Origin of the sequence: Pseudomonas putida, from assembly GCA_029953615.1 — a bacterium.
In the GTDB taxonomy this organism is placed as follows: domain Bacteria; phylum Pseudomonadota; class Gammaproteobacteria; order Pseudomonadales; family Pseudomonadaceae; genus Aquipseudomonas.
The window spans coordinates 4,405,180-4,866,552 of record CP124529.1 but is presented as its reverse complement, the minus strand read 5'-3'; the positions used below and the strand labels follow the sequence as shown (position 1 = coordinate 4,866,552).

At 63.9% G+C, this 461,373-nt stretch carries 372 protein-coding genes, 1 tRNA gene, 40 pseudogenes and 2 riboswitches (2 of these 415 cut by a window edge); of the genes and pseudogenes, 210 read left to right on the top strand and 203 right to left on the bottom strand.

The features are described from left to right. From QIY50_22270 to QIY50_22250, 5 genes are all read left to right on the top strand, one after another. Positions 1–587, top strand: the 3' portion of a protein-coding gene (locus QIY50_22270; GenBank protein ID WGV19999.1) for an ABC transporter permease subunit. The gene continues 262 nt to the left of window position 1, outside the view; the window shows 587 of its 849 coding nt (coding positions 263–849); the start codon falls outside the window, past its left edge; its stop codon occupies positions 585–587. A gap of 159 nt (positions 588–746) precedes the next feature. Then, positions 747–1,610, top strand: coding sequence for a LysR family transcriptional regulator (locus tag QIY50_22265; protein WGV19998.1), 864 nt, complete (start codon positions 747–749; stop codon positions 1,608–1,610). A gap of 132 nt (positions 1,611–1,742) precedes the next feature. Continuing rightward, a complete protein-coding gene (locus QIY50_22260; GenBank protein ID WGV19997.1) occupies positions 1,743–2,660 on the top strand; it encodes an AEC family transporter in 918 nt (305 codons plus the stop codon). 35 nt (positions 2,661–2,695) lie between these two features. Then, complete coding sequence (locus QIY50_22255; GenBank protein WGV19996.1) at positions 2,696–3,307, top strand: cell wall hydrolase; 612 nt, start codon at positions 2,696–2,698, stop codon at positions 3,305–3,307. 220 nt (positions 3,308–3,527) lie between these two features. Beyond that, a complete protein-coding gene (locus tag QIY50_22250) occupies positions 3,528–4,379 on the top strand; it encodes a CAP domain-containing protein (GenBank protein ID WGV19995.1) in 852 nt (283 codons plus the stop codon). 156 nt (positions 4,380–4,535) lie between these two features. Here the strand turns inward: QIY50_22250 and QIY50_22245 are convergent, their stop codons facing one another. After that, the gene (locus tag QIY50_22245) at positions 4,536–5,507 is read right to left on the bottom strand and encodes a helix-turn-helix domain-containing protein (protein ID WGV19994.1); all 972 of its coding nucleotides are present in this window, start codon (positions 5,505–5,507) and stop codon (positions 4,536–4,538) included. Positions 5,508–5,612: 105 nt separating this feature from the next. Here QIY50_22245 and QIY50_22240 point away from each other — a divergent pair, with 105 nt between their 5' ends. Further along, positions 5,613–6,224, top strand: a complete 612-nt coding sequence (locus QIY50_22240; protein ID WGV19993.1) for a LysE family transporter — start codon at positions 5,613–5,615, stop codon at positions 6,222–6,224. A 170-nt stretch (positions 6,225–6,394) separates the two neighbouring features. Here QIY50_22240 and QIY50_22235 read toward each other — a convergent pair whose 3' ends face one another. Beyond that, positions 6,395–7,594, bottom strand: coding sequence for an MFS transporter (locus QIY50_22235; protein WGV19992.1), 1,200 nt, complete (start codon positions 7,592–7,594; stop codon positions 6,395–6,397). Positions 7,595–7,699: 105 nt separating this feature from the next. Next, positions 7,700–8,605, bottom strand: coding sequence for a LysR family transcriptional regulator (locus QIY50_22230; GenBank protein ID WGV19991.1), 906 nt, complete (start codon positions 8,603–8,605; stop codon positions 7,700–7,702). Positions 8,606–8,722: 117 nt separating this feature from the next. On the opposite strand from QIY50_22230, the gene QIY50_22225 reads away from it, so the two are divergent. The 3 genes and pseudogenes from QIY50_22225 to QIY50_22215 all read left to right on the top strand — a co-directional run bounded on the left by QIY50_22225 (position 8,723) and on the right by QIY50_22215 (position 13,094). Next, the gene (locus QIY50_22225; protein ID WGV19990.1) at positions 8,723–9,073 is read left to right on the top strand and encodes a cupin; all 351 of its coding nucleotides are present in this window, start codon (positions 8,723–8,725) and stop codon (positions 9,071–9,073) included. A 206-nt stretch (positions 9,074–9,279) separates the two neighbouring features. Further along, a pseudogene (locus tag QIY50_22220) lies at positions 9,280–11,698 on the top strand (glucose/quinate/shikimate family membrane-bound PQQ-dependent dehydrogenase). A gap of 127 nt (positions 11,699–11,825) precedes the next feature. Further along, positions 11,826–13,094: a carbohydrate porin gene (locus QIY50_22215; protein WGV19989.1), complete on the top strand. Its 1,269-nt coding sequence runs from the start codon at positions 11,826–11,828 to the stop codon at positions 13,092–13,094. A 105-nt stretch (positions 13,095–13,199) separates the two neighbouring features. Here the strand turns inward: QIY50_22215 and argE are convergent, their stop codons facing one another. Both argE and QIY50_22205 read right to left on the bottom strand, forming a co-directional pair. Then, positions 13,200–14,360: an acetylornithine deacetylase gene (gene argE, locus QIY50_22210; protein WGV19988.1), complete on the bottom strand. Its 1,161-nt coding sequence runs from the start codon at positions 14,358–14,360 to the stop codon at positions 13,200–13,202. Next, the gene (locus tag QIY50_22205; protein ID WGV19987.1) at positions 14,353–15,030 is read right to left on the bottom strand and encodes a DUF1028 domain-containing protein; all 678 of its coding nucleotides are present in this window, start codon (positions 15,028–15,030) and stop codon (positions 14,353–14,355) included. The genes argE and QIY50_22205 overlap by 8 nt, the downstream gene beginning before the upstream one ends. A gap of 304 nt (positions 15,031–15,334) precedes the next feature. Between QIY50_22205 and QIY50_22200 the strand changes: the two genes are divergently transcribed. After that, entirely contained in the window at positions 15,335–16,654 is a 1,320-nt protein-coding gene (locus tag QIY50_22200) for an NAD(P)/FAD-dependent oxidoreductase (GenBank protein ID WGV19986.1), read from the top strand. Further along, complete coding sequence (locus tag QIY50_22195; protein ID WGV19985.1) at positions 16,654–17,070, top strand: RidA family protein; 417 nt, start codon at positions 16,654–16,656, stop codon at positions 17,068–17,070. The genes QIY50_22200 and QIY50_22195 overlap by 1 nt, the downstream gene beginning before the upstream one ends. 180 nt (positions 17,071–17,250) lie before the next feature. Here the strand turns inward: QIY50_22195 and QIY50_22190 are convergent. From QIY50_22190 to pgm, 4 genes and pseudogenes are all read right to left on the bottom strand, one after another. After that, positions 17,251–19,657, bottom strand: a pseudogene (locus QIY50_22190) (TonB-dependent receptor). A gap of 66 nt (positions 19,658–19,723) precedes the next feature. Beyond that, entirely contained in the window at positions 19,724–20,668 is a 945-nt protein-coding gene (locus tag QIY50_22185; GenBank protein WGV19984.1) for a FecR domain-containing protein, read from the bottom strand. Next, complete coding sequence (locus QIY50_22180) at positions 20,665–21,177, bottom strand: sigma-70 family RNA polymerase sigma factor (protein WGV19983.1); 513 nt, start codon at positions 21,175–21,177, stop codon at positions 20,665–20,667. Before QIY50_22180 ends, QIY50_22185 begins: the two co-directional genes overlap by 4 nt. A gap of 78 nt (positions 21,178–21,255) precedes the next feature. Then, on the bottom strand, positions 21,256–22,893 hold the full coding sequence (pgm, locus tag QIY50_22175) for a phosphoglucomutase (alpha-D-glucose-1,6-bisphosphate-dependent) (protein WGV19982.1): 1,638 nt from the start codon (positions 22,891–22,893) through the stop codon (positions 21,256–21,258). A 339-nt stretch (positions 22,894–23,232) separates the two neighbouring features. On the opposite strand from pgm, the gene QIY50_22170 reads away from it, so the two are divergent. The 3 genes from QIY50_22170 to QIY50_22160 all read left to right on the top strand — a co-directional run bounded on the left by QIY50_22170 (position 23,233) and on the right by QIY50_22160 (position 25,283). Then, the gene (locus tag QIY50_22170) at positions 23,233–23,880 is read left to right on the top strand and encodes a DUF1345 domain-containing protein (GenBank protein WGV19981.1); all 648 of its coding nucleotides are present in this window, start codon (positions 23,233–23,235) and stop codon (positions 23,878–23,880) included. 218 nt (positions 23,881–24,098) lie between these two features. Further along, a complete protein-coding gene (locus tag QIY50_22165; protein ID WGV19980.1) occupies positions 24,099–24,737 on the top strand; it encodes an RHS repeat-associated core domain-containing protein in 639 nt (212 codons plus the stop codon). 285 nt (positions 24,738–25,022) lie between these two features. Next, the gene (locus QIY50_22160) at positions 25,023–25,283 is read left to right on the top strand and encodes a DUF1652 domain-containing protein (protein WGV19979.1); all 261 of its coding nucleotides are present in this window, start codon (positions 25,023–25,025) and stop codon (positions 25,281–25,283) included. On the opposite strand, the pseudogene QIY50_22155 reads toward QIY50_22160, so the two are convergent. The 10 genes and pseudogenes from QIY50_22155 to QIY50_22110 all read right to left on the bottom strand — a co-directional run bounded on the left by QIY50_22155 (position 25,280) and on the right by QIY50_22110 (position 43,138). Beyond that, positions 25,280–27,372, bottom strand: a pseudogene (locus QIY50_22155) (EAL domain-containing protein). The gene QIY50_22160 and the pseudogene QIY50_22155 sit on opposite strands and share 4 nt — an antisense overlap. Positions 27,373–27,644: 272 nt before the next feature. Then, entirely contained in the window at positions 27,645–29,132 is a 1,488-nt protein-coding gene (locus QIY50_22150; protein WGV19978.1) for an efflux transporter outer membrane subunit, read from the bottom strand. Beyond that, the gene (locus QIY50_22145) at positions 29,129–32,236 is read right to left on the bottom strand and encodes an efflux RND transporter permease subunit (protein WGV19977.1); all 3,108 of its coding nucleotides are present in this window, start codon (positions 32,234–32,236) and stop codon (positions 29,129–29,131) included. The genes QIY50_22150 and QIY50_22145 overlap by 4 nt, the downstream gene beginning before the upstream one ends. Beyond that, a pseudogene (locus tag QIY50_22140) lies at positions 32,233–35,332 on the bottom strand (MdtB/MuxB family multidrug efflux RND transporter permease subunit). The gene QIY50_22145 and the pseudogene QIY50_22140 overlap by 4 nt, the downstream one beginning before the upstream one ends. After that, positions 35,329–36,651: an MdtA/MuxA family multidrug efflux RND transporter periplasmic adaptor subunit gene (locus QIY50_22135; protein ID WGV19976.1), complete on the bottom strand. Its 1,323-nt coding sequence runs from the start codon at positions 36,649–36,651 to the stop codon at positions 35,329–35,331. Before QIY50_22135 ends, QIY50_22140 begins: the two are co-directional and overlap by 4 nt. A gap of 296 nt (positions 36,652–36,947) precedes the next feature. Further along, positions 36,948–37,448: a thiol peroxidase gene (tpx, locus tag QIY50_22130; protein ID WGV19975.1), complete on the bottom strand. Its 501-nt coding sequence runs from the start codon at positions 37,446–37,448 to the stop codon at positions 36,948–36,950. Between the two features lie 167 nt (positions 37,449–37,615). Next, entirely contained in the window at positions 37,616–38,896 is a 1,281-nt protein-coding gene (locus QIY50_22125) for a serine/threonine transporter (protein ID WGV19974.1), read from the bottom strand. 404 nt (positions 38,897–39,300) lie between these two features. Beyond that, the gene (locus QIY50_22120; protein ID WGV19973.1) at positions 39,301–40,332 is read right to left on the bottom strand and encodes an RHS repeat-associated core domain-containing protein; all 1,032 of its coding nucleotides are present in this window, start codon (positions 40,330–40,332) and stop codon (positions 39,301–39,303) included. Positions 40,333–40,688: 356 nt separating this feature from the next. After that, positions 40,689–41,885, bottom strand: coding sequence for an amino acid aminotransferase (locus QIY50_22115; GenBank protein WGV19972.1), 1,197 nt, complete (start codon positions 41,883–41,885; stop codon positions 40,689–40,691). Between the two features lie 226 nt (positions 41,886–42,111). Further along, positions 42,112–43,138 (bottom strand): annotated as a pseudogene (locus tag QIY50_22110) (Ldh family oxidoreductase). Between the two features lie 143 nt (positions 43,139–43,281). On the opposite strand from QIY50_22110, the gene QIY50_22105 reads away from it, so the two are divergent. From QIY50_22105 to QIY50_22055, 11 genes and pseudogenes are all read left to right on the top strand, one after another. Then, a complete protein-coding gene (locus tag QIY50_22105) occupies positions 43,282–44,154 on the top strand; it encodes a MurR/RpiR family transcriptional regulator (protein WGV19971.1) in 873 nt (290 codons plus the stop codon). A gap of 22 nt (positions 44,155–44,176) precedes the next feature. Beyond that, positions 44,177–44,929 (top strand): transporter substrate-binding domain-containing protein, encoded by a 753-nt coding sequence (locus QIY50_22100; GenBank protein ID WGV19970.1) that lies wholly within the window; start codon positions 44,177–44,179, stop codon positions 44,927–44,929. A gap of 145 nt (positions 44,930–45,074) precedes the next feature. After that, a complete protein-coding gene (locus QIY50_22095; GenBank protein ID WGV19969.1) occupies positions 45,075–45,794 on the top strand; it encodes an ABC transporter permease subunit in 720 nt (239 codons plus the stop codon). Then, the gene (locus tag QIY50_22090; GenBank protein ID WGV19968.1) at positions 45,791–46,501 is read left to right on the top strand and encodes an ABC transporter permease subunit; all 711 of its coding nucleotides are present in this window, start codon (positions 45,791–45,793) and stop codon (positions 46,499–46,501) included. Before QIY50_22095 ends, QIY50_22090 begins: the two co-directional genes overlap by 4 nt. Positions 46,502–46,517: 16 nt before the next feature. Further along, positions 46,518–47,762, top strand: coding sequence for an FAD-binding oxidoreductase (locus QIY50_22085; protein WGV19967.1), 1,245 nt, complete (start codon positions 46,518–46,520; stop codon positions 47,760–47,762). Between the two features lie 22 nt (positions 47,763–47,784). Then, positions 47,785–48,567, top strand: coding sequence for an amino acid ABC transporter ATP-binding protein (locus tag QIY50_22080; protein WGV19966.1), 783 nt, complete (start codon positions 47,785–47,787; stop codon positions 48,565–48,567). A gap of 420 nt (positions 48,568–48,987) precedes the next feature. Further along, entirely contained in the window at positions 48,988–49,797 is an 810-nt protein-coding gene (locus QIY50_22075) for a type 1 glutamine amidotransferase (GenBank protein ID WGV19965.1), read from the top strand. Between the two features lie 451 nt (positions 49,798–50,248). Next, positions 50,249–51,160 (top strand): 5-dehydro-4-deoxyglucarate dehydratase, encoded by a 912-nt coding sequence (gene kdgD / locus QIY50_22070; protein ID WGV19964.1) that lies wholly within the window; start codon positions 50,249–50,251, stop codon positions 51,158–51,160. Positions 51,161–51,264: 104 nt separating this feature from the next. Then, positions 51,265–52,626 (top strand): MFS transporter, encoded by a 1,362-nt coding sequence (locus tag QIY50_22065; GenBank protein ID WGV19963.1) that lies wholly within the window; start codon positions 51,265–51,267, stop codon positions 52,624–52,626. A 75-nt stretch (positions 52,627–52,701) separates the two neighbouring features. Beyond that, positions 52,702–54,255, top strand: coding sequence for a galactarate dehydratase (garD, locus tag QIY50_22060; protein WGV19962.1), 1,554 nt, complete (start codon positions 52,702–52,704; stop codon positions 54,253–54,255). 180 nt (positions 54,256–54,435) lie between these two features. After that, positions 54,436–56,017, top strand: a pseudogene (locus QIY50_22055) (aldehyde dehydrogenase (NADP(+))). Positions 56,018–56,187: 170 nt separating this feature from the next. On the opposite strand, the gene QIY50_22050 reads toward QIY50_22055, so the two are convergent. Further along, a complete protein-coding gene (locus tag QIY50_22050) occupies positions 56,188–56,937 on the bottom strand; it encodes a FadR/GntR family transcriptional regulator (protein ID WGV19961.1) in 750 nt (249 codons plus the stop codon). A gap of 183 nt (positions 56,938–57,120) precedes the next feature. Here QIY50_22050 and QIY50_22045 point away from each other — a divergent pair, with 183 nt between their 5' ends. Further along, on the top strand, positions 57,121–57,771 hold the full coding sequence (locus QIY50_22045) for a DUF998 domain-containing protein (GenBank protein WGV19960.1): 651 nt from the start codon (positions 57,121–57,123) through the stop codon (positions 57,769–57,771). A 74-nt stretch (positions 57,772–57,845) separates the two neighbouring features. Beyond that, positions 57,846–58,175, top strand: a complete 330-nt coding sequence (locus QIY50_22040; GenBank protein ID WGV19959.1) for a hypothetical protein — start codon at positions 57,846–57,848, stop codon at positions 58,173–58,175. A 58-nt stretch (positions 58,176–58,233) separates the two neighbouring features. Here QIY50_22040 and QIY50_22035 read toward each other — a convergent pair. Beyond that, positions 58,234–59,104, bottom strand: a pseudogene (locus QIY50_22035) (LysR family transcriptional regulator). 250 nt (positions 59,105–59,354) lie between these two features. Between QIY50_22035 and QIY50_22030 the strand changes: the two are divergent. Next, positions 59,355–60,264, top strand: a pseudogene (locus QIY50_22030) (LysR family transcriptional regulator). Here QIY50_22030 and QIY50_22025 read toward each other — a convergent pair. Beyond that, positions 60,265–60,783, bottom strand: coding sequence for a DMT family transporter (locus QIY50_22025; protein WGV19958.1), 519 nt, complete (start codon positions 60,781–60,783; stop codon positions 60,265–60,267). Between the two features lie 191 nt (positions 60,784–60,974). Between QIY50_22025 and QIY50_22020 the strand changes: the two genes are divergently transcribed. From QIY50_22020 to QIY50_21980, 9 genes are all read left to right on the top strand, one after another. Then, positions 60,975–61,484, top strand: a complete 510-nt coding sequence (locus tag QIY50_22020; protein WGV19957.1) for a MarR family transcriptional regulator — start codon at positions 60,975–60,977, stop codon at positions 61,482–61,484. 37 nt (positions 61,485–61,521) lie between these two features. Continuing rightward, positions 61,522–62,451: a GNAT family N-acetyltransferase gene (locus tag QIY50_22015; protein ID WGV19956.1), complete on the top strand. Its 930-nt coding sequence runs from the start codon at positions 61,522–61,524 to the stop codon at positions 62,449–62,451. Positions 62,452–62,501: 50 nt separating this feature from the next. After that, positions 62,502–63,248: a class I SAM-dependent methyltransferase gene (locus QIY50_22010; protein WGV19955.1), complete on the top strand. Its 747-nt coding sequence runs from the start codon at positions 62,502–62,504 to the stop codon at positions 63,246–63,248. 110 nt (positions 63,249–63,358) lie between these two features. Beyond that, positions 63,359–64,996 (top strand): FAD-binding oxidoreductase, encoded by a 1,638-nt coding sequence (locus tag QIY50_22005; protein WGV19954.1) that lies wholly within the window; start codon positions 63,359–63,361, stop codon positions 64,994–64,996. Further along, the gene (locus tag QIY50_22000; protein WGV19953.1) at positions 64,993–65,757 is read left to right on the top strand and encodes a hypothetical protein; all 765 of its coding nucleotides are present in this window, start codon (positions 64,993–64,995) and stop codon (positions 65,755–65,757) included. Before QIY50_22005 ends, QIY50_22000 begins: the two co-directional genes overlap by 4 nt. 20 nt (positions 65,758–65,777) lie before the next feature. After that, positions 65,778–66,416 (top strand): peroxiredoxin-like family protein, encoded by a 639-nt coding sequence (locus QIY50_21995; GenBank protein WGV19952.1) that lies wholly within the window; start codon positions 65,778–65,780, stop codon positions 66,414–66,416. A gap of 56 nt (positions 66,417–66,472) precedes the next feature. After that, a complete protein-coding gene (locus QIY50_21990) occupies positions 66,473–68,137 on the top strand; it encodes a tryptophan 7-halogenase (GenBank protein ID WGV19951.1) in 1,665 nt (554 codons plus the stop codon). After that, positions 68,137–69,624 (top strand): amidase, encoded by a 1,488-nt coding sequence (locus tag QIY50_21985; protein WGV19950.1) that lies wholly within the window; start codon positions 68,137–68,139, stop codon positions 69,622–69,624. Before QIY50_21990 ends, QIY50_21985 begins: the two co-directional genes overlap by 1 nt. A gap of 23 nt (positions 69,625–69,647) precedes the next feature. Beyond that, positions 69,648–71,036: a cation:proton antiporter gene (locus QIY50_21980; GenBank protein WGV19949.1), complete on the top strand. Its 1,389-nt coding sequence runs from the start codon at positions 69,648–69,650 to the stop codon at positions 71,034–71,036. Here QIY50_21980 and QIY50_21975 read toward each other — a convergent pair. Then, positions 71,000–71,581 (bottom strand): hypothetical protein, encoded by a 582-nt coding sequence (locus tag QIY50_21975; protein ID WGV19948.1) that lies wholly within the window; start codon positions 71,579–71,581, stop codon positions 71,000–71,002. The genes QIY50_21980 and QIY50_21975 overlap by 37 nt on opposite strands. 228 nt (positions 71,582–71,809) lie before the next feature. On the opposite strand from QIY50_21975, the gene QIY50_21970 reads away from it, so the two are divergent. The 7 genes and pseudogenes from QIY50_21970 (at position 71,810) to QIY50_21940 (ending at position 81,270) form a co-directional block, all read left to right on the top strand. Continuing rightward, a complete protein-coding gene (locus QIY50_21970) occupies positions 71,810–73,942 on the top strand; it encodes a TonB-dependent siderophore receptor (protein WGV19947.1) in 2,133 nt (710 codons plus the stop codon). A gap of 200 nt (positions 73,943–74,142) precedes the next feature. Next, positions 74,143–74,442, top strand: coding sequence for a hypothetical protein (locus QIY50_21965; GenBank protein ID WGV19946.1), 300 nt, complete (start codon positions 74,143–74,145; stop codon positions 74,440–74,442). Between the two features lie 376 nt (positions 74,443–74,818). Further along, positions 74,819–77,809 (top strand): T6SS effector BTH_I2691 family protein, encoded by a 2,991-nt coding sequence (locus QIY50_21960; GenBank protein ID WGV19945.1) that lies wholly within the window; start codon positions 74,819–74,821, stop codon positions 77,807–77,809. A 4-nt stretch (positions 77,810–77,813) separates the two neighbouring features. After that, a pseudogene (locus tag QIY50_21955) lies at positions 77,814–78,708 on the top strand (hypothetical protein). Then, positions 78,705–78,962, top strand: coding sequence for a PAAR domain-containing protein (locus tag QIY50_21950; protein ID WGV19944.1), 258 nt, complete (start codon positions 78,705–78,707; stop codon positions 78,960–78,962). The pseudogene QIY50_21955 and the gene QIY50_21950 overlap by 4 nt, the downstream one beginning before the upstream one ends. A 328-nt stretch (positions 78,963–79,290) precedes the next feature. Beyond that, a complete protein-coding gene (locus tag QIY50_21945; GenBank protein WGV19943.1) occupies positions 79,291–79,668 on the top strand; it encodes a DNA binding protein in 378 nt (125 codons plus the stop codon). A 276-nt stretch (positions 79,669–79,944) separates the two neighbouring features. Next, on the top strand, positions 79,945–81,270 hold the full coding sequence (locus QIY50_21940) for an MFS transporter (protein ID WGV19942.1): 1,326 nt from the start codon (positions 79,945–79,947) through the stop codon (positions 81,268–81,270). A gap of 334 nt (positions 81,271–81,604) precedes the next feature. On the opposite strand, the gene QIY50_21935 is transcribed toward QIY50_21940, so the two are convergent. From QIY50_21935 to QIY50_21925, 3 genes are all read right to left on the bottom strand, one after another. Continuing rightward, positions 81,605–82,420 carry a sugar phosphate isomerase/epimerase gene (locus QIY50_21935; protein ID WGV19941.1) on the bottom strand — a complete coding sequence of 272 codons (816 nt, stop codon included), beginning with the start codon at positions 82,418–82,420 and terminating at the stop codon, positions 81,605–81,607. 17 nt (positions 82,421–82,437) lie between these two features. Continuing rightward, positions 82,438–83,490, bottom strand: coding sequence for a Gfo/Idh/MocA family oxidoreductase (locus QIY50_21930; protein WGV19940.1), 1,053 nt, complete (start codon positions 83,488–83,490; stop codon positions 82,438–82,440). A gap of 140 nt (positions 83,491–83,630) precedes the next feature. Next, positions 83,631–84,407, bottom strand: a complete 777-nt coding sequence (locus tag QIY50_21925) for an IclR family transcriptional regulator (protein ID WGV19939.1) — start codon at positions 84,405–84,407, stop codon at positions 83,631–83,633. Positions 84,408–84,602: 195 nt separating this feature from the next. On the opposite strand from QIY50_21925, the gene QIY50_21920 reads away from it, so the two are divergent. After that, on the top strand, positions 84,603–86,315 hold the full coding sequence (locus QIY50_21920; protein WGV19938.1) for an FAD-dependent oxidoreductase: 1,713 nt from the start codon (positions 84,603–84,605) through the stop codon (positions 86,313–86,315). A 231-nt stretch (positions 86,316–86,546) separates the two neighbouring features. Here QIY50_21920 and QIY50_21915 read toward each other — a convergent pair whose 3' ends face one another. The 4 genes and pseudogenes from QIY50_21915 to QIY50_21900 all read right to left on the bottom strand — a co-directional run bounded on the left by QIY50_21915 (position 86,547) and on the right by QIY50_21900 (position 93,659). Next, positions 86,547–89,432 (bottom strand): HD domain-containing phosphohydrolase, encoded by a 2,886-nt coding sequence (locus tag QIY50_21915; GenBank protein ID WGV19937.1) that lies wholly within the window; start codon positions 89,430–89,432, stop codon positions 86,547–86,549. Positions 89,433–89,748: 316 nt separating this feature from the next. Further along, positions 89,749–91,244: pseudogene (locus tag QIY50_21910) on the bottom strand (aldehyde dehydrogenase). A gap of 148 nt (positions 91,245–91,392) precedes the next feature. Continuing rightward, positions 91,393–92,775, bottom strand: a complete 1,383-nt coding sequence (locus QIY50_21905; protein ID WGV19936.1) for an aspartate aminotransferase family protein — start codon at positions 92,773–92,775, stop codon at positions 91,393–91,395. A 41-nt stretch (positions 92,776–92,816) separates the two neighbouring features. Then, positions 92,817–93,659: a helix-turn-helix transcriptional regulator gene (locus tag QIY50_21900; protein WGV19935.1), complete on the bottom strand. Its 843-nt coding sequence runs from the start codon at positions 93,657–93,659 to the stop codon at positions 92,817–92,819. A 281-nt stretch (positions 93,660–93,940) separates the two neighbouring features. Here QIY50_21900 and QIY50_21895 point away from each other — a divergent pair, with 281 nt between their 5' ends. From QIY50_21895 to QIY50_21885, 3 genes are all read left to right on the top strand, one after another. After that, a complete protein-coding gene (locus tag QIY50_21895) occupies positions 93,941–95,320 on the top strand; it encodes an APC family permease (GenBank protein WGV19934.1) in 1,380 nt (459 codons plus the stop codon). Positions 95,321–95,607: 287 nt separating this feature from the next. Next, positions 95,608–97,188, top strand: a complete 1,581-nt coding sequence (locus QIY50_21890) for an aldehyde dehydrogenase (NADP(+)) (GenBank protein ID WGV19933.1) — start codon at positions 95,608–95,610, stop codon at positions 97,186–97,188. Positions 97,189–97,412: 224 nt separating this feature from the next. Then, the gene (locus QIY50_21885) at positions 97,413–98,786 is read left to right on the top strand and encodes an 8-oxoguanine deaminase (GenBank protein ID WGV19932.1); all 1,374 of its coding nucleotides are present in this window, start codon (positions 97,413–97,415) and stop codon (positions 98,784–98,786) included. Between the two features lie 4 nt (positions 98,787–98,790). Here the strand turns inward: QIY50_21885 and QIY50_21880 are convergent, their stop codons facing one another. Both QIY50_21880 and QIY50_21875 read right to left on the bottom strand, forming a co-directional pair. Next, positions 98,791–99,897, bottom strand: a complete 1,107-nt coding sequence (locus QIY50_21880; protein ID WGV19931.1) for an alkene reductase — start codon at positions 99,895–99,897, stop codon at positions 98,791–98,793. 31 nt (positions 99,898–99,928) lie between these two features. Further along, positions 99,929–101,122 (bottom strand): MFS transporter, encoded by a 1,194-nt coding sequence (locus tag QIY50_21875; GenBank protein WGV19930.1) that lies wholly within the window; start codon positions 101,120–101,122, stop codon positions 99,929–99,931. 354 nt (positions 101,123–101,476) lie between these two features. Between QIY50_21875 and QIY50_21870 the strand changes: the two genes are divergently transcribed. The 4 genes from QIY50_21870 to QIY50_21855 all read left to right on the top strand — a co-directional run bounded on the left by QIY50_21870 (position 101,477) and on the right by QIY50_21855 (position 105,137). Continuing rightward, entirely contained in the window at positions 101,477–102,400 is a 924-nt protein-coding gene (locus tag QIY50_21870; protein ID WGV19929.1) for a LysR substrate-binding domain-containing protein, read from the top strand. 86 nt (positions 102,401–102,486) lie between these two features. After that, positions 102,487–103,284 carry an SDR family oxidoreductase gene (locus tag QIY50_21865; protein ID WGV19928.1) on the top strand — a complete coding sequence of 266 codons (798 nt, stop codon included), beginning with the start codon at positions 102,487–102,489 and terminating at the stop codon, positions 103,282–103,284. 216 nt (positions 103,285–103,500) lie between these two features. Then, positions 103,501–104,487 carry a zinc-binding dehydrogenase gene (locus tag QIY50_21860; protein WGV19927.1) on the top strand — a complete coding sequence of 329 codons (987 nt, stop codon included), beginning with the start codon at positions 103,501–103,503 and terminating at the stop codon, positions 104,485–104,487. A 107-nt stretch (positions 104,488–104,594) separates the two neighbouring features. Then, on the top strand, positions 104,595–105,137 hold the full coding sequence (locus QIY50_21855; protein ID WGV19926.1) for a WYL domain-containing protein: 543 nt from the start codon (positions 104,595–104,597) through the stop codon (positions 105,135–105,137). A gap of 323 nt (positions 105,138–105,460) precedes the next feature. Here QIY50_21855 and QIY50_21850 read toward each other — a convergent pair whose 3' ends face one another. The 3 genes from QIY50_21850 to QIY50_21840 are packed head-to-tail and all read right to left on the bottom strand — an operon-like array spanning position 105,461 to position 107,769. Next, the gene (locus tag QIY50_21850) at positions 105,461–106,237 is read right to left on the bottom strand and encodes an SDR family oxidoreductase (GenBank protein ID WGV19925.1); all 777 of its coding nucleotides are present in this window, start codon (positions 106,235–106,237) and stop codon (positions 105,461–105,463) included. 33 nt (positions 106,238–106,270) lie between these two features. Beyond that, complete coding sequence (locus tag QIY50_21845) at positions 106,271–106,585, bottom strand: NIPSNAP family protein (GenBank protein ID WGV19924.1); 315 nt, start codon at positions 106,583–106,585, stop codon at positions 106,271–106,273. Between the two features lie 20 nt (positions 106,586–106,605). Then, entirely contained in the window at positions 106,606–107,769 is a 1,164-nt protein-coding gene (locus QIY50_21840; protein WGV19923.1) for an iron-containing alcohol dehydrogenase, read from the bottom strand. Positions 107,770–108,035: 266 nt separating this feature from the next. Here QIY50_21840 and QIY50_21835 point away from each other — a divergent pair, with 266 nt between their 5' ends. Then, complete coding sequence (locus tag QIY50_21835; protein ID WGV19922.1) at positions 108,036–109,340, top strand: MFS transporter; 1,305 nt, start codon at positions 108,036–108,038, stop codon at positions 109,338–109,340. 112 nt (positions 109,341–109,452) lie between these two features. Here QIY50_21835 and QIY50_21830 read toward each other — a convergent pair whose 3' ends face one another. The 3 genes from QIY50_21830 to QIY50_21820 all read right to left on the bottom strand — a co-directional run bounded on the left by QIY50_21830 (position 109,453) and on the right by QIY50_21820 (position 111,650). Next, entirely contained in the window at positions 109,453–110,382 is a 930-nt protein-coding gene (locus QIY50_21830) for a LysR family transcriptional regulator (GenBank protein WGV19921.1), read from the bottom strand. A 163-nt stretch (positions 110,383–110,545) separates the two neighbouring features. Further along, positions 110,546–111,268: a hypothetical protein gene (locus QIY50_21825; protein ID WGV19920.1), complete on the bottom strand. Its 723-nt coding sequence runs from the start codon at positions 111,266–111,268 to the stop codon at positions 110,546–110,548. Between the two features lie 79 nt (positions 111,269–111,347). After that, on the bottom strand, positions 111,348–111,650 hold the full coding sequence (locus QIY50_21820; GenBank protein ID WGV19919.1) for a DUF3077 domain-containing protein: 303 nt from the start codon (positions 111,648–111,650) through the stop codon (positions 111,348–111,350). 197 nt (positions 111,651–111,847) lie between these two features. Between QIY50_21820 and QIY50_21815 the strand changes: the two genes are divergently transcribed. After that, positions 111,848–112,471 (top strand): glutathione S-transferase, encoded by a 624-nt coding sequence (locus tag QIY50_21815; protein WGV19918.1) that lies wholly within the window; start codon positions 111,848–111,850, stop codon positions 112,469–112,471. 47 nt (positions 112,472–112,518) lie between these two features. Here the strand turns inward: QIY50_21815 and QIY50_21810 are convergent, their stop codons facing one another. After that, entirely contained in the window at positions 112,519–113,694 is a 1,176-nt protein-coding gene (locus tag QIY50_21810) for an MFS transporter (GenBank protein WGV19917.1), read from the bottom strand. Positions 113,695–113,788: 94 nt separating this feature from the next. Between QIY50_21810 and QIY50_21805 the strand changes: the two are divergent. The 3 genes and pseudogenes from QIY50_21805 to QIY50_21795 all read left to right on the top strand — a co-directional run bounded on the left by QIY50_21805 (position 113,789) and on the right by QIY50_21795 (position 116,459). Next, positions 113,789–114,704 (top strand): annotated as a pseudogene (locus QIY50_21805) (LysR family transcriptional regulator). Positions 114,705–114,918: 214 nt separating this feature from the next. After that, positions 114,919–115,410 carry a DUF1543 domain-containing protein gene (locus QIY50_21800; GenBank protein WGV19916.1) on the top strand — a complete coding sequence of 164 codons (492 nt, stop codon included), beginning with the start codon at positions 114,919–114,921 and terminating at the stop codon, positions 115,408–115,410. A gap of 62 nt (positions 115,411–115,472) precedes the next feature. Continuing rightward, on the top strand, positions 115,473–116,459 hold the full coding sequence (locus tag QIY50_21795; GenBank protein ID WGV19915.1) for a 5'-nucleotidase: 987 nt from the start codon (positions 115,473–115,475) through the stop codon (positions 116,457–116,459). Between the two features lie 119 nt (positions 116,460–116,578). Here the strand turns inward: QIY50_21795 and QIY50_21790 are convergent, their stop codons facing one another. The 4 genes from QIY50_21790 to QIY50_21775 are packed head-to-tail and all read right to left on the bottom strand — an operon-like array spanning position 116,579 to position 119,713. After that, entirely contained in the window at positions 116,579–117,016 is a 438-nt protein-coding gene (locus tag QIY50_21790) for a hypothetical protein (protein ID WGV19914.1), read from the bottom strand. Positions 117,017–117,044: 28 nt separating this feature from the next. Beyond that, positions 117,045–117,524 carry a hypothetical protein gene (locus QIY50_21785; GenBank protein WGV19913.1) on the bottom strand — a complete coding sequence of 160 codons (480 nt, stop codon included), beginning with the start codon at positions 117,522–117,524 and terminating at the stop codon, positions 117,045–117,047. 4 nt (positions 117,525–117,528) lie between these two features. Then, the gene (locus QIY50_21780) at positions 117,529–119,196 is read right to left on the bottom strand and encodes a hypothetical protein (GenBank protein ID WGV19912.1); all 1,668 of its coding nucleotides are present in this window, start codon (positions 119,194–119,196) and stop codon (positions 117,529–117,531) included. A 7-nt stretch (positions 119,197–119,203) separates the two neighbouring features. Then, positions 119,204–119,713 (bottom strand): SMI1/KNR4 family protein, encoded by a 510-nt coding sequence (locus tag QIY50_21775; protein ID WGV19911.1) that lies wholly within the window; start codon positions 119,711–119,713, stop codon positions 119,204–119,206. A 351-nt stretch (positions 119,714–120,064) separates the two neighbouring features. Here QIY50_21775 and QIY50_21770 point away from each other — a divergent pair, with 351 nt between their 5' ends. The 5 genes and pseudogenes from QIY50_21770 to QIY50_21750 all read left to right on the top strand — a co-directional run bounded on the left by QIY50_21770 (position 120,065) and on the right by QIY50_21750 (position 126,877). Then, positions 120,065–121,342, top strand: a complete 1,278-nt coding sequence (locus QIY50_21770) for a bifunctional O-acetylhomoserine aminocarboxypropyltransferase/cysteine synthase (GenBank protein WGV19910.1) — start codon at positions 120,065–120,067, stop codon at positions 121,340–121,342. A gap of 329 nt (positions 121,343–121,671) precedes the next feature. Then, entirely contained in the window at positions 121,672–122,127 is a 456-nt protein-coding gene (locus QIY50_21765; GenBank protein WGV19909.1) for a (2Fe-2S)-binding protein, read from the top strand. After that, entirely contained in the window at positions 122,127–124,373 is a 2,247-nt protein-coding gene (locus tag QIY50_21760; protein ID WGV19908.1) for a molybdopterin-dependent oxidoreductase, read from the top strand. The genes QIY50_21765 and QIY50_21760 overlap by 1 nt, the downstream gene beginning before the upstream one ends. A gap of 17 nt (positions 124,374–124,390) precedes the next feature. Continuing rightward, positions 124,391–125,735: pseudogene (locus tag QIY50_21755) on the top strand (cytochrome c). 146 nt (positions 125,736–125,881) lie between these two features. Next, entirely contained in the window at positions 125,882–126,877 is a 996-nt protein-coding gene (locus QIY50_21750) for an XdhC family protein (GenBank protein ID WGV19907.1), read from the top strand. 17 nt (positions 126,878–126,894) lie between these two features. Here the strand turns inward: QIY50_21750 and QIY50_21745 are convergent, their stop codons facing one another. The 4 genes from QIY50_21745 to QIY50_21730 form a co-directional block, all read right to left on the bottom strand. Then, positions 126,895–127,686, bottom strand: a complete 792-nt coding sequence (locus QIY50_21745; protein WGV19906.1) for a transporter substrate-binding domain-containing protein — start codon at positions 127,684–127,686, stop codon at positions 126,895–126,897. A gap of 158 nt (positions 127,687–127,844) precedes the next feature. Next, entirely contained in the window at positions 127,845–128,486 is a 642-nt protein-coding gene (locus QIY50_21740; GenBank protein WGV19905.1) for a LysE family translocator, read from the bottom strand. A 49-nt stretch (positions 128,487–128,535) separates the two neighbouring features. Then, positions 128,536–128,736, bottom strand: a complete 201-nt coding sequence (locus QIY50_21735; GenBank protein WGV19904.1) for a DUF1289 domain-containing protein — start codon at positions 128,734–128,736, stop codon at positions 128,536–128,538. 8 nt (positions 128,737–128,744) lie between these two features. Continuing rightward, positions 128,745–129,062 (bottom strand): hypothetical protein, encoded by a 318-nt coding sequence (locus tag QIY50_21730; GenBank protein ID WGV19903.1) that lies wholly within the window; start codon positions 129,060–129,062, stop codon positions 128,745–128,747. Positions 129,063–129,379: 317 nt separating this feature from the next. Here QIY50_21730 and QIY50_21725 point away from each other — a divergent pair, with 317 nt between their 5' ends. Further along, positions 129,380–131,128 carry a BCCT family transporter gene (locus QIY50_21725; protein WGV19902.1) on the top strand — a complete coding sequence of 583 codons (1,749 nt, stop codon included), beginning with the start codon at positions 129,380–129,382 and terminating at the stop codon, positions 131,126–131,128. A gap of 134 nt (positions 131,129–131,262) precedes the next feature. Here the strand turns inward: QIY50_21725 and QIY50_21720 are convergent, their stop codons facing one another. Further along, entirely contained in the window at positions 131,263–131,742 is a 480-nt protein-coding gene (locus QIY50_21720; GenBank protein WGV19901.1) for a VOC family protein, read from the bottom strand. 204 nt (positions 131,743–131,946) lie between these two features. Between QIY50_21720 and QIY50_21715 the strand changes: the two genes are divergently transcribed. Then, complete coding sequence (locus tag QIY50_21715; protein WGV19900.1) at positions 131,947–132,597, top strand: TIGR04211 family SH3 domain-containing protein; 651 nt, start codon at positions 131,947–131,949, stop codon at positions 132,595–132,597. 120 nt (positions 132,598–132,717) lie between these two features. On the opposite strand, the gene QIY50_21710 is transcribed toward QIY50_21715, so the two are convergent. After that, a complete protein-coding gene (locus tag QIY50_21710) occupies positions 132,718–132,990 on the bottom strand; it encodes a hypothetical protein (protein WGV23105.1) in 273 nt (90 codons plus the stop codon). A gap of 375 nt (positions 132,991–133,365) precedes the next feature. Continuing rightward, the gene (locus QIY50_21705; GenBank protein ID WGV19899.1) at positions 133,366–134,247 is read right to left on the bottom strand and encodes a LysR family transcriptional regulator; all 882 of its coding nucleotides are present in this window, start codon (positions 134,245–134,247) and stop codon (positions 133,366–133,368) included. A gap of 108 nt (positions 134,248–134,355) precedes the next feature. On the opposite strand from QIY50_21705, the gene argC reads away from it, so the two are divergent. Together argC and QIY50_21695 are read left to right on the top strand one after the other, a co-directional pair. Then, the gene (gene argC, locus QIY50_21700; GenBank protein WGV19898.1) at positions 134,356–135,297 is read left to right on the top strand and encodes an N-acetyl-gamma-glutamyl-phosphate reductase; all 942 of its coding nucleotides are present in this window, start codon (positions 134,356–134,358) and stop codon (positions 135,295–135,297) included. 79 nt (positions 135,298–135,376) lie between these two features. Beyond that, complete coding sequence (locus QIY50_21695; GenBank protein WGV19897.1) at positions 135,377–136,063, top strand: GNAT family N-acetyltransferase; 687 nt, start codon at positions 135,377–135,379, stop codon at positions 136,061–136,063. Positions 136,064–136,159: 96 nt separating this feature from the next. On the opposite strand, the gene QIY50_21690 is transcribed toward QIY50_21695, so the two are convergent. From QIY50_21690 to QIY50_21670, 5 genes and pseudogenes are all read right to left on the bottom strand, one after another. Beyond that, complete coding sequence (locus tag QIY50_21690) at positions 136,160–136,915, bottom strand: ABC transporter permease (GenBank protein ID WGV19896.1); 756 nt, start codon at positions 136,913–136,915, stop codon at positions 136,160–136,162. Continuing rightward, a pseudogene (locus tag QIY50_21685) lies at positions 136,915–138,118 on the bottom strand (ABC transporter substrate-binding protein). Before QIY50_21685 ends, QIY50_21690 begins: the two are co-directional and overlap by 1 nt. Continuing rightward, entirely contained in the window at positions 138,105–138,926 is an 822-nt protein-coding gene (locus QIY50_21680; GenBank protein WGV19895.1) for an ABC transporter ATP-binding protein, read from the bottom strand. The pseudogene QIY50_21685 and the gene QIY50_21680 overlap by 14 nt, the downstream one beginning before the upstream one ends. Beyond that, entirely contained in the window at positions 138,923–139,987 is a 1,065-nt protein-coding gene (locus QIY50_21675; protein WGV19894.1) for an acyl-CoA dehydrogenase family protein, read from the bottom strand. The genes QIY50_21680 and QIY50_21675 overlap by 4 nt, the downstream gene beginning before the upstream one ends. A 99-nt stretch (positions 139,988–140,086) precedes the next feature. Continuing rightward, complete coding sequence (locus QIY50_21670; GenBank protein ID WGV19893.1) at positions 140,087–140,647, bottom strand: carboxymuconolactone decarboxylase family protein; 561 nt, start codon at positions 140,645–140,647, stop codon at positions 140,087–140,089. Positions 140,648–140,749: 102 nt separating this feature from the next. Here QIY50_21670 and QIY50_21665 point away from each other — a divergent pair, with 102 nt between their 5' ends. Next, the gene (locus QIY50_21665; GenBank protein WGV19892.1) at positions 140,750–141,661 is read left to right on the top strand and encodes an AraC family transcriptional regulator; all 912 of its coding nucleotides are present in this window, start codon (positions 140,750–140,752) and stop codon (positions 141,659–141,661) included. Between the two features lie 128 nt (positions 141,662–141,789). On the opposite strand, the gene QIY50_21660 is transcribed toward QIY50_21665, so the two are convergent. Beyond that, positions 141,790–142,329: an Rrf2 family transcriptional regulator gene (locus tag QIY50_21660; GenBank protein ID WGV19891.1), complete on the bottom strand. Its 540-nt coding sequence runs from the start codon at positions 142,327–142,329 to the stop codon at positions 141,790–141,792. A gap of 258 nt (positions 142,330–142,587) precedes the next feature. On the opposite strand from QIY50_21660, the gene QIY50_21655 reads away from it, so the two are divergent. Further along, complete coding sequence (locus QIY50_21655; protein WGV19890.1) at positions 142,588–143,790, top strand: NAD(P)/FAD-dependent oxidoreductase; 1,203 nt, start codon at positions 142,588–142,590, stop codon at positions 143,788–143,790. 160 nt (positions 143,791–143,950) lie between these two features. On the opposite strand, the gene QIY50_21650 is transcribed toward QIY50_21655, so the two are convergent. Continuing rightward, entirely contained in the window at positions 143,951–145,357 is a 1,407-nt protein-coding gene (locus tag QIY50_21650; GenBank protein WGV19889.1) for a cytosine permease, read from the bottom strand. A gap of 316 nt (positions 145,358–145,673) precedes the next feature. Between QIY50_21650 and QIY50_21645 the strand changes: the two genes are divergently transcribed. The 10 genes from QIY50_21645 (at position 145,674) to QIY50_21600 (ending at position 154,963) form a co-directional block, all read left to right on the top strand. Next, positions 145,674–146,159 carry a flavin reductase family protein gene (locus QIY50_21645; protein WGV19888.1) on the top strand — a complete coding sequence of 162 codons (486 nt, stop codon included), beginning with the start codon at positions 145,674–145,676 and terminating at the stop codon, positions 146,157–146,159. Between the two features lie 75 nt (positions 146,160–146,234). Continuing rightward, positions 146,235–147,275 (top strand): LLM class flavin-dependent oxidoreductase, encoded by a 1,041-nt coding sequence (locus QIY50_21640; protein ID WGV19887.1) that lies wholly within the window; start codon positions 146,235–146,237, stop codon positions 147,273–147,275. Positions 147,276–147,598: 323 nt separating this feature from the next. Next, positions 147,599–148,195: an amino acid synthesis family protein gene (locus QIY50_21635; GenBank protein WGV19886.1), complete on the top strand. Its 597-nt coding sequence runs from the start codon at positions 147,599–147,601 to the stop codon at positions 148,193–148,195. 68 nt (positions 148,196–148,263) lie between these two features. Continuing rightward, a complete protein-coding gene (locus QIY50_21630) occupies positions 148,264–149,097 on the top strand; it encodes an alpha/beta fold hydrolase (GenBank protein ID WGV19885.1) in 834 nt (277 codons plus the stop codon). Next, positions 149,094–150,575 carry an aldehyde dehydrogenase gene (locus QIY50_21625; protein WGV19884.1) on the top strand — a complete coding sequence of 494 codons (1,482 nt, stop codon included), beginning with the start codon at positions 149,094–149,096 and terminating at the stop codon, positions 150,573–150,575. The genes QIY50_21630 and QIY50_21625 overlap by 4 nt, the downstream gene beginning before the upstream one ends. A 13-nt stretch (positions 150,576–150,588) precedes the next feature. Beyond that, complete coding sequence (locus QIY50_21620; protein WGV19883.1) at positions 150,589–151,074, top strand: flavin reductase family protein; 486 nt, start codon at positions 150,589–150,591, stop codon at positions 151,072–151,074. 125 nt (positions 151,075–151,199) lie between these two features. Further along, on the top strand, positions 151,200–151,589 hold the full coding sequence (locus tag QIY50_21615) for a carboxymuconolactone decarboxylase family protein (protein ID WGV19882.1): 390 nt from the start codon (positions 151,200–151,202) through the stop codon (positions 151,587–151,589). Positions 151,590–151,678: 89 nt separating this feature from the next. After that, positions 151,679–152,431: a GntR family transcriptional regulator gene (locus tag QIY50_21610; protein ID WGV19881.1), complete on the top strand. Its 753-nt coding sequence runs from the start codon at positions 151,679–151,681 to the stop codon at positions 152,429–152,431. Between the two features lie 2 nt (positions 152,432–152,433). Next, positions 152,434–152,997, top strand: a complete 564-nt coding sequence (locus QIY50_21605) for an NUDIX hydrolase (protein ID WGV19880.1) — start codon at positions 152,434–152,436, stop codon at positions 152,995–152,997. A 184-nt stretch (positions 152,998–153,181) separates the two neighbouring features. After that, the gene (locus tag QIY50_21600; GenBank protein WGV19879.1) at positions 153,182–154,963 is read left to right on the top strand and encodes an ATP-binding protein; all 1,782 of its coding nucleotides are present in this window, start codon (positions 153,182–153,184) and stop codon (positions 154,961–154,963) included. 3 nt (positions 154,964–154,966) lie between these two features. Here QIY50_21600 and QIY50_21595 read toward each other — a convergent pair whose 3' ends face one another. Next, positions 154,967–155,599 (bottom strand): LysE family translocator, encoded by a 633-nt coding sequence (locus QIY50_21595; protein WGV19878.1) that lies wholly within the window; start codon positions 155,597–155,599, stop codon positions 154,967–154,969. Positions 155,600–155,839: 240 nt separating this feature from the next. Beyond that, positions 155,840–156,457, bottom strand: coding sequence for a LysE family transporter (locus tag QIY50_21590; protein WGV19877.1), 618 nt, complete (start codon positions 156,455–156,457; stop codon positions 155,840–155,842). A gap of 111 nt (positions 156,458–156,568) precedes the next feature. Here QIY50_21590 and QIY50_21585 point away from each other — a divergent pair, with 111 nt between their 5' ends. Both QIY50_21585 and QIY50_21580 read left to right on the top strand, forming a co-directional pair. Further along, a complete protein-coding gene (locus QIY50_21585; protein ID WGV19876.1) occupies positions 156,569–157,021 on the top strand; it encodes an Lrp/AsnC family transcriptional regulator in 453 nt (150 codons plus the stop codon). A 414-nt stretch (positions 157,022–157,435) separates the two neighbouring features. Next, entirely contained in the window at positions 157,436–158,848 is a 1,413-nt protein-coding gene (locus QIY50_21580) for a cytosine permease (protein ID WGV19875.1), read from the top strand. Positions 158,849–158,889: 41 nt separating this feature from the next. On the opposite strand, the gene QIY50_21575 is transcribed toward QIY50_21580, so the two are convergent. Then, positions 158,890–159,594 carry an NUDIX hydrolase gene (locus tag QIY50_21575; GenBank protein ID WGV19874.1) on the bottom strand — a complete coding sequence of 235 codons (705 nt, stop codon included), beginning with the start codon at positions 159,592–159,594 and terminating at the stop codon, positions 158,890–158,892. 139 nt (positions 159,595–159,733) lie between these two features. On the opposite strand from QIY50_21575, the gene QIY50_21570 reads away from it, so the two are divergent. Both QIY50_21570 and pncB read left to right on the top strand, forming a co-directional pair. Continuing rightward, positions 159,734–160,384, top strand: a complete 651-nt coding sequence (locus QIY50_21570) for an isochorismatase family protein (protein WGV19873.1) — start codon at positions 159,734–159,736, stop codon at positions 160,382–160,384. Beyond that, the gene (gene pncB, locus QIY50_21565) at positions 160,381–161,580 is read left to right on the top strand and encodes a nicotinate phosphoribosyltransferase (protein WGV19872.1); all 1,200 of its coding nucleotides are present in this window, start codon (positions 160,381–160,383) and stop codon (positions 161,578–161,580) included. Before QIY50_21570 ends, pncB begins: the two co-directional genes overlap by 4 nt. Positions 161,581–161,636: 56 nt before the next feature. On the opposite strand, the gene QIY50_21560 is transcribed toward pncB, so the two are convergent. Then, the gene (locus QIY50_21560) at positions 161,637–162,524 is read right to left on the bottom strand and encodes a LysR family transcriptional regulator (GenBank protein WGV19871.1); all 888 of its coding nucleotides are present in this window, start codon (positions 162,522–162,524) and stop codon (positions 161,637–161,639) included. A gap of 111 nt (positions 162,525–162,635) precedes the next feature. Here QIY50_21560 and QIY50_21555 point away from each other — a divergent pair, with 111 nt between their 5' ends. Both QIY50_21555 and ppnN read left to right on the top strand, forming a co-directional pair. Beyond that, positions 162,636–163,697: a YeiH family protein gene (locus QIY50_21555; GenBank protein WGV19870.1), complete on the top strand. Its 1,062-nt coding sequence runs from the start codon at positions 162,636–162,638 to the stop codon at positions 163,695–163,697. Positions 163,698–163,907: 210 nt separating this feature from the next. Continuing rightward, a complete protein-coding gene (gene ppnN, locus QIY50_21550; protein ID WGV19869.1) occupies positions 163,908–165,281 on the top strand; it encodes a nucleotide 5'-monophosphate nucleosidase PpnN in 1,374 nt (457 codons plus the stop codon). Positions 165,282–165,639: 358 nt separating this feature from the next. Here the strand turns inward: ppnN and QIY50_21545 are convergent, their stop codons facing one another. The 4 genes and pseudogenes from QIY50_21545 to pssA form a co-directional block, all read right to left on the bottom strand. Next, a complete protein-coding gene (locus tag QIY50_21545) occupies positions 165,640–166,815 on the bottom strand; it encodes an IS481 family transposase (GenBank protein ID WGV19868.1) in 1,176 nt (391 codons plus the stop codon). A gap of 655 nt (positions 166,816–167,470) precedes the next feature. After that, positions 167,471–168,638 (bottom strand): annotated as a pseudogene (locus QIY50_21540) (GGDEF domain-containing protein). 97 nt (positions 168,639–168,735) lie between these two features. After that, positions 168,736–171,287: pseudogene (locus tag QIY50_21535) on the bottom strand (EAL domain-containing protein). A 141-nt stretch (positions 171,288–171,428) separates the two neighbouring features. Further along, the gene (gene pssA / locus QIY50_21530) at positions 171,429–172,757 is read right to left on the bottom strand and encodes a CDP-diacylglycerol--serine O-phosphatidyltransferase (GenBank protein ID WGV19867.1); all 1,329 of its coding nucleotides are present in this window, start codon (positions 172,755–172,757) and stop codon (positions 171,429–171,431) included. 270 nt (positions 172,758–173,027) lie between these two features. On the opposite strand from pssA, the gene QIY50_21525 reads away from it, so the two are divergent. Further along, on the top strand, positions 173,028–173,378 hold the full coding sequence (locus tag QIY50_21525; protein ID WGV23104.1) for a hypothetical protein: 351 nt from the start codon (positions 173,028–173,030) through the stop codon (positions 173,376–173,378). 156 nt (positions 173,379–173,534) lie between these two features. Here QIY50_21525 and QIY50_21520 read toward each other — a convergent pair whose 3' ends face one another. Then, a complete protein-coding gene (locus QIY50_21520; protein ID WGV19866.1) occupies positions 173,535–173,681 on the bottom strand; it encodes a DUF2986 domain-containing protein in 147 nt (48 codons plus the stop codon). A 154-nt stretch (positions 173,682–173,835) separates the two neighbouring features. On the opposite strand from QIY50_21520, the gene QIY50_21515 reads away from it, so the two are divergent. After that, positions 173,836–175,581 (top strand): phosphoethanolamine transferase CptA, encoded by a 1,746-nt coding sequence (locus QIY50_21515; protein ID WGV19865.1) that lies wholly within the window; start codon positions 173,836–173,838, stop codon positions 175,579–175,581. Between the two features lie 107 nt (positions 175,582–175,688). Here the strand turns inward: QIY50_21515 and QIY50_21510 are convergent, their stop codons facing one another. From QIY50_21510 to QIY50_21495, 4 genes are read right to left on the bottom strand one after another with little or no spacing between them, the layout of a single operon-like run. Then, on the bottom strand, positions 175,689–176,225 hold the full coding sequence (locus QIY50_21510; protein ID WGV19864.1) for a PqiC family protein: 537 nt from the start codon (positions 176,223–176,225) through the stop codon (positions 175,689–175,691). Between the two features lie 11 nt (positions 176,226–176,236). Beyond that, positions 176,237–177,877: an MlaD family protein gene (locus tag QIY50_21505; GenBank protein ID WGV19863.1), complete on the bottom strand. Its 1,641-nt coding sequence runs from the start codon at positions 177,875–177,877 to the stop codon at positions 176,237–176,239. Then, the gene (locus QIY50_21500; GenBank protein ID WGV19862.1) at positions 177,861–178,505 is read right to left on the bottom strand and encodes a paraquat-inducible protein A; all 645 of its coding nucleotides are present in this window, start codon (positions 178,503–178,505) and stop codon (positions 177,861–177,863) included. Before QIY50_21500 ends, QIY50_21505 begins: the two co-directional genes overlap by 17 nt. After that, positions 178,502–179,098, bottom strand: a complete 597-nt coding sequence (locus tag QIY50_21495) for a paraquat-inducible protein A (protein WGV19861.1) — start codon at positions 179,096–179,098, stop codon at positions 178,502–178,504. Before QIY50_21495 ends, QIY50_21500 begins: the two co-directional genes overlap by 4 nt. Positions 179,099–179,248: 150 nt before the next feature. On the opposite strand from QIY50_21495, the gene QIY50_21490 reads away from it, so the two are divergent. Beyond that, positions 179,249–179,722: a YMGG-like glycine zipper-containing protein gene (locus tag QIY50_21490; protein ID WGV19860.1), complete on the top strand. Its 474-nt coding sequence runs from the start codon at positions 179,249–179,251 to the stop codon at positions 179,720–179,722. A gap of 47 nt (positions 179,723–179,769) precedes the next feature. Here the strand turns inward: QIY50_21490 and QIY50_21485 are convergent, their stop codons facing one another. Both QIY50_21485 and QIY50_21480 read right to left on the bottom strand, forming a co-directional pair. Next, positions 179,770–180,675, bottom strand: coding sequence for a LysR family transcriptional regulator (locus QIY50_21485; protein ID WGV19859.1), 906 nt, complete (start codon positions 180,673–180,675; stop codon positions 179,770–179,772). Between the two features lie 151 nt (positions 180,676–180,826). Then, the gene (locus tag QIY50_21480; protein WGV19858.1) at positions 180,827–181,012 is read right to left on the bottom strand and encodes a hypothetical protein; all 186 of its coding nucleotides are present in this window, start codon (positions 181,010–181,012) and stop codon (positions 180,827–180,829) included. 200 nt (positions 181,013–181,212) lie between these two features. On the opposite strand from QIY50_21480, the gene QIY50_21475 reads away from it, so the two are divergent. Further along, a complete protein-coding gene (locus QIY50_21475) occupies positions 181,213–181,599 on the top strand; it encodes a VOC family protein (GenBank protein WGV19857.1) in 387 nt (128 codons plus the stop codon). A gap of 6 nt (positions 181,600–181,605) precedes the next feature. Here the strand turns inward: QIY50_21475 and QIY50_21470 are convergent, their stop codons facing one another. The 7 genes and pseudogenes from QIY50_21470 to QIY50_21440 form a co-directional block, all read right to left on the bottom strand. Beyond that, positions 181,606–182,973, bottom strand: a complete 1,368-nt coding sequence (locus tag QIY50_21470; protein ID WGV19856.1) for an ATP-binding protein — start codon at positions 182,971–182,973, stop codon at positions 181,606–181,608. Then, complete coding sequence (locus QIY50_21465) at positions 182,970–183,632, bottom strand: response regulator (GenBank protein ID WGV19855.1); 663 nt, start codon at positions 183,630–183,632, stop codon at positions 182,970–182,972. The genes QIY50_21470 and QIY50_21465 overlap by 4 nt, the downstream gene beginning before the upstream one ends. A gap of 2 nt (positions 183,633–183,634) precedes the next feature. After that, the gene (locus tag QIY50_21460) at positions 183,635–184,276 is read right to left on the bottom strand and encodes a tetratricopeptide repeat protein (GenBank protein WGV19854.1); all 642 of its coding nucleotides are present in this window, start codon (positions 184,274–184,276) and stop codon (positions 183,635–183,637) included. Beyond that, positions 184,273–185,079, bottom strand: coding sequence for an SDR family oxidoreductase (locus tag QIY50_21455; protein ID WGV19853.1), 807 nt, complete (start codon positions 185,077–185,079; stop codon positions 184,273–184,275). Before QIY50_21455 ends, QIY50_21460 begins: the two co-directional genes overlap by 4 nt. Continuing rightward, entirely contained in the window at positions 185,066–185,746 is a 681-nt protein-coding gene (locus tag QIY50_21450; GenBank protein ID WGV19852.1) for an iron-containing redox enzyme family protein, read from the bottom strand. The genes QIY50_21455 and QIY50_21450 overlap by 14 nt, the downstream gene beginning before the upstream one ends. 15 nt (positions 185,747–185,761) lie before the next feature. Next, a complete protein-coding gene (locus tag QIY50_21445; GenBank protein ID WGV19851.1) occupies positions 185,762–187,222 on the bottom strand; it encodes an AMP-binding protein in 1,461 nt (486 codons plus the stop codon). Further along, positions 187,212–187,891: pseudogene (locus tag QIY50_21440) on the bottom strand (thermostable hemolysin). Before QIY50_21440 ends, QIY50_21445 begins: the two are co-directional and overlap by 11 nt. Before the next feature lie 112 nt (positions 187,892–188,003). Between QIY50_21440 and QIY50_21435 the strand changes: the two are divergent. Continuing rightward, entirely contained in the window at positions 188,004–188,573 is a 570-nt protein-coding gene (locus QIY50_21435) for a hypothetical protein (GenBank protein WGV19850.1), read from the top strand. A 129-nt stretch (positions 188,574–188,702) separates the two neighbouring features. On the opposite strand, the gene QIY50_21430 is transcribed toward QIY50_21435, so the two are convergent. The 3 genes from QIY50_21430 to QIY50_21420 all read right to left on the bottom strand — a co-directional run bounded on the left by QIY50_21430 (position 188,703) and on the right by QIY50_21420 (position 191,983). Then, positions 188,703–190,382, bottom strand: coding sequence for an MFS transporter (locus QIY50_21430; protein ID WGV19849.1), 1,680 nt, complete (start codon positions 190,380–190,382; stop codon positions 188,703–188,705). Between the two features lie 181 nt (positions 190,383–190,563). After that, positions 190,564–190,974 (bottom strand): VOC family protein, encoded by a 411-nt coding sequence (locus tag QIY50_21425; GenBank protein WGV19848.1) that lies wholly within the window; start codon positions 190,972–190,974, stop codon positions 190,564–190,566. 82 nt (positions 190,975–191,056) lie between these two features. Then, the gene (locus QIY50_21420; protein ID WGV19847.1) at positions 191,057–191,983 is read right to left on the bottom strand and encodes an alpha/beta fold hydrolase; all 927 of its coding nucleotides are present in this window, start codon (positions 191,981–191,983) and stop codon (positions 191,057–191,059) included. Here QIY50_21420 and QIY50_21415 point away from each other — a divergent pair. Beyond that, positions 191,982–192,155 carry a hypothetical protein gene (locus QIY50_21415; GenBank protein ID WGV19846.1) on the top strand — a complete coding sequence of 58 codons (174 nt, stop codon included), beginning with the start codon at positions 191,982–191,984 and terminating at the stop codon, positions 192,153–192,155. The genes QIY50_21420 and QIY50_21415 overlap by 2 nt on opposite strands. A 13-nt stretch (positions 192,156–192,168) precedes the next feature. Here the strand turns inward: QIY50_21415 and QIY50_21410 are convergent, their stop codons facing one another. Continuing rightward, positions 192,169–194,685: a UvrD-helicase domain-containing protein gene (locus tag QIY50_21410; GenBank protein ID WGV19845.1), complete on the bottom strand. Its 2,517-nt coding sequence runs from the start codon at positions 194,683–194,685 to the stop codon at positions 192,169–192,171. A 175-nt stretch (positions 194,686–194,860) separates the two neighbouring features. On the opposite strand from QIY50_21410, the gene QIY50_21405 reads away from it, so the two are divergent. After that, positions 194,861–195,559 carry a pirin family protein gene (locus QIY50_21405; GenBank protein WGV19844.1) on the top strand — a complete coding sequence of 233 codons (699 nt, stop codon included), beginning with the start codon at positions 194,861–194,863 and terminating at the stop codon, positions 195,557–195,559. Between the two features lie 130 nt (positions 195,560–195,689). On the opposite strand, the gene QIY50_21400 is transcribed toward QIY50_21405, so the two are convergent. The 7 genes from QIY50_21400 to QIY50_21370 all read right to left on the bottom strand — a co-directional run bounded on the left by QIY50_21400 (position 195,690) and on the right by QIY50_21370 (position 201,282). Further along, entirely contained in the window at positions 195,690–196,589 is a 900-nt protein-coding gene (locus QIY50_21400; protein WGV19843.1) for a transporter, read from the bottom strand. Between the two features lie 77 nt (positions 196,590–196,666). Continuing rightward, the gene (locus QIY50_21395) at positions 196,667–197,728 is read right to left on the bottom strand and encodes a phenol 2-monooxygenase domain-containing protein (protein ID WGV19842.1); all 1,062 of its coding nucleotides are present in this window, start codon (positions 197,726–197,728) and stop codon (positions 196,667–196,669) included. Between the two features lie 11 nt (positions 197,729–197,739). Then, positions 197,740–198,099, bottom strand: a complete 360-nt coding sequence (locus tag QIY50_21390; protein WGV19841.1) for a phenol hydroxylase subunit P4 — start codon at positions 198,097–198,099, stop codon at positions 197,740–197,742. Positions 198,100–198,164: 65 nt separating this feature from the next. Next, positions 198,165–199,679: an aromatic/alkene/methane monooxygenase hydroxylase/oxygenase subunit alpha gene (locus QIY50_21385; protein WGV19840.1), complete on the bottom strand. Its 1,515-nt coding sequence runs from the start codon at positions 199,677–199,679 to the stop codon at positions 198,165–198,167. A 31-nt stretch (positions 199,680–199,710) separates the two neighbouring features. Continuing rightward, positions 199,711–199,980, bottom strand: a complete 270-nt coding sequence (locus tag QIY50_21380; GenBank protein ID WGV19839.1) for an MmoB/DmpM family protein — start codon at positions 199,978–199,980, stop codon at positions 199,711–199,713. Beyond that, positions 199,977–200,972, bottom strand: coding sequence for an aromatic/alkene monooxygenase hydroxylase subunit beta (locus QIY50_21375; GenBank protein ID WGV19838.1), 996 nt, complete (start codon positions 200,970–200,972; stop codon positions 199,977–199,979). The genes QIY50_21380 and QIY50_21375 overlap by 4 nt, the downstream gene beginning before the upstream one ends. A 52-nt stretch (positions 200,973–201,024) precedes the next feature. Continuing rightward, positions 201,025–201,282, bottom strand: a complete 258-nt coding sequence (locus tag QIY50_21370; GenBank protein WGV19837.1) for a phenol hydroxylase subunit — start codon at positions 201,280–201,282, stop codon at positions 201,025–201,027. 373 nt (positions 201,283–201,655) lie between these two features. Between QIY50_21370 and QIY50_21365 the strand changes: the two are divergent. Both QIY50_21365 and catA (QIY50_21360) read left to right on the top strand, forming a co-directional pair. Beyond that, a pseudogene (locus QIY50_21365) lies at positions 201,656–203,360 on the top strand (sigma-54-dependent Fis family transcriptional regulator). 168 nt (positions 203,361–203,528) lie between these two features. Further along, positions 203,529–204,428, top strand: a complete 900-nt coding sequence (catA, locus tag QIY50_21360) for a catechol 1,2-dioxygenase (protein ID WGV19836.1) — start codon at positions 203,529–203,531, stop codon at positions 204,426–204,428. 61 nt (positions 204,429–204,489) lie between these two features. Here the strand turns inward: catA (QIY50_21360) and QIY50_21355 are convergent. Together QIY50_21355 and QIY50_21350 are read right to left on the bottom strand one after the other, a co-directional pair. Beyond that, positions 204,490–204,976, bottom strand: a pseudogene (locus QIY50_21355) (isochorismatase family protein). A gap of 302 nt (positions 204,977–205,278) precedes the next feature. Next, positions 205,279–216,969, bottom strand: a pseudogene (locus QIY50_21350) (peroxidase family protein). 494 nt (positions 216,970–217,463) lie between these two features. Here QIY50_21350 and QIY50_21345 point away from each other — a divergent pair. The 5 genes from QIY50_21345 to QIY50_21325 all read left to right on the top strand — a co-directional run bounded on the left by QIY50_21345 (position 217,464) and on the right by QIY50_21325 (position 223,620). Beyond that, on the top strand, positions 217,464–219,200 hold the full coding sequence (locus QIY50_21345; GenBank protein ID WGV19835.1) for a type I secretion system permease/ATPase: 1,737 nt from the start codon (positions 217,464–217,466) through the stop codon (positions 219,198–219,200). A gap of 6 nt (positions 219,201–219,206) precedes the next feature. Then, a complete protein-coding gene (locus QIY50_21340) occupies positions 219,207–220,547 on the top strand; it encodes an HlyD family type I secretion periplasmic adaptor subunit (protein ID WGV19834.1) in 1,341 nt (446 codons plus the stop codon). Between the two features lies 1 nt (position 220,548). Beyond that, the gene (locus QIY50_21335; protein WGV19833.1) at positions 220,549–221,877 is read left to right on the top strand and encodes a TolC family outer membrane protein; all 1,329 of its coding nucleotides are present in this window, start codon (positions 220,549–220,551) and stop codon (positions 221,875–221,877) included. Between the two features lie 165 nt (positions 221,878–222,042). After that, positions 222,043–222,906 (top strand): sensor domain-containing diguanylate cyclase, encoded by an 864-nt coding sequence (locus tag QIY50_21330; GenBank protein ID WGV19832.1) that lies wholly within the window; start codon positions 222,043–222,045, stop codon positions 222,904–222,906. A gap of 45 nt (positions 222,907–222,951) precedes the next feature. Further along, positions 222,952–223,620 carry a methyltransferase domain-containing protein gene (locus tag QIY50_21325; protein WGV19831.1) on the top strand — a complete coding sequence of 223 codons (669 nt, stop codon included), beginning with the start codon at positions 222,952–222,954 and terminating at the stop codon, positions 223,618–223,620. Positions 223,621–223,746: 126 nt separating this feature from the next. Here the strand turns inward: QIY50_21325 and QIY50_21320 are convergent, their stop codons facing one another. Beyond that, positions 223,747–225,654, bottom strand: a complete 1,908-nt coding sequence (locus QIY50_21320; GenBank protein ID WGV19830.1) for a bifunctional sugar phosphate isomerase/epimerase/4-hydroxyphenylpyruvate dioxygenase family protein — start codon at positions 225,652–225,654, stop codon at positions 223,747–223,749. 287 nt (positions 225,655–225,941) lie between these two features. On the opposite strand from QIY50_21320, the pseudogene QIY50_21315 reads away from it, so the two are divergent. Beyond that, positions 225,942–227,316: pseudogene (locus QIY50_21315) on the top strand (MFS transporter). A 105-nt stretch (positions 227,317–227,421) separates the two neighbouring features. On the opposite strand, the gene QIY50_21310 reads toward QIY50_21315, so the two are convergent. The 5 genes from QIY50_21310 to QIY50_21290 all read right to left on the bottom strand — a co-directional run bounded on the left by QIY50_21310 (position 227,422) and on the right by QIY50_21290 (position 233,656). Beyond that, positions 227,422–228,834 (bottom strand): DOPA decarboxylase, encoded by a 1,413-nt coding sequence (locus QIY50_21310; protein WGV19829.1) that lies wholly within the window; start codon positions 228,832–228,834, stop codon positions 227,422–227,424. A 201-nt stretch (positions 228,835–229,035) separates the two neighbouring features. Next, complete coding sequence (locus QIY50_21305; protein WGV19828.1) at positions 229,036–229,980, bottom strand: LysR family transcriptional regulator; 945 nt, start codon at positions 229,978–229,980, stop codon at positions 229,036–229,038. Positions 229,981–230,124: 144 nt separating this feature from the next. Further along, complete coding sequence (locus QIY50_21300) at positions 230,125–230,835, bottom strand: YebC/PmpR family DNA-binding transcriptional regulator (protein WGV19827.1); 711 nt, start codon at positions 230,833–230,835, stop codon at positions 230,125–230,127. A gap of 97 nt (positions 230,836–230,932) precedes the next feature. Beyond that, on the bottom strand, positions 230,933–232,324 hold the full coding sequence (locus tag QIY50_21295) for an FAD-dependent oxidoreductase (GenBank protein WGV19826.1): 1,392 nt from the start codon (positions 232,322–232,324) through the stop codon (positions 230,933–230,935). Positions 232,325–232,339: 15 nt separating this feature from the next. Continuing rightward, complete coding sequence (locus QIY50_21290) at positions 232,340–233,656, bottom strand: MFS transporter (protein ID WGV19825.1); 1,317 nt, start codon at positions 233,654–233,656, stop codon at positions 232,340–232,342. A 243-nt stretch (positions 233,657–233,899) separates the two neighbouring features. Here QIY50_21290 and QIY50_21285 point away from each other — a divergent pair, with 243 nt between their 5' ends. Next, positions 233,900–234,769 carry a LysR substrate-binding domain-containing protein gene (locus QIY50_21285; protein ID WGV19824.1) on the top strand — a complete coding sequence of 290 codons (870 nt, stop codon included), beginning with the start codon at positions 233,900–233,902 and terminating at the stop codon, positions 234,767–234,769. Between the two features lie 93 nt (positions 234,770–234,862). Next, on the top strand, positions 234,863–235,234 hold the full coding sequence (locus QIY50_21280) for a DUF2784 domain-containing protein (GenBank protein WGV19823.1): 372 nt from the start codon (positions 234,863–234,865) through the stop codon (positions 235,232–235,234). Here the strand turns inward: QIY50_21280 and tam are convergent. Further along, entirely contained in the window at positions 235,224–236,000 is a 777-nt protein-coding gene (tam, locus tag QIY50_21275) for a trans-aconitate 2-methyltransferase (GenBank protein WGV19822.1), read from the bottom strand. The two genes, QIY50_21280 and tam, sit on opposite strands and share 11 nt — an antisense overlap. Before the next feature lie 185 nt (positions 236,001–236,185). Between tam and QIY50_21270 the strand changes: the two genes are divergently transcribed. Beyond that, on the top strand, positions 236,186–236,365 hold the full coding sequence (locus QIY50_21270) for a hypothetical protein (protein ID WGV23103.1): 180 nt from the start codon (positions 236,186–236,188) through the stop codon (positions 236,363–236,365). Positions 236,366–236,368: 3 nt separating this feature from the next. On the opposite strand, the gene QIY50_21265 is transcribed toward QIY50_21270, so the two are convergent. Together QIY50_21265 and QIY50_21260 are read right to left on the bottom strand one after the other, a co-directional pair. Then, on the bottom strand, positions 236,369–237,778 hold the full coding sequence (locus tag QIY50_21265; protein ID WGV19821.1) for an amino acid permease: 1,410 nt from the start codon (positions 237,776–237,778) through the stop codon (positions 236,369–236,371). Next, the gene (locus tag QIY50_21260) at positions 237,778–237,903 is read right to left on the bottom strand and encodes a hypothetical protein (GenBank protein WGV19820.1); all 126 of its coding nucleotides are present in this window, start codon (positions 237,901–237,903) and stop codon (positions 237,778–237,780) included. The genes QIY50_21265 and QIY50_21260 overlap by 1 nt, the downstream gene beginning before the upstream one ends. Positions 237,904–238,100: 197 nt before the next feature. On the opposite strand from QIY50_21260, the gene QIY50_21255 reads away from it, so the two are divergent. Next, on the top strand, positions 238,101–239,525 hold the full coding sequence (locus QIY50_21255) for a PLP-dependent aminotransferase family protein (protein WGV19819.1): 1,425 nt from the start codon (positions 238,101–238,103) through the stop codon (positions 239,523–239,525). Between the two features lie 121 nt (positions 239,526–239,646). Here QIY50_21255 and QIY50_21250 read toward each other — a convergent pair whose 3' ends face one another. The 3 genes and pseudogenes from QIY50_21250 to QIY50_21240 form a co-directional block, all read right to left on the bottom strand. Next, positions 239,647–240,669 (bottom strand): histone deacetylase family protein, encoded by a 1,023-nt coding sequence (locus QIY50_21250; protein WGV19818.1) that lies wholly within the window; start codon positions 240,667–240,669, stop codon positions 239,647–239,649. Further along, positions 240,669–241,911, bottom strand: a pseudogene (locus QIY50_21245) (Zn-dependent hydrolase). Before QIY50_21245 ends, QIY50_21250 begins: the two are co-directional and overlap by 1 nt. A 30-nt stretch (positions 241,912–241,941) precedes the next feature. Continuing rightward, positions 241,942–243,246 (bottom strand): MFS transporter, encoded by a 1,305-nt coding sequence (locus QIY50_21240; protein ID WGV19817.1) that lies wholly within the window; start codon positions 243,244–243,246, stop codon positions 241,942–241,944. A 290-nt stretch (positions 243,247–243,536) separates the two neighbouring features. Between QIY50_21240 and QIY50_21235 the strand changes: the two genes are divergently transcribed. Both QIY50_21235 and QIY50_21230 read left to right on the top strand, forming a co-directional pair. Next, positions 243,537–244,445 (top strand): LysR family transcriptional regulator, encoded by a 909-nt coding sequence (locus tag QIY50_21235; GenBank protein ID WGV19816.1) that lies wholly within the window; start codon positions 243,537–243,539, stop codon positions 244,443–244,445. Positions 244,446–244,533: 88 nt separating this feature from the next. Next, on the top strand, positions 244,534–244,929 hold the full coding sequence (locus QIY50_21230; GenBank protein WGV19815.1) for a hypothetical protein: 396 nt from the start codon (positions 244,534–244,536) through the stop codon (positions 244,927–244,929). A gap of 116 nt (positions 244,930–245,045) precedes the next feature. Here the strand turns inward: QIY50_21230 and QIY50_21225 are convergent, their stop codons facing one another. Then, complete coding sequence (locus QIY50_21225) at positions 245,046–245,240, bottom strand: hypothetical protein (protein WGV23150.1); 195 nt, start codon at positions 245,238–245,240, stop codon at positions 245,046–245,048. A gap of 56 nt (positions 245,241–245,296) precedes the next feature. On the opposite strand from QIY50_21225, the gene QIY50_21220 reads away from it, so the two are divergent. The 3 genes and pseudogenes from QIY50_21220 to QIY50_21210 all read left to right on the top strand — a co-directional run bounded on the left by QIY50_21220 (position 245,297) and on the right by QIY50_21210 (position 247,050). Next, entirely contained in the window at positions 245,297–245,743 is a 447-nt protein-coding gene (locus QIY50_21220) for a hypothetical protein (protein WGV19814.1), read from the top strand. Between the two features lie 495 nt (positions 245,744–246,238). After that, positions 246,239–246,715: a fimbrial protein gene (locus QIY50_21215; protein ID WGV19813.1), complete on the top strand. Its 477-nt coding sequence runs from the start codon at positions 246,239–246,241 to the stop codon at positions 246,713–246,715. Between the two features lie 77 nt (positions 246,716–246,792). Then, a pseudogene (locus QIY50_21210) lies at positions 246,793–247,050 on the top strand (site-specific integrase). Positions 247,051–247,061: 11 nt separating this feature from the next. Here QIY50_21210 and katG read toward each other — a convergent pair. Next, positions 247,062–249,311: a catalase/peroxidase HPI gene (gene katG, locus QIY50_21205; GenBank protein WGV19812.1), complete on the bottom strand. Its 2,250-nt coding sequence runs from the start codon at positions 249,309–249,311 to the stop codon at positions 247,062–247,064. Positions 249,312–249,759: 448 nt separating this feature from the next. Between katG and QIY50_21200 the strand changes: the two genes are divergently transcribed. Continuing rightward, complete coding sequence (locus QIY50_21200) at positions 249,760–250,665, top strand: LysR substrate-binding domain-containing protein (GenBank protein ID WGV19811.1); 906 nt, start codon at positions 249,760–249,762, stop codon at positions 250,663–250,665. 99 nt (positions 250,666–250,764) lie between these two features. Then, positions 250,765–251,361 carry a hypothetical protein gene (locus QIY50_21195; protein WGV19810.1) on the top strand — a complete coding sequence of 199 codons (597 nt, stop codon included), beginning with the start codon at positions 250,765–250,767 and terminating at the stop codon, positions 251,359–251,361. A gap of 44 nt (positions 251,362–251,405) precedes the next feature. Here the strand turns inward: QIY50_21195 and QIY50_21190 are convergent. The 5 genes and pseudogenes from QIY50_21190 to QIY50_21170 form a co-directional block, all read right to left on the bottom strand. Then, positions 251,406–252,285: pseudogene (locus tag QIY50_21190) on the bottom strand (DMT family transporter). A 240-nt stretch (positions 252,286–252,525) separates the two neighbouring features. Further along, complete coding sequence (locus QIY50_21185) at positions 252,526–253,041, bottom strand: GNAT family N-acetyltransferase (protein ID WGV19809.1); 516 nt, start codon at positions 253,039–253,041, stop codon at positions 252,526–252,528. Between the two features lie 223 nt (positions 253,042–253,264). Continuing rightward, complete coding sequence (gene catA, locus QIY50_21180) at positions 253,265–254,200, bottom strand: catechol 1,2-dioxygenase (GenBank protein WGV19808.1); 936 nt, start codon at positions 254,198–254,200, stop codon at positions 253,265–253,267. Between the two features lie 43 nt (positions 254,201–254,243). Then, positions 254,244–254,534, bottom strand: coding sequence for a muconolactone Delta-isomerase (gene catC / locus QIY50_21175; protein ID WGV19807.1), 291 nt, complete (start codon positions 254,532–254,534; stop codon positions 254,244–254,246). A 135-nt stretch (positions 254,535–254,669) separates the two neighbouring features. Next, a pseudogene (locus QIY50_21170) lies at positions 254,670–255,792 on the bottom strand (muconate cycloisomerase family protein). 135 nt (positions 255,793–255,927) lie between these two features. Here QIY50_21170 and catR point away from each other — a divergent pair. Next, positions 255,928–256,807, top strand: a pseudogene (catR, locus tag QIY50_21165) (HTH-type transcriptional regulator CatR). Then, a complete protein-coding gene (locus QIY50_21160; protein WGV19806.1) occupies positions 256,804–258,138 on the top strand; it encodes a D-serine ammonia-lyase in 1,335 nt (444 codons plus the stop codon). The pseudogene catR and the gene QIY50_21160 overlap by 4 nt, the downstream one beginning before the upstream one ends. A gap of 142 nt (positions 258,139–258,280) precedes the next feature. On the opposite strand, the gene QIY50_21155 is transcribed toward QIY50_21160, so the two are convergent. The 16 genes from QIY50_21155 to QIY50_21080 form a co-directional block, all read right to left on the bottom strand. Then, positions 258,281–259,111, bottom strand: a complete 831-nt coding sequence (locus QIY50_21155) for a LuxR C-terminal-related transcriptional regulator (GenBank protein WGV19805.1) — start codon at positions 259,109–259,111, stop codon at positions 258,281–258,283. Between the two features lie 53 nt (positions 259,112–259,164). Further along, entirely contained in the window at positions 259,165–260,577 is a 1,413-nt protein-coding gene (locus tag QIY50_21150) for an aminotransferase (GenBank protein WGV19804.1), read from the bottom strand. Between the two features lie 35 nt (positions 260,578–260,612). After that, entirely contained in the window at positions 260,613–261,716 is a 1,104-nt protein-coding gene (locus QIY50_21145; GenBank protein ID WGV19803.1) for a polyamine ABC transporter substrate-binding protein, read from the bottom strand. Between the two features lie 236 nt (positions 261,717–261,952). Then, positions 261,953–262,654: an NAD(P)H-dependent oxidoreductase gene (locus tag QIY50_21140; GenBank protein ID WGV19802.1), complete on the bottom strand. Its 702-nt coding sequence runs from the start codon at positions 262,652–262,654 to the stop codon at positions 261,953–261,955. Positions 262,655–262,697: 43 nt separating this feature from the next. Further along, positions 262,698–264,110, bottom strand: a complete 1,413-nt coding sequence (locus QIY50_21135) for an aldehyde dehydrogenase family protein (GenBank protein WGV19801.1) — start codon at positions 264,108–264,110, stop codon at positions 262,698–262,700. After that, positions 264,103–265,293: a pyridoxal phosphate-dependent aminotransferase gene (locus QIY50_21130; GenBank protein ID WGV19800.1), complete on the bottom strand. Its 1,191-nt coding sequence runs from the start codon at positions 265,291–265,293 to the stop codon at positions 264,103–264,105. The genes QIY50_21135 and QIY50_21130 overlap by 8 nt, the downstream gene beginning before the upstream one ends. Before the next feature lie 23 nt (positions 265,294–265,316). After that, complete coding sequence (gene alr, locus QIY50_21125) at positions 265,317–266,546, bottom strand: alanine racemase (protein ID WGV19799.1); 1,230 nt, start codon at positions 266,544–266,546, stop codon at positions 265,317–265,319. 37 nt (positions 266,547–266,583) lie between these two features. Beyond that, entirely contained in the window at positions 266,584–268,191 is a 1,608-nt protein-coding gene (locus QIY50_21120) for a 5-guanidino-2-oxopentanoate decarboxylase (protein WGV19798.1), read from the bottom strand. Next, a complete protein-coding gene (locus QIY50_21115; protein WGV19797.1) occupies positions 268,184–270,301 on the bottom strand; it encodes an acetate--CoA ligase family protein in 2,118 nt (705 codons plus the stop codon). Before QIY50_21115 ends, QIY50_21120 begins: the two co-directional genes overlap by 8 nt. Before the next feature lie 17 nt (positions 270,302–270,318). Continuing rightward, positions 270,319–271,479, bottom strand: coding sequence for an acyl-CoA dehydrogenase family protein (locus QIY50_21110; protein ID WGV19796.1), 1,161 nt, complete (start codon positions 271,477–271,479; stop codon positions 270,319–270,321). Between the two features lie 33 nt (positions 271,480–271,512). Beyond that, complete coding sequence (locus QIY50_21105) at positions 271,513–272,307, bottom strand: enoyl-CoA hydratase-related protein (protein WGV19795.1); 795 nt, start codon at positions 272,305–272,307, stop codon at positions 271,513–271,515. A 235-nt stretch (positions 272,308–272,542) separates the two neighbouring features. Further along, complete coding sequence (locus tag QIY50_21100; protein ID WGV19794.1) at positions 272,543–273,949, bottom strand: amino acid permease; 1,407 nt, start codon at positions 273,947–273,949, stop codon at positions 272,543–272,545. Positions 273,950–274,166: 217 nt separating this feature from the next. After that, positions 274,167–276,422 (bottom strand): ATP-binding protein, encoded by a 2,256-nt coding sequence (locus QIY50_21095; protein WGV19793.1) that lies wholly within the window; start codon positions 276,420–276,422, stop codon positions 274,167–274,169. Then, positions 276,419–277,195 carry a transporter substrate-binding domain-containing protein gene (locus QIY50_21090; GenBank protein WGV19792.1) on the bottom strand — a complete coding sequence of 259 codons (777 nt, stop codon included), beginning with the start codon at positions 277,193–277,195 and terminating at the stop codon, positions 276,419–276,421. The genes QIY50_21095 and QIY50_21090 overlap by 4 nt, the downstream gene beginning before the upstream one ends. Further along, complete coding sequence (locus tag QIY50_21085; protein WGV19791.1) at positions 277,192–277,908, bottom strand: response regulator; 717 nt, start codon at positions 277,906–277,908, stop codon at positions 277,192–277,194. The genes QIY50_21090 and QIY50_21085 overlap by 4 nt, the downstream gene beginning before the upstream one ends. Before the next feature lie 74 nt (positions 277,909–277,982). Next, on the bottom strand, positions 277,983–278,627 hold the full coding sequence (locus QIY50_21080; protein WGV19790.1) for a TetR family transcriptional regulator C-terminal domain-containing protein: 645 nt from the start codon (positions 278,625–278,627) through the stop codon (positions 277,983–277,985). 102 nt (positions 278,628–278,729) lie between these two features. Between QIY50_21080 and QIY50_21075 the strand changes: the two genes are divergently transcribed. Beyond that, entirely contained in the window at positions 278,730–279,476 is a 747-nt protein-coding gene (locus QIY50_21075; protein ID WGV19789.1) for an enoyl-CoA hydratase, read from the top strand. A gap of 39 nt (positions 279,477–279,515) precedes the next feature. On the opposite strand, the gene QIY50_21070 is transcribed toward QIY50_21075, so the two are convergent. The 4 genes and pseudogenes from QIY50_21070 to QIY50_21055 form a co-directional block, all read right to left on the bottom strand. Then, on the bottom strand, positions 279,516–280,511 hold the full coding sequence (locus QIY50_21070) for an IS110 family transposase (GenBank protein WGV19788.1): 996 nt from the start codon (positions 280,509–280,511) through the stop codon (positions 279,516–279,518). 402 nt (positions 280,512–280,913) lie between these two features. Then, on the bottom strand, positions 280,914–281,969 hold the full coding sequence (locus QIY50_21065) for a lipocalin-like domain-containing protein (GenBank protein WGV19787.1): 1,056 nt from the start codon (positions 281,967–281,969) through the stop codon (positions 280,914–280,916). Then, entirely contained in the window at positions 281,959–284,421 is a 2,463-nt protein-coding gene (locus QIY50_21060; GenBank protein WGV19786.1) for an FtsX-like permease family protein, read from the bottom strand. The genes QIY50_21065 and QIY50_21060 overlap by 11 nt, the downstream gene beginning before the upstream one ends. Beyond that, positions 284,421–285,087 (bottom strand): annotated as a pseudogene (locus tag QIY50_21055) (ABC transporter ATP-binding protein). The gene QIY50_21060 and the pseudogene QIY50_21055 overlap by 1 nt, the downstream one beginning before the upstream one ends. Before the next feature lie 207 nt (positions 285,088–285,294). Between QIY50_21055 and QIY50_21050 the strand changes: the two are divergent. Together QIY50_21050 and QIY50_21045 are read left to right on the top strand one after the other, a co-directional pair. Further along, positions 285,295–286,362 (top strand): aromatic ring-hydroxylating dioxygenase subunit alpha, encoded by a 1,068-nt coding sequence (locus tag QIY50_21050; GenBank protein ID WGV19785.1) that lies wholly within the window; start codon positions 285,295–285,297, stop codon positions 286,360–286,362. Positions 286,363–286,374: 12 nt separating this feature from the next. Beyond that, positions 286,375–287,326, top strand: a pseudogene (locus tag QIY50_21045) (PDR/VanB family oxidoreductase). Positions 287,327–287,332: 6 nt separating this feature from the next. Here QIY50_21045 and QIY50_21040 read toward each other — a convergent pair. From QIY50_21040 to QIY50_21030, 3 genes are all read right to left on the bottom strand, one after another. Beyond that, the gene (locus QIY50_21040) at positions 287,333–288,046 is read right to left on the bottom strand and encodes a GntR family transcriptional regulator (protein WGV19784.1); all 714 of its coding nucleotides are present in this window, start codon (positions 288,044–288,046) and stop codon (positions 287,333–287,335) included. 224 nt (positions 288,047–288,270) lie between these two features. Continuing rightward, the gene (locus QIY50_21035) at positions 288,271–289,524 is read right to left on the bottom strand and encodes an OprD family porin (GenBank protein ID WGV19783.1); all 1,254 of its coding nucleotides are present in this window, start codon (positions 289,522–289,524) and stop codon (positions 288,271–288,273) included. Positions 289,525–289,627: 103 nt separating this feature from the next. Continuing rightward, entirely contained in the window at positions 289,628–290,968 is a 1,341-nt protein-coding gene (locus QIY50_21030; GenBank protein WGV19782.1) for an MFS transporter, read from the bottom strand. Positions 290,969–291,527: 559 nt separating this feature from the next. Here QIY50_21030 and mrdA point away from each other — a divergent pair. The 4 genes and pseudogenes from mrdA to sfnR all read left to right on the top strand — a co-directional run bounded on the left by mrdA (position 291,528) and on the right by sfnR (position 296,672). Beyond that, positions 291,528–293,423, top strand: a complete 1,896-nt coding sequence (gene mrdA / locus QIY50_21025) for a penicillin-binding protein 2 (protein ID WGV19781.1) — start codon at positions 291,528–291,530, stop codon at positions 293,421–293,423. A gap of 380 nt (positions 293,424–293,803) precedes the next feature. Continuing rightward, entirely contained in the window at positions 293,804–294,364 is a 561-nt protein-coding gene (gene msuE, locus QIY50_21020) for an FMN reductase (GenBank protein ID WGV19780.1), read from the top strand. A 9-nt stretch (positions 294,365–294,373) separates the two neighbouring features. Continuing rightward, positions 294,374–295,562, top strand: a pseudogene (locus QIY50_21015) (acyl-CoA dehydrogenase family protein). Between the two features lie 9 nt (positions 295,563–295,571). Beyond that, positions 295,572–296,672: a sigma54-dependent transcriptional activator SfnR gene (sfnR, locus tag QIY50_21010; GenBank protein ID WGV19779.1), complete on the top strand. Its 1,101-nt coding sequence runs from the start codon at positions 295,572–295,574 to the stop codon at positions 296,670–296,672. Positions 296,673–296,814: 142 nt separating this feature from the next. Here sfnR and QIY50_21005 read toward each other — a convergent pair whose 3' ends face one another. Beyond that, positions 296,815–297,441 (bottom strand): glutathione S-transferase, encoded by a 627-nt coding sequence (locus QIY50_21005; GenBank protein WGV19778.1) that lies wholly within the window; start codon positions 297,439–297,441, stop codon positions 296,815–296,817. Between the two features lie 178 nt (positions 297,442–297,619). Here QIY50_21005 and QIY50_21000 point away from each other — a divergent pair, with 178 nt between their 5' ends. Continuing rightward, complete coding sequence (locus tag QIY50_21000) at positions 297,620–297,937, top strand: DUF2388 domain-containing protein (protein ID WGV19777.1); 318 nt, start codon at positions 297,620–297,622, stop codon at positions 297,935–297,937. Between the two features lie 127 nt (positions 297,938–298,064). Here QIY50_21000 and glcC read toward each other — a convergent pair whose 3' ends face one another. Further along, the gene (gene glcC, locus QIY50_20995) at positions 298,065–298,829 is read right to left on the bottom strand and encodes a transcriptional regulator GlcC (GenBank protein WGV19776.1); all 765 of its coding nucleotides are present in this window, start codon (positions 298,827–298,829) and stop codon (positions 298,065–298,067) included. Positions 298,830–299,024: 195 nt separating this feature from the next. On the opposite strand from glcC, the gene glcD reads away from it, so the two are divergent. The 7 genes from glcD (at position 299,025) to QIY50_20960 (ending at position 307,570) form a co-directional block, all read left to right on the top strand. After that, positions 299,025–300,524 carry a glycolate oxidase subunit GlcD gene (gene glcD, locus QIY50_20990; protein ID WGV19775.1) on the top strand — a complete coding sequence of 500 codons (1,500 nt, stop codon included), beginning with the start codon at positions 299,025–299,027 and terminating at the stop codon, positions 300,522–300,524. Further along, positions 300,524–301,576, top strand: a complete 1,053-nt coding sequence (gene glcE, locus QIY50_20985) for a glycolate oxidase subunit GlcE (GenBank protein ID WGV19774.1) — start codon at positions 300,524–300,526, stop codon at positions 301,574–301,576. Before glcD ends, glcE begins: the two co-directional genes overlap by 1 nt. A 9-nt stretch (positions 301,577–301,585) precedes the next feature. Then, complete coding sequence (glcF, locus tag QIY50_20980; protein WGV19773.1) at positions 301,586–302,821, top strand: glycolate oxidase subunit GlcF; 1,236 nt, start codon at positions 301,586–301,588, stop codon at positions 302,819–302,821. Next, a complete protein-coding gene (locus QIY50_20975) occupies positions 302,814–303,212 on the top strand; it encodes a heme-binding protein (protein WGV19772.1) in 399 nt (132 codons plus the stop codon). Before glcF ends, QIY50_20975 begins: the two co-directional genes overlap by 8 nt. Positions 303,213–303,364: 152 nt before the next feature. Next, positions 303,365–305,536 carry a malate synthase G gene (locus QIY50_20970; GenBank protein WGV19771.1) on the top strand — a complete coding sequence of 724 codons (2,172 nt, stop codon included), beginning with the start codon at positions 303,365–303,367 and terminating at the stop codon, positions 305,534–305,536. Between the two features lie 168 nt (positions 305,537–305,704). Next, positions 305,705–306,043, top strand: a complete 339-nt coding sequence (locus QIY50_20965) for a hypothetical protein (protein ID WGV19770.1) — start codon at positions 305,705–305,707, stop codon at positions 306,041–306,043. Positions 306,044–306,136: 93 nt separating this feature from the next. Beyond that, the gene (locus tag QIY50_20960; protein WGV19769.1) at positions 306,137–307,570 is read left to right on the top strand and encodes a PLP-dependent aminotransferase family protein; all 1,434 of its coding nucleotides are present in this window, start codon (positions 306,137–306,139) and stop codon (positions 307,568–307,570) included. Here the strand turns inward: QIY50_20960 and QIY50_20955 are convergent. Both QIY50_20955 and QIY50_20950 read right to left on the bottom strand, forming a co-directional pair. Beyond that, positions 307,563–308,759 carry a cyanate transporter gene (locus QIY50_20955; protein WGV19768.1) on the bottom strand — a complete coding sequence of 399 codons (1,197 nt, stop codon included), beginning with the start codon at positions 308,757–308,759 and terminating at the stop codon, positions 307,563–307,565. The two genes, QIY50_20960 and QIY50_20955, sit on opposite strands and share 8 nt — an antisense overlap. Further along, entirely contained in the window at positions 308,756–309,154 is a 399-nt protein-coding gene (locus QIY50_20950; protein ID WGV19767.1) for a deaminase, read from the bottom strand. Before QIY50_20950 ends, QIY50_20955 begins: the two co-directional genes overlap by 4 nt. Between QIY50_20950 and QIY50_20945 the strand changes: the two genes are divergently transcribed. Continuing rightward, positions 309,042–309,278 carry a hypothetical protein gene (locus tag QIY50_20945; protein ID WGV23149.1) on the top strand — a complete coding sequence of 79 codons (237 nt, stop codon included), beginning with the start codon at positions 309,042–309,044 and terminating at the stop codon, positions 309,276–309,278. The genes QIY50_20950 and QIY50_20945 overlap by 113 nt on opposite strands. A 135-nt stretch (positions 309,279–309,413) precedes the next feature. Then, positions 309,414–309,851 (top strand): carboxymuconolactone decarboxylase family protein, encoded by a 438-nt coding sequence (locus tag QIY50_20940; protein ID WGV19766.1) that lies wholly within the window; start codon positions 309,414–309,416, stop codon positions 309,849–309,851. A gap of 130 nt (positions 309,852–309,981) precedes the next feature. Here QIY50_20940 and QIY50_20935 read toward each other — a convergent pair whose 3' ends face one another. Then, complete coding sequence (locus QIY50_20935; protein WGV19765.1) at positions 309,982–310,992, bottom strand: AraC family transcriptional regulator ligand-binding domain-containing protein; 1,011 nt, start codon at positions 310,990–310,992, stop codon at positions 309,982–309,984. A 168-nt stretch (positions 310,993–311,160) separates the two neighbouring features. Here QIY50_20935 and QIY50_20930 point away from each other — a divergent pair, with 168 nt between their 5' ends. The 3 genes from QIY50_20930 to QIY50_20920 are packed head-to-tail and all read left to right on the top strand — an operon-like array spanning position 311,161 to position 313,801. After that, on the top strand, positions 311,161–312,345 hold the full coding sequence (locus tag QIY50_20930; protein ID WGV19764.1) for an acetyl-CoA C-acyltransferase family protein: 1,185 nt from the start codon (positions 311,161–311,163) through the stop codon (positions 312,343–312,345). 13 nt (positions 312,346–312,358) lie between these two features. Beyond that, positions 312,359–313,207 (top strand): 3-hydroxybutyryl-CoA dehydrogenase, encoded by an 849-nt coding sequence (locus tag QIY50_20925; protein WGV19763.1) that lies wholly within the window; start codon positions 312,359–312,361, stop codon positions 313,205–313,207. Between the two features lie 12 nt (positions 313,208–313,219). Then, positions 313,220–313,801: a TetR/AcrR family transcriptional regulator gene (locus QIY50_20920; GenBank protein WGV19762.1), complete on the top strand. Its 582-nt coding sequence runs from the start codon at positions 313,220–313,222 to the stop codon at positions 313,799–313,801. Between the two features lie 109 nt (positions 313,802–313,910). Here QIY50_20920 and QIY50_20915 read toward each other — a convergent pair whose 3' ends face one another. Genes QIY50_20915 through QIY50_20895 form a run of 5 tightly spaced genes read right to left on the bottom strand, consistent with a single transcriptional unit; the run spans position 313,911 to position 320,410 of the window. Beyond that, positions 313,911–314,288 carry a response regulator gene (locus QIY50_20915; GenBank protein ID WGV19761.1) on the bottom strand — a complete coding sequence of 126 codons (378 nt, stop codon included), beginning with the start codon at positions 314,286–314,288 and terminating at the stop codon, positions 313,911–313,913. 44 nt (positions 314,289–314,332) lie between these two features. Next, positions 314,333–315,559, bottom strand: coding sequence for a hybrid sensor histidine kinase/response regulator (locus QIY50_20910; GenBank protein WGV19760.1), 1,227 nt, complete (start codon positions 315,557–315,559; stop codon positions 314,333–314,335). Further along, entirely contained in the window at positions 315,553–316,128 is a 576-nt protein-coding gene (locus tag QIY50_20905; protein ID WGV19759.1) for a chemotaxis protein CheB, read from the bottom strand. Before QIY50_20905 ends, QIY50_20910 begins: the two co-directional genes overlap by 7 nt. Beyond that, positions 316,125–316,946 carry a protein-glutamate O-methyltransferase CheR gene (locus tag QIY50_20900; GenBank protein ID WGV19758.1) on the bottom strand — a complete coding sequence of 274 codons (822 nt, stop codon included), beginning with the start codon at positions 316,944–316,946 and terminating at the stop codon, positions 316,125–316,127. The genes QIY50_20905 and QIY50_20900 overlap by 4 nt, the downstream gene beginning before the upstream one ends. Beyond that, positions 316,943–320,410 (bottom strand): response regulator, encoded by a 3,468-nt coding sequence (locus tag QIY50_20895; protein WGV19757.1) that lies wholly within the window; start codon positions 320,408–320,410, stop codon positions 316,943–316,945. Before QIY50_20895 ends, QIY50_20900 begins: the two co-directional genes overlap by 4 nt. A 248-nt stretch (positions 320,411–320,658) precedes the next feature. On the opposite strand from QIY50_20895, the gene QIY50_20890 reads away from it, so the two are divergent. Continuing rightward, positions 320,659–321,009, top strand: a complete 351-nt coding sequence (locus QIY50_20890; protein WGV19756.1) for a response regulator — start codon at positions 320,659–320,661, stop codon at positions 321,007–321,009. 123 nt (positions 321,010–321,132) lie between these two features. Here the strand turns inward: QIY50_20890 and cobF are convergent, their stop codons facing one another. Both cobF and QIY50_20880 read right to left on the bottom strand, forming a co-directional pair. Beyond that, positions 321,133–321,882: a precorrin-6A synthase (deacetylating) gene (gene cobF, locus QIY50_20885; GenBank protein WGV19755.1), complete on the bottom strand. Its 750-nt coding sequence runs from the start codon at positions 321,880–321,882 to the stop codon at positions 321,133–321,135. A gap of 67 nt (positions 321,883–321,949) precedes the next feature. Then, positions 321,950–323,239 (bottom strand): OprD family porin, encoded by a 1,290-nt coding sequence (locus QIY50_20880; protein ID WGV19754.1) that lies wholly within the window; start codon positions 323,237–323,239, stop codon positions 321,950–321,952. A 361-nt stretch (positions 323,240–323,600) separates the two neighbouring features. On the opposite strand from QIY50_20880, the gene QIY50_20875 reads away from it, so the two are divergent. The 3 genes from QIY50_20875 to QIY50_20865 all read left to right on the top strand — a co-directional run bounded on the left by QIY50_20875 (position 323,601) and on the right by QIY50_20865 (position 325,053). Continuing rightward, entirely contained in the window at positions 323,601–323,960 is a 360-nt protein-coding gene (locus QIY50_20875) for a DNA binding protein (GenBank protein WGV19753.1), read from the top strand. 225 nt (positions 323,961–324,185) lie between these two features. Beyond that, positions 324,186–324,713, top strand: coding sequence for a lactoylglutathione lyase (gene gloA, locus QIY50_20870; protein WGV19752.1), 528 nt, complete (start codon positions 324,186–324,188; stop codon positions 324,711–324,713). Positions 324,714–324,810: 97 nt separating this feature from the next. Then, positions 324,811–325,053, top strand: a complete 243-nt coding sequence (locus QIY50_20865; GenBank protein ID WGV19751.1) for a hypothetical protein — start codon at positions 324,811–324,813, stop codon at positions 325,051–325,053. Positions 325,054–325,169: 116 nt separating this feature from the next. On the opposite strand, the gene QIY50_20860 is transcribed toward QIY50_20865, so the two are convergent. Then, entirely contained in the window at positions 325,170–325,994 is an 825-nt protein-coding gene (locus QIY50_20860; GenBank protein WGV19750.1) for a shikimate 5-dehydrogenase, read from the bottom strand. Between the two features lie 290 nt (positions 325,995–326,284). On the opposite strand from QIY50_20860, the gene QIY50_20855 reads away from it, so the two are divergent. Next, positions 326,285–326,467, top strand: coding sequence for a hypothetical protein (locus tag QIY50_20855; protein ID WGV19749.1), 183 nt, complete (start codon positions 326,285–326,287; stop codon positions 326,465–326,467). 75 nt (positions 326,468–326,542) lie between these two features. On the opposite strand, the gene QIY50_20850 is transcribed toward QIY50_20855, so the two are convergent. Both QIY50_20850 and QIY50_20845 read right to left on the bottom strand, forming a co-directional pair. Further along, on the bottom strand, positions 326,543–327,028 hold the full coding sequence (locus QIY50_20850; protein ID WGV19748.1) for a glycoside hydrolase family 104 protein: 486 nt from the start codon (positions 327,026–327,028) through the stop codon (positions 326,543–326,545). A 62-nt stretch (positions 327,029–327,090) separates the two neighbouring features. After that, positions 327,091–327,456, bottom strand: coding sequence for a chemotaxis protein (locus tag QIY50_20845; protein ID WGV19747.1), 366 nt, complete (start codon positions 327,454–327,456; stop codon positions 327,091–327,093). A gap of 162 nt (positions 327,457–327,618) precedes the next feature. Between QIY50_20845 and QIY50_20840 the strand changes: the two genes are divergently transcribed. Continuing rightward, positions 327,619–328,443 (top strand): S24 family peptidase, encoded by an 825-nt coding sequence (locus QIY50_20840; protein WGV23102.1) that lies wholly within the window; start codon positions 327,619–327,621, stop codon positions 328,441–328,443. Between the two features lie 37 nt (positions 328,444–328,480). Here QIY50_20840 and QIY50_20835 read toward each other — a convergent pair. Continuing rightward, positions 328,481–328,805: pseudogene (locus QIY50_20835) on the bottom strand (DUF1654 domain-containing protein). 231 nt (positions 328,806–329,036) lie between these two features. Here QIY50_20835 and QIY50_20830 point away from each other — a divergent pair. The 3 genes from QIY50_20830 to pbpG all read left to right on the top strand — a co-directional run bounded on the left by QIY50_20830 (position 329,037) and on the right by pbpG (position 332,084). Next, complete coding sequence (locus QIY50_20830) at positions 329,037–329,711, top strand: polysaccharide lyase family 7 protein (GenBank protein WGV19746.1); 675 nt, start codon at positions 329,037–329,039, stop codon at positions 329,709–329,711. Positions 329,712–329,867: 156 nt separating this feature from the next. Beyond that, entirely contained in the window at positions 329,868–330,998 is a 1,131-nt protein-coding gene (locus tag QIY50_20825; protein WGV19745.1) for a HAMP domain-containing sensor histidine kinase, read from the top strand. 159 nt (positions 330,999–331,157) lie between these two features. Then, entirely contained in the window at positions 331,158–332,084 is a 927-nt protein-coding gene (pbpG, locus tag QIY50_20820; GenBank protein WGV19744.1) for a D-alanyl-D-alanine endopeptidase, read from the top strand. Between the two features lie 144 nt (positions 332,085–332,228). Here the strand turns inward: pbpG and QIY50_20815 are convergent, their stop codons facing one another. Further along, positions 332,229–332,675, bottom strand: coding sequence for a hypothetical protein (locus QIY50_20815; protein WGV19743.1), 447 nt, complete (start codon positions 332,673–332,675; stop codon positions 332,229–332,231). A 174-nt stretch (positions 332,676–332,849) separates the two neighbouring features. Between QIY50_20815 and QIY50_20810 the strand changes: the two genes are divergently transcribed. The 9 genes from QIY50_20810 (at position 332,850) to QIY50_20770 (ending at position 340,538) form a co-directional block, all read left to right on the top strand. Then, positions 332,850–334,184, top strand: a complete 1,335-nt coding sequence (locus QIY50_20810; protein ID WGV19742.1) for a SidA/IucD/PvdA family monooxygenase — start codon at positions 332,850–332,852, stop codon at positions 334,182–334,184. 320 nt (positions 334,185–334,504) lie between these two features. Beyond that, on the top strand, positions 334,505–335,698 hold the full coding sequence (locus QIY50_20805) for a PepSY domain-containing protein (protein WGV19741.1): 1,194 nt from the start codon (positions 334,505–334,507) through the stop codon (positions 335,696–335,698). Further along, positions 335,695–336,234 carry a thiamine pyrophosphate-binding protein gene (locus tag QIY50_20800; protein WGV19740.1) on the top strand — a complete coding sequence of 180 codons (540 nt, stop codon included), beginning with the start codon at positions 335,695–335,697 and terminating at the stop codon, positions 336,232–336,234. Before QIY50_20805 ends, QIY50_20800 begins: the two co-directional genes overlap by 4 nt. After that, complete coding sequence (locus QIY50_20795; GenBank protein WGV19739.1) at positions 336,231–336,551, top strand: hypothetical protein; 321 nt, start codon at positions 336,231–336,233, stop codon at positions 336,549–336,551. Before QIY50_20800 ends, QIY50_20795 begins: the two co-directional genes overlap by 4 nt. Then, entirely contained in the window at positions 336,548–337,117 is a 570-nt protein-coding gene (locus QIY50_20790) for a DUF6162 family protein (GenBank protein WGV19738.1), read from the top strand. Before QIY50_20795 ends, QIY50_20790 begins: the two co-directional genes overlap by 4 nt. Before the next feature lie 16 nt (positions 337,118–337,133). Continuing rightward, positions 337,134–338,036 carry a metal ABC transporter substrate-binding protein gene (locus tag QIY50_20785; protein WGV19737.1) on the top strand — a complete coding sequence of 301 codons (903 nt, stop codon included), beginning with the start codon at positions 337,134–337,136 and terminating at the stop codon, positions 338,034–338,036. After that, a complete protein-coding gene (locus QIY50_20780; protein ID WGV19736.1) occupies positions 338,033–338,779 on the top strand; it encodes a metal ABC transporter ATP-binding protein in 747 nt (248 codons plus the stop codon). The genes QIY50_20785 and QIY50_20780 overlap by 4 nt, the downstream gene beginning before the upstream one ends. Then, a complete protein-coding gene (locus QIY50_20775; GenBank protein WGV19735.1) occupies positions 338,779–339,678 on the top strand; it encodes a metal ABC transporter permease in 900 nt (299 codons plus the stop codon). Before QIY50_20780 ends, QIY50_20775 begins: the two co-directional genes overlap by 1 nt. After that, positions 339,675–340,538, top strand: coding sequence for a zinc ABC transporter substrate-binding protein (locus QIY50_20770; protein WGV19734.1), 864 nt, complete (start codon positions 339,675–339,677; stop codon positions 340,536–340,538). Before QIY50_20775 ends, QIY50_20770 begins: the two co-directional genes overlap by 4 nt. Before the next feature lie 167 nt (positions 340,539–340,705). Here QIY50_20770 and QIY50_20765 read toward each other — a convergent pair whose 3' ends face one another. From QIY50_20765 to QIY50_20740, 6 genes and pseudogenes are all read right to left on the bottom strand, one after another. After that, a complete protein-coding gene (locus tag QIY50_20765) occupies positions 340,706–341,758 on the bottom strand; it encodes a DUF1615 domain-containing protein (protein ID WGV19733.1) in 1,053 nt (350 codons plus the stop codon). 26 nt (positions 341,759–341,784) lie between these two features. Beyond that, positions 341,785–342,336 (bottom strand): hydrolase, encoded by a 552-nt coding sequence (locus QIY50_20760; GenBank protein ID WGV19732.1) that lies wholly within the window; start codon positions 342,334–342,336, stop codon positions 341,785–341,787. Positions 342,337–342,393: 57 nt separating this feature from the next. Continuing rightward, on the bottom strand, positions 342,394–343,113 hold the full coding sequence (locus QIY50_20755; protein ID WGV19731.1) for an alpha/beta fold hydrolase: 720 nt from the start codon (positions 343,111–343,113) through the stop codon (positions 342,394–342,396). Next, positions 343,110–343,331, bottom strand: coding sequence for an MbtH family protein (locus QIY50_20750; protein ID WGV19730.1), 222 nt, complete (start codon positions 343,329–343,331; stop codon positions 343,110–343,112). The genes QIY50_20755 and QIY50_20750 overlap by 4 nt, the downstream gene beginning before the upstream one ends. A gap of 100 nt (positions 343,332–343,431) precedes the next feature. Then, positions 343,432–343,833, bottom strand: coding sequence for a hypothetical protein (locus tag QIY50_20745; GenBank protein WGV19729.1), 402 nt, complete (start codon positions 343,831–343,833; stop codon positions 343,432–343,434). 26 nt (positions 343,834–343,859) lie between these two features. Then, a pseudogene (locus QIY50_20740) lies at positions 343,860–344,745 on the bottom strand (LysR family transcriptional regulator). A 146-nt stretch (positions 344,746–344,891) separates the two neighbouring features. Here QIY50_20740 and QIY50_20735 point away from each other — a divergent pair. Continuing rightward, a complete protein-coding gene (locus QIY50_20735; GenBank protein ID WGV19728.1) occupies positions 344,892–345,911 on the top strand; it encodes an alpha/beta hydrolase in 1,020 nt (339 codons plus the stop codon). A gap of 40 nt (positions 345,912–345,951) precedes the next feature. Here QIY50_20735 and QIY50_20730 read toward each other — a convergent pair whose 3' ends face one another. Both QIY50_20730 and QIY50_20725 read right to left on the bottom strand, forming a co-directional pair. Continuing rightward, positions 345,952–346,344 (bottom strand): hypothetical protein, encoded by a 393-nt coding sequence (locus QIY50_20730; GenBank protein WGV19727.1) that lies wholly within the window; start codon positions 346,342–346,344, stop codon positions 345,952–345,954. Beyond that, complete coding sequence (locus tag QIY50_20725) at positions 346,328–347,389, bottom strand: polymorphic toxin type 44 domain-containing protein (protein ID WGV19726.1); 1,062 nt, start codon at positions 347,387–347,389, stop codon at positions 346,328–346,330. The genes QIY50_20730 and QIY50_20725 overlap by 17 nt, the downstream gene beginning before the upstream one ends. 224 nt (positions 347,390–347,613) lie before the next feature. On the opposite strand from QIY50_20725, the gene QIY50_20720 reads away from it, so the two are divergent. Next, the gene (locus tag QIY50_20720) at positions 347,614–348,336 is read left to right on the top strand and encodes a pirin family protein (GenBank protein WGV19725.1); all 723 of its coding nucleotides are present in this window, start codon (positions 347,614–347,616) and stop codon (positions 348,334–348,336) included. 126 nt (positions 348,337–348,462) lie between these two features. Here the strand turns inward: QIY50_20720 and QIY50_20715 are convergent, their stop codons facing one another. Beyond that, on the bottom strand, positions 348,463–348,756 hold the full coding sequence (locus QIY50_20715; protein WGV19724.1) for a DUF1330 domain-containing protein: 294 nt from the start codon (positions 348,754–348,756) through the stop codon (positions 348,463–348,465). A gap of 78 nt (positions 348,757–348,834) precedes the next feature. Here QIY50_20715 and ribBA point away from each other — a divergent pair, with 78 nt between their 5' ends. The 7 genes and pseudogenes from ribBA (at position 348,835) to QIY50_20680 (ending at position 357,127) form a co-directional block, all read left to right on the top strand. Next, on the top strand, positions 348,835–349,956 hold the full coding sequence (ribBA, locus tag QIY50_20710; protein ID WGV19723.1) for a bifunctional 3,4-dihydroxy-2-butanone-4-phosphate synthase/GTP cyclohydrolase II: 1,122 nt from the start codon (positions 348,835–348,837) through the stop codon (positions 349,954–349,956). Positions 349,957–350,304: 348 nt separating this feature from the next. Beyond that, complete coding sequence (locus tag QIY50_20705) at positions 350,305–351,330, top strand: polyamine ABC transporter substrate-binding protein (GenBank protein WGV19722.1); 1,026 nt, start codon at positions 350,305–350,307, stop codon at positions 351,328–351,330. Then, positions 351,327–352,244, top strand: coding sequence for an ABC transporter permease (locus QIY50_20700; protein ID WGV19721.1), 918 nt, complete (start codon positions 351,327–351,329; stop codon positions 352,242–352,244). Before QIY50_20705 ends, QIY50_20700 begins: the two co-directional genes overlap by 4 nt. Before the next feature lie 6 nt (positions 352,245–352,250). Next, positions 352,251–353,057: an ABC transporter permease gene (locus QIY50_20695; GenBank protein ID WGV19720.1), complete on the top strand. Its 807-nt coding sequence runs from the start codon at positions 352,251–352,253 to the stop codon at positions 353,055–353,057. A gap of 17 nt (positions 353,058–353,074) precedes the next feature. After that, the gene (locus QIY50_20690) at positions 353,075–354,223 is read left to right on the top strand and encodes an ABC transporter ATP-binding protein (protein ID WGV19719.1); all 1,149 of its coding nucleotides are present in this window, start codon (positions 353,075–353,077) and stop codon (positions 354,221–354,223) included. Between the two features lie 237 nt (positions 354,224–354,460). Then, a pseudogene (locus QIY50_20685) lies at positions 354,461–355,769 on the top strand (substrate-binding domain-containing protein). A gap of 293 nt (positions 355,770–356,062) precedes the next feature. After that, complete coding sequence (locus tag QIY50_20680; protein ID WGV19718.1) at positions 356,063–357,127, top strand: TerC family protein; 1,065 nt, start codon at positions 356,063–356,065, stop codon at positions 357,125–357,127. A 7-nt stretch (positions 357,128–357,134) separates the two neighbouring features. Here QIY50_20680 and QIY50_20675 read toward each other — a convergent pair whose 3' ends face one another. The 3 genes and pseudogenes from QIY50_20675 to QIY50_20665 form a co-directional block, all read right to left on the bottom strand. After that, complete coding sequence (locus QIY50_20675) at positions 357,135–357,524, bottom strand: hypothetical protein (GenBank protein WGV19717.1); 390 nt, start codon at positions 357,522–357,524, stop codon at positions 357,135–357,137. Continuing rightward, positions 357,517–358,918: pseudogene (locus QIY50_20670) on the bottom strand (PAAR domain-containing protein). Before QIY50_20670 ends, QIY50_20675 begins: the two are co-directional and overlap by 8 nt. Before the next feature lie 358 nt (positions 358,919–359,276). After that, positions 359,277–360,506 (bottom strand): acyl-CoA dehydrogenase, encoded by a 1,230-nt coding sequence (locus QIY50_20665; GenBank protein ID WGV19716.1) that lies wholly within the window; start codon positions 360,504–360,506, stop codon positions 359,277–359,279. A gap of 140 nt (positions 360,507–360,646) precedes the next feature. On the opposite strand from QIY50_20665, the gene QIY50_20660 reads away from it, so the two are divergent. Both QIY50_20660 and QIY50_20655 read left to right on the top strand, forming a co-directional pair. Continuing rightward, entirely contained in the window at positions 360,647–361,573 is a 927-nt protein-coding gene (locus QIY50_20660) for a LysR family transcriptional regulator (GenBank protein WGV19715.1), read from the top strand. Positions 361,574–361,766: 193 nt separating this feature from the next. Continuing rightward, the gene (locus QIY50_20655; GenBank protein ID WGV19714.1) at positions 361,767–362,921 is read left to right on the top strand and encodes an aminotransferase class V-fold PLP-dependent enzyme; all 1,155 of its coding nucleotides are present in this window, start codon (positions 361,767–361,769) and stop codon (positions 362,919–362,921) included. Between the two features lie 7 nt (positions 362,922–362,928). Here QIY50_20655 and QIY50_20650 read toward each other — a convergent pair whose 3' ends face one another. The 3 genes from QIY50_20650 to nfsB all read right to left on the bottom strand — a co-directional run bounded on the left by QIY50_20650 (position 362,929) and on the right by nfsB (position 364,588). Continuing rightward, positions 362,929–363,315, bottom strand: a complete 387-nt coding sequence (locus QIY50_20650; protein ID WGV19713.1) for an RES family NAD+ phosphorylase — start codon at positions 363,313–363,315, stop codon at positions 362,929–362,931. Positions 363,316–363,362: 47 nt separating this feature from the next. Continuing rightward, positions 363,363–363,812, bottom strand: coding sequence for a DUF2384 domain-containing protein (locus QIY50_20645; protein WGV19712.1), 450 nt, complete (start codon positions 363,810–363,812; stop codon positions 363,363–363,365). A 122-nt stretch (positions 363,813–363,934) separates the two neighbouring features. After that, entirely contained in the window at positions 363,935–364,588 is a 654-nt protein-coding gene (gene nfsB / locus QIY50_20640) for an oxygen-insensitive NAD(P)H nitroreductase (protein ID WGV19711.1), read from the bottom strand. A 104-nt stretch (positions 364,589–364,692) separates the two neighbouring features. Between nfsB and QIY50_20635 the strand changes: the two are divergent. Then, a pseudogene (locus QIY50_20635) lies at positions 364,693–365,617 on the top strand (LysR family transcriptional regulator). A gap of 129 nt (positions 365,618–365,746) precedes the next feature. Here QIY50_20635 and QIY50_20630 read toward each other — a convergent pair. Continuing rightward, entirely contained in the window at positions 365,747–366,961 is a 1,215-nt protein-coding gene (locus tag QIY50_20630) for a sugar transporter (GenBank protein ID WGV19710.1), read from the bottom strand. 207 nt (positions 366,962–367,168) lie between these two features. Here QIY50_20630 and QIY50_20625 point away from each other — a divergent pair, with 207 nt between their 5' ends. Further along, positions 367,169–368,485 (top strand): hypothetical protein, encoded by a 1,317-nt coding sequence (locus tag QIY50_20625; GenBank protein ID WGV19709.1) that lies wholly within the window; start codon positions 367,169–367,171, stop codon positions 368,483–368,485. Positions 368,486–368,622: 137 nt separating this feature from the next. On the opposite strand, the gene calA is transcribed toward QIY50_20625, so the two are convergent. Beyond that, entirely contained in the window at positions 368,623–369,675 is a 1,053-nt protein-coding gene (gene calA / locus QIY50_20620) for a vanillin reductase (protein ID WGV19708.1), read from the bottom strand. 180 nt (positions 369,676–369,855) lie between these two features. On the opposite strand from calA, the gene QIY50_20615 reads away from it, so the two are divergent. After that, complete coding sequence (locus tag QIY50_20615) at positions 369,856–370,761, top strand: AraC family transcriptional regulator (protein WGV19707.1); 906 nt, start codon at positions 369,856–369,858, stop codon at positions 370,759–370,761. A gap of 118 nt (positions 370,762–370,879) precedes the next feature. Here QIY50_20615 and thpR read toward each other — a convergent pair whose 3' ends face one another. Next, complete coding sequence (gene thpR / locus QIY50_20610) at positions 370,880–371,425, bottom strand: RNA 2',3'-cyclic phosphodiesterase (protein WGV19706.1); 546 nt, start codon at positions 371,423–371,425, stop codon at positions 370,880–370,882. Positions 371,426–371,585: 160 nt separating this feature from the next. Here thpR and lpxO point away from each other — a divergent pair, with 160 nt between their 5' ends. The 9 genes and pseudogenes from lpxO to QIY50_20565 all read left to right on the top strand — a co-directional run bounded on the left by lpxO (position 371,586) and on the right by QIY50_20565 (position 382,079). Next, positions 371,586–372,485, top strand: coding sequence for a lipid A hydroxylase LpxO (lpxO, locus tag QIY50_20605; protein ID WGV19705.1), 900 nt, complete (start codon positions 371,586–371,588; stop codon positions 372,483–372,485). 119 nt (positions 372,486–372,604) lie between these two features. Next, the gene (locus QIY50_20600; GenBank protein ID WGV19704.1) at positions 372,605–372,949 is read left to right on the top strand and encodes a carboxymuconolactone decarboxylase family protein; all 345 of its coding nucleotides are present in this window, start codon (positions 372,605–372,607) and stop codon (positions 372,947–372,949) included. Positions 372,950–373,027: 78 nt separating this feature from the next. Continuing rightward, positions 373,028–373,599, top strand: a pseudogene (locus QIY50_20595) (GNAT family N-acetyltransferase). Between the two features lie 162 nt (positions 373,600–373,761). Further along, positions 373,762–373,970, top strand: a riboswitch (cobalamin riboswitch). Positions 373,971–374,077: 107 nt separating this feature from the next. Then, on the top strand, positions 374,078–376,204 hold the full coding sequence (locus QIY50_20590; protein WGV19703.1) for a TonB-dependent receptor: 2,127 nt from the start codon (positions 374,078–374,080) through the stop codon (positions 376,202–376,204). Between the two features lie 203 nt (positions 376,205–376,407). Then, a complete protein-coding gene (locus tag QIY50_20585) occupies positions 376,408–377,574 on the top strand; it encodes a DUF1624 domain-containing protein (protein ID WGV19702.1) in 1,167 nt (388 codons plus the stop codon). A gap of 28 nt (positions 377,575–377,602) precedes the next feature. After that, a riboswitch (cobalamin riboswitch) is annotated at positions 377,603–377,801 on the top strand. A 109-nt stretch (positions 377,802–377,910) separates the two neighbouring features. Then, positions 377,911–378,921, top strand: a complete 1,011-nt coding sequence (locus tag QIY50_20580; protein WGV19701.1) for an ABC transporter substrate-binding protein — start codon at positions 377,911–377,913, stop codon at positions 378,919–378,921. After that, positions 378,921–379,937 carry an iron ABC transporter permease gene (locus tag QIY50_20575; protein WGV19700.1) on the top strand — a complete coding sequence of 339 codons (1,017 nt, stop codon included), beginning with the start codon at positions 378,921–378,923 and terminating at the stop codon, positions 379,935–379,937. Before QIY50_20580 ends, QIY50_20575 begins: the two co-directional genes overlap by 1 nt. Next, positions 379,934–380,722 carry an ABC transporter ATP-binding protein gene (locus QIY50_20570; protein WGV19699.1) on the top strand — a complete coding sequence of 263 codons (789 nt, stop codon included), beginning with the start codon at positions 379,934–379,936 and terminating at the stop codon, positions 380,720–380,722. Before QIY50_20575 ends, QIY50_20570 begins: the two co-directional genes overlap by 4 nt. Before the next feature lie 16 nt (positions 380,723–380,738). Beyond that, positions 380,739–382,079, top strand: coding sequence for an OprD family porin (locus tag QIY50_20565; GenBank protein WGV19698.1), 1,341 nt, complete (start codon positions 380,739–380,741; stop codon positions 382,077–382,079). A 52-nt stretch (positions 382,080–382,131) separates the two neighbouring features. Here QIY50_20565 and QIY50_20560 read toward each other — a convergent pair whose 3' ends face one another. Continuing rightward, a complete protein-coding gene (locus QIY50_20560; protein ID WGV19697.1) occupies positions 382,132–382,455 on the bottom strand; it encodes a hypothetical protein in 324 nt (107 codons plus the stop codon). Positions 382,456–382,643: 188 nt separating this feature from the next. Between QIY50_20560 and QIY50_20555 the strand changes: the two genes are divergently transcribed. The 6 genes from QIY50_20555 (at position 382,644) to QIY50_20530 (ending at position 390,197) form a co-directional block, all read left to right on the top strand. Then, positions 382,644–383,123, top strand: a complete 480-nt coding sequence (locus QIY50_20555) for a hypothetical protein (GenBank protein ID WGV19696.1) — start codon at positions 382,644–382,646, stop codon at positions 383,121–383,123. 78 nt (positions 383,124–383,201) lie between these two features. Then, entirely contained in the window at positions 383,202–384,773 is a 1,572-nt protein-coding gene (locus tag QIY50_20550) for a sensor domain-containing diguanylate cyclase (protein WGV19695.1), read from the top strand. A gap of 228 nt (positions 384,774–385,001) precedes the next feature. After that, entirely contained in the window at positions 385,002–385,778 is a 777-nt protein-coding gene (locus QIY50_20545) for a ParA family protein (GenBank protein WGV19694.1), read from the top strand. A gap of 188 nt (positions 385,779–385,966) precedes the next feature. Continuing rightward, a complete protein-coding gene (locus QIY50_20540; protein ID WGV19693.1) occupies positions 385,967–386,377 on the top strand; it encodes a DUF2946 family protein in 411 nt (136 codons plus the stop codon). 68 nt (positions 386,378–386,445) lie between these two features. Further along, positions 386,446–388,596 carry a TonB-dependent receptor gene (locus QIY50_20535; protein WGV19692.1) on the top strand — a complete coding sequence of 717 codons (2,151 nt, stop codon included), beginning with the start codon at positions 386,446–386,448 and terminating at the stop codon, positions 388,594–388,596. Between the two features lie 263 nt (positions 388,597–388,859). Continuing rightward, positions 388,860–390,197: an MFS transporter gene (locus QIY50_20530; protein WGV19691.1), complete on the top strand. Its 1,338-nt coding sequence runs from the start codon at positions 388,860–388,862 to the stop codon at positions 390,195–390,197. A 131-nt stretch (positions 390,198–390,328) separates the two neighbouring features. Here the strand turns inward: QIY50_20530 and QIY50_20525 are convergent. From QIY50_20525 to QIY50_20515, 3 genes and pseudogenes are all read right to left on the bottom strand, one after another. After that, positions 390,329–393,476, bottom strand: a pseudogene (locus QIY50_20525) (CusA/CzcA family heavy metal efflux RND transporter). A 16-nt stretch (positions 393,477–393,492) separates the two neighbouring features. Continuing rightward, positions 393,493–394,689 carry an efflux RND transporter periplasmic adaptor subunit gene (locus tag QIY50_20520; GenBank protein WGV19690.1) on the bottom strand — a complete coding sequence of 399 codons (1,197 nt, stop codon included), beginning with the start codon at positions 394,687–394,689 and terminating at the stop codon, positions 393,493–393,495. Continuing rightward, complete coding sequence (locus tag QIY50_20515; protein ID WGV19689.1) at positions 394,682–395,935, bottom strand: TolC family protein; 1,254 nt, start codon at positions 395,933–395,935, stop codon at positions 394,682–394,684. The genes QIY50_20520 and QIY50_20515 overlap by 8 nt, the downstream gene beginning before the upstream one ends. 268 nt (positions 395,936–396,203) lie before the next feature. On the opposite strand from QIY50_20515, the pseudogene QIY50_20510 reads away from it, so the two are divergent. Continuing rightward, a pseudogene (locus tag QIY50_20510) lies at positions 396,204–396,521 on the top strand (type II 3-dehydroquinate dehydratase). Positions 396,522–396,608: 87 nt separating this feature from the next. Next, the gene (locus QIY50_20505) at positions 396,609–397,457 is read left to right on the top strand and encodes a shikimate dehydrogenase (protein ID WGV23101.1); all 849 of its coding nucleotides are present in this window, start codon (positions 396,609–396,611) and stop codon (positions 397,455–397,457) included. Positions 397,458–397,564: 107 nt separating this feature from the next. On the opposite strand, the gene QIY50_20500 is transcribed toward QIY50_20505, so the two are convergent. From QIY50_20500 to QIY50_20485, 4 genes are all read right to left on the bottom strand, one after another. Continuing rightward, a complete protein-coding gene (locus tag QIY50_20500; protein WGV19688.1) occupies positions 397,565–398,101 on the bottom strand; it encodes a thioredoxin family protein in 537 nt (178 codons plus the stop codon). Beyond that, positions 398,091–398,366, bottom strand: coding sequence for a DUF2790 domain-containing protein (locus tag QIY50_20495; protein WGV19687.1), 276 nt, complete (start codon positions 398,364–398,366; stop codon positions 398,091–398,093). The genes QIY50_20500 and QIY50_20495 overlap by 11 nt, the downstream gene beginning before the upstream one ends. A 349-nt stretch (positions 398,367–398,715) precedes the next feature. After that, complete coding sequence (locus QIY50_20490) at positions 398,716–398,997, bottom strand: hypothetical protein (GenBank protein ID WGV19686.1); 282 nt, start codon at positions 398,995–398,997, stop codon at positions 398,716–398,718. A gap of 51 nt (positions 398,998–399,048) precedes the next feature. Then, complete coding sequence (locus QIY50_20485) at positions 399,049–399,306, bottom strand: hypothetical protein (protein ID WGV19685.1); 258 nt, start codon at positions 399,304–399,306, stop codon at positions 399,049–399,051. 481 nt (positions 399,307–399,787) lie between these two features. On the opposite strand from QIY50_20485, the gene QIY50_20480 reads away from it, so the two are divergent. From QIY50_20480 to QIY50_20465, 4 genes are all read left to right on the top strand, one after another. Further along, positions 399,788–400,528: a response regulator gene (locus QIY50_20480; GenBank protein ID WGV19684.1), complete on the top strand. Its 741-nt coding sequence runs from the start codon at positions 399,788–399,790 to the stop codon at positions 400,526–400,528. After that, a complete protein-coding gene (locus tag QIY50_20475) occupies positions 400,525–401,811 on the top strand; it encodes a HAMP domain-containing sensor histidine kinase (GenBank protein WGV19683.1) in 1,287 nt (428 codons plus the stop codon). Before QIY50_20480 ends, QIY50_20475 begins: the two co-directional genes overlap by 4 nt. 257 nt (positions 401,812–402,068) lie before the next feature. Then, positions 402,069–402,704, top strand: coding sequence for a ferric reductase-like transmembrane domain-containing protein (locus QIY50_20470; protein WGV19682.1), 636 nt, complete (start codon positions 402,069–402,071; stop codon positions 402,702–402,704). Next, complete coding sequence (locus QIY50_20465) at positions 402,701–403,189, top strand: DoxX family protein (GenBank protein WGV19681.1); 489 nt, start codon at positions 402,701–402,703, stop codon at positions 403,187–403,189. The genes QIY50_20470 and QIY50_20465 overlap by 4 nt, the downstream gene beginning before the upstream one ends. A 121-nt stretch (positions 403,190–403,310) precedes the next feature. Here QIY50_20465 and QIY50_20460 read toward each other — a convergent pair whose 3' ends face one another. From QIY50_20460 to QIY50_20430, 7 genes are all read right to left on the bottom strand, one after another. Next, positions 403,311–404,009, bottom strand: coding sequence for a putative DNA-binding domain-containing protein (locus QIY50_20460; GenBank protein ID WGV19680.1), 699 nt, complete (start codon positions 404,007–404,009; stop codon positions 403,311–403,313). Further along, positions 404,002–404,850 carry a DUF692 domain-containing protein gene (locus tag QIY50_20455; GenBank protein WGV19679.1) on the bottom strand — a complete coding sequence of 283 codons (849 nt, stop codon included), beginning with the start codon at positions 404,848–404,850 and terminating at the stop codon, positions 404,002–404,004. Before QIY50_20455 ends, QIY50_20460 begins: the two co-directional genes overlap by 8 nt. Positions 404,851–404,926: 76 nt before the next feature. Continuing rightward, positions 404,927–405,418 (bottom strand): EF-hand domain-containing protein, encoded by a 492-nt coding sequence (locus tag QIY50_20450; protein ID WGV19678.1) that lies wholly within the window; start codon positions 405,416–405,418, stop codon positions 404,927–404,929. Between the two features lie 163 nt (positions 405,419–405,581). After that, positions 405,582–406,136, bottom strand: coding sequence for a DUF4174 domain-containing protein (locus QIY50_20445; protein WGV19677.1), 555 nt, complete (start codon positions 406,134–406,136; stop codon positions 405,582–405,584). Positions 406,137–406,331: 195 nt separating this feature from the next. Further along, complete coding sequence (locus QIY50_20440; protein WGV19676.1) at positions 406,332–410,819, bottom strand: NEL-type E3 ubiquitin ligase domain-containing protein; 4,488 nt, start codon at positions 410,817–410,819, stop codon at positions 406,332–406,334. Positions 410,820–410,900: 81 nt separating this feature from the next. Continuing rightward, on the bottom strand, positions 410,901–413,261 hold the full coding sequence (locus QIY50_20435) for a DNA polymerase II (GenBank protein WGV19675.1): 2,361 nt from the start codon (positions 413,259–413,261) through the stop codon (positions 410,901–410,903). Positions 413,262–413,415: 154 nt separating this feature from the next. Next, positions 413,416–414,336, bottom strand: coding sequence for a LysR substrate-binding domain-containing protein (locus QIY50_20430; protein ID WGV19674.1), 921 nt, complete (start codon positions 414,334–414,336; stop codon positions 413,416–413,418). A 159-nt stretch (positions 414,337–414,495) separates the two neighbouring features. Here QIY50_20430 and QIY50_20425 point away from each other — a divergent pair, with 159 nt between their 5' ends. The 8 genes and pseudogenes from QIY50_20425 (at position 414,496) to QIY50_20390 (ending at position 420,236) form a co-directional block, all read left to right on the top strand. Continuing rightward, complete coding sequence (locus tag QIY50_20425; GenBank protein WGV19673.1) at positions 414,496–415,284, top strand: YqcI/YcgG family protein; 789 nt, start codon at positions 414,496–414,498, stop codon at positions 415,282–415,284. Between the two features lie 2 nt (positions 415,285–415,286). Then, positions 415,287–415,913, top strand: coding sequence for a LysE family translocator (locus QIY50_20420; GenBank protein WGV19672.1), 627 nt, complete (start codon positions 415,287–415,289; stop codon positions 415,911–415,913). Positions 415,914–415,953: 40 nt separating this feature from the next. Beyond that, complete coding sequence (locus QIY50_20415; GenBank protein ID WGV19671.1) at positions 415,954–417,036, top strand: hypothetical protein; 1,083 nt, start codon at positions 415,954–415,956, stop codon at positions 417,034–417,036. 137 nt (positions 417,037–417,173) lie between these two features. Beyond that, positions 417,174–417,869 (top strand): sel1 repeat family protein, encoded by a 696-nt coding sequence (locus QIY50_20410; GenBank protein ID WGV19670.1) that lies wholly within the window; start codon positions 417,174–417,176, stop codon positions 417,867–417,869. A 232-nt stretch (positions 417,870–418,101) separates the two neighbouring features. After that, positions 418,102–418,794 (top strand): AzlC family ABC transporter permease, encoded by a 693-nt coding sequence (locus QIY50_20405; GenBank protein ID WGV19669.1) that lies wholly within the window; start codon positions 418,102–418,104, stop codon positions 418,792–418,794. Then, on the top strand, positions 418,791–419,105 hold the full coding sequence (locus QIY50_20400) for an AzlD domain-containing protein (GenBank protein WGV19668.1): 315 nt from the start codon (positions 418,791–418,793) through the stop codon (positions 419,103–419,105). The genes QIY50_20405 and QIY50_20400 overlap by 4 nt, the downstream gene beginning before the upstream one ends. After that, a pseudogene (locus QIY50_20395) lies at positions 419,102–419,936 on the top strand (AraC family transcriptional regulator). The gene QIY50_20400 and the pseudogene QIY50_20395 overlap by 4 nt, the downstream one beginning before the upstream one ends. A gap of 72 nt (positions 419,937–420,008) precedes the next feature. After that, positions 420,009–420,236 (top strand): hypothetical protein, encoded by a 228-nt coding sequence (locus QIY50_20390; protein WGV19667.1) that lies wholly within the window; start codon positions 420,009–420,011, stop codon positions 420,234–420,236. A 127-nt stretch (positions 420,237–420,363) separates the two neighbouring features. Here QIY50_20390 and QIY50_20385 read toward each other — a convergent pair whose 3' ends face one another. The 5 genes from QIY50_20385 to QIY50_20365 all read right to left on the bottom strand — a co-directional run bounded on the left by QIY50_20385 (position 420,364) and on the right by QIY50_20365 (position 425,985). Beyond that, positions 420,364–420,846 (bottom strand): copper chaperone PCu(A)C, encoded by a 483-nt coding sequence (locus tag QIY50_20385; protein WGV19666.1) that lies wholly within the window; start codon positions 420,844–420,846, stop codon positions 420,364–420,366. Continuing rightward, complete coding sequence (locus tag QIY50_20380; GenBank protein WGV19665.1) at positions 420,847–421,455, bottom strand: SCO family protein; 609 nt, start codon at positions 421,453–421,455, stop codon at positions 420,847–420,849. Between the two features lie 340 nt (positions 421,456–421,795). Beyond that, positions 421,796–422,380 (bottom strand): Fe-S biogenesis protein NfuA, encoded by a 585-nt coding sequence (gene nfuA, locus QIY50_20375; protein WGV19664.1) that lies wholly within the window; start codon positions 422,378–422,380, stop codon positions 421,796–421,798. Positions 422,381–422,438: 58 nt separating this feature from the next. Further along, positions 422,439–423,473 carry an acyltransferase gene (locus tag QIY50_20370; protein WGV19663.1) on the bottom strand — a complete coding sequence of 345 codons (1,035 nt, stop codon included), beginning with the start codon at positions 423,471–423,473 and terminating at the stop codon, positions 422,439–422,441. Positions 423,474–423,684: 211 nt separating this feature from the next. Next, a complete protein-coding gene (locus tag QIY50_20365; GenBank protein WGV23100.1) occupies positions 423,685–425,985 on the bottom strand; it encodes a fatty acid cis/trans isomerase in 2,301 nt (766 codons plus the stop codon). Positions 425,986–426,164: 179 nt separating this feature from the next. Between QIY50_20365 and metH the strand changes: the two are divergent. Further along, positions 426,165–429,873, top strand: a pseudogene (gene metH, locus QIY50_20360) (methionine synthase). A gap of 167 nt (positions 429,874–430,040) precedes the next feature. Continuing rightward, on the top strand, positions 430,041–430,256 hold the full coding sequence (locus QIY50_20355) for a DUF2970 domain-containing protein (protein ID WGV19662.1): 216 nt from the start codon (positions 430,041–430,043) through the stop codon (positions 430,254–430,256). A gap of 277 nt (positions 430,257–430,533) precedes the next feature. Here QIY50_20355 and QIY50_20350 read toward each other — a convergent pair whose 3' ends face one another. Then, positions 430,534–431,610, bottom strand: coding sequence for an ABC transporter substrate-binding protein (locus QIY50_20350; protein ID WGV19661.1), 1,077 nt, complete (start codon positions 431,608–431,610; stop codon positions 430,534–430,536). Positions 431,611–431,823: 213 nt separating this feature from the next. On the opposite strand from QIY50_20350, the gene QIY50_20345 reads away from it, so the two are divergent. The 9 genes and pseudogenes from QIY50_20345 (at position 431,824) to QIY50_20305 (ending at position 441,131) form a co-directional block, all read left to right on the top strand. Then, positions 431,824–433,476, top strand: a complete 1,653-nt coding sequence (locus QIY50_20345) for a nitrite/sulfite reductase (GenBank protein WGV19660.1) — start codon at positions 431,824–431,826, stop codon at positions 433,474–433,476. Continuing rightward, positions 433,460–433,906 (top strand): annotated as a pseudogene (locus tag QIY50_20340) (DUF934 domain-containing protein). Before QIY50_20345 ends, QIY50_20340 begins: the two are co-directional and overlap by 17 nt. 209 nt (positions 433,907–434,115) lie before the next feature. Continuing rightward, positions 434,116–434,187 (top strand): annotated as a pseudogene (locus tag QIY50_20335) (oxidoreductase). A gap of 353 nt (positions 434,188–434,540) precedes the next feature. Next, the gene (gene dkgB / locus QIY50_20330; protein ID WGV19659.1) at positions 434,541–435,344 is read left to right on the top strand and encodes a 2,5-didehydrogluconate reductase DkgB; all 804 of its coding nucleotides are present in this window, start codon (positions 434,541–434,543) and stop codon (positions 435,342–435,344) included. A gap of 4 nt (positions 435,345–435,348) precedes the next feature. Beyond that, the gene (locus QIY50_20325) at positions 435,349–436,302 is read left to right on the top strand and encodes a TIGR03571 family LLM class oxidoreductase (protein ID WGV19658.1); all 954 of its coding nucleotides are present in this window, start codon (positions 435,349–435,351) and stop codon (positions 436,300–436,302) included. Beyond that, positions 436,299–437,489 (top strand): MFS transporter, encoded by a 1,191-nt coding sequence (locus QIY50_20320; protein WGV19657.1) that lies wholly within the window; start codon positions 436,299–436,301, stop codon positions 437,487–437,489. The genes QIY50_20325 and QIY50_20320 overlap by 4 nt, the downstream gene beginning before the upstream one ends. Positions 437,490–437,828: 339 nt before the next feature. Next, the gene (locus tag QIY50_20315) at positions 437,829–439,061 is read left to right on the top strand and encodes an MFS transporter (protein ID WGV19656.1); all 1,233 of its coding nucleotides are present in this window, start codon (positions 437,829–437,831) and stop codon (positions 439,059–439,061) included. Positions 439,062–439,099: 38 nt separating this feature from the next. Continuing rightward, the gene (locus tag QIY50_20310) at positions 439,100–439,873 is read left to right on the top strand and encodes a helix-turn-helix transcriptional regulator (GenBank protein ID WGV19655.1); all 774 of its coding nucleotides are present in this window, start codon (positions 439,100–439,102) and stop codon (positions 439,871–439,873) included. Between the two features lie 109 nt (positions 439,874–439,982). Next, a complete protein-coding gene (locus tag QIY50_20305) occupies positions 439,983–441,131 on the top strand; it encodes a M14-type cytosolic carboxypeptidase (GenBank protein ID WGV19654.1) in 1,149 nt (382 codons plus the stop codon). Positions 441,132–441,264: 133 nt separating this feature from the next. Here QIY50_20305 and QIY50_20300 read toward each other — a convergent pair whose 3' ends face one another. From QIY50_20300 to QIY50_20270, 7 genes are read right to left on the bottom strand one after another with little or no spacing between them, the layout of a single operon-like run. Then, positions 441,265–442,236 carry a spore coat U domain-containing protein gene (locus QIY50_20300; protein ID WGV19653.1) on the bottom strand — a complete coding sequence of 324 codons (972 nt, stop codon included), beginning with the start codon at positions 442,234–442,236 and terminating at the stop codon, positions 441,265–441,267. Further along, complete coding sequence (locus tag QIY50_20295; protein ID WGV19652.1) at positions 442,233–444,626, bottom strand: fimbria/pilus outer membrane usher protein; 2,394 nt, start codon at positions 444,624–444,626, stop codon at positions 442,233–442,235. The genes QIY50_20300 and QIY50_20295 overlap by 4 nt, the downstream gene beginning before the upstream one ends. A 12-nt stretch (positions 444,627–444,638) precedes the next feature. Further along, positions 444,639–445,415, bottom strand: coding sequence for a molecular chaperone (locus QIY50_20290; protein ID WGV19651.1), 777 nt, complete (start codon positions 445,413–445,415; stop codon positions 444,639–444,641). Between the two features lie 39 nt (positions 445,416–445,454). Further along, positions 445,455–445,958 (bottom strand): spore coat U domain-containing protein, encoded by a 504-nt coding sequence (locus QIY50_20285; GenBank protein ID WGV19650.1) that lies wholly within the window; start codon positions 445,956–445,958, stop codon positions 445,455–445,457. A gap of 3 nt (positions 445,959–445,961) precedes the next feature. Continuing rightward, on the bottom strand, positions 445,962–446,492 hold the full coding sequence (locus tag QIY50_20280) for a spore coat U domain-containing protein (GenBank protein ID WGV19649.1): 531 nt from the start codon (positions 446,490–446,492) through the stop codon (positions 445,962–445,964). 18 nt (positions 446,493–446,510) lie between these two features. Beyond that, complete coding sequence (locus tag QIY50_20275) at positions 446,511–447,047, bottom strand: spore coat U domain-containing protein (GenBank protein ID WGV19648.1); 537 nt, start codon at positions 447,045–447,047, stop codon at positions 446,511–446,513. A gap of 30 nt (positions 447,048–447,077) precedes the next feature. Continuing rightward, positions 447,078–447,605, bottom strand: coding sequence for a spore coat U domain-containing protein (locus QIY50_20270; GenBank protein WGV19647.1), 528 nt, complete (start codon positions 447,603–447,605; stop codon positions 447,078–447,080). A 262-nt stretch (positions 447,606–447,867) separates the two neighbouring features. Between QIY50_20270 and QIY50_20265 the strand changes: the two genes are divergently transcribed. Genes QIY50_20265 through QIY50_20255 form a run of 3 tightly spaced genes read left to right on the top strand, consistent with a single transcriptional unit; the run spans position 447,868 to position 452,994 of the window. Next, entirely contained in the window at positions 447,868–450,117 is a 2,250-nt protein-coding gene (locus QIY50_20265) for a GAF domain-containing protein (GenBank protein ID WGV19646.1), read from the top strand. A 14-nt stretch (positions 450,118–450,131) separates the two neighbouring features. Continuing rightward, positions 450,132–450,593 (top strand): response regulator, encoded by a 462-nt coding sequence (locus tag QIY50_20260; protein ID WGV19645.1) that lies wholly within the window; start codon positions 450,132–450,134, stop codon positions 450,591–450,593. A gap of 13 nt (positions 450,594–450,606) precedes the next feature. Then, positions 450,607–452,994, top strand: a complete 2,388-nt coding sequence (locus QIY50_20255; protein ID WGV19644.1) for a response regulator — start codon at positions 450,607–450,609, stop codon at positions 452,992–452,994. 92 nt (positions 452,995–453,086) lie between these two features. Here the strand turns inward: QIY50_20255 and QIY50_20250 are convergent. Further along, positions 453,087–453,161 (bottom strand) — tRNA-Gln (locus QIY50_20250). A gap of 260 nt (positions 453,162–453,421) precedes the next feature. Here QIY50_20250 and QIY50_20245 point away from each other — a divergent pair. Then, entirely contained in the window at positions 453,422–453,664 is a 243-nt protein-coding gene (locus QIY50_20245; GenBank protein WGV19643.1) for a hypothetical protein, read from the top strand. A gap of 1 nt (position 453,665) precedes the next feature. On the opposite strand, the gene QIY50_20240 is transcribed toward QIY50_20245, so the two are convergent. Further along, positions 453,666–454,091 carry a DUF1810 domain-containing protein gene (locus QIY50_20240; protein WGV19642.1) on the bottom strand — a complete coding sequence of 142 codons (426 nt, stop codon included), beginning with the start codon at positions 454,089–454,091 and terminating at the stop codon, positions 453,666–453,668. Between the two features lie 158 nt (positions 454,092–454,249). Between QIY50_20240 and zapE the strand changes: the two genes are divergently transcribed. Then, positions 454,250–455,320: a cell division protein ZapE gene (gene zapE, locus QIY50_20235; protein WGV19641.1), complete on the top strand. Its 1,071-nt coding sequence runs from the start codon at positions 454,250–454,252 to the stop codon at positions 455,318–455,320. Between the two features lie 127 nt (positions 455,321–455,447). Here the strand turns inward: zapE and QIY50_20230 are convergent, their stop codons facing one another. Then, positions 455,448–457,337, bottom strand: coding sequence for a propionyl-CoA synthetase (locus QIY50_20230; GenBank protein ID WGV19640.1), 1,890 nt, complete (start codon positions 457,335–457,337; stop codon positions 455,448–455,450). Positions 457,338–457,516: 179 nt separating this feature from the next. On the opposite strand from QIY50_20230, the gene QIY50_20225 reads away from it, so the two are divergent. Further along, on the top strand, positions 457,517–458,383 hold the full coding sequence (locus tag QIY50_20225; protein WGV19639.1) for a LysR family transcriptional regulator: 867 nt from the start codon (positions 457,517–457,519) through the stop codon (positions 458,381–458,383). On the opposite strand, the gene QIY50_20220 is transcribed toward QIY50_20225, so the two are convergent. From QIY50_20220 to QIY50_20210, 3 genes are all read right to left on the bottom strand, one after another. Further along, positions 458,357–459,511, bottom strand: coding sequence for an HPP family protein (locus QIY50_20220; GenBank protein ID WGV19638.1), 1,155 nt, complete (start codon positions 459,509–459,511; stop codon positions 458,357–458,359). The two genes, QIY50_20225 and QIY50_20220, sit on opposite strands and share 27 nt — an antisense overlap. 236 nt (positions 459,512–459,747) lie before the next feature. Continuing rightward, a complete protein-coding gene (locus tag QIY50_20215) occupies positions 459,748–461,067 on the bottom strand; it encodes a sensor histidine kinase (protein ID WGV19637.1) in 1,320 nt (439 codons plus the stop codon). After that, positions 461,064–461,373 carry the final stretch of a response regulator transcription factor gene (locus QIY50_20210; protein WGV19636.1) on the bottom strand. Its footprint extends 359 nt past the window's final position, so 310 of the gene's 669 nt are visible here — the last part of the coding sequence; the start codon falls outside the window, past its right edge; its stop codon occupies positions 461,064–461,066. The genes QIY50_20215 and QIY50_20210 overlap by 4 nt, the downstream gene beginning before the upstream one ends.

Genomic DNA, 461,373 nt, shown 5'->3' with positions numbered 1-461,373 from the left:
TGCTCGGGCTATGGGACAAACTGCTGCAGACCACGGCTTTGGTGCTGGTCAGTACTGGCCTCTGCGTGCTGGTGGGCGTGCCGCTGGGCATCCTGCTGGCTGCCCGGCCATTGGCGAAGCGGTTGCTGTTGCCGGTACTGGATGTGATGCAGACACTGCCGGCCTTCGTTTACCTGATCCCGGTGCTGATGCTGTTCGGTCTGGGCAAGGTGCCCGCCGTGTTCGCCACGCTGATCTATGCCCTGCCACCACTGGTGCGGCTGACCGAACTGGGGTTGAGCCAGATCGACCCTTCGCTGCTGCAAGCCGCGCATGGTCTGGGGGCGAGCCGCTGGCAGCGGTTGCGGCGTATCGCGCTGCCGCTGGCGCTGCCGAGCATCATGGCCGGGCTCAACCAGTCGGTGATGATGGCCCTGTCGATGGTGGTGGTGGCTTCGATGATCGGCGCGCGCGGGCTGGGCGAAGATGTGCTGTCGGGGATCCAGACCCTGAATGTCGGCCAAGGCGTCGAGGCCGGGCTGGCGATTGTCGCCCTTGCGATGGTGATCGACCGGATCAGCCAGGCCTACGGGCGTAACCAGCGCTGAGGAGTGTTGTCTGTACCGACCCTTTCCCAGCACAAGGCTGCTCCGACAGGGATAGCGCCATGGTTCGGCCATGCGCAATACCTGTAGGGGCAGCCTTGTGCTGCGAAAGGGCCGGGCCTGACAATGCAGCCCTGTCAGCCTGAAACCGGACCCACCCGCATGTCCCTCAAAGCCCTGCGCACCTTGGTGACCATTGCCCGGCACGGCACCTTCGCCCGGGCCGCCGACCTGCTCAGCCTCACCCCTTCGGCGGTGAGCCTGCACATCAAGACCCTCGAAGACGAGCTGCAGGTCACCCTGTTCGACCGCAGCCGCCGGCAGGTGACGCTGACCGAAGCCGGCCAGCTGGCGATGGCCCGCGCAGAGAGCATTCTGGCGGCCTATGACGAATTGGCCGATGCCCTGGCCAGCGGGCCGAGCCTGCGCGGCCGCCTGCGCCTGGGGGCCATCCACACAGTGCTGGCGCGGCGCCTGCCCAAGGCGCTGGTGTGGATCAAGGCACACCACCCACAGTTGCACATCAGCGTGGCCTCCGGCATGTCGGCAGAGCTGGCACGGCGCGTGGAAGACGGCGAGCTCGATGCGGCGATCACCACCGAGCCGGTCAGCCCCTATCCGCAGAGCCTGGACTTCACGCCATTGTTTGAAGACCGCTTCTGGGCCATCGCCAGCCATGACCTCGCCGGACAAAGCGTGCCACAGCTGCTGGCCAGCCAGCCGTTCCTGCGCTTCGACAAGCGTGCCTGGGCCGGGCGACAGATCGAGCAGGAACTGCGCCGGCAGCATTTGCAGGTGAGCGAGCAGATGGAGCTGGACAGCCAGGAAGCGCTGGCGCGCATGGCGGTGATGGGCCTGGGTGTGGCGATCATCCCCATGGCCGATGACGACCTGCAACGCTTGCCACCAGCCACCTGCCTGCCATTTGGCGAACCGCAGCTGACTCGGCGGGTGGTGTTGCTGGAGCACGAGAAGAGCCAGCGGCGGCATTTGAGTGCGGTTTTGAAGACTGCGCTGGAGGCGTGAAACTGCCGGGGCCGCTGCGCGGCCCTGAGCAATCATGCATTTTTTCTCAACAGTCAGTAAAGAAAACAACGTTTTTACAAATTGGTCCGCACCCGTAGTCTGTGCCCCGTACCCGCCCACGGAACGTCGACCATGCTCCACTTGTTGCTGACTACCCTGCTGCCGATCATCCTGCTGATTGCCCTGGGCACTTTCCTGCGCCTGCGCGGCTTGCTCGCCGACAACTTTTGGCCCGGCGCCGAGCGCCTGAGCTATTACGTACTGCTGCCGTCGCTATTCCTCCATGGTCTGGCCACCGCCAATCTCGATGGCGTGCCGGTGCTGGGCATGGTCGGGGTGCTGATGCTCTCGACCTTGGCCGGGGCCGTGCTGCTGGTGCTGTACCAGGGCGCAATGAACCACGACGGTGCCGACTTCACTTCGGTATTCCAGGGCGGCATCCGCTTCAACAACTATATCGGCGCTACCCTTGCAGCAGGCATCTACGGCAGCGCCGGCATCGCCCTGGCGGCGGTGGCCAACGCCGCCATCGTGCCACTGGTCAACCTGCTTTGCGTGCTGGTATTTGCCCGCTTCAGCGCCCGCCATAGCTCACCAGCCACGGTGCTGCGGGCCATCTTCGCCAACCCCTTGATCGTCGGTTGCGCCAGCGGGTTGCTGCTGCGCGCCAGCGGGCTGGGTTTGCCAGCAGGTATCGAGCCTACGGTCAAGGCCTTGGGCCAGGCCGCCCTGCCGCTCGGCCTGCTGTGCGTCGGCGCAGCCCTGGGCAGCGCCCGCCTGGGCCAACAGGTGCGCCCGCTGGTGGCGGCTTCGGTCTTCAAGTTTCTGGTCATGCCGCTGACCACATGGGGGCTATGCCGCCTGCTTGGCCTGGGTGGCCAGGCCGCGGTAGTGGCGGTGCTTTTCCAGGCGCTGCCGACTGCGTCGTCTTCCTATGTGATGGCCCGGCAAATGGGCGGTAACGCACCGCTGATGGCCACCATCATTGCCCTGCAGACCGTGATGGCCGCCGCCACCCTGCCTTTGGTGCTAATACTTGCGCTTGGCTAGACTGTGAACCAGACCACAGTTCTGGAGCCTGCCTCATGCGCTTTTCGTGGATGGTGATCGGCCTGGCGTCGGCTTTGCTCGCAGGCCATTTGCACGCGGCCGACCCGGCCAAGGCTGTCGTCGCCGAGGACAAGGCCGAGGTGCTCGAGGAAAAGGTGGTGCATGACACACCGCCCCCGAAAAAGGCCGAGACGCTCACACCGGGCGAAGCACAGGCAGTAGACCCGGCCGGTCAGGCCCCCCTGGATGACAGCATTACCTGCCTGGCCCGCACCCTCTACTGGGAGGCCAAGGGTGCCGACGCTGAAGACATGGCCGCCGTGGCCAGCGTTGTGCTCAACCGCCTGGGCCATGATGGCTTCCCGGATACAATCTGCGGCGTGGTCAAGCAGGGTGTGGAAAGCAAGGCCTGCCAGTTCTCCTGGTGGTGCGACGGGCGCCCGGACCAGGTCGAAGAAGCGCAACGCTACGCCATCGCCAAGGAGATCGCGCGCAAGGCACTCAACCAGCAGTTGAAAGACCGCACCGGGGGTGCCTTGTACTTCCATGACCGCAATGTGCGCCCGGCCTGGGTCAACGCCTACCGCCGGACAGCGCAGACCAGGCATTTTCTGTTCTACAAACCGAACCAGGCGCTAGCACGCTGATACCCGCCGTGCATCGACGAGCAGGCTGACTGCGGGGGTTCGATAGAAATGCCTGGCACCTGTCCGCACTTTTGCGCTGGCCAGTGGTCTACTCCCTCTTTTGTCGCCAGTAACGATTGTTGGCGTTTTCATTGCTTTGCACGATCCCGGGCCAAAAGCCCCGGGCTTGTGTAGGATGAGCAGCGCAAACCAAGACGCTGCCAGTCATAGGGAGATCCACATGCGCGTCCTGTCATCTGTTGCCGCCTTGTCGCTGGGCCTGGTCGTCTCGACCGGGGCATTGGCTGCCACCGGCGAAGAGGCGCAACTGATCGATTCGATCAATGTCTACCGCAGCAAGGCCCAGCCCTGCGGTGGCGAAGCGTCGCTGGAGCTGCCGCCGCTCAACAGTGATACCCGCCTGGCGCTGTCGCCGGAAGGTACCCGCGACCTGCAGCAGGCCATGACTCGCGCCGCCTACCCGATGGTCAACGTGCAGGCCATCAGCCTGTCGGGGCCGCGTGATGCGCGTGCCGCCATGCATGCCATCGAAGAGAGCTTTTGCCAGGTGGTGCTTGACCCACAGTTCGTCGATATCGGCGTGAGCCAGGAAGGCCGCGACTGGCGCATCGTGCTGGCCCGGCCGCTGCTCAGTGGCCGCCTGGGCGACTGGCAGGCCGAGGGGCAGAAGGTGCTGCAGGAGATCAATGCCGCGCGCAAGGTGCCGCGCCAATGCGGTGGCCAGCCCTTCGCCGCCGCCCCCGCGCTGAGCTGGAGCACGGTGCTGGCCGGGGTTGCCGCCAACCACACCCGGGCCATGGCCAACCAGAACTTCTTCGACCATATCGACAAGGATGGCCGCACCCCCGGTGACCGGGCAGAACTGGCCGGTTACCTGTATCAGCAAATTGGCGAAAACATCGCCGCCGGGCGTGACACCGCGCGCAAGGTGGTCGATGGCTGGCTGGATAGCCCGGGGCATTGCGCGACGCTGATGAACCCGGACTTTCGTGAGCTGGGCGCTGCGTATGCAGTGGACCCGAAGAGTGACGCGGGGATTTACTGGACGGGGTTGTTCGGGACGCCGCAGTAAGCCCGCTCTCATAGGGCTTCACATGACTCATTGAATTAGCAGGGGCCCTGTGGGAGCGGCTTTAGCCGCGAACACCGGCGCAGCCGGTGCCATGCACCGCGGTGGCTTCTTCGCGGGTAAACCCGCTCCCACAGGGTACGTGAACCGCTGGTGAATTCAGTTCTCTACGTGACAGCGCAGTTCCAGGGCCGTACAACCAAACCGCCGCCGCACGCACTTGCCCAGGTAACTGGCATCGCCCAGGCCCACTTCATCGGCAATCTGCGCCAGGCTGTGGCTGGAGTTGAGCAAACGCCAGCGCGCCTGTTGCAAGCGCAGCTCCAGCCACCAGGCCTTGGTGCTCATGCCATGGCTGGCGTGAAACTGCCGGTCCAGCTGGCGCCGGCTGATGCCCAGCTCTGCCGCCAACTGCTCTGCGGTCAACCGCGTACCCAGGTGATGACGCATCAACGCCTGCGCGCGCTGCACCTGCCTGCCCTGCCCGGCCCCCAGCTCCAGCGAGCGCAAGGCATGGCGGCTATCGCGGGTTTCATCCACCAGCATGTCGGCCAGGCCCTTGAGCGCACGGGCTCGCCCGCAGGCACGTGACAACAGCGCGACGGCCAGGTCAATGGCGGCGGTGCCGCCGGCGCAAGTTATGCGGCTTCCGTCGATGCAATACAGTTGCTCGGTCAGCACCTGCAGATGCGGGAAGGCCGCACGAAATTCGGCTTCGTGGCGCCAGTGCACCACTACCTTGTGCCCCTGTAACAATCCGCACGCGGCCAACAGGAACGCGCCGTTGTCGACCCCCACCAGCTTGACGCCCGCCTTGCCGGCCTGCCTGAGCAAGGCCCGGTAGCGAGGCGCCAGGGCGGCAGTGGCCATGGCGTTGCGCCCGCCGAACACCACCAGGTAATCGAAACCGGCCAGCTCGAGCTGGCCCGCGACAGCCTCGACCTGCACCACTGCGCCACTGCTCGACGGTACAGGGTCGAGGGTCAGCCCTGCCACGGTCCAACTGCAGTAGCGCTGCTGGCTGTAATCCTCGTCGTCAGCGCTGAAACGCAACTTGTCGAGAAAGGCACCGAACGGCAGCAGGGCGAAATCCGGTAACGGCAAGATCAGCAAGCGTATATCGGGCAGCATTAACTAGCGTCCAGAAATGACCATTCAATGTCTGAATCATACCCTTGCAGGCCAATGCCGACGCCATAGACTGGCGCCCTCCACATCAACAAGGCATTTACCCCCATGGCACTCGACACCTGGCTCATTTACCTGCTGGCGAGCATCGGCCTGTCGCTGACCCCGGGCCCCAACAGCCTGCTGGCCCTGACCCACGGGGCCCTGTATGGCGCACGCCGGGCGTTGTTCACTATCGTCGGCGGCGTGTTTGGTTTCAGCGCCCTGATCGCCCTGGCCATGTTCGGCCTCAGTGCATTGCTGCAGGCCTCGGCCTCGGTGCTGAGCGTGCTCAAGTGGGTGGGCGGCGCCTATCTGATCTGGCTGGGCATCCAGCTGTGGCGCAGCCCGGGCCTGCACCTGGAACTGACCGCGCAAAGCGCGCGACTGGGCAATGCCGGCTTGTTCCGCCAAGGCCTGCTGTCGGCAATGGCCAACCCCAAGGTGCTGCTGTTCTATGGCGCTTTCCTGCCGCAGTTCATCGATCCACAGCGTGGGTTGCTGCTGCAGTTCGTAGTGATGGCGGCAACCTTTGCCAGCGTCGAGTTCCTGGTGGAATACCTGCTGGCGCGCCTGGCGTTTCGCATCCGGCCATGGCTGGCGAAGGGCGGCAAAGGCTTCAACCGCTGCTGCGGCAGCCTGTTTGCCTTGATTGGTGTGGCGTTGCCGCTTGGGCGGTAGCACTACGTAAAGACTGTCGCGATGCCTGCAGGAGCGGCCTTGTGTCGCGATGGGGAGCGCAGCGGCCCCGGGATATCGGCTTCGCTGCGGATATCGCCGGGGCTGCTTTGCAGCCCTTTCGCGACACAAGGCCGCTCTTACAAGGATCGCGACAACCCGTGGGCTCGCATTCAACCCCGGCGCGCTTTGGCAACGAAGATGAGCAAGGCCACCCCCGGCAACCCCGCACCAACCAGTGCCACACCGTGCCAGCCGAACTGGCTGAACACCGCACTGGCCACCGCCGAACCCAGCGCCCCACCCAGGAAGATGCTGGTCATGTACACCGCATTCAGCCGCCCGCGGCTGGCCGGGTCCAGCGCGTACACCTCACGCTGGCCGATGACCATGTTCATCTGCACTGCAAAATCCAGCAGCACACCGGTCAGGCCCAGGCCGATCACGCTGTAGCCCGGTACCGTCAGCCCGAGCAACAGTGCCGCCGGTGCCAGCAGCAACGCCAGCAGCGACCCGGCGCGGGCATGCCCGGCATCGGCCAGGCGGCCGGCCAGCGGTGCGGCAACGGCGCCCACCGCGCCCACCAGGGCGAACACCGCAATCTGGCTCTGCGACAAGCCATGCTGGGTGGCCAGGGCCATCGGCACCGCCGTCCAGTAGAGGCTGAACGCCGCGAACATCAACGCCTGGTACAGCGCACGCTGGCGCAGCAAGGGATACCGGCGCAGCAGCGTGAGCAGCGACAGCATCAGCCCGGCATAGCTGGCCTTGTGCTCGGGCACCCGCCGCGGCAAGGTCAGGGCCAGCAACAGGATGATCGCCAGCATCACCCCGGCAGCGCCAATGAACACCGCACGCCAGCCGAAGTAGTCGGCCACCAGGCTGGACAACGGCCGCGCCAGCAGGATACCCAGCAGCAGGCCGCCCATGATATTGCCGACCACCCGCCCACGCTGCTGCTCCGGCGCCAGGTGTGCCGCCAGCGGGATGAGCATCTGCACCGCCACGGAACTGAACCCGATCAACAGCGCATAGCCAAGGAACAACTGGCCCTGGCCAGTGCTGCTGGTGCCAGCCAGCAGCAGGCTGATGCAAGCGAGCACGGCGGTGGCCACCATCAAGCGGCGGTTTTCCAGCAGATCGGCCAGCGGTACCAGCAACAGCAGGCCCAGGGCATAGCCCAGCTGCGTGAGCGAAACGATCAGGCTGGCATGCTCGGTGGAGAGCCCCAGGTCCGGGGCGATCAGCCCGACGATGGGCTGGGCATAGTAGATATTGGCGACGATCGCGCCGCAACAGAACGCCAGCAAGGCGACCAGGGCCCGGCTGAGGCCGGTGGCTGCAGGCTGCGCGGCGGCAAGGGAGGGATTCATGCGAGTGTCCTCGGCAATGGTTGGAATATGCCGGCCACCTTACCCAGACGCGCTCCAGGCGAGAATCCAGCGCAGGCGCAACAGGGCTTTGCGCACTGCGCAACACTAAGTGCCGCGCTGCAACAGGTTTTCGCAAAAGTCGATGAATGCGTTCACCCGCCGCGAACCACGATGGTTGGGCAGGTACAGGGCGTTGATGCTGTCATTGGCCGCGCCGGGGCTGGCCTGCCAATCGGGGAACAGCCGCTGCAGCCGCCCGGCCGCGACATCCTCGTGCACCAGCCAGTCGGCCAGCAGCGCGATGCCGCTCCCGGCCAGCGCGGTTTCACGCAACATGTCGGCATTGGCGCTGCGCAACGGTCCGCTCACATCCAGCTCCAGGCTCTCCTGCCCACGTACCAGTCGCCAGGGGCGCCCTTTCTGCCCGTAACGAAAGCGCAGGCAGGCGTGCTCCAGCAGCTGCCGCGGGTGCTCCAGCGCGTCACGCCCGGCCAGGTAGGCCGGGCTGGCCACCAGCCAACGCTGGAAGCGGCCGAGCGGGCGGCATACCAGCTCGTCATTGGGCGAGGGGTCGCCCAGGCGTATCGACAGGTCATAGCGGCCGTCGAGCAGGTCATCCACGCGGTCACTGAGGTCGATGTCCAGTTCCAGTGCCGGGTGCTGCGCCAACAACCGCCCAAGGTGCGGGGCAATGACGCGTCTGCCGAACTCCACCGGCAAGCACAGACGCAGTACGCCGACAGGCGCTTCGCCCCGGTCGGCGACACTGGCATCAGCCTCGTCCAGCGCCTCGAAAATACCCCGCGCGCGCTCGTAATAGCGGGCGCCGGCCTCGGTCAGGCTGACCTGACGGGTGGAGCGGTTGAGCAAAGTGGCGCCCAACGCAGTTTCCAGGGCATCGACCAGGCGCGTTACCGACGATGTCGCCAGCCCAAGCCGGCGTGCAGCGGCAGAAAAGCCTTGGGCGTCGACGGTAGCCACGAACATCTTCATCGCCAGGAGTTTGTCCATTTGCTGCCCGTCTTCCAAATCCCGGAAAGTTCTTACAAACAGCCGGGCGGGTCAAGAAGCGCGGTGCACGGCAATTGCGTCCATAGTGGAACCACTCCCTTGTAAACGAGGCTTTCCATGACACCGACCAACCTGCTGACCGCCCTGCCCCCTTGCGACCCCACCAGCGCCGAACGGGTCGACCAATTGCTCAGCCGCCCGGGCGTACGCGTGGAACGTATCGTATCCAGTGGCCAGGCCAGCCCGCCCGGCTTCTGGTACGACCAGGCCGAAGGCGAATGGATCGTGCTGCTCAGTGGTGCCGCCGGCCTGCGCTTCGAGCACGAGAGCCACACCCGGCTGTTGGCGCCGGGCGATTGCCTGGACATCCCGCCGCATTACCGCCACCGCGTGGAATGGACCGCCCCCGGCACCGCTACCGTCTGGCTCGCGGTGTTCTACAGCAGCGGCACTCCGTGGCCGGTTTGAATCCGGTCATTCAAGATCCGCCGTAGTCTATTCAACCAACATTAACCTCCTCATTACTGCAATTTTAAACGCATGATCTAGAATTTTAGCCACACCTTGCAGCGTTCAACCCTGCGACAATCCGCCCCACAAAATTATGTACCAACTTGTTAATTAGCAAGCTAAGAGATTACACTGCGCGCATTCCACCTGCTGAGATCCCTGGCATGAAAGAAACACCGCGCGCCTCTGGCGCCTCAAACATCATCCTGGTCGGCCTGGGCGTGATCATCGCCCTGCTCGGCCTCCTCCTGGCTGCGGGCGGCGTCAAGCTGGCCGGCCTGGGCGGTTCCTGGTACTTCCTGATCGGCGGCCTGGCCATGGCCATCGCCGGCGCCCTTATCGCTCGCCGCAAACCGGCCGGCGCCTGGCTGTACGCGGCGTTCCTGGTCGGCACTGGCATCTGGGCGCTAGCCGACGCAGGCCTGGTGTTCTGGCCGCTGTTCTCGCGCCTGTTCATGTTCGGCGCAATCGGTATGGTGGTCGCACTGGTCTACCCGCTGCTGGCCCGTGCCAATGGTGCCAGTGCCGGCCGCGGCGCCTATGGCGTTGCCGGGGTGATGGCCGTGCTGCTGGTGATCGCCGCCGGCAACATGTTCGTCGCCCACCCCAGCGTCGCCCCTACCGGCAAAGGCCCGGGCATGACCCCGGTCGAGGCCGACAAGGCGCAGAAGGACTGGGCCCACTACGGCAACACCGAAGGTGGCAGCCGCTTCGCTGCGCTGGACCAGATCAACCGCGACAACGTCAGCAAGCTGAAAGTGGCCTGGACCTACCGCACCGGTGACGTGGCACTCAGCGACGGCAACGGTGCCGAAGACCAGCTGACCCCGCTGCAAGTCGGCAACAAGGTGTTCATCTGCACCCCGCACAACAACCTGATCGCCCTCGATGCGGACACCGGCAAGGAACTGTGGAAGAACGCGATCAACGCTCAGTCCAAGGTCTGGCAGCGTTGCCGTGGCATGGCCTACTTCGACGCCACTGCCGCCATCGCCCAGCCAACCCAGCCGAACAGCTCGCCGATCACCGCCGCCAGCGTACCGGCCGGTGCCAACTGCCAGCGTCGCCTGCTGACCAACACTATCGATGGCCGCCTGATTGCCGTCGACGCCGACACCGGCGAGTTCTGCCAGGGCTTCGGCAACAACGGCCAGGTCGACCTCAAGGCCGGCCTGGGCGATGTGCCGGACTCCTACTACCAGCTGTCATCGGCCCCCTTGATGGCCGGTACCACCGTGGTGGTCGGCGGCCGCGTCGCCGACAACGTCCAGACCGACATGCCAGGCGGCGTGATCCGTGGTTTCGACGTGATCACGGGTGAAATGCGCTGGGCCTTCGACCCCGGCAACCCGGAAGATCGCCAGGCGCCGCAGGGTGACCGCACCTATGTACGCAGCACCCCCAACAGCTGGGCCCCGATGTCCTACGACCCGGCAATGAACACCGTGTTCCTGCCGATGGGCTCGTCGTCCACCGACATCTACGGTGTCGAACGCAGCAAGCTGGACCATACCTACGGCGCTTCGGTGCTGGCCCTGGACGCCACCACCGGCAACCAGAAGTGGGTGTTCCAGACCGTGCACAACGACCTGTGGGACTTCGACCTGCCGATGCAGCCGAGCCTGATCGATTTCACCAAGGACGACGGCCAGTCGGTACCTGCAGTGGTAATCGGAACCAAGGCCGGGCAGATCTACGTGCTCGACCGCGCCACCGGCAAGCCGCTGACCCAGGTCGACGAAGTACCGGTCAAGCCAAGCAACATCCCTAACGAGCCGTACTCGCCAACCCAGCCGAAGTCAGTGGGCATGCCGCAGATCGGCGCGCAGACCCTGACAGAATCGGACATGTGGGGCGCAACCCCTTACGACCAGCTGCTGTGCCGCATCGACTTCAAGAAAATGCGCTACGACGGCCTGTACACCGCGCCGGGCACCGACCTGTCGCTGAGCTTCCCGGGTGTCGCTGGGTGGCATGAACTGGGGCAGCATTTCCACCGACCCGGTACATGGTTTCATCTTCGTCAACGACATGCGCCTGGGCCTTTGGATCCAGATGATCCCGTCGCAGAACAAGGGTAATGCCGCTTCCGGTGGCGAAGCGCTGAACACCGGCATGGGCGCAGTACCGCTCAAGGGTACCCCTTATGCGGTGAACAAGAACCGCTTCCTGTCGGTAGCCGGCATTCCGTGCCAGGCACCGCCATTCGGCACCCTGACCGCCATCGACATGAAGACCCGCCAGGTGGCATGGCAGGTACCGGTGGGTACCGTAGAAGACACAGGCCCGCTCGGCATCCGCATGCACCTGCCGATCAAGATCGGCCTGCCGACCCTCGGCGGCACCCTGTCGACCCAGGGTGGCCTGGTGTTCATCGCCGGCACCCAGGACTTCTACCTGCGCGCCTACGACAGCAGCAACGGCAGCGAAATCTGGAAGGCTCGCCTGCCAGTGGGCAGCCAGGGTGGCCCGATGACCTACGTCTCGCCGAAGACCGGCAAGCAATACGTGGTAATCACGGCTGGCGGCGCGCGCCAGTCGACTGACCGTGGCGACTACGTGATTTCTTACGCTCTGCCGTAATACCGCGTCGCCTGCTTCGCGGGCACGCCCGCTCCCACATGGATCGCACCCTTCTCAAGGGCAGTGACAATCCTGTGGGAGCGGGCGTGCCCGCGAACAGGCCCCGAAAAGAATACGAGATACAGCAATGCCATCCGCAATTCGCATCACCCCCACCCTGCTGCTGGCCCTTGCCAGCAGCACCGCCCTGGCCGACGGCGACCTGATGACCCGCAGCACCCTGACCGGTGACTGGGGCGGCCTGCGTCACCAACTGGAAGAAGACGGCGTCAGGTTCACCGGCGACTACAGCGGCGAAACCGCCTACAACGCCCACGGTGGCCTGCACCGCTCGGCGCGCTACTCGCAAAACCTGAAACTGGGCGTGCAGTTCGACCTGTCGAAACTGTATGGCCTGGACAATGGTGGCAAGGTCCAGCTGACCATCAACGACCGCCGCGGCAACAGCGCCTCGGAAGACCTGGTGGGCAACCGCCTGCCGATCCAGGAAAACTTCGGCGGCCTGTACACCCGCCTGACCGAGCTGAGCTACGAGCGTACCCTGTTCACCCCGGCACTCAACGTCAAGCTCGGCTACATGGCCATGGGCAACGACCTCGGCGGCCTGGACAGTGGCATCCTGTGCAACTTCATGAACGCCGGCTTCTGCGGTCACCCGCTGAACATGTCTGGCGGCAGTGGCTGGACCAATTACCCCAATGCCCACCTTGGCGTGCGGGTGAAATACGACCTGTCTCCGTCCTGGCAACTACGAGTGGCGGCGTTCAACGTCGACCCGCAGAGCAATGGCAACTCCAGCCGCGCCTGGCACCTGGGCCCCAAGCACACCACCGGCACCGTGGTACCCGTGGAGCTGGTGTACAAGCTGCAGGGCGAGCTGCCGGGCGAGTACAAACTGGGTTACTACTACGACAGCTCCGACGTGAAACGCATCGGCAGCGACGAGGAAGTTTCCGGCCGTGGCGGCCACTACCTGCTGGTCGACCAGGCGGTGTGGAACGACCAGGGTTCGCCGGGCCGCAGCCTGCATGCCTTCGGCCAGTATTCGGCGTCGAGCAAGGCCGCTTCGCCGTTCACCAGGTGGTATGGCGCGGGCGTGGTGCTGTACAAGCCGTTCGCAAACCGCCCGAAGGATACCGTGGCGCTGGGCTATGGCCGTGCCGTGCCCAACCCACGCAGCCGCGACGTGCAGGAAGATGCCGCGCTCAACGCCGGGCAGCCGTTCCCCGACATCGACAGCGCCGAGCAGTTGATCGAGCTGAGCTATGGCTACCAGGCCACGCCGTGGCTGAACCTGCGCCCGGATGTGCAATACATCATCGAGCCGGGGGCATTCTCCGGGAAAGACATCGATAACGCGTTGGTGGTGGGCCTGCAGGTCAAGGCTACCTTCTGAAACCTTGATTGGGGCTGCCTTGCAGCCCTTCGCGGGCATGCCCGCTCCCACAAAGCCGGTGATATAAGTGTGGGAGCGGGCGAGCCCGCGAAGAAGCCAGCGCAATCAATCCTGCCTGAGGTAATCCACCAGCCTCAGCAACATGGCATCACACCCCCGCAATTGCTCGACACTGACAAACTCATCCGGCTTGTGCCCCTGGTCCATGCTCCCTGGCCCACACACCACAGTCGGGATCCCCGCCTGGTCGAATAGCCCACCTTCGGTACCAAACGCCACCGTACCGAACTGATCCGAGCCACTGAGCAACGCCACCAGGCGAGCCGCCTCGCTATCCGCTGGCGTGGCTAGCCCCGGGTAAGCGCTCAACGGCTGCAGGCGAATGGCGCTGGCCGCATTGACCTTACGCATCCGCGGCAGCAATTCGGCCTCGGCGTAGGTCTGCAACTGATCGGCCACTGCCTGCGCCTCGACCCCCGGCAAGGCCCGTACTTCGAAATCGAATTCGCACTCCGCCGGCACGATGTTCAGCGCCCTGCCCCCTTTGATCAGACCGGTCTGCACAGTGGAGAACGGCGGGTCGAAGCGCTCGTCGTGATGCGCCGGCAATGCCAGGGCATCACCGATATCACCCAGCTTGCCGATCAGCTTCGCCGCATATTCGATGGCATTCACCCCGTACGGCGCATACGCCGAGTGGCAGGCCGCGCCTTGCACCTGGCAACGCATCGCCAGCTTGCCCTTGTGCCCCAACACCGGTTTGAGTTCGGTGGGTTCGCCAATCAGGCACAGCCGTGGCTTGTGCGCACGCTGCTCCAGTGCGGCCAGCATCGAGCGCACCCCCAGGCAGCCGACTTCCTCGTCATAGGAGAACGCCAGGTGCACCGGCAGGCGCAACGGCTGGGCAAGAAACGCGGGCACAGCCGCCAGTACCGAAGCGATGAAGCCCTTCATGTCGGCCGTGCCACGGCCATACAGGCGCCCGTCGTGTTCACTCAGGGCAAACGGCTCGACTGTCCAGGCCTGGCCGTCCACCGGCACCACATCGGTATGCCCGGACAGCACCACGCCGCCAACGTCCCGAGAGCCGATGGTGGCGAACAGATTAGCCTTGGTGCCTTCCGGGTTATGGAACAGTTCGCTTTGCACCCCCAGCTCGGCCAGGTAGTCGCGGATGAACCCGATCAATTCAAGGTTGGAATCGCGGCTGACCGTGGCAAAGCCGACCAGCCGGGCCAGTAGCGCGCGACTGGCGTATTCACTCATCACCCGGCACCCCGTAGCTTGGCGCGGCAGTCGGGTTGAGGGCGCGGGTAACGTAATCCTGCATCTGCGGCCGATACGCCTGCCACAGGCCATCGAGTACCGCGATCGGGTCCGCCTCGGCCCAGTCCACGCGCAGGTCCACCAGCGGCCAGGTCAGCTCGCCGGCGATCTTCAAGGCCGCCGAGTGCACCGGCCCGGCCTCGCCGCCTGCGGCCATCGCCGCGTGCATGGCGGCCAACAGGCGCTCGGCAAGATGCCCGCCGGCTTGTTCAAAGGCCTGCACCATCGCTTCGATCACCTGGGTCGAGGCCAGCAGGTTACCTGCCGCCGCGCATTGCTCACCGGCGAGGGCACAGTGCGTGCCCAGGGCTTCCTTGCCGGTGAACAGTGCCACCTGGCCATGGCTGTCGATCACCGTGACCTGGCGGTACTCGCTCCAGCCATTGGCGCTCAGCACCCGGTCCAGCGCAGCGGCAGGCGGCAACTGGCCCTGTTCCAGGGCATCGAGAATCTGCGGGCCCAGCGCCGGCAAGGTGATGTTCTGGGTAGCAACAGCACCCACACCGGCTCGTACCCACGGACAGCGGGCGCCCACGGCGATGCTCGAAGAGCTGATGGCGATACCGACCTGGCCGGTTTCCTGGCAACGACCGATGATGGAAAAAGTCATGTCATGGTTCCTGTTGTGCTGTGCGATACACAGCATTCTGGGTTGAACCTTTCGGCCAGCGAAACGACCTTTTTCCGAGGGTTTGCAGAGGAAAAAACTATGACCACGAAACGTTTGAACAAAACCCCGAAACAGCTGCTGCTGGGCCCGCTACAGGCGGCAAGAATCAAGGCCTTCGCCGTTTTATCGGCAAGCCCCAGCTAAATACTATTTTCGCCATTTCCACGGCATCCCTAGTCTGGCCCCAGGCAACGGCGGTCCTCCAAACCGACCTGACAAAAACCGCCTGAACAAGGGCCCGGACATGACACTGAACAACCTCGAAATCGACACCCTCGTCGTCGGCGCCGGCCAGGCCGGCGTGGCCATGAGCGAACACCTGAGCAAACTTGGCGTACCGCACCTGGTGCTCGAGCGCAAGCGTATCGCCGAGGCCTGGCGCAGCGGCCGCTGGGACTCTCTGGTGGCCAACGGCCCGGTCTGGCACGACCGCTTCCCGGGGCTGGAATTCAACCTCGACGCCGATGCCTTCGCCGGCAAGGACCAGGTGGCCGACTACTTCGAGCAGTACGTACGCAAGTACAACCTGCCCGTACGCACCGGCATCGAAGTGAAGAAAGTGCTGCGCAACAGCGACCGCCCCGGTTTTACCATCGAAACCAATGAAGGCGTGATTCGCGCCAACCGCGTGGTCGCCGCCACCGGCCCGTTCCAGAAACCGGTGATCCCGGCCATCGCGCCGAAAGACAGCAACCTGCACCAGATCCACTCCGCCGCCTATTACAACCCCGGGCAGCTGCCCGACGGCGCGGTGCTGGTGGTCGGCGCCGGTTCCTCCGGCGTGCAGATCGCCGAAGAACTGATGCGTGCCGGGCGCAAGGTGTATCTCTCGGTCGGTGCCCACGATCGCCCGCCACGCGCTTACCGCAACCGCGACTTCTGCTGGTGGCTGGGCGTGCTGGGTGAGTGGGACGCGGAAATCGCCAAGCCTGGCCGCGAGCACGTGACCATTGCCGTCAGTGGCGCCCGTGGCGGCCACACCGTGGACTTCCGCGCCCTTGCCCACCAGGGCATGACCCTGGTCGGCCTGACCCAGTCGTTCGATAACGGCGTGGCGCGCTTCCAGGACAACCTGGTCGAGAACATCAACCGCGGCGACGAAAACTACCTGGCCCTGCTGGATGCCGCCGATGCCTACATCGAACGCAACGGCCTGGACCTGCCGGAAGAGCCCGAAGCCCGCAAACGCCTGGCCGACCCGGAGTGCATGCGCAACCCGCTGCAGCAGCTGGACCTGGCCAAGGCCGGCGTCACCAGCATCATCTGGGCTACCGGTTACGGTGTCGACTTCAGCTGGCTGCAGGTAGACACCTTCGACGCCAACGGCAAGCCCCAGCACCAACGCGGCGTGGCCCGCGAGCCAGGCTTGTACTTCCTTGGCCTGCCGTGGCTGTCGCGCCGTGGCTCGTCGTTCATCTGGGGCGTGTGGCACGACGCCAAGCACGTCGCCGGGCACATCGCCACGCAACGCACCTATACCGCCTACCGCGACCGCGAACAACGCGCAGCGGATGAGCAGCAGCAACCCAAGACCCGCAACGTCAGCACCCTCGGAGCCCACTGATGCCTACCCATACCCGCATCCGCATGTTCAACACCAAGGCCACCTACCCCAACCAGACCCTGGACAACGACCTGTGCCAGGCGGTGCGCGCCGGCAACACCATCTACGTACGCGGCCAGGTCGGCACCGACTTCGAAGGCAACCTGGTGGGCCTGGGCGACCCACGGGCGCAGGCCGAGCAGGCGATGAAGAACGTCAAGCAACTGCTCGAAGAGGCCGGCTCGGACCTGTCACACATCGTCAAGACCACTACCTACATCACCGACCCGCGCTTCCGCGAGCCGGTGTACAAGGAAGTGGGCAAGTGGCTCAAAGGCGTGTTCCCGATCTCCACCGGCCTGGTGGTGGCCGGGCTGGCCCAGGCCGAGTGGCTGATGGAAATCGACGTGATCGCAGTGGTGCCTGACCAAGCCTAGCGGGCTTGCCCTGATAGTTGTCAGTCAGTGCTCCTGGGGCTGCTGCGCAGCCCATCGCCGGCAAGCCGGGCTCCCACAGGGATTTCGCAAACCTTGAGGTCTGCGCCGTACCTGTGGGAGCCCGGCTTGCCGGCGATGGGCCGCAAGGCGGCCCCAGATTGCCTGAATCTACCTGGCCTGCTAGAAACCCATTGTCGCCGACAGCAGGTAGGTACGCGGCGTGGACAGCGTCAGCCCCGGTTCGCTGTCATCCGAGGCCCCGGCCGAACTCCAGTAGCGGTCGTCCAGCACGTTCTCGACACTGGCGCGCAAGGTCACCTGGGTGGCATCTACCTTGAACGCATAACGCGCACCCACGTCGTAGCGCTCCCAACCGTCAATCTGCTTGCTGTTGTTCTGGTCCAGGTACTGCGAGCTCGAATGGATGCCCCGCGCCGTCAGGGTCAGGCCGTTCACCCCAGGCACATCCCATTCGGCACCGAGGTTGACGTTGTACTCGGGCGTGGCCGGCGCGCGGTTGCCATCGTAGGCGCCGCCAACGGTATCGGTCAGTTCGCTGTCGATGTACATCACCCCGCCCAGCACCCGCACGCCTTGCACGGGCTCGCCGAACACGCTCAGTTCGATACCGCGGTTGTCGCGCTTGCCATTGGGGCCGAACACCCGCGATGCGGGGTTGGTTTCGTAGGCGGGCTGGCGGATGCGGAAGGCACTGGCAGTGAAGGCAACCTGACCCAGGTCGTACTTGGCCCCCACCTCGACCTGGCGGCTGGTGAACGGCGGGAAGATCTGGTCTTCGTTGACCGATGTCGACGGCGCGATCTTGCCCTGGCTCAGGCCTTCCATGTAGTTGGCATACAACGACAGCTGCTCGGTAACCTTGAGCAGCACGCCGCCCGAGGGTGACACCTTCTCTTCATCGTAGGCGGTCTCCCCCTTGATACCGTCGCTCCAATCATCCACCTGCACCCGCTGCCAGCGCGCACCCAGGGTCAGCAGCAGACGGCTCGTCGAAGAAACCCACGGTGTCGGCCAGGGCCACGCCGGAAAAGCGGTTTTCCGTGTACACCTCGGGGTCGATGCGGGTTGGCGTGCCCGGTGTAGGCGTGGCTACCGGGTGGTAGAGATTGCTGGGCGCCGAGGCATAGCGGGCGCCGCCGTTGGTGAAGTCCATGTAGAAGTAGGTGGCGGCCAGGTTCAGCTCGTGGCTGACCGGCCCGGTATGGAACCAGTTGCGCACGCCGGCCATGGCAGTGCGCACGGTTTCATCGCGGGTGAAGTCGCGCGGCTGCACGGTAAAGTCGCCGGCATCGTTGGTGACCGACACGTTGTGGCGCAGGAAGTCATGGTTGCTCTTGCGCGCACCGACCGCGCCATAGGCCAGCAGCGATTCGCTGATATCGTACTCGGCGTGCAGTGCACCAAAGGTGTCGTTGGTGCGCGCCTTGCTCCAGGCCTGGGCGTAGTTGTGGCGTACGTCGTTGGCATCCGGCACCTTGGCATTGGCGCCGACCAGCACCCGCTCCTGTGGTGCATCGGTGTCGCGCTCGGTATGGCCCAGGTCTGCCGAAAGCCGCAGGCGCTCGCCACGAAAATCCAGGCCCAACACCGCCATTTCGCGCTCGACACGCTGGTGGTTCCACTCGGTGTCGCCGGCCTGTTTCACGCCGTTGAAGCGCACGCCGAACTGCTGCCCTTCGCCAAAGCGCCGGCCAACGTCCACCGCACCGCCTGCCTGGCTGGCCGAGGCATAGCTGCCGGTAAACTCGGTGAGCGGCTGGTCGCCGGCCCGCTTGGGCTGCACATTGATACCGCCGCCGACACTGCCTCGCGGCGAAATGCCATTGATCAACTGGCTCGGGCCTTTGATGATGTCAACCCGGTCGGCCATTTCCATGTCGATCGAGTAGGTCGGCAGGATGCCGTACAGGCCGTTATAGGCCACATCGCTGTTGAACAGGCTGAAGCCGCGAATGGTGAACTGTTCGAAGCGCCCACCCGCCGGGTTGGTGGCGCGCACCGATGGGTCGCTGGCGATCAGCTCGCCCAAGGTCCGCGCCTGCTGGTTCTTGACCAGTTCGCTGGTGTAGCTGGTAATACTGAACGGGGTTTCCATGAAGTCGCGCGAGCCGAGCAGGCCTTGCGCGCCCTGTCGTGACACCTGGCCGCCGGCGTAAGGTTGCGATTCGCCGCTGGCGGCCAAGCCGCCGACAATGCTGGTTGGGGCGATTTCCAGCGCCCCGCCCGCCTGGGGCGCCGGGCCCAATGTGAAGGCGCCCTCACCTACCGGCAGCAACTGTAGGCCGCTGCCGCGCAGCAGCTGCATGAAGCCTTCGTCGACGCTGTAATTACCGGACAGCCCACTACTGTGCAGACCTTTGACCAGCGCCGGGTCCAGCGAAATGCTGACACCGGCCTGGTCGGCGAACTGGGCCAGTGCAGCGCCCAGGCTGGCAGCCGGTACCTGATAGGCGCGCCGAGCCGGTTCATCGGCCCAGGCGGGTGCGCACAACAATAGGCTCATGGCGAACAACGGGCGCACTGCGCACACCAACGGGCGCAGGCTGTTAGACATTACTGCAGGCATTGAACAAGGCTCCCCTTTATTTGCTCCTACCGGTAATGACCGGCGAAGGAAAAAAAGGGGACAGCCTCACGCACGATTTTTTCGCGCGGCCAGGCTGACCCAGTAACGCGTACGCGACTGCACCTGCAGTGGCAGGCTGGCAGCAAGCAAGGCCAGCACCCGGTCGGTGTCGTCGAGGCGGAAGGTGCCGGTTACGCGCAGGCGCTCCAGCTCCGGTGCCCAGCGCAACAGCCCGGGGCGGTACCTGCGCAGTTCGTGCAGCAGCTCGCCCAGTGGACGGTCGTCCAGGCGCAGCACGCCTTCGCGCCAGCCTAGCGGCCAGGCATCAAACGCTCTCGCCGGGCCAACGCCAGCCGCCTGCAAACGGGCCTGCTGCCCGGCCCGTAACAGCATCGCAGGGCCGCGTAACGGCTGCAGGCGGGCCACCCCATTGACCACCGACACCCGGCAGGCGTTATCAATCAGACGCAGACAGACCTCACCGTCATTGAGCGCCACTTGGCCGTGAGGCACTTGCAAGGTCAGGCTCAAGTCAGCAGGCACCTTGACCGCTACTTCACCGCGCAGCAGTGTCAGGCGGCGAGCACCAAGGTCGATATCCACCGCACTGTCGGTGTTCAACTGCACGAAGGTGCCATCGCTCAGCAGCACCTGCCGGCGCTCGCCTACCGAGGTGTGCAGGTCGGCTGTCCAGGCCTCCAGCGGCAGCTCGCGACTGACCAGCCAGGCCGCCGGTAGCAGCGCTGCAACCCCCAGGGCCTGCTTGAGCAGCGCCCGTCGGCCGGTATCCGGGCGGTCGAGGGTGGCCATCGCCAACGCCCCGGGCAACCCGGAAAAACGCGCGCGCAGCAATGCGGCCTTTTGCCAGGCGTCTTCGTTCAAGCTGTTGCTGGCGCGCCATTGCGCCAGGCGTTGCAAGTCCGTTTCGTTGGCGTCACCAGAATCCAGCAGTGCCAGCCAACGCGCCGCAGCACGTACAGCTTCGCGGGTATCGGGGGAATGGCTGGTCATTGCAATTCGGCCAGCAGGCAGTGTTCGTAAGCCTGTGCCATGTAGCGCTTCACCGAGCGCTGGCATACGCCCAGGCGCTCGCCGATTTCGGCATAGCCCAGGCCTTCCAGCTGGCTCCAGAGAAAAGCCCTGCGCACCGGCGCCTTGAGGCCGTCGAGCAGTTCATCCAGCGCTTGCAGGGTTTCCAGCACTATCCAGCGCTGCTCTGGCGAAGGCACATGCTGCTCGGGCAAATGCGCCAAGGCGTCCAGGTAGGCCTGTTCCAGGCTGCGCCGTTGGTGGAAATTGCTGAGCAGGCGCTTGCCCACGGTCAGCAGGTAAGCGCGTGGTTCACGAATATCTGCCAGCGGCTGAGCACTGGCCAGGACGCGCAGGAAAGTATCCTGACTGAGGTCGGCGGCATCCCAGGCATTGCCCATGCGCCGGCGCAGCCAGTTTTCCAGCCAGCTGCGATGCTCCCGGTACAGGGCAGGCAGGCTAGGCTTCGGTGGCGGCGCGGCGTCGATCATGGGGAAGGCCCTGCGGCGGCGTAAATAAGATTAATTCTAATTTACAGCGCACCACAGAACCAAGCGGTTTGTTACCGATCAGGCAATCGCCGCATCCACCAGCACCTGCGCTTCCTGTACCAGGCGCTGCAGGTGCGCCTCGTCGATGAAGCTTTCGGCGTAGATCTTGTAGATGTCCTCGGTGCCCGACGGACGCGCGGCGAACCAGCCATTGGCGGTGATCACCTTCAGCCCGCCGATCGCCTGGCCGTTGCCGGGTGCATGGCTGAGGATCTGCACGATCGGCTCACCCGCCAGCTCGGTCGACTTCACCTGCTCCGGCGCCAGCTTGCTGAGCAAAGCCTTCTGCCGCGCATCGGCCTTGGCTTCGACACGGGTGGCGAACGGCTTGCCCAGCGCCTCGGTCAGGTCGGCGTAGGCCTGGCTCGGGTTGCGCCCGGTGCGGGCGGTCATCTCGGCAGCCAGCAAGGCCGGGATCAGACCGTCCTTGTCGGTGGCCCATACCGAGCCATCGCGGCGCAGGAACGAAGCCCCGGCACTTTCTTCGCCACCAAAGCCCAGCGAGCCGTCGAACAGGCCTTGAGCGAAGAACTTGAAGCCCACCGGCACTTCGTACAGCTCACGGCCAAGGCGCCGGGTGACGCGGTCGATCAGGCCGCTGGAAACCACGGTCTTGCCAACGGCAGCATCGCTGCGCCATTGCGGGCGGTGGCGATACAGGTAGTCGATAGCCACGGCTAGGTAGTTGTTCGGCTGCAGCAGGCCGTCCGGGGTGACGATGCCGTGGCGGTCGTGGTCCGGATCGCAGGCGAAGGCCACGTCGAAGCGTTCGCGCAGGCCGATCAGGCCCTGCATGGCATATGGCGAGGACGGGTCCATGCGGATCTGGCCGTCCCAGTCGACGGTCATGAAGCGGAAGGTCGGGTCGACCTCGGTGTTCACCACTTCCAGGTCCAGTTTGTAATGCTCGGCGATCGCCGCCCAGTAGCGCACCCCTGCCCCGCCCAGCGGGTCGACGCCAAGGCGCAGCTTGGCGCTGCGGATGACGTCGAAGTCGATGACGTTTTCCAGGTCGGCCACGTAGTTGGTCACGTAGTCGTGGCGCTGGGTGGTGGATGCCTGCAACGCCTGGGCATGGTCCATGCGCTTGACGCCCGCCAGTTCAGCGGCCAGCAGTTCGTTGGCCTTGGCCTCGATCCACTTGGTCACGTCGCTGTCGGCCGGGCCGCCATTGGGCGGGTTGTACTTGAAGCCACCACTCTGCGGCGGGTTGTGCGACGGCGTGATGACGATGCCGTCGGCCAGGCCCTGGGTGCGGCCACGGTTATGGCAGAGGATGGCGTGGGACACGGCCGGCGTCGGCGTGTATTCGTCATTCTTGGACAGCATCACCTGCACGCCATTGGCCGCCAGCACCTCCAGGGCGCTGGCGGTGGCCGGTGCCGACAGCGCGTGGGTATCGGCGCCGATGAACAGCGGGCCATCGATGCCCTTCTCCTGGCGATACAGACAGATGGCCTGAGTGATGGCCAGGACGTGGTACTCGTTGAAACTCAATTCAAGCGAAGTGCCCCGGTGCCCTGAGGTGCCGAAGGCCACCCGCTGAGCCGCCACGGCAGCGTCGGGGCGGCCGGTGTAGTAGGCGGTGAGCAGTCGGGGAATATCGACCAGCACGCTGGCCGGAGCCGGCTTGCCTGCCAAAGGACTGAGCGTCATGCAGAAACCTCGAGTTCAACGGATGTTGGTGTTGGAGCGTGCAGTGTACTGAGAGTTGCAATGGCGTGCGATGGGTGACAGCAACGAAAAGGACAGGCCACATAGCTAATGCCTGTGAGTTAGCGTTAACAGGGCTGCTACGCAGCCCATCGCCGGCAAGCCAGCTCCCACAGAGATCGCACAATTCCTGAGTTCTGCGCGGTACCTGTGGGAGGCCGGCGATGGGCCGCAAAGCGGCCCCAAATTGCTTAAGTGACAGGTACCAGGCCACATCGCATGCCGCTCCTCTCTCTGATAGCCGTCTAGAGTGGTACCCATACCCACGGTAAACGAGACCCCATGGCTTTCCACCGCCTGACCCACACCCACCCGCGCCTGAGCATCGCCACCGTGGTCGGCCTGCTCGGCGCCTGGCTGATCCCCGCTGGCGACATCGTGCAGCACATCCTCGTCGGCTGGAACCTGGGCGTGTGGCTATACCTGCTGCTGGTGCTCTACCTGAGCTGGAGCGCCAGCCCGGAAAAGGTCCGCAAGGTGGCCCGCGTCGAAGACGAAAACGCCGGCCTGGTCCTGCTCACCGTGTGCATCGCCGCCATCGCCAGCCTTGCCGCCGTCACCCTGCAACTGGTGTCCAGCCGTGGCCTGCAAGGCACCGACCTGGCCCTGCACTACCTCTACCCCGGCCTGACCGTGGCCGGTTCCTGGCTGCTGATCGGCTGCATCTTCAGCCTGCACTACGCCCGGCTGTTCTACACCGGGCAAACCCACGAACCGCCGCTGCGCTTCGCCGACGGCGAGCGCAACCCGGATTACTGGGACTTCCACTACTTCTCGTTCACCATCAGCGTGGCCGTGCAAACCTCCGATGTCGGCGTCGCTGGGCGGGGCCTGCGGCGGGTGGTGCTGGCGCATTCGCTGGTGGGGTTCGTGTTCAATACGGCGATATTAGGATTCACTATCAATATTGCGGCAGGACTGCTGGGTTAGCGCCCTGACACTTCTGCCAGTAGACGTGCGATCAGACGTTGGAAATAATCAAGCCCCCGATAACCACAGCAGGTTACAAGCATGACTGCTCCTGCGAAGCAAGCCACAATCACTCGACTTTACTATCAATCAGACCGTTTATGTAGTTGCTCAGGTTCTTTGACTGATCGCCTCGTAATGGCTCAGGGAATTGCAACATAGGCCAAAAATCCAACAGCATGAGCGCCAAGCTTTACCAATTGGACTGCGCACAATCGGTTATCGGGACATCTCCCTCAAGTTCTGCATATCACTACACACCTTATGGCGACGGTACTGCAGGCATAGCCCTGCTGATGTCAGCTTTTGCAGGTGAACGCTTCGACCCTATCTCGCACGGTTATCCGCTGGGCAATGGCCTACGGGTTTATCAACCCCGCGTTTTTCGGTTTACAACGCCTGATGAGCTATCTCCTTTCGGCAAAGGAGGGGTCAACCCGTATAGTTATTGCCAAGGAGATCCCGTCAACAAGTACGATCCAAGTGGCCAGTTTGCCATTTTCCGTTATCTGCTTCGTATCTTCGCGCGGACTACAGTTGCGGCCCAGCGCCATCTCGGTCGCGCGACTCGGTCGATAGTCCTGGCGGCTGATGAGGCTTTAGCGGAAACGATACGTCATGCAGGCAGGCAGCTAACCCCCGCTTTCAACATAGGTCGCGATGTAATAACGGCGGCAACCGCAGTTCCCACCGAACTTTCTATGCGGGCTAACACCATGATTCTGCAAGCTCAGGTACCTGCCTCAGCACACCCGTCAGGACCTACTCCTCGTACGCCAGGATCACCGGCAGAACAGGTTGTTGATATTCGCAGGTAGTGCTTCAGCGCTGCACCGTTCGTCTGAATCTATGGGCTCACCCCTCTACCTGAAAAGTTGCAGATTTACCCCATGCCTCACCGACAAGGTGCGAGGAAAACGTTTGCCGTGCGGCCCCTCGAAAAGCGCTAGCCATGACCAGGATGTGACCTTTGTCATGCATTAGTACATTTGTCGTATTTGCAGACAAGAATCGCGCGTGACAGGTGCTATGGTTACTTTCCCGGCGGCCGCATCGATGTGGCCACCCGCACACCATGTCCAGGTACGGACAAGGAGGCTGGCATGAACAAGATGACGTTCCCCAACGCCTGCCAGGTGATGCGCTGGCATTTCCACCCACTGGGCTTCGAAGCCAGCATGGATGCACCGCGCAGCATGGTCGCGCGGCTATTCGATCGCGCCACCGGCGAAACCTTCCTGGCGATTGCCGGCATTCCTTGCTCGGCGATCATGGCCGCCGCCGATGTAGAGCGCATCATCGAGGCCGTCGAGGCGGAGATGGATACCTTCATGCCCGCCGCCACCTTGCGCGACGCTGTTTAGCCCGCTGCCATACTTTCCGGGCGCATGGCCTGCAACTTGCCCATGAACTGCTCGGCCGGCACCGGCTGGCCGAGCAGGTAGCCTTGCAACGAATCACAGCCCAGGCGGGTCAGGAAGTCCTGCTGCTTGTCGGTCTCCACCCCTTCGGCAACGATGCGCAGGCCCAGCGCCTGGCCTAGCGCGACAATGGCTGAAACGATCGCCGCATCGTCACTGTCCTGCTCCAGCTCACGCACAAAGCCGCGGTCGATCTTCAGCTCGTTGGCCGGCAGGCGCTTGAGGTACATCAGGCTGGAATAGCCGGTGCCAAAGTCATCGATGGACAGGTCAACGCCCATGTCGGCCAACCGTTGCAGTACCGCCAGGCTGGCATCGGCGTCATGCATGGCTGTGGTTTCGGTGATTTCCAGGGTCAGGCAGTTGGCCGGCAGGTTGTTTTGCTGCAGGGCTCGGGCGACGCTCTCGACCAGCCCGGCATGGCAGAACTGGATGGCCGACAGGTTCACCGCCATGCGCCAGCCGTGGTGCCCTTGGTCCAGCCACTGGCGCATCTGCCGGCAGGCCTCGATGAGCACCCATTCGCCAATGGGGATGATCAGGCCGGTCTTTTCCGCCAGGCCGATGAAGCGGTCGGGCAGCAACAGGCCCTGCTGCGGGTGCTCCCAGCGCAGCAGGGCCTCGGCACCGATCGGCTGGCAGTTCTGGGCGTCGAACTTGGGCTGGTAGTGCAGGCGGAACTGACGCTGCTCCAGGGCCTGGCGCAGGTCCTGCAGCAACTGCAGTTGCTGGCGGGCGCGTTGCTGTTCATCGACACGTCGAAGAAGCTGTAGCCGTTCTTGCCGGCGCTCTTGGCGTGGTACATGGCGGCGTCGGCGTTGCGCAGCAGCTCGTGCTGGTCCTGGCCATTGCCCGGGTACAGGACGATGCCCAGGCTCGCCGTCAGTTGCAGGTCATGCTCGGCCACGCGGAACGGCCGTGACACCAGGTTGACCTGCTTTACCGCCACATCCATGGCATCGTTCGGCTCGCGCAACTGCACCAGCAGCACGAATTCGTCGCCGCCGATGCGCGCCAGGGTGTCCTGGCTGTGCAGGTGCCCGCGCAGGCGCGCCGCCACGGCCTTGAGCAGCAGGTCGCCGATGTGGTGGCCAAAGGCATCGTTGACAGGTTTGAAGCCGTCCAGGTCGATGAACATCAGGGCGAAACAGCCACCCTGCTCCGCTACCTTGGCGATGGCCTGCTCGATACGGTCGGCCAGCAGGGTACGGTTGGGCAGGTCGGTAAGGGTGTCGTGCAGGGCCAGTTGGGTCAGCTCCTGGTTGGCCAGGGTCAGCGAGCGGGCCAGCTCGGCGGTGCGCGCCTCCAGGCGGGCGTCCAGCACCGAAGTGAGCAAGGCCACCGCAAGTACCGCCAGGGTGGTGATCAGTACCAGGTAGACCAGGCCATCGCCTTGCAAACCGCCCCCCGCCAGCGCACCGCAGAAGCTGCCTTCGGGGAAGTTCGCCGCAGACATGCCTGTGTAGTGCATGCCGACGATGGCAAAGCCCATCACCACCGCCGCCAGGCCGCGAATCTGCCGCACATAGGGGGTATGCGCGCGCAGACGGAAGGCGATCCACAAGGCCGCTGCCGAGGCGCCCACGGCGATCAGCAGCGAGGCCCCGAACAGCGTCGGATCATAGTCGATGCCCGGCAGCATGCGCAGCGCGGCCATGCCGGTGTAGTGCATGCAGGCGATACCGGCGCCCATGATCAGCGCGCCAAACGCCAACTGCTGCCAAGGCAGGCTCGGCTGACTGACCAACCACAAGGCAAAGCCCGAAGACAACACGGCGATCAGCAGCGAGAACGCGGTCAGGGCAAGGTCGTACCCCAGGTCGATGGGCAAGCTGAAGGCAAGCATGCCGATGAAGTGCATCGACCACACGCCGATGCCCATGGCCAATGCGCCTCCCCCCATCCATAGCCAGGCAGCCCGGCCTTTGGCCGTGGCGATGCGGCCGGTCAGGTCAAGGGCGGTATAGGACGCCAGGATCGCCACGCACAGCGAAATCAACACCAGCGAAGAGGAGTAGCTACCGGTCAGCATTGGAAGTTCCAGCGGCGGGACGGGGGGCCCGGAAAAAGCTGACGATTGTACTCAAGCTTAAGCGAAACGCACGGGGTTTTTGCGAATGGGAATGGATCCAAAGACTACAAGGGCCTGGACGGATGCGCGGTAGCTGCAGGAGCGGCCTTGTGTTGCGATCGGGGCGCGAAGCGCCCCCAGTGATTTGTGCTTGTACCCATTTCTGGGGGCTGCTTCGCAGCCCGATCGCGACACAAGGCCGCTCCTACAGGGAGCCGCGTCCAAAGGTCGATTCAATCCTGCTCCGCAAGAGCCTGGTCGGCATCCCAGCCACCGCCCAGCGCGGCAACCAGCTGCACGCTGGCCACCAGGCGCCCCTGCAGCAGGTTCAACACACTGCGCTCGTTGCTCAGTGCCGTGGTCTGCACGTTGACCACATCCAGGTAGCCGATCAGCCCGGCGCGGTACTGGTTCTCGGTCAGGCGCAGCGACTCGCGGGCAGCATCCAGTGCCTCCTGGCGTACCACCGCTTCATCGCCATACACCTTCAATTGCACCAGCAGGTTTTCCACTTCCTTGAAGCCGTCGAGCACGGTCTGGCGGTACTGCGCCACGGTCTGGTCATACACCGCCACCGTGCGGTCCACCTCGGCACTGCGCTTGCCGGCGTCGAACAAGGTCAGTGCCAGCTGCGGGCCCACCGACCAGTAGCGGTTGGGCAGTTCGATCCAGTTGCTGAAGCTGCTGCTGGAGTACCCTCCACTCATGCTCAGGCTCAGGTCCGGGAAGTACGCCGCCCGCGACACGCCGATGTTGGCGTTGGCAGCCATCACGTTGCGTTCGGCCGCAGCGATGTCCGGGCGCCGCTCCAGCAACTGCGAGGGCAAGGCCAGCGGAATTTGCGGCAGCGCCGGAATGGCCTTGCTGTCGGCCAGGGCGAAATCGGCCGGGGCCTTGCCCAGCAACACGGCAATGGCGTTCTCGAACTGTGCGCGCTGCCAGACCAGGTCGATCAGGTCGGCCTGGGTGCTCTTGAGCTGGGTACGCGCCTGGGCCACCGCGTCCGGGCCGGCGACGCCGGCGCGGTACTGGTTTTCGTTCATCCGCAGGGAGCGTTCATAAGCTGCCACAGTGGCTTCCAACAGGCGCTTCTGCTCGTCGATCACCCTTAACTGCAGGTAGTTCTGCACCAGTTCCGACTGCTGGCTGAGGCGGATCGAGGCCAGGTCAGCCAGGCTGGCTTCGGCACTGGCCTGGTTGGCGTTGAGGGTTTCGCGCAGCTTGCCCCACAGGTCGATTTCCCAACTGACGCCGAGCTGGGCGTTGTAGGTGTTGCGAATGCCGCTGCTGTTGTTGGACAGGCTCGAACTGGAGCTGCCGGTGCCCTGGGCCGAGCGGTTCTTGCTGACGCTCAGGTCCAGGCTGGGGAACAGCGCCGCCCGGCTGCTGCGCACCAGCGCCTGGGCCTGGCGGTACTGGGCCTCCGACTGTGCCACAGTCTGGTTGCTGCGGTTGAGCTCTTCTACCAGCGCATTGAGCCCGGCATCGCCGTAGATTTCCCACCAGGCGCCGCGGGCAATGGCATCGGACGGCGTGGCCTGGGTCCAGCCTTCGGCATGCTTGAACTGGGCCGTGCTGCTCAGCTCCGGGCGGTGGTAGTCCGGGCTCAGGGTGCAGGCGCTGAGCATGGCGACGCACAACCCGGCGCCGAGCAGGCGCGAGCCACGCCCGCGGGTCAGCGTCTGCAGAGCGCGGTGAAGTGGGGTCTGGGCAAAAGTCATAGCGGGGTTTCCAGGGCGGCGTCGGTGCGCACGCCACGCCAACGGTTGAAACGGTGACGCAGGCGGTCCAGGTACAGGTAGACCACCGGTGTCGTGTAAAGGGTGAGGATCTGGCTGAACACCAGGCCGCCAATGATGGTCAGGCCCAGTGGCTGGCGCATTTCCGCGCCTTCGGCATGGCTAAGCAGCAGCGGCAAGGCACCCAGGATCGCCGCCAGGGTAGTCATCAGGATCGGCCGCAGGCGCAGCAGGCAGGCCCGGCGGATCGACTCTTCCGGTGTCAGGCCCTGATGGCGCTCCAGCTGCAGGGCCAGGTCGATCATCAGGATGGCGTTCTTCTTCACCACCCCGATCAGCAGGAACAGCCCAAGCAGCGAGATCAGGCTGAATTCGCCGCCGGTGACGTACAGCGCCAGCAAGGCACCGACGCCGGCCGAGGGCAGTGTCGAGAGGATGGTCAGCGGGTGAATGTAGCTTTCGTAGAGGATACCCAGCACCAGGTAGACCAGCACCAGCGCACCCAGGATCATCAGCGGCTGGCCCTCCTGGGTCTTGGCGAAGGCATCGGCGCTACCGCCGAGCCTGGCGATCACTTCCTCAGGCAAGCCCAGCTTGGCCACCGCGCGCTCCAGTGCCGCCATGGCCTGGTCGGGGCTGTAGCCTTCGGCGACGTCGAAGGCGATGCTTTCGGCGGCGAACTGGCCTTCGTGGCTGACCCGGTCATTGGCCAGGCTGTTCTCGTAATGGGCGATGGTCGACAGCGGTACGCGGGCACCGTCAGCGGTAATCACCTGCACCTGCTCGAGGGTGCTCGGGTCCCAGGCGTACTTCGGGTTGATCTCCAGCACCACCTGGTACTGGTTGAGGCTGTCGTAGATGGTGGAAATCTGCCGCTGGCTGTAGGCGTTGTTCAGTACCGTGGTGACCATGTCCATGTCGATTCCCAGGCGCTTGGCCTGGTCGCGGTCGACCACCAAGGTCACCTGCTGGGTGCCGGCACCGTCGCGGGCGTCGATGGCAGTCAGCTGCGGCAGTGTACGCAGCGCCGCCACAACTTTCGGGAACCATTCGCGCAGCGCCGCCAGGTCGCCGCTTTGCAGGGTATAAAGGTACTGCGACGACGTCTGGTCGCGGCCGCCGCCGCCCAGTTGCAGGTCCTGGTCGGCCATCAGGAACAGGCGCCCGCCTGGCACCTTGGGCATTTCCTTGCGCAGGCGCTCGATCACCTTCTGCGCATCGATCTTGCGCTCGCTGATCGGCTTCAGGCGCACCAGCACGAAGGCGTTGTTGGTGCCGCTGTTGCCGCCGATGAATCCGGCAACGCTCTGCACCGCCGGGTCGGCCAGCAAGGCCCGGCGATACACTTCCATTTTCGGCTGCATCACGCTGAATGACAGGCCGTCGTCGCCGCGGATGAAGCCCATCAGCTGGCCGGTGTCCTGCTGTGGCATCAGTGTCTTTGGCACCACCACGTACAGGGCGATGTTGAGGCCGATGGTGGCCAGCAGGCTGAACAGAGTCAGGCGTTTGTGGCGCAAGGCCCAGCCCAGGCTGTGGTCATAGGCACCGACCATGCGCTGGTGCAACTGATCGCTCCAGCGCTGCAGGCGGGTCTGCCCGGCCTGCTGCGGCTTGAGCCAGCGGGCACACAACATCGGCGTGAGGGACAGCGATACCACCAGCGACACGATGATCGCCGCCGCCAGGGTGATGGAAAACTCCTGGAACAGGTTGCGCACGATGCCGCCCATGAACAGGATGGAGACGAACACGGCCACCAGCGACACGTTCATCGACAGCAAGGTGAAACCCACTTCCCTGGCACCAAGGAAGGCCGCTTTCATCGGCGGTTGGCCGTCCTCGATGTGCCGGGAGATGTTCTCCAGCACCACGATGGCATCGTCCACCACCAGGCCGGTGGCGAGGATCAGCGCCATCAGCGACAGGTTGTTGAGCGAGAAACCGCACAGGTACATGACCGCGAAGGTGCCCACCAGTGACACCGGCACCGCCAGGCTGGGGATCAGCGAGGCACGCAAGCTGCCGAGGAACAGGTAGACCACCAGAATCACCAGCACCACGGCAATCAGCAGGGTGTGCTCGGCTTCCTTGAGGGTTGCCTTGATCACTGGCGAACGGTCCATGGCCACGTTCAGTTGCACGCTGGCCGGCAGCAGCGACTGCAGCGCCGGCAGCTGCGCCTTGATCTGCTCGACCGTTTCGATGATGTTGGCCCCGGTCTGGCGGTTGACCACCAGCAGTACCGCGCTCTGGTCATTGAAGAAGCCGCTGTTGTAGCGGTTCTCGACGCCGTCGGTGATGGTTGCCACGTCGGACAGGCGCAGGATGGTGCCGTTCTGCTGGCGGATCACCACCGGCTCGTAGTCCTTGGCGCTTTCCAGCTGGTCGTTGGCACGCACCTGCCAACTGCGCTCGGCGTCCTCGACAAAGCCCATCGGCCGGCGCTGGTTGGCGTTGGATACCGCCGTGCGTACTTCATCCAGCGACAGGCCGTACTGATTGAGCAATTGCGGCTCCACGGCAATGCGCACCGCCGGCAGCGAGCTGCCGCCAATCTGCACCTCCCCTACCCCCGGCACCTGGGCCAGGCTCTGCGACAGAATGGTGTCGGCCAGGTCGTACAGCTGGCCTTTCTGCAGCACGTCCGAGGTCAGCGACAGCACCATGATCGGTGCCTGCGACGGGTTGATCTTCTTGTAGGTGGGCATGCTGCGCATACCGCTGGGTAGCAGATTGCGGGTGGCGTTGATCGCCGCCTGTACCTCGCGCGCCGCACCGTCGATGTCGCGGCCCATCTCGAAACCGATGATCACCCGCGTGGAGCCCTGGTTGGAGCTGCTGGTCAGGGTGGTCACGCCGGCAATGCTGCCCAGTTTGCGCTCCAGCGGCGTGGCAACGGTGGACGCCATTACTTCCGGGCTGGCGCCGGACAGGTTGGCCGACACCACGATCACCGGGAAGTCCATTTGAGGTAGCGGTGCCACCGGCAGCAGGCCGAAGCTGACCCCGCCCAGCAGCATGATCGCCAGGCTCAACAGCATGGTAGCCACCGGGCGACGGATGAAAGGACCGGACAGGTTCATGCCTCGGCCTGCTTCACGTCATTGGCCGGGCGCCAGCGGCGGGCCAGGCGGTCGAAGTACAGGTAGATGACCGGGGTGGTGAACAACGTCAACACCTGGCTGACCAGCAACCCGCCGACCATCACCAGGCCCAGCGGCTGGCGCAACTCGGCGCCGGAGCCGGTGGCGAGCATCAGCGGCACGGCGCCGAACAGCGCGGCCAGGGTGGTCATCAGGATCGGCCGGAAGCGCAGCAACGCGGCCTGGTAGATGGCATCGCGCGGGCTCATGCCCTGCTGGCGCTCGGCTTCGAGGGCAAAGTCGATCATCATGATCGCGTTCTTCTTGACGATACCGATCAGCAGGATGATGCCGATGATGGCGATCATGCCCAGGTCGTTGCCGCTGATGAGCAAGGCCAGCAAGGCGCCGACCGCCGCCGACGGCAGGGTCGAAAGAATGGTCACCGGGTGGATGTAGCTCTCGTACAGCACGCCCAGCACGATGTACATGGTCACCACCGCCGCCAGGATCAGCAGCAAGGTGCTCGACAGCGATGCCTGGAACGCCTGCGCCGCGCCCTGGAAGCGGGTTTGCACGCCCAGCGGCATGCCGATGTCCTTTTGCACCTGCTCGATCACCTGCACCGCCTTGCCCAGCGAAGCGCCATGGGCCAGGTTGAACGACAGGGTCACCGCCGGGAACTGGCCGATGTGGGAAATGGCCAGCTGGGCCTGGCGCTGCTCGATGCGCGCCAGCGCCGACAGGCGCACCTGGCCGCCATCAGTGGCCTTGACATGGATCGACTCCAGCGCCTGCGGGCCGATCACCGCCGCATCCTGTGACTGCAGCACCACGCGGTACTGGCTGGCCTGGGTGTAGATGGTCGAGATCTGGCGCTGGCCGAAGGCGTCGTAGAGGGCGTTGGTGATCTGCGACACGCTTATCCCCAGGCGGCTGGCCATGTCGCGGTCGATTACCAGGTACACCTGCAGCCCCTTGTCCTGCAGGTCGCTGGCCACGTCGGCCAGTTCCGCGCGCTGCTGCAGCGCCTGCACCAGCTTGCCGCTCCACTGCGCCAGCAACTCGGCGTCCGGTGACGACAGGCTGAACTGGTACTGGGTACGGCTGACCCGGTCTTCGATACTCAGGTCCTGCACCGGCTGCATGAACAGGCGGATGCCCACCAGCCGGTCGACTTGCGGCTGCAGGCGGTCGATCACCTCGCTGGCAGTCACATCGCGCTCGCCATGAGGCTTGAGGTTGATCAGCAGGCGGCCGCTGTTGAGTGTGGCATTGTCGCCATCGACGCCGATGTAGGACGACAGGCTCTGCACCGCCGGGTCCTGCAGGATCACCTTGCTCAGGGCCTGCTGACGTTCACTCATGGCGGCGAACGAGGTGGACTGCGGCGCTTCGGAAATGCCCTGGATCACCCCGGTGTCCTGCACCGGGAAGAAGCCCTTGGGCACCACCATGTACAGGAACACGGTGAGCGCCAGGCTGGCCACGGCCACCAGCAGCGTCAGCGGCTGGCGCTTGAGTACCCACTGCAGGGCGCTGCCGTAGTGCCTGATCAGCCAGTCTATCCAGGCGCCACTGGCGCGGTAGAAGCGGCCCTGTTCTTCTTCCTTGGGCTCGCGCTTGAGCAGGCGCGCGCACATCATCGGCGTCAGGGTCAGCGATACTATTAGGGAAATCAGGATGGCCACCGCCAGGGTAATGGCGAACTCGCGGAACAGGCGGCCGACCACATCGGCCATGAACAGCAGCGGGATCAGTACCGCAATCAGCGAGAAGGTCAGCGAGATCAAGGTGAAGCCGATTTGCCGGGCGCCCTTGAGCGCCGCCTGCATGGGCGTCTCGCCCTCCTCGATGTGCCGGGAGATGTTCTCCAGCATGACGATCGCATCGTCGACCACGAAGCCGGTGGCGATGGTCAGGGCCATCAGCGTCAGGTTGTTGACCGAGAAACCGGCCAGGTACATCACGCCAAAGGTGCCGATCAGCGACAACGGCACGGCGATCGACGGAATGAGGGTGGCACTGAAACGGCGCAGGAAGACGAACGTGACCATCACCACCAGGGCGATGGCGATCAGCAGTTCGTGCTGTACGTCCTTGACCGCGGCGCGGATGGTCTGGGTGCGATCGGTGAGCACCGAAACATCGAGGCCGGCCGGCAGATTGTCGGTGATCGACGGCAGCAGGGCCTTGATACGGTCGACCACTTCGATGACGTTGGCGCCCGGCTGGCGCTGGATGTTCAGCAGCACCGCGTGGTTTTCATTGGCCCAGGCGGCCAGGCGCTCGTTTTCGGCGCCGTCGACGATTTCGGCCACGTCCTTGAGGCGCAGTGGTGCGCCGTTGTTGTAGGCCAGGATCAGGTTGGCGTACTCCTCAGGGGAGCGCAGCTGATCGTTGGCGTCGAGCATCGAGACCCGGGTCGGGCCGTCGAAGTTGCCCTTGGGCTGGTTGACGTTGGAGGCGCCGATCAGGGTGCGTACGTCCTCCAGGTTCAGGCCGTTGGCGGCCAGGGCATCGACGTTGACCTTGATCCGCACCGCCTGGCGCTGGCCGCCGGCGATACTGACCATGCCAACCCCGCTGATCTGCGCGAGCTTCTGCGCCACCCGGGTATCGACCAGGTCGTTGAGCTTGGGCAGCGGCATGGTCTTGCTGGAGATGGCCAGGGTCAGCACCGGGGTGTCGGCCGGGTTGACCTTGTTGTACACCGGCGGCGCCGGCAGGTCGCTGGGCAGCAGGTTGCTGGCGGCGTTGATCGCGGCCTGCACCTGTTGCTCGGCAACGTCCATGTTCATGTCGAGGTTAAAGCGCAAGGTCAGCACCGAGGCGCCGCCGGGAGCTGGTCGAGGCCATCTGTTCCAGGCCTGGCATCTGGCCGAACTGGCGCTCCAGCGGTGCGGTAACGGCGCTGGTCATGACCTGCGGGCTGGCGCCGGGGTACAGGGTCATGACCCGGATGGTCGGGTAATCCACCTGCGGCAGGGCGGAAACCGGCAGCAGCTTGTAGGCGATCAGGCCGGCCAGAACGATGGCCAGCATGCTCAGCGTGGTGGCAACCGGCCGCAGGATGAACAGGCGCGAGAGGTTCATGCGCCCGCCTTGCCTGCTGCGCTACCTGGCTGTGCTTGACCAGGCTGCACATCGCCAGCGCGTGCCGCCCCCTTGGCTTCCTGCCCTTGCAGGTGCTGGCCCGGGGTGGTCGGCACCTGCGAGCTGTCCTCCACCACTTCCACCTGGGTGCCTTCGCGCAGGCGGTCGGTGCCTTCCAGCACCAGGCGGTCGCCTGCCTTGAGGCCTTCGAGGATGACGGTGTTTTCGCCGTCGCTGGCGCCCACCTTGAGCTTGCGCACATTCACCTTGCTTTCGGCGTTGACCACATAGGCGAAAGTGCCGTCGTTGCCGAACTGGATCGCCGCCGCCGGGGCCAGGGTCACCTGCTTGAGGGTATCGGCCAGCAGGCGCACGTTGACAAACTGGTTGGGGAACAGGGCCAGGTCCTTGTTCTCGAAGCGGCCCTTGAACTTGAGGGTGCCGGTGGTGGTGTCGATCTGGTTGTCGATGCTGCCCAGCACGCCGGTAGACTGCAGCTTGCTGTCACTGCGGTCCCAGGCCTCGACCGGCAGGGTGGCACCGCTGCGGTAGCGCTCCAGCACGGTGCTCAGCTCGGTTTCCGGCAGGGTGAAGGCGACGCTGATCGGCTCGGTCTGGGTAATCACCACCAGCGCGGTGGTGTCGTTGGCCGCCACCAGGTTGCCCAGGTCGAGCTGGCGCAGGCCCACGCGGCCGTTGATTGGCGCGCGAATCTGGGTGAAATCGAGGTTCAGGCGGGCATCGTTGACCTGCGCCTGGTTGGTCTTCACCAGCCCCTGGAACTGCGCTACCTGCGCTTCGGCGGTGTCGAGGGTTTGCTTGGCGATGCTGTCTTCGGCGTACAGGCCTTTATAGCGGGCCAGGTCGACCTGGGCGTTCTTCAGCTGCGCCTGGTTCTGCGCCAGGGTGCCTTCGGCCTGTTGCAGGGCGATGCGGTACGGGCGCGGATCAATCTCGGCGAGCAAGTCGCCGGCCTTGACTTGCTGGCCTTCCTTGAAGTGGATCTTCACCAGCTCGCCAGCCACGCGGCTGCGCACGTTGACGGTGTTGGTCGCGGTGACTGTGCCCAGGGCCTTGTAGTACAGGGGGAAGTCGCCCACCCGCACCGGCTCGACGCGCACCGGCACCGGGTCGCTGGAACCGCCAAAGCCCGGGCGGCCGCCCATCATGCCCATGCCCTTGCCACCGCGCCCGGCACTGCCTTCTTTATGCGCAGGTGTCGCTGCAGGCCATAGCCACCAGGCCAGTGCAGCCACCAGCAGCAGGATCAGCAGGCCAACGAGCCAGCGACGAGGGGAACGGGAATTGGACGCTTGCATGGGTTGAACGAACCTTGTTCGGAATGACGGCCTGGGGAGGATGAACGATAAGCACTGGCATTGTTTTAGCAAAGCGCCTTTACCAGAGGTTTACCTTTGCCTGACGTTGCCAAGGGGTTGAACTTTAAATGAAAACGGCCCGGAAATGGTTCCGGGCCGTTTACAGGGTATTGCCTGGGGTGGCCTCTTCGCGGGCTTGCCCGCTCCCACAGGTACTGCACTGCACCTGTGGGAGCGGGTTTACCCGCGAAGAGGCCGGTACAGGCTAAAGATGCCCGCCCTGCCCCACACAACTCTTACTTCAGTACAGCCAGCGCCGCATCGTAGTTCGGCTCATCAGCGATTTCGCCAACCAGCTCGCTGTGCAGCACCTTGTCGTTTTCGTCCAGCACCACCACGGCACGGGCGGCCAGGCCGGCCAGCGGGCCATCGGCGATGGCCACGCCGTAGTTTTCGAGGAACTCGCGGCCACGCAGGGTCGACAGGTTCTTCACGTTGTCCAGGCCTTCGGCGCCGCAGAAGCGCGCCTGGGCGAACGGCAGGTCGGCAGAGATGCACAGCACCACGGTGTTGGCCACATCGTTGGCCTGGGCGTTGAACTTGCGCACGGAGGTAGCGCAGGTCGGGGTGTCGACGCTCGGGAAGATGTTCAGCACCTTGCGCTTGCCGGCGTAGTCTTTCAGCGACTTGTCAGCCAGGCCTTCACCGACCAGGGAGAAAGCCGGCGCCTGGGCGCCGGTTTTCGGCAGCTCGCCTTTGACCTGAACCGGGTTGCCTTTGAGAGTCACTTGAGCCATGACGAAATCCTTATGCGGGGTTTGAAAAGGACAATGAGTTAAGCACGAAGGCGCCCGGGTGCCTATGGGGGCTGGTGAAATTGTTCTATTGCCGGACAATTCCTGTGGACAAAAAAATGCCCGGGTGGCGACAAGCGCCCCGGGCATTTGTCACAGCAGGCGGCGTATCAGCCCAGCAGGCCGTATACCACCGAGGTCAGCGCAACCAGGCCAACCACCACTACGAACACGTTGGAGGCAGCACCGCTGTATTTGCGCATCGACGGCACGCGGCGAATGGCGTACATCGGCATCAGGAACAGCAGCACCGCGAGGATCGGGCCGCCGAGCGACTCGATCATGCCGAGGATGCTCGGGTTGAGGGTGGCGACGATCCAGCACACCACCAGCATCAGCGCGGCAACCACCCGGTCCAGGGTCTTGGCCGCAGGGCGTGCACCGGCCTTGGCGAGGATGCCCTTCAGGCCTTCGCTGGCGCCGATATAGTGGCCGAGGAACGACTTGGCGATGGCCACGAAGGCAATCAGCGGCGCAGCGAACGCGATGGTCGGGTTGCTGAAGTGGTTGGCCAGGTACGACAGGATCGACAGGTTCTGCGCCTTGGCCTCGGCCAGTTGGGCGCTGCTCAGGGTGAGCACGCAGCTGAACACGAAGAACAGCACCATCACCACCATCAGCAGGTGGGCACGGCGCAGGATCTGGCCGCTGCGCTCATCGGCATGCTCGCCGTAGCGGCGCTTCTGGTCGACGGCAAAGGCGGAGATGATCGGTGAGTGGTTGAACGAGAACACCATCACCGGAATCGCCAGCCACAGGGTGTGCAGGAACGCCGAGGTCGGCGGCACCTGGGCGGCGCTGTCGAGAATGCCACCGGTCCAGTGCGGCACCAGGTACAGGCCCAGCAACGCCAGGGCAACGATGAACGGGTACACCAGCAGGCTCATGACCTTGACCGTGGCCTGCTCCCCGCAGCGCACGATGGCCAGCAGGCCGAGGATCAGCACGAACGACAGGATCACGCGCGGCGGCGGTTGCATGTGCAACTGGTGCTCGATGAAGCTGGACACGGTGTTGGTCAGCGCCACGCTGTAGATCAGCAGGATCGGGAAGATCGCGAAGAAGTACAGCACGGTGATCGAGGCACCGGCGGTGCTGCCGAAATGCTCCTTGACCACTTCGGTGATATCGCCGCCATTGCGCCCGGAAAGGACAAAACGGGTCAGCCCGCGGTGAGCGAAATAGGTCATCGGGAAGGCCAGCAAGGCCAGGATCAGTAACGGCCAGAAGCCGCCAAGGCCGGCGTTGATCGGCAGGAACAAGGTTCCGGCGCCGATCGCTGTGCCGAACAGGCCCAGCATCCAGGTGGTGTCGTGACGCGACCAACTGCCGAGGGTGGCGGGGGTCGATTCTGCAAAGCGTTGTTCAACGCTTGGGGCCTGCTCATTCATTCCGGGTGAAGCTCCACTCGCAAGACTGCAACAGGCTGAGAATGGCGAAATAGACGTTTCGCCATTCTCAACCGAAAAAGGGAGCGCGATTGTGCACGGAAAGGTTGCACTTGCGAAGCCCTTTTCCGAGGACCGGTTGCACTTGTCATGACAAGCGGAAGAGTCTGCTGAAGCTGCGCGCTAAATGTGAGCGGCCTTGCGTCGCGAAAGGGGGCGCAGCCGCACAGGGCCCCTGAAAGGTTATTTCTGGACGGCAGAGAGGGCTTCGGCAACCCGTCGAGGGTTTCTCGGGTGCAAACCGGGCAGGCGAGCACCTTCGGACAGATACAGAGCCTCAAGATGGGGGGCATTCATATACTCTACAGTCGACAACCCGTCTGTGGTGAGGCTAAGTTAAAGATGCGTCAGTATGCATCGCGAGGCCTATCGACAATCCCTTGCCTGCTCCACTCGGAAAGTTGGTTGGCGTTCTTCTTTAACTTGTGTGGATTCCGGATGGCACCTACACGTGTTTTTGTCGATGTTCCACCCAAAAGGCCATGTACCTTCGCAAACGTGTACCCTTCGCTTGTTGTACCCTCCCAAGCTCCAACCGTGGAGGTATACCCTGAAGACTGGGCATTTGTTAGCGCCGCCATTTCAGATGCCACAGATTTTCCCGTTGTTGGAGATTTCATCGCGGAATAGCAAACAAGAAAGTGCGTTTGCCTTCCTTGCATCTCTACGCCCCCTTGGACAAGCATATCGTGAAGACTCCGAACAGACAGCGGAACATGCACATTAATATCTGGATCAACACTAATGGCCCCAGGCACTCCATGCGCACTAATATAAAGTTTCGGTAGATTTCGCCCCGACCGTTTATTGGATTCGAACGCTGTGAGACCGCCCAAGCGAAATACAATTTTTCCTTCATATTTTTTTGCAGTTACAATTGGTACCAGCGAAGATCCAGTCACTCGACTAAAAGCGCTATTTAGTCTACTGAAAACGCTCAAGAGCGTGACTGGAGCGTGCCCATCCGGATCAATATTATTTACCGGATCCCCTGCGCAATAGCCGTAAGCATTTAGACCGCCTCGACCAAAGGGACAAAAGCGATCAGGAGATAAAAATCGCATCAAGCCAGGACTGTAACTACGGCAACCATTGCCAAGTGTATAGTGACCAAAAAGTGCGTCCCAGTAGTATCCGGCATAACCGATCAGGCCTGGCAAGTTGGCAGCGGACCCACTCCCTCCGTAGGCACTGTAGTGAATACTGCGAGCACCTTTTAACCCCACACTCCCCAAGACCGAGGCTTGTTTGTCTCCCCACACAACTCGGGCAGCCGTATCGTACTCTGCTAGCACCTCTCGACCATGGCGAATGATTTGTTGAACATCCTCTTTCGACTTGAAGGTGTGAGCTTGCCCTGCACAATAAAACAGCCTCATTACTCCCTCTCGCACTTGGAGTCTTTACGGACGAGCAAGTATTGGCGGCTGGGCCTTATGACACAACTGGCAAAAGTGACAGGTGGTTTGGACCTTGCGAGAGCTGTTCAAGTCTAGCTGCACATGCCTTGAAACCAATGTGCCAGCGATGGGCTGCGAAGCAGGCCCGATGCAGGCGGCACCCTTCTGACGAATTGTTATTGACTTGGGACTTTGGGGCCGCTGCGCAGCCCATCGCCGGCAAGCGCGGCTCCCACACCGAATGCGGTGGGTTTGCGGGCAGAGTTCCCTGCGCGACAGCGCAGCCCGGAAGGGCTGCGGTCCCACAGGAGGGGCCGCGCAGGGCCCCTGGAGGGTTACTTCTGAACGGCAGCGAACGCTTCAGCAACCCGTTGCAGGTTGGCCGGGCGCAGGCCGGACATGCATACGCGGCCGCTGTCGATCAGGTACACGCCGAACTCGTCACGCAGGCGGCGCACCTGCTCGACGCTGAAGCCGGTGTAGCTGAACATGCCGCGCTGGCGCAGGAAGAACTGGAAGTCCTGGCCTGGCAGCAGCACGGCCAGGGCATCGACCAGCGCCTGGCGCATGTCGAGGATCCGTTTGCGCATCACTTCGACTTCCTCGGCCCACTGGGCATTGAGGGCGGCATCGCCGAGCACGCCAGCGACCAGCTGGGCGCCGAAGTTGGGCGGGCTGGAGTAGTTGCGGCGCACGGTTGCCTTGAGCTGGCCGAGCACGCTCTGGGCAGTGGCGTCATCGTCACAGACCACCGACAGGCCGCCGACCCGCTCGCCGTACAGCGAGAAGATCTTCGAGAACGAGTTGCTGACCAGGCACGGCACGCCGGCGCGGGCCATTTCGCGGATGGCGTAGGCGTCTTCCACCAGGCCTTCGGCGAAGCCCTGGTACGCGATGTCGAGGAACGGGATAAGTTGACGTGCCTTGACCACTTCAACCACTTGTTGCCACTGGTGCTGTTCCAGGTCGGCACCGGTGGGGTTGTGGCAGCACGGGTGCAGCAGCACCACGCTGTTGGCCGGCAGGGTCTGCAGGGTGGCCAGCATCCCGTCGAAGTCCACGCCACGGGTGGTCTGGTCGAAGTACGGGTAGGTGTGCACCTTGAAGCCGGCGCCTTCGAAGATGGCGCGATGGTTGTCCCAGGTCGGGTTGCTGACCCAGACTTCGGACTGCGGGAAATAGCGCTTGAGGAAGTCGGCACCGACTTTCAGTGCGCCGGAACCGCCCACGGTCTGCACGGTAGCCACGCGCCCGCCGGTCACGGCCGGGTGGTCGGCGCCGAACAGTAGCGCCTGGATCGCCTGGCGGTAGCTGGCCAGGCCTTCCATCGGCAGGTACAGCGAGGCTTCGTGGTCCTGGCCGGCGATGCGTTTTTCCACCGCATCCACAGCCGCCAGTTGCGGCACCACGCCGGCCTCATCGTAGTACAGGCCGATACTCAGGTTGACCTTGTCGGCGCGCGGGTCGGCCTTGAAGGTTTCCATCAACGAGAGGATCGGGTCGCCGGCATAGGCATCGACATGTTTGAACACAGCGTGCAGCTCCTTGGATCAGGACAGTTCGAAAAGGCAGCCCTGAGCATAACCGGAGTGCGGGCTCAGGAACATCAACTATTGTGCAAGGTTGTCTATGCAACATTGCATGGCTCAAGATCTGTGCTGGATTCTTCGCGGGCATGCCCGCTCCCACAGGTCATGCACAATATCCGGAACCTGTGATGCCCCCTGTGGGAGCGGGCGTGCCCGCGAAGAGCCCGGGTCAGCCAAGCAGCTCCTTCAGGCCTTGCAACTCCTGCTCGGTCACCGCCACCCCCTCCTCCTCGGCCACCTCGCGCTCGCGGTAACGCCGCTCGCCCGGCATGCGCGTCAGCCCCACCGCCTGCATTTGCTCGACCAGCTCGCGGCTGCGCTGGGCAAACCGCTCGCCCTCGGCCTTGCTCGGGTCGATGACGATGATCAGTTGCCCGGTCCATGGCGTCTTCGCCCCCGGGTGCCCCGACCAGTCGAACTCCCAGGAGAAATGCCCGCCGGTCAGCGCCGCCGCCAGCAACTCCACCATCATCGACAGGGCCGAGCCCTTGTGCCCGCCAAATGGCAGCAAAGCACCGCCCTCCAGAATCGCCTTGGGGTCGGTGGTCGGCTCGCCATTGGCATCCACCCCCATGCCCTCCGGCAACTGCTGGCCAGCGCGGGCGGCAATCTGCACATCGCCATGGGCCATGGCGCATGGTGGCCATGTCGAAAACGATCGGGTCATGTTCGGCGCAAGGTGCGGCAAAGGCGATCGGGTTGGTGCCGAACAGCGGCTTGCGGGCGCCGTGCGGCACCACGCAGGTCATGCTGTTGACCACGCTCAGGGCCACCAGGCCTTCGTCTGCAAATGGCTCAACATCCGGCCACAGCGCGGCAAAGTGGTGCGAGTTGTGGATCGCCAGTACGGCGATACCGGCGCTGCGCGCCTTGGCTACCAACAATTCACGGGCCGCCGCCAGCGCAGGCTGGGCAAAGCCGCCCGCGGCATCGACACGAACATAACCGGGCGCCACGTCGCTGACCTTCGGCGTGGCCTGGCCATCGACCCAGCCGCTGGCCAGGGTCGAGACATAACCGGGCATGCGGAATACCCCATGGCTATGCGCACCATCGCGCTGGGCGCTGGCGCAGTTGTAGGCCAGCACCCGGGCCACGCTGTCGCTGCAGCCATGGCGCTGGAAGATGCTCTGCAACAGGCCCTGCAGCTCGATAAAAGGCACACGCACGACGGTGCTGGTGGAAGGTGCGGACATCTGAAGCTCCTTGTTGGAATTGGAATGGCTACAGCGTTGCAACGACAAAAACTTTCCTGCATGTGACAGCTATCTGTCAAATGTTGACTTGATGACAGAAAACAGCCATTTTCTTTCACAAGCCTTACCCCTGGAGCCGCAGCATGAGCCAACCGATCAAGCAACGCCTGGAAAACAGCCTTGAAGGGGCCGCTGCTTCGGGCCGCAAGATCGCCAGCTACATGCTCGCCAACCTGCACGAACTGCCGTTCCAGACCTCGGCCAGCATCGCCGTCAAGCTGGGTGTCAGCGAATCCAGTGTCGGCCGCTTCTGCCGTTCATTGGGTTATGCCCACCTCAAGGCGTTGAAGCAAGACCTGCAAAACGACCTGGGCGATGGCCCATGGCTGGTAGGTGACCGCCTGCAAGATTACCGCCAGAACCAGGACGGCAGTGACAACGCCGGCAGCCTGGAGCAGGAAATCGCCGCCCTGGTGCGCGTGCACGAGTATCGCCAGAGCAGCGCTTGGCACTGCGTCGCGCAGCGCCTGGCGAGCAAGCAGCGGGTGTTCATCGCCGGTTTCCAGACCGAGCGCGGCATCGCCATGTGCATGAGCCACCTGCTGCAGTACCTGCGCGATGGCGTGCAACTGGTCGATATCGGTGCCGGGCACTTTGGCGAAGTATTGCTGGGACGCGCCGAAGATAGCGCCCTGGTGGTGTTCGAAGCCCGCCGTTATTCCCGCCATGCCCTGCTGTTGTGCCAGAAGGCGCGCGAGGCTGGCATAGCGGTCACCCTGGTGACCGACCCCTTCTGTGATTGGGCGGATGCCAACGCCGACGAGGTGTTCCGCATCCCCACCGAGTTCAACCTGTTCTGGGAGTCCACCTCGACCATGCTGTCGTGGGTGCACCTGATGGTCAACGAGGTCTGCAAGAAGCTCGGACCGGATGTTGAAAAACGCTTGGAAGCAACTGCCGCTCTACATAACGAATTCGTCGGCTACACCTCGTGGTCGACGGGAAAACAACAATAGCAAGAGTGCAATGAGGTGCGATATGAACAAGACCATGGCCTTGGTGGGTGCGTGCGCCCTGCTGCTGTCGGGTGCCGCCAGTGCCGAAACCCTGCGCTTCGCCACCGAGGGTGCCTACCCGCCCTTCAATTATGTCGACGCCAATAACCAGTTGCACGGCTTCGACATCGACATCACCCATGCCCTGTGCGAGCAGATGAAGGTCGAGTGCACGCTGGTGGCCCAGGACTGGGAAGGCATCATCCCGGCACTGATGGCACGCAAGTACGACGCAGTGGTCGCGTCGATGATCAACACCGAAGAACGGCGCAAGAAGATCGCCTTCACCGACCACTACTACCGCACCCCGCTGACCGTCGCCGTGGCCAAGGACAGCAAGATCAGCGACGCCCAGACCAACTTCGACGGCTACACCGTTGGCGCCCAGTCGTCCTCCACCCAGGCCATCTACGCCGAAGACGTCTACGCCAAGGCCGGTGCCGACGTGAAGCTTTACCCGACCATGGACGAAGCCAATGCCGACCTGGCCGCGGGCCGCCTGGACGGCGTGATTGCCGACAAATTCCCGCTGCACGAGTGGATGACCAAGAACGGCGGGGATTGCTGCAAGATCCTCGGCGATGTCGCCGACACCAAGGCCGATGCCGCGATTGCCGTGCGCAAGGACGATGAAGCCCTGCGCCAGCGCCTGAACGTTGCACTGCAACAGATCGTGGCCAACGGTACCTACCAGAAGATCGCCAGCAAGTACTTCGCTTTCGATATCTACAACTGATCTTCAAGCCCTCATTGCCTGGCCGGGCCCTATCGCCGGCAAGCCAGCTCCCACAGGTTGCTCACTGACCTGAAGAACAGAGATGTACCTGTGGGAGCTGGCTTGCCGGCGATGGGGCCGGTGAGGTCAACACAAGGTGTTCGTCATGCTCGATCAATTGTCCTTGCTGTCCTTCGCCAGCGGAGGCTGGGGCCAGGCGCTGCTGGCCGGCGCGCTGGTCACCGTGTCCCTGGCCCTGGCCTGCCTGCCCATCGGCCTGCCGCTGGGCCTGGTTGTCGCCCTCGCCGCACGCTCGCGCAAGCGCTTGCCGCGGGCCTGGGCCACCACCTTCTCCACTGTGTTCCGGGGCCTGCCCGAACTGCTGACACTGCTGATCATCTATTACGGCTGCCAGATCGCGGCGCAGAAGATCCTCGCGGCCATGGGCTACCAGGGTGAGTTCCTGATCAATACCTTTCTCGCCGCGATGATCGCTTTCAGCCTGGTGTTCGCCGCGTTTTCCAGCGAGATCTGGCTGGCCGCCTTCAAGACCCTGCCCAAGGGCCAGCTCGAAGCCTGCTCGGCGCTGGGCCTGAGCAAGCGCACCGGCTTCTTCAAGGTGCTGCTGCCGCAACTGACCCGCATCGCCCTGCCCGGCCTGTCCAACAACTGGCTGTCGCTGCTCAAGGACACCTCGCTGGTATCCACCATCTCGCTGGTCGACCTGATGCGCCAGACCAACCTGGCGGTCAGCGTGACCAAGGAGCCGATGTTCTTCTATGGCGTCGCCTGCCTGGGCTACTTGCTGTTCGCCGCACTTTCCGGGCAGGTGTTCGCCTTCATCGAACGGCGCAGCAACCGCCACCTGCAAGGAGCACGCGCATGAGCTTCGAACAACTGCTGGCGCTGGTCCTCGACCCCGAGCTACTCGACCGCTACGGGCCGCGCTTTCTCGATGGCCTGCTGGTAACCGCCAAACTGGTGGCGATTTCCTTCAGCCTGGGTGCCGTGCTCGGCCTGTTGCTGGCCCTGGCGCGCATGTCACGCAGCCTGCTGCTGCAGCGCATGGCCGCTGGCTACGTGTATTTCTTCCGCGGCTCGCCGCTGCTGGCCCAGCTGTTCCTGCTGTATTACGGCCTGGGCTCGCTCAAGGGCTTCTGGCAGGACGTCGGCCTGTGGTGGTTCTTCCGCGAGGCGTGGTTCTGCACCCTGCTGGCGTTCACCCTGAATACCGCCGCCTACCAGGCCGAGATCTTCCGCGGCAGCCTGATGGCCGTCGCCCCCGGGCAACATGAGGCGGCACGGGCGCTGAACCTGAAGCGCTCGACCACTTTCTTCAAGGTGATCCTGCCGCAGTCGCTGCTGGTGGCCATCGGCCCGCTGGGCAACGAACTGATCCTGATGATCAAGGCCAGCGCGATCGCTTCGCTGGTGACCATCTACGACCTTATGGGCGTGACCAAACTGGCTTTCTCGCGCAGTTTCGACTTCCAGATCTACCTGTGGGCCGCCGTGCTCTATCTGCTGATCGTCGAACTGGTGCGGCGCCTGCTGAAGCACCTGGAAGCCCGCCTGGGCCGCCACCTGAACTGACCGAAGGATACGCTCCATGCATTGCCAGACCCTTGTCCTCGGCGCCGGCATCGTCGGCGTCAGCACCGCGCTGCACCTGCAGGCCCGCGGGCGCCAGGTGACCCTGATCGACCGCGACGAACCGGGCAGCGGCACCAGCCACGGCAACGCCGGGCTGATCGAGCGCTCCAGCGTGATCCCTTATGCCTTCCCCCGGCAACTGGGCGCGCTGCTACGCTACGGCCTGAACCGCCAGCCCGATGTGCGCTACAGCCTGCTGCACCTGCCCAAGGCCGCCCCGTGGCTGTGGCGCTACTGGCGCCAGTCGGCCCCCGGGCGCCTGGCCGGGGCCGCTGCCGACATGCTGCCGCTGGTGCAGCGCTGCGTCGAAGAGCACGACGCTTTCATTACTGCTGCCGGCCTGGAAGGGCTGGTACAGGCCAAAGGCTGGATCGAAGTGTTCCGTGAGCCGGCACTGTTCGAGCAGGCCAAGGCCGACGCCAAGGGCCTCGCCCGTTATGGCCTGCAGTTCGAAATCCTCGAATGCGGGCAGTTGCAGGCCCGCGAGCACCAGCTGGACGCCAGCGTGGTCGGTGGCATTCACTGGCTCGACCCCAAGACCGTGAACAACCCCGGTGCCCTCACCCGCGGCTACGCCACCCTGTTCATGCAACGCGGCGGGCAGTTCCTGCATGGCGATGCACGCAGCCTGCGCCAGGTCGACGGCCAGTGGCGGGTAGACAGCCGCCGCGGCCCGATTACCGCCAATGAGGTGGTGGCGTGCCTCGGCCCGCAGTCGGCCGACCTGTTCAACGGCCTGGGCTACCAGATCCCGCTGGCGATCAAACGTGGCTACCACATGCACTACAGCACCCGTGACGGTGCGCAACTGGAGCACTCTATCTGTGATACCCAGGGCGGCTACGTGCTGGCGCCAATGGCCCGCGGCGTGCGCCTGACCACCGGCATCGAGTTCGACGCCAGCAGCGCGCCGGGCAACCAGATCCAGTTGGGCCGCTGCGAAGCCCTGGCGCGCAAGCTGTTCCCTGCCCTGGGCGAGCGCCTGGACGACACCCCTTGGCTGGGTCGTCGCCCATGCCTGCCCGACATGCGCCCGGTGATCGGCCCGGCGCCGCGCCACCCGGGGTTGTGGTTCAACTTCGGCCACGCCCACCACGGCCTCACCCTGGGCCCGGTCAGCGGCCGGCTGGTGGCCGAACTGGTCACCGGCGAACGCCCCTTCACCGACCCCGCGCCCTACAGCGCGACCCGTTTCGACTGAACCCCTGCGGGAGAACAACAAGATGACCGCACCACTGAGCCTTGCCACCCTTGCCCCCGAACCCGACCCGCGCCCGGTGCTGATCCGCATCGAAGGCCTGAACAAGCACTACGGCGCATTCCACGTGCTACGCGACATCGACCTGCAGGTGCGCGAAGGCGAACGCATCGTGCTCTGCGGGCCGTCCGGCTCGGGCAAGTCGACCCTGATCCGCTGCATCAACCGCCTGGAAGTGGCCCAGCAGGGCAGCATCAAGGTAGATGGCATCGACCTGGCGGCCACCAGCCGCGAAGCGGCGCAGGTGCGCAGCGATATCGGCATGGTGTTCCAGCACTTCAACCTGTTTCCGCACATGAGCGTGCTGGACAACTGCCTGCTGGCCCCCACAAGCGTGCGCGGCTTGTCGCGCAAGGATGCCGAAGAGCGGGCGCGCATGTACCTGAAGAAGGTTGGTATCGAAAGCCAGGCGCACAAATACCCCAGTCAGTTGTCTGGCGGGCAGCAGCAGCGCGTGGCTATTGCCCGGGCACTGTGCATGAAGCCGCGGATAATGCTGTTCGACGAGCCCACCTCGGCGCTGGACCCGGAAATGGTCGCCGAGGTGCTGGATGTGCTGGTGCAGCTGGCCGGCACCGGCATGACCATGCTCTGCGTCACCCATGAAATGGGCTTTGCCCGCCAGGTGGCCGAGCGGGTGCTGTTCCTCGAGGGCGGGCAGATCATCGAAGACAGCCCGCCGCAGGTATTCTTCAACCAGCCGCGTACCGAGCGGGCCAAGGGGTTCCTGGCGCAAATACTGCACTGACACCTGTTCCGGCCTCTTCGCGGGCTCGCCCGCTCCCACAGGATCCCCTCGGCCTTCGAGACCGGTGATCAACCTGTGGGAGCGGGCATGCCCGCGAAGAGGCCGGAACAGGCGACACCTTCATTGCACCGCTGCAAAGACCCAACTGCATCGTTAAATATTATTGACCTTAACCCCCGCCAAACCCTCGCCACCACGGGCCTGCACCGGTTTCAGCCCTTGAAAACCGGCGTATTCCCGGCCACAAAGCCCTGTTCCGTCGTTTGACATATCGAACGGCTCTGGCAAGCTATCTACAAGCCCCGACCGGAATCGTCGCCTCCGACGAGCCGGCAGTGCTCGGGGCTACAGGCTGCACCCAAGGCCCCGCGCCGTGCACCTGCACAACAACGACAGGCCGAACCTGTCCCAAGGTGACATATGTCCAACAGCAACATTGGCAACAAGCAACCTTCCCTGCGCAAACCCGTCGTCCTGATGACCATGGGCAGCCAAGAGCGCAAAGGCCATGACTACCAGGTCATGACCCACAAATACATCACCCCGCTGGTCGAGTTTTCCGATTGCGTCCCGGTACTGGTGCCCACCTGCTGCGGCATCGAGGACCTCGAGACCTATCTGGACATGGCCGACGGTGTGTACCTGACGGGCGCCGGCAGCAACATCGACCCGGCCTTGTACGGCCAGGAGAACCAGACCCCCGGCAAAGGCCAGGACCAGAACCGCGACCTGTTCGACATCCCGCTGGTCAAGGCAGCAATCAAGCGTGGTCTGCCGATCTTCGGCATCTGCCGTGGCATGCAGGAAATCAACGTTGCCCTGGGTGGCGACATCTACCAGAAGGTGTACGCCGAGCCAGGCTTCAACGACCACCGGGAAAACCCGGAAGACCCGGTCGAGGTGCAATACGCCCAGGTGCATGGCGTGAAGATCAAGCCGGACAGCTGGCTGCGTGAAACCCTGGGTACCGACGAGATTCGCGTCAACTCGCTGCATGGCCAAGGGCTGCACAAGCTCGGTGCCGGCATCGAGGCCATCGCCCACGCCGAAGACGGCCTGGTCGAGGCAATTCATGCTCCGAGCATTTCGCCGTTCCTGTTCGCCGTGCAGTGGCACCCGGAGTGGCAAGCGGCGAAGAACCCGGACTCGATCAAGATCTTCCAGGCTTTCGGTGATGCTTGCCGAGCCCAGGTACGCAAAGCGCAGATCAAGCGCCAGCACGCGGCCTGACCCTAGCTTTCCTCTGCTTTGATCGCGGGGCGGCGCAAGGCCGCCCCCGTTTTCCCCGGTCACCCTCTGCTGGTCCCAGAACACTTCCCGTGGAAACGGGCGGCGGGCTTGTGCCTGTCTCCGCGATCGTTTTTTCCTTCCCTGCATAGAGATACGATGACTGATCGCGAGTAGTCTGCGATCTGTGTCTCCTGCTTCCGTTTTTTCGCCTGTACCGGCCTCTTCGCGGGCACGCCCGCTCCCACACGAATCTCTCAACTGTCTCAAGCGCAGCGCAGTCTCTGTGGGAGCGGGCAAGCCCGCGAGGAGGCCAGTGCAGGCAATAGCACCTCCTCCCAACCGCGCCATAAAAAATCTCATGGAGGGACTAGTCATCATGCATGTTGTACGATAACTTACCTCCAGTGCAAAACAACCCCCTTCACCCAAGCGCCACAGGATGCCAACAACAATGACGCCACAAGAACTCAAATCCATCCTCTCCCACGGCCTACTGTCTTTCCCGGTCACCGACTTCAACGCCCAGGGCGACTTCAACCCCGCTGGCTATGCCAAGCGCCTGGAGTGGCTGGCCCCGTACGGTGCCAGCGCCCTGTTCGCCGCCGGCGGCACCGGTGAGTTCTTCTCCCTGGCCGCCAGTGAGTACAGCCAGGTGATCAAGACCGCCGTCGACACCTGCGCCAAGTCGGTCCCCATCCTCGCCGGCGTCGGCGGCTCCACTCGCCAGGCCATCGAATACGCGCAAGAAGCCGAGCGCCTGGGTGCCAAGGGCCTGCTGCTGCTGCCGCACTACCTGACCGAAGCCAGCCAGGAAGGCGTCGCCGCCCATGTCGAAGCGGTGTGCAAATCGGTAACCATCGGCGTCGTCGTCTACAACCGCAACGTCTGCCGCCTGAACGCCGACCTGCTGGAAAAACTGGCCGAGCGCTGCCCGAACCTGATCGGCTACAAGGACGGCCTGGGTGACATCGAGTTGATGGTGTCGATCCGTCGCCGCCTGGGCGACCGCTTCAGCTACCTGGGTGGCCTGCCTACGGCCGAGGTGTATGCTGCTGCCTACAAGGCGCTGGGCGTGCCGGTGTACTCCTCCGCCGTGTTCAACTTCGTGCCGAAGACCGCCATGGACTTCTACAACGCGATCGCCCGCGACGACCACGCCACCGTGGCCAGGCTGATCGACGATTTCTTCCTGCCTTACCTGGATATCCGCAACCGCAAGGCCGGCTACGCCGTGAGCATCGTCAAGGCCGGCGCCAGAATCGCCGGTTACGACGCCGGCCCGGTGCGTACTCCGCTTACCGACCTCAGCGCCGACGAGTACGACAAACTCGCCGCACTGATGGACAAGATGGGGCCGCAGTAAGCGCTGCCCGCGGCCTGCCATATGCCGCACCCGGAGTGGGTCAGCCCCGCTCCGGTTACAATTCGTGAGCCCGCACAAAAATAACTAGTGGGAGTACTACCAGCATGCAAGCGACGAAGAAGACGCATGTGCGCTACCTGATCCTGTTCATGCTGTTCCTGGTGACCACGATCAACTACGCCGACCGCGCCACCATTGCTATCGCGGGCTCCAGCCTGCAGAAAGACCTCGGCATCGACGCCGTGACCCTCGGCTACATCTTCTCCGCCTTCGGCTGGGCATACGTGGCTGGCCAGATTCCTGGCGGCTGGCTGCTTGACCGCTTCGGCTCCAAGAACGTCTACGCCTTCAGCATTTTCACCTGGTCGCTGTTCACCCTGCTGCAGGGCTTTGTCGGCGGCCTGCCGGTAGCCTGGGCGGTGGTGACGCTGTTCACCCTGCGCTTTTTGGTCGGTTTTGCCGAAGCCCCGTCGTTCCCGGGCAATGCGCGCATCGTCGCGGCCTGGTTCCCGACCCAGGAACGCGGTACCGCCTCGGCCATCTTCAACTCGGCGCAGTACTTCGCCACGGCACTGTTCGCACCGATCATGGGCTGGATCGTGTTCAGCTTCGGCTGGGAGCACGTGTTCGTGGTCATGGGCGCGCTGGGCATCGTGTTCTCCATGATATGGCTGAAGACCATCTACAACCCTCGCCAACACCCACGCATCAGCCCTGGCGAACTCGAGCACATCGAGCAGAACGGCGGCCTGGTGGACATGGACCAGAAGCGCGGCAACGACGGCCCGAAATGGGGCTACATCAAGCAACTGCTGACCAGCCGCATGCTGCTGGGCGTGTATCTGGGCCAGTACTGCATCAACGCCATCACCTACTTCTTCCTCACCTGGTTTCCGGTGTACCTGGTGCAAGAGCGCGGCATGACCATCCTCAAGGCAGGCTTCATTGCCTCGCTGCCGGCGGTCTGCGGCTTCATCGGTGGTGTGCTGGGCGGGGTGATCTCCGACTGGCTGTTGCGCCGCGGCAATTCGCTGACCTTCTCGCGCAAGCTGCCGATCGTCTGCGGCCTGCTGCTGTCGACCACCATGGTGTTCTGCAACTACGTCGACGCCGAGTGGATGGTGGTCGGCTTCATGACCCTGGCGTTCTTCGGCAAAGGCATCGGTGCGCTGGGCTGGGCGGTGGTCGCAGACACCTCGCCGAAGCAGATCGCCGGGCTGTCGGGCGGGCTGTTCAACACCTTCGGCAACATCGCCTCGATCACCACGCCGATCGTCATCGGCTACATCATCAGCGCCACGGGTTCGTTCAAGTGGGCCCTGGTGTATGTCGGCGCCAACGCCCTGGTGGCGGTGTTCAGCTACCTGGTGATCGTCGGCCCGATCAAGCGCATCGAGCTGCGTGAAAGCCCAAAGCCTGACGCCGAGCCAGTGGCCGGCAGCGAACTGGCCGGCTCGCGCCATTGAGAGAACACGCCCGCGTCGGCCACCGCCGCGGGCGGATGTACAAAAGCCTGAGAACCTGACAAGTAGGGCCCGAACATGCAGTTGATCGAACATTCCGACTCGCCCCGCTACGTCCGCCTGCACGACGACGACAATGTCGTGGTGGTGGTCAACGATGGCGGCCTGGGCGAAGGCGCCCGCTTCGCCGACGGCCTGACCTTGGTCGAGGGCGTGCCACAGAGCCACAAGGTGGCCACCGTGGCCATCGCCAAGGGTGAACCGGTGCGCCGCTACGGGCAGGTCATCGGTTACGCGCTGGAAGACCTGCGCCAGGGCAGTTGGGTGCAGGAGAGCCAGCTGGCCATGCCCGCCGCCCCGGCGCTGGACAGCCTGCCACGCTGCAACGCCGTCCCGCAGCCGCTGCCGCCGCTCGAAGGCTTCACCTTCGACGGCTACCGCAACGCTGACGGCACCGTTGGCACTCGCAACATCCTCGGCATCACCACCACCGTGCAGTGCGTGGCCGGCGTGCTGGAGCATGCGGTCAAGCGCATTCGCAGCGAGTTGCTGCCCAGGTACCCCAACGTCGATGACGTGGTGGCGATAACCCACAGCTATGGCTGTGGCGTGGCGATTAACGCGCGCGATGCCTATATCCCGATCCGTACGGTGCGCAACCTGGCGCGCAACCCCAACCTGGGCGGCGAAGCCCTGGTCATCAGCCTGGGCTGCGAAAAGCTGCAGGCCGACCAGGTGATGCACGACAACGACCCGTCGGTGGACCTCAGCGACCCGTGGCTGTACCGCCTGCAAGACGCCAGCCTGGGCTTTGTGGAAATGATCGAACAGATCATGGACCTGGCCGAAACCCGCCTTAAGAAACTCGACCAGCGCCGCCGCGAAACCGTGCCGGCCAGCGAACTGATCCTGGGTATGCAGTGCGGCGGCAGCGATGCCTTCTCGGGCATAACCGCCAACCCGGCGCTGGGCTATGCCGCCGACCTGCTGGTACGCGCAGGCGCCACTGTGCTGTTCTCGGAAGTGACCGAAGTGCGCGATGCCATCTACATGCTCACCTCGCGCGCAGAAAACCAGCAGGTCGCAGACGCCCTGGTACGCGAAATGGACTGGTACGACCGCTACCTGCAGCAAGGCGCCGCCGACCGCAGCGCCAACACCACACCGGGCAACAAGAAAGGCGGCCTGTCGAATATCGTAGAGAAGTCGCTGGGGTCGATCGTCAAGTCCGGTAGCGGCGCCATCCAGGGCGTGCTCGGCCCGGGCGAGCGGGTCAAGCGCAAAGGCCTGATCTTCTGCGCCACCCCGGCCAGCGACTTTGTCTGCGGCACCCTGCAACTGGCTGCCGGCATGAACCTGCATGTGTTCACCACCGGCCGCGGCACCCCGTACGGCCTGGCCATGGCGCCAGTGGTCAAGGTATGCACCCGCAGCGAGCTGGCCCAGCGCTGGCCCGACCTGATCGACATCGACGCCGGGCGCATCGCCAGCGGCCGCTCGACCATCGAGGAGCTGGGCTGGGAACTGTTCCACTACTACCTGGACGTGGCCAGCGGCCGCAAGCAGACCTGGGCCGAACAGCACCGCTTGCACAACGACATCACCCTGTTCAACCCGGCACCGATTACCTGATGCCCAGGGCTTGTCCAGTTCAGCACTGCAACGCGGCCCCTGTGGGAGCGGGCATGCCCGCGAAGCAGGCAACCCGGTGTATGGCACCGGCTTTGCCGGTGTTCGCGGCGGTTCGACGCGCCCGCTCCCACAGGTCATGCGACAACCCGCCAGATTCTCTCTCAACCTACAGGAGCACCCATGCCTGAAATCCTCGGCCACAACTTCATCGCCGGCCAGCGCAGCGCAGCTGGCCCGCAGCGCCTGCAGAGCCTGGACGCCAGCACCGGCGAGGCCCTGCCCTACAGCTTCGCCCAAGCCACCGAAAGCGAAGTGGACCAGGGCCGCCAAGGCCGCGGCCGCCGCCTTCGCCGAATTCCGCCAGCTGGCCCCGGCGCGGCGCGCCGAATTCCTCGACGCCATCGCCGCCGAGCTGGACGAACTGGACGACGCTTTCGTCGCCATCGTCTGCCGTGAAACCGCCCTGCCCCCTGCCCGTATTCAGGGCGAACGCGGCCGCACCAGCGGCCAGATGCGCCTGTTCGCCCAGGTGTTGCGGCGTGGTGACTTCCTCGGTGCACGCATCGACCTGGCCCTGCCCGAGCGCCAGCCCCTGCCACGCGTGGACCTGCGCCAGATGCGCATCGGCGTAGGCCCGGTAGCCGTATTTGGAGCCAGTAACTTCCCCCTGGCCTTCTCCACCGCCGGTGGCGATACCGCCGCGGCCCTGGCTGCCGGTTGCCCGGTGGTGTTCAAGGCCCACAGCGGCCACATGGCCACCGCCGACCTGGTGGGCTGTGCCATCCAGCGCGCCGCCGAGCGCACCGGCATGCCCAAGGGCGTGTTCAACATGGTGTTCGGTGGCGGCGTCGGCGAGTGGCTGGTCAAGCACCCCGCCATCCAGGCTGTCGGCTTCACCGGTTCGCTGAAAGGCGGTGACGCCCTGTGCCGTATGGCCGCCGAGCGCCCGCAGCCGATCCCGGTGTTCGCCGAGATGTCCAGCATCAACCCGGTCATCATCCTGCCGGGCGCCCTGGTCAGGCGTGGCGAAGCTATCGCCCGAGAGCTGGCCGGTTCGGTGTGCCTGGGTGCTGGCCAGTTCTGCACCAACCCGGGCCTGGTGATCGGCCTGCAGTCGCCGCAGTACAGCCAACTGCTGGTCGAGCTTGGCCAGCACCTGGGCCAGCAGGCCGGCCAGACCATGCTCAACGCCGGCGGCCTGCGCAGCTATATTGGCGGCCTGGAGCACCTGCATTCGCATGCCGGTATCGAGCATCTGGCCGGCCAGGCGCAGGCAGGCAGCCAGGCGCGCGCCCAGCTGTTCAAGGCCGATGCCCGCTTGTTGATGGAGTCTGACCCGCTGCTGCAGGAAGAAGTGTTCGGCCCCACCACTGTTGCCGTGGAAGTGCAGGACAACGACCAATTACGCGCCGCCCTGCTTGGCCTGCGCGGTCAGCTGACCGCGACCCTGATCGGCGAGCCGGAAGACCTGCAGGCCTTCGCCTGGCTGGTACCGTTGCTGGAAGAGAAAGTCGGGCGAATCCTGGTCAATGGTTACCCGACCGGTGTCGAGGTGTGTGATGCGATGGTGCACGGTGGGCCATACCCGGCCACGTCGGATGCGCGCGGTACGTCGGTCGGCACCTTGGCCATCGACCGCTTCCTGCGCCCGGTGTGCTACCAGAACTACCCGCAGGCGCTGTTGCCCGAGGCACTGCGCGACGGCAACCCGCTGGGGCTGCGCCGGCTGGTGAATGGCCAGTGGCGTGATGGCGCGATCTGATTGCCCGTTGAAACCAGAAAGCCCCGCGCATGGCGGGGCTTCTCTTTTGACTGTACCGGCCTCTACGCGGGCACGCCCGCTCCCACCGGGTTCACCTCGTCCTCAAGGGCACGGTGATACTTGTGGGAGCGGGCGCGCCCGCGAAGAGGCCGGTACAGACGACAACAGCCTCAGGCCCCCTGCGCCTCAGCCTCTTCATGCGCCTGACGCAAGCGTTCGCGGCTATTGCTCAGGTGCATGCGCATGGCCATTTTCGCCCCTTCGCTATCACGCCGGGCGATGGCTTCGTAGATTGCCTCGTGCTCATGCATCAGCCGGCTCATGTAGTGCGCCTGGTCATCATGGGCCAGCCGAGCCGAATTCAGCCGGGTACGCGGGATGATGCTGGTGCCCAGGTGGTTGAGGATGTCGGCGAAGTAGTGGTTGCCGCTGGCCTGGGCAATGCGCAGGTGGAACTGGAAGTCCGCCGACACCGCATCCGTGGCATGCGCCGCCCCTTCGTTGAGTTCGTCCAGCGCCGCACGCATGCCGGCCAGCGCTTCATCGCTGCGCCGCTGCGCCGCCAGGCCCGCCGATTCAGTCTCCAGGGCAATGCGCAATTCCAGCACCGCCAATACTTCGCGCAGGGTAACCACGGTCGCCGGGTCGATACGGAAACCACCCGCGGCCGGCGCATCCAGCACGAAGGTGCCAATGCCGTGGCGGGTCTCCACCTGCCCGGCTGCCTGCAGCCGCGAGATCGCTTCACGCACCACCGTGCGGCTTACGCCTTCTTCGGCCATGATCTGCGATTCGGTCGGCAACTTGTCGCCGCGCTTGAGCTGACCGCTACGAATGCGCTCGGTCAGCACCGTGACCAGTTCCTGGGCCAGACTGCGCGGCTTGCGCCGGGTCTTTGCCTGTACCTGCTGCTCTGTCATTGCCCTGAAGTTCACCTTGAAAGACAGTGCTCATGATAGCGCAAGCAGTTGTACGATCACATACACGCCATACTGTATTTGTCGGCGTCCGCAACCGCCACCCGACCCTGGAAAGGCTGGCTCCATGCAGGCGAAAGCCTGTACTGTACGGTTTCACGCTCGTCCAGGGAAGGAACCCACCGCATGAAACCCCTCGAACGCCTGCTGCTCGCCAGCGGCCTGCTGATTCCCGTCTGGCTGCTGGTTGGCGTATGGTTCACCGCCCAAGCCTATCCCGGCTACAACCATGTTCAACAGGCCATGAGCCAGCTCGGCGCCACCGGTTCACCGACCCAGAGCTGGTCGCCGCTGGTCAACAACTTCCCCCTCGCCATACTGTTTGCGCTGTTTGCCTGGGGCCTGGCACGACGCTGGCACGGCTCGAAGCTGGCGTTGCTGAGTGCCGCGCTGGTGCTGCTGCACGGCCTGGGTAGCCTGGGCACCGGCTGGTTTCCCTGCGACCAGGGTTGCGCGCCGGCACAGCCTTCCTTGTCACAACAACTGCATAACCTGTGCGGCCTGCTGATGTTCTTATCGCTTACCCTGGCCAGTGCTCTATGGGCCTGGCTGGGCAACCGCATTGCCGGTTCCAGGGCGCTGGCGCTGTTCTCCCTGGCCTGCGTTGTACTGGCGATCATCACCGTCGCGCTCATGGCTCAGGCGGCACAAAGCGGCCAGTTGTTCGGCCTGTACCAGCGCCTGAACTACGGCGTATCGGTGATCTGGGTCGCCAGCCTGGCCTGGGCCAGCCTGCGCACCTCCGTCGGCAAGCCGTTGCTCATGGCCACAACCTGACGGCAAATTGCTGGCCCCCAGCGTCCTCAAGCGAAGGCAAACTTCGTTTTCCTTCAGATGCTTAGGACAGCAACATGCGAGTACTTCTAGCAACGATGGCCGGCTGCCTGCTGGCCACGCTCGCTTTCGGCGTGCAGGCACGGGCGCTGAGCCAGAACGATCGCCACACTTGCGGCTGGGGCGCGCAGATAGCCGCCGAGGCCCAGCAGGCCAAGCTTTCCGGGGTAACCCTTTATGCCACGCGCAAGAAGTTGCAGGTGCGCAAATTTCCCAAGCCGTGGATGCGCATGACCGCCTTCGGCATTACCGAACAGACGTACAACAGCCGCTCGCGGCTCAAGCCTGCAGCAATCAAGCAGACCTATTACGAGCAGTGCGTGCAGCATGCGGTAGCAAGGCGATAAAGCCCTGCGGGAGAAAGCGGTCCGCTCCCACAGGGCCTGCCAACTCAACGAGAGCAAGTCAAAGTCGCCAGGGTGCACCGGCCTCGAAGCGTGCCTCCAGCCACGCCTTGAAAGCCACCAGGGCAGCACTGTTGAGGCGCGCGGTCGGCCGTACCAGGTAAATGCCTGCAGCCACATCCAGCTGCCAATGCGGCAGCACCCGCACCAGGCGACCGTTGGCCAGGTCCTCGTCCATCAGCCAGTCCCCTCCGGCCAGAATACCCACGCCGCGCCGCGCCGCTTCCAGCAGGGCTTCGTTGTCATTACTGCGCAGGCTGCCGGCAACCTTGACGCTTATCTGTCGCCCGTCACTCATAAGTCGCCATTCAGGAAAGCTTCGCAAGCCGCTGAAACACAAGCAATTATGCCCAGAGAGGTCCTCCGGCTGCACAGGTGCGCCATGCCGAGCCAGGTACTCGGGTGACGCACACAGGATGCGCAGGTGATCGCACAGTTTCCTGGCCACCAGGCGGTTGTCGGCCAGCTCGCCAATACGGATGGCGGCATCGAAACCCTCGCCCATCAGGTCGACGAAGCGATCGGCATACTCGGCCTCCACCATCACCTGTGGGTGGGCCAGCACGAAATCGGCCAACATCCCGCTCAACCAGCGCCGCCCCTTCGGCCGCTTCCTGTTCGGCCTCGGCGATCAGCCGGTTGGCCTCGCAAACCTTGGTAACCAGTCGCTCGCCTTCATCGGTAAAGCGCAACTGCCGTGTACTGCGCCCCACCAGGCGAATGCCCAGGCGCGCCTCCAGTGCACTCAGGCGCTTGGACAACACCGTAGGGTGACGCTGCAGTTGCCGCCCGGCAGCGGCGAACTACCCCTGCTCGTGCAGCGCCAGCAAAGTGGCAAGGTCATCGGCGCGGCGGCTGTCGAAGGCATCCATGGCAAGGCTCGGCACAAGGCATCGGGATCGGTGATCAGGTGGTCAGGACCAGCGCACCTTCCGACAGCCCTTGCTCCAGGTCCCCATGGGCCCTGTCCGCCTCGGCCAGCGGGTAGCGACGGCGTCGGATGACAGCGAAACGGGTGGAAAGTACCCGCCACAGCCGACACGGTCCCTGTGGGGCCACGCAAGGCAAACGTATTTGTTAAGCTGATCAACAACAGCAACAGTGGCCAAGGCCATTCACCCCATGGATGAACTGCGCAAGATCGACCTCAACCTGCTGCTCGCTCTGCATGCCCTGCTCAGCGAAAAGCACGTGACCCGCGCCGCCCTGCGCCTGCACCGCAGCCAACCCGCGGTCAGCCACGCCTTGGCACAACTGCGTAAACACTTCGACGACCCCTTGCTGGTACGCCAAGGTAGCAGCATGGCCCTCACCACCCGCGCCCAGGCGCTGGCCCAACCGCTGCAGGATGCCCTCGGCAACCTCAACAACCTGCTGACGGCCCCGCAATTCGAGCCAGCCATGGCCCAACGCCGGTTCCGGCTGTCGCTGTCCGATTACTCCTCGCGCATCATCCTGCCACCCCTGCTGCGCCACTTGCGCCAGGTTGCGCCCGGAATCGATCTGGCCGTCAGCCAGGCCAGCCGCGAAACCATGCTGGCGCAGTTGCTAGACGGAGAACTGGACCTGGCTATGGGGCTGTTCCCCGATCTACCGCAGGACATTACTGCCCAGCCGCTGTTCGCCGACAGTTTCATCAGCGTGGCCGACCGCCAAGTGCTGCCTACCAGCGGCGGGCTAGCCCTGGATGACTGGCTGGCACGCCCGCACGTATTGATGGCCATGCGCCCGGACGCTTTCGATGAAATCGAGCGGGTGCTGGCCGCCCAAGGCTTACGGCGCCGTATTGCCCTGGCCTTGCCACACTGGAGTGCAGCCGTCGAGGTGCTAGCCGGTACCGATCTGGGTCCTGACAGTCGCCAGTCGCGCGGTGGGATCGTTGCGCCAGCACCCGACCCTGCGCCAGTTTACCCCACCACTGGCCATTCCCTCGTTTGATTACCAGCAGGCCTGGCACAGCCGCAAGGACAGCGACCCTGGGCACCGCTGGCTACGCGAAACCCTGTGGGCCTGTAGCCAGCCGGGGCACTGATCAGCTTTCAGGCTGTTTCGCGGCCGCAGCATTACTGGCCAATGGACCTGCCGCCCAGTTGCCCTGCACCAGCAGTACACCGCACAGAATGAGCACTACACCCGCCAACCTGGCCAAACTGAGCGGTTTGCCCCCCAGCCCCATCACGCCGAAGTGGTCGGCGAGCACTGCCGAGATGATCTGCCCCGCAACGACCAGTACCAAAAACCCCGCAGCACCCAGTTTATGGGTAAGGGCTGCCGCCCCGGCCACATACATCGCCCCCAGGACCCCGCCGATCCAAAGCCACCAAGGCCCCTGCAGGGCTTTGCCCATGTCTGGCGCCGGCACCCGGAAAACCAGTAACGCGGCAATCACCACCAGCGAACTGACGGACAGTGAAGTGAACGCCCCCCACAACCAGTGCCCCAGCGCACGCCCTACGGCAGCGTTGCCTGCCGCCTGGAATGGCAGGACTGCACCAGCAAGCAGCGCCATGGCCACCGGCAATACCAGTACAAGCATTGTTTTACTGAACATGGCCACACACTCTCTACGGATCGATGCCGCCATGATCACCAATCAGCGTTTCTGATGGAAATCAAAACCATGCACCCTGAACATTCGTAACATGCATGACAGCCACCCCGGAAGGTAGCCGCCTGCTGCTGACTTTGGCTTGTCATTTAAAGCCTGTTGACTTACTAAGGCACCAAGATACACTGCGCCTTATGAATACTCTTGAGAACAAGCATCACATCATGCTCAATGCCTTGGCCGATGCCCCCGCCGAGGCCAGGCAAAGCGTTCGATTGTGTTTCGAGCTGCTGTCCGCAGCGGCGGCAATCAACCGTGTGTGCGCCGTGCGGCTGGCACGCCATAACCTTTCGGAGGGGCGTTTTGCCATCTTGCTGACGCTGCAGGCCGCAGGTGGCCGGCTGGCACCGCTGGAACTGGCAACACGTCTGGCAATCACTTCCGGCACCGTGACCGGCCTGCTGGACGGCCTGGAAGGCGATGGTTTCCTCAAACGTCGCAAAGATGCCCATGACCGCCGCAAGCTGAGCATCGGCCTGACTCAGGCTGGCATAGCGGTACTGGACGCGGTATTTGCCGAACATACCGACTGGATCGGCACGATCATGCAAGCGCTGGACAACACGCAGCGGGACGCCCTGTCCGCCACGCTGCAGGCACTCTCGGCAAGCCCTGCCCTGTCGCTGCCGCCAGACAAAGGCTGAAGTCGCAGCACTGGGCAATTCCACAAGGAGGTGGACGATGTTGCACAACCACAGCGTATTGGCCCGTATCGGCAGAAAGCCCCGGGTGCACAGCGAGCGTGACCGGGTAAGCCGTGGCCAGCCCTGGCTGGAAGCCTGCCTGCCGGCAGCGCTGTACCGGCGTCTGTTCATACGGCGCCTGGCCCGCAAGCCGCTGGCCATCGAAGGTTTCAGTTTCCGCCCGGTGCAGAATCTTCACGAACTTGAACAGGCGCTGCGCCTGGTCAATGACAGCTATGCGCGCCGCGGTATTGCCACCGTCTGTCGCGCAGGCATGCGCTTTTCACCGTTTCACCTCCTGCCAGGCACCACCACCTTCGTGGCCCTGAAGGACGACCAGGTGGTGGGCACCGTGTCATTGATCGAAGATTCGGCACTGGGCCTGCCGCTGGAAGAAGTGCACGTCAACGAGGCCGTGCTGCAGCGCCTGGGCGGCCTGCACCTGGCCGAAGTCGGCACCTTGGCGGTCAGCAACCAGTACAAAGGCAAGGGTGTACCGCTGATGCTGTACAACGCCATGTTTCGCTGGGCCATGGACCATCGCCGGGTCGATGCCTTGCTGATCGCCGTACACCCACGCGCGGCAGGTTTCTACCGCAATGTGCTGTTCTTTTCGCCAATTGGCCCGGTGCAAACCTACACCAGGTTCAATAATGCCCTGTCGCAGCCGCTAGCCCTGAACCTGCGCCAGGCGCGCCAGGTGTTTGCCAGGGTCTACCGCAGCCCCGGCTTGGGCTTTACCGTCGAGCAACAGCGCACGGACCTGTTCGACTTCTTCTGCGCACAGCCTTATCCGCACATTCAACTCCCTTCTGGTCAAGACCAGACAACTTGGGCCGCGGACGACGTGCTTATGCACATGGCCCGTTGCGGCAGCTCGCCGCATCATCTTTCGCCGCGAGTACGACGGGTACTGCAACTGGACTGAGCAGGCCGCCTCGCGTTCCACACCACACGGCTTTCATGGAGGAGAAGTTCATGGATACGGGATTGCTGCGCGCGATCTACAGGGAAATCACCCTCAAGCAACCTTTGGTACGGACGCCCGAGCCCGACCTGGTGATGGCCGACGACACTTGCGTGACGGCCTATGCCGACAGTGCCCGCCAGGGCCAGGCATTGTCCGGCACCTACCTCTACCACTGCGCGCAGATGTGCGCCCTGATAAAGCCAGGCGATGTCGTGCTGGATATCGGCTGCGGCCCGGCCAGCCTGCTGTTGCAACTGGCCCGCCTGAACCCGAGGGCCGAGTTCATTGGCGCCGACCTGTCGGCCAGCATGCTCGAAGTGGGTCGTGCCTCGATTGACCAGCAGGGCATCGACAATGTCGAACTGCGCGAGGAAGACATGACCCGCCTGGCCGGCATCGCCGACCGCAGCGTTGACGTGGTGATTTCCTCGATGGCCTTGCACCACTTGGCCGACCTTGCACAGCTGGAAGCAACGTTCCGCAACATCGCACGGGTACTGCGCAACGATCGGGCCATCTATCTGAACGACTTCGGCCGGCTCAAGTCGGTGGAGACGGTGGACTACTTCGTCAGCCGCGCCAGCGAACGGTGCCGACCAGGCGACCTTGCTCGACTACCGCAACTCGTTGCTGGCAGCGTTCTCGCTGGAAGAGTTCCAGACCCTTGCTGCCAGCTACCTTGGGCCCTGCGCCAAAGTCTACAGCACAGTCGTCAGCCCCCTGATGATCGTAATCCGCACGCCGAAACGGCGTAGCGTGGCGGCGATGAGGGGCGAGTTCCGCCGCCGCTACCACGAATTGCCAAGCAGCCGTCGGGCCGATGTCGACCAGCTCCGCCTGTTTCTCGGCATGGGAGGCCTGGCGAGTGCGTTCTGACCCGAAACACCTGCAAGCAGCCCTGACGGCCTGGCGCAGGTTGCTGGGCGAGGCCAACGTGCAGTGCGATGCGGCCACCCTCGGCCAACTGAGCCAGGACACCATGGGTTCACCCGCACATGCCTGCGCCAGGCTCAGACCGGCAAGCAGTGAGGAAGTGGTAGCCTGCCTGGCCATTGCACGCCAGTACGCAGTTGCCTTGCAACCCGCCAGTACCGGCCACAACTGGGGCTACGGCAGCGTCGCGACCGCGCATGATCAGTGCGTGCAGCTGGATCTGTCGCGCATGGACAAGATCCTCGACTTCGACGAAGCGCTGGCCGTGGTCACCCTGGAGCCCGGCGTGACCCAGGCTGCACTGGCCGATTACCTGGCGAGCCGTGGCCTGCCGTTCCTCACCCCGGTCACCGGTGCAGGGCCAACCTGCAGCGTGCTGGCCAACGCGCTGGAACGGGGCTTTGGCATTACCCCGGTCACCGACCACTGGCAAGCCGTGATGGGCCTGGAAGCCATCCTGCCCGACGGCCAGCGCTATCGGTCGCCGATGTGGGCCGCTGGCACTACCCCCTGCTACAAGTGGGGCGTCGGCCCTTACCTCGATGGCCTGTTTGGCCAGAGCGGGCTGGGTGTGGTTACGCAGATGTCGATCGCCCTGGTCCGGCGCCCGCAGGTGGTGCAGCCGTTCTATTTCTGGGTGGATTCGGGCGCACAGCTGCCTGCCGCCCTGGACGGTGTGAAGCGCATCCTCGACCGTTGCGGCGGCCAGGTGGGCGGCATCAACCTGATGAACAGCACGCGCCTGCTGAGCATGGCGTACAGCGAACAACCCCTTACTCGCCTGAGCCCGGGCGAGCGTGACGCCGCAGCGCGGTCACTGGCCCTGCCCGCCTGGATGGGCGTGGGCTCGATCTATTGCGAGCAGGCACAGCTGGCATCCGTCAAAGGCATCATCCGCAGCGAACTGCGCCGTTTCAGCAGCCGCTACCAGTTCCGCAGCCAGCGGCAGCTGGTTTTGGCCGAGCGTGCCCTGCGCCTGGTGCCAGGTGCCTGGTCCAGACGCTGGCAGCTGACCCTGGGCAAACTGCGCATGGGCGTCGAGCTGATGCATGGCCAGCCAAACCAGGTGGCGCTGCCGCTGGCCTACGCTGGCGGTGCGCGGCCACGGCCAGACGCCTTGCTCGACCCGGCCCGGGACAATTGCGGCCTGATCTGGTACGCACCGATCCTGCCACTGCGCAGCCAGCAGGTGGCCACTTTCGTCAGCCAGATGGAGCAACTGTGCCTGGGCCAGCAACTGCCCTGTCCGGTAACCCTCACTACCTTGTCCGGCCGCGCCATCGACTGCACCGTGCCACTACTGTTCAATCGTGATGACAGCCAGGCCAGCCGCCGCGCCGAAGACTGCTACAGGCAGTTGTTCGCCAGTGGCAGGCAACAGGGCGTATTGCCCTATCGCGTGCCGCTGGCCTTCATGGACCTGTTGGCCGAGATCCAGGGCAGTGCCTGGCAGCTAGGGCAACGCCTGAAAGCTGCCCTGGACCCTCAGCACCTGCTGGCACCTGGGCGTTATTGCTCGCGGCCAGCCCTCAGCGAATGCCCACCCGCCGCCATGGAACTCCAGCAATGAGTGACCAACGCAAGCACCTGATCGATCTTGGCCAACTGCCAACCCGCAACCTGGCCGAATGCCTGACAGTAGACCAACTGATCCTGGCCAATGCCCTGGGCAGCCAACTGCCGGTTGAACTGGTTGGGCAATTGGCAGGCTGTGCCGAGCAGGCCCAGGCGTTGGGCCTGTCGAAAAAGGTCGCGGCCATCGGCTTGGCGCTGGGCCAGTGGCTGGAGCAAACCCCAATGCCCTTGCGTCAGCAGGTGCTTGAGCAATGCTGCACACATCCGTCCGACACGGTGCGCAGCTGGGCGGCGTTCGCTCAGGCACACCTGTCACGCGCCCAGTCCCCGGAAGAGGCCTTGCTAGCACAGCTGCGCTTCGCGCGCGACGAGCACTTTGGCGTGCGCGAATGGGCCTGGATTGCCCTGCGTCCGCGCCTGGCCCAGGACCTTGAGGCCAACCTGGCCCTGCTCAGCCGCCACGCCTCTGACAAAGACCCGCTGGTGCGGCGCTTCTGCATCGAGATCCTGCGCCCGCGCGGGGTCTGGTGCGAGCACATTGCCACGCTCAAACAACAGCCGGAAATCGCTGAGCCCTTGCTGGTACCGCATCTGGCCGAAGCCGAGAAATACGCCCAGGACTCGGTGGCCAACTGGCTCAACGATGCCAGCAAGACCCGGCCCGACTGGGTGCTCCAGCTGTTTCAACGCCATCCCCCCGCGTGCAAGGCCTCGCGGCGGATCCAGACCCGGGCAACACGTAGCCTGCCCCAGTGAATCACCTCAAGGAGAAAAGCATGTCACTCAAGGAAAAACTCGACAGCGTCAAACTGCAGATGGCCCAGCTGCCCGCCGAAGTGCTGGAGAAGTTCGCGACCTCGCTGCAGGCCCTGATTGCCCGACACCCCGAAACCCATGCACTCCAGGCCGGCGACAACGCACCACTGACGGTACTGGAAGATGCCGATGGCAAAGCGGTGGACCTGCGCGCCCTGCTGGCGCGCGGCCCCCTGGTACTGGTGTTCTACCGTGGCCTGTGGTGCCCCTTCTGCAATGTCACGCTGAGCGAATACCAGCAGGTGGTGGCCGACCTGGCCAACAGTGGTGCAACCTTGGTGGCTGTTTCCGCCCAGAGCACCGCCGCTACGCTGAAAACCCGCGAGGCCCTGGGTGTGCGCTATCAGTTGCTCAGCGACCCAGGCAACCAGCTGGCGCGCCAGTACGGCATCGTCTTCGAACTGGAGCCCGAACTGGAAGCGGTCTACCGCGCCCTCGGTGCCGATCTCAAGGCACTCAATGACAGTGACGATCTCAGCCTGCCGATGGCCAGTGCCTTCGTCATCGGCCAGGACGGGCGCATCCGCCAGGCCTTTATCAACGTCGACTATTCCGAGCGCGCCGAACCCCAGGCACTGATCGAAGCTGCCAGCCACTGAGTTGTCCTCCCGGCACCGGGCTGGCCCGGTGCCCCACCTCATCACGGAATGATGACATGAAACGTATCGCTATCATGGGTGCCGGCGTGGCCGGCCACCTTGCCGCCCTGTACCTGCGCAAACGCCTGCCAGGCGTAGAAGTGACGCTGATCGGCCGCCCGGACCGCAAGCGGCCGATCGTCGGTGAATCGACCGTCGAACTGACCACGCATTTCTTCAAGGGTATCGGCCTGGGCAGCCTGCTCGAGGAAAAGCACTACCACAAGTACGGCCTGACCTATTACCTGAAGCTGCGCAATAACCCCGAATGCCGCAACTACGTGGTCCATGAAGCGCCCGGCGTGATTCGCATGCCGGCATACAACCTCAACCGCTTCAGCTTCGACAAAGACCTGCGCGCGATTGTCGCCGACCAGCAAGTGCAACTGATCGAGGCCGACGTGGCCGCCGTTGATTTGCACGAGGGCGAGCACACCCGCCACCGCCTGACCTTGCGCAGCGAAGCGCAGACCAAGCAGCTGGATGCCGACTGGGTGGTAGACACTACCGGCCGTAACCGCTTCATGGCCAAGAAGCTCAAGCTGCACAAGGAGCCCACCTACCAGCGCAGCACCTTCTGGTTCCGCCTTCGCCAGTTCGACCGCGGCATCCTGCACAGCATCAACTCTCACAAGGACAAGCACCACTGCTACGACCCTTACTACGTCACCCATCATTTCTACGGCAAGGGTTACTGGGTCTGGCTGATACCCATGCGCAGTGACGACGGCGCCGACATGATCAGCATCGGCATCACCTACCGCCCGGACATGATCAGCGAGCGCATCGGAACGCTGGAGGCCTTCAAGGAACGGGTCATGGCCGATCACCCAGTGATCACCGAGCTGATGGAGTCGGGTGAAGTCGTCGACCAGCATGCCATGTACAACTATATGTACGAGGCCAGCCAGTACTACTCCACTGATGGCTGGTTCCTGATCGGTGATGCAGCGTTCACCTTCGACCCGGCCAACAGCGCCGGGCTGGCCTACGTCGCTCAGCAGATCCCGCAGGTGGCGGCAATGATCGAGAAAGACATCCAGGGCACCCTGACGCCGGCCTATGTCAATTGCATGGAATCGCACATTCAGGCACAGCTGGCACTGCAGGACACCTGGAGCAAGTGGTACGAAGTGATGGACGACCCGTTCCTGATGGGCTGGACACTGCTGTTCGCGAACATGGCGTACTTCCACGTGGTGTTGCCGATGTACGTCAGTGGCGATTTCCTTGATGGCCACCAAGCTCAGCAGTTCGCTGACCTGCTGCCGCGCTATACGCGTGACCTGCAGCCATCGCCGCTGCCCTTCGCCTGCCTGCTGCGTGAGGTGCGCCGTTCCAACCCGGGCATCAGCCCGCAGATGATCCCCAACCTGTATTCGCGCACCATCAACTTTGCCCTGTACAAAGCCGACAACCAGGCACGCCCGCGCTACGCCGCCAGTTACTTCCTGCGCTCGGCACTGCTGCGCCTGCGCTTGATGCGCATGGTGCGCTGGAGCCTTGCACCGCGCCACCTGAAACTGCTGGCCCGGCACAGCCTGGGCACCCTGCAGGACCTGGCGCGCGCCGCCAGCCTTCGGCTGATGCCATCACTGTTCTACAAGTATGGCGAGGCGCCAGAATTGCTTAAATCGCCGTTCGCCGGCGATGGCGGCTTCCTCGACCTGGCGCGGCACTGATGGCCTTGTCCATGACCACGGCCGGCAGCAGCGAGCTGCTGGCCCAGAGTGGCGTGCGCATGGCCGCGCAGATCCGCGAAGGCACGCTGTCACCGGTGGCCCTGGTGGAACAGTGCATCGCCCGTTGCCAGGCCGTGCAGCGCCGCTGCAACGCGGTAGCGGTGACACTGTTCGACCAGGCACGGCGGGCCGCTGAGCAGGCCGAGCGGCAACGTGACCAGGGTGCTGCACTGGGTCGCCTGCACGGCGTGCCCTTCAGCTTCAAGGAGGGCCTGGGCTTGCTTGGCGCACCCAAGACCTGTGGTTCGACACTGCGCAGGCAACAGGTTGCGCAGTTCACGGCCACCGCCGCGCAGCGCCTTATCGATGCAGGCGCCATCCCCGTCGCACTGGGCAACCAGGCCGAGATGGCACTCTGGCCGGAAACCGAAAACCCGGTCTACGGCCGCACCTGCAGCCCTTACCGGCCCGAGCGCAGTGCCGGTGGCAGCAGTGGTGGTGATGCCGTCCTGGTGGCCAGCGCCTGTGTGCCGTTCGCGCTGGGCACTGACGGCGGCGGTTCGGTGCGAATCCCCGCCGCCTGCAACGGCATCTTCGGCCTCAAGCCATCGCGTGGGCTGGTGCCGTTGACAGGCCATCTGCCCCTGGATGAGCGTGGTCTGGGGCAAACGCACACCCTGGCCATAGCCCGGCATTTCGCCGCCGGCCCGATGTGCCGGTACGCCGAAGACCTACCTGTGCTACTGGAGATCATTGCCGGGCCCGACCAGCGAGACAGCAACATCACCTGCCGCTACACCCACCGGCAGGCTCCCTCCCCCCTGCGCAAGCTGCACCTGTACCAACCCCAACGCCTGAACCAGGGCAGCCGGGTATCACCGGCCGTGGCCAAGGCACTGGACGACCTGGCCCACTACTACCAGAACCAAGGCACCCTGGTTGAACGCTGGCCTGACCGTGCAATGGACGACGGGTTCGGCATCTGGCTGGCCGTGCTCAAGAAAGAGGCCGGCGTGCGCCTGGCCGACATCCTGGGCGACGGGCTGCCGGTGGCGCACTTCACCCACGTCTGGCAAGCCCTCGCCGGCAAACCGCGCCATGCCACCGGGCCCTGGCTGGCCACCTTGCTCGACAGCCTCGGCGAATGCCTGGGCAACCCTGGCCTGACACATCGGCTGCCCAAGCGTGACGTCCTGCAGCAGGCCCTTGGCAAATGCCTGGATGGGCACAGCCTGCTGGCGCTGCCAACCCTGCCCGTCGCATCCCCCGGGCACGGCCATGCCCTGCGCTACCCGGGCGACATTGGTTACACCGCACTGTTCAACGTATTGGGCCTACCGGCGCTCAGCGTGCCGATGGGCCGCCTCGACGGAGGTTGCCCGGTTGGGCTGCAACTGGTCGCCGGCCATGGCCAGGAGCACCTGCTGCTGGGCGCCGCACAGGCTTTAGAACACACATTTGGTGGCTGGCTCGCACCGCCTTTCTGACTCACCACGATCAGGACCTCGTCATGACCAACACCCTTCACGCCAGTACCGTGCAGCTCGCGCCTGCGCCCCAGGCGCAATCCGCCGTCGGCTCGCAGGCCGAGCACCTGACCTTGATGTTCCTGCTGCAACTCATCGTGATCTTCAGCGTATCGCGGCTGATCGCCTGGTTCAGCACCCGCCACCTCGGCCAAACCCCGGTCGCCGGCGAAATTCTCGCCGGGCTGGTGCTGGGTCCGAGCCTGCTGGGCTACTTCTTCCCCGAGCAACTGGCCGCGCTGTTTGTGCCACAGACAGCCACCGCGTTTGTGGTCACTGCGCAGATCGGCCTGATTCTGCTGATGTTCCAGGTCGGCCTGGAGTTCGAGTTCGGCACGCACCTCAAGGGCCGCAAGCGCTCGGTCATACTCGTCAGCATGGGCGGGCTACTGGTGCCATTCGCCAGCGGCATGCTAACGGCCGAGTATTTCTGGCAACAGATCGGCGGTGACAAGCCGGCCCTGCTGGCGTTCCAGCTGTTCTTCGCCACCGCGTTGTCGATTACCGCCCTGCCCATCCTCGGGCGAATCTTCATGGAGCTGGGCCTGTCGCGCTCACGCGTGGCCACACTCACCATTGGCGCGGCGGCCATTGACGATGTCTGCGGCTGGCTGATTCTCGGGGGCGTCACCTCTTTGATCGCCTCGCAATTCAACCCATGGGCGTCGCTGGCGCGGATGCTGGCGCTGGGCCTGTTCATTGTGCTGGTGGTCGGCCTGGTGCGGCCGCTGGTCATGCGCTGGGTCCTGGGCGACCTTGAGCGGCGGCCGCTATCGTCACACGGCATATCGCTAATGTTGATCATCCTGCTGGCCAGCGCAACGGTGACCAACCTGATCGGGGTATTCTCGATCATCGGCGGTTTCATTCTCGGCGTAGCACTGCACAGCCAGCGCACTTTCGTACAGCAGTGGAATGCCAAGGTCAGTGGGGTGGTCAACGCGTTTTTCCTGCCGATCTTCTTTGCCTATACCGGGCTGCGGACCGACATCGGTGCCCTGCAGGGCATGAGCGCGTTGTGGAACTGCCTGCTGATCTGTATGGTTGCCTTCGCCAGCAAGTTCTTCGGTGCCTACGGAGCCAGCCGCCTGCTCGGCGAGAACCGCCGGGATGCCGCGCTGATCGGCGTGTGCATGAATACCCGGGCACTGATGGAACTGGTAGTGCTCAATGTAGGCTACGACCTGGGCGTGCTGCCCAAGGAGTACTTCACCCTGCTGGTGATCATGGCCATTATCAGTACCTTCATCGCCTCGCCACTTATTCGTCTGCTGACAGCCCATGCAAGGCCGCCGCATGAGGCCCCGGAGGTAACCGAGGCCGGTAGCGGTCGAGGTCAGCGCGAGGTTTCGACGCGCAGCACTTCGGTGTAGATCGCGTCGACCGTCTGGCCGACCTTGAGGTTCTTCATGCGTGCCTGCAGGTCAGGGTTCTCGACTTTGACCACCTGCAGCTTGCCCTCCGGCGGCAGCAGGCTCACCTCATGCGCCTTGAGGTCGATCTTCTTGATCTGCGACGTGACCTTGACCTGGCGGAATGCCTCGCCGCCCGGGTTGGGGTTGTCTGCCGTGGCGCGGATGGTACCGGACTCTTCAGTCGCTTTCGGCGCCCCGCCTACTTCGGGATTCAGCACATAGGCCACTGCACGGGTCACGTAGATATCGACCCGGTCACCCACCTTGAGGTTAGGCAGCGCCTTGGCCTTTTCCGTGAGCTGGAAGGTCACGTCCTTCTTGCCATCCGGGCCTTTCACCGTGACTTGGCGGTTGGCCAGGTCGATAGCCGTGACCTGTGTGGTGACGTGGCTTTCCAGCGCTTCGCTGCCAATGGGAATACCGGCAGCCTGCACCGTGAAGCTGGCGGTGGACGCCAGGGTGACCAAGGCAACAGCACGAACGAGGGAGCGAATTGGATTCATAGGCCTGCTTCCATGTAATCAAGACCGGATAAGTGCGTGAAATGCTCACGCGCCAACAAGCATAGCCCTTGCCTGCCACCTTGCAGTCGCCTTCCTGCTGCGACGCATTTCGTCGCTTTCTCATCATCGGCGCCCTTGCGAAAGCAAATGCGAATTCTTTACACTTGCTTTACATTTACAAATCATTACTATTCGTGACTTCCAAAATACAACAAAGAGTCACCTGTAATGGCAAAAAAGTCTGTTGCCCCGGCATCCATTTCCGTGCTGGGCTTGCTGGTAGTACCTGCTGTTCACGCAGCCGTTCAACCTGACTCACAGGGTTCCCTGGCCCTGCCCGCCACTGCCGTCACCAGCGCCTACGAGCAGCAAAGCTACAAGGCCAGCGAAAGTCGCAGCGCCATGAAGATCGACGCCCCACTGCGCGACATCCCGCAGACCGTCAATGTCGTGCCGGAAAGCGTGATCAAGGACCAGGGTGCGCAGTCGATGGAAGACGTGTTGAAGAACGTGCCAGGCGTTGGCTTGTCCAACGGTGACGGCCAGCGCGACCAGGTGACCATCCGCGGCTTCAGTGCCATTGGCGACATGTACATCGACGGCGTGCGCGACGACGCCCTGTACTTCCGTGACCTGTCCAACATCGAGCGGGTCGAGGTGATCAAGGGCCCTGCCGCCGTGCTGTATGGCCGTGGCTCTTCGGGCGGCCTGATCAATAGCATCAGCAAGAAACCAAGCTTCACGCCCAAGCGCGAAATCGGCATGAACTTCGACAGCGAAGGCAAGCGCCGCACCCAGTTCGACACCGGATGGGCCGACCCGCAAAGCAACCAGGCCTACCGCGTGACCGGTGCCTTCGAAGACAGCGACACCTTCCGCGACGATGGCTACATCGACCGCAAGGCCATCGCGCCATCGGCCTACTTCCGCCTCTCCGACGACCTGGAACTGAACCTGGGCGCCACCTACCTGTACGACAAGCGCCTGATCGACTTCGGCATCCCGGCGCTGGGCAACCGCCCGGTGGATGTGGACCGCGACAAGCGCTTCGGCTCCGGCGATGCCGACCAGGACTACGCCCGCAGCGAAGTGTTCTCGCTGACTGCCAGCCTGGACTACCGCATCAACGACGACTTCACTCTGACCAACACCAGCCGTTACTACCGTTACGACCTGGACCGCAACAACACCTTGGCCGACAGCAGCCCGACGCGCTTCATCACCGCGCCCGACGGCGAATTGCTGGTCAAGCTCAACCGCGGCAACGTCGCCCGCGACGAGTACGGCATGTTCAACCAGACCGAACTCAAGCAACAGGCGCAACTGGCCGGTATGCAGCACAACCTGCTGTATGGCTTGGAAGTAGGCTTCCAGGACAAGCACCAGCGGGTGCTGAGCCAGAACAACGTGGCCCAGGTGCCGGTGTACCGCGACGCACTGGTGCCGGTGCCGGAGCACGCCGCCAATCTGTCGTCCAAGGGCACCAACTTCCAGCAGACTACCGGCCTGTATGTGCAGGACATGATCGAACTGAACGAGCACTGGAAGGCCCTTGTCGGTGTACGTTATGACATCTTTGGCCAGGAGTACGACGACGACCGCGCGCAGAACGTCGACCTCGACCGTACCGACAAGACCTGGAGCCCACGTGCCGGCCTGGTCTACCAACCGGATAACATCCAGTCGTACTACGTGTCGGTCAGCCGCAGCTACCAGCCTTCGGGCGAAGTGTTCGCGGTCAGCCCGACCAACCAGCACCTGGAGCCGGAAGAAACCACCAACTACGAAATCGGCGCCAAGTGGGACCTGCTCGACAGCCGCCTGTCGGTGACCGCAGCAGTATTCCGCCTCGAACGCACCAACATGAAAACCGCCGACCCGGCCAACCCCAACCTGACCGTGCTGGCCGGCGAGCAGCGCACCGACGGCTTCGAAGCCACCGTCAGCGGGCAGCTCACGGACAAGTGGCAGATCTACGCCGGCTACGCCTACCTGGATGCCGAGATCACCAAGTCCAACAGCAAGACCAACGGCGTGGCCAACGAAGGCCAGACCCCTACCCTGACGCCGCGAAACAGTGCCAACGTCTGGCTGGTGCGTACCCTGACCCCGGAATGGCGCGTGGCTGCCGGCGCCAACTACGTCGACGAGCGCTACACCGCACTCGACAACGTGGTAGTGATGCCGGGCTACACCACCTTCGACGCCGCACTGCTGTACAGCGTGCCGCAGTGGGATGCTGCGTTGCGCCTGAAGAACGTATTCGATCGTGACTATTATGCGTCCGCGCACGGTTCGGTAGACCTGATCACCCCGGGAGCACCACGTACCCTGGAAGCCAGCTTCAACTACCGCTTCTGATCGCTACGCCCGCGGGGGCTCTGCCTTGGTGCAAGCCCCCGCTGTATCTGATACAACACAAGCGTTCACCGCTTCGCTTGAATGCAATATCCTGCTCAGTTCATGGCACCGGCTTTGCCGCTGTTCGCCGGTAAAACCGCCCAACAGGGACAGCACCTTGCTGACGATTGCAAAGTCCTGCCCATCAATGTGGAGAACCTATGAGCAGTAAACCGAATCGCCCATATACGCCCTGGGCGCTGGCTACCCTCCTCGCCTTCAGCCTGGTGCTAACCGCCGGCTGTTCCAGCAAGGCGAGCAAGGCCCGGTATGCGACGCCCGCAACAGGCTCCAACTGCTTCGCCAAAGCCGTCCCCACCACCGGCGAAGGCGGCCTGGCGTGGGGCAATACCCTGAGCATTGCCCGGCAGAAATCGCTGAACAACTGCGTGCGCTATGCAAGCCGGTCAGGGGGCACACCCAAGACTTGCCAGGTGGTAATGGCCAAGTGCAAGAACTAAATATATATAGACGAAACATAAAATAAGATATTTCCTACAAACTTGTCCGCATTATTTATCCCTCCTGAAGGCTGTTCGAGCAGCCATCGACTCACTCAAATATATCCTTACACTTTCGACCTCGACTCAAAAGCGTTAGTCGAGGCATTGTCTTACGATTGTCACTCGGCAACCACGCCTAACCTTGGCAATTAGAGGCAAGCACTTTCCTCCAACACACAGTCCGTCAAAAAATAAGAGCGCGGTCACCCACAGGATATCCGCCAATAACGCATGACTTTATGTCCATGAAGATAGCAACTGGTTTAGAGCGATTAGGCTGACTAGTTCTTTTATTTCATGAGCAAGGAAGTTTAATGCCAAGCAAGGAGCTTCCATGACAGACGCCTCCGTCAGCAGCGCCACCTCCGGCCCTGCCTGTAGCGCACGCATCCCCATCCTGCCGGTGCGCTATGCCATCGTGCCACGCACCGGCGATATGCCCGCCTGCCGCTATGCCGATGCAGGCTTCAACCTCGAACAAGGCTTCGGGCCGCTGCAACACTCTGCCTACACCCTGCGCGCGCTGCGCCCGGGCTATGTCTACGTGTTCATGCGAGGCGCTCTGGGCCAGAAGCTGGTCATTCACGAGTACGTCGGCGCGGGCCTTTACAAGGAACTGCGCTACCGCGGGCTGGACGACTACCACCGGCGTGACCGCTACCTGTCCAGCCGCAGCATGGGCTGGGTGTGGGCCGATACCTGCCCCGATACCGCCGAGGAAGTGTGGATCGGCTACAGCCCGCACCTGTGGAGCAACGCCATGACCGCCCGAATCACCAGTTCAGCAGCCTTGCGCCAACGGCACATGCGCCAGCTGGACATGGCCGAACTGATAGCCGGCAACCAGGCTCCCTCAACCCAGCCCCATGTCTTGCCGGTCAGCGCCCTGCAAACCTGGGTCGAAGACTTCAAGCCGACCGAGCGGCGCATGCCCCTGACCTGGAGCAGCGACCCGATCAACGAAACCTTGCCCATCGGCAACCTCGTTGCCATCGGCCGACACTACCCCTACACCCAGCCGAAGGTACCGGTAGTGGTGGCGCTCACCGATGCCGAAGGCATGGCCCTGGACCTGAGCCTGACGGTGTCGGCCTACCAGCATCAACTGCGCGACCTGATGCCCGCCGAACAGCTGCAGCACATGAAGCCGGCACAAGGGCCCGAACAGGAACGCGTGCCTGCGTGCTACAAACTGGATGCCGAGCAACTGAGCGTGCAAAGCCGCGATTTCCATCACCGCAACCTGGTGGCTCTGCTGCTGAACAAGACGCTGGAAAGCCTGTACCCGGCGGATGCCCCTTCACTGGAACTGGCCGAGTTCCGGCTTGGCACCGAGCGTCGCGGCCCCGCCCTGTCGCCATCCGAGTCACGTTTTCAGGCCCTCACCCACAAAGACTATTCCCCCAACGGCGCCCGCCTGGCACAGCGCCTCGACCTCGCCAAGTACCGGCACTTCCTCACCGAGCGGGATGAACTGGAACGCCGGATCATTGCGTTGCGCAACCAGGCCCTGCAAGCCAGCCACGACCATGACGCCTGGCTCGGGACCGCCGAACCTCAACACGTCGATAACCCCTACAGCCTGGCCGCGGCCCTGGCCTGCTACGACCGCGACGAAATCACGTCCGCGCGCGGGCTGGAAATATCTTTGGCGTTACTGATTCAGTCGATGGGCCAACCGGCGCCCGGTACCGAAGAACAGGACCCGCGGCTCGAACGCCTTGAGCAGTGGCTGGACCAGCACGGCAGCCCGCTGTACACCGCCCTGGCGCCGTTCAACCCGTTCAAGGACAAGGCGGATGCGGTTGGCAGCTTGCTCGGCGCCAGCGATAACGTGATCCAAGGGCTGGCGGGTCGCTTTCCGGCCATGGCTGACATCACCGACCTCACCGCCCAGTCGGTCACCACCGTGGTGCTCAAGCGCCTGCGTGGGCAGACCAGGTGGGATTCCAGTCATGGCCTGCGTCAGCAAGTGTTGTTGGCGGCGCGTGAGGCTAACGCCGAGAAAGCGCTGGGGTTGCTGGCAGCGCGCTACCAGATCACCGGGCAGGCCATTCGGGATAATCCGTTCAGTCAGGAGGTGGAGAAGTACCTGAAGAGCGGCATGGCGCAGGTTGAAGAGATGAAACAACTGCGCATCTCGGGAAGCCGAACGGTATCAATCGAAATGACCACTACCGTGCGCGTCAAACCCAACTTTCTCGGGTTACTGACAGCAGGCGTTGGCGGTGGATTGAACGCGGGGATGCTGTGGTTCAACGTGATTTCGCTCAAGACTGCCTACAACAGCCTGCAGCAGAGCGATGCACCGGAATACACCATGGGGTTCGCTTCATCGATTTTCGGGGTGATCGGTGCTGCATCGGCGACATTGGTCAGCGTACGGGCAGCACAGAAAGCCGTGATGTTGAGATTAAGTGCTACGGCACCGGGCATGGGCTTTAGTAACGGAATTGTAAACCTATTAGGCAGTCATTTGTTTACAAGAGCATCAGGCTATCCGGCGATTTTTTTTGGTCTTCTATCTGACTTCACCAAGGGATGGCGTCAATTACAAAACGGCGACTCCATTTCCGGCTTATATAGCATAACTAGTGGCGCAACAACCTCCATAGGTTCCGCCCTTATGTTAGAAGGAAGCTTAGCCATCGCCGGCCCGACATTCCTTATACCTTTTGCAGGTTGGGCTGCAGCGGGAATCGTGTTGACGGGGGCCACACTAATAGTCGCCGGACTATATCTCTTTTCTAAAGCGCATGGACGCTTACACACCCCGATAGAGCTATGGGCAAGCAGGTGCATTTTTGGAACTAGAGAAAACGATGGAGAAATCCGACCTAATTTAACTCTAGACTTTCAAAAGAAGCTTCCTCGCTTCACCAGTATTATTGAAGAAATGGAGTCATGGTATGCTGAAACGTATGCTCCAGTAGCACTTTCACTAGAACAGTCAACGCGACTTAACCTGGGAGCGCTCAAAACAAGTCTTGGCAGCAACAGCCAATGGCCAACGCCGGACTGGGCGACAATTATACACAGCCAAGTATCTCAAGACGTGCCCACGATAGAGTTCACCATACTACTACCCAATTTTGCAATCGGACAAAGCGAGTGGTCTGGCACACTAAGTGTCAACGACTCCGACGGAAACTCAACAACACTTACGACCGCGCCAAAGTGTTACTTCACCCCTACAGGCCTCGTACTACATTATAAGACTCACAGAGAAAAATCCAGAAACGCAAACTTATCAATCAGCTACCGCCTAAATCCCTGCCTGGCTACCTCTATCAGCTCCAGCACCGTCTTCTTTATCGAGAGATAATCCTATGGCAACCACATGGCTATTCAACCCACAAACAAAAACCAACATAGATCCGAAGATTTCAGGACAATTGGTTGGCACAACCAGCTTCCTTCTGCGCTTGCGAAACCCATGGGTTACTGACTCTGTATTCATGGGCAAGATGTATACCGCAATGTGTATCGGCACAGCCTTTTTTTCTTATTCACACCTTCTAGATGCCTCGATAAACTATGAGCTTGATGGCGCCTACGCATTCCTTGCCATGCAGATTATTTTACCGTTCATTCTTTACACCCTTTTTAGCCTACAGAATATTTTTCATAAGAAACCTCTCCGATATCTACCTGAACAGGCTAACGAAGAAAGTCTACTACAAACGAGTGGGAAAGGTGTTTACCTTTGACTGGTACAACATCAGAGGCGGCTTGTTCAAACGCAGAGAATTCGGTGGTTCATCCTTCAGCACGAGCTACGCCCTCGCCTTCGCCCCTCGCCGAGAAGACGGCAGTCTCCACCAGAAAGATTGCCTCTGGGTTGACAGCAACGAACCCACCGAACCCGGCGTCAAGCACGTTGCCGAAGTCTGGGAATACCTCCGCCACTTCATGGATCACGGCCCGGACAAGCTCCCCCCGCCCGGCGAACCCAACTGGTGGCACAAGCCGCTGCATGCCATCTGCCTGACCCCGGCAGAAGCCTGGCGCCACTACGCCCCTTGGCGAACCGGCGAACCCGGTGAAATGCAAGGCAAGAAGAACTGGCAACTGCCGTTCTGGGCCGTGCTGTTCCCTTACAACCTCTCCGTCGCCATCTGCTGGTACGGCGTCTGTCGGCTGTTCAACGTCCGGGCGGCCCCACCACCAGCAGAAGCCTTCGAAGAGACCACTGTCCAACCAAGCAAAAGGAAGCGCAAATGAAACCCATCGTACTCGTAGGTCACCGTCATAGCTGCCCGCTCCATGGCGAAGGCACCGTGGAAACAGGCGCAAGCGCAACATTCGTCGATGGCAGGGCCGTCGCACGTGTGGGCGACCGCATCAGTTGCGGTGCCGTCATCGAAACAGGCGCTGCCTGCACGATCATCGAGGGACAACCCGCGGCCAGGGAAGGAGACACAACCAGCCACGGAGGAACTCTGGTTGAGGGAGATCCAGGCTGGCTCATTGATTAACAGCATAAGCCAGCCACCTGGAAGATAGTGGTTACAGCTGACATCAAATCCCGGACATAAACAGGCCATAGGCTGAAGCCTGTCAGTCGAGCATTCTGGGCCGCCCTGCGGCCCATCACCGGCGAGTCGATTTCCACAGGTATGCCCCTACCAGCTCACAAAATATTGCCAGGTAGGAATAAACTTACATAAACAACTAAAAACCAAACAAACCCAATAACGGCAGCACCACCCCAGGCACCGAAAAACATTTCACAAATTATTTCTTTACTTGCATTCCCCCTTAACACCAACTAACACTACATCCATCAACCGTTGGAGAAACGACATGTCCAGACTTGCTGAATTTCGTGCACTCGAGCGCCTTCTCGCTGCCAAAAAAAACGAACTCTCCTTCATAAAAATCAACCCCGACCTAAAGCGCGAATTTGAATTCGAAAGCAAGCTCCACGCGCTGCTCGATGAATACCAATTCGACTTGTCTCATGTCCTGGCCATCAGTGAATGTGACAGCTATAAGACTCAAAACCCGTGGTTACCACCTCCACCACTCCCACGCTTCAGGTCGCGGCAAAGCAAATACTACGTAAACCCGTATACCGGTGAGGTGGTAGAAGCAAAAAGCACCTCACACAAAACCCTTCAAATGTGGATTCAGCAATACGGCCGCCTGGAGGTCGAACGCTGGGCAACGGTATGGTTCTGATTGCTCTGGCGACAATTTATGCCCCACCCCGAACACGACCAGCCTGCGGTAGTGAGCAACAAGCGGCCACGCCATCTCCCCCCTATATACGTTGACCCGTTGCGTCACCCGCAGGCCAACGCAACCGTTCGATAACCGAACACTAGCCCTTCCCTTGAATTGACGCTGCCGTCCCCACTGCTCACCATGCACCGGCCTTGCGTGCTCCCCTGCCTGGGACCCGGCCACGTATCCGTAGCACCGCAGCTGAATACAATTTCAAGAAAAGAGCAGTTTATGAACAACTCCAGGATCACCCCCGCCGCCCCCCGAATGCCCCAGGGTTCGATCGGCGACAAGCTTCGCGGCGCCTTCGGCGTCGGCAAAACCCGTTGGGGCATGCTTGCCCTGGTGTTCTTCGCCACCACCCTGAACTACATCGACCGTGCCGCGCTCGGCATCATGCAGCCCGTCCTGGCCAAGGAAATGAGCTGGACGGCGATGGACTACGCCAACATCAACTTCTGGTTCCAGGTCGGCTACGCGGTCGGCTTCCTGCTGCAGGGCCGGCTGATCGACAAGGTCGGGGTAAAACGCGCGTTCTTTTTCGCCGTGCTGCTGTGGAGCCTGGCCACCGGCGCCCATGGTCTGGCCACTTCGGCCGCCGGCTTCATGGTCTGCCGCTTCATCCTCGGCCTGACCGAGGCCGCCAACTATCCGGCTTGCGTGAAGACCGTGCGCCTGTGGTTCCCGGCGGGCGAGCGGGCCATCGCCACCGGCCTGTTCAATGCCGGCACCAACGTCGGCGCCATGGTCACGCCGGCCCTGCTGCCGCTGATTCTGGCAGTGTGGGGCTGGCAGGCCGCGTTCATCGCCATGGGCAGCCTTGGCCTGGTGTGGGTGGTGCTGTGGCTGCTTAAGTACTACAACCCTGAGGATCACCCACACGTGCGCCAGAGCGAGGTGGAATACATCCAGCAGGACGACGAGCCCGAGCCGACCCGCGTACCGTTCCGCCGCATCCTGCGCCTGCGGGGCACCTGGGCGTTCGCGGTGGCTTACGCGATAACCGCGCCGGTGTTCTGGTTCTACCTGTACTGGCTGCCACCGTTCCTCAACCAGCAGTACAACCTGGGCATCAATGTGACCCAGATGGGCATCCCGCTGATCATCATCTGGCTGACGGCGGACTTCGGCAGCATCGGCGGTGGCGTCCTGTCTTCCTGGCTGATCGGCCGCGGCGTGCGCGCCACCACGGCGCGGCTGGTGTCGATGCTGATCTTCGCCTGCACCATGGTCAGCGTCACGCTTGCCGCCAACGCCAGTGGCCTGTGGGTCGCGGTGGCGGCCATCTCGCTGGCGGTGGGCGCACACCAGGCATGGACGGCGAATATCTGGAGCCTGGTGATGGACTACACGCCCAAGCACCTGGTGAGTACGGTGTTCGGTTTCGGCAGCATGTGCGCTGCGATTGGCGGAATGTTCATGACGCAGATCGTCGGTAGCGTACTGACCGCTACCCACAACAACTATGCCGTGTTGTTCACCATGATCCCGGCGATGTACTTCCTGGCGCTGGTGTGGATGTACTTCATGGCGCCGCGCAAGGTCGAGAGCGTCTGAACGCGCTGGCCACTTACCTCTACGGGGCCCTCGCGGGCCCTTTTTTTTTGATCAATCTGATACACCCACTGTGTGAGGTCGCGCCTGAGTCAAGATATGCGCCGTACCTGTGGGAGCGGGCATGCCCGCGAAACAGGCGGCGCGGTGGATGGCACGGGCTTCGCCCGTGTTCGCGGGCACGCCCGCTCCCACAGGGATCGCGCCACCTTTTAGAAATTGAGCAAGACAGTTGCTCCCAAGGCCCCTGCCAGGTCAGTGAATCAGGTGCAGCTTGTGGGAGCGGGCGTGCCCGCGAACACGGGCGAAGCCCGTGCCATGCGCCGCGTTCTCTCAATCAGACTCTGGCCAACACTGCCATGGCCTTCTCCAGCGCCATGCGCGCACGTTGCTCGCCACTGATGCCCTGCTGAAGCAACTGCCGTGTGGGGATTTCCAGGCTCAACGGCACATTTGGCGGCAAGCCACGCAGCAAGCCGACCAGGTCGGCATCGCCCTCCCCCGGGAAGCGCCGTTCATTGCGTGCCTGGCGCAGGATCTCGTCCATGTCGGCCGGCACCGGGCCGGCAACGTCGCACAGCTGGGCATAGCGCATGCGCTGCGGCGCCAGCTGCGCCAGGTCGCCAAATGAAGACCCGGAGCGGTTGAAGTGGAAGGCATCCACCAGCACGCAGCCATTGGCGCGGCCGGCGTTGGCCACCACCCGCATGGCCTGGCGCAGGTCACGCACATCGGTCCAGGGCATGAACTCCAGATGCGGGTGAATACCATAAGCCAGCGCCAGGTCGCACAACGCGGCAAAGCGCTCGCTCAAACGCGCCTCATCCGGGTCGTTGCCAGCCACCAGTAGCTCCGTGCCACCCAGCTCGGCACCCACCGCCAGAATCGGTTCGAAATCGGCCACGCAGGTTTCCGGCTTCAGCCGCAGTATTTCCAGGTCGAGCACCTGGATGCCGGTGTCGCGCAGGCGCGCCCGGGTTTGCCGACGCAGGCCGGCATCGGCCACCAGCGGGAAATGCTGCTCCTGATCGGTGGCGGGCACCAGGCGCAGGCCTACATGGCTATAGCCGGCGCGGGCCGCTGCCTCGACCATGTCCGGCGGGGACAGTTCGAGCACCGTCAGCGCCGCCAGGGAAAAAATTCGCTCAGTCATTATCGTCACCAGACACCTCAGGCAATGTGCTCGGGCGCACAGGCCCGGCCAGTTTCCGCTGCCTGGCGGATCGCCTGGATCAGCGCCAGGGTGCGGCCACCGTCGGCGGCATCGATCAGCGGCGCCTGCTCACCCCGGGCAACCCGCACGAAGTGCTGCAGTTGCAGGGTCAATGCCTCGCCGGCGGGGATGCGTTCCTCGCTCTGCAACAACGGCGTATGCCAGCCCGAGCCCACCTCGGCGTAGTGCCAGCGCTTGAGTTGCGGAATGCTCAGCGCCCCTTGGGTGCCGGCCAGCAGGTAGCATGGCTGGCCATCCTGACGTGGGTACACCGGGCTTTCGCCGGAATCCAGCTCCCAGCTCCACGGTGCGGCCACCGCGTCGGAGCCGGTCAGGCTGCCCAATGCTCCATTGGCAAACTGCAGTAGCACCGCGGCGCTGTCTTCGTTGGCAAAACCGCGCACATCGTTGCGGGTGAACGCCTGCACCTGCACCACCTCACCGCACAGGTGGCGCAGCAGGTCGAGGTCATGGATCAGGTTGGTCAGCAGGAAGCCAGCACCCGGCTCGCGGCGCCAAGGAGTTTCAAAGTAACTGTCGGGCTTTTGCAGTTGCCAAAGCGCGGTGACGTTGATCAGCCGGCCCAGCTTGCCGTCGCTGATTACCTGGTGGGCCTTGGCGATCAGCGGGTTGTGCCGGCGGTGATGGCCGACCAGCACCGGCACATTTTGGCGGCGCGAGGCTTCCACCAATGCGCGGACTTCATCCAGATGCACACCCACCGGCTTCTCGACCAGCACCGGTACGCCAGCCTCGACGCAATCCAGGGCGGTGGCGACATGCAGGTTGTTCGGGTTGGCGACAATCACTGCCTCGGGGCGCACGCGCTCCAGCATCTGGCGGTGGTCGGCAAAACAGGGCACGCCGCATTCGGCCGCGAAGGCCTCAGCCTGCGGACCCGGGTCGGCCACAGCGCACAGCTGGGCCTGCGGAACATTGAGCAGATGCTGGTAATGCTGGCGACCCATGATGCCGGCGCCGATCAGGGCAATACGAAGGGGTGAGTTCAACAGCCTGTCCTCTTGTCATTGTTGTCATATGGATTCTGAAACTTCGTTCCATAATCCATATTCGACAATTTAGAACCATGTTCAGCTTTTCAGAAGAACCGGCAGAACAGACTGTGCGGTAATCGACCGGAAATGCACCGTCAGGCGAACAACTCGCTGGCCCGGCTGGCCGCCGACAGTTCCTCCGCCGCCGCCAGCAACAGCGGCGCCAGCTCTGCCAGGCGGGTTTGCGCCAGGCGCGCACTGGGCCCGGCGATGCTCAGTACTCCGATCACCTCATCACTTTGCGGGCGGCGCACCACCGCAGCCAAGGCCGAGGTGCCAATCGCCGAGGTTTCCTCGACCCAGGCATAGCCACGCTCGCGGGCGCGGTGCAAGTAGGTAAGCAGCTCATCGGTGGAGCGTGGCGCATTCGGGCCGAACTGCGCCGGGTCGGCAATGCCCTGGCGCAACACCATCTGCAGCGCTTGGTCATCGTCCAGGCTGGCCAGCCAGGCATGCCCGGAGGCGGTATAGAACAGCGGCGCGTCGCGGCCCATGTCCGGGTCGTAGCGCAGCCCGGAGCGGGCGCCCTGGGACTTGGCGATCCAGGTCTGGCGGGCACCGTCGATCACGCCAAGGCGCACCAGTTCGCCGCTGTCCTGGGCCAGGCGGTCGAGTATGGGCTGGATAATGTCGGCACCGCTGCTGGCCAGGTAACGAAAGCCCAGCGCCACCAGCTTGGCCGACAGCTGGTAGCGGCTGTTGTCACGGTTCTGCCGCACGTAGCCCAGCCGCACCAGCTCGGTGAGCATGCGATGGGCGGCGCTTTTGGGGATGTCCAGGCGCTCGGCCAGGGTTTGCAGCGGCAGCCCCTGCGGCTCACCGGTAAGGCTTTCTACAAGACTGAAGGCGCGTTCGATCTGACTACCAGCCATGACACAGGTCCCTGAAATTTTTTGCGAATTCTAGAAGATGATTCCACACCGCCGGTAGCTGTCGCCGCTGGCACGGCAGGAACTGTCCGGTTATCGCCCGCTAGTTGCTCGCCAGGGCCGTCACACCCTTGCGACACGATTGCCTGCCAATAAGAATGTGGAACCTTGTTCCAATAACAATACAGGAAACCCGCAATGCCTTGCGCTCCCTACGAAACCGAATGCGATGTACTGGTCATAGGCTCTGGTGCCGCCGGGCTGGCTGCGGCGGTGACGGCTGCCTGGCATGGGCAGAAGGTGATCGTGGTGGAAAAGGAACCCGTGTTCGGCGGCGCCACCGCCTGGTCCGGCGGCTGGGCCTGGGTGCCGCGTAACCCGCTGGCACGCCGGGCCGGCATCGAGGAAGACATCGAGCAGCCGCGTACCTACTTGCGCAATGAGCTAGGGGCGTACTACAACGCCGAGCGTGTCGACGCCTTTCTCGAGGCGTGCCCGCACATGGTGGCGTTTTTTGAAAAGCACACGGCGCTGCAGTTTGCCGACGGCAACGGTATCCCCGACATGCATGGCGACACACCAGGCGCTGCCGAGGGCGGGCATCAGGTGATCGCCGCCCCCTATGATGCCCGCGAGGTTGGCGCGCTGCTGCCACGCCTGCGCAAGACCCTGCGCGAGACTTCGTTCATGGGCATGCCGATCATGGCCGGTGCCGACCTTGCCGCGTTCCTCAACATGACCCGCTCGCCCAAAGCCTTGCTGCACGTGTGCAAACGCTTTGGCCGCCACCTGTACCATCTGGCGCGGTATGGCCGGGCGATGCACCTGGTCAACGGCGTGGCGCTGGTGGCCCGCCTGGCCAGGTCGGCACAGGACCTGGGCGTGCGCCTGCAGGAATCGGCGCCGGCCAAAAGCCTGCTGGTCGAGGATGGCCAGGTACGCGGGGCGCTGGTGGCTACCCCACAGGGCGAGCAACTGATCCGTGCCAAGGCTGTGGTGCTCGCAGCGGGTGGTTTCCCCAACGACAACGCCCGGCGCCGGCAACTGTTCCCGCGCGATGCCAGCGGCCATGACAACCTGGCCCTGCCCCCCAAGGGTTGTTCGGGTGACGGCCTGCGCCTGGGCGAGTCGGTCGGCGGCGTGGTCGCCATCGACCTGAAGTCGCCGGTGGCCTGGGCGCCGGTTTCGCAAGTACCGCACCGCGACGGCAGTGTTGGCCACTTCCCGCACATCATCGAGCGCGGCAAACCGGGCATCATCGGCGTGCTGGCCAACGGCAAGCGTTTCGTCAACGAAGCGCATGGCTACTACGACTATGTGTCAGCGATGATCGCGGCGGTGCCACAGGGCGAAGAGGTGTGCTCGTGGCTGGTCTGCGACCACCGTTTCCTGCGTCGTTATGGCCTGGGGCATGCCCGCCCGGCGCCGCTGCCGGTGTGGCCGCACCTTCGCAGCGGCTACCTCAGGGAAGGTGCAACCCTTGAGGATTTGGCCCAGGCCTGCGGCATCGACCCGGCAGGGTTGCGCGCCACGGTCAGTGACTTCAACCACCATGCGCGCAATGGCCAGGACCCGGAGTTCGGCCGTGGTTCCACACCGTTCAACCGCAAGCAGGGGGACCCGCAGCACAAGGGGCCCAACCCTTGCGTGGCGCCTATCGAGCATGGGCCGTTCTATGCGGTGAAGGTACAGCCCGGCTGCTTTGGCACCTTTGCCGGGCTGCGTACCGACGGCAGTGCCCGGGTGCTGGATGAGGCCGGGCAACCGATCGCAGGCCTGTATGCGGCGGGTACCGACATGGCCAGCGTGTTTGGCGGCTGGTATCCGTCGGGTGGCATTAACCTCGGCCCGGCGCTGACCTTTGGCTATGTGGCCGGTCGACATATTGCCGGGGCGCAGGAGTATGAATGAGGTGAGCGATCACTGATGGCCGTGCCCTGTGGGAGCGGGCTTGTCGAGGCGTCGAACCGCCGCAAACACGGGCGAAGCCCGTGCCATCCACCGCGGTGTCTTCTTCGCGGGCTTGCCCGCTCCCACAGGTACGGTGCAAGGGCCTGTGGGAGCGGGCGTGCCCGCGAAGAGGCCAGAGCATGCATCACATGACTGCTGCTCCAGACCAAAGTGCTGCGCCAATTGGGCAATTCAGGCCGGGCAACGCATCTGCCCCAACCAGTACGCCACATCCACCTCGTCGATCTGCTCGGCACGCAGGAAGCGCTCGGCATACTGGCGGTACACCCCACTGCTGAGAAACAGCTCCAACAACTGCCCGTCAATGTGCCCGTCGCGAGCCATGCCCACCAGGATCTTCACCGACTCGGACAAAGTCTTCGGCGCCTTGTAAGGCCGATCGGCCGCGGTCAGCGCCTCGAAGATATCGGCAATCGCCATCACCCGCTCGGCAATGCCCAGGTCCTGTTCGCCCAACCGGCGCGGGTAACCGCTGCCGTCCATTTTCTCGTGGTGGTTGCCAGCGATGTCCGGAACACGCTTGAGGTGGCGCGGGAACGGCAAGGCGCTGAGCATGATGATGGTCTGCACGATATGTTCGTTGATCTTGAAGCGCTCCTCATCATTCAGCGTGCCGCGACGGATCGCCAGGTTGTACAGCTCGCCATAGTTACTGGCGCAGGCTGGCAGGCGCATGTCGAAGCCCCAGCGGTTGCGCGGGTCGCCCTTGGTCACCGGCGGCTTGCGGGGGCCCCAGGGCACGCAATGCTCAGGCCGGTCCGCGAGGAGTGGTTCGTCAACCGGCAGCGCAGGCGCTGGTTGGTCGGCAAAGCGCTCCGCCTCATCACGGGAAATGCCCAGGCGGTTGTTGAAGTGGCGCTGCCAGCGTTGCTGGCCAATCTGCTGCAGGCGCTCGATGTCGGCGTCGTGCATGAACTCGCCGCCGATGTTTGCCTGAGCGACGAAGGCGAAGTCATCCTGCAGCTGCGCCTGGCTGCGCGCCAGGGTGGCTTGCAGCGCCTGTGGGTCGCCCCCGCTGGCCAGGCCTTGCCAATAGGCCAGCCCGGCATCCCGCCAGAGCACCTCGAAACGCATGCGTACCTCGTGGATACGGTTGTACAAGGTTTCCAGCTTGGTCGCCTTGTCCACGACATATTCGGGGCTGGTGACCTTGCCACAATCGTGCAGCCAGGCCGCCACGCGGAATTCGTAGCGTTCGGCAGCAGTCATGCTGAAGCTGGCGTACGGCCCACTGTCGGCCGCCACCGCCTGGTCCAAAAGCATCTGCGCCAGTTGCGGCACCCGCTCGCAGTGGCCGCCGGTGTAAGGGCTCTTGGCATCGATGGCGTCGGCCAGCAGTTTGATCATGGCATCCAGCAGGCGTTGCTGGGCTTCGGCCAGTTGACGCGTCTCGATGGCCACCGCCGCCGCCCCGGACAGCTCCTCGACAAAGCGCCGGAACGGTTCGCCTAACTGCTCGCGCGCCTGTTCATCGTCCAGTTGCAGCACCAGGATGCCCAGCAACGCCTGGCTGCGGTCATTCAACACCACGGCCAGGCTGCGTTCGTGCAGGCCAAGGGTCTGGATCACCGCCGCGGCCAACTGCTGCCGGGCCGTTTCATCCACGGCCAGCTCGCCCGGGTACTGCTCGCCGCGGCACGCGGCGGCCAGGCGCAGCAATGCGTGTTCGGCATCGAACAGGTACACCACGCCGGCATTGACCCCTGCGGCTTCCACCAGATGGCTCAACACACCGTCGAGCATGCGCTCCAGGTCGCGCTCGCGGCTGAGCGTGAGGGTAATCGCCTGGAAGCTGCGGATGGTGCCGGACATGCGGCTCAACACGCGGCTCAGTTCGCGCACCTCGGACACCCGCGAGCGCACCCCAACGTCGCGGCTGAAATCAAAACCGGCCAGGCCGTGCACCTGTTCGGCCAGCCGCCGCAGCGGGCGACCGATACACCGACCGAGCACACCACCGAGCACCAGCAGCACGGTAATCAGCACTGCGGTCCAGAGCAGCTGCTCGAACAGCACCGTGCGCGCGCCGCTCAGCAACTCCTTGCCTGGCACGGCAATCAGCACCTGCAGGTCCTGCCCGGCCAGGTTGGTCAGTTGCACACGCATGCCATACCAGGTCTGGCCGTCGACCTCATAAGCCTGCGGCCGGGTGCCTTGCGGCAGGTCGGCGTAAAGGTGCTGCAGGCTGGGGATGCCCAGTTCACCGATGCGCGATAAGCGCACGGCCTGCCCTTCGTGCACGATCACCCGTTGCAGGTCCGGGTAGGCCACCACGCTGCCCTGATCGTCGACCACGACGATCTCGGTACCGGGAGTCATGCGCAGGCCCTGGGTCTCGCTGGCCAGGTCGTCGACCGAAACGTCCATACCGATCACCGCCCCGCCGTCGACGCTGCGCTGGGCCATGGTCAGGCCGATCTCGCGGGTGGTGAAGAATACATAGGGGTGGGTCAGCACCGTGGTGGGTTGGGCGCTGGCTTCGACAAACCACGGGCGCGGGCGCGGGTCGTAGCGGTATTCGGGCCTGGCCTGGGCCTGCAGCAGGTTCAGTGCGCGGTCGTAGAAACGCCATTCACCCTGCACCGCCCCACCCTCGCGGCTGACGCTCTGCACCAGGAATGCAGTGCCCGGCGGCGCAGCAAAACGCTGCAGCAGCTGCGGGTCGCGCAGGCGGCGCACCAGCAGGAAATCACCACTGGGGTAACCCGTGTAGGCAGCACTGAGCATGCGGTTGGCTTCCAGCGTCTCGACCAGTTGCGGCAAGCTTTGCAGGCGCTCTGCCGCGTTTTGCGCAGCCGGGTTGTGGGCGAGCAGGCGGATACTGCTGTGCACCGGGTCGATCAGGCGCCGGGCGCGCTCATCGATGGTCTTGCCAATTTGCTGGGCAGCATCACCCGCTGCGGCCACCAAGGTCTGGCGAATGCTGCGATAACCCTGCCAGGCCAGGGCAGCGCCGAGTAACAGCATGCCTAGTACGATGGCAAGCGCCACCAGCCACTGCAGCGAAATGCCACGTTCGGCGTTGCCAGTAGCACGACCATTCGACACGCAGCCCATCTCAGGTACTCCATGTATGGCGGTTTGACGGGGCAGCCAGGACGATCATGCAGGCCGAAGCCATTCGCAGGCAGTAAGACGAGGGTGTAGTGGCACATAGCCCTACCCCACCATGGCAGCAGTGTAGAGCGGACCCGAGCTTTCTGCCGGGTTGGCAACGAAAATTAACGCAACGCCATGAATGATCCGGGCACCGCGTCGCCTGCTTCGCGGGCTTGCCCGCTCCCACAGCGACCGTGCAGCACCTGAGCCTGTGCAGTACCTGTGGGAGCGGCTTTAGCCGCGAAGAATCCAACGCGGTGCAAGACCGGATGTATCAGGCGCGCAACTGGTACCAGGTGGTCTTGAGCTGCGAATACTTGTCGAACGAATGCAGCGACAGGTCGCGGCCAAACCCGGACTGCCTGCCGCCGCCGAACGGCACTGTCACATCCAGCGCATCGACCGTGTTCACCGACACGGTGCCGGCCTTCAGCGCCCGCGCTACCCGGTGCGCCTGGTTGAAGTCATCGCTCCACACCGACGCCGCCAGGCCGTAGATGCTGTCGTTGGCCAGGCGCACCGCCTGCTCTTCACTGTCGAAGGTACTGACCGCCAGCACCGGCCCGAACACCTCCTCCCGCGCCAGGCTCATATGGCCATCGACCCCGGCAAAAATGGTCGGCTCGATGTAATTGTCCGAACCGTCGATTGTCAGGCGCCGACCGCCGCACAGCAACCGCGCCCCCTCCTGCCCGGCGCGGGCAATGGCAGCTTCGATCCGGCCCGTCTGCCCGGCATCGACAATCGCACCGGCACGGCTCGCCGGGTCCAGCGGGTTGCCTGGCAGCCATTGGCGGGCCTTGGCCTGCAGGCGCTCGATGAACTCGTCATGGATGGAGCGCTGCACGTAAAGCCGCGAGTTGGCCGAGCACACCTCGCCCTGGTTGAAGAAGATGCCGAATGCCGCCTTTTCCGCAGCCAGGTCCAGGTCCTGGCAGTTTTCGAACACCAGATTGGGGCTCTTGCCGCCGCACTCCAGCCACACCTGCTTGAGGTTGGACTGTGCCGAGTACTGCATGAAGTACTTGCCCACCTGAGTGGAGCCAGTGAACACCAGGCAATCCACGTCCGGGTGCAGGCCCAACGCCTGCCCGGCCTGCTCGCGCCCAGGCCCGGCACCACGTTCAGCACACCTTCGGGCACACCGGCCTGCAGCGCCAGCTGGGCCAGGCGCAGGGCCGAGAACGGTGATTGCTCGGCAGGCTTGAGCACCACGCTGTTGCCGGCAGCCAGTGCCGGGGCAAGCTTCCAGGCGGCCATGTCGAGGGGGAAGTTCCATGGCACCACGGCGGCTACCACGCCCAGGGCTTCGCGGGTGATGGTTGCCAGCGCGTTGGGCGCGGTGGGTGCCACCTGGTCGTACAGCTTGTCCAGCGCCTCGCCGTACCAGGCGAACACCTGCGCCGAGCCCGGCACGTCGATGTTGTAGGCGTCCATGACCGGCTTGCCCATGTTCAGCGAATCCAGCAGGGCCAGTTCTTCGCGATGGGCCAGGATCAGCTCGGCCAGGCGTAGCAGCACTTTCTTGCGCTCGCCCGGGGCCATGCGCGGCCACGGGCCTTGCTCGAACGCCCGGCGGGCGCTGGCGACGGCCAGGTCTACCTCGGCCTGGCCGCAGGCGGTGACCTGCGCCAGTACCTTGTTGGTGGCGGGGTTGATGGCGGCGAAGGTGGCGCCGTCCTGTGCGTTGACGGCTTTGCCGTCGATCAGTGCAGTGGCCGGGAAGTAAAGGTCCGAGGCGCGATGTTGCCAGAATTCGAGGGTGTACATTTGTACTCCTGGTACTGTTGGAGCAGTGTTGACAGGGGGCTACGCGGTTCCTGTGGGAGCGGGTGTGCCCGCGAATCAGGCGCTGCGGTGGATGGCACCGGCTTCGCCGGTGTCCGCGGGCTTGCCCGCTCCCACAGGGGTCAGCGGTTCAGAGCTTGCCGACCAGGCGCGCCGTGCGGTCCACGGCTACCCGGGTCTTCTCCACCAGCTCGTCCAGTTCGCTGTGGTTGGCGACCAGTGCCGGCGCCATGATCATCCGGCCCAGGGTCGAACGAATGATCACCCCTTCCTCGAAACCGAAGGTGCGGCACTGCCAGGCCAGGTCATTCTCGTTGGCGAAGCGCTTGCGCGTCGGCTTGTGCTCGGCAAACTGCAGCGCCGCCACCAACCCGGCGCCCTGCACCTGGCCGATCAACGGGTGATCGGCAAACACCTCGCGCAGGATGCGCTGCAAGTACGGCCCGGTATCGTCCTTCACCTGGCGCACGATGCCTTCGTCCCGCAACGCCTTCAGGTTGGCAATGGCCACCGCCGCTGCCACCGGGTGGCCGGAATAGGTCAGGCCGTGGGCGAACACCCCGCCCCGCTCCACCAGTGCCTCGGCAATGCGCTTGCTCAGCACCAGCCCGCCCATGGGCACATAACCGCTGGTCAGGCCCTTGGCGATCGACAGGGTGTCGGGCTCGAAGCCGAAGTATTCGTGGGCGAACCATTCGCCGGTGCGGCCAAAGCCGCCGATCACTTCATCGGCGCACAGCAGCACGTCGTACTGGCGGCAGATGCGCTGGATCTCGGGCCAGTAGCTTTCTGGCGGGAAGATCATGCCGCCCGCCCCCTGGAACGGCTCGGCGATAAAGCCGGCGACGTTCTCGGCGCCCAGTTCGAGGATTTTTTCCTCCAGCTGCAGGGCGCAGCGGCGGCCGAATTCGACCGGGGTCAGGTCGCCGCCCTCGGCGTACCAGTATGGCTCGTCGATATGCGCCACATCCGGGATCAGCCCGCCCATTTCGTGCATGAACTTCATGCCACCCAGCGCCGTGGCGGCCAGGGTCGAGCCGTGGTAACCGTTCCAGCGGCCGATCATGATCTTCTTGTTCGGCTGGCCGACCACCTGCCAGTAACGGCGCACGGTACGGATCAGCACCTCGTTGGCCTCGGAGCCGGAGTTGGTGTAGATCGCGTGGCTGTAGTGCCCCGGCAGCAGGCTGAACAGCAACTCGGACAGTTCGATCACCGCCGGGTGGGTGGTGTGGAAGAACATGTTGTAGTAGGCCAGCTGATCCATCTGCGCGGCGGCGGCGACGGTCAGGTCGCGGCGGCCGTAGCCGAGCTGGGTGCACCACAGGCCGGACATGCCGTCCAGGTAGCGCTTGCCCTCGCTGTCCCACAGGTGCAGGCGTTCGCCACCGACGATCACCCGCGGCCCTTCGGCATTCAGCGCCTTCTGGTCGAGGAAGGCATGGATGTGGTGCGCGGCATCGGCTGCCTGGTAGTCGCGGGTCTGGCGTTGCGGGGCGAAAGGCGCATTCATTGTTGGTTTTCCTTTGCGGTGGGTTGCAGGGTGGCTTGCGCTCAGCGCAGCTTGCCCATGTAGCTTTCCAGCGGGTCCTTGCCCAGCACGCCCTGGGCATTGGCCAGCGCGTCGATGAACAGGGAGAACAGCTCGGACTGGGTACCGATGTCGAGCTTGGCGTAGACGTTCTTGCGGTGTGACTTGATGGTGTCCTCCGACACCCCCAGGCGCTCGGCCAGCGACTTGGTCGAATGGCCACGCAGGATCAGCTGGGCGATACGGCATTCACGCTCGGTCAGCAGCGAGCTGCCGAAGTTGTTCAGGGCCGCGTGGATGCGCTGCTCGAGGATGTTCTCGAAGCGCCCGGCGCGGCTGTCCAGCCCGGCGAAGTGCTTGCCGAGCAGCGCCAGCACCCAGGGCGTGATACGCCCGAACAGCGCACGGGTTTGCCCATCGAGCTTGTCGGTGAACGCCAGCGATACCGCCAGGCTCTGCCCGGGTGCGACCTGCAGGATGTAGTTGAGCTCATCCTCCAGGTGCGAGTGCCGGTAGAACGACTGGTAGTACTCGCTGACCTCGAACTGGTCGGGCGCCACTTCGAACAGGCCGTAGCAACCGGACTCGACCTGCTCCACACAAGCCCCGTAGAACGGGTCGAGCAGATAGAAGCCGGACAGGTAGCGGCTGACATTGCCCTCGGGCTGCCAGGGCGCCTTGTCATCCTGCTCGAACAGTGCGCAGGGCATGCCGTGGTGCGGGTACAGGTACACCGTGGTCGCCTGGATCGGCCGGATCACCCCAAGCGCAGCAAACAGGGTGGCGGCAAAGCCCGGCTGGCCGATCGCCTCGGTGACCTTGGCCTGGTGCTCGAACCACTGTTGCGAAAGCAATTGATCAGTCACTGTGGGCCTGCCGTCTCAAGTGAAGGCACCGCTGCCAGTGCGGTGCGTTGATGGCCAGATACTCCCATGGCACTGCAAACACCGAAATCACCCTTTGGGGTGAGCAGGTACAACCGCCTGCCGGCTCACCCCAAAGGGTGATTCCGGGTACCGGCGGGGTGTGGGAGCATCAACCCGCCCCAGCGCTGCGAGCCACCCGCTCGACCTCCTTGCACAACACCCACCGGTATCGAGCCCGCTCGCATACCGCGGCGTGCTGCATCCCTTTTCAGGAGTTAGCAATGCATACAACAACAAGTACAGCCCATAGCCCTGCACATAGCCCGTCGCAACCCACCGCCAGCAACGGCCGTTTCCGCAAATCCATGGGGCTGCCCGCCCTGGTGCTCTTCGGCCTGGCCTACATGGTCCCGCTTGCAGTATTCACCACCTACGGGCTGGTCACCCAGATGACCAAGGGGCACCTGCCCACCGCCTACCTGCTGACCCTCGCCGCCATGCTGCTGACCGCCTACAGTTACGGCCGCATGGTCCAGGCCCACCCTTACTCCGGCTCGGTCTACACCTACACCCGCAAGGCCTTCGGCAGCCACATCGGCTTCATCGCCGGCTGGACCTTGCTGCTCGACTACATCTTCCTGCCGCTGCTCAGCTACCTGCTGATAGGCATCTACATGTCCGAATACTTCCCGGCCATCCACGCCTGGGTGTGGGTGGTGGGCTCCATTGCCCTGGTCACCTTCCTCAACCTGATCGGCATCGAGTCGATCACCCGGGTCAACTGGGTCCTGGTGGTGATGCAACTGGTGTTCATCATCGTGTTCGTCGCCCTGTCCATCCACAACCTCAGCGGGCAGGCGCAGCCGGTGTCGCTGCTGGCGCCCTTCCACCACGAAGGCTTCAGCGTGCCGTTGATCATGACCGGCGCCGCCGTGCTGTGCCTGTCGTTCCTGGGCTTCGATGCGGTCTCGACCATGGCCGAGGAAACCAGCAACCCCACCTACCGCATTCCCGTGGCGATTCTCGCCGTATCGCTGATTGGCGGCCTGTTGTTCCTGGTAGTGTCGTATTGCGCGCAGATGGTGTTCCCTGACTGGGGCAGCTTCGCCGACCCGGACTCGGCGTCGGTGGACGTGATGCGCCGGGTCGGCGGCGAGCTGCTGGTCACCGCCTTCACCGCCACCTACGTGGCCGGCTGCTTCGCCTCGGCGATGGTGTCCCAGGCCAGCGTGTCGCGGGTGCTGTTCGCCATGGGCCGCGACGGTGCATTGCCCCGTGCGTTCGGCCAGCTGGTGACGAAAAAGCGCGTACCGGCCACGGCCATCCTGCTGGTCAGCCTGCTATCGCTGATTGCCTTGGTGATTACGCTCGACACGGTGGCCAACATGATCAGCTTTGGCGCACTGTTCGCCTTCTCGGCGGTGAACCTGGCCGTGGTCAAGCACTACCTTGTCGACCACAAGCTGCGAGGTGGTCGTAACTACCTGCTGTATGGTGCCATTCCCGGCCTTGGCTTCCTCAGCACGCTGTGGCTGTGGAGCAGCCTGACCAGCCTGTCGTTCACCATCGGTCTGTGCTGGATGGGCATGGGCCTTGTGGTGCTGCTGGGGCTTACCCGGGCGTTCCGGGTAAAGCTGCCGGAGTTGCAGATGGCCGAGTGACACAAACAGCGCCCCCACAACCGCCTTACTCAGACTGGAAGCCTGCGCGGTCGTTGTGGGAGCGGGCGTGCCCGCGAACACCGGCAAAGCCGGTGCCATACACCGTGTCGGGCGCTTCGCGGGCGCGCCCGCTCCCACGGGCATGGCATACGCTCGAACATCGTTCCTCAATAGCAGGCCATGCGATAACAGAACGTTATCACCTGATCCGCATTAATCATTATTCAGCACCCATTTCGCCCCCTACAGTCCCAGCACAACGACTGTCATTGCCAACGGGAAACGAAATGTCCATCGAACATCGCCTGAACCACATCGCCGGCCAGCTCAGCGGCAACGGTGACGTGCTGCTGAACAGCGTCGACGCCCACACCGGCGAGCCACTGCCCTACGCCTTCCACCAGGCGACCGGCGACGAAGTCGATGCCGCCGTACTGGCCGCCGAGGCCGCCTACCCGGCCTACCGCAGCACCCGCCCGGCCCAGCGCGCCGCCTTCCTCGACGCCATCGCCAGCGAACTCGACGCCCTGGGCGATGACTTCGTCCAGCAGGTGATGCGCGAAACCGCGCTGCCCGAGGCACGCATCCGCGGTGAGCGCGCCCGCACCAGCAACCAGCTACGCCTGTTCGCCGAGGTGGTGCGCCGTGGCGACTTCCTCGGTGCGCGCATCGACCGTGCCCTGCCCGAGCGCACCCCGCTGCCACGCCCGGACCTGCGCCAATACCGCATCGGCGTCGGCCCGGTGGCCGTATTCGGTGCCAGCAACTTCCCGCTGGCCTTCTCCACCGCCGGCGGTGACACCGCCTCGGCGCTGGCCGCCGGCTGCCCGGTGGTGTTCAAGGCCCACAGCGGGCACATGCTGACCGCCGCCCACGTGGCCGCGGCGATTGACCGCGCGGTGGCCGCCAGCGACATGCCGGCAGGCGTGTTCAACATGATCTACGGCGCCGGCGTGGGCGAGGCTCTGGTCAAGCACCCGGCGATCCAGGCGGTCGGCTTCACCGGTTCGCTGCGTGGTGGCCGCGCCCTGTGCGACATGGCGGCTGCGCGCCCGCAGCCGATTCCGGTGTTCGCCGAAATGAGCAGCATCAACCCGGTCATCGTCCTGCCCCTGGCCCTGCAGGCCCGTGGTGAGCAGGTAGCCGGCGAACTGGCTGCATCGGTAGTGCTGGGTTGCGGGCAGTTCTGCACCAACCCGGGCCTGGTGGTGGGCATCAAGTCGCCGCAGTTCGAACGCTTTGTGCACACGCTGGTGGCGCGCATGGCCGACCAGGCGCCGCAGACCATGCTCAACGCAGGTACCCTGCGCAGCTATCAGAACGGTGTACAGCACCTGCTGGCGCACCCGGGCATCAAGCACCTGGCCGGCCAGCCACAAACCGGCAAGCAGGCCCAGCCGCAGCTGTTCAAGGCAGACGTGAGCCTGCTGCTGAACAGCGACCCGCTGCTGCAGGAAGAAGTGTTCGGCCCAACCACCGTGGTGGTGGAAGTGGCCGATGCCCGGCAACTGGCCGAAGCGCTGCGCCACCTGCAAGGCCAGCTGACCGCCACCCTGATTGCCGAGCCGGACGACCTGCGTGCCTTTGCCACCCTGGTGCCGCTGCTGGAGCACAAGGCCGGGCGCCTGCTGCTGAACGGCTACCCGACCGGCGTCGAGGTAGCCGACGCGATGGTGCATGGCGGGCCATACCCGGCCACCTCCGATGCCCGTGGCACTTCGGTCGGGACCTTGGCCATCGACCGCTTCCTGCGCCCGGTGTGCTTCCAGAACTACCCGGATGCGCTGCTGCCGGAAGCACTGCAAAGTGCCAACCCGCTGGGGATTGCGCGGTTGGTGGATGGGGTTGCCAGCCGTGGGGCGGTTTGATCTGACATTGAGGTAGCCTGAACTGGCCTCTTCGCGGGCACGCCCGCTCCCACAGGTATTGCACAGGGTTCGAGAACTGTGCAGTACCTGTGGGAGCGGGCGTGCCCGCGAAGAGGCCGGTACAGGACAACCAACCCTGTATACAATTTGCAAATACCTTGCTTACAATGCCCTGCGCCTATGACATCGGTAATCGCCGATGCATATTGCGACAGGCTCAAGCCATGTCATCTACAAATGCTCCAAAAACGCTACTGGTCAAAAACGCCGAACTGCTGGTTACCATGGACGGCGAACGCCGCGAGATCAAGCACGGCGGAATGTTCATCGAAGGCAACCTGATCCGCCAGGTCGGCCCCAGCGATACCCTGCCGCAGCACGCCGACGTAGTGCTGGACATGGCCGGCAAGGTGGTCATCCCAGGCCTGGTCAACACCCACCACCATATGTACCAGAGCCTCACCCGCGTGGTGCCGGCGGCCCAGGACGGCGAGCTGTTCAACTGGTTGACCAACCTGTACCCGATCTGGGCGCGCCTGACCCCCGAGATGATCGCGGTGTCGACCCAGACCGCCATGGCCGAACTGATCCTGTCCGGCTGCACTACCTCCAGCGACCACTTGTACATCTACCCCAACGGCTGCAAGCTCGACGACAGCATCCATGCCGCCGACGAGATCGGCATGCGCTTCCATGCCGCACGCGGCAGCATGAGCGTGGGCCGCAGCCAGGGCGGCCTGCCGCCTGATTCGGTGGTGGAAAAGGAAGCCGACATCCTCAAGGAATCGCAGCGCCTGATCGAGGACTACCACGACGCCAGCCACGGCTCGATGCGCCGCATCGTGGTAGCGCCCTGCTCGCCGTTCTCGGTCAGCCGCGACCTGATGCGCGAAGCCGCCGTGCTGGCGCGCCAGTACGGGGTGTCGCTGCATACCCACCTGGCCGAGAACGTCAACGACATCGCCTACAGCCGCGAGAAGTTCGGCATGACCCCCGCCGAATATGCCGAGGACCTCGGCTGGGTTGGCCACGACGTGTGGCACGCCCACTGCGTGCAGCTCGACCAGCACGGTATCGAACTGTTCGCCCGCACCGGCACCGGTGTCGCCCACTGCCCCTGCTCGAACATGCGCCTGGCCTCGGGCATCGCCCCGGTGCGCAAGATGCGCGACCACGGGGTCCCGGTGGGCCTGGGGGTCGACGGTTCGGCATCCAACGATGGCGCCAGCATGATCGGTGAGGTGCGCCAGGCCCTGTTGCTGCAACGGGTAGGCTTCGGCCCCGACGCGATGACCGCACGCGAAGCGCTGGAAATTGCCACACTCGGCGGCGCCAAGGTGCTCAACCGCACTGACATCGGCGCCCTGGCCCCAGGCATGGTGGCCGACTTCGTGGCCTTCGACCTCGGCCACGTCGCCTATGCCGGTGGTCACCACGACCCGCTGGCAGCGCTGGTGTTCTGCACCCCGACCCAGGTGCACACCAGCGTCATCAATGGCCGTTTGGTGGTGAAGGACGGCCAGTTGGCCACGGTCGACCTGCCACGGGTACTGGAGCGCCACAACCAGTTGGCGCGTCAGTTGGTCAGCGGCGAATAAGCGGTCAGGCTGTTGCCAACGCCGGGTAGTCGGTCAGGCCACGGGCATCACCGCCAAACAGCGTGGCCCGTTCATGCTCGGCCAGTGGTGCATTCAGCTGCAGCCGTGCCGGCAGATCCGGGTTGGCCACGAATGGCCGGCCAAAGCCGATCAGGTCAGCCCAGCCCTCCTCCAGCGCACGTCGTGCACGTTCGCCGGTGTATTTGCCGGCATACACCATCACCCCGGGGAACACCGTCCGCAGTTGTTGCTTGAAGTCCACCGGCATGTCCGGCGCGTCATCCCAGTCGGCTTCGGCAATGTGCAGGTAGCCGATGCCGATTTCGCCCAGGTGCCGGGCCGCTGTGGTATAGGTAGTGACCGGGTCGGCATCGACACAGCCATTGAGCGTGGTCAGCGGCGCCAGGCGTACACCTACGCGCTGGGCGTCGCCGGTGCCATCGACCAGCGCACGGGTGACCTGGTCGAGAAAGCGCAGGCGGTTCTCCAGCGAACCGCCGTAGCGGTCGGTGCGGTCGTTGGCGCCGGAGTCGAGGAACTGGTTGACCAGGTAACCGTTGGCCGCGTGCAACTCGACACCGTCAAAACCGGCAGCCATGGCATTGCGCGCAGCCTGGCGGTACTGCTCGATGATCTCGGCAATTTCCGCTTCGCTCAATGCGCGCGGTGTGGAGGCCTGGACAAAGCCAGGCGTGCCATCGGCATTGTCGATGAACACATTCACGCCTTCGGCCTGCATCGCCGAGGACGACACCGGTGCCTGGCCACCGAGCAGGCTGCTGTGGCTGAGGCGGCCGACGTGCCAGAGCTGGGCAAAGATGCGCCCGCCCGCGGCATGCACAGCCTCGGTGACCAGGCGCCAGCCGTCGACCTGCGCCTGGGTGTGGATGCCCGGGGTGCGGGCGTAACCCTTGCCCAGTGGCGAGATCCAGGTGCCTTCACTGACGATCAGCCCGGCACTGGCGCGTTGTGCGTAGTACTCGGCCATCAGCGCAGTCGGTACATCGCCAGGCTGGGCAGCGCGGGAGCGGGTCATCGGCGGCATCAGCACGCGGTTGGGCAGGTTCAGGGCGCCGAGTTGCAAGGGTTGGAACAGCGGATCTTGAGTCATTGCGAGCATCTCCGTAAGTCGAATCAGGGGGTCAGGCGCGGCTGACGACAGGTTGTGGCTGGGCAGGTACGCGGCGATCGAGGCGGCCGCTGTACAGGGTCAGGGCCAAGGCAGCAAGGGTGACCAGCGCGGCGATCCACGGGGTATGGCCGAGGCCCAGCTGCTGCACCACCTGGGCACCGCCCCAGGAGCCACCGGCCACACCCAGGTTGAAGGCGGCGATGTTGAAACCGGCGGCCACGTCGACTGCATCGGGGGCGACCTTTTCAGCCTGCTGTACCACGTACACCTGCAGGCCCGGCACATTGCCGAAGGCTACTGCCCCCCAGGCCAGTACAGTGACGACCACCAGCACCGGATGCGGCGCGGTGAAGGTCAGCGCCAGCAGGACAACGGCCAGCAGCAGGAAGATGATCGACAGGGCCTTGACCGGGCCTTTGCGGTCGGCAAGGCGGCCGCCCCAGATGTTGCCCAGGGCAACCGAAACACCGTAGGCGAGCAGCACCAGGGCGACGCTGTTGGCGCCGAAGCCGGCGATGTCCTGCAGGATCGGGGCAAGGAAGGTGAAGGCGATCAGCGAGCCGCCGTAACCCACGGCAGTCATGGCATACACCAGCAGCAGGCGCGGTTGCAGCATCACCCGCAGTTGGCGCAGCAGCGGTGCCGGCTGGCTGTGCTGGATGCGCCTTGGCACGAACACCAGTGCGCCAAGCAGCGCCACCAGGCCGAAGGCGGCCACCACCAGGAAGGTCACGCGCCAGCCGAAGTGCTGGCCGATGAAGGTGCCCAGCGGGATACCGGTGACAAAGGCCACGGTCATGCCACTGAACATGGTGGCGATGGCGCTGGCGGCTTTTTCTTTCGGCACCAGGCTGGTGGCGATGATCGAGCCGACCGAGAAGAACACCCCGTGGGCCAGGCCGGTGAGGATACGCGCCATGATCAGCGATTCGTAGCTGGGCGCCTGCCAGGCCACCAGGTTACCGGCGGTGAACAGCGCCATCAGGCCGACCAGCAACAGCTTGCGCGGTACGCGGCCGGTCATGGCAGTGAGCAGGGGGGCGCCGATGGCGACGCTGAGGGCGTAAAGGCTGACCAGCAGGCCGGCCGAAGGCAGGGTCACGGCCAGGTCATTGGCGATGGTTGGAATGAGACCGACGATCACGAACTCCGTGGTGCCGATGGCGAAGGCCGCCAGGGTCAGGGCTAACAAGGCGAGAGGCATTTGAGAATCACCTGTGGAAGGTTGGAATGGGTGAATTCTCAGGGGACGCAGGGATGGGAAAAAGATGGGTGCGGGACAATGAGTTTTGATCTGGAAGCAAAGGTTGCGACCGGGCTGTTGCGAAAGGGTCAATCTGTTGTGTTGCCTGGACAGACGCATTCGCGGGCACGCCCGCTCCCACAGGTACTGCGCTGCACTTGAAAACAGCGCTGTGCCTGTGGGAGCGGGCGTGCCCGCGAATGGAGCCACCAGGTCGCTGTCGCCACGCTCAACCGACGAAGTGGCCGCCCTCAGGCTGGCAAGATCAAGACCGTCCAAGTCATAATTGTTAATAGTTAAGTCCCTGGAGGTCTCATGCAAGATCTACGTCAGTTGCGCTACTTCGTGGCCGTCGCCGAATGCGAGAACGTCGGCCGTGCCGCCGAGCAGCTGCACATTTCCCAATCGCCCCTCAGCCGGCAGATCGCCCAGCTGGAGGACAACCTTGGCCTGGCGCTGTTCGAACGGCGTAACCAGCGCCTGTACCTGACCAGGGACGGGCGCACCTTCCTGGCCGAAGCGCGTGGCCTGCTCAAGCATGCCGAGCGCCTGGAATCGCTGGGCAAGCGCCTGGGCCGTGGCGAAGAAGGCGGGCTTTGCATCGGTTATGTCAACCACGCCATCCATGCCGGCGTGCTGCCGGGCGCGGTGCGGGCCATTCGAGGCGAGCGCCCGAACATTCACATTGCGCTGTACAACATGACCCCCAACGAACAGTTCGAAGGCCTGCGTCAGCGCAGCCTGGACATTGCCCTGGTGTGCGAGCGGCCGCCAAAGGACGACCCCGACCTGCGTGGCCAGCCGGTGCTGGACGACCCATTGCTGCTCGCCATCCCGGCCGCGCACCCGCTGGCCGGCAAGGCCGGACTGACCCCCGCCGACCTGCACGAGCAGGACTGGATCATCACCGGGGGCCAGCCCGACCAGGTTCACAAGCGCGACAATTTCATCGCCCGCTGTGGCGATGCCGGCTTCACCCCGCGCCTGTCGCTGGAGGCTAACGACCCGCTGAGCGTGCTCGGCCTGGTGTCCGCCGGCCTGGGCCTGGCCATGGTGCAAAGCAGCCTGTCGGCCAGCGCCGGGCCGACCGTGGTGCTGCGCCAACTGGACTGGTTCCAGCCCAGCGAGCAGTTGTGGGCGGTATGGCACCAGGTCGACTTGCGACCGATCGTGGGCATTTTCCGCGAGCAAGTGCTGGCACTGGCCGAGCAGGAAGCGGATAAGTCCAGGAAGGTCTGAACTCAGTCGAATTGAGTCTTTTACAGTCTGAAAGCGGTTCTCTAGGATGGCTCCCATCGATGCAACTCACCCACAGGAGCCATTCCATGAACATCGACCTCGGCGGACGCACCGCCATCATCAGCGGCTCGACCGGCGGTATTGGTCTGGCTATCGCCCGCGGCCTGGCCCGCGCCAACGCCGACGTCGTCATTGCCGGGCGCAGCCAGCATTCGCTGGATGCCGCCCTGGCCGAACTGCGCGAGCAAGGTGGCCGTGGGCAGATCCACGGCGTGGTCGCCGACCTGGGCACCGCCGCCGGTGCCGCAACCCTGTTCGCCGCCCACCCACGGGCCGACATCCTGGTCAACAATCTGGGTATCTACGACGACGTCGACTTCTTCGAGGTGGCCGACAGCGAGTGGACGCGCTTCTACGATACCAACGTACTGAGCGGCGTGCGCCTGGCCCGTCACTATGCCCCGGGGATGGTCGAAAAAGGTTGGGGGCGGATCCTGTTCATCTCCTCGGAATCGGGCATTGCCATCCCTGCCGACATGATCAACTACGGCGTCACCAAGGCCGCCAACCTGGCGGTATCGCATGGCCTGGCCAAGCGCCTGGCCGGTACCGGGGTAACCGTGAACGCCGTGCTGCCCGGCCCGACCCTGACCGACGGCGTGGCCGCGCTGGTGGCTGATGCAGCCCAGGCGTCCGGGCGCAGCATTCGTGAAGAAGCCGACAATTTCGTGCGTACTGCACGGCCGAGCTCGATCATCCAGCGCGCCGCGGATGTCGACGAAGTCGCCCACCTGGCGGTGTACCTGGCCTCCCCTTACTCCTCCGCCACCACCGGCGCGGCCCTGCGGGTCGACGGCGGCGTGGTCGACAGCCTGGCTATCTGAGTTCAACCCCGGCTACCAGGCAAGCCAGCTCCCACCGGAATTGCAAAAGCTCCAGGCTGGTGCTGTACCTGTGGGAGCTGGCTTGCCGGCGATGGGCCGCACAGCGGCCCCGCTTTTTTGTCTTCCAGTCAAAACACCTTGCCCTCACCGCAGCTGTTTCCCCCGCCCCATCTCCGCTAGCCTGCCGCCCACACCCGTCTCGAAAGGACCCGCACCATGCCAACCGATCATCAAGCCTGGGCCTGGACCCCGAACGCCGGCCTCGACGGCCTGCAACTGCTGCGTAAACACCTGCCACAACCCGGCCCCGGTGAGGTGCTGGTGGCCAACCGCGCCATTGCCCTCAACCCGGTGGACTGGAAGATCTGCGAATGGGGCCACCCGGCTTGGCAGCAGGGCACGGTCCCGGGCGTGGATGGCGCCGGTGTGGTAGTCGCCGTTGGCGCAGGCGTCGACATGCCCTTGGGCAGCCGTGTTGCCTACCACCAATCGTTGGCGCGTGACGGCAGTTTTGCCGAGCACTGCCTGCTCGATGCAAGCCTGGTGATGCATATCCCCAGTGCGCTCGGCGACACCACCGCGGCCGCCGTGCCTTGCCCCGCTCTGACCGCCTGGCAGGCCCTGGCCAAAGTACCCGAGGGTGCCAGCCGCGACGTGCTGGTGATCGGCGCCGGTGGCGCGGTGGGCTTCTACCTCGCGCAACTGGCCGCGCAACGTGGCCTGCGCGTATGGGCCAGTGCCGGCCAACGCCACCACGCCACGCTCAAGGCCCTCGGTGTGAGCGGGGTGTTCGACTACCACGACGCCGACTGGCAGACCCAACTGCAGGGCGCCTTGGGCGAGCGCCCGCTGCATGCCCTGTTCGACACGGTCAGCGGCGCCCATGCAGGCAGCCTTGCCCACCTGCTCGGCTACAACGGCCACCTGGTGTGCATTCAGGACCGCCAGGAAACCGCGCCAACGCCTGCCTTCAGCACGGCGATCTCGCTGCATGAGGTGGCGCTCAACAGCATTCACGCCCACGGCCGATTGGCAGACCGCCAAGCCCTGCGCGTGGCCGGTGAACGACTGCTGCAGGCTGTCGCCGATGGCAGCCTGATCACGCCACAGCGCCGCGAGTTCGCCTTCTCGGCATTGCCACAGGCGCTGCGGCAGTTGAAAGAAGGCCAAGGCCCAGGCAAATGGGTGACACGCCTCGAATAACGGCTGTGCAGGAGAACTTGGATCCCATTCTGCGACACGGTATGCTGGGCAATAGCTAAACGCCACTATCCAGGCAGGCTTCGTACCTGCCTTCAAGGACGAGCCCTTTGCCCAGCCACCCTACCCGTCACACCATCGCCCGCCAGTGGCAGTTGCTCAGGCTGCTGCCGGGCCGTCATCCGGGGATGAGTTCCACCCAGTTGCAGGCTGCCCTGGCAACCACGGGCCATACCACCAGCAAACGCACCGTCGAACGCGACCTGGTCGAACTCGCGGCGCTGTTCCCGCTGCAGTGCAACAGCAAAGGCATGCCCTACGGCTGGTACTGGCAACCAGGCCTGAGCCTGGGCGAGGCGCAACAGCTGCAGCCCGATGCGCTCACACCTGCGCCACAGGTCGAGTTGCACGCCTGGGTCGACGATGCGCTGGCCCGGCGCCTGGAAGCGTCGCCACTGTCGGCAGACATGCAACTGACGCCGCAAGCGAACGGCGGCGCCAGGCTGCTGGCCACCGTCAACGACAACCGTGCGCTGATGGGCTGGCTGTTATCCCAGGCCGGTTCGATCCGTGTGCAGGCACCGCAGGCACTGCGCCAGGCCATGCTCGAACAGTTGCGCCAGAGCCTGGCGCTGCACGAGGAGGGTTGTTGAGTGACAAGCAAAAGTCATTGCCCCCCGGGGTAATGCCAGTCAGTTAAGGTTTCTAAAGGCTTCACTGGGGCTGCTTTGCAGCCCATCGCCGGCAAGCCAGCTCCCACAGGTACAGCGCAGGGCTCAAGAGTTGCACTATACCTGTGGGAGCTGGCTTGCCGGCGATGGGCCGCAAGGCGGCCCCAAATATCTTAACTGACAGGCATTTCCCCCCGGGGCTGCTTGTTCCCATAGAGGGGCCGGTATGACTGACAGATTTCTGTAAGTCATACCGGCCCCTTCGCAGCACAAGGCTGCTCTTACAAGGGGGAACGGTCGGGCCGTTAGAACGTACCGGGGAACGCGCCACCATCGATCAACAGGTTCTGCCCGGTGATGTACCCGGTATGCGCACTGCACAGGAACGCGCAGTAAGCACCGAATTCATCGGCACTGCCAAAGCGCGCCGCCGGGATGGCCTTGCGCCGCGCCTGGGCGGTGGCTTGCACATCGCCACCTGCCGCCTTCAGGGTTTTCTGCAGGCGCGCTGTGTCGAACGCCCCAGGCAGCAGGTTGTTCAGCGTCACGTTGCTGCCCGCCAGGCGCTGCTGACGGGCCAGGCCGGCAATGAAGCCGGTCAGGCCACTGCGTGCACCATTGGACAAGCCCAGAATGTCGATCGGCGCCTTCACCGCACCGGAGGTGATGTTCACCACCCGGCCGAACCCGCGTTCGGCCATGCCATCGACCACCGCCTTGATCAGCTCGATAGGGGTAAGCATGTTGGCGTCCAGCGCCTTCAGCCAGTCCTCACGCCCCCAGTCACGGAAATCACCCGGCGGCGGGCCACCGGCGTTGTTGACCAGGATATCCACCTGCGGGCAGGCTGCCAGCAGTGCCAGGCGCACCTCGGCGTCAGCGACATCACCGGCCACGCTGCGCACCTCGATACCCGGGCAGGCCGCACGCAACTCGGCGGCGGTTTGCTCCAGGGTGGCCTGGGTGCGGGCATTGATGACCAGGTTGACGCCTTCTCTGCCCAGGGCCTCGGCGCAGCCTTTGCCCAGGCCCTGGCTGGCCGCGCAGACGATGGCCCAGCGGCCGGTAATGCCTAGATCCATTGGGTTGCTCCTTGATGCAATGCAGTTACAGGGTCACTGGATTGGCGAAAACGCGGCCGGCATCAACAGCTTCGACTCCATCCGCACCAGCATCGGAAAGGCTACCGGGATGAAGCGCTCCAGCCAGTCCGCATCGCGGTAAAGGGCGGCACGGCGCTCGATGCGCTCGTCAAGGCTCTCGTAGGCCCAGATGTGCACCACCTGGTTCAGTTCGCCGATCTCGGTGTACCACCAGCCCACCAGCTTGGCGTAGCGTGAGATCACCGGCAAGCCTTCCTTTTCGAAGTGCTCCAGGTATTGCTTCATCTTGCCAATGTGCAGGGTATAGGTACGCATTTCATAGAACATGGTCGTGGTTCCGTTAAGGTTCAGAGGTTGCCGTGGTAGGCGTCGGTGATCAGGCGCTCGACATCACGCGCGGTGGTCAGGCGTGGGTTGACCAGCACGTTGCCGCTGCGCATCGAGTCGCTGACCATCTGCGGCAGAAACTCCAGGTCAACGCCCAGCTCACGGATGGTCGCGGGGATGCCGATGGCCTGGTTCAGGGCCACCACCGCCTCTACCGTGCACGCCGCAGCCTGCTCCACGCTGAGCCCGGTCACTTCGGCGCCCAAGGCAATGGCGATGTCGCGGAAGCGCTCCGGGCAGGCCGGCAGGTTGAACTTGATCACGTAAGGCAGCAGGGCGGCGTTGGCGATGCCATGGGGGATGTTGAACACCCCGCCGAACGTGTGGGAAATGGCATGCACGTTGCCCAGTCTGGATTGCGAGAACGCCACCCCGGCCAGGAACGAGCCCAGCAGCATCTGCTCGCGGGCGGCCATGTCGGTGCCGACGAAGTAGGTTTTTTTCAGGCTGCCGGCAATCATGCGAATGGCTTGCAGGGCCATGGCCTGGCTGATGGGGTTGGCCTGGCGCGACACATACGACTCGATGGCGTGGGTCAGCGCATCCATGCCAGTGGCAGCGGTGATGGCCGCAGGCAGTTTCAGGGTCAGTGCCGGGTCAAGGATTGCCAGCTGCGGGAACAGCCGCGGGCTGACGATCACCGTCTTGAACAGCGTGCGCTTGTTGGTGAACACGGTCGACGCCGTGCATTCGCTGCCGGTACCTGAGGTGGTCGGGATGGCGAAGATCGGCAGCGGCGGCTGGGTCAGTTTGTCGTAGCCCTCATAGTCGAGGATGTTGCCAGGGTTGGTGGCCATCGCCGCCACGCCCTTGGCGGTGTCGATGCTGCTGCCGCCACCCACGCCGATCACGGCGGTGCAGTTGCGCTGTTTCAGCAGCGCCACGGCAGCATCGAGCACGTCGGTGCCGGGGTTGGCTTCAACGGCGCAGAACAGCTGGTAGTCGATGCCCGCCTGCTCCAGCGAGGCAAAAAAGCCGGCCAGGATGCCAGCGTCGATCAGGCCTTGGTCTGTGACCACCAGCAGGGGGCCGTCCAGGTACGGTTTTAGCAGCGCACCGGCCTGGTCGGCCAGGCCCGCGCCGCATTTGGCAATGGTAGGAAAATGGAACTGGAACTGGTTCATGAGGGGTCCTCAGGCAACTGCGTTGTTCTTGTTGTGCCCGCCGTGACGCTGGCGGGCCGTGCCGGGGCAATCTAGAGCGCAGGCCGGGGCCGCCGATAATGAAAAGAGCTGATCCGCCAATAACCACTGCTTATCCCCTGACCGGGTAATAAGCAGCCGTTATTGGCGGATCAGCTCTTTTCATTACCCGCCCCGCCGGCTGCGCTCCAACAATCGGCCTGCGTAATTGCTACGCCTCCCGATAATCACAACAACGAGCTCCTGCGATGAAGACCTTCCCCTCCCAGGCCGACCTGGCGCTGCCCGCTGCGGCCCCGATGACCACGGTGCGCTGGCGCATCTTCCTGATCCTGTTGCTGCTGACCGCAATCAACTACATCGACCGCGCCTCGCTGTCGGTGGCGCTGCCGCTGATCGCCCCCGAATTCAACCTGACCCCGGCCATGGAAGGGCTGATGCTCAGTGCGTTCTTCTGGTCCTATGCCTTGATGCAGATTCCTGGCGGCCTGCTGCTGGACCGCTTCCACACCCGCGGCATCATTGGCGCGGCGACCGTGGCCTGGGGCCTGTTCCAGGCGCTGGGCGCGGCCTCGCACAACTGGCTGGTACTGCTGCTGACGCGAATCGGCCTGGGGGTGGCCGAGTCGCCGATCATGCCCGCCGGGGCCAAGCTCAATGGCGCCTGGCTGACGCCCAACGAGCGCGGCCGTGGCGCCGTGCTGGTAGATGGCGGCGCACCTCTGGGCAGCGCCCTGGGGGCGATCCTGATTTCCGGGTTGATCGCCTGGCTGGGCTCGTGGCGCCTGGCCTTCGTGGTGGCCGGGGTCGGCACCGTGCTGGCCGGCATTCTGGCGTGGAAGTACATCCGCAACCACCCCAGCGAACACCCGGGGGTGAACGAGGCCGAGCTGCGCCACATCACCGCAGGCAATGCCAGTGCCCATGCCGCGGCGGCCAAGGCCAACCTGCCGCTGCGCGAGCTGCTCAAGGACCGTTCGATCTTTGCCATGTTCGCCGGCTACAGCTGCATCCTGGCGGTGTTCTACGGCCTGCTGACCTGGATGCCGAGCTACCTGCACAAGGCCCATGGCCTGAACATCTCGGCCATGGGCGGAGCAACCTTCCTGATCTTCATGTGCGGGTTTGTCGGCGAGCTGATCGGCGGCTGGATCGGTGACCGCTGGCGGGCCAGCGGTGCCTCGCCGAACCTGGTGATGCGCACCCTGTTCAGCGGTTCGGCGCTGGTGGCGGCGCTGTGCATCCTGGCAGCAGCCTATGTGGGCGAAACCATCGCGGTGGTCAGCCTGCTGTGCGTGGCGATGTTCTTCATCCGTTGGTGCGGGATGTACTGGTGCCTGCCGGCGATCATTGGTGGGCCGTCGCGCACCGGCGTACTGGGTGGCACCATGAACTTCTGCGGCAACATGGCCGGGGTACTGGTGCCGATCGTGATCGGGCTGATCGTACAGTTCACCGGGGATTACTTCTTTGCGCTGATCTTCTTTGTGGTGGCGGCGGTGTTGATTGCGGTGTTCTCGAGCCTTATCGATTACCGCGAGCGGCAGTTCTGAGGTTTGGGATTGCAAGCCCCTGTGGGAGCGGGCGTGCCCGCGAAGCAGGCAACGCGGTGGATGGCACCGGCTGCGCCGGTGTTCGCGGGCACGCCCGCTCCCACAGGGGCCGCTACAGGTTTCGACCAGCCGTCAACTCCTCCACCAGCAAGCGCGCCGCCGGTGATAGCGGCGCGGCCACCCGGTGTACGATGCCGAACGGTTCGCTCAGCGCCCGCAGCTGCACGGCCAGCGACACCAGCAACCCGCGCTCCTCGGCAAAGGCCGCCACCGCGCTGGGGATCACCGCCACCAGCGTCGGGTCATCCTCCAGCAGCATGAAGGTGGCAAAGGTGGAGAAGGTTTCCAGCGGATAGCGTGGCACCTCCACCCCCGCCTCGCTCAACTCACGCTCCAGCGCCTGGCGCATGGGCATGTTGGCCGGGTACACAACCCAGCGGTACTGGCTCAGGTCGCCCACTGCCAGCGCCGTCGCCCCAGCCAGCGGGTGCTGCGGGTGCGCGACCACCGCCAGCGGCTCCTGGGCCAACTCGACAAAAGCGTAGTCCGCCGCATTACGGCCCAACCCCGGCCGGCAGATCGCCAGGTCCAGGCGCCCTTCATCGAGCTGGGCCAGCAGGTTGGCACTGGTGTTCTCGGCGATCTCCACCGCCAGTTGCGGCTGCTTGCTGCGCAGCCGCCCGAGGGCGCCGACCAAGGTCGGCATGGCACCCATGATGCTGCCCACCGCCAGCCGTCCACCCTGCCCCTGGACGATGCCCAGCACTTCTTCGCGCAAATGCCCAAGGTCGCTGTGGATCAAGCGCGCATAACGCACCACGCAACGCCCCACGTCATTGGCCACCAGGCCGCTGGGCAGGCGCTGGAATAACGGCACGCCCAGCACCTCCTCCACCTCACGCAAGGCCTTGGTGGCTCCGGGCTGGGAGATCGCCATGGCCTCCGCCGCCTTGTGCAAGGAGCCGCAGCGGTCCAGTTCGATCAGCAGGCGCAACTGACGCAGGCGCAGGCGGGAAAAAATCGAATCCAGGGTGGGAATCATCGGGCAGGCTCGGCATGGGTCTTGGAATGCCGAGCACTATAGAGGGTCGCAAACTCACGATTGTTGACTTGGGGGCAAATGACCTTTGCCTCAGAAACACCCATTTTGCATTTTCTGTAGGAGCAGCCTTGTGCTGCGAAGAGGCTCCCAAAAGTTGAAGCGTTCAGTGCGGCTTACGGCGCGACAGGCAGGCATACCCAAGGCCCAGCACGCTGGCCACCAACAAACCCAGCAGTACCATCAGCTCGCGGCTGTAGCGGGCCACCCAGGCCGGGAAACCGATGACCTCGCGGTACACCTGTATGTCGGCCTTACCGTCCGCGTGACTGATGCTGACCCCGCCCTGGCGGATCTGCGAATAGTCCGCATCGAAATACACCCATACCTTGCATGCGCCACCCGGCTCGATGGCGGCGATATCCGCTTGCATGGTTGCGGTTTCCAGGATGGTGTCATTGCCCGCGGCATCGCGCACCTGCACCAGGCCCTTGGCCGGCAGGCGGATTTTCACCTGACGCACTTGCGTATCACCGCTGTTGCGCAACTCGATGAGCAAACCCGTGCGGTGGTCGACCAGCCCGGCCTCGAAGGGCTTGGCGAACAGTTGGGCATAGGGTGCCTGGGCCATTTCGATCAGGCGCTCGACCTGATCGTGGCTCAGCGTGCCCTGACTGATGGTGTTGATATGCCCCTGCAACTGCTCGTACTTGAGCTGTTCGCTGGCCTTGCTGATGCGTTCGCTGAACTGGCTGGGATAGGTGAGGTAGGCATAGGTCAGCGATGCCTCCAGGCGCGGGTTGCTTCTGAACACCCCATAGACGACCAGCAGGACCATCAGGCCAAGCAGCACGGCTACCAGAAGCTTCCCCACCTTGTCCCAGCTCAATGCGACCTTCCTTCTGTGATGATACAGACGATTCAAACTGACCAAGGGTGCCAAGTTCGCGCCCCCCAGGCAAGCCTGACTAGGGCTGCTCCTCGCCTTCCCGCGCCTGGCGCAACTGCTGCAACTGGCCATCGATCAGCGCCTTGGCCATGCCTGCCAGGTAGCACGTGGCCTGCATCATCACCTTGCGGTCGCCAGGCCGGTCGATGGCCTTGCGGGTGAGCTCGGTAATGCAGCCCATGATATTCGATGCTTCCATCAGCGCCGTGCGCATGGGCAACTGCGCTTTCATCTGCACCAGTTCGGCACCGCCGTGACCAAAGCGGCCCGCTGCGCGCACGACATTGAGATTGCTGTTTTCTTTCGGAGTGTCTTTGTCCATGTCCATTCCTCGGGGTTACGAGCGTGCCGAGACTAGGGTGCTGCCTGCCCCACTACAATCACCTTGGGGTGGAAAGGCTAACTTTCGGAAATGGACTACAAAATCCCCACGAAAGGGACGCTCTGCCACTGACCAGGCGCTTGACCGGCAACCGCCAGTGGCGGACGATCAACCTCCCCCACACAAGGATGAACACCATGCTACGGATACTGGGCAGAGCCTCTTCCATCAACGTACGAAAAGTCCTGTGGGCGTGCGCCGAGTTCGAGGTCCCGTTCGAGCGCGAAGACTGGGGGTCGGGCTTCAGGCCCACGGACAGCGCCGAATTCCTTGCGTTGAACCCCAACGCCATGATCCCGGTGATTCAGGATGGCGATTTCACCCTGTGGGAATCCAACAGCATCATCCGCTACCTGGCCACGCGCTACGGCGCCACCGCGTTCTACCCGGGCGAGGCACAGGCACGGGCGAGGATCGACCAGTGGATCGACTGGCAGGCGTCGGACCTCAACCGCTCGTGGAGCTACCCGTTCATGTCGCTGGTCAGGCACTCGCCCGCCCACCAGGACGCACAAGCCCTGGCAGCCGGCTGCGCGGAGTGGTCGCGCTACATGCACATTCTTGACCGCCAGCTGGCAAACACCGGTGCCTACGTGGCCGGCGGCCAGTTCACCCTGGCCGACATCCCAATTGGCCTGTCGGTCAACCGCTGGTTCGAAACGCCGTTCGAGCACCCGCACCTGCCGGCCGTTCGCGATTATTACGAGCGGCTGAGCGAACGCCCGGCCTATCACCTGCATGGCCGTAACGGTACGCCGTGATGGGCAAAAGTGTGGGGCTGCCTTGCAGCCCCTGAAGTCTCCACCTGTTAAACAGCAACCTGACTCGCCGCAGCCCCCGACCGCCCCCGCCAGGCGAACAGCAGCACCATCACCAAGCCCAAAGCCGCCATCGCCGCCCCCGCCAGGGAAACCGCCGGATACCCCAACCCCGCATTGATCACCGCCCCACCCAGCGCCGCGCCAATCGCGTTACCCAGGTTGAACGCCCCAATATTTACCGCCGACGCCAGGTTAGGCGCATCCTTGGCCGCTTCCATCACCCGCATCTGCAGCGGCGGCACCAGGGCAAAGCTGGCAGCGCCCCACACCAGTACCGCCAGCGCGGTCGGCAGCGGCCAGTCCATCACCAGCGGGAACACCAGCAGCACCGCAATCAACGTGGCCAGTGACAGCATCAGGGTGCGGTCGATCGAGCGGTCCGCGGCCTTGCCACCCCAGACGTTGCCCAAGGTCAGGCCGACACCGAACAACACCAGCATGGCCGTGACGAAGGTGGTGGAAGCCGCCGCCTCGCTTTGCAGGATCGGCGCGATATAGGTGAATACCGTGAACATCGCACTGGAGCCCACCACGGTCAGCAGCAATGCCGCCAGCACCGGCCCGCGGCCCAGCACGCGGATTTCGGCCATGGCCCCGTCACCCTTGGGCAGCGGTACATTGGGCAGCGCATGCCAGAGGGTGGTCATTGCCACCAGGCCGAGCCCGGCGATGCCCCAGAATGCCGTACGCCAGCCCAGCATTTCACCGAACCAGGTCGCCAGTGGCACCCCGCCGATGGTGGCCAGGGTCAAGCCCATGAACATCGCGGCCACGGCCCCGGCGCGCTTCTCGGGCGGCACCACGCTGGCCGCGACGATCGAGCCGATGCCGAAGAACGCACCGTGGTTCAGCGAGGTGACCACGCGGGCGACCAGCAGGCTGGCGTAGTCGCTGGCCAGGGCCGACATCAGGTTGCCCAAAGTGAAGATGGCCATCAGGCCGATCAACAGGTAACGCCGCGGGACCTTCACCGTGGCCAGGGTCATCAGTGGTGCGCCGATCAGCACACCGATCGCATAGGCACTGACCAACAGCCCCGCAGCCGGGATTGAGACGCCAAGGTCGGTGGCGATGCTGGGCAGCATGCCCATGGGGGCGAACTCGGTGACACCGATGCCAAAGGCTCCGATGGCGAGTGCGACAAGCGGTGGATTGATACGCATGGCAAACTCCTTATCTGTGCTGCAAATGCTACGATCAGAAGCTGAGCGGCACTAGACTGCGTTTTTGCGAACCACCTTTGCTGAAGAGGCACAAATGGACTTCAGTGGAAGATCCGGAGAGATGGAAATATTCGCCAAGGTGGCCCAGGAGGGCAGCCTGTCCGCCGCCGCCCGGGCGCTGGGCCTGACGCCTTCGGCGGTCAGCCGCATCCTCGCGCGGACCGAACAGCGCCTGGGCACCCGCCTGATGCTGCGTACTACCCGGGCGATCACCCTCACGCCCGAGGGTGAAGCGTACCTGCGCGGTGCACGGCGGGTGCTGGCCGACATGCTCGAAGTGGAAGAGGCCATCACCGACCAGGGCGTGCCACGCGGGCGCTTGCGGGTGAGCGCTGCGCTGGGCCATGGCCGGCTGACCGTGGTGCCGTTGCTGGCCGCGTTCAGCGCACGCTACCCGCAGGTGCTGGTCGACCTTACCCTCAGTGACGAAGTGGCCGACATACTCGGCGGCCAGGCCGACGTGGCGCTGCGCTTCGGCCACCTGCCGGACAGCTCGTTGAGCGCCCGCGCCATTGGCGAAACCGGCCAGGTGATCGTCGCCTCGCCCGAGTACCTGGCGCGCTGCGGCACGCCGCTTGTGCCGGAGGACCTGGCCGAGCACAACTGCCTGCGCTTCAACTTCCGCCGCGCCGCGCCCGACTGGCCGTTCCGCCGCGACGGGCAGGTATTTTCATTGAAGGTGACGGGCAATATCGAATGCAGCAGCGGCGAAGCCCTGGCGCAGTTGGCCAGGCTCGGCGCCGGCGTGGCGCGCATCGGAACCTTTACCGTGGCCGATGACCTGGCCAGCGGACAGCTGGTGCCGTTGCTGGATGGTGTACAACCCCGGTGATCGCGAACCGATCCATGCGGTGTTCGTCGGCGGCCCGGCGATGCCGGCACGGGTGCGGGTGTTCGTGGATTTTCTGGTGGAGCAACTGTCAGGCCTGCGCTGTCGCGCAGAGAACTGAGTCCACAAGCCCATTCGCGCACCTGTGGGAGCGGGCGTGCCCGCGAAGAATCCAACACAGTGCCTGGCACCGGCTACGCCGGTGTTCGCGGGCATGCCCGCTCCCACGGGGCCCCTGCCAATTCAATGAGTCATGTGCGGTTCCATGAAAGCGGCATCCACCGATCAGGCAGTACAATGCCGCACTCTTACGTTAGCCACGCAAAGGACCGCCCATGCTTTACGTTGTCATGCTCGGAGGCCGCCACCCCGGCGCCAAGATCGAAGTCCACGATGTGGTGTTCGCCCAGGCCGACACCTTCGAACAGGCCTACCCGCAATTGCGCCAGGCCTGGTTCGGCAGCCCGCGAGGTTTGCATATCGATTCGTGGCTGGAAGTGCACGGTATCGACGGTCAACGCATCGAACTGCGCCCTGATGCCCCGGCCCCTGGCGCCCTGCGCCTGTACTTCATCAACCTCGGCGGCTACGAGCGCGAGGTATTCGGCGAGGCCCACCGCTACCTGCTGGTTACTGCCCACAACAAGGCCGAGGCCAAGGCCCTGGGCAAACAACGCATGCAGGCGGACTGGCTGAAGCCGCATACCGATGCCTTGCTGGATGTGGACGATTGCCTGGCGATCGATCGGGTGGCAGGCCAGTTCGTGCACCTGGTCGAAGGCGCACATGAGCCGGTGGTGGTGCGTAACGACTACATCCTGATCTGACGCCGACAGCGCCGCGAAGCGCGCGGTACACTTGCCTTCAGCTCAGGCTCAGGAGTTTTTTCATGCCCTACCCCATCGAACAGAAACTGGTCATCGGCGTTGCTTCGAGTGCGCTGTTCGACCTCACCGTCTCGGATGACATCTACCAGACCCAGGGCGTCGAGGCTTACCGTCAGCACCAGCAGCAGAACCTGGACGAACCTTTCCCCAAGGGCGTGGCGTTCCCGTTCATTCGCCGCTTCCTGAGCATCAACCAGGCTTTTCCCGAGCAGTTGCCGGTGGAGGTGGTGCTGCTGTCGCGCAACTCGCCGGAAACCGGCCTGCGGGTGTTTCGCTCGATCAGCCACTACCAGCTGGACATCACCCGTGCGGCGTTCATGTCGGGCCGATCGCCCTACGAGTACATCCCGGCGTTCAATGCCTCGCTGTTCCTCAGCGCCAACGAGGAAGATGTGCAGAAAGCCATCGACGCCGACTACCCGGCCGGGCGGGTGCTGCCGACACGCATCTACGATGACGAGATCGACACCGAACTGCGGGTGGCCTTCGACTTTGACGGGGTGATCGCCGATGACGAGGCGGAGCGCGTGTACAAGCGCGACGACAACCTGGACGAGTTTCAGGAGCATGAGCGGGCGCGCAAGGGCATCCCGCACTCGCCGGGGCCGTTGGCGGACCTGTACCGCAAGCTTTCGCTGATTCGCATGCTCGAGGACCGCAAGTTGGCCGAGGACCCGGCGTACAAACGGATTCTGCGGATTGCGATAGTGACGGCGCGCAATGCACCTTCGCATGAGCGGGTGGTGACGACGCTGAAGGACTGGGGCGTATCGCCGGACGAGTGCTTCTTTCTGGGTGGGATGGAGAAGCCCAGGGTGTTGTCGATATTGAAGCCGCATGTGTTCTTTGATGACCAGCGCAGCCACTTACAGTCGCCCGCGGGGGATTTGCCGATGGTGCATGTGCCGTTCGGGGTGGCGAATCGCGAGCGTTCGGCAGCGGACTCTGTGCTCAATGTGCCAGCTCACACTTCGATCGCACCGATTTGATGTGATGTGCAGTACCTGTGTGGGAGCGGGCAAGCCCGCGAAGTGGCCTCAACTTGTTTAGCTGATGGGCAGTAGGGTTCACCCGCGAACACTGGCGACTCCCTACTGTGCGACTTTCTTCAAAGCAATACCGCTGCCACGCCGACTGCAAGGAGTGCAGCACCGAGAACAGTTGAGCTGATCAGCAGGCGTTTGGCCAAGCGAGCCTGCTCGACCGTCTGTTGCTCCAGACGCAATTCCAGCGCCTGGTTTTTTTCAATGCTGGGCTCCAAGTGTTGTTTGATCGCATGCTCAAGTCGAGCAGGCAAGGCCTGATCGAAGGCATCAAGCTTACCGTCAATCGCTTCGCTATGGCTGGCAAGTTTCTGCTTTTGGTCATGGGCGATGCGCAGTAGCTGCTTGTCCCTTGCTTCCAGATTGCTGACTGCGGCTGCAAGAGAATCTGCAACATCCTTGCGTGCAACTTCGAGTTGCCGACCAATTTCAGTCAGTAATTCCTGGCTGACCTGGCCAATGCGCTTCTCGGCCGCCTCGACCCGCTGTACGCAACCGATCAAGTCACGCGCTTGGGCCGCGGTGAGGCCTTTAGCCTCGAGTAGCCCTTGGTATGGCCGTGCGAATGTCCTGCTGTTGGGACGCCAGTTGCTCCTGCTGCTCAAGGATTTGAACATTCTGTGCCCGCAACTGGGCCGCTTGAGCCTCAAGACGCTGCTGCTGACTTAGTAAAATATCTTGCTGATCGCACAGCACTTTCGACACCGCGGTGTTGAAAATGAGCAACTGCGATGAGTGCCGGTTGAGGTTGGCAATCTCGGTACTCAGGGTGAGTTGAGCATCCTTGATCTTGTCCTCGGTGTTGTTCCACCAATTGCTCAGAATATTCTGAGAGCTCTTTTCACTGCGCGCCCTTTGCAACGCATCGTTGGCGCTCTTGGCTTGGTTCTGCGCATCAACGACTGCAGTAATCAGTTGTTTTACACAGCTGCCACCAATTACCGATTCTGACAAATCCGCTTGAGACAACGCGGTGACGATCTGGATTTCCTTGCCTTTCAAACTACTCATTGCGTTACCTTGTCCTGAAAAAGTCTTCCAGCAGCACCTGGGTTTCGTCCAGATAGGCCACCATCTGGCGCGTTTCGCTGACCTGCGCCTTGGCCGTCTCGATGCTCGCTGCAAGGCTGAACAATGTACTTTGGGCAGCCTGTGCAGCGTTAACAAATGAATGCTCGGTGGACTCGTAGCTTTTGATTGACTCAGCATATTTACCGATGGACTGCAGCGAGACCTCAGCCTGCGCCAGCAGATCACCCGCCAGCCGTTCACTCAAGCGCCCATCAAGGATGATGGCGTCCAGAAGTTTTTCGTCGTAGGCATAACGGTAGCGCGCGAACAGGTTATCCAGTTGGTAAGCCAGAAAGGCACTGAGCAAACCGGTGAGCATGCCAACCAGCACACCGGCGACAATGTCGGCAATCGGAAGCAGGAACGGCAGCGTCTTCAGAAACGTCGCCACACTTTCTTGCAACAGGAAGCCGACGCTTGTCACTACGACGGTGGTGAGAATCTTCAGTCCTTCCTGAAGAGCCTGGTCAGACGTCATGCCCTTGGGCGGAAACATGATCATCTTGATGGCCTTTACCAAACTCAGCAAACCGTCGCGGATGACAGTAACGAAGCGCTTGGCGGTGGACAGGAAGTTGTTGATCAAGAACGTGATCAAATTGCTCATGAATCCACTGGCCCCCCCTTGAAGGGCCTGGGATGCAGCGTCCGGAATCTTCTTGATGACCGAGGCGATTACCCGTTGCAAACGCACCTTGATTTCTTCGAAGAGGGTCTTGCCCGCACTTGCCCCCGCTTTGATCAGCACCTTGAACTCGATGAACAGGCCATTGACCAACTCCGTCAGAAGAACTCCCAGCGCCTGCTTAAGGCCCATGGTCGCCGCTTGTTTGCCACCGGTGCTGAGCAACTCGCCAGCCTGCTTCTTGAACAGAGCACTGTTGGCAGTCTTGTCGACATGTGCCCGGGCTTTTTGGTAAGCCTCCTCGACCATGTTCTGGTTGAGCCCAAACTCCTCCGCATTGGTCGTTCCGTCATTTCGTTCACGGTTTGACCATTCGTCAAGATCATGACCTTTCTTCGACCCGTTTGCGGGTTTGTTGGTCAAGGCAAGGTTATTATCATCATTGACCATCTTGCGCATACGCCCAGCGTCGACTTGCTTCTTGCCCGTTGTGGGGTCGACCACTACATCGCCTAGAGCAAGATGATTCTTGGGGGTACGGTGGACTTCACTGATGGACACCACATGATCCAGCTCTACAGTAACCGTCTCGCCTGTATGCATGACCGTGGTCCCATCAGCCGCAACCTTGGCACCGGTATAGTCGTCCCGCCCCTTCGCAATCCGCTCGTCACGCTTCTTATCCCAAGTCTTGCCGCCAGTCGCCTCAGCTTGTTTTTGAGTCTTGATCTCGTACTGGGATCGAACTTCTTCGCTGTACTCTGTTTTCGAATGCGCATGCAGCGCCTTGTCGGAGTCAGTGGCGATGTAATCGTCATCGCCACGAGAGAAGTTGTGCAGCGTAGTGACATTTCCGCCGTTCTTGTCCTCAAACATCGCCGTAGAAAGACCAAAAGGCCCGATGATTTGCCCAATGACCTGTTGCTGGCAATCATCGAACAGTTTTTGCAGGCGCTGCTCGCGCATTTCGGTAAGGGTCATTTCCATGGGGGGCTCAAGCACACATGCGATTGACTAAATTCTCGAACCAAACAGTGAAATTGGGTGCCTTCACCGATCGACGAGGGAATTCATGGGAATAGCTGATAATTTGACCGTGGGCGCCTGCGGCGGCTGGAGCAAGGTCAAGACAGAGGTTGTCACCGGCACCGTTGGCAGCAAAAGGAATCCAGCACGGGTGCCACCATGTATGAAGTACAGCGGGATCGGGATGATCAAGTGGCTCGTCTAGGTCGCCGTGGTCGAGTAGACGGCGTAGCGCGCACCATTCCAGGAGAATCTTGCGGGACGAAAGAAATTCGTAGCCCTCGAACAGCCCTTCTGCTTTGCCCTGTTGGCCGTCATGTCGCAGCAGGCACTGTACGAAGTCAGCGGGTAACGCCACGCCCAATTGGTCTTGCAGTGCTGATATCTGTACAACCGACGCGCAAGCATTGAGGTCAGCGAATTGCCGCGGACTGTGCTTTTGCAGGAAGGCTTCCAAGTCATGCCAGAGTTGTTGCACCCCACCCTCCATATGTGGATTCCAATGCAGGCTTGTGTTTATCCATACATTAGAGGCAATTAGCCATCACCCATATCCTGCCCTAACAGATACCGCTTGTCACCTGTCAGCAACCCAGGCCAACACCTGCCCGCCTTTTCATGGTGATACGTCACCTTTTGTAGTCTGCAGTTGCGCTCATTCTTTCCGTAAGTCGCCTCTGTTGGGTCGCAGATGACGGCACCTTACCGCTCCCTTCGATTTGCACATTAAGTGTGCGGCACCGCTCAAGTGGGCTCCACAACGTTCGTGACCCACACCCTTCCCCCGCCACATGCTCGGTCGCTCCACCCACGCTCAAGGAACGATTGCATGAAGCTGGAAACACTCGCCATCCACGCTGGCTTCAGCCACGACCCGGCCACCCGGGCAGTGGCCGTACCGATCTACCAGACCACCTCCTTCGCCTTCGACGACACCCAGCACGGCGCCGACTTGTTCGACCTGAAGGTGGCCGGCAACATCTACTCGCGCATCATGAACCCCACCAACGACGTGCTCGAGCAGCGCATGGCCGCCCTGGAGGGCGGGGTCGGCGCGCTGGCGGTGGCCTCGGGCATGGCGGCCATAACCTACGCCATCCAGACCGTCGCCGAGGCTGGCGACAACATTGTCTCGGTGGCCAAGCTGTACGGCGGCACCTACAACCTGCTGGCCCACACCCTGCCGCGCATGGGCATCCACACCCGCTTTGCCGCCCACGACGACATCGCCGCCCTCGAAGCGCTGATCGATTCGCGCACCAAAGCGGTGTTCTGCGAGTCCATCGGCAACCCGGCCGGCAATATCGTGGACATCGCCGCGCTGGCCGAGGCTGCCCACCGCCACGGTGTACCGCTGATTGTCGACAACACCGTAGCCACCCCGGTGCTGTGCCGGCCGTTCGAGCATGGCGCCGATATCGTCGTGCATTCGCTGACCAAGTACATCGGCGGTCATGGCACCAGCATCGGCGGCATCGTCATCGACTCCGGCACATTCCCCTGGGCCGACAACAAGGAACGCTTCGCCCTGCTCAACACCCCCGACCCGTCCTACCACGGCGTTACCTACACCGAAGCCTTCGGCCCCGCCGCCTTCATCGGCCGCTGCCGCGTGGTGCCATTGCGCAACACCGGTGCCGCGCTGTCGCCGTTCAACGCTTTCCTGATCCTGCAAGGCCTGGAAACGTTGGCCCTGCGCATGGAGCGTCACACCGAGAACGCGCTGAAAGTCGCCCGTTACCTGCAAGCCCACGAGCAGGTGGCCTGGGTGAAATACGCCGGGTTGCCCGACCACCCCGAGCATGAACTGGCCCGGCGCTACACCGGCGGCAAGCCGGCGTCGATCCTGTCATTCGGCATCAAGGGCGGGCAGGCGGCCGGTGCGCGCTTCATCGATGCGCTGCAACTGGTGGTGCGCCTGGTGAACATCGGCGATGCCAAGTCGCTGGCCTGCCACCCCGCCTCCACCACCCACCGCCAGCTCAACGACGAGGAACTGGAAAAGGCCGGCGTGCCACGGGACATGGTGCGCCTGTCGATCGGCATCGAGCACAGCGACGACATCATCGCCGACCTGGCCCAGGCACTGGAGGCCAGCCGGGGCTGATTTATCTGCGCCCTACCCAATGCCGACGGCGGGCGAACCTTCATCAAGCCTTGATACACCCGCATGGCCTGCTGATCGCAGACAAGCCAGTTGTCATGGCACTGCAGATGACCCATTGGATTGGCCGGGACACTGTGGGAGCCGGCTTGCCGGCGATAGGGCCAGTACAGGCTTGCGCATTTCAACGAATTGCTTGCCTGATCCTCTGAACCTGCGCCGCCAGCAGACCGGCGGTCACCCCGCTGTGCTAGCGTTTCTGCACTGGGGAGCACCGTACTCCCCAATCAGAAGAAACCAGGCGACAGCAACCGTTGACGGGCAGGTGAACCATGGAACTACGCATCAACCAGAAGACCTACCAGGTCGAGGCAGACGCCGACACGCCCCTGCTGTGGGTAATCCGCGACGACCTGGGGCTGACCGGCACCAAATATGGCTGCGGCCTGGCCCAGTGCGGCGCCTGTTCGGTGCTGGTGGATGGCAACGTGGTGCGCGCCTGTGTTACCCCGGTGGCCGGCGTGGTCGGGCGCGAGGTGACCACCATCGAAGCGATCGAGGCAGATGCCGTCGGCAAGCGCGTGGTCGCGGCCTGGGTCGAGCACCAGGTGGCCCAGTGCGGCTACTGCCAGTCCGGCCAGGTCATGGCGGCCACGGCGCTGCTCAAGCACACGCCCAAGCCCAGTGACGCCCAGATCGAGGCGGCCATGGTCAACCTGTGCCGCTGCGGCACCTACAACGCCATCCATGCCGCCGTGCATGAACTGGCCCAAGGGGAGAAGGCCTGATGAACACACCAGTCGATACCCCCGCCGAATTGCTCAGGCTGCAGCAGGGCGAAACGGTCAACCTGTCGCGTCGGCGCTTTCTTGCCGGTACGGCTGTCGGTGCGCTGGTGCTTGGCTTCGGCCTGCCCATGGGCTCGGGCCGCGTGCAGGCAGCCGCCGCAAGCCCGGAGCGCGGCACCCAGGTGCCGGCGTTTCTGGAGATCCGCCCGGACGGCAAAGTGCGCCTGCTCAGCCCGTTCATGGAGGGTGGTCAAGGCCCCTTCACCGCCATGGCGCAGATCGTTGGTGAAGAGCTGGACGTCGACCCGGCCAACTTCGTGGTCGACAGCGCACCGCCCGGGGAAGCCTATGTGGTGATGGAAAACGGTATGCGCATCACCGGTGGCAGCATGTCGGTACGCATGAGCTACCCGACCATGCGCCGCCTGGGCGCCCTGGCCCGGGCCATGCTGCTGCAGGCGGGCGCCGAACAGCTGGGCGTGCCGGTCGAAGATCTCTCCACCACACCGGGTTACGTGGTACATACCACGACTGGCCGTTCCATCCCTTACGGTGAACTGGCCGGGCGTGCCATGGACCTGCCGGTGCCGGACCCGGCCAGCGTCAAGCTGCGCGACCCCAGCCAGTTTCGCTGGATCGGCAAGCCGGTACGTCGCCTGGATGCCTACGACAAGTCCACCGGCAAGGCGGTGTACAGCATCGATATCAAGGTCGACGGCATGCTCCACGCTGCCGTGCAGCACGCGCCACGCCTGGGCATGACCGTCGGCAGCCTGCGCAACGAAGACCAGGTCAAGGCCATGAAGGGCGTGCATTCGGTGCATCAGTTGCCGGGCGCAGTGGCGGTGGTTGCCGAACGCTGGTGGCACGCCAAGCGCGCAGTCGAAGCCATCCAGGTGGACTGGAAGGAGCCCGCGGCCGACAGCCCGGTAAGGCCGATGCCGGCCGATTTTTCCAGCGATGGCTGGCGCGAGCACCTGGCCATGGTCACGGGCCCGGCGCGCGACGACGAAAACCAGGGTGATGTAGCCGGCATGCTGGCCAGTGCCAAGACCCGGGTCGAGGCGACCTACCACAACCAGTACCTCAACCACGCCCAGCTGGAACCGCCGTCGGCACTGGCGCGCTTCAACCCGGACGGCACCCTGGAAGTGTGGCTGCCCAACCAGGCGCCGGACATGTTCCGTGACGACATCGCCAAACGCACCGGCCTGGCCCCGGCGCAGATCACCCTGCATTCGCCGCTACTGGGTGGTTTCTTTGGCCGCCACTTCCTGTACGACTCGGCCAACCCCTACCCGCAGGCCATTGCCTTGGCCAAGGCGGTCGGCAGGCCGGTGAAACTCATCTGGAGCCGCGAGGAAGAATTCCTCCGCGATGTGCTGCGCCCGGTCGCCGTGGTGAAGTTCCGCGCCGGGCTGGATGCCGACGGCCTGCCGGTGGCCCTCGAAGCAGTCAGCGCCACCGAAGGCCCGACCGAAGCCATCGCCGGCAAGCAGGGCGAAAAGCTCGACCCGACCGCGCTCGAAGGCTTGTCGGGCAAGGCCTACGCCATCGCCAACAAGCGCATCGCGCAAATCTACGTCAAAGGCCCGGCCATGCTCGGCTACTGGCGTTCGGTGGGCAACTCGCTGAACGATTTCTTCTATGAGTCGTTCCTCGACGAACTGGCCGACAAAGGCGGCAAGGATCCGTTCGACCTGCGCCTGCACCTGCTGCGCGACAACCCGCGCCTGACCAACCTGTTGCAGGCCGTCGCCGAGCTTTCCGGCGGCTGGAAGCGTGGGCCGTTCACCGCCGAAGACGGCAGCAAGCGTGCACGTGGCGTGGCCATGGCCTCGCCGTTCGGCTCGGAGGCAGCGGTCATTGCCGAGGTGTCGATCGAGAACGGCCAGGTCAAGGTCCACGACATCTGGCAGGCCATCGACCCAGGCAGCATCGTCAACCCGGCGATCATCGAGCATCAGGTAAACGGCGCGGTCGCCCTGGGCCTGTCGCAGACGCTGCTGGAAGAAGCGGTGTACGTGGATGGCAAGCCGCGCGCGCGCAACTACGACCTGTACCCGATCCTGCCGCCATCGCGCATGGCCAGGGTGCATGTGCGCATTGTCGAGAGCGGGGCGAAGATGGGCGGCATAGGCGAGCCACCGTTGCCCGCCGTGGCACCGGCGGTGGCCAACGCAGTCGCGCAGCTTACCGGCCAGCGCGTGCGCAGCCTGCCATTGAGCCGCCATACCTTCAGCTGAGCAGACAAGGACGCCCCATGAACCATCGTTTCGCAAGAACCGCTGGCTGGCTGGCGCTGCCGTGCCTGGTCGCGGCAGGCCTGCTGGCCTGGTACGTCACCCGCGAGCCCGCCTCGCCATTTGCCGATGTACAGGCCGCCGCTGCCGACCCGGCGCTGGTCAGCCGTGGCGAGTACGTGGCCCGCCTCAGCGACTGCGTGGCCTGCCACAGCCTGCCGGAGGGCAAACCGTTCGCCGGCGGGCTGGAAATGGCCACCCCGCTGGGGGCGATCCACGCCACCAACATCACCCCCGAGCGCAACACCGGCATCGGTGACTACAGCCTGGCCGACTTCGACCGTGCCGTGCGCCAGGGCGTCGCACCCGGGGGCCGGCGGTTGTACCCGGCCATGCCCTACCCGTCCTACGCCAAGCTCAGCGATGACGATGTAAAGGCACTGTATGCGTTCTTCATGCACGGCGTGCAACCGGTGCAACAGGCCAACCGGGCCAGCGACATTCCCTGGCCGCTGAACATGCGCTGGCCCATAGCCTTGTGGAACGGCCTGTTCGCCGCCACCACCCCGTACACCGACCAGGCCGGGCAGGATGCGCAGTGGAACCGCGGCGCCTACATCGTCCAGGGCCCCGGCCACTGTGGCAGCTGCCATACGCCGCGCGGCCTGGCCTTCAACGAAAAGGCCCTGGATGACATGCGGCAAGCCGTTCCTCGCCGGTGCCCTGCTCGACGGCTGGTATGCACCGAGCCTGCGTGCCGACCCTAACACCGGGCTGGGACGCTGGAGCGAGGCCGAGATTGCGCAGTTCCTGAAGACCGGGCGCAACCGGCACGCGGTGGTATTCGGCTCGATGACCGAGGCATTCAACAACTCCACGCAGTTCATGAGCGACGACGACTTGGCCGCCATCGCCCACTACCTGAAATCGCTGCCCGGCGACCCGCAACGCGATGGCGCGCCGTGGCAATATCAGGCCGAAGCGACGGCGGCGCGGCTCGATAGCCCCGGGGCACATACCTATGTAACCCGCTGTGCGTCGTGCCACGGCCTGGACGGCAAGGGCCAGGCCGAATGGATGCCGCCCTTGGCCGGCGCTACCTCGGCACTGGCCAAGGAAGACGCCTCGGCGATCAATATCACCCTCAATGGTTCCCAGCGGGTGGTGACGGCCGGGCTGCCCGATGCCTATCGTATGCCGGCCTTCCGTGAGCAATTGAGCGACCAGGAAATTGCTGATGTGCTGGGCTTCGTGCGCAGTGCCTGGGGGAACAATGGCGGTGCGGTGAACGCGCAGGCGGTGGGCAAGTTGCGCGGGCATACCGACCCGGCCAGCAGTAGCCCGATCATTTTGCATATGCGCTGAAATGGGTAATGCCTGTACCTGCCTCTTCGCGGGCACGCCCGCTCCCACAGCTATGGCGCCGCCCTTCAGGACTGTGTGGGCCCTGTGGGAGCGGGCAAGCCCGCGAAGAGGCCGGCACAGCCAACATCAGGTTCAATGGAGTCCCCATGGAAAGCATCGACCTGCTGGTCCTGCGCACCACCCGCGACTGGCTCGCCGCCGGCCACCGCGCCCTGCTCGCCACCGTCGCCCGCACCTGGGGTTCCTCCCCCCGCCCGGTGGGCTCGATGATGGCCCTGCGCAGCGACGGCCGCGTGGTCGGCAGTGTTTCTGGCGGCTGCATCGAAGACGACCTCATCCACCGCTACACCAGCGCCTATGGCGGCCCCGGCATGTCCGGCGGCCTGCCCCAGGTGGTGCGCTATGGCGTGAGTGCCGACGAGGCCCACCGCTTCGGCCTGCCCTGTGGCGGCACCCTCGAACTGGTGCTGGAATTCTCCCCGTCGCTGACACACCTCGAGCAACTGCTTGCCGGCCTCGACGACGGCAACCTGGTACGCCGCGGGCTCGACCTGGGCAGCGGCAAAGCCAGCCTCACCGCCACCACCACGCCCGAACTGTTCAGCTTCGATGGCCGGCAGATGCTCAGTACCTTGGGCCCCGGCTACCGCCTGCTGCTGATCGGTGCCGGCGCGCTCGCCGAATACCTGGCGACCATGGCACTGTTCAATGGCTTCAGCGTTTCACTGTGCGACCCACGCCCCGAGTACACGGCAGGCTGGAACGTTGCCGGCGTCACCCGCCTGGCCGGCATGCCGGACGACGTGGTCCGCGCCTTCGCCCCGGACCTGCGCAGCGCCATCGTCGCCGTCAGCCACGACCCCAAGCTGGACGATCTGGCCCTGCTCGAAGCCCTGCACAGCCCGGCGTTCTACATCGGCGCGATCGGCTCACGGCGCAACAGCCAGCTGCGCCGCGAGCGGCTGATCGAACACTTCGGCGAAAGCGAAGCGTCGTTGCAGCGCCTGCACGGCCCTATCGGCATTTATATCGGGAGCAAGACACCGGCCGAGATCGCCGTCAGCGTCATGGCCGAGATCCTCGCGACGAAGAACGCGGTCAGCGTGACCCGGGCCAAGGAAGCCGAGCAACTGACCCTGTAGGAGCGCATCCCTGGTTGCTATTGCCAACGCTCCAGGTTTTGCTGCAACAGTTGCTCCGGCAACGCCCCGGCAACGATCTTTTCCATCTCCCTAGCCAGCGCCTCACGCAGCTTCGGCTGGTTGCAAGGCGATTCATGCGACAGCGCCAGGTACAGCCCGTCGCTGGATATCGGTGGTTCCAGTACCTGCAAAGTGTCGGCAATTCCCAAGGTGCGCGCCAGCGCCAAGCCGGGATACTGCTCGTACACCACGTAGTCGCTGCGCTTGAGCATCAACTTCTCGAACGCCTGCCTGGCACCGGGTACTGCTTCGAGGAGGAGGTTGGCCCTGGCGTAGTCGTCGAACTGCTGGCCGTGGCTGTTGTTCACCAGCGTGCCGCCTTTGCGGCCCTTCAGATCGGCCCATTCCCGGTAGGCAAAGGTATTGTCCTGGCGCACCCAGACAACACTTGGGGTATGCAGGAATGCCGGTGCAATGAAGTCCATCTGCTGCTGACGGGCCTTGGTCAGGAAATACCCGGCCATCAGGTCGATCCGGCCCGTGCGTACTTCTTCCTGGGCGCGCGACCATGGCCCGCCGTAGACCACCTCGATTTCCAGCCCCAGTTGGCTGCCCAGGTACTTGAGCAGGTCGGCATTGGCACCGATCAGCTGCCCGGGGTTTTGCGGGTCGCGCCACAGGTAGGGGGGATATTCCGAGTTGCCGGTAGCAGTCAGCCGCCGGCAGTCCTCGTGCGCTACCGCCGCCAGCGGAAGCAGCAACAGGCACGGCAACAGCAGCAAGGCGTGGCGAAAGCAGCGCTCGATCATCGTCAACCCTCGGCCCAGATAACATCCGCAGACCCGGCGGTGGCCGAAGGCTGCCACATCCTGTGGTCGACTGCAGCATCCAACTGTGCGTGCTGTAGACAGTCTGGACCATGTGGGGGCATCAGGTTGGCCTTTCATCGGCCAGATGCCCTGGTTTTTCAGGCCCCCTGCCGGCGCATCGCCAGGATCGCCGCGCCAAAACCGATAAAGGTCGTACCCACCACCCGGCTCACCCAGCGCGACAGCGACGGCCGGGTCAGCACACCCTTGGCCCGCGCAGCCAGCGCGGCATACAGGCTCAGCGAAACCAGCGACAACGCGACGAAAATTCCGGTCAGGATCAGGAATTGCGGCAGCAACGCCGCCCCCTGGTCAATGAACTGCGGGAACAGCGCAGTAAAGAACATGGTCGCCTTGGGGTTGGTCACCGCCGTGAGGAAGGCCGACTTGTACAGCTTCAACGGCGAGGGCCGGACCTTGGCCATACCCTCTGCAGCGCCTTGTGCCAGCATCGGGCTCTTTTTCAGCAGTTGCCGCGCCCCCAGGTAGAACAGGTAGCCCGCCCCCAGGATCTTCACGGCATTGAACAGGACTTCGGAACTGGCCAGCAGCGCACCCAGCCCCAGCATGGCGGCAGCCGACAGGCAGAACAGCCCGGAGCCATTGCCAAGCGATGACCAGATCGCGCTGCGCTGGCCATGGGCAAGGCTGTTGTTGATAGCCATCAGCGTGGCAGGGCCAGGGCTGGCGATCGCGATGGCGGCGACCAGGGTAAACGCAAACAGCGAGTGAGAATCCATTTCAAACTCTTCAGGCAATCAGAAAGGGCCGCGCGCGAGGCACGCAGGTTCAGCCCGCATTCTGCCGCTTGGCCGCCTTCTTGGCGATAGCCTTCATTCGCGTTGCCGCCCGCTGCACGGTGGCCATCCTCTCGGGGCGCTTCATGCCCCGCCATTTGCGGATTTCGTCACGGGTGCGGCCGCAGCTCAGGCACAACTCGCCATTGAGTTGGCACAGCGAGACGCACGGGCTGTCGATGTCTTTGGCCATGCCGCCAATCAGCCGGGCAATTCTGCCCGCGCACGCTCGGCGGCGGTGTGGAATACCTGGCGTACTTCCTCGGCCTTGACCTTGCTGACCGACCTGGCAGCCAGCAGTTCTTCGACCACACGCAGGCCCTGCTCCAGGGCGGTAGCCAGTTGCTCGCGGTCGGAGGCGTCAGCGACATCACCCAGATAAGGAGCGATGAGATACACGTAACGGTCCTGCAGCTTGAGCGCTTCCAGCGCGTCGAGGGCTTTCTGGAACCGATCGGCAGCGGCAGGGCTCATGCTCAATTTATCGAAATGGATCAGGCTCACACGGTCAGTGGCCATTTTCACGAATCTCCGTTTCCTGATACGGCCAGGCCCACAAGCAGCAGCGCTTCTACGGTGCTCGGATGTGCAGGCCCGGGTAATGCCCATCAGGGTACCAGAACGCGAGGCAGAAAGGGCCATCGCCCCCAGAACTAAAAGTATTTGCCAGGTCGCGTAATGGACGCCCCGGGGCGCTATCGGGACAGGAGCGGTCGTTTGCTGCGCAGGATAATCGCGCCGGCAATACTTCCGCCGAGGCAGTCACCGAACTCGGTAGCCCACACAAAACTACAAGCCTGCACCTGCGGGTAAGCCAGAAAGGGGCCTCATCATTCATGGCAAAGGAACACATCACCGAAACGCTTGACCTTGGCGTGACGGACCCCTCGAAAACCGCAGAAGCACGCCAGGATCGGCATTTCGAGGGCAAGCTGGACTGGATCGTCTTTGGTTTCACCAGCCTTCTGGCAATCGCTTTCGTCCTCTGGGGCTTCCTCAACCAGGCAAGCCTCGCCAGCAGCGCCTCCAGCGCGCAATCCTGGGTCATTCTCAACTTCGGCTGGTTCTTCGTGCTCACCTCCACGCTGTTCGTGGTGTTCGTGCTATGGCTGGCCGCCAGCCGTTACGGCCGGGTCCCGCTGGGCCGTGATGGCGAACAGCCAGAATTTCGCACGGTGTCCTGGGTGGCGATGATGTTCAGTGCCGGCATGGGCATTGGCCTGATGTTCTTCGGTGTTGCCGAACCGCTGTCGCACTATGTGTCGCCACCGCCAGGGACGGCCACCGGGCAGTCCAGTGAAGCGATGCAGGTGGCCATGGCCACCACGCTGTTCCACTGGACCCTGCACCCTTGGGCCATGTACGCCATCGTCGGCCTGGTGATTGCCTATGGCACCTTCCGCCGCGGCCGCTCGCAGCTGATTTCCGCCGCCTTCCGGCCGTTGATCGGCAAGCATGCCAACGGCCCGCTCGGCCGCCTGATCGACATGATGGCAATCTTCGCCACGCTGTTCGGCTCGGCGGCCTCGCTGGGCCTGGGCGCGCTGCAGATCGCCGGTGGCCTGGAATACAACGGCTGGATCGAGAGCCCCGGCAAGCTGTTCTACATCTCGATCATTACCCTGCTGACCATTGCCTTCGTCACCTCGGCGGTGTCCGGCGTCGGCAAGGGTATCCAGTGGCTGTCCAACACCAACATGGTGCTGGCACTGGTGCTGGCGGTGTTCGTGTTCATGGTCGGCCCGACACTGCTGATGCTCAACCTGCTGCCCACCTCGATCGGCATCTACGTCAAGATGCTGCCGGAAATGATGGCACGCACCAACGCCAGCGGCGGTGAGCAGATGAACAGCTGGCTGGCCGGCTGGACCGTATTCTACTGGGCCTGGTGGATTTCCTGGACGCCGTTCGTGGGCATGTTCATCGCCCGCATCAGCCGCGGCCGCACCATCCGCCAGTTCGTTACCGGAGTGCTGCTGGTACCGAGCCTGGTCAGCCTGGTGTGGTTCACCATCTTTGGCGGCGCGAGTATCGACGCCCTGCGCGATGGCGCCCTCCAGCTGGCCAACGGTGCGGTCAACAGCAACCACGCGCTGTACCAGTTGCTGGACAGCTACCCGCTGGCCTCGGCGACATCAGTGCTGGTGATGGTTCTGGTGGGTATATTCTTCGTCTCCGGTGCCGATGCGGCCTCGCTGGTGATGGGCACGTTGTCGGAACATGGCACCACCACGCCATCACGGCGCACGGTGATCTTCTGGGGCGCGCTGACCGGTACGGTGGCGGCGATCATGCTGGCAATCGGCGACCCGCGCGACCCTGGCAAGGCGCTTACCGGCCTGCAGAACCTGACCATCGTCGTGGCCCTGCCGTTCGTGGTGGTGATGGTGCTGCTGTGCCTGGCGTTGTATCGCGACCTGCGCAAGGACCCGATGATGCTGCGCCACCTGCGCGGCAACGAACTGATCGAGAAGGCCGTGCTGTATGGTGCGGTGAAGCATGGCGAAGAGTTCTACATCGTGGTGCAGGAGAAGAAAACTTCGGTCAAGGCGACGTCGGCAGGGACCGAAGTGACCGGCAACTGATCGGGCACGCCAGGGGAGCCGGGGGCTGCTGCGCAGCCCATCGCCGGCAAGCCAGCTCCCACCCCGACCGCATTGCCCCCAAGCCAGGCGCAGTACCTGTGGGAATGGGTTCACCCGCGAAACAGGCGGCGCGGTCAGCCCTTCAATGCCGCTTCGATCTGCGCCACATCGATCTTGCCCATCTGCATCATGGCCTCGAACGCCCGCTTGGCCGCCGCCCGGTCGGGGTTGCCAATGGCTTCGATGAGAATGCGCGGTGTGATCTGCCACGAAATCCCCCACTTATCTTTGCACCACCCGCAGACGCTGGCCTCGCCACCATTGCCGACAATGGCATCCCACAGCCGGTCGGTCTCGGCCTGGTCCTCGGTACTGACCTGGAACGAAAAAGCCTCGCAGTGTGTGAAGGCCTTGCCGCCATTGAGCCCCACGCAGGGAATCCCCATCACGCTGAACTCCACGGTAATCACGTCCCCCTGCTTGCCGGAAGGGTAGTCGGCAGGCGCCAGGTGCACGGCAATCACTCTGCTGTCAGGGAAAACCCTGGCATAGAAATTCGCGGCTTCCTCGGCATCGTTGTCGTACCAGAGGCAAATGGTGTTCTTGGCAGTCATGGTCTTGCTCCATGAAAGTGTGTGAGCCTTTGAGTCTAGCCCGGCGTTGCCGTTTGCTGCCGTGCAACATCCTGCAGACATTTCCGATATCAGGTAGTGAACCTGCTGACAAAAAAAGGGTCTTTCGCTGACGGTCAACTCACCGACCGGTTCATCGGCCCAGTCACCGGGCCTACTTTTGTCCTGTTTCAGCGAAGACCCAACATGCCCGATTCCCGCCCAACTGTTTCCGCCCTCACTGTCCTGCGCGGCGGCCTGATCGCCGCCCTGGTAGCCCTTGCCGCACCGGTGCACGCCGAAGAGCCTGCCAGCGATGCACGCTGGGTCAGCGACAGCCTGAGCACTTATGTGCGCAGCGGCCCGACCGATGGCCACCGCATCGTCGGTACGCTCAAGTCCGGGCAGAAACTGACGCTGATCGGCAGCCAGGGCAACTACAGCCAGGTGCGTGGGCAGAACGGCGATGTGGTGTGGATTCTGAGCAGCGACCTGCAGTCGGTGCCAGGCCAGAACGAGCGCCTGCCGCAGCTTGATGCCCAGGTCGCGGAGCTGACCGGGCAGTTGAAGAATATCGACGAAAGCTGGAAGAACCGTGTGCAGGGCATGCAGGAAACCCTCGATTCACGCAAGAAACTGATCGACGAACTGGAAGCGCGCAACAAGGCGCTGAATGAACAGCTCGACCAGAGCCAGTCGCAGCTGCGCGATACCCAGGCACGCCTGGGGGATGAGAACAAGCAGGTGATGATGCGCTATATGGTGTATGGCGGCAGCATTGCCGGCGCGGGCTTGCTGGCGGGGCTGATCCTGCCGGCACTGACCCGTGGGCGCAGGAAGAACGATCGCTGGTTCTGACTGGGCTTTCCTGCACCGGCCTCTTCGCGGGCTTGCCCGCTCCCACAGGGTTTCCAACAGGCTCAAGGCCTGCGCAGTACCTGTGGGAGCGGGCGAGCCCGCGAAGAGGCCCGGAAGGGCTTACCTGCTACGTGCCTTGTTGTAGATGGTCTTGGCCAGGTCTGCCGAGGCCTGGCACTGAGTCATATCGCCCTTGCTCTGAGCATCCTTGGCATTTTGCAGGTGGACTTTGAAGTCATGGGCCATGCCGCCATGCATTGCCTGGCCACTGGCCTTGTCGAAATCCTCAAGTTCCTTGATCTTCGCCGCACAGTTGCTCGCCGGGTCTGCGTGTGCGGCAAAACTGAGGACCGAGGCAATCACCAGCAACGGTATGCATTTCGTGGATTTCATGGAACGTTCTCCTGGAAAACCTGAAGGGTCATCGAGATGACATTGGCTCGACGCAGCAAACAGCATAGTCGGCCATACCTTCCGGCGCCTCGGCTCAGCCCGGGGACCATGCCCCCTCGGCCAACAGGAAATCCGCCGCGCGGTGCCGCCAAACTCGGCGAGCACTTCTACCAGTTCGCCACTGGCCAGTGCGTCCTGCACAGTAAAGCGGTAGGCCTGCATCAGCCCGCCGCCATGGCGCACCAGCGTGGCGGTGGCGACATGCCCTATGTCCATCTTCGCGTGACCGATGAAGATGTGGGCGCTGAACACAAGCGCCAGCTGATCGAACAGACAACCCGCGGAGGTAACCCCATGGGGGCTGCTGTGCAGCCCCTACTGCCGCAACCGCCCCAATGCCTGCAACACATACCCCGTGGCCCGCTCAACCTGCCCTTCCCGGCAAGCGATGCCCAATTGCCGCCACAACCCCGGCCGCAGCGGCCGACGGGCAATGCGCCGGTCCAGCTCGGCCGACTCCCCCTCCTGCGGTAGCAACGTCGCCCCATACCCGGCCCCGACCAGGCTCTTGATCGCATCGTTGTAGTTCAACTCGATTCGCGGCTCGGGGTACAAGCCCGCCGCCGCGAACCACTCACCGGTCACCCGCGAAAGCTGGGTGCTGCTGTCGTTGAGGATCAACGCCCGCTGCGCCAGCCACGCCGGCGTGACCCTGGCCGGCGGCTGCCAGTCGGCCGGCACGTAGGCCAGTATCGGGTCGCGCCGCCAAGGGGTAACCGCAAGCCCTTTGCCGGCCACTTGCGGCAAGGCCACCAGGCCGATATCCAGCGTGCCCTCGCGCAAGCGCGTCAACGAGGCCTGGGAGGTCAGCACCTGTACCTGCACATCGATCCCCGGGTGCACCGTACGCAGGTGCTCCAGCGCTTGCGGCAGCAGGTGGGCAATGGCACCGGTGGAGGCGCCCAGGCGCACCCGCCCGGTCAGGCCTTCAACCTGCCGGCGCACTTCGTCCAGCGCCAGATCGGCGTCGGCCAGCAGGCGGCGGGCTCGAGCCAGCAGGGTTTCGCCGATGACCGTGGGCCGCACCTGGCCACGGGTACGGGTGAGCAACGGGGCGCCGATGCGCGCTTCCAGCTCGGCCACGTGCAGGCTGATGGTGGGCGGTGCCAGGTTGAGCTGGCGAGCGGCTTCGGCAAAGGAGCCCAGGTCGCAGATGACTACCAGGGTGCGGAGGCGATCGAGGCTGATTTCGCGCATGGGCCCGACTCATTCAGAAAAGATGAACATATCGGTCATCATATTCAAATTTTCTTTACTACAACTACCGGCGAGCATAGGCCATCCCTCCCCGACCGGACTTTGACCATGCACACCCCTGTTGTCTTCATCGACGGTGACCAAGGCACCACCGGCCTGCAGATCCACGCCCGCCTGCAAGGCCGCAGCGACCTGCGTCTGCTGACCCTGCCCGAAGCCGAGCGCAAAGACCCGCAACGCCGCCGCGAGGCGATCAACAGCGCCGACATCGCCCTGCTGTGCCTGCCCGACGATGCCGCCCGCGAGGCCGTGGCGGCGATCCACAACCCGCAGGTGCGGGTGATCGACGCAAGCTCCGCGCACCGCACCAGCCCAGGCTGGGTCTATGGCCTGCCGGAGCTCGACGAACAGCAAGCCGAACGCATCGCGCACAGCAAGCGCGTCAGCAACCCCGGCTGCTATCCTACCGGCGCCATCGCCCTGTTGCGCCCACTGGTCAAGGCCGGCCTGCTGCCAGCGGATTACCCGCTGAACATCCACGCCATCTCAGGCTACTCCGGCGGTGGCCGCGCCGCAGTCGAACGGCATGAACAGCCCGCCGCTGGCAAAGCCCCCGCCCTGCAACTGTACGGCCTGGAACTGGCGCACAAGCACGTGCCGGAAATCCAGCAACACGCCGGGCTGTCGGCGCGCCCGATGTTCATGCCCGGCTACGGCGCCTACCGCCAGGGCATCGTGCTGAGCATCCCGCTGCAGTTACGCCTGCTGCCCGGCCAGGTCAGTGCCGAACAGCTGCAGGCCTGCCTGCAGCAGCACTACCAAGGTGCACGCCATGTCCAGCTGATGCCCCTGCACCAGCACGGCGCAGCGCCGAACCTCGACCCCGAGGCGTTGAACGACAGCAACGACCTGCGCCTGGCGCTTTACGCCAACCCGGAGCATGGCCAGGTACTGCTGACCGCAGTGTTCGACAACCTCGGCAAAGGTGCCTCCGGTGCGGCAGTGCAAAACCTCGACCTGATGCTCGGTGCATTGCAGGTACAAGGCTGATCGGCAAAAACGGTTAGACTGTACAGCCCGCGCCCGCATGGCGCGGGCCGTCCTTCTACCCGCCGGAGCCCGCCCCCCGATGTTCATCCTGAGCCGCCTCGACAGCGTGCCGCCTGAATCTTTCCAGAACCAGATCCGCGAACTGGTGATCCACCACGTCGGCGAACTGAGCAGTGTCGCCATCAGCGCCGACAACCGGCTGTACCCGCTGTACCAGTACGGCGTCGGCATGGAGGTGCACCAGTACCTGCAAGCGCTGGACGGCACCCGCGGCCTGGCCGTGACGCTGACCCTTGCGCTGGATGCCGAGGCGCCGGACCAGTTGCTGGGTTTTGCCCTGTCACTGCCCGCCGAGGACGATGAACAAGCGTGCGCCCTGGCGTTCCTGGCCGTGCGCGCCAGCCATCGTCGCCAAGGCATCGCCCGCGCACTGCTGGGCGACCTGCAGGCACGCCATGCCTGCGTCGAACTGAATGCCTTTGCCAGCCAGGTACCGTGGTTCGAGGCGATGGGCATGCAGGTGGTGGCCGCCAATGGGCCGCAAGTATTGATGAGCAGTACCGGGCAGGCTAGCGGCGCGCTGATCGGGCGGCTGGACATTGCGCCGATCTACCAGACGGCGGAAGTGATGCAGATCCATACCTACCTGCTCAACCAGCAGGGTGAGGATGCGATGATCGAAGCAGAACAGATGCGGGATGAGCGGCTGGACGAACTGACCGCTCAGGCGCAGGAATGTGTACGGCAGCGCAAGCTCGTGCATTGATCCAAGGGCCTGTTCGCGGGCTCGCCCGCTCCCACAGGGGTATCGCCAGGATACCTGTGGGAGCGGGCAAGCCCGCGAACAAGCCCCACTGGCCCTTCAGCCATGCACCCAGCGCCGATGCAGCCCACGCGCCAGGGCATCGAGCACAAACCCCAGTACCCCGATCAGCAGCACCATTGCCATCAGCTCGGAATACGCCAGCCGGTCGCGGGTGTCGAGAATGAAGTACCCCAGCCCCGCGCTAACCCCCAGCATTTCGCACGGCACCAGCACGATCCACAGAATACCGATGGCCAGGCGCACGCCGGTCAGCACATGGCCGATCACCCCGGGCACGATCACCTTGCACAAGGTTTCCCAACGCGTGGCACTCAAACTGCGGCTCAACTGCAACCAGCGCGGGTCCAGCTGCCTTACCCCGGCCGCCGTGTTCAGCAAGATCGGCCACAATGCGGCGAATGCCAACAGGAAGTAGATTGGCTGGTCACCCACGCCCATCAGCATCACCACCACCGGCATCCACGACAGCGGCGAGATCATGCGCAGAAACTGGAACGCCGGCGTGGTAGCCGCCTCCAGGTGCCGGTAGCTGCCCACCAGCAAGCCCAGCGGCACGCCGACCAGCAGCGCCAGCAGCAGCCCGATCAGGATACGCTTGAGGCTGACCCAGATATGCCCGTACACCTCGCCCTGCCCCAGCAACTCGACCAGGCTGGCCAGGGTCGCTGCCGGGGAAAAGCGCGCAGACAGGCCATCGGCCTGGCCAAACAGCGCGACACCGGCCCACCACAACAGCAACAAACCCAGCAAACCGGCCAGCCCCAGGCCGGCATGAACGACATGCTTGCGCATCAGACCGCGAACTCCTCGCTACGCTCGAAGTTATCGGCGATGCCGAACACCGACGGCCCGCCAACGCTGGCGATGGCATTGCGCACGAAGCGGTCGTCGACCAGGTCGCGAGCGGTCTGTGCCGGGTCCAGGCCGGCCAGGAAAGCGTGGTCGCCCTCGATCAGGGTGGTTTTCAGGCGCTTGACCAGTTCTTCGGTGTAGCTGGGGAACGGGTAAGGCTGGAAATCGATGCGCTTTTCGTCCCACTGCTGGTGGCGAATGGCACCACTGGCAATGTAACCGGCACGGTCCTCGGCGGCCGGGGCCAGCACTTTGCCGAGAACCGCTGGCTCGTGCGGTGTGTACTTGTTGGGGCCGGCCTTGGACAACAACGCGGCGGCCTCGGCGCGGTGGTCACGGGTCCAGTGCTGGGCCTTGACGATGGCGTTGACTACCTTCTGCGACCACTCCGGGCGGTTGTTCAGGTCGTGCTCGTGCATGAACACCACGCAGCAGGCGTGGTTGCGCCAAACATCGCCGGTAAAGCGCTGCACGCGGCCGACCTTGAGGTTCTCGGCCAGGGCGTTGAATGGCTCGGCGACGATATAGCCTGCGATGCGCTTGCTGGCCAGCGCTGGCGGCATGTCGGATGGCGGCAACACCAGCAGCGTTGACTTCGTTGCTGGCCAGTGGCGCATTGGCCGGCTTCGACACCGGGGTCAGGCCGTTGTCGTTGAGCATCTGTTGCAGCACCACGTTATGGATGGAGTACCAGAACGGGATGGCCACGGTCTTGCCACCGAGCTGTTTCATGTCGCTGATGTCCGGGGCCACGGTCAGGCCGGAACCACCCACGTGGTTCCACGCCACCACCTTGGCCGGCACCTTGCTGCCGTAGCGGGCCCATACGGTCATCGGCGACAGCAGGTGAATGACGTTGACCTGGCCGGAGATGAACGCCTCGATCACCTGGGCCCAGCTGCGCAGCAGCACCGGGCGCTCGGCCTTGATGCCCTCGGCCTCGAACAGGCCATTGTTGTGCGCCACCAGCAGCGGCGTGGCATCGGTGATAGGCAGATAGCCGATACGCACCGGCGCGTCCGGCTCGGCGGCGGCACGGGCCTGCAGGCTCGACAGCAACGGCAGCGCACCGGCGGCCGTGAGCATGGCGCCAAGCTTGAGGAAATCGCGACGCGAAGAAGAACAGCAGTCATCCATGCACATGGACAGCCTCCGAGGGCAACGGGGTTAGGGTAGGTTCGACTGTGCGGCTTGCCCGCCGAAGGGTTTTGAGGATTTCGATGCGCAAGACGCCCAGCTCCTCGACCCGCTGCGTCCGTGGTTGCGGCAGGTCGATGTGCCACTGGCCGAGGGTGTGCGCTGGGTGGTTGCCCAGTAGCAGTACCCGGTCGGACAGCAGCAGGGCTTCGTCGATATCGTGGGTGATCAATACCGCCGCCGTGTTGTGGGTGGCGATCAGTTGCAGCAGCAGTTGCTGCATGTCGGCCCGGGTCACTTCATCCAGCGCGCCGAACGGCTCGTCGAGCAACAGCACTTCGGGCTGGCGGGCCAGGCAGCGCGCCAGCGCGGTGCGCTGGGCCATGCCACCGGACAACTGCGCCGGGTACTGGCCGCGGGCATGGGCCAGGCCCACGGCGGCAATCGCATGGTCGATGCGCGCGCGCCGTTCGGCAGCGGCAAGTTTTGGCTGGCGGGCGAAGTCCAGGCCGAAGGCGACGTTCTTCTCCAGGTTCAACCAGGGCAACAGGCTCGGGTCCTGGAAGGCCACCGCCAGGCGTGGGTGCGGCCCTTGCAACGGCTGGCCGTGCAGGGTCACGCTGCCACCACGGGGCTGCTGCAGGCCGGCCAGTACCCGCAGCAGGCTGGACTTGCCGACCCCGCTGGGGCCGAGGATGGTCACCACTTCGCCGGGGGCCAGCTGCAGGTCGAACTGCGCCAGCACCGCCTGCCAGCCACCCTCGCGCGGGTAGCCCAGGCTGATGTCGCGGGCTTCGAGCAACACTGAGCTCATGCCGCGCCCGCCTGGCGTTGCAGTTCGGCGCGCAGTTGCACCAGGCTGGGCGTGACGATCGGGACAAAGGCCGACTCGCGCCAGCGGCGGGCAAAGCCTTCACCGTACTCGCTGAGGTAGGCCTTGCCACCACTGGCCTGCAACTCCAGCTGTACGGCGTCGGCAGCGCTTTCGGCCAGGGTGATGCGCAGCTTGAACAAGGCTGCCGGTTGCTGCTGGAAGCGGCCATCGAGCAGGCCCTGCTTGAGCTCGCTCACGGTGTTTTCAAGGCGCTCGCTGAGCACCTGGCAGGCTTCGTCGAGGAACGAGGCACGGCCATGCAGGTGTGCCTGCACTTCCGCCAGTGCCCGCCGCGCCAGGCCAATGGCCATGCCGCACTGCAGCGCCAGAAAAGCCGGGCGTACCCGGGGAAGGAACTCGCGGGCATTTTCATGCAGCAACCAGCCACGCTGCAATTGCACCTGGTGGAAGGCCAGTGCCGCAGTGTTGCTCGATTGCAGCCCCATCAGTTGCAGGTCGTCGGAGCGCTCCAGGCCCTGTGCGTCGGACGGAATGGCCAGCACGAACGGGGCGCCACCGCCTTCGTCTTCGATGGCCGCAGCCACCACGAAACCGCTTTTGCGCAGGTTGGTCACCCAGTGCAGGCGCCCTTCCAGCTGCCAGCCATCGGCTGCCGGGCGGCCGCGCACCTGCAGGGCCTCGATGCCGGAGAGGAACTTCATGGCGTTGGAAAGCCCGGTGGCACCGGCCAGTTCGCCAGTCAGCAGGCGCGGCAGCAGGCGCTCGCGCAGGGGCTGGTTGGGGCTGTGCAACAGGTATTCGATGAAGGCGCGCTGGCCCCAGCAGACAAACGCCGCTGCCAGCGAGCGGCTGGCGATTGCGGCAATAGCCTCGACCGCGTCGGTCACTTGCCCGCCCGTGCCGCCCTGGGCCGGGTCGACACCGACGCGCAACAGCTGCGATTCGGCGATTTGCGACAGTACCAGCTGCGGCTCGCAATGGCCGCGGTCAATGGCCTCGGCATTGGCATCCAGCCAGTGTCGAAATGCACAATCTTGCATGGTCTTGCTCCTTTTGGGACGCCGGGGCCGCTGTGCGGCCCGTTCGCGGCACAAGGCCGCTCCTACAACGACCGCATCATGGCCGCTGTCATACACGCGCTAGGCAGAAGGCTGCCAGCGGTACTTGCCAAGCTCGTCATTGAGCGGCGTCTGGGCGAACACATTAGCAAAGTTGCACAGGGTTGCGAGGCTCACGCCCAGAATCACCTCCAGAGCGTTACCTTCAGTGAAGCCGGCCGCGCGGAAGGCCTGGTAATTGGCATCGCTGACATTGCCACGGGTGGCGATGACTTCGCGGGCGAACGCGGCCAGGGTTTCGTATCGGGCGTCGGGCAGCTCGCCACGGGCACGCAAGGCATCGACCACCTCCTGCGGCAGCTTGGCCTTGTTCAGGGCCACGGCCGTGTGGCCGGCCACGCAGAAGTCGCAGCCATGCTGGGTGGCGGCAATCAACTGCACCACTTCACGTTCGGCCAGGCTCAGTTCGGATTTGCCGTTGAGTGCCGAAACGGTCACGTAGGTTTCCAGTGCCGCCGGGGCATTGGCCAGCACGCCCAGCAGGTTGGGGATGAAGCCGGAATTCTTCTGGGCGTTCTCGAGGAACGGGCGGGCCGCTTCCGGGGCACTCTGCAGCGTGTGTAAAGTAATACGCGAGGACATGTAGTGGTCTCCTTTGATGGGTATCACTACAGTCTGTTGGTTATAAGAATTACCCTCCATATTCATCAGTCGCCTTTCCTTGCTCTTGAGTCTTTGCATTAGATGATTTCGTCCAGCCATCTTGTCGATTGGTTATTAGAAGGCCTGGAGCTCGATGCCAGTCTGTTCCATGTGGGCCGCTACTGTGGTGGCTGGCACGCCAGCACACAAGGCATGGGCCGGGCCAGCTTCCACCTGGTGGTACAGGGGCATTGCTGGCTACACATCGATGGCCAGCCCAAGGCAGTGCGCCTGAAGGCCGGCGATGCGGTGTTCCTGTTGCGCGACCTCGGCTATCGCCTGGCCAGCGACCAGGACCCGGCCAGCGCCTGCACCCAGCCGCGCCAGCACATGCAGGCCCTGGACGCCGACGCGATCGATGGCGTGGGGCTGGTATGTGGTTTCTTCCACTTCAGGCCGGGCTTGTCGGCGCTGATCGTTGACGGCCTGGCCGACTGGATTCTGTTGCGCGCCGATGAACCGGCCGGCCATGCAGCGCGGGCGTTGTTCGAGCTGATCCTGGAGGAATGCCGGCGCGCCGCCGGGCCGTCACAGACGTTGCTGGAGCGGCTGACGCACTTGTTGTTCCTGTATGTGCTCCGCCAGCAGGTGCATGCCGGGCAGTCATTGGGCGGGCTGGTCGCCCTCGCCCGGCAACCGGCGTTTGCCGGGCTGCTGGAACGGTTGATCGAGCAACCGGGGCACGCGTGGACGCTGGAAAGCATGGCCGCCTGCACCGGGTTGTCGCGCTCGGCGTTTTTCAAGCGGTTCAATGAACTGGCCGGACAGTCGCCTGGGCAAGTACTGCTGGCGTTGCGCATGCGCCATGCCAGCCAGTTGCTGCAGGCGGGGCATACCGTGGAGCAGGTGGGGGCGCAGGTGGGGTATCAATCAGTAGCGGCGTTTACCCGGGCGTTTGCCAAAGCGGTGGGGGTGCAGCCGGGGGCATATCGGCGGCAGCATGAAGGGCGCTGAACGCGTTATCTCTGTATCGGCTTTTTCGCGGGCTCGCCCGCTCCCACAGGTACCCCACAGATTTCAGCAATTGCGCGATTCCTGTGGGAGCGGGCAAGCCCGCGAAAAGGCCGGCACAGACAACGGATTCATTCCTGAATGACCGGAATATCCCCGGCCCCTTTACCCTCCCGCCGCTCACCCATCCAGGCATTGACCTTCTCCCCGAATTCGGCCGGCGCCTTGCGCCCGAACCGCCGCACCAGGTCAAGGATGGTCTGCTGCGCCAGGGCCTCTTCCATGCGCTTCTGCGCACCCAGCATCACTGCATGGATCGCGCAGGTGCCCTCGGTCGCCCAACCCGGCGGTGAACCCTCGAACAGGCTGCAGCGCTCGCGAACTTCGCGGCAATCGAAGATCTTCTTCGGGCCGTCGATGGCATTGACGATATCCAGCACTGTGATTTCATCCGAAGGCCGCGCCAGCCGGAAGCCACCGCGCACGCCCTCGGTGGCAGCCACCAGCCCGGCACGGGCCAGCTTGGTGAAGACCTTGGCCAGGTACTCCTGGGGCACTCCTTGCAACTCCGCCAGGTCGCGCACGCTGGACTCGCGCGATTCGCCGCGCTCGTCCACCAGAAACAGCAGGCAATGGATACCGTATTCGACGCCAGCACTGTAGAGCGACATATCTATCTCCGACCAATCTTGTCGCAAATGATACGCCCCTGGTACCTGCACCGCAAAGCGCATTGCCGCCGCCGGTCGATCTGTTTTGTCCATTTATCCCAACAAATACGGCTACTCCGGCCAGAAAGCGGCGGTGCCGAGAGTCGCCCTGCTTGAAAAAAGACTTGCGCACACAAACTACGATCAATACAGTCGTAGTTATTCGAGAGGCACACAACCCGCCCTCGAAGCCCCTTTCGAACCATGCGGAGCACCTTCATGAAAACGAACATCCTCATCATCGGTGCCGGCTTTGCCGGTGTATGGAGCGCCCTGAGCGCTGCGCGCCTGCTCGATCAGGCCCAGCGCGCCGACATCAGCATCAGCGTCCTCGCTCCGCAGCCTGAACTGCGCATTCGCCCGCGCTTCTACGAGCCCGACGTGCACGGCATGAAGGCCCCGGTGGGGGAGCTGTTCGAAGCCGTGGGCATTCATTTCATCCCGGGTAACGCCGACAATATCGATACCGAAGGGCGCAGCGTCAGTTACACCGACGCCCAGGGGCACCGGCAACAGATCGCCTACGACCGCCTGATCCTCGCCGCGGGCAGCCAGGTCGCACGCCCACCGGTGCCTGGCCTTGCCGAACATGCATTCGATGTCGACCAGATGGAATCGGCCATGCGCCTGGAGCAGCACCTGGTCGGTCTGGCCGCCCTGCCCGCTTCGCCTGCACGCAACACCGTGGTGGTCTGCGGCGGTGGCTTCACGGGCATTGAAACCGCTACGGAAATGCCCGCCCGTCTGCGGGCCATCCTAGGTGCCAGCGCGGGGCTGCGGGTAGTGGTGGTCGACCGCGGTGCGCAAATAGGCGCGGCGCTGGGCGCGGGTATCACGCCGTCGATCATTGCCGCCTGCGAACAGGCCGGGGTCGAGTGGAAGATCGGGGCTTCGGTGGTGGCTGTCGATGCCGGTGGCGTTACCCTGGACAATGGTGAGCATATCGCCAGCAACACCGTGATCTGGACCGTTGGCGTCAAGGCCAGCCCGTTGACAGCACAGGTTGCCGGCGAGCGCGACAACTTCGGCCGGCTGAAAGTGGACAACCACCTGAAGGTGCTGGGCCAGCACCATGTGTACGCCACGGGCGATACCGCCTGGGCCGCTGTGGACGAGCTGGGCAACCACGCCCTGATGACCTGCCAGCACGCTATCCCCATGGGCCGTCACTCCGGCAACAACGCCGCGGCCGACCTGCTCGGCCTGCAGCCGCTGGTGTACCGCCAGCCAAAGTACGTCACTTGCCTGGACCTGGGCGAATGGGGCGCGGCGTACAGTGAGGGTTGGGAGCGCGAACTGAAACTGCATGGCCAGGAAGGCAAAGACCTCAAGCGCCAGATCAACTCGGTATGGATCTACCCGCCAGCGGCCGATCGCGCTCTGGCACTGGCCGCTGCCGACCCGTCGATCGCCATCGCTTGACGCAATGGTCTCTGAACTGCCGGGGCCACTTTGTGGCCCTTCGCGGGCATGCCCGCTCCCACAGGATAAGTGACGCCTGCAAGGGCAAAGCGATACCTGTGGGAGCGGGCGCGCCCGCGAAGGGCCGCAGAGCGGCCCCGATTACTGCAGCAGTTTTCTGTCAGTCACTGACACTCACAACCCGCCCCGCCTTCCCGGCAGCCGTGCCCCGGGTCGCCAGGCAGTAATACAGCGGCACCGTCACCAGCAAGCCGAACAGCCAGGAAAGGTCAGCCCCTTCGACGATATTGGCATACGGCCCCACATACAGCGACGTATTGGCAAACGGCAACTGCACCAGGATGCCGCAGGCATAGGCAATGATTGCGTGGTGGTTGAAGCGGCCATAGATGCCGCCATCGGCACTGAAGATCGAGGCGATGTCGTACTGGCCCTTCTTGATCAGGTAGAAGTCGATCAGGTTGATCGACGCCCACGGCACCAGCACCAGCAGCAGCGCCAGGATCAGCCCGATGAACTGGCCAATGAAGTCCGCCGAGGCATTCAGCGCCACCAGGCCGCAACCCACCAGAATCACCGTAGCCAGCGCCACCCGCACCTTGATGCTCGGCGTCCACTCGGCGATGAAGGTCTGGATCGCAGTCACGATCGACAGCACCGCGCCATACAGGTTGAGGGCGTTGTGGCTGATGATGTTGAGCAGGAACAGCACCATCAGGATCGGGCCGAGCCAGCCGGTGGCCTGCTTGACCGCGTCCATCGCATCGGTACCTTCCGGCACGCACAGCACCGCCACCGCACCAAAGCTGAAGCACAGGATGGTGCCCAGGGTAGCGCCGAAGTAGGTGGCCCAAAACGGTTTGGCAATGCCCACTTCACGCGGCAGGTAGCGCGAGTAGTCGGAGGTATACGGCGAGAAGCTGATCTGCCAGATGGTGCCCAGCGACACGGTGGCGATGAAGCCCGACAGGTTGAACGCGCCACGGCTGAAGAAGTCGGCCGGCAGTTCCTGGGCGAACATCATGATGAAGCCGGCCAGCAGCGCCGACCCCATCACCCAGGTACCGATGCGGTTGAGAATGTGAATGAAACGGTAGCCGATCACGCCGATGGCGGTGGCACTCAGCGCACCGATCACGATCGCGCCCGGCATAGGCACGCTCGGGGTGATGCCGTGGATGGTCTTGCCCGCCAGGACGATGTTGGAAATGAAGAAGCCGACATAGATCAGCGCGGTGAAGAACACGATCAGCAAGGCACCGTAGCGGCCGAACTGGCCACGGCTCTGCACCATTTGCGGAATGCCCAGCTGCGGTCCCTGCGCAGAAGCAAGGGCAATAACCACGCCCCCGAACAGATGGCCCAGCACGATGGCGACCAGGCCCCACAACAGGTTCAGGTGGAACACCTGGACCACCATGGCACCCGTGACGATGGGCAGCGGCGCGATGTTGGTACTGAACCAAAGGGTGAACAGGTCGCGCGCCTTTCCGTGGCGCTCGGCAGGGGGAACGTAATCGACCGTGTGGTTCTCGACAAACTGGTGTTGCGACGACGGTTGGGACATAGGATTCAGCTCGAAAGGTCGTTTTTATCGTTGTAAGGAAACCGCATCTAGGCGGCCTCTAAGCTGCGGACCATATTATGGTATTCCAAACTTTTGACAACACTGATCCGCAGTAAAAAACGCCCGCTGATCCGCTTGCGAAAGCCCTGCGACAAACCGCCTCAGTGCTCAAGGCCACGGTTCACAAGGCCTTGAGCCGTTCATCGTGAAAAACCCGGGTTGAAAATTCCGCTTGCAAAATAGGTATTACGGTATACCATCAGACACATCAACGATAAAAACCGCGGACCACCGCAGCCCCATAGAGGTACACCAGATGATCGACGCAACCGTCTACAAGCACGTCCTGGGCTCCTTCCCGTCCGGCGTTACCGTCATCACTACCCTGGACGACGACGGCTCGGTCGTCGGCCTGACCGCCAGCGCCTTCTCCTCCCTGTCGATGGACCCGCCGCTGGTGCTGTTCTGCCCCAACTACACCTCCGATTCCTACCCCGTGCTGATCAGGCAGAAGCGCTTCGCCATTCATTTGTTGTCCGGTGAACAGCAGGCCGAAGCCTATGCGTTCGCCAGGAAGGGCAAGGACAAGGCCAGCGGCATCGAGTGGTCCCTGAGTGAACTGGGCAACCCGATCCTGGCCGGTGCCACCGCGGTCATAGAATGCGAACTGTGGCGCGAATATGAGGGTGGCGACCACGCCATCATGGTCGGCAAGGTGCACAACCTGATCGTCCCTGCAGAGGCGCCACGGCCGATGGTGTATTGCCGCGGCAAGATGGCCAGCCTGCCGGCCTTTGCCTGAAACCTGTTCTGAATCGAGACCGCTGGCGCCACCCCTGCCAGGCGCCAGCCCCTTTCAAGCGTTGAGGAAAGCCCCATGAAATTTTCGTTGTTCGTGCACATGGAACGTTGGGATGAACAGGTCAGCCACCGCCAGCTGTTCGAAGACCTGACCGAACTGACCCTGATGGCCGAGAACGGCGGTTTCAGCACCGTGTGGATCGGCGAACACCACGCCATGGAGTACACCATTTCGCCAAGCCCGATGCCGCTGCTGGCCTACCTGGCTGCGCGCACCGAGAAGATTCGCCTGGGCGCCGGTACCATCATCGCGCCGTTCTGGAACCCGATCCGCGTGGCGGGCGAATGCGCCCTGCTCGACGTGATCAGCAACGGCCGCATGGAAGTGGGCCTGGCCCGTGGCGCCTACCAGTTCGAATTCGACCGCATGGCAGGTGGCATGCCGGCCACCGACGGCGGCAAGGCCCTGCGCGAAATGGTACCGGTGGTGCGCAAGCTGTGGGAAGGTGATTACGCCCACGATGGCGAAGTGTACAAGTTCCCCACTTCCACCAGCGTGCCGAAGCCGTTCAACGCCACACCGCCGATGTGGATCGCTGCCCGCGACCCGGACTCGCACAACTTCGCCGTGGCCAACGGCTGCAACGTCATGGTCACCCCGTTGATGAAGGGTGACGAGGAAGTGCTGGACCTGAAGAACAAGTTCCAGGCCGCCCTGGACAACAACCCGGGCGTGCCACGCCCGCAGCTGATGGTGCTGCGCCATACCCACGTGCACAGCCCGGCCGAACCGGAAGGCTGGAAAGTCGGCGCCCAGGCCATCTCGCGCTTCTACCGTACGTTCGATGCCTGGTTCGGCAACAAGACCACCCCGGTCAACGGTTTCCTCGAGCCCAGCCCGGAATCGAAGTTCGCCGAAGTGCCGGCGTTCGAGCTGGAAAACATCCGCAAGAACACCATGATCGGCACGCCGGAAGAAATCATCGCGCGTATCAAGTACTACCAGGAGCTCGGCGTCGACGAGTTCAGCTTCTGGTGCGACAACAGCCTGCCCCACGCCGAGAAGAAAAAATCGCTGGAGCTGTTCATCAAGGAAGTGGTGCCGGCGTTCGCCTGATTTCCCATTGCCTGAACCATTGCGGGACGCAGCCCGCTCACGTGGGCCCCTGTGGCCCGCGCGAGCGGGTTTTTTTTGAAGCCTGTACTGGCCTTTTCGCGGGCTTGCCCGCTCCCACAAGGACCGCACAGCTTGCACGGCCTGCGCTGTACCTGTGGGAGCGGGCAAGCCCGCGAAAAGGCCAGTGCAGACAATAGAGAAATCAAGGCATCAGGCCACCTTTCGTCCCCCCGCAAGAGAAATTTCCAGCCACCTCTTGCACTACAAATATTATGGTATACCATCAGACAACAAGAGCTGATAACCCTCACCAGGAGCCACCCATGAGTTTCGAAATCCGCAAGATCGTCACCTACTCCGAAGAGACCCGCATCGAAGGCGGCAAGGCCACCGACAAGCCGGTGACCATGGTCGGCCTGGCCGTCGTGATCAAGAACCCATGGGCCGGTCGCGGTTTCGTTGAAGATCTGAAGCCGGAAATCCGTGCCAACTGCTCGGACCTGGGGGCCCTGATGGTCGAGCGCCTGACTGCCGCCATCGGCGGCGCCGACAAGATCGAAGCCTACGGCAAGGCCGCAGTCGTCGGCGCCGACGGCGAAATCGAACACGCCTCGGCAGTAATTCACACCCTGCGCTTCGGCAACCACTACCGCGAAGCGGTACAGGCCAAGAGCTACCTGAGCTTCACCAACAAGCGCGGCGGCCCGGGCACTTCGATCCAGATCCCGATGATGCAGAAGGACGACGAAGGCCTGCGTTCGCACTACATCACCCTGGAAATGCAGATCGAAGATGCCCCGCGCGCCGATGAAATCGTCGTGGTCCTTGGCGCCTCCGACGGCGGCCGCCTGCACCCGCGCATCGGCAACCGCTACATCGACCTGGAAGAACTGGCTGCCGAAAAAGCCAACGCTCAATAACAACAACCAAGACGGGCCGGGGCGTGGCGTGCTTACCCGCCGCGCCCGACCTTCAAGGAGCGCCCTCCATGATTCAGCCTGTCGCTGAACGCACACCCGCTGGCACCAGCTACCTGTCCGTCGGTCAGGGCCAACCCGTGGTACTGATCCACGGCGTGGGCCTGAACAAGGAAATGTGGGGCGGTCAGTTCGTTGGCCTGGCCAACGACTACCGCGTCATCGCCTACGACATGCTCGGCCACGGCCAGAGCGCGCTGCCAGCCGCCGACATCGGCCTGGAAGGCTATGCCGCCCAGCTTGCCGAACTGCTCGACCACCTGCAGATCGCGCAAGCCACCGTGATCGGCTTCTCCATGGGCGGCCTGGTCGCCCGGGCGTTCGCCCTCGGCTACCCGCAGCGCCTGGCGGCACTGGTAGTGCTCAACAGCGTATTCAACCGCACCCCCGAGCAGAGTGCCGGCGTTATCGCCCGCGCCGCCCAGGCTGCGCAGTTGGGCCCCGACGCCAACGTCGACGCCGCGCTCGACCGCTGGTTCAGCCGTGAATACAAGGCTGCCAACCCGGCGCAGGTCGCCGCCATTCGCCAGGTGCTGGCGAGCAACGACCCGCAGGGCTACCACACCACCTATGCGCTGTTCGCTACCCAGGACATGTACCGCGCCGCCGACCTGGCCAGTATCCAGGTGCCGACGCTGATCGCCACCGGCGAACTCGACTCGGGCTCCACCCCGGCCATGACCCGCCAGCTCGCCGCCTGCATTCCTGGTGCGCGCAGCGTGGTCCTCGCCGAGCAACGACATATGATGCCAGTGGAGGCACCGCGTGAAGTCAACAAGATGCTGCTGGACTTCCTCGCGCAAGCCCGCACCCTCACCGAATCCGCCAAGGGGATTGTTGCATGACCCTCGTTCGTTTCCAGATGTGCATCGACGGCCAATGGCGCGATGCCCAGAGCGGCAAGACCTTCGATAGCCTCAACCCGGCCACCGCCCAGGCCTGGGCACAACTGCCCGACGCCGACGAGGCCGATGTGGAGCTGGCCGTACAGGCCGCCCAGCGCGCCTTCGACAGCAAGGCATGGCGCAGCATCACCGCCACCGCGCGCGGCAAACTGCTGCGTCGCCTGGGTGACCTGATTGCCGAAAACAAGGAACACCTGGCCCAGCTGGAAAGCCGTGACAACGGCAAGCTGATCCGCGAAACCCGCGGCCAGGTCGGCTACCTGCCAGAGTTCTTCCACTACACCGCAGGCCTTGCCGACAAGCTCGAAGGCGGCACCTTGCCGCTGGACAAGCCCGACCTGTTCGCCTACACCGTGCACGAGCCGATCGGTGTGGTGGCCGGGATCATCCCGTGGAACAGCCCGCTGTACCTCACCGCAATCAAGCTGGCCCCGGCCCTCGCCGCCGGCAACACCATCGTGCTCAAGCCGTCCGAACACGCCTCGGCGACCATCCTCGAACTGGCCCGCCTGGCGCTCGAAGCCGGCTTCCCGGCCGGTGTGGTCAACGTGGTCACCGGGTACGGCCCCAGCACCGGCGCTGCGCTGACCCGCCACCCGCTGGTGCGCAAGATCGCCTTCACCGGCGGCGCGGCCACTGCCCGCCACGTGGTACGAAGCAGCGCCGAAAACTTCGCCAAGCTGTCGCTGGAATTGGGCGGCAAGTCGCCGAATATCATCTTCGCCGATGCCGACCTGGACAGCGCCATCAACGGCGCCGTGGCCGGCATCTATGCCGCCTCCGGGCAAAGCTGCGTGGCCGGCTCGCGCCTGCTGGTGCAGGACGAAATCTTCGATGAGTTCGTCGAACGCCTGATCGCCCGTGCCAAGCGCATCCGCATCGGCAACCCGCAAGACGACGCCAGCGAGATGGGCCCCATGGCCACCGCGCAGCAGCTGGCAGTTGTCGAAGGCCTGGTGGCCGCGGCCAAGGCCGAAGGCGCCAAGCTGCACATGGGCGGCAAGCGCGCCGAGGTCGAGGGTGACGGCTGGTTCTACGAGCCGACCCTGTTCGAGTGCGACAGCAACTCGATGACCATCATGCAGGAAGAGGTGTTCGGCCCGGTTGCCGCAGTAATTCGCTTCAAGACCGAGGAAGAGGCCCTGGCCATTGCCAACGACTCGCAGTTCGGCCTGGCCGCCGGCATCTGGACCCGCGACCTGGGCCGTGCCCACCGCCTGGCCCGCGATGTGCGTTCGGGGATCATCTGGGTCAACACCTACCGTGCCGTGTCGGCCATGGCACCGATCGGCGGGTTCAAGAACAGCGGCTACGGCCGCGAGAGCGGCATCGATTCGGTGCTGGCCTATACCGAGCTGAAGACCGTGTGGATCAACCTGTCCACCGCGCCGATGCCCGACCCGTTTGTGATGCGCTAAGAGGTAGCAAGAGATGATCGAACCCGGCATCTACAAAGACGTGATGGGCTCTTTCCCGTCGGGCGTCACGGTGGTCACCACCCTCGACGCCGACGGTGGCATCGTCGGCATCACCGCCAGCGCGTTCAGCGCGCTGTCGATCGACCCGGCACTGGTGCTGTTCTGCCCCAACTACGCCTCCGACACCTATCCGATCCTGCGTGACAGCAAGCAGTTCGCGATTCACCTGTTGTCCGCCGACCAGACTGCCGAGGCCTATGCCTTCGCCGGCAAGGGCAAGGACAAGGCCCGCGGCATCGACTGGCACCTGAGCGAACTGGGCAACCCGTTGCTGGCCAAGGCCACGGCGATCATCGAGTGCGAGCTGTGGCGCGAATATGACGGCGGTGACCATGCGATCATCGTCGGCGCGGTGAAGAACCTGGTGCTGCCGGCCGAGCCGGTGACCCCGATGGTCTATCACAAGGGCAAGCTGGGTGCCCTGCCGCCCCTGGGCTGATAAACCGCGTTGGCTTCTTCGCGGGCTTGCCCGCGAAGAAGCCAACGCCGATGACCCTGTTTTTAGGGGCCGCGCTATCGTCTCACCCTCGGTTGCGTCCCCTGTTTTATTCCGGAGTACTGCCCATGAGCAATGAAAAGTACGAAAAAGGCCTGCAGATCCGCACACAGGTACTGGGCGAGGACTACGTCAACCGCTCGATCCAGAACGCCGACGACTTCACCCGGCCGCTGCAGGAGCTGGTCACCGAATACTGCTGGGGCCACGTCTGGGGCCGCGAAGGCTTGTCGCTCAAAGAGCGCAGCATGATAAACTTGGCCATGATTTCCGCGCTCAACCGGCCCCACGAGCTCAAGCTGCACATTCGCGGCGCCTTGCGTAATGGCCTGAGCCGTGAACAGATTCGCGAGATCCTGCTCCAGGTCGGCATTTACTGCGGCGTGCCCGCGGCGGTGGACAGCTTCCGCCTGGCCCGCGAAGCGTTCGCTGAAGCCGATGCGGAGTCAACCCGTTAACACCGGGCTGTTCGAACCCACGCAAGGAGCACCCAGGTTCGTGGTGCTGTTGCGGTTGCGGCCGGGCAGCCTCTTTAAGAGCGCACTTGATGAAACGCCAGCCACTCGACGACAGCTTCAAGGTCAACCGCAACCCCGTTACCCTGCGCGAAATCGTGCTCGACAAGCTGCGCGCCGCGATCATGAACTTCCATCTGCTGCCGGGCGACCGCCTGGTCGAACGCGACCTTTGCGACCGCCTCGGGGTCAGCCGTACCTCGGTGCGTGAAGCCCTGCGCCACCTGGAATCCGAAGGCCTGGTGGAATTCGCCGATGCCAAGGGCCCGCGCGTGGCCATCATCACCCTGGAAGACGCCCGCGACATCTACGAGCTGCGCTGCGTGCTCGAAGGCCTGATCGTGCAGCTGTTCACCCTCAACGCCAAGGCCAAGGACATTCGTGCCCTGGAACGCGCGCTGGAGGTCAACCGCGAAGCCCTCGAGGAAGGCGAGCTGCAACAGGTGCTGGATTCGGTACAAGGTTTCTACGATGTGCTGCTGGAAGGCTCCGGCAACCAGGTGGCGGCCCAGCAGCTGCGCCAGTTGCAGGCGCGCATCAGCTACCTGCGCGCCACCTCGGTGTCGCAGGAGAACCGCCGCGGCGCCAGCAATCGCGAAATGGAAAAGATCGTCGAGGCGATCAAGAGCGGCGATCCGCTGGTTGCCCACCAGGCCTCGGTCGACCACGTCCGCGCCGCCGCCAAGGTGGCCCTGGACTACCTGCGCCAGAAGCAGGATGACAATACCAAGGTGCGCGACATCGTCGAGCCCCTGGCCCTGAAGGAACCACGTATAGGTCGCTGACCATGCCCAACGCCCCGCGCTACTGCCCGCACTGCACCACGGAACTGGCCCGGGGCGTTCCCACAGGCGACACCCACGAACGCCTGCACTGCACCGGTTGCGGCTATATCCATTACATCAACCCGAAGATCATCGCCGGCTGCATCATCGAACGTGATGGCAAGTACCTGCTGTGCCAGCGCGCCATCCCGCCGCGCCCCGGTACCTGGACCTTGCCGGCCGGGTTCATGGAGGCCGGCGAGACCACCGAGCAGGCGGCCTTGCGCGAAGTCTGGGAAGAAAGCGGCGTACGCGCCGAAATCGTCTCGCCGTACTCGATCTTCAGCGTCCCCAGGATCAGCGAGGTGTACATCATCTTCCGCGCCATCGCCACCGAGGAAACCGGGCAATACGGGGCGGAAACGCTGACATACAGGTTCTTCGAGCCGGACGAGATCCCGTGGGGGGACATCTACTACCCGGCAATCCGGCAGATTCTGGAGCGCTATATCCTCGAGCGGCAGGCCGGGGTTTATGGCATCTACATGGGCAATGACGACACTGGCAAGGTGCACTTCATTCGCTAGCCTGTACCGGCCTCTTCGCGGGCCCGCCCGCTCCCACCTGTACGGCGCAAAGCTTGGCAATGTGGCCATCTGTGTGGGAGCGGGCAAGCCCGCGAAGAGGCCGGTACACGTAACACAAAACCCTCGCCAAGGGTCTATTCTCGGTGCACCCTAATGGCCTTAAGCAAAAGGACCGGCAGAGCACATGGCAAAATGGCTAGACGGCGGCGGGCTGATGGCCGAGCGCATCCGCAACCACGATTGGGCCGCCACCCCGCTGGGCCCGCTACAGCACTGGCCCGACCCACTGAAAACCAGCCTGGCCCTGTGCCTGGCCTCGCGCTTCCCGCAAGCCGTGCTTTGGGGCCCTGACCTGCTCACCCTGCACAACGACGCTTTCTCGCAAATTCTCGGGCAAAAGCCCTCAGCATTGGGCATCCCCTTCCGCGCCGTATGGCAGGAGGCCTGGGCCGACATCGGCCATTTGGCCAACCGCGCCCTGGCTGGCGAGGCGGTGTACATCGAAGACTTCCCGCTGGTAATCGACCGCAACGGCGACCCCGAACGGGCCTGGTTCACCTTCTGCTACAGTCCCATCCGCGATCATGATGGCAAGGTGCTAGGCATGCTGGATACCGTCACCGAAACCACCGCCAGCGTGCTCGCCAACCAGCGCCTGAAATTCCTCGACGACCTGGGCCGTGCCGTGGCCGATGCTACCGACCCGGACCAGATCCTTGCCATCACCACGCGCATGCTGGTCGAGCACCTGCAACTGTCAAGTTGCGCCTACGCGGTGATGGAGCCAGACGAAGACGGTTTTACCATCTGCGGTGACGCCGTGGCGCCCGGCTCGCCGCATCTTCTGGGGCGTTACCAGTTGCAGGACTTCGGCAAGCTGGCGCTCGGCCGCTTGCGCAGTGGCCTGCCGCTGGTCATCCGGGACAACCTGAGCGAGCTGTCCGCAGAGGAAGCTGCCACCTTCCAGGCCATCGGCATTACCGCGACGATTTGCATGCCCCTGATCAAAGGGGGCCGGCTGACCGCGCTGATGGCCATCCACGACAAGGCGCCACGTCAGTGGACCCACTACGAACAAGCGTTGATCAGCGAAGTCACCGAGCGCTCCTGGGCGCATGTCCAGCGGGTACAGGCCCACGCCGAAGTACGCGAGGCCGTGGCCGCACTAGAGGCGCTGAACGCCACCCTCGAACAGCGCGTCGACGAACGCACCAGCCAGTTGCTGCACACCGAAGCCGTGCTGCGCCAGACCCAGAAGCTCGAAGCCATCGGCCAGCTGACCGGTGGCGTGGCCCATGACTTCAACAACCTGCTGACCATCATTCGCTCGTCGCTGCATTTTCTGCAGCGCCCCAACCTCGACGCACAGCGCCGCGAGCGCTACCTCAAGACCATGTCCGACACCGTCGACCGAGGTAGCAAGCTGACCGGCCAGTTGCTGGCTTTCGCCCGCCGCCAGGCCCTGAGCCCTCAAGTGTTCGAGGCAGGGCCACGGCTGGAGGCCATGGCCGACATGCTCGACACTGCCACCGGTGCGCGGATCCAGGTCGAGCTGCAGTTGCCGCAGGCGCCTTGCCATATCCGCGCCGATCTCAATCAGCTGGAAACCGCAGTCATCAACCTGATGCTCAACGGCCGCGATGCCATGGCCGGTGAAGGCACCTTGCAATTGCGCCTGCAGGCCGACCAGTGCCTGCCCGCCCTGCGCGGCCAGCCGCCACAGCCGGGCCCGTTCGCGGCGATTTCGGTGAGCGACAGCGGTGTAGGCATTGCCGCCGAACTGCTGGAGCGCATCTTCGACCCGTTCTTCACCACGAAGGCGCCGGGTGAAGGCACCGGGCTCGGGCTGTCGCAGGTGTTCGGTTTTGCCAGGCAGTCCGGGGGCGATGTTCAGGTGAACAGCGTCCCGGGCCAGGGCACAACCTTTACCTTGTACCTGCCCCAGGAGCAACCGCCTGAAGCCTAGCGATCAACGCCGCCCTTCGGCCAGCATGCGCACGGCCAGGCCCGCCAGCACCGTGCCCATCAGCCAGCGCTGAACCTGCTGCCACAGCGGGCGACCGGCGAGGCACACGGCGATCGACCCGGCCATGACCGCGATCAGTGCATTGACCGAGACACTGATGGCGATCTGTGTCGACCCCAGCACCAGCGACTGCAGCAGCACGCTGCCATGCCCCGGCTCGATGAACTGAGGCATCAACGACAGGTACATGACGGCGATCTTGGGATTGAGCAGGCTGGTGGCAAAGCCCATGGTGAACAGCCGCCGCGGGCTGTCGGCAGGCAGGTCACGAACCTGGAACGGCGAACGGCCACCAGGGCGCAGCGCCTGCCAGGCCAGGTACAACAGGTACAACGCACCACCGATGCGCAGCGCATCGTAGGCAAAGGGCACAGCCATCACCAGAGCGGTGATGCCCAGCGCGGCGCAGAACATGTAAATGACGAAGCCCAGGGCCACGCCCCCCAGCGAAATCAACCCGGCCTTGCGGCCCTGGCAGATCGATCGGGAGATCAGGTAGATCATGTTCGGCCCCGGGGTCAGGACCATGCCGAGGCAGATCAGGGCGAAAGTGAGCAGTTGCGTGGTTTCGGGCATGGAGCACATCCTGGTTGTGCGTTGAAGTGCTGCGAGTTTATCCGAGGCCATGCATGTCGTCTTTACCCTTGGCTCTCGCCTGCCAGGTTAACGCGGCAACCTGTAGGAGCGGCCTTGCGTCGCGATAGGGCTGCAAAGCAGCCCCAGGATTTCAGCGCATGTGCACAAATCGCCGGGGCTGCTTTGCAGCCCTATCGCGACACAAGGCCGCTCCTACAAGGGCCAGCGCAGGCCAGTGAGTCAGCTGATCTGCCCAGCTATCAAACCCAGGGCCACCGTGATCATCGCTACCCCCGACACCCGTCCGACCAGTTTTGCCGCCCCCGGCCGGGTGCTCAGCACGGCTTTGGCGCCATAGCCGACCAGCGAGTAGATCACCAGCGAGCTGCACAGGTGCACCAGGCCCAGCAGCAAGATCTGCAATGGCACCGGCCAGCTAGACTGCGGGTCGGTGAACTGCGGCGGCAACAGGGCCAGGAACAGCAGGAACACCTTCGGGTTCAGGCCGCTGACACAAAACCCCTTCAATGCCCAGCGTGAACCCGACTCCCCCGCCCCGTCCTGCCCGGCCGCCGGCAATGCCGGGCTCAGCAGCAGGTTGCCACCCAGCCACAGCAGGTAGCTGCACCCCGCCAGGGTCAGCAGGGTCAGCGCCAGCGGGTGGCCGGCCAGCAGGCTGCCGACCCCGGCCGCCACCACCAGGGTCGCGAGGAAATGCCCCGACAGCATGCCCGCCACCGCAGGCATCACCCAGCGCCCGCGCATGCCGGCCGAAATGGCATAGGCCCAGTCCGCACCCGGGGTAATCACGAACAGCATCGACACGGCCCAGAACGCCGTCAGAACACTGAGAGCCACTTGAATCTTCCTTTTCCACTGCTTTGCGATGGCCAAAGATTACGGATTCCGCCGAGGGATTTTCTTTCGTATATTCCCCAACAACCCTCAATGACTGGAAGATCCTTCTCAATGGACAGGACTGATCGAAAAATCCTTGCCGAACTGCAAAAAGACGGTCGGTTATCGGTGACCGAGCTGGCCGACCGTGTGGGGCTCAGCCTCTCGCCCTGCCATCGGCGCCTGAAGGCGTTGGAGGAATCAGGGGCGATTCTTGGCTATCACGCCCGCTTGGCGCCGAGCGCCCTGGGGCTGAACTTTGCCGCGCTGGTGTTCGTGACCCTGCGCGAAGTGACCCGCCAGCCGGTTGCGGACTTTGAAGCGGCGCTGGCCGAAATCCCGCAGATCGTCGAGGCGCAGCGGCTGTTTGGCGACCCGGATTACCTGCTGCATGTGGTGGCCAAGGATCTGCCGGCGTTCCAGAAGCTGTATGACGAGCAGCTGACCAGCATTCCCAATGTGAAGCGGTTGAGCTCGACGCTGGTGATGAAAGAGGTGATTCAGGATCGGTTGTTGCCAATGTAGCGTTGCGGCCTGTGCCGGCCCTTTCGCGGGTGAACCCGCTACCCACCTCGACCGCATCGGTTTCAAGTCATGCGCAGTACCTGTGGGAGCGGGTTCACCCGCGAAAGGGCCCTCACAGGCAGCTTTCTATCTGCCCTGAAAATGCGCACACCGCACCACCACCGCCCACCGCAGTCTACCTGCCACCCCGCCAACCCCCTCTAGCCCAAGCGCTTCCGCCCGCTGGCACTCTCTTTGCTACCGTCCCCCGCTTAACCTTTTGTCAGCCTTAGGTTTTTTAAGGTTTATGGGCACATATTTACTAATTTCTCGTTATCCCCGCGCCCCGCATCATCGCTCCAACAAGAACGCGTCGCCCTTCGCCGGCACGCCCCCGGGCAGCTCCCGATGCCCTACCTTGCCTTGGAGTCAGTCATGACCAGTGCAGCCAATTCGGCACCCCTCATAGAAAAACACACGATCGGCTACGTGCCCCCGCAAGACCGCCATGGAAAGGTAAGGGATCTGTTCACACTGTGGTTCGGCGGCAACATCGCGCCGCTACCCATCGTCACCGGTGCACTGGGCGTGCAGCTGTTCCACCTGAACCTGGTATGGGGCATCGTCGCCATCCTGGTCGGCCACCTGGTCGGTGGCGTGCTGATGGCGCTGCACTCGGCCCAGGGCCCGCAGATGGGCATCCCGCAGATGATCCAGAGCCGCGCCCAGTTCGGCTCGCTCGGTGCGCTGCTGGTGGTGGTGATAGCCGGGGTCATGTACATCGGCTTCTTCGCCTCCAACATCGTGCTCGCCGGCAAGTCGCTGCACGGTGTGGTCGACGCCGTGCCGGTACCGGTGGGCATCGTCATCGGTGCACTGGGCTCAGGCATCATCGGCATCATCGGCTACCGCTTCATCCACGTGCTCAACCGCATCGGCACCTGGGTGCTGGGTATCGGCATCGTGGTCGGCTTCGGCTACATCTTCAGCCACGTGCAAAGCGACGACTTCCTCACCCGCGGCGGCTTCAACCTGGCCGGCTGGCTAGCCACCGTGTCGCTGGCAGCGCTGTGGCAGATCGCCTTTGCACCCTATGTGTCGGACTACTCGCGCTACCTGCCAGCGGACGTGAAGGTCAGCTCGACATTCTGGACCACCTACCTGGGCTCGGCCCTGGGTTCGAGCCTGTCGTTCATCTTCGGCGCCGTGGCGGTACTGGCGATCCCGGCCGGCATGGACACCATGGACGCGGTCAAGCTGGCCACCGGTACCCTCGGCCCGATCATGCTGGTGCTGTTCCTGCTCAGCGTGATCAGCCACAACGCCCTCAACCTGTATGGCGCGGTGCTGTCGATCATCACCCTGGTGCAAACCTTCGCCCACCGCTGGATCCCTACCGCCAAGAGCCGCGCCGTGCTGTCGCTGGTGGTACTGACGGCCTGCTGCGTGGTGGCAGTGTTCGCTTCGGCGGACTTCATCGGCCACTTCGTCGACATGGTGCTGGTGCTGCTGGTGGTGCTGGTGCCGTGGACAGCGATCAACCTGATCGACTTCTATGCCATCCACAAGGGTGACTACGACATCCAGTCGATCTTCCAGGTCGATGGCGGCATCTACGGGCGTTACAACCCGCAGGCGCTGATCGCCTATGCCGTGGGTATCGTGGTGCAGATCCCGTTCATGAACACGCCACTGTACGTCGGGCCGATTTCCGAGCATATCAACGGAGCTGACCTGTCGTGGCTGGTGGGGCTGGCGGTTACCTCGCCGCTGTACTGGTGGCTGGCCAGCCGCGACAGCGCCTACCGTCGCCGGCAGATGAGCGCCAAGGTGGCCATGGGGCACTGATTCAGCCTGTGCCAGCCGCGTTGCTTCAACGTGTGAAGGCGCTAAGCGCCTTCGGGCAGCAGGCTGCGATCAAACATGAACGCCCGCTCCCCCTGCGGGGTGTACTGATACAACTGCTGCGGCCTGCCCAGCTTCGGCTGGTTCTTCTCCCCGGTATCCCTCACCCACCCCAGCTCGCGCAAACGCTCCAGGCGTTTGCGCAGCGAGGTGTTGTTCACCGCCTGCCCCAGGCAAGCCTGCACTGCACCTGACGCATCCAGCACAGTGAACTTCTCTGCCAGCAGATACAACGGCAGGCTGCTGTACACCGTCTTCGCCGCCAGCCGCTCGCGGGCGCGCTCCACCAACAGGTTGTGATCAAAGGGCAACAGCACCTTGCGCGCCAATACGCTGTCCAAGTCGAAAAACGCCAGTTGCTCGCCCTGGACGACCTGCCCCGGTTCGAGCAATGCCAGGTAATAGGTGCTGAGTGACCATCCACGCGGGTCGCGGAAAGCATTGCCCTCGGTACCCACCTGTTCCATGTAGCACGGTACGACCTGGGCTTTCTCGCGCAGCGCGCGTTCGGCGGCAGCTTCCAGGCTGGTATCGGGGGTGCGGCCATTGACGATCACCCCGGGCAGGGCCCACTGGCCAGCATGGGGTTCGCGCTCACGACGGTGCAACAGCACTTGCAGATGCTGAGCTTCGGGGGCCATGCGCAGGGCGACGATATCGACGCTGGCCAGGACTTCGACTGCATTCACCGGGCGACTCCTTGTTTCAACGCCATCATAATCCACCAGGGCGTTTAAGTAAGGCAAGCATTAATCCCAAATTAGATGCCACTTGACACACTTAATCCACCAGGTGAATTATATAGGCATTCCAGCAAGGAGAACCGCCATGAAGATCGCCAGTTTCGATGTCGACGCCCAGAACGGCTTCACCAGCAACGTGCCGCAAGAACTACCCGTCCCCGAAGGTGACGAAATCGCGGCAGATCTGAATACCATGGCCTTGCGCGCCGACCTGCGCCTCGGCAGCAAGGACGCCCACCCGGCCAACGCCGCCTGGGTGGTCGCCGACCCCGCGCACATGTTGCAACCCCTGCCACTGGCCAACGCCGACCTGACCTGGGTCAGCCACTGTGTTCCGGGCACTCGCGGCTTCGAGTTGCTGCCCGGCCTGCCTGCCCCCATCGACTACGACTATTTCGTGTGGAAAGGAGTCGAGCCCGACCTGCACCCCTACGGCGCCTGTTACCACGACCTGGCCGAGCGTCGCTCCACCGGGGTGATCGAGTACCTGAAGGTAGAGCAGGTGGGGGCAGTGATCGTCGGTGGCCTGGCCCTGGACTATTGCGTCAGGACCACCGCCCGCCAATTGCGCCAGGCCGGCTTTCAGGTGCTTTTGTACCTGCCGGCTTGCCGCGCACTCACCCAGGCTGGCGCCATCGAGGCCTGTGGCGCTCTGGCTGCGGAGGGCGTGATCCTCTGCGGCGACGAAGCGGCGCTCGACTACCAGCTCTCTCTGATCAAGGAAGACCGCCCATGAGCGACAGCGTTTTCGGCCCGCGCATCATCCAGAACCTGCTGGACACCGACTTCTACAAGATCACCATGATGCAGGCAGTGCTGCACAACTACCCCAACGCCGAGGTGGAATGGGAATTCCGCTGCCGTAACGAGGAAAACCTCGCACCCTATCTGGCAGAAATCCGTTACCAGGTCGAGCAGCTGGCCGATGTCAGCGTCACCCATGACCAGCTCGCCTACCTGGAAAAGATCCCGTTCATCAAACCGGACTTCATCCGTTTTCTCAGCCTGTTCCGCTTCAACCTGCGCTATGTGCAGGTAGGCCTGGATGATTCCGGGCAACTGGCGATTCGCGTGCGCGGGCCGTGGTTGCATGTGATTCTGTACGAGATCCCGCTGCTGGCGATCATCAGCGAGGTGCGCAACCGCTACCGGTATCGCGAGGTGGTGATAGAGCAAGTCCGCGAGCGCCTGTATCAGAACCTCGACTGGCTCAAGGCCGAGGCCACCGCCGATGAACTGGCCGCTTTCCAACTGGCCGACTTCGGTACCCGGCGGCGCTTCTCCTACCGGGTGCAGGAAGAGGTGGTACACATTCTCAAGCGTGACTTTCCGGGCCGCTTTGTCGGAACCAGCAACGTGCACCTGGCCCGTGAATACCAGCTCAAGCCGATCGGCACCATGGCCCACGAGTGGTTCATGGCCCACCAGCAACTCGGCCCGCGGCTGGTCGACAGCCAGGCTGCCGCGCTGGAATGCTGGGTGCGGGAATACCGGGGGCTGCTGGGCATTGCCCTGACCGACTGCATCACCATGGACGCGTTCCTGAGCGATTTCGACCTGTACTTCGCCAAGCTGTTCGATGGCCTGCGACATGATTCGGGCGACCCGTTGGCCTGGGCGGAAAAGGCCATCGCCCACTATGAACGACTGGGCATCGACCCGAAGAGCAAGACCCTGATCTTTTCCGACGGGCTGGACTTTGCCAAGGCGCTGCGGCTGTACCGGGCGCTGCATGAGCGGATCAATGTGAGCTTTGGTATCGGTACCCGGCTGACCTGCGATATCCCGGGGGTTGAACCGATGAACATCGTGATCAAGATGACGGCGTGCAATGGGGCACCGGTGGCAAAGATTTCAGACAGCCCGGGCAAGACACAGTGCCGGGACGAGAATTTCGTTGCCTATCTGAAACATGTCTTCAAGGTGGATTGAGGGCGCCTGTGCTGGCCCCTTCGCGGGCTCGCCCGCTCCCACAGAGGCCAGCACAGTCAGCCCACCTCTTGCAGGCCGACACACAACTCAAGGAACCGCGCCGCTGCCCGCGACGGTGTCGCTGCATGTGGCATCAGTATGGAGAACCGCCTGACCAAGGGCTCTGGCAAAACCTGCAACCGCTGCAACGCCCCATCCTCATGCCGGATCGACATCGCCGACACAAAACCGATGCCCATCCCGGCCCGCACCGCCTCCTTCACCCCTTCCACCCCGGCAATCTCCAGCGCCACGCGCATTGCCACACCACTGCGGGCAAATGCCCGCTCGACGATCTGCCGCACACCCGAACCGCTCTCGCGCAGCACCAACGGGTAGGCCCCCAGCGACATCAAGGTCTGCTGGTCACTGCCAGCCAGCGGATGCTCACGCGGCACGATGGCCACGATCTCGTCTTCCCGCCACGGTGTCACCGCCGTGCCCAATGGCAATTCCTGCCCAGGCGGCCCTTCGATCAGGGCGATATCGACGCTGTCCAGCGCAGCGACGATTTCCGCCGTATTGCCGTTGGAGGTGCTCACCAGCACCTCCGGGTAGCGGGCATGGAAATCGGCAATCAGGTAGGGCAGCAGGTAGCTGGCTGGCGTGGTACTGGCGCCGATGCGCAAGGTACCGCGCTCCAGCCCGTGCATGGCCTCGCGCAATGCCTGGGCCTGACGGAAGGTTTCGCGCAGGCGCTCGGCATAGGCCAACAATTGCTCGCCGGCTGTTGTCAGCCGCACACCACGGCCGGCGCGCTGATAGAGGGGCTCGCCAAAAGCTTCCTGCAGCAGCTTGAGCTGGCCAGACACCGCCGGCTGCGACAGATGCAGGGCCTGGGCTGCATGGCTGATGTTACCGTGCTCGGCGACGGTGGCGAACGTTATCAGTTGTTCTGGGGTCATGTGTAAAAAATATCAGCTAAACGGATATTTGCCATCCTGAATTACGATTTTTTATAAGCTTATAACCAGATTAACGTAGGCAATGTCGAATTACCTTTCCGGAGGACTCACATGGCCACGGTTCCGTCCAACCCTGCCTTCGCGCCTACCCTCTCTACCCGAGGGCGGCTCAATGGCATCCTGTTCGTCGCGCTGTTCGCGCTTGCGGTCACCCAGCTGGCCGCCCTGCCCGCCATCGCCAACCTGGGCATCAGCCCGCTGATCGTCGGTATCGTCGCCGGTGCGCTGTATGGCAATGCGCTGCGTGACGGCGTGCCGGCGAGCTGGGCGGCGGGTATCAACTTTTCCGCCCGCGGCCTGCTGCGCATTGCCGTGGCCTTCTTCGGCCTGCGGGTAAGCCTGCAGGAAATTGCCGAAGTCGGCTGGTCCGGGCTGATCGTGTCGCTACTGGTGGTGTCCAGCACCCTGCTGATCGGCCTGTGGTGCGGCATGAAGCTGTTCAAGCTGGACCGCGATACCGCCTTGCTGACCGCAGCCGGCAGCGCCATCTGCGGCGCCGCCGCGGTACTGGCCTTCGAATCGGCCCTGCGCAGTGCCCCGCACAAAAGTGCCATGGCGGTCGGCAGCGTGGTGCTGTTCGGCACCCTGTCGATGTTGCTTTACCCATTGGCGATCAATGCCGGCTGGCTGCAACTGGACAGCATGAGCGCCGGACTGTTCCTGGGTGGCACCCTTCACGAAGTGGCCCAGGTGGTCGGTGCGGCCAGCAACGTCAGCCCAGAGGCCACGCATATTGCCACCATCGTCAAGATGACCCGGGTGATGCTGCTGGTACCGGTGCTGCTGGTGGTCGGGCTTTGGATCAGCCGCGCGCGCCATCCGGGCCAGGCACAGGGCAACGGGCGCATCGCCATGCCCTGGTTCGCCTTCGGCTTCCTCGCGCTGGTGCTGGTGAATTCGCTGCAGGTGCTGCCGGGCAGCGTGACGCAGGCGGTCAACAGCCTGGATACCTTTGCCCTGACCATGGCGATGACGGCGCTGGGCATGGAGACGCGCTTCAGCCAGATTCGTCAGGCCGGGCCACGGGCATTGGCCACCGGGGCGATTCTCAACCTTTGGCTGGTGGGGGGTGGGCTGGCTATTACCCTGGGTGTGCAGAAGCTGTTGGGCTGACTTGAGAGCAGGTTGGCTTCTTCGCGGGCTTGCCCGCTCCCACAGGGACCGCGCAGCTCTCGAGGTTTGCGCCGTACCTGTGGGAGCGGGCAAGCCCGCGAAGAAGCCATTCTGGACTCAAGCTTTTTCCACGCCCCCCTCGTTGCCGCCCGCATTTCTCGGTATGGTGTTGTCAAAGAAGGATGTTTTACCCGCACAGGAAAGACTTAGATGCCTCAACGCAATGTCATCAATGCATCCGTCAGCCCCAAAGGCAGCCTGGAGACGCTGTCACAACGTGAAGTGCAGCAACTGAGTGAAGTCGGTACCGGCAGCCTTTACACCCTGTTCCGCCAGTGCGCCCTGGCCATCCTCAACACTGGCGCCCATGTCGACAATGCCAAGACCATCCTCGAGGCCTATCAGGACTTCGAGGTGCGTATTCATCAACAGGACCGCGGCGTGCGCCTGGAGCTGCTGAATGCCCCGGCCGACGCCTTCGTCGATGGCGAAATGATCGCCAGTACCCGTGAAATGCTGTTCAGCGCCCTGCGCGACATCGTCTACACCGAAAGCGAGCTGGCCAGCCAGCGCATCGACCTGGAAAGCTCCCAGGGCATCACCGACTATGTTTTCCACCTGTTGCGCAACGCCCGCACCCTGCGCCCGGGCGTGGAGCCGAAGATGGTGGTGTGCTGGGGTGGCCACTCGATCAGCAGCGAGGAATATCAGTACACCAAGAAGGTCGGCCACGAGCTGGGCCTGCGCAAGCTGGATGTGTGCACCGGCTGCGGCCCGGGGGTGATGAAGGGCCCGATGAAGGGTGCCACCATTGCCCACGCCAAGCAGCGCATGCACGGCAGCCGCTACCTGGGCCTGACCGAGCCGGGCATCATCGCCGCCGAAGCGCCCAACCCGATCGTCAACGAACTGGTGATCCTGCCGGACATCGAGAAGCGCCTGGAAGCCTTCGTCCGTGTCGGCCATGGCATCATCATCTTCCCGGGCGGTGCCGGCACGGCCGAGGAGTTCCTCTACCTGCTGGGTATCCTCATGCACCCGGAAAACCAGGAACTGCCGTTCCCGGTGGTACTCACCGGCCCGCGCAGCGCCGAGCCGTACCTGCAACAACTGCATGCCTTCGTCGGCGCCACCCTGGGTGAGGCGGCGCATCGCTTGTACGAGATCATCATTGATGACCCGGCAGAAGTTGCCCGGCACATGGTCGAAGGGCTCAAGGCAGTGAAGCAGTTCCGCCGCGAGCGCAACGATGCCTTCCACTTCAACTGGCTGCTGAAGATCGAGGAGAGCTTCCAGCGCCCGTTCGACCCGACCCACCAGGCCATGGCTGACCTCGACCTGCGCCGCGAGTTGCCGGCCCATGAACTGGCCGCGAACCTGCGCCGGGCGTTTTCCGGCATTGTCGCCGGCAACGTGAAGGACAAGGGCATCCGCCTGATCGAGGAACACGGGCCGTATCAGATCCGTGGCGACAGCGCCGTACTGGACCCACTGGGCCGGCTGTTGCAGGCGTTCGTCGACCAGCACCGGATGAAGCTGCCTGGCGGCGCGGCGTATGTACCGTGCTACCAGGTGGTGACCTGATTCGCCCTGTCTGAACTGTAAGTTTGCCGTCATGCCCCTGTGGGTTGCTCATCGATAGCCTGAGTGCCGAGATGACTTGCTGTTGCTGTTGCTGTTGCTGTGCTGTTGCTTCGCTTTTGCTTCTAAGCGCGCGGTAGTTCAGGCGCCGCAGATTGCGACTTCAGGAGGCCGAGCGAAGGGCTTGCGGAGGGAGGTGACGGGCATGGATGCCCGTCAAGCGCTGAGGCCCCATGGATGGGGCCTGCAGCGCGTACTCCCGGGAGCAAGACCGTAGCGAGGGGACCCCGGAGCGCAGCGCAGGGGCCGGATGATAGGAGCCAGTGTACGGGTCACCCACATGGGTTACATAAAAGTTCACTCACATAGGTGACACCTTGAGCGTCACACAGCCATCAATGGCATCACGCATATCGATCCTACCGAGGACGATTGGACCGAAAATAACATCCCAGAGTCCGTCTCCAACTTGCTCCAGCCCGATGGTCTGGTGCTTCAGTACGTAACCTACGTAGATCCTCAAACCTCGGCGGCTGACGATGCCGCAACCGTCAATTGGCAAGCTCTCGATATGGCTGGGATAAATCATCTCAGGCAGCTTTTCAGGGAATGGGCGCGGCGAAGGTTGGTAACAGGATGCCGGCGTTCTTTGTTCCAAGGCTTCGTGCAACCGTTCGTGATTGTAATGCTGCCGAAACCGATCAAAGTGCCGTTGTTGAGCCTCCCATGCCATTGCCGGTGGCGATGGGAGCGTGCTCTTGAGTGTCCGATGCATGCGTTCATGCCGGCCATTCTGCTCAGGTCTGCCAGGTGCGATGCGCTCGGGAATGATGCCCAGACGCAGCCACCAGATCGACAGTTGGGAAAGACCTGCGCGTCCTTTGCTGGCGAACGGTACGCCGTTGTCGGTTCGGATACGCTCAGGCAGCCCATTTTCACGGAATACATCGGTAAATACCGCCTGCGTTTCCAGGAAGTTCGTGTTTGCCATGCTGTGGCAGGCAAGCAAGAAGCGACTGGCGTGATCCATGATCGTCAACGGATAACACCAGACGCCTGCCCCTGTGAGGAACTGGCCCTTGTAGTCCGCACTGAACAGCTGATTGGGCGACTCCGCTTTTTCCAGTGGCTTGGGATAAATGGCCACACGCTGACGTAGACGCCGCGGCTTGATCAGTTCGGCTTTCTTGAGGATGTTGTAGATCGCGGTCTTTGAGGGTGGCGCCTGATCAGGAAAGCGCTCCTGCAACGCTGCCTGGATTTTTTTGGGCCCTGGCACCGTCTCCCCCTGAGCGCGCAGTTCCACAATGGCCTCGCGGACCGCGACGGGTACAACCCAGTCCTGGGTCAACCGGCGTCGGCTGCGCTCCTCCAAGCCTGCCGGGCCCTCTTTCTCGTATCGCTCGACCCATTTGTAGCCGGTCTTTCGACTGATCTCGTAGGCCTCACACAGGGCGCTGAAGCTAGGCGGCCCCTGCAGGTAGTCCGCGATGAAAAGCATTTTCAGGTCCATAGGTGTTAGCTCTCGCCACGGCATGGTCAGATCCTCGAAAACCGACCTTGCCAGTTAAAGACTGTTACCTATGTGCGTGAACTGATTTGTAACCCATCTGGGTGAGTCATACCGCCAGCGTTTTTTGGTTACTTTTTGTCGCGTTTGACAAAAAGTGACTCGCCGTAAGGGCGAAAAGGTGAGTATGCGTCGCCATCGTAAATGGACTATGCGCGATATCAAGACCAGTACTTTTCCGCTTTTCGCTTTTCGCTTTTCGCTTTTCGCTTTTCCGCTTTTCGCTTTTCGCTCTCAAGCGTGGGCATCAACAACAAGGTCAACATTCATTTTCAAAGGTGGCGCTTAATCACCTTTCCGCCCTTACGGCGGGTCCCTTTTTGTCGTGGCAAAAAGGAACCAAAAACCGTCGGCTCCCATCATCCGGCCCCTACGCTGCGCTCCGGGGTCCCCTCGCTACGGGCCTGCTCCCGGGAGTACGCGCTGCAGGCCCCATCCATGGGGCCTCAGCGCTTGACGGGCATCCATGCCCGTCACCTCCCTCCGCAGTCCCTTCGCTCGGCCTCCTGAAGTCGCAATCTGCGGCGCCTGAACTACCGCGCGCTTAGAAGCAAAAGCAAAGCAAAAGCAAAAGCAAAAGCAAAAGCAAAAGCAAAAGCAAAAGCAAAAGCAAAAGTGCAGGCTACTGGCTCAAGCCGGCCATCGGCCGTTCGACGAAGCGGATACTGTCCCGCCCTCCGCGCTTGGACTGGTACAACGCCACATCCCCCTGCTCGATCAACGCCGCCAGGCTCGCCGGCGGCTGGTCGAACAGGTTGGCGCCGATGCTCAAGGTGACCGGCTGCGGCGTAGGCACCGTCTTGCCGGCAAACTGCTGGAACTGTTCGCGCAACAACTCACCCAGCTCCATCACCCGCTCGCTGCTCGCAGCACTCAGCAGAATGACGAACTCATCACCGCCCAGCCGCGCCGCCAGCGAGCGCTCGGGCAGCACCGCGCGGATCATCTCGCTCAGGGCAATCAGCAAGCGGTCCCCGGCAACATGCCCGTGCAGATCGTTGACCAGCTTGAAGTTGTCGATGTCGATCAGCAGCAAAGCCCCGGGCTGTGCCGAACTCACCTCACTGAAGAACGGCCCCGCCCGCCCCTCCAGCGCGCGCCGGTTGTACAACGCAGTCAACGGATCACGGGCTGCCAACCGGGCAATTCGCGCTTCGCGCCGGTAGCGCACGGTGCCGGTCATCGACAAGGCAATCAGCATGATCGCCATCGCACCTTCGACCAGGGACACCTGAATGATCAGCCCGCCGAAAGTGGCCAGGTCAATCAGCGTACCCGGCATGACCGCAATGACCGCCTTGGCCATATAGAACAGTCCATGTACCAGCAACACATAGCGCAACTGCACCGCACCAACACTCAACGACTTGCCATGCGGCCGCAACAGCCAGCTGGCCTTCAGCGTCAACAGCGCCACCAGCAACGAGTTGACCATCAGCATCACCTTCGACCACTGTGGTCCCACAGGCAACAGCAGCAAGGCGAACCACACCAGCACGACCGATAACCAGATACGCGACAGCCGCACCTGGGTGAAGCGCAATACCCCCATCAGAAAGAACCCGTGCGCCACCACCAGTAAACCGTTGGCCAACCAGATACCAGCCAGCAACAAGCCAATGCCACGCAGCAATGCCAGGGTAGAACCAAGCGTGATGGTGGCAAAGCCTGCGCTCCAGAACAGCAGCGACGGCTCGCGGACGCTGCGCCATTCCGATCGCCAGGTACAACGCAGCCGCGGCCGCCAGGGCGATCGATATAATCAGCATCGTGGGTGGATCAAGCGCCATAAACGGATTGGCCTGTATGGTTAACGAGGAAAAGGCCCGATTGTACGCGCTTGCGATGACTTTCAAGAGGGCGTGGCACCCGTCTGAAATCACCCGCTTAGGGGGACGTACCCCGATCTTCAGCCTCAACCGTGGCCATCAAACGCATCAAGACCTGGTTTTCTACCGGCCTGCTCAGCAGGTAGCCCTGCACCTCATGGCACTGGTCGTCGCTGAGCAAGGCCAACTGCTCCGAGGTCTCTCTACCCCTTCAGCGGTGACCGTCATGCCCATCGCATTGCCCAGGTTGATGATAGCCTGTACCACGCTGCGATCACTGCTGCTCGTGCCCAGCGACTGGACGAAACGCTTGTCGATCTTGATGCTGTCGAACGGGTAAGTGCGCAAGTAGCCCAGCGAAGAATAGCCGGTACCGAAGTCATCCATGTTAAGCCGCACCCCCAGTTCCTTGAGCGCATTCATGGTCTGCAAGGCGCCTTCGACGTCGTTGAGCATGACGTTCTCGGTGATTTCCAGCTCCAGGCGATGGGCAGGCAGGCCGGTTTGTCGAAGTGCTTCGGCCACATCACGGACTACATCGCTGCGGCTGAACTGCGCCGGAGACATGTTGACCGAGACCATGATATCGAGCGGCCAGCCACGGGCCAGTTGGCAGGCCTCATGAAGCACCCAGTTGCCCAGCAGCACTATCAGGTCGGACTCCTCGGCCAGCGCGATGAAGCGGTCTGGCCGTAGCAGGCCGAGCCGTGGATGCTGCCAGCGCACGAGTGCCTCGGCGGAGGCCACCGTCACCCCATCGACCTTGTAGCGCGGCTGGAAGTGCAAGCGCAATTCGCCGCGCGCGATGCCTTCGCGCAGCTCACGCTCGAGTTCGCGCTTTTCCAGCAATGCCGAGTTCAGCTGTGCCGAGAAGTAGCGCCAGGTATGCTTGCCGGCCTGCTTTGCACTGTACAAGGCGACATCGGCATAACGGATCAGGTCACCGGGTAGCCCGGCATACTCGGCGGACAATACCACCCCGAGGCTGACCCCGACCTGGACCTTGTGTTGCTCGAAGGTGATCGGGCGCTTCAGGGCTTCGATGACCCGCGCGCAAAAGCGGTCCACCTCGTCATGCTTGCCTGGCCGCGCCAGCACGATGACGAACTCGTCTCCGCCCAGCCTCGCCACCAGGTCGGTGTCCCGCGTCACTTGCCCGAGCCGGTGGGCGACTTCGATCAGTACGGCGTCCCCGGCCGGGTGGCCGAGGCTGTCATTGATAGGCTTGAAATTGTCCAGGTCAAGCATCAACAACGCCAGCTCCCCTTGCCTGGCCTCTTCAAGGAAGCGGAACAGCTTGTTGCGGTTGGGCAGGCCGGTGAGCGCATCGTGCAGCGATAGATGCTGGATCTGCGCGTGGGCGGCCACTTCGTCGGTGATATCGGTGCAGGTACCCCGAAACCCCTGGCAGGTCTTGTGTTCGATGATGGCCTTGGCGGCGACCCGGCATTCTCGCCGTTGCTCATGTCGATCATGGTATTGGCAGCGCAAGGTGCCGGTCGCCTCGCTGCTGGCAAGGCCCTGCAGCCAGGTATCGACCTGACTGGTATCACAGGCAAACAGCTCGCTGACAGGTCGTTGCAACCAGCGCTCCGGGGCATGCCCGGTAAGCTCGGCAAAACGCGGTGACAGGTAGGTCAGGTGCTGCTGCGCGTCGGTTTCCCAGATCCAGTCAGACGACGCCTCGGCCACGGCCTTGAAGCGCGCTTCACTGGCCTCGAGCGCCAGCTTGGAAACGGCGAGCTCGCGGTGGCTGCGGTCGATACCGGAACTGGCACGCATCGCATAGCGGGCGAACAGGGCCATGATCAAAGCGATGATCAGCAACGCCAGGGCCAGGGGAAACAAGACGGTGTGAAGCAGTTCGGTTCCTGGCTGCTCGATATGCCAGGTCAGCGCGTAGCCACTCTCCTCCAGCGGCAGACGCCCGTGGTCTGCAGGCACCCGGGACGCCGCCGCTACAGTAAAGCCCGACAGCCCGGCAGTGCGTTGCAACTGCCCGAGCACCGCAGGGCTGAGTACCCGCACGAACACCAGCACCGCACCGGATGCCGGCACCGGCTGCCCGGTCGATGGCGGGCGAATGACGGCCGAGGTGTAAAGCGCCGGCTGGCCGTCGAACAGCAGGTAACCGGACGCAGCCTGTTCCTGCTGCACCGCCCGCCGCGCCCGCTGCAGTACCTGGGCGCTGCTGGTGCTGTGACGGTCAAAGCCTTGTTCGCTGAGGCGGCCCTGGAGCATGGCGTAGTGGGTGCCGTTATCGTCAAGTACGAAAACCCCTTCATAGCCATCGGCGCTATACAGGGTAGCGCCGAGGTTATCCTCGTCATAGGCCCACTGCCGGTCCACTGTCCCTGCCAAGTGGTCATACGCAGCTTGCCAGACGGCATAGGCCACCAGGTAGTTGCGGTCGGTCTTCTGCAACTGGCTCAGCGCCGACTCGGCGTGAAAGCGACTCTGTGCCCGCTCACGCTCGTCCAGCGCCCCGGCAATGCGGTACAAGGAAACCAGGCCCAGTAGCAATATCACCAACAGCAGGCTGGAAAACACCAGCGTCAACTGCCGAACCACCTGACTGCGCGACGAATTACTGCCGAAGCTTGCATCCATTCAATGGGCGCCTTTTGCCATGTCTACAGGATTGACTGGTGGTGGTTGGGGTTGATCGGCCCAACCGACGACTGGCTGTGGTGAGCCGGGGCTTCAGCTTCACGACTACCAGCCCCATCAAGGTTGTGCGTGCCCGCCCGTTCAGAGCACCCGCTTGATCAGCGGCTCCAACCGGCTGTAGCGCAGCCGCCGAAGGAACTTGCGCACTTCCTTGGGGTGCTCGGCCTTGACCCCCAGCGCCTCTGCCGAGCCGATCTTCGGCGCATGTCGGCGCAGCTCGGCCAACTCTGCCTCCCTTGGCGCCAGCCATTGCCCTTGCGGGTCATCGATCAGCAGGCCGTTCTCCAGGTCCAGGTTGAAGCCGCGCGGGTTCAGGTTGTTACCGGTCAGCAACGAATAGCGCTGGTCGATCCACACGCCCTTGGCATGAAAGGTGTGCCCGGGGTCGTTCCAGATTCGCACCTCCAGCTGGCCAGTGGCAATCGCGGCGTGGCGACGTCTGGCGAAGGCGCGCAGGTTGTCTTCGTACAGGTAGGGCAGCGCGCCGCTGGCACTGAACGGCTCGCCAGGGGCGATATAGAAGTCGTTGGCCGTGCGGTCACCAACGATCAGTTCCACCCGCACACCACGCGCCAGGGCATGATCGAGCTCGCGCATCAGCACCCGTGGCGGGTTGAAATACGGCGTGCTGATGATGACCTGCGTGCGTGCCGCCGCGAGCAAGGTGCACAACGCCCGGTTCAGCGGGTTGCCCCGGCCCACACCCAACAGCGGAATCACCCGCAGGCCATGCGCCGCCGCGCTGACCGGAGCCTCATAGGCCATGCGCCGCAGCCGCGCGCGCAAGCGCCGTATGTCGCCGCGCAGGCTGCGGGTTGAGGGTGGCGCCGGCAGGTCAAGGCGCGGGGTGGCGGTGTGGTGCAGCAGGCGGCGCACCAGCTCGACCATGGCGTCGGCCAGCGCCGGCGACTGGAACAGGTGGTAGCGGTCCAGCCGGTAGCGGTCGAAACGGTGCAGGTACACGTTGTTCAGGCTGGCACCGGTGTAGATCACGCAGTCGTCGATGATACTGCCCTTCAGGTGCAGCACGCCGAACAGCTCGCGGGTCTGCACCGGTACGCCATGGATGACGATGTCCAGCCCATGGTGCTGGCGCTGGGCCTGGTACCAGGCGGCATTACCCGGCTGGCGCCCTGCGCCCAGCAGACCGCGCCGGGCACGGAACCAGTCGACCACGATGGTGATTTCCAGCCCCGGCCGCGCGGCCTTGGCCTGGTACAAGGCATCCAGCACTTCCTGGCCGGCCTCGTCTTCCTGCAAGTACAACGCGACGATGACGATGCGCCGGGTGGCGGCGCGAATGCGCTCGAGCAGGCAGGCGCGATAGGCCCTGGCATCGGGCAGCACCTGGATCGCCTCGGCCGGCATGGCGAAGCCTGGCAATGCCGCCAGCATGGATTCGGGGTTCACAAACGATCACCTTCTGTGTGCAATCACTGTCGTGCATCAGCTTGCACAGGAAGATCGAAATGGTCCAGTCCCGATGCGCCTGGGGCCGGTCTCCCCGCAGAAGTTGTACAACTTGTTGCTGCTGCGAACTTTTTCCCGTTTACCGGTCTATGTGGGAGGCCCAGAAAGGTAGCGGTACGCGAGACAAGGCTCGCCGACCACCTGCTGGCCAGATGGCTCAATTGTTATCAGAGGTTGGCTTCGCTCATGAAAATACATGTCGCAAGGTTGATGCTGCTCGGCCTGTTCTCGTTCGCGGCGATGGGCACGGCGTCGGCAACACAAACGAAGGCGCCCGTGCTGGCACCCCCGGCGGTTCAAGCACCGTTGCAGCCTGCCGGCAACCCCTGGTCCAGAGTGGCCAGCGTGGCCAATGCACAGCCGGCCACGCTGCTGGCCCACGATGACGACCGCTGGCATGACCACCGCCGCGACTGGCGCCGCGAACAGTGGCGCCGTGAGCAAGCCCGCCGTGACTGGGAACGCCGGCGAGACTGGGAACGCCGCCGCGACTGGGAGCGCCGCCATGATCGGGCCATGCACGACCGCTACTATCACGACTATCGTTACTACCGCCGTTGATCGTAAGCAGCTGACGCATCCCCTGTAGGAGCGGCCTGTGTCGCGATCGGGCCGCAAGGCGGCCCCGGCGAAATCTGCTTCAACGCTGAAATCGTGTGGCCGCTCTGCGGCCCGATCGCGACACAAGGCCGCTACTACAATGTCCGCGCCAGTCAGTCAGGTTGGGGTATCCCCCGCCGCCTCGGCCTCCATCTTCAACCGGTCGGCCTTGCAAATGTACTTGGGCTTGCGCGGTGCCAGTTTGGCGCTGGCCTTCTTGGCATGCGCCTGCAATAGCTGCTTGATCTTCTTGCGACGGTTCATTCTCACTCGGCCTGTCAGTCTGGTTTGGCTGAACCCATCATACCTTGCCTGGGCCAACGTCTCGTTGACGTTATTTTCACACCCGGCAGATTAGCGTCACGCCCTTTCCGGTCACGGGCACATCCGCTGGCCGCCGAGCGACTACGAGGCAAACGTGTCACACACTCCATCCCCCTCTTCGCCCAAGCGCGTGGACTGGGCCGGCCTGGGCTGGCTTTTGCTGTTTTTCTGGTACTTCTCAGGCGTGACCCAGGCGTTGCTGCTGTTCAGCGGCACCACCGGGTTCGCCGGTTTCCGCGATGCTTTGTTCCTCAGCAGCCTGTGGCTGGCCCCGGTACTGCTGCTGCCACGCTTCACCCGCGCCACGGCCGCGATCATTGGCCTGGTGCTGTGGGCTGCTTCACTGGTGGGCCTGAGCTACTTCGGCATCTATCGCCAGGAGTTCTCGCAAAGCGTCATCTTCGTCATGTTCGAGTCCAACACCGCCGAGGCCGGCGAGTACTTCAGCCAGTACTTCAGCGTCTGGCTGGGCCTGGCGTTGCTGCTGTACTCCCTGGTGGCAGTACTGCTGTGGAGGCGCGTACGCCCGGTCAGCCTGCCGCTGCGCAGCCGCCTGCCGGTGGTATTGCTGTTGCTGCTGGCCAACCTGGTGTACCCGTTCTACAAGCAGATGGTCACCCAGCAGCGCAGCTTCGCCGACGCAGCGGAAAAGGTGCAGCAGCGCATGGAACCCGCCGTGCCCTGGCAACTGCTGGTCGGCTACCGCCAGTACCGCCAGCAACTGGACAACATGCAAGAGCTGCTGGCCCAGAACGCCGCGCTGCCGCCCCTGCAAAACCTGCATGACAGCAGTGGCGCAGCGCCACGCACGCTGGTGCTGGTGCTGGGCGAATCCACCACCCGCGAGCACATGCACCTGTACGGCTACAACCGCGACACCACGCCCAACCTCGACGCACTGGCCGCCAGCGACAAGCGCCTGACCGTGTTCCGCAACGTGGTGTCGCCACGCCCGTACACCATCGAAGTGATGCAGCAGATCCTCACCTTCGGCGACGAACAGAACCCGGACCGCTTCCTGACCGACCCGTCGCTGATCAACCTGATGAAACAGGCTGGCTATAAAACCTTCTGGATCACCAACCAGCAGACCATGACCAAACGCAACACCATGCTGACCACCTTCTCGCAGCAGACGGACGCGCCGGTGTACCTCAACAACCAGCGCAACCAGAATGCCAGCCAGTACGACGACGTGGTGCTGGCGCCGTTCGAGAAGGCCCTGCAGGACCCGGCGCCGAACAAATTCATCATCGTGCACCTGCTGGGTACGCACATGGATTATCGCTACCGCTACCCGAACGACTACGCGCACTTCGACGACCGCCAGGGGGTGCCCGGCAAGCTGACAGACGACCAGGTACAAACCTACAACTTCTACGACAACGCGGTGCGCTACAACGACTACGTGGTGTCGAGCCTGATCAAGCGTTATTCGGCCAGTACTGCCAATGGTTTCCTGCTGTACCTGTCCGACCATGGTGAAGATGTGTACAGCTCAGGCAACCACGACCGCCTGGGGCGTAACGAAGGCGCGCCGACCCGGCCGATGTACACCATTCCGTTCCTGCTGTGGACCTCGCCCAGCTGGCAGGCCGAACACCCACGAGACTTGCAGGCAATGACCGAGCGCCCCTACAGCAGCTCGCACCTGATCCATACCTTGTCCGACCTGGCCGGGCTGAGCTATGACCGTTACGAGCCGGCCAAGAGCCTGGTGAGCCCGCAATTCGTGGTGGCTCCGCGCTGGATTGGCGACCCGTACCGCAAGGATGGCTTGCGCGAGTTCGACCACCTGCCGCTGGACAAGGCCGAGCGGGTTGCGGGAGACGGTCAGTAGCGGGAAGAACCTGAACTGAGTGTTGTGCGATCGGGATTGCCGGGGGCGCTTTGCGCCCCTTTCGCGACACAAGGCCGCTCCCACAAGTACCATGCATCGATCAGCCATCAGGCAGGTTGGGCACAGCTGCCCTGCCGGGCACTCTCCCGCACTGCCTCGGCCAGTTTGCGCAGGTTGGCCTGGTGGGCATTGACCAGGCTGGCGATGCTGTTGTCCGCCGCCGTCTGCAACGAGGTTCGGCAGGTCAGCCCGGCCTCCCCCGAGCGTGTCAGGCGCCATAGCGCCTCCAGCGAAGCGTAGCGCCCCGGCACCGTATCGAAGCGCTGCACGTCCACCCGCAGCACCGCGTTGCCGCCACCTACCGGCCCACCCAGTTGGTCCTGCAAGGCGCTGCGGAACTCATCCTCCAGGTTGGCCCCCCACCACTCCGTCTCGAGGATCGCCAGGCCGCTCTGGCCTTGCCGCACCACCAACTGCGGGCGATCCACCTGTGGCGGCACGGCCACCCTCGCCACCTGAATACGCTGGCCACCGTCGCGCACCGGTTCGCTCGGCACCAGCGTGTGATAGTTGTTCGGGGTACTGCTGCAGCCCCACAGCACTGCCAGCAGGCCGGCACCACACATATTGCGCAGTCGATGCATCGGGCGTCTCCTCAGGGTTCAAGGTCTGCGGCGCTGGCCGCTTTCGGCCGGCCACGTATCAGCGATTCGGGGTGCCGGCCCAGGTAATCGGCCAGGTCCCGCAGCGATCGCGACATGCGCTCCAGCTCATCCAGGGTTTCACCCATGCGCTCGCGCTGCGGCGAGTCCTCGGAAATGGCCGAATTGGCCGTGCGCAAGGTCTTGTGAACTTCGTCCAGCGCCACCTTCACGTCCGGCAGCGTCTGGCCATTGAACTGTTTGAGGCTGGCGCGCAGCTCACGCAGGCTGCCGTCCAGGTTGTTGGCGATGCTTTCCAGCGGCAATTTGCTGATGCGCTCCACCACCCGCTGCAGCTGTTCCTGCAACTGCTCCAGGCTGCCCGGCAATGTGGGGATGGTGATGGGGTCGGCGGTCTTGTCGAAAGCCACCTTGGGGGCATCCGGGTAGAAGTCCAGGGAAATGAACATCTGCCCGGTGATCAGGTTGCCGCTTCGCGCCTGGGCCCGCAGCCCGTGCTCGACGAAGGTGCCGATCAGCCGCCGCGCGCCGTCCATGTCGCCTTCGACATGCTTGAACACATTCAGCATCTTGCGGTGCACCGGCCCCAGCCGTTGCGGGTAGATCACCGCATCGACCACCACCGGGAAGGTTTGCCGGGTGGCATCGTAGTCGAGCTTGACCGAGGTGACCCGGCCAAACTCTACACCCTTGAACTCCACCGGGGCCCCCACCGACAGGCCACGCATGGCCTGGTCGAAACGCAACTGCAGGTACTGCGCCTGACCAGTAGGCGGGGCCAGGGCGGTGTCGCGGTCGGCAAACAGCTGGAAGTGCGCCTGGTCGGCAGCCGGCTCGGCTTGCGGGGCGAAGTCGGGCGAGCCAAAGGCCAGCCCGCCCACCAGGATGGACGACAGTGACTCGGTATCGATCTTCAGGCCGTTGGCACCGATCTGCATGTCGACGCCACTGGCGTTCCAGAAGCGGGTATCGGCGGTGACGAAACTGTCGTAGGGGGCCTGCACGAATATGCCAATTTCCACGCCCTTGCCATCGTTCTGCAGGGCAAACGACACCACCTCACCCACCGGGATCTTGCGGTAATAGATCGATGAGCCAATATCCAGCGACCCCAGGTCGCTGGCAGTCAGGACAAAGCGCTTGCCCTTTTCGTCGTAGGTGATCGGCGGTGGCAACTCCAGGCCGACGAAGGACTTCTCGGGCACTTTCGATTCGCCGGAATCTGCCCCGATGAAACTGCCCGACAGCAGCGTGTCCACGCCGGACACGCCGCCCACCCCAATGCGTGGCCGCACTACCCAGAAGCGTGCGCCCTGGGTAGCGAACGCACGGGCGTCGTTGGACAGCTGGACCTTGGCGACCACGCTCTTCTTGTCGTCGGCCAGGTCCACCGTAGTGACTTCGCCAATCACCACGCTGCGGTATTTGACCTGGGTCTTGTGCGCCACCAGCCCTTCCCCGGTGTGAAAGGAAATCGCGATGACCGGGCCTTGCTGCATCCAGTTGCGCACTACCAGCGAAGCGCCGATCAGAATTGCCAGTATCGGCACGATCCACACCAGCGACACACTCCAGCGCCGGGTGCGCACTTCAACCTGCCCCGCGCGCTCGCGCTTGTCAGTCTCTTGCACCATCAATACGGCCTCCCTCGTTCGCTCGGCTATCCCAGATCAGGCGTGGATCGAAGCTCATCGCAGAAAACATGGTCAGAACCACCACCATGCCGAAAAACAGAATGCCCACCCGTGGCTCGATGGTGCCCAGCTCGCGCAGTTGCACCAGCGCCGCCACCAGCGCCACCACCATCACATCGAGCATCGACCAGTAACCGATCAACTCGACGAACCGGTACAGTTGCGAACGCTGCCGGCAGGCCCAGGTGGAACCACGCCCGGCGGTAAACAGCAACAGGCCGAGCGAGAAGAACTTGATGGCCGGCACGCCCACGCTGGCAATGAAGATGATCAGCGCGATATCCCAGGCACCTGCCTCCCAGAACTCCAGCACGCCACCGCCAATGGTGCTTTCGCTGCCGCTGCCAAGCATTTCGGTGTGCATGACCGGTAGCAGGTTGGCGGGGATGTAGAAAATCAGCGCCGCCAGCAGAAACGCCCAGCCGCGGCTGATGGCATTGGCCTTGCGCCGGTGAATGGCAGCACCACAGCGTTCGCAGGTGTGCTTGTCGCTACCCAGTTCGCAGGCCTGACCGCAGCCATGGCACAGGCACAGGCCCAGCTCGTCGGCGCTGGCCGGGGTATTCATACCTGCTCCCAAAGGTCGCGGATGTCTTTGCCGGCGATATGGATGATCAGCATGCTCAGCGCAGCTAGCGCCAGCAGGCCGATGCCAGGTATCACATCGAGAAACCCCGCCAGCTTGATCACCGCCACCATCGCCCCTAGCAGGCACACTTCCAGCATGCTCCAAGGCCGCAGGCCCTCCAGGCTGCGCATGCACAGGGCAAAACCGGGTGCGCGCTGGCCAGCCAGGGCGAAACCCAACACCCAGCACAAGAGGGTAATCTGCAGCACCGGCGCAAAGATGATCGACAGGGCCATGACCAGGGCGATGAAGGTGATGCTGCCGTGGCTGAGGATCTGCACCGAGTCCCATAAGGTCGCGGAATGGGTGAGCCCCTGCATGCCAATGGTCATCACCGGGTAGAAGTTGGCGAACACCAGCAGGATGCCACCTGTCACACTCAGGGCCAGCCGCTGCTGCACGGTCAGCGAGGTGTGCCGGTACAGCACGCCGCCACAGCGCTGGCAAACGGCGCGCTGGTGCTTGAGCAACGGCGCACGGTGGTAAACCGTGTCACAGTACTCACAGATGATCAGCTGCTGGGTCTGGCTCATGGGGTTTCCACAGGTAGCCCGGATTCACGCCGTGATACGCAGGCGAACCACGTTTGATATCCGGTTTAGACCATCCCGGCAAAACTGCCATCATCGACAGCAAAGAGAACTATCCTGTGAAACGGGATCCCCACCCGCTGGAGGTTTGCCATGCGTACGTTCACGTGGAGTTACCTGCTGGTGCTGCTGTGCGCGGCATCGGCAGCCCAGGCGCAGTCGGTGGTGCCGCTCAAGGGCCAGAGCAGCCAGCAGATGCAACTGGATATCAATGATTGCAATACCGTCGCGACCAATGCCGCGAACAGTGCCGCCACATCCAGCGACCCCCATGTCGGTGGCCGGGTACGTGGTGCCGCCGCCGGCGCGGTTGCCGGTGCGGCCGGCGCGCAGGTGCGCGGCAACCAGCACGACGAGCTGTATGACCGGGTTGGTGATGACGCCAAGCAGGAATACCGGCAGAACCGCGCCGGCGAAGTGGCCGCCGCTGGTGCTGCAGTCGGTGGCATGCGTCAGCGCCAGGACCGCCGTCAGGACCGGCGCGGCCAGGACGAAGCGAAAGCCCAGGCTCATGCCAGTGCCTATGCCGGGTGCCTGCAAGGGCGCGGCTATCAGGTCAACCCCTGATCAGCAGGCGCGCCATGCCTCGGCCGGAGGATGCATGGCGTGCCCGTTCAGAACTTGGCCAATTCTTCCCGGCAAAACTCGACGAACAGCTGCGCCGGTTTGGTCAGTTGCACACGTTTCAACCATGCTGCCGCCAGCCCTGACAGCGCCACTGGCTCGGCAATGTCCAGCATGGCCAGGCGTTGCCCGTCGTAGGTGTACTCCGAATGCGGCCGCGTCACCAGCAGCGAAAAGCCGAACCCCTGCCCGACCATGCCACGCACCATCTCGATCGACGGCGAGCTGAAGACGATATTGGGCGTCAGGCCCATTTCGTTGAACAGGCTGACGAAGTAGGTACGGCTGGGGGCAACGTCCAGCAGAATCATCGGTTCCGGGCACAGGTCACGCAGCGACACCTGGGCCTGACCGGCGAAGCGGTGGCTCTCGGGCAGCAGCACATAGGGTTTCTGCGGCGGCATCAGCGGCTCGGCCTCGATGGTGCCGTCCAGGTCATGGTCGTAGAGGAACGCCAGGTCGAAGGTACCTGCGGTCAGGCCCTGGATCAGCTCCTGCTGCTCGCCGTCGCGCAGTCGGATATCCACCCCCGGGTAACGCTGGCGAAAGCCGGCGATCAGGCGTGGCAGGTACAGCGGTGCCACGGTTTCGAAGCAGCCGATGTCGATCTGCCCGGCCACGGTATCGTTGTCGGCCAGGGCGTTCTGCTCGAACTCGTGGGCCATCTGCAGCAGCGACCTGGTCTTGGCATAGAAGCGCTTGCCGCTGGGCGTGAGAGACACACCCTGGGCGTGATGGCGGATGAACAGCTGCACGCCGAAGCTTTCTTCCAGGCTCTTGATGGCCGTGGAGATGGACGGCTGGGCGATGTACAGCTGGCGTGAAGCCTCGGCCACGCTGCCGGCCTCGACGGTGGTGACGAAGTACTTGAGTTGTCGCAATGTGTAGGCCGCCACGGGCACCTCTCTGACGCCGGTCTGGGCGCGCTGGGATCATGCCTGTCACTTTACCCTCGGCAGCGGCTGGGTGGGGGCCGGGTGATGAAGGATTTACCTATGGCTTGAGCAGGTTTTTACGAGGGGACGCCGTGCGCCCCCCCCCTTTGCTTCACTCGAAATCGATATTGGCGATTACACAGTCATCACCAATCAGTTTGTACCCTGGCGTGCAGGGCATGCCGACTACTGGCTGTACACTGCGCTTGCGCCGGGACAACGTTACCTGCGGTTCTGCATTTGCCAGCTGTTCGTGGTCGAGAGTGTCGTCTGGCTCGTTAACGGGTTTTTCTTGCATGGGGTTCACTCCTTGGATTGGGTGGTATTGCCCGATCAACGCTACAGCCCCCATTGCCACCAACCCATCTGGAACTTTGACCGTGAAAAGAAATGCTGTCGGATCGCGCTGCAGGGCTCTCAGTGAACCCGGTGCCCTGGCCAAATGCCGCTGATTGTCTTTACTGGTACTCAACGACTCCAGGCATACGGTGTGCGTTCATGAAGATCATAGTCACCAGCATCCTCGTCGACGACCAGGCCAAAGCCCTGGCTTTCTACCACTACGTACTCGGTTTCGAGCCCAAGCACGACATCCCCATGGGCCGACACCGCTGGCTCACCCTCACCTCCCCCAACGACCCCAACGGCGTCGAGCTGCTGCTCGAGCCCGACGCGCACCCGGCCGCCAAGGTCTACAAAGCCGCGCTCAAGCAGGACGGCATCCCCGCCACCTCGTTCGGTGTGCGGGACATCCAGGCAGAATATACCCGGCTGTGCGCGGCGGGTGTGCAGTTCACCCAACCGCCTACTGCCATGGGGCCAGTCACCGTAGCGGTGTTCGATGACACTTGCGGCAACCTGATCCAGATCGCCCAGAAACACTAGCAACGTTCAGGGCTCCACGGGCAGGCGCAAGGTCGCGCGCAGTCCGTGTGGCGTCTGGTTGCGCAACTGCACGCTGCCACCCAGGCGGGTCATGATGGTGCTGACGATCGACAACCCCAGCCCGGCGCCATTGGTCGAGCCCTTGCTGTAGAAGCGCTCGAACACCCGCTGCTGGTCGACCTCGGCGATACCCGGCCCCTCGTCGTCGACGCTGATCAGCAGGGCTTGCCCTTCACGCTGCAGTGTCACGGCAACCCTCCCCCCCGCTGGCGAATGATCCACGGCATTGGCCACCAGATTCTGCAAGGCAATTCCCAGCGCGCCAGCGTCGGTATGCAAATGGTAGTCGCCCGCGGCGATGTCCAGCGAAGGCTCCAGCCCGCGCTCCAGTATCCAGGGGGTCAGCTCGGCCAGGGTCTCGGCCACCACGCCCTCCAGGTCCACCCGCGGCCAGTCACGCCGGCCTGGTCGCGGCTCCAGGCGGGCCAGGGTCAACAGCTGGTTGACCACCCGGGCAAGGCGGTCGACGCCGCCCATCAGGAACTGCAGGGCCTTGTCCCGCTCGGCAGCGCTGTCCGCATTCAGGGCGTTTTGCGCATGCAGACGCAGGATGGCCAAGGGCGTGCGCATCTCGTGGGCAGCGTCGGCGATGAAACGGTGTTCGCGGCGCAGAAGGTCGTCGATCTGCCCGAGCAAGCGGTTGATCGCCGCCTGCATCGGTTCCAGCTCCTTGGGCAACGGCACCAGCTGCAAAGGCTCGAGCGACTCGGCGTGGCGGGCGCGGATCACCCTGGCCATGTTCTGCAGCGGCCGCAGCCCCCAGCCAATGGCCGCCCACACCAGCAAGGCCAGGGCCAGGCTGCCGAACAGGAATGGCAACAGCGTGTGCTGCACGATGCGTTCGATCAGGTCATCACGCACGTCGTTGCGCTCGCCCACCCAGATCACCCAGTGTTTTTCCGGCACCGGCAAGACAAAACTGCGCCAACGGCGCCCTTCCACCACCACGTCGGCAAAACCCGGCACCCGCGGCGCCTGCCCCAGCTGCGGGGCGCTGGGCGTGTGTACCAGCAGCCCGCCGTCGTCGGCCCATACCTGGAAGGCCAGCTTGCTTTCGTAGCGGTGCCCCACCTTGTGGTGCCCGGCCTTGCTCAAGGCCTCGTCGAAGGCGCGGTACAACTCGTCACGGCTCTGCTCCTGCACCGGCAGGCTCATTATGCCCTGCAGCAGCCGGGCGTTCTGTGCCAGGTGGGCGTCGTACACTTCGTTAATTTCATGACGGCTGTCGTGGTAGTTGTACAGCGCCAGCAACCCGCTGCCGACCAGCAACAGCAGCATCACCCGCCACAAGGTGCGTTGGCGCAACGAACTCATGCCTTGCCTTCCACCAGGTAGCCGATCCCGCGCACGGTGCGGATCAGGCCGTTGAACAGCTTCTTGCGCAGCTGGTAGATGTTCACTTCCAGGGTATTGCTCTCCGGCTCTTCATCCCAGCCATACAGCAACTGGGTCAAGCGTTCGCGCGTGAACACCTTGCCCGGCTGGGCCAGCAATTCGTGCAGCAACAGGTATTCCTTGGGCGTGAGCACCACCGGCTGGCCCCGGTAGTGCACCTGCTGGCTGACCGGGTCCAGGCATACCCCGGCATGCTCTATCAGCACCCGGGCGCGGCCGCTACTGCGTCGCAGCAAGGCCCGCAGGCGGGCCTTGAGTTCGTTGAGGTCGAAGGGTTTTACCAGGTAGTCGTCGGCGCCGGCATCCAGCCCGACGATACGGTCCTCTGTCGCATCGCGGGCGGTCAGCACCAGCACCGGCAGGCTCTTCCCGGCTGCACGCAGGCGCCGCAACAGCTCGATGCCATCCAGGCGCGGCAAGCCCAGGTCGAGGATGGCCAGGTCGAATTCCTCGTGACACAGGGCATGCAAGGCGCTGGCGCCATCCTGCAACCAGTCGAGGGTATAGCCCTCGCGGCGCAGGCCGTCACAGATCCCCTCCCCCAACGCGGCGTCGTCTTCTACCAGCAGCAGGCGCATGCTTAATCCTGTTTTTCCTTGATCGCTTTGAGTAAAGCATCGATTTCACCACGCCGGCCCTGGTCGGCCAGCTCTCTCCCGGGCCGGGGCGGTGCCTGCAACGCCTTTTGCAGGGCCGCGCGGGCTTCGTCGTAGCGGTTTTGCCGGTACAGGTGGTCAGCCCAGAAGTAGTTGCTGTCGATACCGTCGGGGTTGATCGCCAGCGCCTGGCGCAGCATGGCCTCGGCCTTGGCCTGGTCGCCGAAGCTCAACGGCCAGCCGGGGACCTGGTCGTACAGCGCGCCCAGGCTGGTGTAGGCCGAGCCCTGCAGGGCCTTGGGGTCCATGGCCAGGGCCTTTTCCAGGCTGGCGCGAGCGGCCTTCACCTTGCCCAGCGCGCCCAACCCGCCGGTGGCACCGGCCCAGCTGCTGTTGACGATGCCGTCCCAGATCAACAGCTCTGCCGAACCCGGTTGCTGGTGCACCAGCGCCGCCGACTGTACCGCCAAGGCCTCGAACGCCCCGGCACGCTGCGCCTCGGGCAGGTTGTAGCGAATCACTGCCCAGCGCTGCTGGATTGCGTTGAGTTGCTGGGTACCGTTCTGGTCGAGGGCCCAGCTGAACGGGGCGATGGCCAGCAGGCTGGCCAGTATCAGACGTTTCATTTGCTCGACTCCTTGCTGTGCCAGGTGCTGTAGCGACGGATCAGCGGCAGTTGCTTGCGCAGGGCGCGATCGACCACGCCCGGCAGCATGCCGTTAAGGCGCACGAAGAGTTTTTCCGGCCAGCCCAGGTACAGTTCGCTACGCTCGGCCTGTACTGCATCGAGCACTGCCCGCGCAACATCCCGCGGGTCATCGACGCCTACCTTCAACGCCTGGTTCAGGGCCTGCGCGGCGCTACTGTTCATCGTCGTGCGGGTGGTGCGCGGTGCGGCATACAGCACGTTCACCGAGGTATCGGCAAGCTCGCGGCGCAATGCCTCGGAGAACCCGCGCAAGGCAAACTTGCTGGCGCAGTAGGTGGCATAGCCCGGGTAACCGATCGAGCCATAGATCGACCCCACGTTCACCACCAGTGCATTGGGCTGCGCGCGCAGCAGCGGCAGGCACAGGCGGGTGAGCTGCACGGCGGCCTTGATGTTGAGGTCGAACAACTCGTCCAGGGCGGCCTCGTCCAGCTGTTCGAGTAACGCGAAGCGGTTGACCCCGGCGGCGTTGATCAACAGGTTAAAACTGCCCATCGCCCGCGCCGCTTCCAGCACTTCACGGCGCCCTTCGGCGCAGCGCAGGTCGGCCTGCTGCCAGCGCAGTTGCCCGGGGTAGCGCGCCATCAGTTCGGTCAGCCCGCCCTGCTGCCGGCTGACCGCCAGTACGCGGGCACCGGCGCTGCACAACTGGGCCGCCAGCTCCAGGCCGATGCCGCCGCTGGCGCCGGTGAGCAACGCCACGCAATCAGGCAAGCGCATGCTGTACCTCCTGCTGTGCGGAACGCGGCAGGCCTTCGAACATGGCGGTATACAGGCGATACACCACTTTGGCAGCGTGGATTACCGCCTGCTGGTCCTCGGGCTGTTCCAGGCGATTCATCAGCCCACGGTAGGTGGCCATGTGGTCCTGGTCCAGGGCGCCATGGGAACTCAGGTAGCTGAACGCCTGGTCCGGCAGGCCGAGGCTGCTCTGCAGGGTACCGGCGGCCTGGGTGGCCAAGGCAATGCTGGTGCCTTCGAGCACGTTGACCATGCCGAACAGCCCGACCGGGTTGCCACGGGCAATCTGGTCGTAGAGAAATGCCACCATCAGCTCGATGGGCAATGCCGGCCGGCCGGCCGCAACCTGATGCGGGTCGCCACCGCAGGTGGCGATGTCATCGAGAATCCAGCGCTCATGGCCGTATTCCTCCTCGATGTATTCGCACACTGCGCCGCGCAGCCACTCGAGCCGCGCCGGCAAACGGGCCCCGCAGGCCATCATCAATGGTACGGTGTGCCGCACGTGGTGATAGGCCTGGGTGAGAAAGGCCACATAGGCCTCGAGGCTGGCTTTGCCGGCCAGCGCGTCGCGGATGACCGGGACACTGAACAATGCCGTACGCTCGTCGGCGGTTTCCTGCTGCAGCATGTCGAAGAAAAGCATGGCAAACCTCGTAGATCATTGAAGGTCGGATAACAGGGAGTGGTAACACCGCAGGATCTGTTCGCGGCGTGGCCGGCCGTTGGCGGTCAGGGTTTGCCCGGCGGCACTCAAAGGCTCGGGCAGGCGCCGCCAGGCATGCACCCGGGCATAGTCCGGCAGGCCGGCATTGGCCTGGCGGATGGCCCGTTCGAGGGTATGGTCGTCAGCCTGGGGGTCCAGCGGCCAGATCAGCGCCAGGTTGTGTGCCAGACCTTCGCCGTGGACGAACGCCTGGGCGATCACCCCGCCCTGGGTCAGTTCGGCCTCGACCCATTCAGGGTTGACGTTGCGCCCGAAGCTGGTGCTGTACTGGTGCTTCTTGCGCCCGGCCAGGTACAGGAAGCCATCGCTGTCGAAATGGCCCAGGTCACCGGTCGACAGCCACAGTTCGCTGAACGGTGGTTCGCCCAGGTAGCCGAGCAACGCCGAGCCGGCCACCTGCACTTCGCCATCTTCGGCAATGCGCACCTGCACATGCGGCAGCGGCCGCCCGACACTGCCCGGGCGCCGGCCCCCGGGGCGGTTGAGGCACACCACCGAGGCACATTCGGACAAGCCGTAACCTTCGAACACGGGTAGCCCGACTGCCTCGGCGCGGGCCAGCAGGCTAGGCGCCACGCGTGCCCCGCCTACCGCCACGAAGCGCAACGGGCCTACCCGCATCAGGCCACGCTCGATGGCCGTGACCAGGCCGAGCAGCAGCTGTGGCACCAGGATCAGGCTCTCGGCACCACTCAAGGCGATGGCGCCCAGCAGTTGCCTGAAGTCGACCTGGCTGGCACCGCGAAAACCCAGCTGTGCCTGCGGGTAAAGGGCGATGCTTGCCCCGGCCAGCAGGGCCGCGTACAGGCCCAGGTTTTCCAGCAGCACCGCCAGAGGCAATACCGCCAGGTATTTGCCCGGCGCCGTAGGCCGGCTGGCGGCCTCCAGCTCACGCGCTACCCGCAGCATGGCTTCGGCGCTCAGGCACACGCCCTTGGGTGCTCCGGTGCTGCCGGAGGTGTAGGTAATTTTCGCGGTCCCCGCTGGCAAGGGCGCGCCCGCTGGCGGCTGGCGGCTCCAGAAACGCTCGCCGGCACTGAAGCCGCAGGCATGCAAGTCGTCAGCGAAGGCTTCATCGGCCAGCGCCAGCATTGCCCCGCTCTGTGCCAGGCAGTGGCGGCGCTGGGCGCTGCTGAAGAATGCCGGCAGTATGACGATGGGGCGCGCCGCGAACAGCGCCGCCAGGTCCCAGAACAGCGCCTCGGGGCCGTTCTCCAGGGCCAGGGCGAAGGTGCCCGGTGGCTGCGCGCTCAACCAGGCCCGACGTTGCTCGACCTCGTCCAGCAACTGTTGATAGGTGAATGGCCCGCCAAGGCCCAGCAACGCCGGTTGCGCCCCCCGGTGGCGCGCATGCAGTTGCAGCACCTCCCTGAACAGCTGGCATTCATGCGGCATGGCCAGCCTCCTGCACGCTCGCGGGCAATCCCAGTCGGTCGAATACTCCGCCGCGGGCCAGGGCCTCATGGCCATAGCCGATGTTGCCGACGAACACTTGCGGGTGCTGCGCGTAGTAACTGCCCCAACTGTCGGCGTCGCCGTTCAGCCGACCAGGGTCGGCCACAGCCAGCGCCGTGGGCACCAGGCCCAGGCGATGAAAGCTGTTAACCAGGGTCGCGGCCCCGGTGAACGCCACCCACTGCAAGCCGCGGGCGGCCAGCAACCAGGTCACGGCAATGATCATGATCCGCGCGCTGCCGGCGCTGAGCGCGGCCAGATTGCCCACTTCGACCAACTGCGCGCACGGCTTGCCGGGCTGCCCGCCAGCCGGGTCACGGCCACTTCCAGCGGCTCATCCAGGTAACGCTCGATGAAGGTCGGGCCACTGCTGGCCAGGCGTACGCCAACGGCGGCCATCAGGCGCCCGTGGCTGTCATGCAGGCCGAGCAGTTCGGGCAGGTAGTGCTGCACGTCGGCGTGGTGCGCGCAGGCAAAACGGGCGTGAATGAACTGCTCCAGCTCGTCGCGCCCCGGCTCCCCGGGGTGTTTCAGCGTCATGTGGGCAAGGCGATCGCCGTGGTTGCCGATAGCCAGTGGAAACAGGCTGGAGCTGTCTGCCTGAGTCATGACTGTCCCCCTCTCAAGTAAGGTGTCGGGGCCAGTATCAGGGGGCAATCTGAAGCCAATCTGAAGTGCTACATTTGCCCTTGCCCTCATTGCGCACCAACAAGGAAAACAGATGCGCCACGAATTCAGCGAAGTGCTCAACGACCTGGTCGACTACTTTCTGCTCGGCGATATCCAGCTGCTCGAACGCTTCAAGCAACAACATGAACTGCCCGACGACCTGGCCCATGCGTTCACCCACGGCGACAGCGGCGACCAGGCCGTGCGCGAAGGTATCGTGCTGCCGCTGGCCGGGGTCGACAACCTGCCCTACCGCATCCTGTTCACCCTGGACAGCCACACTCCGGCCCTGTGCGAACCCGGCAGCCGCCTCAAGCACCGCCGCAATGGCTATGTGCTGCAGGTCGAGCACGGCGCGCTGATGCTGTACACCTGGCGCATCCTGCAGCACTTCACGCCCAAGACATTGGGTGACCTGATGGCGCGCTACCAGGTGCCGGGGCGGCCGATCATCGAGCTGGACAATGGTTGGTATGACGTCGAGGTGCTGGCGGGTGCGCTGGTGCGGGACGGGCTGTACGAGCCGGCATTCGAGTTCGTGTTGAAGAAGCGCTGGAGCCGGGGCGAGGCTGCCGGGGTGGATACCGGGTATGCCTTTGGGTTGCGTGGCTACTTTGACTGATTGGGTGCCTGTGCCGGCCTCTTCGCGGGCTTGCCCGCTCCCACAGGTAACTCACTGCCCTCAGGCACAGTGGTATCCCTGTGGGAGCGGGCAAGCCCGCGAAGAGGCCGGTACTGGCAGCCTAAACCTTCAGGTGTGGTTGATATCCCGGTCCTTGGTCTCCGGCAGGAAGAATATCCCCAGCACCGCCGTCATCAGCGCAATCACGATCGGGTACCACAAGCCGTAATAGATATCGCCGGTCGCCGCCACCATGGCAAACGCCACCGTCGGCAGGAAGCCGCCGAACCAACCGTTGCCGATGTGGTAAGGCAGCGACATCGAGGTATAGCGGATACGCGCCGGGAACAGCTCGACCAGCCAGGCGGCGATCGGCCCGTAGACCATGGTCACGTAAATCACCAGAATGGTCAGCAGCAACAGCACCATCGGGTAGTGGATCTTCGCCGGGTCGGCCTTTTCCGGGTAGCCGGCTTCCTTCAACGCCCCGGTCAAGGTCGCGGTAAAGGCGTCGCTCTGGGCCTTGAAGTCCGCTGCCGCCAGGCTACTGCCATCGAAGCTCGGCAGCACCCGTTCACCAATGCGGATCTGCGCCACGCTGCCAGGTTCGGCCGCTTCGTTGGTATAGGGGATGGCCCGCTTGGCCAGCAGGCTCTTGGCGATATCGCAAGAACTGGTGAATTTGGCCTTGCCCACCGGGTCGAACTGGAACGCGCACTGGCCAGGGTCGGCTACCACCACCACCGGGTTCTGCTCCTGGGCGACGAACACGTCCGGGTTGCCGTACTGGGTCAGGGCCTTGAAGATCGGGAAGTAGGTCAGCGCCGCGATGATGCAACCGGCCATGATGATTTTCTTGCGGCCGATGCGGTCGGACAGGCTGCCGAAGAGGATGAAGAACGGCGTGCCGATCAACAGCGAACCGGCAATCAGCAGGTTGGCGGTCTGCGGCTCGATCTTGAGCATCTGCAACAGGAAGAACAGTGCATAGAACTGCCCGGTGTACCACACCACGGCCTGACCGGCGGTACCACCGAGCAGCGACATGATCACCACCTTGAGGTTGTCCCAGCGGGCGAACGATTCGGTCAGCGGCGCCTTGGACGCCTTGCCCTCGGCCTTCATCTTCATGAACACCGGCGACTCGTTGAGTTGCATGCGGATGTACACCGAAATCGCCAGCAGCAGGATCGACAGCAGGAACGGCACCCGCCAGCCCCAGGCCTCGAACACCTCGTTCCCCATGGCCGTGCGGCAGGCCATGATCACCAGCAGCGAGAGGAACAGCCCCAGGGTGGCCGTGGTCTGGATCCAGGCGGTGAAAAAGCCGCGCCGGCCCTTGGGGGCATGTTCGGCCACGTAGGTGGCCGCGCCGCCGTATTCGCCGCCCAATGCCAGGCCCTGCAGCAGGCGCAGGGTAACCAGGATGATCGGCGCGGCCACACCAATGGTGGTGTAGCTGGGCAGCAGGCCCACCACAGCGGTGGACAGGCCCATGATGACGATGGTGATGAGGAAGGTGTACTTGCGCCCGATCATGTCGCCCAGGCGACCGAACACGATGGCGCCGAATGGCCGCACGGCAAAGCCGGCGGCAAAGGCCAGCAAGGCGAAGATGAACGATGTGGTTTCATTGACCCCGGCAAAGAAGTGCTTGGCGATGATCGCCGCCAGGGAGCCGTACAGGTAGAAGTCGTACCATTCGAATACCGTGCCCAGGGACGAAGCGAAGATGACCTTGCGCTCCTCCCGGGTGATACCGCGTTGGGGCGCACTACTGCCCGTGGATGTGCTGTCGAGAACCGCCATGGGGTGCCTCCGTCTTGTCGTCATGCAGGCCGGGAGCACCTCATCCGCTGTTGCACCGTCGCACCCAGGCCCTGGGGGCTTGCTTTGGTTATGCGAAGCACGACGAGGCAGGCCGCCTCGGATCGCAGCAAGGTTACTGAAGCATAATAGGCTTTGACGGGATATCCACTGCGGGCCGCTGCTACAGCACTGGCCCTTTCAGCTCCACCTGGTTGCCATCCGGGTCGTAGCAGTACAGCGACAGCCCTTCACCTTCGGCGCCGTAACGTTTCTCGGCAGGCGCCACCTGTACCCCCGCGGCTTGCAGGTACGCCCGCAGTGCCGGCTCGTCGAACGGCTCGATGCGCAGGCAGAAATGATGCAGATTGCGCCCCTCGGCCCCCGGTGCCGCGCCACCAGGCTGGCCCAGCGGGCCGTCCAGGGTGACCAGGTCGATCATGGCCGTGCCGGTGGCCAGGTGGACCATGCCCAGGTCTTCGCGTACGCGGCTGACCGTGCAGCCGAGCAGGTCGGTGTAGAAGGCAATGCTACGCGGCAGGTCGCGGACCCGCAGTACCAGGTGGTCGATGTGCTTGATGGTGAACGGGCGCATGCCGGGCTCCTTGTGGCGGTCGGTTTCCAAGGGTAAACGTCCACCACAATAGCCCACCGGCGCATGCTCCGACCATACTCCGCTATTCGTTCACCAGGCGCTGCAGCACGCCGCCTTCATGGCGGGCCAGGATGCGCAGCAGCTGGTCGACCAGTGCCCGGTCCGGTGCATCCAGATGGAAGTGGTGCCCGCCCGGGTGCCATGACACCTTGGCATGGCTGGGCAAGGCCGCCTGGCGCCGGGTAAAGGCCTCAGCGGTGAATGCCCCCTGACGGCCGAACAGCAAGTAAAGCGGGCAGCGGATCTGACTGAGCAGATCGCAGGCTTCGCGCTCGGTCAGCGGCATGGGTTCGGGCAGCACCAGACGCGGGTCGTGACGCCAGCAATAGCCCTCGCCCAATTGCAGCAGGTCACGCAGCGCCAGCAGCCTTGCCGCCTCTTCCGACAGCTCGGTGTCAAGGCGCTCGCGGCGTTGCGCCAGCGCCGTGTCCAGGTCCTCGAAACGGCCGACGTGCGGCTCGGCAAAACCCTGCAACTGGCTGCGCTGCACCATGCGCTTGAGCCGATAGGCCCGGGCCAGGTGCTGCACGCGGTCGTCCTCGGCCACCGTGAACGGTGCGCCCATGCCGTCGAGGAAGGTCATGCTGGCAATACCGCTGGTCATGGCCGCCAGCAACGACGCCACCCCGGTGCCCATGCCATGGGCCAGCACATGGAATTGCGCCAGGCCCAGGCTGTCGGCAACCGCCAGCATGTCCTCGGCATGTTCCCACAGGTAGTAGCCACTGTCGTGGCGGCGATGGGCCGAGCGGCCGTGGCCGACCAGGTCGGGGGCGACCACGAAGCAGCCATCGAGCATCGGTGCCAGGCGTTCGAACGAGGCGGCGTTGTCCAGCCAGCCATGCAGGGCCAGCACCGGGATGCCGTCTTCCGGCCCCCAGCAACGCACGGCAATTTCAATGCCGTTAAGGTCTAGCAGGTGATCCTTGGGTGTCGATGAAGAACGCATGGGTACACTTCCTGACTGGAGCCTGGTACGACCACACCAGGCCGAATACGCCGCCGGCCCCTTCGCTTCCTGTCGCCAGCGGCAACCCTTGCGCCGGGCCATTCAGGGCTCCGACACGTTACCTTGGCGCAACCTCAGCTACACCACTGGCCCGTCACCGACCGTGACTTAACCGTCACCGACCCTCACTGCCCACGCAGGTCCTCGAAGAACGCCTGCTTGCCATCCACCTGGCTGGACGCCCGCGGCGCCGCGGCGGCTTCGCCATTGGCGGCCTCGACATGCCAGTAACAGTGTCGTACCGCCCGGGTCACCGCTACATAGGCCAGGCGCTGCACCTCTTCCTTCTGCGCGGTATCGAATGGCTGGGCATCCCCGGCCCTGCCCAGCCCGGCCTGGCGATACACCTGGTTCTTGTAGGGCGAGCTGGTCAGGTACTGGCAGTCACCCAGCATGAACACCGCGTCGGCCTGCAAGCCCTTGGCGCTGTGGTAGGTCAACTGGCGCAGCCGGCGTTGCTCGGCTGGCAACGCCGCCTCTGCGTGCAGCACGCTTTGCAGGTGCTCGTTCATCAGCGCCCGGTCGCTGCCCTTGCGGTACAGCATCATCACCGTCTCGCCACGCTGGTAGTGCTCGAGCAGCGTTTCACCCAGGGCGGCCTCGTCACGGTCGAACACCTTGACCGGCGAACCCGGCAGCTCGGCCGCCGGGCCACTGGCGCGGGCCTTCTTGCCGGCAATTGCCGGGGTACCCTTGACCAGGTGTTCGGCCGCGTCGATCACTTGCTGCTGGCAACGGTAGTTGTCGACCAGCATCACCCGCGTGTTGGCCGGCGACGGGAAGGCTTTGATGAACTCCATGAAGTACTTGGGCGAACTGCCGCGCCAGCCGTAGATCGACTGCCAGTCGTCGCCCACACACAGCAGCGATGAATGCCGGGCGTGGCGCCCGCTGTGCATCGACGGGCCGCGCCGGCGGATTTCGGTGAGGCTGGCGCGCAACCAGCTGACGATCTGCGGCGACACATCCTGGAACTCGTCGATCATCAGGTGCGCCAGCGGCCGCAGCAACGGGTCGGGTAGCAGTTGCAGGTTTTCCGGATTGTTTTCGCCGAACAGGGCAAACATGCGGTTGTAGCTCATCACCGGCGGCGACTGGTCCAGCAGGTGCGCCTCCAGGGCCTTCCAGTACAGTGCCAGGGCCTCGAAGAACAACGCATCGCTGTCACCGGACGGGAAGCTCATGGCCGCCACCGCGCTGTTCACCTCCAGGCCGAGGTTTTCGATGAAATTGGCCGCGCCAACAAAGGCATCCAGCAACGGCGCCGGGGCCAGTTCGCCCTTGACCTTGTACTCGAAACCGGGGCCGGCCACGGCATCACCGGCCAGCGAAGCTGCCAGGCGCCGGGCCATGGCATAGTTGTCGAGCCAGATCAGCGGCCGGTCGCAGAAGGCCTGCAACAGCGTGCGCTTGACTGCCCACTCGGCACGCACCGCCAGCTTGGCGCCGGGGCGCTGGTACTGCGCGCTTTCCGCCGGGTCGAAGCCCAGTACTACCAAAGGGCCCTGGCCGGCCAGGCGGCCATGCACATGGAAGCGGCTGCCACGGATCTCGACGGTTTCGCGGCAGGGCTCGATGCCTTTGATCGGCCAGGCACCGGCGGCGAACCACAGGTCCTCGATCACGTCGCACAGTTCTTCGTCGCGCTGGGCCGCCAACTGGGTCACCTGGGCGCGCTTCTGCACGTCAGGATTGTTGGGGTCCAGCGGCTTCAGTTGCAGGGCTTCGCTGCGCAGCAGGCCGACCAGCTCGGCAAAACGCGGGCTTTGGACCAACAGGGTGCTGTAGCACTGGTTCAACTGCTGGCGCTGGGCATCGTTCAGACGCAGGTCGAACGGGTTGCTCTCGGCCTCGGCCTCACGCCCGGCCGGCATCTCGTTGCCCAGCGTCTCGAACGCGCGCACCTGGCCAAAGCCCGGCAGGCTGCGCACCAGCGGCAGAATGCGCGAATGGAAGGTACGCACCAGCTCGCGGGCCTGCAGCGGTTGCAGGTTGATCTGCCACACGGCGAACACCTGCAACAGGCGTTTGATGAAGTCCTTGCGCGACTCACGGGTGAAGGTGACCACGGTCATCGCGTCCAGTTCATAACCCAGGTAATGGCGCAACAGCAGGATGCGCAGCACCAGCGAGGTGGACTTGCCCGCACCGGCACCGGCCACTACGCAGGTGGACGGCGTATCGCTGAAAATCAGCTTCCATTGCGCGGCACTGGGTTGCGACTCGGCGGGCAGGCGCTGGGCGACATCGGCCTTGAAGCGTTTTTTCAGCTCGGTGGTAAGGGGCAGGCGCCAGTCATCGAACAGGTTGTCATCCTGGCCCGGCACGGCGGCGGTATCGGGGCGGGTATCGCGGATTACCAGCACCTGGCGCCCGGCCTCATAGCCCTCCACCCGCCCACGCTCGAACCCTTCACGCATGCCATCGGCATGGCCACTGCGCTGGCCGCTGGCATGGCCGAGGAACCACGAGTCGCGGTGCTGGGCCCTCAGGCGGGTCAGCCCGCGCCCCAGCAGGCGGGCCGCCAGGCGGCGAAACCAGGGCAGCTGGGCAGGAGGGGTAAGGTCGGCATGGGCCTGGGGTTGCTCTTGGGCCACGGTCACTCCGTTGAAAAACAAAATCAGCGGGCATGTTCGCCGCATCGACAAAAAATCGCCAGCGAATGCTTGCAGATCAGTGGATTAGGCGATGAAGCGGATAAAACACTCTATCGGGATACATCTATTTGGTCGATTATTTTAAGCCGATATTTACGCTTATTTTCGATGGTTCTTTGGCGCATCATGGCGTCATTCCACTGATTCAAGGAGCACGACCATGCTGCAACTGCGACCGTTCGAAAGCCTCGGCCACGCCAACCACGGCTGGCTCGACGCCCACCACCATTTCTCGTTTGCCGAGTACTACGACCCGGCACGCATGCACTGGGGCAACCTGCGGGTATGGAACGACGACCTGATCGCTGCCGGCAGCGGCTTCCCGCCGCACCCGCACCGCGACATGGAGATCATCACCTATGTACGGGAAGGCGCGATCACTCACCAGGACAGCCTGGGTAACAAAGGCCGCACTGAAGCGGGTGACGTACAGGTGATGAGCGCCGGTACCGGCATCGTGCACAGCGAATACAACCTGGAAGACGTCGACACGCGCATTTTCCAGATCTGGATCGTGCCGGAGCGCACCGGTGAAGCACCGCAGTGGGGTACCCGGCCATTCCCGAAAGGTGAGCGTGGCGAAGGTTTCGTGACCCTGGCCAGCGGTCGTGCAGGCGATGAACACAGCCTGCAGATCCGCACCGATGCGCGCTTGGTGGCTGCCACCCTGCGTGCCGGTGAAACTGCCGAATACCGCTTCGATGCCGCACGCCGGGGTTACCTGGTTCCGGCCAAGGGGCTGGTGGAGGTCAACGGGCTGCGGGCCAAGGCGCGCGATGGTGTGGCGATCGAGCAGGAGCAGGTGCTGCGGGTGACCGCCATCGAGGACAGCGAGATCGTGCTGGTAGATGTGGCCTGATGGATCGGGCCAGTGCAGGCTGCCTTGTATTGCCTGCACTGGCCTCATCGCCGGCAAGCCAGCTCCAACAGGTGGGAGCTGGGTTGTAGTGGCGTCGAACCGCGGCGATGGGCTGCATAGCAGCCCTCTTTCAGAAGGGCAAGGTCAGCTTCAGCCAGTAGGCATCGCCCTGGGCGCGGTTGCGCACTTCGGTTTCCTTTGACCATTTCGCCGTCACGAACCAGCCATCCTTGCCGCTGTACTTGATCGACGGGCCAACGGCAAAGCTGCGCCCTTTGTTGTCGTCGATACGCTCGCCATCCTGATTGTCGTCAGTCGTCTGCCGGTAGTAATACCCCCCTACCCCCAGCACCCAACCATTCCCAAGCCCCCAACCCACCGCATAGTCCACATGAAATTCCTGGCCCGAGCGGTAATCGGTGGCCGGGTTGCGGCGGTTGAAGTCATACATCACCTTGGCATCCAGATTGAGCCCGGCCGGGTCGACGTAGCTCATCGCATATACCGGCTCGAACACCCAGTAGTTGCGCCCGGGGTTGGCCAGGTCATCCCTGTCGTAGCGGCCGGTGGGAGCAATCATGTCGAAGGCCAGGATGCTGTGGAACTTGTCGCTGTGGTGAAAGCCCAGCGCCGGGCCAAAGATCACGTCGCCCAGGCCGCTGTTGTGCTGCGACTGACCATTGAGCGACACCTTGACGTCCACCAGCGGCACGATCGCATGCAGCGCCAGGCTGCCGCCCAGCACCGTGTAGTCACTCACCCAGATCAGCCGCGGCACGATGGCGTTGGCGCGCACGCGGAAGTCCACCGGCAGTTTGCGCCCGTCGTTGCCACGCAGGTTGTCGGCTTCGTAATGGTTGACGAACAGCTGGCCATAGAAGCCCGGCGGCGGCATGGCGCCGGACATGTAGTTTTCGGCACCCAGCGGGTATGAGGTGCCGCCCCCTTCGGTGGCATGGGACAGGTTGGCAGCGCCGAACAACGTGGCGCACACGGCAAGGCGAAGCAGGTTCGCTAGGGTCGGGTTCATCGGGTCAACCTTTGTTGTTGTTATCGGTCGGGTGCAGGCTGGCCCCCCGCAGATCAGGGAGCCGGGCAGCAAAGGGTTCAGATGCGCTTGAACAGGGCCGAACGCTGGCCGTCGGCGGCACCGTCTGCGGCGCTGTAGAAGCGCTCCATGAAGATGTCGCGCTCGAACAGGCGCCCTTGCATCAGGCAAGTGATGGCCGCATCGATCATCGGTGGCGGGCCGCAAAGATAGGCCTTGTGGCCGTTGAAGCGGCCCTCGAAATGCTGCCTGGCCGCGTCGTGCACGTAGCCGCGCACACCTTGCCACTGCACGTCCTCGGCGGCCTGGCTGAGGGCCGGCACGTAGCTGAAATTGGCATGCCGGGTAGCCAGCGCCTCGAACAGTTCGCGGTTGTACAGCTCGGCACGGGTGCGGGCGCCCTGGAACAGGGTGATGCGCCGGGTGTCGCCACGCGCCAGCAGGTCGAGGATCATCGACTGGGGGCTGGACAGCCCCGAGCCGCCGGCGATGAAAATCAGGTCCCCCGGCTGCGAGCTGCGCACGAAGAACTGCCCGTAGGGGCCCGACAGCTCCAGTGCGTCGCCGACCTTGAGCTGCCGGTGGATGTGCCCGGTAGCCACGCCGCCTTCCACCAGGCGCACATGCAGCTCCACCTCGTCGGCCTGCTGCGGCGGGTTGGCCAGGGAGAACGCCCGGGTGCCTTCGATGCCCGGCAGTTGCAGGTTCACGTACTGCCCGGCCTGGAAGGCCATCGGCCGGTCGAGCTTGAGGTGTACACCGCGGATGGTCGGCGACAGTTCCACCAGTCGGGTAACCACGGCACGGTAGTCCTGCACCGGCAGGCCGGCGAAGTCCGGGTCGACATCGATGTCGGCCTCAATCACCAGGTCGCTCTGCGGGACGGCGCAGCAGGCTAGCACCTTGCCCTCGTCGCGCTCCATGTCCATCAGCGCAAATGACGAGGCAGCCCCTAGGTCGACTTCACCTTCGAGCACCTGGCACTTGCAGGTGGCGCAGGTGCCGTGGCCGCAGGCAAACGGCAGCCAAACGCCCTGGCGCAGGGCGGCCTCGAGGATGGTCTGGCCCACCTCCACTTCAATCTGTTCGCCTGTGGGTTCGATAGTGACTTGATAGCTCATGGCAGCATTCCTCAGTTATGGCTGCCGCCCAGGCCTTCGAGGCCTGGGGTGTGCAGGTGCAGCAGGCTCTTGTGGGCGATGCCGTTGGCGGCCAGGCCACAGGCCAGGTCGGGGCTGAACGGCTGCTCGTTCAGGCGCCAGCGCGCCACGGTGAAGTCGACCTGGGCGGCATCAGGATGCAGGGCAATGGCTGGCTTGACCACTTGCTCGATGAAGGCGGCGAAGGGTTGCGCCGGGTCCACCGGCAGGGTGAAGGGTGCGCAGAACAGCAAGTGGTTTTCCCAGCACAGGTACACCAGCTGGGCGCCGTGGAAGTTGGCCTGGAGGTCCAGGGGTTGGGCAGTGTAGGTGCCGATGGCGGTCACGGGCATGGCAATGTTCCTCTTGTTCTTGTCGGGGCCAAGGCGCAGCAACGGCGCCCTGGCGCTTCAATGGTTCAGCCGGCCTGGCGCTCGGTGCCCTGCACGGCCTGCCAGCGCTGCTGTTCGGGTGAGCCCTGGTACTCGAAGTTGTCCTGCCCGGGGGCGATGTTGTAGTAATCGCGCACCACTGCCTCGACATCGCCACCACCACAGTTGCCCTGCAAGATCTGGTGCACCGGCAGCCAGGCCTGCACGTACTTTTCCGGTTCGAAGGCGAAGATGTCGCAGCAGCCATCGGAGCAGAAGTGGTAGCGCTCGCCTTCATGCACCAGGCTGCGGTGGCTCAGCTGCGTAGGCGCATCCGGCTCGGTGAAGGCCAGCGGAATCTGGCAGACCTGGCAAAGCATCGGCAGCGTCGGGTTGTAGAAGCGCTCGCCGCGCGCCTGCAGTTCGCGCCAGTGCTCGTAGCGTGGCCGGTAATAGCGGTCGAAGGTGTCCGGGTACTTGGCCGACAGCCAGTCCAGTTCCTCGTCAGTGGGGATCCACGTGTGGAAGTTGGTCGCCTGGCTGTACTGGTAGAAGATCGACCAGGCCTGATGACTGATGTGCTCCTTGCCGATGGTGGTCTGCTCGACGTACTTCGGCGGACGAATGCCGTAGCGCTCCAGGTCCTTGAACAGCGCTCCGCCGGCCTGCTCGAAGTACACCTCCCAGGCTTCGGCCCAGGACATCACCTTGTTCGGCAGCATGTAGTCCATCATCATCCCGACCAGGGTCAGCAGCCGGTAGCCGCGCCAGAACCACTTGTCGATCCAGCGCTGCACGATGGGCACGTTGTCCTCGTGCTGTTCCAGCAGGAACTTGATCACCTCAAGGCCCAGGGTCATGTGCCTGGCCTCGTCGGACTGCGCCGAGAAGCCAAAGGTGACCGTGGCCATGTCGCCATTGAATGCTGCGCCCGACATGAACGGCACAAACAGCAGGTTGGTCAGCACATACTCGAACGAGAACGAAATGGCAGTGAGGAACTCGAACGGGCCAGCCGTGCGCGCATCCTCGAAGAACGACTTGGGCACCGACAGGAACCACACCCGGTCGTGCATGTGGGCAAAGTCATGCAGGCCGTTGAAGTGCTTGTTGTAGTGGCTCATGGCGTGTACCTGGGTCTGCACGTGGCGCAGCTCGTCGATGGCCTGCATCTGGCAGGCCACCCGCGCCCCGGCACCGCCAAAGTGCCGGCCAACCCGGGCAAAGCCCTGGTAGGCCTGGTACTCCAGGGGCGTGACACCGCTCAGGAACAATTTCAGGGCATTGACGTAACGGGCGTCCGAGATGTTCTGGTGGCCGTTGTTCTGGGCAAAGGCATCGAAGATGGCGTACAGCTTCTTCTCTTTCTCGGCCTGGTATTTCCAGTAGGCGTCCATGGTCAGGCGGAACGGGTCTTCCCACTTATCCCAGTCGGTAATCTTGATGCCCTCGAACCGCTCGTAGGGGTAGATGGCGTCCTTGCTCTGATAGCTCGGCTCCCAGCCCAGGTCTCGGGTCAGGCAGCGGTACTTGTCTTTCTGGTTGAGGCGCTTGGCGGCCATGGTGGTCTCCGGGTTCTTGTCGTTGTGCGGATCAGTTCCAGTGCAGGGCGAAGCAGTCTTCGTCTTCCTCGACGTTGCCGCCGAGGGTGATCACGTCGATCAGCATTTCCTGCACGTCCCATTCACGGCCGATTTTTTCTTCCACCGTGTCACGGTGGATTTCCAGGCGCCCTTCGGCCTGCACGCGGATCATCGCCGGCTGGTGCTGTACCTGGGCGTGGGGGTTGTCCTGGGTGATGGCCTCGACGATGTAGCGGGCGCTGTCGTTGTCCTGGAAGGCGATGTAGACGAGGGAAGTCATGCGGCATCTCCACTGAGGCCGAGTTTTTTCAGGCGTGCGCCAAAGGCGCTGTCGCAGGCATCCAACGCATCGCGACCAGGGCCGAGCTCGGCCAGCGGCAGCAGTGCTTGCAAGGCGCGCCCGCGCCATTGGCTGACCCAGCCTTCGATCAGCTGGCGGTTGTACGGGCTTTCGGCGACAGCGGTCTTGACCAGCGCATCGACCCAGCGCTGGCTCTCGGCGAACCACAGGCGCATGAACTCGGTGAGCATGCCCAGCTGCCCTGCCCCGGCGGCCACCAGTTGCGCATCGAAGTGTTCGAACAACAACGGGAACAGCAGGCCGTCGCTGATCAGGTTCTGCGCCAGGCTCAGCTCGAACCAGTCGCGTACTACCAGGCTGTCCTCGACGTAGCGGCGCAGCCCTTGCCAGGCCGGCTCGTCCAGCCAGCGTTGCTTGGCCTCGGCCAGCAGTGCCAGGCCGTCGTCCTCCAGCAGCAGGCCGATGCGTGACAGGTACTGGGCAATGGCCAGGCGGTCCATGGCATGGAACATGTGCATCTGGGTGACGCTGGTACCAAAGGCATCGGCGGCAATGCCGCTGTTGTTCATGTTGGCGCCCAGCTCGGCGTGGCGCAGCGGCAGTAGCAGGCGCGCAACCAAGGCACGGGTTGCGGCCGGCAGGCTGGCCAGCAGCTCGCGCTTTTCGCAGAAGGCAAAGCTGTGCTCGGCGTTTTCCTGCATGCGTGCCCGGGCCTGCACGTAGGTCCCGTAGTAGTACTGGCGCGGGTCGCTGACGGCGTACCAGTCGGCCATTTGCACGGCAGTGCGGCTGGGGTCGTTGAGCAGCTTGTCGGGCTGCCACAGCGGGCGGTAGTGGAAGTTGGTGGCAGCTTCGATATCGAAGCTGGCTTCCTGGTAGCGGCTGGCCGGCTTGTTGCCGAAACGGCGGCGGGTATGGCTGAAGGTCTGGCGGATCGGCTCGACCGTGGCCGTCTTGATCTCGATACTCATGCAAGGCGTCCTGTACTTGTTGTGGGGATGCAACGCGCCGACAAACGGCGCTTCATTCGTCCTCGTCGCGGCTCTCGCCATAGCGCCACTTCTGCATGTCGGCATCGACGGCAGCGGCCATCGCGGCATCCATGTGGCGCACCCGGTTGCTGGCGCAGAAGCTGGCAAAGGCGCTGCGCGGCAAGACCAGCTCGACGAACAGGTCCGGGTAACCGATGGCAAAGTCGAACTCGACAAAGGCCGCATCCGGCTCGCTGCGTACACGAACGTAGCGCGGCATTTGCTCGAAAGGCGTGGTGGCTGAGGTCATGCGCTGGTGCTCCGGTTGGACGTGCCAAGGGCTAGAGCAACGGCTGTGCCAGGCGCTTTTCAATCACTGAAAATCGCGATCAACTCATTGTTTTTATTAGGTTTTAAATTTTCAGGTCGTTACTCAGGCACGGCACTGCGAGCGCGCCGCTGCCTGCCCGTTTGATCATTTGCTCAATCGCACCAGGCACTTCGAGCAAATGACCAAGCTGGCCAGCGATTGACTTTTGCGCGGGTTTCAGGCGGTTTAGAAAAGAGAACGACCCGGGCCTTGCCTGCACACCGCGGTCGTTTCGGCGTGCCCAGTAAACCCGCCTTGCCTGAGCGGGTGTGCGCCGATTCCCCATACAACTACAAGCAAGGGGCGCAAGCGAATGATTACCCAGTACAGGGCGCCGGAACCTGCACCGGCGCTGAAGGACCTTACCGAGCGGGTACGGTTCGAAGGCACCGAAGGCAAGATCTGGCTGGACGAGCAGCGCATGCTGCTGGTGCAGGCCGCGACCATGGCCAGCATGCGCCGCGAGCTGATCGAAATGCTCGGGGTGGAACGGGCCAAGGGCTTTTTCCTGCGCCTGGGCTACCAGTCGGGCCTGAAGGACGCCGAGCTTGCGCGCAAACTGCGGCCCAACGGCAACCCGGTGGAGATGTTCTTCATCGGCCCGCAGCTCCACTCGCTCAAGGGCATGGTCAAGGTGCGCCCGCTGCAGCTGGAAATCGACCTGGACAACGGCCACTTCTACGCCGACATCGAATGGCAGGACTCCTTCGAGGTGGAAAACTGCCAGTCCGAAGCCCTGCATTCCGAGCAGCCGGTGTGCTGGATGCTGCTCGGTTACGCAATCAGCTACAGCTCGTTCTTTCTCGGCCGCCAGGTGCTGTACAAGGAGGTCAGCTGCCGCGGCTGCGGCGGCAGCGAGTGCCGCATAATCGGCAAGCCGGTGGAACAGTGGGAAGATGCCGAGACCTTCCTGCGCTACTTCCAGAGCGACCCGGTGATCGATGAGCTGCAATCACTGCAGGTGCAGGTGGCCAACCTGCGCCAGCGCCTGCAGTACGAGTCGGGGCAGTTCTATGGCATCGGCCAGTCGGCGGTGTACCGGCGCTGCTGCGCGCTTACCGACAAGGTTGCCCCGGGCAAGGCTTCGGTATTGCTGCTGGGTGAAACCGGGGTTGGCAAGGAAGTGATCGCCCGCAGCCTGCACTTGCGCAGCGAGCGCGCCGGCGCGGCGTTCGTGGCGCTGAACTGCGCGACTATCCCGCCCGACCTGATCGAGGCCGAGCTGTTCGGCGTCGAGAAAGGCGCCTACACCGGCGCCCAGCAGGCGCGCATGGGCCGCTTCGAGCGGGCCAACGGCGGCACCCTGTTCCTCGATGAAATCGTCGAGCTCACCCCGCGCGCGCAGGCCAGCCTGTTGCGCGTACTGCAGGAAGGCGAGCTGGAACGGGTGGGTGACAGCCGCACGCGGCCAGTGGATGTGCGGGTGATCGCCGCCACCCACGAAAACCTCGAACAGGCAGTCAAGGACGGGCGTTTCCGCGCCGACCTGTTTTACCGCCTGAACGTGTTCCCGGTGCATATCCCGGCGCTGCGCGAGCGCCGCGAAGACATCCCGCTGCTGATCGAGCACTTCCTCGGCCGCCTGCACCAGAGCTACGGCAAGAAAACCCGTGGCCTCAGCGATCGGGCCTTGCAGGTGTGCCTGCAGTACGACTGGCCGGGCAACATCCGCGAGCTGGAAAACCTCATGGAACGCGGTGTGATTATCACCGACGAGAACCGAGAGCATCAGCCTGGATGCGCTGTTCCCGCATGCGCCACCAGCCACCGACAGCATCGGCCTGGGCAGCGATGGCCGGCTGGTGGCGGCCAGTGCCCAGGCCGCGCCCGGCTGGGTGGCGCAGATTCTCGACAGCGGCACCGGTCTGGATGCCGTCGAGGAAGCGCTGATGCAGGAAGCCATGCAGCGCTGCCGGCAGAACGTCTCGGAAGCCGCGCGCCTGCTCGGCATGACCCGCCCGGCCCTGGCCTATCGGCTGAAGAAGGCACCAGGCGAAAGTGTGACCGACAAGCCTTGAGCATTTGCGCAATGGTGCTGACGCGGATTGATCATATGATCGAACGAGCGTCAGCGCCCAGTTGGCAAAAACCTCGAAAATCCTTTCATAATCAGATACTTGTTAACATGGCATCGCATTTGCCTTGAGCCTTGCACCGCAATAACAACAACGACAGGTGAGGCAACCATGACTGTAGCGATTTCCCATTCCCCCGAAGTACAAGCCTTCTTCGCGAAAGCGGCAGGCGTTGGCAACGAGCAGGGCAACCCACGTCTGAAGCAGATCGTGCTGCGCATACTGCAGGACAGCGCGAGGCTGATCGAGGAACTTGCGATCAGCGACGACGAATTCTGGACCGCGGTCGACTACCTCAACCGCTTGGGCAGCCGCAACGAAGCCGGGCTGCTGATGGCCGGCCTTGGCCTGGAGCACTTCCTCGACCTGCTCAGCGATGCCCGCGACACCCAGGCCGGGCACACCGGCGGCACTCCGCGCACCATCGAAGGCCCGCTGTACGTGGCTGGTGCGCCGCTGTGCGAAGGCGAGGCGCGGCTGGACGACGGCCGCGATCCCGGCCTGCCGATGCTGCTTGAAGGTAGGGTGCTGGATCTGGCCGGCCAGCCGCTGGCCGGGGCTATCGTCGACGTGTGGCACGCCAATACCCAAGGCCTGTATTCCTACTTCGATTCCAGCCAGTCGGCCTTCAACCTGCGTCGCCGTATTGTCACCGACGCCCAGGGCCGCTACCGCGCCCACAGCATCGTCCCCAGCGGCTACGGCTGCCCCGCCGACGGTCCGACCCAGGCCTGCCTGGACCAGTTGGGCCGGCATGGCCAACGTCCGGCGCATATCCACTTCTTCATCAGTGCACCGGGGTACCGGCACCTGACCACGCAGATCAACCTGGCGGGTGACGAGTACCTGTGGGATGACTTTGCCCATGCTACCCGTGAAGGGTTGGTGGGCGAGCTGGAGCGGATCGAGGGCGGTGTGGCGCGGGTGGTGTTCGACTTCTGCCTGCAGCCGGCAGAACATGCGAAAGACCAGCAACGCAGCCAGCGGCCGCGGGCCTTGCAAACGGTTTGAGACTGCCGGGGCCGCCTTGCGGCCCTTTCGCGACGCAAGGCCGCTCCTACAGGCTGCGGTTCTAGCCTTGTGCGGCCAGTTCGGCGAGCACCTCGGCCGAGGTAGTGACCTGGCGGAAGTGATGCTTCCACAGGTCCGATGCCCAGCTTGCCCGACCTGTCGAGCGAAGAACCTACCGTCATGTCGGTGACCAGGGTGGGCATCAGCCCCGCATCGAACAGGGCGAAGCCGGCGGCCAGCACACAGGTTTCGGTCTGCAGCCCACATACCAGCACGCGCTCCACACCCAATTGCCTGATGTAGTCGATGGCCTCGGGGCTCTGCCCGTAGCCATGCTTGACGAACACCTGGTCGGCTTCGACCAGGCTCTCATCCTCGGTCGCCGGATGCCAGCCAAGCTGCCGCTCGAACGGCGTGACCTGCTCATCGTGCAACTCGACCGAGGCAATGGTGGGGATGTTCGCAGACAACCGGCGCAAGCCATCGACCAGCCACTCGGGCGGGCTGAAGGTGGACTGGACATCGACGATGAGCAAAACCTGGCGCATGGGCGGATTCCGGGCATGGGCAAAGGCGCGGAGTATAACGCGCTCCTTTGTGGGAGCGGACAAGCCCGCGAAGCAGGCGACCCCAGCCCGATCACCTGGACCTCGAGCCATGTTCAACCTGTAGGAGCGGCTTTAGCCGCGAACACCGGCGCAGCCGATGCCATCGACCACGCTACATGCTTCGCGGGCACGCCCGCTCCCACAGGGACATCACCAAGCCTGAAGGCGGTGATATCCCTGTGGGAGCGGGCGTGCCCGCGAATGGGCCGCGAAGCGGCCCTTGCAGCGTACCTCCGAGGCCCTCAACCTGCCAGGTTGAAGTCCGCTGCAGTCACTGTGGTCGCATCCGCCACCCCTACCAGGCGGATGGAGTCGGTGGCACCGATGCTGACCAGCGTATCGTCGCCAACATCGGCGATGGTGACGTTGGCAGCAAAGGTGGCTGCGGTGATGTTGAAGGCGGTGATATCCAGCCTGTCCTGGCCGCCGATCGCGTTACTGTCGAAGTTGATGATCAGGTCATTGCCGAAGCCTGCGGCGAACTGGAAGACATCATTGCCATCAGTGGCCATCATGGTGTCATCGCCCGCGCCGCCGTTGACCGTATCATCGCCTGCTGCGCCGTTGAGGAAGTCGTTGCCGCTGCCGCCCGACAGGATGTCGTTGCCATCATCGCCGAACAGCGTGTCATTACCTGCCCCACCATTCAGGATGTCGTCACCGAGACCACCATCCAGGCTGTCGCTGTCGTCACCACCATCCAGGGTATCGTTGCCAATGCCACCCAGCAGTTGGTCATTACCTGCACCACCGGTGAGGGTGTCATTACCTGAGCCACCGGTGATGACGTTGCCCAGGGCATTACCGGTACCGTTGAAGTTGGCGGCACCGAAGTACCTCAAGTTCTCCAGGTTGTTGCCCAGCGTCCAGCTGGTCAACGTGGTGCGTACCAGGTCGGTACCACCTCCGGCCTGTTCCACGATCACGTCCCCGGCATTGTCGACTACATAGCTGTCGTTGCCGGCACCGCCCACCAGTTGGTCGATACCCGCACCACCGTTAAGGAAGTCGTTTCCGGCTCCGCCGACAATGGTATTGGCCAGGCCATTACCTACACCAACGAAGTTGCCGGCGCCGGTAAAGCTCAGGTTCTCCAGGTTAGCGCCCAGAGTGTAACTGGTCAGGCTGGTCTGCACCTGGTCCGTGCCGCCGCCAGCCGCCTCGGTGACGGTGTCACCCACGTTGTCGACGACATAGGTGTCGTTCCCGGCGCCACCCGTCATGGCATCTGCGCCTGTCCCGCCGTTCAGGACATCATTCCCCGAGCCACTGATAATGACGTTGTTCAAGCCGTTACCGGTACCGACGAAGTTGGCGGCGCCGAAGTAGGTCAGGTTTTCCAGGTTGTTGCCCAGCGTCCAGCTGGTCAGGGTCGTACGCACCAGATCGGTACCAGCCCCTGCCTGTTCCACGACCACGTCTCCCGCATTATCGACCACATAGCTGTCGTTGCCGGTACCGCCTACCAACAGGTCGATACCCGCGCCGCCGTTGAGGAAGTCGTTTCCGGCTCCGCCGATGATGGTGTTGGCCAGGCCATTACCTACACCTGTGAAGTTGCCGGTACCGGTAAAGCTCAGATTTTCCAGGGTGGCCGCCAGGGTAAAGCTCGCCAGGCTGGTGCGGACCAGATCGGAACCCCCGCCCAATACCTCTACGACGATGTCTGCAGCGTTGTCGACGACAAAGGTGTCATCACCAGTTCCGCCGATCATGGTGTCCGCACCGAGCCCACCGTTGAGTGTGTCGTTGCCGGCGTTGCCGGTAAGGATGTCATTACCTGAACCACCGGTGATGACGTTGTCCAGGCCGTTACCAGTACCAACGAAGTTGGAGGCACCGAAGTAGGTCAGGTTCTCCAGGTTGTTGCCAAGTGTCCAGCTGGTCAGCGTCGTGCGTACCAGATCGGTACCACCGCCTGCCTGCTCTACTAGCACATCGGCAGCATTGTCGACCACGTAGCTGTCGTCACCGGTACCACCCACCAGCTGGTCGATACCCGCACCACCATTGAGGAAGTCGTTGCCGGCACCACCGACGATGGTATTGGCCAAGGCATTACCCACACCAATGAAGTTACCTGTGCCAGTAAAGGTCAGGTTCTCCAGGTTAGCGCCCAAGGTGTAGCTTGCCAGGCTAGTCTGCACCAAGTCCGAGCCCCCGCCAGCCGCCTCGCTGATAGTGTCGCCCACGTTGTCGACGACGAAGGTGTCGTTGCCAGCGCCGCCCGTCATTGCATCCGTACCAAGCCCACCATCGAGCACGTCGTCGCCGGCACCGCCGTCGAGGGTATCGTTGCCCTCACCACCATCGAGCGTGTCGTTGCCATCACCACCGAACAACTGATCGAACCCGGTCAGGCCGATGAGAGTGTCGTTACCAGCCAGACCAAGCAGCACATCGTCACCCACTGTGCCGGTCAGGGTATCCGCAGCGTTTGTGCCCACCAGCGTCACGCCTGGTACCGCCGGCACTTCCGCCGTCGCTGCAGAGGTCACGGTTTCCTGGGCGCCGAAGCCATCGGTGTAGCGCACCAGCACGCGCAGTTGGAAGTGGCCCTGCGACGGACCTGGGGTGAAGGTAGCGGCAGTCGCACCAACAATGTCGGTGAACGCCGTTCCGTTACCTTGCTGCCACTGGAAGCTGAACGCCCCCAACCCGTCCAGGTCGGCAATGCTGCCGGTAAGTGCAGTCAACGTCTGTCCCTGGGCTGGCGTGGTGTCGCTGATCAGCACGGCACCGGTAGGCGCATCGTTGACGTTGGCCACCGGGTCGAGGATGTCGGAGGCGACGCTTTCATGCACGCCGATGTCATCCACATAGCTCACCACCACCCGCATGTTCTGCCCCACCTGTTCCTGGGTCAGGACAAAGGTGCTGCTGATGGCGCCGGCAATATTGACCCAGCCGAGCCCCCGGTTGGATTGCCACTGGAAGGTGAACTGCGGGTTGCTCAGCCCGTCGGCATCGACGATGGTCGCCGTGTTGGCGGTAAGGGTCTGGTTCTGCACCAGTAGCCCCGTCACGGTCGGCCCGGCGGTCGGTGCGCTGTTCGGCGACGAATCGACGATTTCCAGCGTGCCCTTGGTGTCCTGGTACACCCCACGTACGCGGATGTTCAGGCCCGCTACATCATCGGTCACCCGGTAGGTGCTGCCGATCGCCCGCGAGACCTCGCCGGCGGCGACGAAGGTGATGTCTTCGTACACCCCCGAGCCCGGCAGGCGCTCGACCTGCCAGTAGTAGGCAATCGGGCCGTTGACCGCGCCGCTCGCATTGCTGGCGCTGACGTTGTCGGCATCGTGCACCGCCACGTTGCTCACCCGCAGCAGCTGGCCGCTGACCGATGTGTCGTTACGCAGCCCGGTGACCGCGTCGAGGATCGCCAGGTGGCCCGTCGGGCCGGCGTTCACTGCAGTGCCCACACCGGAGGCCTGGGCGCTGTCGGAGAACTGCAGGCGTTCGATACCGGTCAGGCGGTCGACTCCATCACGCCCGTCCACCAGGTCGGTGACGATCACCGAATTGCCATCGACCACCACGCTATAGTCGGTGGCCACCCCCGAGAACACCGCCGTGTCGTAGCTGTCAGTGCCGTTGAGGATTTCACGGACGATCACCAGCTGGCCCGGGTTGTAGGTGCCATTGAGCATCAGCGGCACCATCGGCTCCATGCTGTCGTAGCTGGCGATTTCCGGGCCGGTGCCATCGCTGTTGGCACGCACGCTGATGCGCACGTTCAGCCACTTGTCACCGTCGAGGATGTCGTCGCCGCCACGGCCTTCGATCAGGTCACTGCCGCTGCCACCAAGGATGATGTTGCCACCGTCGTAGAACGTCGCACCGGCGGCCAGCAGGCTGGACAGGCCATTGATCAGGTTGATGTTGGTCAGCACGCTGCCGTTGGCGCCATTGGTCGGCAAGGTAGCAGAGGTTTCACTGTCACCACGCAGGAAGTCACCATGGGCCGAGCCCGACAAGCCTTCCATGATATCGAAGCGCACCAGCGCAGAGGCGCCCGAGCCCGCGTACCGGCGGCACATCGAAGAAGCGGTCGCTGAAGTCGATGGTAACGCCCTGGGCCAGGCCCTTGAAGGTCGCCCAGTCGTAGCCGGAGCCGCCGATGTAGCGGTCACCGAAGCCCAGGCTGCCGACCATGATGTCGTCGCCGCCTTCACCGTTGAACTTGTCGTTCTCGTTACCACCGATGAACACGTCGTTGCCGATGATCGGGTCGTTGCCGAGCGGGTCGAAGTTGTCGCCAGGGGCACCGTCCGAAGTGCCCTTCTCGATCCAGTCGTCACCTTCGTTGCCCATGTCCTGCTCGTTGGCCTTGCTGCCCAGGATGAAGTCGTTGCCCTGGCCGCCAATGGCTTCGGAGGCGTCCTCACCGGTGACGATGAAGTCATTGCCGAAACCGCCGATAATCAGGTTGACGCCATTACCGCCGTGCAGCACATCGTGGCCGTCGCCGCCCTGGATGTTGTCGTCACCCCCCATGTCGCTGATGATGTCGTCGCCGGCACCACCACGCAGCTGGTCGTTGCCGTCGCCACCCTCGATGCGGTCGTTGCCGCCATCGCCCCAGACTGTATCGTCGCCTTCGCTGGAGACCAGGATGTCGTCACCCTCGGTGCCGCCCAGCACGATGTGCTCGGCACCGGCATAGCGGATGTAATTGGTGTCCGGGCCTGCTGTCAGCGGGCTGTCGCGGAACACCACCTGCTCGCCGTTTTCGCCCAGTGGGTCGAGGTTGCCCAGGCCTTCGTTGAACTGCTTGCTCTGGTCCAGTTCCAGGTAGTAACCAGGGTCGGTGAACACCAGCCCAGGCAGGTGGGTGGCCGAGGAGTTGGCCATGATCAGCTTAGCGAATGAGTTGCTTTCCAGCTCGGCGTTCATCGACAGACCGGCGGTGCGCTCCAGGTAGTAGAAGCGGTCGCCATCCTGCAGTTTCTCCATCTGGTTCTCGAACACGAAGTTGAAGGTGCTGCCGAGCATGCCGCCGAACGGGGTTTTCGCTTCGGCCAGGCCGCCAATCCACAGGTCGATGGCATCGACCCCGGTCACGGTCACTGCCCTCAGGTCATCGGCGGTACCCAGCACGCCATCCCTGCCAGGCAGCGTGACGTTGGCGTAGGCTCCGGTGCTGTTGAGGAAGTCCAGGCGATCGGCCGGCGCACCGTCGCCGCCGAATACCAGGGCCATGGCCGCCGCGCGTTTCTCCAGCAACGTGGTGGCGCCGGTGATGGTGCTGTGGGTGCCGTAGGCGGCGATGAAGTTGATCAGCGACTCCGGATGCTTCAGGTGCTGCACCAGGTCGACCCAGCTGGTGTACGGCTTGAGCTGGGTATCGCCGGTTTGCGCGTAGATGTCGCGGCGCACAGCGTTCAGCGAAGGGATGCCAACATCGCGGCCACGGGCGATGTTGATCGCCGGCAAGTCCAGCGGCAGACCGAGCAGGTTGTTGCGCAGCGCCTCGGTGACGAACTCGTCGATTTCGTTACCGGCCTGGCGGGTGACCCCGCGCACGATGGCGCTGGTGGCATCCTCAGGGGTGACGCCGCTGGCGGCATACGCCAGCGGGTTGAGGAACGCCGCGATCAGGCCCAGTTGCTGGTCCGGGTTGGCGCTGGCCGGGTCCTGGATAACATTGAAATCGACATCGAAGCGGTCGACGGTCTCGGTCAGCATCGAGTGGCCGAAGCGGTACACGGTGTGGGCGAATTCGGCCACGATCGACGCATCGAGGTCGACGTCATACACCTGGGTCGGGGCGAAGAACAAGTCGACCCGCGGCTGCACGGTACGGGCGAACTCCTCGAACACCAGGTGCTGGTACTGCATCTCGGTACCGAACTTGGCGGCCTGGAACAGCCGCTCGCCATTCCACAGCAGTGCGTCGATCTCGGCCTGGTTGGCCGGTAGCGCACTCAGTGGGTTGAGCAGCCACTCGTTGATGAAGGCCAGGTCACCCGAATCGAGCACGGTGTCCATGGTCTGCGCCACCAGCCGGTTGTGCTCGGAGTGGAAGATTGCATGCACGGCAGTCAGGCCGATGTTCTCGTTGACCCGGCCGTCACCGGCGATGTAGTGGGCATCGAGCAGTTCGTTGTCGTAGGCCAGCTTGGCGCCGGTCTGCGGGTTCACCGGCACGGCGTTGCCGGCATCGGTATCGGCATCCGGTACCAGTACCCCACCGCTGAATACCGGTACGGCATTGTGGGCAATGTCGGCGAGGAACTGGTGACCGGTACGTACAGCGTTGGTCAGGTCTATCGGCGCCGCCGGGTTGCCTTCGACCTGCTGGTCGTCGGCCGTGCCGGCAATGCCGTCGGGGCCTTTCATGATCACCATCGGGTAGCCATTCGGCCCTTTGATGAAGTTGCCGTAGGCATCGGTTGCCAGCAGCGGCACGTTGTCGACGTCGGCATCGGTCAGGTTGATGCCGAGCACGTCGCGGGCCTGGGCCTTGACCACCTTCCAGGTTGCCATGCCACCAATTTCAATGTCGTCGGCAGTACCGTATCTGCCATCGGCACCCAGGTCGCGGTTGGTTATCAACTGGCCTGTGGCAACCGGGCCGTCGGTAGTCAGCACATAGCCGCGCAGGAATACCTGGTGCGAGGGGTGCGAGCTGTAGGTCTGGTTCTGGTCTACGAATGGCGTGGTGGTGTTGGTGTGCTCGCGAATGTCGTCCGCGGTGCCAAGCACGCCATCGGCGCCGGGCTGGTTGGTGGCGCGGGTGACCACCATGAAGTTGGTGAAACCGCCCTCCACATACAGCGGGTCATCCGGTTGCAGCGGGATGTAGATGGTACCCGAGCCGCCCTTGGTGACCAGGTCCAGGCCATGGTCGAAGAACTGCCCGAAGAAGGTCATCCAGGCGTTGAACGGTGCTGACAAACCAGCATCGGCGGCGGTGTTCTCGAACAGGTATACGTCGTGGTCGTCGGCGGTGCCGAACTGGCCGTCCATGCCCGGGCTGGCGACAATGCGCACGCCGTCCTTGAGCACGTCGTCATTGCCTGGCGTGCCGAAGTTGAGCACGCCGTCCGCACCGGGGTCATACGCCGTGGCATAGGCCGCCGGGTTGTTCGAGGTCTGGTCGGACAGCAGGTTGCTGATGATGCGCGGCTGCGAATCGAACACCGGGCCGCTGGTCTGTTCGTACGACGAACCCGGAATGGCCGGCGAACCAGGGCCGAAGAAGCCTGCCGGTGCACCTTCGGCCTGGTTGAATACCGGGTCGGTCAGGCGTGGGAAGACGTTGTCGGCAGCACCATACTGGGTGTTGTTGATGCCGTTGATGTTCATCAGGTTGTTGTTGGAGCCATCCACCGCCCGCAGGCCAAGCGGCGCGCGGATGTTGGGCAGCAGCGAGAGGATGTCCACCCCGCTGGCATCGGCCTCGGCGATCTTGATCTGATCGAGAATGAAGTTGAGGTCGGAGCGCACCATGTTCAGCCCGGCGCCACCTGCAGTGGCATCCGCCACCGGCGTGGCAGGCGTCGGTACCACAGGCGCGCCCGGCTGCACCACGGCGGTGGGCTGGGAGAACAGCACCTCGGTGGTGCCATGGGCGTCCTGGTAGATCGCCTTGACCCGTAGCGCCAGCCCGGCCAGGTCCGGCGACACCTTGAAGTTGGTGCCGTCGGCACTCTGGAACGCCAGGTCACCGGCCTGCAGCAGGATTATGTCTTCGAACACACCGCTGCCCGGGTCGGCTTCGAATTGCCAGTAGTACGATACCGAACGGCTGGCCAGCGAGCCCGTCGGGTTACCGGCGCCAATATTGTCGGCATCCAGGATGCCGGCCACATTCACCGTCAGGATGTCGCCGACCGTGATCGCGCCGCCGTTGCCGTCCGTGACGGTCGGGCTGCCAGTGGGCTGCGCGTTCAGCCCTGGCACCAGCACGCGCTGGCCGTCGGAAAACTGCAGGCGTTCGATGTGCAGCAGGGTATCGACACCATCGCGGCCATCCACGTTATCGGTCACGGTCCATACATCATCGGCGGTGTCGAGCGTTACCCTTGGTGTTCTGCGTCACCGTGTATTCGCTCTGCAACCCCGAGAACACCGCCGTGTCGAAGGCCGCGCCCCCGGTCGAGGTGCCGGGCAGGATTTCCCGAACGGCCTTGAGCTGGCCGGGACTGTAAGTGCGGTCGAGCATGAATGGGATCATGTCGACCATACTGTCGAAACTGGCGATTTCAACGCCGGTGTGGTTGACGTCCTCGGGCGCATACACCGCGATACGCACGTTGAGCCACTTGTCACCGTCGATCAGGTCATCGCCGCCACGGCCTTCGATCAAGTCGCTGCCATTGCCACCAAGCATGATGTTGCCAGTGGCAAAGCCGGTGGTCGGCAACCCGGCATCGGCCAGGAACTGCTGCAGGCCACGGATCAGCGCAACGTTGGTCAAGGCACTGCCGGTAGCACCACCGTGGTTGAGGATGGTCACGGCATCGATATTATCGCCCTTGAGTACATCGGCGAAGTTCGAACCGGACACGCCCTCGACTTCGGCAAAGCGATCGAGAATGGAAGCTGGCGAAGCGCCGACCGGCTCGAACACGCCTGTGTTCTGGTTCGGCGTATTGCCATGGGGCTGAGCCTGGGTGGGCAAGGTCAGGTCAACGGTTACACCCACCTGGTCATTCTTATGGGTAATCCAGTCGAAACCAGACATCCCGTCCATGTTGTCCTGGGCGTCACTGCCGACGAAGATGTCGTCGCCGCCCTCACCGATCATCTCGTCGAAGCCGGCCCCGCCGACGAAGATGTCGTTACCGATCACCTCGTCACCCAGCAGTGGGGCAAAGTTGTCGCCGGGCGCACCGTCCTGGGTGCCCTTCTCGATCCAGTCGTCGCCCTCGTTGCCGGTAGGTGGCAGGTTGGTCTTGGCGCCGAGGATGAAGTCGTCGCCCTGGCCGCCGAAGGTGGTGCTGATGTCTTCGGTGGTGATGATGAAGTCCTGGCCATTGCCACCCAGGATCAGGTTGCCACCTGCCAGCATGCTGCCGGCAACGATTACATCGTTGCCGTCGTTACCCTCCAGGCGGTTGTCGCCGAACGAGTCAGTGATGATGTCGTCACCGGCGCCACCCAGCACCGCGTCATTGCCTGCCCCGCCTTCGAGAGTGTCGTTGCCGCCATCACCATAGACGGAATCGTCGCCCTCGCCGGAGATGATGATGTCGTTGCCCGCGGTACCGCCCAGCACCACATGGTCTTCACCGGTGTAGTGCAGGAAGTTGCTGTCGGGGCCCACGGTATCCGGGTTATCGCGAATCACCAGCGGTACGATCTCCACCCCGTTGATCTCGATCCCGCCCGTCGGATCTGCCCGGCCATCGGCGCCCAGCCCGGTGAACTGGTTGGCCTGGTTCACCTCGAGGGTGAAGGTCGGCGTGAGGAACACGGTATTGGACAGGTGAGTCACGTCGGAATTGAGCATGATCAGCTTGGCGAACGAGTTGTTCTCCAGTTCCGTGCCGAAGTTCATGCCCGCCGTGCGCGCCAGGTAGTAGAAGCGGTCGCCGTCCTGCAGGGCCTCCAGCTGGGTTTCGAAGACGAAGTTGAAGCTGGAGCCGAGCATGCCGCCAAACGGCATTTTCTGCTCGGCCAGGCCGCCGACCCAGAAGTCTATGTCATCGACGCCGGTCACCGTTACCCCGCTGATGTCGTCGGCGGTGCCGGCGATGCCGTCCGCCCCGGCCAGCGTCACGTTGGCGTAGGCGCCAGTGCCGTTGAGGAAGTCCAGGCGATCAGCTGGCGCGCCGTCACCGCCGAGCACCAGGGCCACGGCAGCGGCACGTTTTTCGGCTTCGGTGGTGGCCCCGGTGATGGTGCTGTGGGTGCCGTAGGCAGCGATGAAGTTGATCAGCGAGGCCGGGTGCTTGAGGTGGTCGGCAAAGTCGGCCCAGCTGATGTACGGCTTGAGCTGGCTGTCGCCGGTTGCCGCATAGAACTCGCGACGCGCCTCGTTCAGGGTGGGGATGCCGGTATCACGGCCACGGGCAGATGTTCAGCGCCGGCAGGTCGAGCGGCAGGCCGAGCAGGTTGTTGCGCAGCGCCTCGGTGACGAACTCGTCGATTTCGTTGCCCAGTTGGCGAGTAACGCCACGGATGATCGCGCCGGCCGCTTCGTCGGCGGTGGCGCCACTGCCGGCGAAGGCCAGCGGGTTGAGGAAGGCGGCGATCAGGCCGAGCTGCGGGTCACCATCCACCGTGTTGAACGCCGGGTCGAAGCGGTCGACGGTTTCGGTCAGCATCGAGTGGCCGAAGCGGTACACCACATGGGCGAACTCGGCGAGGATGGCGGGATTGATCGAGGTATCGTAGCCGTTCGGCGCGAGGAACGCGTCGACCTGCGGCTGGATGGTACGGGCGAACTCTTCGAACACCAGGTGCTGGTACTGCATTTCGGTACCGAACTTGGCCGCCTGGAACAGCCGCTCGCCATCCCAGACCAGCGCGGCTATTTCGGCGGGCGTGGTGGGGATGGCAGCGACATCATCGATCAGCCACTGGTTGAGGAACGCCAGGTCGCCGGAAGCCAGCAAGGTGTCCTTGGTCTGCTGCACCAGGCGGTTGTGCTCGGAGTGGAACACATGGTGCACGGCGGTCAGGCCGATGTTCTCGTTCACCCGGCCGTCACCGGCGATGTAGTGGGCGTCGAGCAGTTCGTTGTCATAGGTCAGGTTGTTGCCGCCAGGCCCGGTTGGCTGCGCGTTGCCGACGGCCGTATCGGCATCGGCCTGCAGCACGCCGTTCACGATCACCGGCGCGGCGTTGTGGGCGATGTCGTCAAGGAAGCCATGCCCGGTGCTCACGGCATTGGCCAGGCTGATCGGCGCGGCGCGGTTGCCTTCGACCAGCGTGGTGACATCGTCGGCGGTGCCGGCGATGCCGTCGGCGCCGTTGTTCACGCGCATCACCACCTGCGGCATGCCGTTGGGGCCGCGCAGGAAGTTGCCGTAGGGGTCGGTGGCCAGCAGTGGCACGCTGTGCACGTCGGCGTCGGTCAGGTTGATACCGAGCAGGTCGCGGGCCTGAGCCTTGACCACTGCCCAGGTGGCCATGCCACCGCTTTCGCCATTGCCATCGTCGGCGGTGCCGAAGCGGCCATCGGCGCCAAGGTCCCGGTTGGTGATGAGCCGCCCGGTGGCTACCGGGTCACCTGCGGCATTGAGCGTGTATTCACGCAGGAACACCTGGTGCGAGGGGTGCGAGCTATAGGTCTGGCTTTGGTCGACGAACGGCGAGGTGGTGTTGGCCTGGCCATCGTCGGCAGTACCCACCACGCCATCGGCGCCAGCAGTGCGCACGGCGCGCGGCAGCACCATAAAGTTGGTCGGGCTGCCCTCGACGAACAGCGGGTCATCCGGCTGCAGCGGGATGAACACAAAGTCGGTGCTGCTCTTGGTGACCAGGTCCAGGCCGTGGTCGAAGAACTGGCCGAAGAAGGTCATCCAGGCGTTGAAGCCGGCGGTCAGACCGACGTCGGGCGACACGTTGGGGATGAAGAACACTTCGGTGTCGTCAGCAGTGCCGAACACCCCGTCGATACCGGGGCTGATCACCGGGGCAGCACCGCCATTGGCCTCCACCGCAGCCGGGTTGTTCGCCGTCTGGTCGACGATCAGGTTGCTGATGGTGCGCGGTTGCGAATCGGTGACCGTGCCGGTGCCCGCATAATCGCCGCTGAAAGAGGGGCTGAGCAACCGCAGGAACGAGTTGTCGGCGGCACCGAATTCACTCTGCCCGGTCACCAGGTTGTTGTAGCTGCCATCTACGGTGCGCAGGCCGAACGGTACCTGGCTGTTGGGCAGCAGGTCGATCAGGCTGGCACCATCGGCGTGCGCTTCGGCAATGAAAATCTGTTGGAGGATGAATTCAAGGTCCGACTTGCTGAAATTGGCCATTTCAAATTGCCCTCGATCTGTCGGGAGATGACACGGGGCAACAGGGTCCTTCCCGCGCCCAGTCAGTGTTGACGTGCGCAGATATGGTTCTGTGTTCCATCGCAAGCCGGCACCCACTGCCCGGGGGCCTTGTTAAGCATGCGATACAGCTGTAACGCACATGCATCGACCCCAGCTCGCACAGGGCCCGAATACTTCAGACTAAAGTCGTAGGTTAAATGCTTGTCAATATTTCGTCGAAAAAACCGCCTCCGATGATAATGCGATGCAAATAGCTGTTTTATTGACACTTATGAAAACTTCAAAGACGCAATAGAGCGAAACGATATTACCGTCCATGTCGCTGCAACCTACGCTCCAGCATGTGGGAGCAGCGCAGCGTTTTGGACCATTCGCCACAAGAGCGATCCGCCTGCGAGCCAACCAGAAGCCACGACTACCGCTGTACGGGGCGCCGCAAGAGCTTCCCCGATTTGCGATAAAGGGAGGCCCCGATGCACAAGCCACCACGCACACGTTCCGAGCTGGGCGATGTGTTGTTTCGCCTGCGCCGCAGCTTTTTTGCCCTGGCCGCGTTCAGCGGCGTGATAAACGTCATGATGTTGACGCCAGCTATTTATATGTTGCAGGTATACGACCGCGCCCTGGTCAGCCGCAACGTCACCACCCTGACCATGCTCACCCTGCTGGTGATCGGCCTGTTCATGCTGATGTCGGCCCTGGAGATGGTCCGCACCCGGGTACTGATCCGGGTCGGCAACTTCCTCGACATGGATCTCAACCGACGCATCTTCAGCGCTGCCTTCGAACGCAACCTGAGTCGCGCCGGCGGCAACCCGGCCCAGGCCCTGCAGGACCTGGCCCAGGTACGGCAGTTTCTCACTGGCAACGGCCTGTTCGCTTTCTTCGATGCGCCGTGGACACCGATCTACCTGCTGGTCTGCTACCTGATCCACCCACTGCTGGGGCTGATCACGCTGATCGGTTCGCTGATTCTGGTGGGCCTGGCCTACCTCACCGAGAAGGCCACGCAAAAACCTTTGGCCGAAGCCAACCAGGCGGCCCTGTCCTCGGCCAGCTACGCCAACAACAACCTGCGCAACGCCGAAGTGATCGAAGCCATGGGCATGCTGCCGGCGATCGGCAAGCGTTGGTTTCAGGGCCATTTGCGCATCCTGCAGATGCAGACCCTGGCCTCCGACCGCGCGGCGATCATTAGTAGCACCGGGCGCTTCGTGCGTATTACCTTGCAATCGGTAATCCTCGGCGCCGGCGCACTGCTGGCGATCGAAGGCAAGATCACCCCCGGCATGATGATCGCCTGTTCGATCCTCACCGGCCGCGCACTGGCCCCGGTAGAACAGGTGATTGCCGCGTGGAAGCAACTGCAAGGCAGCCGCTCGGCCTGGGGTCGGCTCAACGATCTGCTGCACGACTACCCGCAGCGGCCACCGAGCATGTCGCTGCAACGGCCAATGGGCATGCTGGCCGTGGAAAACGTGGTCGCCGGTGCTCCCGGCACCAGCAACAGCATCGTGCGCGGGGTCAGCTTCAGCCTGGTCCCGGGTGAAAGCCTGGGCATCATCGGCCCGTCGGCTTCGGGCAAATCCACCCTCGCCCGCCTGCTGGTAGGCGTGTGGCCGACCCAGGCCGGCAAGGTGCGCCTGGACGGCGCCGACATCTTCACCTGGAACAAGGCCGAACTTGGCCCGTGGATCGGCTACCTGCCGCAGGATGTGGAGTTGTTCGAGGGCACCATCGCCGAAAACATCGCACGCTTTGCCGAAGTGGACAGCGAAGCGGTGATCCGCGCTGCCCGCAGCAGCGGCGTGCACGACATGATCCTGCGCTTCCCGCAGGGCTATGACACCCGTCTGGCAGCCGACGGCAGCCCGCTGTCCGGTGGCCAGAAGCAACGCATCGCCCTGGCACGTGCGCTGTATGGCGAGCCGAACCTGGTGGTGCTGGACGAGCCCAACGCCAACCTCGATGACGTTGGCGAAAAGGCTCTGGTCGATGCACTGGCCGAACTCAAGGCGCGCGGGGCCACGGTCATCCTGATTTCCCACCGGCCCAATGTGCTGTGCGCGGTCGACAAGGTGCTGATGCTGCGTGACGGCGCCGTGCACATGCTCGGCAGCCGCGACGAAGTGTTCGCGGCGCTGCGCAAGGCCAGCGTGATCCCGACGGCGACCGCTGCGCCGCTGGCGTCGGTAAAAGTACGGGAGTGACCGATCATGCAGATGACCCAACACACCGAATTGATTCCCGCCGACGCCCTCGACGGCATCGACCTGGACATGCGCCGGCCGGCACGCTGGGGTGTCTGGCTGGTCATCGCCGGCTTTGGCGGTTTCCTGCTGTGGTCGTGCCTGGCGCCACTGGATGCCGGGGTAGTCGCCACCGGCACGGTCAAGGTCACCAGCAACCGAAAGGCGGTGCAGCACCTGACCGGCGGCACGGTCGAGGCGATTCTGGTGCGCGAAGGCGATGTGGTGAAAAAAGGCCAGGAGGTGGTACGCCTCGACGCCCTGCGGGCGGTAGCCGAACAGGGTGCGGTCAGTGCCCAGTACATCGTCAGCAAGACCGTGGAAAACCGCCTGGAAGCCGAACGCGATGGCCGCGACACGGTCACCTTCGACCCTGCCCTGCTTAAGCACTACGGCAACGACCCGCGCCTGCTGGCAGCCATGGACCTGCAACAGCGCCTGCTGGATACCCGCCGTGCGGGCCTTGCCGGTGAACTGAGCATTCTCGAGGAAAACCTCGCCGCCACGGCGGTGCAGCTCAAGGGCCTGCAGCAGGTGTACGGCGCCCGCGCTTCGCAGATCGGCTTCCTCAGCCAGGAACTGCAAGGCACCCGCGTGCTGGCCGCCGAAGGCTACGTGCCACGCAACCGCCTGCTGGAGCTGGAGCGCAACAATGCCGACCTGTCCGCCGGCCAGGCCGAGAACCTCAACAACATTGCCCGCACGCGCAGCCAGGCCACCGAGATCAAGCTGCGCATGCTGCAACGTCAGCACGACTACCTCAAGGAAGTGGAGTCGCAGCTGACCGATACTGCCAAGGAGAACACAACCCTGGCCGATCGCCTGCGCGCGCTGGACTACGAAGTGACCCACACGGTAATCCGCTCGCCGATCGACGGCATGGTCCAGGCCCTGAGCATCGCCACGGTCGGCGGCATCATCCAGCCCGGGGCCAGGATCATGGAGGTGGTGCCGCTGGACCAGCCGTTGCAGGTGGACGCGATGATCCCGGTACAGGCCATCGACAAGATGGTCCCCGGCCTGAACGTGGACCTCGCCTTCCCGGCCTTCAACCATGCGAAGACGCCGAATATCCCGGGACGGGTCAAGACCATCTCCGCCGACCGCCTGATGGATGAAGAAAGCAAGCAGCCGTATTACCTGGCCCAGGTGGAAGTGACGCAGGACGGCATGGCGCTGCTGGGCAGCAACCATATCCGCCCCGGCATGCCGGCCACCGTCACCATCAAGACCGGCGAGCGCAACCTGCTCAGCTACCTGCTCAAGCCGATGCTCGAACGCGTGGACGCCTCGTTCAAGGAGCAATGACATGAATCGCCCGTGCCTGATGTTGTGCCTGTTGGGGTTGTCCGCACAGGCCAGTGCCATGGACCTGAAGCAAGCCTGGGACCTGCTGCAGTACCAAGGCCCGATCTACCGCGCCGCGGTGCATGAAAAAGAAGCCGGCAGCGAGAACCGCGCCATCGGCCAGGCCGGCCTGCTGCCGCAGATCAACGCGGCGGGCTACTTCAACAAGGTCAATGGCAGCCAACGGCAGAATGGCCGCGACAGCGACCTGGATTATGATTCCAAGGGCGCCAACGTGCGTTTGCGCCAACCGCTGTTCAACAAGCAGAAGATGGCCGAATACCGCCAGGGCCAGCAACGTGCCGACTACAGCGTGGCGGTGTTCGACGCCAAGAGCCAGGACGCTGCGGTGCGCCTGGCCGACGCCTACTTCGACGTGCTGCTGGCCAGCGAAACCATCACCCTGGCCAAGGCCAAGCTGAATGCCTTCGAAGAGCAGCTGGCGTCGGCGAAACGGCGCAAGGAGCTGGGTGCCGGCACCATCACCGACGTCGACGAGTCGGTGGCCCGCCGCGACCTGGCCGAAGCCGACCTGATCGAAGCCGAGGACAACCTGGTCAACGCCCGCCGCAAGCTGGAGGAATACATCGGTGAAACCCCGCAGTCGCTGACCACCTTGCAGCCAGGCTTCAACACCCCACCGCTGATACCGGGCAACCTGCAGGACTGGCTGGTCAAGGCCCAGGCCGACAGCCCGTTGATTCATGCGCGCCGGCACAGCTACGAGCTGGCCGAAGAAGAAGTCAACCGCGCCCGCGCCGGGCACTGGCCGACCCTGGATTTCGTGGCGGGTTATACCGCTGGCAGCAGCCAGTCGATTTCCGAACTGAACCAGCGCAACCACTACAGCTCGATCGGGCTTGAGCTGAACATTCCGCTGTACAGCGGTGGCAGCACCAGCGCCCTCACCCGCCAGGCCAGCGCCAACAGTTCCAAGGCCCTGGATGAACTGGACGCCACACGCCAGGAAGTGATTTCCGGTACCACTCGCGAGTACCGCGGTGTACAGAGTGGCGCGCTGCGTATACAGGCGCTGGAAAAGGCCGTGACCTCCAACGAGCGCTCGCTGCTTTCGGCCCGCAAGGGCTTCAAGGAAGGCGGCACCAGCACCAACTCGGATGTGCTCAATGCCGAAGAGTTGCTGTATGACGCCCGCCACGACCTGTTCGAGGCGAAGTTGAACTATCTGATGTCGCGGCTGCGCCTGGCGTCATCGGTGGGTAGCCTGGGGGATGATGATATCGAGCAGATCAACGATTACCTCGGGCCGGAACTGGTAGTAAGCAACTGACTATCGGCGGCCCTGTGGGAGCGGGCATGCCCGCGAAGCAGGCGACGCGGTGTATGGCACCGGCTGCGCCGGTGTTCGCGGGCATGCCCGCTCCCACAGCGGCGCTACCGCATTTTGCTCCATTTCAGGCTATGATCGGTGACCCCGCCGCGGACGTCCTGCCCTATGCCCGTAGACCTGCAAGCGTTATACCCCAGGCTGATCCACCTGATGCTGGACACGGTGTTCGTGGTCGACAGGGGCAACCAGATCATTTTCGTCAGCGATGCCTGCGAGGCGCTGCTGGGCTACCAGGCCTGCGAGTTGATCGGCACCCCGATCACCGACTACATGCACCCTGACGACCTGACGATCACCCGCGCGTCGATCATGCGGGTGATGAACGGCCAACCCCATTACGACTTCCGTAACCGCTACATCCGCAAGGATGGCAGTATCGTGCATATCCTGTGGTCGGCCTCCTGGTCCGATGAGGCCAATGCCCGCATTGGTGTAGCACGGGATATCACCGCCCAACACCAGGCCGAGGAAGAATTGCGTTTCCTGGCCCACCACGACCCGCTCACCCGCCTGGCCAACCGGGCCATGTTCAATGAGCGGCTGGGCACCGCACTTGTCGCGGCCCGGCACCACAACCACCCGCTGGCCTTGCTGTTCATCGATATCAATGACTTCAAGGATATCAACGACAACCACGGCCACAGCGTGGGTGACCGGGTGCTGTGCATCCTGGCGCGGCGCCTGGAAGGCTGCGTAGGGGCGACCGATACGGTGGCGCGGATGGGCGGTGACGAGTTCACCGTGCTGTTGACCGACTACGCCTCGCCAGAGGCCATTGCCGAGCAGGTGGCACGCATCCTGGCGGCCATGGCCGAACCACTCGGTGCCGAGTTTGCCGGCATCGGAGCGCCGTCCTGCAGCATTGGCGTGGCCCGGTTCCCCGAGGACGGCAACGATGCCGACATGCTGCTGCGCCATGCCGATGGCGATATGTACCGGATCAAGCGACAGCGCACTGCAGCCGGCTGAGCGCTCTGGCGGCCGCAGGCGGAATCGAGCACAACGGAGATGAACATGCGCAACCCTGAAGACGCCTTGCTCGTCAGCTGGCAGCACAACGCCCAGGCCTGGATCGATGCGGTGCGCAGCGGCAGTATCGAGAGCCGTCGCCAGGTCACCGACCAGGCCATCCTGCTGGCCATCCTGGGCCGCCAGCCCGAACGGGTGCTCGACCTGGGCTGTGGTGAAGGTTGGCTGCTGCGCGCGCTGGGCGACCGGGGTGTCGAGGCGGTAGGTGTGGACGGTGACCGGGCGCTGGTGGATGCCGCGCGCGCTGCAGGTTCCGCCGAGGTGCACCTGGCCAGCTATGCACAGCTGGTCGCGGCCCAGGCCTATGTTGGCAAGGACTATGACCTTATCTGTGCCAACTTCGCCCTGTTGCAGCAGGACATCATCCCGCTGCTGGCAGCGATGAATGCGTTGCTGGCGCCCGGCGGTGCGCTGGTGATCCAGACCCTGCACCCATGGAGCGTGGCGGATGGCGATTACCAGGATGGCTGGCGGGAAGAGTCGTTTGCCGGGTTCGCCGGGGATTGGCAGGTGATGCAGTGGTACTTCCGCACCCTGGCCAGCTGGCTGAACGCGCTGGACATGGCAGGGTTGCGGCTGGTGAGTCTGCAGGAGCCACAGCACCCGCAGAGTGCGCTGCCGCAGTCGCTGCTGCTGGTGGCTGAGGGGCGCTGAAGTGCTGTGGCTTTACCGGCCTCATCGCCGGCAAGCCAGCTCCCACAGGATCACTGCGGTCCGATAGGCCTGTGTAGTACCTGTGGGAGCCGGCTTGCCGGCGATGAGGCCGGTACAGGCAAGCGATTACAGGACCGGCTTGCGCACCGCCCCGCTGCGGGCCTTGGCCATCGCCGCCAGGCGCACTGCGACGTTGGCCGCACCGTAACCGGCATACCCGCCCTTGCGCTGGATGATCTCGAAGAAGAAACGCTCTTCGAACGGCTCGGTGTACACGTGGAACAGCTCGCCACCCTGGGCGTCGCGGTCGTACAACACGTTGTAGTAAGCCAGTTCGCTGAGGAACTCGTCGTCAAAATCGAAACGCGCCGCCAGGTCGTCGTAGTAGTTCAGCGGGATCTCCAGCAGCGGTACCCCAGCCAGTTTGGCCCGTGCCACTTCGCGGAAGATGTCGTCGCAATCGAAGGCAATGTGGTGCACCCCCGACCCGCGGTAGCTGGACAATGCATGGGCGATGGCGGTGTTGCGGTTTTCCGAGATGTTCAGCGGCAGGCGCAAGGTGCCGCACTGGCTACGCAGGGCGCGGCTCTTGACCAGGCCGTAAGGATCCGGCAGCACCACCTCGTCGTCGGCAGCGAAATCGAACAGGCTCTTGTAGAACAAGACCCAGCTGTCCAGCGACTCGGCCGGCAGCGCCAGGGCCATGTGGTCGATACGGCGCAGCCCGCCAGTGGCCATGGCGCTCTTGTCCAGGCTGAAGTCGGTGTCGTACAGGGTCTGGCCAGCAGTGCCCTGCTCCACCAGGTACAGCAGGCTGCCATCCGGCGCACGTACCGCCGGCACTTCGCACTCGTTAGGCCCGACCAAGCCACGGAACGGCTGGCCACGGTAGGCGGTGGCACGCTTCAGGGCGGCTTGCTGGTCCTTGACCCGCAGCGCGGTGGCGCACAGCGACGGCCCGTGGGCCTCGAAGAAGTTGTGGCCGAAGGAATAGGGTTCGGCGTTCAGCACAATGTTGATATCGCCCTGGCGCAACAACTGCACCTCTTTGCTGCGGTGCTTGCCGGCTTCGGCAAAGCCCAGGCGCTTCAGCCAGCTGGCCAGGCGCGCGCCGACGGCTTCGTCGACCGCGAATTCAAGGAACTCCACCCCGTCATAGGCACTGGCCGCCGGTGGGGTGAACAGCACTCCGGGTTCGATCGGCGTGCCTTCCTGTTCCAGGCGCAGGTGAGTCTGCTCTTCGAGGTACAGCAGCGAACGCAGGCCGTCAGCGGCATTCTGCCGGGGCGGTGCGGCGCGGAAGCCATCGTTGAAGATTTCCAGCGACAGCGGCCCGCGGTAGCCGGTGGCGAGGATTGGCGCCAGAAAACCGGCCATGTCCATCTCGCCCTGCCCCGGGAAGCAACGGAAGTGGCGGCTCCACTCCAGCACATCCATGGCCAGGATCGGCGCATCGGCCATTTGCACGAAGAAGATCTTGTCGCCGGGTATGTCGCGGATCGCGCTCGGGTCGCCCTTGAGCGACAAGGTGTGGAAGCTGTCGAGGATCACCCCGAGGGCCGGGTGGTCGGCCTGGCGCACCAGGTTCCAGACTTGCTGGTAGGTGTTGACATGGCGGCCCCAGGCCAGCGCTTCGTAGCCAATGCGCAGGCCGCGTTTGCCGGCGTGCTCGGCCAGCAGGCGCAGGTCGTCGACCAATAGCTGTTCTTCGCCCAGGGCATCGGCCTGGACGTTGCTGCACACCAGTACCAGGTCGGTGCCCAGTTCCTGCATCAGGTCGAACTTGCGCTCGGCGCGGTCGAGGTTCTTCTGCAGGCGGTCGCGGCGGCAACCCTCGAAATCGCGGAACGGCTGGAACAGGGTGATGGCAATTCCCAGGTCGGCGCACATCTGCCGCACCTGACGCGGGCTGCCAGCGTAGTAGAGCAGGTCGTTTTCGAAGATCTCGACGCCGTCAAAACCGGCGGCGGCGATGGCTTCGAGCTTTTCCGGCAGGGTGCCGCTCAAGGACACGGTAGCGATCGAACGCTGCATGGCGGGAGTTCCTTGTTGTTGGAGGATTACAGAGGCCAGGCCTGGAAAATCAGGGCCACAGTTCTTGGCACGATCGATTATTCGCAGGTAAAGTCGTGGCTTCAATCTCTTTGTACGGAATGGTTAGTTTTGCGTTCGATTATCGCACGAAACCGGTTTTAGCGAATTGCCAGCCCACTGGCCCGTGGTCAACATGAACCACAGACACAGGCACACCGACCCTCGCCTCCTGCCTTGGTGAATCTCCGGCGGAACCTGTGCAAACAACAATAACAACGGAGACAACGATGGCTCACTCCAGCTCTCAAGCCAAGAAAGCGACGGCCAGTGGATGGATAGGCTCGGCACTCGAGTACTACGACTTCTTCATCTACGCCCAGGCCGCTGCGCTGATTTTCCCGCAGATCTTCCTTCCCCAACACCGACCCGAAAATGGCCATCATTGCCTCGCTGGCCACCTACGGCGTGGGTTACCTGGCGCGCCCGGTCGGCGCCTTCGTGCTGGGCCATTGGGGTGACACCCGCGGCCGCAAGAACGTACTGCTGCTGTGCATGTTCCTGATGGGCCTGTCGACCATGGCCGTAGGCCTGCTGCCCACCTACCACGACATCGGCCTGCTCGCCCCGGCCTTGCTGGTGCTGCTGCGCCTGGTCCAAGGCTTTGCCGTGGCCGGGGAAATCTCCGGTGCCAGTTCGATGATCATGGAACATGCGCCATTCGGTCGGCGGGGCTATTACGCCAGCTTCACCCTGCAAGGCGTGCAGGCTGGCCAGGTGCTGGCGGCGGCGGTATTCCTGCCTCTTGCCTACTTCATGCCCAGCGAAGCCTTCAATGACTGGGGCTGGCGCATTCCATTCCTGATGAGCGCCATCGTGCTGATCGCCGGTTTCATCATCCGCAAGGAAGTACATGAAACCCCGGCATTCGTGAAGGAAGAGAAGCAGGACAAAGTCGCCAAGTCGCCGATCAGCGAAGCCTTCCGCCACAGCTGGAAGCACATGGTGCTGGTGATGTTCATGGCCTTGATGAACGTGATCCCGGTGGTAGCCACCATCTTCGGTGCGGCCTACGCGGTGCAGCCAGCCTATGGCATCGGCTTCGACAAGAGCGTGTACCTGTGGATTCCGGTAGTCGGCAACATCGTCGCGGTGCTGGTGATCCCGTTTGTCGGCAACCTGTCGGACAAGATCGGCCGTCGCCCGACCATGATCATCGGCTGCCTGGGCTCGGGCCTGCTGGCCTTCGTCTACCTGTACGCGATCAGCATCCAGAACGTACCGCTGGCGTTCGCCTCGTCGATCGTGATGTGGGGCATGGTGTACCAGGGTTACAACGCGGTGTTCCCAAGCTTCTACCCAGAGCTGTTCCACACCCGTTATCGCGTTTCCGCCATGGCCATCGCACAGAACATCGGCACCATGCTGACCGCCATGCTGCCGGCGCTGTTCGCCCTGGTTGCCCCGCCCGGTTCGGACAACATTCCGCTGGTGGTCGGTGGGTTGGCGTTCTTCATTACTTGCGTGTGTGCCCTGGCGGCGTACATTGCCCCGGAAACCCATCGCCTGACGATGGAAGACCTGGGCAACCCTAATGCCAAACCGATGGACAAAACTGCGTATGACGCTAGCCGTAAAGGGAGCTTTCAGGCAGTGAGCCACTGATCGATTGCAGGGGGCTGCTCTGCAGCCCTATCGCCGGCAAGCCATGTGCGATCCCTGTGGGAGCTGGCTTGCCGGCGATTGGGCCGCAAAGCGGCCCCGGCGGTTTCAGCCTTTAACCACTTCCTGCAGCCTCCGCCAAAGCCTCTCGACATCCCCCCGCTCGGTCGGTAGCGCACCAATCGACACCCGCACCATCCACCGCCCGTCCAGCGTCGCTGGCGTCACATAGGCATCCCCGGACGCATTCAGCCGCTCGGCCCAGCCCTTGGTATGCGCATCCAGCGCCTCCCCCTCCAGCCCAGCCGGTCGATGGCGAACGCACAAGGTCTGCAACTGCACCGGCGCCAGCACCTCCCACTCCTCAGCGGCCGCCAACTGTCCGGCCAGCCATTGGGCATTGTCCAGGTCTCGCCGCAGCCGTGCCTGCAACGCCTCCACTCCTTCGCTGCGCAGCATGAACCACAGCTTCAACGCCCGGAACCGGCGGCCCAGCGGAATCCCCCAGTCACGCAGGTTCTTCACCTCGCCATCCACCGCCGACTGCAGGTAGCTGGGGTTGGTGCTCATCACCCGGATCAGGTGCTGCGGGTCGCGCACGTAGTAGATCGAGCAATCGAAAGCCACGCCCAGCCACTTGTGCGCGTTGACCACCAGCGAATCGGCCAGTTCTATGCCGTCCCACATCCAGCGGCATTCCGGCAGGATCATCGCCGAGCCGGCCATGGCCGAGTCCACATGCAGCCACAACCCATGGGCCTGGGCGATCTCGCCGATCGGGCGCAGCGGGTCGAGCGCAGTGGTGGCGGTGGTGCCGGTGGTCGCGACCACCGCGCAAGGCTGGTTGCCAGCGGCCAGGTCCTGCTCGATCGCCGCCTGCAGTGCTTCCGGGCGCAGGGCGTAGCGTTCGTCGGTCGGGATCAGGCGGATGTTGTCGCGACCAAAACCGGCCAGCAGTGCGGCCTTGTCCACCGAGCTGTGGGCATGGGCGCTGACATAGACGATCAGCGGCCTGGCCTGGGCTTGCAGGCCGCCGCGCACCAGTGCATAGCCGCTGGCGCGTTCCCGCGCGCAGATCAGCGCTACCAACGTGCTGGTGGATGCGGTGTCCTGGATCACCCCGCTCCATTGGCCAGACAGCCCGAGCAGCTGACGCAGCCAGTCAAGGGTGGTTTCCTCCAGCTCGCTCAGGGCCGGGCTGGACTGCCACGACAGGCCCAGCACGCCCAGGCCGGTGCTGAGGAAATCACCGAGGACCGACGAGAGGGTGCCGTTGGAAGGGAAGTAACCGTAGAAGTCTGGATGCTGCCAATGGGACAGGCCGGGCATGACCAACTGGTTGACGTCGTCGAGGATCGCTTCGAAAGGCTCTCCCTGCCGGGGGGCTTGAGCGGGCAAGGCGGCCTTGAGGTAGCCGGGTTTGACTTGCGCCATGACCGGGCGCTCGCCGACGGATTGGCGGTAGTCGGCGATCAGGTCGATCAGTTGGTGGCCGTACTGGCGGAATTGTTCGGGGGTCACCTGGGGTCTCCTGTGGGTTATCTTCTGCCTGTATCGGCCTCTTCGCGGGCACGCCCGCTCCCACAGGTATTGCACCAGGCTTGAGAGCGATGCAGTACTTGTGGGAGCGGGCGTGCCCGCGAAGAGGCCGGCACAGGCAACACAATGCCCCCAGTCTAGGCACCTATCCGCAAGCGAATAACCCCGCCTTGCGCATACCTGCTATGGCAGACCCGCATGCCCGCCCTGCACGCCGAACTGCGACCGGCGCCACAACTCGAACACCCGGTTGCGCAACCAGCGGTGCTCGGCCGAGGCCTGCAGGCGCTGGTGCCACACCACCCAGTAGCGCTGGCTGTGCTCGATGAAACCCAGCGGCCGCCAGGCCAGGTCATGCAGGCGGCACAGCTGCCGGGCGATATGCTCGGGGACGGTGGCCAGCGCCTGGCTGTTGGCGATCACCTGCACGGTGGCGGAGAAGAACGGCACTTCCAGGCTGACCCGCCGCTGCAGGCCCTGGGCGCGCAGGTGGCGGTCGATGAAGCTGTCCTTGTCGCCGCCGCCGGAAATACGCACATGCTTGTGCGCCAGGTAGTCAGCCTGACTGAGCGCGCCGTGGGCGGCCAGCGGATGGTCGTGACGCATCAGGCACACCGCGCGGTCCTCGCCCAACAGGCGCCCGTGGAGGTTGGGTGGCGACTCGTCGAACAAGGTGGTGGCCAGGTCGATCTCGCCGCTGGCCAGCAAGGAGTACTGGCCGGCTTGCCAGGTGCGGTATTCCAGCGATACGCCGGGTGCTTCGTGCTCCAGTGCAGCGACCAGCAGCGGCAGCATGTGCTCGGCCACATAGTCTGAGGCTGCCAGGCAGAAGCGCCGCTCACAGCGCGCCGGGTCGAACACCGCGGGCTGACGCAGGGCGTGCAATTCTTCGAGCACTTGCCTTAGCGGTTCGACCAGGGCTTCGGCGTGTTCGCTAAGTACGTAGCCACGGCCTTGGCGCACCAGCAACGGGTCGTCGAAGGCTTCGCGCAGGTGGGCCAGCTGGCGGCTGAGGGCGGACTGGCTGACGCCCAGGCGCTCGGCGGCATGGCTGAGGTTCTTCAGCTGCAGCAGGTAGTCGAGGGTGCGCAGGTGGGCGAGGCTGAGGGACGCGAAAGCGGGGTTCATACAGGCTCCCTTCCAGGGGATCGACCGGCCCAATCGCCGGCAAGCCAGCCCCCACAGGGTCACCACAACCATCGGGGCTTGTGCTGTACCTGTGGGAGCTGGCTTGCCGGCGATTGGGCCGCAAAGCGGCCCCAGAGAAGCAGATCAGTCAGTCAGACCGACATAAACGTTCTGTACATCATCGTTCTCGTCAATGGCCTCGAGGAACGCTTCAACCTCAGCCAGTGCCTCGGCACTCAGGCTGGCCGCGCTCACCGGGTTCTTCGGGGTGTAGCCGATCTTCGCCGAGGTCACGGTGAAGCCATGCTCCGGCAAGGCCTTCTGCACCGCGTCGAGGTCGGTGGTGTCGGTGATGAACAGGGTCGAACCCTCTTCGTCGCCTTCCTCGAAGTCCTGGGCACCGGCTTCGATGGCTGCCATTTCCGGGTCAGCATCACCGTTCGGGGTAGCTTCGATCAGGCCAACGTGGTTGAAGTCCCAGGCCACCGAACCGCTCGCACCCAGCTGGCCCTTGCGGAACAGCACGCGGATTTGCGCGACGGTGCGGTTGACGTTGTCGGTCAGGCACTCGACGATCAGCGGTACCTGGTGCGGGGCGAAACCTTCGTAGCTTACCGCCGAGTACTGCACGGCATCGCCGTCCAGGCCCGCGCCCTTGCGGATTGCGCGCTCCAGGGTCTCGCGGGTCATCGAGGCCTTCTTGGCCTGCTCGATGGCCAGGCGCAGGCGCGGGTTCATGTCCGGGTCGGCGCCGGACTTGGCTGCGATCTGGATCTCTTTGGACAGCTTGCCCATGATCTTGCCTTTGGCGTTGGCCGCGGCTTCTTTATGTTTGGCTTTCCACTGTGCGCCCATGTCGACTCTCTTGTTTCAGCGGCCGGTTCAGGAAGCGACCGGCCAAAAGTGGGTGCAGTTTATACGCCCAGAGGCCGCTGTTCGACAAGAAATCTCATCAGCCTTTATCCGCCTTGCCTGCCGCCGCGGCAAACCGCGCCAGGCGCACATCCAGCCGGCGCGGACGCAAACCCTGGTCCTCGGCCCGCTCCTTGCGGCGGATGGCATTGCGCACCATAAGCGAGCCCAGGTAGCGGATCGGCTCGGGTGGGAACAGCCCCAGCGGCCCCTTGACCAGCGGCGAACGGGTCCACGGGTTATCCAGCCCCAGTGCCAGCGACGACAGGATCTGCCCGCCCATGTGGCACGGCCCCACACCGCTGCCGGAATAGCCAAAGCCGTAGAACACATTGCCCTGCCCGTCCAGCTTGCCGAAAAACGGCAGGCCGGTTACCGAGCGGTCTGACGGCCCGTTCCAGCTGGCTGCAAGCGGCACCTCGGCCAGCGCCGGGAAAAACCCGCCCAGGCTTTCACGCAACAATGGCCGGTATGGCGACGGCTGGTCGAACACCGGCAGCATGCGCCCGCCGTAGGCAAAGGTATTGCCGCCCTTGCCCAGCATCAGTCGGCCATCGGAAGTGTTGTGGTAATAATGCACGAAGATCCGCGAGTCGAGCACACTGATGCCACTGTCCAGGCCGATCTGGCCCAGCAATTCGGGGCAAGGCTCGGTAATCACCATGTCGCTGGACACAATCGCCACGCTGCGCTCGAACTGCGCAAAGGCCCGCGCCATCCAGGCGTTAAGGCCTAGCACCACGCGGTCGGCGCGCACGGTACCGCTGGCCGTGCGCACCTGCACCGGGGCGCCATGTTCCAGGGCGGTCATGGCGGTGCCTTCGAAAATACGTACCCCGCGCTGCAAGGCCACCCGGCGCAGGCCACGCACCAGCTTGCCCGGCTGCACGGTGGCCGCGGCCGGCGAGAACCAGCCTTCCAGGTGCCGTGCCGAGCCGGCCAGGCGCTGCACCTGGTCCAGCGGCAGGCGGCTGAACGAATTGATCCCCTTGCGCTCCAGTGCGGCCACCACTGCATCGGTGGCACCAACCTGGGCGGCATTGGTGGCAGTGTACAGCGTGCCGTCCAGGCGGTAGTCGCAGTCGATGCCATTGGCCGTGCAGAACGCACCGATTTCACCGATGCTGCGCTCCGACTCGCGCACCAAGCGCACCGCCTCGGCCACCCCGAACAGCCGCTCGAGGGTGAAGTACTTGGCCGACCAGGACAACACGCAGCCACCATTGCGGCCACTGGCACCGGCACCGCAGATATCGGCCTCGATCAGCACGATATCCAGGGCCGGCACCGCTTCCTTCAGCATCAGTGCGGTCCACAGGCCGGTATAGCCGCCACCGACGATGCACACATCGCAACGGGCATCGCCTTGCAGCGGCGGGCACATTGCCTCATGCGCCGAATCCAGGGCCTGTTGCAGCCAGAAGGGTCTCATTCGCTCGCTTTCCTTTCAGGTACGCAGTGGCTTGATTGCCATGCTGGTATTCGGTGCCACGTCGCTGCTTTGCGCAGCGCTGGCCGGGCGGCTGTTCCAGTGCGGCAGCAGCACCAGCGCCGAGAACAGCGCGCAGCCGGCGAACACGATGAACACCGTGACGCCATCGAAGTACCCTGGCAGCAACCCGCCCAGCACCGCCCCCACCGAGCCGCAGCCGTTGACGAAGCCCGCTGCGGTGGCGCCGGCCTTGGCGGTGCCGAAGTCGATGGCCGCGGCGCCACTGATCATCGAGTCCGGCCCGTACAGGGTCAGGCCCATGACGAACAACAGGGCCACCACCAGGATCACGCTGCCGGTGTGCATGGCCGCCATGAATGCCGCCAGGGCCATGGTCAGCAGCACCAGGCTGATGACACAGGCCGGCATGCGCCGGGCGCCGAACAGCTTGTCGGAGGCCAGGCCGATGATGATCGGGCCGAGCAGCCCCGCCAGTTCGAAGGCTGTCGGGATGATCGCTGCACCCACCTTGCCCACCGAGGGCATCTGCTCGAAGACGATCACCGGCCCCCACAGCAGGATGGCGTAGCGCGCCGGCTTCAACAGGAAGTACGCCAGCCCCAAGGTCAGCACCGTGCGATTGCGCAGGATCTCTTTCAGCGGCGCCCACACACTGCACAGGTTGCCGGCCGGGGCCATGCTCTGTGGCTCGGGCTCCACCGCCGGCAGGCCGACGTCTTCAGGCTTGTTGCGCTGCAGGAAGAAAAACAGCACGGCCACCAGCGCCACCACCGCGGCACTGGAGAAGAACGCCGCGTGCCAGGTACCGACCAGGGTATAGGCCCACCAGCCGGCAAACGGCGAGGCCACCAGGCCGCCAAAGGCATAGCAGGAACTCCACAGCCCCAGCACCCGCCCACGCTGCGACGCCGGGAAGAAGCTGCCAATGTTCTTGCACAACCCGGCCCAGCCGGTGGATTGCGCCAGGCCCTGCACCAGCATGCAGGTGGCGAAGATCGGGAAAGTGGCGTAACTGCCCATCACCACCGCAGCGGCAGCAGAAATCAGCAGGCCGCCGAGCACCACCACGCGCGGGCCGAAGCGATCGGCGAGCATGCCCCAGGTGAACTGGCCCACGGCGTACGCAGCCAGATAGATGGCATCGAGGTTGGCCATGGCGGCCTTGTCGAGCATGAAACCTGGGTCTTCAGCGATGCCCAGTTTGGCCACCGAAAAGGCCTTGCGGGTGAAGTAGAAGGCGGCGTAGGCCAACCAGGTAATGGCGAAAATCTGGATACGCCAGCGTTTGAACGCGGCTAGGGATTGGTTCATGTAAGTCTGACCTCTTGCTCAAGTGTGCCGGCAGAATGTGAAGAAACGCCTGTCTTGTTCTTGTGTTACGCACAGCGATGACGAGGCTGTCATCGGGTCAGATGGCGCCGTGTGGGTGCCATGGCCCTGGCGGCACTTGTGGTACCAGCGTCGGGCTGACATGCATGGAAACAGTTGCGCTAAGATAAATAAAATCGATTTATCGTATTTCACACATAAGCTCAGCTTTTTACTGAGGTGGCCATGTCGGTTTCCCACGCCCAACTCAAAGCCTTTCATGCCGTGGCGGTGCACGGCAGCTTCACCCGCGCCGCGGAAAAGCTGTTTCTGACCCAGCCTGCGGTGTCGGATCAGGTGCGCAAACTGGAGGAGCGCTTCGGCGTGTTGCTGTTCCACCGCAACAAGCGTTCGGTGCAGCTCACCGACCTCGGCGAGCGCCTGCTGGGCATCAGCCAGCGCCTGTTCGCCTGCGAAGCCGAGGCCCATGAACTGCTGCAGGATTCGCGTGCGCTGCACACCGGCAGCCTGGTCCTGGCAGTGGATGCGCCGGTGCACGTGTTGCCGCAGATCGCCCGTTTCTGCCAGCGCTACCCGGGCATCCAGGTGAAGATCGAGACTGGCAACACAGACGAGTCGCTGGCCCGGCTGTTCAGCTACCAGGCCGACCTTGCCCTGCTGGGACGGGACGTCGACGATGAGCGGCTGCACTGCCTGCCGCTGCGCCGCGACCCGATGGTGGCGTTTGTTTCCCACCAGCACCCGTGGGCCAGCCGTGGCGCCATAAGCCTGGCGGACCTGGACGATACGCCGTTGGTGCTGCGCGAGCCCGGGTCGGTGACGCGGCAGACGCTGGAAGAAGAGATGCAACGGGCCGGGCTGCGGATTCGCCCGGCGATCCAGGTGGAAGGCCGGGAAGCGGCTCGGGAAGCGGTGGTGGTGGGGATTGGCGTGGGGGTGGTGTCGGCGGCTGAGTTTGGTGCGGATGCGCGGGTGTGCGCGTTGCCGATCGTCGATTGCCAGCGGCACCTGACCGAGACACTGGTGTGCCTGAGTGAACAGCGCACGCGGCGGGTGGTGGCGACCTTCCTACAGATGGTGGAGGAAGGGTTGTAAGCCTGTTCCGGCCTCTTCGCGGGCTTGCCCGCGAAGAGGCCGGAACAGGCAACCTGACTATGCTGGGGTGACCTCAACCCTCGGCACACATCCATGCTCTACCGCCTTGCCTCCGACAGCCTGGTCCTGTTGCACCTGCTGTTCATCCTGCTGGTGCTGTTCGGCGGCCTGCTGGTGCTGCGCTGGCGCCCTGCCCTGCTGCTGCACCTGCCTGCGCTGGCCTGGGGCCTGGCGGTGGAGTGCCTGCACCTGGGCTGCCCGCTGACCACCTGGGAAAACCGCATGCGCATCGCGGCTGGTGACGCAGGCTACCAGGGCGGCTTCGTCGAGCATTACATCTGGCCGTTGATCTACCCCGCCGGGCTGACCCCGCACATCCAGCTGCTGCTGGGTACTTTCGTACTGCTGCTCAACCTCGGCATCTACGTCTACGTGGCCTGGCGCTGGTGGCGCCCTAGCGGGTAGCGATCACAAACAGCCGCGGGAACGGCAACAGCACCTTGCCATCGCTGGCCGGTGGATAGTCGCGCTGCATGGCCTGCAGGTACATCTGCAGGAAATCCGCCTGCTCCTGCCCCTCCAACCGCGCCAGGTAGGGTCGCAGGGCCGACCCTTTGAACCATTCCACTACGGCTTCAGCGCCGCCGGCCAACGGGTGGTGGTAAGTGGTGCGCCACACATCCACCCGCGCGCACAGCGGAGTGAGCAGGTCATAGTAGAACGCCGCGTTGTGCCGTGGGGGCAATTGAAAATCGGCGAACTTCGCCGCCCAAGGGCCCTGGTTGGCGATATCCCGCAGTTGCCGGTGGGCCGGTTCGTCGAGGTTGTCCGGGGTCTGCACGGCCAGGCTGGCACCTTCGCTCAGCTGGCGCACCAGGTGCGGGTACAGCGAGGCGTGGTCGGGGAGCCACTGCAGCGAGGCATTGGCCAGGATCAGGTCCTGTGGCTCTGGGGCGGACCAGCCTGCAATGTCAGCGATGGCCGTGCGTACGCGGGGGATGCACAGCCGTTTGCGCTCGCGGGCCTTGTCGATCATGTCCGGGTCACTGTCCAGGGCTGTCACCTGGGCATCCGGGTAACGTTGCAGCAGTACCTCGGTGGAATTGCCAGGGCCACAGCCCAGGTCGGTGGCGTGGCGTACAGGGCGTGGCGGCACTGCGGCGAGCAGGTCTCGCACGGCGCGGGTGCGTTCGTCTTCGAACTGGGAATACTGGGTGGCGGACCAGGCCATGTGAAGCTCCTTTGGGCGGGCAATGTGTTCAGCATATGCCATCTGTCGGCTTTGAGGGCCCTATCGCCGGCAAGCCAGCTCCCACAGGTACTGCGCATGGCTTGAGATCGGTGCGGTCCCTGTGGGAGCTGGCTTGCCGGCGATAGGGCCGGAACTGACTACCTATGCCTGCTGTCCGTCCATGTATGCGCCACTCCATGAAAACTTTCATCGCCCTCGCCATCCTGGCCCTGATCGCCACCGCCGCCCTGCTCGGCTCGCCCTGGATGAACCAACGCTTTCACATGCCAGCGGAAAAAAACCATGCCCAACAAAGCGAAACGGCCGGGTCCCCGAGGGAGCCGGCCGTTTCGAGAAGCGAGTGACGCTTAGTGCTGCTTGCCAGAACGGATCTGGTGCACCACACCCATCGCCACCACGATTGCCGCAGCGATACCGGTGGAGATCACCAGGATCTGGTAGTCAGGCATGAAGGCCATGGTCACCAGGGCGGCCACGATGAAGGCGATCACCAGGTAGGTCAGCCATGGGAACAGCCACATCTTCAGGCGCACTTCCTTGCCTTCGGCAATCAGCTTGCGACGCATGCGCAGCTGCGAGAAGGCAATCACCAGGTACACCAGCAGGGCGATCATGCCGGTGGTGTTCATCAGGGTTTCCAGCACGTCTTTAGGGCGCAGGGTCTCGCTGAAGTTGATCAGCGCACACACCACGGCCACGGCGCACGAACCCATGATCGCGTATACCGGTACACCGGTGCCGGCGCGGGTGATCTTGAAGAACGACGGCGCGTCGCCACGCTGGGCCAGGGAGAACAGCATGCGCGAAGCGGTGTAGTGGCCGGAGATCAGGCAGCTGCTCACCGAGGTCAGCACCACGAAGTTCATCAGCAGCTCGGCATACGGCACGCCCAGCAGCTCCAGGGTGCGGCGGTAGGCGCCATAACCGGAAACGCCCAGGTGCGGATCGTTCCACGGGACCAGGCAGACGATCAGGAAGATCGAACCGACGTAGAACAGGCACACACGCCAGACCACCGAGTTGGTCGCCTTGACAATCTGCGCGGCCGGGTCCTTGGCTTCGGAAGCGGCGATAGTGACGATTTCCGCGCCGAGGAAGGCGAACATCACCCCGAGCAAGGCACCGATCACGGTGGTGATGCCGTTGGGCATGAAACCTTCGGCGGTGAGATGGCTGATGCCACGCACCTCACCGAACTGCCAGATATTCAGCACGGCAGCGGTACACACAATCAGGAAACAGACGATCGCGATCACCTTGATCAAGGCGAACCAGAACTCGAACTCACCGTAGTGCTTGACGTTGAAGAAGTTGACGGTGATCAGCAACAGGGTCGTGGCCAGCACGAACACGTTGACGCTGACATCGGGGAAGAAACCATGCAGGATCTTGCCCGCCACATAAGCTTCCCAGGCCATGAGAATGACCCAGTACCACCAGTACAGCCAGCCGATGGTGAAACCGGCCCAACGGCCGATGGCGCGATCGGCGTAGGTGGAGAACGAACCGGTGTCTGGCGAGGAAGTCGCCATTTCACCCAGCATGCGCATGATCAGTACCACCAGGATGCCGCCTGCCAGGTAGGCCAGCACAGCGGCTGGGCCGGCGCTGTGAATCACGCTGCCGGAGCCGACGAACAAGGCGCCGCCGATAACCCCGGCGATCGACATCATCGTCAGGTGGCGCGACTTGAGCGAGGCACTGAGCTTGCTCTCGTGCCCGCTTTTCGCGGTGGTGGTTGTGGATGTTGCGTCCATCAGTTGTGTACCCCGTGCTTCTTTTTATCCAAGGAAAACTGTGAAACCCCGATGGCTGGCGGTTTCACGTACATCAGTGCTAATGCGCGCAGGATGGTGTGAGCGAACACACGCAGGCCTTCCATGGCGGCCTGCTGACGCGCCCCAGGGCGGCGCCTGGGGCGAACTGAACATGCTTTAGGTGGCGATATCTGACACCTAATGTAAAAATGTCCGACGCAGAGAGCCATGCACAGTGGCATGAAACTCGCACTGCACTGTACAGGTCGCCCTTGCAATACACCTTGCAAACGCCGGGCGATACGCACCCTGAAGGCCCCGAATGTTCGAATTACATCCAGACTCCTCGACCCCGCTGGTGAACCAGATCATCGACGGGCTGCGCGAGCTGATCGACAACCAGACCCTCAAGCCAGGCGCCAAGGTCCCCTCGATCCGCGCCTTTGCCGCGAGCTATTCGGTGAGCACCTTCACCGTGGTCGAGGCCTACGACCGCCTTGTCGCCCAGGGCCTGCTGGTAAGCCGTGGCAACGCAGGGTTCTTCGTCAACCGGGCAGCTGGCGAACTGCTGGACCAGCACAATGCCGAGGCCGACACCAGTCGACCAACGTTCAACTCCGAGTGGTACTTGCAGCAGATCTTCGAAATCCGCCAGTTGCCGTTCAAGCCGGGGTGCGGCTGGCTGCCAAACGACTGGATGTACGAAGACGGCCTGCGCCGCGGCCTGCGCCAGGTGGCCGGCAGCCCGCTGGAGCTGTCGGGCTACGGCGACCCCATGGGCCTGCCGGAGCTGCGCGCGCTGACCGCGCAGAACCTGCAGCAGGAGCTGTCGATCGTCGCCAATCCGGCGCAGCTGATGCTCACTCACGGCGCCAGCCAGGCCCTGGACCTGGCCGCGCGTACGCTGGTGCGCCCGGGCGACGTGGTGCTGGTGGACGACCCCGGCTACCCGAACCTGATGAGCATCCTGCGTACCCAGGGCGCAACCCTGGTCGGCGTGCCGCGCACACCGGCCGGCTACGACCTGAACCAGCTGGAGCAGTTGCTCAGCCATCACCGCCCCACTGCGTTCTTCACCCAGCCGCACCTGCACAGCCCGACCTGCTCGCGCACCCCGTTGCCGCAGCTGCACCGCCTGCTGCAACTGGCCAGCCAGCACGGCTTCCGCCTGGTGGAGAACAACCTGTACGCCGACATGGTCGCCGAGCCGCAGCCGTGCCTGGCCAGCCTCGATCACCTGCAGCAGGTGGTTTACGTGGGCAGCTACTCCAAGAGCATTTCGCCCAATGTGCGGGTCGGCTACATGCTGGCCAACCCCGAGCTGATGCAGAAGCTGCTGCACCTGAAGATGCGCTCGGGCCTGACCACCTCGCAGGTGATGGAGCGCGTGGTGTATGCCGCGATCATCGACGGGCGCTGGCGCAAGCACCTCAAGCGCCTGCGCCAGCGCTTGGCCGAGGCGCACCAGGAAGTTGGCCGGCATCTGCACCGGTTGGGCTTCGAGCTGTTCATCGAGTCGGATGAAGGGATGTATATCTGGACCCGGCACCCCGCGATTCCGGACAGTGCGGCGTTGCTGGATGATGCGTTGGAGAAAGGCATCATGCTCGGGCCTGGGCAGTTGTTCATGGTCGATGCCAAGGCGACCGGGTGGATGCGGTTCAATGTGGCGTTCAGTACGGAGCCGGCGATGTGGGAGTTGCTGGAGAAGGTGTTGGTGAAACATGTGCGGCGGGGTGGGGTGTAACGGGTGCGGGGTGTTCGCCATGACAGTTTCAGCGCCTGTGAGATCGAGCGCCGCGCGGGCGGCGCTCGATCTCACAGGCGCTGAAACTGTCATGGCAAGCACCTGTCAGCCCCGACACTACTTATCGCCAGTCCGCCTTGTCGGCAAAAAACGCCTGCGCATTCGCCTCCAGGCTCTCCAGGTGATACCCCCCCTCCTGCACTATGAGGCACGGCAAGCGCAACGCCCGAATCCGCTCGCCCAACACGGCAAACCCTTCAGTGGTGACTGCCACCTTGCTCTGCGGGTCCAGCTCGTAGATATCGAACCCCAGCGACAACACCAGCACCTCGGCACCAAAGTCCTTCACCGCAGCCAGCGCGATCTCCAACTGCCCCATGAAGTCGGCTTCGCTAGCCCCGTGCGCCATCGGCAAGTTGAGGTTGTACCCCTCCCCCGCACCGCTACCACGCTCGTCCGCAAACCCGACCACACCGGGGTAGAAGTTGGTCGGATCGCCATGCACCGACACGTACAGGACGTCCCGGCGATCGTAGAAGATCTCCTGAATCCCCTGCCCGTGGTGCATGTCGGTATCGAGAATGGCCACGCGGCTGTAGCGGCCGCGCAAGGCCTGCGCTGCTACAGCCGCGTTGTTGATGTAGCAGAAACCACCGGCTGCATCGAAGCGCGCATGGTGGCCTGGCGGCCGGCACAGGGCATAGGCCGCCGGCTCGCCGTCAAGAATGGCCTTGGCACCGGCTACTGCGCTTTGCGCAGACCAGTAGGCCGAGCGCCAGGTGTTTTCGCCCACAGGGCAGCTGCCATCGGCCAGGTAGCGCCCGGCCTGGGCGAGGATGCCGCGCAGGGCGTTGGGCTCGCGCACGAAGATGTTGGACATGACCTCGTCACCCCAGTCCTCGGGCACTCCCTTCCAGCGCGCATGAGCCTCTTCGAGGAAGGCCAGGTAGGCCTCGCCATGCACCGCCTTCAGCGGGGCCAGGCCGGCATCGACAGGCTGGCGGATGTCGAAGCCGAGATCCCTGACCGCCTGCAACAGGCGCACGGCGCGTTCGGGCACTTCCTGCGGGGTGCGCATGGCGCCGCGCGAGTAGTAGCTGCGCGGGTGGTGCAGCAATTGTTCTGGGTGGAAGTAGCAACGCATCAGGCTTCTCCTTGTTCGACTTGCCCGGCGCGGGCCAGCACGGCGTTGAGCAGTACGTCGACGCCCTGGCGGGCATCCTCGGGCAGCACATCTTCGGCTTCGTTGTGGCTCAGGCCGCCGACGCAGGGGATGAACACCATCGCCGTCGGGCAGTAGCGGGCCAGCAGGATGGCGTCGTGGCCGGCACCGCTGACAATCGACTGTTGGGCATAGCCGAGGCCGTCCACCGCCTGCTGCACGGCGGCTACGCAATCGGCGTCGAATGGAGTGGCCGGGCTGACCCAGTGGCGCTCGATGCGCACCTGCAAGCCGCGCTGGCTGGCAATGGCCTGCAACTTCAGGCTCAGGTCACGCTCCATAGCCTCGATGGCTTCATCCCGGTGATGACGCAAGTCGACAGTGAACTGCAACAGCCCCGCAATGGTGTTGCGCGAGGACTTGGCGATGGACAGTTCACCCACGGTGGTCAGGCCTTCAGGGGCAAAGTCCGCTGCCAGCTGCTCGACCGCCTGGATCATCCGTGCCGCACCGTACAGGGCATCCTTGCGCAGCAGCATCGGCGTGGTGCCGGCGTGTGCAGCCATGCCTTCCACAGTCACATCAAGCCAGCGAATGGCCTGCCCGCCGCTGACCACACCGATGGCCTTGGCGTTGTCTTCAAGGATGGGGCCTTGCTCGATATGCGCTTCGAAATAGGCATCCACCTGGCTGCCCAGCGGGCGTTGGCCGGCGTAACCGGTGCGTTGCAGTTCGTCGGCGACGCTGATGCCATCGGTGTCGCGAATAGCCAGCGCTTCGTCCAGTGCCAGGGTACCGGTGAACACCGCCGATCCAAACATGGCCGGAGTAAAGCGCGCGCCCTCCTCGTTGGTCCATACGGCGATTTCCAGCCGGTTTGCGCGTCTGGATATTCAGGTCATTGAGCCGGCGCACCACTTCAAGGCCCGCCAGCACACCATAAACACCATCGAAACGGCCGCCCTCAGGTTGGGTGTCGAGGTGGCTGCCCATCATCACCGGCGCCGCATCCGGGTTGCTGCCAGCGCGGCGGGCGAACAGGTTGCCAATGGCGTCCACCGTCAGCGTCAGGCCGGCTTCGCGGCACCAGTGGCTGAACAGTTCACGGCCCGCCTTGTCCTCGTCGCTAAGCGCCAGGCGGCAGCTACCGCCGCGGGCGGTGGCGCCGATTTCGGCCATGGCCATCAGGCTCGCCCACAGGCGTTCGCCATTGCATTTCAACATGTGCGGGTACTCCAGAAGAAAGCGGTTCGATCAGGCCAGTTCCAGGCGTTGGCTGCGGGCGTACTGGCGCGCCAGTGCGAGCACGCACACCAGCGAAATGGTTGCGATCAGGGTGTAGAACACTGCCATCGGCCACCATTGGCCGGTGAAGGAGTGGGCCAGCCAGGTACCGATCAGCGGGGTCAGGCCGCCCGCGATGGCACCGCAGATCTGGTAGGCCAGGGAAATCGCGGTGTAGCGCACACGGGTGTCGAACATGCCGCTGACGTAGCCGGCGATCACCGCGTAGAAGGAAGCCATGCAGGCTGCGGCCAGTGCGATACCGAGCACGATCAGCGGGCCTTTGCCGGAGCTGACCAGCACGAACATCGGGTAGGGCGAGGCCATGGCCAGCAATGCAACCAGGGCCAGGAAGCGGGTGGCACCGAGCTTTTCCGAGAGCCAGGCGGCCAGCGGCTGCACGCAGAACTGGATGATCGCCACGAAGAACAGGCACTCCAGGATCAGCGAACGCTCCAGGTGCAGCTGCTGGGTGGTGTAGCTGATCATGAAAGTGTTGGTGAAGTAGACCCCGGCAATGCCCAGAGTATTGGCACCGATGCACAGCAACAGCGGGCGCCAGGCCGTGCGCAGCACTTCGAATACCGGGGCCTGCTCCTTGCGCCGGGCCTTTTCCGCCTGCTCGCGGCTGGCGATGAACTCGGGCGACTCATTCACCCCCAGGCGAATCGCCAGGCCCACCAGTAGCAATAGTGCACTGGCCAGGAACGGCACGCGCCAGCCCCAGCTCATCAGGTCCTCCTCGGGCAGGCGGGTGACCGCGCCGAAGGCCAGCAGCGACAGGATCAGGCCCGCCGGGCTGCCGAGTTGGGCGAACGAAGCGAAGAAGTTGCGCCGACCCTTGGGTGCATGCTCGCCGGCCATCAGCACCGCCCCGCCCCACTCGCCGCCCACCGCAATGCCCTGGACGATGCGCAACAGGATCAGCAGTACTGGCGCGGTGGCGCCGATTTGCGCGTAGGTCGGCAGCAGGCCGATGCCCACGGTGACGATGCCCATCATCAGCAAGGTGATGACCAGCGATTTCTTGCGGCCGATACGGTCGCCCACGTGGCCAAAGACGATGCCACCCAGCGGCCGGGCAAAGAAGCCGACGGCGAAGGTGCCGAACGCTGCCATGGTGCTGAACAGGCTGCTGTCGGAGGGGAAGTACAGCGCGCCGAACACCAGGGCGGCGGCGGTGGCGTAGATGTAGAAGTCGTACCACTCGATCATGGTGCCGATGAACGCGGCGGCGGCGGCACGGCGTGGCTGGGCGGAAGCGGTGGGCTTCATGAGGGCTCCTTTGCTTGTTGTTCTGGCAGGAGTTGTCGGGGGTACGGGGCGCTCTGGTGGCGCTTGGCTTGTTGAATCGGTGTTGGCTTGTTCGCGGGCTTGCCCGCTCCCACAGGATCACCACAAGTTTTGAATGCTGTGCAGTACCTGTGGGAGCGGGCGAGCCCGCGAAGAAGCCAACACCGACTCAGCAGGCCTCGATACCTGCGATTTATCGGCCTGGGGCTATGATTAGTCAATTTTCTATTTATTATTCGCACTATTAGCCTTGCTTATTATCGAGCCCCGCCATGCCCGACCGCCTGCTCAACGACCGCCTCGACTGGAACCTGCTGCGCACCTTCCGGGTCATCGGCCAGGAGCTGTCCATCAGCCGCGCTGCCGCCCGCCTGCATCTCACCCAGCCAGCCGTAAGCCAGGCGCTCAAGCGCCTGGAGGAACAGCTCGGTCGCCAGCTCATCGCCCGACGCGGGCCGCGCTTCGTGCTGACGGAAATGGGCGAGCAGCTGTTCCAGCTGGCCGGCGAGATCTATGGGCAGATGTCGCAGATCGGCGGCTTGCTGGAGCAGCCGGCGGACGAACTGGTGGGCAAGGTCCGCCTGCTGATGATCAGCCGCATCGTCAACGAACAGTTCGACGACTTCCTTGCCGACTTCCACCGCCAGCACCCGCGGGTGGAGTTGGAGATCGACGTGATGCGCAGCTCCGACATCGTCGCTGCCCTGCAGGAAAAAACCGCCACCGCGGGCCTCAGCCTGAACCGGCGTGCGCAGCCACGGCTGGAGCAACGGCTGTTCCTGCGCCAGCGCTATGCGTTCTTCTGTGGCAAGCACCATGCCCTTTTTGGGCAAGCCGAAGGCGACCTGCAGCGGGAGAATTTCGTCAGTTTCACCAGTGACCAGATTGGCGGCATGCTGTCGCCACTGACCATTTTTCGCGACCAGCAAGGGTTTGCCGGGCGAATCGTGGCTTCGTCACCCAGCCTTGAAGAAGTGCGCCGGCTGGTGATTGCCGGGTTTGGCATCGGTTGCCTGCCCGAGCATGTCGTGGCGCCGGATGTGGACGCCGGTTTGCTGTGGAAACTGCCACCGCAGGACGGGATTGCCGATGTGGACATCCACCTGTTGTGGAACAGGGAGCAGCGTTTCAGTCGTGCCGAAGAGGTGTTCATAGAGGCGTTGCAGCAGCGCCTTGACTGAACCCGGAGGTGAATCGGGCAGGCACTGGACACAATGATGGCCAATTAGTAGCATCGAGACCAACTGAACATTACGGACAATCTCAGTCATGGATCGCACCACCGGGATCATCAAGCGCCCTATCCATCAGCCCATCCGCCTCTTGATCACCTGGGAAGAAGCCTGGAAGGGGCCCGACGAGGGCTTGATCCGCTGCTGGGAGATTGGCCGTGAGCGGGCGTTGACCCAACCAGAACTTGCCCGCCACTGTGTCGATGGAGCACTCCCGGTGCTAGGTTGGAAAGGTGGTCATGATCGCGCATTGAAGAAACCGATGAAGTACGGTTCGTTCAAGTATCTGGCGCAATGGCAGGGCCTTCGCGGCGAAGATCTGTTCATCAATACACGTACAGAGTTGACCCTGACTTGTAATTACACCGGCATGCTGACCACCTTTACACCGGACCAGGAAAAGTACGCCAATGCGGTGATCCTGATGGAATAGCAACGAAGGGCCAGGCGGATCCGAGCGCCGCCACAGGTACAGCCTGCATGTGCCATACCTGTGGTGAGCGCCCCGAAAACGCTGCTACTTCAAATCAAACCGGTCAAGCTTGTGAGCTACATTCGCAGCCCTTTGAGGCCGAGCTGGGCCATGCCGTTGAACTTGGCGTCATGCAGCCGGGGGATGATGTCGGGACCGGGTGACGGGTTGAACACCCAGGCCGGGGTCGAAACCCGGCCCAGCGGCTCGCTTTTGCTCAGGCAGGAGGGCGGCACATGTGTGGAAGGTTGAGCCAGTGCCGAGGCATACACGACTACTCGCTTCAGGGGTAGTCAGTTGTTAAGCCCATTCAGCACACAACCGCTCCATGAAGAGAGATCTTCCTATCATTGGGGCACTGTGTAGCTATCAGAATTGTCTGATTAAACATCCAGCCATTCTGGGGGTAACTTGGTGCATTCATTTACCGGGCATGCACCATGCAAGACACAAGGCAAACTTACAAGCAAGCAAGCAAGCAAGCAAGCAAGCAAGCAAGCAAGCAAGCAAGCAAGCAAGCAAGCAAGCAAGCAAGCAAGCAAGCAAGCAAGCAAGCAAGCAAGCAAGCAAGCAAGCAAGCAAGCATTATAACGGCCGCAATATACTTTTATCAAGTATATTCTTAACTATTTCTGCGTGCGCTTCATTACCTCATGACACCTTAAACGAAACATCTACCGAGACAAAGAACACCCGCTTAAACGAGGCTTACCATCGTTTAACGACCGAGCACTCCGAATTCAACTGGAAATTCGTTGAGGGGCTCAGCAAATGATTAAACCTATCATATCACTGGCAGCTTGTACTTTCATCGCTGCACCTTCGCTCTCGTTTGCAGCGTGCGAATTTTACGACGGCCACTCACAAAAACAGATAATTTTAAGTATACCTTCCACGCTTTCCATACCCAGAGACGCAGCAGTCAACACCGTGATTTACGAATCACCAGCTAAAACCTTTTATGGCGCCGCATCGTACAAATGCTCAACCACCTTTACGACTGGGGTTAAAAACAATATAGGAACAGACTCAACGTCAACCTATTTCCCGATAGGGAGTACTGGGCTTTCGTGGCAGTGGGTTTATCAGGGCTACTCCATATAATGGATTTGGCGGTGGGAAAACTCAACAACCTGGCGGATACGGATTCAATACCACTACAAACGCCTTACGCATAGTTAAAACTGGAGATATTTCACCAGGCGCAACCATACCGGCTGGGACCCTGGGGTATGTGCAAATAGAATCGGCGAGCTTAAGACCTTTAGCCATGACAATAGACAAAAGCTCATCCATCATACTTCAATCGTGCGAAACCCCAAATATTGCCGTTGAAATGGGCGAGCACAACCTTAGCGTATTTTCAAGAAGCGGAAATTCCACGCAACCCAAAGCGTTCAATATTAAATTAAATAACTGCCCGAGCGGAATTCAGAAAGTGAGCTATAGCTTATCTGCCACATCAGGTGCCCCTGCAGTGGACGGCGCACTCGGCATTATCGAATTAAACACAAGCTCAACAGCAAAAGGCATAGCACTGCAATTGCTTGACGGCAACCAGACCCCCATACAACTCGACAAAACGTATGTCTTCAATGAATATTCAACAGACGGCGGGAACTTCTCCATACCCCTGAGTGCCAAGTATATCCGTACCCTACCGAATGGTAGTGCTGACCAATTCGATGAGGGTATGAGCGCAGGCTCCGCCAACAGTGAAGTGACTTTTGTCATGAATTATTTATGACCGCTCTTTGGACGTAACCGCTTTCCGATAGCAGTAAATGTCAGAATGTCGTGCTCAAGCATACGGGATACATCTGCAGAACCATCTGGGTGCCTGCCATGAAAAAGTCAGGCGTACGGTGGCGGCGCCGTTACCAGAGCCGACACACGTACGCCTCGATGATGCTCAGCGCTGGCGAGAATCCAATGTGGGTCGCCAAGCCAATGGGTCATAAAGATTGGACAATGATTGCCAAGGTTTATGGCCGCTGGATGCCCTCCGCTGATGTCGGAGCCGGAGGGCGAGCAGAGGCACTTTTTGCCGGTAATGCCAGGTTATGCCAACTCCTCCTCTAGAGCCCTTTGATTTACTGGGCTAGATCAAACCGGTCAAGCTCCATCACTTTTTGCCAGGCCGCCACAAAGTCGCGCACGAACTTGTCACCGCCATCAGCGCTGCCATACACCTCGCTCAACGCCCGCAACTGGGCATGGGAGCCGAACACCAGGTCAACCCGGCTAGCGGTCCACTTCACCTGCCCGGTCTTGCGGTCGCGGCCTTCGAAGGTTTCGTTATCCGCCGAGGTCGGCTTCCACTCCACGCCCATGTCCAGCAGGTTGCGGAAGAAGTCGTTGCTCAGGGTACCGACCTTGTCGGTGAACACGCCCTGCTGGCTGCCGCCATGGTTGGCGCCGAGCACACGCAGGCCGCCGATCAGCACGGTCATTTCCGGCGCGGTCAGGGTCAGCAACTGGGCCTTGTCCAGTAGCAGCTTCTCGGCCTTGACGCTGTAGCGGGCCTTGGTGAAGTTGCGGAAACCATCGGCCAGCGGCTCCAGCACGGCGAACGACTCGACGTCGGTCTGCGCCTGGGAGGCATCGGTACGCCCTGGTCGGAACGCCACGCTGACGTTGTGCCCGGCGTCCTTGGCAGCCTTTTCCACTGCGGCGCTACCGGCCAGAACGATCAGGTCGGCCAGGGAGATTTTCTTGCCACCGGCTTTGAACTCGGCCTGGATCTTCTCGAGTGCCGCCAGCACTTTGCCTGTGCCCTGGTTCGCCGGCCAGTCTTTCTGCGGCGCCAGGCGCAGGCGGCCACCATTGGCGCCACCACGCTTGTCCGAACCGCGGAAGGTCGACGCCGCTGCCCAGGCAGTGGCCACCAGCTCGCCAACGCTCAGGCCCGCCGCCAGCACCTTGGCCTTGAGCGCGGCAATGTCCTGCTCGCCCACCAGCGGGTGATCGACTTTTGGCAGCGGGTCTTGCCACAGCAGCTCTTCGTTGGGCATTTCCGGGCCCAGGTAGCGCGCCAATGGGCCCATGTCACGATGAATCAGCTTGTACCAGGCGCGGGCGAAGGCGTCCGCCAACTGGTCAGGGTTGTCCTTGAAACGACGGGCGATCGGCTCGTAGATCGGGTCGAAGCGCAACGCCAGGTCGGAGGTGAGCATGGATGGCGCATGGCGCTTGGCCGGGTCATGGGCATCCGGCACGGTGCCTGCCCCCTTGCCCTCCTTCGGCCGCCACTGGTGGGCACCGGCCGGGCTCTTGGTCAGTTCCCAGTCGAAGTTGAACAGGTTGTTGAGGTACTCGTTGCTCCACCGGGTGGGGGTGGAAGTCCAGGTCACTTCCAGGCCGCTGGTGATGGTATCGCCACCCTTGCCGCTGCCGAACTTGTTGGCCCAGCCCAACCCCTGCAGCTCCAGGCCTGCAGCTTCCGGCTCCGGGCCGACGTTGTCGGCAGGGCCGGCACCGTGGGTCTTGCCAAAGGCGTGGCCACCGGCGATCAGGGCAACGGTTTCTTCATCGTTCATCGCCATGCGGCCGAAGGTGTCACGGATGTCCTTGCCCGAGGCCACCGGGTCAGGGTTACCTTCCGGGCCTTCCGGATTCACGTAGATCAGGCCCATCTGCACGGCGGCCAAGGGGTTTTCCAGGTTGCGCTCGCCCTCCAGGGTACGGCCCTGCTCCTCGGGGTGTTTGGCCGGCTCCGCCACCAGGTCGCCCTTGCCAGGCGGCTGGGCCTTGCCGTAGCGGGTGTCACCGCCCAGCCAGACCTTTTCCGATCCCCAATACACATCCTCGTCCGGCTCCCACACATCGGCACGCCCGCCGGAGAAGCCGAAGGTCTTGAAGCCCATGGATTCGAGGGCAACGTTGCCGGTGAGCACGATCAGGTCGGCCCAGGAAATCTTGTTGCCGTACTTCTGCTTGATCGGCCATAGCAGGCGCCGAGCCTTATCCAGGCTGACGTTGTCCGGCCAGCTGTTGAGCGGGGCGAAGCGCTGCTGGCCAGAGCCTGCACCACCCCGGCCATCGCCGATACGGTAGGTCCCGGCGCTGTGCCAGGCCATGCGGATGAACAGCGGGCCGTAGTGGCCGAAGTCGGCGGGCCACCAGTCCTGGGAGTCGGTCATCAAGGCGGTCAGGTCTTTCTTCAGGGCCTGGAAGTCGAGGCTCTTGAACGCCTTGGCATAGTCGAAACCCGGGTCCATCGGGTCGGACTTGGAGGAGTGCTGGTGAAGAATTCTCAGGTTGAGCTGGTCAGGCCACCAGTCACGGTTGGTGGTGCCGCCACCTGCGGTTTGATGGAACGGGCATTTCGATTCGTTCGACATCTGCGGGTACCTTTGGGTCGGTTATCCAGATTTCCGGTCTATGCCAGGTGTTCTTTCAGCCGAGCGTGGGCTCGTGCTACCCCTCATCAGGTCTACACGGGGCGTGCGAAGCTGTCACGACGGGGTTGCTGCGGTCTTGCACGCAGGTGCTGACACGCCGCTCGCTCGCGGAACTCGCAGGGCCACGGGAAAGACTAGCCGAGCCTGGACAGAGTTCTAATAGAGCGGCTATTGGGGGGTGATAGGTTGGCTCTGTCAGGGTCATGCCTGTACTGGCCTCTTCGCGGGCGCGCCCGCTCCCACCGGACCTCCTCAGGTCTCGAGAGCGGTGCATCACTTGTGGGAGCGGGCATGCCCGCGAAGAGGCCGGCACATCCATACAAGGCAATCAGGCTGGCCACATGCTTCAATACACCGCCACCCCCTCTACTCCGGAACCCGCCCCCTCATGAACCGCAACGACCTGCGCCGCGTCGACATGAACCTGCTGGTACTGTTCGAAGCCCTGATGATCGAACGCAACCTGACCCGGGTCGGCGAAAAGCTGTTCATCACCCAGCCCACCGTCAGCGCCGCCCTCGCTCGCCTGCGCGAACTGTTCGATGACCCGCTGCTGATCCGCAACGGCCGGGCCATGGAGCCTACGCCACGGGCCATGCAGATCTTCGCCGAACTGGGGCCGGCCATGGACGTGATTTCCGCCGCCATCAGTCGCGCCCGCGAGTTCGACCCGGCCAACAGCTGCAACGTGTTCCGCCTGGGCCTGTCGGACGATGCCGAGTTCGGCCTGTTCCCGGCCCTGTTACAGGCCCTGCGCGAAGAGGCCCCGGACATCAGTGTGGTGGTGCGCCGGGCCAACTTCCTGCTGATGCCGGGGCTGCTGGCCAGCGGCGAGATCTCGGTAGGCGTGAGCTACACCACAGACCTGCCGGCCACCGCCAAGCGCCGCAAGCTGCGCAACATCGGCGTGCGGGTGCTGCGCGCCGATGACCGCCCGGGCCCGTTGACCCTCGACGAATACTGCGCCCGCCCGCATGTGATGGTGTCGTTCTCCGGCGACATGAGCGGCAACATCGACCTTGACCTGGCGCGCATCGGCCGCTGCCGCAAGGTGGTGCTGGCGGTGCCGCAGTTCGGCAGCCTGCGCGCCCTGCTGCGCAACACCGAGCTGATCGCCACAGTGCCGGACTACGCTGCCTGCGCCCTGGCCGACGACGGTAGCCTGCGCGCCGACCCGGCGCCGTTCGACATTACCGAAGCCGAACTGTCGATGGTCTGGAGCGGCGCCCAGGACAACGACCCGGCCGAGCGCTGGCTGCGCGAACGCATCCTGCAGTTCATGGCTACGCAGTGATGCATCGACCTCGTCAATAGCCACCATGAATCCCATCAAGTTCCGCCAAGGCCGGCCCGGGCGGAAGATAGCGGCATTCACTGAATGATGAGGCATCCCATGAAAACCGGCATGATCGCTGCCCTGCTCGCCTTGCTGGCCGCCCTTGGCGGTTGTGCCGGCCAGGCCGCTACCGACACGCAGCCCTACGGGCACTTCTATTCGGCCACGGCCATTTCCAGTGTCGCCCTGGCCCCCGGTCAACGTGTGGCGGTACTGCTGGGGCGTGACGCCGAGGCCACCCTCGAATACCTCGACAGCCATCGCCACCAGACTGCGGCGCCGATCCAGGGCCAGCGCGTCCCGGTGGCTACCCTGCGCAGCGAGAGCCAGGCGTATGACTGGCTGGCGCGGTCACTGGCGCAGCAGTTTGCCGACGTGACGTTCTATGACGACCTGGACACGCTGCTGGGTGACCACCCGGATGTAATCGTGCTGCTGGATACCGAAAGCCGTTTGGCCAGTGCAGGAATCGAAAGCCGGGTGGTGGCGCGGTTCTTCGATGACCAGCTGACCTATATCGGCCGGGCCGAAGGGCGAGCCAGCAAGCGCCTGGGCGATGTGGCGCGGGTGATGGAGGATGAGCGGGCGGTACAGGCGGATGCGCTGCGGGACTTTGACCACTCGTTGCAGGCGTTGTTGAAGGGTCGGGTTTGAGGGCCCTTTCGCGGGTAAACCCGCGAAGAGGTTAATACAGGTTGTCACTTACCCCGCTGCATCCACGCCGCCCCCAGCCCACTGAGGCAGATCACCGAGATGCCCACTAGGCTCAAGGTATCCGGCACCTGGCTATAGACAACCAACCCAAGCAACCCGGCAAACACGATCTGGCAATAGCTGAACGGCGCCAGCAAGGCCGGTGCCGCATGGCGGAAGGCCTGGGTCAGCAGCAGGTGCGCGGTCATGCCAAACCCACCCAGCGCCAGCATCAGCAGCGCATGGTCCCAGCGCGGCATTTCCCAGAAGAACGGCACCAGCGCGCTCATCGCCAGGGTGTTGCACAACCCCGCATAGAAGTTACTGGTAGTCGGGCTGTCATGCGCAGCCAGGATGCGCGTCAGCAACTGATAGAAGCAGAAGCCCAGCGCCGAACCGAACGGATACAGGATGGCCGGGGTGAACATCGCCCCGCCCGGGTGCACCACCACCAGCACACCGATGAAGCCCATCACCACCGCCACCCACTGCCCCACCGTCACCCGCTCCTTCAGCAACGGCGCCGACAGCGCGGTGACCAGCACCGGGGCAAGGAAGTTGACCGCCGTGGCCTCGGCCAGCGGCAGGTACTGCAAGCCAGTGGTGAACAGCAGGCTGGTACTCAGCAGGCTCAGGGCGCGTAACGTCTGCAACAACGGNCCGGCGGGTACGCAGCACGTTGAGCCCGGCCTTGGGCAGGAAGATGCCGGCCATCAGCAGCGTGTGCACCACATACCGCGCCCATACCACCATGATGATCGGGTACAGGCCGCCGAGGAACTTGGACAGGGCATCGTGACTGGCGAACAGGAACGTCGCCACTACCACCAGGGCGATGCCGCGCAGGGGTTGGTTGACTCCGGACAGCGGTGTGCTGGAACTCATGGCACTCTCGATGACGGCGCGGCTGGATGCAGCGCCCAGGGAAGGCCGCACAGGCGTTGCCTGGCGGATGCAACAGCTCGGATTCTAGAAGAGATGCCCGAGGATAAGGAAGTTCAATTGCCACTCGCCAAGGCCGACAGCATTTTCTGTTCGCTGATCGACCACTTTCTACCCCGCGCACATGCCCGAGCCATGCTGATCGCCGACCTCGAGTGCGAACCCTGCACCCCTGCAAGGAATTTACATGGAAGCTGGCAGGCTCTCTGTGGGAGCGCCCGTCACCAGGAAATTCAGCAAGCCCGGTTCGTCATCCAGGGCTATGGCCCGCGAAGGGCGCGGCAACGCGGCCAATACGCCATTGCAGAAGCCCACGGCAGGCGCGTCCTGTGCGTAACAGCGCAACAGCCAGTCGCCCTCGCCGCCCAGCAGCTGCAACGCCACCGCCCGCCCGATGCCCTGGCGGCGGTACTTTTTCAGGATGAACAGATCGGCCAGCTCGAAGGCGTCGATGCCCGGCAGTTCGCTGCGTTCGACCAGCACGAAACCGGCGATGAAGCCGTCTGCCAGCACCAGGTACGCCCCCCAGCCATCCGCCTGCCAGTAACGTTGCAGGTGCTGGTCATGGATATAGAAGCGGCCATCCACTTCGACGTCTTCCTGCTCCCAGTCGGAGGACTCGTAGGCGTAGAACTGGTAGAGGTTGCGAATCAGCGAGGCCTGGTCGGCAGTGGTTGCCAGCAGTTCGATGGGCAGCATGGTGCGGGGGCTCGGGTAAAAAGGCGGATTCTAGACCAACTACCCCTGGCAACAAAAAGCCCAGGCCCTCCCCGCACGGAAAGGCCCAGGCAAAAAACCGTCATCGATGGGCAAGGGACCCTGTGGGAGCGGGCATGCCCGCGAACACCGGCAAAGCCGGTGCCAGCCACCGCGGTGCCTGCTTCGCGGGCACGCCCGCTCCCACAGTGGTACCCGTCAGGGTTCAGCTGTTTTGCAACGCACGCGGGCGCTGGCTGCGCACCTCGGCGTCCGGCGCCTTGGCCGCCTGCAGGTGGAAGTCGAACACCAGCTCGGCAAAGCGCTCGCCCTGTACGCCGCGGTCACGTGCCACCGCGGCGTCCTCGACAAAGCGCAGCTCGCCGATCAACCCGTCACGGGTGGCGTAGGCAAAGTCATCCCAGAGGTACTGGTCGCCGGCAAAGTTGATCTGCGTGGTCAGGTGGCGGTGCCCCGGTGCCGAGATGAAGAAGTGCACGTGCGCCGGGCGCTGGCCGTGGCGGCCAAGCAAGTCCAGGCATTCCTGGGTTGGCCCCTGCGGATCGCAGCCGTACCCCGACGGCACGATGGAACGCGCGCGGTAGCGCCCTTCGGCATCGGTGATGATGCGTCGGCGCAGGTTGTACTCGGACTGGCTGGAGTCGAAGTACGAATAAGTACCTTGGGTGTTGGCATGCCACAGGTCGACAGTGGCGCCGGCCAACGGCTTGCCGTCGGCATCGAACACCTTACCCTGGAGGAACATCACCACACCCGGGTCGCTGCCGTCGTCCATGCGCGCTTCGCCTTGCGCCAGTGGCGCCCCCGCCACATACAGCGGGCCTTCGATGGTGCGCGGGGTACCGCCGCTCAGCCCGGCCTCGGCGTCCTTGGCGTCCTGCAGCAGGTCGAGGAAGTGCTCGATGCCCAGGCCTGCTGCCAACAGGCCGGCTTCGTTACGGCCACCCAGGCGGTTGAGGTAATCGACAGCATGCCAGAACTCGTCCTCGGTGATTTCCAGGTCCTCGACCAGGCGTGCAGTGTCCTGCAGCACACGCAGGATGATTTGCTTGAAGCGTGGGTTGCCTTCGGCATGGCCCAGGCCGGCCACTTGCTTGAAGAACGCCTGAACATCGGCAGTGTGGGAAATTTTCACGGTCATCGTGCTTACCTCATCTTGTTCTTGTCAGGTAGACAGGTGCGACTCAGCGGTCGTCGCTGTGGATCGACGAGGGGTGCCGGCACAGGCCGTCGACCTCGATGTCCATGTACGGGAACAGCGGCAGCTGCATCAGGGTGTCGTGCAGCGCCTCGACGCTGGGCACATCAAACACGCTGTAGTTGGCGTAGTGCCCGGCAATGCGCCACAGGTGGCGCCAGGTGCCTTCGCGCTGCAGGCGCTGGGCCAGTTCCTTTTCGTCGGCCTTGAGCCGGGCGGCCTTGGCCGGGTCCATGTCGACCGGCAGTTTCACGGTCATCTTCACGTGGAACAGCATGCTGGTATCTCCTTTTTCTGTTTTGGCGCGAACACTGTGGGAGCGGGCATGCCCGCGAACACGGGCGAAGCCCGTGCCCTCCACCGTGTCGCATGCTTCGCGGGCACGCCCGCTCCCACAGGGGGGCGCGTGTTTTCAATGCCGGGCGAAACGCGCCAGGCGCTGCTCGTCCAGGGTCAGGCCCAGCCCTGGGGTACCTGGAATGTGCAGCTGGAAGTCGCGGTACTGCGGTGGCTCGTTGACGATTTCTTCGGTCAGCAGCAGCGGCCCGAACAGCTCGGTACCCCAGGTGAGCTGGCGCAGGGTAAGGAAGGCATGAGCCGAAGCCAGGGTGCCGATCGAGCCTTCGAGCATGGTCCCGCCATACAGGGCGATGCCGGCTGCCTCGGCAATTTGCGCGGTGCGCAGTACGGCGCGCGGGCCGCCATTCTTGGCAATTTTCAGGGCGAAGATGCTGGCCGCGCCGTCGGCAGCCAGACTGAAGGCGTCTTCGACACTTTCGATCGACTCGTCAGCCATGATCGGCAGCCGGGCTGCGCTGGTTCAGGCGCACCTGGCCGCTGCGGTTGATGCGCGAAATCGGTTGCTCGATCAGATCGATGCCGTTGTCGCCAAGCACCTGGCAGGCATGGATGGCCTGGGACTCGTCCCAGTACTGGTTGACGTCGACCCGCACGCTGGCGCTGTCGCCCAGCTCACGCTTGATCGCCACCACGTGCTTGAGGTCCTGGATCAGCGGGTTGGCACCGATCTTCAGCTTGAATACCCGATGCCGCCGAATCTCCAGCATATGCTGGGCTTCGGCGATGTCGCGGGTGGTGTCGCCACTGGCCAGGGTCCAGGCCACTTCCAGGCTGTCGCGCACGCGGCCACCCAGCAGTTCGCTGACCGGCAGGCCCAGGCGCTTGCCCTGGGCGTCGAGCAAGGCGCTTTCGATACCGGACTTGGCAAAGGTGTTGCCCTTGGCCAGCTTGTCCAGCTTGAGCATGGCGGCGTTGATGTTGCCTGCCGGCAGGCCGATCAGCGCAGGCGCCAGGTGCGCATCGATATTGGCCTTGATGCCCTCGGGGCTTTCGTAGCCATAGGCCAGGCCGCCGATGGTGGTGGCCTCGCCGATGCCTTCCACGCCATCGCTGCAGCGAACACGCAATACCACCAGGGTCTGCTGCTGCATGGTATGCATCGCCAGCTTGTGCGGGCGAATGGTCGGCAGGTCGACGATAATTGCCTCGATACGTTCAATCAGCGCGCTTGTCATTCTTGCCAGGTCCCGTTGTTTCTGGCTGCCAGCCGCAGCCCGGAGTGATGCATTTACTTGCATGTCCAAGGATTGCGCGAGAACCTGATAGCCGTCCAATATCGAATGAATCTCCCACCATACCCTGGAGGTCTGATGGAGCTGCGCCACCTGCGTTACTTCAAGGTCCTGGCCGAAACCCTGAACTTCACCCGCGCCGCCGAGCTGTTGCACATTGCCCAGCCACCGCTGAGCCGGCAGATCAGCCAACTCGAGGACCAGCTCGGTACGCTTGCTGGTGGTGCGCGAGCGCCCGCTGCGGCTGACCGAGGCGGGTCGCTTCTTCTACGAGCAGAGCTGCACCGTGCTGCAGCAACTGGAAAACATCAGCGACAACACCCGCCGCATCGGCCAGGGCCAGCGCCAGTGGCTGGGGATCGGCTTTGCTCCCTCGACCCTGTACAAGGTGCTGCCGGAGCTGATCCGCGAGCTTCGCCAGGACAGCGAGCTGGAACTGGGCCTGAACGAGATGACCACGCTGCAGCAGGTGGAAGCGCTGAAAAGCGGGCGCATCGACATCGCCTTCGGGCGCATTCGCATCGATGACCCGGCCATTCACCAGCAAGTGCTGTGCGAAGACCCGCTGGTGGCCGTGCTACCCAAGGGCCACCCGCTGGCAAGCAGCCCGCTTACCCTTGCCCAGCTGGCTGGCGAGGCGTTCATTCTTTACCCGGCCAACCCGAGGCCCAGCTATGCCGACCATGTGCTGGCGCTATTCGCCCACCACGGCATGAGTATCCGCGTCAGCCAGTGGGCCAACGAACTGCAGACCGCCATTGGCCTGGTGGCTGTCGGCGTGGGCGTAACCTTGGTGCCGGCGTCGGTGCAACAGCAGCATCGCACCGATATCGAATATGTCGGCCTGCTCGACAGCGGCGCCGTCAGTCCGATCATCCTCAGCCGGCGCAAGGGCGATGTGAGCCCGATCGTGCAGCGCTGCCTGACATTGATTGCACAACAGGAAAAACCAGCATGATCCACGGCAAGACACTACAAGCATGGTGCAGCTCCCACCCCCTGATCGATGACCTGGTGGCCCTGCGCGAAACCAACTGGTTCAACCCGAACATTGCTCCTGCCGCCCAGGCCCTGGCCGATGTCGGCTTGAGCGCCGCCGATGTCAGTGCCGCCAGTGCCCGCCTGGCACGCTTTGCCCCCTACCTGGCCAGCGTTTTCCCGGACACCGCCGCTACCAGCGGCATCATCGAGTCGCCACTGCGCCCGCTGCCCAACCTCCACGCCACCTTGCTGCAGGCAGCGGGCCTGCCTGCCAGCGGTTCACTTTGGCTCAAGGCGGACAGCGAGCTGCCGATCTCTGGCTCGATCAAGGCCCGCGGCGGTATTCATGAAGTGCTCAAGCACGCCGAAGACCTGGCCCTGGAGGCCGGCATGATCCGCCTCGACAGCGATTACCGGGCACTGGCCAGCGACCAGGCCCGGCAATTCTTCAGCCAGTACAAGGTTGCGGTCGGCTCGACCGGCAACCTCGGCCTGTCGATCGGCATCATGAGCGCCCGGTTGGGCTTCCAGGCCACCGTGCACATGTCGGCCGATGCCCGCCAGTGGAAGAAGGACAAACTGCGCGCCCATGGCGTGAACGTGGTCGAGTACGAAAGCGACTACAGCGTGGCGGTGGAGCAAGGGCGCCAGCAGGCGGCGGCGGACCCGGGCTGCTACTTCGTCGACGACGAGAACTCGCCACACCTGTTCCTCGGCTATGCCGTGGCGGCCGAGCGGCTGGCCGCCCAGTTCGAGGCTGCAGGTATCCAGGTAGATGCCGAGCACCCCTTGTTCGTCTACCTGCCCTGCGGGGTCGGCGGTGGCCCCGGTGGTGTGGCGTTCGGCCTGAAGCTGATCTGGGGCGACCATGTGCACTGCATCTTCGCCGAGCCCACCCACTCGCCCTGCATGTTCCTGGGGGTGTATAGCGGTTTGCATGACGCCACCAGCGTGCAGGATTTCGGCATCGACAACCTGACCGCCGCCGACGGCCTGGCGGTGGGCCGCCCTTCCGGCTTTGTCGGCAAGGCGATGCAGCGTTTGCTCGATGGTTATTACACGGTCAGTGACGAGACGCTGTACCGGCTGTTGGTGCTGGCCAGTGACCTGGAGAACGCGCGGCTGGAACCTTCGGCGCTGGCGGGGATGCCGGGCATGGTCAGGGTGCTTGAATCACCTGAGTACCTGGCGCGCATGGGCCTGTCGGCTGAGCGCATGGGCCGGGCCACGCACCTGGTGTGGGGGACCGGCGGCAGCATGGTGCCGGAGGCGGAGTTTGCGGCCTATCTGGCCAAAGGGAGGGGCTGAGATTTCTTTTCAGTTCCCACTTTACCTGTGGGAGCGGGCATGCCCGCGAAGCAGACAACGCGGTGGATGGCACGGGCTTCGCCCGTGTTCGCGGCGGTTCGACGCCTCGACACGCCCGCTCCCACAGCGATCGCATTAGCTTCTAACGTTCGAGGTGATCACCGCGCAGCCAGTCGATAAAGCGCGCAAACAACTCCGACTGCGAGTTTATCTCCAGCTTCAGGTACAGGTTCTTGCGGTGCATGCGCACGGTTTCCGGCGAGATGCCCAGCTCCAGCGCGGTGGACTTCACCGAATGCCCCCGCAGGATCATGTGCGCCACCTCCCGCTCACGGTCGGTCAGTACCTGGCAGCCGAAACTGTCGAACGCCGCCTGCAGGCTGCCACGCTCGGCCGCCGGGCCGGGCTGCAGATGATGCCGCGCGTAGCGCCCCAGCAGTTCACGCACCATCGGCTCCAGTGCCCGCAGCAGGTCGATCTGCCCGGCGCTCAGGCGCGTGCCGCTACAACCCTGGAACAGGCTCAACGACAACTTGCGGCCAGCGCTGAGGTCGACGATGTAGTAGCTGTCTTCACTGCAACCGGTACCCAGGTAGTAGGCCTTGTAGTAGTCGCTATCGAAGAAGTTGTCCGGGGCGATTTCCTGCAAGTGGTAGAAGCCCTCGGCCAGGCCGCTCTGCACGGCCAGGCAGAACGGGTCGAGCAGATAGCCGGCACTGAAGTAGCGCTCCAGCACGGCGGCGCGGTGCAGCTCGGGGATGCCTTGCTGGTACAGCAGTTGCGGTGCCCGCCCCTGGCACTCGAGGCTGATCATCATCGATTCCACCTGCACCAGCTGGCCGATGGCGGCCGCCACATGCGCCAGCGCCTCGGGCGTTTCGCTGTGGGCCAATGCGCGCTGCAGCGCCGCATGCCATTGCTGCAGCGCGCCCAGTGAAAGGGTAAGCGGAGTGTCGGGAGAGGCCTGGGTCATGCCCGGCAGTCTAGCCTGCCAGGCACGCCCGCGCACAGCCCTTTGCGCCAGCTTCATCGCCCCTGATACAGGCCAAGCACCGTGAGTTCGCGCGCGGTTTCGAGGATGCACTGGCGCAGGGTTTCGACGATCTCGTCCACTTGCGCATGGGTGATGATCAACGGCGGCGACATCACGTTCAGGTGCATGATCGGCCGCACCAGCAGCCCTTTGGCCTGGGCCTTGCTGTGGATGCGTTCGCCGATGTTCACCTCGTCGGCGAACAGCGCCTTGCTGGCCTTGTCGGCAACGAACTCGACACAGGCCATCAGCTTCATGCAGCGCACGTCCCCCACCAACGGCAGCTCGCGCAGGCTTTGCAGGCGCTGCTCCAGGTAGCCGCCGACGTCCTTGACATGCGCCAGCAAATGCTCGCGCTCGATGATCTCGATGTTCTTCAGCGCCGCAGTGCAGCACACCGGGTGGCCACTGTAGGTGAAGCCGTGAGTGAAACAGCGGCCCTTGCCCGGCTCGGCGATCACCTGCCAGATGCGCTCGGAGAAGATGCACGCCCCGAGCGGCAGGTAGGCCGAGGTCAGGCCCTTGGCCGTGGTGATGATGTCGGGGGTGACGCCGAACAGTTCCTCGCTGGCGAAAAAGGTGCCCAGGCGCCCGAACGAGGTCACCACTTCGTCGGCGACGAACAGAATGTCGTATGTCTGGCACAGCTGCCACATGCGCTGGAAGTAGCCCTTGGGCGGAATGATCACCCCACCCGAACCCATGATCGGCTCGGCGAAGAACGCCGCCACGTTGTCAGCCCCCAGCGAGAGGATCTTGTCCTCGAACTCGGCCACCAGGAAGTCGAGGAACTCGGCCTCGTCCAGGTCGTGCGGCGCACGATATGGGTTGGGGTTGGAAACGTGGTGGATCAGGTCGTGGTGATAATCGAACTCCGGCACCCGGTCTGCGGCCTTGTTGCCGATCGACATGGTCAGCGTGGTGGAGCCGTGGTAGGCGTTGTAGCGGGCGATGATGTGCTTCTTGTGCGGCTTGCCACGGCAGTTCTGGTAGTACTGGATCAGCCGGTAGGCGGTGTCGACCGCGGTCGAGCCACCGGTGGTGAGGAACACATGGTCGAGATCGCCCGGTGCCAGCTGCGCAAGCTTCTGGCATAGCTCGATGGCCACATCGTTGGCCATGTCGGAGAACGGGTTTGAATAGGCCAGCTGGCGTACCTGGTCGGCGATGGCCAGGGCCATTTCCTCGCGCCCCAGGCCGATGTTTGTGCACCACATGCCGCCGACGGCATCGAGGAAGCGGTTGCCGTGAGTATCACGGATGTAGGCGCCCTCGCCGGCAACGATGTTCAGCGCGCCTTGCTCGCGGTGCTCGTCGAACACATGGTAGCCATGCATGTAGTGGGCCTTGTCGGCTTCCACCAGCGGGTCGTGGGCAACGCTGGATGCTTTGCTTGGGGTGGCCATGGGGCAGCTCCTTGGCAGTGATCGTTGGGCAGTGTTCAGAAACCGGTCTTGACCGTGCTCCATACCCGGGTGATGGCGCGCATGTCCTTCGGGCTCTGGGTTTTCTGCGCGAACAGGCGCTCGCGGGTTTGCGCGTCGGGGTAGATGGCCGGGTCCTGGCGGATCTCGTCCCGCACCAGCGCAGTGGCGGCGGCGTTACTGTTGGCGTAGTGGATGTAGTCGGTGACCTTGGCCATGGTCTGCGGCTGCAGCAGGAACTCGATGAAGCGGTGGGCGTTGGCCGCGTGCGGCGCATCCTTGGGGATGTACAGATTGTCGAACCAGATCAGCGAGCCTTCCTGGGGGATGAAGAACGACAGCTTGATGTCCTTTTTCGCTTCCACCGCGCGGGCCTGGGCGGTGGCGTAGTCACCGGACCAGGTCAGGGCCAGGCAGACATCGCCATTGGGCAGGCTGGTGAGGTAGTTGACCGAGTCGAACTTGCGAATGTACGGGCGAATGCCTAGCAGCAGTTGTTCGGCCGCCTTGAGGTCGGCCGGCGATGCGCTGCGGGGGTCCTTGCCCAGGTACTGCAAGGCCAGCGGGATGACTTCGGTCGGTGCGTCCATCAGGGTGACGCCGCAGTCGGCGAAGCGCGAGACGATCCTGGGGTCGAACAGCATGGCCAGCGAGCCGATGGGGGCGTCGGGCATGCGTGCGGTGATCTTGTCGACGTTGTAGGTCACCCCCGAGCTGCCCCAGGTGTAGGGCGCCGAGTATTTCAGGCCGGGGTCGTAACCTTGCAGGTTGTTCACCACCTGCTGGTCGAGGTTATGCCAGCTGGGCAATTGCTGCTTGTCCAGCGCCTGGAACACCCCGGCGCTGATCAGCGGGGGTACCAGGGAAGCGTTGAGCATCACCAGGTCGTAGCCGGAGCGGCCGGTGAGCAGTTTGGTCTGTACCGTTTCGTAGCCGTCGAAAGTGTCGTAGATGACCTTGATGCCGGTGGCCTTCTCGAAGTCGGCCAGGGTGGTTTCGCCGATGTAATCGGTCCAGTTGTACAACCGCAACGTGTTACCGCTGTCCACCTCTGCCGCCTGGGCCAGGCTGGCGCCAGACGCCAGCAGCAGACCGCCAATCACCTTCAGTACCTTGCGCATGGCAACTCCATCGTGTGAGTGCTCGGGATCGAGCCGATGGGGGCACTATCGAGGGATTTGCCGAAGGGGAACATACCCCGAATGTGTGGGTGGTCGTTTTTTGGCAGGTGAAATTTGTATCAAGGCCACAGGCCCAATCGCCGGCAAGCCAGCTCCCACAGGTTCTCCACAGTCCTGAAGCCCTGTGATTTTCCCTGTGGGAGCTGGCTTGCCGGCGATGAGGCCAGTACAGGCAATCACGCCAGTGGGTACAGTGCCTCGTCGAACTGCTCAAGGCGCGGGAATACCAGCGGCTGATCGTCCGAAAGCTGCTCCAGGCGCTGCCGGTACTGCTGCAAAAACGCCTGCCGCGCCTCGTCGCTGATATATGGCACATGCCAGGCCACGAACGGCGGCAGCACCTCGAAGCCGACATAGGCCAGCGTGCCGCGCAAAATCGGCCGCAGCATGTCCTCCAGCGGCCCATGAATCGCCCCGTCGCCAAACATGTGCTCGCGCCCGCCCAGGGTCACGGTCACCAGCGCTTTCTTGCCCGCCAACCCGCCCTGGTCGTAGAAGCGCTTGCCGCCATAGCACACCCCCGACACCAGCACCCGGTCGATCCAGCCCTTGAGCATGGCCGGCGCCGAGAACCAGAAGATCGGGAAGTTCAGCACCAGCAAGTCGGCCCACAGCAGCTTGTCCAGCTCTTGCTGGATGTCCGCGGCAATGGCGCCGCGCTTGACCCCCTGGCGCTGCTCCAGGGCATACACCAGGTATTCGGGGTTCTCGCGCTGGCTGAAATCATCGGCACTGGCCACCGGGTTCCAGCCCATGGCGTACAGGTCGCTGACCTGCACCTGGTGGCCCTGGGCGCGGAAGGTTTCCACGGCCTGGTCACGCAGGGCAGCAGTGAACGATTGCGGCTCGGGGTGAGCGTGGACGATCAGTACATTCACAAACTTTCTCCTCACACAAAACAGGTTGTCTTCCAGCTGTGGCTCAGCACTGCACCGCTTTCACCTCGACGAACTCCGCCAGCCCCTCCTCGCCCCACTCGCGCCCGTTGCCCGACTGCTTGTAGCCACCGAACGGTGCCTGGTAGTTGAACCCGCCACCGTTGATGAAGCACTGCCCGGCGCGTATCTGCCGTGCCAGGGCCAGGCCGTGCTCGCGGCTGCCGGCCCACACCGCGCTGGACAGGCCGAACGGCGAATCGTTGGCCAGGGCCAGCGCCTGGGCCTCGTCGGCATAAGGGATCAGGCACAGCACCGGGCCGAAGATTTCCTCCTGGGCGATGCGCATGCGGTTGTCGACATCGGCGAACAACGTCGGCGCCACATAGAAGCCGCGTTCGAAGCCGGCTGCATCACCGCCGCACAGCAGGCGCGCGCCCTCCTCCTGCCCCAGGCGAATGTAGTCGAGCACGGTGCGCCGCTGGCCTGCCGAACACATCGGCCCGAGGAAGCTGGCAGGGTCACGCGGGTCGCCCATGACCAGCGCGCGGGTCTCGGCCTCGGCGATCTCCAGCGCCTCGGCGTAGCGGCTGGCCGGCAGCAGCATGCGGGTCAGGGCCGTGCAGGTCTGCCCCGAATTAACCATCACATCCTGCACCCCATGGCGCACCGCCGCGTGCAGGTCGGCGTCGGCAGTGATCAGCAGGGGTGATTTGCCACCCAGCTCCAGGCACACCCGTTTCACCGTAGGCGCGGCCGCCTGGGCCACGCGCACCCCGGCACCGGTGGAGCCGGTGAACGACACCATGTCCACCTGCGGGTGCCGGGCCAGGGCCTCACCCACCTTGGCCCCCGGCCCGCTGACCAGGTTGAACACCCCGGCCGGCAAGCCGATGGCCTCGATCATCTCGGCCAGCATGAAGGCATGCAGCGGCGTTTCCTGGCTGGGCTTGACCACCACCGTGCAGCCGGCGGCCAGGGCCGGCGCCAGCTTGCCGATCATCTGGTGCAGCGGGTAGTTCCACGGGTTGATGAAGGCGCACACGCCAACGGCCTCGCGGTACACCAGCGAGTTGCCGACTTCGCGCACCTGCTCCATCAGCCCGGCCAGTTCGGCGTACTGCTCCAGCCCGGCGATCGGGCCCTCGACCTGTACCGCCTGGCACCACTGCACCGGCATGCCCAGCTCGTCGGTGATGAGCGAGGCCATTTCCGCCGCGCGGCGCTTCAGCTGTGCAGCCAGCGCCGTTATGTACCCGGCGCGTACGCTGGACGGTGTGCGCGACCAGCCATCGAAGGCCCGCCGCGCAGCCATCACCGCCCGTTCGACATCGGCCTCGGCGCCCAGCGGCACCCGGCCGATGGCCTGTTCGGTGGCCGGATCGATCACCTCGGCCATGCCCTGCCCGCTCGGCACCTGCCAGGCGCCGTCGATGTACAGCCGCGCATACTCACGCATGGCCGTAGTCCCGTTTCAGTTCGTCGGCACAGCAGGCGATGCGTCGGCAGGCATCGATCAGCTCCGCATTGCCCAGCACCAGGCCCAGGCGGATATGCCCGGCAGCGCTGGGGCCGAACGCTTCGCCGGCAAGCACCGACACGCCCTGGCTGTCCAACAGGTAGTCCGCAAAGGTCTGGGCAGATACGCCGGTCTCACGGATATCGACCATCACGAACATACCGCCATCGGGCTTGAGCACCTTGATGCCCGGGCAGTCGGCCAACTGCTCGCACACCAGGTCGCGACGCTGACGATAGGCTTCGCGCATAACATCCAGTTCCGGCAGTTGCTGCTCCAGCGCCACCACGGCGGCATCCTGGATGAAGTCCGGCGAACCGTACAGCATGCACAAGGCGAGGTTTTCCAGGTGGGCGGCCAGCTCGGTCGAACCTACTACCCAGCCCACCCGCCACCCGGTCATGGCATGCGACTTCGACAGGCTGTTGAGGGTGGCGGTGCGCTCGGCCATGCCCGGCAGGCTGCCAGGGCTGACATGCTCGCCGTCGTACAGCAGCTCGCTGTACACCTCGTCGGAGATCAGCCACAGATCGTGGGCGATGCACAGTTCGGCCAGCGCCTCCCAGGTAGCGCGCGGCAGGCTCGCCCCCGAGGGGTTGTGCGGGCTGTTCAGGGCCAAGGCGCGGGTACGCGGGGTGATGCGCGCAGCCACGTCACGCGGGCACACCCGAAAGCCGTTCTCCGGCTTGACCGGCACTGGCACCACCTTGGCGCCACAGGCCCCGAACACCGCCTCGTAGGTAACGTACATGGGCTCGGCGACAATCACCTCGTCACCCGGGTCGAGCACGCACTGGGCCACGCAGTACAGCGCACACTGGGCCCCCGCCAGCACCGTCACCTGGTCGGCATCGACGGCCTGGCCGCTACGCTGGAAGTGGCGATTGGCGATTGCCTGGCGCAGCGCCAGCTTGCCGCGCACATCGGCGTAATGGGTATGGCCGGCAAGCAGGCTGTCGATGGCCGCCTCGACGATCGGCGCGGGGGTGTCGAAGTCCGGGTCACCCACCGACAGCAGCAGGATATCCTTGCCCTCGGCCTGCAGCGCCAGGGCGCGGTAGTGGATGTCCCAGGCGGCAGCCCCGTCGCCGGCGATGCGTTGAGTGAGCTTGGCGTAGCGCATGGCAATCTCCCTTCATGGCGGTTTCAGTCGACGAGAATCTTCGGGTTGGAACTGCCCCATACGGTGTAGAGGTCGGCGAGCAACGCGCCGTTGATTTCTTCTATCTCGGCCTGGGTGATCTCCCCCCCGGCCTGCTTGCCGAACAGCACCACTTCGTTGCCCCCCTTCACATCGGGGAAATCGGTGACATCGACCATCAAGGTGTTCATCGACACCTTGCCCACCACTGGCACTCGGTGGCCGTTGATCAGCACATGGCCCTTGTTGGTGAACACCCGGCGGTAACCATCGGAGTAACCCACGGTGATGTTGGCCAGGCGCGAATCACGCGCCAGGGTGAAGGTGCGGTCATAGCCGACGGTGTTGCCTGCCGGGTAGCTATGCACCGCAGCCACGTGCGACTTGAACTGCATGACACGTTGGTATTCGGTATGCGTCGGCACGGTGTCGCCGAACAGCGCGCCGCCGGTGCGCACCATGTCCAGGCGCGCTTCCGGCACTTCCAGCGTAGCGAAGGAGTTGGCGGCGTGCAGGGTGAGCTTGCTGCGATCAAGTTTCGCGTGCTTGATCAGCCAGTCGGTCTGCTCGTTGAACGCTACCAGGCCTTTGCGCACATCGTCCTTGTCTTCCACGGCGAAGTGGGTCATCAGCGCGACCAGCTTGAGGTGCTTCTGGTCGGTGACCTGCAGCGCCTCACCCCGGCCGGACCAGGTGGTCATTTCCACGCCGTTGCGGCTCATGCCACTGGAGTTGAGCGCCAAATGAATGCGCAGGGTCTTGCCGTGGCGTTCGGCGATGGCATCGAGCTGGCGGGCGAACTCGGCGCTGCCGACCAGCTCTTCCATGTCGTACTGCAGGGCATCTTCTACTTCGCTGACGTTGGCCAGACGTACCCGCACCAGTTGCCCGGTGAAGCCGCTGGCGCGGACCACGCGCGCCTCCTCGTTGCTGGCCACCGCCACGCAGGGCACGCCCTGGGCGATGATCGACGGCATGACCAGGCCGATACCGTGGCCATAGGCGTCGGCCTTGAGCACCGCGCACAGCTTGGACTTGCCGCCCAGCTCGGCCTGCAAGGTACGGATGTTGTGTTGCAGGGCGCCGGCGCTGATTTCGACCCAGGCGTTGCTGTTCTGCACGGTCAGGGCCGTGGTGCCGTTGTCCATCGACAGGGGCGGTGCGGCGTACAGCGGGGCCTGGCCGGTGATCAGCAGAGCGAGGGATGCAGCCAGGAGGGTACGGCGAAATGGCATGGTGATTTCTCTTGTTGTTGTTCGTGGTGTCTGCGGCTTAGCAGACGCAGGTGTGTTTGAGTTCGATAAAGGTGACGCCGGGGGTGGCGAAACCGCTGGCCAGATCGGCCTGCAGCGCGTCCAGGTCACGCGGCTGGCGCACCGTGCAACCGAAGGCACGGGCCAGGCCGATGAAATCCGGGTTGCGCGGCAGTACGCCGACCGGCTCGATGTCCAGGCCGAGCATGTCGTCGCGGATCTGGCCGAGGGCGTCATTGTTCCACAACAGCACGACAAACGGTCGCTCCAGTTCCTCGACTGCCGTGGCCAGTTCCTGGGCGGTATAGAGGAAGCCGCCATCGCCTACCAGTACCAGGCCTGGGCGCTGGTCGCTGGCGAACATGCCGCCGATGCCGGCCGGCAGGCCGTAGCCGAGGGTGCCGTAGCCGGTGGGGTGCAGCCAGCTGCGCGGCGCCCGGCTGGCGAAAGCGTAGTTGCCGGTGTAGGCCAACTGGGTCATGTCGCTGCTGATGAAGGCATTGTCGGGCAGCACGGCGGCAATGCGATCGAGGATTGCCTGATGCACGGCCTGCAGCGGCGCATGCCCGCTGCGAATGGCCTGGCGCAGGTTGGCCACTGCTTCGCTGGCCTGGGCCGGGTCGCGGTTCAGCGCTGGCAGGTGCTCGAGCAGGCCGGCCAGGGTTTGCCGGGAATCGCCATGCAGGGCAATGGCACATGGGTAGAAGTCGTTGAACTTGCGCGGGTCGATGTCCACCCGCAGGAGCTCGCCGCTGATCGGCAGGCGCTCGCGCCAGAAGTCGGTATCAGCCATTTCGGTACCCACTGCCAGCACCACATCGGCCTGGCTGATCAGTTGCCAGCCGGGTTCGACGCACAGGCTGGCGCCGGCATTCAGCGGCGCGTCCGCTGGCAGCAGGCCCTTGCCGGCCACGCTGGTGAACAGTGGGGCTGCCAGCCGGGTGCTCAGTTGCTGCAGCTGCTCGGCCGCGTGCAATGCCCCGCCACCGGCAATGATCATCGGGCGCTTGGCGGCGGCCAGCTTCACGGCGGCCTGGTCGAGGATGTCGCGGCACGGCTGGCCACGGCCGGGGCGGCGCACCACCTCATCGCTCCAGTCACGGCTGACCGGCGCGGCCAGAACGTCCAGCGGCACCGAAATGTGCACCGGGCGCGGCCGTTCGCTGTCGAACACGGCCCAGGCGCGGGCAATCAGTTCGGGCAGGTCGTCGCCGCGCAGGGCCACGGCGGAAAAGGCGGTAATCGGCGCGGTCATGGCGCGCTGGTCCTGGGTCTCGTGCAGGCAGCCCCAGCCCTTGCCCAGGCTGGCAGTATGGTTGACGCTGGAAATCACCAGCATCGGGATGGAGTCGGCATAGGCCTGACCGATGGCGGTGGCGGCATTGGTCACGCCCGGGCCGGTAATGACGAAGCACACCCCCGGTTTGCCGCTTATCCGGGCATAGCCGTCGGCCATGAAGCCGGCGCCCTGCTCGTGGCGGGTCAGCACATGGCGGATGCCGCTGCCCGGCAGGCCGCGGTACAGCTCCAGGGTGTGCACGCCGGGGATGCCGAATACCGTTTCCACGCCGTAGTTGGCCAGCAGGCGCACCAACGCCTGGCCGGCGGTCCAGGTGTGCTTATTCATGTCGTTCTCCTTGCGCCTGGCCGAGGCGGATCAGCGCGTCGACCGCGATGGTGCCGTGGGCACCGACCATCAATGGGTTCACATCCAGCTCCAGCAGTTGCCCGGCGTTTTCGCAGGCGTAGTCGGCCACCGCGCGGATTGCCGCAACCAGTGCGTCGAGGTCGGCAGCCGGGCGGCCACGGAAGCCTTGCAGCAGGCTGGCGCTGCGCAGGCTGAGCAGTGCGGCACGGATGGCATTGTCGGTGGTCGGCAGCAACAGGCTGACGCTGTCCTTGAGCAGCTCGACCAGCACCCCACCGGCACCAATCACCAAAGCCAGAGCGAAGTCATGCTCGCGCTTGATGCCGACGATCAGTTCGGCCAGCGGCGGCTCGGCCATCGGCTCGAGCAGCACCTGATCGAACGCTACCTGCGGGGCGTAGACGGCGATGCGCTGGCGCATCTGCATCAGCGCATGCTCGAGGGCGGCTGCATCGCGCAGGTTCAGCGCTACCGCACCGGCTTCGGTCTTGTGCGGCAGTTGCGCGCTGACCGCCTTCAATACCAGCGGGTAGCCAACGCGGGCGGCGTCTGCCACGGCGCGCTCGGGTGTGCTCAACACCCCGGCCGGTACCGGCAGGCCGAAGGCGCGCAGGGCTTGCTTGGACTGCCACTCGTCCAGCAGGCGGCTCTCGCCTGGGAGAGCCTGCGGGCACAGTGGCACCCGCGCAGCCTCGCCCTGTTCCAGCAGCCGCTGGCGGTTGCGCTGGTAGGCGACGATGCGGCCCCAGGCTGCCAGGCCATCCTCCACGCCCTGCAGGGCGGCGATGCCACGCGCGTGCAAGCGCGCGCGCGCGCAGGCGGGCAACAGCTCGGGGAATGCCGAGGTGACGAAACCGATCTTGCCGTGGCGTTCCAGTGCATCGCAGTACAGCGCCAGCAACAGGTCGCATTCCTTGCGTTCGCCAGTGAACGCCGCCGGGTAATCCAGTACCAGCATGGCCGCGTCGGCTGCGCCGCTCAGGGTGCTGTCGAGCATGCGTTGCAGGGCCGTTGCATCACCCCAGATGGCGGTAGTGAAATCCAGCGGGTTGACCAGGTTGGCATAGGCCGGCAACACCTCGGCCAACTGTGCCACCTGCCCGTGTTCGAGCTTCGGCAGGACCAGCTGGTTGCGCTCGGCATAGTCGGCGATCAAGCCGGCATCGCCACCGGAGCAAGCCAGGGCGATCAGCTCGCCATTCACCGGCAAGCGTCCACAGGCGGCGGCCTTGAGGGTTTCAACAAAGCTCACCGGGCCACTGACGCGAATCACCCCCAGGCGCTGGAACAGGCTGTCGTACAAGGCATCGGAGCCGGACAGCGAGCTGGTATGGCTGAGCGCCAGTTCAGCGCCGATCTGCGACACGCCGGTCTTCAGCGCAATGATCGGCGTGCCCTGCTGCAATGCCCTGCAGGCGGCACGGGCGAAACCGGGCACGTTCTTCAGGCCTTCCAGGTGCAGGCCGATGGCGGTTACCCGGGGGTCGTCGAGCAGCACGTCCATCAGCTCGGCCACGCCCAGTTGCGCCTGGTTGCCGACCGAGGCCATGTAGGCCACCGGCAGCGAGCGGTCGCTCATCGACAGGTTGTAGGCGAAGTTGCCGCTCTGGGTGAGGATCGCCACGCCCTTCTCCACCTGCTGGCCACCGTGGGCCACCGGCCACAGGGCAGCGCCGTGCAGGTAGTCGAGCAGGCCGTAGCAATTGGGGCCGAGCAAGGCCATGTTGCCGGCGGCAGCGAGCAGGCGTTGCTGCAACTCACGGCCTTCCTCGCCGCTTTCGGCAAAGCCCGAGGCGTAGCAGATGGCACCACCGGCGCCGCGTGCGGCCAGCTCGGCAACGCACTGCAGGGTCAGCTCGCGGTTGGTGGCGATGAACACAGCGTCCGGCGCACAGGGCAAGTCGGCCACCCGCGCTACACAGGGGATGCCTTCGAGGCTGGCATGCTGTGGGTTGACCAGCCACAGCTCGCCGCCAAAGCCCCCTTCGGCGCAGCGCTTGAGCGCCCGCGCCATGCTGCGCCCGCCGACGAAAGCCAGGTGCCGAGGTGCCAGCAGGCGCTTGAGGTTGTCACGAATCGAATGCGACATGGGTGTTCTCCTGGCGCTCAGCGCAGCAGCGGGCGCAGCAGTTCGCGGGCGATGATGTGCCGCTGGATTTCCGAGGTGCCTTCCCAGATGCGCTCGATGCGTGCGTTGCGCCAGATGCGCTCGACCGGCCCTTCATCCATCAGGCCCATGCCGCCAAAGATCTGCACGGCTTCGTCGGCAACCTTGCCCAGCACCTCGCTGGCGAACAGCTTGGCCATGCCGGCCTCGCCGTCGGTCATGCTGCCCTGGTCCATCTTCCAGGCGGTGTGCAGGGTGAGCATTTCCGCGGCGCGAATCTGCGTGGCCATGTCGGCCAGCTTGAACGACACACCCTGGTAGCTGCCGATGGCCTGGCCGAACTGCTTGCGGTCGGCGGCCCATTGCAGCGACAGGTCGAGGGCACGCTGGGCCTGGCCCACGCAGTTGGCGGCGACCATCACCCGGCCGGCGGTGAGCCAGGCGTTGGCCACCTCCCAGCCCTTGCCGACCTCGCCCAGCACCTTGCTGGCCGGTACCCGGCAGTCGTCGAAGAACAGCTCGTAGGTGTGGTAGCCACGGTTGCTCACACACTTGGGGCCGCGGCGAATGGTCATGCCCGGCGTGCCACGGTCGACCAGGAAGGCCGTTACCGCATTGCGCTTGCGCCCGTTGTGCTCGTAGGTATCGGTGACAGCGAAGACGATGGCGAAATCGGCGTGGCCGGCATGGCTGATGAAGTGCTTGCTGCCGTTGATCAAGAAGTCGTCACCCTGGCGCACGGCGCGGGTCTTGATGGCGTTGGCATCGGAGCCGGCACCCGGCTCGGTGAGGGCAAAGCAGTCGATCTTCTCGCCCTGCACACAGGGCAACAGGTAGTCGTTGACCTGCTCGTCCTTGCAGGCCATGAGGATTTTCGACGGCCGCGCAACGAACACGTGCAGGGCCCAGGACACCTTGGACAGCTCGCGCTCGATCAGCGCCTGGGACAGGTAATCCAGGCCACCGCCGCCGACCTCCTCGGGCATGTTGAAGGCATAGAACCCGGCAGCGATCGCCTTGCCGCGGATCTGCGCAGCCAGCTCGGGCGATACGGCATCGGCGCGGTCCACCGCCTCCTCATGGGGCAGCAGCTCCTTGACGACAAAGCTGCGTACCGCTTCCACCAACATTTCTTGTTCTTGGGTCAGTTGGAAATTCATCTGCGAAGGTCCTGGTGAGGGTCGGTTATCGGGTTACTGGCCGGTGAAACGGGGTGCGCGGCGTTCCACCGACGCTTGCAACGCCTCGGCACCGTCCTGGCTGCGGCCACACAGCAGGCCGGCCTGGCGCTCGGCTTCCAGCTGCTCGGCCAGGGTGCGCAGCGCGCCATCGCGGATCAGCCGCTTGGTCTGCGCGTAGGCAAATGTGGGGCCGTTGGCCAGGCGCCCGGCCAGCTCGGCGGCTACGGCGGGTAGTTGCTCGTCGGCGCAGACTTCGCTGACCAGCCCGGCCGCCAAGGCACGTTCGGCACCCCACAGCTCATCGAGGAACAACAGGCGCTTGGCCTGCTCGCTGCCGATCAGCCGTGGCAGGTGCCAGCTGGCACCTGCATCGGGGCTGTAGCCCATGCTGGTGTAGCCGGCCTTGAAGCGCGCCGAGGCCGCGGCGATGCGCAGGTCGCAGCACAGGCTGAGGTCCATGCCACCGCCCACGGCGGTACCGTTGATGGCGGCGATGGTGGGCTTGTCCAGGCTGTGCAGGCACAACATCAAGGCGTGGGCGGTTTCGGTCCAGCCGTAACTTTCCAGCGTCCCCTGGGCTTCGGCCGCGGCCCATTCGGCCAGGTCGGCACCGGCGCAGAAGCTGCGGCCGCTGCCGGTCAGCACCACCACGCGCACGGCCGGGTCGCTGTTGCAGGTTTCCAGCAGGGCGTGCAGTTGCTTGAGGGTGGGGATGTCCAGCGCATTGCGCTGCTCGGGGCGGTTGAGGGTAATCCAGGCAACGCCGGCTTCGACCTTGCTCAACAGTGACGACGACGGGGTGGTCATGGGGGGCCTCGGTGTTGTTGTGATGGTTTTGGGAGGGCTTGATGAGCGAGATACTAAACGAGTGTTCAGCAAGGCGGGATGGGCTGTTACAACTTCGCACAACTCGGTTTTTGTTGTTACGCGGCTTTGTTTCGGCATGGCATTTTCGTTGCCAGGGAGATCGAGCGCCGCCCGCGCGGCGCTCGATCTCACAGACAATAAATTCGCCAACACTTACAACCAACGCCCCACGGCATCAAACCCCCGGCGCACTAGGCTCGAAGGCCCCCTGCCGACGGCGGTTGACGAAGAAGTACGCCGCATAGCACAGGGCAATGAAGCCAAAGCCCCAGTACAACGACGGCCGCTGGGTTTCATCCAGCGCCAGGAACACGAACAGCGAGCTGCACAGGGTGATGCACAGCAGCGGCACCAGCGGGTACAGCGGCGCCTTGTACTTCAGGTCCTGCAGTTGCCCACCGTCACGCAGGTAGACTTTGCGGAAGCGGTACTGCGCCAGGGCAATGACGATCCAGGTCACGGTGCCGGACATGCCACTCACCGCCATCAACACCATGAACAGGGTGTCGGCGGCAATGAAACTGGTCATCAGCGAAATCAGCGCAAAGCACAGGGTGATGCTCAGCGCCCGCAACGGCACGCCACGCTTGCTCAGCGGCGACAGGCTCTTCGGCGCCATGCCGCTCTTCGACATGGCCCACAGGATGCGCGTGGAGGCATACAGCCCGGAGTTGCCCACCGAAAGGATGGCGGTGAGGATCACGAAGTTCATCAGGTCGGCGGCAAAGGGAATGCCGACCATGTCGAACACCTGCACGAACGGGCTTTCCATCAGCCCGGCCTGTTCGAACGGCACGATGGCCGAGAGCACGGCAATCGCCAGCACGTAGAAGATCAGCACGCGGAACACCACGTTGCGCACAGCCCGCGGGATGCTCTTTTCCGGGTGCTCGGTCTCGCCAGCGGCCACCCCCATGATCTCGCAACCCTGGAAGGCATAGACCACCGTCATCATCACCGCGAACACCGCCGACAGGCCATGGGGGAACAGCGACTCGCCCACCAGGTTGTCCAGCATCGGTGCCGGCGCCCCGCTGCTCAGCGGGATGGCGCCGAAGATCACCAGCAGGCCGATGATGATGAAGCCGACGATGGTCGCCACCTTGATCCCCGAGAACCAGTACTCCGCCTCGCCGAAGGCGCGGGTGGCCAGGGCGTTGAGCCCGAACAGCACGACCACGAACAGCGCCGACCAGTACCAGATCGGCACCTCCGGGAACCAGCGGGTCATCAGCATGCCGGCGGCAGTGAACTCCAGGCCCACGGTGGTGGCCCAGCTCATCCAGTACACCCAGCCGATCATGAAGCCGGTGGCAGGGCCGATGAACTTGGTGGCGTGGGCCTGGAACGAGCCGGACACCGGCATCTGCACCGAAAGCTCGCCAAGGCAGACCATCACCAGGTACATCAGCAAACCTGCGACCAGGTACGCCAGGATCGCGCCTACCGGGCCGCCCTGGTTGATGGTCACGCCCGAGCCCATGAACAGCCCGGTGCCGATCACCCCGCCCAGCGACAGCATGAAGATGTGCCGGCTTTTCAGTGCGCGGGTGAGCTGGATCTTTTCGCGGTTGTCAGTCATGGCGCACCTCGCCTTTGCGGCCGGTGCCTGGCCACGCGGGGGTGCCGCGCGGAGTGTTGGGAAGGAGGGGCTGAGCGCTACGGCATGTCATTATTCTTGTCTCCAATAAGCCTCATGGACCGCGTGCAACACGGTTGCCATGGATTATTGGAAACGGATGTAAGGTGCCGTTGTACGAACGGATCGAAGATGTAAAAAGTCGTAAGTTTTTTGTACGTCAGCTCTGGATCAGCTGTTCCAGGGTGGCGTGGGCCTGGGCAAGCTGGGTGGCCAGCAGCTCGCCGAGCGCTTTCAATGCCTGTTCGTCGTGCTGCCTGGCAGCGTCTTCAAGGCGACGCAACAATTCAGCCAGGCCAGAAAAACCCAGGGAGTCGCAACTGCCGGCCAGGCGGTGGGCAAGGTGCAGCACTTCGGTAAAGTCCTGGGCTGCCAGCGCCTCGGCCAACGCCGTGGCGTGCTGCTCCAGCGACTGGCGCAGCACCTTCAACAGGCCTTGCAGCTTCTGCTCACCCAGCAGCGAGCGGTGGGTGTCCAGCAACGACCAGTCCATTGCCCCATCAACACCCGCCACTTCGGTGGGCGCCGCCGCTTCGGCCAGCGCCTGGCGCAGGTTTTCCAGCCGCAGGGGCTTGGCCAGCACTCCCTGCATGCCAGCGTCCAGATAACCCGGCACCTGCCCCGGTTGCACACCGGCCGTCAGCGCCAGGACCCGGCTGTGGCGGTTCGGCCCGGGCGTGGCACGCAATTGCCGGCACAATTCCACCCCACTCATGCCGGGCAGGTGCACGTCGAGCAGGATCAGGTCGAAGCGCCGCTGTGCGCAGGCCTGCAGGGCCTGCCCGGCATCCTCGGCAAAACTCACCCTGTGGCCATCGCGCAGCAGCAACCCGCCGGCTACCTCGCGGTTCAACGCCACGTCCTCGACCACCAGGATATCCAGGCTGGCCAGGGGCGAAGGCGCTGGCGAACTGGCCAGCGCTGGCTGCCCGCGGGGCAGGTCGAGCTCGAACCAGAAGCAACTGCCCTGCCCCTGCACGCTGTCCAGGCCAATGCTACCCCCCAGTTTTTCCACCAGGTGCTTGCAGATCGCCAGGCCCAGGCCGGTGCCGCCATAGCGCCGGGCCACTGCCTCGCTGGCCTGGACGAAACGGTCGAATATCCTCGCCTGTACCGCCGGTTCGATGCCGATGCCATTGTCACTGACCGACACCCGCAAGCGCTGCGATCCCGGGTCATTGGCCAGTACCTGCACCGCAAGCCGCACCTGGCCGTGTTCGGTGAACTTGATGGCGTTGGCCAGCAGGTTGCTGAGCACCTGACGCAGGTACTGTTCGGCACCGTGCTGGTACTCGGCCAATTGCTCGTCGATATTCAGTTGCAGGGTGTCACCGTTGTCCCTGGCCATGGGTTCGAGCAGCGCCAGCACTTCCTGGCACAACTGGCGCAGGGAAAAACCGACCAGCTCGGCGCGGCTATCGCCCTCCTCCAGCCGGGCGAAATACAGTACTTCATTGAGAATCGCCAACAGCCCCTCGCCGGCCTTGTACAAGGCCTCGACGCGCTGGCGATCGGCCACCTCCAGCCGGCCGCCGCGCAGCAGCTCGGCCATGCCAAGAATGCCGTTGAGCGGTGTGCGCAGCTCGTGGCTCATGGTCGCCAGGAAGCGCGACTTGGCCAGGTTGGCGGCTTCGGCCTCGTCCTTGGCCCGGGCCAGGCTGGCGGTGCGCCGCTCGACCATGGCCTGCAGCTCGTCGCGCTTGTCCTGCAGCGCCAGGCGGTCGCGCTCGCGGCGCTCGATGTCGCTGAGAATGGCGCGGCGCATGTCATCCAGGGCATTGGCCACGGTGTCGATCTCGTCCGGGCGCGTCGACGGGCGGCGCCCCAGGCGCAACGGTTCCTGCCACTGGCCGGCACCAATACGGCGGGCGAACTCGGCCATCACTTGCAGGTGGCGGGTGACCAGGCGGTAGAACAGCCCCGACAACGCCACCGCCAGGCCACACAGGAACACGCCCATCCACAGCAGGCTGGCAAGGCCCGTGGCATACAGCCGCCGGTGCACTGCGCCCAGGTCGATGCTCACTTCCAGCTCGCCCAGGTGCCTGGCCGGCCCCGAGGGCGGCTGGTAATCGAGCGGGAAGCGTTCGATGCGCAGCGGGCCCTTGGGCTCGGCGGCACCGCGCAGCAGCTGGAAATCGTCGCTGACCAGGCGCACCCGGGCGACATCGGAAAAGTCCACCAGGCCGCGCAGTTGCGTATCCAGCTGGGCCTCGTCCAGGTCCCACAGGCTGCGCTCAAGGCTGGCCAGGTAGCCGGCGCGGATCAATGCCATGCGCGCCTCGATATCGCGCATTTCGCGGCGGTATTCAAAGTACAGCTGCACCGAGCTGGCCAGCACCGTGAAGCACAGGCTGAACAGCAGGATGAACAGCAGCAGGCGGCGCAGCAGGCCATCGGTGCGCCGGTGGTTCATCGGGTATCCGCCGGCAGGTTGATCATGTCGCGGTAGGTCACTTCGCTTTGTTCCAGCCAGCGCTCGATCTCGCCGGCCTGGTTCATGCGCCGCAGCTGCGCGTCGATTTCATCCATATGCTGGCTCAATGGCGATTGCCGTGATACTGCAACACGCAAGTAGTCCACGCTCAGGGCCGTGGGCAATACGCGGATGTCCTGCGCCCCGGGCAGGTTTTCGATGAACAGCTGGCCGGTGCGCCGCTCCTGGATCACGTAGTCGATGCGCCCACGGATCAGCTTGCCGAAGTTCTGCTGGCTGGACGACACCCGTTCGATGTTCTGGTGGCGGGCGACGAAGCGGTCGAACTCGGCGCCGTAGCTTTCGCCGTACAGCAGGCCGCCGCGGTAGCCGGCCAGGTCCTCAAGGCGCTGGAACTGCACCGGCCGCAGGCGGTTGTAGAACACCGCCACTTCCTCGCGCACCACCGGCACCGTGGAAAAGCGCATGCGCTGGTCACGCTGGTCGCTGTTATAGGCCAGCACCACGTCCACTCGCCCGGCGGCGGCGTCCATCAGGCAACGCTTCCAGTTGCCCAGCACCACGGTCTGCACCTCATGGCCCATGCGCGCGAACAGCTCTCGCACCACGGTGGGGGCCAGGCCGCGCACCTGGTGGCCGTCACTCCAGGAAATCGGCGGGTACACCGGGTAGTCGCAGTAGCGCACCGGTTGCCCTGCGCTGGCTTGCACGGCGAACAATGCCAAGGCCAGCACCCAGGCGCTGCGGGTCATGCCGCCACACTGGCAGTGAACAGGTAACCGGTGCCGTGGATGGTGATGATCAGTTGGGGCTCGGCCGGGTCGTCGTGCAGCTTGCGCCGCAAGCGGCCGACCAGCACGTCGATGGAGCGGTCGTTGGGCACCCACTCGCGGTTGCGGATCTGGTCCATCAACTGGTCGCGGCTGAGGGTGTGGCCGCTGTTACGCAGAAACACGCTGAGCAGCTGAAACTCGCCATGGGTCAGCAGTGTCTGCCCGCCACGGGCGTCGATCAGCCGCCGGCGGTCGGTGTCCAGCGCCCAGTCGGCGAACTGCTTCAGCGATTGCGCGCAGGCCGGTGCCGGGTGTACTTCACGGGCATGGCGCACGCGGCGGATCAGGTTCTTGGCGCGGGATACCAGTTCGCGGGGGTTGAGCGGTTTGATCACGTAGTCGTCGGCGCCGCATTCCAGGCCGACGATGCGGTCGATGTCGTCGTTGCGCCCCGTGATGAGGATGATGCCCACCTCCGAACGTACCCGCAGCTCGCGGGTCAGGGTAAGGCCGTCCTTGCCGGGCAGGCGGATATCCAGCAACACCAGGTCGACATCTTGGCTGCCGAGCAGGGCTTCGGCCTGTTCCGCGGTGTCGGCGCAGTGCACGTCATAGCCTTCCCGGGACAGATAGGCCTGCAGCAAGTCACGAATAAGCGGATCGTCATCGACGATCAATACCCGAGGCGTCATTGCGTGTCGTCTCTTTTTTTATTGGTTTGTTCTACACACTCGCGACAGCAGCGTACTCGTTACTGAACAGGCGATCAACAACCCTCCGGCAGACTGAAGCGGCGCCGGCCACCGGCCTGCAGGCCATCGACCCAGGCCTCGCAGATCAGCACGCCCTGCTCGGGGGTGAATGTACCGGGGTTGAGCCCCGACTCCAGCCACAGGCCGTCGAGCAAGGCACTCAGGCTGATGGCCGCAAGGTCGGCATCGAAGCCCTGCCAGCCCTCCTCCCCGGCCAGCGTGGCCAGCAGCCCGCTCAGTTCGTTGCGGTATTCTCCATAAGAATGGTCATGCACCTGGTTGATCGCCTCGGCGGTCTTCACCGCGCCCCAGAACGCCAGCCAGGCGTCGAGCAATTGCGGGTCGAGCAACTCGGCGCAGAACGAGGCGCGGAAGAACGCCGACAACCGTTCGCGGGCATTGGGCGCGGCCTGGGCCATGGCCTCGCGCAGCAGGCCCATCACCCGGCCGGTGACCGCCATGTAGGCTTCGGCAACCAGCTCATCCTTGCCGGCGTAGTGATGGCTGATCAACCCGACCGAAACCCCGGCCTCGGCCGAAATCTTGCGGATCGACGCGCCCTGGAAGCCATGGCGCTTGAGGCATGCCAGGGTCGCCTCGACCAGGTTGGCTTTGCGCAATTCCGGTAGCATGCGGTGGTAGCGGGCTTCCTGGTTCATCGGCGGCTCTCGGGCTAGGGGTTGGACTGAACGACTGTACAACAAGCCAGACTGCGTGATAAACCCTTGGCACCCTAGCCCACAACAACAAAAGCGGCTGCCATGAACGACCTGATCACACGTGACCTGGACCAGGGCCTGCTGACCCTGGCCTTCAACCGCCCCGACAAGCTCAACGCCTTGAACACCGCCATGTACCAACAGCTGGGCGACCTGCTGCTGGCGGCAGGTGAAGACCCTGATGTCGAGGCCATCATCATTACCGGTGGGCCGCACTGCTTTACCGCTGGCAATGACTTGCGCGACTTCCTCGACAACCCGCCCGCCGACCTGGACAGCCCGGTGTTCCGCCTGATGCGGGTGGTGATGGGCCTGGACAAGCCGCTGATTGCCGCGGTCAGTGGTGCGGCGATCGGCATCGGTGCCACCTTGCTGTTGCATTGCGACCAAGTGCTGGTCAGCCGTACGACCAAGCTGCGCATCCCTTTCGCGCCGTTGGGCGTGTGCCCGGAGTTTGGTTCCAGCCTGCTGCTGCCGCGTTTGCTTGGCCATGCCCGTGCGGCTCGCCTGCTGCTGGCAAACGAGTTGCTCGACGGCGAACAGATGCTGGCCTGGGGGCTTGCCAATGAACTGCATGAGGATGGCGAACAGTGCCTGGCTGCAGCCCGCAAGCTGGCGCGACAGCTGCAAGGCTACCCACAGGCGGCGCTGCGTATCAGCAAGCGGCTGCTCAAGGACGGCCAGCGGGCCGAGCTAGAGGCGACAGTGGCGCGGGAAAGCCGGTTGTTCATCGAGTGCTTGCGCACCGAAGAAGCGCGGGCGGTGTTGCGGGGCTTGATCAAAGACTGAATGGGCTGACGCGGCCCTGTGTAGATACTCTGTTGGCGGTCAAGCTTTTCTGAGGTGTTCAGAGCTGAAAAGCTTGGCCGTATCAAATGGCTCATCCCCGCGCATACATGCCCAGATGCCTGTCAGGTACTTGCGCATGACAGCAGCGATAGCCTGCATTTTCTTCTTGCCCCTGTTGACCAACGACTCGTAAAAAGCCTTCGCATAAGGGTCGCAGCGCACTGCGGTCAAGGCAGGCATGTACATGGCTGCCCGTAGATAAGCATTCCCACTTTTGCCGAGTCTGCCGGGCTTATCAATGCTCGTTCCCGATTGGGTCTGTCGAACATCGAGACCCGCGTGGCGAGCTACCTGCGAGGACTTGAGCATTTGAGGAAGGATGGTCAGTTCAGCCAATGCCGCAAGTGCAGAGACTTCTCCCATCCCAGGCCCTGCGAGCAGCTGCTTGTACTGCCGAGTAAGCGTCGGACACTGGGCGACCAGCTCGCGGCCCGCCTTACGAAAGCGCTCAATTCGATTATCCAGTGAAGCAATCGCTTCCTCCTGATCCTCGATCAGCATCGACACGGTTGTAGCGGTCGCCTGCAATGCATGCAGTTCGTTCTTCGCCCTTGTACGATGCCCCACCAAACGATTGATGTGTCGCCCCAGAGCCCTCAGTTCAAGCTGCACAAGGCTTGGAGGTGTCCACAAGCGCGGTGTCATACGCTCGCCGTACTCGGACAGCAGTTGAGCATCTATTGCATCGGTCTTGCTGTTCACCAGCATCAGTTTGGCGAAATTGTGGAAGCTCTTGGGGTTGATCACGGATACAGGGAGGTCAGCCGCATGTAGCTCAAGGGCCAAGTCCAGGTAATAGATTCCGGTCGCCTCCATCACGATCGACTTGGGTTTGAGTGCCAGCAGCTTTTTCACCGCAGCCTTACGGCCTGCAGGGGTTTGAGCGATATCCCACTGTCCGGCCGGACGCCCATCTTTACGCACCCCAACGACCGAAGTACGTGAGCCGATATCGACGCCAACCCAGACACTCATTCCTTCCCTCTCCCAAGCGAGTTAGGTAACAATGGCCTCCGGTTCCCCGACCTTCGAACTTCATGCTGCTGCAACCTTGTAATGCGAAGTCCGACTTGTCGGCTTCTCGATACTCTTCGCAGTGGGCAATGAGGCGGGGGGCCTCTCTACATACAAGGTCAGGGGCAATACCTGCCTTCAGGAGCGATCGGCCTCCCCGGAAGTGCTTCTTCAGCCCGACGAGAATAACCTCTCCCGCTAGGCCAGACACAACATACAAGGAGCGGCCTCGTGTCGCGAAAGGGCCGCAAAGCGGCCCCGGCAATGCTGTGGTGTACGAGGACCCTGGGGGGCGCTTCGCACCCCTTTCGCGACACAAGGCCGCTCCTACACGGGACCGCGTTATGGCATGGATATGGGCGGCTAATAGCCAGTCATCTCCAGATACCCCCGCCCCCCCGCACTCCCGGTCAAGCGCACCGGCCCCTCCCAATACGGGAACCGCGTCTCCATCCAGGCCTGCGATTCCACCGCCTCGACCTGCACATCCACCCCCTGCCCCGGCACCTGCACCCGCCACCGCGTCGGCACCTTTTTGCCATTCTTCTGCCGCGCCCAGGCCAGCGCAAGCAGCTGGACCTGCGCACCCTGCAGCGCCACCACCGCGCCCTGCGGGCCAACCCAGGTCCCAGCGCGATACGCCTTCCCCTGCGCCTCGCGTACCTGGAACAGCATCAGCCTGGCGCCACTGTCCAGGTGCAGGGAAAACCAGTCCCATCCCGTCTGCCCGGCGGCCAGTGGCTGGCTGCTCCATTCCCTGTCCAGCCAGGCCTTGCCGGTGACCGCAATGCACTGGCCGTCACGTTGCACCTCCCCACTCACTTGGTAGAACGGCTGGCTGTAATAGTACGAAGCCTGCCCCTTGCCGGACTTCTCGCTGTAACCCTGATCCCCGTGCAGCACCAAGGGCCGATCGCTGTGCAGTTGCAGGTCATAGCGAAAGCCTTCACCACTGGCGACCATTTGCAGCTGCTCGATGCCACGGCTGCCCTGCAACGACCAGTCATTGATCCACGCCCGGAACGGCTGCGCCTCCACGCCCGCCTGGCCGATACCCCCGCGCGCCAGGGTTTCGGCAGACTGATGAGCGCCCGGGCCGGTCAGCGCCGCGTGCCCCATCCACAGGTTCGGGCTGTTCCAGCCGGCAGTCTCGGGGCCGGGGCGCAGGGCCGAGCGGAACAGCGTCCACTGCGCACCCCAGTCACGCCCTTGGGCGTCCTGGAGGTTTGCGGTGACATACCACCATTCGATACGAAAGCCATCGTGGGCCCCGTGGTCACGCGGAAATTCCAGGTGATGGCCGCGGCTTACCTGGCTGAATTCGCCCGCCTGCTGCCCGAGCCCGGCATAGCTCTGCTCGGCGGGCTGATCACAGCCGCCCAGCAACCCGCACAGCAACAGCCACGCGCTACGCTTCATCGGCAAACGGCCTCAACAGTTCGCGCGGCTGGCGACGTGCCAGCCGCCACAGTGGCCAGGCGCTGGCCAACAGGCTGGTCAACATGCCCAGCACGGCCAGTTGCAGCAGGTGTGCAGGGAACACGTAGAGTGGCAAACGCCAGCCGAATGCCTGCACGTTCACCACCGCGACCAGGCACCAGGCCAGCAGGATACCCAGCGGGATCGCCAGCAGCACGGTAAGGCTGCTCAGCAACAGTGTCTGCCCAAGGGTTAGCCACACCAGATGCATGCGCCGCACGCCCAGTGCCCACAGCGGCGCCAACTGGCCCAGGCGGGTCTGACCCAGGGTCAGCAGGTTTATGAAAAGCGCCACGCCAGCCACGCCAAGGGTGAGGCTGTTGAGCGCGGCGGTGGCGGCGAAGGTGCGGTTGAACACCTCGGTGGACCAGCGCTTGAGACGCGCCTGCTCGACCACGCGGCTGTCGTCCAGGGCAAAGCGCTGTTGCAAAGCGGCCTTGAGCGCAGACACCTGCTCGACCGCCAGATCGACACTCAACCCGGTCAGGGTTGCCTGTGACCAGTGCCCGCGCAGCCAGCCGGCATTGACCAGCATGTGCCCTTTGGGGTTGCCGTAATCGGCATAGATGCCCACAACGCTCAGGGCTGGCGAAGTGCATGCGGGTAGCCTCAAGTGATCGCCCACTTGCAGCTTCAGTCGCCTGGCCAGCTGTTCACTGAGCATCACGGCCTGCCCGGCGGCCAGTTGCTCCCAGGCCTGCTTTTGCTGCGCCAGCAATGGCCAGCGAGTGCGATAGACGGGATGATCGACGATGCCCTGGAGCTGCACCGGCCAGCCCTGCAGCTGTGTTTCCACACGCCAGCCGGGCAGTACCACACGCACCGAAGGTTGCTGCCCGAGCCACTCGGCCATCTGCAAGCCTTGGGCGGTGTCCCTTGGCGTGACATACAGGTCGGCGGAAAGGCGCACGTCAAGCCAGCCGACAAAGGTCTTGCGAAAGCCCTCGGTCATGCTGCCCACGCCGACACTGGCGGCCAGCGCCAGCAACAGTGCCATCAATGCCAGGCTCAGGGCCGGCAATTGCTGGCGGCTGTCGGCGACGAACCATTGCGACAAGGGCCGCCGACAACGGCACGCCAACCAGGCCAGCACCCGGTCGAGCAAGGCCGGCAGCAACAGCGCCGCCGCCAGCAGCAGCGCGGCCAGCATGGCGAAAGCGCTGGGCAGGCTATCGCCAAGCACGCCACAACCCACAGCCAGCAACAGCAACAGGCCCGCCACTGAAGCTTGACGCTTCAACCACGGCCCCAGCGCCACTCGCCAGGCCTGCGGCTGCGCCAGTGCCAGCAATGGCAACCGTGCTGCCCGCAGAACGCTGCTCAGCCCTGCCAGCAATGCACCGAGCAAGCTCACCAACAGCCCTGCCAGCCACCAACCCGCAGGCAGGCTCAACGTGCCAGCGACCTGCGCGCCATAAAGGCCCCGCAGGCTGGCAGCGACATCGGGCAGCAACCAAGCAGCCAACCCGTAACCACTGGCCACTCCGGCGATCCCGCCCAGCAGCGCGAACAGGCCCAGCTCCAGCACCAGTGCGCATGACAGGGTCTTCAAGCTGATGCCACAGGCGCGCAGGTTGCGAATCAACCCCCGCCGCTGCTCCAGCGCTAAGCCGATCGCCGCATGGGCGATGAACAGGCCAACGACGAACGCCAGCAAGCCCAAGGCAGTCATGTTGAGGTGGAAACTGTCGGTCAGGCGCTGCAAACCGCCGTCGTCCTCCTTGGGTTGCAGTTCAAGGTATGCCTCGACATCTGTTGGCAAACGCCCAGGGTTATCGGCCACCAGCAATCGCGACAACTGCCCAGGCGCTTGCAGCAACGCCTGCGCATGGCCGATATCGACCACGATCACTCCGGGCGCCAATTCAGGCTGCAATATCCACGGAGGCAGCGACTGCCCTTCGTTATCGTGTGCTACCTGCCCGGCGTTGATGTTCAATTGCTGCAAGGTGTCTGGCCCAACCAAGGCTTGCCCGGGCATGCCGATGAACGCCTGCAGGTCGAATGCCTGCGGCTGAATGCCGGCAATGCTGCTGGCCGGCGGCAGGCTCAACGGCTCGATGCCGATCAAGCGCACGCTGCGCGCTGGCTCGCCCGGCAGGCGCAAGCGCCCTTCCAGCACTGGCGACACTGCCCAGCCCAACCTGCGTAATTGCACGTACAGCGCCTGGTCGAAGCGCTCGCCATGGCGCGGTAGCAGCTGCGCCTGCAGCGGCCCCGCCAGTACCGCACTGGCCCGGGCATAGTCGCTGCGTGCCTGGCTGTTCAGCGCCTGCACCCCGGTCCACAGTGCCGTGGCCAGCCACAGGCCGGTGAGGATGCTGAAGAACTGCACGCGATGGCGTCGCCAATGGCTGAGCAGCGCCAGCAGGGCCAGCGACAACAGTCTCATCAGTCCTGCTCTGCCTGTACGCGCCCAGCCTGCAAGTAGCAACGCTGCTGCAGGTGCGCCGCCAGCCGGCGACTGTGGGTCACCATCAGGACACCACTGCCAGCCTCGGCGACCAATTGCAGCAGCAAGCTCAACACCTCGTCGGCTGCTGCCTTCGTCGAGACTGCCAGTGGGTTCGTCGGCCAGCAACCAGGCCGGGCGCCCGGCCAGGGCGCGGCCAATGGCTACCCGCTGTTGCTGGCCGCCAGACAATTGCTCCGGATAACGCGCCAGCAAATCCGCCAGCTCCAGGCGCTGCGCCAGGTAGGCCAGCCAATCGGGATCATGCCGACCGGCCAGCCGGGCCTGAAACGCAAGATTGGCCTCCACATCCAGGCTGCTGATCAGGTTGTACTGCTGGAACACCAGGCCTATGCCCTCCCGTCGCCACAGCGCCAGCGACGCCTCTGAACGGCTGTCGAGCGGGGCGTCGTCAATCAGGATGCGGCCACTGTCGGCACGGTCCAGGCCGGCCACCAGATGCAGCAAGGTGCTCTTGCCGCTGCCCGACTCGCCCATCAGCGCCAGGCTGCTGCCGCGCGCCAGGCGCAGGTCAACGCCCTGCAAAACCGGGATTGGGCCTTGGGGGGAAGGGAACGATTTGTAGAGGTTTTCGATGACCAGCATAGAGGCCTAGGTGGTGAGGTGTCTGTCTAGTAATAGCAGGCCAAGCGCTGTTGGGCATGAAGCTACCTACACCCACCAACAATGGATCCACAAAAATCCGATTACCGCACAAAACCCTTAAAACATAGGCTATTTATGTTGACCCCGTGGACTCATATGGCTCTAATGGATCCATTAAATAAAAACAACACCCGGAGAGCCCTACCCATGTACCCCAAGAACACCTGGTACGTCGCCTGCACCCCCGACGAAATCGCCACCAAGCCCCTGGGCCGACAGATCTGCGGGGAGAAAATCGTGTTCTATCGTGGCCGCGAAAACCGCGTAGCAGCCGTCGAAGACTTTTGCCCGCACCGTGGTGCGCCGTTGTCGCTGGGCTATGTCGAGGACGGCAATCTGGTATGTGGCTACCACGGCCTGGTCATGGGTTGCGACGGCAAGACCGTGTCGATGCCGGGCCAGCGGGTACGGGGCTTCCCCTGCAACAAGACCTTTGCTGCAGTCGAGCGCTATGGCTTCATCTGGGTCTGGCCCGGCGATCAGGCGCAGGCCGACCCGGCGCTGATCCCGCACCTGGAATGGGCGGTGAGTGATGAGTGGGCCTATGGAGGTGGGCTTTTCCACATCGGCTGCGACTACCGCCTGATGATCGACAACCTGATGGACCTGACCCACGAAACCTACGTGCACGCCTCCAGCATCGGCCAGAAAGAGATCGACGAGGCGCCACCGGTCACCACCGTCACCGGCGACGAAGTAGTCACCGCCCGGCACATGGAAAACATCATGGCCCCGCCCTTCTGGCGCATGGCCCTGCGCGGCAACGGCCTGGCCGACGATGTGCCAGTGGACCGCTGGCAGATCTGCCGCTTCACACCGCCCAGCCATGTGCTGATCGAAGTCGGCGTGGCGCATGCTGGCAAAGGTGGCTACCACGCCGAGGCGCAGCACAAGGCGTCGAGCATCGTGGTCGACTTCATCACCCCGGAAAGCGATACCTCGATCTGGTACTTCTGGGGCATGGCGCGCAATTTCGCGGCGCACGACCAGGCCCTGACAGACAACATTCGCGAGGGCCAGGGCAAGATTTTCAGCGAAGACCTGGAGATGCTCGAACGCCAGCAACAAAACCTTCTGGCCAACCCCGAGCGCAACCTGCTGAAGCTGAACATCGATGCCGGCGGCGTGCAGTCGCGCAAGGTACTGGAGCGGCTCATCGCCAAAGAACGCACTCCCCAGCCACAACTGATCGCAACCAGCGCCACCCCTGCCTGAGGAACTGCCAACATGATCGATGTCGTAGTGGTATCCCGTAACGATGAAGCCCAGGGTATCTGCAGTTTCGAGCTGGCGGCGGCAGATGGCAGCCTGCTGCCGGCGTTCAGCGCTGGTGCGCACATCGATGTGCACCTGCCCGACGGGCTGGTGCGCCAGTATTCGCTGTGCAATCACCCCGAAGAGCGCCACCGCTACTTGATTCGGCGTGCTCAACGACCCGGCCTCGCGGGGCGGTTCACGCAGCCTGCACGAGAAGGTGCAGGCCGGCGCCCGGCTGCGTATCAGCGCGCCGCGCAACCTGTTCCCGCTGGCCGAGGATGCACGGCGCAGTTTGCTGTTCGCCGGAGGCATTGGCATTACCCCGATCCTGTGCATGGCCGAGCAGTTGTCCCACCGTGGCCATGATTTCGAACTGCACTACTGCGCCCGCTCCAGCGAGCGTGCGGCGTTTGTCGAGCGTATTCGCAATGCGCCGTTTGCCGATAGGCTGATCGTGCATTTTGACGAGCAGCCGGAAACCGCTTTGGACATTGCTCGTGTGCTGGGTAACCCACAAGGCGATATGCACCTGTATGTGTGCGGGCCAGGTGGTTTCATGCAGCATGTGCTCGAGAATGCCAAGGAGCTGGGCTGGCAGGAAGCCAACCTGCACCGCGAGTACTTTGCAGCGGCGCCAGTGGATGCCAGTAACGACGGTACTTTCTCGGTGCAGGTCAACAGTACCGGGCAAGTGTTCGAGGTGCCGGCCGACCGGACCGTGGTGCAGGTGCTGGAACAGAACGGCATCGAGATCGCGATGTCGTGCGAGCAAGGTATTTGCGGTACCTGCCTGACCCGTGTGCTAGGGGGTACGCCTGACCATCGCGACATGTTCCTCACCGAGGAAGAGCAAGCCCTGAACGATCAGTTCACGCCTTGTTGCTCGCGGTCGAAAACGCCGTTGCTGGTTCTGGATATCTGAGCCGGCTCACGAAGTCGGCAGGATGACCTTCATGCCCGGGTCTGCTGCAGCGCCACCGAAGGTCTCGGCGTAACGCAGGGTGGCATTGGCATGCTCGCGCATTATCGCTTCGGCGCGAGCACCCTGGCGGTTGATCAAGGCATCGAACACCGCATGGTGCTGCATGTGGGCGAAGTTGAAGCGCCGGTACTCGCGGGCCAGGTTATGGCGGTCCACAGCCAGCGCGGTGACAGAAGCGAACGGCAGGTGGTCGTTACGTGCCAGAGCTACGGCGATGGCCGGGTTGTGGCTGGCCTCGATGATCACCTGGTGGAAACGCATGTTGAGATCGTGGTAGGCCTGCAGGTCTGCTTCGGTCACGAAGCCCTTGTCGAACAGCTGGTCGCCATCGACCAGGCATTGTTGCAGGGCCCCGCGTGCTTGCGCAGACAAGCCACGTTCGGCGGCCTGGCGGGCAGCCAATCCTTCCAGCACGCCTCGCACCTCGACCGCACCAGCGATGTCATCGGCGCTGACTGAACGCACCTGGAACCCCCGGCCACCAAAGCGCACCAGCAAGCCTTCCTGCTCGAGGGTACGGAACGCCATGCGCACCGGCATGCGTGAGACACCGAACAATTCTGCGGTGGGGACTTCCATCAAGCGCTCGCCGGCCGCCAGCTCGCCCGAGGCGATCATCTTGCGCAACGCGACCAGCACCATTTGACCGGGTTTGCTCATCCAGGCAGCTTCCAGAGACATGAGCGGGCATCTTAGCGCAAGCTGAGAGGTTGTTGCTGGTCTGTTGGGGTTGGCCGGTCTGCATGACAACGCCCCCGCTTCAAGCCATGCGCTGTAGATGCAGGAGCGGGTATGGCCGCAAAGCAGACGACGCGGGGCATGCGATCGGCTTTGCTGGCGTTCGCGGGTACGCCCACTCCCACAACTTCAACGATGCGACGCGCCTACAACGTCAGCGGATAGGTGATGATCAACCGTGTCTGGTCAAAGTCACCACTGAAGCTACGCCGGTTGGTCGCGTTGTTAAGCCGGACATTGAGGTTCATCAATGGCCCGCTCTGGAAGGTGTAGTTGACCTCGGTATCGCGCTCCCACTCTTTGCCATTGCTGGCTGCCGCCGTGCTCACGTTCTCGCCATGCCCGTAACGCACCATGGCCAGCAGGCCTGGCACGCCCAACGCGGCAAAGTTGTAGTCGTAACGCACTTGCCATGAGCGCTCGTCAGCATTGCTGAAGTTGCCGTTGAACATGTCGTTGCCCAAGGTCCGCCCGCTACTGCCGTACACCGACATCCACTGGCTATCACCACTCACCTTCTGCAGCCCTAGGTACAACGTGTGACCACTGCGCGCGGCAGACAGCAAGGCGTAGCCGGTACGGCTCTGGATATCGCCGATGCGCGCCTGGCCATCGTCCCGGTCGATGAAGTAACCGAGGTTCGCACCCAGCGTCCACTCCCCAGCCCGCTGGCTATGCAACAGGTTGAAGTAGCTCTGCTGGTAGATATCCTTCAGCTGCGAATGCCAGGCGCCGATCAGCGTACGCTGCTGGTTGAAACGGTACTCGGCACCGGCATAGTTGAAACCGTCCGAAGTCACTCCTGGCGCAGCCCAGGCAGAAAGGTCCTGCATGTCAGACGAATTGCGCAGGCTTACCTCACGATACTGGCCAGCCTGCAAGCTCAGGCCTTCGATCTCGCGTGAGTCGAACATAGCGCCGCGGAAGGTCTGCGGCAACAGGCGGCCATCGTCGTAGCGCAGCAATGGAATGTCCGGCAGCAGTTCACCCACCTTCAACTCGGTGGCCGAAACGCGCAGCTTCGCCGCCAACCCGGCGCGCCCATAGTTGTCAGCCGCGCGGCCGTCATCATGCACCGGCAGCAATTCGGAGCCGCTGGTACCGCGGCCACTGTCCAGCTTAACGCCGAACATGCCGATGCCGTCCAGGCCCAAACCGATCAACCCTGGGGTGTAGCCTGAACTGAACTTGAAGATGAAGCCCTGGGCCCATTCTTCAACATTGCTCTTGGCCGCCCCTGGGTCGCGAAAATCACGGTTGAAATAGTAGTTGCGCAGTGTCAACCCGGCCTTGGCATCCTCGAAGAAGCCCGCTTCTTCGGCCCAGGCCGGCAACCCCAGGCCCAGCGCCAGCGAAACCGCCAGGGCCGAACGGGTCAGCGTGCAAGTCGTGTGCATCATTATTATTGTTCTCCGCTTTTCGTAGGCGCAGCCGACCACCTCGTGCCGGCATGGGCACAAGGCGACAAGCTGCATTCAGGTGCCCGACCTGGCCGGGCAGTACTCAGTGGCTCAGTGCGTCGCTAGCCAAGCCTGGAGCCGGCCTGGTTCCGCTCCGCAGCAACAGCAGGCAACCTGCGGCCAGCACGAACACGCTGGCGAACACCCCGTACAGGTGCAACGGTTGCCAGCCGCCATCGAGCAGCACACCAGCCACCGTCGGCGACAGGATCGCGCCCATGCGGCCGATGCCAATGCCCCAGCCCACACCAGTGGCGCGCACCGAAGCGCCATAGACCACCGGCGACAGGGCATACAGCCCGGCCACGCAGCCGTTGGAGAACAGCCCGATCAACAACCCCAATACCAACGCCGCGCTGACCGAGGCGCCATTTGCCACGAACAGCACCAGCAGCACCGCGGTAATCAGCATGAACAGCGCCAGCACGCGGGTCAGTGGCCAGCGCGAAGCCAGGCCGCCGATCAGCGCCGCGCCGAGGATGCCGCCAACGCTCAACAGCACCCCGCCAGTGATGCCCTGCTCGGCCGACAGCCCAGCGGCCACCAGCAGCTTCGGCGTCCAGCTCATGACGAAGTAGAAGCCGAACATGACCAGGAAGAACAACAACCAGATCACCAACGTGGTGCGGCGCATGGCCGGTGCCAGCAGCTGCTTGAAACCGCTGGCTGCGCCCTGCTCCCTTGCCGCCGTTGCTGGCAGTTGCACCAGTGTCGGCTGGCCGAGGCGCGCTGCCAGGCGGTTGACCCGTGCCAGGGCATTGGCTGGCCGGCGTGCCAGCAGGAAGTCCAGTGACTCCGGCAACCACAGCAACACCAGCGGAATTACCAGGACAGTGACGATGCCGCCGAAAAGAAACACCGAGCGCCAGCCCCAGTGCCCCAGCAACCATACTGCCAGCAGACCGCCCAAGGTCGCGCCCAGCGCATAGCCGGTGGACTGCAGGCTGACCGCCAGGCCACGCCAGCGCTTGCTGGCGTATTCGCTGGCAATCACGTTGCTACTGGCCAGGATGCCGCCGATCCCCAAACCGGTCAGTCCACGCAACAGTGCCAGTTGCAGCGGGCTTTGGCTCAGCGCCGAGAGCAACATCCCAACGCCGGACAGCGCCAGGCACAACAGGATCAGCGGGCGTCGGCCCAGGCGATCGGCCCATGGCGCGATGAACAGCGACCCAGCCGCCATGCCGAACAGGCCAGCGCTGAGCAGCAGCCCCACCTGCGCCCCGCTCAGGCGCCACTCGGCAGACACCGAGGCAGCGGTGAAGGCCATGACCAGTACATCGAAGCCGTCGATCATGTTGAGGATGATGCAGATACCAATGGCCAGGCACTGGAAGCGCCCCATCGGGTCGGTGTCCAGACGTTGCTTGAGGTCAGGATTCATGGGCTCACCCGCCGGTTCACAGGTGAGAGAACAGATGCGCACGCGCAGGCAAAGCGCAAGGAACCCTGACGGTTCCACACCCTTGAAAAGCCATTCATGACTGGACCCTTTTTGTAATTGTTGTCGCATACGGCTGGAGGTTTCCGGCCGTTGTCAGGCGCTAATCAACCAGATAATGGATCCACAAACAATCACTGAAGACTCAATAAGCGCAGGCCTTCTTGGCGAAACGCTACTAAAAGATCGATCTATTAAATATTTATTGATGTATTTCAATAGGTTATTGGATCTCATGAGCCAGCATTTAATGTTCGGTTATCGAACGAAGTTGCGCTATGGATCCATAAAGGCACGGAAAACCTCTATTCACCCTTCACGAAGGGCCAGCCATGAACAAATCTTCATATTGCCCGCCAGCGCCCTGATCACGGGGCACACAGCCGATGCCACGCTATCGCCAGCTGGCACTCGCCTTGAGGCTGCGTAGCGTGTTGCGTAGCATCCCCCGCCCGTTCGCGCGCCCGCACGGCCAAGGCGACCCCGTAGAAAAGAGCTCCTGATGCCGCAACCTATCCCTCTCAAGGACCACGAAAAGGAAAAGCACCTGGTCAACCGCCGGCTTCTGGCCTGCGCCGCCCTGGTGTTCAGCCTGTGTGCCGTCCTGGTGGGCCGGCTCTACGTGCTGCAGGTGCTGCAGCACGACCAGCAGACTGCCGTGTCGGAAAACAACCGCGTTCACGTGCTGCCCATCGCCCCCGAACGCGGGCTGATCTACGACCGCAACGGCGTGGTGCTGGCCGACAACAAGCCCAGCTTCGACCTGACCATGACCCGCGAGCGGGCCGGCGGCGACACGGCCAAGGTGCTCGACACGCTAGCCCAGGTGCTGAACCTTGGCGAAGACGACCGCAAGCAGTTCGACAAGGACCTGCGCCGTGGGCGCAAGCCGTTCGAGCCGGTGACCCTGATGGTCGGCCTGAGCGAAGAGCAGATTGCTCTGGTGGCGGTGAACCAGTTCCGCCTGCCAGGCCTGGAGGTGGAACCACAGTTCATCCGCGAGTACCCGCTGGCCGAGCATTTCGCCCACTCGGTGGGCTATGTGGGGCGCATCAACGAGAAAGAGGCCAAGGCCCTCGACAGTACCGAATACCGGGGCACCCAATCGATCGGCAAGACCGGCATCGAGCGCTTCTACGAAAGCCAGCTGCACGGCCACGTGGGTTACGAGGAAGTCGAGACCAACGCCCAGGGCCGGATAATGCGCGTGCTCAACCACAAGGCCCCGACCCCGGGCCAGAACATCGTCCTGACCCTGGACGCCCACCTGCAACTGGCCGCGGAAAAGGCCCTGGGCGACCGCCGCGGCTCGGTGGTGGTGCTCGACCCGGCCAATGGCGACGTGCTGGCGATGGTCAGCAACCCCAGCTTCGACCCCAACCTGTTCGTCAAGGGCATCAGCTTCAAACAGTACGCGGCCCTGCGCGATTCCATCGACCGCCCGCTGTTCAACCGCGTGCTGCGCGGCCTGTATGCCCCCGGTTCGACGGTGAAGCCGGAGGTGGCCATCGCCGGCCTCGACAGCGGCGTGATTACCCCGGGCAGTCGGGTGTTCGACCCGGGTTACTATGAACTGCCCAACTACGACCACAAGTACCGCAACTGGAACCGCAGCGGCGATGGCTGGGTGGATATGTACACCGCCATCATGCGTTCCAACGACACTTACTTCTACGACCTGGCGCACAAGCTTGGCATCGACCGCCTGCACGATTACCTGGCCGAGTTCGGCCTGGGCCAGAAGGTGTCGCTGGACATGTTCGAGGAAGCGCCCGGGTTGATGCCGTCGGCCGAGTGGAAGCGCGCCACCCGGCGCCAGGCCTGGTTCCCGGGCGAGACGCTGATCCTGGGCATCGGCCAGGGCTACATGCAGGTCACCCCACTGCAGTTGGCCCAGGCCACCAGCCTGCTGGCGAGCAAGGGCGTGTGGCACCGCCCGCACCTGGCCATGACCGTGGGTGGCGATGCGCCGGTCGACCCCAACCCGATGCCCGATATCGTGCTGCACGACAGGCACGCCTGGGACCAGGTCAGCCAGGGCATGCAGATGGTCATGCACGACCCGCGCGGCATCGCCCGCGCTGCCGCGGCCGGTGCGCAATACCGGATTGCCGGCAAGAGCGGCACCGCGCAGGTGGTGGCGATCAAGCAGGGCGAACGCTACAACCGCGACAAGACCCTGGAGCGGCACCGCGACAATGCCCTGTTCGTCGGCTTTGCTCCGGCAGATCACCCGAGCGTCGTGGTGGCGGTGATGATCGAGAACGGTGAAGCCGGTGGGCGGGTGGCTGGACCGGTGGTGCGGGAGGTGATGGATGCCTACCTGCTGGATGAGCAGGGGCATCTGAAGCCGCAGTATGCGGGCGGAGTAGTACCTCGGAGCGTGCCGCACACTTAGGGTCTTTGCGGCCGCTTCGCGCCCCATCGCGACGCAAGGCCGCTCCTGCAAGAGACCGCGTCCGCGTGTAAGAGCGGCTTTGTGTCGCGAAAGGGCTGCGAAGCAGCCCCAGCCCATAAAAACCAAAATCAGGAATAAGAATATAAAATCTTATTCCTTTTTAATCAGCCCGTAATCTTCTATAAATCCCCAACTGCACAGCCGCCAACACCCGGCCAACTGTCTGCAGCGCAACACACGATCAACAGGCAACGCCCACACGGCAACAGCGCTGCAAGCACCAAAAATGCGCTAACCAGTTGAAATAGAAGAACATTCAAATCCGGCACGACGATTGCTCAAGCAAAGTCCCCCGCTCACCCCGAACCGGAGACCTGCCCATGAGCACCCCACTGAACGTCGTAGCCCTGTCTGGCGGCACTGCCCGTCCCTCGCGCACCCTGGCCCTGACCGAGGCGATCCTCGCCGAACTGGCCGAGCACCTGCACATCAAGCCGCACCTGATCGAGCTGGGCGAGATCGCCCGCCCGCTGGGCAGCGCCCTGTGGCGCAGCGAACTGCCCGAGGCCGTCGAACAGCAACTGCGCCTGGTGGAAAAAGCCGACCTGCTGGTGGTGACCACGCCGGTGTACCGCGGCAGCTTCACCGGCCACTTCAAGCATCTGTTCGACCTGATCGGCCAGGACGCCCTGGTCGACACCCCGGTGCTGCTCGCCGCCACCGGCGGCAGCGAACGTCACGCGCTGGTGCTCGACCACCAGCTGCGTCCACTGTTCAGCTTCCTGCAAGCCCTGACCCTGCCCGTCGGCGTGTTCGCCAGCCAGGCGGAAATGGCCGACTACCGGGTTTCCAGCGCAGCCCTCGCCGCCCGTATCCGCCTGGCCGCCGAGCGCGCCGTGCCACTGTTCGGTGCCCATCACGCGCTGCGCAAGAGCGCCTGAGGAGCGGCCATGAATGCACCTGTGAATACGCCCCCGCGCCCAGCCCTGGCCATCGCCCGCGAACTGGCCGGGCAGTTTGCCCAGACCGCGGTCGAACGTGATGAGCGCGGCGGCACGCCAAAAGCCGAGCGCGACGCCCTGCGTGACAGCGGCCTGCTGTCGCTGGTGATCCCGCAGGCCTTCGGTGGCCAGGGCGCCAGTTGGTACGACACCTTCGCGGTGGTGCGCGAGTTCGCCCGGGTCGACAGCTCCATCGCCCACGTATTCGGCTTCCATCACCTGATGCTGGCTACCGTGCGCCTGTTCTCGCGCCCGGAGCAATGGCAACCGTGGTTCGAACAGACCGCCCGCAAGCAGTGGTTCTGGGGCAATGCCCTGAACCCGCTGGACACCCGCACCCTGGTCAAGCACTTCGATGGCTGGTGCGAGTTCTCCGGCAAGAAAAGCTTCTGCTCCGGCGCCAGCGACTCGGAAATGCTCATCGCTTCGGCGGTGGACGAACGTGCTGGCGGCAAGCTGCTGATCGCGGCCATCCCCAGTGGCCGTACCGGCATAAGCCTGCACAGCGACTGGAACAACATAGGCCAGCGCCAGACCGACAGCGGCAGCGCCACCTTCGAGCGGGTACGGGTGGAACGCAACGAACTGCTGCTAGACCCTGGCCCCCTGAGCACGCCGTTCGCCGCCCTGCGCCCGCTGAATTGCCCAACTGCACTTCGCCAACCTGTTCCTCGGCATTGCCGAAGGGGCGTTCGAGGAGGCCCGCCAGTACACCCTCAAGGAAAGCCGGCCGTGGTTCCGCTCCAGCGCCGCCAGCAGCGCCGAAGACCCATACGTGCTGCGCCATTACGGCGAATTCTGGGTCGCTCTGGAAAGCGTGCGCCTGCTGATCGAACGGGCCGCACACCAGCTCGATGCCGCCTGGGCCAAGGAACACGCCCTCACGGCGCAAGAGCGCGGCGACCTGGCCCTGGCCATTGGCACCGCCAAGGTCGCCGCCAGCCGCCATGGCCTGGACATCTGCAACCGGCTGTTCGAGGTCACCGGCGCCCGCGCCACCCATGCTTCGCTGCGCTTCGACCGCCACTGGCGCAACCTGCGCACGCAAACCCTGCACGACCCGGTGGACTACCGCATTCACGAACTCGGCGAGTGGGCCCTCAACGACAAGCGCCCTGCCCCATCCTTCTATTCCTGAGGATTGCCCATGCAACTGCTGACCCTCCCCCCGTCCCCGACACTGGCCACCTCGATCCGGGCGACCGCACAGGTCTTCGAAGACCCCAGGTCGCAGGCGCTGCTCGCCCACCTGCAACAAGTCGCCCCCAGCGAGGCCAGCGTGCTGATCATCGGCGAAACCGGCACGGGCAAGGAGCTGGTCGCACGCCACATCCACAACCTCAGCGGCCGGCGCAACGGCCCGTTCGTCGCGGTCAACTGCGGTGCGTTCTCCGAGTCGCTGGTCGAGGCGGAGCTGTTCGGCCATGAGAAAGGCGCCTTCACCGGTGCCCTGGCGGCCAAGGCCGGCTGGTTCGAGGAGGCCAACGGCGGCACCCTGTTCCTCGACGAAATCGGCGACCTGCCGTTGCCGATCCAGGTCAAGCTGCTGCGCGTGCTGCAGGAGCGCGAAGTCGTGCGGCTGGGGTCACGCAAGAGCATTCCGATCAATGTGCGGGTGCTGGCGGCGACTAACGTGCAGCTGGAAAAGGCCATTAACGCCGGGCATTTTCGCGAAGACCTGTACTACCGGCTGAATGTGGTGACCTTGCAGTTGCACCCATTGCGCGATCGCCCGGGCGACATCCTGCCGCTGGCCCGGCATTTCATCCGTAGCTACAGCGACCGGTTGGGCTACGGCCCGGTGGAGCTGAGCGCCAAGGCCCAGGCCAAGCTGGTGGAATACAGCTGGCCGGGCAACATCCGCGAGCTGGAGAATGTGATTCACCACAGCTTGCTGACCTGTGGCGACGGTACGGTGCAGGCGCAGGACCTGCGCCTTTCCAACCTGCGTATCGAACGGCAGGAGGAAGAGCCGGCGGGCAATGCTGTGGAGGACTTGCTGCAGCGGGCGTTCAGCCGCTTGTACGAAGAGCAGCCGGGCGACCTGTACGAGAAGGTGGAAAATGCCCTGCTGCGGTCGGCGTATCGGTTCTGCCATTACAACCAGGTGCATACCGCACAGTTGTTGGGGTTGTCGCGCAACATCACCCGTACGCGGCTGATTGCGATTGGCGAGTTGGTGGTGAACAAACGCCGGGGGCAGGAGCAGCAGGTGCTGGATAACCGGGTGGTGCGGTTGTCGATCTGAAGGGTGTATGGCCTGTTCGGGCCTCTTCGCGGGCACGCCCGCTCCCACAGGTGCCGCGCCAACCTTGAAAGCGGCGCGATACCTGTGGGAGCGGGCGTGCCCGCGAAGAGGCCGGCACAGGCAGCCAAATTGCTCGGATGGGTCAGGAGGCCGTGCGCGGCATCAACTCATACGGGTGCTTCCACCCTGGCAACGCCTGGATCCGCGCCTTCCATGCCTCGATGTGGGTGAACTGCGCCAACGCAATGCCAGTGTCCTCCGGCATGAACACATACCCCGCCAGCGACAGGTCAGCAATAGTCAGCCGGCCACCGACCATGAACGGCGTCTTTGCCAGGTGCGCGTCGACAATACGGTAGGCCGCCGTGGCACGATCACGCAGGAACCGGGTCACGTCCGTTTCACCGGTCTTCTTCAGGCAGAACAGAAAGCGCAGGGCCGCGTAGTAACTGGTGAACTTGTGGTTGTCGAACAGCATCCAGCGCCAGATCTCGCGCTTTTCGTCATCGTCGCGGGGGCCGAACTGCCCGGTTTGCTCCGCGAGGTAATCGAGAATCAGCGCAGACTGAGTGAAGGATTTACCGGCGTGTTCCAGCACCGGTACCTCACCCTGCTCGTTCACTTCGTCGCGCCAGGCTTGTCCGCGCGTCTGGCCATTGAAGAAATCGACGAACACCGGCTGCCAGTCCTGGCCGGTGAGTTCGAGCATGAGCGCCGCCTTGTAGGCGTTACCGGATTCGGCGAAACAATGCAGCTTGTAGTCGGGCATGGGTGAGAACCTTCAGTATCCATTGAATGATTGGGCCATCAGCCCGAGCAGATCACGCCCGGCTCGACATGGTCAATGCCTGCTGCCGCGACGAACAAGGGAACTACCACCCCACCTGCGCTTTCTTAAACACTGAGTGGTTCAATTACTTGGGCTTCACGCTACTGGAGAACACACCATGCGCCACCTACTCCTCGCCCCTGCGCTGCTGCTCCTGCTGCCTGCCGGTGCTGCCCTGGCTGACGTCGACGCAGGCGACGTCGCAACCTCGGCCGGTGTTTCCGCCTCGCTTTATTCGACCTTCAAGGACGACAAACGGATCATCCCGGCGCGTGACGAGCTTTCGGCTTACGTCGCCAGCGGTGGTGCAATCCGTGGCGCCTATGTGGAGTCGGCGCTGGAACAAGCCCGCAAGGACAACCCTGGCCTGCAGGCCAATGATGAAGAACTGGCCCGGGCCCTCCTCTCGCAGGATGACCGCATAGCCGATCATTGATTGAGGTAATCCTGCACCGGCCTCTTCGCGGGCTTGCCCGCTCCCACAGGTAGTGCACAGGCATCAGACCCGGTGCGGTCCCTGTGGGAGCGGGCAAGCCCGCGAAGAGGCCGGCACAGGCAAAACCTCAACCCCAGCCATCCATGCGCATGGTCGCTCGCACCAGCCGCTGCTCTTCCTGCTCTATCTCCCGCAAGCTGTCGCGAATCCCGTTGATATGCTCGCGCGCCGCCCGCTGCGCCTGCTCGGGCAACTGCTCCATCACCGCGTGATACAACCGCGCATGGTGCCGGTCGATCTGGCGCTTCTGTGCCGGCCGGCAATACAGGTTGTTGACCGAGGCGAACACCGTGCTCAAGGTCAGGTCACTGAGCGATTGCAAGGTATGCACCAGCACCGGGTTGTGCGACGCCTCGCTGATCGCCCGGTGAAAGGCATGGTCGCGGCGGGCATGTTCACGGGCATCGATCGCTTCAGGTGCTTCGTGCGCAGCCAGCATTTCTTCATAACGCCGACGGATCAGCAAACGGTCAACCTCGGTAGCCCGCAACGCTGCCAGGCGCGCCGACTCGGCCTCCAGCAACGCCCGCACCTCCAACAGGTCGAACAACGTGCGCGGCTGCGAGCTGAACAGGTGCATCAACGGCGTGACGCCCGCCTGCCCCGTCAGGTCGGCGACGAACGAGCCGCGCCCTTGCTCGGTGTCGATGATGCCGCGCCCGCGCAGTATGCGCAGGCCTTCACGCAGCGCCGAGCGCGAACAGCCCAGCTTCTCCACCAGGCGTCGCTCCGACGGCAGGGCCTGGCCCACCTTGAGCACCCCTTCGACGATCAGCCGCTCGACCCGTTCGGCCACCTGGTCGGCGACCTTGGCCTTGCCTTCAGTACCCACTGCGTACCCTCTTGCTGGTAGGACCACTTGAACCACCTGCCTCAATCTAGCCGGGCGTAGCAGTCAATAACCAGTACCTTCGGCAAAAACTGGTAGGACCAGTTCCTTTCATACTCGACCGCGGCCGCTGCCACGCGCAGGCTGCAAGGGTGAGCGCTTCGCCAACCACAACAAGAACCGTTGCCGAGTAAGCCGATGAATATCCTGTACGACGAACGCGTCGATGGCGCGCTGCCCGATGTGGACCGAGCGGCGCTGCTGCAGGCGCTGCGCAATGCCCTGCCGGACCTCGAGATCCTGCACCGCGAGGAAGACCTCAAGCCCTATGAGTGCGACGGCCTTTCGGCCTATCGCACGGTGCCGCTGCTGGTGGTATTGCCCGAGCGCCTTGAACAGGTACAGACGCTACTCAGGCTCTGCCACCAGCGTGGCGTGCCGGTGGTGGCACGCGGCGCCGGTACCGGCCTGTCGGGCGGCGCCCTGCCACTGGCCAAAGGCATCCTGCTGGTGATGGCGCGCTTCAACCGCATTCTCGAAGTCAACCCGCAGGGCCGCTTCGCCCGTGTGCAACCCGGCGTGCGCAACCTGGCCATCTCCCAGGCGGCCGCGCCCCACGGCTTGTACTACGCGCCGGACCCGTCCTCGCAAATCGCCTGCTCCATCGGCGGTAATGTCGCCGAGAACGCCGGTGGCGTGCACTGCCTCAAGTACGGCCTGACCGTGCACAACCTGCTCAAGGTGGAAATCCTCACGGTCGAGGGCGAGCGCCTGACGCTCGGCAGCGATGCGCTGGACAGCCCTGGTTTCGACCTGCTGGCACTGTTCACCGGCTCCGAAGGCATGCTCGGCATCGTCACCGAAGTCACCGTCAAATTGCTGCCCAAACCCCAGGTGGCGCGGGTGCTGCTGGCCAGTTTCGACAGTGTCGAGGACGCCGGCCGGGCAGTGGCCGAGATCATCGCTGCCGGGATCATCCCCGGCGGCCTGGAAATGATGGACAACCTGGCGATCCGCGCCGCCGAGGACTTCATCCATGCCGGCTACCCGGTGGACGCGGCGGCCATCCTGCTGTGCGAGCTGGATGGTGTCGAGGCTGATGTGCACGACGACTGCGAACGGGTCGCCGCCGTGCTGGCCCAGGCCGGCGCGCGTGATGTGCGACTAGCCTGCGACGAGGCCGAGCGCGTGCGCTTCTGGGCCGGGCGCAAGAATGCCTTCCCGGCGGTGGGGCGCATTTCCCCGGACTACTACTGCATGGACGGCACCATCCCGCGTCGCGAACTGCCGCGGGTGCTCAAGGGCATCAGCGAACTTTCCAACGAATACGGCCTGCGCGTGGCCAACGTGTTCCACGCCGGCGACGGCAACATGCACCCGTTGATCCTGTTCGATGCCAACCTGCCTGGCGAGCTGGAACGTGCCGAAGCCATCGGCGGCAAGATCCTCGAACTGTGCGTGGCCGTGGGCGGCAGCATCACCGGCGAGCACGGCGTGGGGCGCGAGAAGATCAACCAGATGTGCGCACAATTCAACAGCGACGAAATCACCCTGTTCCATGCGGTCAAGGCCGCCTTCGACCCGCAGGGCCTGCTCAACCCCGGCAAGAACATCCCCACCCTGCACCGCTGCGCCGAATTCGGCGCCATGCACGTGCACCATGGGCAACTGCCCTTTCCCGAACTGGAGCGTTTCTGATGAGCATGGACCGCGATATCAGCCAGGCCCTGCTGGAGCAGGTCAACCAGGCGCTGAACCAGGCCACGCCACTGCGTATCCAGGGCGGCAACAGCAAGGCCATGCTCGGCTGCCCGGTGGCCGGCGAGGTGCTCGACACTCGCAGCCACCGTGGCATCGTCAGTTACGACCCGACCGAACTGGTGCTGACTGCCCGCGCCGGTACACCGCTGCGCGAGATCGAGGCGGCACTGCACGAAGCTGGCCAGATGCTGCCCTGCGAACCACCGCACCTGGGCCCCGACGCCACTCTGGGTGGCATGGTCGCAGCCGGGCTGTCGGGGCCACGGCGGCCCTGGGCCGGGTCGGTACGCGACTATGTGCTGGGCACGCGGGTGATCACCGGCCACGGCAAGCTGCTGCGCTTTGGTGGCGAAGTGATGAAGAACGTCGCGGGCTATGACGTGTCGCGGCTGATGGCGGGCAGCTTCGGCTGCCTCGGGTTGCTCACCGAAGTGTCGCTGAAAGTACTGCCGCGCCCGCGCCAGTGCCTCAGCCTGCGCCTGCCGATGGGCCGCCACCAGGCGTTGGCGGAGCTGGCCGAATGGGGCCAGCAGCCGCTGCCGATCAGCGCGGCCTGCCACGACGGCGACGCGCTGTACCTGCGCCTGGAAGGCGGCGAAGGCTCGGTACAATCGGCGCGCCAGCGCCTGGGCGGCGAGACACTGGACAGCAGCTTCTGGAGCGACCTGCGCGAGCAGCGCCTAGCGTTCTTTGCTGCCCCGGCACCGCTGTGGCGCTTGTCCGTGCCCCCTGCCACCGGCGAGCTGGACCTGCCCGGCCAGCAACTGATCGACTGGGGTGGCGCCCAGCGCTGGCTCAAGTCCACGGCACCGGCGCAGGACATTCGCGAGCAGGTCGCAAAGGTCGGTGGCCACGCCACCTGCCATGCCCCTGGCGCTGCCAGCAGCCCGCCGCTGCCCGCCGCGTTGATGCGCTACCACCGTGCGCTCAAGCAGCAACTCGATCCCCAGGGGGTGTTCAACCCTGGTCGCCTGTACCCGGACCTGTGAGGCCAGACCATGCAAACCAACCTGAGCGAAACCGCCCGGCACCTGGCCCGCGCCGACGAGGCCGAAAGCATCCTGCGCTCCTGCGTGCACTGTGGCTTCTGCACCGCCACCTGCCCCACCTACCAGCTGCTGGGCGATGAACTGGACGGCCCACGCGGGCGCATCTACCTGATCAAGCAGATGCTCGAAGGCGCGCCGATCACCGCCAGCACCCAGTTGCACCTGGATCGCTGCCTGACCTGCCGCAACTGTGAAACCACCTGCCCTTCCGGGGTGAAGTACCACGACCTGCTGGACATCGGCCGCGCCGTGGTCGACCAGCAGGTGCCGCGCCCGCTTGGCCAGCGCCTGTTGCGCCAGGGCCTGCGAGCAGTGGTGCCACGCCCCGCGCTGTTCAAGGCCTTGACCCGCAGCGGCCAGGCCCTGCGCCCGCTGTTGCCGGCCACGCTCAAGCGCAAGCTGCCGGCGCGGGTCATCGCCCCCGGCCAACGCCCCGCACCGCGCCATGCGCGTCGGTTGCTGATGCTGGAAGGTTGCGTGCAACCGGCCCTTTCACCCAACACCAATGCCGCCGCCGCACGCCTGCTGGACCGCCTGGGCATCAGCGTGGTACCGGTCCGGCAGGCCGGCTGCTGTGGCGCGGTGGACTACCACCTCAATGCCCAGGAACAAGGCCTGCAACGGGCACGGCGCAATATCGATGCCTGGTGGCCAGCCATCGAAGCCGGCGCCGAGGCTATCGTGCAAACCGCCAGCGGCTGCGGCGCGTTCGTGCGCGACTACGGCCACCTGCTGGAGAAGGACCCGCGCTACGCCGCCAAGGCCGCACGGGTCAGCGCCCTGTCCCGCGACCTGGTGGAAGTGCTGCGCGACGAGCCGGTCGAACAACTGGGCCTGTGCGCCGAACAGCGCCTGGCGTTCCATTGCCCGTGCACCCTGCAGCACGCGCTGAAACTGGGCGGTGCGGTGGAGACGCTGCTGACGCGCCTGGGCTTCACCTTGACCCAGGTGCCGGACGGCCACCTGTGCTGCGGCTCGGCGGGCACCTACTCGCTGACCCAGCCTGAGCTGTCGCTACAACTGCGCGACAACCGCCTGAACGCCCTGGAAAGCGGCAAACCGCAAGTCATCGCCACCGCCAATATCGGCTGCCAGGCCCACCTCGACGGGGCCGGGCGCACACCGGTGCGGCACTGGATCGAAATCGTCGAAGCAGCCTTGAATCCGGAGAACCACCATGCATAACAAGCCCGTGATCGGCCAGGCCGAAGTCGCCCGCGCGCTCAGCGCCGCGCGCCAGGAAGCCCAGGCGCAACAATGGAACGTGACCATTGCCGTGGTCGACGATGGCGGCCACCCGCTGGCCCTGGAGCGCCTGGACGGCTGCGCGCCGGCCAGTGCCTACATCGCGATGGAAAAGGCCCGCACCGCCGCACTGGGGCGCAAGGAGACGCGGGATTACGAAGAAATGGTCAATGGCGGCCGTACCGCTTTCGTCACCGCGCCGCTGCTGACCAGTCTTGAAGGTGGCGTGCCGCTGCGGGTGGATGGGCAGGTGGTGGGGGCGATCGGCGTGTCCGGGGTCAAGTCCGAGCAGGATGCCCAGGTGGCCAAGGCCGGGGCGGCTGCCCTCTGAGTCCTGTACCGGACTCTTCGCGGGCTTGCCCGCTCCCACAGGGCTTTCACAAGACGTGAGACCTGTGCAGTACCTGTGGGAGCGGGCAAGCCCGCGAAGAGGCCGGCACAGGCAAAAACTTTCCAGAAGACTGAACATCGAGCGAACAGACAATGCCAAACCATCCACTCCAGATCGCCCCGACCCTGCAACGTTTCATCGAAGACGAAGTCCTCCCCGGCACCGGCATCGAAGCCCGCTCCTTCTGGCAAGGCTTCAGCACCCTGGTCCACGACCTCGCGCCGCAGAACCGCGCCCTGCTCGCCGAACGCGAGCGCCTGCAGACAGCACTGGACAACTGGCACCGCCAGCACCCTGGCCCGATCCGTGACATGGCCGCCTACCAGCAGTTCCTGCAAGCCATCGGCTACCTTGTGGAGCCCCCGGCCAGCGTGCAGGTCAGCACCCGCAACGTCGACCGCGAGATCGCCGTGCAGGCCGGCCCGCAACTGGTGGTGCCACTGAGCAACGCCCGTTACGCCCTCAACGCCGCCAACGCCCGCTGGGGCTCGCTGTACGATGCCCTGTACGGCACCGATGCCATCGCCGAAACCGATGGAGCCGAACGTGGCCAGGGCTACAACCCGCGACGCGGCGCCAAGGTGATCGCCTATGGCAGGCAGTTCCTCGACACCGCTGCCCCTCTCGACGGCGGGTCGCACAATGATGCCAAGGCCTACGCGATCGACCAGGGCACGCTACAGGTAACCCTGGCGGATGGTCGCCAGGTCGGCCTCAGGCACCCGACGCAACTGCGGGGCTACCAAGGTGAGCCGAACACGCCAACGGCGATTCTGCTGCAGCATCACCAACTGCATTTCGAAATCCAGGTCGACCCGGCCAACGCCATCGGCCAGCAGGACCCGGCAGGGGTCAAGGACATCCTGCTGGAGGCTGCGCTCACCACCATCATCGACTGCGAAGACTCGGTAGCCGCGGTGGACGCCGACGACAAGGTGAACGTCTACCGCAACTGGCTGGGCCTGATGAAAGGCGACCTCAGCGAGCAGGTCAGCAAGGGTGGCAAAACCTTCAGCCGCACCCTGGCCGATGACCGCCACTACCACGGCGCAGACGGCCAGCCACTGACCCTGCCAGGCCGTTCGCTGCTGTTCATCCGCAACGTCGGCCACCTGATGACCAACCCCGCCATCCACGACCGCGATGGCCGGGAAATCCCGGAAGGCATCCTCGATGCCGTGGTCACCAGCCTGATCGGCCTGCACGACCTCAAGCGCCGCGGCAATTCCCGCGAGGGCAGCCTGTACATCGTCAAGCCGAAGATGCATGGCCCCGCCGAAGTGGCCTTTGCCGACCAGCTGTTCGGCCGCGTCGAAGCGTTGCTCGGCCTGCCTGCACACACGCTGAAGATGGGCATCATGGACGAGGAACGACGTACCAGCGTCAACCTCAAGGCCTGCATCGCCAGCGCCGCGTCACGAGTGGTGTTCATCAACACCGGCTTCCTCGACCGCACCGGCGACGAGATGCACACAGCCATGGAAGCCGGCGCCATGCTGCGCAAGGGCGACATGAAAGGCAGCGCCTGGATCCAGGCCTACGAGCGCAGCAACGTACTGGTGGGGCTGGCCTGTGGCCTGCGCGGCAAGGCGCAGATCGGCAAAGGCATGTGGGCCATGCCCGACCTGATGGCGGCCATGCTCGAACAGAAAGTCGCCCAGCCCAGGGCCGGCGCCAACACGGCCTGGGTACCCTCGCCCACAGCCGCGACGCTGCATGCGCTGCACTACCATCAGGTGGATGTTGCGGCCGTGCAGCAAACGCTGGAGCAGATTGACCTGAATGCCCAGCGTGCCGAGTTGCTGCATGACCTGCTCAGTGTCCCGGTCAGCACCGAGCGGCCCTGGAGCGCAGCCGACATCCAGGCCGAACTGGACAACAACTGCCAGGGTATCCTCGGTTACGTGGTGCGCTGGGTCGAGCAAGGGGTCGGCTGTTCCAAAGTGCCGGATATCCATGACGTAGGCCTGATGGAAGACCGCGCAACCCTGCGGATTTCGGCGCAGCACATTGCCAACTGGCTGCATCACGGGGTGGTCGATGCCGATCAGGTCGAGGCGACCTTGCAGCGCATGGCCAGCGTGGTCGACCAGCAGAATGCCGGGGACCCGGCGTATCGACCGATGGCGGCCGGTTTCGAGGCATCGCATGCCTTCCGCGCTGCGCGTGAACTGGTGTTCAAGGGGCGGCAGCAGCCCAGTGGCTATACCGAACCGTTGCTGCATGGCTGGCGCTTGCGTTTCAAGCGGGAAGTCGGGCGCTGATGCTGACAAGGGCCGCTGTGCGGCCCAACCGCATGAAAACACCTGGCATTCCGACATCTTCGGAAACTTCCTACGCGACGCACGGAAGCGTCCTACTTGTAGCTCCTGTCCCCGGAAAACATGATCGGCACTGGATGACGCAAGGTCGCGATCCAGAGGAGCTTCCGCATGCACCTGTACGCCCGCCCCACCGCCGAATTGCGCAGTACCCTGCGCGAACTGCTGGCCCATGACATGAACAACCCCGATGACGACCCGCACCTGTCGGGGGTGATGTTCTTCTGCGCTACCGATGAACGCTCCCGGCAACTGATCGAGCGTATCGAGTTGCTGGCCAGCGAAGTGTTCTTCGACCCGAACGGGCGGGCCATTTCCGAGCAGATGAAAGCGGCTGCGGTGGAAGGCGTGCGCATCAAGCGCAACCGCAAGGCACCGGCGGACGAGACGGTGATACGCATCGCCCTGGCGGACAAGGGCTACATCACGGTGAGCACTGCCAGGTTCTGATCACCGACTGCCTGTTTCAGGGCCGCTTTGCGGCCCCATGCCCGTCCGCGGTCAATCCGCTATCCTGAGCACTTCCCCGCTCCGGACCGCACCATGGAACTGCACATTCGCCTGGAAGGCCGCAAAGGCCTTGCCGACCAGCTTTACCAGCAATTGCGCGCCGGCATCGACAGCGGCCACCTGGCCGCCGGCACCCAACTGCCGCCAAGCCGCCTGCTGGCGGAGCAATTGGGCGTATCGCGCAAGACCGTGGCCGAGGCCTACTCCCGGCTGACCTACGACAACCTGCTAAGCGGCGTGGTCGGCCGTGGCACCTTCATCACCCCGCGCCAGCCGCTGCGCAGCAGCGAATCAACCGCCATTCCCCTGGCCGCTGCCGCGTCCCTCGAGCGCTGGCAGCAGCGCGCTACCGTGCTGAGCCAACGTCAGCTGCAGGCACCCTCGCGTTATGACTTCATCGGCGGGGCCTCGAGCAAGGCGCAGTTCCCGTTCGACCAGTGGCGCAGTTGCCTGAACCATGCCTTGCGCCGCAGCCAGCGCCACCCGGAGCGACAGTTCCCGGCCCAGGGCCTGCCCGAGCTGCGCGAGGCCATCGCCCATCACGTTGCCTATGCCCGCGGCGTGCACTGCAGCGCCGCCGACCTGCTGGTATGCAACGGCGCCCAGCAGGCACTGGACCTGATCGCCCGGGTGCTGGTCGAGCCAGGTTGCCAGGTGGCCATGGAAGACCCCGGTTACCCGCCGGCGCGGCAACTGTTCCTGGCCCTGGGCGCGCGCCTGCAATCGGTACCGGTGGACGATGAAGGCCTGTGCGTGGAGCAGATCGCCGACGGCACCCGGCTGATCTATGTGACGCCCTCGCACCAGTTCCCGCTGGGCATGCCGATGAGCGAGCCACGCCGGCACGCCCTGCTGGCGCGGGCCGCCGAGCTGGGCGCGTTGATCATCGAAGACGACTACGACTGCGAGTTCCGCTACCACGGGCCAGCCGCGGATGCGTTGCAGCGCCTCGACCGGCATGGCCTGGTGGCCTATGTGGGGACCTTTTCCAAGACCTTGCTGCCCGAGTTGCGCCTGGGCTACGCCATCCTGCCGCCCGCCGTGTTGAAGGCCGCCTGCGTGGCCAAGCACCTAAGCGACTGGCACAGCCCGACCCTGTTGCAGTGGGCACTGGCGCGGTTTATCGGCGAAGGCCACCTGAACAAGCACATCCGTCGTTGCCACGAAGTCTACAGCGCCCGTCGCGAACGCATCCTCGCACGGCTGGGTGGCGACCTGGCGCCATGGTTCAGCGCCATCCCGGCCAGCGCCGGCTTCCACCTCAGCGCCCTGGCCAGACCTGGAGTCGATGTCGAGCTGCTGGCCAACCTCGCGCGCAAGGTGGAGGTCGGCCTGTACTCGCTGGCACCGTTCTTCAGCGAAGCGCCAGTGCGCCCAGGGCTGTTGCTGGGTTTCGGCGCCATCGAGCTGCTGGACATCGACCCGGCACTGGACCGGGTGCGCGACACCCTGCAGCGCCTCAGTTGACGGGCGCAGGCTTGGCCCCGACAACCGGGCGGGCAATGGCCGCGGCATAACCGCGAGGGTTGAAGCACGCGGTAACCAGCAACATCGCCACCACGGTCACGGTCAGCAGCGTCCATGAGGCCTGGAAATCGCCGCTCACATCGCGCAGCCAGCCGGTGATGTACGGCACGATGCCGGTGATGATGAAGCCGATGCCCTGCACGAACGCCGCCAGGCTGCCGGCCTCGGCTGGCGTCTTCAGGTGTTCCAGGGTCAGCGTCAGGCTCTGGCTGAAGCAGGCGCCCAGGCCGAAACCGATCATCGCCACCCACAGTCCCGAGGCCAGCGTGGGCGCCAGCAACAGGCCGAGGAAACCCACCAGCTGGATCGCCAAGGCCAGCCACAGGCCCGGGCGCCGGTCTGCCCAGCGCCGCAACAACAGTGGCAGGCCCAGTGCGCCGGCCACCTGGAAGATGGTCATCAGGCCCACCAGGTCGGCACCACCCTGGGCGCTGCCGCCATGCTCCAGGTGATAGGCCGGCAACCAGGCCACCATGCTGGTGTAGCCGCCGTTGATCAAGCCGAAGTACAACGCCAGCAACCAGGCCCGGCGCGTACCGAACCAGTGCCCGCCGGTGGCACCGCCCAGCTTCGGCGCCTGCTGGCGTGGCCGCAGCACGACCCAGGCCAGTAGCGCCAGCACGGCAGGGGTCGCCCACACCCCCAGGCCGACCTGCCAGTGGCCGAAGTAGCCACTGATGTGCGGCCCGAGCACGGCGGCCAGGCCGCCGCCGCTCATCAGCGCTGCCGAATACAGGCCCATCGCCCCCGCCAGGCGGCCGGGGAACCAGCGGTTGACCAGCCCCGGCATCATGCCCTGCACTACCGCTACCCCCAGGCCGGCGACCACCGCACTGGCAATCAGCGCCCAGGCGCTGTCCAGTTGCAGGCGCCACAGGCAGGCCAGGGCGATGGCCGCCAGGCCAGCGAGCATGCCGCCATGTTCATTGATCCAGCGCCGCAACCAGGGTTGCAGCAACGGCACCAGGCCCATGCACAGCACCGGCAACGCCGTCAGCAAGGCCGCCTGCTGGTAACCCAGGCCGGTGCTGGCGCGCATGGGTTCGAGCAAAGGGCCGATGCTGGTCAGGATCGGCCGCAGGTTCAGGGCCAGCAGCATGACCAGCAACAGGTTCAATGCTGCTCTCATTGTGCGTTGGCCTGTTTCCATTCATGGTACAGACCGGCTTCGCCGCTGGGTTTCAGGGCGCGCAGCGGCAGGCTCTGCTGCTGGGGTGGGCGAGCCATCTGCGCGTATACCGCCGCGGTGGACAAACCGTACGGTTCGCCCTCGGCGTTATCGTAGGCAAACCAGGCCCGCTCGATGCCGCACAGGTGCATGGCTGCCAGGCACATCGGGCACGGGTGGCCGCTGGCGTAGATTTCGGCGCCATCCAGGCGCGCCTGGCCCAAGGCGTGGCTGGCCTTGCGGATGGCCTGCATCTCGGCGTGGGGCGGTCGGGTCCTGGGTGCTGTGAATCTCGTTGACTGCACGCGCCAGTACCTGCCCCTGGTACACCAGCACGGCGCCGAAGGGCCGGCCACCGGCCTGAATGTTGGCGCGGGCCAGTTCGAGGGCTTCGCGCATGTAGCGTTCTTCGGACATGAATCGGTGCTCCTGTTGCAAGAGCTGGTCATTATCCGGGCTTGGGCGGCCTGGCAGAAATGAAGAGATTGGATGCCTGTCAGTGGCCCCCCAAATGGTCGATTGGCCTCCCGCTTATGCGCGCGATTGGCTATCGGGGCGGCCAACGGGCGGCGCTACAGTAACGCCATCCCCATCACACACCCTTTGGAGACAGCCATGCACAACCGTATCGAATGGGCCAAGCACGCCCCCGAGGCCTACAAGGCCATGGTCGGCCTGGAGCAAGCCCTGGCCAAGAGCGGACTGGAGAATTCCCTGCTGGAGCTGGTGCGGCTGCGGGCTTCGCAGATCAACGGCTGCGCCTATTGCGTGAACCTGCACGCCAACGACGCGCGCAAGGCCGGTGAGACCGAGGCACGCCTGCAGACGTTGTGCGTCTGGCAGGAAACCGCCTACTTCACCCCACGCGAACGTGCTGCACTGGCCTGGGTGGAGAGCCTGACCCGGCTGCCCGAGCACGGTGCGCCGCAGGCGGAATATGAAGCCTTGCAGGCACACTTCGAGCCGGCCGAAGTGGCCAACCTGACCCTGGCAATTGCCGCCATCAATGCCTGGAACCGTTTCGGGGTCGGGTTTGCCATGGTGCCGGCCTGATCATTGATCGGTCGCCTGTACCGGCCTCTTCGCGGGCTTGCCCGCTCCCACAGGGATCTCACAGGGCCTGAAAGCTGTGCTGCACCTGTGGGAGCGGGCAAGCCCGCGAAAGGGCCGGTGCAGGTAAACGCTACCGCCCGGCCAACCGCGCCCGGTAGCTCCCAGGGCTCTGCCCGGTCCATTTCTTGAACGCCCGGTGAAACGCACTGGGCTCCTGGAACCCGGTCTGCTCGGCAATCTCGGCAATGCTCAACTCCCCTTCGCGCAGCCGCTCGAAGGCCATTGCCCGGCGCACTTCATCCTTGATCTGCTGGTACGAACGCCCCTCCCGCTCCAGCTGCCGACGGAACGTACTGGCACTGACCCCCTGCAGCTGCGCCAGTGCCGCCAGCGTCGGCCACTGCCCATAGCGCCGCGCCCGCAGGTGCCGGTACACCTCGGCCACCAGCCCGTTCTGGTTGCGAAAGCGAATCACCAACCCCTGCGGCGCGCTGCGCAGGAAGGTTTTCAGGGCCGCCAGGTCCTGCACCACCGGCAGGCGCAGGTAGGCACTGTCGAACTCCACCTCGGTGCGCCCGCTGCCCAGGCGCAGGTCCGGCCCCCACAGCAGCAGGTCGTCCTCCTGGGCCGGGCGCGACACCGCCAGCTCGGTGCGGTCGATGGCGATCCGCCGCCCGGCCAGCCAGCACAGCATGCCGATCATCAGCACCAGGTAGGTTTCCTCGGCATACACCCGGGTCAGCGGGTCGGCGATGCTCGACTGCACGCTGATCAGCGCCCGCCCGCCACGCACCGTCAGGTTGCCGCGCAGGTCACGCAGGAACAGGCCGAAACCAGCCATGCACTGGCGCAAGGCTTTTTCCAGGTTCGGCTCCAGGATCAGGCCCCGGCAGATCAGGGCGAAGCTGCCCGGCGGCATGCCGTGGCTATCGAGGCGGAAGAACTCGTCGTCCAGGCGCTGGATCAGCGCCAGCCACAGCTGGGCGAAGGCTTTGGCCGGAACACGGGCCTGGGGTTGCTGGAGCAGTTGCGGGTCGATGCCCACCGCACGCAGCTGCACATCGCGTTCGCCGGGGCAGTCGCGCAGGGCATGGAGCATGGCATTGAGGAAGTACACGGCGACCGAATCGCTATCGCGCATGGCGGTTTTCGCTGTCTATGCTGAGTGGCAAAAAGTGCCAGGTTGTCTGAACAGTTACGGCATAGGCTGCTACAGAGCCTTTGCCTAGACTCGGTCCCACTCCGGGATCGCCGGCCATTCTCGCAGAGCCTGGCCCGGTCCCGCCATGCCTTCGCAATCGGAGCCCCTATGAGCAGCGCAGAAATCTACGTCGTCAGTGCCGTCCGTTCAGCCATTGGTGGCTTTGGCGGTTCCCTCAAGGACCTGCCGCTGGCCGACCTGGCCAGCGCCATCACCCGTGCCGCCATCGAGCGCTCGGGCGTGGCTGCCGAGCAGATCGGCCACCTGGTGATGGGCACGGTGATCCCCACCGAACCGCGTGACGCCTACCTGGCCCGCGTAGCGGCAATGAACGCCGGCATTCCCAAGGAAACCCCGGCCTTCAACGTTAACCGCCTGTGCGGCTCGGGCCTGCAGGCCATCGTCTCGGCGGCCCAATGCCTGCTGTTGGGCGACACCGATGTGGCCGTGGCGGCCGGCGCCGAATCCATGAGCCGTGGCCCCTACCTGCTGCCACAGGCACGCTGGGGCGCACGCATGGGTGACCTGCAAGGCATCGACTACACCGTCGGCGTGCTGCAGGACCCGTTCGAACACTTCCATATGGGCATCACTGCCGAGAACGTTGCGGCCAGGCACGGCATTACCCGTGAAATGCAGGACGAACTGGCCCTGACCAGCCAGCGCCGCGCTGCCCGCGCCATTGCCGAAGGCCGCTTCGCCAGCCAGATCGTCCCGCTGGAACTGAAAACCCGCAAGGGCAGCGTGCAGTTCAGCACTGACGAGCATGTGCGTGGCGAGGTGACTGCCGAGCAACTGGCAGGGATGAAGGCGGTGTTCAAGAAAGACGGCAGCGTTACCGCCGGCAATGCCAGTGGCATCAATGACGGCGCTGGCGGCCTGGTACTGGCCAGTGGTGATGCGGTGCGCCGCCTGGGCCTGAAGCCGCTGGCACGCCTGGTGGGCTATGCCCATGCCGGCGTCGAGCCTGAACTGATGGGCCTGGGCCCGATCCCGGCCACCCGCAAGGTGCTGGAGAAGACCGGCCTGAAAGTGCAGGACCTGGACGTGATCGAGTCCAACGAAGCCTTCGCCGCCCAGGCATGCGCCGTGGCTCGCGAACTGGGCTTCGACCCGGAAAAGGTCAACCCCAACGGTTCGGGCATTTCGCTTGGCCACCCGGTGGGCGCCACCGGCACCATCATCGCCACCAAGGCCATCCATGAGCTGCAGCGCATCCAGGGCCGCTATGCCCTGGCCACCATGTGCATTGGCGGTGGCCAAGGCATCGCCGTGGTCTTCGAGCGCGTCTGAAGGAGACTGACACATGAGCATTGAACAGATTGCCGTGATCGGCGCCGGCACCATGGGCAACGGCATTGCCCAGGTGTGTGCGGTGGCTGGCTACCAGGTGCTGCTGGTGGACGTTTCCGACGCTGCGCTGGAGCGCGGCGTGGCTACCTTGAGCAAGAACCTCGAGCGCCAGGTCAACAAAGGCACCCTCGACGCCGACAAGGCGGCTGCTGCACGCACGCGCATTCGCACCAGCACCGACTATGCCCAGCTGCGCGGCGCGCAGCTGGTGATCGAGGCCGCCACCGAAAACCTGCAGCTCAAGCAGCGCATCCTGCAGCAGGTAGCCGCCAACGTCGCCGCCGACTGCCTGATTGCCACCAATACCTCGTCGCTGTCGGTCACCCAGCTTGCGGCCAGCATCGAGCACCCCGAGCGCTTCATTGGCGTGCACTTCTTCAACCCGGTGCCGATGATGGCGCTGGTCGAGATCATTCGCGGCCTGCAGACCAGCGACAGCACCTACGCCCAGGCACTGGTGGTGAGCGAAAAGGTCGGCAAGACCCCGATCACTGCCGGCAACCGCCCGGGTTTCGTGGTCAACCGTATTCTGGTGCCGATGATCAACGAAGCGATTTTCGTGCGCCAGGAGGGCCTGGCCAGTGCCGAGGACATCGACACCGGCATGCGCCTGGGCTGCAACCAGCCGATCGGCCCGCTGGCCCTGGCCGACCTGATCGGCCTGGACACCCTGCTGGCGATCATGGAGGCCTTCCATGAAGGCTTCAACGACAGCAAGTACCGCCCTGCCCCGCTGCTCAAGGAAATGGTCGCGGCCGGTTGGCTGGGGCGCAAGAGCGGCCGCGGTTTCTTCACCTACTGAGGAGCGAATGCCATGCCCCCGGTCAATGCCGCGATGCGCTGTGCCAACTTTGAAGAGCGACGTGACCGGGCCATGGCGCTGTTTGCCGAAAAGGGCTTCGGTCAGGTCAGCATGCGCGAGCTGGCGGCCCATGTGGGCCTTACCGCGGGCTCGCTGTACCACCACTTCCCCAGCAAGCAGGACTTGCTGTACGACCTGATCGAGGAGCTGTACGAGGAGTTGCAGGCCACCCTCGACCAGGGGCGCCGGGCCATGGCGCGCGGCGCATCGGCGTTGAGCTGCCTGATTGCCGCGCACTGGCAACTGCATGCCGAGCGGCCCATGCAGTTTCGCCTGGCGGAGCGCGACTTCTGTTGCCTGAGCGACGACCAGCAGGCGCGCCTGGCCTTGTTGCGCAAGCGCTATGAGGCGGGGTTGCTGAGGTTGATCGCACCGCAGGCGAAGTTGCAGGGTGAGGCCCTGGTGGCCACGGCGCATGTGGTGGCGACACTGCTTAACCAGTTGCCGGGGTTGCTGAAGGCCTTGCCCGAGGAACAGGGGCTGGGGTTGATGGAAAGCATGCTGGTGGGTGGGCTGGAGCGGACCTTGCGCTAGCCTGCACCGGCCTCTTCGCGGGCTTGCCCGCTCCCACAGGAAACCCGCAGGCTTCAAGGTCTGCACAGAACCTGTGGGAGCGGGCGCGCCCGCGAAGAGGCAAACACAGTCAGCGCAGGAGCGACTGGATCTGCTCGTGCAAGGTATCCAGGTCGAACGGCTTGGCCAGGATCGGTGCCTTACGGGTGATCGGGCTGCCCGACTCGAGAATCTCCGCCGGGTAGCCGCTGATGAAGATCACCTTCAGGTCCGGCCGCAACTTCACCGCCGGCTCGGCAATGTCCACGCCGGAAATCCCGCCCGGCAAGCGGAAGTCCGTTACCATCAGGTCGAGGTGCGGCTTGCTTGCCAGAATCGCGAACGCCTGCTCGCCATCCTCGGCCACCAGCACGTGGTAGCCCTCGCCCGCCAGGTAATCACGCAGGATCATGCGAATCGCCGGTTCGTCCTCGACCACCAGCACTACATCTTGTGCATCTTCACTCATGTCAACGCCTTGAAATACTTACAACTGGCCATCAGACCCCAGGCTCATGCAGAGGTTGCCCGTGCCTGGTCGTTTTGTTGTTCGCAGGTTGCCAGTGGCAATTGCAAGGTGAAGGTGGCGCCTTTGCCCTCTTCACTCTCCACCAGTATGCGCCCGCCGTGTGCCTGGACGATCTGCTCCGATATGTACAGCCCCAGGCCCAACCCACCACTGGCCTGCTGGGTGGCGACCCGCTCGAACTGCTGGAAGATGCGCTGCTGGTTGGCCACGCCGATACCGATGCCATGGTCCTGCACCTGCACGCAGGCCAGGCCGTCCTGCTCGAACACCCGCACCTGCACCGGTTTGCGCTCACCATAACGCAAGGCATTGGACAACAGGTTGGCCAGCACCTGCTCGATGCGAAACTCGTCCCACTCGCCCTGCAGCGGCTCGCAGCGTTGCAACTCGATACAGGTGTCGAGTGCGCTGGCCTGGGCAGCGAAGTTCTCCACCAGGCCACGCACCAGCAGGCTCAGGTCGAACGCCTTGGGCCGCAGCGACAGTTTGCCGGTGCGGATGCGCGATACATCGAGCATGTCTTCGACCAGGCGGATCAGGCTGTTGATCTGCCGCTCGTCGCGCTCGACCATGGCCTGCAGCTTGTCGCCGCTGAAGGCGTCCAGGTTGCCGCGCGCCAGGTGCAGCTTGCGCAACTGGGTTTCCAGGATCAGGCCATTGAGCGGGGTGCGCACTTCGTGAGACACGATGGACATGAAGTCATCGCGCATGCGCACGGCATGCTCCAGTTCGCTGCGTGCCGTTTGCAGCTGGGCCAGCAGCAGTTCCTGCTCCTGGCGGCTGCGCTCCAGGGCCTGCAACTGGCGGTCGAGCACCTTGCGCTGGCGGTACAGATCGACGAACACCGATACCTTGCTCTTCACCGCCAGGGTGTCGAGCGGCTTGTGCAGAAAGTCCACCGCGCCGCTTTCATAGCCCTTGAACGCGTAGTTCATCTCGCGTCCGGCGGCCGTGACGAACACGATGGGAATGTTGCGGGTCTTTTCCGTGCCGCGCATCAGCTCGGCCAGTTCGAAACCGTTCATGCCCGGCATCTGCACATCGAGGATGGCCAGGGCGAACTCGTGCTCGAGCAACAGCGACAACGCTGCCTCGGCTGACTGGGCCTGGTGCACCTCGCGGTCTTGGCCCTGGATCAGGGCGTCGAGGGCCAGCAGGTTTTCTGGCAGGTCGTCGACGATCAGCAGTTTGGCGATGGTGTGGCTTAGCATGCGCTGGGTTCCAGGGCCGCGAGCAATCGCTCGATGCCGCTCAGAGAAAGAATATGGTCGGGCTGGTGCAGGGCCAGGGCGGCCTCCGGCATCAGCGCCACCTGTGCGTCGCAAGGGTCCTGGACCACGGTCCGGCCCCCATTGTGCTTGATATAGGCCAGGCCTTCGGCGCCATCCTCATTGGCCCCGGTGAGCAGCATGCCCAGCAGGCCGGCACCGTAGGCATCGGCCGCCGACATGAACAGGTAGTCAATCGCCGGCCGGGAAAAATGCACCGGCGGCTCCTGGCTCAACGACAGGGTCAGGTCACGCTCCACCGACAGGTGGTAACCGGGCCCGGCCACGTAGATCTGCCCGGCGCGCAGCGGCTGCTTGTCACGGGCCTCGCACACCGGCCGTCGCAGGCGGCGCTGCAGCACCTCGGCCAGCTGGCTGTGGCGGTCATCCGGCAGGTGCAGTACGCATATCACCGGAATGGCGAAGCCGGCCGGTAACGCGCCCAGCACGCTGAACAGCGCCGTCACGCCGCCCGCCGAGGCACCGATCACCATCGCGTGCACGCCTTTCATGACTTTCGGTAGATCCGTTCGGGCTTGACCAGCGACTCGAAGCGCTCGCTGTAAGCGGAAAAATCCACCGATTCCTTGCTGCCCAGCACCAGGAAGCCGCGGTGGCACAGGGACTCGTGGAACAGGCCCAGGGCACGATCCTGCAGCTCCTTGTTGAAATAGATGAGCACGTTGCGGCACGACACCAGCTGGGTTTCGGAAAACACGCTGTCGGTGGCCAGGCTATGGTCGGCGAAGGTCACGTTGTCGCGCAGGGTGCTGTCCATGATGGCGTTGCCGTAGGCCGCCGTGTAGTACTCGGCAAAGTCCCGCCGGCCACCGGCGAGGCGATAGTTTTCGGCGTATTCGCGCATGCTCTGCATCGAGTAGATGCCCTGCTTGGCCTTGTCCAGCGAATGCGGGTTGATGTCGGTGGCGTAGATGATGGTGCGCTCCAGCAGGCCCTCTTCGCGCAGCAGGATGGCCATGGAGTACACCTCCTCGCCCGTGCTGCAGCCGGCTATCCACACCTTGATCGACGGCCAGGTGCGCAGCAGCGGTACCACCTCGTTGCGCAGCGCCACGTAATGCCCCGGGTCGCGGAACATCTCGCTGACCGGGATCGTCAGGTACTGCAGCAACTGCATGAACATGCCCGGGTCGTGCAGCACGCGCTCCTGCAGCGCCGACACCGTGAGGCAGTCGAACTGGCGCAGCGCATGCAGGATCCGGCGCTTGATGGACGCACCGGAATAGTTGCGGAAATCGTAGCTGTACTTGAGGTAGATGGCCTCGATCAGCAAGCGGATTTCGATGTCGGTGTTACGTTCGCTAGTCAAATTCGCTCCAGTTGCGGCAGCCACACACGGATCAGCGAGAACAGGCGGTCCAGGTCGATCGGCTTGGCCAGATAATCGTTGGCGCCAGCCTGCAGGCAACGCTGCTGGTCATCCTTCATCGCCTTGGCGGTCACGGCAATGATCGGCAACTTGCGCCAGCGCGGTTGCTGGCGGATCAACCGGGTGGCCTCGAAGCCATCCATCTCCGGCATCATCACGTCCATCAGCACCAGGTCGATGTCGTCATGCTGCTCCAGGCGCTCGATGGCCTCGCGGCCGTTGCGGCCGATTTCGACGATCGCGCCCTTGTGCTCCAGCGCGCTGGTCAGGGCAAAGATGTTGCGCACATCGTCGTCCACCAGCAACACCTTGCGTCCTTCGAATACCTTGTCGCGGCTACGCGCGGTCTTGAGCATGCGCTGGCGTTCGTTGGACAGCTGTGACTCGACCTTGTGCAGGAACAGCGTCACTTCGTCGAGCAGGCGCTCCGGCGAGCGGGCGCCCTTGATGATGATCGAGCGCGAGTACTTGAGCAGGTCGGCCTCTTCTTCGCGGGTCAGGTTGCGCCCGGTGTACACGATCACTGGCGGGAAGGCACGGATGTCTTCGGCGGTCATGCGCTTGAGCAGCTCGTTGCCGAGCATGTCCGGCAGCTTGAGGTCGATGATCATGCAGTCGTAGATGTTCTCGCGCAGCAACGCCAGGGCATCCTGGGCCATGGCCACGGCGGTGATCTCGACATCGTCGTCGCCGATCAGGCGGGCGATGCTTTCGCGCTGCAGGTCGTCATCCTCCACCAGCAGGATATGCTTGAGCTTCTGGGTGAGCTTGGCTTCCAGGCGGGCGAACACTTCCTTGAGCTCTTCGCGGCTGGTGGGCTTGACCGCATAACCGACGGCGCCCATGTGCATGGCCGCCTCGACCCGGTCTTCCACGGAAATGATATGCACCGGTATATGCCGGGTATTGGCCTGTTCCTTCAGGCGCTGCAGCACGGTCAGGCCGGAATGGTCGGGCAGGCGCATGTCCAGCAGGATGGCATCGGGGATGTACTGGGCGGCCAGCTCGAAGCCCTCGTCGGCGCCCTGCGCCACCAGGCAGCTGTAACCCAGCTCGTGGGCCAGGTCGAAGAGGATGCGGGCAAAGTTCGGTTCGTCCTCGATCACCAGGATGCAGCGGTTGCCGAACGGCGCTTGCTCGCGGTCATCGGCAAACGCCGGCTGCGGCCGTTTCGGCGTTGCCGCCGCCGGCACCTGCGGCGCGGGTGGCAGGGTATCGACCGCCGGGCGCAGGCTGAGCGGCTCGATGTCCTGCGCCACGCGCTCATAGCGCTCCGGCAGGATCAGGCTGAACACGCTGCCCTGGCCGGGGCTGCTGTCGACACTGATCTGCCCGCCCAGCAGGTGCGCCAGGTCGCGGGAAATGGACAGCCCCAGGCCGGTGCCGCCATAGCGGCGGTTGCTGGTGCCATCGACCTGGTGGAAGGCGCCGAATATCGCCTCCTGCTGGTCGACAGCAATGCCGATGCCGGTATCGCGCACGGCAAAGACGATGCCGTGGTCGGGCTGGTAGCTGATGTTCAGGCTGACCTGGCCGCGCTCGGTGAACTTGATGGCGTTGGACAGCAGGTTCTTGAGGATCTGCTCCAGGCGCTGGCAGTCGGTGAACAGCGTGGCCGGCACCTGCGCCTCGGTGGTCACCTCGAAGGCCAGGCCCTTGTGCCCCGCCAGCGGCTCGAACATGCCGCGCAGGCCTTCGACCAGGCGCTCCACCTGGGTGCTTTCGGGGCGCACTTCGAGCTTGCCAGCCTCCACCTTGGCGATGTCGAGAATATCGTTGATCAGGTTAAGCAGATCGTTGCCGGCCGAGTAGATGGATTCGGCGAACTTGACCTGCTCGTCGCTGAGGTTGCCCTCGCCGTTCTCCGCCAGCAGCTTGGCCAGGATCAGCGAACTGTTCAACGGCGTGCGCAGTTCGTGGGACATGTTGGCAAGGAACTCGGACTTGTACTTGCTCGAACGCTGCAGCTCATCGGCGCGCGCCTGCAGTTCGTCCTGGGCGTGCAGCAGCTCGTCGTTCTTGCGGTCCAGCGCTTCGGTGCGCTCGGACAGCTGCTCGTTGGTCTGCTCCAGTTCTGCCTGCTGGGTTTCCAGGTGGGCCTGGGACTCCTTGAGCACGCGGGATTGCTCTTCCAGCTCCTCGTTGGCGGTTTTCAGCTCTTCCTGCTGCACCTGCAGCTCTTCGTTCAGTTGCTGGGTCTCGGCCAGCACCTCCTGCAGGCGCTGCCGGTAGCGGGCACTTTCGATGGAGATGCCGAGGTTGCCACTGACCCGTTGCAGCATCTCCTCGTCCTGCGCCCGCAGCGGCCGCAGGAAGCCCAGCTCGAGCACACCATTGACCTGCCCATCGTCGCCCGTTGGTATGAGCAGTGCACTGCGCGGCAGGCCTCGGCCCAGGCCGGAGCTGAGGTGGAAATAGTCCTCGGGCAAGTCTTCCAGGCGCAGCAGCCGTGTTTCGCGCACGGCCTGGGCCAGCAGGCCCTCGTGGTCACCCAGCACCTGCTCCCGCGCCTGCTCCTCGGCATCCAGGCCATAGCTGGCCACACGCACCAGGCGGCCATGCTCGTCACGCACGTACAACGCGCCGACCACGCTGCCGAGGTAACTGGCGAAGAAACGCAGGATATTGTCACCGAGCATGGGCAGGGTCAGCTGGCCCAGCACCTGCTCGGCCAGTTGGGTCTGCCCGTTGCGCAGCCAGGCCTGGTGCTCCAGGCGCTCGGCCGCGCGCTGCTGGGCTTTGAGGTTTTCGTCATAGCTCGCCGACAGCGCCAGCAGGTCGCGTCGCCCGAGGTAGGCCAGCAAGGCGCTGAGGCCGACGATGAACAACACGAAGGACGACATGACCGTGACAGTCACACTGTTGACCCGCTCGTTGCGCGTCATGCGCAACTGTTGTTCGCTGCTGATCAAGTTGTCGAACTCCTTGCGGATCTCGTCGGTCAGGCGCTTGCCGCGGCCGTTGCCGACCAGGGCACGGTAATCACCCTCGCTACGGCGCAGCTCGATCATCTGGCTACCAAAGGCATTCCAGGCCTGCTGCAAGGCGATCAGGCGGTCGATACGCTCAACCTGTTGCAGGTTATCGCCGACCATGCCGCGCAGGCTCTGCAGGCTGTCGATAACACGCGGCTTGGCCACCTCGTAAGGATCGAGGAAACGCTCGTCGCCGGTGATCAGGAAGCCGCGCATGCCGGTTTCCATGTCGATCGACAGTTTGACCGTTTCATTGGCATTGCCGATCACCCGGTCGGTGTGCTCGACCCACTGCAAGGCCGAAAGCAGGTAGTTGATAACCGCGACGAAGGCCACGGCCCCCAGCAGACCTACCCCCAAGGGGAGGCCGATGTTGCGGCTCAACAGCTTGCGGAAGCTTCGCTGGTCCATCGAGGCTGCTTGAATCATGTGAAAACGCCCGAGCTAGAAAAGTCCATTGAAAGGAGTGGCAAATCGGTTTTTGTCAGTAGCTGCCACTGCGTCGTCCTGTTAAGCGAGTCTAACCAGCTTTGCCGGGTCTGGCAGGGCATTTAGCCAGTATTTGAAGGTAGCGTGCGCCAATCGTTCCATCTGATTGCAGGGCCCGGTATCCTCGGGAACTTCTGCTGCCATCCGGAGCACAGATTAAAGACATTCATTCGCACAGGATCCTGACCATGCACCTTCTGGTAGTCGAAGACGACGACATCGTACGCATGCTGATGGTCGAAGTGCTCGACGAGTTGGGCTATACGGTCATCGAGGCGGAACATGCCAGCGCAGCGCTGTGCATTCTTGAGGACCCGGACCAGCAGCTGGCGCTTATGATGACCGATGTGGGGCTGCCAGACATGCGCGGCGAAGAGCTGGCAGCCAGGGCGCGCGAACTGCGGCCGCTGCTGCCGGTGCTGTTCGCCAGTGGCTATGCCGAAAGCGTCGATGTGCCGGAGGGCATGCACCTGATCGGCAAGCCGTTCGGTATCGACCAGTTGCGGGACAAGGTGCAGGCCATTCTGGGTCAACCTTGAAACCGGCGCCGCCTGCTTCGCGGGCTCGCCCGCTCCCACAGGTTTGCCACAGGGCGCCGAGTGCAGTGCAATACCTGTGGGAGCGGGCAAGCCCGCGAAGAGGCCGGCACAAGCTGCAACTGACTACAGCTCCCGGCGCAACAGGTAGCTATCCATGATCCACCCCTTGCGCGCCCGCTCCCGCTCACGCACTTCCAGTATCTGTGCCTTCACCGCCTGCAATGGCCCGGCGATCAGCACCTCATCGGCGGTCCCCAGGTACGCGGCCCAGTAGATCATCAACCCCGGGTCATCAAGCCGGGCAAACGCGCACTGCCCGTCGAGCATCACCAGCACATTGTCGATTTGCCCCTGCTCGGCCAGGCGCCGCCCCGGCAACACGATCAACGGTTCACCGATACGATTGAGCGGCACCTGATGACGCGCTGCCAATGCCTGCACACTGCTGATGCCCGGAATGACCTGCAGCCGCAGCGCCACACCGCGCTCACGAACCAGGTCAAAAATGCGCAGCGTGCTGTCGTAAAGCGTTGGCTCGCCCCAGAGCAGAAAGGCACCGGTTTCGCCAACGCCAATTTCCTGCTCGATCAGCCGGGCATACAGCGCCGCACGCTGCCGGTGCCAATCTTGCACCGCCCCCAGGTAGTCATCCGCCTGGCCATCGCGGGCAGGATCGGCGACCTGCACCAGGCGGTAGCCGCCCTCGGGCCGGTAGCGTTGCAGGATGGCCTGGCGCAGGCGCACCAGTTCGTCCTTGTCGCTGCCCTTGCAGAGCACGAAGAACACGCTGGCCTGGCGCAGCGCATCAACCGCCTCGTAGGTGACCTGACGCGGGTCACCCGGGCCGATACCGATCAACAACAGGTCTTTCATTGCCCTGCCCTTTGCGGGAACCCGCAGCCATTGTCAGGTGGCTGCCGGCATTTGGCAAAGCGCCCCGTCAGAAGATGGAGAAGTTGTAGCTGACAATGACCCGCGTCTCATCCATATCGCGGGCCCACCTTTCATAGTTGCTGCGGTAAGTGGAATTACGCAGGCGCACGCTGACGTCCTTGAACGTGCCACTTTGCACCTGGTACCTGAACTCGGTGTCGCGCTCCCACTCTTTGCCTTCGGCCGTACTGCCCGGTACCTTGATATTGTCACCGTTGATGTAACGGGTGAAGAAGGTCAGGCCGGGCACGCCCAGAGCCTTGAAGTCATAGTCGTAACGCACCTGCCAGGAACGCTCCTTGGCGGCGGCGAAGTCGTTGACCTGGGCATAGTTGACCAGGTACGGGTTGGTGCCATCCAGATAGGGCATGGCACTGTCGCCATACATGCGCTGCCAGCCGGCACTGAACTTGTGACCACCCAGGCTGTAGCCGAGCATGCCGCTGAACGCGCGATGGTCGATTTCGCCGGCGCGGGCATTGCCGATGTCATCGCTTTTTGTCAAGCGCAGGTCGGCCGACAGGCTGCCCAGCGCCAATGGCTGGCTGGCCACCAGGCCGAGGAAATGCTGGCGGTAGATGTTCTCCAGCCTGGCCACCTGATACTGGGCGCTGAAGCGCTCGTTGAAACGGTAATCGACACCGGCCAGGTCAAAGTGGTCAGCCTCGATATCACAGGCATAGCGCTTGTTCTTGCAGTGCACGCGAATATCCTGGCGATCAGTGGAATCCCGTGCGGTGTATTTGTCCAGACGCGCCAGGGTGAACTTCAGGTCGCGCACTTCTTCGGAGGTGAGCATGGCGCCATGGAACATGGTCGGCAGCAGGCGGCCATCGTTGTACTTGAGCAGCGGCACATCCGGCATCATCGAACCGTATTTGAGCACGGTACTGGAAACCTTGACCTTGGCCGCCAGGCCCATCTTCGCGTACTGGTCCGCCGAGTGGCGCGGGTCGTGACCGGAAGACGGCAACAGGCCGCTGTTACTGTCCGCCGGGCTGGAGTCAAGTTTGAAACCGAACATGCCCAGCGCATCCACGCCAAAACCTACCGGCCCCTGGGTATAACCCGACTGAACATTGAGGATGAAGCCTTGTGCCCATTCTTCGCGTTTGGACGCGCCCTGGCTGGAACTGCTGTGGCCGTCACGAAAATCCCGGTTGAAATAGACATTGCGTGCTTCGACCTTGGCACTGCTGTCTTCAAGAAAACCGGCGGCCTGGGCACTGACGCCGGCACACATCAGGAACAGGCCGGCAACACGACGCCCGGGGGCGCGGGGGAAAGGGGCAAACATGCGAGAAAACATCCAGAATCAAGGCGGGTAAACAACCTGTGGCACGTGCTGGCCACGGTACTGCGAGGGGACCGAACAATAGCCGGCCATCATCTGATGATGATCGCGCAATGGCTCTGGCACGGGCCATTGGACCATGGTCTAAGCGCGCACATAGGCAACCGCGGAAAAACGGGCAAATACCGCACGCAAAACTAGGAAAGTTCCCGGCTTACTTACAAAAAGTTTGCAGTTTACCCAGTACCCACGAATGACTACACTCGATATCAGCGAACAGCGGAACCCACCCGCGTGGCCGGCGTTTTATTTTTCTTCAATGTTCGTCACGCCCTGCCACGACCGACGTACAGGAGTGATTACAGTGTCCAGACTTGCAGAGTTTCGTGCTGCCGAAAAAGCGCTCCAGGAACAGATGGCGCAACTGGAAGCGTTGAAAAAGGATGCCGGCCTAAAACGCGAAATCGAATTCGAGCAGAAACTAGTCGGCCTGATGAAGAGCTATGACAAGAGCCTGCGCGATATCATCGCCATCCTCGACCCGAAGGCCGTGGCCCGGGTTACCAGTGCAGCGCCCAAGCAACAGCGCCGCCCGCGCGTGGTGAAGGTTTACACCAACCCGCACACCGGTGAGCGGATCGAGACCAAAGGCGGCAACCACCGCGGCCTCAAGGCCTGGAAAGAACAGTACGGGGCCGCCACGGTAGAAAGCTGGGCACGCTGATGAAACGTCCACACGCACTTCACACTTTTTTCACAAGGGCTGGCTCAGTATCGAGACAGCTAAAGGACTAGCGACCCCATCACGCGCCCGCACATGCGGGCCTCTAATTCCAGCGCCCTGCCTCGTGCAGGGCGCTTTCATTTGCGCAATCGGCGCACTGCCGTATCATGGCCAGCCTGTCTGTTTTGCCGGTGCCCTGCGCCCGGCCCCGTCTCAGGAGTTCCCATGAGCCTGCACGATCTGCAAACCCTGCCTGGCGTCACCGCACAACCGGACGCCGCCACCGCCCAGTTCGTCTTCAACCACACCATGCTGCGGGTCAAGGACATCGAGAAGTCCCTGGACTTCTACACCCGCGTGCTGGGCTTCCGCCTGGTGGACAAGCGCGACTTCCCCGAAGCTGCCTTCAGCCTGTACTTCCTGGCTCTGGTCGACCCGGCGCAGATCCCTGCCGATGACCACGAACGCCACCAGTGGATGAAATCGATCCCTGGCGTGCTGGAGCTGACCCACAACCACGGCACCGAAAACGATGCCGAATTTGCCTACCACGATGGCAATACCGACCCGCGCGGCTTTGGCCACATCTGCGTCTCGGTACCGGACGTACGCGCCGCCTGCGCGCGTTTCGAGGCACTGGATGTGCCGTTCCAGAAGCGCCTGCAGGACGGGCGCATGAACCACCTGGCCTTCATCAAGGACCCTGACGGCTACTGGGTCGAAGTCATCCAGCCGACCGAGCTCAAAGGCTGAGCGTTCCTCGCGACTCGCTCGTCGGGCCGGGAACTCCCGGCCCCTTGCTGTGGTATATGAAGGTAACTGCTTCACATGCCACAGCGAGGTAAGGACGATGCAATCTCTTCACTGTGAATACCGCAAGCACACCATCACCGCCAGCGTGATGCCCCACCCCGATTCCCCCCTGCCCTATGCCGCCGGGTGCCTGATCACCGACCCTGACGGGCACACCAGCAAGCGCATGTCGATGCCGATGAAGTTCTTCTCCGACCTTGAGAACGCACAGCATGTGTCGCTGGCCCATGGTCGGGCGCTGGTGGACCAGCAGCTGGATGAAGGGCACAAGGTGTTCTGACCTTGTCAATGCCTGTGCCGGCCTCTTCGCGGGCTTGCCCGCTCCCACAGGGAATCTGAAATCTGTGAGTACCTGTGGGAGCGGGCGAGCCCGCGAAAGGGCCGGCACAGGAATAGTCAGATATCCCGGGCGTACGCCACTGCCGCCGCTACCTGCGCCGGTGTCGGCCGCACCCCGGTGTACAGCACGAACTGCTCCAGCGCCTGCAGCGCAATCACTTCCAGCCCGGTGATCACCGGTTTGCCCAACGCCCGCGCCCGTCTGATCAACGGTGTGTTCTCCGGCATCGCCACCACATCGAACACCCGCGCCGCTGCGGCGATGGCATTTTCGGAAAACGCCAGCTCCTCGGCCTCGGGGCCGCCCGCCATGCCGACCGGCGTAACGTTTACCAGCATGGGTGGGCACAGGTCGCCCAGCTCCGGGACCCAGCGATAACCACATACATCCGCCAGCTGCCGCCCGGCCTGCTCGTTGCGCGCAACGATGATGCCTTCGGCGAACCCGGCGGCATCACGCAAGGCACTGGCTACTGCCTTGGCCATACCGCCACTGCCGCGCAAGGCAAACGCCGTGGCCGGGTCGACCTGGTGCTGCGCCAGCAACTGGCGCACGGCCAGGTAATCGGTGTTGTAGGCTTTCAGGTGGCCATCGGTATTGACCAGAGTATTGACCGACTCGATGGCTGCCGCCGACGGGTCGATCTCGTCGACCAGGGCCATGCAGGCCTCCTTGTACGGCATCGATACCCCGCAACCACGGATCCCCAAAGCACGGATGCCCGCCACCGCCGCCGGCAGGTCATCGGTGCGCATGGCCTTGTAGTAGAAGTCCAGGCCCAGCTGCTGGTACAGGTGGTTATGGAAGCGCACACCGAAGGTGCCGGGGCGGCCGGCCAGGGAGATGCACAGCACCGTATCTCTGCTGGGAGTTGTCGACATAACCTGCTCCTTTGTCATGACTGAAACGTTTGTTCAGCGTAACAGAGGTAAACGCTGGTCGTCCCTTACAAAACCTTTACCGTTCCCCCGTGCTCAGCTGACGCAGAGTGGAGTCATGGTAGTAGGACCCCACACTGAGGTGTTCTCGCGAGGGTTGCTTCAACCGCCACATTCCCGGAATCACCCTGCTGGGCAAATGTTGATAGAAGCAATGACCACTATTGAAGAAGTTGATTTCAAACCGCCCCGGCTGCTGCGTAAGGTAGGGCCATGTTTTACAGGAGGTCCACATGGCCACTATCCAGATCATGTCCGTCGTCGGCAGTGCCGTCCCCGCTTCGCTGCGTGAGAAGGGCCTGCTGGCGTGCTGGTACCTGGTGCGCAACGGCGAAGCCGTAAGCGGCCCGATGCCCACCCTCGCCTCGGCCCAGGCCCTGGTCGAGCAGTTGCAACCAGGCACCTTGGTCGCCTGACCCGTATTTGTTGTGCGTTGCTCCCTACGCCCTTCTGGCCCGCCTACCTGGCGGGTCTTTTTTTTTGCCGGGGCGTTACGCCTGCATCTCACCGCCGCAGGTAATGAACATCTCCAACAATGCGGCCATCTCGTGTTCGCGCTGGCCATAACCCGCGCCAGGCAGGCTAGCCCAGACAGGCGCGGCCTTGGCGATCGCCTGGGCAATGCGGCCGGCCTTTATCAGTGCCAGCGCGCCGCACTCGTTCAGTAACTTGATTGCCGCCAGGTCCTGGGCCTCAGGGGTAAACCGGCCATTGAAGCCATAAGCCCTCACGATGGCATCCCAGGTACCCGCCAGAATCTGGTAGCGCCCCGCCGCAGAGCTGTGGATGCCGTAGCTGGGCAACCACACCTTCTGCTTCGGGTGCCTGCTGTAGTCCGTGAACAATTGGCCGCCGACCAGCACGTTGTAGCCATCGTCACTGGCAACGATGGTCGAAGTACCTTCGGCCCAGGCCAGCATGTCCAGGAATGCGAGCACGTTCGCGCCGCCGGCAGCGGCAGAATCCAGTCGAGCCATGTTGTCTCCCTACAGAAAAGCCCATACGCATGGGCGTGAACAGAATTGTCTTGCGGGCTGCCTCACTCACCTTGCTTCCCGCGTGGGCGGGCTATCCCCTCGCCCTGAACGATGACCTGCCGGGGAGGATGGCCACCGCGACTGGTCAGCGCTTCGATCTTGCCTTCCAGGCGCCCTACGGTGACCACCAGTTCATTGCGCTCCTTGGCAAATTGATCGGCTCTGGCCTGCGCTTCTCTTCGGGCGTCACGCTCGATATCGAGCAGCTCGTTCAGGCGCCGGACCACGCCAATATCAGCGTTGTCCATGGCGCGGTCAGCGGCATCCCTGGACAGCCACTTGCGCAGCCAGAGGAATGCGCCCAGCAACACCGTGCCTGTTCCGCCCAGCCAGGTGATGGTGCCTGGGCCGAGGTCAGTCGGATCCATGAAAACCTCATTACCGATGGTGATGTCGTAAGCCTGGAGAACAGCTTCTCGATGGCTTCCCTTGCTTGCACATTTAATTTAGCCTTAAGCTAATCTCATGACAAGAGAAATTTAGCTTTGCGCACATTTAGCAGCAAGCTAAACACTGGCATGCTTCGTTCCATGGACATCTACGAAATTCGCAAGCACAACCTGGTCAAGCTGATCGGCAGCCAGAGAAAGGGATCCTGCGCAGAGCGTTGGGGGATGGCGCCTGCGCACCTGAGCCAGATCCTTTCGGACAAGACAGCGAAAAACCTGGGCGATGATGTGGCCCGCAGAATCGAGGGCATCGAAGGTTTGCCACGGGGCTGGTTCGACGCCATGGCAGCGGGCGACCAGCCGCCCCCCCCCGTCGAAGCCATCGACAGCAAGCTTTCCGCGGCCGATCTGGTCAAACAGATGCTTGCCAGAAGCGGCCGGGGTATCCCCGAGGAAACCCGGCAAAGGCTGCTGGCCGCCGCCGAGGAACCGGCAGACTCGACGCTGCTGAAGGCCGAACCTGGCCGGCCAGGCCTGGTGGGTGACGAAGTATGGATTGCCCACTACGACGTCCGGGCGGCCATGGGCGGCGGGCAGATCCCGCACGACTACCCCGAGATGTTCAAGGATGTTCGCGTCAGCCCAAGCCATCTGCGCGAGCTGGGTGTGGAGTTCAGCGAGCACCACCACCTGAAGATGGTGACCGGTTGGGGCCAGTCGATGGAACCGACCATCAGGCACCGCGACCCGCTGATCGTGGACGTCAGCATCCGCGAGTTCGTCGGCGATGGAATCTACTTCTTCTCCTGGGGCGACCACATCTACATCAAGCGGCTGCAGATTGCCGACGAAGACCATTTCGAGATGATCTCCGACAACTCGCGGCACAAGGACCGCATGATTCGCCGGGAAGAAACCTACATCCAGGCCAGGGTACTGCTGGTGTGGAACGCACACCTTGTGTAAAGCGAAGCCCGCCACCCGGCGGGCTTTTTTCTGACTGTCAGAAAGGCGCCGCTTGCTCCACCTGCTGCTCGCTGTCCCGCTCGACGACAAAATCGTCGCGCTCCTCCACGCTGCCGCGCTACCCAGCGCACCGTCACGCTCTCGTCGTCGTTGAAGGTGAGTTCCAGTTCGGGCGTTTCGGCCAGCAGGCCAATCACCGCTTCCCACTCGGCATCGCCGTCGGTATCCAGGCGATGCACCGTCACCCAGCGCTGCGTCTGGGCTACCGGGTGGTTGATCATCGCTGACACCCGCAAGCCAAGGCGCTCTATTCCGGTCATTTCCTGGCGCTGATTGGGTAGGGATTTCATGTGGTTAGACATATTCTTATCCTGATAGCTGTATATTCGTACAGTATTCAAGGAAAGCTTATCGCACCGACAAATCAAGCGTAAAGCCCCGCTGCAAAAAATTTCGCCAACAGGTAATTTGCCGCCTGGCGAAATAAATTTAGCTTTTGGCTATTGACGATGATTTAGCGCAGAGCTAATTTAAATCCAGCAGCTGCCTCCGCGCTGCTGCAGGCACACCATCATCTTATTCAGGAGTTCCCCATGAGCGTAGATATCAGCAACCTCACAATCGCCGTTCCGGTAGCCGTATCGTCAGTCAACGCTGTAGCGACTGAACTCACAGGCACCGAAGCCATTGCCCAATACCCGGACTACGTGACAGTGCTCAGCGATGGTTCGGTCCAGTTGTTCGCCCCCACCAAAGGCGCTTCGAGCAAAAGCACCCGCAGGACCCGCTGCGAGTGGTCGGAGCCGCAATACTGGACGCTGGGCAGCGCTCAGGATCACTGGAATCGCCAGGAAATGACGCTGACCAAGGTGAACTGGGCGCAAAAGGTGGTCATCGCGCAAATGCACGTTTACGCAGACGACAGCCCGCCCGTGAAGGTGTTCTGGAAAAAGGGCGACATCACCCTTGGGTTTCGGCAGATCTACAACCAGGTAGATCCTGTGAATTCGACGGTGCTCAAGGGGGTTCCACTGGGGGCGAAGTTCGAGGTCAGCATCCACGCCACCTCGGCAGGCGTGATCAACGTGACGGCCAGGTGCAACGGGGTGACCGGTTCGTCCGGCGACCTGCAGTTCGACAGCAGCTGGGCTTCACGGCTGTTCGAGTTCCACGGCGGGGTCTACAACCAGGTGGACTACACCGATACGACGCCCGTCGATGACGGCTCGATCTGCATCATCAGCGACCTCTCGCTGATCCATGCCTGAACCCAGGCAACCGGCACGCATCCCGATGCCCTGTATCACGGCGCAGGTTGCATCGGGATCGCTCCAGGTGGCCATGGGTGGCTGGCGCTTGAACGACCTGTTTCCGGGATGGACTAATCTATCCGGATGTCTTTTTTCCGATTAGAGTCAGGCCCCATGAGACTGTCCGATTTCATTGATAACGGTATGGAAGCGATTCTGCAGGCTTGGGAAAACTACGCCCGCTCGGTTGAAACAGAGCTGCCGAAACAGGACTCGACCGGCTTGCGCGACCATGCCGAGAAAATGCTGCGCACCGTGGCCGCAGACATGAGAACGCCGCAGAGCAGGCAACAGCAGTCCGAGAAGGCCCAAGGGAGAGGCCCCAGGGCTTCCAGCGAAACAGCAGCGCAGACCCACGCGGTCGCGCGTTTGGTAGCCGGGTTCTCGATGGACCAGATGGTGTCCGAATACCGGGCTTTGCGCGCAAGCGTTCTGTCACTCTGGCTTACCCAGGAATCGTTCACAGAGGCGCATCATGTCCAGGACATGATCCGGTTCAATGAAGCGATTGACCAGGCGCTCGTAGAGTCGATCGCTGCCTATGGAACAGCAGTCGAGTCGACCCGGAAAATGGTGCTTGCCGTGCTCGGTCATGATCTGCGTTCACCCTTGGGCGCGATACTGATGGCTGGCGGGCTGATCCAGCGGCAGGCGGGGCTGGATGAAAAGGGAAAGGTACTGGCAAGCCAGGTTTGTACCAGCGCACAGCGGGCAAACTCCATCGTCAACGATCTGCTGGATCTGGCACGCTGCAATCTGGGGACTGGTATTTCAGTGGGCTTGCGCAAGGTGGACTTGAATCCAATCTGCCGGGCTGTCATTGACGAACTACGCACGGCATTCCCGCATGCACGGATCATCCTCGACGAGCAGGCGCAGATCACCGGTCAGTTCGACCCTGACCGCATCGCTCAGGTGTTCTCCAACCTGATAGGCAATGCCCTGCGCCATGGCGATGCGACGGCACCGGTCAAGGTCACGCTGGCCAGGGTGGAGGGTGTTCCACGGGTCAGCGTACAGAATTCCGGAGAACCGATTCCACCCGAAGTGATGCCCTTCATCTTCAAGCCGGAAGGCAGATACTCGAGCTATTCTTCCGGAGAGCGGGGCTCTGCAGCGGGGCTCGGCCTTGGCCTGTTCATCGCATCGGAGATCGTTGGGAAGCACGGCGGCAGAATTGACGTCGTGTCGACCGAAGAGCAAGGGACGACCTTCGAGGTTGTTCTGTCGGCTTCGGCAGAGTGATGATTGGCACAGAATGGGTACAGGATTAAATTTCGTTCACGTTGTGCCCTTTAGTCATAAGGCATTCGACAGCCATTCAGCCATACTCCAGAATGCAGCGGTTTTTGGGGGAAAACCCTTGCACAGCCAACGACATACCAACTTTTAGTGAGCCTCAACGTGAAAACATCCCTGTCCATCCTCAGCCTGCTGCTGTTGCTCACAGGTACTGCGACCCTTCCGTCGACCGCTGCTGCACAACCCCCGGCCCAGGTTCAACGTGACCCGTCCAAGCTGCACCTCGCCTCGGGCAGCGCCTTGCTGATCGACTTGAACACCAACCAGGAGCTGTATTCGAGCCACGCCGACCGCGTGGTACCGATTGCCTCGGTGACCAAACTGATGACGGCGATGGTAGTGCTGGATGCCAAACAGCCCATGGATGAGATGCTCACCATGACCATTGCCAACAACCCGGAAATGAAAGGCGTGTATTCGCGCGTGCGCCTGGGCAGCCAGCTCGACCGCCGCGAAACCTTGCTGATTACCCTGATGTCATCGGAAAACCGTGCGGCCAACACCTTGGCCAACCATTACCCCGGCGGCTACCCCGCGTTCATCAAGGCAATGAATGCCAAGGCCCGCAGCCTGGGCATGGCGCACACCCGCTACGTCGAGCCGACTGGCCTGTCGACGCAGAACGTGTCCAGCGCCCGCGATTTGGCCAAGCTGCTGATGGCCTCGCGCAAGTACCCGATGCTGAGTGAACTGTCGACCACTCGCGAGAAGACCGTGGCCTTCCGCAAGCCCAACTACACCCTGGGCTTCCGCAACACCGACCACCTGGTGAACAAGAGCAACTGGGACATCAAGCTGACCAAGACCGGCTTCACCAATGAAGCCGGGCACTGCCTGGTGCTGCTGACCCGCATGGACAACCGCCCGGTGGCCATGGTGATCCTCGATGCCTTTGGCAAGTACACCCACTTCGCCGATGCCAGCCGCATGCGCCAGTGGCTGGAAACCGGTGCCGCCAAGCCGGCGCCGGCGGTGGCCATGCAGTACAAGGCCGAGCGGCAGAGCAAGGGGCGCTTGGCGGCCGAGTAACCGGAGCGGGAATGTGGGGCCTGCACCGGCCCTATCGTCGGCAAGCCAGTTCCCACCGTGACAGGCATGCGAGAGCAACTGCCCTGCGCGGCCCATGTGGGAGCCGGCTTGCCGGCGATGGGCTGCACAGCAGCCCCAGGTTCGTCAGGCCGTGGCGCTGACCATCCCGCCCGCACTGCTGCCGCCCTCTTGCTGCAACAGCTCCAGCAACTGTGCCGTTGCAGCCATGATCTGCCCGTTAATGGTGGCAATGCTCGCCTGCTTGGCACCCACCGCCGCCGCCTTGGCAGCCTCGTCCATCTTGCTGTTCTGCAACGCAGCCAACTGCTTCTGCTCCTCGGCCAGTTGCTTCTGCAGATCCTTGATCAGTTGACGCAGCTCGGTCACCGCCTGCGACTCGCCACTGTCTTCATTGTCTGTAGATTGCGCCTGGCCACCCGCTGAGACCTTCATGCTGTCACTGCTGATACTCAACGGGCCCAGTGCCTCACCGGCCTGCTTTGCCTGTTCGCGTTCAGTAGCTGCGTTCGCGCTCAGCGTCTGCGCTGAAACGCCATTGATCATCAGGTTGCTTGCCGTAATGCCGCTCATGTCGATTCCCTGCCAGAAAGATGGGTCCTTGCCTTGACCACCCTATCGGCCGCCTTACGCAGTTCTTTAGCCTGCTTAAATTCCCCCTCGGCTGGCTCGTTCCCACTCATGTACTAGCGCAGGAGCCGGAGCCCCGGCGGGCGTCCAAATTCGACCATTCAGGGAATCGCAGCCATGAGCCAGCCCTCACAGCGGGAAACCACCAAAGATCTGATCGGCGTGGGCTTCGGCCCTTCCAACCTGGCCCTGGCCATTGCCCTGGAAGAACTTGCCGAGTCCCAAGGCCACGCCCTCGACGCGCTGTTCATCGACAAGCAGCAGGACTACCGCTGGCACGGCGAAACCCTGGCCACCCAGAGCGAGCTGCAGATCTCGTTCCTCAAGGACCTGGTGTCGCTGCGCAACCCCACCAGCCCTTACAGCTTCGTCAACTACCTGCACCAGAAGCAGCGCCTGGCCGACTTCATCAACCTCGGCACGTTCTACCCCTGCCGCCTCGAGTACAATGACTACCTGCGCTGGGCCGCCGAGCATTTTGCCACCCAGGCGGCATACGGGGAGGAGGTGCTGCGCATCGAGCCGGAGGTGCAGGCGGGGCGGGTCGAGCACCTGCGCCTGGTCTCGCGCGATGCCCAAGGCCGCGAATACAGCCGCCGCACCCGCTCGGTGGTGGTCGGCAGCGGCGGCACGCCGAAAATCCCGGAAAAGTTCGGCGCCTTCAAGGACGACCCGCGGGTATTCCATCACTCCCAGTACCTGAGCAGCCTGAACAAGCTGCCGTGCACCGCCGGCAAGCCGATGCGCATTGCCGTGATCGGTTCGGGCCAGAGCGCCGCCGAGGCGTTCATCGACCTCAACGACAGCTACCCGTCGGTCAAGGTCGACATGATTTTGCGCGGTTCGGCCCTCAAGCCTGCCGACGACAGCCCGTTCGTCAACGAGATCTTCTCACCGGACTACACCGACCTGGTCTACAACGAACCGGCCGACCAGCGCAGCAAGCTGCTGGGCGAATACCACAACACCAACTATTCGGTAGTCGACCTCAACCTGATCGAACGCATTTACGGCATCCTCTACCGGCAGAAGGTCGCCCACCAGTACCGTCACAACGTATTGTGCCGGCGCCAGGTAGAAGCCGTGGTGGCCACTCGCGAAGGCCTGGAGCTGACCCTTTGCGACCTTGCAACCGGCCAGCAGCAAACCCATCGCTACGACGCAGTGATCCTCGCCACCGGCTACGAACGTCGCTCGCACCGCGACTTGCTGGCCCCCCTGGCCGGTTACCTGGACGATTTCAGCGTCGACCGCAACTACCGCATGCTGGCCAGCCCCGATCTGCAGGCCTCGGTGTACCTGCAGGGTTTCTGCGAAAACAGCCACGGCCTGAGCGACACCCTGCTCTCGGTGCTACCGGCACGCGCCGCGGAAATTGGCCGCGCGCTGTACCAGGACCTCGCCCAGCTGCACGGCAAGCCGCAACCGGCAGTAGCCCTGACCCGCGCCTGATCCCTCCTGCCCATGCCTAGCAGGCCGGCCTTGGCCTGAATCGATTGGGGCCGCTGTGCGGCCCATCGCCGGCAAGCCGGGCTCCCACAGGGACAGCACAGACCTCAAGGTTGCGTATTACCTGTGGGAGCCCGGCTTGCCGGCGATGGGCTGCGCAGCAGCCCCCCAATGCCCCTGACGCACAGGTTGGCCCTTGCCCAAGCCCTTGAAACATTTGCTTGCACTTAAAACGGCAGGTTTTTGATTCTCATTCGTCCTTATCAATACAGCCCCTCTTTGGCTGGGCACACGCTCGACACCCCAATGCAGAAGACCGTCAGATGGCCAAATCACCGAAAAAATCCAAATCCAGGCTGTGGTTCCTGGTTCACAGCTGGCTCGCCTTGCCGATCTGGTTCTTTGTCCTGATCGTCTGCTTCACCGGCATGCTCGCCGTGGTCAGCCAGGAAATCGTCTGGCTGGCCGACCCGGCCGTGCGCGCCAACAAGCCCGACGCCGACGCCGAACGCCTGAGCTTCCAGCAGGTACTGGAGGCCCTGCACAAAGCCGAGCCGGACATGGTGGTGGAGCGGCTCAACCAGCCCGACGGTTCGCACTTCGCAGTCAAAGCCAATGTCACCCTGCCTGACGGCACCAGCCCGACGCTGTATGTAAACCCCTATACCGGGGCCATCCAGGGCAAGACCCCGGACTTCAACTTCGAAGCCTTCACCCGCGCCCTGCATGGCTGGTGGCTGGTGCCGTTCACAAATGGTTTCAGCTGGGGCTGGTACCTGGTCTCGCTGCTCGGCCTGCCCATGCTGGCTTCGCTGGTCACCGGCCTGGTGGTGTACAAGAAGTTCTGGAAGGGCTTTTTCAAGCCGGTGCGCACCGGCCACGGTTCGCGGATTTTCTGGGGCGACCTGCACCGCCTGGCCGGGGTCTGGTCGATCTGGTTCATTGCAGTCATTTCCATCACCGGCACCTGGTTCCTGATCCAGGCGATCCTCGCGGACAACCACATCACCATTTCCAGCCGGCCCATCGTGCCTGTGATCGCCCGTGAGGATGTACCGCAAACCCCGAATGGCAGCCCGGCAGCGCGCATCGACCTGGATGAAGCAGCCCGCATCGCCGGCCTGGCGGTCCCGGGGCTGGAGATCAACTTCATCTCGCTGCCAGCCACCGCCTACAGCCATATCACCCTGGCGGGGCCAGGCTGGTATCCGCTGATGTTCCAGAGCGCCTCGGTGAACCCGTACACGCGTAACGTCGACAGCCAGTTCCTGATCAGCGACCGCTCCGCCCTGGAGTTCGTCACCGAGTCCATGCGCCCGCTGCACACCGGCGATTTCGGCGGCCTGCCGATCAAGCTGGTGTGGTTCTTCTTCGGCCTGGTCCTCACCCTGATGGTGTTCAGCGGCTTGCTGATCTGGACCAAACGCACCGCCCAGGCCACCGCCGCCGCCCTCAAGCGCAGTGAGCGTGCGCCGCGCAGGACGCGCAATGAAACCCCCGTGGAGATCCGCCCATGAGCCAGGTCCAAGCCGTGCCCGCCAGCCCGCTCAAGCAACGATGGCTGAAGTGGCGTTTTCACCTGAACATCCTGCTGATCCTAATCCCGCTGGGCTTCATGCCCAAGTACTTCGCCGACGCCAGGCTGTTTCGCGGCGAAGCGGGGCTTGGCGCCAACGTGATCAACGACATCCAGGTCGGCCCCTACACCCTGGACCTGGCCGAAATGCGTGACGAGCCCCCCCGCGCCGACGGCCCGGCCGGCCATTTCAAGATTTTCAATGCATCGCTGTGCAAGGCCTGCGTCAACGGCGTCAAGGCGGCCTACCTGCGCATCGGCAAACCGCGCAGCCTGCGCGCCGCCGGCACGATTTTCTTCGGTGCGCCGTACAACATGGGCACTTCGTTGCCGATCCCGCCACGCACCAGGCCAGACGCGCAGGTCTGGATCACCCTGGAAGGCTGGGACGGCAGCATGCACCAGGCGTCGGTCCCCCTGGCCAAGGCATCGCCAGCCACCGTGGCCTGGCTCGAAAAACAAGGAGGCAAGAAATGAAACACCTGATGCGCACCTTCGCCCTGCCCTTGCTGGTGCTGGTCGCCGGCCCGGCCCTGGCGCACAACCCGATGTGCGAATGCGAAGAATTGCCTGGTGGCCAGGTCAAGTGCACCGGTGGCTTCTCGGACGGCAGCGGTGCCCCCGGGGTAACCCTCGATGTGATCGGCTACGACGAACAGGTGCTGGTCGGCGGCAAGCTCGGAGATGACTCGACCCTGACCTTCAAGCGACCGGACGGCGAATTCTATGTGCTGTTCGATGCCGGCCCCGGGCACGTGGTGGAAGTCGACTACGCCGATATCGCCCAGCCATGAGCCGCGCCCAAGTGATTCGCCCGGCCGGTGCTGGGCACGAAACCCTCTACGTGCTGCTGGTCAGCCTGCTGATCGTGGTGCTCGCCAGCAGCGTGGTGCTGCTGCGCGGCGAACGCAAGGATGAACAGACCATCGCCAGCCACCAGATCGATGCCCGTCGCGACCTCACCGCCGCCGAGCAAGGCCTGTACACCGACCTGCGGGTGGCCTTCGACGAAATCCAGTTGCTGCGTGAGGAAAACGCCGCCGTGCCAAGCGTGCAGGCACTGGCCGAGGAAGGCCTGCCGCCGTTTGTGGACGATGTCGGCAGCCAGAGCCGCGGCAGCCACCAATGGTCATGGCTGGAACCCGGAGCCTACCTCGGCCGCAGCCAGGCCCCGGCAGTGGCCGGCAGCCTGCTGCTGATCCTGCCGGCCGACAGCACCGGCCAGGCCGATGTCTGGCTGCGCCGCGACAGCGCCGCCGTGCCCCCGGACGACCTTGGCCAGGCCGCCCTGATCGCCGCCGGCTGGCAGCAGGTGGTCAGCCATTACGACGCTGGGGTCACCCGCGAACACCGTCACTGAAGCCAAGGAATCCCCCATGCTCCGCTCCGCCCTCACCCTGCTCCTGGCCCTTGCCCTGCCGGCACTGGCCCTGGCCGATAACGGCAAGCCCCTGCGTATCGGCATTACCTTGCACCCGTACTACAGCTACGTGAGCAACATCGTCGGCGACAAGGCCGAAGTGGTGCCGCTGATTCCGGCAGGGTTCAACCCCCACGCCTACGAGCCACGGGCCGAGGACATCAAGCGCATCGGCACCTTGGACGTGGTGGTACTCAACGGCGTCGGCCATGACGATTTCGCCGACCGCATGATCGCCGCCAGTGAAAAGCCCGGCATCAACACCATTGAGGCCAACCAGAACGTACCGTTGCTGGCGGCCACCGGCATTGCCGCCCGTGGCGCCGGCAAGGTGGTCAACCCGCACACCTTCCTGTCGATCAGCACCACCATTGCCCAGGTCAACAATATCGCCCGCGAGCTGGGCAAGCTCGACCCGGACAACGCCAGGCTGTACACGCAAAACGCCCGCGCCTATGCCAAGCGCCTGCGCACCCTGCGTGCCGACGCACTGGCCAAGGTCACCGAAGCGCCCAGCGCCACCTTCCGGGTCGCCACCATCCATGCCGCCTACGACTATCTGGTGCGCGACTTCGGCCTGGAGGTGACCGCGGTGGTCGAGCCAGCCCATGGTATCGAACCCAGCCCGGCCCAGCTGAAGAAGACCATCGACCAGCTCAAGGCGCTGGACGTGCGGGTGATCTTCTCGGAAATGGACTTCCCGTCGGCCTATGTCGAAACCATCCAGCGTGAATCCGGCGTGCGCCTGTACCCGCTTACGCACATTTCCTACGGCGAATACACCAAGGACAAGTACGAAGTTGAGATGAAGCGCAACCTTGACACCGTGGTCCGCGCCATCCAGGAGAACCGCGCATGACCGCCGCCGCCAACCTGGTGACAGCCTGCGGGCCGCGCATCGAGTTCGCCGACATCGACCTGACCCTGGGCCGCACCCGCATCCTCGAACAGGTCAGCTTCAACGTCGCCGCCGGCAGCGTGCATGCCATCGTCGGCCCCAACGGCGGCGGCAAGAGTTCGCTGATCAAGACCCTGCTCGGGCAGATGCCGCACCAGGGCCAGCTGGCCCTGCACTGGCCCGGCGAACGCGAAGTGATAGGCTATGTGCCGCAGGCGCTGGAGTTCGACCGTGGCCTGCCGATGACCGTGGACGACTTCATGGCTGCCATGTGCCAGCGCCGCCCCGCCTTTCTTGGCCTGTCGCGCCGCGTGCAGCCTGCCATCGACGCGGCCCTGGCGCGGGTCGGCATGCTCGACAAGCGCAAACGGCGCATGGGCGCGCTGTCCGGTGGCGAACGCCAACGGGTGCTGCTGGCCCAGGGCCTGATCCCCGAGCCGCAACTGCTGGTGCTGGACGAACCGATGTCGGCCCTGGACGAAGCCGGCATCCAGGTGTTCGAACAACTGCTGCAGGGCTGGCGCCAGGCCGGCACCACCGTGCTGTGGATCGAACACGACCTGGCGGCCGTGATGCGCCTGGCCGACAGGGTTACCGGCCTGAGCCGCCAGGTGCTGTTCGACGCCCCGCCCGCCCAGGCCCTTACCCCGCAGCGCCTGCTCGGCCTGTTTTCCGTTCACCCGCGTAACGAGAGCCTTGCCTGATGAGTTTTGAAATCTTTCGGCAAACGGTCCAGGACTGGGCCTCTGCCGGCTACCTGCCCGAGGCCCTGGGTTACGGCTTCGTGGTCAACGCTTTGCTGGCCGGTTTGATGATCGGCCCGGTACTCGGCGGCCTGGGTACCCTCGTGGTGGTCAAGCGCTTCGCCTTCTTTTCGGAGGCGGTCGGGCATGCCGCGCTGACCGGCGTGGCCATCGGTATCCTGCTGGGCGAGCCCTACACCGGCCCCTACGGCAGCCTGTTCGGCTACTGCCTGCTGTTCGGCATCTTGCTCAACTTCCTGCGCAACCGCACCGGGCTGTCGCCGGACACGCTGATTGGTGTGTTCCTGTCGGTGTCGCTGGCGCTGGGCGCCAGCCTGCTGCTAATGCTGGCCGGCAAGATCAACGTGCACATCCTCGAGAACGTGCTGTTCGGCTCGGTGCTGACCGTGAGCGGCCAGGACCTGATGGTACTGGGCATCGTCGCGGTGCTGGTGCTGGCGCTGGCCGTGCCGCTGTACAACCGCATCATGCTGGCCAGCTTCAACCCGCAACTGGCGGCCGTGCGCGGGGTGGCCGTTAAAACCCTGGACTACCTGTTCGTGGTGCTGGTGACCCTGGTGACCGTGGCCTCGGTGAAGGTGATAGGGGCAATCCTGGTCGGGGCGCTACTGGTGATTCCCGCTGCCGCCGCACGCCTGGTCAGCCAGTCGCTAAGGGGGTTTTTCTTTCTGTCGGTGCTGATCGCCACGCTGAGCACGCTGCTCGGTATCCTGCTGCCGATCGTTTTCGACCTGCCGGTGCCATCCGGCGCCGCGATCATTCTGGTGGCCGGCATCTGCTTCGCCCTGGCGGCACTAGCCCGTGCCCTCGTTCCCCGCCTGCAAGGAAACCCGGCATGAACCTGAAACGCCTTACCCTGGTGCTGGCCCTGGCCGGCCTGCCGTCGCTGTCTTTCGCCACACAAGTGCTGACCACCCTGCCAGTCACTCACAGCCTGGCCAGTGCGCTGCTCGAGGGCACCGCGGTACAGCTCACCCGTGCAGTGCCCGCCAACCTGCCGGCCAGCCGCCAGCCGTCCTATTTCAGTGGGCGCGGTGGCGCCAGCCTGAGCAAGGCCGCGCTGCAGGCCGATGCGGTGATCGGCGTGCGCTCGATCTGGCGTGACGACCCGCTGTACCCGATGGCCCGGCGCAGCAATATCCGGATCGTCGAGATCGACGCCGCACGGCCGGTGGATGGCGCACTGCCGGGTATTGCGCTGAACGGCGACGAGGCCTACGACGCCTACCCCTGGCTCAACCCGACCAACTTCGGGCGCATGGCCGACGTGGTAGCCAATGACCTGGAGCGCCTGGCGCCGGACGACAAGGCGAAGATCCAGGGCAACCTGGCGGGGCTAAAGCGCCAGTTGCTGGAGCTTTCGGCCAGCAGCCAGACACGATTGGCAAAGGTCGACAACCTGACCGTGGTGAGCCTGTCGGAGCGGCTGGGTTATCTGGCCAGTGGGTTGAACCTGGACGTGGTCGAGCAACCGTTGCCGGCCGAGTGGGATGCGGCTGCGCTGAAGGCGCTGGGGGACAACCTGCAAGCGCAGGATGTGGCGCTGGTGCTGCACCATCGTCAGCCAGAGGCGGCAGTTGTTGAGGTGATAAAGGCAGCAGGGGCGAAGCTGGTGGTGCTGGAAAGTGACCCTGAGGATGCGTTTGCCGGGTTGAAGGCCAGTGTGGATCAGGTGGTTGGGGCATTGGGCGAAAGCTGATGCCCCACGGGCCGGCGCCATCTCTGTAGGAGCGGCCTTGTGTCGCGATGGGCTGCGCAGCAGCCCCAGGGGTTCAGCGGTGAAGCATGATCCTGGGGCTGCTGCGCAGCCCATCGCGACACAAGGCCGCTCCTACACAGGGATCGCGCTCGCCAGCCAGGCCACCGTTAACGCTTCATGCACCGCTGATAACGCTCATCCACCCGCCCGGCAAACCACGCCGTGGTCAGCTTGCGGGTGATCTTTGGGCTTTTCAGCTGGATTCCCGGCAGCACCGCCCGTGGCACCGGCTTGCCGGCCGCGGCATCGGCCAGGGCGAACACCCCGCTGTACAGCTTGCTGTCCTCGAAGGCCAAGCTGTCACCCTCCTCCAGCTGGCTGCGGATCTGCGGGTTGCGCAGGCCCAGCTTCGTTCCCAGTTTGCGTGCCGCCTTTTCAGTTGCCCCGGGCATGATCGACCCCGGCGCCACCAGGTCGCCATCCAGCGCAAGTGTCACCCCCGTGACCTTGCTCAGCGCCGCCTGGAATGCCGCATTGCGGCTGGCGTACCAGCCCGCGTTGAAATCGGCAAAGCGGTACAGCTGGCGATCGTAGTTGGTCGAATAGCCTAACAAGTGGGCGATACCGAAATACATGCCGCCGCGCCGGGTGAACACTTCCTGGCGAATACTGCCATCGTGGCTGTAGGGATAATCCCGCGCATGCTTTTCGGCAAAGTCGATGCTGACCTGCATCGGCCCGCCGGTATGCACCGGGTTCAGCCCGCCCAGCAAGGTCTTGCCCAGCGGCACGCGAGCGATGACTTCGTCATACAGTTCGCTCAACTGCTTCTCGCTGCGCACCGCCTGCAAGCGCTGCTGGTAGCTCTTGCCATTACCCGACGGCGTCTTCAGAGCACCATCAACCAGCAGCTTGGGGATGTGCAGGCGCGCGGCGCGGCGGTCGATTTCCTCCCGGGCGATACGCCCCAGGTTAGGCACCTGCGGGTCGGCATTGAAGGTCGATTCCTGCTCGGTCACTGCCAGCACCGCGCACAGGTTGCTCTTGCCGGGGGCAATACGCTGGGCCTCGAACGCCACCTGAATGTCCCGGGCCCAGCCCTCGCGGTCCTTGGCCTGGGCGGGTAACAGCCGCAGCAGTTGGGCGCGGACCTTGGCCGGGTCCGCCTCGGGTGCTTCCTCGCGGCGCCCGGCGCAGCCTTGCAGCAGCGCCAGAGCCATCAACCCGGCAGCCAGTAACCGGCCGTTCAGGGCTGTTCACCGACCAGGTAGGTCTTGCTGATGTGGCGGAACAGCGGGTGGCCGGCACTGCCCATGAGCTCGAACAAGACCATTTCGCGGGTCACCACCTGCGCCCCCGCGGCCCGCATGCGCGCCAGCCCTGCGGCCTTGCTCGCCGGGGTTCGGCTGTCGCATGCATCCTCGACCACGAACACCTGCTTGCCCAGCGCCAGCAGGCCGAGCACGGTCTGCAGCACACAGACATGGGTTTCCATGCCACAGACAATCACTTGCTCACGCGCCATCAAACGCGCTGGCAGGCACTCGGCCGCCACGCAGGAAAAATGGCTTTTCTCCACCACCTCGGCGGCCGGCGCTGCGGCCAGCAGCTCGGCCAGGGTATGGCCCAGGCCTTTGGGGTACTGCTCGGAAATTACCGTCGGCAGTTCCAGTTCGTTCGTCGCCGCCAGCAACCAGCGGGCCCGCGCACGGGTGCCTTCAGGGTCGCTCATGGCGCCGATGAGTTTTTCCTGGATGTCGACGACCAACAGCGTGGCCTTGTGGGGATCGATCAGCATTGTCTGCCTCTTGCCTGGAAAAAGGCCTAGCCTCCACCAGGCAAGCGGTGACGTCAATCAGGCGGACAGCCGAAGCGGTTGCAGCGACGCGGTCAGCGCAGCGAGCACCCGGTCCTCATGCTCGTGGATGAAGAAGTGGCCACCGGGAAACATCTGCAGCGAGAACGCCCCGTGGGTTTCCTTGCGCCAGGCTTGCAGTTGCTCGTCGCTGGCGCGGTCCTGCATGCCGCCCAACACGTGCAGCGGGCACTGCAACGCCGGCCGCTGGCGGTAGGCGTAGGTGCCACAGAGCAGGAAGTCGGCGCGCAGGGTAGGCAAGGTCAGGCTCATCAGCTCGGCGTTGGCCAGCACTTCCTCGGGGGTTCCCTGCAGCTCGCGCAACTCGCCGATCAACTCGGCGTCGCTCTTGGGCTCGCGCCAGTTCTTGCCGTCGTAGTCCTCACGGCGGGTTGGCGCTGCGGTGCCGCAGGCGAACAGGGCCAGTGGTGGCGGGCAGCCCAGCGCTTGCAGCTCGTGGGCCAGCTCGAAGGCCAGCAACGCGCCCAGGCTATGGCCGAGCAGCGCGTAGGGGGTGCTGGCCGCCAGGCGCTGTTCGGTGGCCAGTTGCCGGGCCAGGGCCTGCATGTCGGTGTGCAATGGCTCGGCCATGCGCGCGCCACGCCCGGGCAGTTCCACCGGGCGTATCTGAAGCCACGCTGGCAGTTTGCGCCGCCAGCGGCTGTAGACCATGGCACTAGCCCCGGAATAGGGCAGGCACAGCAGGTTCAACGCAGTCACTGGGCGGCGGCTTCGGCCATTTTCTGGCGCAGGCTCAGCGGGCGCATGTCGGTCCAGACCTCGTCGATGTAGGCCAGGCATTCCTTCTTCAGGCCGCTCTTGCCTACGGCACGCCAGCCGTTGGGGATGGCTTTGTAATCGGGCCAGATCGAGTATTGCTCTTCATGGTTGACCACTACCTGGAACTGGATATCGTCGCGGTCGAAAACGGAAGTCATTGCCTGTCTCCTTGAGTGATGGATTCAAGGTAGACGTAGCGTGCGGCGAAAAAATTAGTGGGGCTGACGCGGCCCGTGCAGGAGCGCGCCGGGCAGGTATTCAGGTATCCCGCAACAGGTCATGGGTATCGAGCAACCGGAAAGCCACCTGCGGGTTGCGCTCCAGCCCGCGACGGATCGCCGCCGGGATCGACTGCCGGGTCTTGCGACACAGCCCGGGCTGGTCGTCCAGTTCGATGACGATGCCGCGCATGGTCCGTACTTCATTGAAGCCAGGGGCGATATGCACGCGAATACCCAGGTTTTCGTACATCCGTTGCTGCAGGCGCTGCAGGTCTTCCAGGTCCTTGAGGTTTTCCAGGCGTTCGAGCAGGCGCTTTTCTTCCTGGCGGGTCAGCAGGAGGATGCGCCGGGCTGCCTGCGGGTGGTCGGCCAGGTGTTCGCGGCCACAGTCGCAGGCGCCAGGAGGGCAAGGTTGGCGCAAAGGGAGTGGTGTGCTCATGGTGCAAGCATAGCCTGTACCGAAGCTCAGAGCTGCGCCAACCGCTCGCGCAGGAAGTTCACAAACCCCTGTACCGGCCGCGCCACCTGCCGGTGCTGCGGGTACACCGCCGACAACTGCAGCGCCGGCGGCCGCCACTCGTCCAGCACTGTCACCAGCCGCCCATCCGCCAGCGCCTGCCCTACGATGAAGGTTGGCAGATAAGTCACCCCCATCCCGGCAATCGCTGCATCCCTTAGCAGCTCGCCATTGTTCGCGCGCATGCGCCCGGTCACCTGGAGCGCCTGGGCCTTGCCGCCCTGACTGAACTGCCACTGTACCTGCCGTGAATGCCCATAGGGCAGGCAGTCATGCCCGGCCAACTGCTCCGGCCTGGCCGGCACGCCCCGCGCTTGCAGATACACCGGGCTCGCGCAATACACCCGCTCGACACTGGCAATGCGCCGCGCAATCAGGCTGGAATCCTCCAGCGCACCAATCCTTAGCGCCAGGTCATAGCCCTCGCCGATCAAGTCCACGGCGCGGTCGCTCAAGTCCACTTCCACATCCACCTGCGGGTGCAACTGCAGAAACTCGGTCAGCAGGCAGCCCAGGTGCGCCATGGCGAACGACAGCGGCGCACTCAGGCGCAAGGTGCCGCGCAAGGCCTGAGCCTGGCCGCTGATGTCGTGCTCCACCTGCTGCACTTCGCCGAGCAGGCGCAGCGCCGACTGGTAGTAGTGCTGGCCCAAGCGGCGTGGCGTCCAGGCGCCGGGTGGAGCGGTTGAGCAGGCGCACACCCAGGCGCTCCTCGAGCTGCATCAGGCGCCGGCTGACCGATTGCTTGGACATGCCCAGGCGGTCGGCAGCGGCAGTGAAACTGCCGGCCTCCATCACCTGGGCAAAGATACGCATGTCTTCGTAAGGGTTCATTGTCTTGCTCAAAGTGACAGTCAAACGCTTTATAGCGGCTTTTTCCCGCCGATGCATCTCCCTAATCTACGCACAGGTCGCAGCGATGGCCCAGCAGGCCAGGCAAGACGCCCATTACCAACACTTGCATGGAAAAGGATTCGCTCATGAACATTGTCCACAAAACCCTTACCGCTTCCCTTCTGGCCCTGTCTGTTTCCAGCGCCTTCGCCGCAGGTAGCCCAGGTGTCGAGCAACATACCCAGGCCTTCCTCGAAGCCCTGGAGCAAGGCGGCGGCAAGCCACTGGAACAACTCAGCCCGGAAGATGCCCGCGCAGTACTGACTGGCGCCCAGGCTTCGGTCAAGGTCGGCCTCTCCGGTATCGAGGTAAAGGCACGCACCATCCAGGCCAACGGCGAATCGATCAAACTGCAAATAGTGCGCCCGGCCCACACGCAGGGTGACCTGCCGGTGTTCATGTTCTTCCACGGCGGCGGCTGGGTGCTCGGCGACTTCCCGACCCACCAGCGGCTGATCCGCGACCTGGTGGTTGGCTCTGGCGCAGTGGCCGTCTATGTCGACTACACCCCGTCGCCGGAAGCGCACTACCCGACAGCGATCAACCAGGCCTACGCCGCCACCCGCTGGGTGGCCGAACATGGCAAGGAAATTGGCGTGGACGGCAAGCGCCTGGCCGTGGCCGGCAACAGTGTCGGCGGCAACATGGCGGCAGTAGTGGCCTTGAAAGCCAAAGAGGCCGGCACCCCGGCCCTGCGCTTCCAGTTGCTGCTGTGGCCGGTGACCGATGCCAGCTTCGAAACTGCGTCGTACAAACAGTTTGCCGAGGGGCACTTCCTGACCACCGGGATGATGAAGTGGTTCTGGGACAACTACACCACTGATACCAGTGCCCGTGCACAGATCTACGCCTCGCCGCTGCGCGCCAGCACTGAACAGCTAAAAGGCTTGCCGCCGGCGCTGGTGCAGACGGCGGAGTTCGATGTACTGCGGGATGAGGGTGAAGCGTATGCCCGCAAGCTGGATGCTGCTGGCGTGACGGTTACCTCGGTGCGGTACAACGGGATGATTCATGACTATGGGCTGCTCAACCCGTTGAGCCAGGTGCCGGCTGTAAAGGCGGCAATGCGTCAGGCGGGCACCGAACTTAAAGTGCATCTCCAGTAAGCCAATGAATAGAAGACCCGCCTAGGCGGGTCTTTTGCTGCTATTGCGGAAATGGCCCGCAGGCTTCTATGAATCTGCCATCGGTGCGGCTATCGATGGCACCGTCCGCCCCGATGTAGATATGGACCCTCGGCCACTTGGGTTTGACCCGAATGCAGTGCCACTTTCCACGGTTGTTCCAATCAAGCTGCATGAAAAACTGGTCGTTCGGGAAGATATGCCCGGCGCCGCCGGTGGTTTCACCTGGGTAAATCTCGCCTTTTGCAATGTTATCTTGAACATTCAAGATATAGCCAAGACGCCCCTGCCCCTTGTCAGAAAAATGAAAACTCACGCGCGGTATGGCAACATACCAAAAGACGATTGGGCTGAACATAATCGCGACCACCCAGCGCCAGCAATGCCGTTTCGGTTTATTAGCAGAGATGGTCACGTACGCTACCTCCCCAGCTTGACAATGACACTGCTAGTACCTCATCCATAAGCACCTTTGCCGTAATCCCACCGTCTGGTTGCTGCTTGTGCAATTTGATACCAATACTGATTGAGACACGATCGCCTATATCATCCCAAGCACGCATCCCGTCGATGTCTGCGTAGCGACGAGGCCCATCTTGTTCATCCCAATCATCAATCTTCCGAATGGTGTCTGATGCAATCTGCTCAAGCCCGGCACCGTCCAGAAGAGCGCTTTCAGACAGACCACCAGCCCGCCCTACGTAGCCGTAGTGGATGTTCGACCATATGTCGTAGTAGTAGTCAACTTCACCTTGTTTGTGCCAAGTCCCACCGAATTGTTGCCTGATGACCTTCTTATGGTCCCATGGTCTGTTCTGACCAACCCGCTCTGCCCAAAGCGCCATCGCAGCAGCAGTATTACCCACCATCATTGCTTGAAAGTCAGGCGGTAAAAGACGTGCATACCAAGGAAGCTTTTTAAATTTTGCATGTTCCTCTGTCGCGTTAAAGCTGGTGAGCCTCTTCATTTTCAGTACGGATGGATGTGTGATGTTGCGGTTCATTTCTCCGGCGATATATCTGGCCACTTGCTCCATCATGTCGGGATCTTCGCAGATCACAGGCTGCGGCTTCTTTTCTGCTAGCGAAGCTTTTATGGGTGAAGTGGAGTCGGCTTGACCTGATGTTGCCGCCTGGCTTACCTGCTGTGCCGCCGAGGGGCTTGCCGCTAAGCCAGGTCTTCCCATGGCCACGACACGGTTACTGCCCTCTGGACAGTCACACTTGACCATAGCCCCATCTACCACGGCTGGTTTGCCTTCGATTTTGAAGAAAGGCTGTCCTTCAACAATTACGCCGGGCTTCTTGCATGCCGGGCACTCTGTCGTGGCATCGCCTAGGCGCAGTGCACGCTGGTTGTTCCCCCGGTAGTGGGTATTGCTGGCTATGCAGACCGCCCCCGTGGTGGTGAGGTCGCCGTCGAATGCCTGTCCTTTGCCATTTATCGATATACGTGTCATGAGCAACTCCCTGTATGAAAACCCCGACGCTATCACCGGTAAAACGGACAGAGACCGAGCGGCGGAGAATTCAGAATTGCCCTACAAAGACCCGATCTACTGTCACTTATCTAGAGACAGTCTTTCCAGTAAGACACTGTTTTTTAAAGTTTTTGATGACAGTAAAATTATCTCCATAGACAGCACGGCAGCCCTAACGGCCCCGGCATTCAATGAGATTCACCATGCTCACCGTCCGTAACGCCCAAGACCGCGGCCTGGCCTTCCATGGCTGGCTGAAATCCTTCCACACCTTCTCCTTCGGCCACTACCGCAACCCGGACGAGCAAGGTTTCTCCGACCTGCTGGTGATCAATGACGACCGCGTCATCCCTGGCAAGGGCTTCGGCCAGCACCCGCACCGTGACATGGAGATTTTCTCCTACGTGCTGGAAGGTGCGCTGGAGCACAAGGACACGCTAGGTACCGGCTCGGTGATCCGCCCCGGCGACGTGCAACTGATGAGCGCCGGCCATGGCGTCGCGCATAGTGAGTTCAACCACAGCCAGGTGCAGCCGGTGCATTTTCTGCAGATCTGGATCGTGCCGGACGTGCAAGGCGCCACGCCGCGTTACCAGCAACAGCATTTCGGTGCCAAGGAAAAGCGCGGCAAGCTGCGCCTGATCATCTCGCCGGATGGCGCCGAAGGATCATTGCAGGTACGGCAGAACGCGCGGGTATATGCCGGCCTGTTCGACGGTGATGAACGCGCCAGCCTGACCCTGCCGGAAAACCGCCATGCCTATGTGCATGTGGCCCGGGGCAGTGTCGAGCTCAATGGGCAACGGCTGAATGAAGGGGATGGGGTGCGGGTAAGGCAGGAACAGCTGCTGGAGCTGGGCAACGGGGTGGAGGCCGAGGTGCTGGTGTTTGACCTGCGACCGCATGAATTGCCAGGTATGCCTTGAGTTTCTGCTTTGACAGTCATGGCCCTATCGCCGGCAAGCCAGCTCCCACTGGTACTGCACAGACTTCGGAAGCTGTGCAGTACCAGTGGGAGCTGGCTTGCCGGCGATAGGGCCATCTGCCCGAATTCAGGGCTCGAACCCTTCGACAATGATCACCTCAGCCTTCGCCACTCCCTGACGATGGCTGCAAGCCTCCTGGTACAGCGCAGACCGGTAACACGCCAGCGCCTGCTCGTACGATTCGAACTCGATCACCACGCTACGCTGAGGGGTAGGCCGCCCTTCCATCGCCTCGCTACGCCCGCCACGGGCCAGGAAACGGCCGCCAAAGGCCTTGAAGGCAGCCGGGGCGCGCTGGGTGTACTGCTGGTACTGCTCGGGGTCGGTCACGTCTACGTGGGCGATCCAGTAAGCCTTCATGCACTGCTCTCCTGTTACGACGATATTTGTGTATGATGGTATACCATAATAATCACCCCGCCACAGTGAGCGTGCAACATGGCTTTCAACACCATCGAAGAACTTCTCGAGGACTACCGGCAAGGCAAGATGGTCCTGCTGGTGGATGACGAGGACCGGGAAAACGAAGGCGACCTGCTGATCGCCGCCGAGCGTTGCGACGCCCAGGCCATCAACTTCATGGCCCGCGAAGCGCGCGGCTTGATCTGCCTGACCCTGACCGACGAACATTGCCAACGCCTGGGCCTGGAGCAGATGGTACCGGCCAACGGCAGCGTGTTCAGTACCGCCTTCACCGTGTCGATCGAGGCGGCCACGGGCGTTACCACCGGTATTTCCGCTGCCGACCGGGCGCGTACCGTAGCGGCGGCCATGGCCCCCGATGCTCGCCCCGAAGACCTGGTGCAACCCGGCCACATTTTCCCCCTGCGCGCCCGCGAAGGCGGCGTGCTGACCCGCGCCGGGCACACTGAAGCCGGTTGCGACCTGGCCCGCCTGGCCGGGTTTGCCCCGGCCTCGGTGATCGTCGAAGTGCTCAACGACGACGGCACCATGGCCCGCCGCCCGGACCTGGAAGTGTTCGCTACCCGGCATGGCATCAAGATCGGCACCATCGCCGACCTCATCCACTATCGCCTGAGCACCGAGCAGACCATCAAGCGCATCGGCGAACGCGAACTGCCGACCGTGCATGGCACCTTCCGCCTGGTCACCTACGAAGACCGCATCGAAGGTGGTGTGCACATGGCCATGGTCATGGGCGACATCCGCCGCGAGCAGCCTACCCTGGTGCGGGTGCACGTGATCGACCCGCTGCGCGATCTGGTCGGCGCCGAATACGCAGGCCCGGCCAACTGGACGCTATGGGCGGCGTTGCAGAGGGTGGCCGAGGAAGGCGCCGGCGTGGTGGTGATCCTCGCCAACCATGAATCCTCGCAGGCACTGCTGGAGCGCGTGCCGCAGCTGACCCAGCCGGTGCGGCCTTACCAGCGCGGGCAGTCGAAGGTGTACTCCGAGGTAGGCACCGGGGCGCAGATTCTGCAGGACCTGGGCGTGGGAAAACTGCGTCATTTGGGCCCGCCACTGAAATATGCGGGGCTGGCCGGGTATGAACTGGAGGTGGTGCAGAGCATCCCCTTCGAGCCCGGAATTGCAGGTTGATATACGGACCCTGTGGGAGCGGGCGAGCCCGCGAAGCAGACACCGCGGTGCACGGCACGGGCTTCGCCCGTGTTCGCGGGCTCGCCCGCTCCCACAGAGACCGCGCACGCTTTCAGAGCCCGTTCAAGTCGATTGCCCCTCAGGTCGGAGTGATGGCCGGTAGCCTCATACCTCTTGCCAAAAGTTTGGAATACCATAATATGATATCCCGTAGACCTTGAATCTGCAGGCCGCTTCCCACAACCACAAACGGCCACCAGACACTTTGTTTTACCTGCTCCCCGAACACTGTTGGCGGGCGCACCACAAGCCCCGCCTCGAATAACAAAAAGCAACGAGGGCGTAACCATGCTGTTGAGCAAACGTGTAACCGCAGTGCTGTCCGCCAGCCTGCTGACCCTGGCATGTCAGGCCACCCAGGCCGCCGACAGCCTGAACTTCGTCAGCTGGGGCGGTACCACCCAGGACGCCCAGAAAGAAGCGTGGGCCGCCCCCTTCACCAAAGCCACTAGCATCAAAGTCGTCCAGGACGGCCCCACCGACTACGGCAAGCTCAAAGCCATGGTCGAGAGCGGCAACGTGCAGTGGGACGTGGTAGACGTCGAGGCCGACTTCGCCCTGCGTGCCGCCAGCGAAGGGCTGCTCGAACCCCTCGATTTCACCCAGATCAAACGCGACAAGATCGACCCGCGCTTCGTCTCCGACCATGGCGTCGGCTCGTTCTTCTTCTCCTTCGTGCTCGGCTACAACGAAGGCAAGCTCGGCGCCAACAAGCCGGTGGACTGGACCGCACTGTTCGATACCAAGACCTACCCCGGCAAGCGTGCCCTGTACAAATGGCCCAGCCCGGGCGTACTGGAACTGGCCCTGCTGGCTGACGGCGTAGCCCCCGACAAGCTGTACCCACTGGACCTGGACCGCGCCTTCAAAAAGCTCGACACCATCAAGAAGGACATCGTCTGGTGGGGCGGCGGGGCCCAGTCGCAGCAACTGCTGGCCTCGGGTGAAGCCTCGCTCGGCCAGTTCTGGAACGGCCGCGTCTACGCCTTGCAGCAAGACGGTGCACCGGTGGGCGTGAGCTGGAAGCAGAACCTGGTCATGGCCGACTTCCTGGTCATCCCCAAAGGTGCGAAGAACAAGGACGCAGCCATGAAGTTCCTGGCCAACGCCAGCAGCGCCGAAGGCCAGGCCGAGTTCGCCAACAAGACCGCCTACGCCCCGGTGAACGTCGACAGCGTGGCCAAGCTGGACAAAGACCTCGCGCAGAACCTGCCGACCGCCTACGCCCAGGACCAGGTCACCCTCGACTTCGCCTACTGGGCCAAGAACGGCCAGGCCATCGCAGCCCGCTGGAATGAGTGGTTGGTCAAATGAAAGTCGCCATCAACGCCCTGCATAACGCGCAAGGTGCCCCCACGGGCACCGGCGCCCCTGGAGCGGTCCCTCGCCGCATCAGCCTGAGCCAGCGCTGGAAAGGCAGCCGCAATTTGCTGCCTGCTCTGCTGTTCCTTGGCCTGTTCTTCTTTGCCCCGCTCGCCGGCCTGTTGCTGCGCGGGGTGCTGGAGCCAACGCCAGGCCTGGGCAACTACGAGCAGTTGTTCGCCAACTCGGCTTATGCGCGGGTACTGTTCAACACCTTCTCGGTGGCCGGCGTGGTCACCCTGATCAGCGTGCTGCTGGGCTTCCCGCTGGCCTGGGCAATAACCCTGGTGCCCAAGGGCTGGGGCCGCTGGCTGCTGAACATCGTGCTGCTGTCGATGTGGACCAGCCTGCTGGCGCGCACCTACTCGTGGCTGGTGCTGCTGCAGAGCTCGGGGGTGATCAACAAGGCGTTGATGGCCATGGGTATCATCGATGCCCCGCTGGAAATGGTGCACAACCTGACCGGCGTGGTGATCGGCATGAGCTACATCATGATCCCGTTCATCGTGCTGCCGCTACAGGCGACCATGCACGCCATCGACCCGATGGTGCTGCAGGCCGGCTCGATCTGCGGCGCAAGCCCCTGGACCAACTTCTGGAAGGTGTTCCTGCCGCTGTGCCGCTCGGGGCTGTTCTCCGGGGCACTGATGGTGTTCGTGATGTCGCTCGGTTACTACGTTACCCCGGCCCTGCTGGGCGGTGCGCAAAACATGATGTTGCCCGAATTCATCATCCAGCAGGTGCAGTCGTTCCTCAACTGGGGCCTGGCCAGCGCCGCCGCCGCACTGCTGGTGGTGATCACCCTTGTACTCTTCTACCTGTACCTGAAGCTGCAGCCGGAATCCCCGGTCGGCAACGCGAGGTAAACCGCCATGCTCCTGTCTCCCAATGCCATGGGTCGCCCGCTGCGTACGGGCTTGTACCTGACCACCGGGGTCATCGCGGCCTTCCTGCTGCTGCCAGTGGTGTTCATCGTGTTGCTGTCGTTCGGCTCGTCGCAGTGGCTGGTGTTCCCGCCACCGGGCTGGACCTTCAAGTGGTACGGCCAGTTCTTCTCCAACCCGGAGTGGATGGATGCCGCGCTGGCCAGCCTGAAGGTGGCGGTGCTGACCACCATCGCCGCCGTGCTGCTCGGCCTGCCCACCGCGTTCGCCCTGGTGCGTGGCCGCTTCCCCGGCCGCGAGCTGCTGTATGGGCTGTTCACCATGCCGATGATCGTGCCGCTGGTGATCATCGCCGTGGCGGTGTACGCACTGTTCCTCAAGCTCGGCTACACCGGCACGCTGTTCGCCTTCGTGGTCAGCCACGTGATCGTCGCCCTGCCCTTCACCATCATCTCGATCATCAACTCGCTGAAGCTGTTCGACCAGTCGATCGAGGATGCCGCGGTGATCTGCGGCGCCTCGCGCCTGCAGGCGATCTTCAAGGTGACCTTCCCGGCGATTCGCCCGGGGATGATCGCCGGCGGCCTGTTCGCCTTCCTGGTGTCGTGGGATGAAGTGGTGCTGAGCGTGATGATGGCCAGCCCCGACCTGCAGACCCTGCCGGTGAAGATGTGGACCACCCTGCGCCAGGACCTCAGCCCGGTCATCGCCGTGGCCTCGACCTTGCTGATCGGCCTGTCGCTGCTTGTCATGTTCATTGCCGCCGCCTTGCGCCGGCGCACCGAAAACGCCTGAGCGCGGAGAAAACAACAATGAGTGCAGTGATCAAAGACAACGCGCACGGCAAGACCCTGGTCAGCCTGCGCGGCCTGAACAAGCACTACGGCGACTTCACCGCCGTGGACAACCTCGACCTGGAAATCCAGGACGGCGAGTTCCTCACCTTCCTCGGCTCCAGCGGCTCGGGCAAGTCCACCACCCTGTCGATGCTGGCCGGCTTCGAAACGCCGAGCAGCGGCGAGATCCTGGTCGATGGCCAGTCCCTGGTCAACGTGCCGCCGCACAAGCGTGACATCGGCATGGTGTTCCAGCGCTATTCGTTGTTCCCGCACCTGAACGTGCGTGACAACATCGGCTTTCCGCTGGCCATTCGCAAGCTCGGCGCCAGCGAAACCGGCAAGCGCGTCGACGCCATGCTCAAGCTGGTGCAACTGGAGAAGTTCGCCCACCGCAAGCCGTCGCAGATGTCCGGTGGCCAGCAGCAGCGCGTGGCTATAGCCCGGGCGCTGGTGTACGAACCGCGCATCCTGCTGATGGACGAACCGCTCGGCGCGCTGGACAAGAAGCTGCGCGAAGACCTGCAGGATGAACTGCGCCAGTTGCACCGGCGCCTGGGCATTACCATCGTCTACGTTACCCACGACCAGGAAGAAGCCATGCGCCTGTCCCAGCGTATTGCCATCTTCAGCCACGGCAAGATCGTCGGCCTGGGCACCGGTTACGACCTGTACCAGAACCCGCCGAATGCCTTCGTCGCCTCGTTCCTGGGCAACTCCAACTTCCTGCGGATCAAGGCCAGCAGCAATGGCGCGGGCAGCTTCGAGGGCCAGCCGGTGGCTATCCGCCTGACCCCGGGCCTGGTCGCCTCGCAGGATGCGCTGATCATGGTGCGCCCGGAAAAGGCCCTGGCCCTGACCACCGAACAGGCCACGCGCGAGCCGCTGCCGGCGGGCTGGAACGAAGTCAGCGCCAAGGTTGGCGAGGTGCTGTTCCTCGGTGAGAGCCAGACCTGCCATGTGGTCACCGCGGGTGGCACCGAGCTGACGGTGAAGGCGCTGTCGGCGGCGGGCATGCCGATGCAGCCGGGAGATACCGTGAAGGTACGCTGGGCGGTGGCGGATGCGTGCATCTATACCGAGTGGGCAGAGAGTGACCTGAGCAAGTCTGCCGGGGCGCATTGAGATTGCCGGGGCCGCTTTGCGGCCCATCGCCGGCAAGCCAGCTCCCACAGGTAGCGTGCAGCCTTCAGGAGGGCACGTAACCTGTGGGAGCTGGCTTGCCGGCGATGGGCTGCCCAGCAGCCCCAGTGACACCAACTGACTGGCATCAGGCAAAGCTCACTGCCCCATGGACTGTCACATTATCATCACGCCACTGTCGTAATCTGCCGGGCAACTCTATGCCATAGGCCTTCCGGCATGCCTCGCCTGCTTGTCTTGCTGCTTACTCTGCTGCCGCTGGCGACCCTGGCCGAGCCCGCGCGCCTGCGCGTGCAAGGCTCCAATACCATTGGCGCGGCATTGTTGCCGGCGCTTGTGCAAGGGCAACTGCGCGCACAGCAGGCTACTGCCATCGAACAACACCCGGGCGAGTTGGCCAACGAGACCGTTATCACCGCACGTGACGCGCACGGCCAACCTTTGCGCATCGACATCGCCGCCCACGGTTCCAGCACCGGCTTCGTCGCCCTGGGCCAGGGCGACGCCGACCTGGCCGCCGCCTCGCGGCCGATCAACGACAGCGAAACACGCCAACTGCAGGCTTTGGGCAACCTGCGCGCTGCTGCCGCCGAACAAGTCATCGGCCTTGATGGCGTCGCAGTCATCGTCCATCCCGACAACCCGTTGCCGCAGCTCACTACCTGGCAACTGGCGCAGGTTTTCTCGGGGCAGATCCAGCACTGGGAGCAACTGGGCGTCAGTGGCGGGGCTATTCACCTGTACGCCCGTGACGACCGCTCCGGTACCTTTGAGACCTTCAAGGCACTGGTGCTGGAACCCCAGCACGGCGAGCTTTCGCACCAAGGCCCAACGCTTCGAGTCCAGCGACGAGTTGGCCGCGCGAGTGGGCGCCGACCGCCAGGCCATCGGTTTCAGCAGCCTGGCGGTGCTGCACGGGGCCAAGGTACTGGCGGTGGCCGAGGGCGACGCGCCGGCCATGCTGCCGGAGCGTGCACTGGTGGCCAGCGAGGATTACCCGCTGTCGCGGCGCCTGTTTTTCTACCTGCCGGCCAACCCCAAGCCCCAGGCCAAGGCCTTGGCCGACTTCACCCAGAGTCCGGCGGGCCAGGCGATCGTCGCCCAGCAGGGCTTCGTTTCGCAGCAGATCAAGGCCCAACCCGTAGCGCCCCAGGCCGACATGCCGCCGCGCTACCGTACGCTGGCCCAGCAGGCGCAGCGGCTGAGCGTCAACTTCCGCTTCCAGGAAGGCAGCGCCAGCCTCGATAACAAGGCCCTGCGCGATGTGCAGCGTGTTGCAGACTACCTGCGTCAAACAGGCAAGTTGCAACGCAAGGCGGTGCTGGTGGGCTTTGGCGACCCCAAGGAGACACCCGGTCGCGCCGCCCTGCTCTCCCGCCTGCGGGCCCAGGCGGTGCGTCGTGAGCTGGCGCGCAATGGTGTCGAGGTGCTTGAAGTGACGGGTATGGGGGATGAACTACCAGTAGCAGGGAACGAGCTGGAGCAAGGGCGTTTGCGGAACCGGCGGGTCGAAGTGTGGGTGCATTGATCCGAAAGCGGCCCACATCCCTGTAGGAGCAGCCTTGTGCCGCGAAGAGGCCGGTCAACGTTGCACAAATGTATTGGCCATACGTGCCTCTTCGCAGCACAAGGCTGCTCCTACAGAGTACGCGCGCACACTGCAGGCTTTGCCTGGCAAAGAAATGTAACAGCTCCCCATTCGGCATCATCGGCAAACGGGTCTAGGCTCAAGCCCATGTGATACCGGGCCCCTCTGACGGCTGCCAGGCCGCCATGTCGGATCACTGTTGCCATGCAACGTCGACATTCAAGGAGGGGCTCATGACAGCTCTACAGGCATTCCTCACCACCCCGTTCCTCGGTACCAGCACCTGGTTGTGGCTGGTGTTCATGGCCCTCGTCATCGGTTTGCTGGTACTCGACCTGGGCGTGCTGCACCGCCATGACCGTGAAATCGAAATGCGCGAAAGCCTGCTGCTGTATTCGGGCTACTTCAGCGTCGGCGTGCTGTTCGGCGTCGGGGTCTGGTACCAGCTTGGCGCGCAGTCGGCGCTGGAGTTCTACACCGGGTTCCTGGTGGAGCAGTCGCTGTCGATGGACAACGTATTCGTCATGGCGATGATCTTCAGCTATTTCGCCATCCCCCGCCGCTACCAGCACCGCGTGCTGTTCTGGGGCATCCTTGGGGTGGTGTTCCTGCGGGCGATCATGATCGGCGTGGGCGCGGCGCTGGTGCAGAACTTCGCCTGGGTGCTGTATATCTTCGGTGCGTTCCTGCTGTTTACCGGGGTGAAGATGGCGCTGTCGAAGGAGGACAGCCGTCCCGACCTGGCCAACAACCCGGTCCTGAAGTTCGTGCGCCGGCACATACGGGTCACCGACCAGATACACGGCTCGCACTTCTTCGTACAGCAGACCCCGTCCGGGCAGCACAAGGCACTGCGCCATGCCACCCCGCTGTTCATGGCACTGGTACTGATCGAACTGGCGGACCTGGTGTTCGCTGTCGACAGCGTGCCGGCAATCTTCGCCATCACCCAGGACCCGTTCATTGTCTATACCTCGAACATCTTCGCCATCCTCGGCTTGCGCTCGCTGTATTTTGCGCTGGCGGCGTTGATGCACCGGTTTGTCTACCTCAAGTATGCGTTGGCGCTGGTGTTGATCTTTATTGGCTGCAAGATTTTCTATCACGGCATGGTGGGCAAGGTGCCGGCGCTGCTGTCGCTGGGGGTGACGTTCGGGTTGCTGTTGGGTGGAGTGGTGGTTTCGTTGGTCAAGACGCGGGGGGAAAAGGTGGCTGTCGTAGATCAGTCGGTCGAACAGCCTGCAAATTCCAATCGTAAAATCGACCAGACAGAGGAAGACCCGCAGATGCGGGTCTGAGGTTTCGTTATCCTTTAATCATAAGGTAACCCACCAATGACCAAAGCAACGCAATAAGAATCATCCACAACGCAATAATCATCTTTCGCTTCAAGCACGGCGGAAAGTCCTTCAGCTCCTGCTCATCAAGCCAGCCCATATATAGATGCAGCTTGGGAAACGCAACCAAGGCGCTCACCGTACTTAACAACAAGCAGCGGGACCTAAGGCTTCCTCCACCCCAAACAGGCTTCATTTGCTCCAAATAAGGGTTGCTTGTGATAGCGGACAACGCGACTTTATAATCTCGAGACACCGCGATTTGCACATTAATAGCAAGACCTAAGAACCCAATAGCAAACGGCCCAATCAGGAATGCCAGCTTAAATAGCGGCGGCCAACTGTCAAACTCAATCATTTGTCACCTCATACAGCATTTCACCAGTCTTCTCTCCTAGTGCACCAATGCCGATAGAGCCTGCTGCAGAGGCGGCGCCAACAATGACAATCCCGCAGACCGGAACGCCAAGTCCACCAGTACCTATCGCGAAGACACCGCAGAGGGCAGTTGCAGCAGCACCTCCTCCCAATGCGCCAAGCATGCCGCCCCCTAGACCGCCAGCGAAGCTACCCGTTTCAGTGAACCGAATCTTTTTACATTCCCCTGTCTCACCGGGCCGACACACTTCCTGCACTTTTAGATAAGAAGAAGTCCCACCCAACCCAATCGCAGCATACCCGCCATATTCAAGGTACTTGCTGAGCCTTGCCACCTTGTCCAGGTGTGTCGCATATCCCGGAATCTGCCCCGGCCCGCCCGCCTTCGACCAATGGTGCACAAGGCTCCTGGTCGAAATATTCAAGCTCTTCTTCAGCCGCTCATAGCTGCCCAAGTTCAGCTGTTTGTTAAGCAGCGCCGCCTTCAACTGACCATCCAGTTGCTGCAGCAGCTTTCGCCGCTCGGCAAAGAAGCTCGGGCTGTTCAGGTGGCCATGCTGCATGAACTCGCGCTGGTGCAACAGTTCGATATTGGTCAGCGTATTGCTGACCTGCTTCAAACCTTGCTCCAGCATGTCCTTGCCCACGCCCATGGACTGGCTGGCGTTGCCGAGCAAGCCTGCGATCTCGGCCTGGTGCTGCATCATGAAGTCCGCTTCGGCGAAATCGAGCACCGCCAGCGCACGGCGTGCATGCTGCGCAGCAGCCATCAACTGGCCTTCCTCGCGGGTGCAGGCATCACCATTGTCTGGGTCACCGATGACGAAGATTTCCCCTGCCTTGAAGCCTTGATCAAACGTCGGGTTAAGCCGCTGCAGCCGGGAGATTGGCAACGTGGCATCGTGCCCGGCCAACTCCAGCAGCACCTGTGGGAACGACATGCGCCGCGGAATCACGAAGAACCCAGGCTCCAGGGTTCCGGGCATCGCTACTGCTGTCGGTTGTGAAAACCGCTCGGGGTATAGGGGGGGTTGATGGCTCGGCAAAGTGGGTATTCGCGCGCTCTGCAACGGCATGCCTGGACGGCGGAGCTTCGTGCATCGGGGCAACTACCCTATTGCTGCCCACCGAGCAGCCACAGAGCACCAACGCACCATCCGTGGCGACCCGTCGACCTTCTGACAGGAAGAAGTCCACCCCTTCGGCGACGGTGCCCTCCTGCCCGCACAGTGGGCATGGCGTGGTGCGATCGCCTTCGCGCAGCACCATGCGGCCCTCGTCGAGATAGCCTGCCCCAGTCGCTATACAGACAGCACCCGTTGTGGTGACGTCACCATCTACTGCCTGAGCTTTTCCCCCTAGACTGGCGCGCATATACAAACTCCCTGTAGATAGTTGAGGTCAAAAACCTAACATCCGTACGGGGAATTTAGATGGACGGGATCCGAATTCAGATGTTTCCTACAAACCAGCCGAAGTTAGCCGCCTGAACAAAATCAACTATTTCTTACTGGCGAGTATCAGACTTCCTACAGCACAACTTCTGCCCATCTTTCTCTGCTCATTTCCAATGTAGAAATCGAAGCCCAGGTTTCTGTACAGATGGTGCCATGCACCGCGCCGGCCTCTTCGCGGGCTTGCCCGCTCCCACAGGTATTGCACGGGCCTATCAGGCTGCGCTGACCCTGTGGGAGCGGGCAAGCCCGCGAAAAGGCCCTTGCAGGCTGACGAATTAGCGCCCGCTACGCATCATCTCCGCCGGCACATACTTGCCGATCTCATACTTGCCAATCGCTGCCCGGTGCACTTCATCCGGCCCGTCGGCCAGGCGCAGGGTGCGCTGCATGGCATACATGTACGCCAGCGGGAAGTCGCCACTCACCCCTGCCCCGCCATGTATCTGGATCGCCCGGTCGATCACCTTCAGTGCCACGTTCGGCGCTACCACCTTGATCTGCGCAATCTCGCTGCGGGCCACCTTGTTGCCGACCGTGTCCATCATGTAGGCCGCCTTCAGTGTCAGCAGCCGGGCCATGTCGATCTCCATGCGCGAGTCGGCGATCTTGTCGACATTGCCGCCCAGACGCGCCAGTGGCCGGCCGAAAGCCGTACGCTCCACCGAGCGCTTGCACATCAGTTCCAGCGCGCGCTCGGCCATGCCGATCGAGCGCATGCAGTGGTGGATGCGGCCGGGGCCAAGGCGCCCCTGGGCAATCTCGAAGCCACGGCCCTCGCCGAGGATCACGTTCTCATACGGCACCCGCACGTTCTCGAAAAGCACCTCGGCGTGGCCATGGGGGGCATCGTCATAGCCGAACACCGGCAGCGGCCGGACGATCTTCACCCCGGGCGCATCGGTGGGTACCAGCACCATGGAGTGCTGCTGGTGGCGCGGCCCTTCAGGGTCGGACAGGCCCATGAAGATCATCACCTTGCAGCGTGGGTCGCAAGCGCCGGAGGTCCACCACTTGCGGCCGTTGATCACCCACTCATCGCCGTCACGCACGGCGGTGGCGGCCATGTTGGTAGCGTCCGACGAGGCCACGTCCGGCTCGGTCATGGCGAACGCCGAACGGATCTCCCCGCGCAGCAGCGGCTCCAGCCACTGGTGCTTCTGCGCCTCGCTGCCATAGCGCACCAGCACTTCCATGTTGCCGGTATCCGGCGCCGAGCAGTTGAACGGCTCCGGGCCGAGCAGCGAACGGCCCATGATTTCCGCCAGCGGGGCGTATTCCAGGTTGCTCAGGCCGGCACCGTATTCCGATTCCGGCAGAAACAGGTTCCACAGCCCTTCGGCGCGGGCCTTGGCCTTGAGTTCTTCCATGATCGCAGTGGGCTGCCAGCGGTCGCCCTCGGCGACCTGGCGCTCGAACACCGCCTCGGCGGGGTAGACATAGGCATCCATGAACGCGCTGACGCGTTCGCGCAGTGCCTGGACCTTGGGCGAATAGGCGAAATCCATCGGGGCTACCTTCACGGTTCGGAGTACATGGGCCAGAGCCTAGAGCAGCCCGGGCCAATCCACCTAGTCTATTTTCCGCGTGTATAAACATTCATAACCGATATATGATCGCCCCATAATTCCAACAAAGAGCGGCGCCCATGAACCTCAGCAAGGTCGACCTCAACCTGTTCATCGTGTTCGATGCGATCTACACCGAAGCCAACCTGACCCGCGCCGGGCAGATCGTCGGCATTACCCAGCCGGCAGTGTCCAACGCCCTGTCGCGGCTGCGCGAAACCTTCAACGACCCGCTGTTCGTGCGCACTGCGCAAGGCATGGTGCCCACGCCCATGGCGCAGAACATCATCGGCCCGGTGCGCAATGCCCTGGCGCTGCTGCGCACGTCAGTGCAGGAAAGCCGCATCTTCAACCCGCAACAGGCCAACAAAACCTTCCGCATCAGCATGACCGACCTGACCGAAGCGGTGATCCTGCCGCCACTGTTCCAGCGCTTGCGCCGCCTGGCACCGGCAGTGCTGATCGAAAGCTTCCTGTGCAAGCGCCGCGAGACCACCAAGGAACTCGCCGCCGGCCGCCTGGACTTCGCCATCGACGCACCGTTGAACACCGACCCGCAGGTACGCCACGTCAAACTGATGCAAGACCGCTATGTCTGCGCCCTGCGCCAAGGCCACCCGCTGGCCGACCGCAAGCTGACCCTGGACAACTACCTGGGCATGACCCACATCCATATCTCCAGCAGGCGCAATGGCCTGGGCTATGTCGACCTGGCCCTGGGCAAGATGGGCGTGCAACGCAAGGTCGCCTTGCGCTCGCAGCATTACCTGATGGCCTCGCAGGTGCTGCAGCAGACCGACATGGCGATGACCGTCCCCGAGCGCTTCGCCCGCCGCCATCAGTTGCGCTACCAGCCCCTGCCGGTGGAGGTGCCTGCGCTGGAAACGCACCTGTACTGGCATGAAAGCACTGATCAGGACCCGGCCAACCGCTGGATGCGCGAGCAGATCACCGAGTTGTGCGAGCGCGTGGTAGCCGAGGAAGAAAAGGCTGTGGAGCCGGCCTGAAGACGCTACGAGGGGCGTTCGACAAGCCCCTCGCAACGCGTAGAAAAATGTTCCACTCAAACCTGAATACCGAGAAATTTTTCTTACTAAAAGTGAGAAGCACGCTGCTGGAAGCGAAAATCATCTTTCAAACTGCGGGTACGCTTGCTCCAACGATTGCCGATTTCACGGCGACAGACACGGACCCGCCCCAATGCCCAGCGCCCCGCTCTACTTCGATTACGCCGCCACCACTCCGGTCGATGACCGGGTCATCGAAACCATGCTTGCCTGCCTTGGTAGGCAGGCCAACTTCGGCAACCCGGCGTCCAGTGGCCATGCCTTCGGCCAGGCAGCCCGCCACGCTGTGGAGCAGGCCCGCCAGCAAGTGGCCGAATGCGTTGGCGCGCAGGCCGATGCACTGGTCTGGACCTCGGGTGCAACCGAGTCCAACAACCTGGCGCTCAAGGGCATTGCCCAGGGACTGGGCCAGCCCGGGCACCTGATCACCAGCCAGCTGGAACACAAGGCCGTGCTCGACACGGCGGCCGAACTGGAGCGCCAGGGCTGGGCCGTTACTCGCCTGGCAGCGGATGCCGGCGGCCTGATTCAGCCTGCGGCGGTGCAGGCAGCGTTGCGCGCCGACACCCGCCTGGTGTCACTGATGGCGGTCAACAATGAACTGGGCACGATCACCGACTTTGCCGCCATTGGCGAACAGGTACGTGCCCACGGTGCCCTGCTGCACGTGGATGCGGCGCAGGCGGTGGGCAAACTGGCCATCGACCTGAGCGCGATGGCCGTGGACCTGATGTCCTTCTCGGCGCACAAGGTGTATGGCCCCAAGGGCATCGGTGCGCTCTACGTCGGGCCACGTGCCCGCATGCTGATGCGTGCGCAGATGCACGGCGGCGGCCATGAGCAAGGCTTGCGCTCCGGCACCCTGGCGACCCACCAGATCGCCGGCATGGGCAGCGCCTTTGCCCTGGCCGGCCAACCCGGCGACAGCGAATACCTGCGCCTCGAGCAACTGGCCAGGCGCCTGCGCGAAGGCCTGCTGGCCCTGCCCGGCGTCACCCTCAACGGCTGCGCCAGGCAGCGCATTCCCCATACGCTGAACCTGTGCATCGACAGCACGGGTTTCAACAGTGCGGCGCTGGCCAGCGAGCTGGCGCTGTCGACCACCTCGGCTTGCAACTCGGCGAGCAATGCGGCCTCGCATGTACTGCTCGCGCTGGGGCTGGATGAACGCCAGGCACGTAACAGCGTGCGCCTGAGCATCGGGCGTTTCAGCAACGAGGCTGAAGTGGACAAGGCCCTCGAAGTGTTTGGGAGGGTGCTGACAACAGCATCAGCGGCACTTTGGTGAAGCTGCCCTAGAACAGCCGGCTGTCCGGGGTGAAGTCTTCGACCTCGAGCCTGGCGCTGATTGCCTGCGGGTGGCGCGGGTTGAACAGGTAATTGGTGGTGCTGGGCATGATCGCGCTCGGCACCGGCAGCAGCAATGCCGAGCACTCATCGAGAAAACGATTGCCCAGGCCCCGGGTCAGTTCGGTCTGGCTCGACCAGCCAGGCTGCAAAGCGGGCAACTGCGCTTGCGAAACGGTGTCGGGCAACTCGATACGGAGCAGCCGCATGGTGGTGGGGAAATCCTCAGGGTCGATCTCCAGGTGCACCAGCACTTCGAGCATCGCCCCGGCCGGGCTGGTGGCGGCATACACCACTGGCCGGCCCGCCTGGTGCCAGCGGCCGCTGACACGCAAGCCACCCGTTCCGCTCAAGTCTGCATAGGCGCTGATACGCCACAGAATCACAGGCCGAAGCCCTCGGCGATCTGCAGCAACATCTCTTCGACCTGTGTGGTGCCCTGCTGGGTGGTGAGCATCTGCATCGGCGTCAGCCCCGAGAAGCGCTCCTTGGGCTTGGACAGCCAGCGCTTGGCCTTGCCCGCCTCACCGAACACGGCTTCGGCCATGGCGGTGATATGGGCCGAGCGGAACAGCCGGTCGCTTTCTTCCACGGTCAGTGGCTGGTCACGTTCGATGCGGGTTTTCAGCGTGCGCAGGGGAATGATCTGGTCACGCTCCACGGGGGTGAACACGCCGAGCTCGGTCAGTTTCACCAGCCAGGTTGCAGCGAAGCCATGGGTGATGCGGGTGTGGATTTCAAAATCACTGGCGAGTTCGGGGATTTCCAGCAATGCATGCAGGCGCGCCCGGTACTCGTGGTAACCGTTGTCGCGAAGCACTTCGGCAAGCATGGCGCTCTCCTTTCCGGCGTTTGCCGACAAGTATGCGGCATATGCCGAATATTTGCCAGTTCATGAGACCGCGCGGGAGCGGCCTTGCGCCGCGAAGGGGCCGCAAGGCGGCCCCGCCCACCTCACAGGAAGGTGAACACCTGCGAAGCCGGCAACCGCGACTTGTTCAAGCCTGCGTTGAAGTCCGTCTCGCTGCGATAGCCCAGGCTGAGAATGACCACGCTGGTGAACCCACGCTCACGCAAGCCCAGTTCGGCATCGAGAACCTTGCTGTCGAAGCCTTCGATCGGCGTAGCGTCCAGCCCATGTGCCGCAGCCCCCAGCAAGGCAGTACCCAACGCCAGGTAGGTCTGCTTTTCCATCCAGTGCTGCACGTCCTTGTGGTCAAAACGGTGCAGGTCGACGTAATGCCGGCGGCTCTGGTTCTGCCCGGCACGCGCCTGGTCATCGCGGAAGCGGCCATCGGCAGCTTCCTGGTCGAGCACCGCATTCAGGTGCGCTTCGGTCATCTCGGTACGGGTGCAGAACACGATCACATGCGAGGCATCGAGGATCTTTGGCGAATTGTAGGCATAGCGCTCTGTGGTGCTCTTGGCCAGCCGGGCCTTGCCTTCGGCGCTGTCGGCAACGATGAAATGCCACGGCTGCGAGTTGACCGAGGACGGGCTGTGGCGCAGTTGCTCGAGCAGTGCATCGACAGTGGCCTGGGGAATACGGCGCGAGGCATCGTAGGCTTTGGTGGTGTAACGGCGCTTGGCCAGCGAGACGGTATCCATGCAACGACTCCGGGAATGAACAAGGGATTTGCCCGGCATCTTATCTTTCCTGCAGAAAAGAAAAACCGGCACAATGCAGCAACACTTTCATCCCAGGAGTGAAAATGCTGCGCATCGCCGACCTCGAACTGTTCGTCCGCAGCAGCGTGCTGGGCAGCTTCACCGCAGCCGCCCACGAAGCCGAGCTGCTGCCGGGCCAGGTGGCCGCCGCGATCAAGCGCCTGGAGCGCGACCTCGACGTGCGTCTGTTCGCCCGCACCACCCGCAGCCTGCGCCTGACCGCCGAAGGCGAGTTGTACCTGCCGACGGCCTTGAACGTGCTGGAGAGCTTGCGCCAAGGGCGTGAAGACCTGCATGGCAACGCCAACACCCTGCGCGGCACCCTGCAGGTGTCGGCACCGTCCGACCTCGGCCGCAATATGCTGCTGCCATGGCTGAGCGCTTTCCGCCGCGAGCACCCGGCCCTGCACCTGACGCTTCTTCCTGTCCGACCAGATCGCGGATCTCAACCGCGACCCGGTGGATGTGGCGATCCGCTATGGCCTCAACCAGGACGCCAACTACATTGCCCTGCCGCTGGCCGACTGGAACCGCCGGGTGCTGGTCGCCGCGCCCGACTACCTGGCTCGCCACGGCCGCCCGCTCACGCCCGATGCCCTGCAGCAGCACGCCTGCCTGCTGTACATGCAGTACAACCGGGTCTACGACAAATGGCGGGTGGGCAACCGTACCGTGCAGGTACGCGGGCCGCTGGTCAGCGACGATGCCGACGTGATCCGCCGCCTGGCCTTGCAGGGCGAAGGCATTGTCTACAAGTCGTGGCTGGACGTAAGTGCCAACATCGTGGCCGGCGAACTGGAAATCGTCCTGCCCGAATACCTCGGTGAGCCCGTCCCGGTCACCCTGGTGTGCCCGCACCGCAAGCAACTCACGCCCGCTGTGGCGCAACTGCACCTGTGGCTGCGCGAACGCTTCGAAGCCTTGCGTAACCGGGCGTTGGCCAACGGCTGCACAATCGTTCCAGACTGAACGGCGGGCAAAATCGCCAGTACCGGCCTCTTCGCGGGCACGCCCGCTCCCACAGGTACTGCATCAACTTCAGGAGCGATGCAGTACCTGTGGGAGCGGGCGTGCCCGCGAAGAAACCGGCACGGTCATTCAGGAATGCCCATGCACCCCGCCCAGCGCTTCGCGGAACCGCCGGGTGCTGGCAACGGCCAGCAGCAACCCGACCACCGCCACGCTACCGCCCACCAGGCCGATATCCGCCACGTCCAACTGGCTGCTGACGATACTGCCCAGCAACGCGCCACCGCCAATACCTATGTTGTAGATACCCGAGAACAGCGCCATGGCCACATCGGTGGCATCGGACGCCAGCTTCAGGGTCTTGGACTGCAGCGACAGGCTGAAGCTGAGGATCGCCACGCCCCAGAACATGCTCAACACGGCGAACACATAGAAGTTGCCCGACAGCGGTAGCAGCAGCAACAGGCACGCCGCCAGCAGGCCGATCGAGCCCACCAGGAAGCCATGCGGAAAGCGGTCGCTGTAACGGCTGAACAGCAACGAGCCGAACACCCCGGCACCGCCGAACAGCAGCAGCAACAGCGTGGTGCGCTCCCCGCCGATCTGCGCCACGTGCAGGGCGAACGGCTCGATGTAGCTGTAGGCGGTGAACTGCGCGGTAATCACCAGCGTCACCAGCACATAGGTGATCACCAGCGCCGGGCGCTTGAACAGGACCGGCAGGCTGCGCAGCGAGCCCGAGTTCTGGCTGGGCAGCAGCGGCAGCGACTTCATCAGGCACAGCATGGTTGCCAGCGCCACCCCGGCAATGCTCAGGAAAGTGACGCGCCAGCCCAGCGCTTCACCCACCACACGGCCCAACGGAATGCCCAGGACCATGGCCAGGGTGGTGCCGGTCGCCAGCAGGCCCAGCGCCTTGGCCTGCTGGCCGGGCGGCGCCACGCGTACTGCCAGGGAGGCCGTGATGGCCCAGAACACCGCATGCGCCAGGGCAATGCCGATACGGCTGACCAGCAACATGGCAAAGCTCTGTGACAACCACGACAGCAAGTGGCTGACGATGAACACCAGGAACACGAACAGCAACAGGCGCCGCCGCTCGATGTTGCGGGTCAGCAGCATCATCGGCAGCGAGGCCAGCGCTACCACCCAGGCATAGATGGTCAGCATCAGGCCGACCTGGGCGGTGCTCATGTCGAAGCTGCGGCCAATGTCGCTGAGCAACGCCACCGGGACGAACTCGGTCGTGTTGAAGATAAAGGCCGCCAGGGCCAGGGCAATGACGCTCAGCCAACTGCCGCTACCCGCCGTGGGTGGCATGTTGGTAGGTGTGGGTCCGTTCATGGGGGAAACCGGTTCTCCGCAGACAAGGCAACAGGGCGCACGCCACCCACCCGCTTGCCGGGGTGTCGACGCATGCTTTGTTATTGGAAGGAATGTCCGGCATGGTACGCGTCAAGCCTGGGCCTCACAACCGCGAGTCGAGCAGAAGGAGTACCATGCGCGCTTTGTGTGAAATGCGAACGCAGCAACAAGGAGCCCGATCCGCTCATGGACCAGCAGCCCCCTCAGCAGCAGTGGCAGCAGGCCGTTACCGCCTATGCCCAGGCCGTCAACGCTTATGTCGCGCAGGGCCGCGCGCAAGGCTGGGATGACCTCGAAGAACCCCTGCCGCAAGCCACCGAGCACTTGCTCGATGCCTGGCTGGAAGCCTTGCAAGCCGCCAACCGGCCTGGTGTCGAAGCCTTCGAGCAGCAAGCCTTCCGCGAAGCCTGGCCGCCAGCCCACCACCCATTGCTGGCGCTGATCGAGGAACACGGGCAAGGCATCTGCAACGTCTTGCTGCTGGACGACGGCAGCCTGCTGGCACGCATCGGCATGCCGCATGACAAAGGCCAGGTGGTGCACATCGACAGTCACGGGGTGACCCCGGTGATCGGCGTCGATCACTTCGGCCGCTGCCCGGCCCGGCGCTACTTCGCCCTGGCCAATGCCGAGGGCGTGCGCGTGACCGATGGCTGGGGCGGCCCGCAGGTGCTGCGCCTGGCCTGGCCCACGGGGCTGGAGGGGTTGCCGCCGGGTTACCCGTTCGAGCCGTTCGACCTGCCGCCCGCGCCGACCGCGCTGATCCCCTTCCCGGATGGCCAACGGGTACTGCTGGTGAGTGCCGAAGGTATTTTCCTGCTGACCCGCCACGGTGCGACCCGCCTGCTGCCGCACCAGGCCCGGGTGCTCGACGAACTGGACGAAGGCACCGACCCGGACGACATCAGCCTGGGGCTGAGCATGGAGCACGGCGCAGTGTCGGCGGACGGCCGGTTGATCGTAATCGGCGAGCAAGGCAGCCGTCACCTGGTGCTGGACGACCAGCTCAGGCCCGTGGCGGCAATCGGCCCTGGTAGCGAGTACCCGCACTTCGCGCTGTTCAACCGCAAGGGTGACCAGCTGCTTCTCAACGCCTGTCATTTCTACAGTGGTGCCACGCTGGCCGTCAGGGTAGCCGACTTGCCGGGGCTGGATACCGATTACTACAGCCAGGACCCGCGTACCCCGCTGGTGCAGGATGGCGCACGGGTGTATGCCGGGGTGGCGCGCGACGGCGAGTACATCGTGGGGGATGCCTATGGTTACCTGCGGGCGTTTGGCGAAGATGGCGTGGAGCATTGGCAGCACTTTCTGGGGTCGACCATCAGTGCGCTGGATGTCAGTGCCGACGGGCGTACGCTGGTGGCGGCGAGCCATGCCGGGTTCGTTTCGGTGATTGCCCTGGACAGCGGGCGGCCGGCCTGGCAGATCGGTACCGGGGCACATGGCGAGGTACGGCGATGGTTGTTCTGGAAAGGCTGGGACAGGGCATTGGCGTGGTAACAGATCCAGCTTCTTCATTCCCTGTACTGGCCTCTTCGCGGGCTCGCCCGCTCCCACAGTTACTGCACAGATTTCTGTAAGCTGTGATTTACCTGTGGGAGCGGGCGTGCCCGCGAAGAGGCCGTACAGGTAACCAATCAGCCCTGCAGAGTGGCCATGTCGATCACGAAGCGGTACTTCACATCCCCGGCGATCATCCGCTCATACGCCTGGTTGATATTGCGGATATCCAGCAACTCGATATCACAACGAATCGCGTGCTCGGCACAGAACTCCAGCACCTCCTGCGTCTCAGCAGTACCGCCAATCAACGACCCCGCCAGCACCCGGCGCTTGAGCACCAGGTTGGCCGCATGCAGCGCCGGGTCGATCGGCTCGATCAGGCCGACCAGGATATGCACGCCATCGAACTTGAGCGTTTCCAGGTACGGGTTAAGGTCGTGCTGCACCGGGATGGTATCGAGCAGGAAATCAAAACGGCCCGCCGCGGCGCGCATCTGTTCGGCATCGGTAGACACGATCACATGGTCGGCACCCTGGCGCCGGGCCTCCTCGGCCTTGGCCGGGGAACGGGTGAACAGCGTCACTTCGGCGCCCAGGGCCTTGGCCAGTTTGATACCCATATGGCCCAGGCCGCCCATGCCGAGGATGCCGATCTTGTGACCCGGGCCGACACCGTGGTGCTTGAGCGGCGAATATGTGGTGATGCCGGCGCAAAGGATCGGCGCGGCGCTGGGCAGGTCCATGCCGGCCGGAATGCGCATCACGAAGCGCTCGCTGACCACGATGCTGCTGGAGTAACCGCCCATGGTGTTGCTACCGTCGACCCGGTCCGGGGTGGCATAGGTCATGGTCGGCCCTTCCAGGCAGTATTGCTCCAGGTCCTTGGCACAGGCTTCGCAGCGGCGGCACGAATCGACCATGCAGCCAACACCGACCAGGTCGCCGACCTTGTGCGTGGTCACGTTGTCGCCCACTGCGGTGACCCGGCCGATGATCTCGTGGCCTGGCATCAACGGGTACACGGCAATGCCCCATTCATTGCGCGCCTGGTGGATGTCGGAGTGGCACACGCCGCAGTACAGGATCTCGATGGCAACGTCATCCGGGCGCGGGCTGCGACGCTGGAAGGTCATGGGAGCCAGGGGGCTGGCAGGGGTCTGGGCGGCATAACCGATGGCGGTGTACATGCAGGGCCTCGCTATGAAGTGAAACGATTCAGGCGACACATTTTGCGCGCCATGCCCCGCCTCGCCCACAGCTGATTCTCCGGTATCCGTGCCTGATTCTCCGAAGATACCACGCAGCACCTGGCACCAAGCCTTGATTCTGAGATGATTAGACTGTCTGATCCTCTGCCCAGGTCCATCATGCAACTGACCCGACACGTCGACGCCAATGCGCCGCTTTGCACACTGATCCGCAGCCTTGCCACGCGCCCGGGCTTCGTGCCTACGCATCTGCCCCAGGTACAGGTGCTGAGCTGGGACCACTATGTGGCCAGCAGCCCGCAGATCTACGAACCCAGCCTGATGATCCTGGCCCAGGGCAGCAAGCTGGCGCGCCTGGGGCCGCGCACCCTGGAGTACGGCGCCGGGCATTACCTGGTGCAGGCATTGTCGGTGCCGTTCATGTGTGAAACCTTCGCCACCCCCGAAGCACCGTTGCTGGGCGTGGCGGTAGACATCGACCGCGGCGTGCTGGGTGAACTGGTGCAAAGCATGGCCCTGGCGCCGGATACCGCGGTGCAGGCGCAAACCCCGCATTCAATGACCTCGGCTGCACTCGATGCGCCGATGCGAGAATGCGTGGAACGGCTGCTGCGCTGCCTGCAAGACCCGATGGACGCCAAGGTGCTGGGCCCGGCGCGGGTACGCGAGGTGCTGTACACCGCCTTGCGCGGCCCACAGGCGGGCGTGTTGCGGGCGCTGGTGGAGCAACAGGGGCACTTCGCCCGCATCGGGGCCGCCCTTGCCCACCTGCGCGAACACTACACCGAGCCGCTGAGCGTGGAAGCGCTGGCCGCGCGCGCCAACATGAGCGTTTCGACCTTCCACGAGCACTTCAAGCGCTGCACCGACATGGCACCGATGCAGTACCTCAAGCGCCTGCGGCTGCTGAAGGCCCAGCAGATGCTGATCGGTGAAGGCCTGGGGGTGGCGCAGACCGCACACCGGGTGGGGTACCAGAGCACCTCGCAGTTCAGCCGCGAATACAAGCGCCAGTTCGACCGCAGCCCGGGGGATGAATTGCCGTACCAGAGCCTGCCGGTGTGATCGCCTGCCCTGGCCCCATCTCCGGCAAACCGGCTCTCACCCTTCTGAGTTTAAGAAACCTTGAAGACACAAGAAGGCTGGGTCGAGCGGGTCTTCAGCAGCGAGGTCACGGCCTGAATCAGCTCGACAGCGGCCATTGCGCCAACGGCCAGTAAGCGCCCTTGCGCGACTCATACAGTGTGAAATGGCGGGCAGCGAGGTAGAAATCCGGCGCGCTGCCGGCCTCTGGCGGCTGGCCACGGTAGTCCCTGGCCAGCGTCAGGTGCGGGCGATATTCGCGGTCGGCCGCTTCCACCCCCAACGGCAGCAGCGCCTGCTGCAAGCTGTACACCAGTTGCAACAGGGCTGGTGGCGTGTGCTGCGCCTCCAGCACCAGGGCGCTGGCCCGCTGCCACGCCTGCAAGCGGTCCAGCAATAGCCGTGGTGCCGTCGCCGGCAGCGCCAGCTGATCGACCGCCGCGCAAATTGCTGGCACCTGGGCGGTATCCACATCACCAAGGAATAGCAATGTCACATGGAAGTTGGCGGCCGGCACCGGCTTGCCGCTGCGCAGGTTCAGACCGCGTCGCCACTGGGCCAGGGCACGGCGCTGGGCATCGCTGACCGGCAACGCGAAGAACAGCCGCTTGAAGGGGGTACCGCTGGGGCGTGCGTCCTGAATCATACGAACTCCTGAACATGAAACGTTTGCGCAAGGCTGCAGGGCATTAAACCTAAGTCGCCCCGTCGTTGCGTAACAATAAGTACAAACTACCCCCATGATTGTTTATGCTGGCGGGCTCATGCCATGGCGCATGGCCACCTTTTTCGACAAGTAAACGTCCATGAAAATTGCACTCGTACTCATCTTCGCCCTCTCGATCGCCTATGTTCACCTGCGCGGTCGGGTTCGCCACAAGCTGACCCGTCAGCTGGGCGACCACTCCAGCTTCCTGGCCCCGGTCAACAGCTTTCTGTATCTGTTTTCCAGGCACCCGGCCAAGCCTTATCTGCCAGTGGAGGCCTTCCCCGAACTGCAGACACTGCAGGACCACTGGAAGGAGATCCGCGAGGAAGCCCAGCAGCTGCTGCATGTTGGCGAAATCAAGAAATCCGACAATTACGATGATGTCGGTTTCAACTCATTCTTCAAGACTGGCTGGAAGCGCTTCTACCTGAAGTGGTACGGCGAAAGCCACCCGTCGGCGATGACCCTGTGCCCACGCACCACCGAGTTGCTCAAAGGCATCGGTACGGTCAAGGCCGCCATGTTCGCCACCCTGCCGCCGGGCGCCAAGCTGGTACGCCACCGCGACCCATATGCCGGCTCCTATCGCTACCACCTGGGTCTGGACACGCCGAACGACGATGGTTGCTACATCGACGTGGACGGTGAGAAGTACTCCTGGCGCGATGGCGAGGGCGTGGTCTTCGACGAGACCTACATCCACTACGCGGCCAATACCACCGAGCACAACCGCATCATCCTGTTCTGCGACATCGAACGCCCGCTCAAGTACCGCTGGGCAACCGCGTTCAACCGCTGGTTCAGCCGCAACGTCATGGCCGCTGCCGCCGCCCCCAACGATGCCGGCGACAAGACCGGTGGCATCAACCGGCTGTTCACCCGCATCTACAAGATCCGCGAACGTGGCAAGGCGCTGAAGAAGCGCAACCGCACCCGCTACTACCTGGAGAAGTGGGCGTTCGTCGCGGCATTGGTGCTGGTGTTCATCTACATCTGACCGGTGTGGGAGCGCGCAGCCCAAGGGCCTGCGCGCAACCAACCAAAGTACAAGTCTCACACTCCCCACTCTTCGACTAGCCTGAAAGCTCCACTCGCAACCTCCCCAAGGTGAAGACGATGAGCATGATGGACTGGGACGCCTACCGTAAGCAGTTGATGGCCGGCATCGGCGATCTCAAGCAGCTTTCCCCTGACACCGTGGCAGGCTATATGACCGCCAGCGGCGCGGGGGCCAAGACCAACCACCTGGACGCCAAGACCCGCGAGCTGATCTCCCTCGCCGTGGCAGTCACCACCCGCTGCGACGGCTGCATTGCCGTGCACTCGCAGCAGGCCGTCAAGCACGGCGCCAGCCGCGAGGAAATCGCCGAGGCACTCGGCGTGGCCGTGGCGATGAACGCCGGTGCCGCGCTGGTCTACTCGGCACGGGCCATGGATGCAGTGGGCAAGGCCAACGGATGAATGCAAATGGCGTCGCCGCCCTTGCGCGACGGCGCCGCGCCACCCAGACTGGGCGGCCCAGCCCTTGCAGGAACCCGCATGATCCTCATCCGCCCCATGACCCCGGAAGATTTCAAACACTTCTGGCCCACCTTCCAGGCCATTGTCCAGGCCCGTGAAACCTACGCATTCGACCCGAACCTGAGCTTCGATCAGGCTCGCCAGCTGTGGCTGGAGCTGCCCATGCGCACGCTGGTGGCCGAGGAAGACGGCAAGCTGCTGGGTTCCTATTACCTCAAGGCCAATGCCGCCGGGCCTGGCGGGCACGTGGGCAATTGTGGCTACATGGTCTGTGAGTCGGCACGCGGCCGGGGCGTGGCGAAGTTGATGTGCGAGCACTCACAGAAACAGGCGCGCCAGGAAGGCTTTCTGGCCCTGCAGTTCAACTCTGTGGTGGCCACCAATGAGGTGGCTGTGGCGCTGTGGCACAAGCTGGGCTTCGAAACCGTTGGCCGCTTGCCAAAGGCCTATCGCCACGCCCGCCTGGGGCTGGTGGACTGCCTGGTGATGTACAAGTGGCTGGCGGATGAGCCAGTGGTGGAGAAGCCACCGCTGCTGATCGGGCGCAAAAATATCTGGAGGCGCGGGTATCGCGGCGGCGCGGGCGCTGATCTTTTCTCGCAGGCCTGGCCTCTTCGCGGGCTTGCCCGCTCCCACAAGTACCGCGCAAGGACTGAGAGCAGCGCTGTACCTGTGGGAGCGGGCAAGCCCGGACCTGCCCACCACCCCGCCAATAACCCCAGCGAATTTGACGCCCCCGCGTTTCAATGGTCAGATGCGCGCCAGTTTCAGGTGCCCTGCGCCGCCGTGCGCAGGGTGAAACGGGAAGCCGGTGCGTCGTGTAGCCCACGACAAGTCCGGCGCTGCCCCCGCAACGGTAAGCGAGCGAACCCTTCGAGATACCACTGTGCACCTGCATGGGAAGGTGAAGGTTTCATGCCCCTCGCAAGCCCGGAGACCGGCCTGGAGCTTCACTTGGCAACCCGCGGTGGGCGGGCGCAGGCCGGTATCCGTGTGCGCCCCTGCTGCACGGTGTGCCTTTGCGTGTTTTCCACCGGGATCCATTCATTCCTGCAGTAGTGGAACGACATGTCCCGTACCTTCAAGCTTCACCCCCTTGCGGCCTGCCTGGCCGTGTCCCTGCCGGCCCTGGCCGATGACCTCGACCGAGAGCCACTGGCCCTGCCATCCACGGCTATCACCGATACCCAGGGCAGCCACGACATCGACCTGGCCACCCCGACCCAGGCTGGCTCGCGCCTGGGCCTCAGCGCCCTGGAAACACCGGCCAGCACCAGCAGCATCAGCGCCGAGCAGATCCAGCAGCGCAACAACCTCACCGTACAGGACGCGGTGACCCGTTCACCGGGTATCAGCTATGTGGGTTCCCCGGGCGACGGCGGCACGGGCCTATCCGCCCGCGGCTTTACCGGGCACAGCTCGGTGATGACCTTGTTCGACGGCGCACGCCTGTACACCGGTGCCGGTACCCAGACGTTCCCGGTCGACCCCTGGTTGGTCGAGCGCATCGATGTGATTCGTGGCCCGGCCTCGGTGCTGTATGGCGAAGGCGCCACCGGGGCGGTGGTCAATGTGACACCGAAAAAGCCGTTTGCCGGCGAGGTAAACAACCACCTGCGCCTGGGCTACGGTTCGTGGGACCGCCAGCAGCTCGGCCTGGACAGCGGCGGCAGTCTCGGCGAGCGCCTGAGCTACCGCCTGGCCCTGAACCAGCAAGCCGGTAACGGTTGGGTCGATCGCACTCCGTCACGCAGCATGGCGCTAAGCGCCGCGCTGCGCTTCGACGCCAGCGACGATCTCAGCTTCACCCTCGCCCACGACCGGGGCGATGCGAAGCCTGCCAACTACTACGGCACCCCGCTGATTGACGGCCACTACCGCAGCAGCCTGCGCAACAAGAACTACAACGTGCAGGACGATGTGCAGCATTACGTCGATGAATGGGCCCGCCTGAACACTGACTGGACGTTGAACGACCACCTCAGCACCAGCAACCAGCTGTACTACATCAAGAGCCGCCGTCACTGGCGCAACGCCGAGGACTACAGCTGGGATGCAGGGCGACAGCAACTGCTGCGCGGCAGCTACCTGCAGATCAGGCACAATCAGGAACAGTTCGGCGACCGCCAAACCTTCACCCTCGATCACACGTTGTTCGGCCTGGCCAGCAGGACCGTGGTCGGCGCCGAGTACAACAAGGTCCGTTTCAACGTCGACAGCAACGCGCCCTACAACGATGTGGGCGGCGACTACGTCGACCCGTGGCAGCCGCAGCCGGGTTGGTTCCACAGCGCCTCGCCGCTGCGCCCGCAAACGCTGTCCACCACCCACACCTTCGCCCTGTTCGCCGAGAACCGCCTGCAGTTGAGCGAACGCTTGTCACTGGTCACCGGCGTGCGCCGCGACCAGAACCACATCGACCAGGCAAAGCTGACAGACGACAGCCGCAGCGACCAGAGCCTGCAAGGTGGCAACTGGCGTGCCGGGCTGGTGTTCGCGGTCAGCGACGACCTGTCGTTGTATGGCCAGTACGCCACCAGCGAGGATGGGGTCGACAACCTTGTAAGTCTGAACGCCAAGCAGATGCACTACGACCTGACCGAGGCCAGGCAGACCGAAGTGGGCCTCAAGCAGCGCTTCTGGGAGGGACGGGGCGAATGGACATTGGCCGCCTACCACATCGTCAAGAAGAAGCTGCTGGTGGATGATCCGGTCACCCACGACAAGCAGCAGGCTGGCCAGCAGACCTCCGACGGCCTGGAGGCATCCCTGGAACTGGCGCTGGCGCACCAGTGGCAGGTGTCGGCCAACGCGGCGATCGTGCGCGCCAGGTATGACGATTACGACGAAATGGTCGGCGGCGTGGCACAGGACCGTGCCGGCAATCGCCCGGCCAACGTACCGCGGCGTACTGCCAACCTTTGGTTGAGCAAAGGCTTCGGCCAGCAGGTGGAGGCCGGTATTGGCGCGCGCTATGTGGATGAGCGCTATGCCAACACCGCCAACACCCAGAGCGCCCCCGGCTACACCGTGGTCGATGCCAACATCGGCTGGCAGGTGTTGCCGGATGTAAGGCTGGGGTTGCAGTTGAACAACCTGTTCGACCGTGAGTATGTGCAGTCGGCGTTCAGTGGCCAGCAGTGGTTGATGGGTACGCCACGGTCGTACTTTGCGACGGTGGATTACAGCTTCTGACCTGAACTGCCTGCACCGGCCTCTTCGCGGGCTTGCCCGCTCCCACAGGTACTGCACCGATTTCAGCATGGGTGAAATTCCTGTGGGAGCGGGCACGCCCGCGAAAGGGCCGGTACAGGCCCCACAAAAACAGTTACCAACTCACTACCAATTAGTTATAAGATAACGTTTCATTTGACATCCATTCCTGCCAGCGAACGTTCATGACAAGCGCCACCGCCACCCCCACCCTGCTCACCCAGCGCCTGCAGAGCATCGATGCCCTGCGCGGCCTGGTGATCCTGATCATGCTCCTGGACCACGTCCGCGAAACCTTCTTCCTGCACCGTCAGGTCAGCGACCCGATGGCAATCGATACCACCGAGCCCTCGCTGTTCTTCAGCCGCACCCTGGCCCACCTGTGCGCGCCGGTATTCGTCATGCTGACCGGCCTGTCGGCCTGGCTGTACGGCGAGAAACACCAGGGCCGCAGCGATGTCTCGGCGTTCCTGTTCAAACGCGGGCTGTTCCTGGTGGTGCTGGAATTCACCCTGGTCAACTTCGCCTGGACCTTCCAGCTGCCACCCAGCGTCATCTACATGCAAGTGATCTGGGCCATCGGCGTCAGCATGATCGCCCTGTCGTTGCTGGTCTGGTTGCCACGTGCCGCCCTGATCGCCCTGGGCGCCATCATCATCGCCGGCCACAATTTGCTCGATGGCCTGCACTTTGGCGCCGAATCCGCCCTGCATGTGCCATGGGCGATACTGCATGACCGGGGCTGGCTGGCGTTCTCCGAAAGCCTGCGCCTGCGCACCTCGTACCCGGTGCTGCCGTGGGTCGGCGTCATTGCCCTGGGCTATGGTCTGGGCCCGTGGTTCGCCCGTGGCAGCGATGCCGGCCAGCGCCAGCATCGCCTGCTGCTGGCCGGGTTGATCGCGCTGCCGGGCTTTGTCGTGCTGCGCCTGCTCAACGGCTACGGCGAGGCGCCATGGAGCGCTTACCCAACCCTCACGCAAACCCTGATGAGCTTCTTCAACATCACCAAGTACCCACCGTCGCTGCTGTTCCTGGCCCTGACCCTGGGCTGCGGCCTGCTGTTGCTGCGCGCCTTCGAACGCGCTGGCCAGGCCCGCTGGATCAGCGCCCTGGCGGTGTTCGGCGCGGCCCCCATGTTCTTCTATTTGCTGCACCTGTATGTGCTGAAGCTGCTGTACCTGGCCAGCGTGGCGCTGTTCGGCCGCAACCATGGCGACTACTTCGGCTTCGACGGCATCGCCGCGGTGTGGCTGGGGGCCGTGTTGCTGGCGGTTTCACTGTACCTGCCGGTGCGCTGGTTCGCCCGGCTGAAGGCGCGGCGACGTGACATCCGCTGGCTGAAGTACTTCTGAAAAGCGTTTTCACCCGGCGGCGCGATGGTCTACCATGCCGGCCGCCGGTTTCCATCACGGAACTAACAGGGAATCCCAGGCCCGTCATGACGGGCCAAACGGAACTGCCCCCGCAACTGTAGGTGCCGAGCCTGCTCCATCGATGCCACTGGGCCAGCAACCCGGGAAGGCCGGAGCCAGGCCATGACGCACCAGTCAGGAGACCTGCCGGCCTACATTCACCAACCGGCGGGGTGTCCGGGATTGGCCATCAGTGTTGCCCCTGCCAACCGCAGGGCTCGGCGATGCCTGTCCGTGCGTTCCTCACCCGAACTGTCCGATAGGAGATCGCCCAGCATGCTGCCCCGTTTAGCCACCCTGCTCGCTGGCCTCGGCCTCACCGGCCTGGCCCAGTCTGCTGCCACCCACTACCCGCTGACGCTCGACAACTGCGGCAAGCCGCAAACCTTCGCCCAGGCACCGCAGCGCGCGGTCACCATCGGCCAGGCCGGTACCGAGATGCTCTACGCGCTGGGGCTGGGCGACAAACTGGCGGGCACCTCGCTGTGGTTCAACAATGTGCTGCCCGAGTACCAGGCGCAGAACGACAAGGTGCCGCGCCTGGCGGACAATGAGCCCAGCTTCGAGGCGGTGGTAGGCAAACGCCCGCAGCTGGTGACGGTGCAGTTCGAATGGATGGTCGGTGCCCAGGGCGCAGTCGGCACCCGGGAACAGTTCGACGAACTGAACATCCCCACCTACCTGTTACCGTCGGACTGCGAAGGCAAGGACAACCTGGTGGGCGCCGACGGCACCCGCCTGCAGGCGTTCCAGGTCGAGAGCATCTACAGGAGCGTCAGCCAGCTGGCGGCAATCTTCGACGTGCCAGACCGTGGCACGGCCCTGAACGCCGAGCTCAAAGGCCGCCTGGACAGTGCCAAGGCGCAACTGGCCGGCAAGGACCTGTCCACCACCTCGGCGCTGTTCTGGTTCTCCAGCGCCGACCTGCACATCGACCCCTACGTGGCGGGACGCCAGGGGGTCGCCGATTTCATGCTGCGCACCCTCGGCGTGCGCAACGTGGTCGAATCCAGCGAAGAGTGGCCGACCGTTGGCTGGGAAACCCTGGCCAAGGCCAACCCCACCTGGCTGATCATCGCCCGCATGGACCGCCGCCGCTACCCCGCGGACGACTACCGGAAGAAGCTGGCATTCCTGCGCAGCGACCCGGTAACGCGCAACATGGATGCGGTGAAGCACGACCGCATCATCATCCTCGATGCCGACGCCATGCAGGCCGGCATTCGCCTGTTCCGCGGCCTGCAGATACTGTCCGCAGCCTTCGCCAGCGGTAAAGCAGCCCAATGATGATGCGCCTGTTCCCCTGCATCGCTGTTGCCCTGGCCGCTCTGTTGATAGCCCTGCTGGCCGGCACCGCCATCGGTGAGAGCAACCTGTCACCCGGCGTGGTCGGCCAGGTGCTGGCCAACCACCTGTGGCAGGCCGGCTACCCGGTCGACCCGATCGATGCCGGCATCATCTGGAACTACCGCCTGACCCGCACTTTGGTTGCGGCGGCCTGTGGGGCCGGCCTGGCCATCTGCGGCGTGATCCTTCAGGCGCTGTTGCGCAACCCGTTGGCCGAGCCTTACCTGCTGGGGCTGTCTGCCGGTGCCTCGACCGGTGCGGTGCTGGTCGGCCTGCTGGGCCTTGGTAGCGTGGCGCTGAGCATGTCCGGCGGCGCTTTCATTGGCGCCTTGGCAGCGTTTGCCCTGGTGCTGGTGCTGGCCCGCGCAGCCGGCCCCAGCAGCAACAACGCCCAGGTGATTCTCGCCGGGATCGCCGGCTCGCAACTGTTCAACGCCCTCACCGCCCTTCTCATCACCAAGTCGGCTACCGCCGAGCAGGCGCGCGGCATCCTGTTCTGGCTGCTGGGCAACCTTAGCGGCGTGCGGTGGCCTTCGGTGTGGCTGGCCGTGCCAGTGGCGCTGTTCGGGCTGGTGGTGTGCCTGTGGCACCGCCGTGTGCTGGATGCCTTCACCTTCGGTGCCGACTCGGCGGCGTCGCTGGGTATCCCGGTGCGGCGCACCCAGTTGCTGCTGATCAGCTGCGCGGCGCTGGTGACCGCGGTGATGGTATCCATCGTCGGCGCCATCGGTTTTGTCGGGCTGGTGATTCCCCATGCCCTGCGCCTGCTGCTCGGCCCCGGGCATAGCCGCCTGCTGCCCGCCAGCGCACTGGGCGGGGCACTGTTCCTGGTTGCCGCCGACATCCTGTCGCGCACCTTGATCCCCGGCCAGGTGATCCCCGTTGGTGTGGTCACCGCACTGCTCGGCGCACCGGTCTTCGCGTTGATCCTGATTAGCCGCCGGGGGCGCCCATGACAGTCATGACGGCGGTACGGGTGGCCCCCTTGAGTTGCCAGCGCCTGGGGCTGCAGCTGGCCGGCAATACCGTACTCAGCGACATCGAACTGAGCGTTGTCACCGGTGAAACCCTGGGCATCGTCGGCCCCAACGGCTCCGGCAAATCCTCGCTGCTGAAGGTGCTGGCCGGGCTGCGCAGGCCAGGCAGCGGCAGCGTGCAGTTGCTGGGCGAGCCACTGGCACAGTTACCGCGCCGCCGTGTCGCCCAGGCCCTCGCGCTGGTCGAACAGCAGGCCGATACCCTTGATGCGATCAGCGTGTTCGACGCCGTTGCCCTGGGCCGCACGCCCTGGTTGTCGGCGCTGGCGCCATTCTCCCGGGAAGACCGCGCGATCGTCGAGCAGGCCCTGGCCGACCTCGACGCCCTGCACCTGCGCACACGCTTGTGGGGGTCGCTGTCCGGTGGCGAGCGCCAGCGCGTGCACATCGCCCGAGCCCTGGCACAGCGGCCCCAGGTGCTACTGCTGGACGAGCCGACCAACCACCTCGATATCCAGCACCAGCTAGGCCTGCTGCAACAGGTGCAAGCCCTGCCGGTGACCACCCTGGTGGCCCTGCACGACCTCAACCAGGCGCTTACCTGCGACCGCATCGCGGTGCTCGACAAGGGCCGCCTGGTCGCCCTCGGCAAACCGCTCGAGGTGCTCACCCCCGAGCGCCTGCTGAGCACCTTCGGCGTGCACGCCCACTATCTCATCGACCCCTTCGACGGCGCGCGCATCCTGCGTTTTCGCGCCCCCTGAACAGGAAGTTCCGCCCATGCCGCGCCCTGTCGCCCTGCTGCTCGCCAGCACCCTGCTAGCGCCGGCTGCGCTGGCCGAATCTGCCCAGTCGCAAAGCAACGGTTTTGTCGAAGATGGCCGCTGGAGCCTGCTCAACCGCAGCGTATTCGACCAGCGCGACTACAAACATGGCGGGCGCAACAGTGCCGCGCGCAACGCTTACAAGCCGCGCAATGAACGTAACGGCAAGGCCGAGGAATGGGCCTATGGGCTGATGGGCACCTTCCAGTCCGGCTTCACCCAGGGCTTGATCGGTGTCGGGGTCGATGCCCACGCCTACCTCGGCGTGCAACTTGACAGCGGCGGCGGGCGCGCGGGCAAGGCGCGCTTGCTCGGGCTGGATAACGAGGGGCACCCGAAAAACGAATACAGCCGTGCCGGCGCGGCACTGAAACTGCGCCTGTCCAATACGGTGCTGGCCTACGGTGAGCAACGGGTCAAGACCCCGGTGTTCAGCTCCTCGGACAGCCGCCTGCTGCCCGAGACTGCCACCGGTTTCTTCCTCGCCAGCAACGAATTCGACAATCTCAAGCTGGTGGCCGGACACTTCAACGAGAGTACCGACCGCAATGCCTCCAGCCACGATCAGGGCTTCGTGGTCAACTACTCCAACGGCCGCCAGGGCAACAGCTTCGACCTGGCCGGTGTGTCGTGGAACCCAGGCGCCGGCTTCAGCGGCAGCATTTACACCTCACGCTACCAGGACAGCTGGAACCAGCACTACCTGGGCAGCACCCTCAGCCATGCCCTGGACGAGCGCCGCAGTCTCAGCCTCGACCTCAACCTGTACCGCACCACCGACACCGGCAAGGCGCTGTCCGGGCGCATCGACAACACCACCTGGAGCCTGGTCTCGCGCTATAACCATGGGCCGCACGGCTTCAGCCTGGGCTGGCAGCAAGTGGACGGCAACACGCCATTCGACTACGTGACGCGGGGGGCGATCTTCATCGCCAACGCGGTGCAGATGTCGGACTTCAACGCGCCGAACGAGAAATCGTGGCAGGCGCGCTATGACCTGAACATGGGCGCCTACGGCGTGCCAGGATTGAACCTGACGGCACTATATGTGCGCGGTTTCGCTATCGACGGCACCCACGTCGACCCTGCGGGCGGGTATGCGTACCTGGGGTATGGCAAGGGCGGCAAACATTGGGAGCGGGACCTTGAGGCGCGGTATGTGGTGCAGGATGGCAAGGCCAAAGGCACCGTGTTTTCGCTGCGCCATGACGTGCATCGGGGCAATACGGCGCAGGCGGAGCTGGATGGCGACCAGATACGGTTGGCGGTGGAATGGCCGTTGGGGGGCGGGTTCTGAGGTAGCGCGTGGTCTGAAAGGCTTTGGGGCCGCATGGCGGCCCCAAAATCGATCAGGCGACCGAACTGCCAACTGGCGTCAACCCCCACTCCGCCCGCTCCTGCACATTCAGCGCCGCCACCACCTCTGCAAAGGTCCGCTCCAGCTCCGCGCTGACATTGCCAAACGCCCGGTAATTGGTCAGCAGGTAGCGCTTCACGGTCCTGGGCCAGCGCCTTTCCTTGTGTGCCGTATTGATGATGCCTTTGGCGTCATGCCGCGTGGCCCCACGCCACAGGTCCATCAACCTGTTCTCGAAATCACCGAAGGTCCACAGGTCTGTGCGGTCTTCGAACTCGTCCAGCAGTTTGAGTTTGTACAGGGCCATGTGCGTCATGGTGAATCTCCCTTGGCTGCATTGAAAAATCCGAGCACCTGGGAAGGTAAGCAAGCCGGGCTGGTTTTGAAATGAACGCGTCGATCACCTGCGCGTTACCGTTGTAGGCACTTTCTGACTTGTCAGCGCAGCCACACCTGCCGACATCGGTATAATCGGTAGCATTCACTGCCCAACCAGGCCACGCCATGCCTCGCTTCCAGAAGTTGCTGTTGCCCCTGCTGCTGACTGCCGCTATCACCGCCTGCGACCAGAAACCCTCCCGGGAGGAACAGATCCTGGCCCAACTGCCACTGCAGGATGCCTACGCGCACAACATCGAGCGCATGGCTGCGCTGCTCGGCCGCACGCACCCGCAGCTGTCGCAGGCGACCATCCAGGGTGTGCTGCGCAAGCACCTGACCGTCGAGGACCAGCGCCAGGACCTGTTCCGGCTGTACAGCGAGAAGAACTTCAGCGATGCCGAGTTCGCCTCCATCGTCGAGGCCACCCAGGACCCGGCCAAGGCCCGTGCCATGGAACACACCGAGGCCGGCAAGCGCCTGAGCGACAAGCTTACCGCCCTGATGCGCGAGACCGCCCGCGACGCGAAGGTGCAGGCCTTGGCCGAGCAGCGTATGCAACAGGTGGAGGACGAACTGGACGCGCTGGAAAAGGCCGGCTCCTGAACGCGGTTCCCCACTGCGGCCATAACGCGTAAGGTTATGCCCGTTCAATAGCTGTTTTCACATCACTTGAGGTCAGGATTGCCACACACCAAGCACGGATTGCGCCTGGATTTACGCACACTCATTCTGGTGCTCTGCGCCCTTACCGCCGTGGTCATGTTGTGCGCCAGCTATTTCGCCAGCTACCGGGTGCAGCGCCAGCTGCTGATCGACCAAGCCCTGGAAGCCAACCGGGTGTATGCGATGAAGCTGGCCACCATCACCGAGACCTTTATCGGCAACGCCCTGCAGCAGCTGTCGTTCAGCGCTGGCGTGCAAGGCCGGCAGCTCGGTGATGCCGTCGCCCTGCAGGCAGAGACCGAGCGCGTCCTGAACCAGAGCCTGGCCTTCAACTCCACATTCGTGATCGATGCCAACGGGGTGCTGCTGGCGATTTCCCCCGCCCCGTTGCGGCACCTGGTCGGCAAGCACATGCAGTCGCCCGGTGTTCAAGCGGCGCTGCAGGCGCGCGGGCCACTGGTATCGACGCCTTACGTGACGGCGGCCAACAACCTGGTGGTGGCGCTGTCGCAGCCCATTTTCGACAGCAATGGCCGCTATCTGGGATATGTCAGCGGTAGCCTGTACCTGCGTGAACACAACATCCTCAACAGCCTGCTGGGCGAGCACTTCTACAAGGACGGTTCCTACCTGTACGTGGTCGACCGCAACCGCCGTCTGCTGTACCACCCCGACAGCCAGCGCGTGGGTACGGTGGTTGAAGGGAACGCATTGATCGACCAGCTGACGACCCTGGGCAGCGGCACCCGGCAGTTGACCAACAGCCTCGGCGTGGAAATGCTCGCCGGGTTCGCCACCGTGCCCAGCACCGGTTGGGGCGTGGTGGCGCAGCAGCCGCTGACTCAGACGTTGAGGCCGCTGAGCAACCTGATTCTCAACGTGGTCGGCACCTCCGTACCGTTGGCGCTGGTGGGCAGCGTGCTGCTGTGGTGGCTGGCCATGACCATTGCCCGGCCGTTGTGGCAGCTTGCCGCCGGCGCCCGCTCGATGGACCGTGCCGGCACTGCCGAGCGCCTGCATGGGGTACGGGCCTGGTACTTCGAGGCGGCCGAGCTCAAGCGCGCGCTGCTGTTTGGGCTCAACCTGCTGCAGGAACGTATCGGCCGGCTCAACCGCGACGCCCAGACCGACCCGCTGACCGGGCTGGGCAACCGCCGTAGCCTGGAGTTCAGCCTGTCGTTGCTGGAAGCCGAGGGCCGGGCGTTTTCGGCGATCGTGCTGGATGTTGACCACTTCAAGCGGGTAAATGACTGCCATGGGCATGAAATGGGAGACCAGGTACTGCGCCGGCTCGCCGAGCTGATGCGCCGCTGCTGCCGCGAGGGCGACCTGCTGTGTCGCACCGGCGGCGAAGAGTTCCTGATGCTGTTGCCGGGGGCCAGCCTGGACGTTGCAGCGGTGGTGGCCGAGCGACTGCGCGTGACGGTGCAGGATACACCGGTGGAGCCGGTGGGCGCGGTGACGGTGTCGCTGGGGGTGGCCCACTGGGATGGCAAGCCCGAGAGCGAACCGGGGGATGCGTTGAGCGAAGCTGACCAAGCGCTTTACCGGGCCAAGCAGGAGGGGCGTAATCGGGTAGTTGTTGGCTGAGCGTCTTGCCTCGCCTGTACCGGCCCTTTCGCGGGCACGCCCGCTCCCACAGGTAATGCGCCGCCCTTGAGGCCAGCAGATTTCCTGTGGGAGCGGACATGCCCGCGAAAGGGTCGGCAGAAACAATGATGAATGGGCGGGTTGTAACATTCCTTGTCATAAAATTGTCGTGTTTCGGTCATAGGATTGACCCCAACCTGACATTTTCATTTCATGGATGAGCGTCTCATGCGTCGTGTGGTTTTCAATCAGAAAGGTGGTGTCGGAAAGTCCAGCATCGCCTGCAACCTTGCCGCTGCCAGTGCCGCCGAAGGCTACCGAACCTTGCTGGTCGACCTTGACCCGCAGGCCAATGCCACCTATTACCTGACCGGCCTGGTCAATGACGCCATTCCTTCCGGCATCGCCGATTTCTTCCGCCAGACCTTGTCGCCAGTGACAGCTGCCGGCAAGAAGCACCGGGTGGCGATTACCGAAACCCGCTACCGCAACCTGCACTTGGTGACCGCCAGCCCCGACCTCAGTGACCTGCAAGGCAAGCTGGAGAGCAAGTTCAAGATCAACAAGCTGCGCAAGCTGCTGGTGGAACTGGGCGAGGACTACGAGCGGATCTACATCGACACCCCGCCGGCGCTCAACTTCTATACCTTCAGTGCGCTGGTGGCGGCCGAGCGGCTGTTGATCCCGTTCGACTGCGACAGCTTCTCGCGCCAGGCCCTGCACTGCGTCATGGCCGAGGTCGAAGAACTGCGCCAGGACCACAACCCGGCCCTGCAGGTGGAAGGTGTGGTGGTCAACCAGTTCGCCGGGCGCACCGCGCTGCACCAGACTCGGCTCGAGCAATTGCGCTGTGAAGGCATGCCGGTGCTGCCGGTGTACCTGAGCAGTTCGATCAAGATGCGTGAATCGCACCAGGCCTCGGTGCCGCTGGTGCATCTGGCGCCGCGGCATAAATTGGCGCTGGAGTTTGTCGATTTGCTGGATGTACTGGAGCGTGCGGCCTGACAGAACCCTGGGGGCGCTTTGCGCCCCTTTCGCGACACAAGGCCGCTCCTACAAGGGATCGCGTCAGCTGCAATTTGACACGATCCTTTGTAGGAGCGGCCTTGTGTCGCGAAGGGCTGCAAGGCAGCCCCAAAATCTTGAGCCCGAAGATCTACCCGACCGTTCGTCCGGATGGTAGATTCGCCGCCATGAAAACCACCCGACACACCCGCATGCTGACCGCCTGGACGCTCTACGCCAGCGTCCTGTTCAGCCTTGTGCTGTGCGGCCTGCACCATGGCCAGATGGGTGGCCTGCGCCTGGCCGGACTGGAAGGCGGTTTCTGCTCGATCAACAGCGAGCACGGCGTAGCCATCGACCTGGATGGCGCCGGCAGCGATCAGCACATGGCCCAGCTCGACTGCCCGGTGTGCTCCTCGTTCGGCCTGGCCGTACCGCTCAGCAGCAGCGGCTGGTCGTTCACCCCGGCACAAACCGTGGCCAGCTCGCCCATCGTGGTGCGCAGCTGGGCACAACCGCCGCCACGCGATCAACGCCCCGCACTCAATCCCCGCGCCTCCCCTGCCACCTTCCCCGCAGCCGTACTTCATTTCGCCTGACCTGAGCCGGGCGCGCCTGACTGCGCGTTCGCGGTCAGCCATGACCTTTGCGTGGAAGACACTCCAACATGCTTCGCAATACCTCCCTGGTGCTGCTCATGGGCACCTGCAACCTTGCCTGGGCGGACGCTGCCCCGGTAGAACTGAGCGCCACCACCATCGACGGTGAACGCGACGCCGCCAGCGGCGTGCAACTGGACGAGCCGATCCGCACCGGCTCGCGCCTGGGCCTTACCGCGCGGGAAACGCCGGCCTCGGTCAGTGTCTCGGACCGCCACCTGATCGAAGAACGCGGCGCCAACGACAGCCAGGACGTGATCAACGCCATGACCGGCGTCAACGCCTCGGCCAACCCTGGCTTCGGCGGCTTCGTCGCCTATCGTGGCTTCACCCAGAACCAGGTTACCCAGTTGTACAACGGCATAAACCTGGGCTACAGCAGCGCCACCCGGCCAGTGGATGCCTGGGTACTCGACCGCGTCGAACTGATTGGCGGGCCGTCGTCGTTCCTGCACGGTGCGGGCGCGGTGGGCGGCTCGATCAACTACATCACCAAATTGGCCGGCCGCGATCAGCAAACCCTCGACGGCCGTATCCGCCTTGGCAGCTTCGACGACAGCGAAGTGGCGTTCGGCATCAACCAGGCACTGGCCAGCAACCCCGCCGATGCCCGCCACTTCATGCGCCTGGACTTCAGCCGCGGGCATGGCAACGGCTACGTCGACCGCAACGAACGGCACACCGACAGCCTGGCCTTCTCGTTGCTGAGCGACCTCACGCCCAACCTCACTCACACCCTGGCGCTGGAGTACCAGGAAGACCGCGAAGACAGCCCCTACTGGGGTTCGCCGATCCTGCCCGGGCGCAGCACGATGAAAATCGCCAACAGCCGCCGCTTTGAAAACTACAACGTCGGCGACGGCCGCTACGAGCAGCGGGTACGCTGGCTGCGCTCGATCCTTGACTACCAGTTCAGCGACAGCACCAGCGTGCACAACACGCTGTACCACTACAACGCCCAACGTGATTACCGCAACCTCGAACGCTACAGCTACACCGACGATGGCAAGGTACGGCGCAGCAGCCCTTACCTGCAACGCCACGACCAGAACCTGCTGGGCGACCGCATCGAGCTGCGCCACGACAACCAGCTGTTCGGCCTGGCCAGCCAGTGGTCACTGGGGCTGGAGTACTCGCGCATGCGCCAGACCCTCTACCCCACCTCGAGCAGCTGGAGCGACGTGGTCGATGCCGAGCACTTCGCCCCCGGCAGCTTCGACGACATCCCCGGGGTGAATGCCGGCCTGACCAAGCAACGCCGCCACGAGGTGACCAACCGCGCGCTGTTTGCCGAAAACCGCCTGCAGCTCACCGAACGCCTGGCCCTGCTCACTGCCCTGCGCTACGACTACCTGGACATGCAAGTGACCAACTACGGCGCGGTAACGCCAACCTCGCCGGCGTTCTTCGAACGGCGCTGGGAACCGCTTTCCGGGCGTATCGGCCTGACCTATGCGCTGACGCCGTCCGCCAGCGTCTATGCGCAGTACAGTACCTCTGCCGACCTGCCAGCCGGCTCGCTGGCAGCAGCGACCTACTCCAACGTCGGGCTGTTCGACCTGTCCAAGGGCGAACAGTGGGAAGTGGGCAGCAAGTTCGACTTTCTCGACGGGCGCGGGGCGGCCACGCTGGCGCTGTACCAGATCGTGCGCAAGGACTTTGCCGTGCGCGACTCCAACGACGCCAACCTCACGGTCCAGGCCGGGCAGCAGACCTCACGTGGTGTCGAGCTGTCCGGGCGCCTGCAGGTGACGCCGAAGCTGCTGGCCGAGGCCAACTATGCCTATGTCGATGCGCATTACGACGCGTTCAACGAGGCAGTCAACGGCGTATCGGTTTCGCGCAAGGGCAACGCACCGGTGAACGTACCCGCCAACGTCGCCAACCTCTGGCTGACCTATAGCCTGACCCCGGCGTGGTCGGTGGGGGCTGACGGGCGCTACGTGGGCTCGGTGTATGCCGACAATGCCAACAGCTTGAAGGCCCCGGCCTACAGCCTGTTCGGCGCGTTTGCCCGCTACCGCCTGGATGAGCACACCACGCTGACCGGGCGGGTACGCAACCTGACCGACGAGGTGTATGCCAAGCAGGCCTACAATAGCCAGTACTACATGGGGCCACCGCGTACCTTCGAACTGGCGCTGGACATGCGTTTCTGAGCGCATGGCCCTATCGCCGGCAAGCCAGCTCCCACAGAATTTGCACCGCACTCAAGGCTTGTGCAGTACCTGTGGGAGCTGGCTTGCCGGCGATAGGGCCATCAGGGACAGCCCATCATGTTCGGTTGAATCAGGCATCCCGAGGTCGCCCTCGACAAAGCGGCCTCCAGCGCCCGGCGATCTACTGGCAAGTACAACAATGATGGCACGGCCCGACCGCGCCACTTTCATCATGCCTGCCAATGGAACCGGAGAGCTCTCGCATGCCCGCACCTCACGAGGTATCCCCCGCCACCCTGCGCCGGGTGATCGCCGCCTCGGCCATCGGCAATTTCGTCGAATGGTTCGACTTCGCCGTCTACGGCTTTCTCGCAACCCTGATCGCCAGCCAGTTCTTCGCCAGCGAAGACGCCAGTGTGGCCTTGCTCAAGACCTTTGCGGTGTTCGCCGTAGCCTTCGCCCTGCGCCCGCTGGGCGGCATCGTGTTCGGCGCGCTGGGTGACCGCCTGGGGCGCAAGCGTATCCTGTCGCTGACCATCCTGCTGATGGCTGGCTCCACTACCCTGATCGGCCTGCTGCCGACCTACGCCAGCATCGGCCTGGCAGCCCCCGCACTGCTGACCCTGGCGCGCTGCCTGCAGGGCTTTTCCGCCGGTGGCGAGTATGCCGGTGCCTGCGCCTACCTGATGGAGCACGCGCCCAACGACAAGCGCGCCTTCTATGGCAGCTTCGTACCGGTCTCGACCTTTTCCGCCTTTGCCTGCGCGGCGGTGATCGCCTATGGCCTGGAAGCCAGCCTGTCGGTCGAAGCGATGAATGCCTGGGGCTGGCGCATCCCGTTCCTGATCGCCGCCCCGCTGGGACTGGTCGGCCTGTACCTGCGCTGGCGCATGGAAGAAACCCCGGCGTTCCGCGAAGCCATTGCCCAGGGCAACGAGCATGAACATTCGCCGCTCAAGGAAACCCTGCGCAACCATGGCCGAACGATCCGCAACCTGGGGGCCTTCATTTCGCTGACCGCGCTGTCGTTCTACATGTTCACCACCTACTTCGCCACCTACCTGCAACTGGTCGGCAACCTGACCCGCGCGCAATCGCTGCTGGTGACCACCGTGGCCCTGCTGTTCGCCGCCGTCGGCTGCCCGCTGGCCGGCGCGTTCTCGGACCGCGTCGGGCGGCGCAAGACCATCGGCTTTACCTGCCTGTGGGTGATGCTGTGCGTTTTCCCCGCGTACTGGCTCGCCAGCTCCGGCTCGATGTCCGGCGCGCTGCTAGGGGTGGTCCTGCTGGCGGTGGGGGCATTGTGCAGTGGTGTGGTCACGGCGGCATTGCTGTCGGAAAGCTTCCCCACCCGTACCCGCTATACCGCTTCGGCGATTACCTACAACGTGGCCTATACGCTGTTTGGCGGCACCGCGCCGTTGGTGGCGACCTGGCTGATCGGGCAGACCGGCAGCAGCCTGGCCCCGGCGTTCTACCTGGTGGTGATAGCACTGGTGGCGTTGGTGGGTGGGTTGGCGTTGCCGGAAACTTCGCGGATTTCGTTGCATGATGAGGCGGGAACGGAGAGTGCGCGGCCCGGAGCCCGTAGTACCGTTTGATATTTTGGGGGCTGCTTTGCAGCCCTTCGCGGGCTTGCCCGCTCCCACAGGGATCGCGCAAACCATGGGTTCAGCGACACACCTGTGGGAGCGGGCAAGCCCGCGAAGGGCCGCAACGCGGCCCCGGAGGCTCAACCCTCCTGCACCTCTTCGCGCCGATACGCCCACTGATACAACGCCGGCAACACCAGCAAGGTCAGTGCGGTGGATGACAGAATCCCGCCAATCACCACGGTCGCCAGCGGCCTCTGCACCTCGGCCCCGGTCCCGGTAGCCAAGGCCATCGGGATGAACCCCAGCGACGCCACCAGTGCCGTCATCAGCACCGGCCGCAAGCGCGTCAGCGCACCCTCCTCGACCGCCGCCCGCAACGTGCGCCCTTCCTCTCGCAGGCCACGGATAAAGGCGATCATCACCAACCCGTTGAGTACCGCCACCCCCGACAAGGCAATGAACCCCACGCCTGCGGAAATGGACAACGGAATGTCGCGCAACCACAGCGCCAGCACCCCGCCGGTAAGGGCGAACGGAATGCCGGTGAACACCAGCAGGCCATCCCTGAGGTTGTTGAACATCATCAGCAACAGCGCCATGACCAGCAGCAAAGCCACCGGCACCACCACCTGCAGGCGTTCGGCCGCCGACTGCAGCTGCTCGAACTGACCGCCCCAGCGTGTCCAGTAACCCGGCGGTATGCGCACCTGCTCGATCAGCGTCTGCTCGGCCTGCTCGACGAATGAACCCAGGTCACGCCCGCGCACGTTGGCACTGACCACCACCACCCGCTTGCCATCCTCGCGGCTGACCTGGTTCGGCCCCAGCTGCAGGTGCAGCGTGGCTACCTGCGCCAGCGGGATGAAGCCGATCTGCCCGGCCCCCGCAGCAGCACTGGCCGGCACCGGAATCAGCAGGCTGGCCAGCCCGTCGACATCGGTACGCAGGGTTTCCGACAGGCGCACCACCATGTCGAAACGGCGGTCACCTTCGTACAATGTGCCCGCCTTGCGGCCACCCACGGCAATGGCAATGGCGTCCTGCACGTCACCCACGTTCAAGCCATGGCGTGCCGCCTTGTCGCGGTCGATATCAATGGTCAGCACCGGCAGGCCAGTGGTCTGCTCGACCTTCACCTCGGACGCGCCCGGCACACCTTGCAGGCTGCTGGCGATCTGCGCGGCGGTGCGGTTGAGCACGTCCATGTCATCACCGAACAGCTTCACCGCCACATCGCTGCGCACCCCGGATATCAGCTCGTTGAAACGCAGCTGGATTGGCTGCGACAGCTCGTAGTTGCTGCCTGGCACGCTGGCAGCGGCACGTTGTACCTCGGCGATCAGCTCATCCCGCGGCTTGCCCGGGTCGCTCCATTGCTCCCGCGGGCGCAGCATCACATAGGCATCGGAAATGTTCGGCGGCATCGGGTCGGAGGCGATCTCGGCGGTGCCGGTGCGGGCGAACACCCGCTCAACTTCCGGCACCCGGGCGATGATCGCTTGCTCCAGACGCTGCTGCATGTCGACCGACTGCGACAGGCTGGTGCCCGGCACGCGCAGGGCCTGCAGCGCGAAGTCGCCTTCGCTGAGGCTGGGGATGAACTCGCTGCCCATGCGGCTGGCCATCAACCCGGACAACACCACCAGGGTAGCGGCGGCGGCGAACGCCAGCTTGCGTCGGCCCAGCACCCAGGCCAGCACCGGGGCATAGCGCTGACGCGCCGTGCGCATTACCAGGCCGTCCTCTTCCTTGACCTTGCCGGTGACGAACAGGGCAATGGCCGCCGGGACGAAGGTAACCGAGAGGATCATGGCACCTAGCAGGGCGATGACCACGGTAAAGGCCATCGGGTGGAACATCTTGCCTTCCACCCCGGTCAGGGCAAAGATCGGCAGGTATACCACCATGATGATCAGCTGGCCGTAGATCAGCGGCCGGCGCGCCTCACGGGCGGCCGCGAACACTTCATGGAAGCGCTCGGCGCGGGTCAGCATGCGGCCATGGCGTTGCTGGGCATGGGCCAGGCGGCGGATAGCGTTCTCCACGATCACCACCGCACCGTCGACGATGATGCCGAAGTCCAGTGCGCCCAGGCTCATCAGGTTGGCACTGACCTTGTTGCTGAACATGCCGGTGAAGGTGAACAGCATCGACAACGGAATGACCATGGCGGTGATCAGCGCAGCGCGGATATTGCCCAGGAACAGGAACAACACGGCGATGACCAGGATGGCGCCCTCGACCAGGTTCTTCTTCACCGTGGCGATGGCCCTTTCCACCAGGTTGGTGCGGTCGTACACCGTCACCGCGACCACGCCCTTGGGCAGGTTGCGGTTGATCTCCACCAGCTTGGCGGCAACCGCCTGGGACACCGTGCGGCTGTTCTCGCCAATCAGCATGAACACCGTGCCCAGCACCACTTCCCGACCGTTCTCGGTAGCCGCGCCCGAGCGTAGCTCTTCGCCCAGGCCGACCTGGGCGACATGGCTGACGCGTATTGGCGTGCCATCGACACTGGAAATGACGATGTTGGCGATGTCCTCGGCCGACGCGACCTGTCCTGGCGCACGAATCAGCAACTGCTCGCCATTGCGCTCGATGTAGCCGGCACCGACGTTGGCATTGTTGCGCTCCAGCGCCGCGATCAGGTCGTTGAGGGTGAGTTTGTAAGCCGCCAGGCGCTTGGGCTCCGGCGCAATCAGGTATTGCCTGGCATGGCCGCCGATGCTGTTGACCTCGGCCACCCCGGGCACGTTGCGCAGTTGCGGCTTGATGATCCAGTCCTGGATCACCCGCAGGTCGGTCGGGGTGTAGGGCGTGCCGTCGTCCTTCAGCGCGCCCTGCTCGGCTTCCACCGTCCACAGAAAGATGTTCACCCAGCCCGGTGGAAATCGGCCCCATGCCCGCTTCGATGCCGTCGGGCAACTGCTCTCGCGCCACTTGCAGGCGCTCGTTGACCAGTTGACGGGCGAAGAACAGGTCAGTGCCGTCATCGAAGATGACCGTGACTTGCGACAGGCCCGAGCGCGACAGTGAGCGGGTCTGCTTGAGCCCGGGCAGGCCGGCCATGGCGGTCTCGATGGCGAAGGTGATGCGCTGCTCGGTCTCCAGCGGTGAATAACCGGGCGCGGCGGTATTGATCTGCACCTGGACGTTGGTGATGTCCGGTACAGCGTCGATCGGCAGTTTCTGGTAGCTGTGGATACCCACCGCGGCCATCAGTACCACGGCCAGCATCACCACCAGGCGCTGCTCGATGGCGAATTGGATCAGGCGTTCGAACATGCAGGCGTCCCCGTGATCAATGGCTATGTTCGGCCGAGCCCTTGCCCAGCTCGGACTTGAGGACAAAGCTGCCGGCGGCGGCCACCTGGGTTCCGGCGGCCAGGCCGCTGGTGATTTCCACGTGGCCTGCGTCGCGGCGGCCGGTCTTCACGGGGAGGGCTTCGAAGCCCTGCTCGGTGCGGGCAAACACCACGGTCTGCTGCTCCCAGGCTTGCAGGGCGCTTTCCGGCACCACCACGGTGGCATTGAAGCGCTCGACGCTGACCGCGACATTGACGAACAGCCCCGGGCGCCAGGCGCCGTTGGGGTTGGCCAGGGTGGCGCGGACAGTGGCAGCGCGGTTCTGCTCGCCGAGCAGGCTGCCAACGTAGTTGACCTTGCCCTCGACCCGGGCCCCCAGGTCCGGCGCGCTGACCGTGACTTTGCGGCCGGTGACCACCTTGTCCAGGTCGCGTGGGGCGACGGCGAAGGTGGCCCAGACCCGGTTCAGGTCAGACAGAGTGAAGGCATTGCTGGTCTCATCGACCACCTCGCCCACGGTCAGGTGCTTTTCCACCACCACTGCATCGAACGGCGCGCGCAGTTCATAGCGGTTGCCGCTGCCGGCCGGGCCCACGGCGGCGACCTTCTGCCGAGCATTGGCCAAGGCAATCTCGGCCTCCTGCAACGCCTGGCGGGCCTGCAGGTAATCCTGTTCGGCGCTGATGCGCTCCTGCCACAGCTGTTGTTCACGCTGGAAGGTCAGGCGCGCCAGTTCCAGGCGGCGCTGGGCAGCCTGTTGCTCGCTGCGCAGGTCAGAAATCTGCTGGCTGGCGATCACCGCCAGTACCTGGCCACGCTTGACCGCCTGGCCCAGCTCGGCTTGCACCGCCTCGACCACACCGGGCACGCGTGGCACGACGTGGGCGGTACGGTCTTCGTCAAAGCGGATTTCCCCCGGGAAGCTGATGGCGGTACCCAGCTCACGAGGGCCGGCCTTGGCCAGTTGCACACCGGCAGCTTCGATCTGGGCGGGGGACAGGTGCAGCTTGCCCTCTTCTTCGTGGCCTGCGCCGGCCTCTTGCTCGCCGTGGCCGTGGCTGTCTTCGCCGTGGTCGTCGTGCCGGGCTTGCGTGCTCGACGCCTTGCCAAGGTTGTCGGTCCAGGCCAGGCCACCCAGGCCAAGCGCGGCGATGGCGGCAGCCAGAAGGGCTAGCTTGCGTGGATTAGTCATTGTTGCTCCTGCTGTTCAATTTGTTGCTCAGGCCGTCGAGGTCGCCATAAATCCGCTCGACCTGCGCCCGCGCGTCGGTCGCCGAGGCCAGTGCCTCGAGGTACAGCCCGCGTGCCTCAATCAGCGTGCGCTGGGCGTCGAGCACATCGAGAAAGGCGAACTTGCCCATTTCGAAACCGCGGGTGGCGGTGTCCACGGCCTGCTGCGCAGAAGGCAGGATGGTTCGGTCATAGGCCTGCACTTCCTGCATGGCCGTGGCCCACTGGCTGACGGCGCTGCGGGTTTCACTGCGCAGGCGCAGCTCCACGGCGTTGCGCAGGTCACGCGCCTGGTCGGCACGGCGGGCCGCGGCCAGCATGTTGCCCTGGTTGCGGTCGAACAACGGCAAGGGCATTGACAGGCCCAGCACATTGACCCGCTCGCGGTCTTCGCGGCTGTACTGGCTGCCCACGCTGACGGTGAGGTTGGGAATGCGCAGGGCCTTTTCCGAGCCCAGGGTCGCGTCGCCGCGCTCGACCTGGGCAGCGGCCAGGCGCCATTCGACCGTCTGCTCGACCTGGCTGAGCAGGGCATCAGCGCTGGGCGCATCACCGGGGGACGGGTTGGCGGCCTGCAACTGGTCGAAGCTTGCCAATGGGCTGCCGGTCAACCGTGCCAGGGCCTGGTAGGCCACGCTGCGCTGGGTTTGCGCGCGACGCACTTCGGCCTGGGCCTGGGCCATTTGCACCTGGGCCCGGGTGGCTTCCACGGGCGATGACTGGCCAGCGCTCACCCGCCCTTGCACCACCCGCAACCCACGCTCGGTCAACGCCTGCGATTGCTGCGCCAGCTCCAGCGCGGTCTGCGCGCGCAAGGCCGCATGAAAGGCCTGCACCACATCGGCGCGCAAGCCGTTGCGCTGGCGCTCCAGGTCGAGCTGGGCAATGGCCTGGCCGGCTCCGGCCACGGCGATACGTGCGCCGCGCTTGCCGCCCAGCTCCAACGGTTGGCTGAGAGTGACAGTGGTGGTGCTGGTGTCACGCCGGGTGTCCTCCACCTCCCAGGACAGTTCCGGGTTGGGGATCAGCCCGGCCTGGCGCCGCTCGCCGTCGGCAATGCCGATCTCCCGGCCGGCCGCAGCCAGCTCCGGGTTTCGGGCAAAGGCGGCATCAAGCGCCTGGGGCAGGCTCAGGCTCTGGCTGGCCTGGGCACTGGGGGCGCCGGCCAGCAACAGGCAGAGCAACGCGGTGTTGCGGGGGATGGGCACGAAACAGGTCCTCGTCGGCGAGTTTTGACGAGGGACTGTAGAAAGCCGTGCTTATCGGGGCGGTGGCGGGAAAATTACAATTTTGTAATTCAGCTGCTCCTACAGAGGGTGTGTTGAGGGTTCGATAATCGCCCACTTTCCGGGTACAGCGGTTTAGTCCAATTGACTAAACTAACCAGGCGGTACAAAACTAAACGCATCCAACAACAAAAAAAGCGATGCCCTCATGAAGCCCCTTATTCTCGTACTCAACGGCCCCAACCTGAACATGCTGGGCACCCGCGAGCCTGCCCAATATGGCCACGAAACCCTCGCCGACCTGGCCCAGGGCTGTGCCGATACCGCCCATGCCCACGGCCTGGAAGTCGAATTCCGCCAAACCAACCACGAAGGCGAACTGATCGACTGGATCCATGCTGCCCGTGGCCGCTGCGCCGGCATCGTGATCAACCCCGGTGCCTGGACCCACACCTCTGTGGCCATCCGCGATGCGCTGGTGGCCGGCGAAGTGCCGGTTATCGAAGTGCACCTGTCCAACGTGCACAGGCGCGAACCGTTCCGCCACCTGTCGTTCGTATCGTCGATCGCCGTCGGGGTCATCTGCGGCCTGGGCAGCCATGGCTACCCGCATGGCCATCAGCCACTTCGCCGAAATGTTGCAGGGCCGCAGCGCATGAGCCAGCAAGCCATCCTCGCCGGGCTGATCGGCCGCGGCATCCAGCTGTCGCGTACCCCTGCCCTGCACGAACACGAAGGTGATGCCCAGGCGCTGCGCTACCTGTACCGGCTGATCGATGCCGACCAGTTGCAACTGGACGACAGCGCCCTGCCCGGCCTGCTCGACGCTGCCCAGCACACCGGTTTCACCGGGCTCAACATCACCTACCCGTTCAAGCAGGCGATACTGCCGCTGCTCGACGAACTATCGGACGAAGCCCGCGGCATCGGCGCGGTGAACACAGTGGTGCTCAAGGACGGCAAGCGGGTCGGCCACAACACCGACTGCCTGGGCTTTGCCGAAGGCTTGCGCCGCGGCCTGCCGGATGTGGCACGGCGCCAGGTGGTGCAGATGGGTGCCGGTGGCGCAGGTTCCGCCGTCGCCCATGCCCTGCTGGGTGAAGGGGTCGAGCGGCTGGTACTGTTCGAAGTGGACGCAGCCCGTGCACAGGCCCTGGTGGACAACCTGAATGCCCATTTCGGTGTCGGACGCGCGGTGCTCGGCACAGACCTGGCCACGGCCCTGGCCGAGGCGGACGGGTTGGTCAACACCACGCCGGTGGGCATGGCCAAGCTGCCGGGCACGCCACTGCCGGTGGAGCTGCTGCATGCGCGCCTGTGGGTGGCGGAGATCATCTATTTTCCGCTGGAAACCGAACTGCTGCGCGCCGCCCGGGCGCTGGGCTGCCGCACCCTGGATGGCAGCAACATGGCCGTGTTCCAGGCGGTGAAGGCGTTCGAGCTGTTCAGCGGGCGCCAGGCGGATGCGGCACGGATGCAGGCGCATTTTGCCAGTTTCACCTGAAAGATCGTTGTTCCCACAGGGATCGCACAGCCCGCAAGCGGTGCAGTACCTGTGGGAGCGGGTTCATCGAGTCGTCGAACCGCCGCGAAGAGGCCGGCACAGACAACTCACCCCTCCTCATCCAGCAACGCCTGTATAACCTGTTCCTGTCCCCCATAATCCCCCTCGCCAAAGTGCACATGGCGCACCTGCCCCTTGCGGTCGACAAAGTAGTGTGCCGGCCAGAACTGGTTGCCCCAGGCGTTCCACACCTTGTGGTCATTGTCCACCGCCACCGGGTAACCAATCCCCAGCCCGGCCACCTTGTCACGCAAGGTACCTACATCATGCTCGTAGTCGTACTCCGGTGTGTGCACGCCGACCACCACCAGGCCCTGGTCGGCATAACGCCGCGCCCATTCGCTCACATGCGGCAGGCTGCGCCGGCAGTTGATGCAGTCCCAGGTCCAGAAGTCCACCAGCACCACCTTGCCCTTGAGCGCCGGGGCATCCAGCGGCGGCGAGTTGATCCACTGGCTGGCGCCCGACAGCGACGGCATGCTGCCGTAGCTGTCGCGGGCCATCAGGTGCCCGGCCAGGCCCAGGCCGGTCAGCGCCAGGGCAATGCCGCCCACCTTCAACAACAAGCGACGATCAATTCTCATGGCAACCGCCGGTAGCGTAGGTACGATACTGCACGCTCTGCTGCTGGCCCTTGGAGTCGAGGTAGTCCATGCGGGTATTCACCAGGCCGCAGGCGTCGCTCTGGTCATCCTGTATCGACAGCACTTTCTTCACGTCCAGGTGATCACCGTAGCGGTACTGCATGACCCCGGTTTCGTCCATCGGCATGGTGGAGGCCTGGGCGGCAATGGCGCCGAAGCTGAGCACGGCGAACAGACTGGCACGGGCGAAGGTTTTGAAGTTCATGGCATCTCTCCTGTGTAACGCTTGAGGTTGGGGAGTCGTGCTCCCCGGTCGAGAGCCATTTCACGCCGGCCAGGTATCCCGGATGTGTCGCCCGAAGCTGTGATGTGCTTCCTCCTGTGTCTGCACATGCGCCGGGCACTCGTTACAAAAACGAAAATAACCAAGCAAAATCAGGCAGTTACACCAACATTACATGCTCGAAACAGGCGTCAGTTCTGTACAAATAGATACAATAGAATCAGGTGGTTACGGATGCATTTTGGGGAGGATTTTTGAGCTACTTAACCGGAATGAGCTTCCGGTAATGCAGCAGTAGCGGAAAAAATCGGCCTCAGGCCGCCCCCCCTGCTTAGTTGCCATAATTACCCACCGCTCGGCACCACCATGACTGCGCATGAAGGGCGCCGTCGACCTCCTCAACTCCGGTGATGTTGAGGCCGAGCTGGGCCATGCCATTGAGCTTGGCGTCGTGCAGCCGGGGAATGATGTCGGGACCGGGTGACGGGTTGAACACCCAGGCCTGGGTCGAAACCCGGCCCAGCGGCTCACTATGGTGATCGCCGATGTGGATGTCGGCCCGCAGTGGCTGGACCTTCCTGAGCTGATCGGAGGGGATGGTCACACCCTTCACGCTCAGATGGCCGCAGGAGCTGTCTGCGGCCGTTGCCAGGAATGCCTATCGTCAGGCGCGGATCACCTCAAGGCGATCCCGACCAGCCGGTGTGATGGCGTTCTCCCCTTCATCGCTAATGCGATACCGTCCGGACACCATCCTGGTTATTGAGAACCGGACCAGCCCGCTTTGGGATAAGGCTTCGCCCGCTTCGAAGCTCATTGCCTGCTCCAAGTCGAAGATTTTGATTTCTCCGATTTTGTAGCGGGCGAAGGCTACCAGGGCGTTATCCAATTCCTGTTGGCTGATCTTTCGAGCGACTTCCATTCGACCTCCCAGGTCATGAGAGTCCCGGTCCGTGGGATTGGAGGCAACGAACCGGGCGGTTTGTTGAAGGCGGACCGTACTACGCCACTACTGAAGTCGCTACTGGCTTTCCATCCATGCTGGATGGGTGGGCAGGTCATAGATGTGTTCAACGTCAGTGATTGATCGGCGACAGAGGAATGCGCGTCCAGGCGAAGACGGGGGGCAGGCTCAGGATCAGTACCAGCATTACACTGGGATGCGAAGGCCGGGATGTATCTCGACAGCCGGGGCTCTGCATGATCGATGTCGCTCAGGTTTGTAATTTAGTTTTGGGGAGATATTGGGGATGCTTTGGGGAGAAAAGAAAAACTCTTTAGATTCAGCACGTTAAGACTTTTGCCGTATGTGCGCCAGATACACTGCAATACAAAGCCCCGCAGGCAAGCGCGAACGCGCTCGGTACACTGCGCCCATCCCCTCTTGCACAGGAACGCAGCGCATGGAACATGTCGATCACATCCTGATCGTCGACGACGACCGCGAAATCCGCGAACTGGTCGGCAACTACCTGAAGAAGAACGGTCTGCGCACCAGCATCGTCGCTGACGGCCGGCAGATGCGTGCATTTCTCGAAGCCAACAGCGTCGACCTGATCGTCCTCGACATCATGATGCCCGGCGACGACGGCCTGCTGTTGTGCCGGGAGCTGCGCGCCGGCAAGCACCGCAACACCCCGGTGCTGATGCTCACCGCCCGCAACGACGAAACCGACCGCATCATCGGCCTGGAAATGGGCGCCGACGATTACCTGACCAAGCCGTTCTCGGCCCGCGAACTGCTGGCCCGTATCAACGCCGTGCTGCGCCGCACGCGCATGCTGCCGCCAAACCTGACCATCAGCGAAAGCAGCCGCCTGCTCGGTTTCGGCCAGTGGCGGCTGGACACCACTGCGCGCCACCTGCTCGACACCGAAGGCACCTTGGTAGCCCTGAGTGGTGCCGAATACCGCCTGCTGCGGGTGTTCCTCGACCACCCGCAGCGGGTGCTCAGCCGTGAGCAGTTGCTCAACCTGACCCAGGGCCGCGAAGCCGACATTTTCGACCGTTCCATCGACCTGCTGGTCAGCCGCCTGCGCCAGCGCCTGGGTGACGACGCCCGCGAACCCAGCTGCATCAAGACCGTGCGCAGCGAGGGCTACGTGTTCTCACTGCCGGTGCAACTGCTCGAGTCGCCATCATGAAGTGGCCACGTACCCTTGCCTCGCGCCTGGCACTGATCTTCTTCACCGGCCTGGTGCTGGCCTACGGCCTGTCGTTCGGCCTGCAGGCCTACGAACGTTACATCAGCAGCCGATCGATGATGCTCAGCACCCTGGAGCAGGACGTGGCCACCTCGGTGGCGATCCTCGACCGCCTGCCTGCGGCCGAACGCGCCGCCTGGTTGCCGCGCCTGGAGCGGCGTACCTACCGCTACCGGCTGGACCAGGGCCTGGCGGGTGAAGCCATGCCGAGCAGCGACCCACCCATGGCCGCCGATTCGATCGTCAAGGCCATTGGCGCCGACTATCGCCTGACCTTCCAGGAAATCCCCGGCCCGAATACACACTTCCAGGCACACCTGACGCTCGCCGATGGCGCACCGCTAACCATTGACGTAACCCCGGCCCCGGTGCCGGTGGCCCGCTGGCTGCCGGTGGTGTTGCTGATCCAGTTGGCCGTGCTGTTGCTGTGCACCTGGCTGGCAGTGCGCCTGGCGATCGGCCCGCTGACCCGCCTGGCCCAGGCAGTGGACAACCTGGACCCGGACAAACCAGGCGTGCAGCTGGATGAAAGCGGCCCGCGCGAAGTACGCTACGCGGCCGTGGCTTTCAATGCCCTGCAGGCGCGCATCGCTGCTTACCTCAAGGAACGCATGCAGTTGCTGGCGGCCATTTCCCACGACCTGCAAACGCCGATCACGCGCATGAAGTTGCGTGTCGAAGTGATGGATGAAGGGGTGGAAAAGGACAAGCTGTGGAGCGACCTGGGCGAGATGGAACACCTGGTGCGCGAAGGCGTGGCCTATGCCCGCAGCATGGACACCAGTACCGAGACACCGTGCCGGGTCAACCTTGATGCCTTTCTCGACAGCCTGGTATTCGACTACCAGGACAGTGGCGCCCGGGTCGAGCGCCATGGCAGCAGCGCCAGCCTGCTGGAAACCCGCCCGCATGCCCTGCGCCGGGTGCTGGTGAACCTGGTGGACAACGCCCTGAAGTTTGCCGGCGCTGCCGAACTGGAGGTATGCCGCCAGGGTGAGATGACCGTGATCCGCGTGCTCGACAATGGGCCAGGCATACCCGCTGGCGAGCTGGATGAAGTGCTCAAGCCATTCTATCGCGTGGAAGGCTCACGCAACCGCAGTACCGGTGGCACCGGACTGGGGCTAGCGATTGCCCACCAGCTGATCCAGGCCATGGGCGGTCGACTAACCCTGAGCAACCGCGCAAGCGGCGGGTTGTGCGCGCAGATCGAGCTGAAGTGAAATGCAGACGCGGGCTTTTGTAGGAGCGGCCTTGTGTCGCGATAGGGCCGCAAAGCGGCCCCAGGCTTTCAGCTCCGCAGCATAAATTGCCGGGGCCGCTGCGCGGCCCTATCGCGACACAAGGCCGCTCCTACAAAGAATGCGGCGCTTGAGCGACTTCTACAATCCGATACACAACCCCACCACCGCCGACACACTGCAGATACCCCACCCCGACACACTCCCGGTCACATAACCACACACCGGGAGCCTCCCTGATGAAACCCCTCACCCTTCCCACCGGCTGGAAGCTGTTCGCCACGCTCGCCGGCCTGACCCTGGCGATGACCGCCGTGGTGCTGGCCAGCCAACCTGACCCGGACGGCCTGCGCAGCGCGATCCGTGCCACTGCGCGCAGCTCCTTCGCGCTATTCCTGCTGGCCTTCCTGGCCTCGTCGCTGGTGACCTTGCTGCCTGGCACAAGCAGCCGCCGCATCCTGCAGGAGCGGCGCTACCTGGGTTTGGCATTCGCCTTTTCCCATACCGTGCATGGCGTACTGATCTACCGCTATGCCCAGCAATTCCCCGAACTGTTCTGGGCCGGCCGTACGCTCACCTCCAGCCTGCCCGGTACCCTCGGCTACCTGTTCCTGCTGCTGCTCACCATCACCTCGTTCAAGGCCCCCATGCGCCTGTTGGGTGGCCGCGCCTGGCAGGCCCTGCACAGCAGCGGCATGTGGGTACTGGCCGCGGTGTTCTGCCTGTCGTTCTACAAACGCATCCCCATGGGGGGCTGGTACCCGCTGGCGTTCGCCCTGATGTTCAGCGCGATTGCCGTCAAGCTCACCGCCAAGCTGGCCCGCCAGCAACGCCGTAACGCCCGTGCCCTTCCTGAAGAGAGAAAACCAGCATGACCACCTTGACCCGCACCCTGAGCACCTTCGACCGTTTCGGTACCTGGAGCGCCGACCTGCCGTTGCGGCTGTTCCTGGCCTGGGAGTTTTTCGAATCCGGCTGGGAGAAATTCAATGGCAGCAACTGGTTCGCCGACCTGCAAGCGAACTTCCCGTTCCCCTTCAACCTGCTGCCTGCAGAGCTGAACTGGCAGCTGTCGATGTGGGCGGAGCTGATCCTGCCGTTACTGCTGTTGTTGGGGCTGGGTACCCGGCTGGCCTCGTTTGGGCTGATGGTGGTGACCGTGGTGGCGATTGCCGCGGTGCATTGGCCGGCGCATTGGTCGAGCCTGGCCGAACTGGCCCAAGGTTATGCCATTACCGACCAGGGCTTTGGCAATTACAAGCTGCCGCTGATCTACCTGGTGGCGTTGCTGCCACTGCTGCTGAAAGGGGCTGGGCGGTTGAGCCTGGATCATTGGCTCAGAGGGCGGTTCTGCAGGTGATATTGCCGGGGCTGCGTTGCAGCCCATCGCGACACAAGGCCGCTCCTACAGGGGATCGCGTACCTCTGTAGGAGCGGCCTTGTGTCGCGATAGGGGCGCAAGGCGCCCCCCGTACCCGCACTCAACATGTACCGATGATGACTCCCTGCTCGCGCAGCCCCTCCAGCAAGGCCAACCCCTCCTCCACAGCACCGCCCAACGCCTGCAGCCGCGCCCGCCCACTGCCCTGCTCCAGCGCCAGCAACCGGTACGCCAGCGGCGCCAGACGCGCGAAGCGCACCTTGAACTCCGCATCGCGATAAACCAGCAACAAGGTCGGCGCCGCTGGCGCGACCGCTGGCTGGTAATCCGCCCCGATACGTTCCACCGGCCAACGATAGGCCAACACCCGCGCCACACACGACAACAGCGGCTCCCCTTCCAGCAGGTCACCTGCCGGGTCATGGGCCGGGTCCTCGGCATCGCTCAGATACAACTGCGCCTCGACCCACTCATAGTGCGCCAGCTCCAGCTGCCAGGGCGCATCCAGCTCGATGCCTTGCAGGTAATCGACGAAGGCTTCGGCAAGCTCGGTGAACAACGGTGTCTGGCTGCGATAGTTGGCATAGAAATCACGCACCCGGGCACGCCAGCGCCGTTCACCCAACGCCTGGCGCATCACCGGAAAACTTCCGGCCAGCAAACCTTCGATAGCACCATAGAACAACTCGCGGTATATCTTCAGGCGCCGGGCCTCCACGCCCGGCGGCGGTGCATGCCGCTGCGGGTCACGCAGGTGCCGGGCCAAGGTGTACTGCTGCTCACGCAAGGTCTCATTCATTTGCCTGCCCTCCCGAGGTACTTTGCACTGCACGAATGCGCGCCGTTTCGGCAAGCAGTTCCGCCAGCGGCGGGTAGTTGAAATCACGTTCGAGCACGGTCGGTTGCACACCGAAGCGCGCACAGGCGACCGCGTACAACGCCCACACATCTTCCTTCACCGCAGCCCCGTGGGTATCGACCTTGAGGTCCGGTGCTTCGTCGTAATGGCCCGCCACGTGCATCCCGGCCACCCGCGCCTGGGGCAAGCCGGCAAGGAATTCGTGGGCGTCGTACCCGTGGTTGCAGGCATTGACGAAAACGTTGTTGACGTCCAGCAGCAGGTCGCAGTCGGCCTCATCAAGTACCGCACGGATGAACTCGAGTTCGCTCATCGCCTGGTACGGCGCGGCGTAGTAGCTGATGTTCTCCACGGCAATACGCCGCTCCAGGTGTTCCTGGGCCTGGCGAATCCGCGCGGCCACGTGGCGCACCGCTTCGTCGGTGAACGGAATGGGCATCAGGTCGTACAGGTGCCCGTCATCGCTGCAGTAGCTCAGGTGCTCGCTGTACAGGTGCACCTGGTGGCGATCGAGAAACTGGCGGGTCTGGCCAAGGAAATGGCGGTCCAGCGGCTCGCTGCCACCCAGCGACAACGACAGCCCGTGGCAGGTAATGGCAAAACGCTCCGCCAACTGCGCCAGGCCCTTGCCGTAGGCACCACCCACGGCAATCCAGTTCTCCGGTGCGCATTCGAGAAAGTCCACGGTGCCAGCGTCCAGGGCCAGCAGTTCCGGCAACAGGCCGCGACGCAGGCCAAGCCCGGCCTGCAAAGATGAAGGGGACAAAGATGTGGAGTGCATGAACAGGTCTCCGCAACAGGCACAACGCCCCGCCTGACCAGCAGGAGGGGCGTTGTGCGGTTCATGGGGTAGAGGGTCAGGATTTGCCGGTCAGGTGACTGAACAAACCTTCAGGCATGGCCTTGCCATTCGCCTGGTAGATCGCCTTGAGGTGATCCGCGGCCTCCTGTTCGGAGATGAAACCATCATGGTTGCTGTCGATCTTGTCGAAGTCACCGGCACGGTCTTTGGCCACCGCCAGGAACTCGTCGCGCGAGACCTTGCCGTCGTGGTTGCTGTCGGTCTTGGCGAACGAGGCATCACCACACTTGCCCTCGCCACACTTGCCTTCGGCACCGGCCTTGGCGCTGGCACCGCATTTGCCCTCACCGCATTTGCCTTCGCCCTGGGTGGCCTTGGCGCTGCCACCACATTTGCCCTCACCACACTTGCCCTCGCCGGCCACCTTGGCCGAAGCCAGCTGGTAACCCTGGGCCAAAGGCTCGACAGCAAAGGCACTGCTGCTCAATGCCATGCTACCGATCAGGGCAGCGCCGAGCAGGCCGAGGGTGTTTCGTACTTGAGTCATGGTGTCGCTCCACTGTGGTTGGAATGTGGAGCCATTAGGCCGTTGCGGTATGTCGTGGATGTATCGCGCGGGGTGCGGTTTTGTATGGGAATGGGTCTGCGGCGTGGGCAGATACAATGGAATACACGACGGCCCCAAGGCGCCTCGGGGCCGTCGTGCGGGGTCAGTCTTCCAGCGGTTTGGGCGGCGCGGCAGGTTTGGCGGGCTTGGCTGGCTTGCTGTCCTTGGCCTTGGCTTCCGGTGCCGCTGCAGCCACAGGTTCGGGCGCCGTCATGGCTTTTTCGCTGGCAGGCAGCTCATCGACCGCCTTGAAAATAACCTGCGGATCGATGGCCCCGCCCTCCTCATCGTCCTTGAGCATGTGCCGTTCACCGTCCTTGCCCACCAGGATCACCTTGGTGCCTTTGCTGGCACCCAGCTTCAACTCGCGTATCAAGGCCATGGTAGTCTGCTGCTCCAGGTTCTTGTCCTCCCGCTTGCCCATCATGTTGGCGACGCTGTAGACCACCAGGTTGCGCTCTTTGAAGGCCGCCTGGGTGGCCGGGTCCTTGAGGGCTTCGTTCAAGCCGCGCAACGTCGGGTCGGCGCTGCTGGGCGCAATGACGACCAAGGGCCTGGCCTTGCCCAGTTCCTTGGCCAGCGGCGCGTCACTATCGGCAGCGGACACAGGGCCGACCAGTGCGAGCAAGGTGGCGAGGGTCAATGACCGGACGAGCATGCGTATCTCCTTATTCTCTCGATAAACCAGAAGACTACAGATCAGGGAGAAAGATCCGACAAGCGAGCGTAAACCAACCTGGCGCTGCGGGGCTTCAACGAAAAGTAACTGGCCATTACCAGACGTAGCCTGTCATCCGTTCCATTCGCGCCCCCTCGCGCTCGGCCTTGACCTGAGAATAGCCCAATGTGCCCCTTACACCCAGCGATGCAGAGCGTCAGTAGTCAGTTGCAACCGGGTATCTGCAGTCCACTGCTCGACCTTCGCTTTGGCCACTTCGTCGGCAAGGCTGGCCCACTCGGTTTGCATGCTCTCGGGCACCAACAGCTTTTTCTCGTAACGGGTCTGCAGATACTTTTCCCAGAACGGTTGTTCGACCATCCACACTGCCACCAATTCGGCAGTTTCATTCTGCATCACCTCACTCCGCGCGCGCGCAACCGCGGCATCGTCCAGGTTCGGAATCCCTTCATGGAGCATGCTCTGCGTGTTGACCGGTAGGTCCAGGTCGTCTCGCAAGCGGATCGAATAAGCCAGCGCCCATTCGATCGACTCGTTCCCGGCACCTACCGCCTCGGCCTCGCGCAACGCGATGAAGTTGACCTGCTGCTGTCTCCACAACCGCCGCGCCAGTTTCACCAGCGCGCTCTCCTGGTCACGCGACGGGGCCCCCTGCTCTGCATCCCAGACGAGACATCGGATTTCGAGCTGCTGGAAAACCACCGTTGCATTGTCCGCGCAGTTCTCGATCACGGCACTGGCGAATATGTCTTTGGCCAGTGCCGGCGCATCCTCGATCTTTTGCATCATCGCCAAAACCCGCGAAGCCAGCATCTCCCCATACCGGGGGTGGAGGAAATCCCGCGAGCGCAGGAGCTGCGCCAACAAGCGCATGAAGTTCTCCGCTCCATCCATCAGCTCGGTACTGATCCACAAGCAACCAAGATCCTCACGCTGTTCACCGTCCAGGCGGTCCAGCCAGCGCAGTTTATAAGGGATTGTGCTGGTTTCCGGAATTTCCCACGCCTCCTGCAGCTCTGCAGCCTGGCGCTGCAGGACCGGGTTGCCCGAGAGCACCACGTAGCCGTTCTGCCACAAACGGGACTGGGTAAAATCGCGGGGCAGCGACGCAATGGCGTTGTTGGAAGCGTCGAGCATGTACAAACTCTGGCAGTCCATGGTGCCTTCGGGAAGCGCGGCCAGCCCGGTATTGCGCATACGCAGTTCGGCCAAATGCTCCATCCGTGCAACCGAAAACGCGCTTTGCAAGCGATTGTTCGACAGGTTCAGGTAGCGTAACTGCCGACAACTTGCCAGCATCTCGGCCTCAAGCGCGTCCAGCGAAATCTGATTGCCGGTCACGTCGAGTATGCGCAGGTTGCCAAGCAACCACAGGCTGCTTGGCAGATGTCGCAGCTGGTTGTAGCCGAGCTCCAGAGATGTCAGATTCGGGAATGAAAGCAGAAACTGCGCCGGCACCGCTTTCAACAGCAGGCTGCGCAGGGAAAGTTCGGTAACATGCGGGAAGGTGAACAGCGGTCCCAGCTCTGGCAACGACTGCAGGTCATGCCCGCTGTACTGCCAGATTACCGACCGCCGTTGCCCCTCGGGGGTAACATGATCGGGCACCCGTTCCCGCCAGCATTGCATGATCGCTTTGCGAAACCGCCTGCGTTCAGCCTTTTCACCGGCCATCAACCCGTGGCGCTCCCAGCTTCGCAGATGGTCACTCAGCCGGCGTGCTTGCTCTTCGAGTATGCCAAGCTCACTGGCGGTATCGCGTCCAGATGCGTGCAACCTGGCCAGCCAGTCTTCGATTTTTTCATCGGAGTAATCCGGGTAAAGGTCGCGTAGACGCGCCGCGAACGCCCGGGGTCGCGACGCAGGCCGGGCAAAGCGTCCCTGACAGCCGCCCAACGGGTAGCCGATCCTGCCGTCGTCCAGCCGCAGCGGCGTCAGCAACCATGGCTGTCGAGGATCTTTGCCCAAGGCTTGGACGAGCACTTTGCTGTGCGCCTGCACTTGCCGAGCCAGCAGTTCTCTCAAGCCTTGGGCATAGGGTTGATGGATGCCGAGGGCCGCAATATCTGCAGGGGCGAACGCATCAACCAGTATTTCGAACAGCTCGCCGGGGCCGCGCAACTCGACGCCCAGCGCGTCCTCAAGCCCGAATAGCCCGTTTTCATGCACCAGTCTGTAGTTCGCTCCATTGCCACTGGTAGTCATGACCGGCCGCGGACTATCGCCATCGTAGAGCCGCCAGCGCGGCCTGATCTCCCTGGTGTCGAAGTTATCAAGCAGCGTCAGCGCTACCTTGGCCTGGTCCAGCGACTGAGGCGTCTGGATGAACAACGCTTCGCAGGCTCGCGCAACACGAATGCGCAGTACGCTCAACCTGGCCCGGGTGACCAGCCGGAACGGCACCCTGCCGCTGGCCAGGGCCTGAAAATCGACGCCATGCTGTGACAACCCGTTCACAAGCTCGCGGGCAGCCAGGCGATGCAGGCTAGGGAATGTGCGGCGCAACGTCGCCGATGCAGCGTCGTCTGGTTCCTGCTGCTCTTCGTACAGCTGTTGGAACAGTTGGCGACGTCTTGTCGACAGCTGCGCTGCCAATGCTGGCCCCTCATGCTCGGTAACGCCAGGTAATGCGCGGGCCTTCAGCAGCAACGGCGCGTCATCCGCTACCCGCCCAAGCTTCAAATCGTCCAGCAAGGCCTGCAGCCGGCGGTCGATAAGCAGGCGTTCAACGGTATCGACCAGCTCAGCTTCAGGCGGCCGACCATAAACATGCAATGCCCGAAGGTAATCTGCATCCAGTGCGTGGATGGCCATGGCCTGGTCAATCTGTTCATCATCCAGGCGAGCAAAACGCTCACCCAGACGGCGGAACATCCTGTGCTTGTCTGTCCAGCTGGCAGGTTGCTCGGTCCATAACCGCCAGGCACCGGCGTCATTGTGGCGCAACAAAGGCCCATGGCCACCTCTTGGCGCCAGCTGCCATTCTTCATCTGCGCGCTGGACGATTTCATAATATTGGCCGTCCATGTTCATCCAGCTTCTATCCTGGGCGCGGTAGATGCCCATTGCATCGGCTACCTCCTTTGCAGGGGGGGCAGCACTGCGAAACGGCACCAGGTCTGCATTCCAGAGTTTCTCGGTACCGTCTTCCAGGCGCGCTGGCACCCACTGGTCCACTGCAGCCCAGGCCCGGCTCGCTTCCCGCCATACCACAGCAGTGGCACCGATCACGGCCAGGTCTTTGGCCACGCTGAGCACATGTTCGATTGCTGCGCTGGTATCGCCCTCGCGCCAGTCCTCCACGGCCTGGAACAGCTCGCCCAGCAAGTCCCAGACCATTACCGCCAGCAGCAGTGCATTGAGTGCCGGGATGAACACGCCAGCCACTGTTGCCAGTGTCCAACCTTCGGCAACCAGCCTTTGCCGATGGGCTTCCTGGGCCTTGCGGTCGAGGTCTGATACTGGCGTCGCAATCTGTGCAGCATCGTCCTTGATGTGTTCGATGCGCGCCCAGGCAAGGTGCTCGAACAACGGCAACGGGTAGTCGCGCATGTGCTGGTCCATTTCCCGGGTAGCCCAACTGGCGACACCCACCAGGTCCTTTGCAACCCTGGAAAAGAACTGCTGGCTGTCGCGCCGACGCACGAAACGCCTGAAGAAGGACTGGTAGCGCGTATCCCGCAGACGCTGGCCCAGCACTTTGCGGGTGAAGCTTTCAAGGTCGGGGCTTACCGTCCAGGAGCCATTGGGGTCATCGGGAATGTAGACAATGATCTTGCGGCTGGCGTTGAACAGCCAACCTTCGTGAAGTACTTCCAATATCACGATCTGTTGCAAATCACAGCCGAACGCACTGAGTTGTCGGGCCACGACTTTCGACTCGTAGAATGTGCCGGGGCGTCCCTGCTTGCACAGGTCCAGCACCAGTTCCAGTTCGGCGGCACTCAGTATTCCATCGCTTTTGGCCTTGCACGCGTCGATCAGCATGACCGAGCTGTACAGTTGGGCAAGCGTCGAAGCCATGCTGCGCCAGCCGCGCGCCTGGGTGCTCGGCGCTTTGAGCACGGTGTCCAGATGCTGTTGATAGCGCCTGCCCAGATCCAGCTGACGGCACAAGCGTGCGAAGGCAGGTGCGGTTGGTGAGGTGAGCCGTTGCGACAGGCTATCGACGATGCAGTTGTCCTTGTGCTGTTCGTTTCGCCCCTCGCCGGGTGTGAAGTTGTCCAGTGCCGCCTCGATCAACGGCACTTCGAAATAGTCCTTGTCCGCCACCGGGTAACGCCCCCACACAGTGCCCTGGCTTGGAGCTGTGTAGGTGTACCAACGCCTGAAAAACATGCCGTCAACATTTTCCCGGGTGCCGAATTCTTTTTGCATGGCACGTTGAAGCAACGGCTTGACGAAATGGTCGATACCCTCGATTCGCGCAAGCTCCTTTGCCAGCCACTGTCGACAGGCCAGGCTGTCTTTCAACGCATCGCGCAATGCAGCATGCTGTGATTCATACAAACCGTTGACCGGTATGTTCTGCTCGGTCGGCGATACGATACGCAGCCGGCGAATCCATCTGGGCAGCCGCTTGACGATGAGGCCGTCCTGATAGGCCTGCTCCATGGCCAGCGTATCGACGGTCGGCGGTAGTTCCTGGCTGGGTGTAGTCACGTTGTTGCGCCTCGGGCTGATCCAAAGGCCCGACACTAGACGCAGGCTTGCCAAGCGATAGGCTAGATAGGTACCACCTCTTCAGAACAGCGCCAGCTGCTGGCCGGTCAAACCTTCGAAACTGTCGCCAACGAAAGGCAGGATGGCATCGGCCACCGGTTGCAACTGCCGCGTCAGGTAATGCTCGTAGTCCACCGGCGCTTGCAGGTTTTCCAGAGGTTCAGGGCCTGCCACGGTGATCAGATAGCTGATCCAGCCGCCACGCTGGTATTGCATCGGGCGGCCAAGGTGGTGGTTGTAGTCATCGGCCAGCCGGGCCGCGCGCACGTGCGGCGGCACATTGCGTTGATAGTCGGCCAGTGGCCGACGCAGGCGCTTGCGGTACACCAGCAACTCGTCCAGCTCACCGGCAAGCGTCTGCCGCACATAGTCGCGCACGTAGTCACGGTATGGCTGGCCACGGAATATCCGCCCGTACAGCTCTTGCTGGAACTGCCGGGCCAGAGGCGACCAGTCGGTACGCACCGACTCCAGGCCCTTGTAGACCATCTGCTCGCTGCCATCGGCCCGCTGCACCAGCCCGGCGTAGCGCTTCTTGCTGCCTTCGTCCGTGCCGCGGATGGTGGGCATCAGGAAGCGCCGGTAATGCACCTCGAACTGCAGCTCCAGCGCGCTTTCCAGGTTCATCTGCTCGCGCAGGTGTTCGCGCCACCACTGGTTGACCTGGGTTACCAGTTCGCGGCCGATGCGTGCTGCAGCCTTCTCGCCGTGGGCGCCCTTGAGCCAGACGAACGTGGAGTCGGTATCGCCGTAGATCACCTCATAGCCCCTGGCCTCGATCAGTGCGCGGGTCTGGCGCATGATCTGGTGGCCGCGCATGGTGATCGACGAAGCCAGGCGCGGGTCGAAGAAGCGGCAGCCGCTCGAACCCAACACACCGTAGAAGGCATTCATGATGATCTTCAGCGCCTGCGAAAGCGGCGCGTTGCCCTCGCGCTTGGCCGCTTCCCGGCCCTGCCATACCCGCTCGACGATGGCTGGCAGGCAATGCTCGCTACGGGAGAAACGCGCACCGCGGAAGCCTGCCACCGAATGTTCATCGTCGGGCAGGCGCAAACCTTCGACCAGCCCCACCGGGTCGATCAGGAAGGTACGAATGATCGACGGGTACAGGCTCTTGTAGTCCAGCACCAGCACCGAGTCGTAAAGGCCCGGGCGCGAATCCATGACGAAGCCACCGGGGCTGGCCTCGTCAGGGCGGCTGCCGAGGTTGGGCGCGACGAAGCCCAGGCGGTGCATCTGCGGAATGTACAAGTGGCAGAACGCAGCCACCGAGCCTCCACTGCGGTCCACGGCAAGGCCGGTGACCGATGAACGCTCCAACAGGAATTCGAGCAGGCGGGTATGGGCGAAAATGCGCGTCACCAGCTCGCAATCCTTGAGGTTGTAGCGCGCCAACGCCGGTTTGTCCTCGGCGAAGCGGCGGTTGATTTCGTCCATGCGCTGGTACGGCGTGTCGATGGCCTTGCCTTCACCGAGCAGGGTCTGGGCGACACTTTCGAGGCTGAACGAAGGGAAGCTCCAGGTCGCCGAGCGCAGTGCCTCGATGCCGTCGATCAGCAGCCGCCCCGGGGCATCGGCGAATACATGGCCACCACCGGCATGGCTGCGCAAGGTCATCGGCGCGCCATTGCGCCCAAGTGCCAGCGGTACCTGCAGCAGCCTGGCGTGTTCATGCAACAGGCGCAGGTCGAACTGGACCAGGTTCCAGCCGATGATAGCGTCCGGGTCATGCGTGGCCATCCACTGGTTGAGGCAGGCCAGCATCTCGGCACGGTCGGTGCAGTAGTGCAAGTGGAAGTCCAGGCAGTCAGCCGTTCCGTTTGCCGGGCCGAGCATGTATACCTGGCGCTGGCCACAGCCTTCCAGGGCAATGCTGTACAGCTCGCCCCGCTCGCTGGTCTCGATGTCCAGCGACACCAGGCGCAGCGGCGGGCGGTAACCCGACACTGGCTTGAGCTGGGCCTCGCAGAACACGCCTTGGGCATCCGGTTGGCCGGTGAACTGCACCGGCGCGGTGATGAAGCGCTCCATCAGGTAGCGCTCGGGCGGGCGGATATCGGCCTCGAACACCTCGATACCAGCCGCACTCAGACGTTGCTCCAGTTGCATCAGTTGCCGGTGCTGACGGCAGTAAAGGCCCAGCATCGGGCGTTGGTCAAAGTCCTTCAGTTGCAGTGGCCGCAGCTCGACAGCGGGTTCGTTGGCCAGCAGCACCCGTGCGTGCGCTTCCTGCGCCTGAGGGATGAATGCCACCGATACCTGTGGCGCCAGGCGCAACTGCCGTGGCCCCTGGTCGGTGGCCAGCCAGAATTCCACGCAGGTGCCTTCGGGCGTGTCATGCCAATGTCGGGTCAGGACAAAGCCCTGCTGCAACTCCACCGCGTCGACCTCTGAATCGTTTGTTGTGCTGATTGCGGCGATTCTACCGCCGATGCACCATCGCAGCGCGTTTTGTTGGGGCCAACCGGTGTTTGTCGCAACATTTACAGCGCCGGGCGCTTGCCGGTGGCCGGCCGCATGCTGGAACGCGTGTTCAACCGTACAGGTAGTTGATGTCCTTGCAGGCCAGCGGCGGCACCTGGCCAAGCAGGAATTCGCGCAGCTTGTGCATCTGCCGCGCCTTGGGGCTGGCCTTGAGCCAGGTCATGTAGTAGCCGTCACCGGTAGCCACCGCATGCTTGAACGGCGTGACCAGGTGGCCGGCCGCCAGGTCGGCACTGGCCAGCACCAGGTCGACCACCGAGATACCCAAGCCTTGCTGTGCGGCCGAGATGCCCTGGTCGAGGGTATCGAACACTTGCCCGTGGTCGATACTGATATCCAGTGCGTCCATGCGAGCCAGCCAGCGCCGCCAGTCACGCCGGTCGGGAGACGGGTGCAGGAACTCGCACTGGGCCAGGTCGGCCAGATCCGGTTGTGCCTGGGCCATGTAGTCGGGGTGGCACACCGGGATCAGCCACTCATCGAACAGCTTGAAACTCTCGATATCGGCGGGAAAGCGCCCGTTGGCGAGGAGGATTGCACAGTCGTAGGGCTCGGAATAGAAGTCCACACTGTCGATGTCCATCCACACGCTGGACAGTTGCACGCTGCAGTTGTCCTCGATCTTCTTGAACCCGTCCAGCGCCCGCAGCAGCCAGCGCACGGTGAGCGTGGACGGCGCCTTCAAGCGCAGGCCATAGCGATCCTGGCGCAGCAGGGCGCAAGCATTCTCGATGATCTTGAAACCAACCTTCAGCTCCTGCGCCAGCAGGCGACCATGCTCGGTCAGGGCCAGTTTCGGCCCGCGACGTTCGAACAGGTCGCAGCCGAACATGGCTTCAAGGGTCTTGATGTGGTGGCTGACAGCGCCCTGGGTCAGGGCCAACTCTTCCGCGGCGCGGGTAAACGAGCCATAGCGAGAGGCCACCTCGAAGGCACGCAGCGCGTGCAAAGCCTGAATCCGTTCCGACATGGCGACGCCCTGAGCATGAATAAGACTAATAGTAGGTCATAGTTCCACGCGTTTTACAACGTCAGGGACGTCTTGGAAAATGCAGGTAAATAACAAACATAACCAAGATCCTGCCTGCATGTGTCTGGAACGTTCATCAAATTTACGCCTGGGGAAATCATGTCGACGGGTTATGGAACTTGCTATCGCCTGGATGCGCTAGAGCTGGCCGCTGAACATGTCCGCAACACGCAACATTGGACCTTCAAAGCCGTAGAACATTTTCGCAGTATTCTCGCCAACCCCGAGTTCCCCTGCCTGTTCGGCCGCAAGGCGGTAAACGGTGCAACCTGCCACATCCTCTTCGCCCGCGCCGGGCAGCTGGCCGATGACATCGCCATGGGCCTGGCCGACTACGTGCGCACCGTCGCACCTGTCCCGCCCAAACAGCGTATCGGCAGCCCGCTGGTGGTGTTTCTCGAAACCGCTGCCGACTGCACACTGGCCGAGCAACAGGCGCTGGCCTGGAAAGTGTTGCGTGGCGTGCACGCGCGCGACCCGCAGCCCTGGCCGCAGAGCATCCCGACCGATCCCGACGACAACGCCTGGTCGTTCTGCTTTGCCGGCATGCCATTGTTCATAAACATGAACTTCCCTGGCCACCAGCAGATGAAAAGCCGCAACCTGGGGCCACACATAACCTTCGTCATCAACCCGCGGGCGAACTTCGACGAAGTAGCCAACGCCAGCACCGAAAGCGGCAAACGTATTCGTGAGCGCATCCGCGAGCGCGTGCACCATTACAACGACGGCATCATGCCCGACACCCTTGGCTTCTTCGGCGATGCCGACAACTACGAGTGGAAGCAGTACCAACTGCAGGAAGCAGGCTCGCTCAACCCGTCCCGCTGCCCGTTCCACGCCCATGCCGCACACCCGGCAACACCCGACATACTGATCGAGAACTGACCGTGAATACCGCACTCACTGCCACCTATGCCCTTACCGTCCTGCTACTGATTGCCACACCCGGCCCGGTGGTGGCACTGATCGTCAACACCGCGGCTGCCTCCGGCTCACGCAAGGCCATGTTCACCGCTGTCGGCACCAACTGGGCATCGCTGGTGCTGATCGGCGCGGCGGCCTGGATCATCCTCACCAGCGCCGCCATCGACAAGGCCTGGCTCAGCACCATGAGCCTGCTGGGTTGCCTGTTCATCGGCTACATCGCCGTCGGCACGCTGCGCGACGCCCTGCAGGCGCCTGCCGCCGAGGCGCCGGGCGAGCTCGCCAAGCCGGGCCGCGGCGGGCTGCTGCAAGGTTTCATGGTGGGTATTTCCAACCCGAAGGACATCATTTTCTTCATTGCCTTCTTCCCGCAGTTCATCCAGATCACCGAGTCGTTCGGCAAAAGCATGGTGGTGCTGTCGCTGCTGTGGGTAGCCATCGACTTTGCCGTGCTCAGCCTCTACATCTTCGCCATCGGCAAGATCGCCTCTCAGCGTAGCAACCGCATGATCAGCCTGGCCTCGGGGGTCGCCCTGCTGCTGATCGCCGCCGGTGGCCTGCTGTACAACCTCAAGGAACTGGCGGCCTGAACGCGATGCAAAGTGCCAGCGGCGACAGGAAGGAGAGACCATGACCACGCGTGACACGAGCCCGTCTCCTTCGCCGTTGCAACAGGACTACCAGCGCTTTCTGCTGCTGGGCAGCCAACGTGCACCGCACACCGTGCATGTACACGAAACCGGCTACCGCTCCGGCACCATCAACACCGATGCCCTGGGCCTGCGCTACAGCCACTGTGCCGGCAAGCGCTTTTCGGTGGCCGAACGCGGTAGTGCAGCGCGCATCAACCTGCTGGTTGGCGGCTCCACTGCCCTGGGCATCGGTGCCAGTTCCGACGAACATACGGTGGCCTCACACCTGTCGATGCTTACCGGCGAAGTCTGGCTGAGCCTGGCCGGCTGTGGGCTCAATGCCAGCCAGGAGCTGCTGATGTTTCTCACCCATCAGCACCGCCTTGGCCAGCTCGGCCACGTGGTGGTACTCAGCGGCCTCAACAGCCTGGCCCATGAAGCCCTCTGCGAAGTGCTCGCCAGCCTGAACGGCCCGCAGCATGCCAAGGCCTACCAGGACTTTCTCACCAGTTTCAGCGAAGGCATACAAGCCACGGCGGCGCCGCGCCGGCAATCGCTATGGCAGCGTATCGGCCAGGCCTTGGCCACATCCCCGGTCGCAATGCCTGCCACCTGGACGCTGTCGCCCCCGGAAAAGCGCCTGGCCCGTGCCGCCGACAACATTGGCCGGACCTTGCGCCAATGGGATCGCCTGCTGGCAAACAGCTACTCCACTCTCACCTTCATCCTGCAGCCATTGCTGCCTTGGTGCCGGGACAGCCTGCCCGCTGGCGAGCAGGCCATGCTCGACGCGCTGCAGCGGCAACCGGCGAACTTCGACCGTCTGCTGGACGGCGCGTTCGACAGCCAGTTGCACTCGGCCTTTTTCCGCCGCATCAAGAGCCAGGCCGACCCGGTCCCCTGCTACGACATGAACTGCATGCTCAGCAGCTCGCCGGTGTTCGGGGCTGACCTGTTCATCGACCGCCTGCACCTGAACGATCTGGGCAACAATGCCTTGGCCAAGGTCATTACCGCCAAGCTTGGCCTGGCACAGGAAAAACATGCCCAGCGCAAGGTCACGCCGATCAAGCTCGTCTGACAGTTGCCGGGTGGTCTTCCGGCAGGCCCCTTGGGTGGCTAGAATAGGCCGTCGTTCCGATCTGCCAGAGGCGCACGCTTGACCGCCATGAACATCGAAGCCGTCCATCAGTACCTCGCATCCCGTGGGGCTTGCCTGTGAACCGCATGCTTCGCTTGCCCCCACTGCTGATCGCCCTGATGCCACTGGCGGCGCATGCGCTGGAAGTGCGCATCGACCCTCATGCCGACCTGCTCTACCGGCAGGCATTGCCCCTGCTGGAACAGGCCGATAACCAGGATGACGGCGCCAGTACGCTGCGCACCGCCGTGGGCGGCGACCCGGAACTCAGCCGCCAGGGCCAGGCCATGGCACATACCCTGCCGACCGCGGTCGCCCTGCTGAAAAAGTCGGTGGAACTGGGCCACCCGGTCGCACAGTACCGCCTGGCGCTGTACTACATGACCTACCTGCCGGCCGCGCAAATCCCGGATGCTGCCTGCCCACTGCTCGAAGCCAGCCTCAAGCAGGGCTTCGCCGCACCGGCGCCGGCCATCGCCACCTGGTGCCCGCCCTATAACGTCAGCAACGAGTACCGTTCTGCGCTGGAGGCCATCCCCAGCATGGCCACCGTATATGCCCCGTACTACCCGCAACCGGCGACGCGCCTGGCCTGCAACCGCAGCCGGCCACAAGGCCTGGAAATGCAATGGGGGCGCCAGCGTGACTACCAGGCCGAGGTGTACCGCCTGCTCGGCGACCTGGACCCGCAGCACCGCCAGAGCCTGCTGCAGAAGGCCGTGGACACCAACGGCTGCGTGACGGCGCAGCAGCACCTGACCAGCCGTCCCTGACCATCAGCAGTCGCGAACCCCTGGGAACAACTGTCTTGCTCAATTTCTAAAAGCTGGCGCGATCACTGTGGGAGCGGGCTTGCCCGCGAACACGGGCGAAGCCCGTGCCATCCACCGCGATGTCTTATTCGGGGGAACCCGCTCCCACAAGATCGAGACCAGCAAGATCGTTCAAGCCATCCCCCGCCCCGTCTGGCATGCTGGCCTGCCACGTCCACGCACTGCAGCCACCATGCCCCACATCGCCCGCCAAGCCTTCCTCCACGGCGCCATCGCCATTCTCCCGTTGTCCCTGGCCGTCGCCCCCTGGGGCCTGCTGGCCGGTTCCATGGCCATCGAGGCCAGTCTCAGCGCCTGGGAAGGGCAAGGGCTGTCGGCCATTGTCTTCGCCGGTGCCGCGCAACTGGTGGCCATCGGCATGCTCAAGGGCGGCGCCAACCTGGCGTCGATCCTGCTGACCACCCTGCTGCTGACCTCGCAGCACCTGCTGTACGGCCTGTCGATGCGCCCGGTACTGTCCAGCCAGCCGCTGCGCTGGCGGCTGGGCCTGGGCTTCCTGCTGACCGACGAGTTCTTCGCCCTCACCAGCCAGTACGACCAGCAGCAGTTCAACCGCTGGTACGCCCTGGGGGTGGGCCTGACCTTCTATGTCGCCTGGAACCTGTTCACCCTGGCCGGCATCCTGCTGGGCCAGAACATTCCGCACCTGGACCAGTTCGGCCTGGACTTTTCTATCGTTGCCACCTTCGTCGCGCTGATTGCCCCACTGGTGCGCAACTTGGCCACAGGGGTGTGCGTAGCCGTGTCGCTGTTCTGTTCGGTGCTGTTCAGCCACTGGCACTGGGAAACCGCCCTGGTGGCCGCAGGCCTGCTGGGCATGAGCGCCGGTTTCATCTGCCAGAAGTTCGCCGGAGCCCGCGCATGACCTGGATCCTGATTTTCGCCATGGGTGCCATCGTATTCCTCAACCGCTATGCGTTCCTGGAGCCCCGCCTGCCCTTGCGCCTGAGCTCCAACGCCCGGCAGTTCCTCGGCTTTGCGGTACCGGGGATGCTTACCGCGATCTGCGGCCCGATCATCTTCATGCCCGAGCACCAACTGAACCTGAGCCTGCTCAACCCCTACCTGCTGGGTTCGCTGGTAGCCATCGCCCTGGTGCTGTTGACCCGCAGCGTGTTGCTGAGCATGCTGATAAGCATGTTGATCTTCTTCCTTCTGCGCAGCTGGCTGGCATGAGCCCGCCGCTGCGCGAGCAGACACACCTCTGGCAGGCGCCGGCACTGGGCGACGTCGAGATGTTGCACGCGCGCTATTTCCAGCAGCGCTTCGCCCCGCATGTGCATGAAGGCTATGTATTCACCGTGATCGAGTCGGGCGCACAGCGCTTCTGGCATCGCGGCAGCGAGCACCTGGCGCCGGTCGGCAGCATGGTGCTGATCAACCCCGACGAGCTGCACACCGGTGCCACCGCCCACGAAGCGGGCTGGCGCTACCGCGGGTTCTACCCGGAACATGAACGGGTAACCGGGGTGCTCGACGAACTGGAACTGGGCCGCCACGGCATGCCCAGCTTCAAGGACAGCGTGATCCACGACCCGGCCCTGGCGCTTGCCTTCAGCCAGTTGCATCAGCTGTCCGAAGCCGGCGCCAGTGCCCTGCAGCAGCAGACCGCCTGGCGCCAGGCGGTGCTGGGCCCTGGTGCAACGGCACGGGCAATGCGCCGAACCTGCCGCCCCCGGCCACGAACCGCTGGCGGTGGCCCGCGCCCGTGAGCTGCTGGAAAGCCAGCTAGCCGACCCGCCCTCGCTCGAAGCACTGGCGGCGGCGGTCAACCTGTCGCCGTTCCACTTCGCCCGGGTGTTCCGCCAGGCCACCGGCCTGCCGCCGCATGCCTGGCTAAAGCAGCGCCGGCTGGCCCGCGCGCGGGAAATGCTGAAGAGCGGCCTGGTGGCGTCGGAGGTAGCTTTCGACCTGGGCTTTGCCGACCAGAGCCATTTGAGCAGGCAGTTCAAGCAGGCATACGGGGTAACGCCAGGGGCCTATCGCAGCGCCTGCCTGCAAGGCTGAGCTGCGACAACCGGCCTCGGGCAGGTCGGCCAGCCACTGCTACACTGACAAGGCTGAATGGAGGATCCTGCCATGTCCGAAAGAGAGCTCACCACCCTCCTGTCGCTGATGAACCAGCGCCAGGCCTGCCTGAGCAGTGCCTGCAAGGAGATAGCCGACTGGATCGACCGGCAGGGCGACGTGCCCGCCGCCGGCAAGATCCGCGCAAGTCTCAAGGCCCTGGAGGCTGATGAGGCCCAGGTCCGCAAGACCTTGACCTCGCTGACCCTCGACAGGCCGCTGCCCAGGTTTCGCAGCTGATTGAACCGGGGGCTGCCTTGCAGCCCATCGCGACACAAGGCCGCTCCCACAGGAGATACGCGTTCTCCTGTGGGAGCGGCCTTGTGTCGCGATGGGGCGCAAAGCGCCCCCAAAGGGTTCAACCTGATCAGTGCTTCATGTGCATGTGATCATGCCCAGCGCCCGCTTCGGCGTTGAGCGCACGCACTTCAGCCTGCACCTCCAGGGTTTCCTTGACCCCCTTGGCATCTTCGATGGTCAGGGTCAGTGGTACTTTCTCGCCTTCCTTCACCTGGTTGTTCAGGCCCATCAGCATCACATGCAGGCCATTCGGGTCGAGGGTCACTGCCTTGCCGGCCGGCAACTCGACCGCCTTGACCTCACGCATGCCCATAACGTCGCCGTTCATGGTCATCTCGTGCACCTGCACGGTCTTGGCCACAGGTGACGCCACGCCCACCAGCTGGCTGTCGCTGCTGGCAGTCAAGGTCATGAAGGCGCCAGTGGACTGCTGGTGCGGCACGGTCGCACGAACCCAGGCATCACTCACCGTCGTCTGGGCCAGGGCCGGCAACCCCAGCCCCATCAGCACCAGGGCAGCCAAACCGCGTTTGATCGGTTGCATCGACATTCAGCAAATCTCCATCAGGGTGACCAGGTCTTCGGCGCATTCCTTTGCAGTCAGGGAATGGCCCAGGCTAAGGCGCAGGGTGCCACGCGTATCGTAGACGTAGCTGGTGGACGAGTGAGAGACGGTATAGGTATCGCCGGCCGGTACCTTCTCGTAAAACACCTTGAATTCCTTGGCCACCGCGGCGATTTCCTCGGGGGTACCGGTCAGCGCGGTGAACGACGGGTCGAACGCCTTGACGTAGGCATCGAGCACTTCGGGGGTGTCACGCTCCGGGTCCAGGGTGATCAGCACCACCTGGAACAGGTCGCGATCGCGGCCCTTCAGCAGCTGACGGATTTGCGCCGCACGCGCCAGAGTGGTCGGGCACACCGCCGGGCACTGGGTGAAGCCGAAGAAGATCATCGGCATGCTGCCGTAGAAACTCGAAAGGGTGCGCACATTGCCTTGGGTGTCCTTGAGGCTGAACTTGCGCCCAAGGATCTCGTTGCTCATGTTCTTGCCGTGCTTGAACTCAAGCCCCCGGGCCGGGCTGCAGCCTGCCAGCAGGCCAAGCCCGAGAACGCCCATCCCGGCGACAACTGCGCGCCGGGTATAAAGATCATTCATGAAACCATCCTTTACAGGGAAGGTGCCGGCCCTCGGGACGGGCCGGTCGAAAAACCGGGGCATTCTGGCACGACACCCCGAGGGGTTCTACCCGACGAAGGCAAGGACCGGCTGCAGCCCTTTGAATACGGCCTGCGGCCTGTTGTCGCAGGGGTTGAAACAGTAACACTTTGTTGCTAAGGAAGTAGGTTCAACGCGATCCCTGTAGGAGCGGCCTTGTGTCGCGAAAGGGCCGCGCGGCGGCCCCGGCAATATCAGCTTCGCCGCAAATATCCCGGGGCTGCACCGCAGCCCTTTCGCGACGCAAGGCCGCTCCTACACACGACAGAGCGCGTCAGCCTCAGTAGTAGGCGTTCTCTTTCTGGCTGTGATCAGTCACGTCACGCACGCCCTTGAGCTCGGGAATACGCTCGAGCAGGGTGCGCTCGATGCCTTCCTTGAGGGTTACATCGGCCTGGCCACAGCCCTGGCAACCACCACCGAACTGCAGCACGGCAATGCCGTCGTCGACCACGTCCACCAGGCTCACCTGGCCGCCGTGGCTGGCCAGGCCGGGGTTGATCTCGGTCTGCAGGTAGTAGTTGATGCGCTCGTTGATCGGGCTGTCTTCGTTGACCATCGGCACCTTGGCATTCGGCGCCTTGATGGTCAGCTGGCCACCCATGCGGTCGGTGGCATAATCGACCAGTGCATCTTCCAGGAACGGCACGCTGACTGCGTCCAGGTAAGCGGTGAAGCTCTTCAGCCCCACGGCGGTGTCGTCAGGCTTCTCTTCGCCCGGCTTGCAGTAGGCGATGCAGGTTTCGGCGTACTGGGTGCCCGGTTGGGTGATGAAAATGCGAATGCCGATGCCAGGCGTATTCTGCTTGGAGAGCAGATCGGCCAGGTAGTCATGGGCGGCGTCGGTAATGGTTATAGCGCTCATGTAGGTTCCTCACAGACTTGCGGCCAAGTGTACGCCAACCCGGCCTTCGAACAAAGTCCTAGTATTTGACTCGGGAAAGCGCATATTCAGGGGCCCGCCCTCTTGGCGCCGCTAGCCAGGCCTGCATGCGCCGGTACAGGCCGCGCTCCAGCCACTGGTAGCTGAACCACGACATTAGTCCAATGGACGGCACGCACAGGGCGAACACCAGGTACGGGTTCAATTGCAGGCGCTGGCTGGCGAACCAGCCGGTGTACAGCACCAGCACATGGACCAGGTACACCGAATACGAACAGTCGCCCAGCGCCTTGAGCAACCGGTTGCCGCGAAACACCGGTTCCAGGGCGACGAAGGCCAGCACGATCATTGCGCTCGGCACGCCCCAGTGCAGCAAGCGCCGGGAAGCGTCCAGGTGATAGATGGCAAGGCCTGCCACCGCCAGCAACGCCAATGGCAGCCAGCGGCCCTGGTGGATCAGCCCGCGATGGTGCAGCACGCCCAAGCCGATGCCGAGCAGGAACTCGTAGATGATGTCGTTATTGTAGAAGCGGCTGAACACGCCCAACCGGCCCAGTATCTCGCTCGCCAGCAGCAGCGCGGCGGTGACCAGCAGCTGGTGATGACGTTGGCGCACCAGGAAAGCAGCGCCGAACAGCAGGTAGAAGAACATCTCGAAGTTAAGCGTCCAGCCTACGTTCAGTGTCGGGTACAAGCCATAGCCACCGGGGTTTTCCGCCGGGATGAACAGCAGTGAAAGCAGCAGGTGATGCCATGTGAATGCCTGGTGCGGCATCCATTGGCTGCAGGCCAGCAGCAGGGTTGCCATCAGTGCCGTATAGAACCAGTAGGCCGGGACGATTCGCAACGCCCGGTTGAGCAAAAACTGGCGGGGCTCGATGACCTTGTCGCAAGTCGACAGGTAAATGACCAGCCCGCTTATGACGAAGAATATGTCGACGCCTGCGGCGCCGCGGTCGGTGAACAATTGGCCGATGGGACCGGAGGCTTGGAAGTCGAAGAAGATCTGCATGAAATGGTGGCAGACCACCACCCAGGCGGCGAACGCCCGCAGTGCCTGAAGCGAATACAGCATGGAGTACCCTGCAATTGCCGGTGCATTGAGGCCCGGCGAGCGCACCGCGCTCGTTCGCGGGCTTGCCCGCTCCCACAGGGCTCATGCCCCATGCCCGAAAGCACTGCAATTCCTGTGGGAGCGGGCAAGCCCGCGAATGGGGCTGCACAGCAGCTCCCGGACCACCCACCCATTCCGACCGCAGGGTAATCGGAAAGGTCAGCCCGACCGATCAGAGGTTCTCGTAGCGGTTCATGTCCAGCACGCCCGCCTCGACCGGCTCGGTCTCCTTGATGTAACTGTTCAGGTCATGGAAGTAGCGCCAGAACTCTGGATGACTGCGGCGCACACCCCAGCGCATGACAATGCGCTCGAACCTGGCCGGGTCATCTTTCGCATACTCCATGTCCTCGACGAACTCCGGCACATCCTTGGCCGGGATGTTGAAGATGAAGTTGGGGTAGCTACTGAGCACGCCCGGATACAGGGTCAGGGTATCCAGCCCCGGCTGGTAGCGGTAAGCCTCGCCCAGCAGAAACGCCACGTTGCTGTGCGCACGGTTGCGCAGCAGGCTGTATACCTGGCGCTGGCCACCCTGCCCTTCGATGCGCAGCATGGTCGCCTCGGGCAGCTGGTTGATCACCTTCAACCCGGCAGCCGGGCGCGACACCAGGCGGCTGAGCGACTGCTCGGCATTGCGGAACTCTTCGCTCTCCTGCGGCCGTGAGCAGAATGCGCCCTGGCAGCGGTTGATCGGGTCAGGCGCGGCATTCAGGCTGCCGGTGCGCTGCAACAGCTTCAGGCCAAAGTCACGCTTCGGGTCGCGAGCGTCGAGCTGGATACCGCTCGGGGTATCGGTGTCGATGTCTTCATAATCCATCCACATCTTCACCTTGCCGCTGTTCTGGTACCAGTCGCCGAGAATCGCCTGGCGCTGGTCGGCCGGCATCAGGCGCAGGAAATTGATCTCGGCGCCGTTGCGGATAAGGTCGAAGTACAGGCGCGTCTGCAACTGGTGCGAGACGTTGCCGAACACATCGAAGTTGACTGCAAGCTGGTAATAGGTGCGCTCGAACAACGGGTAGTCGAACAGCCACACGGTCAGCGGCACGTCACCGATCAGGCCCTTGGTGACCGAGGCGCTGTCGAAGTGGCGGAAAATGCTCAGCAACGCGTTGTCGTTGCCGGCCCACAGCGTCGCCCAGCCCGGCGCCGGCATGTCGGCATAGGCTTCGCGGCGCAGTTTTTCGTACTCGTTGCGCTTGTCACGGTAGGCGTGCCACAGGCTCAGCACGCTGCCCACGTCATCGATCTGCCCAGGCATGGCCAGCAACGGCGTGGCCTTGCCACGGTACTCGGCATCGGTGATGTAGCGGTCATGGGCCGGTTCCTGGAACAATGCCCAGAAGTTGTCGCGGATCACGTCGGTGGCGATCTGCCCACGGCATACCGGGCCACGGATGAAGGTGCGCACGAAGTACTCGGCGTTATCCAGCATGAACTGGTAGCGCGCCACTGCCGGGATCGCTTCGAAGGTTTCGAACGGGTTGGCCCGGTGGCGCGGGCCATAGCCTGGCAGCGCAGTGGCATGCCAGTCACCGGCGTAGAACAGCTGCTTGACCCGCTTGAGCTTCTGCGGCCCCATCGGGTAGGTGATGTGCGTCTTGTGCACGATCACGCCCTGCACCGGAATCAACCGGTAGTAGAAGTCGGTGCCCGGCGGGTCATTGGGGCGGCGCGTGGCGATCAGGTCGACCGGCTGGCCGCTCGGCGTGCGCGAACGTACCCACTGGAAGAAGTGGCCCTGCTCGCCACCGACGAAGTAGATGTGCGCCAGGAACAGGTGCTCGTACAGCCAGCGGCCGACCAGCGCTTCGGTGGAACCCGGGCGGTTGAGCAGCTCTTCCCAGTCGGCGATCTGCTTGGCTTCAGCCGCGCTCGGCTTGATCGGCTGGTACTCGACCGGCGCACCGGCGGCCAGCCAGCGGCGCATGGTGTCGTATTCCTTGTCGGTCAGCCCGGTAACCGCCAGTGGCATGCCTTCCCTGGGGTGGGCGCCGGCATAGGCATCGAACTCATGCGGCAGCGGGCACATGTTGTTGCGGTTCAGGCCCAGGACGATTTCCTCGGGCAGCTTGGCGTTGGGCGTGAGCGGGGTCTTGTGCCCCAGCTCGAGCATGCGCGCCATCAGCGCGGCCTGGCTGCCCTGGCTATCGAGCACCGAGTAGAAGCCCTTCTTGCGCCACTCGCCCTCGCTGTGGGCGTCGTAGAACAGCCGCGTGGTGGGCACTGCCTTGCTGCGCTCGCCCTGGTACACCGGAACCTTGGTGGCCCCGCGCACCGCGCCTTCAGGGCTTTCCAGCTTCAGTTGGCAGGCGGCGTCGTTGCAGGCGTGGCAAGCCACGCATTTCTCGGTGAAGATCGGTTGAATGTCCCGGGTGTAGGAAATAGCCGGGCTTGACTGGGGGGCTTGCCCGAACGCCACACTGCTGAGGAGCAGGGCGAAAACGCCGGCAAGAATACGATGCACCATGTGCGGAAAGTCCTGGGTATTGAAAGCCATCACGATGTGTTGCCTGGTCGTCCTTGGGTGCCCTGCTCGACGCCCGCCCAACATGAGCCATTTTCATGCAAATGGGCGATGTGCCTAAAAACCGCGCAGCTTTGTTATGATTCTGCACCTTCTGAAATTTGCCCGACCAGGTAGTTCCTATGTCCGACCGCAGCGCTCGTCTCCAAGCACTCCAGAACGCACTCAAAGAGCGCATCCTGATCCTCGACGGCGGCATGGGTACTATGATCCAAAGCTACCGGCTCGAGGAACACGACTATCGTGGCACGCGGTTCGCCGATTGGCCAAGCGATGTCAAGGGTAACAACGACCTGTTGCTGCTCAGCCGCCCGGACGTGATCGCCGCCATCGAGAAGGCCTACCTGGATGCCGGTGCCGATATTCTCGAAACCAACACCTTCAATGCCACGCAGATTTCCCAGGCCGACTATGGCATGGAATCGCTGGTCTACGAGCTGAACGTCGAGGGTGCGCGCATCGCCCGCCAGGTGGCCGATGCCAAGACCCTGGAAACCCCGCACAAGCCACGCTTCGTCGCTGGCGTGCTCGGCCCTACCAGCCGCACCTGCTCGATTTCCCCGGACGTCAACGACCCCGGCTACCGCAACGTCACCTTCGATGAACTGGTAACGAATTACATCGAGGCGACCCGCGGCCTGATCGAAGGCGGCGCTGACCTGCTGCTGATCGAGACCATCTTCGACACCCTCAACGCCAAGGCGGCGATCTTCGCCGTGCAGCAGGTGTTCGAGGAAGACGGCATCGAACTGCCGATCATGATCTCCGGCACCATCACCGACGCCTCGGGCCGTACCCTGTCGGGCCAGACCACCGAGGCGTTCTGGAACTCGGTACGCCACGCCAAGCCGATTTCCGTGGGCCTGAACTGCGCACTCGGCGCCAAGGACCTGCGCCCCTACCTGGAAGAGCTGGCGACCAAGGCCGACACCCATGTCTCGGCCCACCCCAACGCCGGCTTGCCGAACGCCTTCGGTGAATACGACGAAACCCCGGCGGAAATGGCCGTGGTGGTCGAGGAATTTGCCGCCAGCGGCTTCCTCAACATCATCGGCGGCTGCTGCGGCACCACCCCGGGCCACATCCAGGCCATCGCCGAGGCCGTGGCCAAGTACAAGCCGCGAGAAATTCCGGAAATTGCCAAGGCTTGCCGCCTGTCGGGCCTGGAGCCGTTCACCATCGACCGCCAGTCGCTGTTCGTCAACGTCGGCGAGCGTACCAACATCACCGGTTCCGCCAAGTTCGCCCGGCTGATCCGTGAAGAGAACTACACCGAAGCCCTGGAAGTCGCCCTGCAGCAGGTCGAGGCCGGTGCCCAGGTGATCGACATCAACATGGACGAAGGGATGCTCGACTCCCAGGCTGCCATGGTGCGTTTCCTCAACCTGATCGCCGGTGAGCCGGACATCTCGCGCGTGCCGATCATGATCGATTCGTCCAAGTGGGACGTCATCGAAGCCGGCCTGAAGTGCATTCAAGGCAAGGGCATCGTCAACTCCATCTCCATGAAGGAAGGCGTCGAGCAGTTCAAGCACCACGCCCGCCTGTGCAAGCGCTATGGCGCTGCAGTGGTGGTGATGGCCTTCGACGAGGTCGGCCAGGCCGACACTGCCGCGCGCAAAAAGGAAATCTGCCAGCGCAGCTACGACATCCTGGTCAATGAAGTGGGCTTCCCGCCGGAAGACATCATCTTCGACCCGAACATCTTCGCCGTCGCCACCGGCATCGAGGAGCACAACAACTACGCCGTCGACTTCATCGAGGCCTGTGCCTACATCCGTGACCACCTGCCCTACGCCCTGAGTTCGGGCGGTGTGTCCAACGTATCGTTCTCGTTCCGTGGCAACAATCCGGTGCGTGAGGCGATCCACTCGGTATTCCTCTACCACGCGATCCAGAACGGCCTGACCATGGGTATCGTCAACGCCGGCCAGCTGGAGATCTACGACGAGATCCCGGCAGCACTGCGTGAAAAGGTCGAGGACGTGGTGCTCAACCGCACCCCGCACGGTACCGACGCGCTGCTGGCGATTGCCGACGACTACAAGGGCGGCGGCGCCACCAGGGAAGTGGAAAACGAAGAATGGCGCTCGCTGCCGGTGGAAAAACGCCTGGAGCACGCACTGGTCAAAGGTATCACCGCGTTCATCGTCGAGGACACCGAAGAGTGCCGTCAGCAGTGCGCCCGCCCGATCGAGGTGATCGAGGGTCCGCTGATGAATGGCATGAACGTGGTCGGCGACCTGTTCGGCGCGGGCAAGATGTTCCTGCCCCAGGTGGTCAAGTCGGCGCGCGTGATGAAACAGGCGGTGGCACACCTGATCCCGTTCATCGAAGCCGAGAAAGGCGACAAGCCGGAAGCCAAGGGCAAGATCCTGATGGCAACGGTAAAAGGTGACGTGCACGACATCGGCAAGAACATCGTCGGCGTGGTGCTGGGCTGCAACGGCTACGACATCGTCGACCTTGGTGTGATGGTGCCGGCCGAGAAGATCCTGCAAACCGCCCGCGACGAGAAGTGGCGACATCATCGGCCTGTCCGGCCTGATCACGCCGTCGCTGGACGAGATGGTCCACGTTGCCCGCGAAATGCAGCGGCAGGGCTTCCAGTTGCCACTGATGATCGGCGGTGCCACCACCTCCAAGGCACACACGGCGGTCAAGATCGAGCCCAAATACAGCAACGACGCCGTGGTCTACGTCACCGACGCTTCGCGCGCGGTGGGCGTTGCCACCCAGTTGCTGTCCAAGGAGCTGAAAGCCGGCTTCGTCGAAAAGACCCGCCAGGAATACGAGGAAGTACGCGAGCGCACCGCCAACCGCAGTGCCCGCACCGAGCGCCTGAGCTATGCCCAGGCGATTGCCGCCAAGCCGCAGTACGACTGGGCTGGCTACCAGCCAGCGGTGCCCTCCTTCACCGGCGTCAAGGTGCTGGAAGACATCGACCTGCGCACCCTGGCCGAGTACATCGACTGGACCCCGTTCTTCATCTCCTGGGACCTGGCCGGCAAGTTCCCGCGCATCCTCACCGACGAAGTGGTCGGCGAGGCTGCCACGGCGCTGTACAAGGATGCCCGCGAGATGCTCGACAAGCTGATCGACGAAAAACTCATCAGCGCCCGCGCGGTGTTCGGCTTCTGGCCGGCCAACCAGGTGGCCGATGACGATATCGAGGTATACGGCGAGGACGGCCAGGCCCTGGCTACCCTGCACCACCTGCGCCAGCAAACCATCAAGCCGGACGGCAAGCCCAACTGGTCGCTGGCCGATTTCGTCGCGCCGAAGGCCAGTGGCGTCACCGATTATGTCGGTGGCTTCATCACCACCGCCGGCATTGGTGCCGAGGAAGTGGCCAAGGCCTACCAGGACAAGGGCGACGACTACAGCTCGATCATGGTCAAGGCCCTGGCCGACCGCCTGGCCGAGGCCTGTGCCGAATGGCTGCACGAGCAGGTGCGTAAAGAGCACTGGGGTTATGCCCGTGACGAACACCTGGACAACGAGGCGCTGATCAAGGAGCAGTACCGCGGCATTCGCCCGGCCCCTGGCTACCCGGCCTGCCCGGACCACACCGAGAAGGAAACCCTTTTCCGCCTGCTTGATGGCACGGCCATCGGCGAGACCGGGCCGAGCGGCGTGTTCCTTACTGACCACTTCGCGATGTTCCCGGCGGCGGCGGTCAGCGGCTGGTACTTTGCCCACCCGCAGGCGCAGTACTTTGCCGTGGGCAAGGTCGACAAGGACCAGATCGAACGCTACAGCGCGCGCAAGGGCCAGGATGTGAGCGTGAGCGAGCGCTGGTTGGCGCCTAACCTGGGTTACGACAGCTAAATCGGCGCTGGCTTCTTCGCGGGCTTGCCCGCTCCCACAGGGACCGCACTGCTCTTCAGGGCTGCGCAGTACCTGTGGGAGCGGGCAAGCCCGCGAAGAGGCCGGCAAAGCCAACCTCATTGCCTACACTGTCCCTGATTGCCTGTGATTTTTTTTCAGGAGCCACCATGGACGATTCCAGCCAGGGCAAGCCCCCTACCTTCTGGCAGATGCTGCACAGCATCCTCGCTGCCGCCTTCGGCGTTCAAAGCGGCAAGAACCGCGCCCGCGACTTCACCCACGGCAAGGCCAGCCATTTCATTGCGCTGGGGACGCTGTTCACCCTGGTGTTCATTGCCGTGCTGATCGGCCTGGTGCAGTTGGCCCTGCACCTTGCCCGCTAGCGGTGCCGGCAAAGCAAAAACGCCTGCGGGATTCCCTCCGGCAGGCGCTCTGGCTGCTTCATGGTCTTGAAAACAAGTCTACTGGTGGCTGACCCAATAAACGGCAGTGACCACCACCAGAACGATCAGGCAGAGGATCGCCCAGGCATCGACGCTGCTGTCAGCTTTGCGGACCTTGGTTGAGTTTCCCATTGCATTGCCTCTTGTAGTGGTTATGGGAATGCACGTCACCCAAAGCAGTTAAGACGAGCAATGCCCTTCCCTCAAGCAGGGTCTTTCAATAATTGATCGGTGACGTCAGAAAGGGGTACTGATAGCCAGGCGGCCGCCCTTCAGCGCTGTACTGCTGGAAATCGACGCCATAGTCGGCCCGCTCCAGCAGTTTCAGCCAACGCTTTGCCCTGTCCTGGTCGATCAGCTGCAACACCGGCATGCGATGCTCGCGCAGGCCGTCGCGGTTCACCGCCAGCCCCAGGGCGTCATCGTGCAGCATCACCATGGCCCAACCGCCAAGCGTGAAATGCCCGCCCATCAGCACGCTCAGGCGCCCCTCGATACGTGCCCGCAGGGCATCCGGCGAGCTGTTGATGGCGCTGAACAGCACATCACGCCCCGGCTTGCGCCCGGCCTCCTCGAACGCCTGCATGGCACCAAAGGCCATCTCGTCATTGGCCGACCACACCAGGCGAGTGGCCGGGTAGCGCTCCAGCAGCTGCTGCGCCTGCTCATAGGCGCGCTGGCGGCTCCAGCCGCCATACACCATTTGACGCAGACGCACCTGGGGGAAATCGGCCAGGGCGCGGCGCATGCCTGCCTCGCGCAGCTGCGAGGCCGGCGTGGTCTTGACCCCGGCGAAGGCCACCAGGTCCACCGGCCCGCTGTCGCGGGGCAACTGCGCGACCATCTGGTGCAGCATCTGGAAACCCGCCTGCTCGTCGTTGGCCGTCAAGGTGCCCAACAGCTCGGCATACTTGTCGGGCTGGGCCTCGATGCTGCGGGCCTGGCTGGCAGTAAGGCCGTTGTTGACCAGAAACAGCTTGACCCCGCTGCCACGCGACAGGCGGATGATCTCCGGTGCCACGTATTGCTCGTTGACCAGCACCAGGTAATCCGGCCGCTGCGGCCCGCTCAGGATCGACCTGGCGTGGGTCAGTGCCAGGTCGGCGCGGCGCTCGCTGTATTCCACGCGCAGGCTCATGCCCAGCTCGTCCGCGGCGGCCTGCATGAAGCGGGTGTAACTGGTCCAGAACGTCTCGGTGGACAGCCCCGGATTGATGAAAACCACCGAAGCCGGCTGCGCGCTTGCCGCCAGTGGCAAGGCAAGACACAAGCTATGGCACAACGCCTTGAGCATGGGCTGACATCCCTGCGAAGCAAACAAAGGATTATAAACGCCGGGCCACGCCCAGCGCACAAATGGCAGTCAGTCTCACATAGTCCAAATGGTTCTTTTCATATGCAAAAACATCACTTTAGCGCATAAACACAACCTGCTATCGTTCCTCGGCTCCGAAGCGGAGTGCGCGGCCGTGCGCGCGAATAGCTGCATGCCTGAGACAGGACTTTTATGTACGTATACGACGAGTACGATCAGCGGATCATCGAGGACCGCGTCAAGCAGTTCCGTGATCAGACCCGCCGGTATCTGGCCGGTGAGCTGAGCGAAGAAGAATTCCGCCCTCTGCGCCTGCAGAACGGCCTTTATATCCAACGTTTCGCACCGATGCTGCGTGTCGCCGTGCCGTACGGCCAGCTTAACGCCACCCAGGTCCGCACCCTGGCCAAGATCGCCCGCGACTACGACAAGGGCTACGCCCACATCTCCACCCGCCAGAACGTGCAATTCAACTGGCCGGCACTGGAAGACATCCCGGACATTCTCGCCGAACTGGCCACCGTGCAGATGCATGCGATCCAGACCAGCGGCAACTGCCTGCGCAACACCACCACCGACCAGTTCGCCGGTGTGGCCGCAGACGAAATCGTCGACCCGCGCCCGTGGTGCGAAATCGTCCGTCAGTGGACCACCTTCCACCCGGAATTCGCCTACCTGCCGCGCAAGTTCAAGATCGCCATCAACGGCTCGCAGGAAGACCGCGCCGCCATCGAAGTGCACGACATCGGCCTGGAGCCAGTGCGCAATGCCGCTGGCGAACTGGGCTTCCGTGTACTGGTCGGTGGCGGCCTGGGCCGTACCCCGGTGGTGGGCTCGTTCATCAACGAGTTCCTGCCATGGCAGGACCTGATCAGCTACCTCGACGCCATCCTGCGCGTGTACAACCGTTACGGTCGCCGTGACAACAAGTACAAGGCGCGGATCAAGATCCTGGTCAAGGCCCTTACCCCGGAAGTGTTCGCCGAGAAGGTCGAGGCCGAAATGGTCCACCTGCGTGGCGGCAGCACCACCCTGACCGAAGCCGAAGTGCAGCGTGTATCGCGCCACTTCGTCGACCCGGCCTACCTGCCCCTGGACAACGTCGACTACGCCGCCCAGGACGCCGAGTACCCAGGTTTCGCCCGCTGGCGCTCGCGCAACACTCGCGCCCACAAGCGCCCTGGCTACGTGGCCGTGACCCTGTCGCTGAAGCCCACCGGCGTTGCCCCGGGCGACCTCACCGACAAGCAGCTGGACGCCGTGGCCGACCTGGCCGAACGCTACAGCTTCGGCTTCCTGCGTACCTCACACGAGCAGAACATCATCCTCGCCGACGTCGAGCAGCGCCAGCTGCACGCGCTGTGGCTGGAATTGCGCGAAAGCGGCTTCGCCACCCCGAACATCGGCCTGTTGACCGACATCATCTGCTGCCCGGGTGGTGATTACTGCTCGCTGGCCAACGCCAAGTCGATCCCGATCGCCGAATCCATCCAGCGCCGCTTCGACGACCTGGATTACCTGTTCGACATCGGCGAAATCGACCTGAACATCTCCGGCTGCATGAACGCCTGCGGCCACCACCACGTGGGCCACATCGGTATCCTCGGCGTGGACAAGAAGGGCGAAGAGTTCTACCAGGTGTCGCTGGGCGGCAATGCCGCGCGTGGCGCGAGCCTGGGCAAGATCCTTGGCCCGTCCTTCGCCCAGGACGACATGGCCGATGTGATCGAGAAGCTGATCGCCGTGTACGTTGAGCAACGTACCGAGGAAGAGCGTTTCATCGACACCTACCAGCGTATCGGCATCGACCCCTTCAAGGAACGCGTCTATGCAGCGAATCATTAAGAACAACCAGATCGTCGACGAAACCTGGCACCTGCTGCCCAAGGAAACGTCCTTTGACGAGCTGACCAACTGCGACGACTACATCGTTCCGCTGCAGATGTGGCGCGACCATGCCCATGTGCTCAAGGCCCGCGATGGCGGCCTGGGCGTGTGGCTGGACAGCGACGAGCAGGCGGAAGAAATCGGCGAGGACGTGCATCACTTCCAGGTCATCGCGCTGAACTTTCCGGCCTTCACCGACGGGCGCAACTACTCCAATGCGCGCCTGCTGCGTGACCGCTACAAGTTCAAGGGCGAGCTGCGCGCCATTGGCGACGTGCTGCGCGACCAGCTGTTCTTCATGGCCCGTTGCGGCTTCGATGCGTTCGCCATCCGTGCCGACAAGGACCCGGAAGACGCGCTGCAAAGCCTGAAGGACTTCTCTCTCTCTCTCTCTCTCTCTCTCTCTCTCTCTCTCTCTCTCTCTCTCTCTCTCTCTCTCTCTCTCTCTCTCTCTCTCTCTCTCTCTCTCTCTCTCTCTCTCTCTCTCTCTCTCTCTCTCTCTCTCTCTCTCTCTCTCTCTCTCTCTCTCTCTCTCTCTCTCTCTCTCTCTCTCTCTCTCTCTCTCTCTCTCTCTCTCTCTCTCTCTCTCTCTCTCTCTCTCTCTCTCTCTTCTCGGTGACCTACCAGGCCGCCACCGACGAGCCGCTGCCGCTGTTCCGCCGCCGCTGATCGTCATCTTGCAATGCCAGACAGCCCGCCTATATGGCGGGCTGTTTCGTTTCCCGACCCGGCCTCTTCGCGGGCTTGCCCGCTCCCACAGGTACACCTCAGGCTTCCAGGACAGTGGCATTCCTGTGGGAGCGGGCAAGCCCGCGAAGAGGCCGGCACAGGGCGAAACCGATATTCCAGCAGCACAGTCACGACTTGCCCGCCGATTCTTGACTGTGAATCAAATGACCTTGGCCCCACCCCACCTTAATCAATCCCCCTCAAACCCGCACACTGCTGCCCACACGAAGAGCGATCGAACCCGAGCGACCAGGCTCTATTCGGCTCACCCCTCACTCACCAGGAGCAGATCCATGAGCATTCCATCCTTCGGCCTCGGCACCTTCCGCCTCACCGGCCAGGCCGTCATCGATTCGGTCAAGTCGGCCCTGGAGCTGGGCTACCGGGTCATCGACACCGCACAGATCTACCAGAACGAAGCCGACGTCGGCCAGGCCATCGCCGAAAGCGGCGTACCGCGCAACGAGCTGTTCATCACCACCAAGATATGGGTCGAAAACTACGCCGTCGCCAAGCTGATCCCCAGCCTGCGCGACAGCCTGCAGAAACTTCGCACCGACTACGTCGACCTGCTGCTGATCCACTGGCCAGCCCCAGGCAACGGCGTTGAGCTGCCCGAATACATGACCGCCCTGGCCGAAGCCAAGAAGCTGGGTTTGACCCGCCAGATCGGTGTATCCAATTTCAACATCGACCTGACCCGCCAGGCCATCGAAGTGGTCGGCAAAGGCGAAATCGCCACCAACCAGATCGAACTCAGCCCGTACCTGCAGAACGCCAAGCTGACTGCGTTCCTCAAGGAGCAAGGCATCACCGTCACCTCATACATGACCCTGGCCTACGGCAAGGTGCTGAAAGACCCGGTACTGGCCGACATCGCCGCCAAGCACAAGGCCACCGTGGCCCAGGTTGCCCTGGCCTGGGCCCTGCAGCTGGGCTACGCGGTGATCCCGTCGTCGACCAAGCGCGAAAACCTGGCCAGCAACCTGCTCGCCCGTGACCTCAAGCTGGACGCCGATGACATGGCACGCATCGCCAGGCTCGAGCGCAATGGCCGCGAAGTCAGCCCTGACGGCCTGGCGCCACTCTGGGATTGAAGCCATGACCACGCCCCTTGAACGCTTGACCGCTGGCGGCTTCAGTATCGGCCTGGAAGCGCCGCTGGACCATGACTGGACGCCCGCCGGCGATCAGGCGCGGCGCCGCGACGGCCGCCAGTTCGGCGAGCCGGACCTGGCCCGCCACGCAGAACTGGCACAACTGGCCGACCGCCTGGGCTACCGCGCGCTGTGGGTCCGCGATGTGCCGCTGTACGACCCGTCGTTCGGCGACGCCGCCCAGGTGTTCGAGGTGTTTGCCTACCTCGGCTACCTGGCCGGGATAACCCGCGACATCCTGCTCGGCACGGCTGCCGTGGTGCTGCCGATTCGCGAACCACTGCTGACCCTGAAGTCGGCCAACAGCGTGCAGCGCCTCAGCGGCAATCGCCTGCTGCTGGGCGTGGCCAGTGGTGACCGGCCGGTGGAATACCCGCTGTTCGGTCGGGATTTCGAGGGGCGCGGCAACACATTCCGCCAACAGGTCGCGCTGCTGCGTGATGGTGCCAATGGCCACCTGCCCGAAGGGTTGGCCGTATTACCTGGCACCGTCTCGCCGCTACCGTTGCTGGTAGCCGGCCTGGCTCAGCAGAGCCCGGCATGGATCGGCAGCAACCTGGACGGCTGCCTGGCCTACCCCGGCACACCGGAGGACCACCGACACCGGGTCGCCGCCTGGCGTGCGGTGGCGGGCGACAAACCCTACAGCAGCTTTATCCACCTGGACCTGGCGGACAACCCCGACGAACCGCTGCAACGCTGGCGCTTCGGTTTCCGCGGCGGCCGCAAGGCGCTGGCGGCCGAGCTGGCCGCCCTGCGCGCGGCGGGCGTCGACCATATCGGCCTGCATCTGCGGCGTAACGTGCGGCCGCTGGACGAAACCCTGCGCGAAATCGCTGAATACGTATTGCCACAATTCCATGAGACAAAAGCCCAACTGACGGAGGCCGCCCCATGACAGGAGCATGCACAACGAAAGCCGGGCGCGTCCTGTTTGCACTGGCCATCGGTGCCTTCGGCATCGGCACCACCGAGTTCACTCCGATGGGCCTGCTGCCGGTGATCGCCCAAGGTGTCGACGTCAGCATCCCCAGCGCCGGCATGCTGATTACCGCCTACGCCATGGGTGTGATGGTCGGCGCGCCGATCATGACTCTGCTGTTCAGCCGTTTCGGCAAGCGCGCCGCACTGATGGCGCTGATGGCCATCTTCACCCTCGGTAACCTGCTGTCGTCGCTGTCGCCGGACTACTACACCCTGCTTGCCTCGCGCCTGGTCACCAGCCTCAACCACGGCGCATTCTTCGGCCTTGGCGCGGTGGTGGCCGCCAGCGTGGTGCCCAGGGAGAAACAGGCCAGCGCCGTGGCCACCATGTTCATGGGCCTGACCATCGCCAACATCGGCGGCGTGCCGGCCGCCACCTGGATCGGCCAGCAGGTCGGCTGGCGCATGGCCTTTGCCGGCACCGCGTTGCTGGGCCTGTTGGCCATGGCGGCACTGTGGTATGCCCTGCCCAAGGGTGAACGCGGCAGCCTGCCGCACGTGCGCAAGGAACTGGCGGTCATCGCCCGCCCCAGCGTGCTGCTGGCAATGGCCACCACCGTGCTCGGTGCCGGTGCCATGTTCACCTTGTACACCTACGTGGCACCGGTACTGGCCGAACTGACAGGCGCCTCTGACAGCTTCGTCACCCTCGGCCTGGTACTGATTGGTGTGGGCTTCACCCTGGGCAACAGCCTGGGTGGCCGCCTGGCCGACTGGTCGCTGGAAGGTGCAGCGCGGATCTTCCTCGCGGCTCTGGCGGTGATCATGCTGCTGATGCCGCTGGTGCTGGGCAGCCATATCGGCGCCGCCATCGCCTTGCTGGTATGGGGCATGTTCACCTTCGCCGTGGTACCGCCGCTGCAGATGCGGGTGATGATCGCCGCCATCGAAGCACCGGGGCTGGCGTCGTCTATCAACGTCGGCGCGTTCAACCTGGGCAATGCCGTGGGCGCGGCGCTGGGAGGTGCGGTGATCAGCCTGGATCTGGGCTATGCGGCAGTGCCGATGGCAGGTGGCATGCTGGCGGCTGCCGGGCTGCTGCTGGTGTGGCTGGGCGGGCGTAGCAAGGCTGCCGGGAAATCCGCAGCCGATATGGCCTGAGCGCGCTCCTACACGGGGACCGCGCCGGGCGTGGCACTTCGGCATGTTGGGCCGGCGCCCGGATGATCACCCCGGGCTCAGCGAACTGGGGCTCTGATCAGCCCTGCAGCGGGCGCCTGGCCCGCTCCCACAGGTATCGGGCTGAGCTCACGAAATACCCGGTTCCGGTGGGAGCGGGCGTGCCCGCGAAGGGCTGCAAAGCAGCCCCGATAAAGCCAGCCTCGATGGATGTCCGAAACGCGACAGTGGCTGCCTGTTCGGCGTGAGACAGGCAAACCGGGCACTGGCTACCCTTCTTCGGCAAATGCCTTGTTCCCTTTCGCCAGAAGAAGATCGCCCATGACGACCTCCACCGCCTCCATGGCCGCCACCACGTCTGCCGACCAACCCCAGGGTTTTCTGGTCAGCATCGTCGGCGCGGCCGCATTCGCCCACCTGCTCAACGACCTGATCCAGGCCGTGTTGCCGGCTATCTACCCTATGCTCAAGAGCGATTTCGCGCTGAGCTTTGCCCAGATCGGCTGGATCGCCCTGATCTACCAGGTGACCGCCTCCCTGCTGCAACCCTGGGTCGGCCTGTACACCGACAAGCACCCGCAACCCTACCTGCTGCCGGCTGGCATGCTGGTAACGCTGGTGGGCATCGCCCTGCTCGCCTTCGCCAGCAGCTATGAAATGCTGCTGGTAGCCGCAGCGGTGGTCGGCGTGGGCTCGGCGACCTTCCACCCCGAAGCCTCGCGAGTGGCCAGGATGGCCTCCGGCGGGCGCTTCGGCACCGCGCAATCGACCTTCCAGGTCGGTGGCAATACCGGCTCGGCCCTCGGCCCGCTGCTGACCGCTGCCATCGTCATTCCCCACGGCCAGGCGGCCATTGCCTGGTTCATGCTGGCAGCCGCGCTGGCGGTCTTCGTGCTGCTGCGGGTGACCGGCTGGACCGTGCGCCATGGCCAGACCCGGCTCAAGACCTTCGCCGGCCAACAGGCCCCGGGCCTGTCGCACGGTGCCATGTGGCGCGCAGTGGCGGTTATCGCCGTGCTGATGTTCGCCAAGTTCGTCTACATCGCCTCGTTTACCAACTACTTCACCTTCTACCTGATCGAGCATTTCGGCCTGAGCGTGCAGAGCAGCCAGTTGTACCTGTTCGTGTTCCTTGCGGCAGTGGCGCTGGGCACCTTCGCCGGTGGCCCGGTGGGTGACCGTATCGGGCGCAAGGCGGTGATCTGGGTCTCGTTCCTCGGCGTGGCGCCCTTCGCCCTCGCCCTGCCCTATGCCAACCTGGCCTGGACGGCGGTACTGGCGGTGACCATCGGCCTGGTGATGTCCTCGGCTTTCGCCGCCCTGGTGGTGTATGCCCAGGAAGCCGTGCCGGGCCGGGTCGGCATGGTGTCGGGGGTGATGTTCGGGTTGATGTTCGGGATCAGCGGCATCGGCGCCGCCGGGCTCGGCGAGCTGGCCGACCGGCATGGCATCGAGTGGGTTTACCAGGTTATCTCGTTCTTGCCGCTGCTGGGGCTGGCCACCGCGCTGCTGCCGGCGACCCGCTCGCATGCCCGCCCCAACCGCTGCTGCTAAAGTGGGCGTGCCGGGCTGCCAGTACAAGGGGGGGCAAAATGCTGAAGCCGCAGCGTGAATTGCTGGTGGAGGTCGATCAATGGACCTGGGAAGTGGGCAGCCGTGCGACGGACTACCCGAGCGACTGGTTCATCGAGCCTCACAGCCATGCCAAGCATCAACTGATCTATGCCATCAAAGGCCTGATGATCGTCGAGTCCGGCAACGAACGCTGGACCGTGCCCCCCAGCCGCGGCGTCTGGATGCCCTGCGGCCAGGTGCACGCGATCCGCTGCGTGGGCGATGTAAAGATGCGCAGCGTGTTCGTGCGCAGCGACGCGGCAGTGCAGCTGCCACTGCAAAGCAAGGCCATCAGCATCTCGCCGCTGCTCAGCGAACTGATCAAGGCCTCCGTAGGCTTTAGCGCACCGTTTGCCGACGACTCGCGGGAAGCCCGAGTGATGCGCCTGATCCTCGATGAGATCTGCGTGCTGCCGACCTTGCCGCTGAAGCTGTCGCAGCCCGGTGACAAGCGCCTGCAGGCGATCTGTTCGGCATTGCACGAGCGACCTGACGATAAAGCCACCGTGGCCGACTGGGGCCAGCAGCTGGGGGTGGACGAAAAGACCATCCAGCGCCTGTTTCGCAAGGAAACCGGCATGACCTTCGGCCAGTGGCGCCAACAGGCGCGGCTGATGCAGGCATTGGAGCGGATCGCCACGGGCGAGCGGATCATCGATGTGGCGGGGACGCTGGGGTATGACAGCCCTAGCGCCTTCGCCAGCATGTTCAAGCGCCAGTTCGGCATCACGCCGAGTCAGTTCTTCAAATAGCCTGCAGGAAACATACAAGATCCCCCCGCGTCGCCTGATCTCGCGCAGCAACCCTGCCAAGCCGTGTACAGTACCCTTCACAACAAAGCCCCCAGAAGGAGCCAGGCACATGAGCGTGACGCTGTCCCCCCTGCAGATCGACTGCGATTTCGATTCCGGCAACATCCAGGTGCTGGATGCCAGCAACCCGGCCAGGGTGCACCTGGCCATCCGCCCGGACACCCACAGCGGCCACTACCAGTGGTTCCACTTCAAGGTCAGCGGGCTGACGCCGGGCCAGGTCCATCGTTTCAGCCTCGACAATGCCTCCGGCTCCTCCTACAAGAACGCCTGGAGCGGCTACAACGCCGTGGCCTCCTACGACCAGCAGACCTGGTTCCGCGTCCCCAGCCAGTTCGACGGCACGGCGCTGTCCTTCGAGGTCAAGGCCGAACAGCCACACATCTGGTTCGCCTACTTCGAGCCCTACCCGCGCGCGCGCCACAACCAGCTGATCGAACGTGCACAGCAGCTGCCGGGGGTCGAGTTGCTAGCCAGTGGCCGCAGCGTACAGGGCCGCGACATTCCCCTGCTGCGTGCCGGTGACGGTGCCGCTGGCAAGCGCAAGCTGTGGCTGATTGCCCAGCAACACCCGGGCGAACACATGGCCGAGTGGTTCATGGAAGGCGTGATCGACCGCCTGCAGGCCAATGACGCCGTGATCCGGCAGTTGCTGGCCAAGGCCGACCTGTACCTGATTCCCAACATGAACCCCGACGGTGCCTTCCTCGGCCACCTGCGCACCAACTTCAAGGGCAAGGACCTCAACCGTGCCTGGCAGGACGCCAGCGTCGAGTTCAGCCCCGAGGTGTTCTTCGCTCAGGCGCAGATGAAGCAATACGGCGTGGATGCGTTCATCGACGTGCATGGGGACGAGGAGATTCCCCATGTGTTCACCGCAGCCTGCGAGGGCAACCCGGGCTACACGCCGCGGCTGGCCAAACTGGAGGAGCAGTTCCGCAGCACCCTGTGCAGCCTGACCCGCGACTTCCAGACCGTGCATGGCTACACCCGCGACGAGCCGGGGCAAGCCAACACGACGCTGGCCTGCAATGCGGTGGGGATGGCCCATGATTGCCTGTCACTGACGCTGGAAATGCCGTTCAAGGACCATGACGACGCGCCGGATGCCGTCACCGGCTGGTCGGGAGCGCGCTCGAAGGCACTGGCCGGGGCGGTACTGGAGACATTGGCGAGGATGGTGGGTGATTTGCGCTGAGGCCCCTGGCTGACGCGCCCCCTGTGGGAGCGGGCGTGCCCGCGAAGAATCCAGCGCGGTGCATGGCACCGGCTTCGCCGGTGTTCGCGGGCACGCCCGCTCCCACAAGGTCCCCCCAATAGCAATCCTGCGCTCAGAACTGTACGTCCAGAATCACACTGTCGGTATAGGTCGCTGCCGGCGGTGTAGCCTGGTCGGTGTAGACCTTGGCGTTGTAGTTGAACACCTGGCTACCGGTACCGGTACCCGTGCCGGGGTTCACATCGGCATCGGCACTGGCCCGTCGCGCAGCCCCTGTCGAACCCCACCGCACCGCCCCGGCGCTCTTGAAAATGTCATAGGCCAGGTAGTTGTTGGCCGCCGACTTCATCCGCCGTCGCCCATTGGCTGCGTTCTGGCCGTCATCCAGGCCCACGGTGTAATTGCTGCCCTTGGTGCACGATACACTCAGGCTCTGGTTCACAGTGCCGAAGCCTGCCACCACCGGCGCACTGGCGAAGCTGATGCTGGGTGTGGAGATCTGGCAGTCGTTGGTCACCACCAGGCTCACGTACAAGCTCTGGCTACCCGAGTTGATGTCACGCCCCACGCAAAGCCCGCCGAGGCCAATCCCCGCACAGTAGTTCCAGCTCCAGGCCACGGTCAGGGTCTCCTGGTACAGCCCTGCGGCGACGTTGCTGCCAGTCTGGGTACGCATGTAGATCGGCACAGTCTTGGGCGTGGAGCTGCCGAGCAACCCCAGCAGGTCGATGATATTGTTGCGGGCGAAGTCGTAGGGCTGACCACGGGTCAGCGGATAGTTGGTGCTGTTGTCGGCATACAGGGTGTAGGGGATCACGTCACCCGTCGGGCCGACCAGCCCGCCCGACGCGGGCAGGATGGTGGCATAGAAGTGATCATCGCTACTGAGCAGGGTGAGCAGCGAGCCACTGCACTGCAACCCCGAGTTCAGCGTCGAGGTGCTTTGTACCGTATTCAGGACCTGTCTCGAGCTGAGGCTGCCGAACGCTGCCGGCGACGTCGCAACCGACGAGCACAGCGCCCACGCCGAAGCTGCCGGCAGTAACAGCAACCCCGCCCACAACCCGCGCCAGCAGGCCGTCATTTGCACACCAACGGGCCGATCAAGGGGATCGAGCCTTGCGCTTCGGGCAGGTCGAACGCCACCTGGCAATGCCCGCCCCCTTCCAGCTCCACCTGCAGGCGGTTATGCGCCGCCAGGTTCTCCAGATACACCAGGCCATCCCAACCGACCACCGCCTGGCCGCCACTTTCAGCATGGGTGACGCGGCTGCCCAGCTTGAGCACCTGCCGGTCAGCGTCGACCAGTTCGACGCTGGCCGCCAGCACACGCCTGAGCGGGAATTCCAGCAGGTAGCCGCTGCCCCGACGCACCGCCACCCGCTGTTCCACTTCCGGCGCGAGGATGTCCGGTGGCAGGTCCATGGGGTCGATCTCGTACTTGCCGCGGTAGTAACCGCTGCCGTACGGCACCAGCAGGTGACCGTTGGCATCGGTGCGGCCGACCTCCTGGTTTTCATAGCGCACCGGCACATCGGCGTAGCCCCCGGTGCTGACCACCACGAAGGCATCATCGATACGGTTGGCCGCGAACAGCCCGGCATCCATCCACACCAGCGAGCCACTGGCGTCGGCCCAGCGGGTCATCTCGCCACTGCTGCCATACATACCAGCCTGCAACTGCACCGACTGCAGGCGCCAGGTGACATCGGCCTGGCGGTAGGCGTCGCGCTCGCTACCGGCGGCGTAGCCCAGGTTGTAGCCGACACCACCGCCCACCGGCGTGGCACGGCTGTAGTTGACCCGCTGTAGTGTTTCGCCTTGCTGGCTACGCTCCATGCCCAGGGCCAGGGTGCCGTGCAGGTCGAACGGGATCACCAGTTGCGCCTGCACCGCCCACTGGCTGTCCCCCACTTCACGGTTGGCCGACAGGTACACGCTGCTGTTGCCCCACAGCGGCCTGCTGTAACTCAGGTTGATCAGCCGGGTACGTGTGTCGTCACCGGCGCGCACGTCGAAATAGCCGGCGCCGATGTTGCCGTACTCGTTCAGGTTCAGGCTCAACGTGACCTGTTCGCTGCGCTGGCTCAGCTGCATGTCCTGGCTATCGACCCGGGTCAGGTCGGCGTAGTCGCCGTAGCGTTGCAGGCGCTGATAGCTGAAGCCGACGCGCTGGCTGTTGTACTGGTAGCCGAGGGCGACCTGGTGGCCCTTGTCGCCATCGAATCGGCTCTGCGCCAGGGCCGCGTTGAGCACGCCGAAGTTGCCCAGCCGCATGTTGCCGCCCAGGCCGCCCAGCATCAGCGAGCCAGCGCTTTCGGCATGGGTCTCCAGGGTGAACACGTCGCTGACCCCGTAGCGCAGGCTTGCCGAAGCAACCCCGGGGCCGTAGGCAAAATCGCGCACGCCGTAGTCACGGCGCAGGCTGCCGGCCGCTACCGAATAATCCGCCAGGCCCTGCTGCAGCAGGCTGCTGGTGACGTAGAACGGCAAGGTGGTCGACACCTGCCGGCCAAGGGCATCGGTGGTAACCACCACTGCTTCCCCGGCGCCGTTGATGAACGGCACGTTGGTCAATGTATAAGGGCCCGGCTGCAACTCGGTGGTGCTGGACTTGTAGCCATTGATGAACAGGTCCAGCGAGGTCGGTACCGCTGCTTCACCAGAGAACGCCGGTAACGGGTAGGTGACCAGATCGGGGCGCACGGCGAAATCGCGCGATAACTGCACGCCGCCGACCCGCACCGAGCTGGTCCAGGGCAAGGCGCCGGTGACCAGGTCACCGGCTTCGTAGGTCAGCAGGCGCTGCTCGTCGGTGAAGCGCCAGGTGGTGTCGTAACGCAAGAAGCCCTGGCGCGTGTCGTCGGCCGGCGCCCCCTCGAACGACTGGCGCCACTGACCGGTGCTGGAGAACGTACCCCAGCTGTCGAACAGCCGCAGTTCGTTCCAGGCCGCCAGATAGCTGCCGCCGTCATCGGTGTCGTTGAGGTACAGGTCGTAGTTGAACAACGCGCCGAAACTGCTGCGCGCATCGCTGGCCGGGTACAGATTGCGCTCGCCCAGCTGTTGATCGGGCAGCCAGGCCGGGGGCACTTGCAGCAGCAGGCGCTGGTTCTGGCTGTCGTAGTCGGCGTGCAACCCCGCGATGGCCTCCAGCGCCACCTCGCCCTGGGGGTTGCCCGGCAGCGAGACACCAGCCCCGCGCAGCACCTCGCTGTCCAGGTACAACTGCCCGGCGCGCTGCTGCACCGGTACCAGTTCAGCCTTGGGCATCTGGTTCACCAGCAGTTCGAGGTACAGCGTTGCGTCGGCGATGACCGACAGCTCCGTGGGCGGTGGCGGCAGGTCGTTGGCCAGCGCCAGGCCAGAGCCGAACAGGGCCACCCCCAGGCAGCAGCGGTGGGTAGTCGCCGTCAGCCACCACCCACATGGTTTGCGACCATTGCCAGGTCCTCCCTGGCCGCAGCGCGGCATTCAGGCGCACGCTCATTGGCTTTGGCGGATGGGGTCCGCGCTGCTCTGGCCGTTCACCCTCCCCTTCAGCACACTGCCGGCACTGGCTGCCAGCGGTGCCGGCCAGCGCATGCTGGCCCCTGGCAGCACATAGCCCAGCAGGCCCTCGGCCAGTGGCGCGCTATGGCTGCCCTGCTGCACCACCACATCGGTCAGGCGAGCATGCACCGGGCCGGTGTTACGCAGTTCCACATAGGGCTTGCCCTGCACGGTCACCGCGCGCCAACTGAGTTGCGGCTTGCCGACGCCCTCGGCATTGCGCTTGCCCGCCGGGTCGGCCTTGCCCCACAGGCCTTCGCCATAGACGAACAGCGGGACCGAGTAGCGCATCTGCAGGCGGATCGCCGCGGTGGTGCCGGGCTCGGCCTTGTCGACGGGGATGGCGGGCGGGATTTCGTCGATGATGATGCGGTAGGCCTGCTCCTGGCCGACTGGCGAGGGGCCAGTGCGGGTCAGGCGGATCAGTTGCTTCTGCCCGGGGGCGATGCTGGCCACCGGCGGGCTGCCGATGATCTCGCGCTGCGCCTGATACTGTTCCTGGTAGTCACCCTGGCGCCAGGCAAACACCCGCACCTGCAAGTTGGCCGGTGCGCTGCCGCGGTTTTCCAGCCAGAGTGCGCCGGCCTTCTGGTCAGCCTCCAGCACCGGGTCGATCGGCCAGATCAGCACCGAGGTGGCGGCCCCGGCCGGCAGGCTCGCCAGCCACAATGCGCCGATCAATCCACGCGCCCACTTCGCGCCTGCCCCCATGAAGCTCTCCTTGGATACTGGTCGTTGGTGCCGACGTATTCACCAGGTCACGGTCACCTGTACTACATCGGTGTAGGTCCCTGCCGGCAGCGTGCCGCTCAGCTGGACCCGTCCGTACACCGGCAGTTTGATCGCCGTCGGGTCGGTGTAGCTCACGGCCACGCTCTGCCCGATCCCCAGGCTCTGGCTATAGGCCGCGTCCCGGTACAACTGGTAGGCCAGCATCTGCGTGCCGCCCGTTCGCTTGAGGTTGCGCATGCCGCTGGCACTGTTCTGCCCGCCATCCACACTCATGCTCACGGCGACCCCTGGAGTGCATTGAAAGGTCACCGTGGTACCGCCCAGCGAGGTGCCGATACCCCCGGTGGCCAGCGCCGATCGCGTGCCGTAGTCAAGCGTCCCGTAGCTGCTCGCGCCGCCAACCACCAGGCACCCGGCGACGATCTGCGCCGACACCAGGAAGCTGCTGCTGGTCGCCGCATCCAGCGGCGCGGCCAGCAGCACGCCGAGGCTGCCCAGGCCAACCGCCAGCCAGTTGCGCATGGTTCAGAACGACAGCTCGACGGACACCGTATCGGTGTACACCCCCGCCGGCAGGCCGGCCTTGCCGCGCGCCTGGCCATACAGGTTGACGATCTGGGCCACACCGCTGCTGGTCGGCAAGGTGATGGTGCCGTTGATCGCCAACAGCTGTGTGCGCCCGGCATCGGTGTAGAAATCGTACGGCACGAAGTTGCCGACGCCATCGGCCAGTGCACGGCTGCCCCCGGCCGACTGGCCGTCGTGGGAACCTGCACCCACGCGGATCACCGGTACCGTGCCGGCCGAACAGAGAATGCTCATCGCCCCTCCGCCGCCGCCAATTACCTCGGCATCGGCAGAAGTGAACAGGGCATCCTTGGTGCCGAAGTCCAGGACACCAAAGCTCACCCCCGAGGTGCCAGAGCTGCCATTGACCTGGCATGCCGCGGTCAAGGTCAGCTTCGAGTCGATGGTCCCGGTCGTGGCGGCCTGGGCCTGGGAAGCCAGCGCCAGGCCCAGGCCGGCGAGGATGCAGCGTGAGAGGTTCATTCGCATCGAAGTCTCCTTGCGTCGTTACCAGTCCAGGGTCACCCTGAGGGTGTCACGGTACAGCCCGGCCGGTAGCGCGCGCGGTTGCGCCACTACCACACCGTAGATGGGGATCGGTATCTGCCGGGTACTGCTGATGGTGAAGGCACGCGCCTGGCCGATGCCGTAACGGCTGTTACCGCCCGGGTCGATCGCCAGCTGGTAAGGGATCAGCTCGCGGCCGTTACTCAGGCGCCGTATACCGTCACTGCCATTCAGGCCGCCGTTGATGCGCACGTTGATCGCCCGCACCTCGGGCGTGCAACTGATCTGCAGGCTGCCCTCGCCGCTCATGTCATCGACCCGACTGCGCAGCGGCTGGTCCCAGTGCGGAGCGCGCTCACCGAAGTCCAGCACCCCCGGTTTGCCCACCACCGTTGGTTGCGTCGCGTTGCTGCTGACCTGGCAAGCCGCGCTGATTACCAGCCGCGCCTGTATGAAACCGCTGCTGGTGCCATGCGCAACACCACCGGGCACCAGCAGCGGACCGAGGGTCAGCAGCAGGATAGAGGTGCGGTTCATGGCGTCGCGTCCTTGGGCATGGCGGCATCCCTACCAGGTGACGGTTACTTTGAGCAGGTCGGCATACCTGCCTGCGTGCGGTACCCAGGCCAGCTTGTCGATCCGTGCATACAGCGGCAGCTCGACCGAGCCGCTGTCCGGCACCCGCGCCGCATGCACCCCATTCACTACCAGCGGTTCGCGCCAGGCGGGGTCACGGTACAGGCGATACGGGATGGGCCGGGCCGCGTCATCATCGCTGGCCAGAAAGCGCAACTCGCCGACGCCACCATGCTGCCCCCCGTCGACTCGGACCTGGTACGGGGTGTCGGGGTTGCACTCCAGGCGTGGCGGGCGCTGGCTCGGCAACACGCCGCTGAGCGGTGCGCCAGGGCCATCCAGGCGCGCAGCAACGCCCAGGTCGATCCGCCCCAGTGCCTGCGCACCCGCATCGCGGGGCTGGCTGACCAGCATGCAGCCGCGCTGCACCAGCACCCGTACCTCTACCAGGAAATCTGCCGCCACGGCACTGCTGCTCAACATAAGGCCCAACAGGGCTGCCAGGAAGCGCTCCGTCACCTTGCTTTTCCTTGTCGATGTCTGCTGGTCTGAGCGTAGCAGCGAGATGGTGTCACAGTGCTGGCATGCAACCATTTTTTTGTATTAGCCGAAAAGCGCTACCACGTAAAAAAAAACACCTGGAACAGAACGCATCGCCAGCATTCCTCTCAAATGGCCATAGGCCGGTAACCAGGCCGATATTCTGTTAGGGTGTATTCCCTTCATCCTGCCTAGACTCATGCGGCATGCATGGACGAACACGACAGGAGCGTTTTCATAGATGATTGCAGACAGCACGCTCACCCAAGCCCTCGAGCGCTGCGCCCAGGAGCCCATCCGGCTGCCTGGCAGCATCCAGCCCCACGGTTTCCTTCTGGTGCTGGACGAAACCGACATGCAGGTACTCCAGGCCAGTGAAAATATCGAGCACTGGCTGGGCATACCGGCCGCTGAACTGGCCGGTTGTGACTTCGCCGAACTGGTAAGCGGTGGCTTCGACCTGCGCCTGCACCTGGCACGCCTGCCGCAGGACGAGGTCTTTCCATTCCACATCAGCGATGTGCACCTGCGCCAGGACGCACCTTACCGTGGCAACCTGCACCTGCTGGTCCACCGTCACGACCAAGTGCTGATCGCCGAGTTCGAACCCCCTCGCCTGCCGGCAGACCTTGCCGGGCAAGGCGACTACTACCCGCTGGTGCGCAGCTTTGTCGGCCGTCTGCACCAGGCCGGTAGCCTTGAAGAACTGCTGCAGCAAACAGTGCTGCAACTCAAGCGCATCACCGGCTTTGGTCGGGTCAAGGCCTACCGCTTCGACGCCGAGGGTAACGGCCAGGTGCTGGCCGAAGTGGCCGACCCGGGTTACCCGAGCTACCTGGGCCTGTGTTTCCCCGCTTCGGACATACCCAGCCAGGCGCGCGAGCTGTACCGAATCAACCGCATCCGCGTGATCGAGGATGCCAATTACCAGGCCTCGCCGCTGCTGCCCGCTGTCAACCCGCGCACCGGCAAGCCCCTGGACCTGAGCTTTGCCGCACTGCGCAGCGTGTCGCCAGTGCATCTGCAATACATGCGCAACATGGGCACCTTGGCATCGATGTCGCTGTCGATCGTGGTCGACGGGCAGTTGTGGGGGCTGGTGTCCTGTCACCATGAGCAGCCGCGACCGGTGGACCTGCGCACCCGCACCGCCTGCGAACTGCTGGCCAGTGTGTTGTCGCTGCAGATCGAGTCGCGCGAGTCCCATGCCAACACGCGCCAGTTGCTGGAGCTGCGCCAACACATCGTGCGCATGATTTCGTCCATGGCCGACCATGACAGTGTCGGTGACGGCCTGCGCGACTTGCCCGAAGTACTGCTGGCTTTCGCCGGTGCCCAAGGTGCCGCGGTCATATCCGCCGAACGTTGCGACCTGATCGGCAAGACCCCACCGGCCGCGCAGGTAACCGCCCTGGTGCACTGGCTATCGCAACGTGGCGAAGAGAGCGTGTTCCACAGCGACAACCTGCGCCGCGACATTGATGAACTGCCTGAGCTCGCAGCCCATGCCGGCGGCGTCCTGGCAGTGGCCATTTCACAGATCCACTCGCACTACCTGCTGTGGTTCCGCCCCGAGCAGGTGCGCACGGTAAACTGGGCCGGGCAGCCGAACAAACAGGTCGGGCCGCAGGGTAACCTGGACCCGCGCCACAGTTTCGAACGCTGGCAGGAAAATTTGCGCGGCTACTGCGAACCCTGGCACCCGCTGGTCATCGAGGGCGTTCAGGAGCTGCGCACGGCTGTGCTCGGCATTGTCCTGCGCAAGGCCGAGGAACTGGCGCAACTGGCCAGCGAGTTGCGCCGCTCGAACAAGGAACTCGAAGCGTTTTCCTACAGCGTGTCCCATGACCTGCGCGCGCCTCTGCGCCATATTGCCGGCTACTCCGAGCTGCTCGGCGAAATCGAGGGCCAGAACCTCAACGAACGTGGCAGGCGTTTTCTGCAACACATCGAGGAAGCCGCGCATTTTGCCGGAAGCCTGGTCGACAACCTGCTCAACTTCTCGCAAATGGGCCGCTCGGCCCTGCGCCTGTCCGAGGTCGACCTCAACACCCTGGTCGAGGCCATTCGCAGCGAACTCGCGCCCGATTACCAGAACCGCGAAATTGTCTGGGACATTGCCCAGTTGCCCAAGGTGATCGGTGACCCGGCGTTCATCAACATGGCCTTGCACAACCTGCTGGCCAACGCCATCAAGTACACACGTGGACGCACCCCGGCGCGCATCGGCATCAGCGCCGTGCAACACCCGGGCGAAACCGAGATCTGCATTCGTGACAACGGCGTGGGCTTCGACATGGCCTACGCCAACAAACTGTTCGGCGTGTTCCAGCGCCTGCACCGCATGGAAGACTTCGAAGGCACCGGGATTGGCCTGGCCAGCGTGCGTCGCATTATCGAACGGCACGACGGCCGGGTCTGGGCCCATGGCAAGGTTGGCCAGGGCGCGACCTTCCACTTCACCCTCCCGCGCCACCCCGCGACCACCTGAGGCACCGCACTATCATGCTCAAACCCATCCTGCTGGTCGAAGACAACCCACGGGACCTGGAGCTGACGCTCCTGGCGCTGGAACGCAGCCAGTTGGCCAACGAGGTCATCGTGCTGCGTGACGGTGCCGAGGCACTTGACTACCTGCTACGACGCAATGCCTATGCCGAACGTGACGATGGCAACCCCGCGGTGCTGCTGCTGGACCTGAAACTGCCAAAAGTCGACGGCCTGGAGGTGTTGAAGGAAGTGCGCGCCACCGCCGAGCTACGCAGCATCCCGACGGTGATGCTGACCTCCTCGCGCGAGGAGCCTGACCTGCTGCGCGCCTACGAGCTAGGGGTGAACGCGTATGTGGTCAAACCGGTGGAGTTCAAGGAATTCGTCGCCGCCATTTCCGACCTGGGGGTGTTCTGGGCGGTACTCAACGAGCCGCCACCCGGCTCGCTGCGCCTGAACCGGCGTGGCAGCCTCTGAGGTGACCACGACGATGCAGCCAACACCACTGAAACTGCTGATGGTCGAAGACAACTCGATGGACGCCGAGTTGACCCTGATGCGCCTGGAGCGCAGCGGGCTGCATGTACAGGCACACCTGGTATTCGACCATACCGGTGTCGAACACGCCCTGCGCGAAGCGCCGTACGACCTGATCCTGTGCGACTGCGTGCTACCGGGCTCGTCCGGCAGCGAAGTGCTGGCCATCGCCCAGCGCCTGGCTCCGGACATTCCGTTCATCTTCCTGTCTGGCATCTATGGCGAAGAACATGCGGTGGAAATGATCCGCCTGGGCGCCACCGACTATGTGTTGAAGAAGAACCTGCCGCTGCTGCCCAAGGCCGTGCGCCGGGCCCTGACCGAAGTGCAGGAGCGCCAGCGCCGGCGCCGCGCGGAAGAGGCACTGGCCGATGTCGAGGCACGTGCGCGCATCGCCATCGACGCCGCCGGCATGGGCACCTGGGACATGCGTCCGCAAGAAGGCCTGTTGTTGTGGGATGACCGCTGCAAGACCCTGTTCGGCTTGCCCGCCAGTACCGAAATGACCCTTGAGGTGTTTTACGCCGGCATCTACCCCGACGACCTGGCGCACGTGCGTGAAGCCGTGGAACACGCCATGTGCCCGGAAAGTGGCGGCCATTACCGGGTCGAATTCCGCATCGCCCAACCCGCTGGCCTGGAACCGCGCTGGTTGCTCAGCAGCGGCCAGAGCCAGTTCGTCAACGACAAGTGCGTGCGCTTTTCCGGGGTGTTGCAGGACATCCACACCCAACGCCTGGCTACCCAGGCGCTGCGCCAGCTCAACGAGATGCTGGGGGAAAGGGTCGAGCGCCGCACCCGCGAGCGCGACCGTGCATGGGAGCTATCGCAAGACTTGCTGGCCGTGCTCAACAAGGACCTGACCCCGGTCGCGCTGAACCCCGCCTGGGAAGCCAGCCTGGGCTTGTCCCGCGAACGTCTGAGCCAGTCGTCCTTGCTGTACCTGCTGCCCGAGCCCGACCAGGAACTGCTGCTCACCGAACTGGCTACCCTCGCCCATGGCCGCACCAGTGCCCGCTTTGTCGGGCGCATCCTGGATGCAGGTGGCCAGCAGCGCTGGTTGTCGTGGGTGGTGGTACCGGAAGACACCCTGCTGTACGTGGTGGCGCGCGACATCACCAGCGAGCGCGAGGCCGCCCTGGGACTGGCCGAAGCCAACGCCCGGCTGCTTGAGCAGATCGCCGAACGCGAACGTATCGAGGCCGCGCTGCAGCAGATGCAGCGGCTGGAGGCAGTCGGCCAGCTGACCGCCGGTGTGGCTCACGATTTCAACAACCTGCTGACGGTAATTCTGACTGGCGCCAGCTTCCTCGAGCGCGACCTGGCCAAAGCCGACCTGGAAAAGGCCCGTGCGCGGCTCAAGCACATTCGCGAAGCGGGCGAACGCGGTGCCAAGCTGACCTCGCAGTTGCTGGCTTTCTCCCGCCGCCAGCGCCTGGAGCCGGTGGCACTGAACCTAAACCGCACCCTGGCCGGCCTGGAGGAGTTGTTGCGCCGCACCTTGGGCGGCAATGTCTCGGTGCGCCTGGACCTGGAACCAACCCTGTGGCAGGCGCTGACCGACCCGACGCAGACCGAAATGATCATTCTCAACCTGGCGATCAACGCCCGCGATGCCATGCCCGACGGTGGTCAACTGACGCTGTCGACCCGCAACACCCGGATCGACGCCCGCCCGCAGCGCCCGGAAGACCCGGACCCTGGCGAGTATGTGATGTTGAGCATCCGCGATACCGGCTGCGGCATGAGTGAAGAAGTGCTGGCCAAAGTGTTCGAGCCGTTCTTCACCACCAAGGATATCGGCAAGGGCTCGGGCCTGGGCCTGGCCCAGGTGTTCGGCTTTGCCAAACAGTCCGGGGGTGGCGTGCGCATCGATACCACGCAGGGGCGTGGCACGCAGGTGGCCGTGTATCTACCGGCAGTCAAGGATGAAGCCTTGAGCGAACCGACGCCGTCACTGCTCAGCCACTCGGTAAGCGAATGCGGCCATAACCGCACCGTGCTGCTGGTGGATGATGACCATCTGGTACGCGACATGCTCGGAGATGTGTTGCGCCAGTACGGCTACCAGGTGCGCCAGGCGCACAGTGGCGAACAGGCCCTGGCCTTGCTGGATGGGCAGATCGACCTGCTACTGAGCGATTTCGCCATGCCCGAGTTCAACGGTGCGCAACTGGCACTGGCGGCACGCGAACGCTATCCGCAGCTGCCGGTGGTACTTCTCACCGGGTATGCGGAGTTGCAAGGGCTGGAGTTGCCAGGCAGCCTGGTGATCCAAAAGCCGGTACAGGCCGACGAACTGGCCCGCTTGCTGAACGAGATGCTTGGAACTGCCAGGTGACCGAACAGAGCCCAGGCAAAACACGCGGAAACGACAAAGCCCAGCGCTTGTCTTTCCAAGCACCGGACCGAGATACGTTTGAAACATGAAAATGGCAGGGGCGGCTGGATTCGAACCAACGCATGGCAGGATCAAAACCTGCTGCCTTACCGCTTGGCGACGCCCCTGTATCGGATGCAGCGTAAGCTGCTCTGACAATTCCAACTGAGTGACAACCGGGTTGTTGTCTTGGAATGCGCGGCACTTTAACAACAAACTTTCGTTCTGTGAACCCCCTGATGAAAAAAAATTACCAAAAAACAGCGAGTTAGTCATTTTCGCTGTTGGCGCGATGACCATCCGTCGTTTTCTGCCCGCTTGGCTTCAACACAATCGCATTCATTCCTTCCAATCAGATGAGCCATCTGCATTGACCAAGGAGGACCCTATGCCTGTCTCCCACGATCTTTACCAGGACTTGCACTACCCGCGCGAAATCGTCCAGCAACGCCGTCAGCAGGACAAGGCACTGGACCGGCTGCTGGACGAGTACATGGACATCGACAACCAGGTGCTGGCCGCCGAGTCTATCTCGGCGGGCAACTTCGAGGATGAAGACCTCCGCCACCTTAAAGAACGCCGGCTGGCAGTGAAGTACATGATCGAACGCCAACTGGAGCGCAAGGCCTGAGCTAGCCCTCCAGCCTGGTCAGGGTCAGGGCGTCCGGCTCACCGTCATAGAACTGCACCAGCGCCAGCTGGAACAACGGGTTGTCGGGCGCGGCCCGGGCGAACAGGCTCAGGCACGAGCGCAGCTTGAGATGGTCGGGGCTGCCAAGCACTTCACGGGCGCTCTTGTCACTGTGCCGCAGCAGAGCCGTCACGCAGGCTTGCAGGCGCGGGCCAAGCAGCGGATGAGCCAGGTAGGCGCGGGCCTCGTCGACGCCGGCCAGCGCATAGCGTTCGGCCATGGCGCTGTGGCCCAGGCCATCGAGCTGCGGGAATACGTACCACATCCAGTGACTGCGCTTGCGTCCGGCCTGCAGCTCCTCCATCACCTGGTCATACACCGGGTTCTGCGCCTCGACGAAGCGCTGCAGATCAAAGTCGGCGTGCATGCTCGCCCCTCCTCGCTCTGGTTCCAGCCTTTACTGTACGCCTGCATGGCAAACCTATCTCGTCAGGCGATCAATGCCGCGCACTTTCTGTATTAGTCAAAATGGCCGCCCTCGGGCAAGCTGCACGCTACCCCGCCATCGCCCAAGGAGCTTTGCTTTTGCCTGCCTGGATCCCAACCCCGCTACGCCAGCTTGGCCAACGCCTGCGCGGCGCCGCCACCAACCAGAGCGAACTGCTCGGCTGGTTCGAGGACAAGGCACACAGCCGCGGCTACCAGCTTAGCGACGGCCAACGCCGGGTAATCCACTGCATGGCCGAACAACTGGCGCAGCTCGAACGAGGTCAGCCGCGCAGCCTGTACCTGTACGGCCCGGTAGGCCGCGGCAAGAGCTGGCTGCTCGACGGCTTTTTCCAGGCCGTGCCGGTGCAGGCCAAGCAGCGCCTGCACTTCCATGACTTCTTTGCCCGCCTGCATCAGGGCATGCACCGCCACCGGGAGCTGGACAACGCATTGGGCTCGGCACTCGACGAGCTGCTCGGCGATTGCCGGGTGCTGTGCTTCGACGAATTCCATGTGCACGACATTGGCGATGCCATGTTGCTCACCCGCCTGTTCAACGCGCTGTTCGCCCGTGGTGTGTTCTTGCTGGTGACCTCCAACTATGCGCCCGAAGGGCTGCTGCCCAACCCGCTGTACCACGAGCGCTTTCTGCCGGTGATTCGCCTGATCAACAGCTCGATGGAAGTGCTGGAAGTGGGTGGCGACACCGATTTCCGCAGCTTGCCGGCCAACCGTGAGCATCAGCGCTTTACCCGGGGCCACTACGTCTGGCCGGGCAATGCAGCGCAGCGCCAGGCGCTGAATGTGCCCAAGCCGCAGCCGGTGATGCTGGAAGTGAACAAGCGCCCGCTGCGCGCACTGGCCGTGGATGGCCGGCGGGTGCTGCTGGGCTTTGACGACCTGTGCGAAAAGGCCACGGCAGTGATCGACTACCTGGTGCTGGCCGGGCAATACGATGAATGGATCATCGATGGGCTGGATGACTTGTCGGCATGTTCGCTGGCCGCGCAGCAGCGCTTCGTCAACCTGGTGGATGTGCTTTATGACCAGGATCGGCAGGTGCTGGTGATTGGCAAGCGGCCGCTGGAAGAAAGCCTGGGCGGGCCACTTGCCGACCTGATGCGTACGCGCAGCCGGTTGGGGCAGCTGCATCAGGTAGCCCCCTAGAACTGCATTGCCTGGCGCGTTCTCTTCGCGGGCACGCCCGCTCCCACAGGTTCATCACAGGCCCTGAAAGCTGTGCCGTACCTGTGGGAGCGGGCATGCCCGCGAAGAGGCCAGCAAAGTCAAAACTTCAACCCGCCCTGGGCAGATCCGCCAGCACCGCCTCGATCTCCCCCAGCACCGCAGGGTCGTCCAGGGTCGAAGGCGGCACATAGTCCTGCCCATCGGCAATCTTGCGCAGCACCGCCCGCAGAATCTTCCCCGAGCGGGTCTTGGGCAAGCGCTTGACCAAGCGCACCCGGTTGAAGCAGGCCAACGGACCAATCTCCTCACGCACGCTGCCCACCAGTTCCACCAGCAACTGAGCCTCGGCAATGCCCTCGCCGTCCTTGAGCACCACCAGGGCCAACGGCACCTGCCCCTTGATCTCGTCGTGCACGCCAATCACCGCACACTCGGCCACCGCCGGATGACGCGCCACCAGGTCCTCCATCTCGCCGGTGGACAGCCGGTGCCCGGACACGTTGATCACGTCATCAGTGCGACCCATGATGTAGACGAAGCCGTCCTCGTCGAGGTAGCCGCCATCGCCGGTGTGGTAATACCCCGGATAGGTATGCAGGTAAGCCTGCAAGTAACGCTCGTGGTCCCCCCACAGCGTCTGGCTGCAGCCAGGCGGCAATGGCAGCGCGATAACGATCGAGCCCTGGTGGTTCGGCCCCAGCAGATGGCCCTCTTCATCCAGCACGCGCACGTGGTAGCCCGGCACCGCCCGGTTGCTCGACCCCGGCTTCGCCGCGCTGCCTTCCAGCCCCACACATGGCGCGGTGACTGGCCAGCCGGTCTCGGTCTGCCACCAATGGTCATGCACCGGCTTGCCACTGACCCGCTCCAGCCATTCGTGAGTGCTGGAATCCAGTTTCTCGCCAGCCAGGAACAACTGGCGCAGCGAGCTCAGGTCGTGCTTGCGAATCAGTTCACCCTCGGGGTCTTCCTTGCGAATGGCGCGCATGGCAGTGGGCGCGCAGAACAGCGCGTTGACCTTGTATTGCTCCACCACCCGCCAGTAGGCCGATGCGTCCGGGGTGCGGATCGGCTTGCCTTCGTAGAACACCGTGGTGCAGCCGCTCATCAGCGGCCCATAAACGATCAGCGAATGGCCGACCACCCAGCCGACGTCGGAAATGCCCCACCATACATCGCCGGCCTGCATGCCGTAGATATGGCGCATGGCATAGCACAGCGCCACGGCGTTGCCGCCGTTCTCCCGCACGATGCCCTTGGGTTTGCCGGTAGTACCCGAGGTGTACATGATGTACAGCGGATCGCCCGCATTCAGCTCCACCGGTGGCACCGGTTCGGCGCTGGCCAATGCTGCCTGCCAGTCCAGATCGCGGCCAGGCTGCAACCGGGCACACACCTGCGGCCGCTGCAGCACCAGCACGTTACGCGGCTGATGCCGGGCCAGTTGCAGGGCACGGTCGACCAGCGGCTTGTATTCGATTACCCGGTCGAACTCCAGCCCGCACGAGGCCGTCAGCAGCAGCGTCGGCCGGGCATCGTCGATACGCAGGGCCAGCTCGTTGGCGGCAAAACCCCCGAACACCACGGAGTGCACCGCGCCAATTCGTGCGCAGGCCAGCATGGCCATGGCCGCCTGCGGCACCATGGGCATGTAGATGATCACCCCATCGCCCTTGTTTACCCCCAACTGGCGCAGCAAGCCGGCCAGGCGCGCCACCTCGTCACGCAGCTGATGGTAGGTGTAGGCCTGCTGCACGCCGGTCACCGGCGAGTCATAGATCAGCGCCAGTTGCTCGCCACGGCCCTGCTCGATCTGCTGATCCAGGGCCAGGTAGCAGCTGTTCAGGCGGCCATCGGCAAACCAGCGGTGGGTGCCGTCGGCATTGTCTTGCAGCGTGAGGGTGGGCTTGCGGTGCCAGGCCAGGTGTGCGGCCTGTTCCGCCCAGAACGCGGCAGGGTCGGAAATGGAATGGGCATAGCTGTGCTGGTAGCTCATATCGAAAGAAACCCGGTACTTGTTGTTATTGAAGGGCGAAAATTGAGTATGGACCGCTACACCCGCGCCGCCATGGGACTAAAGTCACAACCGACCTGCAAATTTGCAGACAACGCGAAAACGCCCCACAACGGTGCAAAGTCTCTAGAATAGGCCACCCTCCAGCCACCGAGCAGCTCATGGATATCGATCAGGCCCGTACCTTCCTGGAAATCGTGCGTTGCGGCAGCCTGGTCGCCGCTGCCGAACGCCTGTACGTGTCACAGACGGCGATCACCGCACGGGTGCAGCGCCTGGAGCAGCAACTGGGCTGCCAGCTGTTCGTGCGCAGCCGCAATGGCGCCAGCCTGACCAGCGACGGCGAGGCATTCGTCAGTTACGCCAACCAGATGGTGCAAACCTGGGAAGCGGCGCGCCGCGACCTGCCGCTGCCCGAAGGCTGCCAGCAAGTGCTGCATGTGGGCGGTGAGGTGAGCCTGGGCAACCCGATGATGCTCGACTGGGTCAGTGCCCTGCACCGCGAGCTGCCCAGCCATGCCATCCGCAGCGAGGTGAGCGACGGCGAAGCGCTGCTGCGCAAGGTCGAGATGGGCCTGCTGGATGCCGCCCTGGTCTACCAGCCAACCTACGGCCCGGGCCTGCAGGTGGAGCAGTTGATGGAGGAAAAGCTGATCCGTGTGCGCCGGGTCGAGCGGCCAGACCCGTATATCTATATCGACTGGGGCGAGGCCTTCCGTCGCCAGCACGATGCCGCCCTGCCCGATTGCGCGCGCCCGGCGCTGAGCTTCAACCTGGGCCCGCTGGCCTTGCAGTTCATACTCGACCAGGGTGGCAGTGGCTACTTCCGCACGCGGGTGGTGCAAGCTTATCTGGACAGCGGTGTGTTCGAGCGGGTACCACAGGCGCCTGAGTTCACCTACCCGACCTTCCTGGTATACCCGCGCAAACGCGACAGCGAGGCCCTGCAACAGGCCTTTGCCATCCTGCGTCGGCTGGTGGCCGCTGGCGCCAGCGACTGGTCACAACGCTGGGACCCGATTATCTGAAGCCTCGGCCTTGCTGAGCAACTGGCGCTTGAGGCCGGCGATCAGGTCGGTCTGGGTGATCACCCCTACCAACTGGTCGGCATCGAGCACCGGCAGGCAATGCAGGCCCTGTTCACACAGCAAGGGCAGCAGGCGCTCCAGCGGGTGCTGGCTGCTGACGCTGATTACCCGGCGGCTCATCACCTGCTCCATGCGCACCGCCTTGCGGCCGAACAACCCGCGCCAACTGAAGCGGCCACGCTGCATGGCCGGGCCGACCAGGTCGCTGAGGCTGACGATGCCCACCAGTTTGCCCTGCTGCAGCACCGGCAGGGTTTTCAGGTGGTGGCTGGCCAGCATCTTCCAGGCCTGCTCCAGGGTGGTATCGGGTGTGGCGAACTGCACGTCGCGGGACATGACCGAGGCCGCGGTGATACCGCCGAGGCTGCGCTGCAAGGCGTGTTGCTCGGTGGCCAGGATGATGCGTTCCAGTTCGTCACGGGTGACGTCGACGAACTCGCCCAGCTCCTCCAGAGCCTGGTCCAGGTCTTCCCCACGGATGCCGAGCCGCTCGCTGGGCAGCGGATCATGGGTGTGGTGCAGGTCCTTGCGCGCTACCGCGCCTTTCGGGTAGCGCACGCCGGTGAGGCGGTTGTAGAGGATCGCCACCGTCACCAGGATCAGCGCGTTGAGCAGCACCGGCTCCAGCAGGTGGTCGCCCATGGCGGTCAGCCCCGGGTCGGCCAGCACCGCACTCACCGCCACCCCGCCACCTGGCGGGTGCAGGCAGCGCAGCAGGCACATCACCAGGATCGAGATACCGAGGGCGGCAGCGGCCACCCACAGCTCCGGGCCAAAGCCCTGGCGCATGGCCAGGCCGACCGCGCCGGCCAGGGCGTAGCTGCCCAACACCGGCCAAGGCTGGGCCAATGGGCCGGAGTGCACGGCAAACACCAGCACGGCCGAAGCCGCAAGCGGGCCGAGCAGGTGCAAGGCAATGCTTGGGCCATAGACCATGCTGGTCAGCCAGCCGGCAAGGAACAGGCCGAGCAACGCGCCGATACCGGCACGCAACCATTCTTTTGGGGGAATATTCAGGGGCGCCGGCAACAGCCGCTGCAGACGACTTTCGGAACGCGAGGCAGACATGTAAGTAATCGGGATCTTTGGTTTTTTTGATTAAAAAGAAAGCCCAGCCGAGGTGGCCTGGGCCTCGTATTGCGAGTGCAATATCACAAGGGGCTCCGTCCGTGGAGAGATGGAAACCGCAGGGTTTCGTGGAGGGGATTTTGCCGGGTGGGGTGGGATTGGGCTAATTCAAAAAAATGTGGCTGTGCTGCAATTTTTTTGCAGTACTGATCTGGGGCTGCTGCGCAGCCCCGGCGTTATCGAGCCTTGCGCGGCAAGTCGATGCTTACCCGCAACCCACCCAAGGGGCTTTCCTGCAATGCCAGGCGCCCGCCCCAGGCCTCGACGATATCGCGCACGATGCCCAAGCCCAGGCCATGCCCGTCAACCTGCTCGTCCAGCCGCGAACCGCGTTCCAGCACCTGTTGCCGCTGGCCCTCGGGGATACCGGGGCCATCATCATCGACCCACACCTGGTAGCCTTCGTCATACGGCGCAATACCCAGCCGCACCTCGCTGTCGGCCCACTTGCAGGCGTTGTCCAGCAGGTTGCCGAGCAGCTCCAGGAAATCCTCGCGGTCCCACGGCAGCAGCAGCCCGGGCGGCACATCACTGGCCAGCAGCAGGCCATCGCCATGGATCATGCCCAATGTCCCCAGCAGCCCCGGCAGCTCGACGTCGCAGTCGAACTGCGCGCCTGGCAGCGCATCCCCCGCCAGGCGCGCACGGTTCAGCTCACGCGCCAGGCGCTGCTGAATCTGCTCCAGCTGCTCGCGCATCTGCGCGCGAACATCCGGCAGGTCCTTCAGGCGCTCACTGGAGGCCAGGCTCAGCAACACCGCCAGCGGCGTCTTCAGCGCATGGCCCAGGTTGCCCAAGGCATTGCGCGAGCGGCGCAAGCTGTCTTCGGTATGACTCAGCAAGTGGTTGATCTGCCCCACCAGCGGCGCCAGTTCGCTGGGCACTTCGGCATCCAGCTGCGAGCGCTGGCCCTGTTGCAGCTGGGCGATCTGCTGGCGTGCCCGCTCCAGAGGTCGCAGTGAGCGGGTCACGGTGATGCGCTGCAGCACCAGCACCAGAATCAGTGCCACCAGGCCCATGCCCAGACCGATCTGCTGCAGACGCCGGAAACCTTCGCGTACCGGCGAATAATCCTGTGCCACGCTGATCGAGATTTCCTGGCCCAGGCGCCGGTAGTCGGCACGCAGGGCCAGCAATTGCTGGCCTTCCGGGCCGAGTTCGTGGCTGTCGGAAAGGCCAGGCGCGGCGGGCTTGGGCATGTCCAGATCCCACAGGGAACGGGAACGCCAGGTGCCTTTATCGAAGTCGATGCGGAAGTAATAGCCGGAAAACGGCCGCTGGTAGGCGGCCGAGATACGCCGCTCATCCAGCTGCAGGCCCGAAGGCCCGCGCACCAAGGCCACCAGCAGGTTTTCGCTTTCCTTGCGCAAGCCGTTTTCCAGATAGCGCTGCAGGCCGACCTCGAACAGCCACAAGGTCAGCTGTGCCAGCACCAGGCCTGCCACCACCAGCACCGCCACCAGGCCCAGGCTCAAGCGCGCCTGGATCGACTTCATGCGGCGCTCCCGGCGTAGATGTAGCCTTGCCCGCGGCGGGTCTCGATGACGCTGCGGCCCAGCTTGCGCCGCAAGTGGTTGACGTGCACTTCCAGCACGTTGGAGTCGCGCTCGGTTTCACCGTCGTAGAGGTGCTCGGCCAAGTGGCTCTTGGACAGGATCTGCTGCGGATGCAGCATGAAGTAGCGCAGCAGGCGGAACTCGGCGGCGGTCAGCTGGATATCCACGCCGTCACGGTTCACGCACTGGCGGCTTTCGTCCAGTTGCAGGCCGGCCGCTTCCAGCGTCGGCTGGTTGGCCAGGCCA

Coding starts and splice junctions, on each gene's coding strand:
- QIY50_22265 (WGV19998.1), top strand. CDS start 747: ATGTCCCTCAAAGCCCTGCGCACCTTGGTGACCATTGCCCGGCACGGC.
- QIY50_22260 (WGV19997.1), top strand. CDS start 1,743: ATGCTCCACTTGTTGCTGACTACCCTGCTGCCGATCATCCTGCTGATT.
- QIY50_22255 (WGV19996.1), top strand. CDS start 2,696: ATGCGCTTTTCGTGGATGGTGATCGGCCTGGCGTCGGCTTTGCTCGCA.
- QIY50_22250 (WGV19995.1), top strand. CDS start 3,528: ATGCGCGTCCTGTCATCTGTTGCCGCCTTGTCGCTGGGCCTGGTCGTC.
- QIY50_22245 (WGV19994.1), bottom strand. CDS start 5,507: ATGCTGCCCGATATACGCTTGCTGATCTTGCCGTTACCGGATTTCGCC.
- QIY50_22240 (WGV19993.1), top strand. CDS start 5,613: ATGGCACTCGACACCTGGCTCATTTACCTGCTGGCGAGCATCGGCCTG.
- QIY50_22235 (WGV19992.1), bottom strand. CDS start 7,594: ATGAATCCCTCCCTTGCCGCCGCGCAGCCTGCAGCCACCGGCCTCAGC.
- QIY50_22230 (WGV19991.1), bottom strand. CDS start 8,605: ATGGACAAACTCCTGGCGATGAAGATGTTCGTGGCTACCGTCGACGCC.
- QIY50_22225 (WGV19990.1), top strand. CDS start 8,723: ATGACACCGACCAACCTGCTGACCGCCCTGCCCCCTTGCGACCCCACC.
- QIY50_22215 (WGV19989.1), top strand. CDS start 11,826: ATGCCATCCGCAATTCGCATCACCCCCACCCTGCTGCTGGCCCTTGCC.
- argE (WGV19988.1), bottom strand. CDS start 14,360: ATGAGTGAATACGCCAGTCGCGCGCTACTGGCCCGGCTGGTCGGCTTT.
- QIY50_22205 (WGV19987.1), bottom strand. CDS start 15,030: ATGACTTTTTCCATCATCGGTCGTTGCCAGGAAACCGGCCAGGTCGGT.
- QIY50_22200 (WGV19986.1), top strand. CDS start 15,335: ATGACACTGAACAACCTCGAAATCGACACCCTCGTCGTCGGCGCCGGC.
- QIY50_22195 (WGV19985.1), top strand. CDS start 16,654: ATGCCTACCCATACCCGCATCCGCATGTTCAACACCAAGGCCACCTAC.
- QIY50_22185 (WGV19984.1), bottom strand. CDS start 20,668: ATGACCAGCCATTCCCCCGATACCCGCGAAGCTGTACGTGCTGCGGCG.
- QIY50_22180 (WGV19983.1), bottom strand. CDS start 21,177: ATGATCGACGCCGCGCCGCCACCGAAGCCTAGCCTGCCTGCCCTGTAC.
- pgm (WGV19982.1), bottom strand. CDS start 22,893: ATGACGCTCAGTCCTTTGGCAGGCAAGCCGGCTCCGGCCAGCGTGCTG.
- QIY50_22170 (WGV19981.1), top strand. CDS start 23,233: ATGGCTTTCCACCGCCTGACCCACACCCACCCGCGCCTGAGCATCGCC.
- QIY50_22165 (WGV19980.1), top strand. CDS start 24,099: ATGAGCGCCAAGCTTTACCAATTGGACTGCGCACAATCGGTTATCGGG.
- QIY50_22160 (WGV19979.1), top strand. CDS start 25,023: ATGAACAAGATGACGTTCCCCAACGCCTGCCAGGTGATGCGCTGGCAT.
- QIY50_22150 (WGV19978.1), bottom strand. CDS start 29,132: ATGACTTTTGCCCAGACCCCACTTCACCGCGCTCTGCAGACGCTGACC.
- QIY50_22145 (WGV19977.1), bottom strand. CDS start 32,236: ATGAACCTGTCCGGTCCTTTCATCCGTCGCCCGGTGGCTACCATGCTG.
- QIY50_22135 (WGV19976.1), bottom strand. CDS start 36,651: ATGCAAGCGTCCAATTCCCGTTCCCCTCGTCGCTGGCTCGTTGGCCTG.
- tpx (WGV19975.1), bottom strand. CDS start 37,448: ATGGCTCAAGTGACTCTCAAAGGCAACCCGGTTCAGGTCAAAGGCGAG.
- QIY50_22125 (WGV19974.1), bottom strand. CDS start 38,896: ATGAATGAGCAGGCCCCAAGCGTTGAACAACGCTTTGCAGAATCGACC.
- QIY50_22120 (WGV19973.1), bottom strand. CDS start 40,332: ATGAGGCTGTTTTATTGTGCAGGGCAAGCTCACACCTTCAAGTCGAAA.
- QIY50_22105 (WGV19971.1), top strand. CDS start 43,282: ATGAGCCAACCGATCAAGCAACGCCTGGAAAACAGCCTTGAAGGGGCC.
- QIY50_22100 (WGV19970.1), top strand. CDS start 44,177: ATGAACAAGACCATGGCCTTGGTGGGTGCGTGCGCCCTGCTGCTGTCG.
- QIY50_22095 (WGV19969.1), top strand. CDS start 45,075: ATGCTCGATCAATTGTCCTTGCTGTCCTTCGCCAGCGGAGGCTGGGGC.
- QIY50_22090 (WGV19968.1), top strand. CDS start 45,791: ATGAGCTTCGAACAACTGCTGGCGCTGGTCCTCGACCCCGAGCTACTC.
- QIY50_22085 (WGV19967.1), top strand. CDS start 46,518: ATGCATTGCCAGACCCTTGTCCTCGGCGCCGGCATCGTCGGCGTCAGC.
- QIY50_22080 (WGV19966.1), top strand. CDS start 47,785: ATGACCGCACCACTGAGCCTTGCCACCCTTGCCCCCGAACCCGACCCG.
- QIY50_22075 (WGV19965.1), top strand. CDS start 48,988: ATGTCCAACAGCAACATTGGCAACAAGCAACCTTCCCTGCGCAAACCC.
- kdgD (WGV19964.1), top strand. CDS start 50,249: ATGACGCCACAAGAACTCAAATCCATCCTCTCCCACGGCCTACTGTCT.
- QIY50_22065 (WGV19963.1), top strand. CDS start 51,265: ATGCAAGCGACGAAGAAGACGCATGTGCGCTACCTGATCCTGTTCATG.
- garD (WGV19962.1), top strand. CDS start 52,702: ATGCAGTTGATCGAACATTCCGACTCGCCCCGCTACGTCCGCCTGCAC.
- QIY50_22050 (WGV19961.1), bottom strand. CDS start 56,937: ATGACAGAGCAGCAGGTACAGGCAAAGACCCGGCGCAAGCCGCGCAGT.
- QIY50_22045 (WGV19960.1), top strand. CDS start 57,121: ATGAAACCCCTCGAACGCCTGCTGCTCGCCAGCGGCCTGCTGATTCCC.
- QIY50_22040 (WGV19959.1), top strand. CDS start 57,846: ATGCGAGTACTTCTAGCAACGATGGCCGGCTGCCTGCTGGCCACGCTC.
- QIY50_22025 (WGV19958.1), bottom strand. CDS start 60,783: ATGTTCAGTAAAACAATGCTTGTACTGGTATTGCCGGTGGCCATGGCG.
- QIY50_22020 (WGV19957.1), top strand. CDS start 60,975: ATGAATACTCTTGAGAACAAGCATCACATCATGCTCAATGCCTTGGCC.
- QIY50_22015 (WGV19956.1), top strand. CDS start 61,522: ATGTTGCACAACCACAGCGTATTGGCCCGTATCGGCAGAAAGCCCCGG.
- QIY50_22010 (WGV19955.1), top strand. CDS start 62,502: ATGGATACGGGATTGCTGCGCGCGATCTACAGGGAAATCACCCTCAAG.
- QIY50_22000 (WGV19953.1), top strand. CDS start 64,993: ATGAGTGACCAACGCAAGCACCTGATCGATCTTGGCCAACTGCCAACC.
- QIY50_21995 (WGV19952.1), top strand. CDS start 65,778: ATGTCACTCAAGGAAAAACTCGACAGCGTCAAACTGCAGATGGCCCAG.
- QIY50_21990 (WGV19951.1), top strand. CDS start 66,473: ATGAAACGTATCGCTATCATGGGTGCCGGCGTGGCCGGCCACCTTGCC.
- QIY50_21985 (WGV19950.1), top strand. CDS start 68,137: ATGGCCTTGTCCATGACCACGGCCGGCAGCAGCGAGCTGCTGGCCCAG.
- QIY50_21980 (WGV19949.1), top strand. CDS start 69,648: ATGACCAACACCCTTCACGCCAGTACCGTGCAGCTCGCGCCTGCGCCC.
- QIY50_21975 (WGV19948.1), bottom strand. CDS start 71,581: ATGAATCCAATTCGCTCCCTCGTTCGTGCTGTTGCCTTGGTCACCCTG.
- QIY50_21970 (WGV19947.1), top strand. CDS start 71,810: ATGGCAAAAAAGTCTGTTGCCCCGGCATCCATTTCCGTGCTGGGCTTG.
- QIY50_21965 (WGV19946.1), top strand. CDS start 74,143: ATGAGCAGTAAACCGAATCGCCCATATACGCCCTGGGCGCTGGCTACC.
- QIY50_21960 (WGV19945.1), top strand. CDS start 74,819: ATGACAGACGCCTCCGTCAGCAGCGCCACCTCCGGCCCTGCCTGTAGC.
- QIY50_21950 (WGV19944.1), top strand. CDS start 78,705: ATGAAACCCATCGTACTCGTAGGTCACCGTCATAGCTGCCCGCTCCAT.
- QIY50_21945 (WGV19943.1), top strand. CDS start 79,291: ATGTCCAGACTTGCTGAATTTCGTGCACTCGAGCGCCTTCTCGCTGCC.
- QIY50_21940 (WGV19942.1), top strand. CDS start 79,945: ATGAACAACTCCAGGATCACCCCCGCCGCCCCCCGAATGCCCCAGGGT.
- QIY50_21935 (WGV19941.1), bottom strand. CDS start 82,420: ATGACTGAGCGAATTTTTTCCCTGGCGGCGCTGACGGTGCTCGAACTG.
- QIY50_21925 (WGV19939.1), bottom strand. CDS start 84,407: ATGGCTGGTAGTCAGATCGAACGCGCCTTCAGTCTTGTAGAAAGCCTT.
- QIY50_21920 (WGV19938.1), top strand. CDS start 84,603: ATGCCTTGCGCTCCCTACGAAACCGAATGCGATGTACTGGTCATAGGC.
- QIY50_21915 (WGV19937.1), bottom strand. CDS start 89,432: ATGGGCTGCGTGTCGAATGGTCGTGCTACTGGCAACGCCGAACGTGGC.
- QIY50_21905 (WGV19936.1), bottom strand. CDS start 92,775: ATGAATGCGCCTTTCGCCCCGCAACGCCAGACCCGCGACTACCAGGCA.
- QIY50_21895 (WGV19934.1), top strand. CDS start 93,941: ATGCATACAACAACAAGTACAGCCCATAGCCCTGCACATAGCCCGTCG.
- QIY50_21890 (WGV19933.1), top strand. CDS start 95,608: ATGTCCATCGAACATCGCCTGAACCACATCGCCGGCCAGCTCAGCGGC.
- QIY50_21885 (WGV19932.1), top strand. CDS start 97,413: ATGTCATCTACAAATGCTCCAAAAACGCTACTGGTCAAAAACGCCGAA.
- QIY50_21880 (WGV19931.1), bottom strand. CDS start 99,897: ATGACTCAAGATCCGCTGTTCCAACCCTTGCAACTCGGCGCCCTGAAC.
- QIY50_21875 (WGV19930.1), bottom strand. CDS start 101,122: ATGCCTCTCGCCTTGTTAGCCCTGACCCTGGCGGCCTTCGCCATCGGC.
- QIY50_21870 (WGV19929.1), top strand. CDS start 101,477: ATGCAAGATCTACGTCAGTTGCGCTACTTCGTGGCCGTCGCCGAATGC.
- QIY50_21865 (WGV19928.1), top strand. CDS start 102,487: ATGAACATCGACCTCGGCGGACGCACCGCCATCATCAGCGGCTCGACC.
- QIY50_21860 (WGV19927.1), top strand. CDS start 103,501: ATGCCAACCGATCATCAAGCCTGGGCCTGGACCCCGAACGCCGGCCTC.
- QIY50_21850 (WGV19925.1), bottom strand. CDS start 106,237: ATGGATCTAGGCATTACCGGCCGCTGGGCCATCGTCTGCGCGGCCAGC.
- QIY50_21845 (WGV19924.1), bottom strand. CDS start 106,585: ATGTTCTATGAAATGCGTACCTATACCCTGCACATTGGCAAGATGAAG.
- QIY50_21840 (WGV19923.1), bottom strand. CDS start 107,769: ATGAACCAGTTCCAGTTCCATTTTCCTACCATTGCCAAATGCGGCGCG.
- QIY50_21835 (WGV19922.1), top strand. CDS start 108,036: ATGAAGACCTTCCCCTCCCAGGCCGACCTGGCGCTGCCCGCTGCGGCC.
- QIY50_21830 (WGV19921.1), bottom strand. CDS start 110,382: ATGATTCCCACCCTGGATTCGATTTTTTCCCGCCTGCGCCTGCGTCAG.
- QIY50_21820 (WGV19919.1), bottom strand. CDS start 111,650: ATGGACAAAGACACTCCGAAAGAAAACAGCAATCTCAATGTCGTGCGC.
- QIY50_21815 (WGV19918.1), top strand. CDS start 111,848: ATGCTACGGATACTGGGCAGAGCCTCTTCCATCAACGTACGAAAAGTC.
- QIY50_21810 (WGV19917.1), bottom strand. CDS start 113,694: ATGCGTATCAATCCACCGCTTGTCGCACTCGCCATCGGAGCCTTTGGC.
- QIY50_21800 (WGV19916.1), top strand. CDS start 114,919: ATGCTTTACGTTGTCATGCTCGGAGGCCGCCACCCCGGCGCCAAGATC.
- QIY50_21795 (WGV19915.1), top strand. CDS start 115,473: ATGCCCTACCCCATCGAACAGAAACTGGTCATCGGCGTTGCTTCGAGT.
- QIY50_21785 (WGV19913.1), bottom strand. CDS start 117,524: ATGAGTAGTTTGAAAGGCAAGGAAATCCAGATCGTCACCGCGTTGTCT.
- QIY50_21780 (WGV19912.1), bottom strand. CDS start 119,196: ATGGAAATGACCCTTACCGAAATGCGCGAGCAGCGCCTGCAAAAACTG.
- QIY50_21770 (WGV19910.1), top strand. CDS start 120,065: ATGAAGCTGGAAACACTCGCCATCCACGCTGGCTTCAGCCACGACCCG.
- QIY50_21765 (WGV19909.1), top strand. CDS start 121,672: ATGGAACTACGCATCAACCAGAAGACCTACCAGGTCGAGGCAGACGCC.
- QIY50_21760 (WGV19908.1), top strand. CDS start 122,127: ATGAACACACCAGTCGATACCCCCGCCGAATTGCTCAGGCTGCAGCAG.
- QIY50_21750 (WGV19907.1), top strand. CDS start 125,882: ATGGAAAGCATCGACCTGCTGGTCCTGCGCACCACCCGCGACTGGCTC.
- QIY50_21745 (WGV19906.1), bottom strand. CDS start 127,686: ATGATCGAGCGCTGCTTTCGCCACGCCTTGCTGCTGTTGCCGTGCCTG.
- QIY50_21740 (WGV19905.1), bottom strand. CDS start 128,486: ATGGATTCTCACTCGCTGTTTGCGTTTACCCTGGTCGCCGCCATCGCG.
- QIY50_21735 (WGV19904.1), bottom strand. CDS start 128,736: ATGGCCAAAGACATCGACAGCCCGTGCGTCTCGCTGTGCCAACTCAAT.
- QIY50_21730 (WGV19903.1), bottom strand. CDS start 129,062: ATGGCCACTGACCGTGTGAGCCTGATCCATTTCGATAAATTGAGCATG.
- QIY50_21725 (WGV19902.1), top strand. CDS start 129,380: ATGGCAAAGGAACACATCACCGAAACGCTTGACCTTGGCGTGACGGAC.
- QIY50_21720 (WGV19901.1), bottom strand. CDS start 131,742: ATGACTGCCAAGAACACCATTTGCCTCTGGTACGACAACGATGCCGAG.
- QIY50_21715 (WGV19900.1), top strand. CDS start 131,947: ATGCCCGATTCCCGCCCAACTGTTTCCGCCCTCACTGTCCTGCGCGGC.
- QIY50_21710 (WGV23105.1), bottom strand. CDS start 132,990: ATGAAATCCACGAAATGCATACCGTTGCTGGTGATTGCCTCGGTCCTC.
- QIY50_21705 (WGV19899.1), bottom strand. CDS start 134,247: ATGCGCGAAATCAGCCTCGATCGCCTCCGCACCCTGGTAGTCATCTGC.
- argC (WGV19898.1), top strand. CDS start 134,356: ATGCACACCCCTGTTGTCTTCATCGACGGTGACCAAGGCACCACCGGC.
- QIY50_21695 (WGV19897.1), top strand. CDS start 135,377: ATGTTCATCCTGAGCCGCCTCGACAGCGTGCCGCCTGAATCTTTCCAG.
- QIY50_21690 (WGV19896.1), bottom strand. CDS start 136,915: ATGCGCAAGCATGTCGTTCATGCCGGCCTGGGGCTGGCCGGTTTGCTG.
- QIY50_21680 (WGV19895.1), bottom strand. CDS start 138,926: ATGAGCTCAGTGTTGCTCGAAGCCCGCGACATCAGCCTGGGCTACCCG.
- QIY50_21675 (WGV19894.1), bottom strand. CDS start 139,987: ATGCAAGATTGTGCATTTCGACACTGGCTGGATGCCAATGCCGAGGCC.
- QIY50_21670 (WGV19893.1), bottom strand. CDS start 140,647: ATGTCCTCGCGTATTACTTTACACACGCTGCAGAGTGCCCCGGAAGCG.
- QIY50_21665 (WGV19892.1), top strand. CDS start 140,750: ATGATTTCGTCCAGCCATCTTGTCGATTGGTTATTAGAAGGCCTGGAG.
- QIY50_21660 (WGV19891.1), bottom strand. CDS start 142,329: ATGTCGCTCTACAGTGCTGGCGTCGAATACGGTATCCATTGCCTGCTG.
- QIY50_21655 (WGV19890.1), top strand. CDS start 142,588: ATGAAAACGAACATCCTCATCATCGGTGCCGGCTTTGCCGGTGTATGG.
- QIY50_21650 (WGV19889.1), bottom strand. CDS start 145,357: ATGTCCCAACCGTCGTCGCAACACCAGTTTGTCGAGAACCACACGGTC.
- QIY50_21645 (WGV19888.1), top strand. CDS start 145,674: ATGATCGACGCAACCGTCTACAAGCACGTCCTGGGCTCCTTCCCGTCC.
- QIY50_21640 (WGV19887.1), top strand. CDS start 146,235: ATGAAATTTTCGTTGTTCGTGCACATGGAACGTTGGGATGAACAGGTC.
- QIY50_21635 (WGV19886.1), top strand. CDS start 147,599: ATGAGTTTCGAAATCCGCAAGATCGTCACCTACTCCGAAGAGACCCGC.
- QIY50_21630 (WGV19885.1), top strand. CDS start 148,264: ATGATTCAGCCTGTCGCTGAACGCACACCCGCTGGCACCAGCTACCTG.
- QIY50_21625 (WGV19884.1), top strand. CDS start 149,094: ATGACCCTCGTTCGTTTCCAGATGTGCATCGACGGCCAATGGCGCGAT.
- QIY50_21620 (WGV19883.1), top strand. CDS start 150,589: ATGATCGAACCCGGCATCTACAAAGACGTGATGGGCTCTTTCCCGTCG.
- QIY50_21615 (WGV19882.1), top strand. CDS start 151,200: ATGAGCAATGAAAAGTACGAAAAAGGCCTGCAGATCCGCACACAGGTA.
- QIY50_21610 (WGV19881.1), top strand. CDS start 151,679: ATGAAACGCCAGCCACTCGACGACAGCTTCAAGGTCAACCGCAACCCC.
- QIY50_21605 (WGV19880.1), top strand. CDS start 152,434: ATGCCCAACGCCCCGCGCTACTGCCCGCACTGCACCACGGAACTGGCC.
- QIY50_21600 (WGV19879.1), top strand. CDS start 153,182: ATGGCAAAATGGCTAGACGGCGGCGGGCTGATGGCCGAGCGCATCCGC.
- QIY50_21595 (WGV19878.1), bottom strand. CDS start 155,599: ATGCCCGAAACCACGCAACTGCTCACTTTCGCCCTGATCTGCCTCGGC.
- QIY50_21585 (WGV19876.1), top strand. CDS start 156,569: ATGGACAGGACTGATCGAAAAATCCTTGCCGAACTGCAAAAAGACGGT.
- QIY50_21580 (WGV19875.1), top strand. CDS start 157,436: ATGACCAGTGCAGCCAATTCGGCACCCCTCATAGAAAAACACACGATC.
- QIY50_21570 (WGV19873.1), top strand. CDS start 159,734: ATGAAGATCGCCAGTTTCGATGTCGACGCCCAGAACGGCTTCACCAGC.
- pncB (WGV19872.1), top strand. CDS start 160,381: ATGAGCGACAGCGTTTTCGGCCCGCGCATCATCCAGAACCTGCTGGAC.
- QIY50_21560 (WGV19871.1), bottom strand. CDS start 162,524: ATGACCCCAGAACAACTGATAACGTTCGCCACCGTCGCCGAGCACGGT.
- QIY50_21555 (WGV19870.1), top strand. CDS start 162,636: ATGGCCACGGTTCCGTCCAACCCTGCCTTCGCGCCTACCCTCTCTACC.
- ppnN (WGV19869.1), top strand. CDS start 163,908: ATGCCTCAACGCAATGTCATCAATGCATCCGTCAGCCCCAAAGGCAGC.
- QIY50_21545 (WGV19868.1), bottom strand. CDS start 166,815: ATGCCGTGGCGAGAGCTAACACCTATGGACCTGAAAATGCTTTTCATC.
- QIY50_21525 (WGV23104.1), top strand. CDS start 173,028: ATGCTGCTCGGCCTGTTCTCGTTCGCGGCGATGGGCACGGCGTCGGCA.
- QIY50_21520 (WGV19866.1), bottom strand. CDS start 173,681: ATGAACCGTCGCAAGAAGATCAAGCAGCTATTGCAGGCGCATGCCAAG.
- QIY50_21510 (WGV19864.1), bottom strand. CDS start 176,225: ATGCATCGACTGCGCAATATGTGTGGTGCCGGCCTGCTGGCAGTGCTG.
- QIY50_21505 (WGV19863.1), bottom strand. CDS start 177,877: ATGGTGCAAGAGACTGACAAGCGCGAGCGCGCGGGGCAGGTTGAAGTG.
- QIY50_21500 (WGV19862.1), bottom strand. CDS start 178,505: ATGAATACCCCGGCCAGCGCCGACGAGCTGGGCCTGTGCCTGTGCCAT.
- QIY50_21495 (WGV19861.1), bottom strand. CDS start 179,098: ATGAGCCAGACCCAGCAGCTGATCATCTGTGAGTACTGTGACACGGTT.
- QIY50_21490 (WGV19860.1), top strand. CDS start 179,249: ATGCGTACGTTCACGTGGAGTTACCTGCTGGTGCTGCTGTGCGCGGCA.
- QIY50_21480 (WGV19858.1), bottom strand. CDS start 181,012: ATGCAAGAAAAACCCGTTAACGAGCCAGACGACACTCTCGACCACGAA.
- QIY50_21475 (WGV19857.1), top strand. CDS start 181,213: ATGAAGATCATAGTCACCAGCATCCTCGTCGACGACCAGGCCAAAGCC.
- QIY50_21470 (WGV19856.1), bottom strand. CDS start 182,973: ATGAGTTCGTTGCGCCAACGCACCTTGTGGCGGGTGATGCTGCTGTTG.
- QIY50_21465 (WGV19855.1), bottom strand. CDS start 183,632: ATGCGCCTGCTGCTGGTAGAAGACGACGCCGCGTTGGGGGAGGGGATC.
- QIY50_21460 (WGV19854.1), bottom strand. CDS start 184,276: ATGAAACGTCTGATACTGGCCAGCCTGCTGGCCATCGCCCCGTTCAGC.
- QIY50_21455 (WGV19853.1), bottom strand. CDS start 185,079: ATGCGCTTGCCTGATTGCGTGGCGTTGCTCACCGGCGCCAGCGGCGGC.
- QIY50_21450 (WGV19852.1), bottom strand. CDS start 185,746: ATGCTTTTCTTCGACATGCTGCAGCAGGAAACCGCCGACGAGCGTACG.
- QIY50_21445 (WGV19851.1), bottom strand. CDS start 187,222: ATGCCGCATGAATGCCAGCTGTTCAGGGAGGTGCTGCAACTGCATGCG.
- QIY50_21435 (WGV19850.1), top strand. CDS start 188,004: ATGCGCCACGAATTCAGCGAAGTGCTCAACGACCTGGTCGACTACTTT.
- QIY50_21430 (WGV19849.1), bottom strand. CDS start 190,382: ATGGCGGTTCTCGACAGCACATCCACGGGCAGTAGTGCGCCCCAACGC.
- QIY50_21425 (WGV19848.1), bottom strand. CDS start 190,974: ATGCGCCCGTTCACCATCAAGCACATCGACCACCTGGTACTGCGGGTC.
- QIY50_21415 (WGV19846.1), top strand. CDS start 191,982: ATGGGTACACTTCCTGACTGGAGCCTGGTACGACCACACCAGGCCGAA.
- QIY50_21420 (WGV19847.1), bottom strand. CDS start 191,983: ATGCGTTCTTCATCGACACCCAAGGATCACCTGCTAGACCTTAACGGC.
- QIY50_21410 (WGV19845.1), bottom strand. CDS start 194,685: ATGCGGCGAACATGCCCGCTGATTTTGTTTTTCAACGGAGTGACCGTG.
- QIY50_21405 (WGV19844.1), top strand. CDS start 194,861: ATGCTGCAACTGCGACCGTTCGAAAGCCTCGGCCACGCCAACCACGGC.
- QIY50_21400 (WGV19843.1), bottom strand. CDS start 196,589: ATGAACCCGACCCTAGCGAACCTGCTTCGCCTTGCCGTGTGCGCCACG.
- QIY50_21395 (WGV19842.1), bottom strand. CDS start 197,728: ATGAGCTATCAAGTCACTATCGAACCCACAGGCGAACAGATTGAAGTG.
- QIY50_21390 (WGV19841.1), bottom strand. CDS start 198,099: ATGCCCGTGACCGCCATCGGCACCTACACTGCCCAACCCCTGGACCTC.
- QIY50_21385 (WGV19840.1), bottom strand. CDS start 199,679: ATGGCCGCCAAGCGCCTCAACCAGAAAGACAAGTACCGCTGCCTGACC.
- QIY50_21380 (WGV19839.1), bottom strand. CDS start 199,980: ATGACTTCCCTCGTCTACATCGCCTTCCAGGACAACGACAGCGCCCGC.
- QIY50_21375 (WGV19838.1), bottom strand. CDS start 200,972: ATGAGTATCGAGATCAAGACGGCCACGGTCGAGCCGATCCGCCAGACC.
- QIY50_21370 (WGV19837.1), bottom strand. CDS start 201,282: ATGACCTCAGCCACCACGCCTTTCGAGCAAATGCCGCGCTACGTTCGT.
- catA (WGV19836.1), top strand. CDS start 203,529: ATGACTGTAGCGATTTCCCATTCCCCCGAAGTACAAGCCTTCTTCGCG.
- QIY50_21345 (WGV19835.1), top strand. CDS start 217,464: ATGCACAAGCCACCACGCACACGTTCCGAGCTGGGCGATGTGTTGTTT.
- QIY50_21340 (WGV19834.1), top strand. CDS start 219,207: ATGCAGATGACCCAACACACCGAATTGATTCCCGCCGACGCCCTCGAC.
- QIY50_21335 (WGV19833.1), top strand. CDS start 220,549: ATGAATCGCCCGTGCCTGATGTTGTGCCTGTTGGGGTTGTCCGCACAG.
- QIY50_21330 (WGV19832.1), top strand. CDS start 222,043: ATGCCCGTAGACCTGCAAGCGTTATACCCCAGGCTGATCCACCTGATG.
- QIY50_21325 (WGV19831.1), top strand. CDS start 222,952: ATGCGCAACCCTGAAGACGCCTTGCTCGTCAGCTGGCAGCACAACGCC.
- QIY50_21320 (WGV19830.1), bottom strand. CDS start 225,654: ATGCAGCGTTCGATCGCTACCGTGTCCTTGAGCGGCACCCTGCCGGAA.
- QIY50_21305 (WGV19828.1), bottom strand. CDS start 229,980: ATGAACCCCGCTTTCGCGTCCCTCAGCCTCGCCCACCTGCGCACCCTC.
- QIY50_21300 (WGV19827.1), bottom strand. CDS start 230,835: ATGGGCGCACAGTGGAAAGCCAAACATAAAGAAGCCGCGGCCAACGCC.
- QIY50_21295 (WGV19826.1), bottom strand. CDS start 232,324: ATGAGACCCTTCTGGCTGCAACAGGCCCTGGATTCGGCGCATGAGGCA.
- QIY50_21290 (WGV19825.1), bottom strand. CDS start 233,656: ATGAACCAATCCCTAGCCGCGTTCAAACGCTGGCGTATCCAGATTTTC.
- QIY50_21285 (WGV19824.1), top strand. CDS start 233,900: ATGTCGGTTTCCCACGCCCAACTCAAAGCCTTTCATGCCGTGGCGGTG.
- QIY50_21280 (WGV19823.1), top strand. CDS start 234,863: ATGCTCTACCGCCTTGCCTCCGACAGCCTGGTCCTGTTGCACCTGCTG.
- tam (WGV19822.1), bottom strand. CDS start 236,000: ATGGCCTGGTCCGCCACCCAGTATTCCCAGTTCGAAGACGAACGCACC.
- QIY50_21270 (WGV23103.1), top strand. CDS start 236,186: ATGCGCCACTCCATGAAAACTTTCATCGCCCTCGCCATCCTGGCCCTG.
- QIY50_21265 (WGV19821.1), bottom strand. CDS start 237,778: ATGGACGCAACATCCACAACCACCACCGCGAAAAGCGGGCACGAGAGC.
- QIY50_21260 (WGV19820.1), bottom strand. CDS start 237,903: ATGGAAGGCCTGCGTGTGTTCGCTCACACCATCCTGCGCGCATTAGCA.
- QIY50_21255 (WGV19819.1), top strand. CDS start 238,101: ATGTTCGAATTACATCCAGACTCCTCGACCCCGCTGGTGAACCAGATC.
- QIY50_21250 (WGV19818.1), bottom strand. CDS start 240,669: ATGCGTTGCTACTTCCACCCAGAACAATTGCTGCACCACCCGCGCAGC.
- QIY50_21240 (WGV19817.1), bottom strand. CDS start 243,246: ATGAAGCCCACCGCTTCCGCCCAGCCACGCCGTGCCGCCGCCGCCGCG.
- QIY50_21235 (WGV19816.1), top strand. CDS start 243,537: ATGCCCGACCGCCTGCTCAACGACCGCCTCGACTGGAACCTGCTGCGC.
- QIY50_21230 (WGV19815.1), top strand. CDS start 244,534: ATGGATCGCACCACCGGGATCATCAAGCGCCCTATCCATCAGCCCATC.
- QIY50_21220 (WGV19814.1), top strand. CDS start 245,297: ATGAAGAGAGATCTTCCTATCATTGGGGCACTGTGTAGCTATCAGAAT.
- QIY50_21215 (WGV19813.1), top strand. CDS start 246,239: ATGACAATAGACAAAAGCTCATCCATCATACTTCAATCGTGCGAAACC.
- katG (WGV19812.1), bottom strand. CDS start 249,311: ATGTCGAACGAATCGAAATGCCCGTTCCATCAAACCGCAGGTGGCGGC.
- QIY50_21200 (WGV19811.1), top strand. CDS start 249,760: ATGAACCGCAACGACCTGCGCCGCGTCGACATGAACCTGCTGGTACTG.
- QIY50_21195 (WGV19810.1), top strand. CDS start 250,765: ATGAAAACCGGCATGATCGCTGCCCTGCTCGCCTTGCTGGCCGCCCTT.
- QIY50_21185 (WGV19809.1), bottom strand. CDS start 253,041: ATGCTGCCCATCGAACTGCTGGCAACCACTGCCGACCAGGCCTCGCTG.
- catA (WGV19808.1), bottom strand. CDS start 254,200: ATGACCGTGAAAATTTCCCACACTGCCGATGTTCAGGCGTTCTTCAAG.
- catC (WGV19807.1), bottom strand. CDS start 254,534: ATGCTGTTCCACGTGAAGATGACCGTGAAACTGCCGGTCGACATGGAC.
- QIY50_21160 (WGV19806.1), top strand. CDS start 256,804: ATGATCCACGGCAAGACACTACAAGCATGGTGCAGCTCCCACCCCCTG.
- QIY50_21155 (WGV19805.1), bottom strand. CDS start 259,111: ATGACCCAGGCCTCTCCCGACACTCCGCTTACCCTTTCACTGGGCGCG.
- QIY50_21150 (WGV19804.1), bottom strand. CDS start 260,577: ATGGCCACCCCAAGCAAAGCATCCAGCGTTGCCCACGACCCGCTGGTG.
- QIY50_21145 (WGV19803.1), bottom strand. CDS start 261,716: ATGCGCAAGGTACTGAAGGTGATTGGCGGTCTGCTGCTGGCGTCTGGC.
- QIY50_21135 (WGV19801.1), bottom strand. CDS start 264,110: ATGCGTGAGTATGCGCGGCTGTACATCGACGGCGCCTGGCAGGTGCCG.
- QIY50_21130 (WGV19800.1), bottom strand. CDS start 265,293: ATGCGCTACGCCAAGCTCACTCAACGCATCGCCGGCGACGGGGCTGCC.
- alr (WGV19799.1), bottom strand. CDS start 266,546: ATGCCATTTCGCCGTACCCTCCTGGCTGCATCCCTCGCTCTGCTGATC.
- QIY50_21120 (WGV19798.1), bottom strand. CDS start 268,191: ATGAATAAGCACACCTGGACCGCCGGCCAGGCGTTGGTGCGCCTGCTG.
- QIY50_21115 (WGV19797.1), bottom strand. CDS start 270,301: ATGTCGCATTCGATTCGTGACAACCTCAAGCGCCTGCTGGCACCTCGG.
- QIY50_21110 (WGV19796.1), bottom strand. CDS start 271,479: ATGAATTTCCAACTGACCCAAGAACAAGAAATGTTGGTGGAAGCGGTA.
- QIY50_21105 (WGV19795.1), bottom strand. CDS start 272,307: ATGACCACCCCGTCGTCGTCACTGTTGAGCAAGGTCGAAGCCGGCGTT.
- QIY50_21100 (WGV19794.1), bottom strand. CDS start 273,949: ATGACTGACAACCGCGAAAAGATCCAGCTCACCCGCGCACTGAAAAGC.
- QIY50_21095 (WGV19793.1), bottom strand. CDS start 276,422: ATGAACCACCGGCGCACCGATGGCCTGCTGCGCCGCCTGCTGCTGTTC.
- QIY50_21090 (WGV19792.1), bottom strand. CDS start 277,195: ATGACCCGCAGCGCCTGGGTGCTGGCCTTGGCATTGTTCGCCGTGCAA.
- QIY50_21085 (WGV19791.1), bottom strand. CDS start 277,908: ATGACGCCTCGGGTATTGATCGTCGATGACGATCCGCTTATTCGTGAC.
- QIY50_21080 (WGV19790.1), bottom strand. CDS start 278,627: ATGAACCAGGAAGCCCGCTACCACCGCATGCTACCGGAATTGCGCAAA.
- QIY50_21075 (WGV19789.1), top strand. CDS start 278,730: ATGAACGACCTGATCACACGTGACCTGGACCAGGGCCTGCTGACCCTG.
- QIY50_21070 (WGV19788.1), bottom strand. CDS start 280,511: ATGAGTGTCTGGGTTGGCGTCGATATCGGCTCACGTACTTCGGTCGTT.
- QIY50_21065 (WGV19787.1), bottom strand. CDS start 281,969: ATGAAGCGTAGCGCGTGGCTGTTGCTGTGCGGGTTGCTGGGCGGCTGT.
- QIY50_21060 (WGV19786.1), bottom strand. CDS start 284,421: ATGAGACTGTTGTCGCTGGCCCTGCTGGCGCTGCTCAGCCATTGGCGA.
- QIY50_21050 (WGV19785.1), top strand. CDS start 285,295: ATGTACCCCAAGAACACCTGGTACGTCGCCTGCACCCCCGACGAAATC.
- QIY50_21040 (WGV19784.1), bottom strand. CDS start 288,046: ATGAGCAAACCCGGTCAAATGGTGCTGGTCGCGTTGCGCAAGATGATC.
- QIY50_21035 (WGV19783.1), bottom strand. CDS start 289,524: ATGATGCACACGACTTGCACGCTGACCCGTTCGGCCCTGGCGGTTTCG.
- QIY50_21030 (WGV19782.1), bottom strand. CDS start 290,968: ATGAATCCTGACCTCAAGCAACGTCTGGACACCGACCCGATGGGGCGC.
- mrdA (WGV19781.1), top strand. CDS start 291,528: ATGCCGCAACCTATCCCTCTCAAGGACCACGAAAAGGAAAAGCACCTG.
- msuE (WGV19780.1), top strand. CDS start 293,804: ATGAGCACCCCACTGAACGTCGTAGCCCTGTCTGGCGGCACTGCCCGT.
- sfnR (WGV19779.1), top strand. CDS start 295,572: ATGCAACTGCTGACCCTCCCCCCGTCCCCGACACTGGCCACCTCGATC.
- QIY50_21005 (WGV19778.1), bottom strand. CDS start 297,441: ATGCCCGACTACAAGCTGCATTGTTTCGCCGAATCCGGTAACGCCTAC.
- QIY50_21000 (WGV19777.1), top strand. CDS start 297,620: ATGCGCCACCTACTCCTCGCCCCTGCGCTGCTGCTCCTGCTGCCTGCC.
- glcD (WGV19775.1), top strand. CDS start 299,025: ATGAATATCCTGTACGACGAACGCGTCGATGGCGCGCTGCCCGATGTG.
- glcE (WGV19774.1), top strand. CDS start 300,524: ATGAGCATGGACCGCGATATCAGCCAGGCCCTGCTGGAGCAGGTCAAC.
- glcF (WGV19773.1), top strand. CDS start 301,586: ATGCAAACCAACCTGAGCGAAACCGCCCGGCACCTGGCCCGCGCCGAC.
- QIY50_20975 (WGV19772.1), top strand. CDS start 302,814: ATGCATAACAAGCCCGTGATCGGCCAGGCCGAAGTCGCCCGCGCGCTC.
- QIY50_20970 (WGV19771.1), top strand. CDS start 303,365: ATGCCAAACCATCCACTCCAGATCGCCCCGACCCTGCAACGTTTCATC.
- QIY50_20965 (WGV19770.1), top strand. CDS start 305,705: ATGCACCTGTACGCCCGCCCCACCGCCGAATTGCGCAGTACCCTGCGC.
- QIY50_20960 (WGV19769.1), top strand. CDS start 306,137: ATGGAACTGCACATTCGCCTGGAAGGCCGCAAAGGCCTTGCCGACCAG.
- QIY50_20955 (WGV19768.1), bottom strand. CDS start 308,759: ATGAGAGCAGCATTGAACCTGTTGCTGGTCATGCTGCTGGCCCTGAAC.
- QIY50_20945 (WGV23149.1), top strand. CDS start 309,042: ATGGCCTGCATCTCGGCGTGGGGCGGTCGGGTCCTGGGTGCTGTGAAT.
- QIY50_20940 (WGV19766.1), top strand. CDS start 309,414: ATGCACAACCGTATCGAATGGGCCAAGCACGCCCCCGAGGCCTACAAG.
- QIY50_20935 (WGV19765.1), bottom strand. CDS start 310,992: ATGCGCGATAGCGATTCGGTCGCCGTGTACTTCCTCAATGCCATGCTC.
- QIY50_20930 (WGV19764.1), top strand. CDS start 311,161: ATGAGCAGCGCAGAAATCTACGTCGTCAGTGCCGTCCGTTCAGCCATT.
- QIY50_20925 (WGV19763.1), top strand. CDS start 312,359: ATGAGCATTGAACAGATTGCCGTGATCGGCGCCGGCACCATGGGCAAC.
- QIY50_20920 (WGV19762.1), top strand. CDS start 313,220: ATGCCCCCGGTCAATGCCGCGATGCGCTGTGCCAACTTTGAAGAGCGA.
- QIY50_20915 (WGV19761.1), bottom strand. CDS start 314,288: ATGAGTGAAGATGCACAAGATGTAGTGCTGGTGGTCGAGGACGAACCG.
- QIY50_20910 (WGV19760.1), bottom strand. CDS start 315,559: ATGCTAAGCCACACCATCGCCAAACTGCTGATCGTCGACGACCTGCCA.
- QIY50_20905 (WGV19759.1), bottom strand. CDS start 316,128: ATGAAAGGCGTGCACGCGATGGTGATCGGTGCCTCGGCGGGCGGCGTG.
- QIY50_20895 (WGV19757.1), bottom strand. CDS start 320,410: ATGATTCAAGCAGCCTCGATGGACCAGCGAAGCTTCCGCAAGCTGTTG.
- QIY50_20890 (WGV19756.1), top strand. CDS start 320,659: ATGCACCTTCTGGTAGTCGAAGACGACGACATCGTACGCATGCTGATG.
- cobF (WGV19755.1), bottom strand. CDS start 321,882: ATGAAAGACCTGTTGTTGATCGGTATCGGCCCGGGTGACCCGCGTCAG.
- QIY50_20880 (WGV19754.1), bottom strand. CDS start 323,239: ATGTTTGCCCCTTTCCCCCGCGCCCCCGGGCGTCGTGTTGCCGGCCTG.
- gloA (WGV19752.1), top strand. CDS start 324,186: ATGAGCCTGCACGATCTGCAAACCCTGCCTGGCGTCACCGCACAACCG.
- QIY50_20865 (WGV19751.1), top strand. CDS start 324,811: ATGCAATCTCTTCACTGTGAATACCGCAAGCACACCATCACCGCCAGC.
- QIY50_20860 (WGV19750.1), bottom strand. CDS start 325,994: ATGTCGACAACTCCCAGCAGAGATACGGTGCTGTGCATCTCCCTGGCC.
- QIY50_20855 (WGV19749.1), top strand. CDS start 326,285: ATGGCCACTATCCAGATCATGTCCGTCGTCGGCAGTGCCGTCCCCGCT.
- QIY50_20850 (WGV19748.1), bottom strand. CDS start 327,028: ATGGCTCGACTGGATTCTGCCGCTGCCGGCGGCGCGAACGTGCTCGCA.
- QIY50_20845 (WGV19747.1), bottom strand. CDS start 327,456: ATGGATCCGACTGACCTCGGCCCAGGCACCATCACCTGGCTGGGCGGA.
- QIY50_20840 (WGV23102.1), top strand. CDS start 327,619: ATGGACATCTACGAAATTCGCAAGCACAACCTGGTCAAGCTGATCGGC.
- QIY50_20830 (WGV19746.1), top strand. CDS start 329,037: ATGAGCGTAGATATCAGCAACCTCACAATCGCCGTTCCGGTAGCCGTA.
- QIY50_20825 (WGV19745.1), top strand. CDS start 329,868: ATGAGACTGTCCGATTTCATTGATAACGGTATGGAAGCGATTCTGCAG.
- QIY50_20815 (WGV19743.1), bottom strand. CDS start 332,675: ATGAGCGGCATTACGGCAAGCAACCTGATGATCAATGGCGTTTCAGCG.
- QIY50_20810 (WGV19742.1), top strand. CDS start 332,850: ATGAGCCAGCCCTCACAGCGGGAAACCACCAAAGATCTGATCGGCGTG.
- QIY50_20805 (WGV19741.1), top strand. CDS start 334,505: ATGGCCAAATCACCGAAAAAATCCAAATCCAGGCTGTGGTTCCTGGTT.
- QIY50_20800 (WGV19740.1), top strand. CDS start 335,695: ATGAGCCAGGTCCAAGCCGTGCCCGCCAGCCCGCTCAAGCAACGATGG.
- QIY50_20795 (WGV19739.1), top strand. CDS start 336,231: ATGAAACACCTGATGCGCACCTTCGCCCTGCCCTTGCTGGTGCTGGTC.
- QIY50_20790 (WGV19738.1), top strand. CDS start 336,548: ATGAGCCGCGCCCAAGTGATTCGCCCGGCCGGTGCTGGGCACGAAACC.
- QIY50_20785 (WGV19737.1), top strand. CDS start 337,134: ATGCTCCGCTCCGCCCTCACCCTGCTCCTGGCCCTTGCCCTGCCGGCA.
- QIY50_20780 (WGV19736.1), top strand. CDS start 338,033: ATGACCGCCGCCGCCAACCTGGTGACAGCCTGCGGGCCGCGCATCGAG.
- QIY50_20775 (WGV19735.1), top strand. CDS start 338,779: ATGAGTTTTGAAATCTTTCGGCAAACGGTCCAGGACTGGGCCTCTGCC.
- QIY50_20770 (WGV19734.1), top strand. CDS start 339,675: ATGAACCTGAAACGCCTTACCCTGGTGCTGGCCCTGGCCGGCCTGCCG.
- QIY50_20765 (WGV19733.1), bottom strand. CDS start 341,758: ATGGCTCTGGCGCTGCTGCAAGGCTGCGCCGGGCGCCGCGAGGAAGCA.
- QIY50_20760 (WGV19732.1), bottom strand. CDS start 342,336: ATGCTGATCGATCCCCACAAGGCCACGCTGTTGGTCGTCGACATCCAG.
- QIY50_20750 (WGV19730.1), bottom strand. CDS start 343,331: ATGACTTCCGTTTTCGACCGCGACGATATCCAGTTCCAGGTAGTGGTC.
- QIY50_20745 (WGV19729.1), bottom strand. CDS start 343,833: ATGAGCACACCACTCCCTTTGCGCCAACCTTGCCCTCCTGGCGCCTGC.
- QIY50_20735 (WGV19728.1), top strand. CDS start 344,892: ATGAACATTGTCCACAAAACCCTTACCGCTTCCCTTCTGGCCCTGTCT.
- QIY50_20725 (WGV19726.1), bottom strand. CDS start 347,389: ATGACACGTATATCGATAAATGGCAAAGGACAGGCATTCGACGGCGAC.
- QIY50_20720 (WGV19725.1), top strand. CDS start 347,614: ATGCTCACCGTCCGTAACGCCCAAGACCGCGGCCTGGCCTTCCATGGC.
- QIY50_20715 (WGV19724.1), bottom strand. CDS start 348,756: ATGAAGGCTTACTGGATCGCCCACGTAGACGTGACCGACCCCGAGCAG.
- ribBA (WGV19723.1), top strand. CDS start 348,835: ATGGCTTTCAACACCATCGAAGAACTTCTCGAGGACTACCGGCAAGGC.
- QIY50_20705 (WGV19722.1), top strand. CDS start 350,305: ATGCTGTTGAGCAAACGTGTAACCGCAGTGCTGTCCGCCAGCCTGCTG.
- QIY50_20700 (WGV19721.1), top strand. CDS start 351,327: ATGAAAGTCGCCATCAACGCCCTGCATAACGCGCAAGGTGCCCCCACG.
- QIY50_20695 (WGV19720.1), top strand. CDS start 352,251: ATGCTCCTGTCTCCCAATGCCATGGGTCGCCCGCTGCGTACGGGCTTG.
- QIY50_20690 (WGV19719.1), top strand. CDS start 353,075: ATGAGTGCAGTGATCAAAGACAACGCGCACGGCAAGACCCTGGTCAGC.
- QIY50_20680 (WGV19718.1), top strand. CDS start 356,063: ATGACAGCTCTACAGGCATTCCTCACCACCCCGTTCCTCGGTACCAGC.
- QIY50_20675 (WGV19717.1), bottom strand. CDS start 357,524: ATGATTGAGTTTGACAGTTGGCCGCCGCTATTTAAGCTGGCATTCCTG.
- QIY50_20665 (WGV19716.1), bottom strand. CDS start 360,506: ATGGATTTCGCCTATTCGCCCAAGGTCCAGGCACTGCGCGAACGCGTC.
- QIY50_20660 (WGV19715.1), top strand. CDS start 360,647: ATGAACCTCAGCAAGGTCGACCTCAACCTGTTCATCGTGTTCGATGCG.
- QIY50_20655 (WGV19714.1), top strand. CDS start 361,767: ATGCCCAGCGCCCCGCTCTACTTCGATTACGCCGCCACCACTCCGGTC.
- QIY50_20645 (WGV19712.1), bottom strand. CDS start 363,812: ATGCTTGCCGAAGTGCTTCGCGACAACGGTTACCACGAGTACCGGGCG.
- nfsB (WGV19711.1), bottom strand. CDS start 364,588: ATGGATACCGTCTCGCTGGCCAAGCGCCGTTACACCACCAAAGCCTAC.
- QIY50_20630 (WGV19710.1), bottom strand. CDS start 366,961: ATGAACGGACCCACACCTACCAACATGCCACCCACGGCGGGTAGCGGC.
- QIY50_20625 (WGV19709.1), top strand. CDS start 367,169: ATGGACCAGCAGCCCCCTCAGCAGCAGTGGCAGCAGGCCGTTACCGCC.
- calA (WGV19708.1), bottom strand. CDS start 369,675: ATGTACACCGCCATCGGTTATGCCGCCCAGACCCCTGCCAGCCCCCTG.
- QIY50_20615 (WGV19707.1), top strand. CDS start 369,856: ATGCAACTGACCCGACACGTCGACGCCAATGCGCCGCTTTGCACACTG.
- thpR (WGV19706.1), bottom strand. CDS start 371,425: ATGATTCAGGACGCACGCCCCAGCGGTACCCCCTTCAAGCGGCTGTTC.
- lpxO (WGV19705.1), top strand. CDS start 371,586: ATGAAAATTGCACTCGTACTCATCTTCGCCCTCTCGATCGCCTATGTT.
- QIY50_20600 (WGV19704.1), top strand. CDS start 372,605: ATGAGCATGATGGACTGGGACGCCTACCGTAAGCAGTTGATGGCCGGC.
- QIY50_20590 (WGV19703.1), top strand. CDS start 374,078: ATGTCCCGTACCTTCAAGCTTCACCCCCTTGCGGCCTGCCTGGCCGTG.
- QIY50_20585 (WGV19702.1), top strand. CDS start 376,408: ATGACAAGCGCCACCGCCACCCCCACCCTGCTCACCCAGCGCCTGCAG.
- QIY50_20580 (WGV19701.1), top strand. CDS start 377,911: ATGCTGCCCCGTTTAGCCACCCTGCTCGCTGGCCTCGGCCTCACCGGC.
- QIY50_20575 (WGV19700.1), top strand. CDS start 378,921: ATGATGCGCCTGTTCCCCTGCATCGCTGTTGCCCTGGCCGCTCTGTTG.
- QIY50_20570 (WGV19699.1), top strand. CDS start 379,934: ATGACAGTCATGACGGCGGTACGGGTGGCCCCCTTGAGTTGCCAGCGC.
- QIY50_20565 (WGV19698.1), top strand. CDS start 380,739: ATGCCGCGCCCTGTCGCCCTGCTGCTCGCCAGCACCCTGCTAGCGCCG.
- QIY50_20560 (WGV19697.1), bottom strand. CDS start 382,455: ATGACGCACATGGCCCTGTACAAACTCAAACTGCTGGACGAGTTCGAA.
- QIY50_20555 (WGV19696.1), top strand. CDS start 382,644: ATGCCTCGCTTCCAGAAGTTGCTGTTGCCCCTGCTGCTGACTGCCGCT.
- QIY50_20545 (WGV19694.1), top strand. CDS start 385,002: ATGCGTCGTGTGGTTTTCAATCAGAAAGGTGGTGTCGGAAAGTCCAGC.
- QIY50_20540 (WGV19693.1), top strand. CDS start 385,967: ATGAAAACCACCCGACACACCCGCATGCTGACCGCCTGGACGCTCTAC.
- QIY50_20535 (WGV19692.1), top strand. CDS start 386,446: ATGCTTCGCAATACCTCCCTGGTGCTGCTCATGGGCACCTGCAACCTT.
- QIY50_20530 (WGV19691.1), top strand. CDS start 388,860: ATGCCCGCACCTCACGAGGTATCCCCCGCCACCCTGCGCCGGGTGATC.
- QIY50_20520 (WGV19690.1), bottom strand. CDS start 394,689: ATGACTAATCCACGCAAGCTAGCCCTTCTGGCTGCCGCCATCGCCGCG.
- QIY50_20505 (WGV23101.1), top strand. CDS start 396,609: ATGAGCCAGCAAGCCATCCTCGCCGGGCTGATCGGCCGCGGCATCCAG.
- QIY50_20500 (WGV19688.1), bottom strand. CDS start 398,101: ATGAGAATTGATCGTCGCTTGTTGTTGAAGGTGGGCGGCATTGCCCTG.
- QIY50_20495 (WGV19687.1), bottom strand. CDS start 398,366: ATGAACTTCAAAACCTTCGCCCGTGCCAGTCTGTTCGCCGTGCTCAGC.
- QIY50_20485 (WGV19685.1), bottom strand. CDS start 399,306: ATGGAAGTCGCTCGAAAGATCAGCCAACAGGAATTGGATAACGCCCTG.
- QIY50_20480 (WGV19684.1), top strand. CDS start 399,788: ATGGAACATGTCGATCACATCCTGATCGTCGACGACGACCGCGAAATC.
- QIY50_20475 (WGV19683.1), top strand. CDS start 400,525: ATGAAGTGGCCACGTACCCTTGCCTCGCGCCTGGCACTGATCTTCTTC.
- QIY50_20470 (WGV19682.1), top strand. CDS start 402,069: ATGAAACCCCTCACCCTTCCCACCGGCTGGAAGCTGTTCGCCACGCTC.
- QIY50_20465 (WGV19681.1), top strand. CDS start 402,701: ATGACCACCTTGACCCGCACCCTGAGCACCTTCGACCGTTTCGGTACC.
- QIY50_20460 (WGV19680.1), bottom strand. CDS start 404,009: ATGAATGAGACCTTGCGTGAGCAGCAGTACACCTTGGCCCGGCACCTG.
- QIY50_20455 (WGV19679.1), bottom strand. CDS start 404,850: ATGCACTCCACATCTTTGTCCCCTTCATCTTTGCAGGCCGGGCTTGGC.
- QIY50_20450 (WGV19678.1), bottom strand. CDS start 405,418: ATGACTCAAGTACGAAACACCCTCGGCCTGCTCGGCGCTGCCCTGATC.
- QIY50_20445 (WGV19677.1), bottom strand. CDS start 406,136: ATGCTCGTCCGGTCATTGACCCTCGCCACCTTGCTCGCACTGGTCGGC.
- QIY50_20430 (WGV19674.1), bottom strand. CDS start 414,336: ATGTCGGAACGGATTCAGGCTTTGCACGCGCTGCGTGCCTTCGAGGTG.
- QIY50_20425 (WGV19673.1), top strand. CDS start 414,496: ATGTCGACGGGTTATGGAACTTGCTATCGCCTGGATGCGCTAGAGCTG.
- QIY50_20415 (WGV19671.1), top strand. CDS start 415,954: ATGACCACGCGTGACACGAGCCCGTCTCCTTCGCCGTTGCAACAGGAC.
- QIY50_20405 (WGV19669.1), top strand. CDS start 418,102: ATGCCCCACATCGCCCGCCAAGCCTTCCTCCACGGCGCCATCGCCATT.
- QIY50_20400 (WGV19668.1), top strand. CDS start 418,791: ATGACCTGGATCCTGATTTTCGCCATGGGTGCCATCGTATTCCTCAAC.
- QIY50_20390 (WGV19667.1), top strand. CDS start 420,009: ATGTCCGAAAGAGAGCTCACCACCCTCCTGTCGCTGATGAACCAGCGC.
- QIY50_20385 (WGV19666.1), bottom strand. CDS start 420,846: ATGTCGATGCAACCGATCAAACGCGGTTTGGCTGCCCTGGTGCTGATG.
- QIY50_20380 (WGV19665.1), bottom strand. CDS start 421,455: ATGAATGATCTTTATACCCGGCGCGCAGTTGTCGCCGGGATGGGCGTT.
- nfuA (WGV19664.1), bottom strand. CDS start 422,380: ATGAGCGCTATAACCATTACCGACGCCGCCCATGACTACCTGGCCGAT.
- QIY50_20370 (WGV19663.1), bottom strand. CDS start 423,473: ATGCTGTATTCGCTTCAGGCACTGCGGGCGTTCGCCGCCTGGGTGGTG.
- QIY50_20365 (WGV23100.1), bottom strand. CDS start 425,985: ATGGTGCATCGTATTCTTGCCGGCGTTTTCGCCCTGCTCCTCAGCAGT.
- QIY50_20355 (WGV19662.1), top strand. CDS start 430,041: ATGGACGATTCCAGCCAGGGCAAGCCCCCTACCTTCTGGCAGATGCTG.
- QIY50_20350 (WGV19661.1), bottom strand. CDS start 431,610: ATGCTCAAGGCGTTGTGCCATAGCTTGTGTCTTGCCTTGCCACTGGCG.
- QIY50_20345 (WGV19660.1), top strand. CDS start 431,824: ATGTACGTATACGACGAGTACGATCAGCGGATCATCGAGGACCGCGTC.
- dkgB (WGV19659.1), top strand. CDS start 434,541: ATGAGCATTCCATCCTTCGGCCTCGGCACCTTCCGCCTCACCGGCCAG.
- QIY50_20325 (WGV19658.1), top strand. CDS start 435,349: ATGACCACGCCCCTTGAACGCTTGACCGCTGGCGGCTTCAGTATCGGC.
- QIY50_20320 (WGV19657.1), top strand. CDS start 436,299: ATGACAGGAGCATGCACAACGAAAGCCGGGCGCGTCCTGTTTGCACTG.
- QIY50_20315 (WGV19656.1), top strand. CDS start 437,829: ATGACGACCTCCACCGCCTCCATGGCCGCCACCACGTCTGCCGACCAA.
- QIY50_20310 (WGV19655.1), top strand. CDS start 439,100: ATGCTGAAGCCGCAGCGTGAATTGCTGGTGGAGGTCGATCAATGGACC.
- QIY50_20305 (WGV19654.1), top strand. CDS start 439,983: ATGAGCGTGACGCTGTCCCCCCTGCAGATCGACTGCGATTTCGATTCC.
- QIY50_20300 (WGV19653.1), bottom strand. CDS start 442,236: ATGACGGCCTGCTGGCGCGGGTTGTGGGCGGGGTTGCTGTTACTGCCG.
- QIY50_20295 (WGV19652.1), bottom strand. CDS start 444,626: ATGCCGCGCTGCGGCCAGGGAGGACCTGGCAATGGTCGCAAACCATGT.
- QIY50_20290 (WGV19651.1), bottom strand. CDS start 445,415: ATGGGGGCAGGCGCGAAGTGGGCGCGTGGATTGATCGGCGCATTGTGG.
- QIY50_20285 (WGV19650.1), bottom strand. CDS start 445,958: ATGCGCAACTGGCTGGCGGTTGGCCTGGGCAGCCTCGGCGTGCTGCTG.
- QIY50_20280 (WGV19649.1), bottom strand. CDS start 446,492: ATGCGAATGAACCTCTCACGCTGCATCCTCGCCGGCCTGGGCCTGGCG.
- QIY50_20275 (WGV19648.1), bottom strand. CDS start 447,047: ATGAACCGCACCTCTATCCTGCTGCTGACCCTCGGTCCGCTGCTGGTG.
- QIY50_20265 (WGV19646.1), top strand. CDS start 447,868: ATGATTGCAGACAGCACGCTCACCCAAGCCCTCGAGCGCTGCGCCCAG.
- QIY50_20260 (WGV19645.1), top strand. CDS start 450,132: ATGCTCAAACCCATCCTGCTGGTCGAAGACAACCCACGGGACCTGGAG.
- QIY50_20255 (WGV19644.1), top strand. CDS start 450,607: ATGCAGCCAACACCACTGAAACTGCTGATGGTCGAAGACAACTCGATG.
- QIY50_20245 (WGV19643.1), top strand. CDS start 453,422: ATGCCTGTCTCCCACGATCTTTACCAGGACTTGCACTACCCGCGCGAA.
- QIY50_20240 (WGV19642.1), bottom strand. CDS start 454,091: ATGCACGCCGACTTTGATCTGCAGCGCTTCGTCGAGGCGCAGAACCCG.
- QIY50_20230 (WGV19640.1), bottom strand. CDS start 457,337: ATGAGCTACCAGCACAGCTATGCCCATTCCATTTCCGACCCTGCCGCG.
- QIY50_20225 (WGV19639.1), top strand. CDS start 457,517: ATGGATATCGATCAGGCCCGTACCTTCCTGGAAATCGTGCGTTGCGGC.
- QIY50_20220 (WGV19638.1), bottom strand. CDS start 459,511: ATGTCTGCCTCGCGTTCCGAAAGTCGTCTGCAGCGGCTGTTGCCGGCG.
- QIY50_20215 (WGV19637.1), bottom strand. CDS start 461,067: ATGAAGTCGATCCAGGCGCGCTTGAGCCTGGGCCTGGTGGCGGTGCTG.